General features: G+C 63.6%; 334 protein-coding genes, 2 tRNA genes and 6 pseudogenes (1 of these 342 running past the window's edge). 220 read left to right on the forward strand and 122 right to left on the reverse strand.

Annotated elements, in window-relative coordinates:
- The 3 genes in view from ABLE71_RS20125 to ABLE71_RS20135 are tightly spaced (each overlapping or abutting the next) and all read right to left on the reverse strand, a layout consistent with a single transcriptional unit that may run on beyond the window.
- Positions 1 to 225 carry the 5' portion of a CCA tRNA nucleotidyltransferase gene (locus tag ABLE71_RS20125; RefSeq protein WP_348785266.1) on the reverse strand. 1,035 nt of this gene lie to the left of the window's left edge, so 225 of the gene's 1,260 nt are visible here — the first part of the coding sequence; it begins with the start codon at positions 223 to 225; its stop codon lies beyond the left edge, outside the window.
- Positions 222 to 854: a CoA pyrophosphatase gene (locus ABLE71_RS20130; RefSeq protein ID WP_348785584.1), complete on the reverse strand. Its 633-nt coding sequence runs from the start codon at positions 852 to 854 to the stop codon at positions 222 to 224. The genes ABLE71_RS20125 and ABLE71_RS20130 overlap by 4 nt, the downstream gene beginning before the upstream one ends.
- A complete protein-coding gene (locus ABLE71_RS20135) occupies positions 854 to 1,483 on the reverse strand; it encodes a DUF1285 domain-containing protein (RefSeq protein WP_348785585.1) in 630 nt (209 codons plus the stop codon). Before ABLE71_RS20135 ends, ABLE71_RS20130 begins: the two co-directional genes overlap by 1 nt.
- Before the next feature lie 150 nt (positions 1,484 to 1,633).
- Between ABLE71_RS20135 and ABLE71_RS20140 the strand changes: the two genes are divergently transcribed.
- Genes ABLE71_RS20140 through ABLE71_RS20155 form a run of 4 tightly spaced genes read left to right on the forward strand, consistent with a single transcriptional unit; the run spans position 1,634 to position 8,479 of the window.
- On the forward strand, positions 1,634 to 2,641 hold the full coding sequence (locus ABLE71_RS20140) for a MoxR family ATPase (RefSeq protein WP_348785267.1): 1,008 nt from the start codon (positions 1,634 to 1,636) through the stop codon (positions 2,639 to 2,641).
- Between the two features lie 31 nt (positions 2,642 to 2,672).
- Positions 2,673 to 3,590: a DUF58 domain-containing protein gene (locus tag ABLE71_RS20145; protein ID WP_348785268.1), complete on the forward strand. Its 918-nt coding sequence runs from the start codon at positions 2,673 to 2,675 to the stop codon at positions 3,588 to 3,590.
- Positions 3,587 to 6,412 (forward strand): DUF4159 domain-containing protein, encoded by a 2,826-nt coding sequence (locus ABLE71_RS20150; RefSeq protein ID WP_348785269.1) that lies wholly within the window; start codon positions 3,587 to 3,589, stop codon positions 6,410 to 6,412. Before ABLE71_RS20145 ends, ABLE71_RS20150 begins: the two co-directional genes overlap by 4 nt.
- Positions 6,413 to 8,479, forward strand: coding sequence for a hypothetical protein (locus ABLE71_RS20155; RefSeq protein WP_348785270.1), 2,067 nt, complete (start codon positions 6,413 to 6,415; stop codon positions 8,477 to 8,479).
- Between the two features lie 85 nt (positions 8,480 to 8,564).
- Here ABLE71_RS20155 and ABLE71_RS20160 read toward each other — a convergent pair whose 3' ends face one another.
- Positions 8,565 to 9,251 (reverse strand): TetR/AcrR family transcriptional regulator, encoded by a 687-nt coding sequence (locus ABLE71_RS20160; RefSeq protein ID WP_348785271.1) that lies wholly within the window; start codon positions 9,249 to 9,251, stop codon positions 8,565 to 8,567.
- Between the two features lie 80 nt (positions 9,252 to 9,331).
- Here ABLE71_RS20160 and ABLE71_RS20165 point away from each other — a divergent pair, with 80 nt between their 5' ends.
- Positions 9,332 to 10,201: an aldo/keto reductase family oxidoreductase gene (locus tag ABLE71_RS20165; RefSeq protein WP_348785272.1), complete on the forward strand. Its 870-nt coding sequence runs from the start codon at positions 9,332 to 9,334 to the stop codon at positions 10,199 to 10,201.
- 44 nt (positions 10,202 to 10,245) lie between these two features.
- Here the strand turns inward: ABLE71_RS20165 and ABLE71_RS20170 are convergent, their stop codons facing one another.
- On the reverse strand, positions 10,246 to 11,133 hold the full coding sequence (locus ABLE71_RS20170) for a LysR substrate-binding domain-containing protein (protein WP_348785273.1): 888 nt from the start codon (positions 11,131 to 11,133) through the stop codon (positions 10,246 to 10,248).
- A gap of 121 nt (positions 11,134 to 11,254) precedes the next feature.
- On the opposite strand from ABLE71_RS20170, the gene ABLE71_RS20175 reads away from it, so the two are divergent.
- Together ABLE71_RS20175 and betC are read left to right on the forward strand one after the other, a co-directional pair.
- The gene (locus tag ABLE71_RS20175; protein ID WP_348785274.1) at positions 11,255 to 12,202 is read left to right on the forward strand and encodes a choline ABC transporter substrate-binding protein; all 948 of its coding nucleotides are present in this window, start codon (positions 11,255 to 11,257) and stop codon (positions 12,200 to 12,202) included.
- A 57-nt stretch (positions 12,203 to 12,259) separates the two neighbouring features.
- Positions 12,260 to 13,774, forward strand: a complete 1,515-nt coding sequence (betC, locus tag ABLE71_RS20180; RefSeq protein ID WP_348785275.1) for a choline-sulfatase — start codon at positions 12,260 to 12,262, stop codon at positions 13,772 to 13,774.
- Between the two features lie 57 nt (positions 13,775 to 13,831).
- Here betC and clpS read toward each other — a convergent pair whose 3' ends face one another.
- From clpS to ABLE71_RS20210, 6 genes are all read right to left on the reverse strand, one after another.
- Positions 13,832 to 14,137 carry an ATP-dependent Clp protease adapter ClpS gene (gene clpS / locus ABLE71_RS20185; RefSeq protein WP_348785586.1) on the reverse strand — a complete coding sequence of 102 codons (306 nt, stop codon included), beginning with the start codon at positions 14,135 to 14,137 and terminating at the stop codon, positions 13,832 to 13,834.
- Between the two features lie 67 nt (positions 14,138 to 14,204).
- A complete protein-coding gene (locus ABLE71_RS20190; RefSeq protein WP_348785276.1) occupies positions 14,205 to 15,812 on the reverse strand; it encodes a histidine kinase dimerization/phosphoacceptor domain -containing protein in 1,608 nt (535 codons plus the stop codon).
- 694 nt (positions 15,813 to 16,506) lie between these two features.
- On the reverse strand, positions 16,507 to 16,935 hold the full coding sequence (locus tag ABLE71_RS20195) for a DUF1810 domain-containing protein (RefSeq protein ID WP_348785277.1): 429 nt from the start codon (positions 16,933 to 16,935) through the stop codon (positions 16,507 to 16,509).
- A 14-nt stretch (positions 16,936 to 16,949) separates the two neighbouring features.
- The gene (gene choV, locus ABLE71_RS20200; protein ID WP_348785278.1) at positions 16,950 to 18,128 is read right to left on the reverse strand and encodes a choline ABC transporter ATP-binding protein; all 1,179 of its coding nucleotides are present in this window, start codon (positions 18,126 to 18,128) and stop codon (positions 16,950 to 16,952) included.
- Positions 18,125 to 18,979 carry a choline ABC transporter permease subunit gene (gene choW / locus ABLE71_RS20205; RefSeq protein WP_348785279.1) on the reverse strand — a complete coding sequence of 285 codons (855 nt, stop codon included), beginning with the start codon at positions 18,977 to 18,979 and terminating at the stop codon, positions 18,125 to 18,127. Before choW ends, choV begins: the two co-directional genes overlap by 4 nt.
- 132 nt (positions 18,980 to 19,111) lie before the next feature.
- Positions 19,112 to 20,056 (reverse strand): choline ABC transporter substrate-binding protein, encoded by a 945-nt coding sequence (locus tag ABLE71_RS20210; RefSeq protein ID WP_348785280.1) that lies wholly within the window; start codon positions 20,054 to 20,056, stop codon positions 19,112 to 19,114.
- 309 nt (positions 20,057 to 20,365) lie between these two features.
- On the opposite strand from ABLE71_RS20210, the gene ABLE71_RS20215 reads away from it, so the two are divergent.
- The 8 genes from ABLE71_RS20215 to ABLE71_RS20250 all read left to right on the forward strand — a co-directional run bounded on the left by ABLE71_RS20215 (position 20,366) and on the right by ABLE71_RS20250 (position 29,113).
- A complete protein-coding gene (locus tag ABLE71_RS20215; RefSeq protein WP_348785281.1) occupies positions 20,366 to 21,454 on the forward strand; it encodes a hypothetical protein in 1,089 nt (362 codons plus the stop codon).
- Positions 21,455 to 21,490: 36 nt separating this feature from the next.
- Positions 21,491 to 22,639, forward strand: a complete 1,149-nt coding sequence (locus ABLE71_RS20220) for a hypothetical protein (RefSeq protein WP_348785282.1) — start codon at positions 21,491 to 21,493, stop codon at positions 22,637 to 22,639.
- Positions 22,632 to 23,057 carry a hypothetical protein gene (locus ABLE71_RS20225; protein WP_348785283.1) on the forward strand — a complete coding sequence of 142 codons (426 nt, stop codon included), beginning with the start codon at positions 22,632 to 22,634 and terminating at the stop codon, positions 23,055 to 23,057. The genes ABLE71_RS20220 and ABLE71_RS20225 overlap by 8 nt, the downstream gene beginning before the upstream one ends.
- 95 nt (positions 23,058 to 23,152) lie before the next feature.
- Complete coding sequence (locus tag ABLE71_RS20230) at positions 23,153 to 23,932, forward strand: Fic family protein (protein WP_348785284.1); 780 nt, start codon at positions 23,153 to 23,155, stop codon at positions 23,930 to 23,932.
- A 2-nt stretch (positions 23,933 to 23,934) separates the two neighbouring features.
- Positions 23,935 to 25,845 (forward strand): AAA family ATPase, encoded by a 1,911-nt coding sequence (locus tag ABLE71_RS20235; RefSeq protein WP_348785285.1) that lies wholly within the window; start codon positions 23,935 to 23,937, stop codon positions 25,843 to 25,845.
- 219 nt (positions 25,846 to 26,064) lie between these two features.
- Entirely contained in the window at positions 26,065 to 26,478 is a 414-nt protein-coding gene (locus ABLE71_RS20240) for a DUF559 domain-containing protein (RefSeq protein ID WP_348785286.1), read from the forward strand.
- Positions 26,479 to 26,665: 187 nt separating this feature from the next.
- Positions 26,666 to 27,952 (forward strand): DUF6638 family protein, encoded by a 1,287-nt coding sequence (locus ABLE71_RS20245; protein ID WP_348785287.1) that lies wholly within the window; start codon positions 26,666 to 26,668, stop codon positions 27,950 to 27,952.
- A 39-nt stretch (positions 27,953 to 27,991) separates the two neighbouring features.
- Positions 27,992 to 29,113 carry a DUF2333 family protein gene (locus ABLE71_RS20250; RefSeq protein WP_348785288.1) on the forward strand — a complete coding sequence of 374 codons (1,122 nt, stop codon included), beginning with the start codon at positions 27,992 to 27,994 and terminating at the stop codon, positions 29,111 to 29,113.
- Between the two features lie 12 nt (positions 29,114 to 29,125).
- Here ABLE71_RS20250 and ABLE71_RS20255 read toward each other — a convergent pair whose 3' ends face one another.
- Together ABLE71_RS20255 and ABLE71_RS20260 are read right to left on the reverse strand one after the other, a co-directional pair.
- Positions 29,126 to 29,755, reverse strand: a complete 630-nt coding sequence (locus ABLE71_RS20255) for a hypothetical protein (protein ID WP_348785289.1) — start codon at positions 29,753 to 29,755, stop codon at positions 29,126 to 29,128.
- 170 nt (positions 29,756 to 29,925) lie between these two features.
- On the reverse strand, positions 29,926 to 30,315 hold the full coding sequence (locus ABLE71_RS20260) for a hypothetical protein (protein ID WP_348785290.1): 390 nt from the start codon (positions 30,313 to 30,315) through the stop codon (positions 29,926 to 29,928).
- A gap of 349 nt (positions 30,316 to 30,664) precedes the next feature.
- Between ABLE71_RS20260 and ABLE71_RS20265 the strand changes: the two genes are divergently transcribed.
- Both ABLE71_RS20265 and ABLE71_RS20270 read left to right on the forward strand, forming a co-directional pair.
- A complete protein-coding gene (locus ABLE71_RS20265; RefSeq protein WP_348785291.1) occupies positions 30,665 to 32,344 on the forward strand; it encodes a formate--tetrahydrofolate ligase in 1,680 nt (559 codons plus the stop codon).
- A gap of 96 nt (positions 32,345 to 32,440) precedes the next feature.
- Positions 32,441 to 33,265 (forward strand): DUF2711 family protein, encoded by an 825-nt coding sequence (locus ABLE71_RS20270; RefSeq protein WP_348785292.1) that lies wholly within the window; start codon positions 32,441 to 32,443, stop codon positions 33,263 to 33,265.
- Between the two features lie 80 nt (positions 33,266 to 33,345).
- Here ABLE71_RS20270 and efp read toward each other — a convergent pair whose 3' ends face one another.
- On the reverse strand, positions 33,346 to 33,912 hold the full coding sequence (gene efp / locus ABLE71_RS20275; protein WP_348785293.1) for an elongation factor P: 567 nt from the start codon (positions 33,910 to 33,912) through the stop codon (positions 33,346 to 33,348).
- Between the two features lie 322 nt (positions 33,913 to 34,234).
- Here efp and epmA point away from each other — a divergent pair, with 322 nt between their 5' ends.
- From epmA to ABLE71_RS20315, 8 genes are all read left to right on the forward strand, one after another.
- Complete coding sequence (epmA, locus tag ABLE71_RS20280; protein ID WP_348785294.1) at positions 34,235 to 35,287, forward strand: EF-P lysine aminoacylase EpmA; 1,053 nt, start codon at positions 34,235 to 34,237, stop codon at positions 35,285 to 35,287.
- A 143-nt stretch (positions 35,288 to 35,430) separates the two neighbouring features.
- Positions 35,431 to 35,892, forward strand: a complete 462-nt coding sequence (locus ABLE71_RS20285) for a DUF4126 domain-containing protein (RefSeq protein WP_348785295.1) — start codon at positions 35,431 to 35,433, stop codon at positions 35,890 to 35,892.
- Positions 35,889 to 37,268 carry an FAD-containing oxidoreductase gene (locus ABLE71_RS20290; protein WP_348785296.1) on the forward strand — a complete coding sequence of 460 codons (1,380 nt, stop codon included), beginning with the start codon at positions 35,889 to 35,891 and terminating at the stop codon, positions 37,266 to 37,268. Before ABLE71_RS20285 ends, ABLE71_RS20290 begins: the two co-directional genes overlap by 4 nt.
- Before the next feature lie 187 nt (positions 37,269 to 37,455).
- Positions 37,456 to 38,853, forward strand: a complete 1,398-nt coding sequence (locus ABLE71_RS20295) for a patatin-like phospholipase family protein (RefSeq protein WP_348785297.1) — start codon at positions 37,456 to 37,458, stop codon at positions 38,851 to 38,853.
- A gap of 176 nt (positions 38,854 to 39,029) precedes the next feature.
- Positions 39,030 to 40,094, forward strand: a complete 1,065-nt coding sequence (ugpC, locus tag ABLE71_RS20300; RefSeq protein WP_348785298.1) for a sn-glycerol-3-phosphate ABC transporter ATP-binding protein UgpC — start codon at positions 39,030 to 39,032, stop codon at positions 40,092 to 40,094.
- A gap of 57 nt (positions 40,095 to 40,151) precedes the next feature.
- Positions 40,152 to 41,477, forward strand: coding sequence for an ABC transporter substrate-binding protein (locus ABLE71_RS20305; RefSeq protein ID WP_348785299.1), 1,326 nt, complete (start codon positions 40,152 to 40,154; stop codon positions 41,475 to 41,477).
- Positions 41,478 to 41,740: 263 nt separating this feature from the next.
- Positions 41,741 to 42,592 (forward strand): sugar ABC transporter permease, encoded by an 852-nt coding sequence (locus tag ABLE71_RS20310; protein ID WP_348785587.1) that lies wholly within the window; start codon positions 41,741 to 41,743, stop codon positions 42,590 to 42,592.
- A gap of 1 nt (position 42,593) precedes the next feature.
- Complete coding sequence (locus ABLE71_RS20315) at positions 42,594 to 43,484, forward strand: carbohydrate ABC transporter permease (RefSeq protein ID WP_348785300.1); 891 nt, start codon at positions 42,594 to 42,596, stop codon at positions 43,482 to 43,484.
- 207 nt (positions 43,485 to 43,691) lie between these two features.
- On the opposite strand, the gene ABLE71_RS20320 is transcribed toward ABLE71_RS20315, so the two are convergent.
- On the reverse strand, positions 43,692 to 44,126 hold the full coding sequence (locus ABLE71_RS20320; protein ID WP_348785301.1) for a DUF1801 domain-containing protein: 435 nt from the start codon (positions 44,124 to 44,126) through the stop codon (positions 43,692 to 43,694).
- A 195-nt stretch (positions 44,127 to 44,321) separates the two neighbouring features.
- Here ABLE71_RS20320 and ABLE71_RS20325 point away from each other — a divergent pair, with 195 nt between their 5' ends.
- Positions 44,322 to 45,428: an endonuclease/exonuclease/phosphatase family protein gene (locus ABLE71_RS20325; RefSeq protein WP_348785302.1), complete on the forward strand. Its 1,107-nt coding sequence runs from the start codon at positions 44,322 to 44,324 to the stop codon at positions 45,426 to 45,428.
- A gap of 97 nt (positions 45,429 to 45,525) precedes the next feature.
- Here the strand turns inward: ABLE71_RS20325 and ABLE71_RS20330 are convergent, their stop codons facing one another.
- The 4 genes from ABLE71_RS20330 to ABLE71_RS20345 form a co-directional block, all read right to left on the reverse strand.
- A complete protein-coding gene (locus tag ABLE71_RS20330; RefSeq protein ID WP_348785303.1) occupies positions 45,526 to 45,948 on the reverse strand; it encodes a DUF1801 domain-containing protein in 423 nt (140 codons plus the stop codon).
- Between the two features lie 10 nt (positions 45,949 to 45,958).
- Complete coding sequence (locus ABLE71_RS20335) at positions 45,959 to 46,324, reverse strand: DoxX family protein (protein WP_348785304.1); 366 nt, start codon at positions 46,322 to 46,324, stop codon at positions 45,959 to 45,961.
- A gap of 80 nt (positions 46,325 to 46,404) precedes the next feature.
- Positions 46,405 to 46,815: an SRPBCC domain-containing protein gene (locus ABLE71_RS20340; protein ID WP_348785305.1), complete on the reverse strand. Its 411-nt coding sequence runs from the start codon at positions 46,813 to 46,815 to the stop codon at positions 46,405 to 46,407.
- Positions 46,812 to 47,135, reverse strand: a complete 324-nt coding sequence (locus tag ABLE71_RS20345; protein ID WP_348785306.1) for a metalloregulator ArsR/SmtB family transcription factor — start codon at positions 47,133 to 47,135, stop codon at positions 46,812 to 46,814. The genes ABLE71_RS20340 and ABLE71_RS20345 overlap by 4 nt, the downstream gene beginning before the upstream one ends.
- A 600-nt stretch (positions 47,136 to 47,735) precedes the next feature.
- On the opposite strand from ABLE71_RS20345, the gene ABLE71_RS20350 reads away from it, so the two are divergent.
- The 6 genes from ABLE71_RS20350 to ABLE71_RS20375 all read left to right on the forward strand — a co-directional run bounded on the left by ABLE71_RS20350 (position 47,736) and on the right by ABLE71_RS20375 (position 56,010).
- Positions 47,736 to 48,794 (forward strand): succinylglutamate desuccinylase/aspartoacylase family protein, encoded by a 1,059-nt coding sequence (locus ABLE71_RS20350; protein ID WP_348785307.1) that lies wholly within the window; start codon positions 47,736 to 47,738, stop codon positions 48,792 to 48,794.
- A gap of 211 nt (positions 48,795 to 49,005) precedes the next feature.
- Positions 49,006 to 51,195: an anthranilate synthase gene (locus ABLE71_RS20355; protein WP_348785308.1), complete on the forward strand. Its 2,190-nt coding sequence runs from the start codon at positions 49,006 to 49,008 to the stop codon at positions 51,193 to 51,195.
- 1 nt (position 51,196) lies between these two features.
- Positions 51,197 to 52,126 carry a cation diffusion facilitator family transporter gene (locus ABLE71_RS20360; RefSeq protein WP_348785309.1) on the forward strand — a complete coding sequence of 310 codons (930 nt, stop codon included), beginning with the start codon at positions 51,197 to 51,199 and terminating at the stop codon, positions 52,124 to 52,126.
- A 76-nt stretch (positions 52,127 to 52,202) separates the two neighbouring features.
- A complete protein-coding gene (locus tag ABLE71_RS20365; RefSeq protein ID WP_348785310.1) occupies positions 52,203 to 53,291 on the forward strand; it encodes an AbrB family transcriptional regulator in 1,089 nt (362 codons plus the stop codon).
- A 340-nt stretch (positions 53,292 to 53,631) separates the two neighbouring features.
- The gene (gene leuA, locus ABLE71_RS20370) at positions 53,632 to 55,302 is read left to right on the forward strand and encodes a 2-isopropylmalate synthase (protein ID WP_348785588.1); all 1,671 of its coding nucleotides are present in this window, start codon (positions 53,632 to 53,634) and stop codon (positions 55,300 to 55,302) included.
- A gap of 102 nt (positions 55,303 to 55,404) precedes the next feature.
- Positions 55,405 to 56,010 carry a hypothetical protein gene (locus ABLE71_RS20375; protein WP_348785311.1) on the forward strand — a complete coding sequence of 202 codons (606 nt, stop codon included), beginning with the start codon at positions 55,405 to 55,407 and terminating at the stop codon, positions 56,008 to 56,010.
- Between the two features lie 16 nt (positions 56,011 to 56,026).
- On the opposite strand, the gene ABLE71_RS20380 is transcribed toward ABLE71_RS20375, so the two are convergent.
- Entirely contained in the window at positions 56,027 to 56,974 is a 948-nt protein-coding gene (locus ABLE71_RS20380; RefSeq protein ID WP_348785589.1) for a metallophosphoesterase, read from the reverse strand.
- A 50-nt stretch (positions 56,975 to 57,024) separates the two neighbouring features.
- Here ABLE71_RS20380 and ABLE71_RS20385 point away from each other — a divergent pair, with 50 nt between their 5' ends.
- Positions 57,025 to 57,522 (forward strand): NUDIX domain-containing protein, encoded by a 498-nt coding sequence (locus tag ABLE71_RS20385; RefSeq protein ID WP_348785312.1) that lies wholly within the window; start codon positions 57,025 to 57,027, stop codon positions 57,520 to 57,522.
- Here the strand turns inward: ABLE71_RS20385 and ABLE71_RS20390 are convergent, their stop codons facing one another.
- Positions 57,523 to 58,512 (reverse strand): glutathione S-transferase family protein, encoded by a 990-nt coding sequence (locus tag ABLE71_RS20390; RefSeq protein WP_348785313.1) that lies wholly within the window; start codon positions 58,510 to 58,512, stop codon positions 57,523 to 57,525. It lies immediately after the preceding gene.
- Positions 58,513 to 58,782: 270 nt separating this feature from the next.
- Here ABLE71_RS20390 and ABLE71_RS20395 point away from each other — a divergent pair, with 270 nt between their 5' ends.
- The 6 genes from ABLE71_RS20395 to ABLE71_RS20420 all read left to right on the forward strand — a co-directional run bounded on the left by ABLE71_RS20395 (position 58,783) and on the right by ABLE71_RS20420 (position 63,959).
- Entirely contained in the window at positions 58,783 to 59,319 is a 537-nt protein-coding gene (locus ABLE71_RS20395; protein ID WP_348785314.1) for an N-acetyltransferase, read from the forward strand.
- A 106-nt stretch (positions 59,320 to 59,425) separates the two neighbouring features.
- A complete protein-coding gene (locus ABLE71_RS20400; RefSeq protein WP_348785315.1) occupies positions 59,426 to 60,199 on the forward strand; it encodes a HugZ family protein in 774 nt (257 codons plus the stop codon).
- Between the two features lie 161 nt (positions 60,200 to 60,360).
- The gene (locus ABLE71_RS20405) at positions 60,361 to 60,657 is read left to right on the forward strand and encodes a metalloregulator ArsR/SmtB family transcription factor (RefSeq protein WP_348785316.1); all 297 of its coding nucleotides are present in this window, start codon (positions 60,361 to 60,363) and stop codon (positions 60,655 to 60,657) included.
- Between the two features lie 82 nt (positions 60,658 to 60,739).
- The gene (locus ABLE71_RS20410; RefSeq protein WP_348785317.1) at positions 60,740 to 60,967 is read left to right on the forward strand and encodes a heavy metal-associated domain-containing protein; all 228 of its coding nucleotides are present in this window, start codon (positions 60,740 to 60,742) and stop codon (positions 60,965 to 60,967) included.
- Positions 60,964 to 63,156: a heavy metal translocating P-type ATPase gene (locus tag ABLE71_RS20415; protein WP_348785318.1), complete on the forward strand. Its 2,193-nt coding sequence runs from the start codon at positions 60,964 to 60,966 to the stop codon at positions 63,154 to 63,156. Before ABLE71_RS20410 ends, ABLE71_RS20415 begins: the two co-directional genes overlap by 4 nt.
- Before the next feature lie 2 nt (positions 63,157 to 63,158).
- Positions 63,159 to 63,959: an RNA methyltransferase gene (locus ABLE71_RS20420; protein WP_348785319.1), complete on the forward strand. Its 801-nt coding sequence runs from the start codon at positions 63,159 to 63,161 to the stop codon at positions 63,957 to 63,959.
- Between the two features lie 2 nt (positions 63,960 to 63,961).
- On the opposite strand, the gene ABLE71_RS20425 is transcribed toward ABLE71_RS20420, so the two are convergent.
- Both ABLE71_RS20425 and ABLE71_RS20430 read right to left on the reverse strand, forming a co-directional pair.
- Positions 63,962 to 65,200: a hypothetical protein gene (locus ABLE71_RS20425; RefSeq protein ID WP_348785320.1), complete on the reverse strand. Its 1,239-nt coding sequence runs from the start codon at positions 65,198 to 65,200 to the stop codon at positions 63,962 to 63,964.
- A gap of 214 nt (positions 65,201 to 65,414) precedes the next feature.
- Positions 65,415 to 65,996, reverse strand: coding sequence for an EipA family protein (locus ABLE71_RS20430; protein WP_348785321.1), 582 nt, complete (start codon positions 65,994 to 65,996; stop codon positions 65,415 to 65,417).
- Between the two features lie 291 nt (positions 65,997 to 66,287).
- Here ABLE71_RS20430 and ABLE71_RS20435 point away from each other — a divergent pair, with 291 nt between their 5' ends.
- Positions 66,288 to 66,917, forward strand: a complete 630-nt coding sequence (locus ABLE71_RS20435; protein WP_348785322.1) for a histidine phosphotransferase family protein — start codon at positions 66,288 to 66,290, stop codon at positions 66,915 to 66,917.
- Between the two features lie 248 nt (positions 66,918 to 67,165).
- On the forward strand, positions 67,166 to 67,537 hold the full coding sequence (locus ABLE71_RS20440) for a response regulator (protein ID WP_348785323.1): 372 nt from the start codon (positions 67,166 to 67,168) through the stop codon (positions 67,535 to 67,537).
- Between the two features lie 82 nt (positions 67,538 to 67,619).
- Here the strand turns inward: ABLE71_RS20440 and ctrA are convergent, their stop codons facing one another.
- Positions 67,620 to 68,315 carry a cell cycle two-component system response regulator CtrA gene (gene ctrA / locus ABLE71_RS20445; RefSeq protein WP_348785324.1) on the reverse strand — a complete coding sequence of 232 codons (696 nt, stop codon included), beginning with the start codon at positions 68,313 to 68,315 and terminating at the stop codon, positions 67,620 to 67,622.
- Positions 68,316 to 68,747: 432 nt separating this feature from the next.
- Here ctrA and ABLE71_RS20450 point away from each other — a divergent pair, with 432 nt between their 5' ends.
- The gene (locus ABLE71_RS20450) at positions 68,748 to 69,125 is read left to right on the forward strand and encodes a flagellar export protein FliJ (protein WP_348785325.1); all 378 of its coding nucleotides are present in this window, start codon (positions 68,748 to 68,750) and stop codon (positions 69,123 to 69,125) included.
- 66 nt (positions 69,126 to 69,191) lie between these two features.
- Complete coding sequence (locus ABLE71_RS20455; RefSeq protein WP_348785326.1) at positions 69,192 to 69,647, forward strand: paraquat-inducible protein A; 456 nt, start codon at positions 69,192 to 69,194, stop codon at positions 69,645 to 69,647.
- 1 nt (position 69,648) lies between these two features.
- On the opposite strand, the gene ABLE71_RS20460 is transcribed toward ABLE71_RS20455, so the two are convergent.
- Positions 69,649 to 69,924 carry a DUF1153 domain-containing protein gene (locus ABLE71_RS20460; RefSeq protein ID WP_111542793.1) on the reverse strand — a complete coding sequence of 92 codons (276 nt, stop codon included), beginning with the start codon at positions 69,922 to 69,924 and terminating at the stop codon, positions 69,649 to 69,651.
- A 259-nt stretch (positions 69,925 to 70,183) separates the two neighbouring features.
- Between ABLE71_RS20460 and mnmA the strand changes: the two genes are divergently transcribed.
- Together mnmA and ABLE71_RS20470 are read left to right on the forward strand one after the other, a co-directional pair.
- Complete coding sequence (gene mnmA / locus ABLE71_RS20465) at positions 70,184 to 71,389, forward strand: tRNA 2-thiouridine(34) synthase MnmA (RefSeq protein WP_348785327.1); 1,206 nt, start codon at positions 70,184 to 70,186, stop codon at positions 71,387 to 71,389.
- A gap of 22 nt (positions 71,390 to 71,411) precedes the next feature.
- Positions 71,412 to 71,780 carry a YkvA family protein gene (locus tag ABLE71_RS20470; RefSeq protein ID WP_348785328.1) on the forward strand — a complete coding sequence of 123 codons (369 nt, stop codon included), beginning with the start codon at positions 71,412 to 71,414 and terminating at the stop codon, positions 71,778 to 71,780.
- 8 nt (positions 71,781 to 71,788) lie between these two features.
- On the opposite strand, the gene ABLE71_RS20475 is transcribed toward ABLE71_RS20470, so the two are convergent.
- Positions 71,789 to 72,742: a Gfo/Idh/MocA family oxidoreductase gene (locus tag ABLE71_RS20475; protein WP_348785329.1), complete on the reverse strand. Its 954-nt coding sequence runs from the start codon at positions 72,740 to 72,742 to the stop codon at positions 71,789 to 71,791.
- Positions 72,743 to 73,074: 332 nt separating this feature from the next.
- On the opposite strand from ABLE71_RS20475, the gene ABLE71_RS20480 reads away from it, so the two are divergent.
- A tRNA-Met gene (locus tag ABLE71_RS20480) sits at positions 73,075 to 73,151 on the forward strand.
- Here the strand turns inward: ABLE71_RS20480 and ABLE71_RS20485 are convergent.
- From ABLE71_RS20485 to ABLE71_RS20535, 11 genes are all read right to left on the reverse strand, one after another.
- Positions 73,108 to 74,715: a recombinase family protein gene (locus ABLE71_RS20485; RefSeq protein ID WP_348785590.1), complete on the reverse strand. Its 1,608-nt coding sequence runs from the start codon at positions 74,713 to 74,715 to the stop codon at positions 73,108 to 73,110. The two genes, ABLE71_RS20480 and ABLE71_RS20485, sit on opposite strands and share 44 nt — an antisense overlap.
- A complete protein-coding gene (locus ABLE71_RS20490; RefSeq protein WP_348785330.1) occupies positions 74,663 to 74,860 on the reverse strand; it encodes a hypothetical protein in 198 nt (65 codons plus the stop codon). Before ABLE71_RS20490 ends, ABLE71_RS20485 begins: the two co-directional genes overlap by 53 nt.
- Positions 74,857 to 75,270 carry a DUF4326 domain-containing protein gene (locus ABLE71_RS20495; protein ID WP_348785331.1) on the reverse strand — a complete coding sequence of 138 codons (414 nt, stop codon included), beginning with the start codon at positions 75,268 to 75,270 and terminating at the stop codon, positions 74,857 to 74,859. The genes ABLE71_RS20490 and ABLE71_RS20495 overlap by 4 nt, the downstream gene beginning before the upstream one ends.
- Entirely contained in the window at positions 75,267 to 75,461 is a 195-nt protein-coding gene (locus ABLE71_RS20500) for a hypothetical protein (protein WP_348785332.1), read from the reverse strand. The genes ABLE71_RS20495 and ABLE71_RS20500 overlap by 4 nt, the downstream gene beginning before the upstream one ends.
- Before the next feature lie 244 nt (positions 75,462 to 75,705).
- Positions 75,706 to 76,851: a phage Gp37/Gp68 family protein gene (locus ABLE71_RS20505; protein ID WP_348785333.1), complete on the reverse strand. Its 1,146-nt coding sequence runs from the start codon at positions 76,849 to 76,851 to the stop codon at positions 75,706 to 75,708.
- Positions 76,851 to 77,048, reverse strand: a complete 198-nt coding sequence (locus ABLE71_RS20510; RefSeq protein ID WP_348785334.1) for a hypothetical protein — start codon at positions 77,046 to 77,048, stop codon at positions 76,851 to 76,853. Before ABLE71_RS20510 ends, ABLE71_RS20505 begins: the two co-directional genes overlap by 1 nt.
- Positions 77,045 to 77,356, reverse strand: a complete 312-nt coding sequence (locus ABLE71_RS20515) for a hypothetical protein (protein ID WP_348785335.1) — start codon at positions 77,354 to 77,356, stop codon at positions 77,045 to 77,047. The genes ABLE71_RS20510 and ABLE71_RS20515 overlap by 4 nt, the downstream gene beginning before the upstream one ends.
- Entirely contained in the window at positions 77,353 to 77,493 is a 141-nt protein-coding gene (locus tag ABLE71_RS20520; RefSeq protein WP_348785336.1) for a hypothetical protein, read from the reverse strand. Before ABLE71_RS20520 ends, ABLE71_RS20515 begins: the two co-directional genes overlap by 4 nt.
- Position 77,494: 1 nt before the next feature.
- Complete coding sequence (locus tag ABLE71_RS20525; protein ID WP_348785337.1) at positions 77,495 to 77,716, reverse strand: hypothetical protein; 222 nt, start codon at positions 77,714 to 77,716, stop codon at positions 77,495 to 77,497.
- An 88-nt stretch (positions 77,717 to 77,804) separates the two neighbouring features.
- The gene (locus ABLE71_RS20530; RefSeq protein WP_348785338.1) at positions 77,805 to 78,068 is read right to left on the reverse strand and encodes a hypothetical protein; all 264 of its coding nucleotides are present in this window, start codon (positions 78,066 to 78,068) and stop codon (positions 77,805 to 77,807) included.
- Positions 78,069 to 78,089: 21 nt separating this feature from the next.
- Positions 78,090 to 78,773: a S24 family peptidase gene (locus ABLE71_RS20535; RefSeq protein ID WP_348785339.1), complete on the reverse strand. Its 684-nt coding sequence runs from the start codon at positions 78,771 to 78,773 to the stop codon at positions 78,090 to 78,092.
- 88 nt (positions 78,774 to 78,861) lie between these two features.
- On the opposite strand from ABLE71_RS20535, the gene ABLE71_RS20540 reads away from it, so the two are divergent.
- From ABLE71_RS20540 to ABLE71_RS20775, 48 genes and pseudogenes are all read left to right on the forward strand, one after another.
- Complete coding sequence (locus tag ABLE71_RS20540) at positions 78,862 to 79,113, forward strand: hypothetical protein (RefSeq protein WP_348785340.1); 252 nt, start codon at positions 78,862 to 78,864, stop codon at positions 79,111 to 79,113.
- On the forward strand, positions 79,110 to 79,463 hold the full coding sequence (locus ABLE71_RS20545) for a hypothetical protein (RefSeq protein WP_348785341.1): 354 nt from the start codon (positions 79,110 to 79,112) through the stop codon (positions 79,461 to 79,463). Before ABLE71_RS20540 ends, ABLE71_RS20545 begins: the two co-directional genes overlap by 4 nt.
- Before the next feature lie 127 nt (positions 79,464 to 79,590).
- On the forward strand, positions 79,591 to 80,088 hold the full coding sequence (locus ABLE71_RS20550) for a phage regulatory CII family protein (protein ID WP_348785342.1): 498 nt from the start codon (positions 79,591 to 79,593) through the stop codon (positions 80,086 to 80,088).
- Positions 80,085 to 80,630: a GcrA family cell cycle regulator gene (locus ABLE71_RS20555; protein WP_348785343.1), complete on the forward strand. Its 546-nt coding sequence runs from the start codon at positions 80,085 to 80,087 to the stop codon at positions 80,628 to 80,630. The genes ABLE71_RS20550 and ABLE71_RS20555 overlap by 4 nt, the downstream gene beginning before the upstream one ends.
- Positions 80,630 to 80,944, forward strand: a complete 315-nt coding sequence (locus tag ABLE71_RS20560) for a hypothetical protein (protein WP_348785344.1) — start codon at positions 80,630 to 80,632, stop codon at positions 80,942 to 80,944. Before ABLE71_RS20555 ends, ABLE71_RS20560 begins: the two co-directional genes overlap by 1 nt.
- Entirely contained in the window at positions 80,944 to 81,294 is a 351-nt protein-coding gene (locus ABLE71_RS20565; RefSeq protein ID WP_348785345.1) for a hypothetical protein, read from the forward strand. Before ABLE71_RS20560 ends, ABLE71_RS20565 begins: the two co-directional genes overlap by 1 nt.
- Positions 81,294 to 81,827, forward strand: a complete 534-nt coding sequence (locus ABLE71_RS20570; protein ID WP_348785346.1) for a hypothetical protein — start codon at positions 81,294 to 81,296, stop codon at positions 81,825 to 81,827. Before ABLE71_RS20565 ends, ABLE71_RS20570 begins: the two co-directional genes overlap by 1 nt.
- Positions 81,827 to 82,516, forward strand: coding sequence for an NERD domain-containing protein (locus ABLE71_RS20575; RefSeq protein WP_348785347.1), 690 nt, complete (start codon positions 81,827 to 81,829; stop codon positions 82,514 to 82,516). The genes ABLE71_RS20570 and ABLE71_RS20575 overlap by 1 nt, the downstream gene beginning before the upstream one ends.
- Positions 82,492 to 83,691 (forward strand): annotated as a pseudogene (locus ABLE71_RS20580) (MT-A70 family methyltransferase); the annotation flags it as partial. The gene ABLE71_RS20575 and the pseudogene ABLE71_RS20580, both read left to right, overlap by 25 nt.
- A gap of 626 nt (positions 83,692 to 84,317) precedes the next feature.
- A complete protein-coding gene (locus ABLE71_RS20585; protein ID WP_348785348.1) occupies positions 84,318 to 84,518 on the forward strand; it encodes a hypothetical protein in 201 nt (66 codons plus the stop codon).
- Positions 84,515 to 87,145: a DNA methyltransferase gene (locus tag ABLE71_RS20590; protein ID WP_348785349.1), complete on the forward strand. Its 2,631-nt coding sequence runs from the start codon at positions 84,515 to 84,517 to the stop codon at positions 87,143 to 87,145. Before ABLE71_RS20585 ends, ABLE71_RS20590 begins: the two co-directional genes overlap by 4 nt.
- Positions 87,145 to 87,525, forward strand: coding sequence for a hypothetical protein (locus ABLE71_RS20595; protein ID WP_348785350.1), 381 nt, complete (start codon positions 87,145 to 87,147; stop codon positions 87,523 to 87,525). Before ABLE71_RS20590 ends, ABLE71_RS20595 begins: the two co-directional genes overlap by 1 nt.
- Positions 87,522 to 87,812, forward strand: a complete 291-nt coding sequence (locus ABLE71_RS20600) for a hypothetical protein (protein WP_348785351.1) — start codon at positions 87,522 to 87,524, stop codon at positions 87,810 to 87,812. The genes ABLE71_RS20595 and ABLE71_RS20600 overlap by 4 nt, the downstream gene beginning before the upstream one ends.
- Positions 87,809 to 88,108 carry a hypothetical protein gene (locus ABLE71_RS20605; RefSeq protein ID WP_348785352.1) on the forward strand — a complete coding sequence of 100 codons (300 nt, stop codon included), beginning with the start codon at positions 87,809 to 87,811 and terminating at the stop codon, positions 88,106 to 88,108. Before ABLE71_RS20600 ends, ABLE71_RS20605 begins: the two co-directional genes overlap by 4 nt.
- Positions 88,108 to 90,132, forward strand: coding sequence for a DNA cytosine methyltransferase (locus tag ABLE71_RS20610; RefSeq protein ID WP_348785591.1), 2,025 nt, complete (start codon positions 88,108 to 88,110; stop codon positions 90,130 to 90,132). The genes ABLE71_RS20605 and ABLE71_RS20610 overlap by 1 nt, the downstream gene beginning before the upstream one ends.
- A 2-nt stretch (positions 90,133 to 90,134) precedes the next feature.
- Positions 90,135 to 90,764, forward strand: a complete 630-nt coding sequence (locus tag ABLE71_RS20615) for a hypothetical protein (protein WP_348785353.1) — start codon at positions 90,135 to 90,137, stop codon at positions 90,762 to 90,764.
- Between the two features lie 77 nt (positions 90,765 to 90,841).
- On the forward strand, positions 90,842 to 91,204 hold the full coding sequence (locus ABLE71_RS20620; RefSeq protein ID WP_348785354.1) for a hypothetical protein: 363 nt from the start codon (positions 90,842 to 90,844) through the stop codon (positions 91,202 to 91,204).
- On the forward strand, positions 91,201 to 92,424 hold the full coding sequence (locus tag ABLE71_RS20625; RefSeq protein WP_348785355.1) for a helix-turn-helix domain-containing protein: 1,224 nt from the start codon (positions 91,201 to 91,203) through the stop codon (positions 92,422 to 92,424). Before ABLE71_RS20620 ends, ABLE71_RS20625 begins: the two co-directional genes overlap by 4 nt.
- Positions 92,393 to 93,049 (forward strand): transcription termination/antitermination NusG family protein, encoded by a 657-nt coding sequence (locus tag ABLE71_RS20630; protein ID WP_348785356.1) that lies wholly within the window; start codon positions 92,393 to 92,395, stop codon positions 93,047 to 93,049. Before ABLE71_RS20625 ends, ABLE71_RS20630 begins: the two co-directional genes overlap by 32 nt.
- Positions 93,050 to 93,162: 113 nt before the next feature.
- The gene (locus tag ABLE71_RS20635) at positions 93,163 to 93,510 is read left to right on the forward strand and encodes an HNH endonuclease (RefSeq protein ID WP_348785357.1); all 348 of its coding nucleotides are present in this window, start codon (positions 93,163 to 93,165) and stop codon (positions 93,508 to 93,510) included.
- Between the two features lie 73 nt (positions 93,511 to 93,583).
- Positions 93,584 to 94,063 carry a hypothetical protein gene (locus ABLE71_RS20640; RefSeq protein WP_348785358.1) on the forward strand — a complete coding sequence of 160 codons (480 nt, stop codon included), beginning with the start codon at positions 93,584 to 93,586 and terminating at the stop codon, positions 94,061 to 94,063.
- A 2-nt stretch (positions 94,064 to 94,065) separates the two neighbouring features.
- A complete protein-coding gene (locus tag ABLE71_RS20645; RefSeq protein WP_348785359.1) occupies positions 94,066 to 95,892 on the forward strand; it encodes a terminase TerL endonuclease subunit in 1,827 nt (608 codons plus the stop codon).
- Positions 95,885 to 97,228 carry a phage portal protein gene (locus ABLE71_RS20650; RefSeq protein WP_348785360.1) on the forward strand — a complete coding sequence of 448 codons (1,344 nt, stop codon included), beginning with the start codon at positions 95,885 to 95,887 and terminating at the stop codon, positions 97,226 to 97,228. The genes ABLE71_RS20645 and ABLE71_RS20650 overlap by 8 nt, the downstream gene beginning before the upstream one ends.
- Positions 97,221 to 97,925, forward strand: a complete 705-nt coding sequence (locus tag ABLE71_RS20655) for a hypothetical protein (protein WP_348785361.1) — start codon at positions 97,221 to 97,223, stop codon at positions 97,923 to 97,925. The genes ABLE71_RS20650 and ABLE71_RS20655 overlap by 8 nt, the downstream gene beginning before the upstream one ends.
- A gap of 13 nt (positions 97,926 to 97,938) precedes the next feature.
- Entirely contained in the window at positions 97,939 to 98,637 is a 699-nt protein-coding gene (locus tag ABLE71_RS20660) for a head maturation protease, ClpP-related (RefSeq protein ID WP_348785362.1), read from the forward strand.
- 66 nt (positions 98,638 to 98,703) lie between these two features.
- The gene (locus ABLE71_RS20665) at positions 98,704 to 100,110 is read left to right on the forward strand and encodes a phage major capsid protein (RefSeq protein WP_348785363.1); all 1,407 of its coding nucleotides are present in this window, start codon (positions 98,704 to 98,706) and stop codon (positions 100,108 to 100,110) included.
- Positions 100,111 to 100,191: 81 nt separating this feature from the next.
- Positions 100,192 to 100,689 (forward strand): hypothetical protein, encoded by a 498-nt coding sequence (locus ABLE71_RS20670; protein ID WP_348785364.1) that lies wholly within the window; start codon positions 100,192 to 100,194, stop codon positions 100,687 to 100,689.
- 61 nt (positions 100,690 to 100,750) lie between these two features.
- On the forward strand, positions 100,751 to 101,008 hold the full coding sequence (locus tag ABLE71_RS20675; RefSeq protein WP_348785365.1) for a hypothetical protein: 258 nt from the start codon (positions 100,751 to 100,753) through the stop codon (positions 101,006 to 101,008).
- A complete protein-coding gene (locus ABLE71_RS20680; RefSeq protein ID WP_348785366.1) occupies positions 101,005 to 101,547 on the forward strand; it encodes a hypothetical protein in 543 nt (180 codons plus the stop codon). The genes ABLE71_RS20675 and ABLE71_RS20680 overlap by 4 nt, the downstream gene beginning before the upstream one ends.
- Complete coding sequence (locus ABLE71_RS20685; RefSeq protein WP_348785367.1) at positions 101,537 to 102,520, forward strand: DUF120 domain-containing protein; 984 nt, start codon at positions 101,537 to 101,539, stop codon at positions 102,518 to 102,520. Before ABLE71_RS20680 ends, ABLE71_RS20685 begins: the two co-directional genes overlap by 11 nt.
- Positions 102,511 to 103,149, forward strand: a complete 639-nt coding sequence (locus ABLE71_RS20690) for a hypothetical protein (RefSeq protein ID WP_348785368.1) — start codon at positions 102,511 to 102,513, stop codon at positions 103,147 to 103,149. Before ABLE71_RS20685 ends, ABLE71_RS20690 begins: the two co-directional genes overlap by 10 nt.
- A complete protein-coding gene (locus ABLE71_RS20695; RefSeq protein ID WP_348785369.1) occupies positions 103,146 to 103,772 on the forward strand; it encodes an FkbM family methyltransferase in 627 nt (208 codons plus the stop codon). Before ABLE71_RS20690 ends, ABLE71_RS20695 begins: the two co-directional genes overlap by 4 nt.
- Positions 103,769 to 104,521, forward strand: a complete 753-nt coding sequence (locus tag ABLE71_RS20700; protein WP_348785370.1) for a hypothetical protein — start codon at positions 103,769 to 103,771, stop codon at positions 104,519 to 104,521. The genes ABLE71_RS20695 and ABLE71_RS20700 overlap by 4 nt, the downstream gene beginning before the upstream one ends.
- Entirely contained in the window at positions 104,506 to 105,153 is a 648-nt protein-coding gene (locus tag ABLE71_RS20705) for a hypothetical protein (protein ID WP_348785371.1), read from the forward strand. Before ABLE71_RS20700 ends, ABLE71_RS20705 begins: the two co-directional genes overlap by 16 nt.
- A complete protein-coding gene (locus tag ABLE71_RS20710; RefSeq protein WP_348785372.1) occupies positions 105,153 to 105,587 on the forward strand; it encodes a hypothetical protein in 435 nt (144 codons plus the stop codon). Before ABLE71_RS20705 ends, ABLE71_RS20710 begins: the two co-directional genes overlap by 1 nt.
- Positions 105,584 to 105,937 (forward strand): hypothetical protein, encoded by a 354-nt coding sequence (locus ABLE71_RS20715; protein WP_348785373.1) that lies wholly within the window; start codon positions 105,584 to 105,586, stop codon positions 105,935 to 105,937. Before ABLE71_RS20710 ends, ABLE71_RS20715 begins: the two co-directional genes overlap by 4 nt.
- Entirely contained in the window at positions 105,937 to 106,146 is a 210-nt protein-coding gene (locus tag ABLE71_RS20720; protein WP_348785374.1) for a hypothetical protein, read from the forward strand. Before ABLE71_RS20715 ends, ABLE71_RS20720 begins: the two co-directional genes overlap by 1 nt.
- Entirely contained in the window at positions 106,143 to 106,589 is a 447-nt protein-coding gene (locus tag ABLE71_RS20725) for a hypothetical protein (protein ID WP_348785375.1), read from the forward strand. Before ABLE71_RS20720 ends, ABLE71_RS20725 begins: the two co-directional genes overlap by 4 nt.
- A gap of 37 nt (positions 106,590 to 106,626) precedes the next feature.
- Positions 106,627 to 107,883, forward strand: coding sequence for a phage tail tube protein (locus ABLE71_RS20730; protein WP_348785376.1), 1,257 nt, complete (start codon positions 106,627 to 106,629; stop codon positions 107,881 to 107,883).
- 117 nt (positions 107,884 to 108,000) lie between these two features.
- Positions 108,001 to 108,459 carry a hypothetical protein gene (locus tag ABLE71_RS20735; protein ID WP_348785377.1) on the forward strand — a complete coding sequence of 153 codons (459 nt, stop codon included), beginning with the start codon at positions 108,001 to 108,003 and terminating at the stop codon, positions 108,457 to 108,459.
- A gap of 68 nt (positions 108,460 to 108,527) precedes the next feature.
- Positions 108,528 to 108,788 (forward strand): hypothetical protein, encoded by a 261-nt coding sequence (locus ABLE71_RS20740; RefSeq protein ID WP_348785378.1) that lies wholly within the window; start codon positions 108,528 to 108,530, stop codon positions 108,786 to 108,788.
- Positions 108,766 to 109,422: a hypothetical protein gene (locus tag ABLE71_RS20745; RefSeq protein WP_348785379.1), complete on the forward strand. Its 657-nt coding sequence runs from the start codon at positions 108,766 to 108,768 to the stop codon at positions 109,420 to 109,422. Before ABLE71_RS20740 ends, ABLE71_RS20745 begins: the two co-directional genes overlap by 23 nt.
- 95 nt (positions 109,423 to 109,517) lie before the next feature.
- Positions 109,518 to 111,392 carry a phage tail length tape measure family protein gene (locus ABLE71_RS20750; RefSeq protein WP_348785380.1) on the forward strand — a complete coding sequence of 625 codons (1,875 nt, stop codon included), beginning with the start codon at positions 109,518 to 109,520 and terminating at the stop codon, positions 111,390 to 111,392.
- Complete coding sequence (locus ABLE71_RS20755) at positions 111,392 to 112,015, forward strand: DUF2460 domain-containing protein (protein WP_348785381.1); 624 nt, start codon at positions 111,392 to 111,394, stop codon at positions 112,013 to 112,015. The genes ABLE71_RS20750 and ABLE71_RS20755 overlap by 1 nt, the downstream gene beginning before the upstream one ends.
- A complete protein-coding gene (locus ABLE71_RS20760) occupies positions 112,012 to 113,079 on the forward strand; it encodes a DUF2163 domain-containing protein (protein WP_348785382.1) in 1,068 nt (355 codons plus the stop codon). The genes ABLE71_RS20755 and ABLE71_RS20760 overlap by 4 nt, the downstream gene beginning before the upstream one ends.
- Positions 113,080 to 113,243: 164 nt before the next feature.
- Entirely contained in the window at positions 113,244 to 116,363 is a 3,120-nt protein-coding gene (locus ABLE71_RS20765) for a phage tail protein (RefSeq protein ID WP_348785383.1), read from the forward strand.
- 9 nt (positions 116,364 to 116,372) lie between these two features.
- A complete protein-coding gene (locus ABLE71_RS20770) occupies positions 116,373 to 117,116 on the forward strand; it encodes a hypothetical protein (protein ID WP_348785384.1) in 744 nt (247 codons plus the stop codon).
- Positions 117,116 to 118,444, forward strand: a complete 1,329-nt coding sequence (locus tag ABLE71_RS20775) for a hypothetical protein (protein ID WP_348785385.1) — start codon at positions 117,116 to 117,118, stop codon at positions 118,442 to 118,444. Before ABLE71_RS20770 ends, ABLE71_RS20775 begins: the two co-directional genes overlap by 1 nt.
- Before the next feature lie 69 nt (positions 118,445 to 118,513).
- On the opposite strand, the gene ABLE71_RS20780 is transcribed toward ABLE71_RS20775, so the two are convergent.
- Positions 118,514 to 118,660 (reverse strand): hypothetical protein, encoded by a 147-nt coding sequence (locus ABLE71_RS20780; protein WP_348785386.1) that lies wholly within the window; start codon positions 118,658 to 118,660, stop codon positions 118,514 to 118,516.
- 77 nt (positions 118,661 to 118,737) lie between these two features.
- Here ABLE71_RS20780 and ABLE71_RS20785 point away from each other — a divergent pair, with 77 nt between their 5' ends.
- The 5 genes from ABLE71_RS20785 to ABLE71_RS20805 all read left to right on the forward strand — a co-directional run bounded on the left by ABLE71_RS20785 (position 118,738) and on the right by ABLE71_RS20805 (position 121,035).
- Complete coding sequence (locus tag ABLE71_RS20785) at positions 118,738 to 119,268, forward strand: peptidoglycan recognition family protein (protein ID WP_348785387.1); 531 nt, start codon at positions 118,738 to 118,740, stop codon at positions 119,266 to 119,268.
- Positions 119,268 to 119,567, forward strand: a complete 300-nt coding sequence (locus ABLE71_RS20790; RefSeq protein WP_348785388.1) for a hypothetical protein — start codon at positions 119,268 to 119,270, stop codon at positions 119,565 to 119,567. Before ABLE71_RS20785 ends, ABLE71_RS20790 begins: the two co-directional genes overlap by 1 nt.
- On the forward strand, positions 119,564 to 119,947 hold the full coding sequence (locus ABLE71_RS20795; RefSeq protein WP_348785389.1) for a hypothetical protein: 384 nt from the start codon (positions 119,564 to 119,566) through the stop codon (positions 119,945 to 119,947). Before ABLE71_RS20790 ends, ABLE71_RS20795 begins: the two co-directional genes overlap by 4 nt.
- A gap of 311 nt (positions 119,948 to 120,258) precedes the next feature.
- Positions 120,259 to 120,621, forward strand: a complete 363-nt coding sequence (locus ABLE71_RS20800; protein WP_348785390.1) for a hypothetical protein — start codon at positions 120,259 to 120,261, stop codon at positions 120,619 to 120,621.
- A gap of 177 nt (positions 120,622 to 120,798) precedes the next feature.
- The gene (locus tag ABLE71_RS20805) at positions 120,799 to 121,035 is read left to right on the forward strand and encodes a hypothetical protein (protein WP_348785391.1); all 237 of its coding nucleotides are present in this window, start codon (positions 120,799 to 120,801) and stop codon (positions 121,033 to 121,035) included.
- A 12-nt stretch (positions 121,036 to 121,047) separates the two neighbouring features.
- Here the strand turns inward: ABLE71_RS20805 and ABLE71_RS20810 are convergent, their stop codons facing one another.
- The 4 genes from ABLE71_RS20810 to ABLE71_RS20825 form a co-directional block, all read right to left on the reverse strand.
- Complete coding sequence (locus tag ABLE71_RS20810; RefSeq protein ID WP_348785392.1) at positions 121,048 to 122,061, reverse strand: GDP-L-fucose synthase; 1,014 nt, start codon at positions 122,059 to 122,061, stop codon at positions 121,048 to 121,050.
- Entirely contained in the window at positions 122,054 to 123,133 is a 1,080-nt protein-coding gene (gene gmd, locus ABLE71_RS20815) for a GDP-mannose 4,6-dehydratase (RefSeq protein ID WP_348785393.1), read from the reverse strand. The genes ABLE71_RS20810 and gmd overlap by 8 nt, the downstream gene beginning before the upstream one ends.
- Before the next feature lie 277 nt (positions 123,134 to 123,410).
- Entirely contained in the window at positions 123,411 to 123,716 is a 306-nt protein-coding gene (locus ABLE71_RS20820) for a hypothetical protein (RefSeq protein WP_348785394.1), read from the reverse strand.
- A gap of 200 nt (positions 123,717 to 123,916) precedes the next feature.
- Positions 123,917 to 124,600 (reverse strand): D-lyxose/D-mannose family sugar isomerase, encoded by a 684-nt coding sequence (locus ABLE71_RS20825; RefSeq protein ID WP_348785395.1) that lies wholly within the window; start codon positions 124,598 to 124,600, stop codon positions 123,917 to 123,919.
- A gap of 395 nt (positions 124,601 to 124,995) precedes the next feature.
- Here ABLE71_RS20825 and ABLE71_RS20830 point away from each other — a divergent pair, with 395 nt between their 5' ends.
- Positions 124,996 to 125,706: a LuxR C-terminal-related transcriptional regulator gene (locus ABLE71_RS20830; protein WP_348785396.1), complete on the forward strand. Its 711-nt coding sequence runs from the start codon at positions 124,996 to 124,998 to the stop codon at positions 125,704 to 125,706.
- Complete coding sequence (locus ABLE71_RS20835) at positions 125,703 to 126,473, forward strand: helix-turn-helix transcriptional regulator (protein WP_348785397.1); 771 nt, start codon at positions 125,703 to 125,705, stop codon at positions 126,471 to 126,473. The genes ABLE71_RS20830 and ABLE71_RS20835 overlap by 4 nt, the downstream gene beginning before the upstream one ends.
- Positions 126,474 to 126,475: 2 nt before the next feature.
- Here the strand turns inward: ABLE71_RS20835 and ABLE71_RS20840 are convergent, their stop codons facing one another.
- From ABLE71_RS20840 to motA, 6 genes are read right to left on the reverse strand one after another with little or no spacing between them, the layout of a single operon-like run.
- Positions 126,476 to 126,913, reverse strand: a complete 438-nt coding sequence (locus ABLE71_RS20840) for a hypothetical protein (protein ID WP_348785398.1) — start codon at positions 126,911 to 126,913, stop codon at positions 126,476 to 126,478.
- Positions 126,910 to 127,989, reverse strand: coding sequence for a flagellar biosynthesis protein FlhB (gene flhB / locus ABLE71_RS20845; RefSeq protein ID WP_348785399.1), 1,080 nt, complete (start codon positions 127,987 to 127,989; stop codon positions 126,910 to 126,912). Before flhB ends, ABLE71_RS20840 begins: the two co-directional genes overlap by 4 nt.
- Before the next feature lie 52 nt (positions 127,990 to 128,041).
- Positions 128,042 to 129,055 carry a FliG C-terminal domain-containing protein gene (locus ABLE71_RS20850; RefSeq protein ID WP_348785400.1) on the reverse strand — a complete coding sequence of 338 codons (1,014 nt, stop codon included), beginning with the start codon at positions 129,053 to 129,055 and terminating at the stop codon, positions 128,042 to 128,044.
- 25 nt (positions 129,056 to 129,080) lie between these two features.
- Positions 129,081 to 129,467, reverse strand: a complete 387-nt coding sequence (gene fliN, locus ABLE71_RS20855) for a flagellar motor switch protein FliN (protein ID WP_348785401.1) — start codon at positions 129,465 to 129,467, stop codon at positions 129,081 to 129,083.
- Between the two features lie 29 nt (positions 129,468 to 129,496).
- A complete protein-coding gene (locus ABLE71_RS20860; RefSeq protein WP_348785592.1) occupies positions 129,497 to 130,426 on the reverse strand; it encodes a FliM/FliN family flagellar motor switch protein in 930 nt (309 codons plus the stop codon).
- A gap of 19 nt (positions 130,427 to 130,445) precedes the next feature.
- The gene (gene motA / locus ABLE71_RS20865; RefSeq protein WP_348785402.1) at positions 130,446 to 131,321 is read right to left on the reverse strand and encodes a flagellar motor stator protein MotA; all 876 of its coding nucleotides are present in this window, start codon (positions 131,319 to 131,321) and stop codon (positions 130,446 to 130,448) included.
- A gap of 160 nt (positions 131,322 to 131,481) precedes the next feature.
- Here motA and ABLE71_RS20870 point away from each other — a divergent pair, with 160 nt between their 5' ends.
- The 31 genes from ABLE71_RS20870 to ABLE71_RS21020 all read left to right on the forward strand — a co-directional run bounded on the left by ABLE71_RS20870 (position 131,482) and on the right by ABLE71_RS21020 (position 158,932).
- On the forward strand, positions 131,482 to 132,603 hold the full coding sequence (locus ABLE71_RS20870) for a DUF1217 domain-containing protein (RefSeq protein ID WP_348785403.1): 1,122 nt from the start codon (positions 131,482 to 131,484) through the stop codon (positions 132,601 to 132,603).
- 9 nt (positions 132,604 to 132,612) lie between these two features.
- Positions 132,613 to 133,335 carry a flagellar basal-body rod protein FlgF gene (gene flgF, locus ABLE71_RS20875; RefSeq protein ID WP_348785404.1) on the forward strand — a complete coding sequence of 241 codons (723 nt, stop codon included), beginning with the start codon at positions 132,613 to 132,615 and terminating at the stop codon, positions 133,333 to 133,335.
- 9 nt (positions 133,336 to 133,344) lie between these two features.
- A complete protein-coding gene (gene fliI / locus ABLE71_RS20880) occupies positions 133,345 to 134,745 on the forward strand; it encodes a flagellar protein export ATPase FliI (protein ID WP_348785405.1) in 1,401 nt (466 codons plus the stop codon).
- Positions 134,726 to 135,364 carry a hypothetical protein gene (locus tag ABLE71_RS20885; RefSeq protein ID WP_348785406.1) on the forward strand — a complete coding sequence of 213 codons (639 nt, stop codon included), beginning with the start codon at positions 134,726 to 134,728 and terminating at the stop codon, positions 135,362 to 135,364. Before fliI ends, ABLE71_RS20885 begins: the two co-directional genes overlap by 20 nt.
- 62 nt (positions 135,365 to 135,426) lie before the next feature.
- Positions 135,427 to 135,807 carry a flagellar basal body rod protein FlgB gene (flgB, locus tag ABLE71_RS20890; RefSeq protein ID WP_348785407.1) on the forward strand — a complete coding sequence of 127 codons (381 nt, stop codon included), beginning with the start codon at positions 135,427 to 135,429 and terminating at the stop codon, positions 135,805 to 135,807.
- 2 nt (positions 135,808 to 135,809) lie between these two features.
- Positions 135,810 to 136,226 carry a flagellar basal body rod protein FlgC gene (flgC, locus tag ABLE71_RS20895; protein ID WP_348785408.1) on the forward strand — a complete coding sequence of 139 codons (417 nt, stop codon included), beginning with the start codon at positions 135,810 to 135,812 and terminating at the stop codon, positions 136,224 to 136,226.
- Complete coding sequence (locus ABLE71_RS20900; RefSeq protein WP_348785409.1) at positions 136,226 to 136,543, forward strand: flagellar hook-basal body complex protein FliE; 318 nt, start codon at positions 136,226 to 136,228, stop codon at positions 136,541 to 136,543. Before flgC ends, ABLE71_RS20900 begins: the two co-directional genes overlap by 1 nt.
- A gap of 27 nt (positions 136,544 to 136,570) precedes the next feature.
- Positions 136,571 to 137,359 (forward strand): flagellar basal-body rod protein FlgG, encoded by a 789-nt coding sequence (gene flgG, locus ABLE71_RS20905; protein WP_348785410.1) that lies wholly within the window; start codon positions 136,571 to 136,573, stop codon positions 137,357 to 137,359.
- A gap of 5 nt (positions 137,360 to 137,364) precedes the next feature.
- Positions 137,365 to 137,835, forward strand: coding sequence for a flagellar basal body P-ring formation chaperone FlgA (flgA, locus tag ABLE71_RS20910; protein ID WP_348785411.1), 471 nt, complete (start codon positions 137,365 to 137,367; stop codon positions 137,833 to 137,835).
- Positions 137,836 to 137,840: 5 nt separating this feature from the next.
- A complete protein-coding gene (locus tag ABLE71_RS20915) occupies positions 137,841 to 139,100 on the forward strand; it encodes a flagellar basal body P-ring protein FlgI (protein ID WP_348785593.1) in 1,260 nt (419 codons plus the stop codon).
- A gap of 8 nt (positions 139,101 to 139,108) precedes the next feature.
- Positions 139,109 to 139,717: a MotE family protein gene (locus ABLE71_RS20920; RefSeq protein ID WP_348785412.1), complete on the forward strand. Its 609-nt coding sequence runs from the start codon at positions 139,109 to 139,111 to the stop codon at positions 139,715 to 139,717.
- A complete protein-coding gene (gene flgH, locus ABLE71_RS20925) occupies positions 139,714 to 140,424 on the forward strand; it encodes a flagellar basal body L-ring protein FlgH (RefSeq protein ID WP_348785413.1) in 711 nt (236 codons plus the stop codon). The genes ABLE71_RS20920 and flgH overlap by 4 nt, the downstream gene beginning before the upstream one ends.
- Positions 140,424 to 140,966, forward strand: coding sequence for a flagellar basal body-associated FliL family protein (locus tag ABLE71_RS20930; RefSeq protein ID WP_348785414.1), 543 nt, complete (start codon positions 140,424 to 140,426; stop codon positions 140,964 to 140,966). The genes flgH and ABLE71_RS20930 overlap by 1 nt, the downstream gene beginning before the upstream one ends.
- Positions 140,963 to 141,694 (forward strand): flagellar type III secretion system pore protein FliP, encoded by a 732-nt coding sequence (gene fliP / locus ABLE71_RS20935; protein WP_348785415.1) that lies wholly within the window; start codon positions 140,963 to 140,965, stop codon positions 141,692 to 141,694. Before ABLE71_RS20930 ends, fliP begins: the two co-directional genes overlap by 4 nt.
- A gap of 183 nt (positions 141,695 to 141,877) precedes the next feature.
- Complete coding sequence (locus ABLE71_RS20940) at positions 141,878 to 142,969, forward strand: flagellin (protein WP_348785416.1); 1,092 nt, start codon at positions 141,878 to 141,880, stop codon at positions 142,967 to 142,969.
- A 281-nt stretch (positions 142,970 to 143,250) separates the two neighbouring features.
- Entirely contained in the window at positions 143,251 to 144,243 is a 993-nt protein-coding gene (locus tag ABLE71_RS20945; RefSeq protein ID WP_348785417.1) for a flagellin, read from the forward strand.
- 456 nt (positions 144,244 to 144,699) lie between these two features.
- On the forward strand, positions 144,700 to 145,695 hold the full coding sequence (locus ABLE71_RS20950) for a flagellin (protein ID WP_348785418.1): 996 nt from the start codon (positions 144,700 to 144,702) through the stop codon (positions 145,693 to 145,695).
- Positions 145,696 to 146,053: 358 nt separating this feature from the next.
- Positions 146,054 to 147,685: a flagellar basal-body MS-ring/collar protein FliF gene (fliF, locus tag ABLE71_RS20955; protein ID WP_348785419.1), complete on the forward strand. Its 1,632-nt coding sequence runs from the start codon at positions 146,054 to 146,056 to the stop codon at positions 147,683 to 147,685.
- Positions 147,685 to 148,299 (forward strand): hypothetical protein, encoded by a 615-nt coding sequence (locus tag ABLE71_RS20960; RefSeq protein ID WP_348785420.1) that lies wholly within the window; start codon positions 147,685 to 147,687, stop codon positions 148,297 to 148,299. Before fliF ends, ABLE71_RS20960 begins: the two co-directional genes overlap by 1 nt.
- Positions 148,296 to 149,528, forward strand: coding sequence for a MotB family protein (locus ABLE71_RS20965; protein ID WP_348785421.1), 1,233 nt, complete (start codon positions 148,296 to 148,298; stop codon positions 149,526 to 149,528). The genes ABLE71_RS20960 and ABLE71_RS20965 overlap by 4 nt, the downstream gene beginning before the upstream one ends.
- Positions 149,525 to 150,835 carry a chemotaxis protein MotC gene (locus ABLE71_RS20970; RefSeq protein ID WP_348785422.1) on the forward strand — a complete coding sequence of 437 codons (1,311 nt, stop codon included), beginning with the start codon at positions 149,525 to 149,527 and terminating at the stop codon, positions 150,833 to 150,835. Before ABLE71_RS20965 ends, ABLE71_RS20970 begins: the two co-directional genes overlap by 4 nt.
- A complete protein-coding gene (locus tag ABLE71_RS20975) occupies positions 150,832 to 152,160 on the forward strand; it encodes a flagellar hook-length control protein FliK (protein WP_348785423.1) in 1,329 nt (442 codons plus the stop codon). Before ABLE71_RS20970 ends, ABLE71_RS20975 begins: the two co-directional genes overlap by 4 nt.
- Before the next feature lie 271 nt (positions 152,161 to 152,431).
- Positions 152,432 to 153,100, forward strand: a complete 669-nt coding sequence (locus tag ABLE71_RS20980; RefSeq protein ID WP_348785424.1) for a response regulator transcription factor — start codon at positions 152,432 to 152,434, stop codon at positions 153,098 to 153,100.
- A 77-nt stretch (positions 153,101 to 153,177) separates the two neighbouring features.
- Complete coding sequence (locus ABLE71_RS20985; RefSeq protein WP_348785425.1) at positions 153,178 to 154,437, forward strand: flagellar hook protein FlgE; 1,260 nt, start codon at positions 153,178 to 153,180, stop codon at positions 154,435 to 154,437.
- A gap of 51 nt (positions 154,438 to 154,488) precedes the next feature.
- A complete protein-coding gene (gene flgK, locus ABLE71_RS20990) occupies positions 154,489 to 155,946 on the forward strand; it encodes a flagellar hook-associated protein FlgK (RefSeq protein WP_348785426.1) in 1,458 nt (485 codons plus the stop codon).
- Between the two features lie 4 nt (positions 155,947 to 155,950).
- Complete coding sequence (locus ABLE71_RS20995) at positions 155,951 to 156,997, forward strand: flagellar hook-associated family protein (RefSeq protein ID WP_348785427.1); 1,047 nt, start codon at positions 155,951 to 155,953, stop codon at positions 156,995 to 156,997.
- Between the two features lie 22 nt (positions 156,998 to 157,019).
- Entirely contained in the window at positions 157,020 to 157,367 is a 348-nt protein-coding gene (gene flaF / locus ABLE71_RS21000; protein WP_348785428.1) for a flagellar biosynthesis regulator FlaF, read from the forward strand.
- On the forward strand, positions 157,364 to 157,804 hold the full coding sequence (flbT, locus tag ABLE71_RS21005) for a flagellar biosynthesis repressor FlbT (protein WP_348785429.1): 441 nt from the start codon (positions 157,364 to 157,366) through the stop codon (positions 157,802 to 157,804). Before flaF ends, flbT begins: the two co-directional genes overlap by 4 nt.
- Positions 157,804 to 158,202: a flagellar hook assembly protein FlgD gene (gene flgD, locus ABLE71_RS21010; RefSeq protein WP_348785430.1), complete on the forward strand. Its 399-nt coding sequence runs from the start codon at positions 157,804 to 157,806 to the stop codon at positions 158,200 to 158,202. The genes flbT and flgD overlap by 1 nt, the downstream gene beginning before the upstream one ends.
- Positions 158,203 to 158,223: 21 nt before the next feature.
- On the forward strand, positions 158,224 to 158,490 hold the full coding sequence (gene fliQ / locus ABLE71_RS21015; RefSeq protein WP_348785431.1) for a flagellar biosynthesis protein FliQ: 267 nt from the start codon (positions 158,224 to 158,226) through the stop codon (positions 158,488 to 158,490).
- 55 nt (positions 158,491 to 158,545) lie between these two features.
- On the forward strand, positions 158,546 to 158,932 hold the full coding sequence (locus ABLE71_RS21020; RefSeq protein WP_348785432.1) for an ester cyclase: 387 nt from the start codon (positions 158,546 to 158,548) through the stop codon (positions 158,930 to 158,932).
- 16 nt (positions 158,933 to 158,948) lie between these two features.
- Here ABLE71_RS21020 and ABLE71_RS21025 read toward each other — a convergent pair whose 3' ends face one another.
- Positions 158,949 to 159,641 carry a helix-turn-helix domain-containing protein gene (locus tag ABLE71_RS21025; protein WP_348785433.1) on the reverse strand — a complete coding sequence of 231 codons (693 nt, stop codon included), beginning with the start codon at positions 159,639 to 159,641 and terminating at the stop codon, positions 158,949 to 158,951.
- Between the two features lie 211 nt (positions 159,642 to 159,852).
- On the opposite strand from ABLE71_RS21025, the gene ABLE71_RS21030 reads away from it, so the two are divergent.
- From ABLE71_RS21030 to ABLE71_RS21065, 8 genes are all read left to right on the forward strand, one after another.
- Entirely contained in the window at positions 159,853 to 161,004 is a 1,152-nt protein-coding gene (locus tag ABLE71_RS21030) for an acyl-CoA dehydrogenase family protein (RefSeq protein ID WP_348785434.1), read from the forward strand.
- A gap of 216 nt (positions 161,005 to 161,220) precedes the next feature.
- Positions 161,221 to 163,308 carry a flagellar biosynthesis protein FlhA gene (gene flhA, locus ABLE71_RS21035; protein ID WP_348785435.1) on the forward strand — a complete coding sequence of 696 codons (2,088 nt, stop codon included), beginning with the start codon at positions 161,221 to 161,223 and terminating at the stop codon, positions 163,306 to 163,308.
- Complete coding sequence (gene fliR / locus ABLE71_RS21040; RefSeq protein WP_348785436.1) at positions 163,305 to 164,057, forward strand: flagellar biosynthetic protein FliR; 753 nt, start codon at positions 163,305 to 163,307, stop codon at positions 164,055 to 164,057. Before flhA ends, fliR begins: the two co-directional genes overlap by 4 nt.
- Positions 164,058 to 164,059: 2 nt before the next feature.
- Positions 164,060 to 164,446, forward strand: a complete 387-nt coding sequence (locus ABLE71_RS21045) for a hypothetical protein (protein WP_348785437.1) — start codon at positions 164,060 to 164,062, stop codon at positions 164,444 to 164,446.
- 56 nt (positions 164,447 to 164,502) lie between these two features.
- Entirely contained in the window at positions 164,503 to 165,090 is a 588-nt protein-coding gene (locus ABLE71_RS21050; protein WP_348785438.1) for a rod-binding protein, read from the forward strand.
- Positions 165,091 to 165,095: 5 nt separating this feature from the next.
- Positions 165,096 to 165,506, forward strand: coding sequence for a hypothetical protein (locus tag ABLE71_RS21055; protein WP_348785439.1), 411 nt, complete (start codon positions 165,096 to 165,098; stop codon positions 165,504 to 165,506).
- A complete protein-coding gene (locus ABLE71_RS21060; protein ID WP_348785440.1) occupies positions 165,503 to 166,036 on the forward strand; it encodes a hypothetical protein in 534 nt (177 codons plus the stop codon). The genes ABLE71_RS21055 and ABLE71_RS21060 overlap by 4 nt, the downstream gene beginning before the upstream one ends.
- A 127-nt stretch (positions 166,037 to 166,163) precedes the next feature.
- Positions 166,164 to 166,448 (forward strand): SCP2 sterol-binding domain-containing protein, encoded by a 285-nt coding sequence (locus ABLE71_RS21065; protein ID WP_348785441.1) that lies wholly within the window; start codon positions 166,164 to 166,166, stop codon positions 166,446 to 166,448.
- 30 nt (positions 166,449 to 166,478) lie between these two features.
- Here ABLE71_RS21065 and ABLE71_RS21070 read toward each other — a convergent pair whose 3' ends face one another.
- The 3 genes from ABLE71_RS21070 to ABLE71_RS21080 all read right to left on the reverse strand — a co-directional run bounded on the left by ABLE71_RS21070 (position 166,479) and on the right by ABLE71_RS21080 (position 169,508).
- The gene (locus ABLE71_RS21070) at positions 166,479 to 167,057 is read right to left on the reverse strand and encodes an N-acetyltransferase (protein ID WP_348785442.1); all 579 of its coding nucleotides are present in this window, start codon (positions 167,055 to 167,057) and stop codon (positions 166,479 to 166,481) included.
- A gap of 94 nt (positions 167,058 to 167,151) precedes the next feature.
- Entirely contained in the window at positions 167,152 to 168,285 is a 1,134-nt protein-coding gene (gene odc2 / locus ABLE71_RS21075) for an ornithine/lysine decarboxylase (protein WP_348785443.1), read from the reverse strand.
- A 503-nt stretch (positions 168,286 to 168,788) separates the two neighbouring features.
- A complete protein-coding gene (locus tag ABLE71_RS21080; RefSeq protein WP_348785444.1) occupies positions 168,789 to 169,508 on the reverse strand; it encodes a BA14K family protein in 720 nt (239 codons plus the stop codon).
- A 367-nt stretch (positions 169,509 to 169,875) separates the two neighbouring features.
- Here ABLE71_RS21080 and ABLE71_RS21085 point away from each other — a divergent pair, with 367 nt between their 5' ends.
- The 6 genes and pseudogenes from ABLE71_RS21085 (at position 169,876) to ABLE71_RS21110 (ending at position 178,551) form a co-directional block, all read left to right on the forward strand.
- Complete coding sequence (locus ABLE71_RS21085; RefSeq protein ID WP_348785445.1) at positions 169,876 to 170,397, forward strand: hypothetical protein; 522 nt, start codon at positions 169,876 to 169,878, stop codon at positions 170,395 to 170,397.
- Between the two features lie 93 nt (positions 170,398 to 170,490).
- Positions 170,491 to 172,905, forward strand: a pseudogene (locus ABLE71_RS21090) (arylsulfatase).
- A gap of 274 nt (positions 172,906 to 173,179) precedes the next feature.
- On the forward strand, positions 173,180 to 175,384 hold the full coding sequence (locus tag ABLE71_RS21095; protein ID WP_348785446.1) for a DUF3604 domain-containing protein: 2,205 nt from the start codon (positions 173,180 to 173,182) through the stop codon (positions 175,382 to 175,384).
- Positions 175,385 to 175,447: 63 nt separating this feature from the next.
- Complete coding sequence (locus ABLE71_RS21100) at positions 175,448 to 176,587, forward strand: hypothetical protein (RefSeq protein WP_348785447.1); 1,140 nt, start codon at positions 175,448 to 175,450, stop codon at positions 176,585 to 176,587.
- 9 nt (positions 176,588 to 176,596) lie between these two features.
- Positions 176,597 to 177,538 (forward strand): peptidylprolyl isomerase, encoded by a 942-nt coding sequence (locus ABLE71_RS21105; protein ID WP_348785448.1) that lies wholly within the window; start codon positions 176,597 to 176,599, stop codon positions 177,536 to 177,538.
- Between the two features lie 32 nt (positions 177,539 to 177,570).
- The gene (locus ABLE71_RS21110; protein WP_348785449.1) at positions 177,571 to 178,551 is read left to right on the forward strand and encodes a HupE/UreJ family protein; all 981 of its coding nucleotides are present in this window, start codon (positions 177,571 to 177,573) and stop codon (positions 178,549 to 178,551) included.
- 52 nt (positions 178,552 to 178,603) lie between these two features.
- Here ABLE71_RS21110 and ABLE71_RS21115 read toward each other — a convergent pair whose 3' ends face one another.
- Positions 178,604 to 179,206: a TetR/AcrR family transcriptional regulator gene (locus ABLE71_RS21115; protein ID WP_348785450.1), complete on the reverse strand. Its 603-nt coding sequence runs from the start codon at positions 179,204 to 179,206 to the stop codon at positions 178,604 to 178,606.
- Between the two features lie 158 nt (positions 179,207 to 179,364).
- Between ABLE71_RS21115 and ABLE71_RS21120 the strand changes: the two genes are divergently transcribed.
- The 3 genes from ABLE71_RS21120 (at position 179,365) to ABLE71_RS21130 (ending at position 182,224) form a co-directional block, all read left to right on the forward strand.
- Positions 179,365 to 180,102, forward strand: coding sequence for a response regulator (locus ABLE71_RS21120; RefSeq protein ID WP_348785451.1), 738 nt, complete (start codon positions 179,365 to 179,367; stop codon positions 180,100 to 180,102).
- Positions 180,103 to 180,124: 22 nt separating this feature from the next.
- Positions 180,125 to 181,726, forward strand: a complete 1,602-nt coding sequence (locus ABLE71_RS21125) for a PAS domain S-box protein (RefSeq protein ID WP_348785452.1) — start codon at positions 180,125 to 180,127, stop codon at positions 181,724 to 181,726.
- 186 nt (positions 181,727 to 181,912) lie between these two features.
- On the forward strand, positions 181,913 to 182,224 hold the full coding sequence (locus tag ABLE71_RS21130; RefSeq protein WP_348785453.1) for a hypothetical protein: 312 nt from the start codon (positions 181,913 to 181,915) through the stop codon (positions 182,222 to 182,224).
- A 54-nt stretch (positions 182,225 to 182,278) separates the two neighbouring features.
- Here the strand turns inward: ABLE71_RS21130 and ABLE71_RS21135 are convergent, their stop codons facing one another.
- The 3 genes from ABLE71_RS21135 to ABLE71_RS21145 are packed head-to-tail and all read right to left on the reverse strand — an operon-like array spanning position 182,279 to position 185,374.
- Complete coding sequence (locus ABLE71_RS21135) at positions 182,279 to 183,592, reverse strand: MFS transporter (RefSeq protein ID WP_348785454.1); 1,314 nt, start codon at positions 183,590 to 183,592, stop codon at positions 182,279 to 182,281.
- Entirely contained in the window at positions 183,592 to 185,001 is a 1,410-nt protein-coding gene (locus ABLE71_RS21140; RefSeq protein ID WP_348785455.1) for an NAD(P)-binding domain-containing protein, read from the reverse strand. Before ABLE71_RS21140 ends, ABLE71_RS21135 begins: the two co-directional genes overlap by 1 nt.
- A 46-nt stretch (positions 185,002 to 185,047) precedes the next feature.
- Entirely contained in the window at positions 185,048 to 185,374 is a 327-nt protein-coding gene (locus tag ABLE71_RS21145) for a metalloregulator ArsR/SmtB family transcription factor (RefSeq protein WP_348785456.1), read from the reverse strand.
- Between the two features lie 151 nt (positions 185,375 to 185,525).
- Between ABLE71_RS21145 and ABLE71_RS21150 the strand changes: the two genes are divergently transcribed.
- The 4 genes from ABLE71_RS21150 (at position 185,526) to ABLE71_RS21165 (ending at position 189,743) form a co-directional block, all read left to right on the forward strand.
- Complete coding sequence (locus ABLE71_RS21150) at positions 185,526 to 186,734, forward strand: amidase (RefSeq protein WP_348785457.1); 1,209 nt, start codon at positions 185,526 to 185,528, stop codon at positions 186,732 to 186,734.
- A 4-nt stretch (positions 186,735 to 186,738) separates the two neighbouring features.
- Positions 186,739 to 187,635: a LysR family transcriptional regulator gene (locus ABLE71_RS21155; RefSeq protein WP_348785458.1), complete on the forward strand. Its 897-nt coding sequence runs from the start codon at positions 186,739 to 186,741 to the stop codon at positions 187,633 to 187,635.
- 124 nt (positions 187,636 to 187,759) lie between these two features.
- On the forward strand, positions 187,760 to 188,407 hold the full coding sequence (locus tag ABLE71_RS21160; protein WP_348785459.1) for a DUF1007 family protein: 648 nt from the start codon (positions 187,760 to 187,762) through the stop codon (positions 188,405 to 188,407).
- Positions 188,408 to 188,594: 187 nt separating this feature from the next.
- On the forward strand, positions 188,595 to 189,743 hold the full coding sequence (locus ABLE71_RS21165) for a nickel/cobalt transporter (RefSeq protein WP_348785460.1): 1,149 nt from the start codon (positions 188,595 to 188,597) through the stop codon (positions 189,741 to 189,743).
- Positions 189,744 to 189,752: 9 nt separating this feature from the next.
- Here the strand turns inward: ABLE71_RS21165 and ABLE71_RS21170 are convergent, their stop codons facing one another.
- The 6 genes from ABLE71_RS21170 to ABLE71_RS21195 form a co-directional block, all read right to left on the reverse strand.
- Complete coding sequence (locus ABLE71_RS21170) at positions 189,753 to 190,175, reverse strand: BrnA antitoxin family protein (protein WP_348785461.1); 423 nt, start codon at positions 190,173 to 190,175, stop codon at positions 189,753 to 189,755.
- Positions 190,172 to 190,420 carry a BrnT family toxin gene (locus ABLE71_RS21175; protein WP_348785462.1) on the reverse strand — a complete coding sequence of 83 codons (249 nt, stop codon included), beginning with the start codon at positions 190,418 to 190,420 and terminating at the stop codon, positions 190,172 to 190,174. The genes ABLE71_RS21170 and ABLE71_RS21175 overlap by 4 nt, the downstream gene beginning before the upstream one ends.
- 70 nt (positions 190,421 to 190,490) lie before the next feature.
- On the reverse strand, positions 190,491 to 190,697 hold the full coding sequence (locus tag ABLE71_RS21180) for a hypothetical protein (RefSeq protein ID WP_348785463.1): 207 nt from the start codon (positions 190,695 to 190,697) through the stop codon (positions 190,491 to 190,493).
- A gap of 7 nt (positions 190,698 to 190,704) precedes the next feature.
- Positions 190,705 to 191,463: an SDR family oxidoreductase gene (locus tag ABLE71_RS21185; protein WP_348785464.1), complete on the reverse strand. Its 759-nt coding sequence runs from the start codon at positions 191,461 to 191,463 to the stop codon at positions 190,705 to 190,707.
- Between the two features lie 35 nt (positions 191,464 to 191,498).
- Positions 191,499 to 192,527 (reverse strand): cation diffusion facilitator family transporter, encoded by a 1,029-nt coding sequence (locus tag ABLE71_RS21190; RefSeq protein WP_348785465.1) that lies wholly within the window; start codon positions 192,525 to 192,527, stop codon positions 191,499 to 191,501.
- A 30-nt stretch (positions 192,528 to 192,557) separates the two neighbouring features.
- Positions 192,558 to 193,232 (reverse strand): GNAT family protein, encoded by a 675-nt coding sequence (locus tag ABLE71_RS21195; RefSeq protein WP_348785466.1) that lies wholly within the window; start codon positions 193,230 to 193,232, stop codon positions 192,558 to 192,560.
- 54 nt (positions 193,233 to 193,286) lie between these two features.
- Here ABLE71_RS21195 and ABLE71_RS21200 point away from each other — a divergent pair, with 54 nt between their 5' ends.
- From ABLE71_RS21200 to ABLE71_RS21210, 3 genes are read left to right on the forward strand one after another with little or no spacing between them, the layout of a single operon-like run.
- Complete coding sequence (locus ABLE71_RS21200) at positions 193,287 to 193,565, forward strand: type II toxin-antitoxin system VapB family antitoxin (RefSeq protein ID WP_348785467.1); 279 nt, start codon at positions 193,287 to 193,289, stop codon at positions 193,563 to 193,565.
- Positions 193,562 to 193,963 carry a type II toxin-antitoxin system VapC family toxin gene (locus ABLE71_RS21205; protein WP_348785468.1) on the forward strand — a complete coding sequence of 134 codons (402 nt, stop codon included), beginning with the start codon at positions 193,562 to 193,564 and terminating at the stop codon, positions 193,961 to 193,963. Before ABLE71_RS21200 ends, ABLE71_RS21205 begins: the two co-directional genes overlap by 4 nt.
- Before the next feature lies 1 nt (position 193,964).
- The gene (locus ABLE71_RS21210) at positions 193,965 to 195,173 is read left to right on the forward strand and encodes a pyridoxal phosphate-dependent aminotransferase (RefSeq protein WP_348785469.1); all 1,209 of its coding nucleotides are present in this window, start codon (positions 193,965 to 193,967) and stop codon (positions 195,171 to 195,173) included.
- Between the two features lie 9 nt (positions 195,174 to 195,182).
- On the opposite strand, the gene ABLE71_RS21215 is transcribed toward ABLE71_RS21210, so the two are convergent.
- Positions 195,183 to 195,815: a LysE family translocator gene (locus tag ABLE71_RS21215; RefSeq protein ID WP_348785470.1), complete on the reverse strand. Its 633-nt coding sequence runs from the start codon at positions 195,813 to 195,815 to the stop codon at positions 195,183 to 195,185.
- A gap of 166 nt (positions 195,816 to 195,981) precedes the next feature.
- On the opposite strand from ABLE71_RS21215, the gene ABLE71_RS21220 reads away from it, so the two are divergent.
- Together ABLE71_RS21220 and ABLE71_RS21225 are read left to right on the forward strand one after the other, a co-directional pair.
- On the forward strand, positions 195,982 to 196,344 hold the full coding sequence (locus ABLE71_RS21220) for a YciI family protein (RefSeq protein WP_348785471.1): 363 nt from the start codon (positions 195,982 to 195,984) through the stop codon (positions 196,342 to 196,344).
- Between the two features lie 122 nt (positions 196,345 to 196,466).
- The gene (locus ABLE71_RS21225) at positions 196,467 to 197,297 is read left to right on the forward strand and encodes an aldo/keto reductase (RefSeq protein ID WP_348785472.1); all 831 of its coding nucleotides are present in this window, start codon (positions 196,467 to 196,469) and stop codon (positions 197,295 to 197,297) included.
- Between the two features lie 91 nt (positions 197,298 to 197,388).
- Here ABLE71_RS21225 and ABLE71_RS21230 read toward each other — a convergent pair whose 3' ends face one another.
- From ABLE71_RS21230 to ABLE71_RS21250, 5 genes are all read right to left on the reverse strand, one after another.
- Positions 197,389 to 198,819, reverse strand: coding sequence for a bifunctional serine/threonine-protein kinase/universal stress protein (locus ABLE71_RS21230; protein WP_348785473.1), 1,431 nt, complete (start codon positions 198,817 to 198,819; stop codon positions 197,389 to 197,391).
- Between the two features lie 31 nt (positions 198,820 to 198,850).
- Positions 198,851 to 199,591, reverse strand: coding sequence for a metallophosphoesterase family protein (locus tag ABLE71_RS21235; protein WP_348785474.1), 741 nt, complete (start codon positions 199,589 to 199,591; stop codon positions 198,851 to 198,853).
- Between the two features lie 138 nt (positions 199,592 to 199,729).
- On the reverse strand, positions 199,730 to 200,500 hold the full coding sequence (locus ABLE71_RS21240) for an SDR family oxidoreductase (RefSeq protein WP_348785475.1): 771 nt from the start codon (positions 200,498 to 200,500) through the stop codon (positions 199,730 to 199,732).
- A 233-nt stretch (positions 200,501 to 200,733) separates the two neighbouring features.
- A complete protein-coding gene (locus ABLE71_RS21245; protein WP_348785476.1) occupies positions 200,734 to 201,519 on the reverse strand; it encodes a tellurite resistance TerB family protein in 786 nt (261 codons plus the stop codon).
- A 103-nt stretch (positions 201,520 to 201,622) separates the two neighbouring features.
- Positions 201,623 to 202,543 (reverse strand): rhodanese-related sulfurtransferase, encoded by a 921-nt coding sequence (locus ABLE71_RS21250; protein WP_348785477.1) that lies wholly within the window; start codon positions 202,541 to 202,543, stop codon positions 201,623 to 201,625.
- A 182-nt stretch (positions 202,544 to 202,725) separates the two neighbouring features.
- Here ABLE71_RS21250 and ABLE71_RS21255 point away from each other — a divergent pair, with 182 nt between their 5' ends.
- A complete protein-coding gene (locus ABLE71_RS21255) occupies positions 202,726 to 203,622 on the forward strand; it encodes an N-acetylmuramidase domain-containing protein (protein WP_348785478.1) in 897 nt (298 codons plus the stop codon).
- Between the two features lie 152 nt (positions 203,623 to 203,774).
- Positions 203,775 to 204,416 carry a 2-dehydro-3-deoxy-phosphogluconate aldolase gene (locus tag ABLE71_RS21260; RefSeq protein ID WP_348785479.1) on the forward strand — a complete coding sequence of 214 codons (642 nt, stop codon included), beginning with the start codon at positions 203,775 to 203,777 and terminating at the stop codon, positions 204,414 to 204,416.
- Between the two features lie 75 nt (positions 204,417 to 204,491).
- Here the strand turns inward: ABLE71_RS21260 and ABLE71_RS21265 are convergent, their stop codons facing one another.
- Positions 204,492 to 206,159 carry a DUF882 domain-containing protein gene (locus tag ABLE71_RS21265; protein ID WP_348785480.1) on the reverse strand — a complete coding sequence of 556 codons (1,668 nt, stop codon included), beginning with the start codon at positions 206,157 to 206,159 and terminating at the stop codon, positions 204,492 to 204,494.
- Between the two features lie 272 nt (positions 206,160 to 206,431).
- Entirely contained in the window at positions 206,432 to 207,910 is a 1,479-nt protein-coding gene (locus ABLE71_RS21270) for a sigma-54 dependent transcriptional regulator (protein WP_348785481.1), read from the reverse strand.
- Between the two features lie 143 nt (positions 207,911 to 208,053).
- Between ABLE71_RS21270 and ABLE71_RS21275 the strand changes: the two genes are divergently transcribed.
- The 4 genes from ABLE71_RS21275 (at position 208,054) to ABLE71_RS21290 (ending at position 212,831) form a co-directional block, all read left to right on the forward strand.
- A complete protein-coding gene (locus ABLE71_RS21275) occupies positions 208,054 to 209,889 on the forward strand; it encodes a M3 family oligoendopeptidase (protein ID WP_348785482.1) in 1,836 nt (611 codons plus the stop codon).
- A gap of 174 nt (positions 209,890 to 210,063) precedes the next feature.
- Positions 210,064 to 211,215: an aminodeoxychorismate synthase component I gene (locus ABLE71_RS21280; protein WP_348785483.1), complete on the forward strand. Its 1,152-nt coding sequence runs from the start codon at positions 210,064 to 210,066 to the stop codon at positions 211,213 to 211,215.
- Positions 211,164 to 211,823, forward strand: a complete 660-nt coding sequence (locus ABLE71_RS21285; RefSeq protein ID WP_348785484.1) for an aminotransferase class IV family protein — start codon at positions 211,164 to 211,166, stop codon at positions 211,821 to 211,823. Before ABLE71_RS21280 ends, ABLE71_RS21285 begins: the two co-directional genes overlap by 52 nt.
- A 63-nt stretch (positions 211,824 to 211,886) precedes the next feature.
- Positions 211,887 to 212,831 carry a DUF3445 domain-containing protein gene (locus tag ABLE71_RS21290; protein WP_348785485.1) on the forward strand — a complete coding sequence of 315 codons (945 nt, stop codon included), beginning with the start codon at positions 211,887 to 211,889 and terminating at the stop codon, positions 212,829 to 212,831.
- Between the two features lie 19 nt (positions 212,832 to 212,850).
- Here ABLE71_RS21290 and ABLE71_RS21295 read toward each other — a convergent pair whose 3' ends face one another.
- The 3 genes from ABLE71_RS21295 to ABLE71_RS21305 form a co-directional block, all read right to left on the reverse strand.
- Entirely contained in the window at positions 212,851 to 213,273 is a 423-nt protein-coding gene (locus ABLE71_RS21295) for a hypothetical protein (protein WP_348785486.1), read from the reverse strand.
- 156 nt (positions 213,274 to 213,429) lie between these two features.
- Positions 213,430 to 214,308, reverse strand: coding sequence for a sigma-70 family RNA polymerase sigma factor (locus ABLE71_RS21300; protein ID WP_348785487.1), 879 nt, complete (start codon positions 214,306 to 214,308; stop codon positions 213,430 to 213,432).
- Positions 214,308 to 214,769, reverse strand: coding sequence for a carboxymuconolactone decarboxylase family protein (locus ABLE71_RS21305; protein ID WP_348785488.1), 462 nt, complete (start codon positions 214,767 to 214,769; stop codon positions 214,308 to 214,310). The genes ABLE71_RS21300 and ABLE71_RS21305 overlap by 1 nt, the downstream gene beginning before the upstream one ends.
- Before the next feature lie 174 nt (positions 214,770 to 214,943).
- Between ABLE71_RS21305 and ABLE71_RS21310 the strand changes: the two genes are divergently transcribed.
- Positions 214,944 to 215,093: a hypothetical protein gene (locus ABLE71_RS21310; RefSeq protein ID WP_348785489.1), complete on the forward strand. Its 150-nt coding sequence runs from the start codon at positions 214,944 to 214,946 to the stop codon at positions 215,091 to 215,093.
- Between the two features lie 36 nt (positions 215,094 to 215,129).
- Here ABLE71_RS21310 and ilvD read toward each other — a convergent pair whose 3' ends face one another.
- Positions 215,130 to 216,968 carry a dihydroxy-acid dehydratase gene (gene ilvD, locus ABLE71_RS21315; protein ID WP_348785490.1) on the reverse strand — a complete coding sequence of 613 codons (1,839 nt, stop codon included), beginning with the start codon at positions 216,966 to 216,968 and terminating at the stop codon, positions 215,130 to 215,132.
- A gap of 119 nt (positions 216,969 to 217,087) precedes the next feature.
- Between ilvD and ABLE71_RS21320 the strand changes: the two genes are divergently transcribed.
- Entirely contained in the window at positions 217,088 to 217,225 is a 138-nt protein-coding gene (locus ABLE71_RS21320; protein ID WP_348785491.1) for a hypothetical protein, read from the forward strand.
- Here ABLE71_RS21320 and ABLE71_RS21325 read toward each other — a convergent pair.
- Both ABLE71_RS21325 and ABLE71_RS21330 read right to left on the reverse strand, forming a co-directional pair.
- Entirely contained in the window at positions 217,222 to 217,686 is a 465-nt protein-coding gene (locus ABLE71_RS21325; RefSeq protein ID WP_348785492.1) for an SRPBCC domain-containing protein, read from the reverse strand. The two genes, ABLE71_RS21320 and ABLE71_RS21325, sit on opposite strands and share 4 nt — an antisense overlap.
- A complete protein-coding gene (locus tag ABLE71_RS21330; protein WP_348785493.1) occupies positions 217,683 to 218,012 on the reverse strand; it encodes a metalloregulator ArsR/SmtB family transcription factor in 330 nt (109 codons plus the stop codon). The genes ABLE71_RS21325 and ABLE71_RS21330 overlap by 4 nt, the downstream gene beginning before the upstream one ends.
- A gap of 152 nt (positions 218,013 to 218,164) precedes the next feature.
- Between ABLE71_RS21330 and ABLE71_RS21335 the strand changes: the two genes are divergently transcribed.
- The 10 genes and pseudogenes from ABLE71_RS21335 to ABLE71_RS21380 all read left to right on the forward strand — a co-directional run bounded on the left by ABLE71_RS21335 (position 218,165) and on the right by ABLE71_RS21380 (position 228,266).
- Positions 218,165 to 219,610, forward strand: coding sequence for a homospermidine synthase (locus tag ABLE71_RS21335; RefSeq protein ID WP_348785494.1), 1,446 nt, complete (start codon positions 218,165 to 218,167; stop codon positions 219,608 to 219,610).
- Between the two features lie 124 nt (positions 219,611 to 219,734).
- Complete coding sequence (locus tag ABLE71_RS21340) at positions 219,735 to 220,133, forward strand: hypothetical protein (RefSeq protein ID WP_348785495.1); 399 nt, start codon at positions 219,735 to 219,737, stop codon at positions 220,131 to 220,133.
- Between the two features lie 24 nt (positions 220,134 to 220,157).
- Positions 220,158 to 220,445 (forward strand): annotated as a pseudogene (locus ABLE71_RS21345) (zinc metallopeptidase); the annotation flags it as partial.
- 67 nt (positions 220,446 to 220,512) lie between these two features.
- The gene (locus tag ABLE71_RS21350) at positions 220,513 to 220,836 is read left to right on the forward strand and encodes a zinc metallopeptidase (RefSeq protein ID WP_348785496.1); all 324 of its coding nucleotides are present in this window, start codon (positions 220,513 to 220,515) and stop codon (positions 220,834 to 220,836) included.
- 22 nt (positions 220,837 to 220,858) lie between these two features.
- Positions 220,859 to 222,112, forward strand: a complete 1,254-nt coding sequence (locus ABLE71_RS21355) for an AMP-binding protein (RefSeq protein WP_348785497.1) — start codon at positions 220,859 to 220,861, stop codon at positions 222,110 to 222,112.
- A 141-nt stretch (positions 222,113 to 222,253) separates the two neighbouring features.
- Positions 222,254 to 224,218, forward strand: a complete 1,965-nt coding sequence (locus ABLE71_RS21360; RefSeq protein ID WP_348785498.1) for a 5'-nucleotidase C-terminal domain-containing protein — start codon at positions 222,254 to 222,256, stop codon at positions 224,216 to 224,218.
- Between the two features lie 157 nt (positions 224,219 to 224,375).
- Entirely contained in the window at positions 224,376 to 225,428 is a 1,053-nt protein-coding gene (gene hemH / locus ABLE71_RS21365) for a ferrochelatase (protein WP_348785499.1), read from the forward strand.
- A gap of 61 nt (positions 225,429 to 225,489) precedes the next feature.
- A complete protein-coding gene (locus ABLE71_RS21370) occupies positions 225,490 to 226,701 on the forward strand; it encodes an FAD-binding oxidoreductase (RefSeq protein ID WP_348785500.1) in 1,212 nt (403 codons plus the stop codon).
- A 134-nt stretch (positions 226,702 to 226,835) separates the two neighbouring features.
- Positions 226,836 to 227,786, forward strand: coding sequence for an SPFH domain-containing protein (locus ABLE71_RS21375; RefSeq protein WP_348785501.1), 951 nt, complete (start codon positions 226,836 to 226,838; stop codon positions 227,784 to 227,786).
- Between the two features lie 15 nt (positions 227,787 to 227,801).
- Entirely contained in the window at positions 227,802 to 228,266 is a 465-nt protein-coding gene (locus ABLE71_RS21380) for an NfeD family protein (protein ID WP_348785502.1), read from the forward strand.
- Between the two features lie 23 nt (positions 228,267 to 228,289).
- Here ABLE71_RS21380 and ABLE71_RS21385 read toward each other — a convergent pair whose 3' ends face one another.
- Positions 228,290 to 229,288 carry a KpsF/GutQ family sugar-phosphate isomerase gene (locus ABLE71_RS21385; RefSeq protein WP_348785503.1) on the reverse strand — a complete coding sequence of 333 codons (999 nt, stop codon included), beginning with the start codon at positions 229,286 to 229,288 and terminating at the stop codon, positions 228,290 to 228,292.
- Positions 229,289 to 229,486: 198 nt separating this feature from the next.
- On the opposite strand from ABLE71_RS21385, the gene ABLE71_RS21390 reads away from it, so the two are divergent.
- Positions 229,487 to 231,025: an outer membrane beta-barrel protein gene (locus ABLE71_RS21390; protein ID WP_348785504.1), complete on the forward strand. Its 1,539-nt coding sequence runs from the start codon at positions 229,487 to 229,489 to the stop codon at positions 231,023 to 231,025.
- Positions 231,026 to 231,118: 93 nt separating this feature from the next.
- Here the strand turns inward: ABLE71_RS21390 and galU are convergent, their stop codons facing one another.
- On the reverse strand, positions 231,119 to 232,021 hold the full coding sequence (gene galU, locus ABLE71_RS21395; protein WP_348785505.1) for a UTP--glucose-1-phosphate uridylyltransferase GalU: 903 nt from the start codon (positions 232,019 to 232,021) through the stop codon (positions 231,119 to 231,121).
- A 206-nt stretch (positions 232,022 to 232,227) separates the two neighbouring features.
- Here galU and ABLE71_RS21400 point away from each other — a divergent pair, with 206 nt between their 5' ends.
- Both ABLE71_RS21400 and ABLE71_RS21405 read left to right on the forward strand, forming a co-directional pair.
- Entirely contained in the window at positions 232,228 to 233,448 is a 1,221-nt protein-coding gene (locus ABLE71_RS21400; protein WP_348785506.1) for a lytic murein transglycosylase, read from the forward strand.
- A 9-nt stretch (positions 233,449 to 233,457) separates the two neighbouring features.
- Complete coding sequence (locus ABLE71_RS21405) at positions 233,458 to 236,022, forward strand: DUF459 domain-containing protein (protein ID WP_348785507.1); 2,565 nt, start codon at positions 233,458 to 233,460, stop codon at positions 236,020 to 236,022.
- A 74-nt stretch (positions 236,023 to 236,096) separates the two neighbouring features.
- On the opposite strand, the gene ABLE71_RS21410 is transcribed toward ABLE71_RS21405, so the two are convergent.
- Entirely contained in the window at positions 236,097 to 237,551 is a 1,455-nt protein-coding gene (locus tag ABLE71_RS21410) for a glutamate synthase subunit beta (RefSeq protein WP_348785508.1), read from the reverse strand.
- A 105-nt stretch (positions 237,552 to 237,656) separates the two neighbouring features.
- The gene (gltB, locus tag ABLE71_RS21415; RefSeq protein ID WP_348785509.1) at positions 237,657 to 242,387 is read right to left on the reverse strand and encodes a glutamate synthase large subunit; all 4,731 of its coding nucleotides are present in this window, start codon (positions 242,385 to 242,387) and stop codon (positions 237,657 to 237,659) included.
- Positions 242,388 to 242,740: 353 nt separating this feature from the next.
- Here gltB and ABLE71_RS21420 point away from each other — a divergent pair, with 353 nt between their 5' ends.
- Positions 242,741 to 243,790: a low specificity L-threonine aldolase gene (locus ABLE71_RS21420; protein ID WP_348785510.1), complete on the forward strand. Its 1,050-nt coding sequence runs from the start codon at positions 242,741 to 242,743 to the stop codon at positions 243,788 to 243,790.
- A 68-nt stretch (positions 243,791 to 243,858) separates the two neighbouring features.
- On the opposite strand, the gene ABLE71_RS21425 is transcribed toward ABLE71_RS21420, so the two are convergent.
- Positions 243,859 to 244,320 carry an Hsp20 family protein gene (locus ABLE71_RS21425; RefSeq protein ID WP_348785511.1) on the reverse strand — a complete coding sequence of 154 codons (462 nt, stop codon included), beginning with the start codon at positions 244,318 to 244,320 and terminating at the stop codon, positions 243,859 to 243,861.
- A 457-nt stretch (positions 244,321 to 244,777) separates the two neighbouring features.
- On the opposite strand from ABLE71_RS21425, the gene ABLE71_RS21430 reads away from it, so the two are divergent.
- On the forward strand, positions 244,778 to 245,734 hold the full coding sequence (locus tag ABLE71_RS21430) for an alpha/beta hydrolase (protein WP_348785512.1): 957 nt from the start codon (positions 244,778 to 244,780) through the stop codon (positions 245,732 to 245,734).
- Positions 245,735 to 245,760: 26 nt separating this feature from the next.
- On the opposite strand, the gene hisN is transcribed toward ABLE71_RS21430, so the two are convergent.
- A complete protein-coding gene (gene hisN / locus ABLE71_RS21435; protein WP_348785513.1) occupies positions 245,761 to 246,564 on the reverse strand; it encodes a histidinol-phosphatase in 804 nt (267 codons plus the stop codon).
- A gap of 229 nt (positions 246,565 to 246,793) precedes the next feature.
- Positions 246,794 to 247,696: an N-formylglutamate amidohydrolase gene (locus ABLE71_RS21440; RefSeq protein WP_348785514.1), complete on the reverse strand. Its 903-nt coding sequence runs from the start codon at positions 247,694 to 247,696 to the stop codon at positions 246,794 to 246,796.
- 189 nt (positions 247,697 to 247,885) lie between these two features.
- Between ABLE71_RS21440 and ABLE71_RS21445 the strand changes: the two genes are divergently transcribed.
- The 5 genes from ABLE71_RS21445 (at position 247,886) to ABLE71_RS21465 (ending at position 255,181) form a co-directional block, all read left to right on the forward strand.
- The gene (locus ABLE71_RS21445) at positions 247,886 to 248,248 is read left to right on the forward strand and encodes a response regulator (protein ID WP_121580006.1); all 363 of its coding nucleotides are present in this window, start codon (positions 247,886 to 247,888) and stop codon (positions 248,246 to 248,248) included.
- Between the two features lie 173 nt (positions 248,249 to 248,421).
- Positions 248,422 to 248,496 (forward strand) — tRNA-Val (locus tag ABLE71_RS21450).
- Positions 248,497 to 248,726: 230 nt separating this feature from the next.
- Positions 248,727 to 249,926, forward strand: a complete 1,200-nt coding sequence (locus ABLE71_RS21455; protein WP_348785594.1) for a trypsin-like peptidase domain-containing protein — start codon at positions 248,727 to 248,729, stop codon at positions 249,924 to 249,926.
- Positions 249,927 to 250,221: 295 nt separating this feature from the next.
- Entirely contained in the window at positions 250,222 to 250,497 is a 276-nt protein-coding gene (locus tag ABLE71_RS21460) for an FCSD flavin-binding domain-containing protein (RefSeq protein ID WP_348785515.1), read from the forward strand.
- 310 nt (positions 250,498 to 250,807) lie between these two features.
- A complete protein-coding gene (locus ABLE71_RS21465; protein WP_348785516.1) occupies positions 250,808 to 255,181 on the forward strand; it encodes a glycosyltransferase 61 family protein in 4,374 nt (1,457 codons plus the stop codon).
- A gap of 297 nt (positions 255,182 to 255,478) precedes the next feature.
- On the opposite strand, the pseudogene ABLE71_RS21470 reads toward ABLE71_RS21465, so the two are convergent.
- Positions 255,479 to 255,577, reverse strand: a pseudogene (locus tag ABLE71_RS21470) (integrase core domain-containing protein); the annotation flags it as partial.
- A gap of 73 nt (positions 255,578 to 255,650) precedes the next feature.
- Here ABLE71_RS21470 and ABLE71_RS21475 point away from each other — a divergent pair.
- Positions 255,651 to 256,027: pseudogene (locus ABLE71_RS21475) on the forward strand (transposase); the annotation flags it as partial.
- A 247-nt stretch (positions 256,028 to 256,274) separates the two neighbouring features.
- Here the strand turns inward: ABLE71_RS21475 and ABLE71_RS21480 are convergent.
- A pseudogene (locus ABLE71_RS21480) lies at positions 256,275 to 256,391 on the reverse strand (integrase core domain-containing protein); the annotation flags it as partial.
- A 122-nt stretch (positions 256,392 to 256,513) separates the two neighbouring features.
- On the opposite strand from ABLE71_RS21480, the gene ABLE71_RS21485 reads away from it, so the two are divergent.
- Positions 256,514 to 263,269 carry an RHS repeat-associated core domain-containing protein gene (locus ABLE71_RS21485; protein WP_348785517.1) on the forward strand — a complete coding sequence of 2,252 codons (6,756 nt, stop codon included), beginning with the start codon at positions 256,514 to 256,516 and terminating at the stop codon, positions 263,267 to 263,269.
- A 255-nt stretch (positions 263,270 to 263,524) separates the two neighbouring features.
- Here ABLE71_RS21485 and ABLE71_RS21490 read toward each other — a convergent pair whose 3' ends face one another.
- From ABLE71_RS21490 to ABLE71_RS21510, 5 genes are all read right to left on the reverse strand, one after another.
- On the reverse strand, positions 263,525 to 264,544 hold the full coding sequence (locus ABLE71_RS21490) for an ABC transporter permease (protein ID WP_348785518.1): 1,020 nt from the start codon (positions 264,542 to 264,544) through the stop codon (positions 263,525 to 263,527).
- Complete coding sequence (locus ABLE71_RS21495) at positions 264,541 to 265,308, reverse strand: ATP-binding cassette domain-containing protein (RefSeq protein ID WP_348785519.1); 768 nt, start codon at positions 265,306 to 265,308, stop codon at positions 264,541 to 264,543. The genes ABLE71_RS21490 and ABLE71_RS21495 overlap by 4 nt, the downstream gene beginning before the upstream one ends.
- 49 nt (positions 265,309 to 265,357) lie before the next feature.
- Entirely contained in the window at positions 265,358 to 266,323 is a 966-nt protein-coding gene (locus ABLE71_RS21500) for a substrate-binding domain-containing protein (protein WP_348785520.1), read from the reverse strand.
- A 96-nt stretch (positions 266,324 to 266,419) separates the two neighbouring features.
- Positions 266,420 to 267,361 (reverse strand): sugar phosphate isomerase/epimerase, encoded by a 942-nt coding sequence (locus tag ABLE71_RS21505; protein ID WP_348785521.1) that lies wholly within the window; start codon positions 267,359 to 267,361, stop codon positions 266,420 to 266,422.
- Entirely contained in the window at positions 267,358 to 268,401 is a 1,044-nt protein-coding gene (locus ABLE71_RS21510) for a Gfo/Idh/MocA family oxidoreductase (protein ID WP_348785522.1), read from the reverse strand. Before ABLE71_RS21510 ends, ABLE71_RS21505 begins: the two co-directional genes overlap by 4 nt.
- A 148-nt stretch (positions 268,402 to 268,549) precedes the next feature.
- Between ABLE71_RS21510 and ABLE71_RS21515 the strand changes: the two genes are divergently transcribed.
- Both ABLE71_RS21515 and ABLE71_RS21520 read left to right on the forward strand, forming a co-directional pair.
- Positions 268,550 to 269,584, forward strand: a complete 1,035-nt coding sequence (locus tag ABLE71_RS21515; protein ID WP_348785523.1) for a substrate-binding domain-containing protein — start codon at positions 268,550 to 268,552, stop codon at positions 269,582 to 269,584.
- Positions 269,585 to 269,798: 214 nt separating this feature from the next.
- Positions 269,799 to 269,870 (forward strand): LacI family DNA-binding transcriptional regulator, encoded by a 72-nt coding sequence (locus ABLE71_RS21520; protein ID WP_348785595.1) that lies wholly within the window; start codon positions 269,799 to 269,801, stop codon positions 269,868 to 269,870.
- Positions 269,871 to 269,976: 106 nt separating this feature from the next.
- Here ABLE71_RS21520 and ABLE71_RS21525 read toward each other — a convergent pair whose 3' ends face one another.
- From ABLE71_RS21525 to ABLE71_RS21565, 9 genes are all read right to left on the reverse strand, one after another.
- On the reverse strand, positions 269,977 to 270,456 hold the full coding sequence (locus ABLE71_RS21525; protein WP_348785524.1) for a hypothetical protein: 480 nt from the start codon (positions 270,454 to 270,456) through the stop codon (positions 269,977 to 269,979).
- Between the two features lie 6 nt (positions 270,457 to 270,462).
- Entirely contained in the window at positions 270,463 to 270,996 is a 534-nt protein-coding gene (locus ABLE71_RS21530) for an NADH-quinone oxidoreductase subunit B family protein (RefSeq protein ID WP_348785525.1), read from the reverse strand.
- Positions 270,997 to 271,008: 12 nt separating this feature from the next.
- The gene (locus tag ABLE71_RS21535; RefSeq protein ID WP_348785526.1) at positions 271,009 to 272,544 is read right to left on the reverse strand and encodes an NADH-quinone oxidoreductase subunit C; all 1,536 of its coding nucleotides are present in this window, start codon (positions 272,542 to 272,544) and stop codon (positions 271,009 to 271,011) included.
- Entirely contained in the window at positions 272,541 to 273,992 is a 1,452-nt protein-coding gene (locus tag ABLE71_RS21540) for a hydrogenase 4 subunit F (RefSeq protein WP_348785527.1), read from the reverse strand. The genes ABLE71_RS21535 and ABLE71_RS21540 overlap by 4 nt, the downstream gene beginning before the upstream one ends.
- On the reverse strand, positions 273,989 to 274,651 hold the full coding sequence (locus ABLE71_RS21545) for a hydrogenase-4 component E (RefSeq protein WP_348785528.1): 663 nt from the start codon (positions 274,649 to 274,651) through the stop codon (positions 273,989 to 273,991). Before ABLE71_RS21545 ends, ABLE71_RS21540 begins: the two co-directional genes overlap by 4 nt.
- A complete protein-coding gene (locus ABLE71_RS21550; RefSeq protein ID WP_348785529.1) occupies positions 274,651 to 275,607 on the reverse strand; it encodes an NADH-quinone oxidoreductase subunit H in 957 nt (318 codons plus the stop codon). The genes ABLE71_RS21545 and ABLE71_RS21550 overlap by 1 nt, the downstream gene beginning before the upstream one ends.
- Positions 275,598 to 277,613 carry a hydrogenase 4 subunit B gene (hyfB, locus tag ABLE71_RS21555; RefSeq protein WP_348785596.1) on the reverse strand — a complete coding sequence of 672 codons (2,016 nt, stop codon included), beginning with the start codon at positions 277,611 to 277,613 and terminating at the stop codon, positions 275,598 to 275,600. Before hyfB ends, ABLE71_RS21550 begins: the two co-directional genes overlap by 10 nt.
- Positions 277,613 to 277,927 (reverse strand): helix-turn-helix transcriptional regulator, encoded by a 315-nt coding sequence (locus ABLE71_RS21560; protein ID WP_348785530.1) that lies wholly within the window; start codon positions 277,925 to 277,927, stop codon positions 277,613 to 277,615. The genes hyfB and ABLE71_RS21560 overlap by 1 nt, the downstream gene beginning before the upstream one ends.
- Before the next feature lie 490 nt (positions 277,928 to 278,417).
- Positions 278,418 to 279,188 (reverse strand): helix-turn-helix transcriptional regulator, encoded by a 771-nt coding sequence (locus tag ABLE71_RS21565; protein WP_348785597.1) that lies wholly within the window; start codon positions 279,186 to 279,188, stop codon positions 278,418 to 278,420.
- 174 nt (positions 279,189 to 279,362) lie between these two features.
- Here ABLE71_RS21565 and ABLE71_RS21570 point away from each other — a divergent pair, with 174 nt between their 5' ends.
- The 5 genes from ABLE71_RS21570 to ABLE71_RS21590 are packed head-to-tail and all read left to right on the forward strand — an operon-like array spanning position 279,363 to position 284,078.
- The gene (locus tag ABLE71_RS21570) at positions 279,363 to 280,430 is read left to right on the forward strand and encodes an ABC transporter ATP-binding protein (RefSeq protein ID WP_348785531.1); all 1,068 of its coding nucleotides are present in this window, start codon (positions 279,363 to 279,365) and stop codon (positions 280,428 to 280,430) included.
- Positions 280,431 to 280,464: 34 nt separating this feature from the next.
- The gene (locus ABLE71_RS21575; protein WP_348785532.1) at positions 280,465 to 281,616 is read left to right on the forward strand and encodes a spermidine/putrescine ABC transporter substrate-binding protein; all 1,152 of its coding nucleotides are present in this window, start codon (positions 280,465 to 280,467) and stop codon (positions 281,614 to 281,616) included.
- A 10-nt stretch (positions 281,617 to 281,626) separates the two neighbouring features.
- Complete coding sequence (locus tag ABLE71_RS21580) at positions 281,627 to 282,493, forward strand: ABC transporter permease (RefSeq protein WP_348785533.1); 867 nt, start codon at positions 281,627 to 281,629, stop codon at positions 282,491 to 282,493.
- Positions 282,493 to 283,320 carry an ABC transporter permease gene (locus ABLE71_RS21585; RefSeq protein WP_348785534.1) on the forward strand — a complete coding sequence of 276 codons (828 nt, stop codon included), beginning with the start codon at positions 282,493 to 282,495 and terminating at the stop codon, positions 283,318 to 283,320. The genes ABLE71_RS21580 and ABLE71_RS21585 overlap by 1 nt, the downstream gene beginning before the upstream one ends.
- Positions 283,317 to 284,078: an SDR family oxidoreductase gene (locus ABLE71_RS21590; protein ID WP_348785535.1), complete on the forward strand. Its 762-nt coding sequence runs from the start codon at positions 283,317 to 283,319 to the stop codon at positions 284,076 to 284,078. Before ABLE71_RS21585 ends, ABLE71_RS21590 begins: the two co-directional genes overlap by 4 nt.
- Positions 284,079 to 284,411: 333 nt before the next feature.
- Here ABLE71_RS21590 and ABLE71_RS21595 read toward each other — a convergent pair whose 3' ends face one another.
- Positions 284,412 to 285,110, reverse strand: a complete 699-nt coding sequence (locus ABLE71_RS21595; protein ID WP_348785598.1) for a glutathione S-transferase family protein — start codon at positions 285,108 to 285,110, stop codon at positions 284,412 to 284,414.
- Positions 285,111 to 285,210: 100 nt separating this feature from the next.
- On the opposite strand from ABLE71_RS21595, the gene ABLE71_RS21600 reads away from it, so the two are divergent.
- Positions 285,211 to 285,672, forward strand: a complete 462-nt coding sequence (locus tag ABLE71_RS21600) for a MarR family winged helix-turn-helix transcriptional regulator (RefSeq protein WP_348785536.1) — start codon at positions 285,211 to 285,213, stop codon at positions 285,670 to 285,672.
- A gap of 96 nt (positions 285,673 to 285,768) precedes the next feature.
- Here the strand turns inward: ABLE71_RS21600 and ABLE71_RS21605 are convergent, their stop codons facing one another.
- The 4 genes from ABLE71_RS21605 to ABLE71_RS21620 all read right to left on the reverse strand — a co-directional run bounded on the left by ABLE71_RS21605 (position 285,769) and on the right by ABLE71_RS21620 (position 289,189).
- The gene (locus ABLE71_RS21605; protein WP_348785599.1) at positions 285,769 to 286,242 is read right to left on the reverse strand and encodes a DUF302 domain-containing protein; all 474 of its coding nucleotides are present in this window, start codon (positions 286,240 to 286,242) and stop codon (positions 285,769 to 285,771) included.
- A gap of 113 nt (positions 286,243 to 286,355) precedes the next feature.
- Entirely contained in the window at positions 286,356 to 287,546 is a 1,191-nt protein-coding gene (locus ABLE71_RS21610; RefSeq protein WP_348785600.1) for an MFS transporter, read from the reverse strand.
- Positions 287,547 to 287,631: 85 nt separating this feature from the next.
- Positions 287,632 to 288,132 carry a cupin gene (locus ABLE71_RS21615; RefSeq protein ID WP_348785537.1) on the reverse strand — a complete coding sequence of 167 codons (501 nt, stop codon included), beginning with the start codon at positions 288,130 to 288,132 and terminating at the stop codon, positions 287,632 to 287,634.
- A 139-nt stretch (positions 288,133 to 288,271) separates the two neighbouring features.
- A complete protein-coding gene (locus ABLE71_RS21620; protein WP_348785538.1) occupies positions 288,272 to 289,189 on the reverse strand; it encodes a LysR family transcriptional regulator in 918 nt (305 codons plus the stop codon).
- A gap of 143 nt (positions 289,190 to 289,332) precedes the next feature.
- Between ABLE71_RS21620 and ABLE71_RS21625 the strand changes: the two genes are divergently transcribed.
- The 9 genes from ABLE71_RS21625 (at position 289,333) to ABLE71_RS21665 (ending at position 298,134) form a co-directional block, all read left to right on the forward strand.
- Entirely contained in the window at positions 289,333 to 290,163 is an 831-nt protein-coding gene (locus tag ABLE71_RS21625; RefSeq protein WP_348785539.1) for a 3-hydroxybutyrate dehydrogenase, read from the forward strand.
- A gap of 23 nt (positions 290,164 to 290,186) precedes the next feature.
- Positions 290,187 to 291,272 (forward strand): patatin-like phospholipase family protein, encoded by a 1,086-nt coding sequence (locus ABLE71_RS21630; protein WP_348785540.1) that lies wholly within the window; start codon positions 290,187 to 290,189, stop codon positions 291,270 to 291,272.
- A gap of 239 nt (positions 291,273 to 291,511) precedes the next feature.
- The gene (locus ABLE71_RS21635; protein ID WP_348785541.1) at positions 291,512 to 291,781 is read left to right on the forward strand and encodes a DUF2282 domain-containing protein; all 270 of its coding nucleotides are present in this window, start codon (positions 291,512 to 291,514) and stop codon (positions 291,779 to 291,781) included.
- Between the two features lie 39 nt (positions 291,782 to 291,820).
- Positions 291,821 to 292,834: a DUF692 domain-containing protein gene (locus ABLE71_RS21640; protein ID WP_348785542.1), complete on the forward strand. Its 1,014-nt coding sequence runs from the start codon at positions 291,821 to 291,823 to the stop codon at positions 292,832 to 292,834.
- A complete protein-coding gene (locus ABLE71_RS21645) occupies positions 292,821 to 293,609 on the forward strand; it encodes a DNA-binding domain-containing protein (protein WP_348785543.1) in 789 nt (262 codons plus the stop codon). Before ABLE71_RS21640 ends, ABLE71_RS21645 begins: the two co-directional genes overlap by 14 nt.
- 2 nt (positions 293,610 to 293,611) lie before the next feature.
- Complete coding sequence (locus ABLE71_RS21650) at positions 293,612 to 294,079, forward strand: DoxX family protein (RefSeq protein ID WP_348785601.1); 468 nt, start codon at positions 293,612 to 293,614, stop codon at positions 294,077 to 294,079.
- A 40-nt stretch (positions 294,080 to 294,119) separates the two neighbouring features.
- Entirely contained in the window at positions 294,120 to 295,412 is a 1,293-nt protein-coding gene (locus ABLE71_RS21655; RefSeq protein WP_348785602.1) for an NAD(P)/FAD-dependent oxidoreductase, read from the forward strand.
- A gap of 43 nt (positions 295,413 to 295,455) precedes the next feature.
- On the forward strand, positions 295,456 to 297,333 hold the full coding sequence (locus tag ABLE71_RS21660) for an adenylate/guanylate cyclase domain-containing protein (protein ID WP_348785603.1): 1,878 nt from the start codon (positions 295,456 to 295,458) through the stop codon (positions 297,331 to 297,333).
- A gap of 93 nt (positions 297,334 to 297,426) precedes the next feature.
- Complete coding sequence (locus tag ABLE71_RS21665) at positions 297,427 to 298,134, forward strand: peroxiredoxin-like family protein (RefSeq protein WP_348785544.1); 708 nt, start codon at positions 297,427 to 297,429, stop codon at positions 298,132 to 298,134.
- Here ABLE71_RS21665 and ABLE71_RS21670 read toward each other — a convergent pair.
- Complete coding sequence (locus ABLE71_RS21670) at positions 298,118 to 299,023, reverse strand: LysR family transcriptional regulator (RefSeq protein ID WP_348785545.1); 906 nt, start codon at positions 299,021 to 299,023, stop codon at positions 298,118 to 298,120. The genes ABLE71_RS21665 and ABLE71_RS21670 overlap by 17 nt on opposite strands.
- Positions 299,024 to 299,476: 453 nt before the next feature.
- Here ABLE71_RS21670 and ABLE71_RS21675 point away from each other — a divergent pair, with 453 nt between their 5' ends.
- From ABLE71_RS21675 to ABLE71_RS21695, 5 genes are read left to right on the forward strand one after another with little or no spacing between them, the layout of a single operon-like run.
- Positions 299,477 to 300,454: an ABC transporter permease gene (locus ABLE71_RS21675; RefSeq protein ID WP_348785546.1), complete on the forward strand. Its 978-nt coding sequence runs from the start codon at positions 299,477 to 299,479 to the stop codon at positions 300,452 to 300,454.
- A gap of 34 nt (positions 300,455 to 300,488) precedes the next feature.
- Positions 300,489 to 301,499: a sugar ABC transporter substrate-binding protein gene (locus tag ABLE71_RS21680; RefSeq protein ID WP_348785547.1), complete on the forward strand. Its 1,011-nt coding sequence runs from the start codon at positions 300,489 to 300,491 to the stop codon at positions 301,497 to 301,499.
- 28 nt (positions 301,500 to 301,527) lie between these two features.
- Entirely contained in the window at positions 301,528 to 303,648 is a 2,121-nt protein-coding gene (locus ABLE71_RS21685; RefSeq protein WP_348785548.1) for an SMP-30/gluconolactonase/LRE family protein, read from the forward strand.
- Positions 303,645 to 304,760, forward strand: coding sequence for a strictosidine synthase (locus tag ABLE71_RS21690; RefSeq protein ID WP_348785549.1), 1,116 nt, complete (start codon positions 303,645 to 303,647; stop codon positions 304,758 to 304,760). The genes ABLE71_RS21685 and ABLE71_RS21690 overlap by 4 nt, the downstream gene beginning before the upstream one ends.
- Entirely contained in the window at positions 304,757 to 306,250 is a 1,494-nt protein-coding gene (locus tag ABLE71_RS21695) for a sugar ABC transporter ATP-binding protein (RefSeq protein WP_348785550.1), read from the forward strand. Before ABLE71_RS21690 ends, ABLE71_RS21695 begins: the two co-directional genes overlap by 4 nt.
- A 41-nt stretch (positions 306,251 to 306,291) precedes the next feature.
- Here the strand turns inward: ABLE71_RS21695 and ABLE71_RS21700 are convergent, their stop codons facing one another.
- The 6 genes from ABLE71_RS21700 to ABLE71_RS21725 are packed head-to-tail and all read right to left on the reverse strand — an operon-like array spanning position 306,292 to position 312,158.
- Complete coding sequence (locus tag ABLE71_RS21700; protein WP_348785551.1) at positions 306,292 to 307,026, reverse strand: SDR family oxidoreductase; 735 nt, start codon at positions 307,024 to 307,026, stop codon at positions 306,292 to 306,294.
- Positions 307,026 to 307,826, reverse strand: a complete 801-nt coding sequence (locus tag ABLE71_RS21705; protein ID WP_348785552.1) for an N-acyl homoserine lactonase family protein — start codon at positions 307,824 to 307,826, stop codon at positions 307,026 to 307,028. The genes ABLE71_RS21700 and ABLE71_RS21705 overlap by 1 nt, the downstream gene beginning before the upstream one ends.
- Before the next feature lie 7 nt (positions 307,827 to 307,833).
- Positions 307,834 to 309,312: an aldehyde dehydrogenase gene (locus tag ABLE71_RS21710; protein ID WP_348785553.1), complete on the reverse strand. Its 1,479-nt coding sequence runs from the start codon at positions 309,310 to 309,312 to the stop codon at positions 307,834 to 307,836.
- Positions 309,313 to 309,357: 45 nt separating this feature from the next.
- Positions 309,358 to 309,744: a carboxymuconolactone decarboxylase family protein gene (locus ABLE71_RS21715; RefSeq protein WP_348785554.1), complete on the reverse strand. Its 387-nt coding sequence runs from the start codon at positions 309,742 to 309,744 to the stop codon at positions 309,358 to 309,360.
- 27 nt (positions 309,745 to 309,771) lie between these two features.
- Positions 309,772 to 311,190, reverse strand: a complete 1,419-nt coding sequence (locus ABLE71_RS21720; RefSeq protein WP_348785555.1) for an MmgE/PrpD family protein — start codon at positions 311,188 to 311,190, stop codon at positions 309,772 to 309,774.
- Between the two features lie 23 nt (positions 311,191 to 311,213).
- The gene (locus ABLE71_RS21725) at positions 311,214 to 312,158 is read right to left on the reverse strand and encodes an NAD(P)-dependent oxidoreductase (protein WP_348785556.1); all 945 of its coding nucleotides are present in this window, start codon (positions 312,156 to 312,158) and stop codon (positions 311,214 to 311,216) included.
- 126 nt (positions 312,159 to 312,284) lie between these two features.
- Between ABLE71_RS21725 and ABLE71_RS21730 the strand changes: the two genes are divergently transcribed.
- Positions 312,285 to 313,232 carry a LysR substrate-binding domain-containing protein gene (locus ABLE71_RS21730; RefSeq protein WP_348785557.1) on the forward strand — a complete coding sequence of 316 codons (948 nt, stop codon included), beginning with the start codon at positions 312,285 to 312,287 and terminating at the stop codon, positions 313,230 to 313,232.
- Positions 313,233 to 313,806: 574 nt separating this feature from the next.
- On the opposite strand, the gene ABLE71_RS21735 is transcribed toward ABLE71_RS21730, so the two are convergent.
- The 10 genes from ABLE71_RS21735 to ABLE71_RS21780 form a co-directional block, all read right to left on the reverse strand.
- Positions 313,807 to 314,547, reverse strand: coding sequence for a sulfite exporter TauE/SafE family protein (locus ABLE71_RS21735; protein ID WP_348785558.1), 741 nt, complete (start codon positions 314,545 to 314,547; stop codon positions 313,807 to 313,809).
- A 13-nt stretch (positions 314,548 to 314,560) separates the two neighbouring features.
- Complete coding sequence (xsc, locus tag ABLE71_RS21740; protein ID WP_348785559.1) at positions 314,561 to 316,327, reverse strand: sulfoacetaldehyde acetyltransferase; 1,767 nt, start codon at positions 316,325 to 316,327, stop codon at positions 314,561 to 314,563.
- 116 nt (positions 316,328 to 316,443) lie between these two features.
- Positions 316,444 to 317,820: an aminotransferase class III-fold pyridoxal phosphate-dependent enzyme gene (locus ABLE71_RS21745; protein WP_348785560.1), complete on the reverse strand. Its 1,377-nt coding sequence runs from the start codon at positions 317,818 to 317,820 to the stop codon at positions 316,444 to 316,446.
- 155 nt (positions 317,821 to 317,975) lie between these two features.
- On the reverse strand, positions 317,976 to 319,283 hold the full coding sequence (hisD, locus tag ABLE71_RS21750) for a histidinol dehydrogenase (RefSeq protein WP_348785561.1): 1,308 nt from the start codon (positions 319,281 to 319,283) through the stop codon (positions 317,976 to 317,978).
- Positions 319,284 to 319,414: 131 nt separating this feature from the next.
- A complete protein-coding gene (locus ABLE71_RS21755; RefSeq protein WP_348785562.1) occupies positions 319,415 to 320,287 on the reverse strand; it encodes an ABC transporter permease subunit in 873 nt (290 codons plus the stop codon).
- Entirely contained in the window at positions 320,284 to 321,072 is a 789-nt protein-coding gene (locus ABLE71_RS21760) for an ABC transporter ATP-binding protein (RefSeq protein ID WP_348785563.1), read from the reverse strand. The genes ABLE71_RS21755 and ABLE71_RS21760 overlap by 4 nt, the downstream gene beginning before the upstream one ends.
- Before the next feature lie 64 nt (positions 321,073 to 321,136).
- Positions 321,137 to 322,123: an ABC transporter substrate-binding protein gene (locus tag ABLE71_RS21765; protein WP_348785564.1), complete on the reverse strand. Its 987-nt coding sequence runs from the start codon at positions 322,121 to 322,123 to the stop codon at positions 321,137 to 321,139.
- Positions 322,124 to 322,195: 72 nt separating this feature from the next.
- Entirely contained in the window at positions 322,196 to 322,936 is a 741-nt protein-coding gene (locus ABLE71_RS21770; RefSeq protein WP_348785604.1) for an amino acid racemase, read from the reverse strand.
- On the reverse strand, positions 322,933 to 324,141 hold the full coding sequence (locus ABLE71_RS21775; RefSeq protein WP_348785565.1) for a DegT/DnrJ/EryC1/StrS aminotransferase family protein: 1,209 nt from the start codon (positions 324,139 to 324,141) through the stop codon (positions 322,933 to 322,935). Before ABLE71_RS21775 ends, ABLE71_RS21770 begins: the two co-directional genes overlap by 4 nt.
- A 14-nt stretch (positions 324,142 to 324,155) precedes the next feature.
- Positions 324,156 to 325,178 carry a D-cysteine desulfhydrase gene (locus tag ABLE71_RS21780; protein WP_348785566.1) on the reverse strand — a complete coding sequence of 341 codons (1,023 nt, stop codon included), beginning with the start codon at positions 325,176 to 325,178 and terminating at the stop codon, positions 324,156 to 324,158.
- 110 nt (positions 325,179 to 325,288) lie between these two features.
- Between ABLE71_RS21780 and ABLE71_RS21785 the strand changes: the two genes are divergently transcribed.
- The 9 genes from ABLE71_RS21785 to ABLE71_RS21825 all read left to right on the forward strand — a co-directional run bounded on the left by ABLE71_RS21785 (position 325,289) and on the right by ABLE71_RS21825 (position 335,236).
- Positions 325,289 to 326,194, forward strand: coding sequence for a LysR family transcriptional regulator (locus tag ABLE71_RS21785; protein WP_348785567.1), 906 nt, complete (start codon positions 325,289 to 325,291; stop codon positions 326,192 to 326,194).
- Positions 326,195 to 326,684: 490 nt separating this feature from the next.
- The gene (locus ABLE71_RS21790; protein ID WP_348785568.1) at positions 326,685 to 326,885 is read left to right on the forward strand and encodes a hypothetical protein; all 201 of its coding nucleotides are present in this window, start codon (positions 326,685 to 326,687) and stop codon (positions 326,883 to 326,885) included.
- 53 nt (positions 326,886 to 326,938) lie between these two features.
- Positions 326,939 to 327,937: a LacI family DNA-binding transcriptional regulator gene (locus ABLE71_RS21795; RefSeq protein WP_348785569.1), complete on the forward strand. Its 999-nt coding sequence runs from the start codon at positions 326,939 to 326,941 to the stop codon at positions 327,935 to 327,937.
- A 71-nt stretch (positions 327,938 to 328,008) separates the two neighbouring features.
- Positions 328,009 to 329,250, forward strand: coding sequence for a sugar ABC transporter substrate-binding protein (locus ABLE71_RS21800; protein ID WP_348785570.1), 1,242 nt, complete (start codon positions 328,009 to 328,011; stop codon positions 329,248 to 329,250).
- Between the two features lie 92 nt (positions 329,251 to 329,342).
- Positions 329,343 to 330,269, forward strand: a complete 927-nt coding sequence (locus ABLE71_RS21805; protein WP_348785571.1) for a sugar ABC transporter permease — start codon at positions 329,343 to 329,345, stop codon at positions 330,267 to 330,269.
- Positions 330,269 to 331,129 (forward strand): carbohydrate ABC transporter permease, encoded by an 861-nt coding sequence (locus tag ABLE71_RS21810; RefSeq protein WP_348785572.1) that lies wholly within the window; start codon positions 330,269 to 330,271, stop codon positions 331,127 to 331,129. The genes ABLE71_RS21805 and ABLE71_RS21810 overlap by 1 nt, the downstream gene beginning before the upstream one ends.
- Positions 331,130 to 331,159: 30 nt before the next feature.
- A complete protein-coding gene (locus tag ABLE71_RS21815) occupies positions 331,160 to 333,103 on the forward strand; it encodes a beta-L-arabinofuranosidase domain-containing protein (protein WP_348785573.1) in 1,944 nt (647 codons plus the stop codon).
- Positions 333,100 to 334,188 (forward strand): sn-glycerol-3-phosphate ABC transporter ATP-binding protein UgpC, encoded by a 1,089-nt coding sequence (ugpC, locus tag ABLE71_RS21820; protein ID WP_348785574.1) that lies wholly within the window; start codon positions 333,100 to 333,102, stop codon positions 334,186 to 334,188. The genes ABLE71_RS21815 and ugpC (ABLE71_RS21820) overlap by 4 nt, the downstream gene beginning before the upstream one ends.
- Positions 334,189 to 334,213: 25 nt before the next feature.
- Positions 334,214 to 335,236, forward strand: a complete 1,023-nt coding sequence (locus tag ABLE71_RS21825) for a 4-hydroxythreonine-4-phosphate dehydrogenase PdxA (RefSeq protein ID WP_348785575.1) — start codon at positions 334,214 to 334,216, stop codon at positions 335,234 to 335,236.
- Between the two features lie 93 nt (positions 335,237 to 335,329).
- On the opposite strand, the gene ABLE71_RS21830 is transcribed toward ABLE71_RS21825, so the two are convergent.
- Positions 335,330 to 336,637, reverse strand: a complete 1,308-nt coding sequence (locus ABLE71_RS21830) for an O-antigen ligase family protein (RefSeq protein ID WP_348785576.1) — start codon at positions 336,635 to 336,637, stop codon at positions 335,330 to 335,332.
- Positions 336,638 to 336,932 lie beyond the last annotated feature (295 nt).

Consider the following 336,932-nt stretch of genomic DNA (forward strand, 5'->3'; position numbering starts at 1 on the left):
GGTCGGGACCACCTTGAAGCCCGCCGCCTTTGCGCGGCGGATCGTCTCCTCGGGCGTCGTGGTCGTGGCGATATCCACGTCCGCCACCGCTTGGCCGAGCAGCGCATTGCGCACCGCGCCACCGGCGATCCGAGCCTCATCGCCGCCGGCGTTGAGCGCCGCCAGCAGGCGCTGCAGATCCGCATCCTGCAGCCAACCGGCGCCGGCGATCGAAGCGCCGCTCACAGATAGAGTCTTTCGTAGAGCGTGCGGATGATGCCCGCGGTCACGCCCCAGATGCGCTGATCGCCATAGGGCATGTCGTAGAACACCCAGAGCTGCTTGTTAAACTCGCGGCTGTTCTGCGTGTGGTTGGCCGGGTCCATCAGGAAGCGCAGCGGCACCTCGAAGGCCGCATCCACCTCGTGTTCGTTGATCGACAACTTGAAGCCCGGCCTGACGATCGAAAGCACCGGCGCGATGCGGTAGCCGCTGCCCGACACATAGTCCGGCATCCGCCCGATGATCTCGACATGGCTGGCGTCCAGTCCGATCTCCTCCTGCGCCTCGCGCAGCGCCGCCGCCTCGGGCGAGACGTCGGTCGGATCGATGCGCCCGCCCGGAAAGGCCACCTGCCCCGAATGGCTGGTCAGCTTCTCCGCCCGCTTGGTCAGGATGACAGTCGCTTCCGTGCCATGGTCGACCACGGGAATGAGCACAGCCGCATCGCGCAACTGCCTCGGTTCAGCGACGCGCGGATGACCGGGATTGAAGCTGTGGTCGCCATAGTCGAAATCCTCGTGCGGTCCGCGATCGATCGCGACGCGCAGGCGGAAATCCTCGGCCGAGAATAGCGCGGTCTTCAGGTCGCCCATCATGCGGAAAGCCGCTTTAGTCTTTCGGCCGGCATGATCGGATAGGTCACGCCATTGGAGCGTACCGCAAACATCGTGCGGCCACCGACCTCGATCTCCTCGCCATGCCCGACGAGTTCGTACATGACCGGCCGCGCCACGAGCGCCTCCAGGCGCCCGCGCACCAGCACATAGGGCTTCAGTCCGCCCGTCTTGACCTCGTCGACGAAGCGCAGCGGGTGCTGCGGCCCGGCCTCGACCACGTCGCCGACATTGGTCCGGAAGGTGATCGCTTGGTCGTCGCCGGCACCCGACACATTCATCTCCACCGCCACGAACGGCGCGTCGACCACCCTGATTCCGACTTTCTCCACCGGCGTTACCAGATAGGTCTTGCCATCCGCGTCCTTGCGCAGGACGGTCGAGAAGAGCTGCACAAGCGGCATCCGGCCTATCGGGGTGCCGAGATAGAACCAGGTGCCGTCAGCCCTGATCTCCATGTCGAGGTCGCCGCAGAAGTCGGGGTTCCAGCGTTCGACCGGCGGCAGGCCCTTACCGGCACGGGAAGCGCGCGAGATCAGCGCCGACAGCCCGGCCGTGTCCGCGGCGGCTGCCAGACCGGTTTGGGAAGAATTGTTCTGATCGGCCATGGTCACGAAATAGTCACTGTTGTTCCGCTTGTCAGCCGGGGTGAGTGATTTAAGTTCAGCCTATTAGCGCCGCCAAGCATCGAGTCGCCGCGGTGCGAAGGCGTTTTCCGGCTAAACTGACGTGCCTCCGGACAGACCCAGGAACTCCGCATGAGCATCATGATCAAGCAGACCCCGCTGAGCGAGCAGGAGATGGTCGCGGAGGCCGAAAAGGCCCTGGCAGACATTTCCCGCATCAGGCAGGGCGTCGGCAAGGTCATCTTCGGACAGGAAAGCGTGGTCGAGCGCACGCTCGTTGCCCTACTCGCCGGAGGACACGCGCTGCTGGTCGGCGTTCCCGGTCTCGCCAAGACAAAGCTGGTCGAGACGCTCGGCATCGTGCTCGGCCTCGACGCCCGTCGCATCCAGTTCACGCCCGACCTGATGCCGTCCGACATTCTCGGCTCCGAGGTGATGGAGCAGGACGAGCATGGAAAGCGCTCCTTCCGCTTCATCTCGGGTCCGATTTTCGCCCAGCTCCTGATGGCCGACGAGATCAACCGCGCGAGCCCGCGCACCCAGTCGGCGCTGCTTCAGTCGATGCAGGAATATCACGTCACGGTCGCCGGCGCGCGCCACGACCTGCCCTCGCCCTTCCATGTGCTGGCGACCCAGAATCCGCTCGAGCAGGAAGGCACCTACCCGCTGCCGGAAGCGCAGCTCGACCGTTTCTTAATGCAGATCGACATTCTCTATCCCGAAATCGATGCAGAGCGGCGCATCCTCATCGAAACAACCGGCGTCGAGGACGGCAAGGCCGAGAACGTCCTCAACCCTGTCCGGCTGAAGGAGATACAGACCCTCATCCGCCGCATGCCCGTGCCCGAAAGCGTCGTCGAGGCGATCCTGAAGCTCGTCCGCTCCGCCCGCCCCGGCCAGGGCAATGCCGAGACCGACAAGAACGTCGCCTGGGGTCCCGGCCCGCGCGCTAGTCAGGCGCTCACGCTTTGCGCCCGCGCTCGCGCTCTCTACGACGGGCGTCTGGCGCCGTCGATCGACGACATCCATGCGCTCGCCGAGCCGGTCCTCCAGCACCGCATGGCGCTTACCTTCGCCGCCCGCGCCGAAGGCATGACCGTCCGCGACGTCGTGGCGAAGCTGGTCAAAGCGCAGGGGTGACGGTGGCCGTCCTCTCGCCGAGGAAGATGTGATGACGCGCATCGGCGAAGCCGCCGCCCCTGTCTCGACGCGCGAGGCGCTCGCCCGCGGGCGTGTGCGGGCCTCGCTCGTGCCAGACCTGCTGGTCGAGGCGCGCCGTATCGTCAACACCGTCATCAGCGGCTGGCACGGCCGCCGCAGGCGCGGCATCGGCGAGAATTTCTGGCAGTTCCGGCCCTATGTCGAAGGCGACGCCATGTCGCGCATCGACTGGCGCCGTTCCGCCCGCGACGACCACACCTATGTGCGCGACCGGGAATGGGAGGCCGCCCATACGGTCTGGCTCTGGGCCGACCCCTCGCCCTCGATGCTCTACAAATCGGCCGGCGCCACCGTATCCAAGGAATCCCGCGCGCTGGTGCTCGTGCTCGCGCTGGCCGAACTCCTGTCGCGCAGCGGCGAGCGCATCGCCTGGCCGGGCCTCACCGACCCGTTCACGGCGCGCAACGGCGCCGAGCGGCTTGCCTCGCACCTTTCACACGCGGTAGACCTGCCAGCCCGGCCCGATCTCTCGAACATCCGCCGCTTTTCCGATATCATCCTCGCCAGCGATTTCCTCGATCCGCCGGAAGAGATCATGGCCTGGCTCGACGTTCTTGCACGCCACGGCGTGCGCGCCCACCTGATCGAAGTGGCCGACCCGGCGGAAGAGGCGTTCCCTTATGCCGGGCGCACCGAGTTCGCCGACCCCGAGACAGGCGAGAAGCTCACGGCCGGGCGCGCCGAGACGGTGCGCGACGACTACCGCCTTGCCTATTCCGCCCGCCGCCAAGAACTGATGCGCTGGTGCAAGCGGCTCGGCTGGAGCTATACGGTCAATCATACCGACCGGCTCGCCTCCGAGGCGCTGGTGCGCGTCCACATGGCGATGACGGCTGACAGCGGCTATGCCGCGGGCGCCCGCGCATGAGCTGGCTGCCGCTCAGCTTCGGCTTTCCGGCGATCCTCTGGGGGCTGCTCGCGCTGCCTGTCATCTGGTGGCTGCTGAGGCTGACCCCGCCCAAGCCGCAGACGGAGGTCTTCCCGCCGTTGAGGATCCTTGCCCGCGTGCTGCGCAAGGAGGAGACGCCGCACCAGAGCCCGTGGTGGCTGACGCTGCTTCGCCTGCTGATGGCGGCGCTGATCGTCATGGCGCTTGCCGAGCCCGTCTGGAATCCGCGCGAGCGGCTGCCGACCGGAGGCTCGGCGCTGGCACTCGTCATCGACAATGGCTGGGCGAGCGCGCGCGACTGGGAGCGCCGCGTCGCCACCGCCGAAAGGCTGATCGCCGACGCCAGCGCGACAGGCTCGCCGGTGGTTCTCGCCTTCACCGCCGAAAAGCCCAACGCCGACATCGGCCCCTTCGACGCGGCGGCGGCGCTGGAAAAGCTCAACGTCGCCGAACCCCGCCCGGTGCCGGTCGACCGCCAGGCGGTCTATGCCCGCGTCGCCGCCGCCCTCGACCAGCTTCCAGGCGCCTCGGTCGCCGTGCTCGCCGACGGGCTGGCCGCGCCTGGCGACGATGCCGCGTTCAACGCACTGCTCGGCCGCAGCCCGGCCAACGTTCTTTGGGCCGTGCCGGACCGGCTCGACATGGTAGGCCTCACCGCCGCCGAGAACGAGGTTTCCGGCTTCACCCTGTCGGCCATCCGCCCGCCGGGCGACCCGGCGCCGCGCCAGGTGACCGCCGGCGCCTTCGACGACCGGGGCCGCCGCATCGCCGACGCCACCATCGCTTTCGGCCCCGGCCGGACCGAAGGCAGTGGCCGGATGACCGTTCCCTTCGAACTGCGCAACGACTTCGCCTCCATCGCAATCGATGGCGAGCCGCAGACAGCAGCCGTCCGCGTGCTCGACGAGAGCTCCAAGCGCCGCCGTGTCGGCCTTATCTCGCAATCGGAGGCCGACCAGGCGCAGCCCCTGCTTTCGCCGCTTTACTACATCACCCGCGCGCTGCAGCCCTTCGCCGATCTTGTGGAGCCGTCGAGCCAGGACCTCGCCGAAGCGATCCCGCAAATCCTCGAGCAGAAGCCTGCCATGATCGTCATGGCCGATGTCGGCACGATCCCGGACGCGGCCCGAACCCAGCTCGTCGAATGGGTCGGGGATGGCGGCACGCTTGTGCGTTTCGCCGGTTCGCGGCTCGCCGCCGCCGGCAATGACGATGAGCTGCTTCCCGTTCGCCTGCGCCTCGGCGAGCGCTCGATGGGCGGTGCGCTGTCGTGGACGACGCCGCAGCCGGTGACGGATTTCCCTGAAAACGGGCCGTTCGCCGACCTCAGCCCGCCGAGCGAAGTCGCCGTCACCCGCCAGGTGCTCGCCGAGCCGACCTCGGATATCGTCGAGCGGACCTGGGCGAGCCTCGCCGACGGAACGCCGCTCGTTACCGGCGCTCGCCGCGACAGGGGCACGCTGGTCCTGTTCCACGTCACCCCGGAAGCGACCTGGTCGAATCTGCCGATCTCCGGCAGCTTCGTCGAGATGCTGCGCCGCATCGTCCAGCTGTCGCGCAACCAGGGTGCCGTCGCCGCCAACGCCGAAGGCCAGGTCGCCTCGCTTGCGCCCTACCGCATGATTGCGGCCGACGGTACACTGGTGCCGCCGACTCCGGATGCCCGTCCCCTCGCCGCCGGTTCGGCGAACCTTCCGGTCACCATCGAGAACCCGCCCGGCCTCTACGGCACCGAGGAAGGCGTCCTTGCCCATAACCTGCTTAAGGCCGACGCAACCTTCTCTCCGCTCGTCCGGCCGGCGATTTCTGCGCCGGTGACCGAATTGCGCTATGCTCTGGACGAATCGCGTGACCTGAAGGGCCCGCTCGTGGCTGCCGCCCTGGCGCTCATGGTGCTCGACACGCTCGCCGTCTTCTGGATGGGCGGGCTGCTTTCGCGCCGCCCGCGTGTCCGTCCGCGTTCCGCCGGCGCGACCGCCGCGGCTTTGCTTGTCGCCTTCGGCGTTTCCTTATTTCCCGATCCGTCTCGCGCCCAGGATGCCAAGCCAGGCGACGAGGAAGCCATGGCGGCGATCTCCACCACGCGCATCGCCTATGTGATCACAGGCGATTCCGCCATCGACTCGATCAGCCGCGCCGGTCTGAACGGCCTCTCCCGGTTCCTTGTCGAGAAGACCGCGCTGGAGCCCGGCGAGCCCGCGGGCGTCGACATCTCCAAGGACGAGCTGTCCTTCTACCCGATCATCTACTGGCCGGTCGACGCCAGCGCGGAGATGCCCAGCGAAGAATCCATCGCCCGCATCGACGCCTACATGCAGGCCGGCGGCACCGTGCTTTTTGACACGCGCGACCAGTTCTCGACCGGCATCGACGCCGGCTCGGCAAGCCCCGCCACCGAGCGCCTGCGCGACATACTGAGCAACCTCAACGTGCCGCCGCTCGAACCCGTGCCTGAAGACCACGTGCTGACCAAGTCCTTCTTCATCCTTCCGGAATTCCCCGGCCGCTTCAACGGCAGCCCGCTCTGGGTCGAGGCTTCGCTCGAGGCGCAGAACGTCGAGAACCGTCCGGTCCGCACCGGCGACGGCGTCACGCCGATCATGATCACCGCCAACGACTTCGCCGGCGCCTGGGCGATCGACGCCGCCGGCAATCCCATGCTGCCGACAGTGCCGTCGGATCCGATGCAGCGGATCTACGCGCTGCGTTCCGGCGTCAACATCATGATGTATATGCTCACCGGCAACTACAAGTCCGACCAGGTGCACGTGCCCGTCCTGCTTGAGAGGCTGGGGCAATAGATGAACTGGTCACTCTCCTTCGAACCGCTGCTCTCGTGGACGTGGCTCGCTGTCGTTCTGGTGCCGATCACCCTGCTTGCTGCGACTGGCCTATTCTTCCGCCAGCGCGGCGCATGGGTTCGCCTTGCCGCGCTGGCCGCGTTGGCCGCCGCGCTCGTCAACCCGGTGCTGTTCGACGAAGAGCGCGAGCCCCTGAAGAGCGTCGTCGCACTCGTTGTCGACCGAAGCCAGAGCCAGGACATCGGCGACCGTCAGGCCGAGACAAGTGCTGCGCTTGCCGGCCTGCGGGAGCGGCTCGCGCGTTTCCCGCAGTTCGAGGTGCGGGTGGTCGAGGCTGGCCGCGCCGACGCCGCCGACGAGCGCACCGAAACGCGCCTTTTCGGCGCGCTTGACAGCGCCTTCCGCGACGTGCCGCCATCGCGCGTGGCCGGGGCCGTGATGATCACCGACGGCCAGGTGCACGACGCACCGGCCACGGCTCAGAATTTCCAGGCCCCGCTCCACGCGCTGATCACCGGCGACGAAGACGAGCGGGACCGCCGCATCCGCTTCGAGAACGCGCCGCGTTTCGGCCTGGTCGGCAAGCCTTTGCAGATGAGCTACCGCGTCATTTCGACCAATGGCGAGCAGGGTCAGGTCGATGTCCGCGTCTCGATCAACGGCCAGCCGGTGTCGACCGAACGCGCCACAATCGGTCAGCAGATGCTGCTCGACATCGTCATCCCGAACGCCGGGCGCAACATCGTCGAACTGTCGATCGACGAGGCGGACGGCGAGATCACCGACACCAACAACCGCGCCATCGCCGTCCTCGACGGCATCCGCGAGAACCTGCGCGTGCTGCTCGTCTCCGGCGAGCCCCACGCAGGCGAGCGCACATGGCGCAACCTCTTGAAGTCCGACGCCTCCGTCGACCTCGTGCATTTCACCATTTTGCGTCCGCCGGAAAAGCAGGACGGCACACCGATCAACGAGCTGTCGCTCATCGCCTTCCCGACGCGCGAACTGTTCGTCGAGAAGATCGACGACTTCGACCTCATCATCTTCGACCGCTACCAGCACCGCGACGTGCTGCCGATCCTCTATTACGACTATATCGCCGAATATGTCGAAAAGGGCGGCGCGCTCTTGATCGCGGCCGGTCCCGAATATGCCGGCGAGCAGTCGATCGCCAAGACCCCGCTGATGTCGGCGCTGCCCGCCATGCCGTCCGGTCAGGTCATCGACCAGGCTTTCTACCCGCGCCTCACCGATCTCGGCCAGCGCCATCCCGTCACCCGCGGCCTCGACGGTTCGCAATCGGAGCCGCCCAATTGGAGCCGCTGGTTCCGCCTCGTCGGCATCGAGCGGCCCGAGGGCGAGGTCGTCATGAAAGGCCCCGACGACCGCCCGCTGCTCCTGCTCGACCGCAAGGGCGAGGGCCGCGTCGGCATGTTCCTGTCCGACCAGGGCTGGCTCTGGGCGCGCGGCTTCGAGGGCGGCGGCCCGCACGTGTCGCTCTATCGCCGTATCGCGCATTGGCTGATGAAGGAGCCGGAACTCGAGGAAGAGCGGCTCGTCGCCAACGGCCGCGGCATGACGCTCGACGTTGTCAGGCAGACCATGCAGGACGACCCTGGCCCGGCCACCGTCATTTCGCCGTCAGGCCAGACCATGACCGTGCCGTTGGCCACCTCGCAGCCGGGCGTCTTCACCGGCAGCGCCGAGGTCGACGAGATCGGCCTCTACCAGGTCGGCAACGGCGATCTGTCAGCGCTCGCCCATGTCGGCCCGGTCAACGCGCCTGAATTCGCCGACACCATCTCGACGGAAGACGTGTTGCGCCCTGCCGCCGAGGCAACTGGCGGCTCGGTCCGGCGCGTGGCGTCGCTCACCGGCGTCTCGTTGCCTGGCATCGTGCCGGTGCGTGGCTCCACCAACGCCGCCGGCAACGACTGGATCGGACTGAGGACCACCGACGACAGCGTGCTGAAGTCGGTGAGCCGGGTGCCGCTGTTCGGTGGCTTCTTCGGCCTCGGCCTGCTTCTGCTCGCGCTTGGCTCGATGTGGTATCGCGAGGGGCGTTAGATTAGCTGGCGCCGAACTCCGCAAGCCGAAGCCCGCGATAGCGCTCTGGCCAGCAGTGTCGCCGCAGGGGCAAGCATCCGCTTCATTATCGATTCGGCGATTTCGTCTTCAACCCGACGGGTCCGTCGATTGCCCGCGCCGCCGGTCCGAGTTGGTGCGTTTGAAGATATGCGGTCAGAAGCCGGACAAGTTGTCCTTCGAGGTGCGCTTCGAAGCCAGCAGGAGCATGCCCCTCGAGGAAGGCACGCACAGACCCGGCCAAAACGCTGAAGACCATCGCGCTCGTCACCGGCAACTCCTCAAAATGGGCATCGGCGGCGCTCGCTAGCATTGCCGCGATAGCCGCAATCATGCGCGTTTGCATGGCGGTTATCAGCTCGGGGCCGCCCCGTTCTGCCGCAACCGCATAGAGCGCTTTCGATTTTTCGGGATCGCGCAGCTTTGCGGCGACAAAGGCGGCGACCAGGGCTGACGCCATCTCTGATACCGGCTTGCCTCGATGTTCGCGGCAGGCGTGATCGATGGCGCAGGCAATGCTGGTCAGGTGCCCTTCAAGGACAGCCGCGAGCAATGCGTCACGGTTCGGATAATATTGGTAGAGGCTGCCGACCGACATGCCAGCGCGCTCGGCGACGCGGGTCGTCGTGCAGCGGCTCAAACCTTCCCGGGTCAAAACCTGAATGGCGGCGATGTGCAGCGCGGCAATGGTCGCGGCGGAACGCGCCTGAACAGGGGATTTTCTTGGCGTTAGCACTGCTGCGGCAGCGGACATGGAATGCGAATTCAAAAAACTGAAGGATCCTTCATATACTTGCGCGAGACGAACAACGCAAGAAATGGAAGCGGATCGATATGACCGGCATCGACAAAAAGGGGGTGTCCCTTGGCAGCCGCACCATCAAGCGGATCGGCTACGGGGCTATGCAACTCGCGGGACCCGGAGTGTTTGGCCCGCCCAAGGACCGCAAAGCAGCGTTGGCTGTGCTGCGCGAGGCCGTCGCGCTGGGCGTCGACCATATCGATACCAGCGATTTCTACGGTCCACATGTCACCAATCAGATCATTCGCGAAGCGTTGCACCCCTATCCGGACAATCTCACCATCGTTACCAAGATCGGAGCCCGGCGCGGTGCGGACGGCTCGTGGCTGCCCGCCTTTTCGGCGGCAGAATTGGGTCAGGCGATACAAGACAATCTGCGCAATCTGGGGCTCGACGTGCTGGACGTAGTCAATCTGCGGATCATGTCCGGAGTGCATGGCCCGACCGATGGCTCGATCGAGGAACCGTTGACTGCGTTGGCGGAATTGCAGCGGCGGGGGCTTGTGCGGCATGTCGGCGTCAGCAATGTCACACCGGCGCAAGTGGCCGAAGCGCGGAAGATCGCTGACATCGTTTGCGTCCAGAACATGTACAATTTCGTGCATCGCAACGACGACAGCCTGATCGACGATCTTGGCCTGCATAGGATCGCCTATGTGCCGTTCTTTCCGCTGGGTGGATTCTCCCGGATACAGTCATCCAGGCTGTCGGCTGTTGCCGGCCGCCTCGGGGTCACGCCGATGCAGGTAGCGCTTGCGTGGCTGCTTCACCGGGCGCCGAATATTCTGCCGATCCCAGGCACCTTGTCCGTCGCGCATCTACGCGAGAATTTGGCAGCGGCCGAGATCGAGTTGTCCGACGAGGCGTTCGTTGCGCTCGATGACATCGCGGCGCGTGCCTGATCGGATCATGCGAAGGGCGCTGCCCCCCTTCGAAAACGCAAGGCTCACGATTGCCCGAGCAGCCAGTCGCTCATCGCCTTCGTCTGCGGGTTCTCCGCGCGGTTGACGATCAGCCAATATCCGCAATCGTCGCGCCTCATCTCGGGACCGACGGCAACCAACGTGCCGTCGGCGAGATAAGCGTCGACGAGCCCCATCCAGCCGAGCGCGACGCCCTGCTCCGCGACCGCCGCCTGGATCACGAAACCGTATGTGTTGAGACCGAGGTCGCCTTGTTGCTGTTCGCGCGCCACGCCCTGGGCGGCGAGCCATGACGTCCAGGTCAGCCAGCGCGCGCGGCCGACGGTGTCGAGATGCAGCAGCGGCTGGTGCGCCAGCGCCAGCGCATTCGCAAACGGCCCGAAGCGCGTGCGAAAGCCCGGACTGCAGACGGGCACGACCCGTTCAGGCATCAGAAGCCGCGCCCCGGGCGGAAAATCGGCCTCCCTTCCGAACAGAATGGCCGCGTCCGCCGTGCCGTCCTGTGCTCCGTCTAGCCCTTGCGACGCGACGACATGCACCTCGATGCCGGGATGCAACCTGCGGAAATCCGCCACGCGAGGCATCAGCCAGAAGCTGGCGAAGCCGTAGTCGGTGAAGACGCGGATCACCGGCGAACCCGCGCGCGCCCGGATGTCCCTCACCGCATCGTCCAGCCTCTCCACACCCGCGTGGACGGCCCGGAACAGCGTCTCGCCCGCTTCCGTGAGCCGACTACCGCGATGAAGACGGCTGATCAGCGCGGTCCCGACATGCTCCTCGATGCGGCGGATCTGGTAGCTGACCGCCGGCTGCGACAGACCAAGCTCGGCGCCGGCCGCCGTCAGGCTTCCGAGCCTGCCGACGGCCTCGAATATGCGCATCCAGCCGATATCCAGTTTTCGCTCAGGCATAAACAACCTCTATGGAAACCATTCAAAATCAGCCACTGCAAACTAAGCGCATAAAGAGATTTGATGGAAGCCGGCTGTCGGTCCGATGCCGGACGCCCAAACCGAAAAAAGGGGAATTGCCATGACTTACCGTCCTTTCGGCCTGGCTGTGGCCGCCACTATCCTGCTTGCCGCGCCGGCGCCGGCCCTGGCCGTGGACGCGGAGAGCTGCAAGACCATCCGCATGTCCGATCCGGGCTGGACCGACATCACGTCCACAAATGCCATCGCGACCGTCATTCTCGAGGGTCTCGGCTATGCCACCGACATCCAGACGCTGTCGGTGCTGGTCGGCTACCAGTCGATGAAGAACAAGGACGTCGACGTCTTCCTCGGCAACTGGATGCCGGCGCAGCAAAAGTTCATCGACGAGCTGAACGAGGCGAAAGCAGCCGAGGTGCTGGCGAAGAACCTCGAGGGCGCGAAGTTCACCCTCGCCGTTCCGACCTATGTCGCCGAGAAGGGCGTCAAGGACTTCAACGATCTCGCCAAACACGCCGAATCCTTCGGTGCCAAGATCTACGGCATCGAGCCGGGCGCGCCGGCCAACGAGAACATGCAGAAGATGATCGACGCGAACGACTTCGGCCTCGGCGGCTGGAGCGTTGTGGAATCGAGCGAAACCGGCATGCTGTCGCAGGTCGCGCGCGCCGGGCAGTCGAAGGAAGACATCGTCTTCCTCGCCTGGGCGCCGCATCCGATGAACGCAAAATTCGACATCACCTATCTCTCGGGCGGCGACAAGTACTTCGGCGCGAATTACGGCGGCGCCGACGTCTTCACGCTGGCCCGTACCGGCTGGTCGGCCGAATGCCCCAACGCCGCGCAGTTCTTCCGCAATCTCACCTTCACGCTCGACATCGAGAACGATATGATGGGCAAGATCATGGATGACGGCATGGCGCCGAACGACGCCGCCAGGGACTGGATCAAGGCGCATCCGCAAGCGCTCGATGCCTGGCTCAAGGATGTCGCAACGTTCGACGGCAAGCCCGGCCTTGACGCCGTCAAGGCGTCGGCCGGCCTCTAACTCCGCACGGCGGGGCGGTCATCCTTAGCTGCCCGCCCCATCCGGCCCGAGTGCCACATGAAGCGTCCGAACATCCTGATCCTGATGGTCGACCAGCTGAACGGGACGCTGTTTCCGGATGGGCCGGCGAGTTTCCTTCATGCGCCAAATCTCGCCGCGCTCGCCGCCCGCTCGGCACGCTTTGCCAATACCTATACGGCGAGCCCGCTGTGTGCACCTGCCCGCGCGTCCTTCATGTCTGGGCAACTGCCGTCGCGCACGCGCGTCTACGACAACGCCGCCGAGTTTGCGTCCGACATTCCGACCTATGCGCATCATCTTCGCCGCGCCGGCTATCAGACCGCGCTGTCGGGCAAGATGCATTTCGTTGGGCCTGACCAGCTGCACGGCTACGAGGAGCGCCTCACCACTGACATCTACCCGGCCGATTTCGGCTGGACGCCCGACTACACGTGCCCCGGCGAGCGCATCGACTGGTGGTACCACAATCTCGGCTCGGTCTTGGGCTCCGGCGTCGCCGAGATCACCAACCAGCTCGAATATGACGACGAGGTGACCTACCACGCGACGCGCAAGCTCTACGACCTGGCGCGCGGCCATGATGCGCGCCCCTGGTGCCTGACCGTATCGTTCACCCACCCGCACGACCCCTATGTCGCCCGCAAGGCGCATTGGGACCTCTATGCCGACTGCGGGGAACTCGACCCCGCCGTCGAGCCTATCCCCTTCGACGAACAGGACGCGCATTCGAAACGCCTGATGCTGGCCAGCGACTACGCGAACTACCCGATCGCCGGCGAGGACGTGCGCCGCTCGCGCCGCGCCTATTTCGCCAGCATCTCCTATGTCGATGAGAAGATCGGCGAGATCCTCGACGTGCTGAAGCGCACCCGCCAGGACGAGGACACGATCGTCGTCTTCCTGTCCGACCACGGCGACATGCTGGGCGAGCGCGGCATGTGGTTCAAGATGAGCTTTTTCGAGGGGTCCGCCCGCGTGCCGCTGATGATCGCGGCTGCCGGCATGAAGCCCGGCCGTATCGAAACGCCCGTCTCGACGCTCGATGTCGTGCCCACCCTTGCCGAGCTTGCCGGCGTCGATCTCGGCGCTGTGCTGCCATGGACCGACGGCGTCAGCCTTGTCGGCGTCGCCGCGGGCAAGGCGGAGCGAGGCCCGGTGCCGATGGAATATGCCGCCGAGGGATCGGTCGCTCCGATGGTCGCCTTGCGCGACGGCCGCTTCAAGCTGGCGCTTTGCGAGCACGACGAACCGCTTCTTTTCGACCTCGAAAGCGACCCGCGCGAACTGAACAACCTCGCCGCCGATCCGGGTCACGCCGCGGTGCTCGATGCCATGACCCGATCGGCGAAGACGCGCTGGGATCTCGCCCGCTTCGACGCCGACGTGCGCGCCAGCCAGGCCCGCCGCCATGTCGTCTACGAGGCGCTGCGCAACGGCGCCTATTATCCGTGGGACCACCAGCCGCTGCAGCGCGCCTCCGAGCGCTACATGCGCAATCACATGGACCTCAACGTGCTCGAAGAAGCGCAGCGTTTTCCGCGCGGCGAGTGAGCCTTTCTTCGCGCAATTCCGCGCGAATAGCCGTTCTGCGCTTTTCCTTCAACCGCTCTATTCCTCCGGCTCCGTCGTGAACGTCAGCGGATAGCCCTTGGCCTTGCCGGCTTCCGTCGCACGCGTGGCCTTGGTTTCGGCGACGTCCTTGGTGAACACCGCGACCACGCAGACGCCGCGCCGGTGCGCGGTGATCATGATCTTGTGCGCAAGATCCTCGCCGACATGGAACTCCGCCTTCAGCACCGTCACCACGAATTCGCGCGGCGTGAAATCGTCGTTGAGCAGGATGACCTTGTGCAGCTTCGGCCGCTCGGTCTTGAGCGCGGGCTTTATGCGCGGCTGGGTAACGGTATCGGATATCGGCGTCGCACTCGCATCGGCTGTCGCGCCGCATTTTCGCACGACTATGCGGCGCAATCCACCGCCGTCAGGCCGGCTGGGCCGAAGCCAAGGCCGCGCCGGATTGTGTTGCTTGCTGCGGGCGGTTGACGGCACGCGGCGACAATGTCGCCTCGAACCGCGTCCCGCCCTCGACTTCGTAGCGCGATGTGCCGTCCAGTTGTACCAGCATCGCACGGATAAGGCGGCTGCCGAGCCCGTTCGAGGCTTTGGTCGTGTCGAAGCCGACGCCGTCGTCGGCCACAGTCAGCCTTATGTCGCCGCTACCCTGTTGCTTGAGGCTGATGGCGATCCGGCCCTCCCTCCCGTCGGGGAACGCGTATTTGAGCGCATTGGTGACGACTTCGCTGACCAGCAGCGCCAGCGGCGTCGCGCGATCGCGGTCGAGCACGAGCGGATCGATGTCGTAGCTCACCTCGACGGGCAGGGCGAATGCTTCCCGCAGCGGCTCGACGATCCCCGGAACGAGCGTGGCGGCGTCGACTTCCGCGAACTGGTCCAGGCGATAGAGGTGTTCGTGAACGGCCGACATCGCCGAGATGCGGCTCTGCAGGTCGGTCTTCAACTGATCCGGCAGCGTGTGCATCCTGACCATCGACATGATGGCCTGCAAATTGTTCTTCACCCTGTGATGCGTGTCCTTGACCAGCAGGCTGTTGAGCTCGAGCGCCTCGGACAGCTGTTCCCGGCGGCGCTGGTCGCGCCTGAGCAGCCTGATGATCCAAGCCGTGGCCCCGGCCAGCGCGAGCGCCGTAGGCAAAGCGAAAAACAGCGTGATGAGCGTATTTCGCCGGAACAGCGCGAAGGCACTCTCCGTGCTGATCGCGGCCAGTGCGACGTAGGGCGTGCCCCCGACACGCCTGTAGGCCACAATGCGGGTGACGCCGTCCGCCGGCGACGTGGCCGGATAGGCGCCGACATCGTTGGCAGGCAGATATTCGGTGAACAGCACGTATTTGCTGAGGTCGAGCGGCCCGTCGGCCAGCGGATAGCGCGCGACGAGCTGCCCGTCGCCGCGGATCAGGCTGATGGTCGAGAGCGCATCGAGGCCAAGCGATTGCCAGGTCTGTTCGAGAAGGAGCACGTCGAAGGAAATGATGGCCGCGCCGACGAACTGTCCGCCGCGCATCAGCCGCTTGCTGACGACGAAGATCTGGGATCCGTCGAGGCGGCTGACCAGGAGCGGCGAGAAATACCAGGAGTCACCGTTGGCCAATGCCGAAAAATAGGGCCGGTCGCGCACGTCGATCGGCCGAATGTTCGGGTCGGTGGAAAACAGAGTGCGGCCGTCCGCCGCCACGACGTAGGATTTCACGTTGCCGGGCAGCGTCTCGATTGCTTCGCGGATGAGCACCGATGTCGCCTCGGCGTTTGCCTCGATGTCGGGACCGAGCGCCTCGTCGATGCGGCCCAGCGCCTGCCGCGACAGTTCGACGACCCACCGCGCATTGGTGGCGACCACCTGGGAACCCGCCAGCGCCTGATCTTCCGCCCGCTTCTGAGTGTCGCGCCATTCCCTGACGATGGACAGCGAAAGCACGGCAATGAACAGCAGGAACAGGACGACAATCAGGCCGGCCGCCGCCCAGAGCGTGAAACCACTGTGATCTCGTACGGAACCGGTCTGCGCTGCCAAGCGATGCTCTCTACGTCCGAGAAAGGCGAGGTTCTGAATCATAGCAAATATGGCCGTGTTTCCGTAAGTCCAGATGCCAGCTTACAATTTACGGTTGGTTTCATCGCCACGCCTGGTTCCTTTCGCTCGCGGCCAAGCATGCCTCTTTGTCGCCACGCCCCGTTGCCGGTCTGGCCATTGCAGTGGTTCTTGTTGCCCATGACTCGCTATCCGACCCGGCTTCGCCAGTCGGGCGTCATGGGTAGTCGGGAAGCGGGGCGCGGTGGCCGAGCCTCTCAGACTAATTTCAATGGCGCAGCTTCCCGCGCCCCGCCGGCGTTTTTTGGCCCTCCCATTCCCCAACTCAACACACACCGGCTATGACCTGTCCGAAAATACGAACGCCTCGGAAGATCATGTGCAGCCGGCAGTTTCAAAGTACGGCCAGCGCCAGGGACATACCCACGCCTGGTCCCCGTCGCTTGCGCGCGGGGAGTCTTGGGAACTCCGGGAGACCCCCGACCTCCACGGCCACGTTAGCCGCTTCACCCGAGCGCCGGTCCCTCCCCGCAAACCACCGTCATGATCGGCGTTCCCGCAGGAGAAACTGAGGACAAGCATAAGGGAGCTTTCGGGGGTGTTGGCAGAATCGGGCCAACTATTTTTTTGATCGAATGCGATCAATGAGTTGTCGGGCGACCGGCGAAATTTTCATTCACGTCCGGCCCAGCAAATCCAGCGTACGGCTATCGCGCTTCCCGCCGAAATATTTGCTCAGGGCTGCCCCGAAGGCCGGTTCATCGGGAACCGCCAGCGCAAACAGCGTCATCGACGAATGGAACTTCAAATCGTCCGGGCTGCCGAAGATGTCGTGCGCCGTCCGGCCGTCGACAACGTTGACGAGACCGGTGCATTCGATCAGGCGCGGGCCGAGGACCGGATGCGCAAGATAGGCCTTGGCCTCGTCGAGCGAAGATATGGCGTATAACTGCGCATAGTGGCTGGAACCCAGCCCAGCCAGTTGCGGAAATACGAACCACATCCAGTGCGTGGTCTTGCGGCCGGCCTTCAGCTCGGCGCGTACCTGCGCCATGACCGGCCCCTGCGCGTGCATGAAGCGGTCGAGGTCGAAGCTTCCGGACATTGCGGCCGAAGCGGCTACCGCCTCAACACTGCGCTCAGCACATCCCTGACCCCGATCGCGCCGACAAACCGCGACTGGTCGTCGAACAGTGCGACCGGCGCTGTCTGCGAGCGGTGCATGGCGAGCATGACAGTCTTGAGCGAAGTTCCCGGACGCGCCCAGAACACGTGCGGGGCGTCTTCGGGCAAGGTCTCCACGTCGTCGCACGACACCCAGACCGACGGCTTGCCCTCGCGTTCGGCGGCCGCCACCGTGCCGTCGGCCGCGATCTTGAAGCGCGTCGTCTGGCGCCGGTCGAGCCAGATCCAGCCGTCGCCAGCCGGTTCGAGGTCGCGGCGGTCGCGCATGACGTTCCATGCGGTCAGCACCGACAGCGGATTCACATTGGCGATGAAGTCGCGTACATAGTCGTTGGCGGGCCTGAGCACGATGTCTTCCGGCGTGCCGGTCTGCACGATGCGCCCGCCCTCCATGATGGTGATGTGGGTGCCGATCTTCAGCGCCTCCTCCAGGTCGTGGCTGACGAAGATGATCGTCTTCTTCAGCGTCGCCTGAAGCTGCAGGAGTTCGTCCTGCAGCTTGGTGCGGATCAGGGGATCGAGCGCGGAGAACGGCTCGTCCATCAGGAGGATGGGCGCTTCCGTTGCGAAGGCGCGCGCCAGGCCGACACGCTGCTGCATGCCGCCCGACAGCTCATGCGCGTATTTCCTAGCCCACTGGTCGAGACCGACGAGCTTGAGCTGGCGCGCCACGCGCTCCTTGCGCTCCGCGTCCGGCACGCCCGCCAGTTCCAGGCCGAAACCGACATTTTCCTCGACGGTGCGCCAGGGTAAGAGCGCGAATTGCTGGAACACCATCGCCACGCACTCGCGGCGGATCTTGCGCAGTTCGGTCTGCGAACAGGTGACGACATCGGCCGACCAGCCCTTGTCGTGCACCACCACCTCGCCGCGCGTCACTTTGTTGAGGCCGTTGACGGCGCGCAGCAGCGTCGACTTGCCGGAGCCGGACAACCCCATCAGCACGGAGATCTCGCCTTCCTCGACGGTGAGGCTGGCGCCGGCGCAGCCAAGCACGTTGCCGGTCGCCTTCAGGATTTCGGCGCGGTCGGCGCCGCGGTCGAGCATGGAGAGCGCCTCGCGCGTGTCGTCGCCGAAAACGATGTCGACGTTGCGGAATTCAACGGCGTTCATTGTCCGCCTCCGACCTTCACCCGGGACATCCGGTCGAGAATGATGGCGAGCACCACGATGGCCAGCCCCGCTTCGAGGCCGAGCGGGATGTTGACCGAGTTCAGCGCCCTCACCACCGGCTTGCCGAGGCCGTTGGCGCCGATCAGGGCGGCGATCACCACCATCGACAGGCACAGCATGATGCACTGCGTCAGGCCCGCCATGATGGTGGGCAGCGCGGCGGGCAGTTCGACCTTCCAGAGCAGTTGCCGCTTCGTAGCGCCGAAGGATTCGCCCGCCTCGAGCATGGGTTTGGGCACCGAGGTGATGCCGAGATAGGTGAGACGGATCGGCGCGGGGGCGGCGAAGATGACGGTGACGATCAGGCCGGGCGCAATGCCGAGCCCGAACAGGATCAGCACCGGGATCAGATAGACGAAGGTCGGCATGGTCTGCATGAGGTCGAGCACCGGATTGAGCCATGCCCAGGCGCGCGGGCTGTGGGCCGCCCAGATGCCGACGGGAACCCCGATCGCCATCGAGGCGGCAGCCGCTCCGACCACCAGCACGATCGTCTCGACCGTCTCCTTCCAGAGACCCTGGTTGACGATGAACAGCAGCCCGAGCGCGACGGCGAGCGCGAGCTTCCAGGATTTCTGTAGCCGCCAGGCGAGCGCCGCGATCAGCGCGACGAGGATGACGGGCGGGAACCAGAGCAGGAGATCGATCAAACCGTCGAGGAAGAAGGTGACGCCGTCGGCGATGGAATCGAAGAACCATTCGAAATTCGTCGTCAGGAAGTCGAAGAAGGACTTACCCCAGCGGCCTATGGGGATTTTCGCGCTTCTGACGAGTTCGGATATCGGATCCACGGCATCCCCTCCTGGTGGAAACTCTTACGCCTGTTGTCGCCGAACCGTCATGAACGGCGTCTTCTCGCAAAAACGGCGGCCGTCCGGAGGGATCGGCCGCCGCCAGTCAGGTCGGGTCGCTTGCGCGACCGGTCAAGAACCGAGGGCCGTCTTCACCGCCGCGGCCGCGTCGCCGCCGTCGAAGGTGGTGACGCCGGCGAGCCACGGCGTGACGACGTCGGGATGCGCCTTCAGCCATGCCGTGGCGGCAGCCTGCGGATCGGCGCCGTCGTTGAGGATCGCGCCCATGATCTCGTTCTCCATCTCCAGCGAGAAGACCAGGTTGGAGATGAACTTGCCGACGTTCGGACATTCGCCGACATAGCCGGCGCGCACATTGGTGTGCACGGTGGCGCCGCCGAAGTTCGGGCCGAACACCTCGTCGCCGCCCGACAGATAGGCCATTTCGACGTTGGCGTTCATCGGATGCGGCTCCCAGCCGAGGAACACCACGTCTTCCTTGGAGCCGGCCGCCTTCTGCACCGCCGACAGCATGCCGGCCTCCGAGCTTTCCACCAGCTCGAAGCCTTCGAGGCCGAATTTGTTGGCCGTGATCATGTCGAGGATCAGCCGGTTGCCGTCATTGCCGGCCTCGATGCCGTAGATCTTGTTGTCGAGCTTGTCCTTGAACTTGGCGATGTCGGCGAAGTCCTTGAGGCCGGCGTCATAGGTGTGCTTCGGCACGGCGAGCGTGTATTTCGCGCCTTCGAGGTTGGTCTGGATCGTCTCGACCGACTTGTCGTCGAGATAGGGCTTGATGTCGGCTTCCATGGTCGGCATCCAGTTGCCCAGGAAGACGTCGATGTCCTTGCTCTTCAGCGACGTGTAGGTGACCGGCACCGACAGCACCTGCGTCTCGGGCGCATAGCCCAGCGCCGAGAGGATCACCGACGCGGTTGCGGTGGTGGCCGTGATGTCGGTCCAGCCGACATCGGCGAACTTGACCGCCTTGCAGCTTTCCGGATCGGCCGCGTAGGCCCCCGACGAGACCATGGCAGCAAGCCCGAGGCCGGCTGCGAACGACTTGAAACGCGACATGAATTGTTCTCCCGTTGATATTCTTGCCCGAACAGAGCGGTCTTCGCCGCTTTGCCCCTGATCGGCAAGCCAAACATCATTTTCACGCGGTTTCAAGCGAGATGACGCTGCGGCCCGCGCCGCCGAGTGATCCGCCAGCGACATCGGCATGATATTTGCGACAGAATGGCCGCGGCCCATGAGCGGGAACCGCTGGAATTGGCGGCGGGAACCCCGGGAATCGGCCCGGCCCCTGCGTTGGCGTCTTTCAATCGCTATCCGCGCCTCATATATTCCGCACGCGTCACGCGAAGCCGGGAGAAACCTACTATGGCGACACTGCAGAACTTCGATGCCGAGATTGCCAAGACCAAGAAGGTCGTGGAGGAGATGCGCTCCAAGATCGAGCAGTCCGGCAGCGTGCTCGACAAATTCGCCACGACCGACGCCAAGATCGGGGCCTCCGATTTCGACATCGAGAACGCCCGCATCGAGGACGTGATCCGGCAGCAGAAGGTGATGGAAGGCAACATCGCCGACCTGATCATCGGCCTGGAGGACGCCACCAACGTCTTCGGCGCCGAATTCGAGAACATGAAGAGCTTCACCGGCTGGGAAAGCTTCATCGGCATCTTCTCGGCCGAGTCCAAGCAGCGCATGCGCACCGAGCGCGTCCGCAACATGTCGCTCGCAGGCAATCTGCAGGAGCTCCTGTCGAAGTCCGACACCATCGTCGGCATCCTCAAGGCGCAGAAACAGGTGCTCGAGCAGCGCTACGCGACATCCGAGACCAGCCTCGGCCAGGTCATCGAGCGCCGCAAGGCGACCATCGAGAACCTCACCGGCGTGCAGAAGCGCATCGAGGAACTGAACCCGATGCTGCTCGACATCGAAAACAAGATCGCCGCCTCGACCGACCAGACGCAGCGCACTGAGCTCGAGGGCGAGCGCTCCAAGCTCGCCACCGAATACAACGAGAAGCAGGCCAAGGAGCAGGAACTGCTCGCCGAGAGCCAGACGCTGGAACGCTACACGTCGATGTTCCAGACCTTCGTCGATTCGCTCAACAACCAGATCGCCGCTCAGAACACGCTGATCAACAAGCTCTCGATCGATACCGAGCAGCGCATCGTGCTCTACAAGGCGCTGGAGGATAGTTTGAAGACGGCGGCCCAACAGGAGGTCGCGCACAAGATCAACACGCTGGGTTCCAAGGTCGACAACACCGCCGAGGAGACGATGGCCGGCATCGGCGCCGCGGCGCAGAAGCACATCGGCGACCTGCTCGAACTGCACGAGAAGAACATGGTGTCGACCGCCGACATCCAGCGCCGCAAGAAGCTCGCCGACGAGGCCTTCGCGCGCCGCTTCGACGAGGTGATGCGCAAGCACAACGCCTCGGACTACGTGCAGGCTTAAGCGCGCGGCGTGACAGACCGCCCGGAACGCTTGCCCATGACCGCGCCGGCCGACGATCCCGCCGTCCGCTATTTCGACGCCATCGCGGCGGCGCTCAACGGTCTTGGAATTTTCATGCGCGACGACCGCTCGCCGCTCTACCGGCACGGCATCGTCGCCAAGGTGGTTGCCGAATACATCGCCCGGCTGGAGGCCTCCTTCGCCTGCTGGCGCAACCGGCTGGGCTTCGTCGACAGCTTCCGCATCTCGCGCGCCGAAAGCGGCTTCCCGGTCTTCCAGAACCTGCTCGAACTGGAGAACGACCGCCGCCAGGCCGGGCAGCGCCTGGCCAATCTTCCGGCGCCCGACGACCTGCGCGGCGAGATGGCCGATTTCATCCTGCGCCACAAGGAATTCCCCGCAGCGCTGCAGAAGTCGATGGCCGAACGGCTCTATCTAGAGGACGTCAAGGACGGCGATATCTTCGGCCCGTTCACGCTTGCCAAAACCGTCAAGGTCTCGGTCAACCCGAAGACCAACAGGCCATTCTATCTCGTGCACTGGGCGAGCTTCGACGGCACAGCCAACCTGCCTCTGATCTACATGGCGACGGTCGAGGATTCCTCGGAGGCCATGATCCGCCAGCTTGTCGGCGAGGACGGCAAGCTGAGCGAGAAAGTCGACATACCGCTGCCCGTCGACGGCCTGCTCAATCCCGAACTCGCGCATCGCTTCGACGATTTCACCGAGAAGAATTCCGCCTACACGCTGTCGCCGGCCACCATCGCCGGCAATCTCGACAAGGATTTCGCGACGCTCCACCCCAAGCAGTTGCGGCGCGTCGTGCTCGGGCCGTTCTATTCGGCCGGGATCACCGAGCACAATTCGGCGGTCTCGGAGGTTCTCTCCAAGGTGCGCAAGGCCGAAAACGCCTGGCTGCTCACCTGGACGGTCCAGGAAATCTATTCCAAGGCCGAGAAGCCCGGCCGCAAGGGGCTGTTCTCCAGCGAGAAGTCGACCGAGGAGTTCCACATCGACACCGACGACCTCGAAGCCGCGCGACAGGGCGTATCGAGCTACGAGAAGCATGCGCTCATCCCGCACGAGGCCTACCAGGCGCTCTACGCGGCCGGCGAGGCGCAAAAAATCTTCCTCGGCTACAAGGTCCACATCCTGTCGAAGGGACAGGTAATTTCAGATGTATGAGGGATCACATCTCTCGAAGCCCCGCGGGCTTGCAGGGTACGTCAGTTCAAATCGGGCGACAGCCATTGCCCTGCTGAACCTTGCCGTCTGGCTGACGGCGATTTTTCTTGATCAGTTCATTCCCGATTCAACAGCTTATTTGATTTCCGGTGCGACCGTCATGTCAGCCGGGCTTGGAGCGGACATTTTGCCGGACAGGCTTACGGCCAGCTTGCTGCCTGCGATCTCCGGGATAGCCTCGACGGCATTGATCCTGACCGTCTACGCGCACCTGACCGGACTTCGCTTGGGCATGAAAGTCGGCGGTGTTGGCGACTCCGTTGATGCAATTGCAACATTTACGGCAATCTATCTGTCGGTTCTCTTTCTCGTGTACGCCGTCAATCTGACTTCTGGATTTCTCCGTCGTGGCAGCTAACCCAACGAGGAGGGGACTATGGACGCAGGCCTGACCATCATCCCTGAGTCCTCGACGCGGCTCACCGGCATGGGCCGGGCGGCGGAGCCCTCGCCATGACGCTCGCCGATGTCGTGCTCGCCAAGAAGTGGGAAATCGACGCCCTGCGCGTCGGCCTGAAGCCGGACGCGCTTGACAGTCTCGACCGCGCCCAGCGCATCGACATCACCTTCACCTCAAACGCCATCGAGGGAAACACGCTGACGGCGGGCGAGACGGCGCTCATCCTCGAAAAAGGCATCACCGTCAGCGGCAAGCCGCTCAAGGACCATCTCGAAGCGGTCGACCACGCGAAGGCGCTTGCTTGGGCGCTGGAGATTGGACGGCAGAAGGAAACGCCGATCCGGGAAGCAGACGTGCGCAGTCTGCACAGGCTGGCGACGGCGCAGTCCGCTCCGGGCATCGCCGGCCGCTATGCCGATCGGCCGCGCTTCGTGAACACGGATAGAGGCGTCTTCAATTTTCCCGCGCCGATAGAGGTGCCCGCGCTCGTCGCGATGTTCTGCGACTGGCTGGCGAAGGCGCCGGACGAACCCGCTTCGGCCTTCGAGGCCCATCTGAGGCTGGTCGGCATCCATCCGTTCAACGACGGCAATGGCCGGGCTGCCCGCCTTCTGATGAATCTGATCCTGGCTCGTGCCGGTTATCCGCCCATCGCGGTTCGTCCGGAAGATCGGCCGGCCTACATCGCAGCGCTCGCAGTGGCACAAGGGGACGCTGGCGATGCCGACTTCATGGATCTGCTGTTCCGCAGGCTCGACCAGACGCTGGACATTTATCTCGCCGCCGCCCGCCAGGCACGGGACACCCCTGCCCCCGACCCGACAAGGACGTGATCATGGACACCGGCCTGACCACCATCCCCGAAGCCGATATCGAAAAGCACCGCGCAACCGCGCAGTCGATGATCACCCGCATCGTCGTGCTGGAGGATACGTCCGGCCAGTCCTCGACGCCGCTCGCCGGCACCGGACGCCGCTTCGTCTCGACCGTCCAGGCTGGCTCCGTGCGCAAGACGCGCGAGGTCGAGCTGTCGAAGACCGTCGCGTCGGTTCGCCCCGACGATCAGCTGCTGTCGATCCCGCAGCACACGCTGCTCTACCGCGCGCGGCGCGGCATCGCCATCGCGCTGGCCGTATCGGACGTCTTTGCCCGCGCCGGCGAGCTCGAAAGCCTGCACGCCAAGAACGCCCGCGCGCCGCTCGAAGGCGACGATGCCACGCGCTTCCGCAAACTGCTCTCGGCCTCGGCCTATGTCTCTGCCTTCTCCTTCGCCTCCTACCTTCTGCAGTTGATCGACGCTGACGGCGAAGCGCCCAACGACGTGCGCGAGCCGGATTTCCTGTTCGACACGCCGCAGGACGCGCTGAAGTCGATGATTGCAGGCCTCGACGGCGCGCTTGCCGGAACCACGGCCGACGCGGACCTCGCCCTGCGCGCCCGCACCTTCGCCCGCGCCGCGATAGAAGGGCTGCTGACGCGAAAGGGCCGTTTCGACGGTCTGGGCAGCTTCGAGGACGCGCATATCCGCATCGACGCCGACGATTTTACGCTCGACGGCTTCGACGTAGCGCCCGGCAAGCGTTCGAAGCCGCTGGTGATGACCTTCAAGAAGCCGGACGAAGTCGTCGGCAACCACATCGCCAAATACCAGTCGGTCAAGCTCGCCAAGATGCTGATGGCCTACGATTTCGACCGCCAGATGAATCCCTTCGTCGAACTCGGCGGCTTCCTGTTCACCTTCATCGGCGACGGCGCGCCCGGCACCGGCAAGACGACGCTGATCCAGATGATCGCCGGCCTCGTCAGCGGCTACGCCCAGGTCGCCGGTTATCCCTTCCACTACGAGAATTTCGGCGTCGACCAGATCTCGTCCTACCAGGGCAAATCAGGCCAGAACTGCCGCGCCTTCATCGACAACGTGCTCAATCCGCGCGCCATCGGCTTCGGCACCGTCGACGACATCGACCAGGTGGCGGCCAAGCGTTCCGACGACCGCGCCTCGGCCGGCCAGCAGGAGATCACCGGCGTGCTGATGGACGCCTTCGGCGGCGCCTCGACTGTCGTGCGCGGCAACTCGACCTTCGGCATGTTCTCCAACTATCCGGAGAATGTCGACGACGCGCTGCGCCAGCGCGCCGGCGCCCGCTGGCTGGTCGACGGGCCGCAAACCCGCGACGACTACATCGACATTTTTGTCCTTCTCGCCGGCAAGAACCACAAGATCGAACTCGGCGACCACAAGCTGTACGCCGCGCAGGAGATCCAGCGGGCGGTGAGCGATACCTACGAGAGCCACTCAAAGCCGCACGAGGAGGGGCTGAGCAAGGTCTACGAGCGTTTCATGAAAGAGAAGGGCCAGCCTAGGACCATGGCCGACGTCGGCGCCTATCTTCACATGATCAAGGAGGCCGAGCCGCGCTTCACCGGCCGCGCCATCAAGAACGTCACCGACGCCATCAAGATGCGCGCCATGGACATCGAACTGCCCGACGACTGGTTCGAGAAGCCCGAAGCCTTCATGCACAAGCCCTATGACGACAAGAAAGCGATGATCGAGGACCTGCGCGGGCCGTTCGACATGGACATGGTGATGCAGGAGATCAACCGCTACGCCGACAGCGAGTTCCGCTACTCCGACCGCTCCGACGACGCGGCGGTGAACAAGCTGCTGCGCGACGCGAGGCTGCGCGAGCGCGCGGCGCGGGAGATGGAGGAGCTGAAGAAGAAGGGGCTGTGGAATGCGTGAGGCAGGCCGCGACGCTGGCAGCCCCGTCTCCCCCGAAGCTCTGTGCTGCCCCTCACCCTTACCCTCTCCCAGTGAAAAACGGGGAGAGGGGTTCGCCAGCGTCGATCTCGCGCCTTTCGCCCTTGCCGCCTGGCAGAAAAGGCGGTGGGTGCCGCGCGGTGATGACGTCCCCCTCTCCCCGTTTTTCACGGGGAGAGGGTAAGGGTGAGGGGCGGCGCCATGCGCGGACCACAGACTGCACGCACCAATCGCGCCCGTTCGTTGCGCAAGGCCGACAACGACGCGGAACGCGCGCTGTGGTCGACCCTTCAGAACCGTCAGTTGAACGGCGCAAAGTTCACGCGCCAATTCTCGATCGGTCCCTACTTTGCCGACTTTGCTTGTCGAGAAGAACGCCTCGTCATTGAATTGGATGGCAGCCAGCATGCAGACAGCGACTATGATCGCAGGCGTGATCAATTCATGGTCGGTGAGGGCTGGTCCGTCCTGCGGTTCTGGAATATCGACGCGCTGAAAGAGCTGGACGCCGTGGTTGATACCATACTTGCCGCGCTGGACCGACGCCTCGACCCCGTCGTTGCGCCGGATTTGCGGTTCACAGCCGCGGCAAACTATAGGGAGACCATCAATTGATGCTCCGTGCCGCCCCTCACCCTTACCCTCTCCCCGTGAAGAACGGGGAGAGGGGTTCGCGAGCGTCGAGCTCGTATCCCTCGCACTTACTGCCTGGCAGAAAGGGCGACGAGCGAAGCTCAAGGAAGACGCCACTCTCTCCCCGTTCTTCACGGGGAGAGGGTAAGGGTGAGGGGCAAATCTGACCATGAACCTCCTGCGCGACAACGAGCTCATCTACGGCCGCCTGCTGCCTGTCGAGGAGCCGCATCTCATCGACCGCTACAACAAGGCGCTGACCGCGTTCGGCCTGAAGCCGACGCAGCTCAAATCCTTCGAGATCGATCGCACCGGCTTCTCGCCTGAGATCGCGGAGGAACTCGGCGACTACCAGTATCTCGACCCCAACGAGGTCAACCGCCGTTTCATCATCCTGACCCCCTCGCAGCAGGACCTGCCGGTCGTCCACACCGCCTTCTCCAACACCTCGCAGCTGGTCTACGAATTCTTCCAGAAGAACGCGCGCGCCATCGATGCCCTCACCATCAAGGACGTGATCTACGGCGAGATCGAGGATTCCGTCTCCAGGGTCGAGGACATCGAGGACCTTCTCTCCATCAACCAGGTCGAGTTCCGCGTGCTGTCGGCCGAGGACGTGCTCGGCAAGGCCTCCGAGCTTGGCCGCCTCGTCGACCGCCTCAAGCAGGAACCCGACGCCTGGCGCGACGACCGCATGCTGAACCGCATGGTCGAGCTGGCGAAGGTCACCGGCGATATCCGCGAGAACGCGCTGGTGCCGGACCAGGTGATCTTCCGCCACAACGCCTACTGGACCAGCCACTTCGGCGGCCTCTATGTCTTTGTCGATCCTGACATGACCACCGTGATCTCCGATCCGACGGCGCCGGGCTTTCGCCGCTCCCGGCCCTGGCAGGTGAGCTATCTGTCGATCCACGACGCCGACCGCGTGTTCCGCTTCCTCGCCTCCACCGGCCGCATCGAACTGCCCCGCGCCTCGTGGCTGGAGACCTCGGGCTACCTCGAGCATCGCGCCGAGATGACGATCAGGAGCCTGATCCGCGACGCCGAGCCCAAGCGCGACCTCAGGCAGGCAGACAAGGTCTGGCTTCAGACATGGATCCATTCCAATGCAAGCCTCATCGCCAGCGAGGGCGCCTTCCCCTTCCTCAACGCAGCCAAGCGCGAGATCGCCCAGTACGGCCAGCTGAAGCTCGATGAGATCTTCCCGCTGCACCGGTTCCTGGTCGTGCGCGCCAAGCCCGACCATCCGGATGCCTGGCTGACCAACCGGCTGATCTCGGACTTCGTGCCGTCGGACTTCGTCTCGCGCTACATCTTCAACAAGCAGGGCTTCTACGGGGACTACGAGGGCTGGCCCGAACTCTGGCGCGCTCATGTTGTGGACACGCTGAAAACCACATATCTGAAGGACGAGGCGGGTTTTCGCGCGCGCCTCTACGGGCTGGTCGACTAGGATCGCCCGGAACACGTCCGGGAACGAAGGGATGCCCGCATGCTCGATCCGATCGTGAATTTCTTCACCCGGGTTTTCCAGTGGATCGGCCGCGGCATCGGCTTCGTCATCGGCATCATCCTTTGGCCGTTCCTGTGGGCCGGCCGCTGGTACACCCATCGCGGCTGGATCCTGAAGACGGTGCTTGGCCTGGCGCTTCTCGTGTTCATCGGACTCTACGCCAACCTCTTTTACCAGACGCAGTTCTGGCGGAACTTCAACCCCGACTACATCGACGCCTACAGCTTCCAGAACCGCAACGTCTCGGCCGGCGAGCAGGTGACCGCCGGCGGGGGTACCGACACCACGCGGACATGCGGCAAGTCCGCCATCACCGAAATCACCGCCGACCTCACCGACTTCAACGTCAACCAGAACGCCTGGATCTCGTCGATGATCCTCTACAAGCTCGGCCTGTTCGGCATCGACTGGGACCATACGCCGTTCATGGACAACAAGGCGTCGTTCCAGCGCGGCATCAACCAGGCGGTGCGGCGCACGGCAACGGAACTCGCCGACAATCTCGGCCGCATCCGCACGACCTCGCAGATCGACAACGACCTGCAGGACGCGCGCGGGAACATCCAGTTCGACGAGGAGACCTGGTATTTCGGCCTGAACCCGTTTGGTCCGAAGACGCCGACGCCGAGCTACTATCGCGATGCGATCACCAAATGGCGCTCGTTCAATACGCGCCTCGAGAACTGTCAGGCTGCCTTCGACGCGCGCGCCGACAATCTGAAGCAGTATCTGGATCGCATTGCCTCCGACATCGGCTCGACCTCGGCCATCCTCAAGGACCGCGCGGAGAACTACAACTACGGCTTCTTCGATCCGCGCGCCGACGACCGCTACTGGTTCTCCTACGGTCAACTCTATGCCTATTACGGGCTGATGAAGGCGGCGGAGGCCGACTTCGAGGACGTGATCAAGCAGCGCAACCTCGGCAATCTGTGGCAGACGATGGACGCACAGTTCGTCTCCGCGCTGCGCATCCGGCCCTGGATCATCGCCAACAGCAGCGAGGACGGCATGTTCGCCACCCACCTGACGACAATGGGCTTCTACGTGCTGCGCGTGCGCTCGAACCTGGTCGAGATCAGCAACGTTCTGCAGCAGTAGGGGGCCCACAGGTTACGAGCACTTCCCGCCGAATTTGATTTGATAGACCCGCCGTGATCCTTGGTACTCATGCCTTGGCGCATCCACCAGGATCAGCGCAGATTCTGCGCCGCGAGGATCTATCCAAAACAGCACAGGCTCGCCGGAACTGCTGCTTGATGTCGCCGTGAACCTAATCAGGCGGGCGCTGATCGCGCCTGTTTTATCGCTCGCATAAGCTTTCAACGTCGCGCCGTATAAATAGCGATCGGTCCAGGATGTTTCCTCTTCAAGCGTAGGCTTCATATGCCAGGCGCCCAGGTTGCTTACCAAGGCGGCGAGATTGCTTGCCTCTTTGCCGCTTCGGGGATCATGCAATGATATGAACTGCTCCCCCGAAAGTTTTATCTGTTCCGGATTTCGCTCGTGGCCAGCTTTGATCTGATGTCCCGCCTCGTCATACCAGTTCCCGTTGCGCTGTATGTGGATGCCTTGGCGTATGTAGTCGCGATCGGTCGATCCCGACTGATAGAGTATCCTTATCGAGAAATAGCCTGTCTGCCCGTCGAGGCCGTCGTCGCGATGGTTAATCAGAAACCATTGCGTGCCCGATGATGGGAGGTTGATGCAGTTCTCCTCTGAAAGATTGTCTATGGTAACCATAGACCGAGCTCTCTCTTGGGTTCCGGAGCCTCGAACCCATGCAAGGGACCCAAACGGTGTATTCTCATAGAATCTCGATCTGTGGACACGTTGTGCTTCTGCAGATGTGACTGCGGTCAGCAGCAGGATGGCGGCTACCGAAAAGATTCCTGATTTTGGCTGGCTGTTTTTCATGGCTTCGGAAGCACCGCCGGGACGCCTTGGTTTCCTCCCGGGATCAGCGGAACCAGCAACGTCACAAGAACGAGCAAGCCGGACGAGAGGAAAAGCTTGTCCTGCATGAACTCAAGACGATCGATGGCGATGTTCAGCGCCCAAACCGGGAACGCGATACCATTGATGAATCCAACCTGCCGAAGACTAGAAACTTTCTCCAGTACCCGCAGGTAGAGAACGCAAATCGGAACAAGGATAACGAAGAATCCGATGACATAGACGAGGAAGCGATCGTCCAGTGGGATCGACGCGTTCAACGCCAGAAACGCTGCACTTACCTCTGCCGGTATGAGCTTTTTGACTCTGTCTAAATACGAGTCGTTGGTGTTGACTTCTCTTGCCACGCCCGCCCCTCCATGGTTGTCCCTAACCATGCAATCTCAACTCTAGTTTGTAAATAGGAAATAATGCACCCCCTGATTGTATTGGCCTGTTGTCGCTTTCGGTTCATTCCGCGCCTGTTTTGAGACGGCGCGAAAGATGGCGCTGAGGCTCTATGCGCCACGCAATTGCGCAGGTGCCCGAGAACTCATCAGCACCTGCACAGTTTCTTACAGGGAAACATTCTTGCATGCTGGTTGACGAAGCCGCAGCGGAAAGCTTAGATCGCCGCGCAATTTCGCGTGGCCGTTCCGCGCTGCCGCGTACAACCGAAACCACCGCCACAACCGTCCAGTTCGAGGGAAAGCCGTCATGGCCGAAGTGAAATCCGACATCGAGATCGCCCGCGCGGCCAAGAAGAAGCCGATCATGGAGATCGGCGCCAAGCTCGGCATCCCCTCCGAGCATCTTTTGCCCTACGGCCACGACAAGGCGAAGATCTCGGCCGAGTTCATCGCCTCCAAGAGAGGCGGCAAGGACGGCAAGCTGATCCTGGTCACCGCCATCAACCCGACGCCCGCCGGCGAAGGAAAGACAACCACGACCGTGGGCCTCGGCGACGGGCTGAACCGCATCGGCAAAAAGGCGATCACCTGCATCCGCGAGGCGTCTCTCGGACCGAACTTCGGCGTTAAGGGCGGTGCGGCCGGCGGCGGCTACGCGCAGGTCGTGCCGATGGAGGACATGAACCTCCACTTCACCGGCGACTTCCACGCCATCACCACCGCGCACAATTTGCTCTCGGCGCTGATCGACAACCACATCTACTGGGGCAACGAGCTCGGCATCGACATCCGCCGCGTGGTGTGGCGCCGCGTCATGGACATGAACGACCGCGCGCTGCGTCAGATCATCGTGTCGCTCGGCGGCGTCGCCAACGGTTTCCCGCGCGAGGCCGGCTTCGACATCACCGTGGCTTCCGAGGTCATGGCGATCCTCTGCCTCGCCACCGACCTCAAGGATCTGGAAAAACGCCTCGGCGACATCATCGTCGCCTATCGCCGCGATAAGACCCCGGTCTATGCCCGCGACCTGAAAGCCGACGGCGCCATGGCCGTTCTGCTCAAGGACGCCATGCAGCCCAACCTCGTTCAGACGCTGGAGAACAACCCGGCTTTCGTGCATGGCGGCCCCTTCGCCAACATCGCGCATGGCTGCAACTCGGTCGTCGCCACCACCACCGCGCTGAAGCTCGCCGACTATGTCGTCACCGAAGCCGGTTTCGGCGCCGACCTCGGCGCCGAAAAATTCTTCGACATCAAGTGCCGCAAGGCAGGACTGAAGCCCGCGGCGGCCGTTATCGTCGCCACCGTGCGCGCCATGAAGATGAACGGCGGCGTCAAGAAGGAAGACCTCGGCAAGGAGAATGTCGAGGCGGTGAAGAAGGGCTGCGCCAATCTCGGCCGCCACATCGAGAACGTGAAGCAGTTCGGCGTGCCGGCCGTGGTCGCCATCAACCATTTCTATTCCGACACCGACGCCGAGATCCAGGCGATGAAGGACTATGTCGCCTCGATGGGCGAGGAGGCGATCCTGTGCAAGCACTGGGCGCATGGCTCGGCCGGCATCGAGGAGCTCGCGCACAAGATCGTGTCGCTTGCCGAGTCCGGCTCGTCGCAATTCGCGCCACTTTATCCCGACGCGATGCCGCTGTTTGAGAAGATCAACACCATCGTGCAGCGCATCTACCGCGGCTCGGAGGCGATCGCCGACAAGTCGATCCGCGACCAGCTCAAGCAGTGGGAAGACGCCGGCTACGGCAAGCTGCCGGTTTGCATGGCCAAGACCCAGTATTCCTTCTCGACCGACCCCAATTTGCGCGGCGCGCCCACCGGCCACACCGTGCCGATCCGCGAGGTCAGGCTGTCGGCCGGCGCCGGCTTCGTCGTCGTCATCTGCGGCGAGGTCATGACCATGCCCGGCCTGCCCAAGGCGCCCTCGTCGGAGAAGATATTCCTCAACGACAAAGGCCAGATCGAGGGGCTGTTCTGAGGTTCGGCATCTCACGGACTAGGACAACGTTTTGTTCTGACGTAGTAGAAAGCTTCTGATCGCCGTGCTGGCGGTTGGAAGCTTCTATCGAGTTCGATGACTACGCCTGAATTCTACAACCTCGATCGCTCGATCACTTACCCGTCGCACGACATCCCTGTCCTGCGTTGGTGGGAAAACGTATACGACCACGTATTCGTGGCGCTTCACCCTTTTTTTCGCGTACCCGGCTACTCCCCGAGGTCTGCGGCTTTCAGCCCGGAGCATATCGACCGCATTTCTTCGGCAGAGTTCATGAAACTCGTGCTCGAAAGCCGAGATCGTCCGAACTCAGCCCCAGACGATTTTGACGCGACGATAAAGAAGCTTGGACAGCCGGTGTCATGGGAGCACGTGAATGCCATTGTAGGGGGACGGCCGTTCCCTGAGTTTTCCTTGGCTGCTTGGATGGCCACCGTTGAATTCAGACGAGACGATTCCGACGAAAATCTTATTCGCCAAATCCTCGAATTTGCCGACCAGACCGATCTCTATCTCCCGGAGGAGGATCAGTTTCCTGCGATTTGCGAAACCGCTCTAGGAGAAATGTGTAAGAGTCTGGGGATTTCGAACCTCATAGTGGACGACGAATTCGACGAACGTCCCACGTCGGTCGCAGCAGAGGTTTTGCTTAGCACGGAGTTGTCCATACGGGACAAGTTCAGGGGTAAATTGAGCAAGATGTATGACGAGGAAAAGAGTGTCCTAATCATAACAGACTTCGACGCCATTTCGTCGCTAATTGCGATAAAAGACCGTCATTTGGAAGCCGCGAGGCTCCCGAGCCGGTTCGAAGGCTTTTTTGCAACTTCGGATATGTTTTGCGACTGGATCAATCCCAGATCGTTTTTCAAGCGGAAGCGCTTGCAACCTCCAAACTAGTCTGGAGGATCAGCTACACTCGACCTCACATGCCGCGTCGCTCGCTTCAGTTGGCTATTTGCTCGGCGCCGATCTAATGCTCAGTCCTTCGCGCGTTCCACATAGGCCCCGTCGGCGGTCATCACCACGACGCGCGTGCCGACCGCGATGTGCGGCGGCACGGTGGTCTTGACGCCGTTGGAAAGCAGCGCCGGCTTGTAGGAGGAAGACGCCGTCTGGCCCTTGGTCGTCGGCTCGGTCTCCACCACCTCGAAGGTCGCGCGCTGCGGCAGCACGATGGCGATGCCGACGCCATCATGCACCGAGAGCGAAACCGCCATGCCCTCCTGCAGGTAGGGCGCCGCGTCGCCGACCACGTCCTTCGACACCGCGATCTGGTCGTAGGTCTCCGGGTTCATGAAGTGGAAGCCCTCGCCGTCGCTGTAGAGGAAAGTGTGCTCGCGATCCTCGACATGGGCGCGCTCGACCTGTTCGGTGGTGCGGTAGCGCTCCGACACCTTCACGCCGTCTGAGATGCGGCGCATGTCGAGCTGCGTCACAGGCGTGCCCTTGCCGGGATGGATGTTCTCGGCGAACAGGATCACATAGAGCTTGCCGTCCTTGTCGACGACATTGCCTTTGCGGAGCGAACTGGCGATGACCTTCACGGGTGGACTTTCCTGAAACGAGCGGATCGGCGATCTTTTTGGCTCAACGAGCCGTCCGCTGCCGCTTAGCGCATCTTTCAGGCCGCCGCCAGCCCCGGCACCCAACCCTCCGCCCTTGCGTGGGTGAGCAGCCGGTTCGCGAAGCGAATTCGTCATGCCGGTGGCATGGCGAAAGGCCGGCGCCCGCCGGGACGCTGCAAAGCAGCGGGGACCCGGCCATCTCGATCGGCAAAGCCGATCGAGATGGGGGTCCCTCCGCGACGCTGCCCTTCCCCACATGAGCGGGAATAGGTATGGACCCCTGAAACGTCCCGGAGCCCCTATGACCGCAGCTTCGCCCTGGTGGGCGCCCCACCGACATGCCGACCGGCGGCCCCGCCTGCTGCAGCGCAACGCCATCGCCACCGCCATCCGCGACTGGTTCGCCCACCGCGACTTCGTCGAGGTCCAGACCGCCGCCCTTCAGATCTCGCCCGGCAACGAGACGCATCTCTCGGCTTTCGCCACCGAAGCAATCCTGCCCGACGCGACGCGCTCCCCGCTCTACCTCCACACCTCGCCGGAATTCGCCTGCAAGAAGCTTCTCGCTGCCGGCGAGCAAAGGATTTTCAGCTTCGGCCCCGTCTGGCGCAACCGCGAGCGCGGCCCGCTTCACCATCCCGAATTCACCATGCTGGAATGGTATCGCGCCGGCGAGACCTATGAGAGCCTGATGGAAGACTGCGCGGCGCTGCTCTCCCTCGCCGCCGAGCGCGCCGGCGCGGAAAGTTTCGCCTTTCGCGGCCGCGAGGCCGACCCCTTTGCCGAACCGGAACGGCTGACCGTCGCCGACGCCTTTGGGCGCCATGCCGGCATTGACCTCCTGGCTACCGTCGGCGGCGACGGTGCGACCGATCGCGACGCGCTGCATGCCGCTGTCCACGCCGCCGGCATGCGCACCGCCACCGACGACACCTGGACCGACCTCTTCAGCAGGGTCATGGTCGAGCGGATAGAGCCCAATCTCGGCGTGGGCCGCGCCACCATCCTCCACGAATACCCGATCCCGGAGGCAGCGCTTGCCCGCCCGAGCCCGCGCGACGCCAGGGTAGCCGAGCGCTTCGAACTCTATTGCTGCGGCGTCGAGCTTGCCAACGCTTTCGGCGAACTGACCGACCCGGAAGAACAGCGCGGCCGCTTCGAGGCCGACATGGACGAGAAAGAAAAGATCTACGGCGAGCGCTACCCGCTCGACGAGGATTTCCTCGCCGCGCTTCGCATCATGCCGGAAGCCTCAGGCTCCGCGCTGGGCTTCGACCGCCTCGTCATGCTGGCCACGGGCGCCCGCACGGTGGAGGACGTGATCTGGACGCCTGTCGCGGGCGATGACTATTGACGGCGTCAGCATACCGCATCCGACCCTTCACGGTGTCTGGCCTCGCCTTTCCTTCTCCGCTACCTTGCCCGCAACCGGCCCCGCGAGGGCGGTCTCGCCGCTGAACGGCGATCCCGTCGACACCGAACCAACGAGGGGACTTCATGCTTTATCTGCTTGCTTTGCTGATCGGCGTCGTCGCCGGTCTTCGCGCCATGATCGCGCCGGCCGCCGTCGCCTGGGGCGCCTGGCTCGGCTGGCTGCCGCTGGCCGGCACCTGGGCCGGCTTCATGGGCCACTGGATCGCGGTCGCCGTCTTTTCCGTGCTGGCGCTCGTCGAACTCGTCACCGACCAGCTTCCCTCGACGCCCAGCCGCAAGGTGCCTCAGCAATTCGGCACGCGCCTCGTCAGCGGCGCCTTCACCGGCGCCATCATCGGCACGGCCGGCGGCGCGCTCATCGCCGGGCTGATCGCCGGCGTCATCGGCACGGTGATCGGCACCTATGGCGGCGCGGAGATGCGCGCCCGGCTCGCCCGCGCCTTCGGCCGCGACCTGCCCGCCGCCATCATCGAGGACGCCGTCGCCATCCTGCTCGCGCTGTGGGTCGTCTCGGCGGTCGCATGACCAGGAAGTTCGATGCCATCATCATCGGGGCCGGCCAGGCCGGCCCTTCCATGGCCGGACGTCTGACCGCCGCCGGTCAGACCGTCGCCATGATCGAACGAAAATTTTTCGGCGGCACCTGCGTCAACACCGGCTGCAAGCCGACCAAGACCATGGTCGCCAGTGCCTATGCCGCGCATCTGGCGCGCCGCGCCGCCGACTATGGCTTCTCGACAGGCGGCGACGTCGGGATGGACATGAAGGCGGTCAAGGCGCGCAAGGACAAGGTGACGCTGGACTCCCGCTCGGGCACCGAGGGCTGGCTCGACGGCATGGAGCGCTGCACCGTCTTTCGCGGCCACGCGACGTTCCTCTCGCCGCACGAGGTCAGCGTCAACGGCGAAACGATTTCCGCCGGCCGCATCTTCATCAATGTCGGCGGCCGCGCCAACGTGCCTAATATGCCCGGCATCCACAAGGTCAGCTACCTGACCAACTCCACCATCATGGACATCGACTTCCTGCCCGAACATCTGGTCATTGTCGGAGGCTCCTATATCGGGCTCGAATTCGCCCAGATGTACCGCCGCTTCGGCAGCCGGGTCACCGTCGTCGAGAAGGGGCCGCGCCTGATCGGCCGCGAGGACCCCGACATTTCCGACGCCATCAAGGCCATCCTTGAGGAGGAAGGCATCGCTTTCCGGCTCGACGCCGAATGCATCAGCTTCTCCCCGCACGCGGACGGTGTCTGCGTGCATGTCGACTGCAAGAGCGGCGACCGCGACGTGCCCGGCACGCATGTTCTGCTCGCCATCGGCCGCGTCCCAAATACGGACGATCTCGGCCTCGACAAGGCAGGCGTGAAAATCGACGAACGCGGCTACATTGCCGTCGACGACGAATTGCGCACCAGCCAGCCGCACATCTACGCGCTGGGCGACTGCAACGGACGCGGCGCCTTCACCCATACCGCCTACAACGACTTCGAGATCGTCGCCGCCAACCTGCTCGACGGAGACAGCCGCCGCGTCAGCGACCGCAAGACCGCCTACGCGCTTTACATCGACCCGCCGCTCGGCCGCGCCGGCATGACCGAGACGGAGGCGAGGAAATCCGGCCGCAAGATATTGGTCGGCACGCGGCAGATGACGCAAGTCGGCCGTGCGGTCGAACGCGGCGAGACCAAGGGCTTCATGAAGATCGTCGCCGACGCCGACACGAAGGAGTTGCTCGGCGCGGCATTGCTCGGCGCCAGCGGCGACGAGGTCGTGCATGGCATTCTGGACTTGATGTATGCCAGAGCGCCCTACACCGTCATGCAGCGCATGGTGCCGATCCATCCGACTGTGTCGGAGCTGCTGCCGACGGTCATCGCCGACATGAAGCCTGTGGCCTGACCGGTTGCCGGTTGTGCCGAAACCGTAGCAGAACGGTCGCACTGCGCCAGTAAGGTCAGCCTTGGGTCGAACAGGTAATCGACCTACAGTTGCACGAAGTCGATGGCTGCGGCAGGATCGGCTCCGACAGGATCGGTGGTTGCGGATGCGTCGGGCGCGTGGTCTTGCCTGTTTGGCCTTTGTCGGTATGGCCCTTTCGGCCTGTACCCTGACGGATGTCGGCCCGATCAACACCCATGTCGCCGAAGCCCGCCGACCCTCGTTCGAATACATCCCTGACCCTTCAGACGACGGCTCGATGGTGGTCGGCCTCGCCATCTCCGGTGGCGGCACGCGCGCCGCCGCCTTCGGTTATGGCGTGCTGCGCGGGCTCGACGAGGTTGTCGTCGACCATCATCCGATGCGGCGCACGGCAGTCGACGATATCCGAATGATCTCCGGCACGTCGGGCGGCGCGGTACCCGCCGCCTATTTCGGCTACAAGGGCCGCGGCTATGTCGATCTGCGCGAACGTTTCCTGCTGCAGAACGCCGAAAAGGAACTGCATTCGCGCATCTCGCCGCTAAACCTCATCCGCGTCTACAATGGCGGCGCCAACGACCGCTCCACCTTCGCCGACTGGCTCGACCGCAATGTGTTCGACGGCAATACCTACAGCGCCTTCAAGCGCAAGGATGCGCCGATCGTCTGGATCAATGCTTCGGATATCTATAACGGCACGCCGTTCGATTTCACCCATGACACCTTCGCCGCGCTTTGCAGCGATCTCGAACAGGTGCGCATTGCCGATGCGGTCGCCGCCTCGGCCGCCTTCCCGGTGGTCTTCAAGCCGCTCGTCGTCTCGACCACGGCCACCGCCGCGAAATGCAACTACGAGCGGCCGAAATGGCTGACCCGCGCGCTCGCCGACCCTGCCGCCTCGTTGCGCCTCAAGGCCTATGGGCGGGCGCTGGACACCTATCAGAACGACCCCAAAGTCGAATACATCAAGCTGCTCGACGGCGGGCTGACCGACAATATCGGCGTCACCGGCTTCTCGATGGCGCGAGCCGCCGCGAAAGCGGCCCATAGTCCGCTCTCCGCGGAAGAGGCGGTCAGGATGCGGACTTTCGTCTTCATCGTTGCCGACGCCAGCATCCGCACCGATGGCGACTGGGTGAAGACGAAGAGCGGCCCGAAACTCCCCGACATGGTCAGCGCCATCTCGAACGCAGGCATCCGCTCCTCGGTCCGCGACGAATTCGACGCGCTCAAGCTGGCGGTCGAGATCTGGCGCGGTCAGCTGATCGCCTGGCGCTGCGGCCTACCCGGCGAGACGGTCAGGAGATATCGCGGCTCGCTCGCCGGCTGGAACTGCAGCGACGTCGACCTCGTCGTCGAGGACGTCTCCTTCGACGATTTCCCTGAGCCCGAGCGCGCAAAGCTCAACGATATCGCGACGCGGTTGAAACTGCCGGCCGATCAAGTCGACCTGCTGATTGCGGCGGGCCGGGAATCGATCCGCATGAATCCGCGCCTGCAGCAGGCCTTCGGAGAGGTGCAGCGCCGCGCCGGCGCCGGTCCCCTCTCGGCATCGCGCGAATGACCGTCGAGCTTGCCCTCCGTCCGAGGCGCGCCATATTGGTCGTAAGGATGACTTTACATCGCGCTTTGGGTAGCGCTACCATTCTGGTTCGCGAGATCTGCGCACAGCAGGCGGCGGCCCAAGGAGATTGACGCTTTCCTCGAAGGGCGTCGCGAAACAGCCGTTCGGGAGGAACGATGGCGTCTGTCGGAATTCGCGAAGTCCGAAAATCGTTTGGTTCGACTGAAATCCTGCACGGCGTGAGCATCGACATCCTCGATGGCGAATTCGTCACGCTGGTCGGCCCCTCGGGCTGCGGCAAGTCCACCCTGCTCAGGATGATCGCCGGGCTGGAAGGCATCACCGGCGGAACCATCTCGATCGGCGAGCGCGTGGTCAACAATGTCGCGCCCAAAGAGCGCGACATCGCCATGGTGTTCCAGAACTATGCGCTCTACCCGCACATGACGGTGGCAGAGAACATGGCTTTCTCGCTGATGCTGAAGAACGCGCCCAAGGCCGAAAGCGACGCGCGCGTCCAGCGCGCCGCCGAGATCCTCGGCCTCATCCCGCTCCTGTCGCGCTATCCGCGCCAGCTCTCCGGCGGCCAGCGCCAGCGCGTCGCCATGGGCCGCGCCATCGTGCGCGATCCGCAGGTCTTCCTGTTCGACGAGCCGCTGTCCAACCTCGACGCCAAGCTGCGCGTGGCCATGCGCGCCGAGATCAAGGAGCTGCACCAGCGCCTCAAAACAACCACCGTATACGTCACGCACGACCAGATCGAGGCGATGACCATGGCCGACAAGATCGTCGTCATGCATGACGGCATCGTCGAGCAGATCGGCCGGCCGCTCGACCTCTACGACCGCCCCGACAATCTTTTCGTCGCGAGCTTCATCGGCTCCCCGGCGATGAATTTCCTGCGCGGCGAGATCGGCGGCGAAGGAAGCCCGGCCTTCCACGGCAAGGGCGGCGTTTCACTGCCGCTCAACGGCTCGGCCGGAGCCCAAAAGGGCACGCCGGTCGTGCTCGGCATCCGCCCCGAGCACCTACAGCTCTCCGACCAGGGTTTTCCGGTGGAGATCGTCGTCGTCGAGCCGACCGGCTCGGAAATCCAGATCATCGGCCGCACGCCGGGCGGCGAGGACATCGCCGCGAATTTCCGCGAGCGCCATGCCTTCGAGCCAGGCCAGACCGTCAGGCTGGCCGCCGAGCCGCAACTCATACACTTGTTCAACGGAGAAACCGGAAAGCGGCTCTGACGCCCGCGCAACCGGGACGACACATCGATCTCAAAGATTCACCAAGGAGGAAATGACATGAAATTTACCAGACGCGATATCATCCGCACCACCGCCGCGGCGGCTGCCGGCGCGGTGGGCACCCGGTTCCTGGGCACGCCCGCCTTCGCCCAGGACGCGCTGACTTTCACGCCGGAGCCCGGCGCGAAGCTCAGGCTGCTGCGCTGGTCGCCTTTCGTGCAGGGCGACGAGGATGCCTGGCTCGCCAACACCAAGCGCTTCAGCGACGCCACCGGCGTCGAGGTGCGCGTCGACAAGGAAAGCTGGGAGGACATCCGCCCGAAGGCCGCCGTCGCCGCGAATGTCGGGTCGGGCCCCGACCTCATGCTCGTCTGGTTCGACGACGCCCACCAATATCCGGACAAGCTGCTCGACGTCAGCGACATCGGCGAATATCTCGGCGCCAAATATGGCGGCTGGTATGACGGCCCCAAGGGCTATGCCACCCGCGACGGCAAGTTCATCGGCCTGCCGGTAGCGGCCATCGGCAACGCCATCGTCTACCGCGACAGCTGGGTCAAGGAAGCCGGCTTCTCGGAATTCCCCAAGGACACCGCGGGCTTCCTGGAGCTCTGCAAGGCAATGCAGAAGATCGGTCATCCCGCAGGATTCACCCACGGCCACGGCGTCGGCGACGGCAACAACTACGCCCACTGGCTGTTGTGGAGTCACGGCGGCAAGATGGTCGACGAAACAGGCAAGGTCGTCATCAACAGCCCCGAGACGATGAAGTCGCTCGAATACGCGATGGAGCTCTACAAGACCTTCATCCCGGGCACCGAGAGCTGGCTCGACGTCAACAACAACCGCGCCTTCCTCGCCGGCGAACTCGGTGTCATCGCCAACGGCATCTCGGCCTACCGGACCGCGCAGATCAATAAGGACAACGATCCGAAGCTCACCGAGATAGCCAAGGACATCCGCACCACCAACCTGCCGATCGGTCCGGTCGGCCAGTCGGTCGAGCTGCACCAGACCACGGTCGGCGTCATCTTCAACTACACGCCATACCCGAACGCGGCGAAGGCCTACCTTCAATTCATGTTCGAGGAGGCCCAGATGAGCGACTGGATCAAGGGCTCGCTCGGCTATTGCTGCCAGACGCTGAAGGCCTTCGCCAACAACCCGATCTGGTCGGAAGACCCCAACGCCGCGGCCTATTCCAGAGCATCGGAGACGCTGCGTCCGAACGGCTATGCCGGACCGCTCGGCTACGCGTCGGCCGCCACCATGGCCGACTACGTGCTGGTCGACATGTACGCCAAGGCCGTCACCGGCCAGGCGACGCCGCAGGAGGCGATGGAGGAAGCCGAGAAGCGCGCCAACCGGTATTATCGGGTGTAGGCGACGACAGAACCAACGCCCCCTCCACCGCCTACGGCGGTCCCCCTCCCCCGTAAACGGGGGAGGATCCAGGGTGTGCCGGCGGCGGCACCGATTCCTCCCCTGCGAAGCGGGGGAGGGGGACCACGCGAAGCGTGGTGGAGGGGGCACACTTGACCGCCGAGGATGAACCCATGGCCTCCACCACCATCGTCGCCACCCCTGCCCGCCCGCCGCTGTCGAAGCGGCTTGGCGAAAGCCGCGGCTTCCTGTCCTTCGGCTTCATGCTGCCGGCGGCGGCGTTGCTTCTCGTCTTCCTCACCTATCCGCTGGGCTTGGGCGTCTGGCTCGGCTTCACCGACGCGCGAATCGGCCGTCCGGGCATCTTCATCGGCCTGGAGAACTATGAATACCTCTGGGACGACGCCATCTTCTGGCTCTCGGTCTTCAACACGCTGCTCTACACGGTCTCGGCCTCGATCCTGAAATTCGTGCTCGGCCTGTGGCTCGCCCTTCTCCTCAATGAGAACCTGCCGCTGAAATCCTTCTTCCGCGCCGTGATCCTCCTGCCCTGGGTCGTGCCGACCGTGCTCTCGGCCATCGCGTTCTGGTGGATCTACGATTCCCAGTTCTCGATCATCTCCTGGGCGCTGATCGAGCTCGGCATCATCGACACCCGCATCAATTTCCTCGGCGACCCCGAGAACGCCCGCGCCTCGGTCATCGCGGCCAATGTCTGGCGCGGCATCCCCTTCGTGGCGATCACGCTGCTCGCCGGCCTGCAGACCATCCCGCAATCGCTTTACGAGGCCGCCACGCTCGACGGCGCCACCCGCTGGCAGCTCTTTCGTTATGTCACGCTGCCGCTGCTGACCCCCATCATCGCCATCACCATGACCTTCTCGGTGCTGTTCACCTTCACCGACTTCCAGCTCATCTACGTGCTGACGCGCGGCGGCCCGGTCAACGCCACGCACCTGATGGCGACGCTCTCCTTCCAGCGCGGCATTTCGGGCGGCCAGCTCGGCGAGGGCGCCGCGATCGCGGTCGCCATGATCCCCTTCCTGCTGGCGGCGATCCTGTTCAGCTATTTCGGCCTGCAGCGGCGCAAATGGCAGCAGGGCGGAGGCGACTGACATGGCGCTCACCGACAACAAACAAACCGCCGGTGACGAAGGCGGCATGGGCTATCTGCAGAGCCTGCCGCGCCGCGTCGTCACCATCTACGTGCCGCTGCTGGTCTTCGTCATCGTGCTGCTCTTCCCGTTCTACTGGATGGCGATCACGTCGGTGAAGCCGAACGAGCAGATGACCAACTTCAACGATTTCAGCCCGTTCTGGGTGATCGGCCCGACGCTCGAGCACTTCCGCTATCTGCTGTTCGACACCTCCTATCCGGGCTGGCTGTGGAACACGATCCTGATCTCGACGGCCTCTACCGCGCTGTCGCTCTTCGCCGCCGTCTTCGCCGCCTACGCCATCGAGCGCCTGCGCTTCTCCGGCTCGCGCCAGGTCGGGCTGGCGATCTTCCTCGCCTATCTCGTGCCGCCCTCGATCCTCTTCATCCCGCTGTCGGTGATGGTGTTCAAGCTCGGCCTCTACGATACGCCGTTCGCGCTCATCCTCACCTACCCGACCTTCCTCGTGCCCTTCTGCACATGGCTGCTGATGGGCTATTTCCGCTCCATCCCCTTCGAGCTCGAGGAATGCGCGCTGATCGACGGCGCCAGCCGCTGGCAGATCCTGACCAAGATCATCCTGCCGCTCTCGGTGCCCGGCCTCATCTCGGCCGGCATCTTCGCCTTCACGCTGTCCTGGAACGAATTCATCTACGCGCTGACCTTCATCCAGTCGTCGGAGAACAAGACCGTTCCGGTCGGCGTCTTGACCGAGCTCGTCCGCTCCGACGTCTACGAATGGGGCGCGCTGATGGCCGGCGCGCTGATCGGCTCGCTGCCGGTCGTCATCCTCTATTCCTTCTTCGTCGAGCACTACGTCTCGTCGATGACCGGCGCGGTGAAGGAGTAGAGTTTCCTCCGCGACTAGCGTTTCCTCGCCCCCGCGAAGCGGGGGAGAGGTGGATCGGTCCGAAGGACCGAGACGGTGAGGGGGGCTCTCCTAAACTCCATCCAAGCTGCGCCTTCTTCGCAAATGCCCCCTCACCGCCTCGCTACGCTCGGCACCTCTCCCCCGCTTCGCAGGGGCGAGGAACCCAAATCCTGAAATGCCGCTCCCCTACTTCCGCTTCTTCCCCAAATTCACCTTCACCGCCGCCCGCACCAGCGCCGTCAGCGCCTTTGCGTCGACCTTATCCCCCTCGAAGATATCGATCGCCCGCCGCCGGTTCCCGTCGAGGCCGGCGTTGAACAGCCAGGTCGGGTCGTCCAGCAAGGCGCCCTTGTCGAACGTCAGCTTCACCTTGTCCTTGTAGGTCTCGCCGGTGCAGACGATGCCGTCACGCTCCCAAACCGGAAGGCCCGACGGGTTCGAGGGCTTGCGCCACTTCACCGTCTCGACAATCCCAGGATCGGCCTCCCGGATGAGCTTCCGCACCTTCGCGAGCACCTCGCCGCGCCAGTCAGTGAGGGCTGCGATCTTCGCGTCGATCAAGGTGGCGGGAGAGGGGTCCTTCCAACTGCCGCCGCTTTTCGTGATTCCTGTTACATTCATATTATCCGCCCGCGTCCCAGAATACTGTAGATATAAGTAGAAATCACGGTGAATGGCTCTTGACTAAATTCAGTTGACCGCCAAAGATCGGTAAGCTTGGAGTGCATTGAGCGGTTTTCGTGAAGTAAGCTTATCCCCCCGATCCAAATACGCAAATAGGCTCCTGCCAATCGTTTGCCAACTTGGAGATGCATCATGCCGATGTACTGGCGGTTGAAGCGTTGGAAAGCAGATGACCGCGAAAGAGCGATTGATCATATCGCCGCATTGCGGAAGCATATCGCACTGACAGTGCCACGCCGGACAGCGTCCGACACCCTCCTGCTGGCTACCTGGAACGTGCGTGATTTCGACTCGAACAAATTCGGTCAGGGACCGCGTCTGGCCGAGTCATTCCATTACATCGCCGAGGTAATTTCAGCCTTCGATCTGGTCGCGCTCCAGGAAGTCAACGAGGACATGCGGCCGTTCGAGAGGGTGATGGAACTACTTGGACCGTCGTGGCGGTACGTCGCTACCGACATCACCGAAGGGCCATCCGGAAACGGCGAGCGGATGGTATTCCTATTCGACTCGAACAAAGTCCAGTTCAAGCACATCGCAGGCGAAATTGTCCTTCCCAAATCGTCTTTGGTCGAAGGTGACCACCAGTTCGCACGCAGCCCTTTCCTCGTTCGGTTTCAATCTGGCTGGTTCAAGTTCAATCTCTGCACCGTTCACTTATACTACGGCGACATCTCGGGTGAAGGATACGACCGTCGCGTTGCCGAGATCGACTCGATCGCCAAGTTCCTTAAGAAGCGAGCCGATGCCGATGGGCAAAACTATATCCTGCTCGGCGACATGAACATCGTCAGGCCGGACGACAAAACGATGAAAGCACTTAGGCGGCACAAATTTGTCCTGCCAGCCGACTTGACGTTGGACAATGACGAATTGCGCTGGGTCAGCAACATGGGCGGCAACAAGCATTATGACCAAATTGCGTTTCTGGTCCGCAAGGACGAACTGGAGCTAGGGCAGAGCCAAAACAACGCAGGTGTGCTCAACTACTACAAGGCCGTTTACACCGAGGGGGAGGCCGAGACGTATTATCCGCTTGGAAAGGCGAACGGAAAATGGCCGGCTAGCGCAGCTAAACGAAAGACGTATTTTGCCGAGGAATGGCGCAGTTGGCAGATGTCTGACCACCTACCGCTTTTCATCGAGTTGCGCATCGATTTCACCGAGAAGTATCTGAAGCGAATCCGCGAAAGCGAACAACCGGTCGACCCATCTACCCCTGATGCAACGGACGATTGAGGACCCTAGCGACCTCTTTCATAGCGCCTCCCAGTGCGGAGTTTGTGGGAGTGGGATACCTCGATCCGGCGCAAGGGGTTTCCCTTGCGCCGCCCCCTCACATCTTCTCGCCCGGCAATTTGCTCGCCTGCTTTACCCAATCCACGAACTGCTTCTCGTCCAGCTCGTCGCCCTCGTGAATGTGGAAATAGCGCACGTCCTTGTGCTTGGATGCAACCGGCGGAACGGGTTCCAACTGCGCGCCGCGGAAAAACGCCACCTTGATGTATTTCGCGAAGACGTGGAAGCTCAGGAACCAGACCCCCTCCTCGACGCCGTAGAAGGGCGAGTTCCACTTCACCGCCTTCTTCACGCCGGGCACGCTGCGCGAAATGATCGCGTCCAGCCTCCGGCCGACCTCGCTCTTCCAGCCGGGCATCGCCGCGATATAGGCCTGCACCGGCTCGTCGCCATAACTCTTGGCGATCTGCGGGTTGCCGCCCGACAGGAGGACGGGCTTCGGCTTGGTTTTGCCTGCCATCGTCGACTCCTCAGATCGGCCTCAGCACAAGCCTGCCATAGGCGATGAACGCGCATACGGCAGCTACGACAAGCCAATAGACCAACTGGCCGTGGATGGGATCCCCGGAGAGGAGATGCAGCACGCAATAGAGCAGCATGATGGCTGCTATGACGATTGCCGCGAGAGGGGCGAGCACCGCGAGCGGCTTGTAGAACGCCGGGATGACCAGGCCGACGACGCAGGCAAGCTCGATGACGCTCAATGCCAGCCAGGCTCCGTGCGGAATCGCGGAGAGCGAAGGAACCGTCTGCTCGGAATTGGAGAATTTCCAGACCGCGCCGATGGCGGTATGCAGGGCGAGAAAGATTTGTAGAACCCACAGGAGGATGTTCATGACTGCCTCTCGATTCAACGAATGGGAAGGCGGGACGCGCCCGCGTCTCTCACGGAATGGGTTGGGGTTTGCCGGAAGCTTCAGTCCAGCCGCGCCAGCACCTCTTCCAGGGCATCCAGAAACCTCGGCCATCCCGCCTTGGCACCCCTGAAGTAGGGCTGCTGGTCCGGCCGGAAGCCGGTCTGCTCCATCCGCAGGCGGGTCCCGGTATCGGTGGGGAAGAGCGTCCAGGTGACGACGCTTCTGAGATCCTTGGTATCCCACGTGTAGATCAGCGTTTTGTTCTGCTCGACCGTCTGGACCTGCCCGCCCACGGCGCCCCAGTCCGCGCTGAGCTTGAAACGGTGACCCGCCTCCGGCTTGAAATCGTTCTTCATCAGCCACTCCTCGATCAGCGGCGATTGCGTGAGCGCACGCCAGATCTTTTCCGGCGGATGAGCCAGCTCGCGTTCGACAACGACGCAGAGCGTGTCGGCCGTAGTTCCGTTCATTGGTCCATCCTTGTCAGCAGGTCTTCCAGCTCGTCGAATTTTTTCTCCCAGAACCCGGCCATCTCCTTTGTCCAGTCGACCAGCGGGGCCAGCGCGCCGCGTCTCGCGCTGTAGTGGGTTTGCCGGCCTTCGTGGCGATCAAGCACCAGCCCGGCCAGCTTCAGGATCCCGAGGTGTTTCGAGACCGCGGGCTGCGACACCCCGGCCCGGGCCGTCAGCGCCCCGACCGTCTGCGCTCCGTCGCGGCACAGCCGTTCGAAGATGGCCCGCCGCGTCGGATCGGCGAGCGTTCTGAAGAGCACATCGTGGGCATCAGGCATGGGATCAATAACCCGTCAGCTATCGATTAACGTATAACCGCCGGGATATGGGTTGGTCAAGCGGCCGCCGAAACGTGGATGGGCATTCGCGCCAAACCATTGATTTCACTCGTTTGTGAAAGAATAAATGACCCGGTTTCCTCACGCCCTTGCCGCTTGCGCGATACTCAGGCCATCGCCCTCGCGGGAACACGGGTCATGAACCGGATGAGCGTGGAGGGGACGGCGCCGGATCGGTCGCGCAAAACGGTAGCGCGGCTGGGTGATGAACCCCCAGGTCCGGGCCCTGACGGAGACCAAGGGCAACGGCCCCGTCCTCCGCCGGGGCAAGAACGCTGGCGGGGCGCGGAAGCTGCGCCACGTACTAAATTATTGAGAGGCTCGGCCCCGTGCCCCGCTTCCCGACTTCTCCCTCCGTGGCAGGGAGCGCTCTTTGACAGAAGCCAGACGGCGATTGCCGGGCGTGGCAACGGTGAAGCACGCCCTCCAGCGGAAGGCCGAGCCCGCGAGCGAAAGGAATCCGCGTGGCGACGATGGAGCTTGGCCCATTGCCAGCTACCCCTCGCCCAAGGCATCTTCGCCGCCGCACAGGAGACTCCCATGAAAACGACGATCGAGAAGCTGCCGGGCGACACCGAGGGCGTGTCCTATGAGCTCACCGTGTTCCGCTTCAAGGGCTCGTCCAGGAAGACGCCGACCGCCTATATCCAGGCGGCGCTCCATGCCGGCGAACTGCCGGGCGTCGTCGCCATCCACGCGCTGATGCCGAAGCTGCGCGCGGCGGAGGCCGAAGGCCGCATCCTCGGCGACATCACCATCGTTCCCGCAGCCAATCCGGTCGGACGCGCGCAGTATCATTTCGGCGAGGTGCAGGGCCGCTTCCACCTGGGCACCCGCACCAACTTCAACCGCGACTTCCCGCTGCTCGACCGGCCGGACGCAAGCGCCCTGCCCCCGGCAACCCTTGCCGCCACCGTCGACATCAGGCTGAAGCGGCGGCTGGTCGAGCTGTCGGTCGGCCACGACATCGTGCTCGACCTGCATTGCGACGACGAGAGCGTGCCTTACCTCTACGTACCCTCGGTGCTTTGGCCGGCCATGCAGGATTGCGCCGCGGCGATGGGCGTCGATGCGGTGATCTTGTGGGAAGGCGCTTCGGGCGCGGCCTTCGAGGAGGCCGCAATCCACCCCTGGCTGCGGCTTCCCAGAGAAAAGGCGGGGCTCGACCGCCGCGTCGTCACCACGGTCGAATATCGCGGGCTGGCCGACGTCTATGACAACTACGCCAAGTCGGATGCCGAGGGCATCTACCGCCTGCTCGCCACGCGCGGCGTCATCGCCGACGAGAAAGCGGCAAAGCCGCGAAAGTTCACCGGCATTGCCGCGCCCATCGCCAATGTCGAACTGATATCGATGCCGCGGGCCGGCGCGATCCTGTTCCATGTCGAGCCCGGCCAGCGCGTCCGCAAGGGCGCCAGGCTTGCCACCATCGTCCACACGCCGGGCGCGGAGGACGGCGCGATCGACATCCACGCGCCCCAGGCGGGCTACATTCTCACCCGCGTCGTACACCGCTCGGGCCGCGCCGGCGACGACATCGTCAAGCTCATCGGCGAGGCGCCGAGCGCCAAGGCAAAGCAGGGCGCGCTTGAGGATTGACGGCGGATGAATCCGGTTGCGCGCCCCGGCGTTCGCCGCTATGGAGGTTGCCATGACCAAGCTTTCGGACGCGATGAATTGGTGGTGGGCCTGCTGACCGCGGCCTGAAGACGCGTGCGCGTGGAATTTGGTGGCCGCAACGGAAAATCCGGGCGGCCATTTGTTTTTCAAGTGCTTTCCGGGTCCCGCACAGGAAAACGGAGACGGGGAAATGAGCATCGAAGTGCTTGAGAACGGGGCGGAAAAATTCGTCACCGCCGGCGGCGTGACCATCACCCGCGAACGGCACGACACGCCCTATGCCGGCGCCATCGAGGCCTATCTCGACGGGCTGAACGGCAGGCGCGGCGCGGTCTTTTCCTCGAACTACGAATATCCCGGCCGCTACACCCGCTGGGATACGGCGATCATCGATCCTCCCGTCGTCATCTCCGCACGCGGCCGCGCCATGCGCATCGAGGCGCTGAACGGCCGAGGCGAGATCCTGCTGCCGATCATCGGCAAGGCGGTCTCGGCGCTCAAGGAAGTGACGCTCACCCAGACATCGAAGCAGCGGCTGGCTCTCACGGTCGCCGAACCCGGCCGCGTCTTCACCGAGGAGGAGCGCTCGCGCGTCCCGTCCGTATTCACCGTTCTGCGCGCCATCACGGCGCTGTTCCGCAGCGAACAGGACGCCAATCTCGGCCTCTACGGCGCCTTCGGCTACGACCTCGCCTTCCAGTTCGACCCCGTCGACTATTCGCTGAAGCGTGCCGAGAGCCAGCGCGACCTCGTGCTTTATCTGCCCGACGAGATTCTCGTCGTCGACCATCACCAGGCCAAGGCTTGGCACGACCGCTACGACTATTCCGGCAACGGCTTTTCCACCGAAGGCCTGCCGCGCGACGGCGAGGTGAAGCCCTTCAAGCCGTCCGACCGCATCCCGCCGCGCGGCGACCACGTATCAGGCGAATATGCCAAGCTGGTCACCAAGGCGATGGAGAGTTTCCGCCGCGGCGACCTGTTCGAGGTGGTGCCCGGCCAGATGTTCTACGAACGCTGCGAGACGCCGCCCTCGGAGATCTCGCGCAAGCTGAAGATCATCAACCCGTCGCCCTATTCTTTTTTCATCAATCTCGGCGAAGGCGAATATCTGATCGGCGCCTCGCCCGAGATGTTCGTGCGCGTCAACGGCCGCCGCGTCGAGACCTGCCCGATATCAGGCACGATCAAGCGTGGCGACGACGCGATCTCGGATTCGGAGCAGATCCTGAAGCTGCTCAACTCCAAGAAGGACGAGTCCGAACTCACCATGTGTTCGGACGTCGACCGCAACGACAAGAGCCGCGTTTGCGAGCCGGGTTCGGTGCGCGTCATCGGTCGCCGCCAGATCGAGATGTATTCGCGCCTCATCCACACGGTCGACCATATCGAAGGGCGGCTGCGCGAGGGCATGGACGCATTCGATGCGTTCCTCAGCCACGCCTGGGCGGTCACCGTCACCGGCGCGCCGAAACTGTGGGCCATGCGTTTCATCGAGCAGAACGAAAAGAGCCCCCGCGCCTGGTATGGCGGGGCGATCGGCATGGTGCATTTCAACGGCGACCTGAACACGGGGCTGACGCTGAGGACGATCCGCGTCAAGGACGGCATCGCCGAAGTGCGCGCCGGCGCGACCCTGCTGTTCGACAGCGTGCCCGAGGAAGAAGAAGCAGAAACCGAACTGAAGGCATCCGCCATGCTCTCCGCCATCCGCGATGCCAAGGCCGGCAATGCGGCCTCCGCCGAACGCCTGCCCTCGAAGGTCGGCGACGGCGTCAACATACTGCTCGTCGACCACGAGGACAGCTTCGTCCACACGTTGGCGAACTATTTCCGGCAGACCGGCGCCAACGTCTCGACGGTGCGCTCGCCGGTCGCCGACGAGGTGTTCGACCGCTTGAAGCCCGATCTCGTCGTGCTGTCGCCGGGACCCGGCATGCCCAAGGATTTCGACTGCGCCGCCACCATCAGGAAGTCGCGGGCGCGCGACCTTCCGATCTTCGGCGTCTGTCTCGGCCTGCAGGCGCTTGCGGAAGCCTACGGCGGCGAGCTTCGGCAGCTTCACATCCCCATGCACGGCAAGCCGTCGCGCATCCGCGTGTCGAAGCCCGGCGTGATTTTTTCGGGCCTGCCCAAGGAAGTGACCGTCGGCCGCTATCATTCGATCTTCGCCGATCCCGTACGCCTGCCTGACGATTTCATCGTCACCGCCGAGACCGAGGATGGCATCATCATGGCATTCGAGCATCGCAAGGAGCCGATCGCGGCCGTCCAGTTCCATCCGGAATCGATCATGACGCTCGGCCAGAACGCCGGCATGCGCATGATCGAGAACGTCGTCGCCCATTTGCCGCGCAAGGCGAAGGTGAAGGCTGCCTGATTTGAAAGCCGTCACCGCCTCGGCCGCGTCCAAGCAGAAGGTCGCGCGGCTCGCCTTCTGGACCATCGTCGTCGCCTTCGTCGTGCTCGGCCTGAAGGCGGTCGCGTGGTGGCTGACCGGCTCCGTGGCACTCTATTCCGACGCGCTGGAATCGACCGTCAACGTGATCGCGGCGCTGGCGGCCTTCTGGGCGATCCGCGTCAGCCACACGCCGGCCGACCAGGATCACCCCTTCGGCCACCACAAGGCGGAGTATTTCTCGGCGGTGCTGGAGGGCGTGCTGATCGTCGTCGCGGCGCTGCTGATCCTCGTCGAGGTCGCACGCGCCTGGAATGGTCCGGTGAATCTTGACGAGCCCTGGACGGGCCTTGCGATCAACTGCGTCGCGTCGGTGATCAACCTGCTGTGGGCGCAGCTTCTGATCCGCACCGGGCGCGCCGAGCGTTCGCCGGCGCTGGTGGCCGACGGCCGCCACATCATGACCGATGTCGTCACGTCGGTCGGTGTCGTCGCCGGCCTGATTGCGGCCGTGTTGACCGGCTGGAGTATCCTCGACCCGGCGCTCGCGGTCATCGTCGCTCTCAACATCCTCTGGCAGGGCTGGCATGTCATCGGCTCGTCCGTGCAAGGCCTTATGGACCGAGCCGTCGACAAGGACGAGCATTTCCGCATCCGCGACATCATCTCGGCCAACTCCAGGGGCGCGCTCGAGGTCCACGACCTGAAGACGCGCATCGCCGGCCGCGCTACCTTCATCGAGTTCCACCTGATCGTCGACGGCGACATGAGCGTGCGCGAGAGCCACGTCATTTGCGACCGCATTGAAGAGGCGCTGAAGGCCGAGATTCCGAGCGTGCGCATCACCATCCATGTCGAGCCGGACCACGAGGCCAAGCTGCCGCCGGGAACGAGCGCGGTGCCGTTTGCCTGACGCCAACATTCCCGCCGGCACGTAATTTCCACGACAATGGGCTGACATTCCCGGCGATCCGGGTCTATGACCGGTCATGGAATCTCCTGCCCCCGCCCCTCCTCCCCAGCGCCTCGAAACATGGCATGTGGCGATCCAGTGGATGGCCCTGCTGGTGGTTTCGATGCTGTTTGCGGGAGCGCTGGAGATCGCCAGCCTGCCCGCCGCGCTGCTCATCGGACCGATGCTTGCGGCCATCGTTGCCGGCACCAACGGCGCTACCGTGCGCGTGCCGCCGCTCGGCTTCGCCGCAGGCCAGGCGGTCGTCGGCTGCCTGATCGCCGGCTCGATCTCGCCCGCGATCTTCGCCACCTTCCTGGACGACTGGCCGTTGTTTACAGGCGTCGTCCTGGCGACGCTTTCCGCGTCGAGCTTTCTTGGCTGGTTCATCAGCCGCTTCAAGGGCCTGCCCGGAACGACGGCGGTCTGGGGCTCGGCGCCGGGAGGCGCCACGGCAATGGTGCTGATGGCCGGCGCATTCGGAGCGGATCAGCGGCTCGTCGCCTTCATGCAATACCTGCGCGTCATCATGGTCTCGATCGCGGCGGCCCTCATCGCAAGGCTTTGGGTCGACACGTCGGGCGTCGAATACGCGCCGGCGGTCTGGTTTCCGTCGATCGACTGGACGGCCTTCGGCGCGACGGTCGCCATCGCCGTCTTCGGCGGTTATCTTGGGCGGCTGGCGAGGCTCCCTTCGCCCTATTTCCTCGGCGCGGTCATCCTCGGCTCGATCCTGCATCTCGGCTTCGGCGTTCCGCTCCAGCTTCCGCAATGGCTGCTTGCGATTTCCTACGTGCTGATCGGTTGGGCGATCGGACTGAATTTCACCAGCGGCATATTGCGCCATGCAGTGCGCGCCCTGCCCCAGATCGTCGGCTCGATCCTGGCCCTGATGGCCTTCTGCGGCGGGCTCGCCATGCTGATCAGCTACGAACTCGGCATCGACCCGCTGACCGCCTATCTGGCGACCAGCCCGGGCGGGCTCGACTCCGTCGCAATCATCGCTGCGGCTTCGAACGACGTCGACCTCTCCTTCGTCATGGCGCTGCAAAGCGCGCGCCTGCTCTTCGTGCTGGCGTTCGGACCGTCATTGGCGCGGCTGGTATCGCGGTGGGTCAGGGATTGAGCGCGCCCTTGCCACCCAAAGGCCGCTGCTGTATGAGACCCGTCATGTTCACGCGCCCGGCCATAGCCCCGGTTTCGGCAAAATCCAGCCAGCCCGCTTTCGCGGCTGAGACCTTTCGCGCGCTCTCCTCGGCTCTGCTGCTTCTCGGCCTTATCGGCGATCGCCGGGTCCGCTGAAGGAGCGCCCGGCGGTCGATCGTGCCGCCCCGCGCCGCCAAGCTCCTTTGCCAGTCCCAATGCCGGTATCAACAAATTGTTAGGCGTCGCCTGCGCTGATCAGCAGCAAGCCGCCGGGAGCAGACAAGATGGACGCAAAGACGCAAACTTCCGCCGCCAAGGGCATGCCCGACGCGGCCCGCAAATATGAACCCTACCCCTTCGTCGGATTGGACGACCGCACATGGCCGTCCAAGCGCATCGAAAAAGCGCCGATCTGGTGCTCCGTCGACCTGCGCGACGGAAACCAGGCGCTCATCGACCCGATGGGCCACGAGCGCAAGGCGCGCATGTTCCGCCTGCTGCTCGACATGGGCTTCAGGGAAATCGAGATCGGCTTTCCGTCGGCCTCGCAAACCGATTTCGACTTCGCCCGCTGGGCGATCGAGGAAGGCGGCGTGCCTGACGATGTTTCGCTGCAGGTGCTGGTGCAGTGCCGGCCGGAACTGATCAGCCGCACCTTCGAGTCACTCGAAGGCGCGAAGAACCCGATCGTGCACTTCTACAATTCGACCAGCGAATTGCAGCGCCGGGTCGTCTTCGGCAAGGATGTGGCCGGCATCAAGCAGATCGCCACCGATGCGGCGAAGATGATAACCGACATGGCCGCGAAGGCCGGCGGCGGCTATCGCTTCCAGTATTCGCCTGAAAGCTTCACGGGAACCGAGCTCGAGGTCGCACTGGAGATCTGCAACGCCGTCACCGAGATCGTGCGGCCGACGCCGGACAACAAGCTGATCATCAACCTGCCGGCGACCGTCGAGATGTCGACGCCCAACATCTATGCCGACCAGATCGAATGGATGTGCCGTCAGCTCGACAATCGCGAGAACCTGATCATCTCGCTCCACCCGCACAACGACCGCGGCACCGGCGTCGCCGCGACCGAGCTCGGCCTGATGGCGGGCGCCGACCGCGTCGAGGGCACGCTGTTCGGCAATGGGGAGCGCACCGGCAATGTCGACATCGTGACGCTGGCGCTGAACATGTTCACGCAAGGGGTGGACCCGAAGCTCGACTGCTCCGACATCCCCAGGATGAAGGACGTTTACGAATATTCGAACCAGTTGCGCATCCCGGAGCGCCACCCCTATGTCGGCGAGCTGGTCTACACGGCCTTTTCCGGCTCGCACCAGGACGCCATCAACAAGGGCATGAAGGCGATCAAGACGGCCAACAAGCCGCTCTGGGAAGTACCCTATCTGCCGATTGACCCCCAGGACGTGGGCCGCACCTATGAGGCGATCATCCGCATCAATTCGCAGTCGGGCAAAGGCGGCATCGCCTATGTCCTCCAGGCCGACTACGGGCTCAACCTGCCGCGCAGTCTGCAGATCGAATTCTCGAAGGAAATCCAGGCGATCACCGACGCCGAAGGCAAGGAACTTTCCTCGAAACGGATCTACGAACGCTTTCGCGAGATCTATGTCGACCAGCCCAACGGCCGGCTGAAGTTCCTCGACCACCAGAGCTTTCCGGATGCAGCCGTGAAAGGGCGCAGGATCATCGAGGCGACCATTCTCGACAAAGGCAAGGAGCTTGTCATCAAGGGCGGCGGCAACGGGCCGATCGACGGCTTCGTCGATGCGCTGTCACGCCATCTCGGAACCGAGCTGTCCGTGCGCGACTATTCCGAGCATTCGATCCAGCACGGCTCGAACGCGGCCGCGATCTGCTACATGGAGATGGAGCATCCCGGCGGCGTGAAGTTCGGCGCCGGCATCAACACAAACATCGTCGCCGCTTCGCTCGAAGCCGTGGTGTCGGCCGCCAACCGCATCCTCGACGCCAGGTAGCGGCCAAGCCGAGATTCAAGCGGCGCGTCGCGCCGCTTGAGCCTTTTGCCGAAAAAAGTCTATGTTAGCGGTTTGTTAACCACGCTCGCCGGGCAGACCGCGATGACCGACAAGGCCGAGAATCAGGATTCCGCCGCCCAGGCGCGGCGGCTTGCCGACGTCATCCGAGAGGTCAAGAACGCGGCCGCCGACCGCGACGACGTCGTCGTGGAACTGCGCGAGGCGAGCCGCACCAGGCTGGAACTCATGGCTGCGGAAGTCGCACCCCTCTTTGCCCAGGTGCCGACCGACATCGACCTTTTCGACTTCACCATCTCGTCGGGCCTGCAGCCGCGCCTCTGGATCGACGCGGTCAGCCATGTCGCCATGGCGCGCGACCGCCGGACCTACCGTTTCGTGAAGGACACGCGCGCCGGCCGCGTTGTGCTGGCGGAGGGCACGGCGATCAAGCCCGTGGCCGATCAGGTGGCGCGTTATGTCGCCGAACGGCTGATCGAGCGCGAGCGCATGATGGAGGGCGTCGCCGAGCCGGCCATACCCGGCCTGGAAAGGCGGGGGACGGAGGAGTCGACGGTGGTCCGGCGCGGCGGCTGGCCTGCGTTCCTGTCGGGGCTCGGCCTGGTCGCGGCGGGCGCGCTGGTCGGCCTCATCGCTTCCGCGATGGCGCTCTGGGACCGGCTGATTGCAGCCTTCGGGCCGACGCCCTGACAGATTCGGCCGACGCCTAGCTCGACTGTCCGGCAGTGATCCACCCAGCGGCGTCAGGTTGCCCGAGAAGAACGCCGCGGGATAGTTCGCCGACCGGCAGGGTTGGGCCTGACAGGCCGCGGCGTGTCAGGTGCAATGACCATGCTTGCGGCTCGCCGGAGATTTCGAGCAGGTTCCATTGCGCCGCCGTATGCGCGCCGCCGACGGATTGTCCGCCGGCAGCGACGCCGACGACCGGCACGGTGTGCTTGCCCTTGCCGCCGATCCAGTAAAGCGTCGGCTCGTGCGAATGCCCGTGCAGGACGAGTTCGGCGCCGTGGCGCGAGATAGTCTTCTGAAAATTGCCGATGCCGAACAGCCGCTTGTGCTGGGCCACCGCCCCGCGAACCGGCGGATGGTGGATCATCACGATCCGGAACAGGCCCTGTTTCGCGGCCTTGTCGAGCAGCGCGCCCAGCCGATGCGACTGGTCCTCTCGAAAAAATCCGTTCGCCATGAAGGGGGCCGTGGCGCGTGCCGAGGAAACGCCGATGAGCGCCACATTGTCCCTTATCCGCATATAGGGGAATGCGTGGCGGTCGGCCGGCGCGTTCTGGCCGTCGCCGGTCATCCAGGCACCCCACCAGCGGCAGGCCTTGTCGAAGGCGCCGGGCACATAGGCGTCGTGATTTCCTGGAACGACCGACACGTCCTCGGCAGGTCCCAGCGTCTCCAGCCACAGCTTCGCAAACTCGATCTCGCCGTCGAGAGCCAGGTTGACGAGGTCGCCGGTGACGGCGAGGTGGTCGACGCCGGCCGCCTTGATGTCGTCCGTGATCGAGCCGAGCACGCCGTCATGCATGATATGGCGGCGGTTGCGCTGCCAGTTGACGTAGCCGACCATGCGCTTGGACGCGAGGTCCCGATAGGTTACATCGGGCAAAGGACCGAGATGGACGTCGGAAATATGGGCGAGCCTGAACATCAGGCCTTTGTAGGATACGCGGCAAGCGCTTTCCACCCGGAGAGCGCCGCGTGAGGCAATCCGACGACGACCGATTTCGTCAGACGAACTGGCCCGGCCTGCGCGCCAGACTTTTTCACCTCTATTTCCGGCTGAAACGCCCGATGACTTTCGGCGTGCGCGGGCTGGTGCATGATGCCGATCAAAATTCCGTGTTCCTCATCCGGCACACCTACGTGCCTGGGTGGCAATTGCCCGGCGGGGGCGTGGAGGTCGGCGAAACGGCGATCGAGGCGCTCGAGCGCGAGTTGCTGGAGGAAGGCTGCATAGAGATTTCCGGATCTCCGGTGCTGAAATCGATTCATTTCAATCGGCTCGCCAGCCGGCGCGACCATGTCGCGTTCTATCTGATCCAGAGCTATCGCCAAGCGGCGCCGAAACTGCCCGACCGGGAGATCGCGGCAGCAGGGTTCTTCCCGCTCGACCGGCTGCCGGAAGGAACGACGCCGGCCACCCACCGGCGCATCGCCGAAATCTTCGGCAACGCTCCGGTTTCGCCGGACTGGTAGTCAAGCCGCTTCTGCCAGCCGCGCACGGTTATGCGGCGCCGAATAGTCGATCTCGGGTCCGAGCGGCACGATGCGCGTCGGATTGATCGTCGCGTGGCTGCCATAATAATGCGACTTGATGTGGTGCAGATTGACCGTCTCGGATACGCCCGGCACCTGGTAGAGGTCGCGCAGGTAGTTCGACAGGTTGGGGCAGTCGGCGATCCGCTTCAGATTGCATTTGAAGTGCCCGACATAGACGGGATCGAAGCGTGCCAGCGTCGTGAACAGCCGCCAGTCGGCCTCGGTGAGGCGATCCCCGACGAGATAACGCTGCGTTGACAGGCGCTCTTCGATCTGGCCGAGGGCGGCGAAGAGCTGCCTGAACGCCGCCTCATAGGCTTCCTGGGTCGTCGCGAAGCCAGCCCGATAGACGCCGTTGTTGATCGCGGGGTAGACGAGCGCGTTGACCCGGTCGATTTCGCCGCGCAGAGGCTCGGGATAGAAGTCGAGCGATGCATCTCCCCATGCGTCGAAGGCCGAGTTCAGCATGCGGATGATCTCGGACGACTCGTTGGAGACGATCGTCTCTTCCTTCCTGTCCCACAAAACCGGCACGGTCACCCGACCCGTGTAGGCGGGATCGGCCTTGGTGTAGATCTGGTGCAGGAAATCGAGGCCGTACAGCGTGTCGCCGGTGGCGCCGTCCTCCACAAGAAACGTCCAGCCGTCCTTGCCCATGTAATGATGCACGATCGAGACCGAGATGATATCCTTGAGCTTCTTCAGCTTGCGGAAGATCAGCGTCCGGTGCGCCCACGGGCAGGCGAGCGAGACATAGAGATGATAGCGGCCCGGCTCGGCCTTGAAGCCGCGTTTGCGCCCTTCCGCCGGCCTCCCGTCGGCGGTGACCCAGTCGCGCCATTTGGCATCCTGTCGCACGAACGCCCCGCCGGAGTCTTTCGTGTCGTACCAGCGGTCGACCCATTTGCCTTCGACCAGGAGTCCCATGGCCTGTCCTTCCTTGCTTGCCGGCCACTATCTAGTGCGGCGCGCCTGAAGCCGACAGGTGCATTGTTTGTGACTATCCGTCTCCGAAACGCATTACCCCGTATCGCGCGAAATTGGCTGAAAGCCGTAGACGCGCTGCCGAAATGATGTTAGCGGGCGCGCCATGCTCATGATCCGGATCACCCGACGACGAATGGAAGCCCGCGCCTGACGGCGCCGATGGCCCGCCGCGCCTTCGCGGCACTCCTTCCTCTTCGACCGGACGAGACCATGAACCCCGCCGACGTGACATATCTGCCGGAAACGCCGGCGCATGACGCCGAAATCGAACACATCAATGAAGAAGCCTTCGGTCCGGGACGCTTCGCGCGCGCGGCCTACAAGATCCGCGAGGGCGGCCCGCACGAGCGGGAGTTGTCCTTCGTCGCTGTCCATAGGGGCTGCGTGATCGCCTCGGTGCGCATGACCCGCATCGCCGCCGGCGAAGGCCGCGCCCTGCTGCTCGGGCCGCTGGCCGTGCGTCCCGCCTTCAAGAATCTCGGCATCGGCCGCCGGCTTGTCGCCGTCGCGCTGGAGGCCGCTGAAAAGGCCGGCGCCGCTGCCGTGATTCTCGTCGGCGACGAAGCCTACTACGGCCCACTTGGCTTCGTGCGGGTCCCGCGGGGTCAGGTCTCGATGCCGCGGCCGGTCGATCTCGACCGCATCTTGGCGGTGGAGATCGAACCCGGCGCCGTCGCGCGCTTCAAAGGCGAGGTCTGCCATGCCGATCACGCGAAGGTCCTGGACGGAGGCCTGGTCCAGCCATAGCTCGGAAAACGCGTTGCTTGCCGCATCGACACGCGCCACATTGGCTCTTGTACCGCGGAGCGGGTCACGCAATACTGGAGCATCAACATCCACTTTGGCGCGGAACATGGACGACAAGCCCAAGGACGTGATCCGCGAAACGGACGCCGAGGCGATCAGGCTCGCAAAGACGCTGATGCGCACGGCCCGTTTCGGCGCTCTCGCGGTCATCGAGCCAGGCACCGGCGCGCCGCTGGCAAGCCGGGTCGGCGTTGCGACGGACGCCGACGGCACTCCCCTGATCCTCGTTTCGCAACTCTCGGCCCATACAAAGTCGATCCTCGCCGACCCCCGCTGCTCGCTGCTGGTCGGCGAACCCGGAAAGGGCGATCCCCTCGCCCATTCGCGCGTCACGCTGGTCTGCCATGCCGCCAAGCTCGAACCAGGAACGCCCGAGCGCGCCCGCGCCGAGCGGCGCTACCTCAACCGCAATCCCAAGGCCAAGCTTTATGTCGGCCTTGGCGACTTCTCCTTTTTCCGGTTGGAGGTCGAGCGGGCCAGCCTGAACGGCGGCTTCGGCAAGGCTTATCTGCTGACCCGCGAGGACCTCATCCTCGGCGGCGCCGTTGTCGATGAACTCGCCGCATCCGAGCAACGGGCGGTGGACCACATGAACGACGATCATCTCGATTCGATCGCCAATTACGCGCGCTATTTCGCGAAGGCAGACGGCGGCGGCTGGGTGATGACCGGCATTGACGCCGACGGCTTCGATCTTGTGGCCGGCGATGAGTCGCGGCGGGTGTTTTTCCCGTCGCCGCTGAACGATGCAAGCGAAATGCGCATGGTGTTGGTCGACATGGCGAAGGAGGCACGTGCGGCTCTCGAGGCACAAACGTAAAGTTTCGCTCCTGCCGTGCATTTTGGCGTCTTGAGATTCAAGAGCATTACACTAGGTTGCATATAGTTGAGGAGCGACTCTGTCGTTTCCGACGAAAATCTGCCTTGAAATTCGGAAGTGCCGCCCTGGGCGTACGGACGAATACGACGCGTGGGGGAAGGATGGTCTCGACGAAACTTCTGGACAATGCCGAAGCCGCGGCGGAATTCCTGACCCTAATAAGCAACGAAAAGCGGCTGGCCATATTGGCCCATCTGCTCCAGGGCGAAATGACGGTCGGGACAATCGCCGACAGGGTGTCGCTCAGCCAATCGGCACTGTCGCAGCATCTCGCCAAGCTGCGCGGTCTCGATCTCGTGGAGACACGCCGCGACCGGCAGATGATCTATTATTCCTGCAATTCCGATGCCGTGAGAAGCGTGCTGCGCACACTTGACGGCATCTTCGGCGGGGCATGACTCCGGCATATTTTTGCTGAAGCCTTGACCTTCCATTGGCTGGAACCCCTATCTCCGTGAAAATCGGAACAGGGACAGCAAAATGAATATCGAACTGATAATCGACGGAATGCATTGTTCGGGCTGCGCCAACGCGGTGCGCCGGGCGCTGGCGGCCGTGCCCTCCGTGTCCGCGGTCACCGTCGATCTCGGCGCGGGCCGCGCCTCGGTCGAAGCGGAAGCCGGCATCGATCCGGCCAAACTCTTGTCGGCTGCCGAGGAAGCCGGCTACGAAGCTCGCATCGGGGCCAACCCCGCAGACCAATCATGAGCCGCATCGCACTCGACATATCCGGCATGACCTGCGCCGCCTGCTCGGCGCGCGTGGCGAAGGCGCTGTCGCGCGTCGACGGCGTCGGGGACGCCGAGGTCAACCTGGCGCTCGAGCGCGCCAACATCGAGCTAAGCGGCGATGTCACCGTCGAAAGGCTCATCGCGGCCGTCGAGAAGGCAGGCTATGGCGCAACGCTGCGCAGTTCCGACGAGGCCCGTCGGCGCGAGGCGGATACGCAACGCGAGGCCGCGCGGCTGGCCGAGGAACGGCAGACATTGCTGCGCTTCGCCGTTTCGGCGCTGCTGTCGCTTGCCTTGGTGGTCGGAACGCTGCCGATGATGGCCGGGACGGGGCATGCCTGGATCGGGCCGTGGACGCAGGCGGCTCTTGCCGCGGGCGTGATGCTTGTCTCGGGAACGCGCTTCTACGGCGAGGCGTTCAACGCGGTGCGCGGCGGCAGCGCCAATATGGCGGTGCTGGTATCGCTTGGCACGTCAGTGGCGTTTTTCGCATCGCTCATCGAGGTGATCCGGGGAAATACGCACGCTCATCTCTATTTCGAGGCGGCGGCAGTGGTGCTGACCCTCGTCATGCTCGGCAAGTATCTCGAAGCGCGCGCCAAGCGGGGTGCCGGCGCTGCCCTTGCGGCGTTGGGCAAGCTCCAGCCGGCGGAAGCCGAACTGATGACCGGCGGCAATGCACGAAAAGTGCCGGTCGAAACGCTGCGCAAGGGAGATGTCGTGCTGGTAAGACCTGGTGGTCGCTTCCCTTGCGACGGCATCATCGTCAGCGGCCGCTCCTCCGTCGACGAAGCGCTGGTGACCGGCGAGAGCCTGCCGGTCGAGCGCGGCGAAGGCGATCCGGTGCTGACCGGAACCATCAATGGCGAGGCAGCCCTGGAAGTCCGTGTCACCAGGGTGGGCGACGACACCAGGCTTGCCCGCATGGCGCGGCTAGTCGAGGAAGCGCAGACGGGCAGCGCGCCGATCCAGCGCCTGGTCGACCGCATCTCCGCGATCTTCGTGCCGATCATCCTGGTCGTTGCGGCGGCGACTTTTCTCGTTTGGTGGCTGGCGCTTGGCGATCCGGCCGAAGGGCTTGCAGCCATGATCGCGGTCCTCGTCATCGCCTGCCCCTGCGCGCTCGGCCTGGCGACGCCGACGGCGCTTGTTGCAGGCACGGGATCGGCGGCGCGCGCCGGTATTCTGATCCGAGACATCGAAACCTTGGAACGCGCCGGCGAAATCGGCATCGTTGCCTTCGACAAGACCGGCACCCTGACGGCCGGCCGGCCGGTCGCAGCCTCGGCAATCGCACTCGACGGCGATGCGTCATCGATGCTTGCCCTCGCCGCCGCGGTAGAGGCCAAAAGCGAGCACCCCCTGGGCAAGGCGCTCGTCGGTTACGCGCGGGCAGAAGGCATCGCATTCGCCGACGCCAAGGAGGTACGAGCGATCTACGGGCAGGGCCTGTCCGGGGTCGTCGGTATAGAGACGGTGGCGGTCGGCAACGAACGGCTGGCGAAGAGCCTTGGCGCGGGGGAAGCCGAGATTTTTTCGCTCACGCAGAAGCTTGGCGCCAACGGAACGCTCGTCTTCATCCTTGTCGCCGGCAAGCTTGTCGGAGGTCTGCGCTTCGCCGACCAACCCCGTCCCGAAGCAGCTGCCGCCATTGCCGATCTCCACGCCCGCGGGCTGCGGACAGCGATGCTGACCGGTGACAACGACGCTGCGGCCAAGACCATCGGCGACGCTGCTGGCGTGGACGATATCCGTGCGCAGCTTCAGCCAGAGGAGAAAGTTGCCGCGCTGAAGTCGCTTGCCGCGGAAGCGGACGCCGCCATTGCCTTCGTCGGTGACGGCGTGAATGACGGCCCGGCGCTCGCAACGGCCCGGCTCGGCATCGCTCTTTCGTCCGGCACGGATGTGGCGCGGGAGGCCGCGCCCATCACGCTGATGCGGCCCGATCTGCGCCTCGTTTCCGCCGCGCTCGACATCGCTTCCAGGACGAAGCGCACGATCCGCCAGAATCTCGGCTGGGCCTTCGTCTACAATCTGGTCGGCATCCCGCTCGCGGCCTCAGGCATGCTGTCACCCGTGCTCGCAGGGGCGGCGATGGCGTTTTCCTCGGTCTCGGTGGTCGCCAACTCGCTGCTGCTGGCGCGCTGGAAGCCGAAAAAAGGCTGAGCGTGGAAATCATCCGCATCGACGATCCGGCCGATCCACGCGTCGCGCCTTACCTTTCCATCCGCGAGCGCGATCTCGCCGGCCGGCAGGGCCGGTTCATCGCCGAGGGCAAGGTCGTGCTCAACGTGCTTTTCCAGGCGGCACGCTTCGAGGCGGAATCGGTGCTTATCCTGGAGAACAGGCTTGTGGGCATCGCGGACACGTTGCGGCTCGCGCCACCTTCCATGCCGGTCTACTCGGCGTCGCAGGCTGTGATGGACGAGATCGCCGGCTTCCACATCCACCGCGGCATCCTCGCGGTTGGACGAAAGCGCGACGCCGACGATCCCGAAACGCTGATCGCTTTGCTGCCACCGCGCGCACTGGTAATCGTGCTGGTAGGGCTCTCCAACCACGACAATGTCGGCGCGATTTTCCGCAACGCCGCCGCCTTCGGCGCCGACGCGGTGCTGCTCGACGAAACGTGCTGCGACCCGCTTTACCGCAAGGCGATCCGCGTGTCGGTCGGCGCTGCGCTGAAGGTCCCGTTCGCCGTTGCGGCCGACGCCGGCTCTATCGCCGCGCTTCTCGACAGGGCGGGTTTCGGCCAGGTCGCGCTTTCACCCTCGGGCGCATCCGACATCCGCAATGCCTCGCGGCCGGACCGGCTGGCGCTCTATCTCGGCACGGAAGGCGACGGCCTGCCCGACGCTCTGTTGTCTCGGCTCCAAACCGTCCGGATCGGCATGGCGGAAGGCTTCGACAGCCTGAACGTCGCGGCCGCCTCGGCGATCGCGCTGCATCACTTCACGTCAGGGAAATAGGGCTAGCTCGAGGCGGCGGCTTTCTGCAGCGCACGTACCTTGTCGGCGAGGCTTGAGATCTTCTTGCCGGTATCGTTGTCGGCCTCGCCATGCGGGCCAAGCGCCGCGTTGATCGGCGAGTCCGGCCCCTCCAGCGCGGCGGTGAGCTTGACCACTTCGGCCGCGAGTTCGTTCATCTGCTCGCGCAGCATCGCGCTCTGCCGCCGCTCTCCACTCCATTCCTCGGACTTCGTGCGCTCATGCACGGCGACGTCCACCTTGAGCTTGCGATTCTCGCGCGTCAGTATCTTCAGGCGCTCCTCAAGGAGGTCGCGATCGGCCGACACCTTGGCCATCAGCTTCTCAAGTTCCTTGTTCTTGGCGCCCGAGACGAAGCCGGCAAGCTGCTCCGCAAGTTCGGCCTTTTCGCTGTCGAGCTTCGCCTTCTCCCCCTGGAGGGCGGCGATCTGAACCTGCAACTCGCCTTCCGTGCCGGAGCTCGCCTTGACCGTGTCGCGCATACGGGTCACCTCGCGCTCGCTGCGGTCGATCTTTTCGTCGCGGTCGGCGATCGTCGACAGCAGCCGCTCGATCCGCGCTTCGAGTGCAAGCGCCCTCTCCTGTTCCGCCTTCAGCGCCTCGCGCGTGCCTCGGCTTTCGGCCGTGACCTCCTGGTTGCGGCGGTCTATGTCGCGGCGCTCGTTGCGCAGCGTCGCCAAATCGTGATTGAGTTTCTCGATCTCGTTCTCTCGGGCAACGAGTTCGAGCTGCCGGCTCGAGGCCGTGAAGCTGGCGTCGTCGTACATACGGCCGAGTTTCTCGATCTCCGCCGCCCTCTGCTCCAGCAAATTCTCGGCCTGGTCGAGCCTTTCGGTCAAAACCTGCAGCTCATCCTCGCGCCTCCGCAGCTCGGCACGGATCTCGCCGGCCTGGGCCTCGAGCCGCGTCAGCGCCTCGTGCCGCTCGTTGCGCTCGGTCATGAGCTGCTTCAGCTCTTCGCGATTGCGGTTTATCTCGACGATCTGGGCCGCCGCCTTCTCGCGGAAATTCTTGAAGTTGATTTCGAGACGGCGCGTCGCCATCGCGAATTCGGCGCGCATGCGGTCCTTGTCGGCCTGGATCTCGGTCAGCGTCAACGGAACGGAAGCCTCGATGCGCTTTCGCGTCAGGGCAACGGCGCGGCGCCAGACCATTGGCGCGACGATCAGGGCGATGAAGCCGGCTGACAGGAAGCCGAGGACGAAGACAAGACTGGATTGCATGTTTCTTCCGCGCGCGGCGGGCAAATACCGGCCGGAACCGCTTTTGCCACGCCGTACGGGTCGAAATCCAGTGCCGTAGTGGAAAAGTTCGGGAATTTAATGCCGGCACACCGCACGGGGATGCACTGCCGAACCGATCGCCGAACACCAGAAGGGCGGCGCACACGCCGCCCGTAGAAGTGCCCCCCGTGAAAAGCGCGAGGGGAAAGTCAGGTCAGAACGGATTCCAAGTCGGCTGCTCGGTCAGCTTCAGATAGCCGACGTTCACGCCAAGTCTGGCGCCGACGCCGGTGCGCACCGGAACGAGCAGGATATTGCCGTTCTTCAACACGTTGAAGCCGAGGCCGGCGATCACGTAGGCCGATCCGGCGACACCGGCGAAGCGGTTGTAAAGGTTGGGCACGTCGTCAAGATTGTAGACGAGGATCATCGAACGCGAGCCCTGCCCGCCGAAATCCCAGCCAAGCGATGGCCCTTGCCAGAATACTTTGTGATCGCCGGCGTTCTTCGTATAGAGCGTGCCTTCGCCGTATGTCAGGCCGCCGACGATCGCACCCGAACCTTCCTCGCCCAGCACATAGCCGTTCGGCAGGCCGTAGGAGGCGAAAATGTGCTCGACCACGCTCGCCAGTCCGCCGGAGGTCGCGCCGAAGAAGCGGTGTCCGGACTCGACGATTTCGTCGGCCGTATATTCCTGCGCCTGCGATGGCGAGGCCCAGAAAGCCAGCGTGCACGACAGTGCAAACAGCGAAACGATGATCCGGAGCGATATCCGGTCTTTCAGTCGGGAAAACATGCTTCCAAATCTCCGTCCGGGAGCCGATCCGCCGACGCCTTGCCCCGCTGCGGCTCTTCCGGCCGCCTGATGGGAATCACGGACAAACTATGCTGCATTCCTTTTCCAACTGTTAAGCACGGCGAAGATGGCGGATCGAAGGCGTGCCCCGCTGCCGGGGTCGATACCGGGCAACAGGTCGTCCCCGATTCTTGCCGCTGTCAGGCTTGGCGTATACCAATTGTGGCGGGGAAGGACGTGATTCGCATTGCGAGGCGAAGCCGGGCTGTTGATTTGAGGGACAATTAGTAGATGTCTGAACTTTTTACGCTTTCCGCGCCGGATTTGGCCGCGCTTTTGTGCAGCCGTGTTTGTCACGACATTATTTCGCCGGTGGGCGCGATCAACAATGGGCTTGAATTGCTCGATGAGGGCGGCGCCGACGCGGACGCCATGAACCTCATCCGGCAGAGCGCCAGGAACGCTTCGGCCAGGCTGCAGTTTGCCCGCATTGCCTTCGGCGCGGCCGGCTCGGCCGGCATGCAGATCGACACCGGTGACGCGGAAGCCGTCACGGTCGCATTCATGAACAATGAAAAACCGGAACTGGTCTGGAACGGTGGGCGGGCCTTGCTGCCGAAAAACCAGGTGAAGCTGCTCCTGAATCTCGTCCTGGTCGCGCTGGCCGCGATCCCGCGCGGCGGCAAGATCACCGTCACGCTGGATGACGTACACACGCAGCCGAAGTTCACATTGTCTTCCAGCGGTCCGATGTTGCGCGTACCGCCGAAATTTCTGGAACTGCATTCCGGACGCAAGCCCGAAGAGCCCATCGACGCACACTCGGTGCAACCCTACTACACGCTGCTCCTGGCGCGCGAAGCGAACATGACGATCTCGATTCACGCCAATGCCGAGGAGGTCGTGCTGACTGCCGTCTGAGGTCCGGCGCCGACAGGTTTCAGCATCGGCAAAATGCGGCCGGCCGCTTGTGCGAGCTACGCCGGCCCGTCAGAAGACTGGAGATAGTCAAGTATTGCTATAATTTCATCAAGAAAATGTCCTTGCAGGCATGCATTTCCAAAAATTTTACCTAACCGCTTTTCTGGTTGTTTACGCAAGTCGGCTACGGTCCCCCAACATGCTGGACACTGAGTTCTCCGGTGTGGCGCCATTTGAGGACCGGGGACATGAAGCGCTGCTTGTTCGTCGATGATTCGGCCGTCATCCGAAAGGTAGCCAGGCGCATCCTTGGCGGCCCGGATCTACAGATCATGGAGGCGGCGACAGGCTTCGACGCAATCGCCATCTGCGCCGGCGACATGCCGGACATCATCGTGGTGGACGGCGCGCTGCCGGACATGACCGCCGTTGAATTTATTCGTCGCGTGCGCGGCATCGACAGCCCGATCAGGCCGCAGATCGCAATCTGCCTCCCCGAGGTCGACATCGCCGCCATCATGCGCGCCAAGCGCGCCGGCGCCCAAGGCTATCTGCTGAAGCCGTTTAACCGACCCCAGTTGCTGGACCGCTTCCGCCGCTTGCAGGGTGCGGCGGCGTAAGAAAATTCAAACGTTTTCAATTGCCTAAAGCAAAAGACCCGGCAGGGCCGGGTCCAGCGTTCCTGGTTTTTCAGAAGAGCGTTCAGGCGCTTTCGCGCATGTCTTCCGGTTCGCGCAGCACATAGCCGCGGCCCCACACGGTCTCGATATAGTTCTGCCCGCCCGACGCGGCGTCGAGCTTCTTGCGCAGCTTGCAGATGAAGACATCGATGATCTTCAACTCCGGCTCGTCCATGCCGCCATAGAGATGGTTGAGGAACATTTCCTTGGTCAGCGTCGTGCCCTTGCGCAGCGAGAGCAGCTCGAGCATCTGGTATTCCTTGCCCGTCAGATGGACGCGCTGGCCGCCGACTTCGACAGTCTTGGCGTCGAGATTGACCACCAGGTCGCCGGTTGTGATGACAGATTGGGCGTGTCCCTTGGAACGGCGCACAATCGCGTGAATGCGCGCAACGAGCTCGTCCTTGTGGAACGGTTTGGTCATGTAGTCGTCGGCTCCGAAGCCGAGGCCGCGAACCTTGTCCTCGATGCCAGCCATGCCCGACAGTATGAGGATCGGGGTCTTCACTTTGGACAGGCGAAGCGTTCTCAAGACTTCATAACCCGACATGTCAGGCAAATTGAGATCAAGGAGAATGATATCGTAATCGTACAGCTTGCCCAGGTCGACGCCTTCTTCACCAAGGTCGGTGGTATAGACGTTGAAGCTTTCCGACTTGAGCATCAATTCGATGCTCTGGGCGGTTGCACTGTCGTCTTCTATCAGCAGAACGCGCATTCTATTCCCCTTTTCTGCTGCCGGACCGTCGTAAGCGGGCGCCCGGTATCGGAGCAGTCTGTGCCTGAATCAGAAGCTGCCATCGAATGGTTAACAAAACCTAATTCGACTTGGCAAGTAAAAACCGATTGTTCAGCCATTTGGTTCACTATCTTGAATCTAAAGCTGAATCGCTACACGAAGTCCTTAACGTGCCACTTTAACGGTACGGCCTAAGCCCGCCGTTAGAATGTTGTGGATTCCGAGCAGATGCGAGATCGGATTTTTACCGTGCCTTAAGTCCTGACGCGTATGATTAACAATGCGCGTAAACGAATGGTTACCGTCGGCGAAATATCTTAGGAATCTGTTTCCTATTGCGCCGATGCGGGATCGTCGGAACCGCGGGAGATTTGTGTTGAGAGGCGTCGGCGTTCCGGGGAGTTTCGGGTTATGAAGACACGTGAGAACCTCGTTCGGCTGAAACAGTTTCAGGTGAACGACAAGCGCCGGCAGCTGCTGCAGCTCGACATGATGATCGCCGAATTCGAGCGGATGGCCGGCGAGCTCGAAATCCAGATTACCGCCGAGGAGAAGAAGGCCGGCATCACCGATATCAATCATTTCGCCTATCCGACCTTCGCCAAGGCCGCGCGGCTTCGCCGCGACAACCTGAAGAACTCGCAGCACGACCTGCTGCAGCAGAGAACCGCGGCCGAATCAATACTCGCCGAAGCTGAAGCGGAGCTTTCCAAGGCCGAGGCGCTGGAATCCCGCGACGTCAAGAACCGCGAGCATGAAGTCGGCCTTCGCAGCGCCATGATCGGCTGACGCCGGCCGGCCTGCGTCCAGGCCTCACCGCTTCCGCCGGCCGACCGCTTGGGTTATGGCTCGGCGATGCACTTCGCCCTCCCTTTCAGTCTGTTCGCCGCCGGCTTGTCGCTCGGGCTCGGCCTCGTGCTGCCGCTGGTGCGCGTCGAACGCCTGTTCTTTCTGACCGACGAGCCGTCACTGCTCGCAATCGTCGCAGGGCTCTGGACGGAGCGCGAGATCCTGCTCTCGACGGTTGTGGCATTGTTTTCAATCGTTTTCCCGTGCCTGAAGCTCGGGCTGCTCAACGTCGCCGCCTATGCGGGCGCTGAAACGGCGGCCCGGATCCCGGCATGGTTCCAGGCGTTGTCGAACTGGTCGATGCTCGATGTGATGCTGGTGGCGCTGGTGATATTCGCGGCCAAGACCAGTGGCTTGGCGACGGCATTCACTCTGCCAGGCCTGTGGTTCTTCGCGGCTTCGGCCGTGCTGACGGCGCTGGCCTCGGCATTGTTGAAGCGACGGGGGCAGGAAAGGACTTAGACTAGTGCCTGTACTGCTGAATGCGCGTGGTGCGCAGTCCGGCAAGTCCGTACTCGTCGATTGACGCCTGCCAGGACAGGAATTCCTCGGTGGTGAGCTTGTAGCGCTGGCATGCCTCGTCGAGGCTGAGCAGGCCGCCGCGGACAGCCGCCACGACTTCTGCCTTCCGTCGGATGACCCAGCGCCTGGTATTTGTCGGCGGAAGGTCTGCGATGGTCAGCGGACTGCCGTCCGGGCCAATCACGTATTTGACGCGCGGTCTAATCAGATCGGTCATCGTACTCTCTACACAACCACAAACGCTACGACGCAATAATCGTCACATTAGCGCCACAGCTTTAAAAATTGCCTAAGCGTTCGCTAATGGGTAAGTAACGATCCTGAATCGACCGTTAGGGATTTCGGTTGAATTTGACGGGCCGCGCCTGTCTGCTGTGGAAATGGACCGAGAAAGCGGTCGGGTTGGCGCAAGAGCGGGGCATGACCTATATTCGCACCATTGGCATCAGCCGGTCGCGCAACGGAACCGCAATCCCATGAACAGCCTCGACCTTCCCGGACGGCCCGAAGAGACACGCATCGTCGTGGCGATGTCGGGCGGCGTCGATTCGTCGGTCGTCGCCGGCCTTCTGAAGCGCGAGGGCTACGACGTCATCGGGATGACGCTGCAGCTCTATGATCATGGCGCTGCCGTGCATCGAGCCGGCTCCTGCTGCGCCGGGCAGGACATCGCCGATGCGCGCCGGGTCGCCGAAACACTCGGCATTCCGCACTACGTGCTCAACTACGAGGAGCGCTTCCGCAAGGCGGTGATCGATCCTTTCACGGCGAGCTACGTTGCCGGCGAGACGCCGATCCCTTGCGTCTCCTGCAACCAGACCGTCAAGTTCGCCGACCTTCTGTCGACCGCACGGCAACTCGGCGCCGACGCGCTGGCCACCGGCCATTATATCCGCAGCCGTCCAGGCATCGGTTCGGGCGGTGCTCACCGCGCGCTCTATCGTCCCGTCGACGCCGAGCGCGACCAGAGCTATTTCCTTTTCGCAACCACGCAGGAACAGATCGACTACCTCAGATTTCCGCTTGGCGGCATGTCCAAGCCGGAGGTGCGAGCCATCGCGGAGGAGATGGGCCTGTCGGTCGCCGGCAAGGCCGACAGCCAGGACATCTGCTTCGTGCCGCAGGGCAAGTATTCCGATGTCATCGCCAAGCTCAGGCCTGCCGCCGCCACCCCCGGCGACATCGTCCATATCGACGGCCGCGTGCTCGGCCGCCACGACGGCATCTTGCGTTATACGATCGGCCAGCGCCGCGGCATCGGCATCGCTTCGGGCGAGCCGCTCTACGTCGTGCACCTCGATGCGGACCGCGCGCGCGTCATCGTCGGCCCTCGCGAGGCGCTTCAGACCCGCAAGATCCATCTTCGAGACGTGAACTGGCTGGGCGATTTCCCGCTTGTCGACACGCCGCCGGAAGGCATCGAGCTGTTCGCCAAGGTTCGCTCGACACGCCCGCCGCGACCGGCAACGCTCCATCGCGCCGGCGGCGCCGTCTGGATCGAACTCGGCGAGGGCGAATCCGGTATCGCGCCGGGTCAGGCCTGCGTGCTCTACAGCGCCGACGGCGACGATGCCCGCGTCTACGGCGGCGGTTTCATCGAGCGCTCGGAGCGCGGCAAGGAGGCCGAGGCCATGCTGTCCCGTCTTGCCACGTCCGAGCCGGCAAGGGTTCCCGCCGAATAGACTGGCGGCAATGCTTGGCCGGATGAAAAGCTGGGCAAGCGGCGTCAAGCGCGACGTGATTGCCTTGTTCCTCGCGGCGCGCGACCCCCGGACGCCCTGGTACGCCAAGGCGATGGCCGGCCTCGTCGCCGCCTATGCCTTGAGCCCCTTTGACCTCATTCCGGATTTCATCCCGGTCGTCGGCTATCTCGACGATCTTGTCGTCGTTCCGCTCGGTATCTGGCTCGTGGTTAGGTTGATACCTCCGGACCTCATGCAGGAATTCCGCGCGGATGCCGCGCGCATGCAAGCCAAGCCCATCAGCCACGCCGGCGCGCTCATCGTCTTCGCTCTATGGATCGTCGCCGCGGTTCTGCTTCTGCGGTGGTTCTGGCCCAGGCCGGCCACCTGAACGGCCGCCTAAACGTGGACGACGGTGCCTGCCGTCAGGATGCGCAGCACGGTGACCGCTTCCTCGCCGCTGGTACGCGGCGGTGTGCGGGTCTCGATGCAATGGAGGAAATGCTCGAGTTCGCGCGTCAGCGGCATGCCTTGCGCGACTTCGGCATAGGACGGTTCGTCGGCCGTGAAGGCCCACTGGCCGCTGTCCTGCCACACGGCATGACGGTAGACCGCAAGCTTGCGCTCCCACGGCTCGACATCGTCGAACACCGCCATCGCCTTGGTGCCGACCACCGTCAGCCGCCGCTCGCGATAGGGGTTGAGGCGCGAGGTGAAGAGGTGGCTGCGAATGCCGTTCGGAAAGCGCATGTGCAGATGGGCGAAATCGGAGAGATGGTCGAGCAGAGCCGCTCCCTCGCCGCGCACCTCGGCCGGCGCCACGCCGGTTATGGCAAGGATCATCGACAAATCGTGCGGAGCAAGATCCCAGAGCGCATCGTTTTCGGTGTGGAACTTGCCGAGGCCGAGCCGGTGCGAGTGAATATATTTGACATCGCCGAGCTCGCCGGCGTCGATCAGTTCCTTCAGCTTTTCGAAGGCCGGGTGGAAGCGCAGCACATGGCCGACCATGAAGATGCGGGATGCCTTCCGTGCCGCGGCCACCGCCCGCTCGCCATCGGCGACCGTCAGCGCGATAGGCTTCTCCACCAGCACATCCTTGCCGGCCTCTACCGCCCGGACAGCGGCATCGGCGTGGAATTGCGGCGGCAGCGCCATGACGATGGCGTCGACGTCGTCACGGGCAAACAGCGCGTCGGGATCGACCGCAAGGCAGCCCTGCTCGCTGGCAAAACCTTCCGCACGCGCCCGGTTGGCGTCGGAGACGGCATGAAGCGCGCCGAGCGCCTTCAGCGTGCGGATATGGTTCGAGCCCCAGTATCCGCATCCAAGGACAGCTATGCGCGGTTTCATCACTTGCCAGCTCAGGAAATTGTGACGGACACATAACGGCGCGCCGACGCGAACTCAAGCCGCGCGCCAAACGCCGCCCGACTGCGGACGATTTGCCGCGCGGAGCGGGGACTTTCGGCCCGGTCCGATTCGCCCGGGCAGCGCCGTGCCCAGGGGATCGCATCGGCTTCGCGCGCCGGTCCCCCGATCTCCGGCGTGTTGTCCGGTCGGGTTTCGAAGCCTGAGTTCTGGAAGCTTGACAGCTTCACCAGTCGAACCCTATATCCCGCGCGACCTTGGCGAACGCCTCGATCTGTCCGTAGTCGCGGTTCATTTCGAGACCTTGCCCTCCTGGCGGAGTAGCTCAGTTGGTTAGAGCACGGGAATCATAATCCTGGGGTCGGGGGTTCAACTCCCTCCTCCGCTACCATCGATCCCCCCCGAGAAATTGCGCGCTGCCCGGCGACCAGGCTGGTCAGGTAGCCTTCGACATCGACATGAGGCGGTTGGCCGGCCGATGTGGGGGTGACGCGGACGGCCGTCACCAGTTCCCTGACCAGGCGCTTGGCCTCGCCCGAGACGAATCCTTCGTTGGCCGCGACCTCGGCCTCCAGCCGCTCGAGGTCGCGGATGTAGCGGGAGATCAGCGCCGGCTTCAGGGTCACCACCTTCGGCGGCTCGGGCAGACGCGACAGGCGCGCCTCGAGTTCGGCGACCTCGGCGCGCAGCTGCGGCAGCCCGGCCGAGGCCTCCGCCTCGGAGATCACTCCCTTGATCAGGCAGTCGACGGTGCGCGCCAGCTCGCGCCTGGCCGCGGCAAGGCGCTGCGCCGCCTTCTCACGCGCCGCGCCCTCGCCGGAATGGAGCCGGCGGTGCTCGTCGTTGTAGCAGGCGACATAGTGGTCAAGCAGCCTGCGGTCCGCGAGGTTGCGGCGCAGCGCGTCGAGAACCGCCGCCTCGATCGGCTCGATCGCATAGGGCCTGGTGTGCGCGCAGGCCCTGGCCTCCTTGGCGCGCGTGCACATGATGCGCGTCTGGCGGCCCATCCTGTCCTTGACTGACATGCCCGCGCCGCACGCCCCGCAGCGAAGCAGGCCGGACAGCAGCCGGCCGTTCTTCGGCGCCTGCCTGCGCTCGCCGCCCGCCGCCCGCTTCCTGGCCGCCGCCGCGGCGAAAAGCTCGCGCGGCACGATCCTGAGATGTTCGGCCGCCTGTTCCTGCCACTCGGCCCGGTCGTTGACGCGCGAGATGCGGCGGCCGGTGTCCGGATCCTTGACGAAGCGCGTGCGGTTCCACACCAGCCGTCCGTCATAGGCGGCGTTCTGCAGGATGCCGCTCTCGCGGCGGCGGCTGCCGTTGATGGTGGAGCCCTGCCAGTAGTGGCCACGCGGCGGGGCGACGCCGTCGGCGTTGAGGCTGCCGGCGATGTCGCGCGGCACGCGGCCGTCGACATATTCGCTGAAGATGCGCAGCACGATCGCCGCCTCCTCCGGCACGATCGCCAGCTCGCCCGCCCGGCCGGCCACCGGCGCATAGCCATAGGCCCTGCCCCCGGCGTTGCGGCCGTCGCGCACCACGCCGGCCATGCCGCGCCTCACCTTCTGCGCGAGGTCCTGAAGATAGAGCGCTCCGACCAGCCCGCGAATGCCGATCTGGACGATGTCGGCCGTGCCGTCGTGCACCGCCCTGATCTCGACCCCGACATGGGTCAGGCGCTTGTAGATGCCCGCCAGGTCCTCCTGGTCGCGCGACAGCCGGTCGAGCGCCTCCACGACGAGAACGTCGAAGGCGCGGTCGCGGGCGGCGTCCATGACGGCGAGCAGCCCGTCGCGGCCCATGATCGAGGCGCCCGAGCGGGCGCGGTCGTCATAGACGGCGGTGACGGCGAGACCGGATTTCGCGGCATGGGCGGTGCAGAGCGCGACCTGGTCGTCGATCGACCTATCGGTCTGCAGGTCGCTCGAATACCTGGCGTATATCGCGGCGCGTTTCATTGTTCTGATCCCCGTTCGGGCCTTCGACCCTCACCGCCTCTTGCGCATGATAATCGTCGCGGGCGGCCTGGCGTGCAAGAGCCTCGACGAAGCGGGCCAGCGCGGGGTGGATGCCAGCCGGCGGCGCGACGCTGGGGCGGATCATTTCCGGTTCGCCAGTTCGAGAAGCACGTCGGCGTGGCATTGCGGATTTTTCGTTTCCCCGTTCGCGCCTTCGGCGCTCACCGCCTCATTTTTGAGCTTGCACCAGCAGGCGAGGTTCTTGCCGCGCAGCGCGGAAAAGGCCTCGGGGCGCCGCTCGGCTTCCTGGCGGAACAGCGCGACGGCGATACGCGCGCCTTCGCGATCGGCGTCGGCCGCCGTCACGGCATCGAACGGGTCGATGCCCAGCGCCGGAAAGCCGCCGTGATACCAGGTCCGCAAGACGTGGTGGGGATTGCCCCATTTGGTCGGGCGCGCGACGTTGGCGGCCGGCAGGCCGTTGGTGGCGAGCGAATGCGCCTGGAGGTTGAAGCCGGCGCGGCGGGAGAGCTGAAGGCGGACGGGGGTGATCATTCTGGCTTGTCCAGAATGAAGGTGAATTGTCCATCATTGTCGCCAGCATGGATAGTCTCGCCGCAAGCTGAGCATTCGAACCGCTCGCTTCCGGCCATATGCGTGCCCGGGATGCCATGCGCGGTGTCGTGCATGTGGCGGAACGGCCGCTTCTGACCGCAGCTGTGGCAATGCGCTTCGATGTTGCTCATGGCCCCCCTCCGCCGGCTTCGCCGGCACCTCCCCCCGCCTCGCGGCGGGTGGCGGATAGGCGCGCTTCATGCTGCCGGTGGAACCAAAGCTGATAGCAACCGCGCTGTTCGCCTTTCGGACAGCCTTCCCACCACAACCGGCATGATCCTGGCCCGGCTTCTGGATCTCGGCCGCATTTCTTCCCTCTGCCTTGGGGCGTTGTCCACGCGGGCGGCGGTGGCAGCAAAAGGTCGAGTTGATCGCTCATCGCGACATCACCGGGAAGCTATTGTGCTCGACGCCGTCGAGCAGGCGGCCGGCGCGCTTCTTGCCGGTGCGCAGGTGCATCGGGCCGTCCGGCGCTTCCAGCGGATCGAACCAGTCGAAGCTGTCGGTCGTCCTGAGCCAGCGACCCTCCCGTTCATCGGATGACGGCGTGAACCAGACGCCGTCGCCGTGGTCGTTGCCGTAGCCGCCGAGATGCTCGCCCCACTGCTTGAAGAAAAACGGAACGCCGGCGGCGGCGCACTGGTCGCGGATCGACAGCGCCCAGGCCGGATGCATGGGACGCGCGCCCTGCCCCGACTCGCCGCCGACGATGACCCAGTCGAGAATTGCGGTTCCAGATTCCTGCGCGAGATGGCTGCGCGCTGTCCTGACTAGCGTCTGCAGCTCGGGGCTGTCGACATTGTCTGGATGGTGATGAACTCCGAAGCCGAAGTCGATCGGGCCGAGCAGCGGCTCAGCGCTGACGAAGCGGATCGCGGCGGGCGTGGCGAGCAGGTCGGGAATGCGCTCGTCGGCTCGGCGCTGGTCCTCAGCCGAGACGCCAAGCCAGGCGTTGGAAAGCGGCCACACCTGGAGATGGGCGATATCGCCCTGCAGGACGATCCCCTCACCTACCTTGGAATTCGGATCGCGCGTCATGCTGGCAAGGGTCAGCTCAAGTGCGGCCAATCCGACCGGATGCGCACGCGCCGCGGACAGATACGCCCGCATGCGCGCGCTGCGTTTGGTCAGCACCTGAAAGGTGTGCTGGGGGCAGAGCGCCATGACGGCGAAGACGCGGTCGATCCATTCGTCCGGTACGTCTTCGTGGAACAGGTCGGACATGGAATTGACGAAGACGGTGCGCGGGCTTTTCCAGCGCAGGGGCGCGGTCAGGATATGCTCCGGGGCCAGCGCGACCTTGCCCGTCCAGATCGCCTTACCTTTAACCTTGCGCGTGGTGCCGGCGTAATGCGTCTCTCTGCCTGCAGCGGCGTTGATCGCCTCGATGCGGGCTGCCATCTTCATCGCGTAGCAGTTCGTGCAGCCCGGCGTCAGGATGGTGCAGCCGGCCAGCGGGTTCCACGTCTCGCCTCCGGCGCCGGGCCGATGGGTCCATTCGATCGTGGTGCCGTTGGCCATCAGAGCAGCCCTCCCCGCTTCGGTTCGGCGCAGGCCGGGCAAGTGTGCGTCCATTCGCCCGACACCTTCTGGATTTTCCAGCCGTCGTCCTTGGCGTCGGCGATCATCACGTCGAATTCGTCGCCGGCGTAGGTCCTGCGCTGCGAGAAGCCGCAGTCGCAGACGAGCTGCTGCTGGCCGGCGTGTTTCTCGATCACCAGCCGCCTCCCGCCGTGAGGCCGAAGACGAGCAGCGCGCCGCCGAGCACGCCGATCGATGACAGCAGCACCGTCTCGGCGAGCGTGAACATGGGGCGGGCGGCAAGCGGCAGGCAGCGGCTGACGCGGTCCTGCAGCTCTTCATCGAGCGCTGCCTCGACGACATAGTCGAGCGGGGCTTTCATCGCCTCACACAAATCGTCGGTGAATTGATCGTCCGGCCTGCCTGCGAGAATATCGGCAACCGGATCGCGCCGCCTGCCGGAAAACCGGCTCTGCACCTGCCGCACGGCGTCACGGGCGCTCATGACGCGCCTCCGAACAGGATCCAGACGCCGGCGGCGTAGAGAAAGAGGCCCATGGCCGCGAAGGCGGCGATGTCCTGGGCGCACCAGGCGGTGAGGCGCGCTGCGCCGAACAGGGAAGAAAGAAAGCGGGCGCGCATGTCAGGCGAGCCTGCGGACGGCGCGGGCGCGGGCGAGTGCTGCGGCTTCCTCGCCGTGACGCTCGATGTCGGCGTCGGCATAGTCGCCATAGACGGCGAGCGCGCGGGCGGTGACGGTCATGCCGGCAGCGCGCATGTCGCGCATGGTCTCGGCCATACGCTCGACGATCGATGGGTTTTCGGGGGGAAGGGTTGCCGCCGGGGCGTTTTCGAAGCCGATCATGGTGCTCTCCATCCGCATGAGTGCGAATGGGGGCGCATTATCTACGGAATTTATTCCGCGTCAATTCCTACGTACGGAAATTTTTCCGTTACTGACCGACATTGCCTGCGCGGCGAGCCGCAAGAGCGGCCTGCAACTCCGTGGCGATGGCGGCGGTCCGTTCAGTCGCCGCCGCAATTCGCACCAGCAGATAAATCAACTGAGCGACGCCGAAAAAGAGGATGCCGGTGCCAAAGAACGGCAGGCTGGCGAGGACTTGAACGCCGGTAGGCGGACGTTCCACCGCAAGGACCCCGAGCCCCAGCATCGTTGCTATGGCGCCGGCAACGGCGAAAATCACGACCAGAATCATGCGACCCCTCCCCTTCCTGCGTCACACTCCGAAAAGTTCGTTGAGCGTCATGACCTTGTGGACCGCGACCACCGTGATCAGCTTCAGTTCCACGGTCGCCGCCGGATTCAGTTTGCCGATCACCAGGTGCGTGGGCGTGCGCTTTATGAGCCGCCCGATCGTCGCCTCCTGCCCGTCCGCCGGGTCGGCGAGAATCTGGACAACCACCGAATCGCCGGGGCGCGCCGGCCTGTCAGGATGGATGAAGCGCAGATCGCCGGGATTGTGCTCGGGCACCATCGAGGTGCCTTCCACATAAAGCGCGTAGGCGTTTCTGGCGCTGGACAGGCCCGGCGGCCTGCGCACCCAGTCGACCGGATCGGTGGAGATCTGGAACGCGCCGCGCGCATGCGAGCCGGCGGCGGTTCCGAGAACGGGGACATCGTTTGGCATCGACGCGGCAGACGGCAGCAGGACCGGCGCAAGGCGAACCTCGGTCTTACGCGGTGCCAAAGGAACGTCTTCGCCGCGCAGGAGGAACGCTTCGGTCGTCCCCAGGGCATCGGCTATGGCCGCCAGATTGCCACCTCGCGGCAAGCCGGCGTCGGGCTTGAGCATCTTGCCCACGGTATCGGGGTGCAGCCCGGCGGCTATGGAAAGCTTGCGCCCCGAGGTGCCTCTTTCGGCCATCAGCTTGCGCAGTCGCAATTGAAAATCGGTTGCCATGTGCGGAAATCTAGCCGCGCCGACAGGTTTCGTATCGCGGAAAAAACTCCGTTGACGACAAGGAAAGATTTCCGTATCCATTGCGATCATGTTGAACCTGCGCTCCCAGCTCATATCGGTTTCCAATGCCTATTGCGCCGCGACGCGCCTTTCGCGGTCGCGGGTTTCGACCATCGTGCTCAATCGGGGAGCCACGCTCGACAAAATCGCGGCGGGCGAATCGGACATCAACACCGGCACGTTCGAGAAGGCGCTGCTCTGGTATTCGGCCAATTGGCCCGAGAACGCGGTGTGGCCCGACGACGTCGCCCGGCCCCGGTCTACCGAGGCGGCGGCATGAATTTGCGCTCCGCCTATCTCGCCGATCGCGGCGCGCGTCTCGCGGGACTGACGCCGCATTTTGATCCCTGCCACGTTCCCCGGCAGGAAACTGCTGCCCCGGATGTCATCCCCTCCACATCCGGGGCGGCCTTTCATTTCGAACTGACGCTGTCCGACCGTGTGCAGGCGATCCTGCACCTGGCCGCGAAAGCCGCCGGCGTCGAACCAGGCGAGCTGATCGCGCGGGCAATCGTGTTTTACGCCGGCGAGGCGGTCGGCTTTCCCGCACTCGCGGATGAACTTTACGCGCCGCCGGAAGAGCGCGCGGGCGCATCTCGGTTTCACGAGTTCAGGAGCGGCGGACCATGAGCAAGCAGGCATGCGGGCCTCCATGAGGTGACCGCCACACACTGACGACATCCGAGCTTTCCCGCGATGGGAAACGACGCCGGGAATTCCCGGCGCGGGAAATCTTTTGCGCCTGAGGAGGCCGCCGATGGTACCGAACGCGAACGCCCGACACTTCCTGCTGAAGGCCCGCCAGCGCGACCTGATCGCGGCGGCCGGCGGCATCGAGCGCGCGGCCGAGGTCTGCTCCTACGGCAAGAGCACGGTCGGGCGCTGGGCCAACGCCGACAGCCCCGAACTGATGCCGCTCGACGCGATCTTCGCGCTCGAGGAGGAAGCCGGCCGCTTCGACATGAGCGAGGCGATCTGCCACGCGCGGGGCCGCAAGCTGGCCGACCTCGACGCGGCACAGGCCGCCGCCAACGGCAGCGTGATGGAACGGCACGCCGAGGCGGTGGTGCAGTTCGGCGAGCTGATGACCGCCGGCGCGCTCGCCTTCGCCGACATGAAGCTGACGCCGGCCGAAGCGGCCGGCATCGACCGCGCCGCGGCCAGGGCGATCGACGCCATGGCCGAGCTGCGCAAGGCCGCCGCCCATGTGCGCGGCGAAGGCGGACTGAGCGTCGTGGCGGGAGGGGCGAAGTGAGCGCCTATTCCGACGCCGAGATCGACGCCGTCGCCGAGTGGCTGCGCGAGGGGCTTTCGGCCACGCAGATCGTGGAAAAGTTCGCCGGCAGTTTCCGGCGCTGGGTTTCGCGCAACTCCATCATCGGCATCGTGCACCGCAACAAGCGGCTGAAGGCGATCGGCTTCGGGCGCAATAACGGGCGTGGGGCGAAGGCGGCGCCGGCAAAGCCCGCGATGAAGTCCGCCACAGGGATGCACCTGCATCCTGGCAATATCCGGGCGAAAAAACTTAGCCGCGCCTTCGATCCCGGCCTGCCGACGTTGCCCGCAGCAAGAGGCGGTGAGCGAAGCGAACAGGGAAGCGGAGAAACAACGCCCAAGCTGCTCGCTGATCTCGCCTGGCACGAATGCCGCTGGCCGGTGAACGACGCGGCGCCCGGCGAAATGCATCTATTCTGCGCCCGAGCCAAGGGCGACGGCCCCTATTGCTCCGAACACGCCAGGCGCGCCGGCGCCGGCTATAGCGCGGCCGGCGTGTTCGTGGCGCGGAGGGCGGCGTAATGGCGAAGCCGCGCTGCCAGATCTACATGCAGGTGGACCCGAAGGTGCACGAGAACCTGGCGCGGCGCGCCAAGGCCAAGGGCATGTCGGTCACCGGCTATGCGCAACTGCTGTTCGAGGCGGCCTATGCGGCGCGCATCGAGCGCGAACGGGAAAACCCTGCCAGCGACGCCGAACTCGACAGACAAGTGCGGGCGGTGTTCTGCCTGGCCGGCGAGTTCGACGCCGCCACGATCGCCAAGGCGCTCGGGGTGCCCAAAACCTTCGTCGACAAGGTGCTGGCCGGGTGGACGAAGACCGGGAGGGCGGCGTGATGGCGAAGCCCTCCCGATTCGTCTCCGCCTGGATCGTGGCGCTGGCGATCGGCGCCGTGGCCTGCGGAATCTTCGCGGCGGCGCTGTCGAAGGCGGGGGCTGCAGAGCCGCCGCAGATCATCGTGTTCTGCGGCGAAGCCAAGGCGATGGCGGCGACGCTGGCGAAAAAGTTCGGCGAAGAGCCTGTCGGACGGGGGCAGATTTCGCCCGAGGCGCTGATCGTCGTCTATGCGCGACCCGACGGCCAGAGCTTCACCGTGCTGCGCGTCATGGCGTCGGGCAAGGCCTGCGTGGTGACCTCGGGGCTGGGCTGGGAAGCGCTGGCAGCGAAGCTCGGCGAGGCGCTGTGATGAACGCACGCTTTTCCGAATACGTCACCAGCGGCGCGTTCAACCTGGCGCTGACCCGATCGCAGATCTCGGCGCTCGCGATGCTGAGTGGCGATGGCGAAAGCTATCTGATGAGCGGCTCGGCGCTCGAACGCAAGGGCCTCGTCGAGGCCATCCCGTCCGGCGAGGACCGCTACGAATTCCGCCTGACGCCGGCCGGCGTCCTGACGCTGTCGCTGCTGTTCGAGGCGGGCCTGACGAACAAGGGCAAGGACGCCGTCGCCGCCGAGGTCGCGAGCCTCGGCAAGGCGCTCGGCGACGCCAACATCACGATCGCCGATCTTCGCAAGCGGCTGACATCGACGCATGCGCGGCTGGATGAGGCGGAAGCCGCACACGCAGACCTGTTGCGCTGCCGCGAAACAGCGGAAGCGCTGCGCCGCTGCGAGGAAGCCGGGATCACGTTGAAGACGCGGCCGATGATCCAGCTGCGCGACCCACTGCCTGGCGTGCCTACCGCCGACCTGGTCGCCGGGCTTGGCGAGGCGCCGTGATGCCTGCTTATCGCAGCCAGGCCGAGGCCGACATCAGGGATGCCGTCGTGGCGCGCATTCGAGAGCGCCGGCCGCAGGCGAGGATCATCCATGAGATCAACGTTAGCACCTATGGCCCGAATCGCATCGACCTGATCGCGGTCGATCGCGCCGAGATCATCGCCGTCGAGATCAAGTCCGAGAAGGACAAGCTCGACCGGCTGCCGGCGCAGATGACTGCGATGAAGGCAGTGGCGCATCATGGCGTCGCCGCGCTCCATGAAAAGTTTCTTGTCGAGCAGGTCACCAACCAGTGGTCGGCGCATTGCGAGCGCGACGGCGCGTTCTACATGCGAACCTTGCCCGATGGCCTGAAGTATTCCGACAGTGCCTGGGTTTATCCCGAACGCCGCCGGGCCATGCCTGGCGCAGATCACGACCACCTAGCATCGTGGCGGTTCCCGCCGCAAAACCTCGACACCGCCTTACCTTGGGATGCGCTCGACCTGCTGTGGCGCGCCGAGCTTTACGAGCTGTGCGGGGCTCTGCGCATTTCGGCCAACAGCCGTTCCACGATGACGGATATGAGCCGGCAGCTGCGCTGGCTCTGCACCGGGCGCGAACTGACGCGCGGCATTTGCGCCTTGCTTCGCGCCCGGCGCTGCATCGAGGCCGACCCCGCTATCGAAGGCGAAAGGATCGCGGCATGAACGCGCCCGAACTCCAGCCGCATCCGCTGGCCGAGCTGTTTCCGATGCTGCCGGAGGCGGAGATCGGCTTGCTCTCCGACGACATCTGCACCTTCGGGCAACGCGAGCCGATCGTGCTCTACGACGGGAAAATCCTCGACGGGCGCAACCGTTACGCGGCCTGCCTGTTCGGCCAGCTGGAGCCAGTCTTCGTCGACTATGACGGCGACGATCCGCTGAACTTCGTGCTGTCGAAGAATTTGCGCCGCCGGCACCTCTCGGAAAGCCAGCGCGCCATGGTCGCCGCGCAGATCGTCGACTGGGAACTCGGCCTCAACCAGCACACGGCAGGGTCAGCAAATTTGCCGACCCACATTTCAACCGGATCGGCGGCGAAAAGGCTTTCGATCTCGGAGCGCGCCGTCATCGCCGCCAAGCGCATCCGCGACCATGGCGCCGGCGAGCTGGTGGAGGCGATCCGCGCGGGCCGCGTGTCGGTGCATGCCGGCGAGGCGCTGTCGGTGCTGCAGCACGAGGAGCAGCGCCGCGTGCTCGACCAGGAGGAGCGCGCCATCGTGGCGCGCGCCAAGGAAATCCGCGCCGCCAAGCAGAGACTGCGCCATGCGGTGCGGCTGGCGCATATGGAGATGACGAGCGAACGCGGGCAGGCCACGGCGCCGGGAAAGCTCGGCAAGAAATATGCCGTCGTCTATGCCGACCCGCCGTGGAAATTCGGCGTGCGGTCGGAAGTCACGGGACGCGAGAAGAGCGCCGAAAACCACTATCCGACAATGACGACGGACGAGATCGTGGCGCTGTTTTCCGACCTCGCGCCCTGGTCGGACGATGCGGTGCTCTTCCTGTGGGCGACCAATCCGATGCTGCCCGACGCGCTGGGGCTGATGCAGGCCTCGGGCTTCGCCTATGTGCACCACTGGATCTGGGACAAGGAAGTGGCCGGCACCGGCTATTGGGGCCGCGACCGCCATGAGCTGCTGTTGATCGGCCGGCGCGGCGATGTCGCCGCACCCCTGCCCGGCTCGCAGCCCGAGACGGTTTTCCGCGAGAAGAAGGGGCGACACTCGGCCAAGCCCGACTTTTTCGCCGAGACGATCGAGCGGCTGTTTCCAGGCATGCCCAGGCTGGAGATGTTTTCGCGCCAGGCAAGGCCGGGGTGGGATGCGTGGGGGTATGAAACCGAATCCCGAGCGAAAGCCTCCGAGGACAACGGTCGGACCAGCGCCGCGATAGGCGATCCGATGACGGGAGAGGCGAGTAGGCCGCATGGGGCGGACCATGCAGGGGGGACGCCACCTCCTATCAGGCGTGACAGCCGGAGAGACGGCACCGATTTCAATTCGTCAGGGGCGACCTCCTCCCCGCAACTGGCGGATACGACCGGAGGTGCTGCAGCGCCTCCGGTCACCGATTCAGAAGAGGCTATTGCCGATACACATGCCGCGTTCGCAGATACGGATGCCGCATTTACCGATTCCCGCCCATCGGTCACCCAGGGCGAACTCGACGAGTGGCGTCTGCTCGGCCTGGTCGACGGCGGCATGTCCGTCTCCGGCGAAGCGGTCGACGAGCTGGTCGAGCGCGGGCTGATCTGGCGCGGCGTGCTCTCCGGCGCGGCGAGCGGGCTCAGCCTGACCGCCGGCGGTGCGGAGCGGCTGGCCGAACTGGAGCCGCGCGTGAAGGCCGCCAGCGACGGCGACGCGGTGAAGGTTGCCCCCCCTCCGTCGCCTTCGGCGCCACCTCCCCCCGCTTCGCGGGTGGCGGATAAGCAGCGCGGCCGGCGTAGCCGAAAGGCGGTGCCGGCATGAGTGTGCTTCGCCGCACCGGCGCGCCTGATCTGCCGACCGTCGAGGCGCTGGTCTGCGCCTTCGCCAACGGCTCGTGCCTCTGCGCCGAGACGGGCAAGGAACCGTGCATCACGGTCAAGATCGCGGCGGATCGCATCCGCAACCGCGTCGAGCATGACCTGGCCGTGGCGCGGCGCGGAAAGGCGGTGCCGGCATGAACGCGCCGCTCGCTCACCCGATTGCCGACGATCCTTATCTCGACTTCCTGCGCGGCAAGATGCAGCTGGCCAAGGCCGACGGCTTCGACGTGGCGCTGGAAGACATCAATCCTGAAGGCGCGCCGCACTGCAAGGCGATCGTGCGCTGGGCGCTGAAGGGCGGCAGCCGCGCCATCTTCGCTTCCTTCGGCCTGCACAAGACATTCATGCAGATCGAGCTGATGCGGCTGATCGGCCGGTTCGCGCCGGGGCTGAGGCTGATCGTCATTCCGCTCGGGGTGCGGCATGAATTCTTCGCCGAGGCGCAGGAGCGGTTTTCCGGCGACTGCACGGTGCGGTTGAAGTTCATCCGCAGCGACGCTGAGATCGACGGCGACGATACGATCTACCTGACGAACTACGAGAGCGTGCTGGCCGGCAAGATCGACCTGTCGCGCTTCGTCGCCGCCAGCCTCGACGAGGCGGCCGTGCTGCGCGGCTATGGCACAAAAACCTTCCAGACCTTCCTGCCGCTGTTCAAGGCGGTGCGCTTCAAGTTCGTGGCGACGGCGACGCCATCGCCCAATCGCACCAAGGAGCTGATCCACTATGCCGGCTTCCTCGGCGTCATGGACACCGGCCAGGCGCTGACCCGCTTCTTCCAGCGCAACTCGGAAAAGGCCGGCGACCTGACGCTCTTCCCGCACAAGGAAGACGAGTTCTGGCTGTGGGTGCACAGCTGGGCGGTGTTCCTGCAGACTCCCGGCGACCTCGGCTTCCCCGACGAAGGCTATCGCCTGCCGCCGGTAACCGTGCACTGGCACGAGGTGCCGATCGATCACAGCAAGGCCGGCTTCGACCGCGACGGACAGGGCCTCTTGATCCGCAACACCGCGCTCGGCGTCACCCAGGCGAGCGCGGCCAAGCGCGACAGCCTGGCCGCGCGCATCGGCAGGATGCGCGAGCTGATATCAGAGGATCCGGACGCGCACATGGTGCTGTGGCACGACCTCGAGGATGAGCGCCGCGCCATCGAATCCTCGGTGCCCGGCGTTCGCTCGATCTACGGGCAGCAGGGCCTCGACCTCAACGAGGCGGCGGCGATCGGCTTCAAGGAAGGCAAGTTCCGCCACCTCGCCACCAAGCCGGAGATGTCGGGCGCCGGCAACAATTTCCAGAAACACTGCCACCGGGCGATCTTCGTCGGCGTCGGCTTCAAGTTCCATGACTTCATCCAGGCGGTGCACCGCATCGTGCGCTTCGGCCAGCATGAAGAATGCCGCATCGACATCATCTATTCGGAGGCCGAGCGCGAGGTACGGCGCAACCTCGAAGGCAAGTGGGCCGAGCATGAGCGCCTGATGGCGCGCATGGCCGAGATCATCCGCCGCTACGGGCTGGACGGCCTGCCGCTCGACGACGTTCTGTCGCGCTCGATCGGCGTCGCCAGACGGATCGAGAGCGGTGAATCCTTCCACATCGCGCACAACGACGCCGTGCTTGAAGCCAGGGCGACGGACAGCGCCAGCGTCGGCGAGATCATCACCTCGATCCCCTTCGCCAACCACTACGAATACACGGCGAGCTACAACGACTTCGGCCACACCGACGACAATGGCCACTTCTGGCGGCAGATGGACTTTCTGACGCCGGAGCTGTTGCGCATCCTGATGCCCGGCCGGCTCGCCTGCATCCACGTCAAGGACCGGGTGCTGTTCGGCTCGGTGACGGGACAGGGCGTGCCGACCGTCTCGCCCTTCCACGCCGAGGCGATCTTCCACTACCTGAAACACGGCTTCCAGTTTGTCGGCATGATCACCGTCGTCACCGACGTGGTGAAGGAAAACAACCAGACCTACCGACTGACCTATTCGGAGATGATGAAGGACGCCTCGAAAATGGGCGTCGGCTGTCCCGAATACGTGCTGCTGTTCCGCCGGCCGCAGAGCGACCTGACGCGCGGTTATGCTGATCAGCCCGTGGTGCATGACAAGCCGCTGGTGATATCAGCCGATGGCAGCCACGAGCGCTGGAGCGACGGCGACCGCCGCTCGCAGGTGCCAGGCTCAGGCTACACGCTGGCGCGCTGGCAGCTCGACGCGCATGCCTACTGGCCGTCGTCGGGCGACAGGCTGCTGACCACGGACGAGCTGGTGCGGCTCGGGCCGAAACCGCTGCGCGAGCTGTTCCAGAAGCTCGGCGAAGACGCCATCTACGATTTCGAAAAACATGTGAAGCTCGGCGAGGAGCTGGCGGCGCGCGACGCGCTGTCGAAGACCTACATGACGCTCGACCCGCCCTCGAAACACGAGGCGGTGTGGACCGACGTGGTGCGCATGCTGACGCTGAACGGCGAGCAGGCGCACAAGAACCTCGAAAAGCACGTCTGTCCGCTGCAGTTCGACATCGTCGACCGGCTGATCGAGCGCTACTCGAACAGGGACGACATCATCTACGACCCGTTCGGCGGGCTGATGACGGTGCCCTACCGCGCCATCCTGAAAGGGCGGCGGGGCCGCGCCTCCGAACTCAGCGATACCTATTTCCGCGACGGGCTCGCCTATTGCCGCAAGGCCGAGGCGCAGGTCGCGGTGCCGACGATGTTTGACATGCTGGGCATCGGCATCGAGATGGAGGCGGCGGAGTAATGGAAGCACCCGACAACATCGCCGCCGCCATGGCGGGCTTGCGCAAGACGATCGAGGAGCGGCTGGCCGATGGCAGCGCGCGGGCCGGCGCGCAATCGGCGCTCGCGCAATACGACACCGTCGCGCTCGGGCGGCTGATCAGGCCACTGCTGGAAAAGGACGGTCGCGGCTGGCGGGCGCTGGCGGCCGAGATCGGCGTCACCTCGCCCGATCTTTCCCGCGTGATCTCGGGCCAGACCGTCTCGGCGGCGAAAATCTTCGCGATCTGCGACTGGGCCGGGATCGACCCCAGGCGGTTCTACCGACCAGCGAAGAAGCGGGCCGTGAAACCAAAACGTTTCACGGGAAAAGCACTGAAACAGGATGCCGCCCCGTCATGAACAACGCGCTCGATCCCTTCATCCATCGCATGCGCAATGCCGAAAGCGACAAAGAACGCGCCTCGATCCTTCTCGAAGCTCCTGTCTTCACGCTGGCGCGGCTGCGGGGCGAGTTTTCGGCGCTCTGCCGCCGCGCCGCTTTCGACGAAGGTCCGGCCTATATCGACGCCTTGATCGACGCGCTGTCGAGGCCACGCCACATCGGCGATCTCGGCGGCGATCACGAGGCGCTGCGCGTGCGGCTGCTCTACATCGCGACACCTCGGGAACGGAGGGAAGCACTGTGACCGCGCGGATCGACCCCCGCGTGCTGAGGCTTGCCACGCGCATCGACCATCTGGTGGCCGAGGAGGCGAAGAAGCAGCAGGAGCGCCTGGTACGCAGCCGGGAAGAGCTGCGCGCGCGGGCCGACCGTGCCGACAGCGAGATCATGCTGGCCTGCAAGGCGGTGGGCGAGGCCAGCGACGCGCTGGCCCAGGCGAAGTTCTCGGGCGGACCGGAACTGCCGGCAAGGCGAAAGCTGGAACGCGCCGCGGCGCATCTGGCCAGCGTGATGCGCAAGCACGGAAGGGGGCCGGCGTGATGGAACCGTGCGAGCCGATCATCGTCGACAGCTTCGCCGGCGGCGGCGGCGCCTCGACCGGAATAGAGATGGCGCTGGGGCGTTCGCCCGACATCGCCATCAACCATTCCGCCGACGCGCTGGCGATGCACCAGGTCAACCACCCGGCCACGCTTCATCTCGATTCCAACATCTGGGACGTCTCGCCGACCGAAGTCTGCAAGGGCCGGCCAGTCGGCCTGTTCTGGGCGTCGCCGGACTGCAAGCATTTTTCCAAGGCCAAGGGCGGCAAGCCGCTCGACCGCAACATCCGCGATCTCGCCTGGATCGTCGTGCGCTGGGCCGAGGAAGTGAGGCCCGACGTCATCATCCTCGAAAACGTCGAGGAATTCGTGACGTGGGGGCCGCTCTACGACGACGGCAGGCCGATCGTGGAGCTGCGCGGCCACACATTCGATGACTGGACGGGGCGGCTGAAACGCGCCGGCTACAAGGTGCAGTGGCGCGAGCTGCGCGCGTGCGACTACGGCGCGCCGACCATCCGCAAGCGCTTCTTCATGATCGCGCGGCGCGACGGCCTGCCGATCGTCTGGCCGAAACGCACGCATGGCGACCCCAAAAAGCCGGACGATGCGAAGCTGATCGCCAAGGGCAAACTGAAACCGTGGCGCACGGCGGCCGAGATCATCGACTGGTCGCTGCCCTGCCCCTCGATCTTCGAGACGTCGGCCGAGATCATGCAGAAATTCGGCGTGCGCGCCGTGCGCCCGCTGGCCGAGGCGACCATGCGGCGGATCGCGCGCGGGGTGGTGCGCTACGTGCTGGAGGCGAGGAAGCCGTTCATCGTGCGAACCGACATGGCGAGCGCGGCTGCGCGGAATGGCGTCAACCCCGTCGACGATCCCTTGAATACACTCACCACGGCAGGATCCTTCGCTGTCGTCTCGCCGGTGATGACGGCCGCCCAGCACGGCGGTTCCGTTCGTCCGGCCGATGCGCCGCTGCACACCATCGCTGCCAGCCGGAAAGACCAGAACGCGGTCATCGTGCCAGCCTTCGTCGGCTGCGGCGGCCGTGCCGGCCAGAGCGCGCCCCGCAGCGGCGACGAGCCGCTCGGAACGCAAACCGCCAAGGCGGACGGCTGCGTGGTGGCGGCGCACCTGACGAAGTTCCAGTCGAGTTCGACCGGCTCCGAACTCGACGAGCCGGTTCCGACTATCACCGCCAACAGCTACATCAAGCGCCCAGGCGGCGCGGCCCCGATCGGCGTCGTCGCCGGCTACCTGGTGCCCCGCTATGGCGAGCGCGACGGGCAGGAGCCGCGCACGCGCTCTGTCGAGGAGCCCGCGCCTGTCATCGTGCCTGATGGCAATGGCGGCAGCCTCGCCGCCGTCCATCTCTCCCGCTTCACCCAGAACGGCGTCGGCTCCTCCGCCGACGAGCCGGTCGACACCGTCATGGCCGGCGCGCCGAAGTTCGGCGTCGTCTCCGCCTTCCTCGCCCAGCACAACAGCGGCAATGACGGCCACGATGCCCGCAAACCGCTTTCGACGCTGACGGGCGGCGGACAGGGCGGCGTTTCGCAGCAGGGCGTCGTCGCCGCGCATCTGCTCAACCTTCGCGGCGAGGATCGCCGGGATGCGCAGGCCGACGAGCCGGTACGCACGCTGTCGGCGCAGGGCAACCACGCCGCGCTGATCTCCGGCTTCCTGACCAAGTATTACGGCACCGGCGACGGGGCCACGCTCGACGTGCCGCTGCATACCGACACGGTCAAGGACCGCTTCGGGCTGGTCACCGTCGACATCGACGGGCAGACCTATGCCATCGCCGACATCGGCATGCGCATGCTGACGCCGCGCGAGCGGTTCCGCGCGCAGGGCTTTCCCGAGAGCTACATCATCGACCGCCGGCCGGACGGCAGCCCGATCACCGCGACGGTGCAGGGATCCTGTTGCGGCAACAGCGTCTGTCCGCCGCTCGCCGAGGCGCTGGTCGCGGCCAACTGCCCGCAGCTCGCGCGCTACCGGGAGGCGGCGGAGTGAATATGCCGCTTCGACAGGCTCAGCACGCACTCACCGACGCGCAGCGCCTGGCGGCGATACGCCAAAGCCTTGCCGAGATCGAGACCGTCGGCTGGACGCTGGTCGAGGATGGCGAGGGCGGCTTCCTCGAGGCGATCGAGGAGTTCGGCGTGCATGTCACGCTGCTGCGATTCGATGCCGCCGCCACGCCGGCCGAGAAGATGTTCATCGCCGATGCGGTGGAGACCACGCGCTTCCTGCTGAAACTCGTCGACCGCGCGATCGACAAGCTGCGCACGGACTCTTCTGCCTCACGCGCCGAAGGCACTCCGGCTGGGCGGGACATGGGTCCCGACGCCCGGTCGGGCTTGCGGCCTGCGGCCGGTCGCAACGCGCCGGCCGGGCCTGTGCATGACGACCGCAAGAACTACGCGGCCGAGGCCTCGATCAAATGCGGCGAGATGAAATTCCAGAATTTCCTCGCGCAGCAGCATGGGCTTGAGCCGCCGCTGACCGACGAGCGCACGGCGCAGAAGCTAAGGAGCCTGCTCGGCGTGACCAGCCGCAAGGCGCTGAACGACGACGACCAGGCCGCGGCGCGCTGGAAAAAGCTGCGCGGGGAATTCAACGACTGGCTGAGGGCGCAGAGGTGATGCCGATGACCTTGAGATGCAGTGCCTGTAATTGTGACGGGCCGGCAATGTCGCCGGCGCGAAAGGAGTAATCACCCATGACAATCGGTTCGATTGCAAACATAGCCACCGCCTTTGAGGTCATTCGGAAATCGGTCGGGCCAGGAGCCCTCAGCACGGAAGAGCGTTTGGCGCTTGTCCTTCTCTCCGATTCGTTCGGGATGGGAGCCTGCGAGATCAGCATTGGCAAGCTCCATGGCATGATGGCGACGGAGGATCCGTCGATCACTCGAGAAGCTTTGGAACGGCTGGCCGCGCGCGGTCTGATCCGCCTTTCCGACTGGCAAGACTACGACACGGCCTTTGCGGCATCGTCGATAGCGAGCGACGAAGAGATTGAACACGTGCGCCGCCATTTGGAATGCAACTGGCCGTTCCGGGAATGGAAGGGGGGCAGTTGACCGAAGAAGCGACTATCCGGCGCGGGCCACGAAATGCGCGCTACACGACGGTGCCAAACCACGTCTTCGAGGACACAAAGCTGTCCATGGAGGCGCGGTGGCTGCTCGGCTACTTGCTGTCCAAACCGGATGGCTGGATCGTCCGGCTGAGCGACATCAGGAAGAAGGGCGGCTGCGGGCGCGACAAGGCGCGCGCCATGGTCGCCGAGCTGGTCGACGAGCGCTACGCCGAACGAGAGGAAGCGCGCAAGGACGGGAAGTTCAACGGGCTTTCCCTAGTCATCTACGATGAGCCGCGTGCTCAAGAAGTGAGCGCCGAAGGTGCGGACGTAGAGGGCGAAAACACCACTGTTGCATCTTTGCCGCAGACTGAAAAACCGGCGACGGTTAAACCGGCGACGGTAAATCCGCCCCTAGTAAAGACTGAAGATCTAGCAACTCCTGAATCAAGCATCGAGAGAGATGCGCGCGAGGCAGAAGACCCGAAAAAGATTGAGGCGGAAGGCTGGGCTTTGCTGAAGAACTGGCCGGGCTTCGACGGCATGCCCAAGGAGCCGGCCATGGCGATCTGGCGCACCCAGTCGCCCGAGGACCGCGCGGCGATGCGCCGGCGCTTCCTGCCCTGGTTGGAGCTGCTCAGGCGGCAGAAGAAGAGCCACATCCCGGCACCCTCGACCTTCATGCGCGAAAGGCTGTGGGAGGCCGTTCCCGACCCTGCCGAGGCCCCTGCCCCGCCCGCGGTGGCGCCGCCCTTCGGCAAGCTGTTTGGCGCGCGGCGCATGGCGCTGCTGCTCGCCGGGCCGGGCGCGCTGCCCAGGCCTTCGGCCTTCATCGCCGGACTGATCGCGGCCGGCGGCGAGGCGGGCGAGCGTGAGCGGCTCGCCCACCAGGCCACCCATGGCTGGCCCGAGGTCAACCGCATGCACGACAGCGCCGCCGTCAGGCGCGGCGTGACCATCGCGCCGGTCGATGAGCCGGCCGCGGCGGCGGTCGCGCTGATGGAGGCGGTGTCTGTCGGCTCCGGGCTGTGGGACGCGTGGAAGGTCGAGCACGAACGGCGCGGCTGGCCGTGGCTGCCCGATCCCGGGGCGCTGCAATGGGTGCAGTTCCCCGCCGGCGGGCCGGACGGGCTGGGAGTGTTCGAGATGGCGTTGCGTGGCGAGACAAAAGCAAACGAGGGAAACCACGATGATGCGGGTCGACCGGAAGCAGCTGAGTGAAGCCGAGACCATCGTCGGCGACCGCCAGACGGCGAGGCTTGATGCGGCGCGGGCGGTGTCGCGCAGGCAGCAAGCGCTGCTGGCGGGGGCGAATCAGGTCGCGCCGGATCAGGACTGGTTCGTGCTTCTGGTCGCCGAAGGCCTCGACATTGTTGTGGACAACCTCCTGACCAACGAGCGCATCGAGCACTGGATGCCGGCGCTGAAGCTCGAGCGCAAGCGGCGTTACGGGCGCCGGCGGCCGGGCTTCGAGCCGCTCGTCTCGCCCGCCTTGCCCGGCTACATGTTCGCCAAGGTGGTGCCCTCGGCCGAGACCTGGGCCGGGCTGAAGATGCTCGACGGCGTCGTCGGGCCGCTCGGCGGCGCGGCCTGCCCCTCGCCCGTCAAGGCCAAGGAAATCACCAAGTTGAAGGCCTTCATCGAGGGCGACGCGAAGGCGGTCGAGATCCTGACCAATGCGCTCAGGGCCGGCGACCGCGTCGCCGTCGACAATGGGCCGTTCGGCGGCTTCGAGGGCATCGTGTCGTTGCTCTCGGGCAAGGGCCGCCTCGAAGTGGAGGTCGACATATTCGGGCGCTCGACGCCCGTCGACCTCGAGCTTGCGCAAGTGACGAAACTGGATTAGCGAATCCGACCACAGGACGAGCCGACAGAGTCGCGCGCTCAGCAAGAGCGGACCGCGCCATCGGCCCCAGGCAAGGCAGGCAGCCTTGCCGCAATGGAAAAGATTCCACACACATGGCCGGCAAGTTGCGCATGATGGTGCCCGCCATCCGCACCATGGACACACGCACCGTCAAGGTGGCGCCGAAGCGAGCCGACCCGTTCTACCTGACGCCAGAGTGGCGAGCGTTGATGGACGCCATCATCGTCGAGCGCTTCGGTTCGCGAGCACACGCCAGATGCGAAGATAGGCAGTGTCAGTATCCCCATCGTCGCGGGATCAGAGTGTTCGGCGACCACATCATCGAGATCAAGGACGGCGGTGCCTTGCTCGATAGACGTAACATCAAGTGCGTCTGCGGCTCATGCCACACGCGGAAGACAGCAGCGGCGCGAGCCGCGAGGCTAGCCGCCCGACCATAGGGGGGGGGTGGGTCGATCTCTGGCGGCGATGGGGCCGCTAACCGCATTGGGCTCATTCAGGGATTTTTTTCTGATGGACGTGAATTTCGACCTGCTTGGCGACCCTATCCCGGAAGGGTGGGGAAAGCGCGGCAGGCCACAGCACATAGCGACGACTGAAAACCGCAACAAAGTCATGATGTTGCTGGCGTTCGGTTGGAACAACGAGCGAATTGCCCGCGCGCTCGGGATCACGCCGCCGACTTTGAGGAGGAATTATTTTCGCGAGCTCCGAGTAAAAGACGAGGCCCGTGATCGGGTTGACGCCATCCTGGCGGCGAGCCTCTGGGAACAGGCGAAGTCCGGCAACGTCGGCGCGATCAAGGAATTCCGCAAGGTGCAGGAGCGCAACGACATGATGACCGCGCACCTGACCGCTCACGGCAAGAACCCCGAGAAGCCGATCAAGGAGCCGAAGCTCGGCAAGAAAGAGCGCGCGCTCCTTGAGGCTCGGGCACCTGATACGGGCACCGAGATCGGTGATCTGATGGCGCAGCGGAATCGCCCTAACTGACGATGTGGGATCTGAGCTGTGTAGACTGGGAACAGCGTATCCTCGAAGGGCGGTCCCTGGTTCCCGACCTCCCGCTGTTCGAGCGAGAGGCCGATATCGCCGTCAAGTTCTTTGACGCTTTGCGCCTGCCGGACGTGCCCGGCCTGCCGCTGCTGAAGGATGCCGTCGCACCCTGGTTCCGCGACATTGTCCGCGCCGTATTCGGGTCGCGCAACCCCGACACTAATGAGCGGATGATCCGTGAGGTCTTCGCCCTGGTACCGAAAGGCCAGTCGAAGACGACGAACAGCGCCGGCCTCATGGTCACGGCCATGTTGATGAACCTGCGGCCGCGCGCCGAGATGCTATTCGTTGGTCCCACGCAGGCAATCGCCGACCGCGCATACAGCCAGGCGGTCGGCATGATCGAGGCTGACGAGGAACTGAAGAAGCGGTTCGTGCCGCGGGAGCACCGGAAGGAGATCGATGATCTCCTCAACAATTCGGTGATGCGGGTGCGCACCTTCGATGTGAACATCCTGACGGGCGCGATGCCGGTCGTGGTGCTGCTCGACGAGCTCCACCTGCTCGGCAAGAACCATCACGCATCGAAGGTGATCAGGCAGATCAGGGGAGGCCTCGAGAAGAACGCCGAGGGCTTCCTGATGATCATTACGACGCAGAGCGACGAGCCGCCGGCCGGCGCCTTCCGTGACGAATTGATCGCCGCTCGCAAAATCCGCGACGGCAAGTTCCGTGGCCAGAAAATACGCTCGACGTTGCCGGTGCTCTACGAATTTCCGGATGCGATCGGCCGTGACCCTGCCCGGTGGCAGGATCCTGCGAATTGGCCAATCGTCATGCCGAACCTCGGCCGATCGATGCGCATCGACAGTTTGATCCGCGACTGGGAAGCGGAGCGGTCCAAAGGCGAAAAGGATATTCGCATCTGGGCCAGCCAGCATCTCAACATCGAGATCGGCATCGGACTCAAGACCGACGGTTGGCCTGGCGCCGACTTCTGGGATGCGGCGACCGACGAGACGCTCACGCTGGACGCTCTGCTCGACCGCTGCGAGGTCGTGGTGGTGGGGATCGACGGCGGCGGCCTCGATGATCTCTTTGGCCTTACCATCGTTGGCAGAGAGCGAGAGACGCGCAACTGGCTCGCCTGGTCGCACGCATGGTGCCATGAAAGCGTGCTGGTGCGGAGGCAGACCATCGCCGCCCGGCTGCAGGACTTCGAAAAGGCTGGCGAGCTGACGATCGTGGACGATCAGCTCGGGGATATCTCGGAAATCGTCGGCAAAATCGCAGCGATAAACGACCGGGGATTGTTGGCAGCGGTCGCGGTCGACCCGGCGGGACTCGGCGAACTGGTCGAGGCATTGGCAGCGATCGACATCACACAGGAGGGCGGTCAGGTCATCGGCGCGCCGCAGGGTTACGCGATGATGAATGCGATCAAGACGGCAGAACGAAAGCTCGCCAACCAGACGATGAAACATGCTCCGTCGCGGTTGATGTCCTGGTGCGTTTCTAACCTCAAGATAGAGCCGACCGCTACGGCAATCCGGGCCACGAAGCAGAATGCCGGCGACGCGAAGATTGATCCAATGATGGCGCTCTTCGACGCTGTCACGGTGATGGTGAAGAACCCGGAGGCCGGCGGTCGCTCCGTGTTCGATCTATTGGCCGACGAAGACGCGCAAAAGCCCGCACAGGACGAGGATTCAGGCGCGGTCGACCGGCACATCCTTGCCAATCCCCGGCATCCGCGGTGGCAGGAGATGCGCGAGCGCTACGACCGCGAACTGGTGCTGGCAGACGAGGACGCTTTCTATGCTTGAACGGTTCCGAAACACACTGGCGGCGGGGTTCGATATTCTCGCGCAGCGCGTTTCGACGGAGCCGCGCTATCCGCGCGAGGCCCGCGTGGTATCGAATTCGCGGACTGTCGCCGGCGTGATGATAACGCCCGACACCGCGGTAACGATCGCCGCCGTGTGGGCATGCCTACGCTACCTGTCGCAGACCGTAGCCGTGCTGCCTTGGCACGTTATGAAGAAGGTCGCCGCCGGCGCCGAGGTGCAGGATAGCAACTCGATCGACTGGCTGCTCTACAAGCGGCCCAATCCGGAATGGTCGTCTTTCCAATTTCGCGAGACCCTGACCCATTGGGCGCTACGGCATGGCAATGGCTATGCTGAGATCGAGCGCGACGGCATCCGCCGTCCGATCGGGCTGTGGCCGATCCACCCCGATCGCACTGAGGTCTGCCGCGACCCGGAAGACGGCCGGCTGTTCTATGAGGTTTCCAACGGCGCGAACGGCAAGGTCGAGATCGCTGCCGAGGACATGTTCCACATTCGCGGTTTCGGCGAGGGCGTGGTCGGCGTCAACGTGATCGACTACGCCGCGCAGTCGCTGGGATGGGCAAAGGCCGCGCAGATATTCGGCGCCGCCTTCTTCGGCAACGGATCTACGCCGTCCGTCGTGGTCAAGAACAAGAAGGGCCTGAAGCCGGATGGTCTTGCGAAACAGCGCGCAGAGTTCGACCAGCTCTACAAGGGGCCATATCGCTCGAACAAGACGGCTCACCTCGACAATGACGCCGAGATTGAAAAGATCGGCCTGAACGCGGTCGAGACGCAATTGATCGAGGTGCACCAGTATCTGATCGAGGAGGTCTGCCGCTGGTTCGGCGTTCCTCCGCACAAGATCATGCATCTGCTGCGCGCGACGTTCTCCAACATCGAACATCAGGCGATCGAGGTCGTGGTCGACAGCATCTCGCCATGGGCCAAGCGGTTCGAGGACGAGGCGGATTTCAAACTCTTCGGCCAGAACCGGCGCAACCTCTACACGAAGATGAACATGAACGCTCTGCTGCGCGGCGACATGAAGTCCCGCATGGAATTCTACAAGGGCATGAGCTCGGTCGGCGCCTATTCGGCAAACCGGATTCTGGCGCTCGAGGACGAGAACAGCATAGGCGCCGATGGCGACGTGCACGTCATGCAGGAACAGTACGTTCCGCTGGAGTTCATCGCCAAGCGCACCGATCCGGCTGCGGAAAAGGCGGTGGCCAAGCCTGCCGTGTCGAAGCCGGCTGTCGAGGAAGACGACAGCGCGGCGGCAGCCGAGTTTCATGGCATCCTGAATGTGGAGCCGGCCAATGCCTAAGCCTGGCGAACCGGAAGCCCGCGCCACGGACGGCCCTCCTGAGCAGCCAAAGGTGCCGACCGGCCTCACTGCCGTCTGGCACGGTATGTCAGCGCTGGCGCGGCGTCTTGTGGCGCTGGAGTCCCGTCCGCTGCCCCGCGACGGCAGGGACGGCCTTCCGGGCATTCCTGGGCCTATCGGTGCCGCGGGGCCGCAGGGCGAACCTGGTGAGGCTGGCATCCCTGGCGCGGTCGGTCCTGTTGGGCCGGTCGGCGCGCGAGGTGAGATAGGCCCGCAGGGCATCCCAGGTGAACCGGGACCGCAGGGCGTTATGGGTCCGGAAGGCCCGACCGGGCGCGATGGACGTGACGGATTGCCCGGCATTCAGGGCGAGCGTGGCATTCCCGGCGATATCGGCCCGATGGGCATGCAGGGCGAAGCCGGGTCGCAGGGAATCCAGGGCGAAGCCGGTCCGATGGGCCCGGAAGGCCCTCGTGGCGAAGTTGGCCCAAGAGGCGAACCGGGTCCGCGCGGTCTTCAGGGCGGGGCCGGTGATCGCGGTCCTGCCGGCAAGGACGGGAAAGATGGGCGCAATGGTGTCGACGGATCGACCTTCGCGTTCGGCGACTCCTACGCGCTGCAGGACGGCACCCCGCTTCGCGTCGTCGACATGATCGATGAAAACGGCGTCCTGCGCCGGATGCTCACGCTCGACTGAGGGATGATCTCACATGACTGTGCATAAATTCCCCGAGCGGACACCCGGCTCGGAAGTGAAGATCGTTGCGCGCGGGGCCCAAAAGGCCGAGGTCTATGTCTATGGCATCATAGGCGGCGACTGGTTCGGCGACGGCGCGACCGCGCAGAAGTTCGCCGACGACCTGAAGAAGCTCGGCAACGTCTCCAATATCGACCTTCACATTGACAGTGAAGGCGGGTCGGTCAAGGACGCGCAGGCGATGTATACGCTGCTGGTCGCGCATCCGGCAAAGATCACCACGCATATCGACGGCTGGGCATGCTCTGCCGCTTCCTTCCTCGCAATGGCAGGGTCTGAAATCCTGATCGGCGAAGGCGGGATGTTCATGATCCACAACGCCCGCATGATGGCCTATGGCGAGGCAGAGGATCTGGAGCGCGGCGCCGCGCTGCTGCGCACCACGAACCAGACCATCCTGCAGAAGTATGTCGATCGCACCGGGCTCGACGCCAAGAAGGTCAAGGCCTGGATGGACGCCGAGACCTGGTGGACCGGCAAGGAAGCCGTCGATGCCGGGTTCGCTGACAAGGTCGTCGGCAACCTGAAGATCGCCGCTGTCGCCGAGCGCGAGGGCAAGCGCGACCTGTCTCCTTACAAGAACGTGCCGGTCGATCATCGGCCGCGCAGGAATGCTGCCTTGGCGAAGCTCAACGCCGCCTTGGCAAAATAATCCCGGTCAGTCCGGTAAGCCCCTTCGCGCCTTGGGCAAGCGCATCCTCCCGAAAGGAAACCTACAATGAGCATGCACACTGTGCGGGCCATCAGTGGCCTGCTCGCAAGCGCTGCGTTCTTCGGCCCGATCAAGATGGATGCACTCGCATCCCTCGAGGAGCGGCTGGAGACGATCGAGGCAGAGTCGATCACCATCCGCGACCTCGCCGACACCGAAGAGCGAGACTTCACGGACGAAGAGACCGAGAAGGTCGAGGCCAACGCACTCGAAATCGAGAAGCTGAAGCGCCAGATCGCGGCGCGCAAGCTCATCACTCCGACCGCCGGTCCCGGCCGCAAGTCGAAGCATGAGGTTGACAACAAGGGTGGCAAGGACGGCGACCGCCGCGTTCCGGCATCGGTTCGCGACACCGCCCGCCACAACTTCTTGAACCTGGGCGAGTTTGCCCTGTCGGTTCGCGCGCAGAAGATGGGCGACTTCGACAGCGAAGGCGTCAAGAAACTGCAGAACGCTGCCACGACCTACGGCAACGAAGGTTCCGGCGCCGACGGCGGCTTCCTTGTTCCTCCGGAGTTCGCCAACGAAATCTGGAAGAAGGTCGATGCCGAAGAGAATCTGATGTCGCGCTGCACGGAACTCGTGACCGGCAGTAACAGCATGTCGATCCCGAAGGATGAGCTCACCCCGTGGGGTTCTTCCGGCATCCAGTTCACCTGGGAAGGCGAAGCGGCTGCTGTCGGCCAGACCAAGGGCGTATTCGAGAACTCCATGCTGCGGCTCTACAAGCTGATGGCGCTAGCCCCGGTTTCGGACGAGATGCTGGAAGACTCCCGCGGTTTCGAGTCCTGGCTGATGGCCAAGGTTCCCGGTCTGCTCGCGGCGAAGATCAATACCGCGATCGTGTCCGGCACTGGTGCGGGCCAGCCGCTCGGCATCCTGAATTCGCCGTCTCTCGTTTCGGTTGCGAAACAGACCTCGCAGCCGGCCGACACGGTCTGGATGAAGAACATCGAGAATATGTGGGCTCGCATGTATGCGCCGTGGCGCCGCAATGCGGTCTGGCTGATCAACCAGGACATCGAGCCGTCGCTTGGCGGTATGTCGTTCCAGGCCGTCGGCGCATCGTCCGATCTGCCCGGCACGTCTGCTGTCCCGGCCTACCTGCCTCCGGGCGGTCTGTCCGGTTCGGCCTACGGCACGCTCAAGGGCCGTCCGGTTGTTCCGGTGCAGGCGGCCAAGACCGTCGGCGACCAGGGCGACATCATCCTCGTCGACCTGAAGCAGTATTGGATACTGCGCAAGGCCGCCGGCATGCGGTCGGACACCTCGATCCACCTGTATTTCGATCAGGCGGTGACGGCGTTCCGGTTCATCTTCCGCATGAACGGCCAGCCGGCCTGGTCGTCTTCGATCTCGCCGCAGAACGGCTCCAACACCCTGTCCTGGGCCGTCGCCCTCGACGCGCGCTGATAGCAACGGCGGGCCGCGCGAAACGGCCCGCTCCCCTTTCACTCGCGCCAAGAGCGCACTGATCACGGAAAGATCAAGACAATGAGCAAGCACATCCTCGACAAGCTCGACTTCGTGTCGGGCCTGGTCCCGATCAACCTCGGTTCCGCACGCTCCAGCGACGTCATTTCGCTGAAGAACTGGGGCCGCTGCGCGATCGTTTTCCACAAGGCGGCCGGTTCGGCGTCGGAAGACCCGACGCTGACCGTCCTGCAGGCATCCTCGGTGGCGCCGTCCAATGCGAAGGCGCTCACGTTCACCGAGCTCTACGTCAAGCAGGGCACCCTGTCCTCGGTTGGCACTTGGACGAAGACCACGCAGTCGGCGGCCAACACCTACACCAACGCCACGCTTTCCGAGCAGGAATGCGTGATCGTGATCGACATCAAGGCAGAAGATCTCGACGTCGACAACGGCTTCGACTGCCTGCAGGTGACGATCGCCGACGCCGGTTCGGTGAACCAGCTCGGCGCCCTGTTCTTCGTCCCGCATGAGCCGCGGTATGCCAAGGACGGCGGCATCTCGTCGATCGCGAACTGATAGCGGTCTGAAATCAGGCCCCGGTGACAACGCCGGGGCCGTTTCCAAAAGGAGTTTCAGAATGAAGATCAAGTTCCTGACGGGCTTCAAGCCGAAGGGCGATGCCGAGAACATTCCGTCCTACGAGGCCGGCGAGGTGTATGACTTCAGCGGCCCGGTGGCAGAAGGGTATGCCAGGAAATATATCGGGCGCGGATTGGCCGAAGAAGCCAAGCCGGCGCCGAAGCCTGCGGTGGTCGAAGCGCAGCCCGTCGAAGAGAAGGTCAACCCGCCGGTCGCGGCAAAGCCGTTCGCCTTCAGGGGTAACAAGCGCAAGTGAAGCGCGCCCTCGTCGTCGCCCATCCGGACGACGAAACTCTCTGGTTCGGCGGTTTGCTGATCGCTGAGCCCGGTCGGTGGCACGTCTTCTGCGCCTCTACGCCCCGCGCCGATCCTGTTCGGGCGCAGAGGTTTCATGTGGCGTGCGATCATATCGGCGCCATCTATTCGGAAATATCCGGCATCGTGGAGTCCGACCCGAGCGGGCCGCTTGACCAGTTGAATGTGCGCCTGCCCGATCTGACCGACTACGACCAGATCGTGACGCATAACGCTGCCGGCGAATATGGCCATAGGCACCACGTTTCGATCCACGATTACCTTGTGGCGCGATATCCGAGCCAGGTCGTCACCGGCTGCTACGGCATGCCGGCCGGCGCAAAGCGGATCGAACTCACGGCCGAGCAGTACGACCGCAAGGTACAGGCGCTGCGCTGCTACGACCATGTATCGCCTAGCGACGGCAAGCCGAAATGGCAGGCCCTGATCGAGCGCTACGGTTCCCGGTTCGATTTGACGGTGGAAACCTATGTCGGGTGAGTATCAGACCGATCGGCGGATGGCGCTGAAGCGGCAGGCGGTTCCGCTGCCGACGCTGTCGGGCAAGACCGTCCTCGATGTCGGCACCGACCACGCATATTGGGCGTTCCTTGCAACGGACCTCGGGGCGAGCGATGTGCTTGGCCTCGATCGAAACCGGAAGGTGCAGGGCGTCGAGACAGATCTGATCCGGCTCAACATGGATGAGGCCGAGAAGCGCGGCGCCAAGACCCGGTTCGAGCGGATCAATCTCGGCAGGGAGTGGAGAGAATTCGGGCGGTTCGACGTGATCCTGGTCATGTCGGTCTACCACCACATCTATGAGCAGTGCGGCGATCATCGACCGATCTGGTTCTGGCTGTCGCGGCACTGCAAGGCGGATGGGCATATCATCTGGGAGGGCCCGGTCGACGACAGCGACCCGGTGGTGCGCGCCAACGTCTCGGAAGGCAACCGCGCCGGGTATAGGCTCGACGCGATCCTTGAGTCGGCCGGTGTCTATTTCGAGGCCGAGCATGTCGGGCCGGCCCTGCATGAGCCGACAAGGCAGGTCTGGCGGTTCCGGCCGCGCGAAGTGCCGTTGCATTGCCGTTGCATTGGCGAGATGCGGACTGGCGCCGGCGGCGCGACCGCGGCGTTCCTTCATGCCGACGGGAGACGTTGCAGGGAGATATTCGATATCCTCGGCGTGCTGCCGTTTCCGGGCTCGCTCAATGTTCAATTGGCTGAGCCGTTCGATTGGGATCGCGGATTTTACCGGGCGCGGGTGCTGGACGTCGCCGAACGTGGCAAGGGGCTTGGCGTTGAATGGCTGCCGCGCTGGGCGCGCTTCTACCCGGTGATGGTCGACCGCGCGCCGGCATTCGTCTTTCGGTTCGAAGGTGAACGGTATCCGTCGAACTTCGTGGAACTGATTGCTGCAGAAAGGCTGCGCGATCGGGTGGATGGACCGTTGGTGCAGATATGCCGCTGACGGTCGCCTGTGTCCTTCGGAGCGGCGGCATCTATGACGCTACATGGGTCGAGCGGTTGCGCGCCGGTGTTGCCCGGCATCTGCCGATCGCTCACCGTTTCATCTGTCTGTCCGACGTCGACGTTTCCTGCGAGCGCATCCCGCTCGAGCACGGCTGGCCGGGCTGGTGGGCAAAGATGGAACTCTTTCGGCTGAAAGGGCCGGTGCTGTTCTTCGACCTCGACACGGCGATCGTGGGCGATCTCACTGACATTGCGGCGCACGCGGTCAAGGCTGACGGGCTGACGATGCTGCAGGACTTCTACGCCCCGGATCACTGTGGGTCCGGTGTCATGGCTTGGAACGGCGATCTGAGCCCGCTCTATGAGGCATTCGCGGCCGATCCGGACGTGCAGATGGCGGCCCGCCGCGCCCGCATGGGCGACCAGGCGTTGATCGAGGAAGAACTTGGCCGGGAGAACATCGAACGCTGGCAAGATCATCTGCTGGGGCAAATCGTTTCCTACAAGGCGCATTGCGGCGGCGGCATCCCGGCCGGTGCGCGCGTCGTCTGCCTGCATGGCCTGCCGAAGTTCGGTGACATGCCGGAGAATGATCCGGTGAGGCTGGCCTGGGAGAATGCGGCGTGACCGTTCCAGAAGGCTACGCGCTCAAGAACGGGTTGCTCTGGCCTGCGGAGGATGAAGAGACCAGGGCAACCCTTCATCTGCAGGTCGGGGACATCGCCACGGTCTGCGGCCATTGTCGGGATTTCGGTGTCGCGGTCCAGGCGGGCGGGAATGTCGGCATCTGGCCGAAGGATCTCGGTGAGCGATTTCGGGTTGTCTATACGTTCGAGCCCGACCCGGTGAATTTCCGCTGCCTTGCCGCCAATGCGCCGGCGGAGAACGTGTTCAAGTTCAACGCCGCGCTCGGCAGCGAGTATGGGTGCGTCGACCTGGTGAGAAATCCGAGAAGGGCAGGGTCGCATCATGTTGCCGGAGCGGGGCAAATCCCGACGCTTCGCATCGACGATCTGCAGCTTGGAACCTGCGACCTGATCTATCTCGACGTCGAGGGCTACGAAAAGCGCGTCCTGATGGGCGCGGCGGACACGATAGACCGATGCGGCCCGACGATCGCTGTCGAAGACAGGCCGAGTTCGGAACGGTACGGCGTCTCAAGCGGTGCGACCGTGGAGTGGGTGCTCGATCGCTTCAACTATCGGATCGCGGAACGCCTGCGCCGCGATGTTGTGATGGTGCCAAATTGAACGCCGTCGATCTAACCAACCCGATCAAGCCTTGGGAGAATGTGATCTGGACGCCTGAGCCGCTGTTTCTCGGCGAGACGGTGGTCTGCATCGCGTCAGGTCCGAGTCTGACGCAAGAGATATGCGACCGCATCCGCGCCGCGCGCTCCGCGGGACGGTGCAAGGCCATAGTCGTCAATTCGTCGTGCATGCTGGCTCCGTGGGCGGACGTTCTCTACTTCACGGATTCGGGCTGGTACGACGCAAGGAAGGAACTGGTCGCGAACTGGCCCGGCCTGGTCGTCTCGATGTCGAGGCAGGCCAAGCGCGAGTTGGATACGCCGGAACTGGTCAAGGCGCGCGGTCCTCGCATCCTGAGGGTCAAGGGATGCGGCGACCCGTCTTGGCCGCCTCGGTTGCCCGGTATGCCTAAACGCCTCGGCTTCCCGCCCGCGGGCTCGCCTGAAATCCATCAGGGGCGCAACAGCGGGAACACGGCGGTCAGCCTGGCAATAGGCATGGGAGCAAGCCGGATCTTGCTGGTCGGGTACGACTGCCAATTGGTGAACGGGCGCGAGCATCACCACGACGAATATCGCGGACCGCGCGATCTGACGATTTACGATCTCGAGTTCCGAAAGGCCTTCAACGGCTGGAACGAGGCGGCGCTGAATTCCGGCGTGACCATCGTCAACTGCACCAACGGCTCGGCAATCCCCGAGTTCCCCTTCGCCGATCTGGACGAGGCTCTGGCATGCTCCGCACGCTGACCATTACGACCGCGGCGACCGACCTGCAGCTGCTGACGATCGCCGAGATGCGTGAAGCGGCCGGCGTGTCGGACAATTCGCAGGATACCAAGCTGACGGCGATGGGCTTGAAGATCGCCGCCGACATCGCGACCGAATGCAACATCGCGGTCGGGTCCGGTGCAACGCCAACGCTGCGCCGCGAGACGCTGACCGAAGTCATTCGCGGCGCCTATGCCGATCTGCTGTGTCTCGCGCGCCGGCACGAAATCACGATCACCAGCATCGTCGAGGATGGCACGACGCTCGACGCCGAGGATTATCTTATCGACCCGGAAAGCGGCATCCTTCATCGGCTCAGCGACGACGTGCCGATCGGTTGGTGTGCCGACAAAGTGACGGTGGTCTATGCCGCAGGCTTCACCACCGTCCCCAGCGATCTGAATGACGCCGCGACAGAGTTCTTCCGGTCGGCATGGCAGGCGAAGGACCGCGACCCGCTGGTGCGCAGCCAGCGCGAGGACATTCCGGGCCTCTATGAAAAGGAAACCGCCTATTGGGTCGGCTCGATACCGGGCCAGTCCAATGAGGGTGCGGTTCCAGACACTATCGACGGCAAGCTGAAGCGCTTCCGCAATACAGGAGTCGCCTGATGGAAAATCCGGGCATTTGGAATTTGGGCGACTATTCGCTGACGACGGCCGTCACCGGCGAGGTCATCACCGAAAACTCGGACGGCGATGCTTGTATCGATGACCTCGAGGGCATGCTGGCCGCGAACGTCCAGATCAAGTTCGCCTACGGGTCCGGCGGCACGTCGCTGAAAGTCTACATCCAGACGACGCTCGACCAGGGCGCGACGTGGATCGATGTCGCCTGCGCCGCCTTCCTAGTCGCGAGCGCGACGAAGGTCATCAATCTTTCCGGCCTGACCCCGAAGACCACCGCCGCCACGCCGAGCGATGGGTCCATGACCGACGACACGGCGCTTGACGGCGTTCTGGGCGACCGCTGGCGGGCGAAGATCACGTCGACGGGCACCTATGCCGGCTCGACCACGCTATCCGTCCGCATGATGGCCAGATGACACCGGACGAGGCCAAGGACGCCTATAGCCGGGCAATGGACGTTGCCGGCGAGGCGATCGTCATCCGGCGCTACACCGGCACGGGGCAGGGAAGGCCGTTCTTCGACGCATCGGTCAGGGCTCGCGTGGTCGATTACGAGCCGCACGAGATCATCGGTGCCATCAAGCAGGGCGACCGCAAGTTGATTGTGTTGGCCGAGGACATGATCGCCGCGCAGATCCCGCTCGATCTCCACAATGGCGACAAGGCGGTGGTGCGCGGCAAGGAATTGAACATCGAGGCGGCCGACGACAGCACCCGGCGCATGCAGGGCGTGCTGATCGCCTACGAATTACAGGTGCGAGGATGATGCTGAAGCGCAAGGTCAAGGAGGCGTTCTATTTTGCCGCCGATGGACGCAATGCCCGATTGCTCAAGGCCGGCAGGGAATATCCGTTCACGCCTGAACAAGCCGCGCGTTTCGAGCGCGAGGGTTATATCGCCAGCGAACTGCCGCCGATGGTTGCGGGGCGGTTCTCCGGTCTTCCTGTCGCCAAGGCGAAGCGGAAGCGCAAATGACGACGATCACCCAGGCCAGGGCTGCGGTTCGGTCACGCATCGAGGCCGCGGGCCTAACCGTGTCGCTCCGTTGGCAGAATGAGGATGGCGGGCCTCTGCCTGGCCAGCCATCGGCCTTCGTCTACACCGAGTTCAATACGGAAAAGGGCAACATCGCCGGCTATGGCGGCGGTAGGGGCGGGAACCTCTATCGCAACCGGGCGAATGTGGAGTCCTGGGTTTTCGTGCCGAAGGGCGAGGGCCTGACCCAAGCAGAAAGCATCGCCGAGACGATCGCGGCGCTGTTCCGGTCCTATCGGGATTCGTACATCTCCTGCTTCGACGCCACGGTCTATCCGGGCGGCGATGGGGCGGCGCTGACACCGCCCGGCATGCATTCGGATGTCGGCAATTACTTTTGGGCGGCCGTCGAGGTCAGCCTGCATTTCGACCAAGTCGGCTAGGCCGGCACCACTCTCAATCTAAAACTGGAGAACTGCCATGTCTTTGGCCGAAGGCGTCTCTGCACGCATCGCTTACAAATTCTATGCCTCCGCGACCATCACGCCCGGCACCGAACCTGCCCCGGCATCCGACCCCGGCGCGTCAAGCGCGCAGATCCTGCGCCGTGTCGCCTCGACGCTCTCGCTCGGCAAGGACACCTATCAGTCGAACGAGATCCGCTCCGATCGCCAGATCGCCGACTTCCGGCACGGCACCAAGCGGGTTTCCGGCAATGTCTCAGGCGAACTGTCGCCGCTGACCTATGCCGACTGGTTTGAGGCATCATTCCGCGGCACATGGTCCTCGGCCGTGGTGACTGCTGGTCCGACGGATTTCACCTCTGTCGCGGCCGACAACTCGACCTCGAAATTCACGCTCGGTGGCGGCAATCCTGTCACCAAGGGCTACCGCGTCGGCATGATCGTCCAGTACACGAACTTGTCGGATTCGGACAACAATTCGAAGAACTTCGTCATCCTGGCGTTCGGCGGTTCGAACAACCGCGAGATCACAGTCTATCCGGCTCCCGACACGATGACCGCGGACACGTCCTTCGCGATGACCAGCGTTGGTCGCGAACTGATCGTTCCCGCAACCGGGCACGTCTCCCGAAAGGTTGCCGTCGAGATCTACAACGAGGATGTCGACGTTGCCCGCCTGTTCACGGAAAACCGGGTGGGCGGCTTCAACATCAATCTGCCCGCAACCGGCATGTCGACCGTCGACTTCGATGTGATGGGCCGCAACATGACGGTCTATGAGTCCGGCGATGCGCCGTTCTTCACGTCGCCCACCGCCGCCACGACCACGGGCCTGCTCGCGGCCGTCAACGGGCTGCTGCGCATAGGCGGGTCGACCGTCGCCGTGGTCACTTCGGCGAGCATCCAGTTTCAATCGTCTCCGTCGGGCGAGGCCGTGATCGGGTCGAACCTGGTCCCTGAAATTTTCCTCGGCCGCGCGATGGTCTCGGGGCAGATGACGGCGTTCTTCGAAAACCCCGATCTGATCGATGACTTTGTCAACGAGACCGAGATCGAGTTCCTGGCCTACCTGACCACAACCTCGGCGGTGAACACGCCGGCGATGGTCATCTATCTCCCGCGCATCAAGCTCGGCGCCGCCGACCTGCAGACGCAGGGCGAAGGTGGCCAGATGATAACGCTGCCTTTCCAGGCGCTGAAATATGAGACTGCGGTCGCCACGGCTGGGATCGAGAACACCACGATCCAGATCACCGATACGCAGGTCACCTGATCCGCCCCGACAGGCGGTTGAAATCCGGTGTGTCCTCCCGCCGGATTGTTCGCGAGCAGGCGGCGGCGATGTCGGTCGCCGCCGCCACTCTCCTTCCGACAAAGGAAACCCCTCCCCATGTCTAAATTCTCTGGGCTCGCGCTCGCGGTCGAAAAGCCGCAGCGCATGGTAATTCTCCATCCCGTCACCAAGCAGCCATTGAGGGACGCCGAAGGAAACGAGGCCTATCTGGACCTCTTCTCCGGCGATTCCGATGTGGCCCGCAAGCACGACCGCACAGTCGTCAAGAGCCGCCTCAGCGGCGGCGGCCGCAAGGTCACGGCGGAAGAAGTCGAGGCTGCCACGCCAGACCGTCTGGCCGCGCTGACTGCCGGCTGGCGGTTGATCGACCTCGCCGGCCAGCCGATCGACGTCTCGTTCTCCCGCGACAATGCCAGGGAGCTCTATGCCGATCCGGCCATGACATGGCTGCGTGAAAGCGCGATTATCTTCACCGAGGATCGCGGAAATTTCTTGCCGGCCTCGTCGACGACCTCTTCGCCTACGCCGAATTCTTCTACAGGCGCAGCCGAGTAAAGGGCGACGGGGCCACAACTGGCGAACACGCCGATGCGGCGCGGGAAATATGGAAGCGGCTCGGCAAGATGCCCAAGCATCTCGTCGAGCCGGAATGGCCGGAACTCCCGTTTGAAGTCGCGCATGTCTGGCACTGGTTTTCCGAGATCATCTCCGGGTGCGGCGGCGGCGGATGGGGGGCGGCGATCGTCACATGGTCGAGCATCGAGTCCTGGGCGCGGCTGACCGGCAAGGACGTGGAACCCTGGGAGTGCCGTGCGCTGGTCGGCCTTGGCGTTCTCAGGGCAAACATTCTGGCGGAACGTGATGGTGCTTCGGACAAAAATTGAGCCGATCGACGACTGGATCAGCATCACGGTCGACGAGATGCTGTCGCCGGAAGCCCGGCAGGAAGCCGTCGCGTCGTTCGCGCGGGCGCAACTGGCCGAAACGCTTGAGGGCAACCGGCTCGTGTTGGGGCGGCCTACACCATATCAGCAGTTCGTCGACGGCCGGCAGGGGGCGCCGCTCAATTCGGTCAATCCTGACCGCGGCAGGATCATTTTCGAGTTCGAGCTTTTCGTCGAGATTTTGAGCTGGATCTACAGCAAACTGGTCGAGCGGTCCCCGCGCGGTCCAAAGGGTGGAGCCGGCACCTATCGCGATGCGCACCGTCTCTTTGCCGATGACAAGGAAATCGCGGTCGCGGCAGACGTTCCGCAGGCCGCGGAATATGCCTTCGCCAATCTCCTGCCGTATGCCCGGCGGCTCGAGATAGGCAAAACGGAGGCGGGTCGCGACTTCCTCGTTTCGGTTCCGAACCGCATTTATGAGCGCACCGCCAAGGATGCGCGGTCGCGCTTCGGCAACATCGCCAAGATCGGCTTCTCATATCGCGGCTATGTTGGCGGCGGCGTGGTCAGAGGCCGGCCCGGCAACAAAGCCAATCTTCGCTATCCGACGATCACCGTTCGCCCGCTGTAGGACGCAAAATGGCAACCATGGCCGATGCAAAGCGACGGCTCACGATCGAGCACGTCTCGCAGGGCGCCGAGAAGGCCGCAGGCGACCTCAAGAAGGTGGCGGCGGCCCATGACGGCATCGCTGTTGCCTCCGAGCGCTCAGAGCGCGCGCAGCAGTCGATGGAGCGTCGTCTGGAGACGGTGCAGCGCAAATACGACGAGGTCTATCGCTCGCAGCAGTCCTTGGCCCAGGTCGAGCGCACGCTGGCTTCGGCGCAGCAGCAGGGCCTCATCACCATGCAGCGCCGCGTCGAACTGCTGTCGATGGCGGCCGAGCGTCACGGGCTGGCGACGTCGGCCATCAACCGTGAGATTGCGGCGACCGAGCGCCTTGCCGATGTGCAGCGCATGCAGGTTGCCGCCAACTCAAACATGCGCGGTGGCGGCAATTTCAACAACGCGAACGCCGCGTTCCAGATCCAGGACATCGCCATGATGTCCATGATGGGTCAGGCGCCCATGATGACGGCCCTTCAGCAGGGCCCGCAGTTGGCGATGGCAATGGAAGCGGGAGGCGGTCTCAAGTCCCTCGCCGCCGGACTTGCATCGCTCATCAACCCGACGATGCTGATTACCGTCGGCCTGACTGCCGCCACGGCAGCTGCTGTCCAGTTCTTCATGAACATGAAATCCGGCAGTGCCGATTCCGAAGAGGCCCTGAAGAAGCAGAACGAACTTATCGCATCTGTCGCGGCCAAGTGGGGCGATGCGCTCCCTGGCCTCAAAGCCTACAACGACGAGCTCACCCGGCAGAAAGACCTGTCAGATGCCCTGGAGGCTTCGACGGCGGCGCGCAGCCAGCAATACATCGAGGAACGCTCGTCTGTCGTCGACCTGACGATTGATCTCGATGACCTCATCAACAGGTTGCAGATTCTTGGCGGCGACCCGACGCAGATCGTCGAACTGCAAGCCGCGTTCGCCAATCTTCAGGCGAAAGTGAAGGACAGCACGGCGACTGCCGATGATGCGCTTGCCGTCCAGAAAGAATTGAACGACCTGATGGGGACGGGGCTCCCGATCGTCGGGGAATACGCAACCAAATTCGGTGAACTTGCGGGCCAGATCGGCAAGGCCGCCTCGGCTGCCGAGAAGTTCGACCTGGTGCAGAAGGGTAGTTCTCTTTTCAACCGCAAGGGGCTCGAGTCGATACTAGGCGCGCTCGACCCGCTCAACGGATTCCGCCAGACACCATTTCAGACCGAAGAAGACATCATGTTTGCGCGCAGCCGGCCGGGATCGACGCAGGTCGGCGCGACCGGAACGATGACGAACGTGAACGGCGTCAACGTGCACCAGTATATGTCCGAAACGGCTGAATACACCGAAGCGAGCGCGGACTATCTAAGAGATATCAACTCGCGCCTGCCCGGCTATTTCAGCTCCATTGACGAAACGCTGAAGAATGACGTCACCGGCTCCATCGCCAAATTCATGGGTCAGATGATCTACGCGCAAACTCTTGCCGCGCAGACGGTTGCCGATGCAGTCAACACAAGCATCCTCACCGGGCAATCGACTGGCGGCGGCGGTTCGTGGGATGGCAGGCGGATGACATTCCTGAAAAGAAAGCCGCAGATATCCATGAGCCTTTACGATCCAGAGACAATGCTGGAGTCCGGCACATTGGCTGAGAAATATTATAAGCCAGCGAGCACTTCAGGCGGCCTGAGCATCAACTATGCCGGCATGTTTGCCGAGGGCGGCGAGTTCACCGTCCCTGGGCAGTCGACCGGCGACCGGACGCTTGTCTCTTTCCGTGCCAACGGCGGCGAGACAGTCAAGGTCTCCAAGGCTGACGAATATGGCGGCGCCTCAGTGAAGCATTTCCACCTGCACTATACGCCAGCCCCTGGCGACAGCGATGCGACTACCGAGCAGCGCGCCCGCAAATCATTCGGCGTGATGATGCAAGAGGCGGTGCGGGAATAATGGTCGACACCGTCATCTTCAACGAGGCATTTGACGTCGGCCTCACCATCAAGCCGCGCACGCAGACGACCATCGTGCCGCTGTCGGGCGGCTATGAAAGCCGCAACCAGGACTGGCCGTACATCCTTTGGGAATACGAGTGCCAGCTTCGCAATCGGTCGGTGTCGGTCATCCGCGATCTGATGGAGCATTTCCTCGGCCGCCGCGGTCCGGCGAATACATTCCCGCTGCTCGACCCGCTCGACAATGAACTGACCGACGAGAACATCGGCACGGGTGACAGCACGACGGGCTCCGACGGCACGGCGGCGTTCCAGATCAAGAAGACTTACGCCGACACCGACCGGCCTTATCAGCGCATTCTGACCATCGTGCAGAACTTGGTCGTCAAGGTGGATGGCGTCACCAAGACGCTGACAACGCACTACACCGTGTCGAACGGGCTGATCACGTTCACCGCCGGCAACCGCCCGCTGACAGGCCTCGCGGTGACGGTCACATGCGATTACCTGATAAAGGTCCGTTACAAGGAGGACGCCTTTCCGGTCATCATCTCGACCGGCCTATGGGATGGTGCTGCTGCCTCGATCGGCAATTTCAGTCTGGTGGAAGTCCTGACGTGAGGGACACTTCCGCCGGGCTGGAGGCAGCGCTTGCCATCACGCCAACGACGCTCTGCTGGCTTGGCCGCTTCGTGCTCGATGACGGTACGGTCATCCGCGTCACAACGCTGCCGCAGGACTTCACGGTCAACGTCGGGCACGGGTCGGAAACCTACGTCAAGGATGTGAGCTTCAAGGGCGCATCCCTGACCTTCCGTGGCAACGGCGCGGTCCCCGACGGCGAGGTCATCGCGCCCGTCGCCTTTACCGGCGCCTACGACGCAGAGGATGTTTTCGTCGGCGTCTTCGACGGCATGTCGGTGACGCTTTACATCGTCAACTATGAGGATGCGGCCGACGGCGGGCTGCAGCTCGGCCCTTATACCAACGGACAGGTCAAGACCGACGACCGGGGCAAGATCGCGGCCTTCGAACTTCGCGGCAAACTGGATCGCGCACGATTCATCAAGGTCGAGGAACTTTCGGTTACATGCCGCTCCGATCTCGGCGACATGCGTCCCGGCTACTGCGTCCTCCCGCTCTATCCCGATGATGTGGCCAGAAGCACCGCATATGCGGCGGGCGATTATGTGCGCTACGCGACGGCTGGAAACTACGGCAACCGGATGTTTGAATGCACCACGGCTGGGACAACTGCCGGGTCTGCGCCGTCATACGACTACACAGTGAGCAATACCACAACGGACGGCTCAGCGGTCTTCACGGCGCGGGAAGCATGGGTCCGCTCGGCGGTCGTCGCCTCGGTCACTAGCAATGCCAAGTTTCGCTTGACGGTGACGGAAAGCCGCTCGGTCGACGGCTGGTTCGCCAATGGCGGGCTGGTCAAGTTCACCAGCGGCGCGAACGACGGTGTGGTCTGCACGGTGCGCAAATACACGCACTCGACCAAGGAGGTCGAGTTGTGGATCACGCCGCCGTTCACGGTCGCCGTTTCCGACACGCTCGAGATCATGCCCGGATGCGACAAGACCTTCGCCATGTGCCTCGCGCGCTTTGCCAACACCATCAATTTTCGTGGCGAGAACCTGTTGCCTGGCACTGACTATGTGAACGGGGCCGGCTGATGGCTTACGCCTCCTTTCAAGGTCTGTCATGGGATGGCCTCCGTCTTACAGTAGGAGGAATCACCGGCCCGATTTATTCAAGCCCGCAGGCCCCTGCATCGCAGCAACAGTTTCCTTCGTCCGCTTACGGGCAGACCATCCCGGTTATATGGGGCAAAGCACGGGTGCCAGGCGCCTATATCTGGGCACCGGATATCATCGTCAAGGTCACGACCAGCGGGGCGATCCTCATCACGACTACGGTGACGGTGAGCCTATCCGCCCGCATTCGTTTCGCCCGCCCGTTGGTTGCCGATTCCCGGTGGAAGCTTCGCCGCCTCTGGGCCGATGGCATTTTGATCCTCGACAACTCTACCGGCTACAAAAAGAGCGGCCTTAATGTCCGCTTCTATGACGGCCATTCCAGCCAGGTCCGTGACCCTCACATGGTCGACAAGGAGGGGGCCAGCAACGTCTCGGCGCATCGCGGCTATCTCGATATCGTCATCAAGAACTACAACCTCGGAACATCCGCAACCGAGCCGCCAGCCTTCGAAGCCGAGCTGGTGCAGGATGATGTCGGCGGGACCGAAGTCGACGAGTTCACCGGCTTCTTCAGCGACGACATCAACACGCATCCCGCCGCCGATTGGGATAACGGCGAGTTCTACGGCATCTCGACTTCGGCAGGGTATCTGCGCCGCTTCAATATCGGAACGTACCAGGAGGTCTATGCCATCCCGATGACGGGCGTCCTGTCCGCAATCGAGGAAAATTCACTTCGCTACATCCCCGAAATGGACCGCCTGATCGCCGTCGATTACGTGCCGGGACCGGGCAACGGGGCCTATCCCTGCGTCATCGATCCGACGACTGGCGCGGTGCTGGATCATGGCGACAAACTCGGCGTTGCCGGGCAGCAATGCAATACCATGATTGCCGTCGCCTTCGGCCAGACGGCAGGCGCAATTATCACGGTCAGTTTCAACGTCGGGACGCTTTCAACCTACTCGTTCACTCCAATCGCGGTTGATCGTCAATTCCAGTCTGGCAATGCCTGGGACAGTCGCGGCGTTGTCGAATGCATCTGCGTCGGAACGATCAGGGAATCCGATGCAGACGTCTATCTCTGTGCCGACACCATCCTCTACAAGGCGCGGCTGACTTCGAACGGCTTCCTTCTCGGCATCGAGACGTTCTACACCGACGCGGACAATCTCGTTTATTGTGTCTTCCACGACGATGACGTGGTTGTGTGGACCGATGCCGGCGAGGCAATCAGGCTCGACGGCGCGACAGGCGCAACGGTGTGGACGGCAACGGTCCCCTATCAGGTCGATACCGGCGCGCAGAACAGAGGTCTTGGCACTCCCGATCAGCTTCGGCTGGATGGCGTGTTCTACTACCAGGAAACGACCCGCTACAATTTCACTGACCTCGACACGGGAGAAACCGAAGAGATAGTCAAGTCGTCGGCGTCGGCTGAAAACTATGTCTACGACGGCGTGGGCAACGTTGCCATCACGACCGATAATACGGCCGACATCGCTGTCAGGACGGCCTTCAACCTTGCCGGGGACGGCCTCACCCGCGACCTTGAGGACTTTCTTGTCGACCTGATGGTGGCAGGCGGCTTCGAGGCATCCGAGATCGAGGTCGAGGGCGTTGACGACCAGATCATCGGCGCCGTTATCGACATCACTGCGGGCGTGCGAGACATCGCCCGCCAGGTCTGCGATCCGTATTCGATCGCCATATTCGAGCGCGCCGACAAGATCGTCTTCAAGCGGGCCAGCACCGACGGCTCTTTCGCGGTCGACGTGACAATCGCCGCGGCCGACACGATCGACCGTGGCGGCCAGTCCATTACGGCTACAAAACGCAACCCGCAGGAGAAGCCGGCCAAGTACGGGCTCAACTATCGCGACGTCGATGAGGTCTATCAGGCGCGTCCGCAGTGGGGCGACATTCCCTCACTGCCATTGCCGGTGGTGGTCACGGAGATCGGCATCAAGGCCGACCTCCCGCTCATCATGGAAGCGGACACCGCCAAGGTCATAGCGACCAAGCGCATCTATCGCGATTTCGTGCAGGAGCACGAATTCACGGTCTCGCTGCCGGCTGAATTCCTGGCGATCGAGCCGGAGACAATCCCGCAGTTCACCTATGCCGGTCGGCTGATCACCGGAAGGGTTCTGGAGAACACCATCCATCCAAACTTCACGAATACGATCGTGATGACCGAGTTCCTGACTAGCGTATCCGTTTCGATATCGGGTGGCACTGGCAGGCCGGTGGAGCCGGAGCCGGTCGGAACCGCCTCGAGCAAATATTACCATCTCGACATTCCGTTGATGGAGGATACCCACGACACTGCCGGGGGAAGTCTGGTTCAATATCATGTGCTCGCCTCAACCGGGCAGCTGACATGGGACGGGGCCACGCTGTTCCGCAAAGACAGCGAGGGAACCTACATCCCGCAGATTTCGCAGGCCGAAAACGGGCTGGTCGGAATCGCGCTCGATCTGCTGCCCGATTGGGATATTCCCTACGTCACGGAGATGACGCGGGAGATCACGGTCGCGATCATATCCGGCGATACCGATCTGCTGACCTCGGCGACTTATCAGGAGGTCTGCGAAGGCGCGAATATGTTCGCGATTGGCCAGCCGGGACGCTGGGAAATCTGCCACGTCATCGACATCACCGATAATGGCGATAACACGTTTACATTCACCGGATTGCGCAGGGGCAGGGGGACTTCAGAAGAGTTCACCGGGGATCACGCCATCGGGGATTTCGTCGTCTGGCTGGAGGACGACAACGTTCAACTGCTGGAATACACGATAGCGTCCCTAAACGATGCCTTCGACTTCAAGCCGGTTGGCTTTGGTGGAACGCTTGAGGGGACGATAGCGGTTAACCGCACCGTTACGGGCGAGGCCGAGAAAATCCCGAAGCCGTGCCAGTTGGACGCGGCGCTCGACGGGGCCGATATCGACCTGTCGTGGGTGAGGCGTTCGCGCATCGGTCCCTATTGGGCCAAGGATGGCGAAGATACCTATACCACGCCGCTCGGGGAAAGCCTGGAGCAGTACGTCATCCGCATCAAGGACGGGCCGGGCGGCACAGTGGACAGGACCGTCACCGTCGATGACGCGACGGCCTACACCTACACGGCGGCGGATCAAACCACCTATTCAGGCGGGACGTTCTCTGCCGGCGATTCCTTCACCTTCGACATTCGTCAGGTGTCCGGCACGGGCGTTGTCTGCCCGACACGCGAAGTGACTGTCACGCTCTAAGGAGCCTTCATGGCACATGATCTAAATCTCCCGAGCATTGCCGATGCTCAGGCCGATGGCCAATGGCAGTCGAGCAACGACGGCGATGCTGCGCTTGCGAATGCCGTCCAGGACATCTTGTCTGTCGATTTCTCTGGCGGCAACGTCACGCTGACTTCCACACAGTTCCGGTCGGCATTCTGCTTCATTCCAAGTGGCCTTTCAGCCAATCGCGACCTGACCATTCCCGGCGTCAAGCGCGCTCAGTTCATGGTCGATAATACGGACACGACGGAGACCATCACGGTCAAGCGCGGATCGACCAGCATCGCGGTTGCCGCCGGCCATGTCGGCATTTTCAACACGGACGGCACGACCAACAGTCTTGGCGGTTTCGTTGTCCGCACCGGAGCGCCGAGCCTCATCAATAGCGCCTACGACTTCGGCATGACCTTCGGCTCCACGCCGGCAACTGACGAAGTGCTGGGGCGCGTTCGGATTGGGCGCAATATAACCATCCCCGCGAATATGTCCGGCGCTTCTGGGGGCGTTTCCGTCAACCCGACAGCCACGTTTGATATCGACGTGCTGGACGATGGTGTCTCTATCGGGACAATCTCTGTTTCGACGGGTGGCGCGGCAACCTTCACCACGACAAGCGGCACTGCAAAAACGGTCGCTGCCGGTTCGGAAATTCGCTTCGACGCACCCACCACACCCGATGCGACGGTTGAGGGCGGCAGTTTCGTCATCCTGGCGACGGTGACTTCCTGATGCTGCTCTATTCCTCCTTCCTTGCCGGCGCCGGTGGTGCTGCGGGTACGCTGCCGCCTTTCATCGGTGCCCTGGCGAAGCGCATCACCTCGACGCAATCGGTATCGACGGCGACCTTCACGCCCATCGACTACAACGGCGAGGAATACGATACCGCATCGTTCCACGACAATTCGTCCAATCCGTCGCGCTTCACGGTTCCGGCGGCCTACAACGGGCGGAAGGGGCGTCTGTCGGGGAATCTCAAATCGGCGACTGCCAACACCGTCCTTGCCGTCCAGAACAAGAACGCAGGCAACTATCAGGGCGGCGGCAGTCAGGACGCCACAACGTCGAGCCCCAACAATGTGAACTTCATGGGGGCGCCGGTAGCGCTGGCGACCGGTGACTATTTCCAGAACGTCGCATGGATCAATGCGGCCACAGGCGTTCCGGCTGATGACGCGAATTGGGGGCAGCTCGAGGTTTTCCCGACGAGCTTTGCCGGGGCGCTGGTCAAGCATTCCGCCACGCAGTCGATAAGCTCGTCCCTGCATCCGGTGACGCTCGCATGGGACGGCGAGGAATACGATACAGATGCCTTCCACGATACCGTCACTAATAATTCCCGTCTGACGATCCCGGCTGCCTTCAACGGGCGCCACGTCCGACTGTCAGTCGGCATCGTACTGCCGGGCGCCAGCACAAGCGCGGTTGCGGTCATCATCCAGAAGAACGGGGCGGACGTTCACGGCCTGCCATTGAAGCTTCAGGCGGTTTCCGGCACTGAGCAGTTCAGCTGCGTCAGCGCCCCCATACAGGTTGCAACCGGCGACTATTTCACGGTCGTTATGTACTACTTCAACGCCTCGGCACAGAACGTCCCAGCCGCCGATGCGAATGTCTGGTTTGCGATTGACGTTCTGCCGAACCCGTTCAGCGGAGCACTGGTCAAGCGCACGACAAACCAGCTTATTTCCAGCACTACAGCAATCATGACCTGGGAGGCCGAGCAATACGATGTCGGCGGCTGGTGGAGCGGTGGATCACCGACAAGACTCACGGTTCCGTCTGGGGTTACGAAGGTCCGCCTGACGGCAAACATTCGGCCAGGCTCAACATCGGGTAAAATCTTCATCCGAACACTAAAGAACGGTTCGTCGTTTGTCGGGATGCTTGCAGAGGGGGCCGCGCCAGGCACCAGCGGCTCTCCGGAAGCGCCGGGAGGCGTGTCGGCTGTCGTGGCTGTATCGGCGGGAGATTATTTCGAGCTTGAGGTGACGGACGCTTCGTCGGAGAATTTCGGATCATCGACTAACGTCTGGTTCTCGATCGAGGCCGTTGAATAGGAAAGAGGCCGGCGGTTACGCCGGCCTCTCCGGGGCTTGCTCGCGACCTGGTGCCGTGAGCGGGGGCAATCAGCCTGCAAACGCCATTCCGGCGGCAATGCCGAGACCGATAGCAACGCCGGTGAGAAGGTTGCCGGCCAGCGCCGTCAGCACCGGCCGCCAGTCGAAACGCGGCGCGGTCAGCGCCGCTTCAAGGTCAGAGAATATCCGTTCCATGCGGACAATATAGTCACTTCCTCCGCGGAAGTGAATCAAGATTTTCGGCCTGTAGATAACCCAAGGAATTACCAGCCATGACCATCCCCGCGGACTGGATGCCGCCGGCGAAGCTTTCGCGCGTCATCCTTCACTGGACGGCCGGCAGCCATAAGGCGACCGACTTCGACCGCCAGCACTATCATGTGCTGATCGAGGGCGACGGCAGAGTGGTGAAGGGCTTTCCATCAATTGCCCTCAACAGCGAGCCGAAGGTAAAGACTGGCTATGCGGCTCACACCCGCAATTGCAACACCGGCTCGATCGGGCTTTCGCTGTGCAGCATGGCTGGCGCGATCGAGCGGCCATTTCAACCCGGCTCTCATCCGCTGACAAAGGCGCAGTGGGAAATGGGATCGACGGTCGCTGCCGAGATCTGCAAGCGCTACTCAATCCCCGTGACGGCGAAGACCGTGCTTTCCCATGCCGAAGTGCAGGTCAACCTCGGCATCGCCCAGCGTGGAAAATGGGACATTGCGGTGCTGCCGTTCGATAGGTTTTTCGACACGGCGCGCGAGTGCGGCGACAGGTTCCGCGCCGAGACCGCGGCAAAGCTGGCGAGGCTCTGATGTTCTTCGACAAGCTCGGCTCCGACGACTGGCGCATCCGCCGCCGGATCATCGTTCTCCTGCTGATCTGGTGCGTGGCGATGGTGACCTACATCGCCATCTTCGGCCCGCCCGACCAGCTGCGCGAGGCGATCGCGACGGCGCTGATCATCCTGATCGGCTCGATCGTCGGCTCCTACGTCTTCGGCGTCATCTGGGACGACAAGAGCAAGACGCCTAGCACGAAGACGAAGATCACGAGCGAAGTCATCACCGGGCCGGAGACGCCTGTCGCGGAACAAGAGGGGCGACCGGAATGACCGTCATCCTGGGCGCCCTGTGGAATGTCGCCAAGATCGCCATTCCCGTCCCTCTGGTCGTGATCGCGCTGGCCTTTGGCTGGTGGCAGATCGACAAGACGTCAGCCGTGCGCCGCGCGGTCGACGACGCCCTCACCGAAGCCGTCGCCGGGGCGAAGATCGCCGCGCTCGAGGCGCGGATCGTGGAGAACGAACGCCAGCTCGCCGCCGGCCGGAAAGCCGCCGAGGGATTCGCCGAACTGCTGCGCCAGGCGCAGCTCAGGGAAGCGCAGCAAGCCGCGATTGATGCCGAAGAGGATGCCGACTATGAAGCCGAACTTGCTGCCGCTGGCCGTAGCTGCGGGCTTAGCACTGACGATCTCGACTGGCTGCGCCGGTAAAGCGGGGCTGCTGGCGAAGATCGGGGCCGAGCAGGGACGGTCGGCCGCCGGCGTCACCCTGCCCGATCTTCCACCTGACTGCCGGAAGGAAGAGCCGCACGCTGCGCTTGCCGTGGGCATGGAGGCCCGCGTGGCGCTCCGGGCCGAGCGAAGGGCCACCGCCCGCGCCAACGCGCGCGTGGGGCGCTGCGCCGGCTTCTACGACGAGACGAAGGCCGGGCTGGAGGGGCGCGCGCCGTGATCCCGCTCTGCATCGCCGCGCTTCTCTGCGCGTTCACCATCATCGAAATGAAACTGGCAAGGGGCTGGGGATGACGGATGTGCCTATCGAATCGCAAGTAGCCCGGCTCGACGAGCGGCTGAATTCAATAGAGAGAATTCTCGTCGGCATCGCAGATGCGCAGAAGGAAGCCGTCGACAGCCGCCGCCGCGGCTATGAGGCCCAGGAGCGCACCGAGCGCGAGATGATAGGCATCAACCATCGCCTGACGGCGGTTGAGCGCAACATGGACTCGATCCGCCCGACTACGGCAGAGCTCGAGCGGGTCCGCGATCGAGTGCAGTTCGCCGGGAAACTCGGGCAAGGACTCTGGTCGATCGGCAAGGGGCTGCTGTCTGCCGCCGCCGGCGCAGCCGCCGCCTGGTATGCGCTGACCGGCAGGCCGCCACCGTGACCTGCGAACCTGCGCAAAAACGCTTGTCTCGCCCCGCCCCGGCGGGGCTTTTTTCGTTTTGGGACTGCGCTATGCTGGCCGGGATGAAGCCCTATCCCCGCCGCACCAGGCTCGCCTTCCTCGCCGGCATGGCCGCCGCGGCGCTGGCCGTCGCCGCCATCCAGTGGCTCGGCTGACATGGCGAACCAGCGCATCTGGAATCCCGACCTCTACGCGGAAGGATCCTGCATCTACGAGGTCGACGGCGACGGCGACCTGGTCGATCTGGTCGGCTGGGCGAAGAACAGCGTGGCCGCCGCCGCCGCCTTCGCGGAACTCTGCGCCCGCAACCCCGGCACGTCCTACCAGCAGCGGCGCAAGAGCTGGGTCGAGAACGAGCGGATCGTGGGACAGCCGCCGCGAAAAACCCAATAAATCAATGCCGGGCTAGGCTTTCCAGGAGAATGGAATGTGCGGGGGGGCGTCCTTATATCGGGCCTCCGCTACCACCAAATTCCGGGTCCGTTCCGATAACAAGAACTCGTAAGTCGAGCGGATGCCCGTTTCGAGGCCGATCCTCGGCGTCCATCCCATCGCGGCGATCCTGCTGCTGTCCATCAACTTCCTCGGAGTCCCGTCCGGTTTGGACGCATCAAGTTCGACAATGCCGCCATAGCCAACGATCCTGCAGATCGTTTCGGCGAGTTCAGAGATCGTCAGGTCGCTGTCGCTGCCGACATTGACATGCTCGTAGCCCGAATAGCGTTGCATCAGGAAGACCAGAGCCTCGGCGCAGTCGTCGACATGCAGGAACTCGCGGCGCGGCGTGCCCGTGCCCCAGACTGTGATCGAGGGTGCGCCGGCTATTTTTGCCTCATGCGCCTTGCGGATCAGGGCCGGCATGACGTGGCTCGTCATCAGGTCGAAATTGTCGCCGGGTCCGTAGAGGTTCGTCGGCATCGCCGAGATGAAATCCGCGCCATGCTGCAGGCGGTAGGCCTGGCAGAGCTTGATGCCGGCAATCTTGGCGATGGCATACCATTCGTTCGTCGTCTCGAGCGGTCCGGTGAGCAAGGTATCCTCGCTGATCGGTTGCGGCGCCAATTTCGGGTAGATGCAGGACGAGCCGAGGAACAGGAGCTTCTCGACACCCGACCGGTGCGCCGCCGAGATGACATTCGCCTCGATCATCAGATTGTCGTAGAGGAAATCGGCCGGGTAGGTCGCGTTGGCGAGGATGCCGCCGACCTTTGCCGCGGCGAGGAACACGGCATCGGGCCTGTTGGCGGCCATCCATCGATCGACGGCCGCCTGGTCCCTGAGATCGAGTTCGGACCGCGAAGCCGTCAGCGACGTGCAGCCTTCGCAGGCAAGCCGCCTGACCAGCGCGCTTCCGACCATGCCGTTGTGGCCGCAGACGAAAACCCGCTTGCCGGCCAGTTGGTAGACCGCCTCAGCCACGCTGGTTGGACCTCACCGAAAGCTCGGCCGCGCGGAAGTCGCTAAGCGTCATCTCCTCGACCAGTTCCTCGAATGACGTCTTCGGCTTCCAGCCCAGTCTGTCGCGCGCCTTGCTGGTGTCGCCGAGCAGCGTTTCCACTTCGGTCGGGCGAAAATAGCGGGGATCTACCCGGACGATAACGGCTCCCCCCGGTGCGACGGCTTTCTCCTCCATGCCTTGCCCCTCCCAGGAAAGGCTCATGCCGAGCACCTTGGCGGCCGCGTCGACGAAGTCGCGGACGCTGCGTTGGACGCCTGTCGCGATCACGAAGTCGTCTGGCCTGTCCTGCTGAAGCATCTTCCACTGCATCTCGACATAGTCGCGCGCGTGACCCCAGTCGCGCTTGGCATCGAGGTTGCCCAGAAGGAGTTCGTCCTGCACGCCGAGCTTGATGCGCGCGAGAGCCCGCGTGATCTTGCGGGTAACGAAAGTTTCGCCGCGCAGTGGAGACTCGTGATTGAACATGATCCCGTTGCAGGCGTAGAGCCCATAGGCTTCGCGGTAGTTCACCGTGATCCAGTAGGCGTAGAGTTTGGCCACGCCGTAAGGGCTGCGAGGATAGAACGGCGTCGTCTCCGTCTGCGGCGTCTGCTGGACCAGGCCGTAGAGCTCCGACGTGGAAGCTTGATAGAACCGGGTTTTGTCCGTCAGCCCCAGGATACGGATCGCCTCCAGGAGGCGTAGCGTTCCGAGCGCATCGGAGTTGGCGGTGTATTCCGGCTCTTCGAATGACACGGCGACATGGCTTTGGGCGGCAAGGTTGTAGAGTTCGTCGGGTCGCACCTGCTGGATGATATGAGTGAGGCTCGACGAGTCCGTCATGTCGCCGTGATGGAGGAGGAAGCGGCCGGCTTTGCCTGCCTCGCCGTCGAACAGATGATCGATCCGCGCGGTGTTGAAGAGCGATGTGCGTCGCTTGATCCCGTGCACGACGTAGCCCTTGCCGAGCAGGAACTCCGCCAGATAGCTGCCGTCCTGACCGGTGACGCCGGTCAGGAGCGCCACTTTGCCGTTGGGTTCGGAGAGATGCATCGCGATGCCTTTTGGGAGGAACTCAACAACGCGCCCCGTAATACCATGTCAGGTCTCGACAGGCGCTGCACTGGCTTGATCCTGGACATGTCAAGTCAGACTGGCCCCGATCCTCAAGCTCGACCCCTCCAACCCCTCTACCGTCCAGGGGTCCATGCTCGACAGGCTTCGCTCGAATATCCCAAGTGCGCCTTGCGCCGCCGCCATCGCCCGGCAACCGGCCAGCGCCAGGGGCCGCGGCGCTTGATGCGCTGATTGGTTTGGCCAGCCGGCGCAATCAGATTCCTGACCCATAGAGCTCCTCGGCGTCCTCCCCCGCCCAGGGAGTCGGCAGGTCGGACTCCTTGTCCAGATTTGCTCCTGGTAGCGGCATCCAGCATTTCAGCTCCGGATCCGCATATCCGATCACCTGTCCGGGGTGGGAATCGGAGGCGCGCCAGCCTTCGATGCCGAACTGGTCCGCTCTCGACCAATAGGCGACATCGACTTCGGCCGGGCCCTGTTCGGACGGGCGGACGGTCACCAGGATCCTGCTGCCGTCCTTCGGCGCGTTTGACATGTGGCGCCAGCGAGGTTCGTCCACCGGTCTCCTCCCCTTTCAAGGCTCAATCCCGTTCGAAGTCCGCCCATCTTATTGCCGTGCCTGCGGTGGGGGCAACCTCGCCTGCCTCGATAACCACCAGCTTTCCGACGGTGCGCGGCGCCGGGATCCAAGCCCGCCAGCGCGCCCCGCGCTCGCCTAGCTCCGTGGTCCTGCCGGCCCGATACAGGTTTCCGGCCAGCCTAACCGCCTATCCAGCGGTCATAGTCCGAGACCAGAAGGTGCAGCGGCGCCGCGTCCTCCTCGATGTTCGAGAAGCGGCCGATCGGCTTTTCGAAAATATTATCCGTAAGGTCGTCATTGACCGTCGAGACCTCGCCGATCAGCACGTCGCCGCCTTCGCCCCAGAAGGCATGCCAGACGCCGGGAAGCAGGGTCACGCTCTCGCCCGGATCGAGCTTGAGCAGCCCTCCGGCCGGCAGCTTGCGCACCACCCCGTCTGTCGGCACCGTCACCTCGGCCTTGCGGTCGATGCCGCCGTCCGTATCCGGCATGAACAGTTCCAGCACCAGCTTTCCGCCGCCACGGTTGATGATGTCCTCCGCCTTCACCACGTGCCGGTGCATCGGCGACAGCTGGTCCTTGCGCGAGATCATGATCTTCTCTGCATAGAGCATGCCCTTGCCGCGCGACAAATCCTCGGCGCGCCCGTTGCGCACGGTGAAGAGGAACAGGCCGAGTTCGTCGAACTCTTCCTCGCCGTAATCGGTGATGTCCCAGCCGAGCCGCGCATCGACGATGCCTGCCGGCTTCTTCGCCTTGAGCTCGTCCGGCGACCAGTAGGCGAAAGGCGGCATCACATAGCCGAAGGACCGGATGAAGGCGTCGCCTTCGCGAATGATCTCGTTGATGCGCGACCGTTTCATCCGATCCTCCCGATCTTGTTTGCGAGAGCGGAGCAATGCCCCGGAACGGCGGGATTCGCAAGCAGGCGACGATTTGGACCGCAGCCCGGGTGGTCCCCGAGTCTCGCTGGGATTCGCATTTCAGGCTTTTGTCAATCGGGGTTTGATGTCCGATTCGTCTGCGGCTAGATTAGACCCGAATCAGCCGTCCTCGGGGGGCCGGCGGACCACCAGATCTCTGACCTTCCGGATCGCTCCGGTGCAGGGCCTCGGCCGGGTGCGCAAGCTTCCCCGATTCGGCGGATCGCGCTTGCGGCGTCGGTGTCCTGCGTTTCTTCCAGTTAGACGAGTTGAACAGCGGCCCTGGCACGCCAGGGCTGGACAGAGGACGATTCCGGCAGAACGGCTCAATCTTAATGCAACTTGCTCTGGCCGCCCCTTCGCAACCGAACCAACTGGCCGTCCGGCTGGCCTCGCGAGGCGATCTCACCGCCTTCCTTATGGACCTCACCGCCGAGATCGGCGCCGACGCCTACATGCTCGTCGCGATCCTGCACGATCAGGACCAGAATGCGGCCCGCATCCTGGCCTCCAACTGGATCCATGACGCGATCGAACTCGTCGGTCATCGGCTGATCGCAAACCTGGCGCAGGTACCGGCAGCCGGGCTGGGGGCGCGGCCGCGCGGCTTGCTCACGGCTGAAGCTCCGGCGCTGCCCGGCTTGCTCACCGGCGAAGAGGTCAAGCTGCTCGACGTGCTTGGCCACCGCGAGATCTACCCGCTGAGGGTGCAGGCCGGCCGCCACCGCTATTTCTTGCTCTTCTCGGCGGAAGAGACCGGCAGGATCGACCAGGCCGCGCTCACGGGCGCGCAGGTACGTTGCTGCTATGCGCTGTCGCAGATACCGGGACTGCTTCGCGCCGCCGTCGCCCAGGACCCGTTGTCGGACCGCGAGCGCGAATGCCTGATCTGGGTGTCAGAAGGCAAGACCACCGACGAGGTGGCGCTGATTCTCGGCGTGTCGGGCAACACGGTGAACAGTTACATCACCCATGCGATCCAGAAGCTGTCCGCAAGCAACCGCGCGATGGCGATCGCTACCGCGATCAGGAGCGGCATCATTTGAGCGACGCCGCCGAAGTCAGTGAGGTCGTCCAATCGCTCTTCGGCGAGCGGCAAACGCCCTTCGGCGTCTCGCTCGGCCGCGACACGCACCGCACCGTCACGATCCCGGACGCGGTGCGGCGCTGCCGCTGGATCGCCGTCGACATCAACGCGTCGGGCTTCACCCTGCTCTTTTCCGGTCCGTCTGCCGAGCGGCCGTTTCTGGCGCCCTGCTTCGATTCCCGATATCCCGGCGTCTCAGCCGAGACCAGGTTGATCTCGGGCGAGGACCGGTTCGGGCTCGTCAGGCATGCCCGAGCCTCAAGCGTGCCCTGCGTATGGGATGATCTGCCGGGCTCGGTCTCATCGTCCTCGTTGAACGCCCTGACATGGACGACGAGGATCGAGCCGCCCGCCGCCGGCACCTGCGGCATCGTTTTCCCCGTCCATGCCGAACGCGGGCAATGCGGTTTCGTGATCTTCCTCGGATCGGAAATCACGCTTGCGCCCAATGCCATGTTCGATATTCACGCCCGCTGCTTCTCGCTTTTCGATGCGGTTGCCCGCATGCGGCCGGGCGAAAGCGCGAAATTTCCGTCAATATCGAAACGCGAGCTCGAATGCCTCAAGCTCACGGCGAATGGCTACACCAGCGAAGAGATTGCACGACTGCTCAAGCTGTCCGTGCACACCGCCAACCAGTATCTCACCAACACCGCGCAGAAGCTGAATGCCGTCAACCGCATGCACGCGGTCGCAAAGGCTCTGCGCATGGGCCTGATAGAGTAGTATCAGCGCTGGCCGGCGGCCTCCGTCTTGCGGATGCGCGCGCCGTGGATGGCGTCGACCAGAAACGCCGTATTGCGCATCGGATCGGGGTCGGGCCGGTCGAACGCCACGTAGTTCACTTCGACCGAAGCCGCCCTGTCCTCGAGCCGCAGTGCGAAATAGACCGTCGCGCCCGCGGGCCGCAATTCGAGATCGAGTACGATGCGCGGCGGCTCCGACCACCCGACATGCGCCTCGCCGCCGTGCCCGAGCTTGAGCGTGCCCGGCATGAAGAAGAGTTCGGCTGCCGAGTCGACGATGTCAGAAACGGTCGCGAAATGCTCCAGCCGGATGAAGGCGATGTAGTCGGCGACGTCGACCAGGCGCAATTCGCCGACCACCTCCTTGATGGCTTCCGCGACGATCGCCTCGCGCGATGATGAATGCGGCTGTCGGTTCATTGGACTTTGCGCTTGGCCTTGCTTGCGTAGACGACCCGGATCAGTTCGGCGACCGCCTGGTAGAACTGTTGCGGGATCACGCTATCGACCGAAACTTGCTTGTACATGGAGCGGGCCAGCGCCACGTCCTCGAACACCGCGATATTGTTGGCCTCGGCGATCTCGCGGATCTTCAGCGCCACCAGGTCCTGTCCCTTTGCCAGCACCACCGGCGCGCTGTCTTCCTCGCGTACATATCTCAGCGCGATCGCATAGTGCGTCGGGTTGGCGATGACCAGCGTGGCGCGCGGCACGGCCGTCATCATGCGTCGGCGCGCCCTGTCCCGCGCGAGCGACCGCAGCCGCGACTTGACGATCGGATCGCCTTCCGACTGCTTCAACTCGTCCTTGACTTCCTGCTTGGTCATCTTGAGGTCCTGGCGCCAATGGAAACGCGACCAGACGAGGTCGACCGCGGCGATCAGGCCCATCACGACGACGATCGAGATCAATATGTCGATCGTCATGCCGCGGACCACCAGCACGTAGTCCGGCGTCTGCGTCAGCATGCCTGCAAGGAATTGCCTCAGGCTGTCCGACAGCACGAAGCTGAGAACCACCAGGGAAAAGCCGAGCTTGCCCAGCGACTTCAGGAACTCGACGAAACCCTGCGCGCCGAACAGGCGCTTCCAGCCCTTGGCCAGCGAAATGCGCGATGCTTGCGGGCGGATGCGTTCGCCGACGAATTGCGGCAGGTTCTGGAAGGCCGAGGCGCCGACGCCGGCCACCACCAGCAGGACAAGCAGGCTTGCCACCGCCTTGCCGATCTCCATCGTGACGACGCGCGACAGCGCCACCACGTCGTTGGCCGTGTCCATCGGCCAGGCGTCGGGTTTTTCAAGGAAGATGGAGAGGAACGTCCCGAGCTCCATGATGGAGTTGCCGGCGAAGAAAACGATGAAGAGCAGTATGGCGACGAAGGAGGCGAGGATCCCGGTTTCACGCGAATGCGGCAACTGGCCCTTCTCGACCGTGTCGCGAATCTTCTTCTCTGTTGCCTCTTCGGTTTTGCTGTCCTTGTCGACTCCCTCAGCCATGGCCGGACCTCAGCGCTTCCAAAGCATGGGGATACAATGCGGGGATCCTGACCTAGGCAGCCGCGCTTTGTGTGCTGGGCAGCTCGAACGTGCCTTCACGGGCCATGCGGATGGCGCCGGCAGCGATGGCCTTGCGGGCCCTGACGATATCTACCGCGGCGATGCTCTCGGAACCTTGGCCGAGCTCGGATTCGATCATGCGGCGGGCGCGCGCTCCGATCGATGACAGCACGGCTTCGGCAAGTGCTGCCGGAGCGTTGCGAAGCGCCAGCGTCACGAGCTCGGTCGAGATGCTGTCGAACAGCGCGACCCGCGCCTTCTGCGTCAGATGGACGACGTCCTCGAAAGCGAACAGCCGCGATCTCAGCGATTGCATGTCCGGCGCACCCGACTGTTCGAGATCCTGGATCACCTCGTCGAGCTTGTCCTTGTCCATCTCGTTCAGCACGCTGGCGACGCGGATCTGGCCGGCGGAGGTGTCGCGCACCGCGCTCTCGCCGAGCAGCCTGGTGCGCAACTGTTCCTCGATGATCCCGGTCGCGACCTCCGGTATCGCAGCCATGGACATCATGCGCTTGACGACTTCGTTGCGCGCTCCCTTGTCGAGCGTCAGCAGCGCATTCGCCGCGGCCGCGGGCGACAGCTTGGACAGCACGAGCGCGGCGGTCTGCGGATGCTCCTCCGCCATGAACGCGCCCAGCCGGGCCGGGTCGAGCTTCTCTATGTCGGGCCAGACCGGCGCCGGCCTCTCCTGCACCGCCACGGGCTGCTCCACGCCCATCAGCGCGCTGATCTCCTCGGGCGTGAGCGATTCGTTGATGATCGTGTCCATGCGGTCGCCCGAATCGAGCAGCCCCGCGCCCTCGGCGAATTCAGACTCGAACTCCGCGACGATCTTCTCAAGATCCGCCTGGCTGATCGTGCGCAGCAGCCGGGCGCCTTCCACCAGCGCCTTCAGCTCTTCCTGCTTGAAGAACTTCAAGAGCTTGCTGGCCGATGGCTTGCCCATCGCCACCAGGATCGCCGCGGCCTTCTGCGTCCGCGTCATCTCCTCCGCGGTGCTCATGCGGACGCTCTCCCGCCGAATGCCATCAGGCCGGTTTCGTCGCGCTGACCTCGGTCAGCCTGATGCCGAAGCGCGACGGGTCGTTGTCGAGCACGATGATCTCGCCGCGCGCGATGCGCCGTCCGTTGACGGTCACGTCCACCGGCTCGCCGATGCGCCGGTTCAACGCGACGGTCGAACCTTTCTGTAGGCCCATCAGATCGGAGACCGCCATTTCGGTGCTGCCGAGCACGATCTGGATCTCGACGGGAATATCCATGATGAGCGAGGAGTTGGGGCTGACCGGGATAGCGCTGGGCTGAACCGGCGGTCGCTGCTGCTCCTCATGCAGCACATCGCGCAACTCCTCGATTGCGCGGTTCAGCTGTTCCTGCGAGGCGCCCTGGTTCAACGCGGCATTGCCTGGCGTCATCGGTGTTCTCCAATCTCCGCCGGTACCGCCTAGCCGGCGGCAACCAGCCCTTCAATGATGTCGTGCCCGGCATCGAATGGATGCCTGACGCGGACCGTGTAGTTCTGTCCCAGCTTGCCGAACTCGCACACGAACAGCGTCTTTTGCCGCGCCGACAGCTTGGCCTGCGCTTGCGCGTCGCCCTCGAACTCAATGACCTGGCCGACTCTCAATCCGGCGACCTGGCCAAGCGTCATGCGCGCGAGCGGCATGGTCGCCTGAAGTTCAACGCCCGAGCGCATTACTTCCTCGCTGAAGCGCTGGCGCCATTGTGTCGCCGGCCCCGCCTTCTGGGCGCTGCCCGAGCCTGCTCCCTTGAGCAACAGCCGTTGTGGCACGGTCAGCACGAGCTCACCGGCTCCAGCTGGCGCGGATATTGCAAGCACCATCCGAACCCCCGGTCCGTCGCGAAGGATGTGCTTTTTCAGGTCGGCTCCGCACATGGCCTGAGGCAGAGGCAGGATGAGATCGAATGGACTGTTGCCGGCCTGGCTGAACCCCTTGGCGACCTCCTCGAACACGCGCGACGCGACGACCGTCTCGGTCGGCGACAGATCGCGGCTGATCGGGGCGGCGGCGAGGCCCGGGTCCCCGCCGAACAGCATGCTGACGATCAGGGCCACCGCGGCGGCATCGATCGTCATGACCAGCGCGTCGGGCGAGGCTGCCGATGGCGCTACGATCATGGCATGGCCGTCGCCGTCGGGTCTTGCATCGGCGAGACGCGCCAGTTCGACTCCCTTGAGCTCGATCGTCAGGTCGAGGCAGAGGTTTAGCCTGAGCGACTCCCTGATCGCGGGAGCAGCTTTCTCGATGACGGCGCGTGCAGCGTCCGTCACGCGGTCGGGCTCGCCCGTCTCGCCGACGAGCCGCTCGATGATATAGGCGCGCATTTCCGCGGGGGTGGCGGGACTGGTCATGGTCACTGGACGCTCACGATCAGGCTGCCTTCTTCTCGGCGGCGCCGGTATTCATCGTGCTCTGCTCGACCGCGTCGATCGACGGACGTTCATAGGCCGAAATCGTCTTGCGGCCGAACTCGATCGCCACCTGCGGCAGCGAGCCGTTCATGTAGGCGAGCAGCGTCTGCTTCACGATGATGTAGAGACGATTCTTCTTCTCGCGCACGGTCTTGATCTTGGTCGCGATCGGTCCGACTACGCAGTAGGACATGAAGATGCCGAGGAACGTGCCGACCAGCGCCGCGCCGATCAGCCCGCCGAGGATCTCCGGCGACTGGTCGAGCGCTCCCATCGCCTTCACCACGCCGAGCACCGCGGCCACGATGCCGATAGCCGGGAAGCCGTCGCCCATGGCGGTCAGCGCGTGATAGGCCTTCAGCTTGTCGGCGCGGATCGTCTGGATCTCCTCGTCCATCAGCGCCTCGATCTCGTGCGGCCGCGCATTGCCGATGATGATGATGCGGCAATAGTCACAGATGAAATGCATGAGATCGTGGTTCTTCAGCACCGTCGGGAAAGCCTGGAAGATCGCCGACTCGTTCGGATTGTCGATATGCGCCTCGACCTCGCTGCGCGACTTCGACTTCAACTCCCGCATCAGCGAATGCAGCACGCCGAGTGTCTCGAGATAGTCCCGTTCCTTCGGCACCGCCTGCTTGAAGGCTTCCATGCAGGCCTTGCCGGTGTCCTTCACCACCTTCATCGGATTGGCGACGAGGAAGGAACCGAGCGCGGCTCCGCAGATGATCACGACTTCCCAGGGCTGGATCAGCACTTCGATGTGGCCGCCCATCGCCATGAAGCCGCCGAGCACGCAGCCCAGCGTCACCACCAGCCCGATCAGAATACCCACGGCAAGTCCTTCGCAAACGCAATGACGTTTCAGAAGTACAGGGCGTGCCTTGTGTGAGGCTTGAATCGCGATGCGTGATCGCATGAACGCGCGAAAGGTTCAGCCTCGCGCAAGCAAGCCGGCCTAGCTTTCCTCGATAAGCTTCGGCCGGAGGCCTGCCTTGCTCAGCACCTATGTCAGCTATCAGCTCATCGTCAGGGACATGCCGAAGGCCATCGACCGCGTCGAGCGCGAGCCGATGGTGGATCGCGAGACGAAATATTACCTCGAGAACATCTCGAAGGTGAAAACCATCGACGAGTTCGTCAAGGACGACCGCCTCTTCCGCTATGCCATGAAGGCGCATGGCCTCGAGGACATGGCCTACGCCAAGGCCTTCATGGTCAAGGCGCTGAAGGAGGGCATCTCCGACCCCGACAGCTTCGCCAACAAGCTGTCGGACAAGCGCTACGCCGAGTTCGTCGGCACCTACAACTTCGCCAAGCACGGTGAACTGGCCACGGTCTACAACAAGGCCCAGCACGAGGTGCCGGGCAACTATCTGATGCAGGCTGAGATCGCTGGCCTCGATCCGGAATCCGAATACGTCCAGCAGGAGACCGCCTACTATCGCGCCAACATCGGCAAGGTGACGTCGATAGAGGCGCTGATGTCCAACGAACGACTGCTCACCTACGCCATGGCGGCCTACGGTCTCGACGGCACCACCGAGGACCTTGATTACATCGAAGAGCTGCTCGCCGGCGGCGTGCGCGACCCGAAGAGCCCGGCCAATGTCGAGGAGGACAAGCGTTATACCGGCTTCGTCGCCGCTTTCGACTTCGAGGCGCTGGGCGACAAGGCGACAACGCTCACCCGCGCGCAGCAGCCTTCAATCGACAAATATCTGCGCCAGACGCTTGAGGAGAACGCCGGCGAGGAGAACGAGGGCGTCCGGCTCGCTCTCTATTTCGAACGGAAGGCGGCCGGTATCACCAGTTTCTACGAAATTCTCGCGGACCCGGCCTTGGCGGAGGTGGTGCGCACAGCGCTCAGCCTGCCGGATTCCTTCGCCTCCGCCGACATTGACCAGCAGGTGAAGTTCTTCGAGTCGAAGCTGGACATCGAGGACTTCACCGACCCCGAGCGGCTCGGAAAATTCCTCACCCGTTTCACCAGCATGTGGGAGGTCAACAATCCGACCGCGCCCGCTCAGGCGCAGATCAGCGTGCTGTTCAGTCAGCCGGTCGAATTCGGCATCTCGACCGACACGCTTTTCGCCATCCAGTCGATGAAGCGGTAGGGGCGGCCTGTGCAGGACGGTCTCTACGTCGCCCTCTCCTCCCAGATCGCGCTGGAAAAGCGACTGAACACCATCGCCGACAATGTCGCCAACGCTTCTACCATCGGCTTCCGCGCAACCGGCGTGAAATTCGAGGACGTGGTATCGAGTCTCAACGATCAGGCGCTTTCCTTCGTCTCATCCGGCGACACCTACATCTCAGATACCAACGGCCCGTTGCGCGAAACCGGAAATCCGTTCGACTTCGCCATCAAGGGCGACGCCTGGTTCGGCATCGAGACGCCTGGCGGCACGGTCATGACTCGCGACGGCCGCTTCACGCTCACCGAGAACGGCGAACTGGTGACGATCGAAGGCTATCCGGTGCTCGATGCCGGCGGCGCGCCGATCCAGCTCGATCCGCGAAATGGCCCCCCGCGCGCCGGCGCCGACGGGTCGCTGCGCCAGGGCGACAATCTTGTCGGCGCTCTCGGCCTCTACAGTTTCGATCCCGGCCCGAACTTCGTCCGCTTCGGCAATTCCGGCATCGTACCGGCCAGCGAACCGGAACCGGTGGTCGACCGCATCGACGCTGGCGTCTCCCAGGGATTTCTCGAGGAATCCAACGTCAATCCGGTGCTGGAAATCACCCGGCTGATCATGGTGCAGCGCGCCTTCGAAAACGGCGCCGCGATGATCCGCGACACCGAATCCTCCTTCGACGAAGCCATAAAAACCCTTGGCTCGAGATAACGGCCACAGATGACGCTGTCCCTGCCGGTTTCGCGTTTCGCCCTTCAGGCGCGGGACAACCCGCTGGAAGCACTGGAACGCGCCTGGCGCCGCGTCAGCGACGAACACGCGCTGGTCAGGCGCGGCGGCCGCATCACCGAGGTCTCGCCGACCCATTTTCGCGTGCGCGGCCTGTCGCAGGTGGCGCGGCTCGGCGAAATGATCGAGCATCGCAGCCGCGCCGGCCTGCGTCACGGCGAGATCGTGCAGATCTCGCCCGACGAGGTGCTCGTCGCTCCGTTCGAGCGGGCGGGTGATGCGGGCGTCGGCGACGCCGTCATCGACCTCGGCCCGTTTTCCGTCCTCCCGCACGCCTCGTGGCGAGGCCGCGCCATCGACGCGTTCGCCCGCCCGATCGACGGCGGCCTGCCCCTGCCGCAAGGCGACCCGGCCGACGCCGCTCGCGTCGCGCAGCCCCCGGCGCTCGCACGCCAGCGCGTGGGCTCGGCCTTCGCGACTGGCGTCAAGGTCATCGACATCTTCACGCCGATCTGCTTCGGCCAGCGTCTCGGCATTTTCGCGGGCTCCGGTGTGGGCAAGTCGACGCTGCTCGCCATGCTCGCCGCCGCTTCCGCCTTCGACACGGTCGTCGTCTCCCTGGTCGGCGAGCGCGGCCGCGAGGTGCGCGAGTTCCTCGAAGACACGATCGGTCCCGAGTGTATGGCCAAGACGATCGCCGTCGTCTCGACCAGCGATGAGAGCGCCATGATGCGCCGCCGCGCGCCGGACACCGCCATGCGTGTCGCCGAACATTTTCGCCTCCGGGGCGACCGCGTGCTGCTTGTGCTCGACTCCATAACCCGCTTCGCCCACGCGCTGCGCGAGGTCGCGACAGGCACCGGCGAGCCTCCGGTCGCGCGCGGCTATCCGGCCTCGGTCTTCACCGAATTGCCGAAGCTCCTCGAACGGGCGGGACCCGGCGTCGAAGGTTCCGGCTCCATCACCGCGATCATCTCCGTGCTCATAGACGGCGACGACCACAACGACCCCGTCGCCGATTCCGTGCGCGGTATCCTCGACGGCCATGTCGTCCTCGACCGATCGATCGCCGAGCAGGGCCGCTACCCTCCCGTCAATCCGCTGTCGTCCATATCGCGTCTCGCGCCGAAGGCCTGGAGCGAAGACCAGCGCGCGCTCGTCACCAGGCTCAAGGCCATGATCTCGCGCTTCGAATCGACGCGCGACATCCGCCTGCTTGGAGCCTACCAGCCCGGCGCCGATGCCGAGCTGGATGTCGCCGTGAAGCAGGTGCCGCTGATCTACGAAGCGATGACGCAGACGCCCCGCGACCGTCCCTGCGTCGACGCTTTCGCCGACCTCGCCCGCCATCTGAAGTCCAGGGACAAGCCGCATGTTGCGCAACAAGGCTGACCGTTTGCTCGAGGAAATGATCCGCGACAACAAGCTAACAGCGGAGGAAGCGGACGGGATGGCGCAAACGCGGGGGGAGAAGTCGGCGCGCGTCGCGGCCGAGCAGACCGCCAGGCGCCGCGATCGCCGCAGCGACTTCACCGTCGCCGCCCTCGGCGTCACGCTTGGGCTGATCTGCGCGCTCTTCCCCTGGTACATCTTTTTCAATCCGGACGAATTCGGCGTCCGTGCGATGAAGTTCGGCGGCAGCGGCGGCGGAACCGAGCCGATCATGCTCGGCGCCCAGCCCGAGCGCGTCGGCGCACCCGTTGCCTCCCGCGAAATTCCGCCGATGGAGCTCGACCTCCTGTCCACGGGCACGGCCGCCAAGGAAGCTGAGGAAGACGGTGAGCGGGGCACGCCGGGGCTGACCGACCAGCCCTTCCCCGCCCCCGTGGTATCGTTCAAGCTCGTTCACATCGCCAATGGCCGCGCGATGCTGGAAGACGACACCGGCCTCTTCGTCGTACAGCCCGGCTCGATCCTGCCCGATGGCGCCCGCGTCGAGACCATCGAGGAACGCCATGGCCGCCCCGTCCTCGTCACCGATGCCGGCGTGGTGCTCGAACTGGAGCGATAGCCCCCCGCAAGGCCCGCGCAAGACTGGCGGGCTACTCTCTGGAAATCTGCCCGGAGATTTTCATGGAGCCCGTCAACCTTTTCGACCTTGCCGCACAGCAGTCGCGATGGCTTGCCGTGCGTCAGTCGGCGGTTGCGGGCAACGTCGCCAACGTCAACACGCCGGGCTACGGCACGGTCGACGTCGAGCCGTTCGAGAAGGTCCTGGACAAGTCAGGCGTCGCCATGGCCGCCACGCAGGCCGGGCATATCGGCGGCCGTTCCACCGATGCAGGCTTCGCCATCCGCGAGGAGCAGCGTGATGCCTCTCTCTTGCCTTCGGAGAATTCCGTGGTGCTCGAAAACGAGCTGCTCAAGGCCGGCGACATCCGCCGCCAGTTCGAACTCAATACGGCGATCGTCAAGGCGTTCCACCGCATGCTCATGCTGACATCGAAGAGCTGATCATGGACCCGCTCGCCGCCGCCTTGAAAGTCGCTGCCTCCGGCCTCGGCGTCCAGTCGGAGCGGCTGCGCGTCGTGTCGGAAAACCTCGCCAACGCACAGTCGACAGGCGATGCGCCCGGCGCGGAACCCTATCGCCGCAAGACGATCAGCTTCGCCGCCGAGCTCGACCGCGCGACCGGTGGATCGCTTGTCGAGGTCAACGACATTGGGCGCGACGACACCGACTTCCCGGTCGAGTTCATTCCCGGCCACGAGGCGGCGGACGACAAGGGCTACGTCAAGATGCCCAACGTCAACGTGCTGATCGAAATGGCCGACATGAGCGAGGCCAACCGCTCCTACGAGGCCAATCTGCAGGTTATCAAGCAGGCGCGCGAATTGATCTCCATGACCATCGACCTGATGCGGAGCCAGTAATGATCGGCGGCATTGGCGCAATCGACTTCAAAGCGATAGGCAGCGCGTCGCAGCTCGGCCAAGGCAGCCCGGCGGCGGCCACCGGGACCGCGGACGCAACCGGCTCCTTCGCATCGGTTCTGTCCGATCTCGCCACGCGCACCGTTGGCACGCTGGAACGCGCTGAAGAGCTCGCCGTGCAGGGCATTCAAGGCCAGGCGGACACACGCGAAGTGGTCGATGCCGTGATGAGCGCCGAGCAGGCGCTGACGGCGGCCGTCGCCATCCGCGACAAGATCGTCAGCGCCTATATGGAAATCAGCCGGATGGCGATCTGAGAACGCCGTGCGAAAGGGTAAGCAGTCATGAAGGCACTCGCCATCGCCGCCACGGGCATGAACGCCCAGCAGACCAATCTCGAGGTCATCGCCAACAACATCGCCAACATCAACACCACCGGCTTCAAGCGCGCGCGCGCCGAATTCTCCGACCTTCTCTATCAGGTCGACCGCATGCAGGGCGTGCCGTCGCGCGCCAATGACAGCCTCGTTCCGGAAGGTGTCTCGATCGGTCTCGGCGTCAAGACCTCAGCCGTACGCAACGTCCATGTCCAGGGCGGATTGACCAGCACAGGCAACAATCTCGACCTTGCGTTGACGGGCAACGGCTGGTTCCAGATCGAAGGCGCCGAGGGCCAGACGCTCTACACCCGCGCCGGTTCGTTCAACACCAACGCTACCGGTCAGCTCGTCACCGTCGACGGCTTCACCGTCACCCCGGCCATAACCGTGCCGACCGACGCGCTGGACGTGGTCGTCAACAAGACGGGTCAGGTCTTCGCCCGCATCGACGGTCAGACGGAACTGCAGGAGCTCGGCCAACTGACGCTCGCCAGCTTCGCCAACGAGGCGGGCCTGGCGCCGCTGGGCGACAATCTCTTCCATGAAACGGCGGCCTCGGGTCCCGCCACCGTCGGCGTTCCCGGCGACCTAGGCTTCGCCACCATCGAACAGGGATATCTGGAGAACTCCAACGTCGACCCGGTGAAGGAAATCACCGAGCTGATCTCGGCGCAGCGCGCCTACGAGATGAACTCCAAGGTCATCCAGGCCGCCGACGAGATGGCCGCCGTGGTTTCGAAGAACATCCGGTGACAGGCATGACGAATCGGGTCCTGGGCAGCGCACTCGTCGTCGTCGCCGCGCTGGCATTTTTCGCAGGCGCCGCGCCGGCGCTTGCGCAGGAGGTCGTGCTCATCCCGAGCCGTGTCATCTATCCCGGCGAGACGATCGACCTCGCGGTGTTGAAGGAAGTGACGCTGAAACCCGGCAGGATCGTCCCGCCGGCAGTCGTGTTCCGCGCCCCGGAGATCGAAGGCAAGGTCGCAAAGCGAACGCTGCTTCCAGGCCGCTACATTCCCGCGGCGGCACTGCGCGAAGCCTGGCTGGTCGAACAGGGCGCCCCGGTCCAGGTGATGTTCGTCTCCGGCCCGCTGACCATCTCGGCGACAGCGGTCACCCTGCAATCGGGAGCTGCCGGCGATCTCGTCAAGGTGCGCAACATCGACAGCGGCAAGGTCTTTACCGGCATCGTGATGGCCGACGGCTCGATCAGGGTCGGAGCCTCATGATCGGCCTGCGTCAGACGGCATTTCTGCTGGCGCTTGCGCTGACCGCGGGTCCCGCGGCCGGCGCCGATTTCGTAGACGACTACCCGCCGCCGGTGCCGGGCGACGGCGTTTTCGTCGACACGCGTTTCCCGCCGCCGCTGGATGGGGTTCCGATCGGGCAGGAGGGAGCCGGCGCCTATGCGCAGTTCCCGCCGAACAGCAGTCCATTGCCCCCGCACGGATCCGCTGCCCGCATCAAGGACATCGCGCAGCTTCAGAGCGCGCGCGACAATCAGCTCGTCGGCTACGGTCTCGTGATCGGCCTGCAAGGCTCGGGCGACAGCCTGCGCAACGCACCGTTCACCGAGCAGTCGATCCGCGCCATGCTGGAAAACCTGGGCATAGCCAGCGAAGGCGGGCGAGCCCGCGCACGCAATGTCGCCGCCGTCATCGTAACCGCCAACCTGCCGCCCTTCGTCAAGTCCGGCTCGCGCATAGATGTCAGCGTCTCCTCGCTCGGCGATGCCACCTCGCTCGCCGGCGGCACTCTGGTGATGACGCCGATGAAGGCCGCTGACGGCGAGATCTACGCCGTGGCGCAGGGGCCGGTCTCGGTCTCCGGCTTCAGCGCCGAGGGCCAGGCGGAAACGCTTACCCAGGGCGTGCCGACCTCCGGTCGTGTCGCCAACGGGGCAATCATAGAGCGGGAGGTCGAAGCGAGCTTCGCCAGCCAGTCGAACCTCGTCCTCCAGCTTAGAAACGCCGACTTCTCGACCGCCGTCCGCATCACCGACGCCATCAACACCTATTCGAACCAGCGGTTCGGCAAACGAGTCGCCCACGAGCAGGATTCGCGCACCATCATCATCAAGAAGCCGGACAAAGTATCGCCGGCCCGCTTCTTCGCCGAGCTCGAAAACATCGTCGTCGAGGCCGACGCGCCTGCACGCGTCGTCGTCGATGAGCGGACCGGAACTATCGTCATCGGGAACGACGTTCGCATCTCGCGCGTCGCCATCAGCCATGGCGCGCTGACGGTCAGGATCAGCGAGGCGCCGCGCGTCGTGCAGCCCGAGCCCTTCTCGGATGGCGAGACCGCGGTCGAGCCCTATACGGTTATTGACGCCAACCAGCCCGACGCCAAGGTCGCGGTGCTTGAGGGACCCGATCTCGAAACGCTGGTCTCCGGCCTCAACCGCCTCGGCGTCAAGCCGGACGGCATCATAGCGATCCTGCAGGGCATCAAATCCGCTGGTGCCATGCAAGCCGATCTGGTCGTCCAATGAGCCCGCCGATGATTTTTTCCCACCTCATCCACGCAAAGCAGGCACCGCACGCCCTGATGCTGCTGGCATCCGTATCGCTGCTGCTTTCAGCCGGCAGCCTGGGTGCCACCGAGACAATCGTCGAGCATATCGAAGAACCGGGCCTGGCTGCCCCGGAAGCCCAGGCGACCGACGCCGAGCCGACCGGCGCGGTCAGAGCCGTCCGCGTGCCCCTGGAGACCGGTACCGAGATCGAGCGATTCTGCTCCAACATCGCCGACGCCGCGCGCGACCGACGTTATGTGCTCCAGTCGGAGGAGCTTCAGGCGCTCCAGCGGGAGGTCGACACGCGCATCGAACTGCTCGAGGAGAAGCGCGCCGAATACGAGTCTTGGCTGAAACGCCGCGAGGATTTTCTCGCCAGGGCCGAGGAAGGCGTCGTCAAGATCTACTCCGGCATGCGGCCCGACGCGGCCGCCGAACGCCTTGCCGAGATGGACGCCGCACTCGCCGCCGGCATCCTGATGAAACTCGAAGCGCGCAAGGCCGGGGTCATCCTGAACGAGATGGAGCGAAAGACGGCGGCGATGCTCACCGGGATCATGGTGAGCGCGGCGCGGAGAGCCGACCCGACATGACGCGCGCCAGAGTTCTCGCTCCTGTTCTTATGCTCATTGCGTCGCTTCTCGCTGGCTGTGGCGGTTTGCGTGAGATCGGCGTCGAGCCGGCGCTGTCGCCGGTCGGCGCCGGCCTTGCCGGCGCGCCGCCGCCCGTCGAATATGCCGGCTATCCGGCGCCGCCGCAAAAGCGCTTTTCGCTCTGGAACGACCGCCAGAGCCGGCTCTTCACCGATCCGCGCGCATTGTCGCCGGGCGACATTTTGACGGTGAGGATCAACATCAGCGACCGCGCCCGCTTCAAGAACGAATCCGACCGCAGCCGGACCGCGAGCCGTTCGCTCGGCGGCGCGATCGACTATGAATGGGACGGCGTGGGCTCGAGCGGCAGCCTGGACGCGAGCGTCAATTCCGCGACCTCCGCCGAGGGCGAAGGCGAGACGAAACGGTCCGAGGATCTGGAGCTGTTGGTCGCGGCCGTGGTCGTCGAAGTGCTCGGCAACGGCAATCTTGTCATCCAGGGTTCCCAGGAGGTCCGCGTCAACGCGGAGCTCCGCGTCCTTACCATCGGCGGCATCGTACGGCCGGTCGACATCGGTCCGCAGAACACGATCTCTTACGAGCGCATCGCCGAGGCGCGCATTTCCTATGGCGGCCGTGGCCGCCTGACCGAGGTGCAGCAGCCGCCATGGGGCCATCAGATCCTCGATCAGGTCCTGCCCTTCTGATGGCGGCGGCGGTCAAAGACGCGGCTGCCGAAGGGCCTCCCGCAAAAAGCGGACCCTCGCTCGTCGTCCAGCTCGGTGCGCTGGTCGCCATGACCATCGCTGCTGCCGGCATGGGCTGGGTGTCCGGCGGCTTCATGACCGGAGAGAAGTCCGGTTCCGAGGCGGCAGCCCATGCTCCGGCGGCGGCCGGCGCGCATGGCGCCAAGAGCGAAGGCGGGCACGGCGAATCCGGTGGTCACGCCGAGACGGCGCCTCACGGCGACACCCTCGTCCCGCTCGCCGCGGTCACCACCAACATCGCTTCGCCGAGCGACGTCTGGGTGCGCATGGAAGTGGCGATCGTGCTCGACGAGCCGCAGGCGCATGATTTGCCCGGTATCGTCCAGCAGGACCTTCTCTCCTACATTCGCACCGTCAAGATGCATGAGATCGAAGGCGCCAGCGGCCTGCGGCATCTCAGGGAGAATCTGCAGGAGCGCGCCGCTATCCGCAGCGATGGCCACGTCAAGCAAGTTCTGATCAGGACATTGCTGTTCGAATGAAGCACCTCGGCCTCGCAATCCTGCTGTTGCTGGCGAGCGCATCGGCAGCATCGGCGCAGCAGATCGACCTCGGCGCCATCGGTCAGGCCGACGGCGCCACGATCGGCCGAATCATCCAGATGTTCGGTCTGCTCACCATCCTTTCGGTGGCGCCGGGCCTCCTGATCATGGTCACGAGCTTCACGCGCTTCGTCATCGCCTTCTCGATCCTGCGCGCCGGCATCGGCCTGCAGACCACCCCCGCCAACCTCATCATCATCAGCCTTTCGCTCTTCATGACCTTCTACGTCATGTCCCCGACTTTCGATCAGGCCTGGAACAACGGCGTCCGGCCGCTGATGGACAACCAGATCAGCGAAACCGAGGCCTTCGAACGCATCTCAGATCCCTTCCGCGCCTTCATGGTGAGAAACGTCCGCGACCAGGATTTCGACCTCTTCGCCGATCTTGCGCGCGAGCGCGGCGACACCGTCGAGCGGGAGACGGTCGATCTGCGCGTGCTCGTGCCTGCCTTCATGATCTCCGAGATCAGGCGCGGCTTCGAGATCGGCTTCCTGATCGTGCTGCCCTTCCTCGTCATCGACCTGATCGTCGCCACCATCACCATGGCGATGGGCATGATGATGCTGCCGCCCACCGTCGTCTCGCTGCCGTTCAAGATATTGTTCTTCGTGCTGATCGACGGCTGGAATCTTCTGGTCGGCAGCCTGGTGCGATCGTTCAACTAGGTTGAATTTGGCTAAAATCATAAAGGGTTAACCACGTCGGTTATCCATTTCGCAGGTATCCCGCCTCATAGTCCGCCGTGACTATGGCGGGTGATCACGGGGACGCGATCATTGGCATGATGCCGTACCGTCATACCGGTCGGGCCGGTATGCCAACATTTCCGTGTTTGGGGTACGCGTATCATGGCGAGTATCATGACCAACGCTTCGGCGTTGACGGCTCTTCAGAGCCTGAATTCAACCAACAAAAATCTTGAAGTCACGCAGTCCCGCATCTCGACGGGCTACCGTGTCGCCGAGGCAAGCGACAACGCCGCGTACTGGTCGATCGCCACCACGATGCGCTCGGACCACAAGGCGCTTTCGACCGTGCAGGATTCGCTCGGCCTCGGCGCGTCCAAAATCGACACCGCCTACACCGGCATGAACAAGGCCATCGAGGTGGTCAACGACATCAAGGTCAAGCTCGTGGCCGCCAATGGCGCCAGTGCTGCCGACAAGGCCAAGATCCAGGTCGAGATCGAGGCGCTGCAGGGTCAGCTGAAGAGCTACGCCGACGCCGCGACCTTCTCCGGCGCCAACTGGCTCTCGGTCACCTCGGACAAAACCGCGGCCGGCGCCGCCGCCGGCACTTCGGACGCCGTCCAGCAGGATGTGAAGATCGTCTCCGCGTTCAACCGTTCCGCTTCGGGCGCCGTGTCGCTCGGCACCATCGACGTCAAGATCGAGGGTATCAAGCTCTTCGACAATGGAACGAGCACGGCCGTCAAGAACGATGGCATTCTGGATCGTGAAACACGGATCTGGAACACCGCTGTCTCCCAGGCCGCCTATGATACGGCCTATGCGACGGCTCTCGCGGGTGGCGGCACGGACGTTGCTGCCGACCTCGCGGCCGACACTGCAGCCCACGCTGCGGACGGAACCGCCGGCGAGATCGTTGGCGTTTCTGTATACAACCTCGACGTCACCGCGGGCGGCGTGACCGATGCCTTCATTACCGGCATGTTGACCAAGGTCGAGGGTGCGCTGAAGCAGATGACGACCGCCGCGACCAATCTCGGCGCCGCCAAGAGCCGCGTCGACCTGCAGAAGACCTTCACCACGAGCCTGATGGACTCCATCGAGCGTGGCGTCGGCCAGCTCGTCGATGCCGACATGAACAAGGAATCGACCCGTCTCCAGGCGCTGCAGGTTCAGCAGCAGCTTGGCATCCAGGCGCTGTCGATCGCCAACGGCAACTCGCAGTCGATCCTGTCGCTCTTCCGCGGCTGATCACCCCGACTTCCGGGCGCCGAACTCACTTGACTGAAGGGCCGCGCGAAAGCGCGGTTCTTGTCGTTTGCGAGCCTGCCGATAAGTCCTCGTAAGCGTGGAAAAGGCTGGAAAGATAAACCGTTAACCACACTGCTTATCCATTTTGCAGGGAGTGCCTGCGATAGTGCTCTCATAGATGGCGGATTGATCTCGGGGGACGCGATCATTGGCATGATGCCGCACCGTCATACCGGTCGGGCCGGTATGCAAAAATAATCTGTGTAAAAGGTACGAGTATCATGGCCAGCATCATGACCAACGCTGCGGCGTTGACGGCTCTTCAGAGCCTGAATTCAACCAACAAGAATCTCGAGGTCACGCAGTCCCGCATTTCGACGGGCTACCGCGTCGCCGAAGCCTCCGACAACGCCGCCTACTGGTCGATCGCCACCACGATGCGCTCGGACCACAAGGCGCTTTCGACCGTGCAGGATTCGCTCGGCCTCGGCGCCTCCAAGGTCGACACCGCCTACACCGGCATGCAGAAGGCCATCGACACCGTCAACGAGATCAAGGTCAAGCTCGTCGCCGCCAACGGCGCCAGCGCCGCCGACAAGGAAAAGATCGACGTCGAGATCAAGGCGCTGCAGGGCCAGCTCAAGAGCTACGCCGACGCGGCGACCTTCTCGGGCGCCAACTGGCTTTCGACCGACACGACGACTGGCCACACCGCCGCCGGCACCTTCAACGACGTCAAGATCGTGGCATCGTTCAACCGCAACGCGGCCGGTTCGGTCTCGCTCGGCACGATCGACGTCAAGGTGCAGGACATCAAGCTCTATGACGCGGCGGCCGCTGCAACCGGCCTGACGGACGGCATTCTCGACGCGCATCGCCTCGGCACGACCGGCGCCCGCATCGCTGCCGGCGCAACCGTCGTCGCCGGCACCGACGCCGCCGGCGACACCTACACGGTCTCGACGCTCTCGGTGGCCGGTTTCTCCGACGCGCAGATCACCAAGCAGCTCGCCGTGGTTGAGTCGGCGCTTAAGGAAATGACGACTGCCGCGACCAACCTCGGCGCCGCCAAGAGCCGCATCGATCTGCAGAAGACCTTCACCACCAGCCTGATGGACTCCATCGAGCGTGGCGTCGGCCAGCTCGTCGATGCCGACATGAACAAGGAATCGACCCGCCTCCAGGCGCTGCAGGTTCAGCAGCAGCTCGGCATCCAGGCGCTGTCGATCGCCAATGGCAACTCGCAGTCGATCCTGTCGCTCTTCCGCGGCTGATCGAACCGTCTCAGGCAAAATCGCGAAACGGGGACTTCGCAGAAACGGGCCGCGCGTCACGCGCGGCCCGTTTCGCATTTTTCGACGGCCATGGATCGCCGACGCCTTCCAGCCGCAAAACAATTCGCACCGACTTCCGCCTATCCCGACCGGCAGGAACCGGGACATCCGCGCGGCGCAACGCGATTTCTCCGCGGCGTCGACATCATCAGCCCCCTGTTGAAGGGGGCGACGCTCCTCCGCCGGCACTTTGTGTCAACCAATTCCCCATGCGGGATATGCAACCGCTTAATCGGCTGTTAACCATGTCAGTGTAGTCATGGTTAACCAATCGCTTATGGCGGGTTGACCATGCGGACAAGCGGCATGATGCCGCCGCCGACATGACGGCGCCTTCAGGCGATTAGAGCCGGCTCTCGGGAGTCGGGCAGGCTGTTCGAAGAAGGGGTGAGTATCGTGTCAAGCATCATGACGAACGCTTCGGCGATGACGGCGCTTCAGACTCTGAGCGCGACCAACAAGTCGCTCGAGACCACGCAGAACCGCATCTCGACCGGCTACCGGGTTTCCGAGGCAAAGGACAACGCCGCCTACTGGTCGATCGCGACCACGATGCGCTCCGACAACAAGGCACTCTCGGTCGTCCAGGACGCGCTCGGTCTCGGCGCCTCCAAGGTCGACACTGCCTATACGGCCATGAATAAGGTCATGGAACGGGTCGACGAGATCAAGGTCAAGCTCGTCGCCGCCGTCGGCGCCAGCGCCGAGAACAAGGACAAGATCCAGTCCGAGATCGCAGCCCTGCAGGTGCAGTTGAAGAGCTTCGCCGATTCGGCAAGCTTCTCCGGCACCAACTGGCTTTCAGTCGCTTCGACCGTCGCCGCGGGCAACCCGGCTGCCGGCACCCATGCCGCCGCCGAGATCGTTTCCTCCTTCAGCCGCGATGCTTCCGGCAACGTCATCCTCTCGAAGATCAACATCAACGTGCAGGGTATCAAGCTATACGACTCGGCCGCCACCACCGCCGAGACGCGCGGCATCGTCGAGGGGCTTCGGCTCGCCACCACTGGCGTGCGCGAAGACACCGCGACGGCCGGCGTCGCCGGCACGGTAGCCGCCACCGACGGTTACTCGGTGTCGACGCTGACCGTCGTCGGCTTCACCGACGCCCAGATCACCCAGATGATCACCGTCGCCGACCAGACGCTTTCCGAGATCGCCGACGCCGCCACGCTGCTCGGCGCCGCCAAGAAGCAGATCGACCTGCAGAAGGAGTTCACCACCAGCCTGATGGACTCGATCGAGCGCGGCGTCGGCCAACTCGTCGACGCGGACATGAACAAGGAATCGACACGGCTGCAGGCCCTTCAGGTGCAACAGCAGCTCGGCATCCAGTCGCTCCAGATTGCCAACAGCAACGCCCAGCGCGTGCTCGCGCTGTTCCAGAACTAAGGCAATTCAAGGAAAATCGGGACCCGGTTTTCCGTCCGGAATTACGACCAAACAAGAAATTGGGCCCCGGATCGAGACCAGATCGGGCCTCCTGGTTTAAGCCTCCGGCCATTCGTCACACCGGTAAGCTTGAGAAGAGCCCGGTTCGCTTCCCGAGAGGGCAGCGGACCGGGCTCTAGCCATTTGTAAGAACAAGATTTTTTGGCGATTTCGGTGTGCTTTTTTTGTCCGGAATCGAGCCCGATTTCATCCTCGCACAAGCTTCGCGACATAGGCTCGGTTGGTCGAAGCATCGGGCCGGAACGGCGTAGCGGTTCTCGGTCGATCCTATGCTGAAGTAAAGCGGGAGCAGAAGTCGGTGCCCGAGCAGTTAAACGCCGTCGTTCAAAACCTGAGGGACTTCGGCCCCCGCCGTCTCGCACTGATGGGCGGCGTCACCGCCCTGGTGCTTGCCGTCATCGCCGTCGCCTCGATCTATCTCAACCGCCCCGCCTACGAGACGCTTTACGTCGGCCTCGAGCGGTCGGACGTAAACCAGATCGGCCTGGTCCTCGGCGAGGCCGGCATCGGCTTCGACGTCGCCTCCGACGGAACCACCGTGCTCGTGCCGGCCGGCACGACCGCGCAGGCACGCATGCTGCTCGCCGAAAAGGGCCTGCCGACCAGCGCCAATGCCGGCTACGAACTCTTCGACAATGTCGGCTCGCTGGGCCTGACCTCATTCATGCAGCAGATTACCCGCGTGCGCGCGCTGGAGGGCGAGATCGCGCGTACCATCCAGTCGATATCCGGCATCCGCGCCGCGCGCGTGCACATCGTCATGTCGGAGCGCGCCAATTTCCGCCGCGACGAGCAGAAGCCGTCGGCATCCGTCGTCATCCGCTCGTCCGAGATGGATGCCGCGCGCAGCGCCTCCTCGATCCGCTATCTCGTCGCCGCGGCGGTGCCAGGCCTCAACGCGGAGGACGTCACCGTGCTCGATTCCTCCGGCACGCTGCTTGCCGCCGGCGACGATCCCAACAACACCAGCGTCAGCCGTTCGCTTGGCGTCGAGCGCACCGTCGAGACGCAGATCGAGGACAACATCCGCCGCGCGCTCGCTCCCTACCTCGGCCCAGACAATTTCCGTGCCAGCGTGAAGGCCGAGGTCAACACCGACACGCGCCAGACCGAGGAAACCATTTTCGATCCTGAATCCCGTGTCGAGCGTTCCGTCCAGATCGTCCGCGCCAACGAGAACAACAGCCGCAAGCAGGCCGGCACGGCGGCGAGCGTCGAGCAGAACCTACCCGAAGCGGAGATCACCTCGACCGAGGGACCGCAGTCCTCCGAGCAGAGCGAGCGCAAGGAAGAGACCACCAACTACGAGATGAATTCCAAGCGCATCGCCACCGTCAGTAACGGCTATTCGGTGACCAAGATGTCGATCGCGGTCGTTGTCAGCCAGCAGCGGCTGACCGCGATCCTCGGCGCCGATGCGACGCCTGAAAAGATCGCCGGTCGCGTCGCCGAGATCCAGAAGCTCGTCTCGTCCGCGACGGGCTTGAACGAAGCGCGCGGCGACGTCATCAGCGTTTCGGCTGTGGAGTTTGTCGACGGGCTCGACGGCGAAGCAATCGAGATGCCGGGCGTCTTCGCCTCGGTTGGCAAGCACGTCGGCACGATGATCAACGCCGCCGCCTTCATCGTCGTTGTCTTCCTGGTCGCATTCTTCGGGCTAAGGCCCATGGTCGCGGCCCTCGGCAGGCCGGCGGCGCCTGCCGCCCCGGCCGCGCCAAGTTTCGAGGACGTCCAGCGCTCCTTGCCGAGCCCTGGCGCCGAGGCCCAGGCCGCGCTCCCCGGCACGCGTCCCGCACCGACGCCGCTTGACGAACTGCGTCAGAAGATCCGCCCCGCCCCGCAGGACAGGCTCGCCCGCATGGTCGACCTGAATGAAGAGCGCACCGCTCACATCCTGCGCAAATGGGCGCATCAGGAAGCAGCGGCGTGATGGCGCCTGCCCTTTTCGATGTCCTGAAGGATTTCGCAACGCGGCCCCAATCGGCCGCTGCGAGCGTTTCGGCATCGCCGCACGTCGCGGCTGGCCCTCCGCTACCGGCCATGCAAGCCCTTGTCGGCGTCGAGGTCGCCAGAGCCGAGGCCGCGCTCGAGAAACGTCTTGCGCTCGCGCACGAAGCTGAACTGGAGGCGCTGCGCCAGGAACACGCCGCCCGGATCGACGAGGTGCTCCGCGCCATCGGCGAAACGGCCGGCGAGACCATCGCGCTGCGGCTGGGCGAAATGGAGGAACGCCTCGGCCGTCAGACTGCGACGACCGCCGCCCGCATCCTTGGCGCGTTCCTGAGCGACGAGTTGCAGAAGCGATCGATGGAGAGCCTGGCGCAGTCGATCCGCGCCGCGGTCGAGGAGCGCGAGACCTTCCGCATCGATATACGCGGACCCCAGTCGCTCTACGAGGCGCTGCAGGCAGCGCTCGGCGACCAGGCCGGCAATTTCGGCTTCGTCGAGGCGCCCGGCTTCGACCTCTCCGTCACCATCGACGGCAATCTGTTTGAAACGCGGCTGTCCGAATGGTCGGCGGTCCTGTCGGAAATCCTCGAATGAGTGCTGCAGCGGTGGGCGAAGAGCCCCGGCAAGAGATCATCATCGTCCGGCGCAGCTACGATCAGGACGAGGGCCATCACGGCGGCGTCTGGAAGATCGCCTTCGCCGATTTCATGACCGCCATGATGTGTTTCTTCCTCGTCATGTGGCTGATCAACGCCGCCAATGAGCAGACGAAAGCGGCCGTCGCCAGCTATTTCAACCCGGTCAAGCTCATCGACCGCAACTCGTCGAAGAAGGGGCTGGAGGATCTCGGCGACGGTCCGAGTTCCGCCGGCATAGCCGCTGAGAACCCGGTGTCCCCCGATGCCAAGGCCGGCGAGGACGGAAGCGGCGATGCCAACGAAAAGTCCAGGCAGGATGTCAGCGAGGAAAACCGCAGCGAGACCCACTCGGACGAGCATCTTTTCGCCAACCCTTACGCCGTTCTCTCGGAGATCGCCGAGGAGACGGGCTTGCTGCAGAACATCAGCACGAGGGGAGACGGCGGCATCCAGACCTCCGGACCGTCGACCGGCGCACATGGCGGCGAGGCTTACCGCGATCCCTTCGCTCCCGATTTCTGGTCGCAGCAGGTGTCTGGCGGCGAGACGGCCGAAGGCGTGAAACCAACCGACGCCGGCCTGCCGGCGAGCGTCGACAAGCCATCCCCGTCGAACGCCCAGGCTTCCACAGACGCGGCTCCCCAGGAGCCGCTCGCCACGGTAGAACCAAGGATCGCCGAAACACCCAAGGCTGAACCTGTCGAGGGCGAGCCGAGCGCCGCCGCCGTGAAGGCAGCCGACGCGATCCGTGGCGAGCTCGCCGAGGCGCTGGGGCCTGCCAGCAAGCTCGCCGAAGGCCTGACCGTGGTTGCGGGTGAGGACGGCGTCACCATCTCGGTCACCGACCAGTTCGACTTCGGCATGTTCGAGGTGGGCTCGGCCGTGCCGCGCCGCGACCTGGTGCTGGCTATGGAGAAGATCGGCAAGATCCTCGCCGGGCAGAAGGGCACGCTCACCATCGAGGGCCACACTGACGCCCGTCCGTTCCGAAACGAGACCTATGATAATTGGCGGCTTTCCACCGCGCGTGCGCATTCGGCCTATTACATGCTGGTGCGCGGCGGGCTCGACGAAAACCGTATCACGACTGTCGCCGGCCACGCCGCGCGCAGGCTCAGGAACACGGCCGATCCGCTCGCGGCTTCCAACCGGCGGATCGAGATCCTGCTGGACGTCGGCGGATGATCGGGCTGCGATCCGGTATCGCCGGCCTCATGGCGTTCGGCGCGGCGCTTCCCGCCGCCGCCGGAGACGAGCCGTCAGGACTCGAGCCATACCAGATCGTGCGCTCGCTCGAACTCGTTCAGGACCGCCTGGCTGGCGGCGACCACGCCGCGCAGCCGATGCAGCGCAAGCTGCTCGAAATGATCGACTCCCGCTTCGCCACCAGGGAGGGTTCGCAGTTCGAGAACGAGCTCAACCGGCGCGCGCTTCTCGTCTATGCCATGAGCGGCGGCAATCCGGTGACTGTCGAGGCCGCTCTCGCCCACCTCGGCAGGGACGACCCTAATCGCAAACTCGGCGAGAGCATCCTGTTCTACGTCAACGGAAAGCCGGACAAAGCGCTCGACGCTTTCGCCTCCGTCGACCCCACGGCGTACACGCAAGACATCGCCATGTATCTTGCCCTGGTCAAGGGTTCGATGCTGTCCAAGGCCGAACCGAAAGAAGCGCTCGCGCTGCTCGACCGCGCACGACTGCTCGCCCCCGGCACGCTGGTCGAGGAGGCCGCACTTCGCCGTTCGATGGCGGTGGCGACCACGCTCGGCGACGCCGTTCGTTTCGTGCGCCTGTCCGAGCAATATGTCCGCACCTATCTCCGTTCGCCCTATGCCGCGCAGTTCGCCGATGCTTTTGTCGCGGGAGTAGTCGCGCTCCACGAGAACGTCGACCGCAAGGCGGTGATCGACATTGCAGCCCTGATGGAGCCGGAACAGGAGAAGGTGATCTACCTCCGGATAGCCCGCCGCGCCGCCATCGACGGGCTGATCGAGCTCGCCGCCTTTGCCGCATCCCGCGCCGAAGGGCTGGAGGACGATCCCCGGGCGGACCTTTACGCCGGCCTGTCCTCGGTAACCTCCGGCGCCGCCGAGGATGTGCTCGGCAAGCTTTCGCGGATCGACCGCGACCGGCTGTCCGAAAACGATCGGCAGCTTCTCGACGCCGCGCGCGCCATCGCAACCGGAATGACCGCTGCTCCGTCCGAACCGAATACTGTCGAGGCGCAGCCCGGGCGGGCAGAGGTTCGAGTTGTCGGCCCAGAACCTGCGATCACGGAGGAGATGACCGACAGAGCTGCTGGCCGACAGGAGCCCACGCCGCACCCCGCGGAGCCAGACACCACGCCTGTCGCGGCCATTCCAATCGCGGTCACAAGCCGGAGCGGCGATGCCGGCATCGACGCCGCAGTTGATCGGGCCGAGGCGATGGTTGCCGCAACGCGCGCGAAGCTCGCGGACATAGATAAATTGATTGGAGCAATGCCCGAATGACGAGCGGTGTGAAGCTGGCGTTGCCGCAGGTGCTGGCGCCGAAGGCCGGCGTCGAGGGCAGGTCCCTTCGCAACCTTGCGCCGCACGGCGATTTTGCCGACACGCTCGCCGCCGGCAAAGTGGCCACGCAACCCAAGGCGGTGCAGTCCAAGGACGACCAGCAGGACGCCGTCCCGCCTGGCGCATGGCCACGGCTGACTGCGAAGCTCGGCACGGCGATCGACCGCATGCAGGGCTCGAGGCTTGCCATCGAGCCGGCCGATCCCGACGTGCAGCACGCCGCGGAACAATCCGCCGATGACGTCGGCATTGCCGTAGAGGACGTGCCGGAGACGGCCGGTCCACCCGCCGAGCAGGCCTCTGGACAGGCCCTCGATACGGTCCAGGCCATCATGTCCTATTCTCAAGCGGCACCCGTCCCCGTCAGGCGGGTCGACGCCAGGAACCCGGATGCCATGACGGCTGCTTCGGACGGGAGGGATATGCGTGTCGCTCCCGGTGTACCAGGTGAGGACGGTCACGCGATTGCGCGCGCGGACGGCAGCATCGAGGAAAGCGCCGCGGCTGGCGGCCGAAACGCTCCACACTCTCCGGCCTCACCCTGGACTGAGCCCGCGGTGCAGGGCGCAGCTGATGCCGCGGACAAGCCCCCACGTGTGGGTCTCACAAGCGGAGCCGCAGCCGCGGTCGACGTTGCCGTGGAAAGCGACAGGAACAGCTCCGAGGGTGTCGGCGATGCCGCAAAGCCGGCTCCGCGCCCGATAATTCTTTCGCAGCAGAACATCCCCGCGCCGATGCCTTCCACAAGTATCTTACTGGCCGAATCCATCGCCGCGAGCGATCTGCTGCCGCCGGTCAATGCGCTCGCGCGCGACGCGATTCATGCTTCCGCGACGCATGTTTCCGCCCAGTCGCTCAAGATTCAGTTGCACCCCGCCGAACTTGGCATGGTGACCGCCACGTTGCGCTTTGCCGGAGAGCAACTCTCGATTGAACTCCAGGTCGAAAATCAGGAGGCTCATCGTCGGCTGTCCAGCGACAGCGAGACGATCGTCAAATCGCTGCGCGACCTCGGCTACGACATCGAGCGCGTGACCATATCACAACCCACGATTGGATCATCTTCTGGTACCCGGGCCGATGGCAATTCAGGGGTGCCCTCGCCGCAGGGGCGCGCTCCCGACCAGTTCGGCTCCGGCGCGGCGAATGGCGGCGGCGCGGGGGCGGGCGGAAGACAGTCGGAACAAGGCGAAAATCCAGGGCATAGCGCCCAGAAGGGCCCCTTGCCGGGGAAAGAGGCCGAAGGCAGCGGCCTGTACATCTGACCCCGCTTCCGCCCAAACTCCCGCACCGGGACGCGCGTCGAGTTAAGCAACCTGAAGCTGTCATTTACTGAAGCTGCGCCGAACCCCGTGCCGACCCGCGGCGGCCGTCGTCGATGGCCTCCGTACGACCCGAAATTAGCGACCGGTTATGCAACCTGCGATTATTTCGACCCCCAAAAAAATGGGGGCAAGAAATGACGGTTAGGCAGGATTCGCGACAAACGGTACGCCTTTGGCATCAGAGAAAAATTCTGATTCGGAGGGCGGGCCGATGATAGTGATCGTAGACGAGCGCGAGCTCGTACAAGAGGGATATCATTCACTTTTTGACCGTGAGGGCGTGGCGACCGCGTCGTTCGGTTCCAACGCATTCGGCGAGTGGGTAACGAGCGCGGCCGACGCGGATCTGAAGTCGGTCCGCGCCTTCCTGATCGGCGACTGCGACAAGGCTGCCGTGTCGCCGCGCAGGATACGTGATCGCACCGGGGCTCCGGTGATCGCGCTCAGCGACCATCATTCGCTCGAGAACACGCTGATGCTGTTCGAGTCGGGCGTCGACGACGTGATCCGCAAGCCGGTCCACATCCGCGAGATCCTGGCGCGCATCACCGCGATCCGTCGCCGCGTCCAGGAAGAGCAGCAGTTCCTTGAAATCGGTTCGATGCGCATCTTCATGGATGGCCGCGAGCCCGAGATCGACGGCGAGCCGCTGCCGCTGCCGCGTCGCGAGCGCCGCATCCTCGAATACCTGGCGGCCAACCGTGGCCGCCGCGTCACCAAGACCCAGGTCTTCAACGCCATCTACGGCATCTTCGACGATGAGGTCGAGGAGAACGTCGTCGAAAGCCACATCTCCAAGCTGCGCAAGAAGCTGCGCGAGAGGCTGGGCTTCGATCCGATCGATTCCAAGCGCTTCCTCGGCTACCGGCTGATCGGATAACCGGTCCCGCACCAGTTTCGCGCAAGTCCAGTGGGCTATCCTGCCCATGGTGAAGTGCAAAGTGGGGAGAAGCCACGATGAGTCTCTATGGAATGATGCGGACCGGCGTGTCCGGCATGAATGCACAGGCCAACCGCCTGTCGACGGTCGCCGACAACATCGCCAATTCCGGCACCACGGGATACAAGCGCTCCTCGACGGAATTCTCCTCGCTCATCATCCCTTCGACCACCGGCAACTACACGTCGGGTGGCGTCACCACTACGATCCGCACATCTGTATCGCAGCAGGGCGACCTGAAATACACGAGTTCCGGCAGCGACCTCGCCATCAACGGCGACGGCTTCTTCGTCGTGCAGAATTCAAGCGGCACGCCCTTTCTCACCCGCGCCGGCTCCTTCGTGCCGGACGGCAACGGCAATCTGGTCAATGCTGCCGGCTTCTACCTGATGGGCTACAGCTTTGACGCCGGCCCGCCGGCCGCCACCGCCAACGGCTTCGGCGGCCTGGAGATGGTCTCGATTGCTCAGGAAGAGTTGCTTGCCGTTCCGTCGACCCAGGGCCTGTTCACAGCCAACCTGCCTGTGGGCGCCGACCCCGTTGCCGCCGGCCTCCTGCCGTCGGCCAACGCCGCCACCGCCACCGCCACGCAGAAGACGTCGCTCGTCGTCTACGACAATCTCGGCTCCGAGGTGGTGCTCGACATCCACTACACCAAGACCGGGACGAACACCTGGGAAGTCGCGGTCTTCAACCAGGCGGGCGCTGCCCCCGGCGCACCCTTCCCCTATGCTCCCGGTTCGCTTCTCGCAACCGCCAACATGACCTTCGATGGCACGACCGGCGCGCTCATCTCGCCTGTCGCCGGCGTCAACATCCCGGTGCCTAACGGCGTCACCTTCAACCTCGACATCTCGAAGATGACGCAGCTCGGCATGGAATATACCGAGCTCAGGGTGGAAGCGAACGGCAACGCGCCTTCGGGCATCGAGAGCATCGAGATCGGCTCGGACGGCACCATGTACGCGCTCTACGAGAACGGCTCCTTCCGCGAGCTATACCGCATTCCGCTCGCCGACGTTCAGAGCCCCGACATGATGACCGCGCTGCCCGGCAACGTCTACACGCTGAGTGCGGATTCGGGCGCCCTGCAGATGGGCTTTCCCGGCTCCGGTGGCCTCGGCTCCATGATCTCCGGCGCGTTGGAGAACTCAAACGTCGACATCGCCGAGGAGCTCACCAACATGATCGAGTCGCAGCGCAGCTATACCGCCAACTCCAAGGTGTTCCAGACTGGCGCCGACCTGATGGACATTCTCGTCAACCTCAAGAGGTAGCCGGGTTACGTAACCCCGGGGTCAGGACCCTAAAGGCTTCTGAAAGTTAGCATGTCGCTGTCTTCCGCCCTCAGCATCGCACAATCGTCGATCAGGAATACTGCCCGGCAGACCAGCATCGTTTCCCGCAACGTCCTGGAAGCGAACAATCCAGACTACAGCCGCCGCATGGCGGTCACGACCAACACGACCGGCGCGCGTTCGATCGAGATCCAGCGAGCCGCCAACGAGCAGCTCTTTCGCCAGAACCTGCAGGCGCTGTCCGCATGGAACGGCCAGAGCACGCTCTACAACGGCATGGAGCAGCTGAACCTCTCCATCAACGGCATCGAGAACGGCAACTCGCCGGCCACGGTGATCGGCAAGCTGCAGGAGGCGCTGCAGCTCTATTCGGCATCGCCGTCGAACCGCAACTTGGCGGAGACCACGCTCGACGCGGCGCGCCAGGTCGTGCGCACGCTGAACGACGGCACCAACGCCATCCAGTCGTTCCGCGCCGTTGCCGACCAGGAGATCTCGACCGCCGTCGGCGAACTCAATAACCTGCTCGCCGATCTGGAGAAGGAGAACAACGCCGTCGTCTCCGGCACGCGCTCCGGCCGCGACATCTCCGACGCGCTCGACCAGCGCGACGCCACGCTGAAGAAGATCGCGGAATATGTGCCGATCTCGACCTTGACCCGCGGCGACAACGACATGATCGTCCTGACCAAGGACGGTTCGACGCTGTTCGAGACCGTGCCGCGCAGCGTCAGCTTCACGCCGACCGGCGTCTATTCCCCCGGCACGACGGGCGGAAAGGTTTTCATCGACGGCGTGCCGATCGATCTCGCCGCCGGCGGCAACACCGGCGCCTCGGGCCGTATCGCCGGCATGATCCAGCTGCGCGACGGCGTCACGGTCACCATGCAGGGCCAGCTCGACGAGATCGCGCGCGGGCTGATCGCCGCCTTCGCCGAGACCTCGCCAACCAACGCGCTTCCGGAAGCGCCCGGCCTCTTCACCTGGCTCGGTGCTCCGGCCATGCCCGCGGCGGGCACGCTGGTCACCGGCCTCGCCGGCCAGATTCGCCTCAACCCCGCGATGGACTCCGCGCGGGGCGGCAATCCCGAACTGCTGCGCGACGGCGGCGCCAGCGGCGCAGGCTATGTCCACAACACCGGCGGCAACGCATCCTATTCCGGCCTGCTCATCTCCTATGGCGACCGCATCGACGCGCCGATGGCCTTCGACCCTTCGACCGGCATCGAATCCTCCTCGAGCCTCGCCGACTATTCGACCGCGGCGATCGGCTGGTTCGACGGCATGCGCAAGGAGGCGTCCGACGCCGCGGCTTCCAAGGAGGCGCTCGCCGTATACACGGCCGAGGCGCTGTCCAACGAGACCGGCGTCAACATCGACATGGAGATGTCGCTGCTGCTCGACCTCGAGCACTCCTACGAGGCGTCCGCCAGGCTGATCCGGGCTGTCGACGAGATGCTCGCAGCGCTTCTCGAAGCGGTGAGGTAGGCCGATGAAGGCCTCGTTCGTTTCTTCCCTCTCCGTTTCCCAGGCGATGCGTTATTCGACCATGCGCACCTCCAGCGACCTCGTGAAAGCGCAGAAGGAGCTCGATACCGGCAAGGTCTTCGACAGTGGCCTGGCGCTCGGGGCGCGCACCGTGCAGACCGTCACCTTCGCGCGCGATCTCGAACGGCTGAACGGCATCGTCGATTCCAACGGCCTGGTGTCGGCGCGGCTCACGGCCACACAGGCGGCGCTGGGCCAGATCGCCGGCGCCGCGCAGGAATTCCTCGGCGTGCTCACTGCCAGCGTCTCCGGCGATGCCGCGGCCTCCGTCACCAGGGACAGCGGCAGTTCCGCGCTCGCCGCGCTGACCTCGATCCTCAACACGCCGATCAACGGCGAGTATATCTTCGCCGGCATCAACACAGATGTGAAGCCGCTCGATGGTTTCGCCGCCGGCTCGCCGGCCAAGACCGCCTTCGACGCAGCCTTCCAGACGCATTTCGGCTTTAGCCAGGACGATCCGGCGGCGGCCAACATCACCACCGCCCAGATGGACGCCTTCATGACGACGGCGCTCGAGCCGCAGTTCCTCGGCGCCGGCTGGCAGGCCAACTGGTCGAACGCCACCGATCAGACCATCGTCAGCCGCATCGCTCTCAAAGAGACGTCGGAGACGTCGGTCAGCGGCAACGACGACGGCATACGCAAGCTCGCCATGGCCGCCGCCGCGATCAGCGATCTCTTCGACAGCAATCTCTCAGCCGCCGGCAAGGAGGCCCTTGTCAACCGCGCCGTAGGACTGGTCGGCGAGGCAATCAGCTCCATCGCCGACCTTCAGGCGCAGACCGGCGTCGTGGAGCAGCGCGTCGACGCGGCAAGCGAGCGCATGAAGGTTCAGGTCGACCTGTTCGAGCTTTCGATCATCGAGACAGAGGGGGTCGATCCCTACGAGGCGGCTAACCGCGTCAAGGAACTGCTCTCGCACATCGAAACCTCCTACGCGCTCACCGCGCGCATTCAGCAGCTCAGCCTGCTCCGATTCCTAGGCTAACGGCAGCACAGACGGGATACACATGTACCAATTCTCCTATGCCGACATCCAGACCGACTCAGTGGCCGACGCCAAGGATCGCGAGCGCCAGCTTCTGACGCGCTCGATCGACATGCTTGTCGCGGCGCGCGCCGTCGGCAGCGACTCGATGGAAGCGATCGAGGCGCTTCATTTCATGAACCGCGTCTGGACATCCTTCATGGAAGACCTCGGCAGCCAGGAAAATGCCCTGCCGCGCGAGCTGCGCGCCAATCTGATCTCGATCGGCCTGTGGCTCCTGCGAGAGGCCGAGGACGTGCGCCAGGGCCGCTCCGACAATTTCGACGGTCTGATCGAAGTTTCCCAGATCATCCGGGATGGCATCCAATGAAGAACACGCTGAAAATCTCGCTGAAGCCCAACGAGAAGATCTACCTCAACGGCGCCGTCGTCAGGGTCGACCGCAAGGTCACGCTGGAACTGCTCAACGACGTGCAGTTCCTGCTCGAAAGCCATGTGCTGCAGATCGACGAGGCGTCGACGCCGCTGCGCCAGCTCTATTTTATCCTGCAGGTCATGCTGATGAACCCGACCGGCGCGAACGACGCCTACGAGATGTTCCGCCGCTCGCTGCCCTTGATGATCGCAAGCTTCGACGATCCGGAGATAACAGGCACGCTGAAGCATATCGACCAGATGGTCGGCGAAGGTCACGTCTACGAGGCGCTGAAGGCTATCCGCGGCCTCTATCCGCTCGAACGCCGCGCGCTGGGCGAGAACGACGACAACCCGCCCGAGAAGCAGCAGTTTAGGGCCGGAGCCGCCTGATGAGCATGACCGTTCCCGCGACCAGCGGCTCCACTTACACCACCCAGTCCGACGCTGTCTCGAAGACGCAGGTCGACTACCAGTCCTTCCTTAAGCTGCTCGTCGCGCAGATGAAGAACCAGGATCCTACCAACCCCATGGACTCCACACAGTACATGGCGCAGCTTGCCGCCTTCAGCCAGGTCGAACAGTCGGTGCAGATGAACACCAAGCTCGACCAGATGCTGCAATCCTCGACGCTGGAGCAGGCAGCCTCCATCATCGGCCGGACCGTCACCTCCGCCGACGGCGAGACGTCAGGCAAGGTCGCCGAGGTACGCCTGGTCTCCAACGGCATCGTCGCCGTGCTCGATGGCGGCAAAGAGGTTAGCGTCGGGCCCGGCGTGAAGATTTCGTAGATGGGTAGATAAAGAGCGAGCATGAACGAGGCCGACGCACTCGACATTGTCCAGTATGCCATCTGGACCGTATTGACCGCCTCAGGTCCGGCCGTCGCCGCCGCGATGCTGGTAGGCGTCGGCATCGCACTCGTCCAGGCGCTCACCCAGATTCAGGAAATCACCCTGACCTTCGTGCCGAAGATCGTGGCGATCATGCTGGTCGTCGCCTTCACCGGCCCTTTCATAGGCGCGCAGATTTCCGCCTTCGCCAACGTCATCTTCGAACGCATCGAAACGGGGTTTTAGGAACCGCATCGGCTCCTGACGGTTACGCCTTTGGCTTGGCGCATGGGTGATTGCCATGGACAAGATCGAGCTTTCGAACACGTACCGACGCTACATCGGCTGCCTGAACGCGCAGGATTGGGCGAGGCTCGGACAGTTCGTCCACGACCAGGCCCGGCACAACGGCAGGCCGTTCGGGCTGTCGGGTTATCGCGAAATGCTGGAGCGGGATTTCAACCAGATCCCGGACCTTCATTTCAATATCGCGCTGCTGGTCTGCGACCCGCCCTTCGTGGCGAGCCGGCTTGACTTCAACTGCACGCCGCGCGGCGAATTCCTCGGCCTTCCGGTGAACGGCAAGCGCGTGTCTTTCTCGGAAAACGTGTTCTACCGTCTTCGCGACGGAAAGATCGAGGAGGTCTGGTCCGTCATCGACAAGGCGGCCATCGAAGCCCAGCTCTAAACAATAGCCGCATCGTTCAGGCCGCCTTCACGTGCTCCCGCGCGAACGGGCTAAGCCCCAGCCATTGTTGCATGGCGCCCGCAAGCGCGCGGTCGCCATCGAGTTCAATCGCGCCCGAATCGATCTCGCTCCGCAGCTTCGCGACCCCCATCCAGACAGCCGTCATGGTTCTGAGCGGCGAACGCACCAGCAGGTCCACCTCGAAGCCGGGATCATAATAGCAGAGGTCGACATCGCCTTCCTCGACCACCAGCCAGTAATTCTGCTTTGTCGGCGATAGTTCGGGGTACTGAAACTGAATCGTGCATTTGCGCGGCGGCAGCGGCTCCGGCACCAGGTTGCGGCGCATGTCCCACATCAGCAGCGTCGGATCGAGGTTGCGCAGCGAAAGCTGCGATTCCACCCAGCGCGAGCCCCACATGCCAAGCCCCATGACCACGCCCTTGAGGTCCAGTCCCGCAGGCGTCAACCCGTATTCCACCGCGCCGCCCTTGCCGCGCACGACCGAGACGATCCCGGCTTTCTCCAGTTCTTTCAAACGCTTGGAGAGCAGCGCCGGGGACATGCGCGGCACGCCGCGCCGTAAATCGTTGAAGCGGGTCGTCCCGCACAGCAACTCGCGCAGGATGAGCGGAGTCCAGCGGGAACAGAAGACCTCCGCCGCCATCGAAACCGGGCAGAATTGTCCAAATCCACTGCGTTCAGGCATAGATCACCATCCGCTCCCCATGGGACTATACACTGAAACCTGCCGGTTTCCATTTCTTGCCGCCGAAGAAGCAGCCCGGTTACGGGCGACGGCTAGCGTCCCACCTCCCGATGGCAAATCCGGTCACGACCCTGCCGGTACAGTTCTGGAACTAGACCAGCGCCCGGCTTGAGACGAAATTCGGGTACCCAATAGCAAGAGGAAGCCAAAAATGATTGCCGGCAACGCACTCAAGAAATCCGCAATGGAAGCCGAAACGGTCGTCGAGATCGCCTGCCGGCTTGCACCGGCCTTCGCAGCCAACGCCGCGAAAGCCGACGAAGGCGACCGTTTCGTCGCCGACAACTACAAGGCCTTGAAATCGTCAGGCGTCGTCGAGGCGGCCGTGCCGGTCGAGCTTGGCGGGCGCGGCGCGGAGATCGCCGAGCTTTGCGACATGATCCGCGTCATCGCGAGAAGCTGCGGCTCCACCGGCCTCGCCTTCTCCATGCACACGCACCAGGTCGCGATTCCCGCCTGGCGCTGGCGTCACCAGAAGATCGCCGCGGTCGAGCCGCTCTTGAAGCGCGTCGCCGCGGAGAAGATTATCCTCCTGTCGAGCGGCGGCTCCGACTGGATCGGCGGCTCCGGCAAGGCGGAGAAGGTCGAGGGCGGCTACAGGATCACCGCGCGAAAAGTCTTCACCTCCGGCGCGCAAGCCGGCGACCTGTTGATGACCGGCGCGATCCTCGATGGCGAGCCCGCCAAGGTGCTGCATTTCGGCGTGCCTATGAAGGCGCCGGAAGTGACCGTCGTCGAGACCTGGCGCACGCTCGGCATGCGCGGCACCGGCTCCAACGACGTCGTGATCGACGGCCTTTTCATCCCGGACGCAAACGTCGCCTTGGCGCGCAATGCCGGCGAGTGGCATCCGCTCTTCCAGATCATATCGACCGTCGCCTTCCCGCTGGTCTACGCCGCCTATCTCGGCGTCGCCGAAAGCGCCCGCGACATCGCCGTAGATTTGGCGAAGAAGAAGCCCGCGAATGCCCACGTGACAAACCTGGCCGGCCGCATGGACACCAGCCTGCGCGCCGCTCAGATCGCCCATCGCCACATGGTGGCTACGGTCGAGCAGAACGCACCGTCGGCGCAATCGGTCAACGAGGTGATGATCGGCCGTGCATTGGTCGCCGACCACGCCATAAAGGCGGTCGAACTGGCGCTGGAGCTTGCCGGCGGAGCGGGCTTCTACCGCGCGGCCGGCCTGGAACGCTGCTTCCGCGACGTCCAGGGCGCTCGCTTCCATCCGCTTCAGCAAGGCCCGCAGGCGGCCTATGCCGGCTCGATGGCGTTGGGCCTGCCCGTCGACACGGTGTTTTGACGCACGAGCGCCGCAAGCATGGCGCTTCCTCTCCCCCGCTCGATCGGGGGAGAGGCGCATAGAGCGTTGAAACGTCGGCAGAGTTTCCTCTCACCTGCGATTTCCAAGTTTATCGCGGCCCGCGCCCCGCAGCCGTGCCCCACCCTCGCACAAGCTTGACGCCCTACCCTCGGCCCTGCCTGCGCATGCGCGGGCTGCTTGCGATTGGACCGAGACATGGCGATCACCGAGACAGCCGGCGTCGAGCCGGCGGCCAGAAACAGCCGCGATGTGTTCTTTGCGCTCGGCATCGTCGTCATCCTTGCGGTGCTGTTCCTGCCAATCCCGGCCTTCTTGATCGACGTCGGACTCGCTTTCTCCATTGCGCTGTCGGTGCTGATCCTGATGGTCGCGCTTTGGATCGCGCGGCCGCTCGACTTCTCGTCGTTCCCGACCATCCTGCTCATCGCCACCATGCTGCGCCTGTCGCTCAACATCGCGACGACGCGCATGATCCTTTCGCACGGCAATGACGGCACGCACGCCGCCGGCTACGTGATTTCCGGCTTCTCGAACCTGGTGATGTCGGGCGATTTCGTCATCGGCCTCATCGTGTTCATGATCCTGGTCATCGTGAACTTCATCGTCATCACCAAGGGCGCCACGCGCATCGCCGAGGTCGGCGCGCGCTTCACCCTCGACGCCATCCCCGGCAAGCAGATGTCGATCGACGCCGATCTCTCCGCAGGCGTCATCGACGACAAGACAGCGCAGCTTCGTCGCCGCGAACTGGAGGAGGAATCGTCCTTCTTCGGCTCGATGGACGGCGCCTCGAAATTCGTGCGCGGCGACGCCATCGCGGGCCTGATCATCACCTTCATCAACATCGTCGGCGGCATCACCATCGGCTATTTCCGCCACGGCATGGACCTCGGCAAGGCGTCAGACGTCTTCATCAAGCTTTCGGTCGGCGACGGGCTGGTGACCCAGATCCCGGCACTGATCGTCTCGCTCGCCGCCGGCCTGCTCGTCTCCAAGGGCGGTACGCGCGGCTCGGCCGACAAGGCGGTGTTCGGCCAACTCGGCGCCTATCCGCGCGCCCTCTACGTCGCCGCCTTGCTGCTGCTGTTGCTCGCCCTGATGCCGGGCCTGCCGATGCTGCCCTTTGTCTCGCTCGCGGGCGCGATGGTGGCGATCGCTTACATCATTCCCCTCCAGCAGAGCCGGCGCGTCGCCGCCGCCGACGCGGTGAAGAAGGAGGCGGCTGCGAACAAGGCCGACGAGGAAAAGAACTCGGTCAAGGCCTCGCTTGCAACCGCCGAGATCGAACTGCTGATCGGCAAGCAGCTTTCCACGAGGCTCCTCGTCGCGCATCAGGAGCTTGCGTTCCGCATGTCGAAGATGCGCAAGAAATTCGCGACGCAGTACGGTTTCGTCGTGCCCGAGGTGAAGCTGACCGACGACTTCGCGATCCCGTCCAAGAGCTACCAGATCAAGGTGCACGGCACCGTCGTCGCCGAACACGCCATGCGCGTCGGCGAGGTGATGGTGCTGCTCGGCAGCCGCACCCAGCCGGACATTCCGGGCGAAGAGGTGCGCGAGCCGGCCTTCGGCATGCGCGCCTGGTCGGTGCCGGAGATGTTCTCGGAGGACCTGAAGCGGGAGCAGTACACTTTCGCCGACAACATGTCGGTGCTCCTGACCCACCTCTCCGAGGTCATCCGCAACAACCTGCCGCAGCTTCTCTCCTACAAGGACATGAAGGCGCTGCTCGAACGGCAGGACCCGGAATACAAGAAGCTCGCCGACGAAATCTGCACCTCGCACATCACCTATCCGGGCCTTCAGGCCGTGCTCAAGCTGCTGCTCGCCGAACGCGTCTCGATCCGCAACCTGCACCTCATCATCGAGGCTATCGCCGAGATCGCGCCGCATGTGCGCCGCACCGAGCAGATCGTCGAGCATGTGCGCATCCGCATGGCGCAGCAGATCTGCGGCGATCTCAGCGAGGGCGGCGTGCTCAAGGTGCTGCGGCTCGGCAACCGCTGGGACCTCGCCTTCCACCAGAGCCTCAAGCGCGACGCCAAGGGCGAGGTGCGCGAGTTCGACATCGACCCGCGCCAGCTCGAGGAATTCGGCCAGGATGCCTCGAAGGCGATCCGCGCTCATCTCGACGCCGGCGAGCGTTTCGTGCTGGTCACAGCGCCCGACGCTCGGCCCTATGTGCGCATGATCGTCGAGCGCCTGTTCCCGACCCTGCCGGTGCTGAGCCACGTCGAGATCGCCAAGGGCATCGAACTGCGTATCCTCGGGACCATCTCTTGACCGCGACCGTCGAAGGCGCGGTCATCGCCGCGTTCCTCGCCTTCTGCCGAATCGGCGCGTGCTTTCTCGTCATGCCCGGCCTGTCTTCCGTGCGCGTGCCGATCCAGGTCCGGCTCTTCATGGCGCTCGCCGCCACCGGCGGCCTGCTCGTACTGTTGTGGGATCAGATCTTCCCGTTCGCCGATCGCCGCCCGGGCGTTCTTGTCCCGCGCATCGCTTCCGAGCTTCTGATCGGCGTCCTGATCGGGCTGATGGCGCGGCTCTACATTCTCGCTCTGCAGTTTATCGGCGCGGCCATAGCCATGCTGATCGGATACGGCGGCACCAGCGGACCGGGCATCGAGGACGGCGAACCGCAGGCGGCGCTCGGCGCCATCATCTCTTTCTCGGCGCTGCTGCTGCTCTTCGTCTTCGACTTCCACCACGAGATCATTCGCGCGCTTGTCGCCTCCTACCAAGTTGCGCCGCTCGACGTTCTGTTCAACCCGCAGGCAGCCCTCGTGGACGTCACCGACACGCTGTCGGAATCCTTCCTCGTGGTCTTGCGGCTCGGCAGCCCGTTCGTCGCCTACTCGCTTCTGGTCAACCTGACCATCGGCTTCGTCAACAAGCTGGTGCCGCAGATACCGGTCTATTTCATCTCGCTGCCCTTCGTCATCGCGGCCGGGCTGATCATCTTTTACTTCGCCATCGGCACCATGCTGAGCCTCTTCGCCGACGGATTCGTCGACATCACCATCGGGAGGTAGGCATGACCAATCGCGCGCGGCGGCTGAAAAAAATCCTGACGCTGCAGGAGCAGCTCAAGGCTATGCACGAGCTTCGTCATGCCAACTTCGTCGCACAAGCCGTCGCGGCGAAAAACGAGGCTGCCGAACTCGTCGACCGCTTCAACTCGGACGGCCAGATGCCGTCCCTGTTTCCGGAAGTCTATCACCGGCATATCGGGGCGGCCATCTCGCGCGAAGGCGCCAACAGGGATCTCGCCACCGGCGAGGCGGCGAAGGTCGCGACCGCGACCGCGCGCGCCAACATGGTCGAGCGAAGCTGGCGCGAGGCGCGCGCAGCCGACGAACGCGAAAGGGGCGACCGTGAGCGGCTGGATATCATCGGCCAGCGGCTGAAGCCCGCCAAGTAAGGCTGCCACAAGCTTGCACGTTCATGATCGCAAGCTGACGAAACAAGGACGCCGTCGTGCCCATCTCCGCGCCAAGCCAGATCGGACTGGACATCTTGCGTTCCCCCGCGCTTGCCGGGATCGAGGCCGCGCGCGCCGAACGCTTGAGCCGGTCCGACGCGGCGGCGAGCCAATTCGAGGTTGGCTCGACCGGCGATGCCAAGGCGCCCGGCGCCGCCGACAAGGCGGCAACCCCTGCAGGCTTCAGGCGCTTCGAGGCGATGGTGCTGCAGACCTTCATCCAGAACATGCTGCCGAAGGACGGCGCCGCCGTCTATGGCAAGGGCATGGCAGGAGACATGTGGAAATCGCTGCTTGCCGAGAAGGTGGCGACGGTGATGGCCGACCGGGGCGGCATCGGCATCGCCGACCGTGTTCTCGGCGACCGCTATGCTACAGCCGCACAGGCCGCCCCTGAAGCTCCGGCGGCGAAATCCCTTGCCGCGCCGGAGGTCGATCGCGGGGCTTCGATTGCCCCGGCGGTCGTCGAAGGGATGCAGCGGTCGCTCTCGCAATTGATCACCGACGAACTGACGGCGTCGCCGGAGAGCGAACGCCCGACAGACGGCCCGACCGAAATCCAGTCCATCACCGAGCGCGGATAGATCAGATGTCTGAGTATGCCCCCAATAGCCAGAGCCTCGCCCTGCGCCCCGCTCCCGAGCCGGCTGCCCGGCCCGGCAACCTCGGCGCGCTCATCGGCCGCATAACGGAGGCGGTCGCCGAGGAAACGGCTTCGATCCGCACCGACATCCGTTTCGACATCAAGGCGTCGAACGCGAAGAAGAGCCGCTACCTCTACGAGCTGACGCGCGCGCTGAAAGGCGCCGGTCAGGGCGACGTGCCCGCCGAACACCGCGACGGCCTCATCCGGCTGCGCGACAAGCTCTCCGATAACGAGGCGGTGATCCGCGCGCATCTCAATGCGGTCAACGAGGTCGCGACGCTGATGCAGAACGTCATCCAGCACGCCGAGAACGATGGCACCTACTCGGCCGGCGAATTCGGCTACGCGCGGTGATCAAGTTCATCGCCGCCGCGATCTGGCTTTGCGCCGTCACCATCGGCGCAGTATTCTATTCCTTCCAGAACGCGGCGGCCAGGATCGACGCTCCCGCGCCGCCGCCGCTGCTCGGCGGGCTCGACTACGTCAAAACCGAGATCGTCTCGGTTCCGGTGCTGAAGAACGGGGATATCGACGGTTATTTCCTCACGCGACTGGTCTACACGGTCGAGCCGGAGAAGATGGCCAGGCTGTCGGTGCCGGCGGAGGCGCTGATCGTCGACCAGGTCTATTCCTATGTCTACGGCAATCCCGATCTCGACTTCGTGAGCCACGAAACGCTCGACCTCGACGCGTTCCGCTCGGGAATACGCAGCAAAATCAACGAGAAGGTCGGCGAGGATCTGGTTCACGAAGTGCTCGTCGAGCAGGTCGATTTCCTCTCAAAGGAAGAAATCCGCGACAACACGATCCGCCGCAAGCTTCAGGCCGGAGCCACCGCCCGCGAGATGGCGAAGGGCTTCAAGGAGCCGCCAAAGTCGCATTGACGGGCCGCGCAGGCTCACCCATGGTAACGCCAGCCCAGGCTTGAGCTGGCGCGCTTTCCGGCTATTTTCTGCGAGGGCCTCCGGCCGCAGTGCGGCCTGTAACGGCATGGAAACACAGGAGAATTCGATGGGCGTCGTTGAGATCGCGGATCAGATCAAGCCGAAGGTGGAGAGTGCGGGCTTCGAGCGCTCGGTGAAGTTCGACACGGGTGCGGACGGGGTGATCGTCATCGACGGGGCGACGATCTCGACGAGCGACGCGCCGACGGACTGCACGATCAAGCTGTCGCTTTCGGATCTCGAGGACCTGATTTCAGGCGATCTCAGCCCGACGGCGGCCTTCATGACGGGCAAGATCAAGATCGAGGGCGACATGTCGGTCGCCATGGCGCTCAGCCAGCTGATCGGCTGAGCGCTTAAAACATTGTAAGGAAAGGCTTTTTCAGGCGGCTTTGGCGACGCGGGCCGGCTTCGCCTTGCGCCCCGCGGCCGTGAGCGTACCGGTCGCGCCGTCGAGTGCGCCGGGTACCAGTTCCAGCGCCAGGAAGCGGTGACGCTCGTAGGGACCGGGCATGGCAAGCCCGCCGGTCTTCTCCGCCGTGAAGCCGAAACGCCCGTAATAGGACGCGTCGCCAACGAGCAGGATCGCCCGGTGGCTGAGGCGTTTCGCCTCTAAAATTGCGTGTGACATTAATGCCTTGCCGATGCCGGCGCCCTTCAGCGACGGCTCGACCGCAAGCGGCCCGAGCAGCAGAACCGGGCGGCCGTCGCCGGTGGCGACGTCCCACAGGCGCACCGTACCGGCGAGTACGCCATCCCCGCGGCGCGCCAAGAAAGCCAGGCCCTCGGACGGCCGCCGGCCGCGGCGCAGCTTCTGCGACGATTTACGCTTCCATTTCAGGCCCATAGCGCGATCGAGCAGCGCCTCGCGCGCGGCCGACAGTGCGGGGGCCTGTTGGTCGATTTCGGCGACGACGGTAAACGACACGGCATTTTGCCGAACGATTTCAGCGGCTTCCATTTATCCAACCCTTTGCGAGCAGCAGATTTTGTTCACAAGAGCTGGAAGCCCGCGAAAAGCGCGGACTTCCAGGCGATCCGATGGGAAATTCCCCTCAGATCACGTAGGATCGGAGCGGCTCGAAGCCGTTGAAGGCGACCGAGGCGTAAGTCGTCGTGTAGGCGCCCGTCCCCTCGATCAGAACCTCGTCGCCGATGGTCAGCGACAGCGGCAGCGGATAGGGCGTCTTCTCGTACATCACGTCGGCCGAATCGCAGGTCGGGCCGGCGAGCACGCAGGGCGCCGTCTCGGTGCCGTCATGCGCGGTCGAGATCGGATAGCGGATCGCCTCGTCCATCGTCTCGGCGAGGCCGCCGAACTTGCCGATGTCGAGGAACACCCAGCGCACATTGTCGTTGTCGGCCTTCTTCGAGATGAGCACGACTTCCGACTTGATGACGCCGGCATTGCCGACCATGCCGCGGCCAGGCTCGATGATGGTCTCCGGGATCTGGTTGCCGAAGTGCTTCGACAGCGCCTCGAAGATCGCCTGGCCGTAGGCCTGCGCCACCGGCACGTCCTTCAGGTAGCGGGTTGGGAAACCGCCACCCATGTTGACCATCTTGAGCACGATGCCTTCCTCGGCGAGCGTCGCGAAGACGCGCTTGGCATCGCCGAGCGCGCGGTCCCAGGCCGACAGGTCGCACTGCTGCGAGCCGACGTGGAACGAGACGCCATAGGCGTCGAGGCCAAGCGACTTCGCATGGCGCAGCACGTCGACGGCCATGGCGGGCACGCAGCCGAACTTGCGCGACAGCGGCCACTCGGCGCCTTCGCCGTCGGTGAGCACGCGGCAGAAGACGCGCGCGCCCGGAGCGGCGCGAGCAATCTTCTCGACCTCCTCTATCGCGTCGACGGCGAAGAGGCGGATGCCCAGCGAAAAGGCGCGCGCGATGTCGCGCTCCTTCTTGATGGTGTTGCCGAAGGAAATGCGCTCGGCGGGAGCACCCGCATCAAGCGCCATCTCGACCTCGGCAACGGACGCGGTGTCGAAGGACGAGCCCATCGAAGCGAGCAGGCGCAGGATCTCCGGCGCCGGGTTCGCTTTCACCGCGTAATAGATTCTGGAATCGGGCAGAGCCTTCTCGAAGGCGCGGAAATTGTCTCTGACGACATCGAGATCGACGACGAGGCACGGTCCATCGGGACGTCGGGTGGCGAGGAAGTCGAGGATGCGCTGGGTTGCCATCTAAGTCTCTCCATTCGCGCTTTTCGGGCGCGCAAGCATGCTCATGCTCGCGCGCCACTCGGGCCGCGCGGACATGCGGGTCAAACAAAGGCGGGACAGGAGTTCATGGAACCAGCCGGTGGAGACCCCGGAACCATGAAAAGCCGTCTCGCGGCGATGGACTGAAGCCTTGCCCGGCTCCGGTCCGCTTTGTCTGCCTTGGCTTGGATGGGAGACCCGTCCGCACTGCCGGCAATGATGGTGTGCCTCTTTGAGTAACCCCGGTCTTTGGACAACCGGAAGAGAACCAGAAAGGCCCGCACCGTCGTTGCTTCAAGGTGTCCTCGGGTCGGCGGTTGGCCGCTGAACCGACCGGAGGGGTTAGCTCCGGTTACCTTACCGATTTCCTCGCCATTCGAGGGACCGGCGGACACCCACAGGCACGTGCGACTTTGGGCAAGGCGCATATAGGCAAAAGCGATGTCACAATCAATGGGAAAATGCAGGGCCGCGACACCCCTCCCTCAGCGGCACTGCCGGCGCGGGCCGCCGTCATAGGGCTGATAGCTGTTGTCTTCGGGCCGGTAGGAGCGATAGCGGCTCAAGCAATAGCTGACGTGGTCCGAGGTCGCGGCAGAGCTGCCGTCGCCGTCGAGCCAGGCCAGATCCGACGGATCGTCCGCGGCGAATGATGCATCGTAAATCCGGGCGCCATTCGCATCCGGCAGCACTGTCCGGCCGGGCACGGCGGCCAACTCGGCGGAATAGGGCGAAACGCAAGGCCGTCGCCTGCCATCATAGGAGATGTAGCTGTCGGTTTCCAGGCGATAGGAGCGATAGCGGTTGGCGCACCACTCGGCATGGGTGATCGCCAATTGTTCGGTCAATGCCTGTTCGGGCTCTTCCGCCACCAGGAATACGTCCCCTGCCTCGTCGCCCGTCAGGGATGCGGTCGTGAGGCCATCCACGGCTTCCAAGGCGACAGCGGCGTCCTGCGCTTCGACGGCTGGCGCTTCGGTCAGCCTGGGGTCGGCTCGCCTCTGGAAGGCGGCAATCCTTTCGAAAGCCTGAGCGGCCGGGTCGACCTTGCGCGCCTCGTCGGTCCAAAGGCTGGCCACATCGACGCTCGCTTCCGGGCGATTTCCCGGCTCGGCCGTGAGCAAAAGCGTTGCGCCTGCGATCCCGAGGCCGAACATGCCTAGCGACGCCACGAAGCCCGTCGCAATTTCGAACAGCGGTTTCATATGTGCTCCCTAGCTTTCCTACAGAATGCGGATTTGCCGCAACGGTTCCCACCGCACGGAAACAGGTTGGGGTTGCCGCGGACGCCAGACGCTTCCCTACGCCGGCGCTTCTCATCGCAGACATCCCTTGCCGATCTGACGGTCGAGCGCGTCAGCCAGGTCCTCCACGCTGCACGAGCGGGGCGGCGCGACCGCCAAGGGGCGCTCATGGCGTCATCTCGGCACGTCAATTGCGCCGCCCACATCCGCCTTGGTCCGCAAGTCTGATGTAGGATACCGTAAATTACCTTCCAATACGGGGCGTCCTGCCCCAACGTAATCCTTGGGCAAGACCTTGCCCTAAATTTTGTTGGAAGGAGCACTGATCATGACATCCAGGCGAAAACTTCTATTAGGTGCATCGGTTCTCGCCGCGGCGGGGTCGCTGATGCCCGGCTTTGCGATGGCCGCGGAAGGCATGGCGGATTTTCTGTTCGTCCAGACGGCCGACGCAATGAGCTTCGACAAAGCGACGAGCAAACTGACGCTTCACGATATCGGCGGCTCTACGCTTTTCTTCTCGGATCGCCCGGAGCGTATTGCCGGAAACATGAAGACGGCTGCCTTCATCCCGTTCTGGAGCAAAGGCAAGGACAGCTTCCTGTCCGATCCGCCGAACGCCGATCTTTCGATCCTTGAGGGAAACGAGCTCAAGCAGGTGGTCGTTGTCCTTGAGAACCCGGAGTTGTCCGGTAACGACCTCACCTATTCGGTGAAGGTGGTCAGCGGTGAAGTGCCCGAGAAGGGTTCCGACGTTTCGGTCTTCATCGACATCATCGGCATGCCCTTGACCCCCGTTTCCTATGCGGCCGTGGCGCGCCGTACCTATCGGCGAGCCGTCTTGTACTGAGACACGGACACAGCGCCGAAAAGCTAAGACATCTACAGGGGACAACACGCCGAAAGATCCAACCACATCCAAGGGAAGCGCCGGAGGCCTGTCATGAAATCTCGCACGTTGTTGCTAACCTCATTACTGATCTCAACCGGGTTCTACATTGCGCCGGTCCACGCGCAGACGACAACCGGCGCACCTGGATCAGCTGAATCGACGACCACCATCGACGGACGCTATCTGCCCAACCCGCCGCAGCCGTTCGGGGGTGACATTCAGACCAATGCCGGACAGTCGAAGCCCTACTGGCCGGCGCGCATCGTTCCGCCCAAGGGCGCACCCAATATCCTGCTGATCATGACCGACGATGTGGGGTTCGCCGCGCCCGACACATTTGGCGGCGTGATCCCAACGCCGACGCTCGACCGCGTCGCCGCCGACGGGCTGCGCTACACAAGATTCCACACCACCGCGCTGTGCTCGCCCACACGGGCGGCGCTGCTTACCGGCCGCAACCATCACTCGGTCGCAACAGGCGTGGTCGTCGACCAAGCTACCGGTTATCCGGGCTATAATAGCGTGATACCGCGCGATGCGGTCGGCATTGGCGAGATTCTCCGGCAGAACGGCTACGCCACATCGTGGTACGGCAAGGATCACAACGTGCCCCAGTGGGAGGCGAGCCAGGCTGGCCCCTTCCACAACTGGCCGACCGGACCCGTCAAGGGCTTCGACTACTACTACGGATTCATTGGCGACGATTCGAGTCAGTGGCAGTCGAACAATCTGTTCCGCAACACCACGCCGATCGAGCCGTACCTCGGCAAGCCCGGCTGGAACATGATCACCGCCATGGCTGATGACGCGATCCAGCACATCAAGACGCTCAACGATGTGCAGCCCGACCGGCCGTTGATGGTTTACTACGCGCCCGGCGGCACGCACTCGCCGCATCACCCGACCAAGGAGTGGGTCGACAAGATCAGCGCGATGCATCTCTTCGATGAGGGCTGGAACAAGCTCCGCGACACGATCTTCGCCAACCAGAAGAAGCTTGGCGTGATTCCCCAGGATGCCGAGCTCACGCCCTGGCCCAGCACCATACCGGAGTGGGATACGCTCTCACCCGAGGCCAAGAAGCTCTTTATCCGCCAGGCCGATGTCTATGCGGCCTATCTAGCGTATACGGACCATGAGATTGGCCGCGTCATCCAGGCAGTCCAGGATGCCGGCAAACTCGACGATACACTGATCATCTACGTCAGCGGCGACAATGGCGCGAGCCCCGAGGGTACGCTCAACGGCCTGTTCAACGAGTTCGCCGTCGCCAATGCCGTGAGCCCGACGGTCGAAATGAACATGAAGTTCTACGACGCCTGGGGCACCGACCAGACTTATCCGCACTATGCGGTCGGCTGGGCCTGGGCCTGGAATACGCCGTATCAGTGGACCAAGCAGGTTTCTTCGCACTTCGGCGGCACCCGCAACGGAATGGCCATGTCCTGGCCTGCGCGCATCAAGGACAAGGGCGGCATTCGCAACCAGTTCGGTCACGTGATCGACATCGTGCCCACAATCCTCGAAGCGGCGAGCCTTCCCTAGCCGGTTTCGGTGAACGGTGTGGCGCAGCGGCCGATCGAAGGTGTCAGCATGGCGTATACCTGGGATGACGCCAAAGCGTCGGACCGTCATACGACCCAGTATTTCGAGATGTTCGGCTCTCGCGGCATCTATAACGACGGCTGGATCGCGTCGGCGCCGCCAGTGGGCGCGCCCTGGATCATCACATTGGAAAAGCCGCCGGCAGATGTCATGAACGGCTTCAAGTGGGAACTCTATGATACCAACAAGGACTGGACGCAGGCGCACGACCTGGCCGCCGAGATGCCGGACAAGCTGCGCGACATGCAGCAGTTGTTCACGATGGAGGCCGCCAAGTATGGGGTGTTTCCGCTCGACGACACGCGCCTGACAAGGTTCATTGCGGAAAAGCCGAGTTACGCCCCGGGCCGCACCGATTTCACCTATTCGGGGACGGTCATGAACGTGCCATTCCCCGAAACCGGCTCGGCGCCGAGCCTGCTCAACAAGTCCTACACGATCACTGCCGAGATCGAGGTGCCAGAAGGCGGCGGCGAAGGCATGCTGATGACCGACGGCGGCCGCTTTGCCGGATACGGCTTCTATCTGCTGAAGGGCGTGCCGGTGTTCACCTGGGATTTGATTGACCTTGAGCGCATCAAGTGGAAGGGCAAGACGGCGCTCACAGCGGGCAAGCACACGCTGGAGTTCGACTGGAAATACGACGGTCCGGGTCTCGGCAAGGGCGGAACCGGCACGCTGACGGTGGATGGAGCAGTCGCCGACAGCCACCCCATGCCAAAGAGCCTGCCAATCGCCCTCGCCTGGGACGAAACCTTCAACGTAGGCATCGACACCGGTACGTCAGTGGACGACGGCGACTATCAGGTGCCGTTCGCCTTCACCGGAACCATCGACAAGCTGACGGTGCAGTTGCACTGAACGCGGTCCGGCTCAGCTGGCGACGCCCCAAGATCGGGGCGCCGCCGGCCATGTCAGGCACGCAGCGAACATGCGCGACAGCGGCCACTCGGCACCTTCGCCGTCGGTGAGCACACGGCAGAACACACGGCTGCCCGGAGCGTCGCTTCACGCCGCTGGCCATGCGGCTGACCGCGTATCATACGGCAATTTACATTCCGCGTTTGTTTGCATTGCCCTACGTCAACTTGGAATATACATTCTGCGCGCAACCAACTTCAGATACGAGGGAACCATGCGAAAGTCCTGCAGAACAAGGGCGCTGCTTGCTTCGGCGGCAACTCTGTTGGTTTGTGGCGCGGCCCATTCGCAAGAACGGAACGCATATTTCGGACAGACCCATCAGCACACCAGTTGGTCGCTGGACGCCTACATCCTCGGCAACACGGTGACCGGGCCAGAAGAGGCCTACCAGTATTCGATGGGACAGCCGATCAAGCATCCCGCCGGCTATGACGTCAAAATCAAGACGCCGCTCGATTTTCAGGGCGTGACGGATCACTCAGAATATGTGGGAGTCGTGAGGCTGGCGAACGATCCTAATTCGCCGCTCAGCAAGCTTCCGATCGCGCAAAAGCTCAAGGTGACGAAGGACAATACGGCGGTAAAGATATTCCAGTGGCTGGCCGGCAGCATCGCGCACAGTCAGCCGATCACGGAGCTGCTGGATCCCGCGATCATGAACTCGGTCTGGAAGCAGAACAACGAGATCGCGGACAAATATTACAGACCGGGCGAGTTCACGACGTTCTGCTCCTACGAATGGACGTCGATGCCGCAAAGCCAGAACATGCATCGCAACGTGTTCTTCAAGGACTGCGCGAAAGTTCCCGAGGCGCCATTCAGCGCGATCGATTCCGACCATCCCGAGGATCTCTGGAACTGGATGGATGGCCAGAGGAAGTCAGGCAACGAAGCCTTGGCGATATCGCACAATGCGAACCTCTCCAACGGCATCATGTTTCCGATCGAGGTCGACAGCAAAGGCAATCCGATCGACGCTGCCTGGGCGCAGCAGCGGATGACGAACGAACCGCTGACCGAGATCAAGCAGGTCAAGGGCACATCCGAAACGCATCCCGATCTCTCGCCAAACGACGAGTTCGCGGGCTTTGAGATCATGAGCTACCTGATCGGCATCGATAACAGCTTTTCGAGGCTGAACGGCAGCTATACCCGGCAGGCCTATGAGAACGGATTGGCCATGCAGGACACGCGCGGCTACAATCCGTACAAATTCGGCGTCTTGGGCGCCGGCGACTCGCACAACACGGCAACCGCCTATTCGCAATCGGACTACTTTGGCGACCATGCGTTGGTCGACCCCACACCGGAGGTCCGGTTGTCCGGTGTCGTCGCTTCCGGCATGGATGTCCTGGAAACCGGAACGTCCGGCCTGGGTGGTGTGTGGGCAGAAGAAAATACCCGGGAATCCATCTTCGCCGCCATGCAGCGCCGAGAGGTGTTCGGCACCAGCGGCGTGCGGCTCAAGCTGCGCCTCTTCGGCGGATGGGACTATGACAAGGGCATGCTGTCGCAAACCGACTGGGTGAAGGCCGCTTATGCGGGCGGCGTTCCCATGGGTGGCGATCTCAGCCAGGCTGAAGGCAAGGTGCCATCATTCGTGGTCTGGGCGATGAAGGACCCGGTCGATGGGAATCTCGACCGCATCCAGATCGTCAAGGGATGGACCAAGGACGGCCAGATATTCGAGAAGATCTTCGACGTCGCCTGGTCCGGCGAACGTCAACCCGATCCCGTCACGGGCAAACTTCCGCCCGTCGGCAACACGGTCGACATCACCAAGGCGACCTATACGAATGACATTGGCGCAGTGGAGTTGAAGGCCGTCTGGAGCGATCCGGAATTCGACGCCAGCCAGCACGCATTTTATTATGCGCGCGCGCTGCAGATACCGACTCCGCGTTGGAGCACATACGATGCGAAAAAGCTGGGTATTGTTCCGCCCGGCAACGCGCCCGCAACGATCCAGGAGCGCGCCTGGAGCACGCCGATCTGGTACACGCCGACGGAGGCCGACGCCGCCAAGGCCGAGGCTGGCCTGACGGTTGCAGACCTGCTCAAGAACGGAGCGACGGCGCTTGGCGACGATGATCTCAAGCAGCTCGTCGTCGGCAAGAATCTCACTGTTCGTAACAATGTGACCGGTCAGTTGTCGAACGTGCTGTTCGGAGTGGACGGCAAGCGCATCATCACCGAAATCGACGGCTCTCCGGCGAAAGGTGGCGATCTGTTGCAGGTGATGCACAGCGTTTCCAACTCTTCGGCAAGTTACGAGATCAAGGACGGGCACATCGTCACGACCCTCGAAGGCACCCCGTTCGAACTGACGGTCTATCGTTCCGGTGACAAATACGTGGCGGCCCGCAGCAATGAGTTCGGCTACGCAAACTACGAGGTGGAAGCTGTCGAGCGGTAGCGACGGCCGTATCGTCCAAGAACCACCACTGCGAAATCGCTGGTTCCGACCGGGGAGCAGAAATTGGGACTGTTGTTCGCTATCGGTTTGGGACGACCTGCCGTAGGGTCGCTGCTGGCGTCAGCTTTCCTATTGGGTGGTGTGGTTTCGTCGCTGGCCTGCCCCATCTGCCAATCTGCCCTTGAAATGACGAAGGGGCAGAAACTGGACCTGTCGGATCATGCCGTGCTCGCCGTCCCGTCAGGCGAGCCCGGACGCTTCCGCGTTCTTGAGACTATCAAAGGCAAACCCGGAGTTGGCACGATTCTCGTGGACCAAGGTCTGCCTGCGGTTGAAGGCGGCAGGCCGCTTCTGATGCTGCGTAACGAACCGGGGCAGAGGTGGGAGATCCTCGGTGCAATCGGAGCAGAATACGGTCCGTGGCTGCGTCAGGTCGTCGAAGCCGATGGAGTGGAGCGACCTGAACGACAACGTTCATCGCCGTGGTCTTTTGTCCCAGACTCGTTGACCGAGGCCGAGTGGATCAAACGTATCGGTGTCGTGGTGGCCAATCTCGAAAGCTCCGATCCGCTGGCTGCCGAGATCGCCTATGATGAAATTTCACGCGCGCCCTACAGCGCCCTCCGCCTGCTCGGACCGCAGCTTGATGCGAAGCGGCTTTCGGCCTGGATTGACGACCCGGCTTTGGCGTCGCGGCGCTCGGGTTATACGCTCCTGCTAGGCCTGACCGGCGAGCAAGCCGAGGCTGAGGTACTGGAGGAGAAAATAGAGCAGGCTTGGTCCGCGCGAGATGCCGACAACCTTTCAGCAATGCTTGCAGCCGACCTGGAACTCCGCGGCCCGGCGCGCGTCGCATGGATCGAAAAGATGTACCTCGCCGAGCATCAACGCACCCTGCCGGAGATCAGGGCTGCCCTACTCGCGCTCAGCGTTCATGGTGGCGCGGATGGCAAGGTATCGCGCAAGCGGGTCGTCGAGGCCTATCGCAACTTTATCAGAGTGCGCAGTCAGATGGCGGCGCTCGTAGCCGTTGAACTGGCCGACTGGGAGGCGTGGGATGCGACGCCAGACTATGTCGATATTGTCAGGTCAAAGGTTGTTGAAGATCCCGCCGGGCAGTTCGCTATCCTCAGCTATCTCAAGAGCAGTCCCGTCGCTGCCGGGCAGGCAGCGTTGTTCGCCCGACAGAATAGCCCTGAGTAGGCGTAAGCGATGAGCACACTTCATAATCCACAAAATAGATGGCAACGAGTGCTGAGCGAGCCGCTTGTGCACTTCTTCGCTGTCGGCGCGATACTGTTCGGCGCCTACTGGCTCTTCAACAAGGAACCGGAGGCGGCGGCCGGCGGACAGCAGATCGAGATCAGCGCAAACGACATACGCCAGATGGCGGTCGCCTGGCTGGCACAAGGGCGGCCGCCGCTGACCCGGGACGAGCTGCAAAGTCTCATCGACCAGAAGATCTCGGAAGAGGTGCTGTTCCGCGAGGGAATGGCTCTCGGCCTCGATCGCAACGACGAGATCATCAAGCGCCGGGTCGCTCAGAAGATGGATTTCCTGGCGGCCGACGTCGCCTCCATGCAGGAGCCCGAGAAGGCCGAACTGGTGGAGTGGTTCTCCAAGAATTCCGACCGCTTCGCGCTTCCACCGCGCGCGAGCTTCCGGCAGCTCTATTTCTCTCCCGACAGACGTGGCCCCACCGCGCGCAGCGATGCGGAGACGGCGCTCCAGGCCATTGCCGGAAAACGTGCCGACTCCCCGGAGGTCGCCGCGCTGGCCGACCCGTTCATCCTGCGCACATATTACAGAGACAGTACGCCCGACCAGTTGCTGAAGGAGTTCGGCCCCGCATTCGCCGCGGAACTTTTCACGCTCGATCCCGGCGGCTGGCGCGGTCCAGTTCAGTCGGGTTACGGCTGGCACCTCGTCTGGATAGACGCGATGGAACCGGGTCGCATTCCTGCCTTCGAAGAGGTGGAGGCCGACGTGAGGGCGGCTTGGCACGACGCCCGCTACCTGGAGGTCAAACGCGCCGCTCTCGACGAGATGCGTTCGCGCTACACGGTGGCCGTCGTTCCGCTCGATACGGTCGATCTCAACGACCTCATGCCGCCGGACCCGGCGAGCCTTCCCGCGGAACCAGCCTCGCAATGAACCACGCAGCTCGACCCTGTAAAGCAGGCGGATTGCTGCTTGCCTTGCTGATCGCGTTCTTTGCCGCGACCGTGGGCGTCTTCGCGCATGAGATCAGGCCCGCCTATCTACAGATCGATCAGGTCGGCCACAACCGCTTCAGCGTGCTCTGGCGCACGCCCATCCTGTCCGGGATGCGGCTGCCCGTCCTGCTGAAGTTTTCCGACGGCATCAAGCCGGTGACCGAGCCGTTGGAGCGTGAATTCTCCGACTCAGTGATCGAGCGGAGCACCATCGAATCCTCAGGCGGCCTGCCTGGCGAGCGCATAACATTTGTCGGGCTTCAGGCGACGATCACCGATGTCATGGTCCGGGTTAAACTGGAAGACGGGTCGGTCACCACGACGCTTGTGCGGCCGTCGCAGCCCTGGGTCGAAATCAAGGCGCGGCAGACCACGCTCGAGGTGGTCAAGGTGTTCGTCGTCAGCGGCATCGAGCACATTCTGTTTGGCTTCGACCATCTGCTGTTCGTGGCCGCGCTGATGCTGATCGTGCGCCGCTGGGGCATGCTGCTGAAGACGGTAACGGCTTTCACCGTGGCTCATTCGATCACGCTGACCTGCGCCACGATGGGGTGGGTCAACCTGCCGTCAGGGCCCGTGGAGATCATGATTGCCTTCAGCATCGTTCTCGTTGGCGCCGAGATCATCAGGATGGAGCGCGGTGGAACCAGCCTGGCGATAGAATGGCCCTGGATTGTCGCATTTTTCTTCGGGCTGCTTCACGGCTTCGGATTTGCCGGCGCGCTTGCCGATTTCGGGCTGCCGCAAGGCGACATACCGCTCGCTTTGTTCTCCTTCAACGTCGGCGTCGAACTCGGTCAGCTGATGTTTATTGCAGCGATCCTGCTCGTCGTCCATTCGATCCGGCGAACCTTCGAAATTCCCCGGCGGGCGATCGTGGCATCTGCCTATGCAATAGGGATCGTCGCTGCCTACTGGAGCGTCGAGCGGCTGCATTCCGTATTCGGTTGACCGGGTGCAGGCTGCACGTTTTTTCGCTCGGGGGCTGTTGGCCTGCTTCCGCCTAAATCCCCGCCGCCGCCCTTATCGCGCACTGGATCAGGCGCAGGGTGAGTTCCCTGGACTTGCGCTCGGTAAGTTCGAGCTGCCCGAAACGCTGCCAGACCGGAAAGCTCATCAGCGCGGTGACGACTTCCAGGGTACGCTTCGGCGGTTTGGCAGGCGCGAGCGCCTGTTCGACATAGGCCCCGACACCCGCTTCCACCGCCCTCAGGAAATAGTCGAGAGCGGGGATCAGATCGCGGTCGCGGCCGGCAAGGTGCAGCCGCAGCGCGCCGCGCCGATAGAAGGCGTCGATCTCCTCGACGAGTTTTTCGAGCCGCTCGTCCACGCTGGTCAGTCCCTCGAAAACGGCGGCGGCGCCTTCGGCGGTCGGCGGCTGCATTTCCTGCCAGACATGGCCGCCGCAGGCCTGCACGAGGTCGCCAAGCGTCGGGAAATGGCGGTAGAGCGTCGCCTGGCCGAGGCCCGCGCGTTTGGCGATGTCGGAGAAGGTCGTCGGCGCCACGCCCTGCTCGTCATGCAGCTGCATGGTCGCCTGCAGGATGCGCTCGCGCGTCTTTTGCCAGTCGTCGGCGCGCTTGCGCATCTTGTATTCGCGAGGCATCTGGCTTCCAAATTGACAGAGATGTAATTCCGTGAAATAGATAGTCCGCCAAATTCGCCGGAGCAACCCATTTTCGTTGGGCCAGCAGCGAAGCGGGCGTGAACCTTTCGCGCTTCCCACGGCACTCATGAAGCCAGCGTGCAAGGAGGGTTGCCACAGTGCTTCAGAATGCTTCCATCGTCGTCGTGGACGACGAGCCCGACATCCTTTCGATGGTGTCGGATTATCTCGGCCGCGACGGCTATCACGTGAGCCGCTGCGCGAACGGGGCCGAACTCGACCGGACGCTCGACAAGACGTCGCCGGACCTGGTCGTGCTCGACGTCAATTTGCCCGACGAGGACGGCATCTCGATCGCACGCCGGCTGCAGGCGACGCGGCGGGTTCCCATCGTCATGCTCACCGCGCTCAACGACACGATCGACAGGGTCGTTGGCCTCGAGGTCGGCGCCGACGACTATATCACCAAGCCTTTCGACCTGCGCGAACTGTCGGCGCGCGTGCGCGCCGTGCTGCGCCGCGCCCCGGGTGCGGATGGCGTGCCGGCGGCGCCGAGAGAGCCGAGGCCCGAGCAGAAGCGGCCGCGCAACGTCGCCTGTTTCGGAGAGGCCTTCCTCGACTTCGACGCGCGTCGCCTCATCGACCGCAACGGCGTCGACCTGCCGATCACCGCGACCGAGTTCGCGATGCTTTCGACCTTCGCCGAGCACCCCAACAAGGTGCTCACGCGCGACCGGCTGCTGGGCGACGCGCCCGAGCACGGCTCGGGCTGCTGCGACCGCGCGATCGACATCAGGGTGACGCGCATCCGCAAGAGGATCGAGGTCAACCCGACCAGGCCGCAGGTCATCAGGACCGTGCGCAGCGTCGGCTATGTCTACGTTCCACCGAACTGAGGACCAATCCTGAGGAGCCGAGTTGGGGGGCGTCGGGAAAAAACCTGTCCGCAAGCGAGGCTCCCGCCTCGACGAACTCCAGCGTGACGCCCTCGTCTACGCGGCGGTGGTCGATTCCGCCCTCGACGCGGTGATCGTCGTCGACGAGGAGGGACGCGTCGTCACGATGAACGCGTCGGCCGAGGCGACGTTCGGCTATTCGAAGAGCGAGGCGATCGGGCGCTCCATCGGCGCGCTGATCGTGCCGGACGATCACAAGCAGGCGCACGAGGCCGGCATGGCCCGCTACCGCGCCACCGGCGTGCCGCATGTGCTGGGACGCCGCGTCGAGATGGACGCGCGGTGCAGGGATGGCAGGATCATCCCGGTCGAACTGGCGATCACCGAAGTGAAGCTTCCCGACCGGCGCTATTTCACCGCCAATCTGCGCGATCTCTCCGCGGCGAAGGCGGCGGCAGCGGAAATCCAGCGTCAGCGCGAGGCGCTTCACCAGAGCGAGAAGCTCGCGGCGATCGGTTCGCTGCTGGCCGGCGTCGCGCATGAGCTGAACAACCCGCTGTCGGTGGTGCTCGGCCAGGCGACGATGCTGCAGGAAGAGCTCGAGGGCAGCGCCATCGCCGAATCGGCCGGCAAGCGCGCCAGGCAGATCCAGTCAGCCGCGGAGCGCTGCGCGCGCGTGGTGCGTTCCTTCATGGCGATCGCCCGCCAGCACAAGGCCGAGAAGCGCGCGGTGGCGGTAGCGCCGCTGCTCGAGGGCGCGGTCGAACTGCTGGCATATGGACTGAGGAGCAACGGCATCGCGGTCTACCGCGACTACGAGAGCGCGATGCCGGAGGTCTTCGTCGATCCGGACCAGTTGCAGCAGATCGTCGTCAACCTCATCGTCAACGCCAACCAGGCGCTGCAGGAAACGGACGGCAAACGCGCCATCGAAATCCGCACATTCGTCGGGCACGACGGGCTGGCGAGGATTGTCGTGGACGACAGCGGGCCGGGCATTCCCGAAGCGATCCAAGCGCAGATCTTCGATCCGTTCTTCACCACCAAACCCCTAGGGGTCGGGACGGGCATCGGGCTTTCGATCTCGCGCGGCCTTGCCGAATCGCAGGACGGCCGGCTGGCGCTCGCCGCCTCGTCGCTCGGCGGGGCGGCCTTCGAGCTGACGCTGCCGCTGGCGTCCGGTTCGGCGACGGAGGTCGAGCGCGGCGGCAAGCCGGCGGACGTACCTTCGGACCGAGCCGCCGCGGCGCTCCGCGCAATCGTCATCGACGACGAGCCGGAGATCGCGGCGCTGATCGGCGAGGCTCTCTCCCGCAACGGCTACCGTTCGGACCTGGCTGGCAGCGGCGCCGAGGCGCAGGCGCTGATAGCGGCGGCGGCGGGCGGCTACGACGCGGTGATCTGCGACCTGCGCATGCCCGACATCGACGGCCCCGCCCTCTACCGCTGGATCGAGGCGAACCATGCGGCGCTCGTCGAACGCATAGTGTTCGTGACCGGGGACGCGCTGGGGCCCGCGGCCGGGCGCTTTCTGGCCGAATGCCGCCGTCCCTTCCTGGAAAAGCCGTTCACGCCGGCTGATGTCGCCAGGCTCGTGGCGGATTTTGCGCCGCGCAAGCACTGAAACCAACGCCCGAAACATTTGAAATGAGCGGGTCTGCCCGGCGCAATCGGCGCGACGCATCGCGGGCGCATCCTCCTTCCATCGTCAAACGGCGACGATGCAAGCGGAATCAACCGCCCATCGAAGTTCATGGCGGATGCGCGGCCACGAAAGGCTGGCCTCCGCGAACAACCAGAGGAGAATGAAATGAAACTGATGACCAGCACTTTCCACAGCATAGGCGCGGCGATCGTCATGTCCGCGCTCGTAGCAGGCGCCGCCACCGCGGCGCAGATGAAGGCAGCCGGACCGCAGCCGGGCGACTGCAAGCGTGCCTACGAAGCCATCATCGGCCCGTCGGCCCCCGTTGCCCAGGCAATGTGGGTGCAGATGGTTGCGTCGAAGTACGGCAACAAGTGGGCTCAGTGGGTCGGCGCCCAGAACAAGTCGGTCACGCCGGTCGGCGGCTCGCAGTTCCAGGCGCGCGCGAAGCCCTGCTTCTACCAGCCGGTCCTCTGATCCGGAACCTGTGCAGGAGGATGGCGCGGCGACGCCGCGCCATCCCTTGCTTCTTCAAGCGGCTTCGGCGTTCAACGCCAGGCCGCCCTCGTTGCGCATTCTGCCGTGCGTCAGTGCTATCGCGCCGAATGTAGCGATGCCGACGACGCCGATCAGCACGTTGATCCACAGCGCCGGGAAGACGCCGACCCCGGCCATCATGAAGGTCAGGCCGAACGGCGCGAAGGCGGCGCTGAACTGGCGCGCCGCCGTGATCCATCCGACATGAGCGCCGTAACCGGCCCGACCGAAGAGTTCGAGCGGCAGCGTGCCGCCCACAATGCTCATCAGCCCCGAGCCGAAGCCGAACAGGATCGCGAACACCACGGCGCCGAGGATCGACGGCGCGGTGATCAGCAGCACCGCCAGACCGGCCGCCAGCGAAGCGGTCGCGCCAAACGCCAGCCAAGTCTGCCGCACGCCGCCGCCGAACAGCATGTTGATGAAGCGGCTGGCGACCTGGGAAGGCCCGAAAAGGCTGGCGACGAAAACCCCGGCCGTGCCGAGACCGACCGCTGCCATCAGCGGGACCATGTGCACGAGGATCGCCGAGAGCACGAAACCCTCGATGGCGAAGCCCGCCAGCATCAGCAGGAACAGCGGCGAGCGGCCGCTTCGCGGGGCCGGCGCAAGGGCGTCCGGCTGAGCAGCGGCGGGCCTTTGTGCGCTGGCCCCGTCTGCGCTGGGCTCAGTGCCACCGGACGCGCCGAGGTCAGCCGTGTCGTTCACGGGCTCGTGGTGATGGGGCAGTGGCTTTGCGCGCGCCAGCCATGCCAGCCAGGCGTGGACGGGCAGGCAGATGACGAGATTGAGGCCCGCGAACACCATCAGCACGCCGCGCCAGTCGAGATGTTCGTGCAGCAGCGTCGTTAGCGGCCAGAACAGCGTCGAGGCAAAGCCGGCGATCAGCGTCAGATGCGTGATACTGCGCCGCGCGTCGCGGCCGCCAAGCTGGACGATGGCGACAAAAGCGGTGCTGTAGAGCACGAAGCAGGCGGCAAGCTCCATCGCCAGCACGCCGATCGCGAAGCCAATTCGCCCCGGGGCCAGCGCACAGAACATGAGCGCGCCGGCCGCGGCGATCGATCCCGGCACCATCAACCTGCCGGCGCCGAACCGGTCGGCCCAATGGCCTGCCAAAGGCGCCAGCACGGCGCCCGCCAGAAGCGCCGTCGACAGGATGGCGAACACCCATTGCTGCGACCATGCCAGCTCTGCCGCGACGGCGGGCGCCAGTATGCTGTAGCTGTAGTAGAGTGTGCCGTAGCCGACGATCTGCGTGGCGCCCAGCGCCCAGATCGCCGCCGTGGGAACCTTGCGTTCGCTCATTACTCGGCCGCTGCCATGTCCCTGGATTTCGTACCGCAGCCGCAGCCCGATTTGCCTGCGTCCTTGGCCTTCGCGTCGGCCACGCAGCAGGCGTCCGTCCTTGCCAGCGTCGGACCGCCGCAGCAACCCGAAGCGGCCTCGCCGACAGCCGGGGCGGCGCTGCAGACGCCTGTCTCCGGCAGCGCCAATTCCACGACGCGGGCGGCCAGATGATCGCCGGCGAGTTCGGCCACGACCGAGCGGACCTGCTCGTAGCCGGTTGCCATCAGGAAGGTCGGTGCGCGGCCGTAGGATTTCGAGCCGACGATGGCAAAACCCGGCTCGGGATGCGAAAGCTCATCGATGCCGTGCGCGGGAACGGTGCCGCAGGAATGGAAATTGGGATCGATCAGGGGCGCCAGCTTCGGCGGCGCTTCGACCGTCGGATCGAGCTCGACGCGCAGTTCGCGCAGGAAGGAAAGGTCGGGCCGGAAGCCGGTCGTCACGACGATGCGGCCGACGTCGATCTCGAACGGCTCGCCGCCGAGCGTCGCTTCGACGCGGACCCCGTCCTGCGTCGGCGACAGGTGCTGCGCCGCGAACGGCGCCAGCATCCGCAGCCGCCCGTCCTGCATCGCCGCCTTGGCAGCGAGGCCGAGCGCGCCGCGCTCCGGCAACTGGTCGTTGAGGCCGCCGCCGAGCAGTCTTTCGATGGAGTTGCGCCGCAGCGCCCAGAAGATTTCGGTGCGCGGGTCGTCCTGCTGCAGTTCCATCAGCGCCAGCGCGACGTTGATGGCCGAATGGCCGCTGCCCACGACCAGCACGCGTTTGCCGGCGTAGCGTTCCCGTTCGGCGTGGACCACATCGGGAATGCCGTATGCGATACGTCCAGCCACCGCGGCTTCGCCGGGAACGGACAGACCGTCGACGCCCATCGGATTGGGCTGCGTCCAGGTTCCCGATGCGTCGATGACGGCGCGGGCGCGCACCCTGTGTTCGGCGCCGTCCCCGTCCGCATAACGAACGACGAACGCCGACTGCTCGCGCCCTTCAGACCCGACCTTGTCGCGGCCCTCGCGGGTGATGCCGGTCACGGTGGCGCCGAGCTTCAGGTTGGCCGCGATCCGCGGCAGCGAAGCTAGCGGCTTCAGATATTGCGCGACGAGTTCGCCGCCATTCGGCAGCGCCTCCGGATCGGGTGCCTGCCATCCGGCCTGGTCGAGAAGGGTGCGCGCGGCGGCATCGACATTGTAGCGCCAGGGCGAGAACACCCGCACATGCGCCCATTCGAGGAGCGAGGCGCCGACGCTCTGCCCGCACTCGAGGATCACAGGCTGAATGCCGCGAGCGACGAGATGGGCCGCGGCGGCAAGGCCGACGGGACCCGCGCCTATGATCGCCACCGGAAGATCGGGAGAGAAGATCGTCATGCATTCCATCCTTCTAGGAGGTTCGAATTATTGGCGCCGAAAATGCTCATGCCACTTCCCTTGTTGGCGAAGCCGGCGCACAGGCATCGGCATCGGCGCAGCATTCGTCGGCGAGATAGCCGATCAGCGCATTCATCGCCGGAAAGGTGGCGCGGCAGATCAGCGTCGTCGCCTGCCGCTCCTGCGAGACCAGGCCGGTGTCGACGAGGCGCTTACAGTGATGCGAAAGCGTGGAGGCCGGGATGTCGAGCTTACTCTGGATGCGGCCGACGGGCAGCCCAGCCTCCCCTGCCCGCACCAGGATGCGGTAGATGTTGAGGCGCGTGGGATTGCCGAGCGCTTCGAGCTGGGAGGCTGCTTTTTCGAGTTTCATCGAAATAACATATATGCGACGGGGCGGGTGCGTCAATTCCAAATTTCGAAGAAAATCGAAATTCGGTATGCCGCTTGCCTGCTTGTCTTGCCCGCTTGCCAAATTCGCTCCATCGAACAATGCTGCCTCCATCGTATCCGGAGGCTGAACGATGACTGCGCCTGTCCTGACCACCCGCGACCGGCTGAACGCCTTTCTCGACCATCCCGAGGTTGCGGTCGACAGCGCGACGGCGGGTCCGCTTGCCGGGCTGACGCTCGGCGTCAAGGACATCTTCGACGTCGCCGGCTATGTGTCGGGCTGGGGCAACCCGGACCGGTTCGCGGAAGCCAAGCCGGCCGTTGCCACTGCGCCTGCCGTGCAGAAGCTGCTCGACGCCGGCGCGCGCTTCATCGGCAAGACGCAGACCGAGGAGCTTGCCTTCTCGATGATCGGCCAGAACGTGCATTTCCCGCGTCCGGTGAACCCGGCAGCGCCCGACAGGGTGACGGGCGGCTCGTCGTCGGGCTCGGCCGCCGCGGTGGCGGGAGGGCTGGCCGATATCGGTACCGGCTCGGACACCGGCGGCTCGGTGCGCGCGCCGGCGAGTTTTTGCGGGCTGATGGGGCTCAGAACCACGCACGGGCTGATTTCGCTGGAAGGCACGATGCCGCTGGCGCCCTCCTTCGACACATTCGGCTGGTTCGCCAGGGATGCGGAGATCTATGAGCGTGTCGGCGAGGTGCTGCTGGGCGGACGTATTGAGGCGGCAGAGAAACCGCGCCTGATCTCCCTGCCGGCGCTCGACGAACTGGTGTCGGGACCGGCCGAGGCGACGGCATACGGCCGCATGAAACGCACAGCGGAGGGTGTGCTCGGGCCGGTGCATGCCGCCAAGCAACCGCCCTTTTCCATCGACGAACTCTACTGGGCGACGCGCAAGCTGCAGGCACGGGAGGCATGGGCAGCGCACGGCGAATGGATCTCGGTGGAGGGGCGGCGGATCGGCCAGGCGATCCATGACCGCTTCGCGTTCGGAAAAACCGTGAGTGCGGCGGACGTTGCCGCCGAGACGAAGAAGCGCGACGCGTTTCGCGCGGCGTTCGCCAACCTGCTTGGGAACGACGGCATCCTAGTGCTTCCGACCGTGCCCTGCGCGGCGCCGAAGGCGGCCAGCACGGCGGAAGAACTCGGCGCCTTCCGCGAGCGCGCGATAAGGCTACTCTGCTGGTCGGGGCTTTCCGGATTTCCGCAGATCAGCCTGCCGCTCGGCCAAGTCGATAGCGCGCCGTTCGGCATCTCGCTGCTTGGACCCGCCGGCAGCGACCTGGCGCTGATCAGGCTCGGGCGACGCGTGCTGGAATCGGCAGGAAGAGGATGAGCCGATGGACACGCTGACCCGAATGCGCGCCTTTATCAGCGTGGTGGAGGCCGAAGGATTTTCCGCCGCGGCGCGCAGGATCGGCCGCTCCAAGGCGCTGCTGTCGAAATATGTGCGCGAACTGGAGGACGAACTCGGCGCCCTGCTGCTCAACCGCACGACGCGGCAGTTCTCGCTGACCGAGGCAGGCCACACCTATTACAGGCGCGCCTCCGAGATCGTGCGCGAGGTGGACAGCCTGGCCGACGCGGTGCGCGAATCCTCGGGCGACGTGCGCGGGCGCATCAAACTGTCGGCGCCGCGCACCTTCGCCGACGCGCCGATCGGCCAGGCGCTGATCGACTTTGCCGTGGCGCATCCGCAAATCGTGCTGGAGATCCAGCTCGACGACCGCTTCGTCGACCTTGTCGAAGAGGGGTTCGACCTCGCCGTGCGCATCACGCGGCTGGAGAACTCGTCGCTGATCGCGCGCCGCCTGTCGCCCTTCGCGATCAAGCTTTGCGCCTCCCCCGGGGTGGTCGAGAAATACGGCGCGCTGGAGCGGCCGCAGGACCTCGTCGACAAGCCCTGCGTCATCGACACCAACGGCCGCTGGCTGTCCAACTGGCCCTTCGTCGGCGACAACGGCCAGATGTTCACGGTGTCGGTGACCGGCCGCATCGAGGTCAACAGCCCGATGGCGGCGCGAGCCGCCGCCGTATCGGGACTGGGCTGGGCGGTGCTGCCCGACTTCATCGCCGAGCCGGACATAAAAGCCGGCCGGCTGGTGCCTATGCTCGACGACAGGATGCCCAAGGGCGGCGGCATCTTCGCCGTCTATCCGCACCGGCGCTATCTGCCGGCCAAGGTGCGCGTCTTCGTCGATTTCCTGGTGCAGTGGTTCAGGACGGCGGAGGGGTGAGGGCCAACTGCTCTCAGGCGCAGCGGCAAAAAGGTCGCGGACGCGCGACGCCGGCGGTCCCATTTTCGCCAGCTTTGTGGTAATGCTGCGGCTTCTTCGGACGATCAGGCTCATGCAAGGAAATATGCGGACCGCCAAAACGGCTCTGGGGCTTGCGGCCCTCCTCGCCTCGACGGTCCCCGCGAGCGTGCATCCGCACGTCTTCGCCGAAGCCAGGCTCGACGTCGTCGTCAATCCCGACAAGACGGTGAAATCGCTCCGGCACCTCTGGCGCTTCGACGATCTTTTCTCCTCGACCGTGCTTGTCGAGTTCGACAAGAACAGCGACCTCAAGCTCGACGACACCGAACTTCAGGAGGTCTCGCAGACGGTCCACGCGTCGCTCGCCGAGTACAATTATTTTCAGCTCGTCTCGGTCGACGGCAAGGACGTGGCGATGAAGCCGCCGGCCGCACTGATGGCGAACTACGAGAACGATCAGCTCATCATCCTGTTCGAATCCGAGCCGAAGGAAGCCCTGGCGCTGAAGGGCAAGGTCGATTTCGGCATATACGACCCGACCTTCTACACGGCGATCGACTACACCGAAGACGAGAACATGGCGGTGAAGGACCTGCCGGCGAGCTGCACCCGTGCCGTGATCCGACCCGACCCCGACGAGGCGATCTCGCAGAACCAGGCCAATCTGACCGACGCCTTCTTCAACGATCCGGCGGGCACCGACCTCAGCAAGATATTTGCGACCAAGCTGGAACTGACCTGCGTGGGCTGACCGCGGCCTAGTGTCCCGATTCTGAAATTCGCATGAGTTCGATATCAAGGGCAGTACGAATTTCAGAATCGAAAGGACACTAGGAACTCATTGATTTCTAGTGTCGTTTTTTGATTTCGAAGTTCGCTCTGAGCGCGATATCAAAATCAAACGAACTTCGAAATCACGACACTAGGGGAGACGGGAAGTGAAAAAGACGACGGTCCGGCTGGTCTTCGCGTTGATCGCGGTCACCTATGTGCTGACGCATTTCATCGGCCACGCGCATGCGCAGAGTTCGCTCGGCATCGGTACCAACGAGGCGATCGTTCCCTCGACCGGCCTGTTCGGCGGCTGGCTCGCCTGGATCAATTTGCAGCAGCAGCACTTCTACCGCGCGCTGACCGGCGCACTGAAAGGCATGCGCGAGGACGGCAGCAAGCTGTGGGTGCTGATTGGACTGTCTTTCGCCTACGGCGTCTTCCATGCTGCCGGCCCCGGCCATGGCAAGGCGGTGATCTCCTCCTACATGCTCGCCAACGAAGTGGCGCTGAGGCGCGGCATCATGCTCTCCTTCGTTTCCGCCTTCCTGCAGGCGCTGACCGCGATCCTCGTCATGGCGCTGGTATTCCTGGTGCTGCGCGGCACCTCGGTGTCGATGACCGACGCGACCTGGTTCCTCGAAGTAGCGAGCTACGTGCTGATCACGCTCTTCGGCGCTTGGCTCCTGTGGCAGAAGACCGGGCATCGGCTGCTGTCGCTGTTCGGCGTCAACCCGGCCCATAGCCTTTCGGCCGCGCATGCGCATGGGCACGGACAGAGCCATGCGCATTCACATGCGCACAGCCACACGGCGCTTTCTCATGCGCACAGCCACGCGGAGGCGCATGCGCACGCCCATCACGCCCATGCGCACGACGACCATCATGGGCATGATCACCATCATCACGGGCATGCGCATGTTCACGCCGCCGGAGAGGTCTGCGAGACCTGCGGGCACAGCCACGCGCCAGACCCGGCGATGCTGTCGGGCGACCGCTTCAGCTGGAAGACAGCGTGGTCGGCGGTCGCGGCAGTGGGGCTCAGGCCCTGCTCGGGCGCGCTGATCGTTTTGACCTTCGCTTTCCTCAACGGGCTTTTCGTCGGCGGCGTGCTGTCGGTCTTCGCCATGGCGGTGGGCACGGCAATCACCGTCTCGGCGCTGGCGACAATGGCCGTCACTGCCAAGAACTGGGCGGTCGCCTATGCCGGCGACGGCCGCGCCGGCAACCACGTGCACGCGACGATCGAGATCGCGGGAGCGGCGCTGGTCTTTGCGCTCGGCCTGCTGCTGCTGAGTGCGAGCCTGGCGGGATAGCGCCCTGCCCTAAGGCTTGGCGGCCTCAAGAACCTTGGCCATCCTGGCGCGCCAGTCCCTGCCGCTCGCCTTGAACCTGGCAAGCGTATCCGGATCGACGCGAAGGGTTACGGCTTCCTTCGGCTTCTCGACCCGGGGACGGCCGCGCGCGCGCTGGATGCTCTCGTAGAGGTCGGGCAGTGCCTCTTTCATAGGGCGCATTCTCGCGAAATCTTCGGCGGTAAGCGGTCGCTCGATTTCCGGGTCTGGTCCGATGAGTTCGCCGGTAGCGTCATCAACCCACCAGCCGTCTTCGTCCTGGTGGACGGCGCCAGCAGCAATGAGAGCTTTCATCTCGCGGTTATAGACATCCCATCGGCGCTGCATCTCGGCGGCGTCTTCCTCGCTGTCCATGAGGTCCTTGGTAATGAACTGAGGCCACTTGCTGGTCATGAGCGGTTTCTTTCGGCTTTGCTCGCCCGACGCATGGAGATGATGGAAAGAGCTTCCGACCCTAGCGGGCGGAACACAACAGCGATGATCGTAATGCCTTCGAACTCGCCCACGGCGAGAAAGCGGCCCGACTTGGCATCCTCGAGACGGGCGTTTTCGAAGAACTCGCTGGTAAGGACAGCGAAATCCAAACCGTGCTTCGCGATGTTCTGCTGCCGCTTCGGTTCGTCCCAGACGAGCCTCACGGATTATTCGTACACGAAAAATCCAGGGTCGTCAAAATAAATGTGTACGATAAATGACTGGGCGGCATGGCTACTTCCCTCGCCGGCTCTGGCTCCTGCCGCGCAGCCAGAAGACCAGGAAGAATGCGGCGACGAAGAGCACGGCGATGATGCCGGCTGCGGCGGTGGAACGATTGCCGACCGCGATCATGACCTTCGGCAGATAGAAGGCGCCGAGGCCGAAGACGGCAAGCAGGACGGCGGCGGCGATTGCCGAGTTGCGGTTTTCGGGGGTCATTCGGCAATCACAGCGAAAACCCGCCGTCGACGCTGATCACCGTGCCCGTCGTGAAGGCGGCTTCGTCGGAGGCGAGGTAGACGACAACAGGCGCGATCTCGGCGGCGTCGGCGACGCGGCCCATCGGCTGCCGCTGCACGAACATTTCGAGCGCCTTTTCCTTGCTGCCCCACTCCTTGCCGAGAGTCTCGACGCGGTCTTCCCACGAGGGCGACTTGAACGTGCCGGGCGCGACAGCATTGCAGCGCACGCCGTCGCGGATGAAGTCGGCCGCGACCGCCTTGGTGAGGCCTATGACGGCGGCCTTGCTGGCGCCGTAGGCGTAGCGGTTCGGGATGCCCCGCACCGAGGATGCGCCTGAAGCGATGTTGACGATGGAACTCGTCCCGCCGCTTTCCTTGGCCCGCGCGAGCATGCCCGGGAGAAAGGCTTTGATGGTGCGGTGCATGGATTTCACGTTGAGGTCGAAGGAAAAGTCCCAGTCCTTCTCGCTGGTGGTGAGCACCGTGCCGTGATGCACGTAGCCGGCGACGTTGACCAGGATGTCGACCGGCCCGATCTTCGCCGCATAGGCGTCGACCGCTTTGGTCGACAGCACGTCGAGCCTAGCCTTTTTGGCCCGCGCCAGGCCTTCCAGCTTCTCGCGGGAAACGTCGGAAGCGTGGACGGTCGCGCCTTCCGCGACGAAGGCCTCGGCGATCGCCCTGCCGATGCCCTGCCCCGCCGCGGTAACCACCGCGATCTTCCCCTTAAGCCTGCCTGCCATGATGTTTCCCTGATGAGTGCCCGTTGTCGGATTGTTTAGTGCAGATGTTTCGGCGATGCGTCGGTGCAGACGCCAAATTCAGGCTCGACGGTGGCGTGCTCGATGCCGTGCTTGCCCGCCAGCCGCGACTTGATGGCGCTGACGGCAGTGTAAGCGTCCGTGCCTTCGGTCAGGCAGGCGTGCAGCGTCGCCATGTTCTTGGTGCCGTCCATCGACCAGACATGCATGTGGTGGATCTCGCGCACGCCGGCGACATTGGCCTGGATATCCTTCGCGATGCCGTCGCGGTCTAGGCTGTCAGGCACGCCTTCGAGCAGCACATGCGCGGCCTCGCGCATCAGCGACCAGGCGGTGGAGAGGATGAGCAGCGCGACGAGCACGGACAGGATCGGATCGATGGGTGTCCAGCCGGTCCAAAGGATGACGAGCGCCGCGACGATCGCCGCCGCAGAACCGAGCATGTCGCCCAGCACATGCAGGATAGCGCCTCGCATGTTGAGGCTGTGGCGGTCGCCGCCATGCAACACGACGAAGCCGGCGATGTTGACCAGCAGGCCGAGCGTGGCGACCACCAGCATCGGCCCGCCCAGCACCGGCTCCGGCACCATGAACCGGCGCGCCGCCTCGTAGACGATCCACACGGCGACGGCGAAAATGGTTATGCCGTTGGTGTAGGCTACCAGCGTCTTCACGCGGCCGAAGCCGTAGGTGAGGCTCGACGTGGCGGCGCGCCCGCTGAGCCGGAATGCGTACCAGGCGAGGCCGAGCGCGATCGAGTCGGTCAGCATGTGGCCGGCGTCGGCGAGCAGCGCCAGCGAGCCGGTGAGGAAGCCGCCGATCGCCTCCGCGACCATGAAGCCGCCGGTCAGGCAGGCGGCGATCAGAACGCGCGTTTGGTCGGTCGCGCCGTGGACATGGCCTGCGCCATGGCTGTGACCGGAATGATCATGGCCGGCGTGGCTGTGGCCTGCGTGATCGTGACCTGCGTGGTCATGATCCCCATGGTCGTGATCATCGTGGTCGTGATCGTGGCTATGGCCGCCACGACCGGGGGAAGCTGCCACAACAGGCCTCTCTGGTAACGAAATAACCTTTCACGCCAAAGACTTACGAAAATCTTCCAGGCGCCTTTTCTGGTTTCCGTCACTATCAAAATTGTCGGGATGGAGCCAGCCCTCATATGCCTTTCTCAAACCCGGCCATTCCTTGTCGATGATCGAATACCAGGCGGTGTCGCGGTTCTCGCCCTTGACGATCATGTGCTGGCGGAAGACGCCCTCGAACTGGAAGCCGAAACGCTCGGCCGCGCGTTTCGACGGTTCGTTGCGGTTGTTGCACTTCCATTCGTAGCGACGGTAGCCGAGCTCGTCGAAGACGTATTGCGCGAACAGGAACTGCGCCTCGGTCGCGGCAGGCTTGCGCGCGACAAGCGGCCCCCAGAGGATATTGCCGATCTCGATGACGCCAAAGGTGGGGTCGATGCGCATCAGCGTCTGGCGCCCGGCGACCTTGTCCGAAGCCTTGTCGATGACGGTGAAGAAGAGCGGGTCCTCGCTCGTCTGAACCTTCTCCAGCCAGGGCTGGAAGGCGGCGCGACCCTCGGGACTCGCCTCGAAGAGCCAGCGGAAGCGCTCTGGGTCCGCGGTCGCCGCCTCGTAAAGCCCGTCGCCGTGTGCGGCGGCCGAGAGCGGCTCCAGGCGCACATAGCGCCCGTCAAGCACCTTGCGCTCGGGGTGTGGACGCTGAGTCCAGTTTTTCAGGTCGGTCATCGAAGAGCCTCGTCGGCTTGAGAATGGCTGCATAGCTGTATATGCTTCCACCCAATGGAGCTTGGGCCAATGGCCATTACAATACGCAACCAGAAAACCGAGGAACTGATCCGCAAAATCGGCCGCCGCACCGGCGAAGGGCCGAGCGCCGTGGTGCGCCGGCTGGCGGAGCGGGAAGCGGGCGGCCAGGATAATACGGTTCCGGAGGACGAGGTGCGGCGCAGGATGCAGCGCTTCGACGACCTTGCCAAGAAGTATCCTCAGACCGGACCCAAAATGAGCTGGAAAGAGATAGAAAAGGAAATGGACTCCATTTTCGGCGATGAACAGTGATCGTCATCGACACGTCCGTTTTCGTCGCGATATTCAAGACAGAACCAATCGCACCGTCGCTGAGACTGCGCCTCGGCAAAGCCGCCGCCGCTATTGTGCCGGCGACCTGTCTCGTTGAAATCGCATTGTTGCGCCGCATGGACGAGCGGCTTTTGGATTGGGCGAGGGATCTGGTAAGCCAGCCACCCTTTCAGATCGTGGAACTCTCCACCCCCGAGGCAGAGATTGCTGCGGACGCGGCGAGACGTTTCGGCAAGGGCAGCGGGCATCCCGCTCAACTCAATTTTGGCGACTGCCTCGTCTACGCGGCAGCGAAGTTTAGAAACGTGCCGCTGCTTATTGCTGGCAACGATTTTATCAAGACAGATATTGCCATCGCTGCCACCGAGGACAACTGACATGCTCCATACAGTCGCCGCCTTCGACCGACTGGGCGAAGAGAACGCCTTCGCCGTGCTGGCCCGCGCCACCGCGCTGGCCGCACAGGGCAAGGACATCATCAACCTCGGCATCGGCCAGCCCGACTTCAAGACGCCTGGTCACATCGTCGAGGCCGCGATCAAGGCGCTGCGCGACGGCCATCACGGCTACACGCCGGCGACCGGGCTCTTGGCGACGCGCGAGGCGGTGGTGCGCCGCACGCTGACGACGACCGGCGTCGAGGTGTCGCCGGAGAATGTGATGATCCTGCCGGGGGGAAAGCCGACCATGTATGCGGCGATCATCATGTTCGGCGAGCCGGGCGCGGAGATTATGTATCCCGACCCCGGCTTCCCGATCTACCGCTCGATGATCGAGTTCACAGGGGCAAAGCCGGTGCCGATCCCGATCCGCGAGGCGAACGGCTTTGCCTTCTCCGCCGAGGAGACGCTGGGGCTGATCACGCCCAGGACCCGGCTGATCATCCTCAACTCGCCGGCCAATCCGACCGGCGGCGTCACGCCGAAGGCCGAGATCGACAGGCTGGTGAAGGGGCTGGAGAAACACCCCGACGTCGCCATCCTGTCGGACGAGATCTACGACGTCATGACCTATGACGGCGAAAAGCACACCTCGCTCTTAACCTATCCCGAGATCCGCGACCGGCTGATCGTGCTGAACGGCTGGTCGAAGACATGGGCGATGACCGGCTGGCGCATGGGCTGGTCTATCTGGCCGAACGGGGCAAAGAGCGCGAACCTCTACGACAAGGTGAGGAAGCTCGCCGTCAATTGCTGGTCCTGCGTGAACGCGCCTTCGCAGTTCGCCGGCATCGCTGCGATCGACGGGCCGCAGGACGATGTGGAGAAGATGATGAAGGCCTTCGACCGGCGCCGCAAGGTCGTGGTCGAGGGGCTGAACGACCTGCCCGGCATCTCCAGCATCGTGCCGAAGGGCGCATTCTATGCCTTCCCGAATGTGTCGGGGACCGGTTGGAAGGCGAAGAAGCTCGCCTCCGAACTTCTGGACAATGCCGGCGTCGCGCTGATAGGCGGTCCGGACTTCGGCATCCTCGGCGAAGGTTACATCCGGCTTTCCTACGCCAATTCGGAGGAGAACATTCTCAAGGCTCTGGAGCGGATGAGGGAGTTTCTGGCCAGGACGCGTAACCACACCGGCGACGCGTGACGCCTGATCCTAGAGCCGGGTTGTAGCGAGCTTGAAACTGGCAAACAGGAAGAAGCAACCGAGGCCGGCTTCGATCCAGCGACGGGCCCGCATATAGGCGCTGCGAACCGGAGCGGAGGACAGAAGCAGCGCATAGCCGCCATGTCCAAGGAACGAGTTGACGAAGGCCACAGCGACGAACAGCGCGACCACCGGCAGCGGCGCGTCGCCGACCCCGCCGACGCTGGCGATCGCCAGCCAGAACATGATCGCCTTCGGGTTTGAGATCTGCAGCACGAAGCCGGCAAGCCCGGTGCGCCAGACGCTTTCGCGCCCGACCCGCCCGATGACGAGCTTCGGCGTCGAGGCCGCGTTGCGGAACGCCTTCCAGGCCAGCCAGGCGAGATAAGCCGCCCCGAGGATACGCAGGACGGTCATCAGTTGGGCGACCTGAGCAAGGACCGCCGTGACGCCGGCAACCGTCGCCACCGACAGCACGATCGACCCGCAGGCCACGCCGAAGGCGGTGACCACGGACGGCAGCCGGCCGCGGCTGGTCGCCACGCCGAGGATGAGCGCCACGCTGGGTCCCGGCGAGAGGATGCCCATCGCCTGGATCGACCAGGCAAGCAGCAGTTGCGGCAGGTATTCGGCGAGGTGCATCTTTTTCCCGGACGCGGAGATGTTCAGCGCCAGCACGGGGTATCACAACCGCTCCCGACAGCATCATGGCAGGAGACGGCTGCGGTTTGGCGCAAGACACCACCCTTGGCGCAACGCAGCGCGCGTGATCAATTGCGCACGGTTTTTTCGGAAGAAGGTGTTCCCCATGCTCTACGCAATTCTCGCCTATCACGAGGAAGCGAAGATCTCATCGCTGACATCGGAGGAAGATGCCGCACTCATGGGCCGACTTCTGGAAGTCCAGGCGAAGATGGTCGAGGACGGCAGCCTTGGCCCGCAGGTGCGTCTGAGCGCGACCAAGGAGGCACGCACCGTGCGCGCCAGCGGGATGGTTCTCGACGGTCCCTTCGCCGAGACCAAGGAACAACTGCTGGGCTTCTACGTCGTGAACTGCGACACCCACGACGCCGCGATCGCCATCGCCAAAGAGCTACAGCAGGTCAACAAGACGGCAGTCTATGAGGTCCGGCCCGTCATCCTCCATGTTCCCGGCGCGCCACTTTCCTGATTGCACTCTCAATTTCCCTCCACAATCGAGTTTTGCCGCCCCGGCGGTTGGCGTCGGCTTCCGCATTGCGTAGATAGGTCCATGGGGAGGATCGACGCCAGCGATTAGCAAGGACCCATCACATGCCCGCAAGAATCTCCCTGAACGACGGCTCCTCCATTCCCCAGCTTGGCCTCGGCGTCTGGCAGGTCGACCCCGATATCACCGCCAAGGTCGTGGGCTGGGGGATCGAGGCCGGGTACCGGCTGATCGACACGGCCGAGGGCTACAGGAACGAAGAAGGGGTCGGGCAGGCGATCCGCCAGGCGGGCGTTGCGCGGAACGAACTCTACATCACATCCAAGCTGCGCAACGGCGCGCACCGGCGCGACGACGCGCTCAGAGCCTTCGACGAGACGATGGAGAAGCTCGGACTGGAGCAGCTCGACCTGTTCCTGATCCACTGGCCGCTGCCAGGCCAGGACAGATATGTCGAGGCGTGGAAGACGCTGATCGAACTCAGGGACGCCGGCCGCATCAGGTCGATCGGCGTTTCGAATTTCAACCAGGATCATCTCGAGCGCATCATCGGCGAGACCGGCGTGACGCCGGCCGTCAACCAGATCGAACTGCATCCCCGCTTCCAACAGCGCGACAAGCGCGACTATCACGACAGGCACAACATCAGGATCGAGAGCTGGAGCCCGCTGGGCAGCGGCCGCCTGCTCGACGAGCCGACGCTCGCCGCTATCGCCCGCAAGCACGGCAAGACGGTCGCGCAGACCATCATACGCTGGCATCTTCAGGAGGGGCTGATCGTCATCCCGAAATCGGTCAACAGGGACCGCATCGCCGCCAATATCGACGTCTTCGACTTCAATCTGGACGCCGGGGACCTGAAGGCAATCGAGGGGCTGGATTCGCCTGACGGCCGCACCGGGTCCAACCCGGCGACGGCGTCGTTCCTGTTCTGAAACACGCTTTTTTGCCCGCGCGGGCATGGTTGCGCCGCGCTGTTGCCGACAAATCGACCGGTGGCCCGGCTGCCTTCCTGTTCCCCCTGCGCTAAGCCATTCGAACTGTGCTTGCGCCGTCCCGGTTCTGCTCCTCGACAGCCTTGATCCGCACCACCGAAACCGAACACAGCGCCTCGGCTACGATCTTGGTCGATACGCTGCCGAGATGGCGGCGGATCGCCGACGAACCGCGGGCGCCCACGATTATGTGGCCGACGTCATTGTGCTCGGCATAGGTGAGGATCGCGTCGGCGGGGCTCACCGCTTCCAGCACATGGTAGCTGATGCGATCCTCCGGCAGATGCAGCGGATGCGCCCAGTCCTTGAGCGCCACGAGGCGCTTCAGGTAGATCGACTGTCCATTCTCGTCTCCAAGGGACGTCTGGCCGACGATCTCGGTCTTAAGCACGGTGACGCAGGCGAGCCAGGAACCCTCCCGCGTCGCCAACGCGCGCGCCGTCTCGTCCAGCACGGCGTCGCTCAGCGCGTCGCGGCCGTTGGAGAGGTCGACGCCGGCCAGAACGATCGACGCTCCCGCATGCCGGCTCTCGATGCGGGCCCGGCCGACCAGCGAACGGTCGTCGCGCTTGCCGAACAGACCGGTCAGGGCAGCCCAGAAACCGGCCCGCCGTTCCGAGCGCCGCCTGGAGACGACAACCTGATCGGGGTTGCGCAGGTCTGACAGCACATGACTGGCCTCGGCATAGCGCTTGGAACGGTCGACCTCCATGCAGCGCTGGATTATCTCGTCCAGCCAGCGCGGAACGCCGCCATTGATCTCGCGCGGCCGCTTCGGCGCGTGGTAGAGCCGGCGCTTCATGCCGGCAAATGTGGCCGGGCGGCCGAAGGGCTCTTCTCCTGTCGCCAGCTGGTAGAGGATGCAGCCGAGCGCGAAGAGGTCGCTCGCCGTGTCGGTTCGCTCACCGAGCACCTGCTCGGGCGATATGTATGCCGCCGTCCCCATCGGCACAGAGCTTTCCTCGCCGAGGAGGTCAGGCAGCTCGGCATGGCGCGACAGGCCGAAGTCGAGCAACACGGCGCCGCGCCCGGTCAGGATGATGTTTTCAGGCTTCAGGTCGAGATGCGCGACCTTCTGGCGGTGCAGGGCGGCCAGCGCGGTCGCGATCTTTATGCCGATGCCGGCAACCTCATCGGCGGGCAGCGGCGCCTTCCCGACGATGTCGGCGAGGCTTTCTCCCTCGACGAACTCCATCGCTATGTAAGGAATCTTCATGAGGTCGCCGGAGCCCAGGAATCGCGGCACATGCGGCCCCGACAGCCGCTTGAGGATCAGTTCCTCGACCTCGTAGCCGATGATCCCTGACGCATCCTGTCCTGGATCGAAGAACGGGATCTTCAGGATCGCCGGAAGATCGAGCCCCGGCTTCGTTGCGCGCCAAAGCGCCGCCATGCCGCCGGAGGGCAGCTTGCGCGCCAGCTCGAACCCGTCGATGACCGTTCCCGTCTCAAGCCGTTGCATCGATCCTCTCCAATGGTCCGAAGGCCCGGTCCTACCGGCCAATTTTCAAGCGCATGCCAAGCCATGCAGGCAGGCCGCAGGCGGCGATCTTGCCGGCGGTCCTGTCGCAATCATAGGGCGTGCGGATCATGGTCACCGTCCGCCGTTCGGTATCGGCCAGGGCGAAGCAGGCGGCCGGATTCCCGTCGCGCGGCTGCCCGACCGAGCCGACGACGACGACGTGCCGGCGCAGCGGGGACAACGGCGCCGGGATATCGTCGTGCGGCCGGAAATGGACGGGACGCTTGCCGGGGAGCGCGTAGTAGATCGCCGGGATATGGGTGTGGCCGCAGATGATCGTACGAGCCAGGCTCGACGACAGGCAGCGTTCGGCGGCATCCAGATCGCGCATGTATTGCCAGTCCGCCGGCCGATCCGCACTTGCGTGAACATAGAGCCGGTCCTCGGAAGCGAGGGAGAGCGGGAGATTGCGGAGGAAGTCGAGATGGGCGGGCGCAAGCTGCTTGCGCGTCCACGCTGCAGCGACGCGCGCGTTCTCCGTCATGCCGCGACCGGGCTGAACCACCGCCTCATCATGATTGCCGAGGATACAGAGCGCTCCCCCGGCGACCAGCTCGGCCGCGGTCTCGATCGCATGAACCGGGTCCGGTCCATATCCGACAAGGTCGCCGAGCAGGACGATCTCGTCCGGGCCAAGGTCGCGAACGATTTCGAGCGCCGCATCGAAGGCTTCGCGGTTAGCATGGATGTCGGAAAGGATGGCCACGCGCATCTGGCTTCAGTTCGACCCTCGCTTCGGTCGGCCGCAGATTTGCATGCCCTCGGCCTTCTCCGCATTGTCCAGAGTCAAACCGGCCGAGGCATGGCGTCGCTTGTGGCGAAACCGAAGTCGGCGTTTGCTGGCCGTTGCCTACCCCCTGCCGACGAACGGCATCTTGGTGGCCATCACGGTCATGAAGAGCACGTTGGAATCGAGCGGCAGGCCGGACATGTAGACGATCGCCTCGGCAACGCGCCGCACGTCCATCACCGCCTCGCCCATCATCGAGCCGTCGGCTTGCGGCATTCCGGTCGCCAGCGGCGCGATGCCGGTCTGCGCGTTGCCGATGTCGATCTGGCCGCAGGCGATGTCGAAGGGGCGGCCGTCGAGCGCCAGCGTCTTGGTGAGCCCGGTGATCGCGTGCTTGGTCGCCGTGTAGGGCACCGAACCGGGACGCGGCGTGTGCGCCGAGATCGAGCCATTGTTGATGATGCGGCCGCCCATCGGCTTCTGCCTGCGCATCATGGCGAAGGCTCCGCGCGCAACCAGGAAGGAGCCGGTGAGGTTGACGGCAACGACCTCGTCCCAGACCTCGACCGGCACCTCGTCGATGGTCGCGGTCTTGAAGCCCTTGCCGGCATTGTTGAACAACAGGTCGACACGGCCGAATGCCGTCTCGACCCCGGCGAACAGGGCATCAACCTCGGCGGGCTTGGTGACGTCGCAGGAGATGGCGAGGGCCTTGGCTCCGGCTGCGGCGGATCTCTCGGCCTCGGCGACGGCTTGGTCCAGCACGTCCTTGCGGCGGCCGACAAAGACCGTATTCCAGCCCTCGGCAAGAAGCGCGGCCGCCGTCGCCTTGCCGATGCCGGTGCCGGCGCCGGTGACGATCGCGGTCTTGCCGTTGGCGGGTTTTGTCATTCCGTGTTCCTCCCGATTTCAGGAGGAAACACATCGCAAACGTGGCGGAGCGAGGCAAGCGGCAAACAAAAGGGCGGCCATTGGCGACCGCCCCCAATTCGCGGATCAGGCTTGGGAGGAGGATGCCTATCCGACTGACACGAATCATGCGCCCGATTGGTTAACCAAAGGTTAACGGCTGTAGCGCGGTACTGGCTCAACCAACGCGTGCAGCCCGGCCGTTTACCGGGGCGCTACCAGCGCGTGCGGCCGGAACCGGGGATCGTCGGCACGGAAGCCCGTGAGTCGTCGTTGGCCGCGTCGACGGGCACCGGCTCCTTGGCGGCCGAGACAGTCGCCTCAATATGGTCGACCAGCGCGTCGGGGAGTTGCAGCCTGCCGGCGAGCAAATCGAGATAGCCGCGCTCGGCGCGCGAATCCGGCTCTATGGTCAGACGCGAGGCGGTATAGAGCTCGACGCGCTGCGCCTCGGTCTGGGCGAGTGCGGTCAACTCGTCGAGATCGAGCGGCTTTTCCAGCTCTTCGCGCAGAAATGCCTCGGCCTCGGAACCGAGGCCCGACAGCGTCAGGCGGTCGCCGATCTTCTTCTTTTCCTCGTCGTCGATATGGCCGTCGGCCTTGGCCGCCGCGATCATGGCGCGCACCAGCGCAAGCGTGAACTCGGCCTCGCCCTGCGGCGCCTGGGCGGGATTGAAATCGGTGTTTTCAGGTGCCGGCAGCAGCACAGGCTCCTGCTGGGCCCCAGGCTCCGAGGCGCCGGGCTGGTTGCCGTTCTGATAGTTCTGGTAGGCCTTGTAGGCGAGGCCGGCGACGGCGGCCAGCCCGCCGAGCTTCAGCGCCGAGCCGGTGACCTTGCGCCCCGCGCCGGTGCCCAGGAGCACCGCGACCAGCGCGCCGGCGGCAAGCGGATTGTCCTTGGCGATCTGCGTCGCCTGTCCGGCCTTGTCACGGACGGTCGATTCCGTGCCGGGAATCTTCGAGCCGAGCAGATCATCGAGCAGTTTCTTGGGGTCGAACATCAAGGGCCTCCAACGCGACAGGTTTGCGGTCTCCGGTGAAGTAGGGGCCGGCGGCGACATTACAATGACGTGCGGCGTAATTCGAGCTTGGGCGTTGCGCGTCTCAACTGCCGATGTGAGGGCCAGCGCCGCGCGCGGCGGCGAGTTCGACCTGACGGTGGCGCTCGGCGTAGCGGGCGCGATCCGCCTCGGTGCGGCTGTCGTAACAGCGCTCGCAGGAGACGCCCTCGGCGAATTTTGGCGAGAGCCGGTCGGCGGCCGTGAGCGGATGGCGGCAGGCGCGGCAGAGTTCGGCGTCGCCGACCGTTAGCCCGTGCGCAACGGAGACGCGCTCGTCGAAGACGAAACACTCGCCCTGCCAGAGGCTTTCCTCGGCGGGCACGTCTTCGAGATATTTCAGGATGCCGCCTTTGAGGTGGAAGACATCGCCGATGCCGAGCGATCGGACATAGGCGGTCGCCTTCTCGCAGCGTATGCCGCCGGTGCAGAACATCGCGACCTTCCTGCCGTCGAGGATTTCGCGATTGCGGGCGACCCAGTCCGGAAAATCGCGAAAGCTCGTCGTCTTCGGGTCGACGGCGCCGGCGAAGGTGCCGAGAGACACCTCGTAGTCGTTGCGCGTGTCGATGACGACCGTGCCGGGGTCGGAAATCAGCGCGTTCCAGTCACTGGGATCGACATAGGCGCCGGCGCCGGCGAGCGGGTCGATGTCGGGCACGCCCATCGTCACGATCTCCCGCTTCAGCCGCACCTTCATGCGGTGAAAGGGCATTTCCGAAGCCGCGCTGTACTTCACGTCGAGGCCGGCGAATTCCGGCATGGCTTCGAGATGGGCGATCAATTCGGCGATCGCCGTCTCGCTGCCAGCGACGGTGCCGTTGATGCCCTCGCGGGCGATGAGCAGCGTACCCTTGATGCCACGGCCGCAGCAGAAGGCGGCGAGCGGCGCGCGCAGCTCCTCGCAGCGGTCGAGCCGCACGAAGCGGTAGAGCGCCGCGACGCGGAAGGGTGTGGATGAATTCATGCGCGCCGGCGTATCGTTTCACCTTGATGTTTTCAAGGCCGGGGGCAAATCGGCCGGATTTCCGGCGGCCTGGCGGGGCGGGCGATGCGCTGCCATGCTGGACAGATAAATTGTGCCGCTATTTTCTCCACGCCGGGCGGAATGCGGCGAGACTTGCGGTTGGATAACGGAGCCATTTTTCAATGTTCACCGAGAAGACCGCAGAAGAGATCAAGGAAGTCGCGTCGGAGTTCGGCATCGAGCCGGCGGCGATGCTCGCCGTCGTCGAGGTGGAGAGCGCCGGCAGCGACTTTGCCGTGATCGAAGGCAGGCAAGAGCCGCTTATCCGCTTCGAGGGGCACTATTTCGACCGCCGGCTTTCCGGCGACGCGCTGGCAAGGGCGCGGGCCGACGGGCTGGCTTCGCCCAATGCGGGTGCGGTCGCCAATCCGGCCTCCCAGGCGGCGCGCTGGCGGCTGCTTGCGCGCGCCGCCGAAATCGACCGCAAGGCGGCCTACGAATCCGTGTCCTGGGGGCTCGGGCAGGTGATGGGCGCGCATTGGGCATGGCTGGGTTTCGCCGATGTCGACGCGCTGGTCGACGAGGCACGCACGGGCGCCGCCGGGCAGGCGCGGCTGATGGCGCGCTTTATCGAGAAATCGGGGCTGACGGAGGCGCTGCGAAACCGCGACTGGGAAGCGTTCGCGCGCGGCTACAACGGACCGGGCTTCAGGAAGAACGCCTATCACACGAAACTGGCGGCAGCCTATCGGCGGCATGCGGCGGGCGCTTCGGGTGGGACCGGCGACGACAGGGCCGGGCCATCCGCGCCGAGGGCGCTGCTCGCGGAAGGATCGGCCGGCGATGCCGTGCGCGACCTGCAGCAGCAACTCGCCGCGCTCGGCTATCCGCTCACCGTCGACGGGATATTCGGCAAGGACACCGAGGAGGCGGTGCGCGCCTTCCAGCGGGACCATGGACTAGGGCCAGACGGTATTGTCGGGCCGAAGACGCTGGCGGCAATCGGCGATGCGATGCCGTTCGGCGGCTGGTGGCATGCGCTCGGGCAAAGGGTGCTGCGATGGTTTGGGCGCGAATGAGGGCTTGGCCAACTCGGCCCTCGCCTGGTTCAACCACCCCCACCCCTTACCCTTCCCGCGAGGGGACGGGACCGACCGCGAGCGCGCCCTTCATGGACTCGTCACCATCCATCTGCTAACCGATTGAAATCCCCCTGACCGCAGAGTGACCGATGACCAGCAAATCCGAAAAGCTTCTCGCCCTGCTCCGCGGCCAGCCGGTCATCCCAGTGCTGAAGATCAAGAACGCGGCGGACGCCGTTCCGCTCGCACGCGCCCTGGCAGCGGGTGGCTTGAGGATGATCGAGATCACCCTGCGCACCAGGGATGCGCTGGAAGCGATCCGCCGCGTCGCCGGCGAGGTCGAGGACTGCATCGTCGGCGCCGGCACGGTGCTCAATCCGAAGCAGTTCGAGGAGGCGGCGGCGGCCGGTTCGAAATTCATCGTCAGCCCCGGCGTGACGGCCAGCCTGATCTCGGCACAAGGCGCGAGCGAAGTACCGCTGCTGCCGGGCGCCATCACGCCGGGCGAGATCATGACCGCGCTCGAAGCCGGCATCGACTTCCTTAAATTCTTCCCGGCCGAGCAGGCTGGCGGCACAACCTTCCTGAGGTCGCTCGCCTCGCCGCTTGCGGCGGCGCGCTTCTGCCCCACCGGCGGCATCTCGGCGCTCAACGCGGAGGAATATCTCGCCGTGCCGAACGTAGTCTGCGTCGGCGGCTCCTGGGTGGCGCCGGACGAGATGGTGCGCGAGGGCAAGTGGGAGATCATCGAGTCGCTCGCCCGGCAGGCAAGCGCGCTGAAGCCTATTTAAGCCCGGCTCCCGTTAGCGAGCTCAAAACAAACGAGCCGGCAAGCCCGCTCTTTCTGCTTTCCGGGGTGCGGGAGCTCAGTTGGTCTGGAAGCGGGCGACCGGCATGAAGCTGATCGCCTTGCCGGTGAAGCGGCCGGCGTCGGCCACCACCGTGTTGCGCTGGAAGCCGGTGGCATAGACCTCGCTCGGCACGCTGCGCAGATGGGCGACCGAGGGACCGCCGGCGGCGTAGGCGAGTTGGGTTTCGGTTTCGAGCGCCCAGCGCGCGCTTTCAGGCTGCGCGGCCACGACCAGCGGTTTCGGCGCCGGCTTGCTGGCGCCGCTTTGGGCGCGGTCGGATTTGCCGGTCGTCTTGACTTTGGCGGGTGAGGCGGAGAGGCGCGCCTGCTTGGACAGGACGTCCACCGCCTCATCGAGGCCGTCGGCATTCGAGAGGACAGCCAGACGCTGTTCGTTTTCCTCGACCGCGGCCGCGATATCGCCTGGCTGCGACGTGCTGAGCCCGGAAGCAGCGGCTTCCTCGATATCGGAACGGCTTTCGGGCTGCACGGCGGCGAGCGCGACAAGCGCTGAGCCGTCCTGCAGATCCGGACGCCAGGTCGGCAGCGGGATGGCCGCGTCGGCCTCCTCGCCGATTTCGTCGCCGCCATCTTCCGGCAGGATCTCGGCGGCCATGCCGAACGGCACGCTGTCGGGTTCGGCCGGGTTCACGGAGCCAACCGGGCCGACATCGGCCTGCGGCCGCGGCGCGAAGATCGGCAGCGGAATGTCGCGCACCGGAAGCGCGGCGATGATGGTTTCCGGCGTCTGGTCGACTTCCTCTTCGCCCGCCGGGACGGAAGCGGGATTGGCGAGTTCAGGTGGGACGATCTGGATGTCGCCGGACGGTTTCGGCGTCCGGGCAGCCGGAGCCGCCGCAACGGACTCTTCGCTCGCGCCGTTATCCTCTTCCTCGTCGGCGCCGCCGCCGAAGAGCGCCGACAGCAATCCGCCGGACTTGCTCGACTTCGACGACGGGCTCGAAGCAAGCGCCAGTGCGGTGGTGCCGTTCTTCTTACGCGTTTCGTAGGAGGCGAGCGCCGTCTCGAAGCCGGGCAGCGGCTTGCCGTCGGACGGCACATGCAGGGTCTTGCCGTTCGGGAAGACGGCGGCGAGTTCCTTGCGGCTCATGCGAGGCCAGTGGCGGACATTGCCGACATCGAGATGGACGAAGGGCGAACCGGAACGCGGATAATAGCCGACGCCGCCGGTCTGCATCCTGAGGCCCGTATCGCGCAGCTTCTTCAGGGACACGCCTGGAATGTAGAAATCCATCGCCTTGCCGAGCATATGCTGGCTCTTGTTGGCGACGCCCTTCGAGCGCTTGCGCAGCATCGAGTTGGTGGCCGGCGAGCGGTAGGCGGAGACGACGTGGATGTAGTCGCTGGCTCCGGCGGCCCGATAGGTCTCCCACACCAGGTCGAGCAGGCGCGGGTCCATCTTGGTCGGCTCGTTGCGCCGCCAGTCGCGCAGGAACATGTTGATTTTCTTCAGGCCAGCCTGATCGTAGCGGCCGTTGCGCTTGAAGGTGATCTCCGCGCGTTCCTTGGTGTGGACAAAATAGAGCTTGAGGGTGCGGGTCTCGGCTCGCGCGACCGGCGCTGCAAGCATCAGGATACCAAGCGCCAGCATGAAACCAGTCAGCCACTTCGGCCAGACCGCGGTTTTCGTCCGCCGGTTGATGGATCGGTCTGTTCTGGTCAAATCAAAAGGCCTTGCAGGCTGCCGTTTGTCCCCGGAGATGACGCACGGATGTGTTGGAGTGACATCCGAATATCGAACCTAATGGTTAATCCCCGCTTATTGAAGCCGAAATGCGGTAACACCGTGGCGACATTCTGGTGCAATCCGTCAAGCCGGTTTCTTGGTAAATCGCGGGTTTAAATCAAATCCTAGAGCATCCTCCCGAAAAGTGGCAACCGGTTTTCAGGCCAAACCGCGCCGTTGCGATCGGCCCTGCCACAATTCACCGGCCTTCAGGACGCCAACCGCTCGGGCCTGCCGGCTTCCGGATCGATACCATACTCCTTGAGCTTCCTGTAGAGCGTCGAGCGCCCTATCCCCAGCCGCCGCGCAACCTCGCTCATTTGGCCGTTGTAGTGGTCGATGGCGAGTTTGATCATTTCAAGCTCGATGTCGGCGAGCGCCCGCACATTGCCGCGCTCGTCGAGCGCCCTGACGATGCCGAAGGACTTTGCGGCGGGCTGAGGCTGCGCGGCGGCGGCTGCCGTCGGCTCGGCCTCGTGGCGGTCGAGATTGATCGAGCCCTCCACCTGGGCGCGGATCTGCGGAAATTCCTCCTCGGTGAGCACGTCGCCGTCGCACAGCACGGAGGCCCGGAAAACCGCGTTTTCGAGCTGCCTGATGTTGCCCGGCCAGTCATAGGCCTCCAGCATGGCGAGCGCGCTTTCGGAAATCGAGTTGATGCGCGGCGCCTGACCCTTGCCGGAAGTCACGCGCGCCATGAAGTGCCGGACCAGATGTGCGATGTCGGCGCGCCGCTCCCTGAGCGGCGGCACCACGATCGGATAGACGTTGAGGCGGTAGAACAGATCCTCGCGGAAGGCGCCGTCCTTGACCTGCTGCAAAAGGTCCCGGTGCGTGGCCGAGATCAGCCGGATGTCGACCTTGACGGTAGACTTGCCGCCGACCGGGTCGACCTCGCCATCCTGCACGGCGCGCAACAGCTTGACCTGCACGTCGAGTGGCAGGTCGCCGATCTCGTCGAGGAAAAGCGTGCCCGCATGCGCCTCGACGAACTTGCCGGTGTGCTTGTCCGTGGCGCCGGTGAATGAGCCCCTTTCGTGGCCGAAAAGGATCGATTCGACCAGATTGTCGGGAATGGCGCCGCAATTCACCGTAACGAAGGGTTTCGAGCGCCGCTCGCCCGAACCCTGGATCGCGCGGGCGACAAGCTCCTTGCCGACGCCCGATTCGCCCTCGATGAGGATCGGGATGTTCGAGGCGGCGGCCTTCTGCGCAAGGCGGATCACCTTGTCCATTGCCGGGCTTCTGGTGACGATGTCCTTGAAGGTGATGACGCCGCCTTTCCGTTGCGCGCGCTTGGCGTCGGCTTCGAGCGCCTCGACCTTGAGCGCATTGGCGATGGCGGTGCGCAGGCGCTCGGGCGAGGCCGGCTTGACGACGAAATCGAAGGCGCCGCTGCGCATGGCCGATACGACGGTGTCGATGCCGCCTTGCGCGGTCTGGACGATCACCGGAGTGAAGATGTCGCGCTCGCGCATGGCGTTGAGCACGCCGATGCCGTCCATCCCGGGCATGACGAGGTCGAGCACGACCGCGGCGATGCCGCCGCCGGAGCCGGCTTCGAGTGCCGCGAGCGCCGCTTCGCCGCCCTCCGCCAGCACCGCCTCGTAGCCGAATTTCGTGACCGCCGCCTGCAGCAGCCGCCGCTGCACCGGATCGTCATCGACTATGAGGATGGAACCTGCCATGAGGGGTCGCTATTTCGAGACCTGCTTCGGGAGCCGTTGCCGGCGACTGGATCAACTTGGCACAGGCTTCTAAATAACGCTTCAAAAAAGCCGGTGAACGAAGTCTTTAGACTTTTCACGGCTTCGGACCGGAAGGCGATCAAATGCGGGCATTTTCAGCGCAAAGAACGGGAGCCGCGATACCCGGACAGGCCAAGGCCGCGCTCGGCGACCTGCCGGAGTGGAACCTCACCGACCTCTATTCCGGCATGGACGCCCCGGAGCTGAAGGCCGATATCGAGCGCGCAGGGCGTGAGTCGCAGGCATTCGAGAACCGTTGGAAAGGCACGCTGGCGGCCGAGGCTGAGAAGGGCGCGGCAGCCCAGCTCGGCGTGGCGCTTCGCGATTTCGAGGCACTGGAAGAGTTGATCGGCCGCATCGCCTCCTATGCCGGGCTGGTCTATGCCGGCGACACCTCCGACCCGAAACGCGCCAAGCTCTACGGCGACATCCAGGAGAAGATGACCGATGCCAGCGCGCATCTCCTGTTCTTCGCGCTGGAGCTCAACCTGATCGACGACGCGCTGGTCGCCGGCGCGCTCGACGCCGATCCGCTGTTCGGCCACTACCGGCCCTGGGTCATCGATCTCAGGAAGGACAAGCCCTACCAGCTCGAAGACCGGATCGAGCAGCTTTTCCATGAAAAGTCGGTCACCGGCCGCGGGGCCTGGAACCGGCTCTTCGACGAGACGATGACCGAGCTTCGCTTCGACGTCGGCGGCGAGGAGATGCTGCTCGAGCCGACGCTGAACCGGTTGCAGGACGCCGACGGCGAGGTGCGCAAGCAGGCCTCGGAGGCGCTCGCCGCGACCTTCCGCAAGAATCTGCGCACATTTACGCTGATCACCAACACGCTGGCCAAGGACAAGGAGATTTCCGACCGCTGGCGCGGCTTCCAGGACATCGCCGATTCCAGGCATCTGGCGAACCGTGTCGAGAAAAGCGTCGTGGATGCGCTCGCCGCCGCCGTTCGCGACGCCTGTCCGCGCCTGTCGCACCGCTATTATGCGATGAAGGCGCGCTGGCTCGGCATGGACCAGATGAACCACTGGGACCGCAACGCGCCGCTGCCCGAGACCCCGCAGGCGACGATCGGATGGGACGAAGCGAAGAACACGGTGCTGTCGGCCTACCAGGATTTCTCGCCGGACATGGCCGAGATCGCGCGGGTGTTCTTCGACAAGAACTGGATCGACGCGCCGGTACGGCCCGGCAAGGCGCCAGGCGCCTTCGCGCATCCGACGGTGCCTTCCGCGCATCCCTATGTGCTGTTGAACTATATGGGCAAGCCGCGCGACGTGATGACGCTGGCGCACGAGCTCGGCCACGGCGTGCACCAGGTGCTGGCCGCCGGCCAGGGCGCGCTGATGGCCTCGACGCCGCTGACGCTCGCCGAGACGGCGTCGGTGTTCGGCGAGATGCTGACCTTCCGCTCGCTGCTCGACAAGACATCCGACCGCCGCGAGCGCAAGGCGATGCTCGCCCAGAAGGTCGAGGACATGATCAACACCGTGGTGCGCCAGATCGCCTTCTACGAATTCGAGCGCAAGGTGCACACGGAACGCCGGAACGGCGAACTGACCTCGGACAAGCTCGGCGAATTCTGGCTGGAGGTTCAGGCCGAGAGCCTGGGTCCGTCAATCAGGCTGCGCGAGGGCTACGAGACGTTCTGGACCTACATCCCGCACTTCGTCCACTCGCCCTTCTACGTCTATGCCTATGCCTTCGGCGATTGTCTGGTGAACTCGCTCTACGCCGTCTACCAGAATGCCGAGCGGGGATTCCAGGACAAGTATTTCGAGATGCTGAAGGCCGGCGGCACCAAGCATCATTCGGAGCTGCTGAAGCCTTTCGGCCTCGACGCCTCGGACCCGAAATTCTGGCAGATCGGGCTTGGCGTGATCGGCGGGCTGATCGACGAACTGGAAGCGCTGGACTGAGAGCCCGCTTGCCAACTCTACCCTGCCGGCCATCTGACGCGGTTTTCTCGGCTTCCGGTGCTCACGTACTTGAATGTACGCTGCGCTCCGGTTTTCGAAAACCACGCCATAGGACTCGGCAGGGCGAGTTTTCATACGGACTCTGAGGCGCTCAACCTCATCGGATCGATGCCTATGGCTGCGCCAAGAAATCCCTACATCCTGTTCCGCGACGATTTTTCGGGCGACGAAGTGCTGTTCGACCGGCCGGCGAAGGTGATCGTCGCCGACAAGGTCGAAGAATTTTTCCCGGCGCTGGAAGCGGCGCAGAAGCAGCATGACGCCGGCAAATGGCTGGCCGGCTATTTCTCCTACGAGGCGGGCTACCTGTTCGAGCCGAAACTCAGCACCATCATCCCGAGAGACAGGCGAACGCCGCTGATGGTGCTCGGCGTCTTCGACGGCCCCTCCGAAGAGCCCCTGCCCCGGGACCGGCCCCGCACCAACGGGCCGATCTTCGGGGTCAAGGCGACCTGGTCGTTCGAGGACTACAAAAAACGTTTCGACCGGGTGCACCGGCATCTGCGCGAGGGCGATTGCTACCAGGCGAACCTGACCTTTCCGGTCGAGGCGAAATGGACGGGCGATCCGCTGTCGGCCTTCGATGCGCTGGCGGAGCGGCAGGCGGTGAAATATGGCGCGCTGGTCGATCTGGGCGGGCCGGTGATCCTGTCGCGCTCGCCGGAACTGTTCTTCGAGATCGACGGCGACGGCTGGATCGAGACGCATCCAATGAAGGGCACCGCGCCGCGCGGCAAGACCCCCGCGGAGGACGAGGAGCTGAAGCATTTCCTCGCCAACGATCCGAAGAACCAGGCCGAGAACCGCATGATCGTCGACCTCTTGCGCAACGACATCTCGCTGATTTCCGAGGTCGGCACGCTCGACGTGCCGGAACTCTTCCGCATCGAAAGCTTCGCCACCGTGCACCAGATGGTGAGCAAGGTGCGCGCCAAGCTTCTGCCTGGTCTCTCGATCCGCGATATCTTCGCGGCGCTGTTTCCCTGCGGCTCGATCACCGGCGCACCGAAGATCCGCGCCATGGAGATCCTGCGCGCGCTGGAGACGGCGCCGCGCAACGCCTATTGCGGCGCCATCGGCTGGATCGAACCGGGCGGCCGCATGCGCTTCAATGTCGCGATACGCACCATCACGCTCTTCCCCGACGGCGAGGCGGTCTACAATGTCGGCGGCGGCGTGGTGTTCGATTCCACGGCCGAGGAGGAATATGCCGAATGCCTGCTGAAGGCGCGCTACGCGACGGGACGCCCGCCGGCTTCGAGCTGATCGAGACGCTGCGCTGGCAGCCGCAGGAAGGTTTCGTGCGGCTCGACCGGCATCTCGCGCGGCTCTACGCCTCGGCACACGCGCTGGGCTTTGTCGCCGACCCCGAAGCGATCGGCGAGGCGCTCAGGGAATGCCGGGGCGAGCGCGTGCCGCTCAGGGTGCGACTGACGCTGGCTCAGGACGGCGAGGCAAAGGCGACGACGGCGCCGTTCGAACCGCTGGCGGTGGGTGCGGTGTGGACGCTGCGCATCGCCAAGACGCGGCTCGATGCCGACGATCCGCTGATCCGCCACAAGACGACGCGGCGGGCGACCTACGAAGCGGCGCGGGCGGAGTTTTCGCGCGAGGAGGCCGACGAGGTGCTGCTCCTCAACCAGCGCGGCGAGGTGTGCGAGGGCACGATCACCAACGTGTTTGTCGATGCCGGCGAGCCGGTGCTGGTTACGCCGGCGCTCCAATGCGGGCTGTTGCCGGGCGTGCTGCGCGGCGAGATGATCGAGCAGGGGAAGGCGCGCGAGGCGGTGCTGACCGAGGCCGATCTGCGTGCGGTGCAGACGATCTTCGTCGGCAATTCGCTGCGCGGGCTGATCAGGGCAAAGTTGGCATAGCATTCAGACATTGCAGTAGTCTGCCTGGCGCGGTATCGCCACGGATTAACAAACAGACCAGATGTGACGCACCTCCCCATCCACACGCCCTATGACGGTTCGTCGAAGCTGTTCCAGATCGGGCTGAAGCCGCTCGATCTCAGGAACTGGATCGAGATCGACGAGACCTTCGATTTCCAGCTCGCCGAGAAGCGGCGAATTTATGCCGAGCATCCCGACGATGTCTTCGTCGCCGAGCAAGGCACCGAGGAAGCACAGGCGGAGGTGCTGGCGCTTCTCAGCGAGCATCTGCCGGCGCGGTTTCCGGAGCGCTATCGCAGGGAGGGCGATCGGTTGATCGTCATCGGCCACCCCGAGCTGGAGGGGCTGGACGCGCGAAAATTGCCGTCACTCCACAAGGCCTCGTTGCTTGTGCAGGAAGACCTGATCGTGATGCGCCGCGGTGAAGAGGGCTGGCGGCTTGCAGCAGGGTCGCTCTGCTTCCCGTCGTCCTGGCTGCTGACGGAGAAATTCGGCAAGCCGATGTCGACGATCCATGAGCCGGTGCCTGGCTTCGGCCCCGGCACGCGCAATGCCGGGCTGATCGACCGCATGTTCGACAAGCTTCAGGTCGGCCAGCCGGTCGAGCGCTTCAACTGGTCGATCCAGGCGGGCGACGCGCTCTATCATCCGCTGTCGAATGCCGGGCGCATCGACCGCGCCACCGGCAGGCCGATCCGCTTCCCCGATGTCGAGGCGGCGGCCCGCGCGTTCATTCGTGTGGAACGGCAGACGCTGAGGAAGCTGCCTGTGTCGGGAGACATTCTTTTCACGATCCGCATCCACCTCGACCCGATCGCGCTGCTGAAGGGCCGACCAGATCGGGCGGTGCTCGCCGCTTCCTTCGCCGGCCAACTCATGGCGCTCGACGCGGAACAACTCGACTACAAGGGCCTGACCGCCGACCGCGACCGGTTGGTGGAGGCACTCGAAGGAATGGCTGGACTCTCGCGCCAGGAGCGTCGCTAGTCCAGCCGGAGATTCCCGCTCAGGCCGGGACGAGGACGGCGATCCGGTGCACGCCGACTACGTTGCTGGTGTTCTTGGCCTCGTCGGTCGTTCCTTTGGCGCAGGTATACATGTCGCCTTCCTTGAGGTTGAACTCCTTATCTACTTTTTTGATCGTGAACTCGCCCGCCGTGATCATGCAGACCATGTCGTTGTCCATCACCGTTGCAGGCGCGACCGCGCCGGGCTGAAACACCACATCGACGATCTGAATGCTTTTATAGGCGGGGATGTCGGAATTTCCGGCGCCGACTTCAACCAACCGGACACCCGGAGCAAGTTCCTTGCCTTCATCAGGACCGTAATGCTTGGCGGCGCGCGCCGAGGTGGCGACAGCGAAAAAAGGCACCGCTGCCGCGGTCAGGCCGAGAGCCATTGCCGATCTACGATTCAAGCTGTCCATTTTATCCTCCCAATTTGCCGGTCAAACCAGAAAGCTGGTGGCGACCCCATTTGGTAGGCTTGCGAGCCTGTCGTCAAATCAATTTTAGTGCGCCCTAATGTTCAAGCCGGCGGCACTCAGTTCAGGCGAGCCTAGAGGGGTGCGTTGCGTTGCGGCTCAACTCAGCGTGCGCTCGACATGCTTCAGCTTGTCGGGGTTGCGCATGATGTAGATGCCGACGATCCTGCCGTCGCGGATGTCGAGGGCGGTGGTCTGCAGCGTGTCGTCCTTCTCCACGGTAACGAAGCCGGGCAGGCCGTTGATGACGGCGTGGCGCATGAAGCGGGAGCCGTTCTTCGCAAAGAACTGCGCCAGCGCCGTGTGGAACTGCATGACCTCGTCGAAGCCTAGCATTGGCTTCATCGTAGCGGGTTTCTTGCCGCCGCCGTCGGCGTGCATCGTGACGTCCGCCGCGAGCAGCCCGGCGAGTGCGGTCATGTCGCCGCTGCGCGAAGCCTGGAAGAAAGCCTCCGCGATCTCCAGCCCCTTCTCCTTCGGCAGGTCGAAGCGCGGACGGTCGGCCCGCACATGATTGCGCGCGCGGGCCGCAAGCTGGCGGGTGGCGGCGGCGTCGCGGCCGAGCGTTTCGGCGACCTCCTCGAAGCCGACCCCGAACACGTCGTGCAGGATGAAGGCGGCGCGCTCCAGCGGCGACAGGCGCTCGAGCGCCATCATCAAGGGCAGTGTGACGTCGTCGGGTTCGCCTTCCTCGGTCTCGATCACCGGCTCGGGCAGCCATTCGCCGGGATAGACCTCGCGGCGGCGGCGCGCCGACTTCAACTGGTCGAGGCAGAGCCGGGTCACGGTTCGGCGCAGGAAGCTCTCCGGCTGCCGCACGGCCGACCGGTTGGTGGCCATCCAGCGCAGGAAGGCGTCCTGCACCACGTCCTCCGCGTCGCTCATCGAGCCCATCATGCGGTAGGCGACGCGCAACAGGGTCGGACGCAGCGGATCGAAACCCGCCGCCGCGTCCTGCTGTTGCCGCATATCGGCCATCAGGCGGCTTTGCGCTGGTGCTGCGAAATCGGCGGCACGTGGAAGCCGACGCCGATCCGGTTGAAGCTGTTGATGATACCGACGAGCAGCGTCAGCGCCACCTGCTCCTCCCCGCTGAACGCGGTCTGTACTGCTTCGTAGACATCGTCGGGCGCGCCCTTCTCGGGCAGCAGCGTCAGCGCCTCGGTCCAGGCGAGGGCCGCCTTCTCGCGTTCGTTGTAGAGCGTCGTCTCGCGCCAGGCGCTGAGCATCAGCACCCGCTCCTCGGTCTCGCCTGCCTGGCGCGCCTCCTTCGAGTGCATGTCCAGGCAAACCCCGCAGCCATTGATCTGCGAGGCCCGGATCTCGACGAGCTTCATGAGATTTTCCTCCAGGCCGTAGGCCTGAACGGTCTTTCCGAGATCGATCAGCGGCTTCACCAAGCCGAAGTGCTTCACATAGGGGTTCATTCGAGCGGTCATCGTCGTCTCCTTTCAGATGGTTCCGGAGACAAGACGAGATGGCAACGCCTGATGTGACATGAGCCGGAGATTTTTCTCCGGTCTTTTGTTTTTGGAGACTTGCGCCCTCCATCGCGGGCAACTGCGACTCAGTGTAGGTTGTAGTGTCGCAGTCAAGAGCCAATGAGGGTTCGAATGGCTAAGAAAAGCGAGACTACCAGTAAGAAGGTGGCGTCGATCGCGAGCAAACTGCTGCGCTCGAAATCGACACCAAAGGCGGTGAAGTCGGTAGCTGCCTCGGCACTGACACAGAAAGTAAAGCCGAGCAAGCCGAAGAAGAGATAGGCTCAGTACCGCAGCAAAAAAGGTCGCTTCGAACTCCTACTCCCCCGGCACGATGCGCACGGCGCCCTTGTCGGCGCTGGTAGCGAAGGCGGCGTAGGCGCGCAGCGCGGTTGTCACGTTGCGCTTGCGTTTTTCGGTCGGCTTCCAGCCCTTCGCATCCTGCTCGGCGCGGCGGGCGTCGAGGGTTGCCCGGTCGACCTTGAGGTTGATGATGCGGTTGGGGATGTCGATCTCGATGATGTCGCCCTGGCGCACCAGGCCGATCATGCCGCCCTCCGCCGCCTCGGGCGAGACGTGGCCGATTGAAAGGCCCGACGTGCCGCCGGAAAAACGTCCGTCGGTCAGAAGCGCGCAGGCTTTGCCTAAGCCTTTCGACTTCAGATAGCTGGTCGGATAGAGCATCTCCTGCATGCCCGGCCCGCCCTTCGGACCCTCGTAGCGGATGACGACGACATCGCCCTCCTTGACCTCGTTGGAGAGGATGCCCTTCACCGCCGCGTCCTGGCTCTCATAGACGACGGCCGGGCCGGTGAAGGTGAGATTGGACTCGTCGACGCCCGCCGTCTTCACCACGCAGCCGTCGAGCGCGATGTTGCCTTTCAGCACGGCGAGGCCGCCATCCCTGGAGAACGGGTTCTCCGCCGAGCGGATCGCGCCCGCCTTGCGGTCGAGGTCGAGTTCGGCCCAGCGGTTCGACTGCGAGAAGGCCTGCGTGGTGCGCACGCCGCCGGGCGCCGCCATGAAGAATTGGCGCACGTTCTCCGAATTGGTTCGCGAGATGTCCCACTGGTCGAGCGCGTCGCCCATGGTGACGGCGTGGACCGTCGGCTCCTCGCGGTTGATGAGCCCGGCGCGGTCGAGCTGGCCGAGGATCGCCATGATGCCGCCGGCACGGTGGACGTCCTCCATGTGGACGTCGTTCTTGGCGGGGGCGACCTTGCAGAGCACCGGAACCTTGCGGCTGAGCGCGTCGATGTCGTCGAGCGTGAAGTCGACGCCGCCCTCATGAGCCGCGGCGAGGATATGAAGCACCGTGTTGGTGGAGCCGCCCATTGCGATGTCGAGCGCCATGGCGTTCTCGAACGCCTTCTTGGTAGCGATCGAGCGCGGCAGCGCCGTCTCGTCGTCCTGCTCGTAGTGGCGGCGCGCGAGATCGACAATGAGGTGTCCAGCTTCGACAAACAGGCGCTTCCGATCGGAATGGGTGGCGAGCGTCGAGCCGTTGCCGGGCAGTGACAGGCCGAGCGCCTCGGTCAGGCAGTTCATCGAGTTGGCTGTGAACATGCCGGAGCACGAGCCGCAGGTCGGGCAGGCGTTCTGTTCGATCGTCTCGACTTCGGCGTCGGAATATTTGTCGTCGGCCGCCATCACCATCGCGTCGACCAGGTCCAGAGCCTGCAGCTTGCCCTTGACCATCGCCTTGCCGGCTTCCATCGGCCCGCCTGAGACGAAGACGGCGGGGATATTGAGGCGAATGGCGGCATTCAGCATGCCGGGCGTGATCTTGTCGCAGTTGGAGATGCAGACCATGGCGTCGGCGCAATGGCCGTTGACCATGTACTCGACGCTGTCGGCGATGATCTCGCGCGATGGCAGCGAATAGAGCATGCCGTCATGACCCATGGCGATGCCGTCGTCGACCGCGATGGTGTTGAATTCCTTGGCGACGCCGCCGGCCGCCTCGATCTCGCGCGCGACCAGCTGGCCGAGGTCCTTGAGATGGACGTGGCCCGGAACGAATTGCGTGAAGGAATTGACCACGGCGATGATCGGCTTGCCGAAGTCGCCGTCCTTCATGCCGGTGGCGCGCCAGAGCCCGCGCGCGCCGGCCATGTTGCGGCCATGGGTGGTGGTGCGTGAACGATAGGCGGGCATGGGGCTTTCCTTGGAGGCGGCGGCCGTTGTTGGATTGGTCTTGGTTCGCGGCGTAGTTAATACGAAAGAGCGCGTCGGGCAACCCAAAACCGTACCGTACGGTACGGTACGGATTTGTCGTGACGACGGTCGCGCAGGACATCGTCGGCAAGGGCAGGCTGGCTGCCGAGATCGTGCTTGCGAACGGCCCGCCGCGCCAGGTGGTGATGCCGGTCGAACTTGTGGTGCGCGGCTCGACCGGCAGATCCCGTGCTTAGGCGACGGCCGCGGCCTTCGGCACGTCGTTAGCCAAGAAACGCTGCAAGGCGGCGAGCAGATCACCCCAGCCGTGGCGTCGCCCCTCGATCCCGTCGCTTGGCGGGATCACGCACATCTGCTCCGTGAAGGTGAGGCGCGTTCCGCCACCCTCGTCCGCCAGCACGACGGTGGCGAGAGACACGCTGTGGATGCGTCCGTTCATCGCCATCGAATAAGCCATGACGATCCGCTCGCCCTCGACGATCTCGAAATAGCGGGTTTCGTTGACGTGCTCGCCCATCCCGTTTCGGGACGAGACGCGTTCGGCGCCACCGACGCGAAAATCCATGCTGTGATCGCCGTCGCCGAACCATTTCGCCTTCTTGGCGGGCATCGACCATGCCGACCACACATGTTCGCGGCAGTTGGGGTAGATGCGTTCCAGGGTGAAGCTGTCGTGGACAATTGATGCTTCGGTCATTGCAGGTCCTTTTCAAGAAATGTTCCAAGCGCATCGAGGCGCCGTTCCCAAGCACTGCGGTGGGTTCGAATCCAGTCCTCGACCGATTTCATCGTGTCGGGCGCAAGCTCGACGGTGCGCACACGCCCCGATTTCCGTGACGTGATCAGGCCGGCTTGCTCCAAAACCTTGAGGTGTTTGAGGAACGAGGGGCCGGCCATGGCGAATGGCTCGGCAAGATCCGAGACCGAGGCCGGTCCACGCACCAGCCTTTCGACGACGGAGAATCGCGTCGGGTCGGATAGCGCACCAAAAATCGCCGGAAGGTTCTGCTGATGCATAGCCATGCGGCTACCTATTCACGGTTTTGCGCCGCCGTCAAGAAAGGATAGCCGTTCGGCTATCCTTTCTCATCGCCAACCCGCCTGCCCTTTATTGTGACGGCGGGATGTGCTTTGAGCCTTGGTCAATACCCAACAACAGCGGAGTGCTGCCCAAAATGGCGAATGAAAACTGGCCCGTCCACGGCGAGATCACCGGCCCCATAGTGATGATCGGTTTCGGCTCGATCGGGCGCGGAACGCTGCCGCTGATCGAGCGCCACTTCAAGTTCGACAAGTCACGCATGACCGTCATCGACCCGCGCGACACCGACAGGAAGCTGCTCGACGAGCGCGGCATCGCCTTCGTGAACGAGGCGGTGACCAGGAAGAACTACAAGAAGCTGCTCACCCCGCTTTTGACCCAGGGCGGCGGCCAGGGCTTTTGCGTCAACCTGTCGGTCGATACCGGATCGGTCGACCTGATGCGGCTCTGCCGCAAGCTGGGCGTCCTCTACATCGATACCGTCGTGGAGCCTTGGCTCGGCTTCTACTTCGATAAAACCGCGGACAACGCGTCACGCACCAATTATGCGCTGCGCGAGTCGCTGCTGGCGGAAAAGCACGCGAAGCCGGGCGGACCGACGGCGATCTCCACCTGCGGGGCCAATCCCGGCATGGTGTCGTGGTTCGTGAAGCAGGCGCTGGTCAATCTCGCCAAGGATCTCGGCATGGAGTTTTCCGAGCCGGCGCAGGATGACCGCGAGGGCTGGGCCAAGCTGATGAAGAAGGCCGGGGTCAAGGGCATCCACATCGCCGAGCGCGACACCCAGCGCGCGAAAAAACCCAAGCCCCTCAACGTGTTCTGGAACACCTGGTCGGTCGAGGGTTTCATCTCGGAAGGCATGCAGCCCGCCGAACTCGGCTGGGGCACGCATGAGAAATGGATGCCGAAAAACGCCAGGAAACACAAGCACGGCACCCAGGCGGCGATCTATCTGGAACAGCCGGGCGCCAACACGCGCGTGCGCACATGGTGCCCCACGCCTGGCGCTCAGTACGGCTTCCTGGTGACGCACAACGAGGCTATCTCGATCGCCGATTTCTTCACCGTGCGCGGCAAGGACGGCAAGTTGAAATACCGCCCGACCTGCCACTACGCCTACCACCCGGCCAACGACGCGGTGCTGTCGCTGCACGAGATGTTCGGCAATGGCGGCAAGGCGCAGCCGGTGCATCACGTACTCGACGAGGACGAGCTGATCGACGGCAATGACGAGCTCGGAGTCCTGCTCTACGGACATGACCGGAACGCATATTGGTACGGCTCGCACCTTTCGCTGGAGCAGGCGAGGCAGCTCGCCCCCTACCAGAACGCGACCGGCCTGCAGGTGACCTCGGCCGTACTCGCCGGCATGGTGTGGGCGCTGGAAAACCCGGACGCCGGCATCGTCGAGGCCGACGAGATGGATTTCCGCCGCTGCCTCGAAGTGCAGTCGCCCTATCTCGGCCCGGTCCGGGGTTACTACACCGACTGGACGCCGCTCGAGGGCCGGCCGGGCCTCTTCCCGGAAGATATCGACGAAAAAGATCCGTGGCAGTTCCGCAACGTTTTGGTCCGCTGACCGTTCACGTCGCGGTCCGACGGTTCCGGGGCACAGCTTGGGTGTTCAACCTCGGCTGCGCCTTGCTTTCGTTCGAAAATAGGGCGATTGAGGGAAACGGGTCGGAAGAGAGAGGGAACAGATCATGACGATTGCACGCAAAGTGTTTTCGGCGGGTGTTGCTGCCGGCCTGAGCGTCATCCTCGCCGGCTGCATGGGTTTCGGCAGCGGTGGTGGCGGTGCGCCGGTGAAACGTGCCCAGACCGGCATCGAGGGCACGTGGATCGACGCACAGGGAACCGGGCTGTCGACCCTTTCCGGCGGCCAATTTACCTCAACATTTGTAGGTACAGGCGAGTCCCTTGCCAGCGGTACATACGTGCTCACTAGCCCAACCGACGTTCACATAACAGGCATATCCAAAGTGCGTCAGTCCAGAGGTCAGCCACCAGGAATCGAGTTTAACTGCCGCCTGGCTTCGGCTAGCCAGCTCAATTGCACAAGTAAGGAAGGCACGAACTTCGTGCTGACGCGGCGCGCCTGACCGCTTGGGAATTTCAGGGCGTCGATGGCCATCGTCTTCGTCGTCTTTTTGCTGGCAATCGTGGTGCTGCCGCAATTCTTGGTGCGGCATACCATCGACCGTCATGACGCCGAGCGGCCGGACCTCGACGGCACCGGCGGGGAACTGGCAAGGCATCTGCTCAACCGCTTCGACCTGAGCGGCGTGACTGTCGAGATCACCGACAAAGCAGATCACTACGATCCGGAAGCCAAAGCGGTGCGCCTCGTCGCCAAGCACCATGACGGCCGCTCGCTATCCGCGGTCGCCATCGCCGCGCATGAGGTCGGCCATGCGCTTCAGGATGCGCGCGGCGACAGAATGCTGGCGTTGCGACAGCGCCTGGTGAAATTTCGCGTCGGTGACGGATCGTTTCGCCGGCGTGTTCTTCATCGCTTCGCCGATCCTCGGCGGCCTGGCGCGCACACCGCTTGCCTTCTTCGGCCTGATCGGCCTCGGCATCGCGCTGCTGGCGGTGCGCGTGATCGTCGACCTTGTCACGCTGCCGGTGGAAACGGACGCAAGTTTTACCAAGGCGCTGCCGATCCTGGAATCCGGAGGGTATGTCGATGCGGTCGACATGCCGGCGGTGAGGAGCGTGCTGCGGGCGGCGGCATTCACCTACCTCGCCGGGGCGCTGATATCGCTGGTCAACCTTGCGCGCTGGATCAGACTGCTGCGATAGTCCGTCTGCCCGGAGGAGCGCCATGGCCGGCCATTTCGACGAACTGGAGATGCAGGATGCTAGCCGCCGCGAGTCCGACCTGTTCGGCCGGCTGCCGGAATTTCTGGAACGCGCAATCGCCAAGGCTCCGGCTCTGGCGCGCTGGCTCGACGGTGCCGATCCCGCGGCCGTGAACAGCCGCGCGGCGCTGGCGAAGCTGCCGGTGCTGCGCAAAGCAGAACTCGCGGAATTTCAGGCCAGGGACCCGCCCTTCGGCGGCTTCGCCGACCCGGAGGCGTTGCGCGGCGCGCGGCTGTTCCAGTCACCCGGCCCGGTCTGGGAGGTGCAGGGGCCGGGCATCGATCCCTGGCAATCGGCGCGGGCTTTTTTTGCCGCGGGCGTGCGCGCCGGAGACATCGTCCACAACGCCTTTTCCTATCACCTGACCCCAGGCGGCTTCATCCTCGACGAAGGCGCGCGTGCGCTGGGCTGCGGGGTGTTTCCGGCGGGCGCCGGCAATACGGACGCGCAGGTCGAAGCCGCCGCGGTGCTCAGGCCCGGCGTCTATTGCGGTACGCCGGATTTCTTGAAGATCATGCTCGACCGCGCCGCCGAAATGGGCCGCGACCTGTCGTCCTTCCGGCGCGCGCTGGTGTCCGGCGGCGCGCTGTTCCCGGCGCTAAGGCAGGAGTATGCGGAACGCGGCGTCGGCGTGCTGCAGGCCTACGCGACGGCCGAGCTCGGCGTCATCGCCTATGAGAGCGCGGCGGAAGACGGCTCGCCCAATCCAGGCATGATCGTCAGCGAGAACCTCATCCTCGAAATCGTGCGGCCGGGCACCGGCGATCCGGTGCCGGAGGGCGAGGTCGGCGAGGTCGTGGCGACCAACTTCAACCCGGCCTATCCGATGATCCGGCTGGGCACCGGCGACCTGTCGGCGGTGCTGCCGGGTGTTTCGCCCTGCGGACGGACCAACACGCGCATCAAGGGTTGGATGGGCCGCGCCGACCAGCGCACCAAGGTGAAGGGCATGTTTGTCGATCCCAGGCAGGTCGCCGAACTGCTTCGCCGGCACAGGGAAATCGCCAAGGCGAGGCTGGTCGTGTCGCGCGACGGCGACCGCGACGCGATGCGGCTGGACATCGAGCCCGCTGGATCCACGAAAATCGACCTCAAGGCGATCGAGGCGGCGTTGCGCGAGGTGACCGGCCTGTCGGGAACGGTCGCCGCGGTGGAGCCCGGAAGCCTGCCCAATGACGGCAAGGTGATAGAAGATATTCGGGACTATTCCCGCTAGCTCCCGCACTCGAACTGGCGCGGTTTTTCACTTGCATCGGCGAAATCCGGGTGTGAACATCCAGACCAAGGATCGTTGAGACAATTCCGTCAACGAAACGCGCTAGACGCTGTCGCGCGCATTCATATCGGGAGACGTTTTATGAGAAAGATCGCCGCAATCGCCGCGCTGTCGGCCTGGGCTCTCGGAACATCGGCCGGAGTATCCTTTGCCGACTACACGCTGACCATCCTGCACATCAACGACTGGCACAGCCGCATCGAGTCGAACAACAAATACGAATCGACCTGTTCGGCCGAGGAGGAGACTGAAGGCAAATGCATCGGCGGCGCTGCCCGCCTGGTCACCGCGATCGCCGCGGAACGCAACAAGCTCCAGGGCCAGAACGTGCTGCTGCTCAACGGCGGCGACAACTTCCAGGGTTCGCTGTTCTACACGACCTACAAGGGCAAGGCCGAGGCCGAATTCCTGAACCTGATGAAGTTCGACGCCATGACCGTCGGCAACCACGAGTTCGACGACGGCGAGGACGCGCTGGCGCCTTTCCTCGACGAGATCAAGTTCCCGGTGCTCAGTGCCAACGTGCAGGCGAGCGCGGCCTCCAAGGTCGGCGACCGCATCAAGCCATCGCTGGTGCTCGACGTCGGCGGCCAGAAGATCGGCATCGTCGGCGCGGTGACCACCGACACGCCCGAGATTTCCTCGCCCGGCCCGAACATCACGATCGAGGACGACATCGCGACCATAACCGCCGAGGTCGAGAAGCTGAAGGCCGAGGGCGTCAACAAGATCATCGCGCTCACCCATGTCGGCTATCCCAGAGACAAGGAGATGATCGCCAAGATCCCCGGCGTCGACGTGGTGGTGGGCGGCCATTCGCATTCGCTGCTGTCGAACACCGACGACAAGGCCGAAGGGCCGTATCCGACGATGATCGACAACCCTGATGGCTACAAGGTGCCGGTGACGCAGGCGGCGTCCTACTCGAAATATCTCGGCGAGTTCACCGTGACCTTCGACGACAACGGCGTCGTCAAGGAAGCCAAGGGCGACCCGATCTTCCTTGACAAGTCCATCGAGCCCGACGCCGCCGTCCTGGCGCGAGTCAAGGAACTGGCCGGTCCCATAGAGGAACTGAAGACCAAGGAAGTCTCCGAGACCACAGCCCCGATCGACGGCAGCCGCGACACTTGCCGCGCGCGCGAATGCGAGATGGGCAACCTCGTCTCGGACGCGATCCTCGACCGCGTCAAGGGCCAGGGCGTGTCCATCGTCTTCCAGAACGGCGGCGGCCTGCGCGCCTCCATCGACCAGGGCGTCATCACCATGGGCGAGGTGCTGACGGTGCTGCCCTTCCAGAACACGCTGGCCACCTTCCAGTTGACTGGAAAGGACGTGGTCGACGCGTTGGAGAATGGCGCCAGCGAGATCGAGGAAGGCGGCGGTCGCTTCACGCAGGTGGCCGGGCTGAAATATTCCTTCGACAAGTCGGCGCCTGCTGGCAGCCGCATCAAGTCGGTCGAGGTGATGGAGAACGGGGCCTGGGCGCCGATCGATCCGGCCAAGACCTATCTGGCCGCGACCAACAATTTCATGCGCAAGGGCGGCGATGGCTACAAGGTCTTCGCCGACAATGCGCAGAACGCCTATGATTACGGCCCGGGACTGGAGCAGGTGGTCGCCGACTATCTGACCGCCAACCGGCCCTATACGCCGAAACTCGACGGCCGCATTACCGAGATCGCCGCAGCGGCCGCCGCCGCTCCGGCCGAGGCTGCGCCGGCTGAGCCCGCACCGGCGCCAGCCGAGGCAGCGGTTGCGCCCGCGGAGCCGGCCATGCCAGCACCGCCGGCCGGATCGGCCGACATTGCAAGCACGCCGCCGACCGTCGCTGCCGCACCGGCTGAGACGGCTCCCGTAGAGACCGCGCCGGCCGCAGCGGCGGAAGCCACGCACACGGTTGTGGCCGGCGACACGCTGTGGGAAATCGCCAAGAAGACCTATGGCGCGGGCTCCAAGTGGAAGGCGATTGCCGACGCCAATCCGGGCATCAATGCAAACGATCTGACAATCGGCTCGACGCTGAAGCTCCCGCCGGCCAGCTAAGCTCGGCAAGGTTGAAAGCAAGGCCCGCCCGGGTTGACCGGGCGGGCCTTTGCTTGTGCCGACCGCAGCCTGTAAGGGTTCGCCTCGGGCCGCGTCCCGACGCGGCATTGAAAACACCGGCCGCGCCACTACGTTCTCGCCGGCGAAAGAGATCGGAATGACGACCGACACCCAGAAGGCATCAGCTACCGGCCCCCTCCCCGCCGGCCATCCGCCGGTGAAGCCGCGCAAAACAGGCGTTCTGCTTGTCAATCTCGGCACACCCGACGGCACCGATTTCAAGTCGATGTGGCGCTACCTGCGCGAGTTCCTCTCGGACCCGCGCGTCATCGAACTGCCGCGACCGATCTGGTACCCCATCCTCTACGGCATCGTGCTGACGACGCGGCCCAAGAAATCCGGCGCGAATTACGCCCGCATCTGGAACCGCGAGAAGGACGAGTCGCCGCTCCGGACCTATACGCGCAGCCAGGCCGAGAAGCTGGCGGCAGCGTTCGGCGACCTGCCGCAGGTGGTTGTCGAATGGGGCATGCGCTACGGCAATCCGTCGACGAGGAGCGCCGTCCAGCAGCTTGCCGATAAAGGTTGCGACCGCATCCTCGCCTTCCCGCTCTATCCGCAATACTCGGCAACGACGACGGCGACCGCCAACGACCAGCTTTTCCGCGCATTGATGAAGATGCGGCTTGCTCCGGCGGTGCGCACCGTGCCGCCCTATTACGACGAGCCGGTCTATATCGACGCGCTCGCCCGCTCGCTGCAGGCGAGCCTCGCCAAGCTGGATTTCGAACCGGAGGTCGTGCTTGCCTCCTATCACGGCATCCCGAAGCCCTATTTCGAGAAGGGCGACCCCTATCACTGCCACTGCCAGAAGACGACGCGGCTGCTGCGGGAAAGGCTCGGCTGGGACGACAAGCGGCTGATCACCACTTTCCAGTCGCGTTTCGGCGCCCAGGAATGGCTGCAGCCCTATACCGACAAGACAGTCGAACGGCTGGCAAAGGAGGGCGTGAAGTCGATCGCCATCCTCAATCCGGGCTTTTCCGTCGACTGCATCGAGACGCTGGACGAAATCGGCCGCGAGGTGCGCGACGAGTTCCTGCATGCCGGCGGCACGAATTTCGCGCATATCCCCTGCCTGAACGACAGTCCCGAAGGCATGGAAGTGATCGAGATACTGGTGCGGCGGGAGCTTCTCGGCTGGATCTAGAATAGGCACAGCGGAACGCTTGCGGGCCGTTCGCGTTGTCGGACGCCCTCCGGAGACATCCATGCGTCGCAAGCTTGATCTGAGGACCGGCCGTCCGGTCTGGTTCGCCTATCGCGCGCCAACCGTTCCGACACGCAAGCTGACACAAGACGTCAAGGCGGATGTCGCGGTTGTCGGCATGGGCATCAGCGGAGCGATGATGGCCGAAGCGCTGACGGCGCGGGGCCATTCTGTCGTCGCCATCGACCGGCGCGGGCCGATGAAGGGTTCGACCGCGGCGACGACGGCGCTGGTGCAGTTCGAAATCGACCAGCCGCTGACGAAACTTTCGGCCATGATCGGCAGGCCGGAGGCCGAGCAGGCCTGGAGGCGTTCGCGCCTGGCGATCGAGAGTCTATCCGCACGCATCAAGGAACTCGGCATCGACTGCGGTCTCGACGAGAGGCCGTCGCTCTACCTCGCCGGCAATGCGCTCGGGCCGCAACAGCTTCGCGACGAGGCGGCCGCGCGGCGGCGGGCAGGCATCCGCGCAACCTACCTCACCGCCACGCAACTCGAGGAGCAGTTCGGCATCGAGCGAGGCGGGGCGATCCTCAGCCACGGCAATCTGACGCTCGACCCGCGCCGGCTGACGGCAGGATTGCTGCGCAAGGCGGCCGAGCGTGGCGCGCGGTTTTTCGCGCCGGCCGAAGCGACAAAGATCGAGGACGGCAAGGGCGACGTCACGATCGCGACAAAGGACGGCCCCACGATAACCGCCGGCCACGTCGTGCTGGCGACCGGCTACGAGCTCACCGACAACGTGCCGGCCGCGAAACATCAGATCATCTCGACTTGGGCAATCGCCACACGCCCGCAACCGCGCAAAATCTGGCCTCACGAGGCTTTCGTCTGGGAGGCGTCCGACCCGTATCTCTATATGCGTGTCACCAAGGACGGCCGGGTCATCTGCGGCGGCGAGGACGAGGAATTTTCCGACGAAACACGCCGCGACGGTCTGATCGAAACGAAATCGGCAAGGCTCTCGGAGAAGCTCGCAAAGCTTTTTCCAAGCCTCGACACGGTGGCGGAATTCGCCTGGGCCGGCTCCTTCGGCACGACGACGACCGGACTGCCCTATATCGGCCGGGTGCCGCGCCATCCCAGCATCCATGCCGTCATGGGTTACGGCGGCAACGGGATTACCTTTTCGCAGATCGCCTCGGATATCGTGACGTCTGCGATCGAGGGCCCGGACGACAGCGACGCCGGTCTTTTCGCTTTCAAACGTTAGCAAGCGTTAACGAAGCACGCTAACGCGGCATTCAACAATCCGCCATGCCCGGATTGTATCGTCACTGTAAGGTGCCTAAGTGATTCGACGGCGGCTGCGGCCCGTATCCGGGCGTGCATTTGGGGAGGAACGGAATGTTCTCGGGCTTCGACATCATCATACCGGTACTGGTCGTCCTCGTGCTGCTGGTCATCTTCACCGGCATCAAGACCATTCCGCAGGGCTACAATTATACGGTCGAGCGCTTCGGACGCTACACGCGCACGCTGACGCCCGGCCTCAACCTGATCGTCCCCTTCGTCGACCGCGTCGGCGCGAAGATGAACATGATGGAGCAGGTGCTCGATGTTCCGACCCAGGAGATCATCACCAAGGACAACGCCATCGTCTCGGTGGACGGCGTCGCCTTCTACCAGGTGCTCAACGCTCCGCAGGCGGCGTACCAGGTCGCCGGTCTGCAGAATGCCATCCTGAACCTCACAATGACCAACATCCGCACGGTGATGGGCTCGATGGATCTCGACGAGCTTCTGTCCAACCGCGACACCATCAACGAGCGGCTGCTGCGCGTCGTCGACGAAGCAGCGCATCCGTGGGGCATCAAGGTCACGCGCGTCGAGATCAAGGACATCAACCCGCCGGCGAACCTGGTCGAATCCATGGGCCGCCAGATGATGGCCGAGCGCAACAAGCGCGCCCAGATCCTGGAGGCCGAGGGCCTGAAGCAGTCGCAGATCCTGGAAGCCGAAGGGCGCAGGGAAGCGGCCTTCCGCGACGCAGAGGCGCGCGAACGCTCCGCCGAGGCCGAGGCGCGCGCGACAACCGTCGTTTCGGAAGCCATCGCCAAGGGCGACGTGCAGGCGATCAATTACTTCGTGGCGCAGAAATACACCGAGGCGCTGGCCAAGATCGGCTCCGCGCCAAACAGCAAGGTCGTGCTGATGCCCATTGAAGCGTCGTCGCTGATAGGCTCGCTTGGCGGCATCGGCGCGATCGCCAAGGAAGTGTTCCGCACCGAAGGCACCGCCGGCGCGCAGCGGCAGGTTTCGCGCCCGCCGCTGGTGCGCCCCGACGAAAACCAGTAGCGCGGGCCGACTGCCATGCTGGAGCGCATCTTCGCCGAACTCGGCCCCTGGAACTGGATGGTCCTGGGCTTCGTGCTGCTGACGCTGGAAATCCTAGTTCCTGGCGTGTTTCTGCTGTGGGTCGGCCTTGCGGCGCTGATCGTCGGCGCCGTCTCGCTGATGATCTGGAACGCCGGCTTCTGGACTTGGGAACTCCAGGTGGTGGTGTTCCTGGTGCTGGCGCTGGTCTCGGCCTACTCGGGCAAGAAGATCATGGGCAGGAGCGGCGACGCCACCGACCAGCCGCTGCTCAACCGGCGCGGCGACCAGCTTGTCGGCCGGACCGCGACGCTGACCGAGCCGATCACCGACGGACGTGGGCGTATCAAGATCGGCGACACGATGTGGCGTATCTCCGGCCCCGACCTTCCGGCGGGAACGAAGGTGCGCGTCAAGGCGGCGACCGACCTCGATCTGGAGCTGGTGGTGGAGGCAGTGTGACTCAGGCGCGTTCGTCGTAGGCTTTACGCCACGCCGATCCTGAGCAGGTCGTGGAAATGCACGATCCCGACCGGCTTGCCGTCCTCGACGACGACCAGCGCGCTGATGCGGTTATCGTCGAGGACGGCGATCGCCTCCCCCGTCAGCATGTCCGGGTCGATGATCTTGGGCGCGCGGGTCATGATGTCGTCCACGCTGAGCGCACCGAGATTCCGGTCGAGGTTGCGGGCGAGGTCGCCGTCGGTGATGATGCCTGCGAGCCCGCCGCCGGCATCGACGATGCAGACGCAGCCGAAACGCTTCCTGGACAAGGTGACGATGGCGTCCTTGAGTGCGCTGCCGATCGGCGCCACCGGCACCTCGTCGCCCTGATGCATGATCTCGCGCACCTTCATCAGACTGGCGCCGAGCTGCCCGCCAGGATGGAAGGTGCGGAAATGGTCCGGCGTGAAATCGCGCGCTTCGAGCAGCGCGACCGCAAGCGCATCGCCAAGCACGAGCTGCAGCAGCGTGGACGTCGTCGGGGCAAGGCCGTGCGGACAGGCCTCCGGCACGCGCGGCAGGAGGAGCACCACGTCGGCTTCCCGCGCCAGCGCCGAAGTCTCACCGGAGGTGATTGCGATCAACGGAATGGAGAAGCGGCGCGAATAGGCGACGATGCCTTTCAGCTCGGCGCTCTCGCCCGACCACGACATGGCGATGATCGCGTCGTCCTTGGCGATCATGCCGAGATCGCCGTGATTGGCTTCCGCCGGATGCACGAAGAAAGCGGGCGTGCCGGTCGACGCCAAGGTGGCCGCGATCTTGGCGCCAATATGGCCGCTCTTGCCGACGCCGGTGACGATGACGCGCCCCCTGATCGCCGATATCGATTCGATGGCCTGCGCGAAGGATTCCGAAAGCGTGTCGTTTAAGGCGTCCGCGAGCGCGGCGACGCCCGCCTGCTCGGTGGCGAGGGTCCTCAATGCCGAAGCGATTGCGGCACTGCGGTCAGGTGATTTTTTCATCGGCACGGCATGCATGGCACAAGCGCTTAGCGCTTCAGGGGCTTTCTGTCCACTTTCCGCAGGCGCAGGCCGGTCAGGCTTCAACCCTACATTAACCATCCGCGTTTACGGTTCGGTAAGCATGGCGCCGGTTGCGCCTACGAGAGTTGGGTCGAAATGCCGCCGGTACGGCCAGACAGAAGAACACGTCCCAGCCTGGGCGCATTTCAGGCAATGCTTCTGGCTGCAACGGCTGCCGGACTGGTCCTTGCCGGTTCGTCGCAGGCTCAGGAAGGCAGCGGGCTGCGCGGCGGATTGGCTGCTGACGATGCCACCCTTCTGCTGCTTCCCGGCGAAAACGAAACGCTAGGCGAGCCCCCGCCCGCCTATGTTCCGGTAAGCCCCGGCGCCCTGCCGGATGAAACCGCAACAGCTTCGCAGGACGCTTTCGAGCGCGACGACGATGCCCAGACAGCAGGGGAAACCGCTCCGGCGGCGGCCGCCGATGCCGGGGAGACGGACGACTTGCCGACGGGAACGGTCCGCGAGCCGACGATCGATTCGGCTGACAACCAGCCGCTCGACCCGGGCGCGCAGCGCGTCCAGGCGATCGAGGGGCTGGACCGGCCTGTCGATGAAAACCCGTATCAGGCAGTCGGCATAAGGTGGGGCACTTTCATCCTCAAACCGACGCTGGAAACCGGCATTACCGCGACCTCCAATGCGGATTCGAGCGTCGACGGCTCCGAGGCGGTTCTCTCGGAAACGACGCTACGCCTCAACGCGACCTCGGACTGGGCAAGCCATTCCGCTTCGATCGACGCATACGGCACGTTCCGCAAGACATTGTCGGGCGAGGAGGTGGATGACCTGGAGGGCGGCGTCGATGCCGAGTTGGATATCGATCTTGCCGACGACTATCGCGCGAAAGCTACGTTCACATATTCGCTGGCGCCCGAATCGGCGTCCTCCCCCGTCGTGGTTCCCGACACTGTCGAGGAACCGTATACGCAAACGGTCGCCGGCACACTCGGATTTGAGAAGGATGTCGGCAAGGCCCGTTTCGGCATCACCGGGGGCATCAGCAATGACAGCTATGGGGACGCCGACCTGGTGGGCGGCGGCACGCTGTCGCAGAAGGACCGCGATTCGACGCTTTATTCGGTCGCCTTGCGCACCGGCTATGAAATCTCGCCGGCTCTGACGCCCTTTGTCGAGGGCGAGATCGGGCGTAATCTCTACGCCCAGGAGATCGACAGTGCTGGCTACGCGCGCTCGTCCGACCTCTACGCAGTGCGCGGCGGTCTCGAACTCGACCTCGGCGAAAAGCTTTCCGGTGAAATCTCGGCCGGGTGGATGACCGAGAATTTCGATGACGAGAGGCTCAAGCCGCTATCGACGCCGACCGTCGCAGCAGACCTGAAATGGTCGCCGCAGCGCGGCACCGACGTGACGCTGTCAGGCTCGACCACGCTGGAGGGGACGACGACACCGGGGGAAAGCGGCTCGGTGCTTTATTCCAGCAATCTCGGCATCGAGCGTCAGATCCGCGCCAACCTTACCGGCAATGCCCTGTTGGGCGCGGCATACCGCAACTATGCGGAATCGGACGCCCACGAACTCATCCTAAACGCCGAAGCGAGCCTGACCTGGTGGCTGAACCGTTATGCAGGCTTGGTGACGCGCGTCGAGCACGAAACGGTGACGGGCAATCTCGACGAACCCGACGTCACGACCAACAGCATCTTCCTTGGGCTGAAGCTGCAGCGCTAAAGCATCGGACCGAAAAGTGCGCAGCGGTTTTCGGACAAATCCGATGCTGAAGAGATAGAGCGGCGAAGCGATTCCGATTGAGCGTTTGCCGCTCTAGCTGACGCTGCGCAGCTTCGCCTTGGCCTTTTCGTCGAGCAGTCCGGCGATGACATCGGCCATCTTGGCGGAGAAGTCGGGCCTTGCCAGCGCGAAGGCGACATTGGCCTCGACAAAGCCCTCCGGCGAGCCGCAGTCGAAGGTGCGGCCCTGGTAGTGGTAGCCATAAAAACCCTGGCTCTTTTCCAGCTTCAGCATGCCGTCGGTCAGCTGGATCTCGTTGCCCGCTCCCCGCTCCTGGTTCTCCAGGATCGAGAAGATCTCCGGCTGCAATATGTAGCGCCCGTTGATGTAGAGGTTGGACGGCGCCGTGCCGGGCTTCGGCTTCTCCACCATCGAGGTGATGCGGAAGCCGTTGTGGGTGTCCTCGCCCCTGCCCACGATGCCGTATTTGTGCGCCTCGGCGGGGTCGCATTCCTGCACCGCCACGATGTTGCCGCCGGTCGCCTCGTAAAGCTCCACCATCTCCTTCATGCAGCTCTTGCTCGACTGCATGATCATGTCCGGCAGCAACAGCGCGAACGGCTCGTCGCCGACCAGTTCGCGCGCGCACCAGACCGCGTGGCCCAGCCCCAGCGGCTCCTGCTGGCGGGTGAAGCTGGTCTGCCCGGCCAGCGGCTGCAATCTCTGCAGCTTGGCCAGCTGGTCGTCCTTGCCGCGCTGCGCCAGCGTGTGGTTCAGCTCGAACTGGATGTCGAAATGATCCTCGATCACCGCCTTGTTGCGGCCGGTCACGAAGATGAAATGCTCGATGCCCGCCTCGCGCGCCTCGTCGACCACGTACTGGATCACCGGACGGTCGACGACCGTCAGCATCTCCTTGGGCACCGCCTTCGTCGCAGGCAGAAACCGCGTCCCCAATCCTGCTACCGGAAATACCGCCTTGCGGACTCTTTTCATCCCCAGATCACCCTTCGAGAAGCCGGCACGCTTGACGTTACGCCATTTTCGCGCCGGATTTCATCTTTAACGAGAATTCGTCACATTTTCGTGTCCGGCAAATAAGGCGTTCGCGGCATTTTCGTTCCCCGAAAGCCGCATGGTAAACTGATTCCTAACCGGCCTCGGCCATGAATGGTCTTCCTGATCTTTCGAAGGAGGAAAACATGCGTCCCAATGTAAGCGTCAGGCGCCTTGCCGGCGCCGTGGCTGCTGCGGTTCTCGGCCTTGGGCTTTTCCTGTCGCCGGCCTTGGCGGATGCGGGGTTCGAGCGCTGGATCGCGAGCTTCCGCCAGACGGCGGCGGACAACGGCATTTCGCGCACCACCTACGACCGCGCCTTCCGCGGCATCGACAGCGTCGATCCGGAAGTGCTGGAGAAGGCCCGCTACCAGCCGGAGTTCACGGCCCCGGTGTGGGATTATTTCGACAACCGGGTGCATGAGCAATCGGTCGAGGTCGGCCGCGCCATGGCGCGGAAATACAAGGGGACGCTCGACAAGATCGAGGCGCGTTTCGGCGTCGACCGCCACATCATTCTCGCCATCTGGTCGATGGAATCGAACTACGGCGAAATCCTGAAGAACGACAAGGTGATGCGCAACGTCGTGCGTTCGCTGGCGACGCTCGCCTATGCCGACAAGAAACGCGCCAAATTCGCGCGCACCCAGCTCATCGCTGCGCTGAAGATCCTGCAGCGCGGCGACATCGACGAGAGCCACCTGACCGGCTCCTGGGCCGGCGCCATGGGCCACACCCAGTTCATCCCGACCAGCTATCAGCTCTACGCCGTGGATTTCGACGGCAATGGCCGGCGCGACATCTGGAACTCGGTGCCGGATGCGCTGGCGACGGCAGCCAACCTCTTGCGGAAGAACGGATGGCAGGCCGGCAAGACCTGGGGCTACGAGGTCGAATTGCCTGATGGCCGCAAGTTCCCGAACGGTTCGCTGACGCTGTCCAAGTGGCAGAGCCTCGGCGTCACCCGCGCAAACGGCAAGGGCTTCAAGAACGGCGGCGACAAGGCGGAACTGAAGGCGCCGGATGGACGCTCCGGTCCCGCCTTTCTCGCGACGAAGAACTTCTTCGTGTTGAAAGCATACAACAACGCCGACAAATATGCGCTTGCCGTCGGCCTTCTTGCCGACGAACTCGCCGGTTATGGCGGGCTCGTGCGCGACTGGAATCGGCCTTTCACGAAGCTCAGCTTCGCGGAAAAGCAGGAATTGCAGGAGCGCCTGTCGGTGCACGGCTATTATGACGGCAAATTCGACGGAAAGATCGGCGAAGGTTCCAAGACCGCCATCAAGGCTTTTCAGGCCCAGGCGGGGTTGACGCCGGACGGCCACCCAAGCATGGAAGTGCTCGCGAGACTGAGGCAACGGTAGGAGCATGGATTGAAGGCGAGGACGGGCGATGGGTTTCCCTCATCCCGATACGCGGTGCTCTTCCTTGCACTGGCCGCTCTCGCAGCGGCGGTGTCTTTTGCCGCGTCATCTGTCGCTCACGCCCAGGAAGAGCAGGAACGCCTAGGCCTGCTGAACCGGCTGTTCGGATCCAAGCCTGCATACCGCATCGAAGACCCGCCGGCCGACGTCGGCAGGCCGCGGGCCGCACGGACTCAGCCCAAGGTTGAACGGCCTCAGAAGAAGAAGCCCCGCGTACAGCGCGACGGCGCCGAGCCGCCGCAGGTCGCGGTGATCGCCAAGCGGCCGGATGCGCGCGTCGTGCTGGTCGTCGGCGACTTCCTGGGCAGCGGTCTCGCCGAGGGCCTGACCACCGCGTTTACGCAAAGTCCCGATGTCAGGATCGTCGACCGCACCAGCGGTTCGTCGGGCTTCGTGCGCGAGGATTTCCACAACTGGCCCGAGAAGGTCGGCGCGTTGATCGCCTCGGAGCGGCCGGCGGCGATCGTCGTCATGATCGGCGCCAACGACCGCCAGCAGATGCTGGTCGGAGGCGTACGCGAGACGGTGCGCTCGGAAAGCTGGAACAAGGAATATGCCGCCCGCGCGGAGTCGCTGGCCAAGGCGATCTCGGCTCGCAAGGTGCCGTTCCTGTGGGTTGGCATGCCTCCGTTCAAGTCGTCGAAGACGATGCTCGACATGCTTGCCTTCAACGACATCTACCGTGCCGCCGCGACCGGCGCGGGCGGCGAGTTCGTCGACATCTGGGACGGTTTCGTGGACGAGAACGGCGCCTATATGTCGAACGGCCCGGACTTGAACGGCCAGCCGTCCCGCCTGCGCGCCGCCGACGGCATCAACCTCGCCCGCCCCGGCAAGCGCAAGGTCGCCTTTTACGTCGAGAAGCCTCTCTACAAGCTGCTCGGCCAGGATCCGGCAGCGCCGGCCGTCGCCTCAACCTCCACGCGTTCGCCTTATCGCCTGATGGGACCGTTCGGCCCAGTGGAGCCGCAGGAGCCGTCCGATGTCGACGTCGTCGTCGACGCCAACGAAGTCGGCCCGATCGATCCTGCCCGGCCAATCCTGCTGCGAACCCCGGCGCTCGATGGCGGCGTCGAACTGCTCGGCATGGTCGCCGAGCCGCGCCACGATGCGCAGACGCCGGCGGAGAAACTCGCCATCGAGGGCATCGCGCCTGCGCCGGTTGCCGGCCGCGCCGACCAGTTCGCATCGCCGCTGCTTGCCTCGGCCGCCACGGCCATGCGGCAGCTGAACATCGACCGGACGCTGAGCAAGGTGAAAGCGCCATCCGTTCTGCCCGACCCGCCCGCGGATCGGGCAGAGTTCCGATCGGTCCTTTCGGACGTTCTGCGCAAGCCGCGGCCGCAAGCGCCGCCGGCCGCAACGCCGGCTATCCAGCCCGACAGGCTTGAGGAGATTTCCCCGACGCAGGCGGCGCCTGCTGTCGCGGCCGCACCGCCGCCGCTGTTGACTCCCGCCACCATCGACAGGGCGGCCGTGCCCGCGTTCGCGGTTGGAGATCCGCGCGACCTCTCGCCTTTGCGTGGCGCGCCGCTCCAGGCATACAAGCGGCCGAAGTCGATCGGGCCCGAGCCGAACCGCGCGCCGACGGCGGTACCGAAATCGGTGGAGGAAATCTTCGCGCCGGCGGCAGCCGAGGAGGAGGTGCCGTCCTCAGCCAATCCCGACGGCAGCCCCGATGCGACCGCCGATGCCGAGTGGGCGCTGCCTGACACGGCGCCCGCGCTACCTGACAGCGCCCCGGCCAGAGCCCCCGCGCCATCTTTCATTCCCGGTATCGCCGAAGACACTGCGCCGGCGCGGATTGCGCCCCGAAAGGCCGAGCCCGTGCCGGTGGCATCGCTGCCTGTGGCCAAGGATGCGCCATCGGAACTGCTGCCAGCTCAGGAAGCGCCCAAGACCGCCGCCGTACCAAACATGCCACTGGAGCCCGAAGCGGGTATCGTTGCCGCCAGGGCCGCCCCCTCGATCGAACCCGCCGAAATCACCGGCAGCGCGCCGGCAAGGGCCGCACCTGCTGCCGAGCCGACCGCCGTCCTGGACACGCCGGCACGGATCGCGCCGAGCACAGTCTTGACCGAAACCGCCCCTACGGCGAACACGCCTGCCGCAGCAGCGCTGCCTGCCCTGAAACCTGCCTCGGCAGCGCCGGTGATTTCGCCTGCCGACGGAGGATCGCCGTCGGCGCGGCCGATTCCCGAAGGTTTGCAACAACAGGCTATTCCGGCTGAGGTTGCGCCCGCAACCCCTGTCGCCCCAGCGGCGCCGAGCGCGCTGCCCAAACAGGCCGCAGCACCGGCCTCGCCTGCAGCATCGGGAGAGACGCCGGCCGCGACAGGACTCCCTGAAGTCGCCCAACCGCCGGTTCAGCCGATCATGCCCGCCACGCCGCCTTCGCCGGCGCCGCCCACGGTGCTGCCTGAGAACGCGGCAACGCCGCCGCCTGCGTTCCCAGGCAAGGAAGCAGCCCTGACTGGCCAGCCCACGGGTCAGCCCGCCGCCGCGCAACCCTGATTTCTGTCGAAAGAACAGTGCTCACGGCAATTGCCGTGCTGTCTCCGCCGACCTGATAACGGCCAAAGCCCGAGTCAGGCAGGCAGGACGGTCGAACCCATCAGCGCCTCGTCGATGGCGCGGGCGGCCTGTCGCCCCTCGCGGATCGCCCAGACGACCAGCGACTGGCCGCGCCGCACGTCGCCCGCTGCCCAGAGCCGGTCAACGCTGGTGCGGTAGTCGCGGTCGTTGGCCGCGACGTTGACCGAGCGTCGGCTGTCGGTGACAAGCTTCATCTCGCCGTCGAGTTCCTTGATGACGCCGCCTGCGATCGGTCCGGCAAAGCCGATCGCGATGAAGGCGAGGTCGGCGCGAATGACGAACTCGGTTCCGGCGACCGGCTTGCGCGCCTCGTCGACCTCGCAGCACTTGACGCCGGTGAGCAGCCCGTCCTCGCCGATGAACTCGAGCGTCGCCACCTGGAACTCGCGCTCCGCGCCCTCGGCTTGCGACGAGGAGGTGCGCATCTTGGTCGCCCAATAGGGCCACACCGCGAGCTTGTTCTCCTTCTCGGGAGGCTGCGGACGGATGTCGAGCTGGGTGACGCGCACCGCGCCCTGCCGGAAGGCGGTGCCGACGCAGTCCGACGCCGTGTCGCCGCCGCCGACGACGACGATATGCATGCCACCCGCCGTGATCGGCTTCTCCGGCCAGGCTGTCGACTGGATGTTCTCGCCGCCGACCCGCTTGTTCTGCTGCACGAGATAGGGCATCGCGTCGTGCACGCCGTCGAGATCGTCGCCGGGAATGCCGGCGGCGCGCGGCGTCTCCGAACCGCCGCAATAGAGCACCGCATCATGCTCGGCGAGAAGTTCCGTGACCGGCTTGTCGACACCGACATTGACGCCGCAATGGAAGGTGACGCCCTCGCCTTCCATCTGCTTGACGCGCGCATCGATGTAGCGCTTCTCCATCTTGAAGTCGGGAATGCCGAAACGCATCAGCCCGCCCGCCTTCGATTCGCGCTCGTAGACATGCACGTCGTGACCGGCCCGGCCGAGCTGCTGGGCGGCCGCCATGCCCGAAGGGCCGGAGCCGATGACCGCGACGCGCTTGCCTGTCTTGCTTTCCGGCGGATAGGGCCGGATATGGCCGGTCTCGTAGGCCTTGTCGGCGATCGCCTGCTCGATCGTCTTGATGGCGACCGGAATGTCCTCGAGATTCAGCGTGCAGGCTTCCTCACAGGGCGCCGGGCAGACGCGGCCGGTGAACTCCGGGAAATTGTTGGTCGAGTGCAGGTTGCGGATCGCGTTGTCCCAATCGCCATTGTAGACGAGGTCGTTCCAGTCCGGGATCTGGTTGTGGATGGGGCAGCCGGTCGGGCCGTGGCAGAACGGCACGCCGCAATCCATGCAGCGGGCAGCCTGTTTCTCGACCTCCTTGTCCGACATCGGCAGCGTGAACTCGCGGAAATGCCGGATACGGTCGGACGCCGGCTGGTACTTGTGCACCTGCCGGTCGATTTCGAGAAAGCCTGTTACCTTGCCCATTCTTCTACTCTCGTAACTTCCGCCCGCCGCGCTCACGATGTAGCGACCTTATTGCGGCATATGACGGCTTCGGATCCAGTCCAGACGGAGCCCGTTGAGGCGCAACTACTCCGCCGCCACACCCATGCGCATGCGGGCCATGTCTTCCAGCGCGCGCTTGTATTCGACCGGCATGATCTTCCTGAACTTCGGCCGGTAGTCGGCCCAGTTCTCAAGGATCGCCTTGCCCTTGGCGGAACCCGTGTAGTGCACATGGTTCGAAATGAGCAGATGGAGCCGCTCCTCGTCGTGGCTGGTCATGTCGCCCGACACGTCGACACGGCCCTTGTGGTCGATGTCGCCGCCGTGGTGGTGGAACTTCTCAAGCAGATAATCCTCCTCGGGCACCGGCTCGAGCTCGACCATCGCCATGTTGCAGCGCTCGGCGAAGTCGCCGGCTTCGTCGAGCACATAGGCGACGCCGCCCGACATGCCGGCCGCGAAATTGCGCCCGGTCTTGCCGATGACGACGACGATACCGCCGGTCATGTATTCGCAGCCGTGGTCGCCGACACCCTCGACGACGACGGCAGCACCCGAGTTGCGCACCGCGAAACGTTCGCCGGCGACGCCGCGGAAGTAGCACTCGCCCTCCGTCGCGCCGTAGAGCACGGTGTTGCCGACGATGATCGACTCCTCGGCCACAATCCTGGCATTGTCCGGCGGGCGGATGACGATGCGGCCGCCCGAAAGCCCCTTGCCGACATAGTCGTTGCCGTCGCCGATCAGCTCGAAGGATATGCCGCGCGCCAGGAATGCCCCGAACGACTGTCCGGCCGTGCCGGTCAGCTTGACCGAGATCGTGTCCTCGCGCAGACCCTTGTGCCTGAAGCGCTTTGCGACGTCGCCCGACAGCATCGCGCCGGCGGAGCGATCGACGTTGCGGATCGGCATCTCGATCTGCACCGGCTGACGCGTTTCGAGCGCGGGCTTCGCCAGCTCGATCAGCTTGCGGTCTAGCACGTCGTCGATCGGGTGCTTCTGCCGCTCGGTCCAGTGGGTCGCTTCGCGGGGCGCATCCGGCTTGTGGAAGATGCGCGTGAAGTCGAGGCCGCGCGCCTTCCAATGGTCGATCATCTCGCGCTTTTCGAGCAGGTCGGTATCGCCGATAATCTGGTCGATATGCGTGAAGCCCATCGCGGCCAACAACTCGCGCACCTCCTCGGCCACGTAGAAGAAGTAGTTGATGACGTGCTCGGGCGTGCCCTTGAACCGCTTGCGTAGCACCGGGTCCTGCGTCGCGACCCCGACCGGGCAGGTGTTGAGGTGGCACTTCCTCATCATGATGCAGCCGGCCGCGATCAGCGGCGTGGTCGAGAAGCCGAACTCGTCGGCGCCGAGCAGCGCGCCGATGATCACGTCGCGGCCGGTGCGCAAGCCGCCGTCGACCTGCAGCGCGACGCGTGAGCGCAACCCGTTCAGCACCAGCGTCTGATGCGTCTCGGCAAGACCCATCTCCCAGGGCGAGCCGGCATGCTTCAGCGAGGTGAGCGGCGAAGCGCCGGTGCCGCCGTCATAGCCCGAGATGGTGATGTGATCGGCGCGCGCCTTGGCGACGCCCGCCGCCACCGTCCCGACGCCGACCTCCGAGACGAGCTTGACCGACACGTCGGCCGCCGGGTTGACGTTCTTCAGGTCGTAGATCAGCTGCGCCAGATCCTCGATCGAATAGATGTCGTGATGGGGCGGCGGCGAGATCAGGCCGACACCCGGTGTGGAGTGCCGCACCTTCGCGATCGTCGCGTCGACCTTGTGGCCGGGCAGCTGGCCGCCTTCGCCAGGCTTGGCGCCCTGCGCGACCTTGATCTGCATCATGTCCGAGTTGACGAGATATTCGGCGGTGACGCCGAAACGTCCGGAGGCGACTTGCTTGATCGCCGAACGCTCGGGGTTCTTGCCCCCGCCGGGCAGCGGCAGATAGCGGTCCGGTTCCTCGCCGCCTTCACCGGTGTTCGACTTGCCGCCGATCTGGTTCATGGCGCGCGCCAGCGTCGTGTGCGCCTCGCGTGAGATCGAGCCGAAGGACATAGCGCCTGTCGAGAAGCGCTTGACGATGTCGGCAGCCGGCATGACCTCGTCAAGCGCGACGGCCTTGCGGTCGGTATCGCCGGCAAGCCTGATCTTGAACAGGCCGCGTATCGTCTGCGCGCGCGCGGTTTCGCTGTCGATCTGCCCGGAGAACTGCTTGAACGTCTCCCACGAACCCTTGCGCACCGCATGCTGCAGCGTAGCGACCGAATCCGGCGACCAGATATGGGCCTCGCCGCGCATGCGGAAGAGATAATCGCCGCCGACCTCCAGCGCGTTCCTCAGCACCGGGTCGTCGCTGAAAGCATCCGTGTGCCGACTGACCGTCTCGGCCGCGATTTCGTCCAAGCCGACGCCCTCGATCATTGTCGCCGTGCCGGTGAAATACTTCTCGACGAAGTCCGACTTCAACCCGACGGCGTCGAATATCTGCGCGCCGCAATAGGACTGGTAGGTCGAGATGCCCATCTTGGACATCACCTTGAGGATGCCCTTGCCGATCGACTTGATGTAGCGGTAGACGACTTCGTTGGCGTCGACCTCGGCGGGCAGTTCGCCGCGCCGGTGCATGTCGAGCAGCGTGTCGAAGGCGAGATAGGGGTTGATCGCCTCGGCGCCGTAGCCGGCAAGGCAGCAGAAGTGATGTACCTCGCGCGGCTCGCCGGACTCGACGACGAGGCCGACCGAGGTGCGCAGGCCCTTGCGGATCAGGTGGTGGTGCACGGCCGCGGTGGCGAGCAGCGCCGGAATGGCGATGCGGTCCGGGCCGACCTGGCGGTCCGACAGGATGATGATGTTGTAGCCGCCGGCGACGGCAGCCTCGGCGCGTTCGCAGAGCCGCTCCAGTGCACCGGTCATGCCGGCGGAACCCTCGCTCGCCGCATAGGTCACGTCGAGCGTCTTGGTGTCGAAACGGTCTTCGGTGTGGCCGATCGAACGTATCTTCTCGAGATCGCCGTTGGTCAGGATAGGCTGGCGCACTTCCAGCCGCTTCTTCCTGGACGAACCGACGAGGTCGAAGATGTTCGGCCTGGGACCGATGAAGGAGACGAGGCTCATCACCAGCTCTTCGCGGATCGGATCGATCGGCGGGTTGGTGACCTGCGCGAAGTTCTGCTTGAAATAGGTGTAGAGCATCTTCGACTTGTCCGACATCGCCGAGATCGGCGTGTCGGTGCCCATCGAGCCCACCGCTTCCTGGCCGGTCGTCGCCATCGGCGACATCAGGAGCTTGGTGTCTTCCTGCGTATAGCCGAACGCCTGCTGGCGATCGAGCAGCGAGACGTCCTTCCTGAGCGCGCGCGGCTCAACCGGCTTCAGGTCTTCGAGGATGAGCTGCGTGTTGGCGAGCCAGGTCTTGTAGGGATGGCGCGTCGCGATCTCGGACTTGATCTCCTCGTCGGAGACGATGCGGCCCTTTGCGAGATCGATCAGCAGCATGCGGCCGGGCTGCAGCCGCCACTTCTGGATGATCTTCTCCTCCGGCACCGGCAGCACGCCTGCCTCCGACGCCATGATGACGCGGTCGTCGTCCGTCACGATGTAGCGCGCGGGACGCAGCCCGTTGCGGTCGAGCGTCGCGCCGATCTGGCGACCGTCGGTGAACACCAGCGCGGCTGGTCCGTCCCACGGCTCCATCAGCGCCGCGTGGTACTCGTAGAAAGCCTTGCGGTCGGCATCCATCGACTTGTTGCCGGCCCAGGCTTCGGGGACCAGCATCATCATGGCATGCGGAAGCGTGTAACCGCCCTGGAACAGGAACTCGAGCGCATTGTCGAAGCACGCCGTGTCCGACTGGCCTTCATAGGAAATCGGCCAAAGCTTGGAGATGTCGTTGCCGAACAGCTCGGAATCGACGGAGGCCTGGCGGGCCGCCATCCAGTTGTTGTTTCCGCGCACTGTGTTGATCTCGCCGTTGTGCGCGACCATGCGGTAGGGATGCGCCAGCTTCCAAGATGGGAAAGTGTTGGTCGAGAAGCGCTGGTGTACGAGGATCAGCGCCGTCTCGAAGCGCGGGTCCTTGAGGTCCTTGTAGTAGGCGCCGACCTGGTAGGCGAGGAACATGCCCTTGTAGACGATGGTGCGCGCCGACAGCGACACGCAATAGGCGCCGATGTCCTTGTTCTCGTTCTCCGCATAGATGCGGCCCGAGATGACCTTGCGCAGGAGATAGAGCCGCGCCTCGTACTCCTCGTCGTCCACGATCTCGGCCGGGCGGCCGATGAAGACCTGCCGATGGAAAGGCTCGGCTGCCGCGATGTCGGGCGCCTTGGAGAGCGAGGAATTGTCGACGGGAACGTCGCGGAAGCCGACGAGCGGCAGCCCTTCCGAGGCCGCCGATTCGACGATCACCTCGTTGATGTGCTCGCGCAGCGCTGCATCCTGCGGCATGAACCAGTGGCCGACGCCGTAATGTCCAACAGGCGGCAGTTCGATACCCTGCCTGCCCATTTCCTCGCGGAAGAAGCGGTCCGGGATCTGCACCAGAACGCCGGCGCCGTCGCCCATCAAAGGGTCTGCTCCGACCGCGCCGCGATGGGTGAGGTTTTCGAGCATGAAAAGACCGTCTTCGACTATTCCGTGCGTCTTGACGCCCTTCATCTGCGCAATGAAGCCGACGCCGCAGGAATCGTGCTCGTTGCGCGGGTCGTAGAGGCCCTGGGCCTCCGGCAAGCCGGGAATCTGCGAAGGATTGGCGCGTTTGACGGCCACGCCATTCGTCTGGGCGGGCACGCTATGCTCCGTCACAGATGGCGTGAAATCCGTCATCACCATATCCTCCGTTGCTTGCCCTCGCGGGTAGGTCCGTCTGCCTGCCGGCGCGCAAGGCTGGCAAGGCGTTCACAATACGCCAAACCGGCAGTCAATGCGCAGATAAATAAGACAGCAATACTGTCCTAAATTTCTTATTGCAGAAACCAGGTCCGCTTACAAGACCGATTCAGAAAAAATTCGCGATGACCGCGACAGAAAATTGCGCCAGCCGGCAGGCAGCAACAATCTCCGGTCGCAGCGCACGGATGAGACAAGCGCCGAGCGCAACACTTTCCGCCGCCCTGCCCCTTGAAGTTGCCTAGGAAAACCGGGCAGGGTCGCGGCCTTTACGAGCCAGGACAAAACACGTGATTTTTGCATCGGACAATTGGGCGGGCGCGCATCCCAGGATCGCCGCCGCTCTTTCAACACATGCTTCGGGCTTCGAGCCTGCCTATGGCAACGGCTCGCTCGACGCCAAGGTTCAGAAGAAATTCGCCGAGATTTTCGAGCGTGAAGTGGCGGTGTTCTTTGTCGGCACCGGCACGGCCGCGAACGCGCTGTCGCTGGTTTCTGCAAACAAGCCGGGCGGCCTCTCCTTCTGCCACCGCGAGTCGCACATTATGGAAGACGAGTGCGGCGCGCCGGAATATTTCATGGGCGGCTCCCGGCTCTTCGCCGTCGATGGTCCGCTCGGCCGCATCGATCCTGCCAATCTCACGGCGGCGGTCGAGCGTTTCGCGGTGGACAACGTGCATGCCGGCCGCCCGGCGGCGATCTCGATCACTCAGGCGACGGAGATCGGCACGGTTTATGGTCTCGACCAAATCCGAGCGATCTCGGCCATCGCGAAAAAACATTCGCTTCCACTGCACATGGACGGCGCACGCTTCGCCAATGCTCTGGTGGCGCTCGAAACGACGCCAGCCGAAATGACGTGGAAGAGCGGCGTCGATATCGTTTCCTTCGGCGGCACCAAGAACGGCTGCTGGTGCGCGGAAGCCGTGATCATGTTCGACCTCGACCAGGCAGAAGAATTCGGCTTCGTCCGCAAGCGTGCAGCGCAGCTCTTCTCGAAGTCGCGCTTCATCGCCGCGCAGTTCGACGCCTATTTCGAGGACGGGCTGTGGCTTGAGACGGCGGCGCATTCCAACGCCATGTCAGCGAGGCTAGCCGGCCACATCCGCGCGTCGGACAAGGTCAGACTCGCCTGGGAATCGCAGGCCAACGAGGTCTTCGCCATCATGCCGGTGAAAATTGCCGATGTCCTGCAGGAGAAGCGCGCGCGCTTCTACGACTGGCACACGCCGGCAGGTTTTGGCGGCGAGATCGCGCCCGGCGAAAAACTCTGGCGCTTCGTCACAAGCTTCGCGACGAAAGCGCAGGACGTGGACAGGTTCGGCGAGCTGATCGCCTGACGTTCAGGTCCGATAGAAAAGCGGCGCCCTTCGGCGCCGCTTTCGTCTCGGGAGGAGACTGGGTGAGATCAGGCAGCCTTGGCCTCGATCTGCTTGGCCTTGCCGCCGTTCGCGATCTCGATCTTGCGCGGCTTCAACTCCTCGGGAACCGAGCGCTTCAGATCGATGTGCAGCAGGCCGTTCTTCAACTCGGCGCCCAGCACTTCGACGTGGTCGGCAAGCTGGAAGCGGCGCTCGAAGCTGCGGGCGGCGATGCCGCGGTAGAGCACCTCGGAGCCTTGGCCGTCGGTGTCTTCCTTGCGCTCGCCCTTGACGGACAGGACGTTGCGGTGAGCCTCGATGGCGATGTCCTTCTCCGAGAAGCCGGCGACCGCCATGGAGATGCGGTAGGCGTCCTCGCCGGTGCGCTCGATATTGTAGGGCGGATAGGTCTGGCCGCTGTCAGGCTGCGCCAGCGAATCGAGCATCGTGAAGAGCCGGTCGAAACCGACGGTCGAACGGTAGAGCGGGGAAAAATCAACGTGACGCATGGTTTGTTCTCCTGTTGAGCAACATGGCTTTGCGTTGATCCGGTGCGGAACCCGGGTGTGACACCCATTTGGCGTCCCGGCTGGACCAGCGGCCCCTGTATCGGCGACCGCAGGAGACATTTGGGGACCCAAAACCAGCCTTTCAAGGCTGTATCGGCCCGTTTCGTTGTCATTCCGATGAACCGCAGATGAACCGCTGCTTCGGACCGTGTTCAGGACGCCCGGCCTATTGTCCGGATTGTGATGACGCGATGCAGACGAGCAGCATCGCCACGAGGCCGAGCCGGGTGCAACGTCCCTTCCCCCGGTTCGACAGAGGCCGGGAGGCAGCGTGAAGCGGTCTTCCGGCCTGCCATTGGCGGCGGGCGCCCGCCGCTTGCTTTCTGGTTCCGTGCTTTCTATCACCTGACGGCGCCAGATCGGCCACGGCGCTGACCCACCGACGCGAAAGCGCCTCATGACGGACGTCTTCAACGTAATCCCCAGCAATCCCGTGCCCGAGAAGGCGACCGGCGGCTATTTTTCGGGCTTCGACGGCAAGAAACTGCGCTATGGGCGGTTCCCGGCCGTCGCGCGCCCGTTGAAGGGCACCGTCATCGTGCTTTCAGGCCGCAACGAATGCATCGAGAAGTATTTCGAAACCGCCAGGAACCTGTCCGAGCGCGGCTTCACAACCGCCACCTTCGACTGGCGCGGCCAGGGCGGTTCAGAGCGGCTGCTGCGCGACCCCCAGCGCGGCCATGTGCGCGACTTCTCCGACTACGTGAAGGATCTCGATCGCTTCTTCGAAGAGGTCGTGCTGCCAGACTGCCGCGGTCCTTATTACATCCTGGCCCATTCGACAGGTTCGCTGATCGCGCTTCTCGCGACACCCTCGCTGGTCAACCGGGTCCGGCGCATGGTGCTCGTGGCGTCCTTCTTCACCTATACCGGCTTCCCGCTTTCCATGTCCGGCATCAGCCGCATCGCAGGCATTCTCTACTGGCTGGGGTTGGGGCGCATGTACGGCGCGTGGGGCCCCCGCCCGCGCCGTTCGCCGCCCTTCGCCACCAACAAGCTGACGACTGACATTGGCCGCTACCGGCGCAACATGGAGCTCTACGAAAAATTCCCGAAGCTGGCGCTCGGCGGCCCCACCGTCGCCTGGATCCGTGCCGCCTGCAGGGCCGTGGCGGCCGTGGAGGATCCCGAATTCATCGCCAGAATCAATATTCCAGTGATGTTCGTGGGAGCCGGGAACGACGAGGTGGTCTCGACGCGCGCTATCGCTGACTACGCCCGTCGCCTGCGCGGCGGCCAGATCCTGACCATCGCGGGGGCGCGCCACGAACTGCTGCAGGAGGCCGACATCTTCCGCGAGCAGCTTCTGGCCGCCTTCGATGCCTTTGTTCCCGGCAACGACGAGGGCGTCTAAAGCGTGTCGCGTTTAGTGCGCCATGCTCAGCCGATGGCGTCGCTGCGCCCGGCGTGGAGCACTTCCATCGCGGCGGCATGCAGCTCGGGCGTCGCTGCCGCAATGATGCCGCCGCCGTCCTCCGCCCTTCCGCCGTTCCATTCGGTGACCATGCCGCCCGCCGCCTCGATGATCGGGATCAGCGCCACGATGTCATAAGGCTGCAGGCCGACCTCGACGACCAGGTCCACATTGCCGGCCGCCAGCATAACGTAGGCGTAGCAGTCGGTTCCGTAGCGGGCCAGGCGCACCGCCTTCTCGAGACGGTCATAGGCATCGCGCCGGTCGCCCTGGAACAGCGCGGGTGTCGTCGTGCAGAGCGTCGCCTCGGCGAGCGACACCGTCCTGCGCGTCGACAGGCGCTGACGCGCGGCGGCCCCGTTGGTTCGCTCATACCAGGCCTCCCCGCCGGCCGCGTAGAACAGCTCGCCGACGAAGGGCTGAGCCATCATGCCCGCCACCGCATCTCCCTTGTGCGTCAGCCCGACCAGCGTTCCCCAGAGCGGAATGCCGGAGATGAAGGAACGCGTGCCGTCGATGGGATCGATGACCCAGACGTGATCGCTCGAGGCGTTCTCCGAGCCGAACTCCTCGCCGAGGATGCCCTGGCCGGGATATTCGGCCCTGATCAGAGCCCGGACCGCTTGCTCGGCCTCGCGGTCGGCCTCGGTGACCGGGTCGAAGCCGCCTTCCAGCTTGTTGGCGACGTCGCCGAATTGCCTGAAGCGGGGCAGCGTTTCGCCGGCCGCCGCGGCCGCGACACGCCGGAAGAACTCGACGGAAATCTCCAAAAAACACCTCCGGAGGTACGAACTGATGTAAAAATACAACTAAATTGCGATTTCGCAGCGTTTTTCCGATATGTCTGACAAAAGCGGCTCAGAAATTATTGACATTTGTGCATCGCACAATAGGCTTTGAGTCGGACAGGTTCTCCTGTCCATGCCCTCCTTGGGCGTTTCCTCCCTAGACTTCGACCGCGTCGGCAACGATGCGGTCTTTTTTTTCAGGATGCGGCGCCTACTCGGCGGCAAGCGGCCGGTCCTGGAAATTGTCGAGGAAATTGTGGTCGGGCATCGACATCAGCTCGGCCGAGAACCGCGCCAGATCGTCGGCTAGCGCATCGAAACCCGACGACTTCCTCAGTGTCCGCTCGTTCATGTAGAGCCCGCGATTGATCTCGATCTGCAGCGCGTGCAGCCCCCTCGCCGGCCGTCCGTAGTGCTCGGTGATGAAGCCGCCGGCATACGGCTTGTTGTGCGCCACGGTGTAGCCCATCGAGATCAGCAGCGAGATGGCGGTCTCCGTCAGCGCCCGCGTGGCGGAGGCGCCGAAGCGGTCGCCGATGATGAAGTCCGGCCTCAGGCCCGTGTCGCCGATCCTGATGCTCGCCGGCATGGAATGGCAATCGATCAGCACGGCATAGCCGAAGCGCGCATGGGTGGTGGTCAGAAGCCGCTTTAGCGCATCGTGATAGGGCTTGTAGACCGTCTCGATGCGCCCCACGGCCTCGGCGAGCGGGAGGCGGCCGGAATAGATGTCGAGCCCCTCGCCGACCAGTTTGGGCACCGTGCCCAGGCCTCCCGCCACTCGCGCCGAGCGGATGTTTGCGAAGGAAGGCACCGGCTCGGCGAACATGCGCGGGTCGAGTTCCCAGGGCTCGCGGTTCACGTCGAGATAGGCGCGCGGAAAGTTCGCCGCCAAAAGGGGTGCGCCGAGCGGCACTGCCGCGCCGAACAGCTCGTCGACAAAGCAGTCCTCGGAGCGGCGGATCGCCGTGCGGTCGAGGCGCGTCAGCGCGAGGAAGCGCTCGGGATAGTGGTTGCCGCTGTGTGGAGAGTTGAAGACGAACGCCACGCGCTGCTCGGCGCTCTCGCGGATCTCGAAGGGCGGCACCGCCGAGAAATCATCGGCTGCCGTCATGGCCACAAGCTCAACAACTGCATGGAGCGAAATTGACATCTGCCAGCCCCGCTGTCCAGCTTCGGCGATCCCCTCTTCCAGGTCCAATCAACATTCACTTGATGTTTACCCTCGAGGCTTCATATACGGTATGGTTAATGGGCCTGCATGGGAACAGTCCCGGTGGTGGGTGATTCGGACGGGATCGGGATGGCACGCATACTGCTTGCGGAAGACGACGACGACATGCGTCGGTTTCTGGTCAAGGCGCTCGAACGCGCCGGTTACGACGTCAGCGATTTCGACAACGGCGCAAGCGCCTACGAAAGGCTGCGCGAGGAGCCTTTCTCGCTTCTGCTTACCGACATCGTCATGCCGGAGATGGACGGCATCGAGCTCGCGCGCCGAGCGACGGAGATTGATCCCGACCTCAAGGTCATGTTCATCACCGGCTTCGCGGCGGTGGCGCTGAACCCCGACTCCAAGGCTCCGAAGGACGCCAAGATCCTGTCGAAGCCGTTCCACCTGCGCGATCTCGTCAATGAGGTCGAGAAGATGCTGCAGGCGGCCTGAACTTCGTTTTTGCCTCCAGCCGGATCGCCGCTGCTTGCAACCGCGGCCCGGGCGAAGCTCGCCTCGCCGACGATTTTCACGCTCGGTTTCCGCACTCGGGACGCAGGCGTCCCGACGGCCAAACCCACTATTGACGCGCCGGACCAAAAGTGGTGTATGCGCGGGCTTCGGATGGGCGTGTAGCTCAGCGGGAGAGCACTACGTTGACATCGTAGGGGTCACAGGTTCAATCCCTGTCACGCCCACCATCCGAAACACTTGAAAAATAACACTTTTCTTACGCCCGACGGTTACCTCGGATACACGTACGATTTTTGATTTAGCTACAATTTAGCAACAGGAAAATGTGGGGAAATCGGGCTTCCCCGGCTTTCTCGACAGGTTGATTCTGATCCCGCGACGTCCTTCGAAATCCGGGTATCGAGACGTTTGCGTACAATTCGTCGCTCGACTACGATCGAGCGACTTGGGGTCGACGATGTTGCGTTGTGGGTTTGCAAGAATTGCACTTGTCTCGGCTGTCTTGTGGTCTGGATCGACCCAGGCTCAAACGGACCCCTCAAGTTCGGGCACTGCGTTCTTTGTCAACGCGGACGGATGGGCGATCACCAACGCTCACGTGTTGGAAGGCTGCACCCGGGCGAGCGTACCGAACTTGGGCGACGCAACAGACTGGATCGTTGACCGTCAAAACGACCTAGCTGTCGTCAAAGTGGTAGGTGGCGCTGGCAAACCGTTTCTCCGACTGCGGAATGGCGCGACACGACTTGGTGAGGACATCACCGCCTTCGGCTATCCGCTCCATGGTTTGTTGTCAGACTCCATCAAAGTCACCACCGGGAACATCAATTCCCTGGTGGGAATGGAGAATGACACTCGATACCTCCAGATATCTACCCCTTTGCAGCCAGGGAACTCGGGAGGTCCAATCGTCGACCGGTCCGGCTCGGTGGTCGGTGTTGCGACAGCTGTCCTGGGATCAAAGTTTGCCGGTAACACTGGCATCCTCCCTCAGAACGTAAACTTCGCCCTGCGGTCAAGTGTCGTCGAAATCTTCCTTCAGAGCAGATCGATCGTTTACGACACCAGGCGGGATGACGCAGTGCTCTCGACTGCCGACCTTGCCGAGATGGCGGCCCCTGCAGTTGTCCAACTTCTCTGTTACGGTCAGCCGCAATTCACAGCAGAGCCCTCGCCCACACCGGACAGTACGTCCGACCCAAGCTTGCCGGGGAGACAATTCCAACACGTCGCCAATCACGACATCATTGGATTCGACTACAGGACGTTGAGTTCAGTTTCAGAGCGAGAGTGTCAGTCCGCGTGCCAGGCGGAGCCGTCTTGCCGTGCAACCACCTACAACAAAAAGGAGCGGTTCTGCTTTCTGAAAAATGACGCCAAGCTGCTGGTCACCAACACCGACGCGTCGGCCTACGTGGCACAAGAGCTCACCGCCGACGTGATGATATCGACGTTTGTTATCGCCGCAGGCAAGGACATGGCCGGCGGGGACTACAAAAGAATTCGGCAGAGCAATTTCATCAATTGCTATCTCGAGTGTGAGGTCGACGCGCAATGCCGCGCTTTCGCATTTGTCCGCCGCAAAAGCGAATGCTGGTTGAAGAACAGAGTAGGTGGGGTGACTTCGAGAACCGGCGTCGATCTTGGAGTAAGATAGCCGTCGCAAATCGATCCGGTGATCATCAATCGGAAACGTAGGACCCGTCCTCTATGGCCCGCGTGAAAGAGAGATACAGCCGCCGAAAGTCGGAAGAGCGATTTGGACCTGTTTACGAGTTGGTTGAAGGCGATCGGTGCATCTACTGTGGAATTGCGAATGACGGTCGGCACGATCATCAGCCGCCAGTCTATGTTCTGCACCGCTTCGCCGATGGCGGTCAGGTCACCAAAAAAAGGCAATCCGGGATCGCTTCGGACAATGCAAGCTGGTGCCATGCTGCACCATCTGCAACATGGGCCTTGGCGCCTACCACGGATCGGATGACAACGATCGCTATTGTCGACTGGAAAGACCAAACTTGCTTGAACCCATCACGCCTACCGATTGCTGGAGATGCAAGCACCAATGTAGCCCCCAAGGTGGGCGCGCATACGAACCGAAGGACCGGAAGATCACGTCGTCGACGCGTTCGTGTCGAACGCCGGGTGAAGATGCCGCGCTGCGCAAATCGACCTACGAAGAATCGAACGGCTGGTATTCGGGAATCGTCGCCGACATGTTCGGCTAGGCAAACGCTGGGGGGTCCAGAAACATCTGGACCTAGACATGAGAATTGGCGGCCTCCCGGTCGCCATTGCTCATTCGGCGGGAGTTGGAGGCTCCACAACTAGCTAGGGACCAGCGTTGTAGGCTGTGAAAGTTGGCTAACGGGCACGCGCTAATTGATCACATGCCGGTCAACCGATGGCCCCTGCCGGGTTTGACACGCTAATCGGCAATGCTAACGTCTTGCAAGGAACGTGGACGTGGCCAATCCAATAGCCGGACGAAGATCCCCGCCGCCTGCCCGGGTTCGGATAAGGCTGACGGGCGAGAGCATGGTTCAAGACGAAACTGGCGATCGCGCTGGTTGGCCCTCCGCTTTTGAAGGCGATCCCGTTGGGATTACCGCCGATCATCTGATCCGCCAGGCCGGCGCACTGGCGAAACCCTTTGCCAGACAGGACTTCGTTCTGCGGTCGTTGACCGTGGTGGGGGAAGACCCAGAGCGGCGGCCTTGCCTTTCAGCGCTGGTTTTCAGGATCGACGACGCGGGGCCATACCGTATTCCGGATCCGCTTCTCAGTTTGCCCGTTGAAGGCCCTTTGACCCTGGACGTGTTGTGCGAATTGCATCGCCGCGTCCAGGAGGTCTGTGGCACCTTGCCGGGCAGCGATCTCCTAGCCGCGCCTGCCGAAATCCTGAGTGCGTTGAAGCCTCGAGATGGCTATCATTTCCGCGCGGTCGCAGCTGTCAAGAAGGCCGCGAGCCCGCGTCCCGAGCTCGACCTGCTCCTGCGGCGAAGCCTTTTCGATAGCGGCCTCGTTGGAATTGGCCGTGTCGCGCTTTCATCCAGGGCGCTCGACGTGTTTCTGGCCAGCGACGCCGTTCGAGCACCGGAATTTCTGGACGGTGGCGAGCGCGGGCACATAACGATGTCGAGCCTCGGCAACAATGGCCGCTTCGCCAATCAGTTATTCCAGTATGCGTTCATGAAGCTCTATGCCTTGCGGCACGGCGTGAAGATGGCCGTTCCCGACTGGCCTGGACGAAAGCTGTTTGGCCTCAAGGACCCTTCGAGCAAGCGGATGAAACTGCCGGAACTGGCATTCCAGGGCTTTCTCGATGCCGAGGCGGCGCTTTGGAAGGCGGCCGCTCCTCCCGTAAACGTCGATTTCTGGGGCTATTTCCAAGAGATGCCGCCCTGTTGGCAACCGCATCGAGAATTGTTGAGGATGCTTTTCTGCCCTCCGGCTGCGGAGCGCAAAAAGTTCGATGCATGGTGCAGTAATCTGACCGGGAACGGGCGGCGCACGCTGATTGCCATCCACATCCGGCGGACGGACTACCTCCTGTCGGATCTGCCTTGGCTCCAAGTGATTTCCGAGCGATGGTATGTCGAATGGCTAAGAGACATCTGGCCGACGCTGCCTGACCCCGTGCTGTTCGTAGCGACCGACGATCCCGTCACTGTCCTTCCACACTTCGCGGAATTTTCACCGAAAGCGCTGTCCGACCTGCCTCGGTCACGATTGCCCGACCATGTGCGGGACTTCGAAATTCTGCGCCGGGCCGAATACCTTGCGATCTGCAACTCGAGCTTCTCGCGCATGGCGGCCATTCTGGCTGCGGACACGCAGCACTGCTTTTTGCCATCGCCCGCCGACCAACGCTTGGTTCCGTATATGCCGTGGAGCGACGGCCAGTTCTGGTCCCACTTCGAAAACAGCCCGAGCGATCTCCGGAATGTCGAACCCATTCAAACAGGGATGGAGCGCTCAAGTCGAAGCGGGCGGGACCATCGGCCTCGGGAGGTCTATCTCGACGTTACGGATCTGCTGCTTTTTCTACGCTCACATTCGACGATTTCCGGCATCCAGCGTGTTCAGTGCGAGCTCATTCGCAACCTTAACGAACAGACTCGGGCACGTGAGGTCAATTTTACCGTCTTCAGCCAGAAAGGCCTGGCTGTTGTGGCCGCGCCGGTGCTGTTGGAGATCATCGACCGGCGTGGGTCGGAGCCTGCGTCTCCATCGGATTTTGCGGAACGGATCCGGACGGTGCTGGATGCAGCCGTGCCGGCCAATGCGCAGGCGGGCGACCTGTTTCTGGCCACCGGCGCGTTCTGGGCGATCAACAGTGTCGGACGGCATGTTTGGCAACTCAAGGACGCGGGCCTGACCATCGGCGTATTTGTCCACGACATCCTGCCGATTTCGCGGCCGGAATATTTCGAAGCCAATGCTGGCATGATGCTGGTGAAGCCGCTCGTAGAGGTGCTCGCGATGGCCGACTTTGTCGTCACATCCTCGCACTATAACAAGGCCGCGCTCGTCACCTACCTGAAGACGCGAAACCTGCCGCCGGTGCCGATCGACGTGATGCCGCTTGGACACGGATTGCCGAAATCGTCGGCCGATACGCTCGAACTCAGCGATACGGTTGCAAGGCTGCTTAAGTCCGAGTTCGTACTTTGCGTCGGAACCATCGAGCCCCGTAAGAATCCGTTCTACCTCTTCAACATCTGGAAGCTGATGATGGAACAGGGGGGCGTTGCGATCCCGACGTTGGTCCTGGCCGGACGCAAGGGCTGGCTGGTTGATGATTTCCTGCGTCAGCTCAAGGCCGCCAACAATCTGGACGGCAGGATCGTGCTTCTGCACGATCTGTCCGACGAGACTCTTGATCTGCTTTATCGCAAGTGTCTCCTGACGATGTTTCCAAGCTTCGACGAAGGTTGGGGATTGCCGGTCGGCGAAAGCCTGGTGCGGGGCAAGATTTGCCTCGCGTCCAACACCGGAGGCATACCGGAGGTCGGTGGCGGCTTCGCCGACTATATCGATCCCTACAATGTCCGGGACGGATTTTATCAACTCGTCCGCTACCTAGAAGACCGGGATTTGAGGAAACGGCGGGAGAGGGAAATCGCCGCGCAATTCCCCTTGCGATCCTGGCGCAGTTTCGCCGCCGGGATCATGCATTCAGTAAAGGTCAATCTTGAGCGCCCGCCGGCTGTCTCAGGTGCTCGCGCCATCGCGCTTCCTGCCAACGAGTTCTTGCCGATCGGAAAATGGATCGAGGGGAGTGCCCAGGAAGCCGTGCGCGGTTGTCTTTCGGCCGAGACCGCCTGTATCTCGGGCTGGAACGCCGTCGGAAAGGTCGGGATAACGGCTTTCGGGCCATTTTCCGTTCTGCGATTTCGCGTCGAAGGCGCTGGCCGGACAAAGGTCATCGTCGTTCTTCGGCTCACCTGCTCCAGTTCGAAAGCTGTCAGCTTGCACGTGCGGCCGGAATATGGAGCCAGGCAGCAGATCGCCATAAAACCTGGACCTGACATCATAGTAACCGTGCCATGCGAAAGCGCAGAGGACGGTACGGTAACGGTTTATCTTGAGAGCATGAACAATCGCGGAGCCGGCACCCCTGATCGATCCGCCTGGAAACTGAAGGGGTTTTTGTATTTTCAGCCGAGTGCACTTGCACGTCGCATGACCCGGCTGAAGGCTTCAGACAATGAGTTGAACGCGAGTGGCTCGCAGGGCCGCAAGACCCAGGAGGGGCCGATCAGGGCAGCCGTTTCGTCAGCGGAAAGCCGCGATGTGGACTCGCTGGAGGCATTTCTCGCTGTCCCCAACTCCAGCTGGCGGAACGCCATGCAGACCACCACATATCGACGCGAACCTGTGTTTGTCGATGCCGACGATCGGCGGCTGTTCATGACGCGCTATCGCAATTCGCGTACTGCTCGACTGGGCGCGGTGCCCGACGAACTGACATTTCGTCGCCGCAGCGACACATATGTTTCGATGTCCCGGCTCACGGAAGGAGCGGCTTTCGATGCGTCGGGGGTGGCTAAGGATCTCGGCTACATCAAAGGCGCGCCGGAGGACACACCGTGGTTGACAAGAAATGGAGATACCTGCTGGATCGACAAGCAGGCCTTGGTCCAGGCCAGGCATCTCGATGGCAAGTTCGCTATCTTCTTCAACGGCAATTTGCACAACTACTATCATTGGTTGGCTGAGGGCCTTCTGGCCCTCGATATTTTGACGTATACTGTCAAGGAAGGCCTGGGGCTAAAAATCATCCTCCCGCAAACCATGGACATCAACGCGGTCTTCGATCATCGCGCCTCGCTCAGAACCTTGGGCTTCCAGAACTGGCCTGTCGTCGAAGCACCGCCACCGATGGTCTATGTCGACGAAGCCATCTGGGTAGACAGCCACGATTTGATCGAGGGGGTTCCCTCAGCTTACGTGAAGCGCTTCCAGCGCCGCGTCGCCTTCCTATACGCCGAAAAGCGCGGCCAGAGAGGCAAGCGCCTGCTGATCAAACGCTTGGGAACCGCGCGCGCGATCTGCAATTTCGAACAGGTCGAAGCCTTCCTTCATCCACTCGGTTTCGAGACCGTTTGGCTCGAAGGCGCCAGTATCGAGGAGCAGGTCCTGATGTTTCAGCGTGCCGAATTCGTCGTTGGCGCGCATGGCGCAGGGCTTACCAATCTGCTGTTTTGCGAACCCGGAACCAAGGTCATTGAATTCATGCCGACTGCTGAGATGCGACCTTTCTTCTGGCTCATTTCGGAAAAACTGGGACTTCGCCACGGGATGCAGTTCTGTGAGGGCGTGGAAGGCGAGGGGTTTCAAGCCTCCGTTCATATCGGTATCGACAGGCTTCGCGAGTTGTATGATCTGGTCGACAGCGACCGCTAGACCGAGGTCCGCACGAGGATCGTCAACGGCCATCCGAACAGCCAGATCGACCATCTCCTGCCGTGGGCCTACATCGCCGACCCCGAACTCAGTGCGGTGGCCCGAGAACACCGCTTACGTCTCTGTGGCCTGTGGAAGATCGGATCGGAGGAGGCCAAAAAGCTGGCTGTCTACGTAGCACCTGACCTGAGACCCCAATATCCTCCGGTTTGAGGGAGAGTCCTGGTTTCATTTCTGGCCTCATGCGGCCTGTTTTTCCATCGTTGATTTCATTGCGAACTCAGTCGGCGGCATGTTGCCGAGAGCCGAGTGTGGTCGGTGGTGGTTGTAATCCTCCTTCCATGAGTTGATGGCGCTGCGGGCCTCAGACAGCGTCGAGAACAGTGTGTCGTTGAGATGGCGTAGTTGGGACTTCGGTTCCGGAGACGCCGGTCCTTTCCTGCCTGGCATGATCAACAGCTGGGAAGGCATGACCATTCCCGGTGTCGGGCGGGTGACGGCACTGGCCTTCAAGACGGCAATCGACGACCCGGCACGGTTCCGACGATCGAGCGATGTAGGCGCCCATCTCGGCCTCACGCCCCGACAATATCAGTCCGGAGAGACCGACGTCCGGGGCCGCATAAGCCGATCCGGCGATGCGTTCACACGGACCGCGTTGTTCACCGCGGCGCATGTGATGCTGACCCGGTCTTGCCAATGGACATCGATCAAGGCCTGGGGTGTGCGGATCGCGAAGCGCAGCACGCTGAAGAAGGCCAAGATCGCTGTCGCTCGCAAACTGCCGTCGTCATGCACCGGATGTGGCGCGACGCCACTCCCTTCCGTTGGGGAGCGCCGGTGTGATCTGATCACGAGCTTCGAGAGGGCAGTATCCCGATCGAAGGTCCCGTCAGGGACGGGGATGAGGCGAAGGCCGCACGAGTGTCTGGTGCTGCTTCAGCGCGCAATCACAAGCCCGCCGTTTAGCATGGTCCGCCTCACCTTCGACCCCCATCCTGCGGCGAGCAGATGCCGACCGCGAACAGAAGCATGACCCCAGACGGGTGCTTGGATCGAACAACGGAGATTGACACCGAAGCCCCAACTACAGAAGGCATTCGTCCCTGAAGCGCCCGTTGAAGCTCTCGACGAAGGCGTTCTGTGTGGGCTTGCCCGGCGCGATGCAGTGCCATTCGATCTCGGTCTGCTGGCACCATCGCAGGACCGCAAATTTCAATCGCATGACTTGGTGGGCGATGACGGGCTCGAATCGCCGACATCTTCGGTATAAACGTAGGTGGCATAGCACCCTGGTCCGACCGCGCGACCATTTTGAGCAGGGGTTGAAAGATGCTGCCGGATTTTGCACTGCCGCCTTTCAGCTGCCAAACCGGCGACATCGGCGGGGAGCTCGACATTCCCTTGCCGTGCATCCTCACTAAACCATCCGTCTACGCAACGCTGATACCGATCATCCTACGAATCGAGCCGACGCGCTGGTCGGACCTCGATCTCACTCTGCGAGTGGCCGAAGGGCATCGCCTTGGGGGCGAGGTTGTTGCGGTCTGGGGACGTTTTCCGCAACATCAGCAAGCGATAACGAGCGCATACGCATTGCGCCGCTGCCCGTTTGACAGCGAGCAAGTGACGCTTTGGTTTGGCGGCGAACCGCATATCCAGTTTCCCGGCGCAGACCTTGGGTACAGCATTGGTCTTGCCCCGGACACGACCGGCTCATCGACCACGCTGCGAATCCCAAGCTGGAGTTCGTCAAACCCTCCACACCCTGGATGGCGCCTAACGACTTGGGACGGGGTCAACCAGCTCGATAGCGGTGACGGTGTCATCCATGCCGTCGCCATCTGGCTCAGACCTCAAATCGGGGCCAGCCCGGCTGCTGCGGACGCTCCCTTGGCACTCGAGGTCCTCTCCGGAGGCGCTGTGGTCTGCCGCAAGACGCTTGTAGTCCTTGCACGATCGGAAACCGAGGTCGATCACGCATGCGCCTATTGGAAAGGTCCAATCAGCGGTGCGGCCACAAGCCTGTTCGACGGGCAGGTGCGATACAATCTTCCCCTATTCGCGGCCCTCGGACCGGGACTGCCTGTCAATCTGGACCTTGCCTACGACTCCGGCAGCGCCGCCGCCCTGGCCTCACCACAACCAGGAAGCACTGTCGATACCCGAGCTGAGTTGCCCTTCGGACCGGGGTGGTCGAGCCTTTTGACGTCTCGCCTCTTTCTGCTGACGAGGGAGCGGGAGGTTCGGACGGGCGACACTGACGTTGCGAGCCCTCGCGTCACGATACGCGACATTCTGTTCCTCGACTCGGACGGCCGGCTGACGTGGTTCCTTCCCGATCCTGGGTCCAACCACGACGCGCTGTATCTTCGGCCCCCCGACGCCATCGGGGGGTTCTGGACGACGGCGGCGCGGACACAGTCCGGCGCTCTTTCATGCACCTTCGACTCTGCGGCGATCTATGAGGTCGCCGATGGCTACAGACTGCTGTCAGCGGACTCGCTCATTGAGTTGGACTTCGACCGTAACGGCCGCCCGCGCCAGCTCCGGAGGATGGATCACGCTCGCCCGCTGCTGTTCGACTATGCGCTGAGTGGCGACAGGGTCCTCCGGACGGAAATAACTGACTCGCAGGGGCGGGCGACTTCGCTGGTTCACGGAACGGACGGGCGGGTTTCGGAAGCGGTCGATCCGTCCGGGTCGCATTGGGTCTTCGAGTACAACGGAAGGATCCTCGCCACGGTTCGGCATGCCCAGAGCGGCGCCACGTGGAGGTTCGCGTGCGACGATTCAGGGCGTCTTCTCGAACTGACCGGTCCGGCATCTCGCGCAAGCTACATCTGGCAGCCTGCGAGGGCCTTGGCGCCGCGCCGCCCCTTGATGTCGGTGACTCGAGTCATCGAGGGCAATTACGCCGCAGCGTTCGCATGGGACTTTCAATCCTTCCCAAACACAACCGCGTTCGAGGTGGCGGTTCAGGAGCCCGAAGGGCGGGTTTCGCGTTTCCGCTACGCCAGCGTATCATTAGTCTGGACATGGGAGGTGGATCGCGGGGCCGGCCACCGGGAAATCTACGACGGAGCCGGCTGGCAAAGCTTTGTTCCGGGACAGCCCTATATCCATCGCTCCGGCTACTCGACGACATATCCCAACGGAACGAGCGACCTGCGCTTTACCGGGACGATCGAGGGCCGGCGGCGACTTGTTTCGATATCATCCCGTAACGGGGCAACGACCCGTTTCACCTATGGTACGACCGCCAACGGCGCTGTTGTTGTCACTCAAATCGTGGAAGATGAACCCTCTCCCGGAGCGGGACATCCGACGTGGCTGTTCCAGCACAACGACGATGGCGAGCTGGTCTCCGAAACTGATCCATCGAGCGTCAGGACCTCGCATGTCAGATCGACCGAGCCGGGGAAGATCGGCCTCGTCACACGCTCGACGCGCGGTCCGACGTGGAGCGAAGAGCAGGAGCACGACGCAATGGGGTGCCCGTCCCTCACAAGGGACGGCGAGGGCAACGAGACGGCATACGAGAGAGACGGGCTGGGCAGGATGACCCGCAGCCTCGACTCCGATGGAGAAGAGACCCGCTTCAGATACGACCCGGCGACATTGCTCGTCTCCGAGATAGAGACGGCCGCCGGCATCGTCATCCGCCGAACGTACTCGGCTCTCGGGCAAATGGAGCACGAGATCGATCTGAACGATGGCGAGAAGCGGATCGAGTACAACGATCTCTACGAACCGACTTCCGAGATCTTCGAAGGCGGGGCCGAGCGCGTCCGCTACAACTACGATATCGCGGGCCGACTACTTGAAGTCACAGAAGAGAGCGGGAGTCGCCGGGAGACGACCACCAACGTTTACGATGCCCTGGGGAATATCGCCCAAGCTACAGTGACCGTCGGGGGCGAGCCACCGCAAGTGACGACGATAACCTATACGGACGAAGGCCAGATCGCCCGCCTGACACACCCGCCAACCGTGGTTGCAGGACAATCCTTCACGCCGACCCTGGCATACGCCTATCGGCTGGATGGGCTGCTGGAATCCGAGACGGCGGACATCGCGCCCGGCCGCCAGCAGCGCCTCACCTACCGCTACGACCGCCTCGCCCGCGTCGTGCAGATCGACAAGGGCGAACCCGGCGCCGAGATTTCCAGCGAGCGCTTCCTCTACGATGCCGCCGGCGTCCTCATCCAGCACTCGGGCGACAACCTGAACCTGTTGCTTACCCCGACGGTTCCGCGGGCAAGCACGACGTCGCTCGAACTCGATCAGGCGGGGCTTCCCCATCGGATACGGCAGAATGGCCGCACCATCGTCGAGGTCGAGCGCGACGGTGCCGCGCGCACAACCCAGGTCCGCATGCCCAATCAGTCTGGGCAACTGGTGTCCGTCGAGAAGCGCCAGTACCAAGGCTTCCGATTAAGCGCGGTGGAGACCGCCTACGGCCACGCGACGCAGATCAGATACGACGAGGCCGGCCGCCCCGCGACCTTGATCGATCCGCTCGGCACGCGCACGCTGCTCCAGTACGACGCGGCGGACCGTCTCATACGCATGCGCATCGAGGGCCATGACGGTTCTCTCGCCGAGACCCGATACGCCTGGGGCATTCCGCACGACGAGCTCCTGGAAATCTCCCAATTCCGGGGGGGCAGCTGGGACACAACCCGGCTGCAATACGAGGATGGACTGCTAACCTCGGTGACCACGCCCATCGGGGCCACGTGGAGATACACCTACGACGCCACCGGCAATCTCGCGACGCTCGTCGATCCTTCCGGTGTGACGCGGACGTTCTCGTCCAACGATGCGGGAACGGAGAGCGCCGTCGCCTGGTCCTCCGGCCCAACCGTTCGGACGGAACGGGACCTCGCCGGCCGACTCCTCTCCTCGTCGGACGGAACCGCGCTGAAGACGCTTGCCCGGAACGGGGTCGGTCTGCCCACACGGATCAACTATTCCAACGCAGCCGCCGGCTTCAACGCGACAGCCGACATTTCCTACGACGGCTATGGCCGGGTGGCGTCGGTCATGGACGACCTCGGTTTTTTCGTCGTCTGGGACCACGACGGGTTCGACCGCATCAGCAGGGTGACGGTGGCGGGCGGCGCCGGCCCGCCGACGGTGGTGGCGCAATACGATCGGGACCTGCAGGGCCGGCCGAAGCGGGTCAACAGGTTCGGGCTGGAAGACGTCTATCAATGGGGCAACGCAAGCGAGCTGCTTTCCATTCGCAGCTTCGACGCCTCGAGCAACCTCGTCCGGCACGTCACCTACGACTACGATGTCCTGGAGCGGCTCACCGCCGCGACCCACCGGCATCTCTCGATTGTCGAGCGCTGGCGGTACGACGGCGTCGGCCGCCTCACCGGACACGTGGTCGAGTCCACGAACGGCAACCGGTTGTGGGAAAAGGAATGGACCTACGACGAAGCGGGGAATGCGGTTGTCGAGCGGTCGGGCGGGATCGTCACGACGCGAACGTACAACGGCTTCAATCAACTCATCGGAAGCCGGACGTTCGGTTGGACGCCATTGCCGCCTGCGTCGCTGACGGCGTTATCCGACAGCGCCCTGCCCGGCCATGCTCCCGATCTTGCGAGCGACGGTCTTGCCGCGGCCGATCTCTCTGCGGGCCATGGCTTCGTCTCGGAAACGACGACGAGCGAGCACTGGCTGGAGCTCGTTCTGCCCAGCCGGCAGGCCGTGAGCGGACTTCAACTGGCGCTGCCACACGGACGCGATTTCCCTGCCGAGCTTCGCCTGGAATTTGCCGACACGGACGGTGTTTGGCACTCACTTAATGTCCTTTATGCCGTCGGCGCAGGTATCCTCGATGCGCCGAGCGGCCGGATCAGGCCAGCGGCGCCGACCGCCACGCTCGGCGTTGCACCAGCACAAGCCGCCCGGATTCGGCTGCTGCAGCCGGCCGACGCCGGCCCACGACCTCCGGCGGAGCATCCCTACGCACTTGCCGTTGCCGAGCTGACGCTGTTTTCGCCGACTGAGGAGCAACTCGACTGCCACTACGACGCGTGTGGACGGCTGCTCGAGGATGGTGAATTCACGTACCAGTACGACGCCCAAGGGCGTCTGGCCGAGGTGATCAAGGGGACCGCGAGTGTGGCGCACCTGGAATACGGCCCCGACGGCGAGTTGGTGGTGGAGCGTGATCCTGTCACTGGCGCGGCCGTGTTCAATCTTGCCCTGGCAGGACGCTGGCACTCACGGCGAGACGCGGTGACAGGCGCGCCGATCTCGGTCGCGGTTTTCGGCGAGTCCAACAGGGTCCTGGCGACAGCCGATGCCAGCGGTGTGAAGTCCCAGTTCGAAACAAACAAGGTGGGAACGGTCGAAACGGCGCTCGATCCGGGTGGCGCCAAATCGCTGCTGACGGGACCATGGGGCGAGGCCATTCCGGGTATCAGCCCCAACGATGCTTCGACGCCCCGGTTCGGTGGATACCAGACTGTCGCTGACGGCTCCCTGGCTGTCCTACCCCATCGTGCCTATTCAGTGGCGCTCAACCGGTTCCTCTCTCCCGACGATCCGGGAATGCCGGACCTGCCGAACCTCTATACGTACGCGGGCAACGACCCGGTGAACGCGGCCGATAGCGGCGGCGAGTTCATCACGCACCTCTTGGGTGGCATTGCCTCGGTCGGCATCGGCTACGCGATAGCACGCGTGCAAGGCAAGGACTATGAGCTGTCCGACGCGGCGGTCGATTTTTGCGTTGGAGCTGCGTCATCCGGTCTTTCGTCGCTTGGCAAATGCGCCAAGTTAGGTGCGGCCCTCAATGCGATGTCGCAGGGGGGGCGGGTAGCCCGCGTCGCGGCGCGCGCCGCGCCGGTGGCCGGTGCAGCGGCACTAGGCGTGGGCGGAGACTACGCCACGGCGGTCGCAAAAGGCGAGGCCGACGATTTCGATCTAACGTCCTCGCTGCTAACCAACACGCTCATGGGCGCCATCGGGGGGCTCTTCGTCCGTGCCTACTGCTTCGCTCCGGATGTCCTCGTCTCAACGCCGGCAGGCAGGCGGCCGATCGGCGACCTCGAGCCGGGCGACATGGTCCTCGCGCGCACGGCCGACGGACTCTGCGAGCTGGTCGCAGAAGTCGGCAAGGTGGCGCGGCGGTTTGCCGAGGAGACCGTCGCCATCACCTTCGGGACCGATCCGGGAACTAGCCAATCGGTTGTCTCCTCCAAGGATCACCTTTGGTATGCGGCGAACCGCGGCTGGCTCCGAGCCGCCGAACTGCGAGAGGGCGACATACTTGTCACCGCCACGGATGAAGAGATCGCCGTCATAGACGTACGAAGCCAGCGGACTGGAACGGAACTGGTCACTCTCGAGCTGGACAAAGGTCATACCTTCTTTGTCAGCGCGTCGTCCTCGGGTGCCGCGGTCTGGGTGCACAACGGCTGCCACGTACGGGACGCGCTCATGGCCAGCGATGTGCACTTGTCGAACCAGATCAGTTGGCGGCGCCTTCATGGCGTTCATACAAGAAGGCATGTCAACAGGCATGCATTCGCGACGCTGCTCTTCGAGCAAGGCAGGGGAACCTCCAGGCGCTTCATCTCCCGCAACCGATGGCGCTCGGCACATCGGATAATGTGGGACCGGAAGGTCAAGCCGCACCGGCTGTACTACAAGACTGGCGTAAACGACCTGGGGATCAATGCCGCAACGCGGTCGCATGCGGAGGGCGGTGTATTCAACCAGCTTGCGCACTATCTGGATGAGTTGAAGGCCAAGGGCGCCACGGGGAAGCGTAGAGCAGTGCTTCTCGTTGACAAAAGGCTATGCAGCTATTGCGAGTCGGCGGCGGGGGTGCGCAGGATGTTTGAGCGCGCCGAACTGGATGAATTGGTGATTATCTGGCGCCACCCCCTTTCCGGCAAATCAGGTCTGCTCCTGATGAACGAAGGGGGCCTCGTCGACAACGCCGCAGCCGCTATGGGCGATTGGGTTGCCAAGCTCCTGAGACAAGACTTCGCTCCGATCGACTGGTCGAACCTTGCGATGAAGGCCCCGGTTCTGGCTCCCCGGTTGGCCGGCAAGTAGCATCGTCTAGACTAGCTGGCGGCCATCTTCAGCTTCGGCAGTTGTATCGAGCACGGACTGAATATTTAGCTGGCCACTGGCTGCTCACCCCATGCCGGTAAGGTTCCCCGACCGGACGCCAACGCAGGCTGCACGACCTCTGCAGCAAACGCAGCGCTGATGGCTTAAACAGCTCGTCGGAGCGTTAAGCTTGAGTTCGTGTCCGACCCGTTTTCGTCACCATGTCGGAACTGATTGGCTCAGTTCGTTTCCAGGCTAGCGATAGCGGACTTGGTTCCAACGGTGTCCGAGGAGCGATAGTATGATGATCAAGCCATAGAAGAACTGCACGTAGAAGCCGGACAGTCCTACGCCGACCACCCCGGTCTGGATGAACGAAACGGTTACCGCGCCGATCGCCCCGCCGACCACGGTGCCTATTCCACCCCATGGCGGCGTGCCGCCGACGAACACCGACGCGATCACCGGCAACAGGTAACCGTCGCCCGAGGTCGGCCACCAAGTGAAGTTGATCATGGTCGAGAACACGCCGGCAAGCGCGGCCCCGAGCCCCATCAAGCCGAACACCTTCACGCGGGTCCAATTGACGTTAATTCCCATTTCATTGGCGCTGTCGGGGTTGTCGCCGACCACGTGCACATGGGCGCCGAACCTGTGACGGTTGTAGAGCATCGCGCAGAAGGCCACGAACAGGACAGCCCAGAACATCTGGACGGGAACCCCGAACACCTTGCTGGAGAACAGCTTGAAAGCCAGGCTATCGACAAGGTCCGGCATTGCGATCGATTTCGAGTTCGTGACGATCAGGATGACACCGCGCAGCATGAAGTTCATTCCCAGCGTCGCCACCAGCGAGGACAGCCCGCCGTAGACGACGAGCGCGCCGACGCCGAAGCCCAGAACAGTGCCGAACGCAATCGCAGCCATCATGGCGAGAAGCGGGTCGTATCCGGCTTGCACGACCACGGCGAATGCCAGGGAGGCAAGCCCCATGACAGCCGGGAATGACAGGTCGATCTCGCCGGACGTCACGACAAAGACCAGCGGTGCGACCAGGAACAGCGTTACGGGCAAGGTGGTCATCACCGCCGTATAGAGACCCCAGTTCGAGAACACTGTGGGGTTTGCTACGAAGAAGGCGAGCAGCATGAGCCAGAAGATCGCAAGCGAGCCCAGGGCCGCCCGATTGCCTATGATGAACCGACGCAGAGGGCGCTCGGCAGGGTGCCTGTCCACCGAAACCGGGGGCGTTGCTCGGGCAACATCGGTCATCATGCAACCTCTCTCGTGTGATGCGGCTTGGCGATGTCTTCCATGAACTGGATCAACTCGTGCGCCGAGCCCACATCGGCCTTCTTCTTCTCCATCGCGACCTTGCCCCGATCTATCACCACGAAGCGCTCGGCGATGTCGTAGACGTGATGGATGTTGTGGCCTATGAACACGATCGACCGGCCGGACGCGCGCACCTGGCGGACGAAATGGAAGACCTTGGCGGTTTCCGTCAGCGACAGCGCGGTCGTCGGCTCGTCGAGCACGATCAAATTGGCCTGCTTGAGGATGGCGCGTGCGATAGCCACACCTTGCCGCTCCCCACCGGAGAGCTGGCCGACGATCGAGTGCGGCGAAAACACTTTCGACGTGAAGCCGATCTCGCGCATCAGCCGCTCGGCCTCCGCAACCTGCTTGCGCATGTTGAGCCAGCCAAAGGGGCCCGCCAGTTCGCGTCCCATGAAGATGTTGCGCACGATCGATTGCTGCACCGCCAGCGCGCGATCCTGATAGACGGTTTCTATTCCGGCGCCGCGGGATCGCGCCGGGCTCCAGTTGCTGACGGCGCTGCCGTTAACCAGAATCTCGCCGGAAGTCGGCTTGATGACGCCGGCAAGGATCTTGATCAGCGTCGACTTGCCGGCGCCGTTGTCGCCGAGCAGCCCGACCACCTCCCCCTGGTTGACGTGAAGGCTCACTCCGCCAAGCGCATAGATCGTCCCGTACGACTTGGTGATGTTTCGCAACTCGATGATGGGTGCGGTCATGGTTCCTCCGCAGATGGGCGCCGTCGTTGCCGACGGCGCCGTTTTTCGCTTAGCGCAGGCCCTGTGTCGCGAGATCGGCCACCGTCTCGTAGTTGTCGGGCGTCACGAACCCGGCGCCGGTATCCACATTGATTGCCGCAAGGCCGTACACCGCCTGCTGGCAGAGGCTGAGGATAGGCAGATACCCTTGCAGGAAGGGCTGCTGATCCGCGGTGAGTTGTACCCAGCCTTCCTTGAAAGCTTCGACAATCTGCGGGCTCGTGTCGAAGCCGATCTGCACGACCTCACCCGGCTTCTTGCCCGCGGCCTTCATGTATGCAGGCGCGTTTCCCAAGAGCTGGCCTCCCGGATAGACGATCGCCTTGATGTTGGGCTTGCTGGTCAGCGCCGCGGTGATGACCGGGATCGCCAGGTTGGGATCGGCGGCCCATTCCGTCGGCGAAGGCATGCGCGTGACCGTCAGACCTGCCGCCTCAAGCGCGTCGGCGGCCGCACCCTCGCGGACGTAACGTTCGGGCTGCTGGTCGAACGGACCGAACACGAGCACTTCGTCGCCCGCCTTCAGCCCGAAGCGCCGCACCGACTCTTCGCCAAGCGCCGTGCCTTGCGGGCCTTGCTGGGCACCGACGTAGCCGCCGCCGAACTTTGCCACGACAGCAGGAAGCGGCACGTTCTGGTACATCATCTTGATGCCCGCGCTGGACGCCTCCTCGGCAAGCGGCATTATGGCGGCCTCGCCCGCATGGCCCATCATGGCGATCCCATCGGGTTTCGCCGCTACCGCTTCGCGCAGCTGCTGCACCATCGTCTCTGCCTTCCAGCCCGAGAAGACGTAGTCGACCTTGGCTCCCGTATCGTGGGCGGCCTGCACGGCCCCATTGTACACGATCGAGGCGAATGCGTCGCCCTCCGCGCCGCCCGCGAAGAAGCGGATCGTGACATCGCTGCACCACTTGTCGCGCAGCGCTTCGGCGCCGGCGGCAGTCGCCATGGACGCCAGCGCCACGGATGCCATTGCAAATGCTTTTAGAGAAGTCCTGCCGTAAATCATCACTTCCTCCCTTTGTGCTGTCGCACGGTTGGCCGGTCGCTTCGCGGCCGGCATTGCTCCCTACTCACCACGCCCCAGCGATGGATCTCCCCCCTCGTAGTGCGCGGTAAGATTCACGAAATCGCCACCTCGGGACTGCTTGAGGTGGTTGAGCGCCGCTACCTGTCCGGTCATTTCGAGCGCATCGCGGTAGACCGGATCGTGCCAGCCCTCGATGTCGATCGACCCGGACCAGCCGGCGAGGCGCAACTCGCTGATGATGTCGGTCCAGTTGCTGTCCCCGAAACCCGGGGTGCGCATGAAGACGAACGGATGTTTGCCGAAGATGCCGTGCTCGCGGATGACATCCCAGCGCACGGTCGCGTCCTTGCCATGGACATGGAATATGCGATCGGCCCATTTCCTGATCTGCGGCAGCGGATCGATGAGATAGACGAGCTGATGGCACGGCTCCCATTCGAGGCCGACATGCTGGTCAGGCGTTTCGTTGAACATGAGTTCCCAGGCGTCCGGATTGTGGGCGATGTTCCAATCGCCCGTCTCCCAGTTGCCGTTCATCGCGCAATTTTCGAAGGCAATCTTGATGCCCTTGTCGGCGGCGCGCCTGGCTAGGTCAGACCAAACCTCCCTGTAACGCGGCAGGCTCTCGACCAGCGGCCTGCCGCGCAGGCGGCCGGTGAAGCCAGCCACGCAGGTCGCGCCGAAATGGTGGGCGTTGTCGATGCACGACTTCCAGCCCTCCAGCGTCGCCAGGTCCAGCTCGCCCGTCTCAAGCGGATTGCCGAACATGCCGAGGGTCGAAATGGTGATGTCTCGGTTCCCGATCGCATCCTGGCAACGCCTGCCCAGTTCACCAAGATTCTGCCCGTTCGTCGTCTGCCAGAAAAACGGCTCGAAGCTCTCAAAGCCGAGATCGGCGATCTCCGCGATTCGCTCTGCGGCATTGCCTCCCGTGGCGTTGATCATGGTTCCGATGCGTATGGACTTTGCCGGGTTGTTCACGCTGCCTCCTGCACGTCGATCGGAACCCGCCTGCGCGCCGCGGCGCTTTCGATGGCCGAAAACACCATCGCCAGGCTTCTGATGTTGTCGCGGCCGCTGGTTTCCGGTTCGCGGCCGTTTTCTATCGCCCCCAGGAAGTCGTCGATGACGCTCACATGCCCATTCGCAAGGCGCGGATCAGGCGCCGGCGGAACGTCGACTTGTCTCAGTGGGCGGAAGAAGCCGTCATTGCCGTCGACGACATTCAAGGCGAAGTGGTCTTCGCCGTCCCACAAGAGCGTGCCTCTCGGCCCCACGATCCTCCATGCCGAATCCCAGCTGGTGTTGGCGCCCTCGGCGCTCCACGAACCGCGATAGGTGAAAATGACATCGCCGGTGAACTCGAAAATCGCATTCGCGGCCGAGCCGTACGCGTACCAGGAACCCGACGGATTGCTCTCATGGCAGTAGACCGCGACCGGTTCCTGCCCGGAGAGGAACCGCGCCGCGTCGAAGGTGTGGATCGCCATGTCGAGTAGCAGAACGTGCTGCATCACGTCCCGGAAGCCGCCGAAATGCGCCCCGACGAAGAAGTCGCAATGGATCGCGTTCACGGTTCCGAGTAGGCCGCTCTCGATTGTGGCGCGGACCCGTCGGATACCCTCCTTGAACCGTCTGTTCTGGCACACCGCGAACAGGCGTCCGGCCCGCGACGCCGCCTGCCGAATCTTGCGGGCGTCTTCCATAGTGGTCGCCATCGGCTTTTCGCTGAGGACGTGACATCCGCGGCCAAGGCTCGTTTTCACGACGTCAAGCCTCGCCGAGGGAACGGCGACGTCGAACACGATCTGCGGCCGCAAGTCTGACAGCATCCCATCCAGGTCGATACCGGCGGGACATTCCGAGATGTCGAACTCGCTGCGCAGCCGCTCGGCGGCAGCAAGGTCGAGGTCAACGAGGCCGGTCAGCACGACCCGGTCCTTCAGGGCCGGCTCGCGAAGCGCGCGCACCCAGGTGGCAGCCATGTTGCCACATCCGACCAGGATGGCCTTTTTGCGCAAATTCCCCTCCCCGGCAATCAGCACACGCCCGCAAGCGCCTAGACGTTCGTAAGCGCTTACGTTTCTCCGTAAGCGTTTACGGAACTATACTTTGCTCGATAACCGTGTCAATTGCCTGTTTTTCGGCGCTGGGGGAACCATACCAAGAATGCGAGGCATCGCGCGACTGGCGAAGGAGTTGGGCATCTCCACCGGCACGGTCTCGCGGGCGCTCAACGGCAAGCGCGACGTGAGTGAAGAGACCAGGCGAAAGGTCTTGGAGGCGGCGGCACGCCTCGGCTACGCACCCAACCAGGCCGCCCGCGCACTGGCGCAGGGCACGACGCGCTCGATCGGCTTCATGATCGAACTTGATCCTGAAACCGCTGCCAGCAGCGATTACTTTTTCATGGGTGTCTTCGACGGGGTGCAGAGCGTGCTGACCCGACACGGTCTGGACCTGTTGGTATTGCCGTGCCCGACAACACAGGATCGCTACCAGTATCTCGAACGCTTCGTGGCGCGGGGTGTGGTTGATGGCATCATTCTGGCGTCAACCCAGCGCGTCGACCCGCGCGTGGACCTGCTTCAGTCGGTCGGCATCCCCTTCGTGACGCTTGGACGGAGCACTTCTGGGGACGGATACTCCTGGATTGACCTGGACTTCGAAGGCGTCGTGAACACAGCCATGGACCGCTTCGTGTCGCAGGGGCATAGCCGCATAGCAGTGACGCTGCCGTACGGAGGCGTGAATTTCGGAGCCGTGTTCGAGCAGGCCTACCGGGCTGCGCTTCGGCGTCATGGGCTGGACTTCGATCCGCACCTCGTTTTCGAGACGCGGCGCAATGAGCAGGCCGGCTACCGGCTCGTCGACAAAATGATTGCCCTCGACGTGCCGCCGACAGCGATCCTCCTCATCTACGAGGTGGCGGCGATCGGCATCTACCGCAGGCTGGCGGAACTGGGGCTCGTGCCTGGCCAGGACCTCGCGGTCATAGCGTTCAGGGACGAACCGACCGTTCGGTTCCTCGAACCGTCAGTCACCTGCTTCAGCGTTTCGCTCCGAGATATCGGCGTCTCAATCGCCGAGGCGATTCTCGCCCAGTTCCCCGCACATGCAGGCGCCTATCCATCCGGCATCGTCCAGAAACTCTGCCATCTCGAATTGCGCGCAGGTAAAAGCGATGGTCCGGCGAGGCATTGATCGGCGGCCTGCTTGGAGCGCCGCACAAATGGTATCAGCGACGCGGTTCTCTCAATGGCGCGGATTGCATCGATATCACTTGGGACTTCGCCACCTCATCCGTTGCTAGGTCCGCACAAAATCCTTGGACCCGCCCGGACTTGGAACGGAAAGGGCGGAGACCGTGAGCGCTGGTGACACGACAATCAATGCGGTGCGGCGAGCGCGCCCGACCATGGTCGATGTGGCTCGCTCGGCAGGGGTGTCGCAGGCTACCGTCTCACTGATCCTTAATGGATGCCTGTGACGCACCCTCATTACACGGTTTTTGAGCTGCTCCCCGTCTTTGGATCGCCCCGGGCAGGAACTTCCGGGGTGGGAGGCTCAGGGCGGAACGGCCGCCGAGGAGCCTTTCATGAGCGATATCGGCGGCTTGTTGCCGATCGCGCTGTGGGGTAGGATTGTGTGGCCGAGGCGATCCAACCAGGTCCGAGATAGCGGGCAGCCGCGATCAACAAATCTGGCGGTGGGCGAAGCGCCAATATCGCCATCCCGACCGAGGCTAACGTAACTTGGGTCAGCAGGCTTTTCGTCGCATGATCCGGTTCAATCGGACGCATAAGGCGGGATGCAAGACGGATGCGCGTAGCGGTGAAATCAATGAATCGATCACCGGTCAGCGCTACCCCCAAAGCGATCAAGAGGTAAATCCATCGCAGAAGAGGCAGAAGTGAGTCCATTTTGGATTCGACATCGCCATCGATGTTCGGAGGTGCCAGAACAATCAGCTCCTGTTGGACCGTCAGAAACACGGCAAATGGCACTGTTCCCGCAGCTATGAATTGAATGAACGCCGCGGCCAGACCAGCTTGAAACAGCAGCAACCGCGACATCCCACCTCACAGAGTGCGCTTTGGTACGTTCACCCCGTCAAGCAACGCGAGCAGCCCTCTTAGAATCTCGATCGGCGGCGGTGGGCAGCCGGGTATATGCAGATCGACCGGCAGCACCTCCGATACCCCGCCCACGACAGCGTAGCTCCCCGCGAAACACCCTCCATCCTTGGCGCAGCCGCCGATAGCGACGACCCATTTGGGGTTCGGTGTTGCATCGTAGGTTCGCTTCAAGGCCTCGCGCATGTTTTTGGTGACTGGTCCGGTGACGAGCAGCACATCGGCATGTCGCGGCGAAGCAACGAAACGGATTCCGAAACGCTCGATGTCGTAGAATGCGTTGTTGAGCGCATGCATTTCAAGTTCGCAGCCGTTGCAGGAACCCGCGTCGACGGCACGGATCGACAGGCTTCGCCCCAGCCGTTTGCGAGCAGCGCCAACCAGCGCCCGGGCGAGCTCGTCGACCGCCGAGTCGCTCGCCGATGGCGAACGCTCGGTGAGGGGCGGCTGGATCAGGCCATTGAAGAGGAGCTTGCGCATGACAGCCTGCCTTCAGAGATCGTGACCGGAATAGGAGCAGTTGAACGACTTGTTGCAAAGCGGAAAGTCGGCGACGATGTTCCCCTCGATGGCTGCTTCGAGAAGCGGCCATTGGAACCATGACGGATCGCGCAGATGACAGCGCTCCACCACGTTGCCTTCGGAGATGCGGAGCCAGACGAGAATGTCGCCACGGAAACCCTCGACGAGCGCCATGCCTTCACCTGGCCCATTCGCCTCCGCAACATCGACACGGACCGGGCCGTCAGGCAGCCGTTGCAGGATTTGGTCGACCAGGGAAATGCTCTGCTCGACCTCGCGGATACGAATCCAGACACGGGCATTGACGTCGCCCTCCCGCAGGACAGGCACGTCGAAGGCGAGATCGTCATAAGGCGGATAGCCGGGCGTACGCCGGGCATCGAAATCCTGGCCGGAAGCCCGGCCGACATATCCTCCCGCTGCATACTGCCGGGCCAGTTCCGTTTCTAGCTTGCCGGTCGCGACTGTCCGGTCTTGCAGCGACGTGGTGTTGTCGTAAAGTTTGATCAGAGCCGGGAACCGCCGCCTGATCTCGCCGATCAGAGACCGGATCGCGGTCGCCCCCTCATCGTTGAGGTTGCTTGCTATCCCCCCAGTCACGATACGATCGCGCATCATTCGGTGGCCGAAGGCCGCATCGCTCGCGCGCAACACGCGCTCGCGCAGCACGCCGCAGTGGGCATGCATGAGTGCGAAGGCGGCGTCGTTGCAGATGGCGCCGATATCTCCCAGATGGTTCGCCAGGCGCTCCAACTCGGCCATTAGCGCTCGCAGCCAGACGGCCCGCCGTGGAGCCTCGACACCCCGTGCCGCTTCGATCGCACGGGCAAAAGCCAGAGAATACGCCACGGTGCTGTCGCCGGACGTTCTGCCTGCAAGTTCGGCGGCACGATCAATATGCGAACCCGCCATCAGGCCTTCTATGCCTTTGTGCACATAGCCAAGACGCTCTTCCAGTCGAACGATCGTTTCGCCGCTTGCGGTAAATCGAAAATGGCCTGGCTCGATGATGCCTGCATGCACCGGTCCAACCGGAATCTGGTGCAGGCTCTCACCCTCGGCGGGCAGGAAGTTGTAGGGATGTGCCGACACAGGCGCTGGAATGGCCTGTCCCAACGGATGGCTGATGCCCCATTGGCCGTGATCGAGCCACGGGCGGGGATCCGGCAGCCCCTGCGGCAAGAACCCGAACAGGTCGGCGGCCGCACGCTCAAGGCGCAATGCCGGCGGATGCAACTTGCCGACCGAGGGATAGCGACCATCAGGGCATTCCAGACTGATGACGCCGATGTCTCGAACCTCGTCGACAAGCGCCATGTGGACGGTACCCGGCTCACCCCAGAGGCCGAGCAGGTTCCAGCGGCCTCCTGCGAGTTGTTCGACTGCGACGTTCCAGCCTTTCGGAGTCACCACGGCGCGCGCCCACGGAGCGTGATGTTCAATGCGTTGACCAGCAAGGATGATATCGGCCAGCGCGGGTAAGCTTTTCCTGGTCGCCCGCTTCATCCCAGAATCCTCGCGACATGCTGGAACCACGTGACGAGAGGCGGCGGCAGATAGATGCCGGCAGCAAATACCAGCGCCAGGTGGGAATACATCGGCACGTAGGATGCCTCTGCCGGTGCGGTGCTGCCGCGCGGCTCACCGAAGGCGACACCGGTCAACCGGAGCAGCAGAGCGCCAAAGGCAAGCAGAAGCCCGAATACCAGCGGTATCGCCAGCAGCGGCTGTCTGGCAAATGTCGAACTTACGACGAGGAATTCGCTCATGAAGATGCCCAGCGGCGGAAGGCCGGCGATGGCGACGACGCCCATGACCAGCGCCCAGCCCAGTCCGGGATGGGTTTCCGTCAGCCCGCTAATGTCGGCGATCTTTTGTGTGCCCTTAACCTGCGAAATGTGGCCGACTGCAAAGAAGATTGCCGACTTGGTCAGGCTGTGCATCACCATGTGCAGCAGGCCGGCAAAGTTGGCGAGTGGGCCGCCCATGCCGAAAGCAAATACTATGATGCCCATGTGCTCGATCGAGGAATATGCGAACAGGCGTTTGATGTCGCGGCGGCGGTAGAGCATGAAGGCCGCGAAGATGAGGGACGTGAGCCCCATTGTGATCATCAACGGTCCAGGCGCAATCGCGTCCGGACTGGCGGCCAGCAACAGCTTGAAGCGCAGCACGGCATAGAGCGCGACGTTGAGGAGCAATCCCGACAACACCGCGGAGATCGGTGTCGGGCCTTCGGCATGGGCGTCAGGCAGCCAGGCATGCAGAGGGGCAAGGCCAACCTTCGTCCCATAGCCAAGCAGCAGAAAGACGAAGGCGACGTTAAGCAAGGCCGGGTCGAAGCGCGCTGCATGCACTATGAGCACTGTCCAGACCATAGCATTCGTGCCCTCGCCGACGACCGGCTGTGCGGCCATGTAGACGAGGATGGTGCCAAAGAGCGCAAGCGCGATGCCGACGCTGCCCAGAATGAAATACTTCCAGGCCGCCTCCAGCGCTTCATGCGTGCGGTAGAGACCGACCATGAGCACGGTCGTCAGCGTTGCAAGCTCCACCGCCACCCACATCAAACCGATATTGTTCGACACGAACGCGAGGTTCATGCCGAACATCATGATCTGAAACATTGCGTGGTAGAATCGCAAATTCGACACGGTCAGGCGGCCGGTCTCCAGTTCGTGAGCGATGTAGGAGGCGCTGAAGACGCTGGTCGTAAAGCCGACGAACGTGTTGAGAACGATGAAAACGATATTGAGATCGTCGACGAGCAGGTACTGTCCCGGCTGGGGCCGATCCGTGACGAGCAGCGAAAGAGCTGCGAGCAGGGTGAGGAAGCTTGCGGCGACGTTCAGGCGCGCCGTGACCCGGTAGTTCGGGAACGCTGCCAGCAGTGCGGCCGCACCGACGGGTATCAGTAAAATGGCCGCCACTGCATCGAAGGAGAACGCGGTCATCGGCGTTCTCCCCTGTAGTCGTCGAGTGCGCCGATATCCACCGAGTCGAACCGTTCGCGAATCCGGAACAGGAAAACGCCGATGACGATGAACGCAATGAGGATCGAGAAGGCGACGCTGATCTCGACGACCAGCGGCATGCCCTTGGCGCCTGTGGCGGCAAGGACCAGACCGTTCTCGAGCGACATGAACCCGACAACCTGGCTGACGGCATTTCGGCGGGTCACCATCACCAGGAGGCCAAGCAATATTATGGATAGCGCGAAGGCCAGATCCTCGCGCGCCAGCGGATCGGCTTCCGGAGTGACTCGCAGCATCAGGACCATGGACAAGGTGACCAGACCTATTCCTGCGAGCATGGTCGGACCGATGCCAACGGCGGTCTCGATGTCACGATGGATGCCGAGGCGCTGAATGATGCGGTGAAGCCCGACGGGAATGACGATCGCCTTGAAAACGAGGGCGATCGCCGCTGTGACGTAGAGATGATGGGCGTCCTGAATGTAGGCCTGCCAGGCCACGGACAAAGCGAGGACGACGGCATGCAGCGCGAAGACGTTGATCAGCGCAAAGAGGCGATCCTGATAGAGCATCATGAAGCTGACCAGCACCAGACCGCCGGCCAGCAGGTGAGCGATGTCGAAGGTGAGGCCGTGCATCAGAGGCTCCGCGAGACAAACAGCAGGAGCGTGCCGAGCAGGGCCAGCATGAGCGCCGCACCCAGGAAATTCGGAACCCGGAAAACACGCATTTTGGCGATGGCGGTCTCGAAAAGGGCGAGGAGAACGCCACAGACGGCAAGCTTGCCCATGTAGACGATGACGCCCAGGACATAGGACCCCGCGCTGGCGCTGGCGGTCACCAGTCCCCAGGGTACGAAGACGCAGGAGATCAGCGACACATAGAGCAGAAGTTTCAGGAAGGCGGCGAACTCGATCATCGCCAGGTGGCGACCGGAATATTCCAGGATCATCGCCTCGTGAACCATGGTGAGTTCCAGATGCGTTGCCGGGTTGTCGACCGGTATGCGGGCGTTTTCGGCGATCGCCACCATGACGAGGGCGATGAGTGACATCCCGAGCGATACCCGCAGCCCGACGTCGGGCGATCCCATAACGGCGGCGACCGTCGAGAGCTGGGTCGCTCCGGCGATGAGCGCCAGACTGAAGACGATCAACAACATGGCCGGCTCAGCCAGCGAAGCGATCATGACCTCGCGGCTGGAGCCGATGCCGCCAAAGCTCGTGCCGACATCCATGCCTGCCAGCGCCAGGAAAAACCGTGTGCTTCCAAGCAGCGCGACAATGGCTATGAGGTCCGCGGTCCAGCTGAATTTGAGGCCGGTTGCGAAAGTCGGGATTAGCGCAGCAGCAACCCAGGTGGCGGCAAAGACCAGGTAGGGCGTGGCTCGGAACAGCCAGGACGCGTTGTCGGCTAGGACAACCTCCTTGCGCATGAGCCGCAGAAGATCGCGATAGGGCTGGATGAGCGAAGGTCCCTGGCGCCGCAGCAGTCTCGCCTTCACCTTGCGCACGAAGCCGGTCAGAAGCGGCGCAAGCAACAGCACCAGCATCATCTGCGCGCCCTGGATCGCCAGTTCAAGAATCAGGGCCATAGCGCGAGGACCAGAAGCAAGGTGACGAGGTAGAGAAAGACGAGGGTCAGATAGCGACGGATCGTCAGGAACTGCAGATGGTTGAGTCTCTCTGCAGCAAAACCGATTGCGCCGGCGATCGGCCGATAAAACGTCTCCCAGATCGGATCGTGCATTTCGACATCAAGGCGGGCCGGGCCGGTCGCGCCCGGTGGCGGCATCTCCACCTTTTCCGTGGCGCGGAATGCGAATGTGCCGAAGACGCGGCGAATCGGCTGTGCGAAGCTGACGGCCGAATATTGCGCGGCTGGACTTATGTCGGGGAAGCCGCAACCCCAGGCAGGGCCTCGGCGGAGCGCGCGCGAGGCGAAGCGGTGGATAACGTACGCGGCGAGCGACGCGGAAACCGCAATGAACAGGAACACCAGAAGACCATTGTAGGAACTCCGGCTCTCGGCGATCGGCACGATCGACAGCCAGGGCTGCGCCATCTGCACAGGCATGCGGTTGCCGACAAGCGAAAGCGTCACCGACGAAAGGTTGTCTATGACAAGACCCGGCAGGATGCCGGCGAGCAGGCAAAGTGCTGCAAGAGCGAACATCGCCGCCAGGGAATAGCGGTCTACCTCGTGCGCGTGTTCCACCGCTGCGGTCCGTGGCCGGCCGAGAAACGTGATCCCGAACGCTTTCACGAAGCAGGCGGCCGCAAGTGCCGCCGAGAGCGCCAGCAGGCCGCCGACAGCGGGCACCATGACCTTCAGCCCCCATTGAGGCAGATCCGGGCTCTGCAGTATAGCCTGAAAGGCCAGCCATTCGGAGACGAACCCGTTGAAGGGGGGAAGCGCGGAGATCGAGACGCAGCCGACAAGAAAGACAAAACTGGTCAACGGCATGCGATGGATGAGACCGCCCAGCTTCTCCATGTCCCGCTCGCCCGTCGCCGTCAGCACGGCGCCCGCGCCAAAGAACAGCAGGCTTTTGAAAAAGGAATGGTTGAGAATGTGGAAGAGGGCGGCGGTGAGCGCCAACGCCGAAGCGAGAGGCATCGCATTCGCCTCAAAGGCCAGCGCGAGACCGAGGCTTACGAAAATGAAGCCGATGTTTTCGATCGTGCTGTAGGCAAGGAGACGCTTCAGATCCTTTTCCATCAATGCGTAGAGGATTCCGAGAACCGCTGTCAGGCCGCCGAGGAAAAGCACGACAACGCTCGACCACCATGTCGGCTCGCCGAGCAGGTCGAAAATGACGCGCATGAAGCCATAGGCGGCGACTTTGGTCATGACGCCGCTCATCAGGGCAGAGACATGGCTCGGCGCCGCCGGATGAGCGAGCGGCAGCCAGACGTGAAGGGGAACAAGGCCGGCCTTGGAGCCGGCGCCTAGCAGCATGAGGATCAGCACAGCGGCGGCAACGAACTGGTTTGGCTCGGCGGCACGCATTGCGTCGAATGTGTAGTTTCCACCTGGTCCGGACAGCAGACCGAATGCGAGCAGCAGAGCGAGCGTGCCGAAGCTCGCCATGACGAGATAGATGTAGCCCGCCCTTGCATTGTCCTTTTCGCGATGGTGAGCCATGACGAGCGCCCAGGAGGCAAGCGACATAAACTCCCAGGAAAGCAGGAACGTGAAAGCGTCGTCCGCCAGCACGACAAGATTCATGCCGGCGAGGAAGGCTGGGAAGAAGGGTAGAACCCGATGCGGCGCCGGTTCGTGGCGACCATAACCGAGACCGTAGAGACTGGCCGCGGCGCCTCCGAGGTTGACGACGACGAGAAAAAACGTCGAGAGCGGATCCAGGCGAAAATGAGCACCGATCCACGGTAGCCCGAGCGGCAGCGTGACAACCGATGCGCCGGCAGGGTCGCTCGTCAGGTGGCTTGCGACAATCGCGAACACGACGGCTGAAACGCCAAGTGTCGAACCGTAGATCAACCGCGTTGCCGCACCATTTCGAGCCACGACAACAGCCAGTGCCGCGGTTCCCAGGAGCGCGGCGACACCCCCCAAAAGGAGCGCGGCAGCTGAAATCACGCCCCGCCCCTTCCCCCGAAGCGGGATTCCACGCCACTGCTGCCCGAAGTCCTGGCGAAATTGAACTCTGCTTTTAGCCGAACGCCGCGCCCGCCGGTCTGACTGGTCGCACCCTCCCCAATCAATTCTATCCCGGCATCCTCAAGAGCCGAAATCAGTTTCATCAGCGAATCGACATTGCCTCGGATCATCGCCCCGCTGGCCTCCATCCGCTGGATTGTGGGCACCGAAAGGCCCGACAATTCGGCAAGCCTGCGTTGGTCGATACCGAGGAGCGCCCTCGCGGCACGCAATTGGGGAGCAGTTATCAAGGGTCGCCGTTGTCAGCTTTGAGGCATGAGTTCTCCTTACTATAGCATACGTTGGAATGTGCAATGGTCAACTACTGATGTTCAGGCCATCGCTATCGATGGCTCGTGCGGCCCTAGGACGTTGCGACGCCAAGAAGGGAACGGTCGCAGCCACCAGCACCCAAAGCTTGCGAGGGAAGCGATGGCGATTGGCCCTGTGGAGTGTTTTAAAGGCAATAGCTAAGGATCTTGCGGTATCGTCACCGCGAAGGTCGGCAACGGGTCACCTATAGTCATCATGCCTTGTGACCTGGACGTCCGCTCTTGCCTTTTGGACGCCAAAAGCTGCTGGTCCGCTGCCGGCCCCGTTGCAGTCAGGCTACAATGCGCCTCAACTCGGCCGTTCAGTTCAACGTTTTCAATCCCCGGAAGCAGACGCGATGACCATGATAGCGCTGTCCGTCGAATGGCTGCAAATGCTACAGACTGTCGGAGCCAACACTGCTCCCGCCTACATGCTCTTGAGATACAGAGACAAGAGTTGGGTCTGAGAAGAAATGCTGAGCTTTCGGTAGACGTTGCGGCGATGAACCTTGACGGTTCCAGTGGTGATGCCTAGTCGGCGCCCAACAGCCTCCGACGAATGCCCTTGAAGGACCAGATCGACGATCGCCGCCTCGCGTGCGGTCAAGTTGAGCCTGCCCCAAACACCCTCGACACGAGCTGGTACGGAGCTTGGCTGGCGTCTACCATGCCCATCCTGGTCGACGAAACGCGTTGCGAGGCTGCCCCAATGGCGCCTTACCAGCGCATCCACGAGTGGCTCGGCCATCTTGAGCTGCCGCCACTCGCGCGGCGAAAAGATTCGCGAGCTCGTCCGGCGCATAAGCGAGAGCACAACCGTCGTGTCCTCCTCCAGGCGCACGAAGAAGCCGATCTCTTCCGCCAGCCGCGTCTGCGAATAGTAGGTGCGGAAATACTCACTCGAGAAGAAACGGTCAGGCGCCAGATCAGACATGCGCACAGCACCCGACAGGCCGTTGCGCGCGGCATGGTAGAAGGGGTCGAGCAGGTAAGGGCCTTTTTGATAGAGTCTGACGAAGACCTGATAGTCTTCCACCCCGAACGTAGAGTAGAGGTCGATCGGCCGTTCCGCCTGACGATAAGCGAAAACTACGACGAAATCGAAATGCGCCAACGCGGCCATAGCCTCGCCGAATGCATCGCCAACTTCCCGATCTTGAAGGGAACCGGGCGCCAGTAGGGTGGAAACCACCCCCATCAGGCGGCCGAGATCCGGACCTTTGGTCATCGCAATCTATACCCCGCGAGGCGTGACACGCGCGAAACTACCTCTCTTGGGGTATATCCCTTACGGGCAGCTTTTCGCTAGCCTGTCGCTTTCAGCCTGATGGGAACTGCGGGTGATGGAGCCACAACGCCGGTGACAAGCAGGGTGTCAGGGGCCGCGACGAATGACGTCGAGTTCCAGGGCGTAAGCAAACGCTACGGCGAGGTGCTGGCCGTATCCGGGATCGACCTAGGCGTGCCAAAGGGGGCTTTCGTTGCCCTACTCGGCCCCTCGGGCTGCGGTAAGACCACGTGCCTCCGGATGATCGGCGGCTTCGAACAGCCCAGCGAAGGCACCGTGCTCATTGACGGCAAGTCCATGAACGGCGTGCCTGCCTACCAGCGCCCTGTAAACATGGTTTTCCAGCACTACGCCTTGTTTCCGCATCTCGACGTCCAAGCTAACGTTTCCTACGGCCTCCGCCAACGCCGCCCGCGGATCGATCGCCGCGAGATCGACCGTCGCACGCTTGAGGCGCTGGAATTGGTCCGCCTTGGTGGCTTCGCCGCACGTCGCATTGACGAGATGTCCGGCGGCCAACAGCAACGGGTGGCGCTTGCGCGCGCGATCGTCAACCGTCCCTCGGTGCTGCTTCTCGACGAACCATTGGCGGCCCTCGACCGAAAGCTCCGAACAGCAATGCAGATCGAACTGCAAAGCCTGCAGCGAGAACTCGGCATCACCTTCGTTCTCGTAACCCATGACCAGGAAGAGGCTCTTTCGATGAGCGATCTGGTCTGCGTGATGAACGCCGGGCGTATCGAGCAGATGGCGCCACCGCAGCAGGTCTACGACCGGCCGGCGACACTGTTCGTCGCTGATTTCGTCGGCAAGACCAACCGCATATCCGGCACAGTCGAAGCCGACGGCGCTTCGCTGCGTCTGGCCGACGGAAGGGCGATACAGGTTCCACGCAAAGCTCCGGGTGCAGCGACCGCGGTGCTGCGGCCAGAAGCGGTTCACATCGCGCGCGGCGACCGAAGTGACGGTTTCGCGGGTACAGTGACGCACCGCATCTTTCTTGGCAATTTCGTGGAATACGCGATCGCAGCGGACGGGCTGGGCGAGATGCTGGTCACGGCTGACCGCAGCGCGGCACGCCAGACAATCGATCCGGGCGAACGGGTAACGCTCAGCTTCGCCCCAGAGAGCCTGCTCATATTTCCGGCATAAAAAAATCAACCAGACGAAAAAAAGGGGAACGTGCATGACCAAGTTCAGGACTACGCCGATCACCGCCGCCGAACTCACTGCCGAGTTCATGCGGCTGAAGCGCGGCTCCGTAACCCGCCGCCATTTTCTCGCTGTAACGGGGCTGGGGGCGGCGGCCGCTATCATGGGCCGCTCGGGTGTTTTCTCGCTCGACGCGCATGCCCAGGAACTCGGCACGCAGATGTCGCTCGCAACCTGGCCGAACTACCACGATCCGGCGACATTCGAGGCTTTCACCGCCAAGACTGGCGTTGCCGTCGAGGTCAACGTGTTCGGTTCCAACGAGGAGATGCTGGCCAAGTTGCAGGCCGGCGGTACTGGCTGGGACCTGTTCGTGCCAACCAATTACACGATCTCGACCTACGCCAAGCTCGGCCTGATCGACACGCTCGATCTTTCGAAGGTGCCGAACTTCGATCCGGCGACGCAGAACCAGCGCTTTACCAACGAGGGCACAATAGACGGCAAGGCTTATGCATTACCAAAGAACTGGGGCACCACCGGCATTGCCGTCAACACGGGCAAGCTGAAGGCACCGGTGACGAGCTGGAAGGAATTCTTCGAAGTTGCGCAGACCGAGGGCGACGGACGCGCGATGGTGCACGACTACCAATTGACCACAATCGGCAACGCGCTGGTCTCGCTCGGCTATAGCTTCAACTCGGTCGATGCAGCAGAACTCGCCAAGGCGGAGGAACTTCTCATCAAGGTGAAGCCGCACCTCTTCGCCATCAATAGCGACTACCAGCCCGCAATGCGCGCCACCGACGCCTGGATGACAATGTGTTGGACGAATGACGGCGCGCAGCTCAACCGTGACATGCCGGAAATCGCTTTCATTCTCGGCTCGGACGGAGGCGAGATCTGGTCGGACTTCTACGCGATCCCGACCAGCGCCGCGAACAAGCCTGCCGGCTATGCGCTCCTCGATTACCTGATGACGCCTGAAAACGCGGTCAAGGAACACATCGCAAACGGCACGCCGACCACCGATAGCCGCGTGCTGGCGCTGTTGCCAGCCGAACTCACCGGCAACAAGATCGTCTATCCGGACGAAGCGGCGCTGACGAAGCTGGAGTTCGGTGCGGCGGTCACCCTGACCGACCCGGCGCGTGCCGAGGTCATGGCACGCTTCAAGTCGGCCTGATCGCACACGCATGGCGCTTCAGGCCGGAACACGACGCAGCCTGGTGACGGCGGGGCTCGCTGCCCCCGCCGCGCTCTGGCTGCTCGGCTTCCTTGTTCTGCCCTTCCTCGCAATGCTGGTCTTCGCCTTCGGGCAGCGCGCGCCCGAAGGCGGCTATTTGCCTGCATTCACCTTCGAACAGTTCCTGAACCTGCCGGCGCGCGCCACTGCTTTCGCCAACACGCTCATGCTGGCGCCGGTCGGCGCGATGTTGTGCCTCGTCGTCGGCTACCCAGTTGCCTACTATCTCGCCATACGCGCCGAACCGCGTCATCGGTTGTTGCTCGTCTCGCTTATCGTTGTTCCGTTCTGGACAAGTTTGCTCGTGCGTACCTACGCGTGGATGTACATCCTTGGTTCGCGCGGTCTGCCAAACCTCCTGGACATGATCGGCTTGCCCGACATCCGAATGCTGAACACGCCCGGTGCCGTGCTGGTCGGCATCGTCTACGGTTACCTACCGCTGATGATCATGCCGATCTACGTGTCGCTTGAGAAGCTGGACCGTAGGCTGCTTGACGCTTCGGCGGACCTGGGGGCGAGGCCTCTATCGACATTCATTGGCGTGACCCTGCCCTTGTCGATGCCGGGCGTCATGACCGGCACCGCACTGGTCACGATCCTGCTGCTCGGCGAATACCTGATCCCGCAGCTTCTTGGCGGCGGCAAGGTTTTCTTCATCGGCAACGCACTGGTCGACCTGTTTCTGCAGTCGCGGAACTGGCCATTTGGTTCGGCGATCGCCGTCACGCTGGTCGTCGTGGTAGTCGTTGTGCTGGCGATTGCTATGCGCATCGCCTGGCGCTTCGCTGGCACCCGGCGGGTCGACCTCGTCTGATGCGCGCGCTTGTCTTCGCTGTGTATCTGTTCCTCTACGCACCGATCGCGCTGGTCGTGCTATTTTCGTTTAACGCCGGCCGCAGCGCCAGCGAATTCACCGGCTTCTCGCTGGCCTGGTACAGCAAGGCGTTCTCCAACACTTTCCTGATCCAGGCACTCGTCAACAGCCTAGTCATCGCGACCATCAGCGCCGCCTTGGCCGCGGTGGTAGGCACAATGGCGGCCCTCGCCATTGAACGTATGGGGCCACGCATGCGCACCATCTTCGACGCGCTGTTTGCTGCGGCGATTGTGGTGCCGGGCGTGGTCATCGGCATCGCCACGCTGGTCGCGCTCGCCGCGGTCTTCTCGGTCATCAATCCGGCAGTCGCCAGCATATGGCCCGGAGACCGCCCACCACAGTTCCGGCTCGGCTACGCGTCGATCATAGCCGCCCACGGACTGTTCTCGATGGCGGTGGTGACGATGATCGTCAGAGCACGAATCGCCAGCCTCGGCCGCGACATCGTCGAGGCGTCGAGCGACCTCTATGCGACGCCGCTGGGAACGTTCCGCCAGATCGTTCTGCCACAGATCATGCCGTCGATCCTCGCAGGCTTCCTCCTCGCCTTCACCTTCTCTTTCGACGACTTCATTGTCGCCTTCTTTGTCGCAGGGTCGAATACGACGCTGCCGATCTATGTCTTTGCGTCAATCCGCCGTGGCGTGACGCCTGAGATCAACGCCGTGGCCACCTCGGTACTCGTCGCGTCGCTTGTCCTCATCTTCGCCGCGCGTTTGCTGATGCGCGAGAAAAAACCCAGAAAGGCAGGAGGTGTCGAATGATCCTGAAGGATCGTGTCGCGTTGGTCACCGGCGCCGGCTCTGGTATCGGACGAGCTGGTGCCGTCTTGTTGGCGCGCGAAGGCGCGACCCTCGTCGTGCTTGATCGAAACCACGAGACAGGCGCGGAAACGGTCGGGACGATCAGGGCAGAAGGCAACGACGCTGATTCATATGCTGTCGACGTCACCGACGACGACGAGCTTTCCGCAGTGATTGCGGATGTACTGGCGCGTTATGGCCGCATCGACATCCTGCACAACCACGCCGGCGCTCAGGTTTCCGGGGACCTCGAGACGGTAGACCCGGACGGCTTCGACCGGTCGTGGGACCTTAACGTGCGCGCCCATTTCATGGCGGCGCGTCTGGTGATGCCGGCGATGAAGGCCGCCCGCAAGGGCGTGATCCTCAACACTTCCTCGAGTTCCGGCGTGCTCTATGATCGAGAGATGATCGCCTACACCACCAGCAAGCACGCCGTGATTGCGATGACGCGCCAGATGGCGGGCGACTATGGCCGCTTCGGTATCCGCGTCAACGCGCTGTGCCCTGGCTGGGTCGATACTCCGTTCAACGATCCATTCATTGCCCAGATGGGTGGCCGCGGCCGGATCGAAGCCTACATGCAAGACAGAGTGCCGCTAGGCCGATGGGGCACTGTCGATGAGATTGCCGAAGCGATCCTGTTTCTCGTATCCGACCGGTCGTCCTATATGACCGGCCAGATTCTCGTCGTCGATGGTGGCGAGACGGTTGTATGAGTCGATCGGCCCCGAATCTCAGCATTTGCTTTCTTGCTATAAGAACCGACCCGCCTAACACCTTCCCTAAGCTGCCAGTCTGCAAAGCGCCTCATCTCGGACATCGAGCGCTTGTGCGAGAATATCAGGAAGCAGACGTTTCGGCATAGGCATCAGCATGCATGGGCATAGGCATCGGCAATGCCCGCGATCCGATTGAGCACTTGCTCGATCACAGGGGCCTCTCAGTCTTGCGACGATCGAGATTGCACCTGGCCTGCGGATCGTTGGCGCGGAGGTGTTGTCCTGGCAGAGCGTCCACATCAACGGCCTTCCGGCCGACGCAGGCGTCTATCAGGCAGCAGACCTCTGGACTGCGCCAGTTTCTCGCACCAGAAAGGCGTCGTGCCGGTCGAGAAATTCGAGCAGCCGTTCTGCATAGTCGACGCCAACGGCGTTCTTGACGCTGGCGCGGCTGGCTAACGACCGGCGCCAAGCGCCCACCTTAGGCAGTCCGTCGAAGACGTGGCTATCCGACAGGGTGTCGAACACATCGAAGTAGCGGAACACGGGTGCAAACACTGCGTCCACAAGGCTGAACGCGTCGCCGGAGAAGAAGGGACCTTCGTCCAGCGCGGCTTCGACGCGGGCGAATTTCGCTGCAAGCGCCGCAGCCTTTGCCAAATAGCCGGCTTCATCGCGCGCTGTCTCGAGCCCCCAAACGTCGCCGAGCACCGCCGAACCGAACTCCATCCACGCGCGATGGCCGGCACGGTCGAGCGGATCGGTAGGGTGCAGTCGGGGACCGCTTAGCGCCTCGTCGATATACTCGCAGATCACTGCGCTTTCGAAGATGACGGCTTCGTTGCCGTCGTCGCGCCGGATAACAAGGAGCGGCACCTTGCCAAGAGGCGAGATCGTCGTGAACCAGTCCGGCTTGGCCGAAAGGTCCACATAAACACGCTCGAACGGAATGTCCTTTTCGGCCAGCACGATGGCCGCGCGCTGGACGTAGGGGCACAGGTGGTGGCTGATCAGGGTGAGCTTTTGCATAGACATGGAAGCCTCCTTCAATGGGCTGACTCGCGATACATGCATATGCATCTACTTATCACCCCTTGCCTTGCCCTGCAAGATAGATGTAGATGCATCTATGTCGAAATCGTCTCATGGTGCCACCAAGCAAGCTCCCAGCTCCGCTGCCATGCAAGCCTGGATCGCCCTCATGCGGACGCAGAAGCGGTTGCTGGATCTGGTCGAGAACGACCTCAAACGGGCCGGGTTGCCTCCACTCGGCTGGTACGACGTACTGCTGGAGCTATGGCGCGCGGACGGCGGGCGCCTCAGGCCGCTCGATATCGAGAAGCGCACGCTGCTTGCGCAATACAATCTGTCGCGCCTGCTCGCCCGGCTCGAGCGCGAAGGGCTGATTGGCGTGGAGGCCGATCCCGAGGATGGCCGCGGCAAGTGGGCGGTTATCACGAGCGAAGGCCTGGCCGTGCGCGAGGCCATGTGGGCGGTTTATGCCGGCTCCATCCGCGAACATGTCCAGAGCAAGCTCAGCGAAGACGAGGCAACCCGGCTTGGAACATTGCTCGCACGGATTTCCACATGAGCCGGACGGTGTGATAGCGTGGCGGGCCATTCGACGAGTGTCCTTCCTGCGGCCTCGGAGAGGAGCGCTGGCCATCGGCGATGGCCAGCGTGTTGTTCATTTGCGGATCGCCGATGTCACGGACTCGATGACCTCGGTCGCCATCTTGAATTCCTTGTCGCGACTGGAGATGCCGTGGCGTTTGGCGATGTAGCCGAAGTCCGTATAGGCGGCATACACCGAACCGTCTTTGGTCTGGTACACGAGCACCCGGACTGGCCAATCGAGGCCGGCCTCGGGGTTGGCGGTGATGAACGTCGTGCCGAGCGCCGGGTTACCGAACATGACCAGTTTCGAAGGGGCGACCTTGTTGCCGGCGGCGTTGCCCAGCCTCGACTGGTCGATGACACCGAACAGCTTTATGCCCTTCTTGGCCACATCCTTCTTGATGCGCGCGACGGTCTCGGTGACTGAATAGCTGCTCTTCACCGTTACGACGCCGTTTGACGGATTGGCGCCGGCCGAGCTCATGGTCAGTGGGATCGCAATAGCCATCAGGCCCGCGACAAGTATGGATTTGAACGACTTCATTGCCATCTTCATTTCTCCTGATTGAGACCGGTCGGATGACCGAATGCGTTGAGTATGAAGCCGCAGCACGGGCTTGAATAATGCCGTTGCCGGCGTGAATCGATGAGTGCTGATTATCGCTCGGGAACATTCAGCAGCCGTGCGATCGCCGCCGCCAGCGCAAGCGCCGCCACAAGTACGACCACGCATGCCATCCAGCCCAACCGATCAAAGACCTGTCCCAGCACCAGGCTGCCGACGAGCCCGCCCGAATAATACGACGCAAGGTAGATTCCGCTCGCAACCGCCCGATCCCGCTTTGCCGTGCGACTGACATGGCCAGTGGCAATCGCCTGCGCGAGGAATGTGCCAACCGCCACCAAAGCGAGACCCGTGAGGACAACCCCCAAATTCGTGCTGAGGAGGGCTATCACGCCCGCGATGGCAAGCCCAAGCGTGATGGCGATGCCCTTGCCTGGGCCGACCCGCATGGCCACGCGTGCGGCCAGCGGAGTGGTCAACATGGATGGCAGGAACACCAGATAGACCAGACCCAGCGCCATCGGCGAGAGTGATAACGGCTCTGCCACCAGGTGAAAATTCACGTAGGTATAGGTGCCGATGAACACGAACAGGATCAGGAAGCCTATTGCAAACGTGATCCTCAATTCGCGATGCGCCAGGTGAGCCTTCCATGCGCCGACCGACGATGCCGTACCCATGGAAACGGACATTGACCGCTCCGTCTTCTTCAGTGCGAAGAAGACAAGAACTCCGCCGGCGATGTTCAGGGCCGCGAAGGTGACGAAATTGATTGGCACGCCGAAGGAATCCGCCACGGCGGCGGAGAGAATGCGGCCGAAGAAATTGCTTGCGACATTGCCGGTCACATAGGCTGCAAGCGCACCTGTCGCCATCGATGGAGAAAAATGCTCCGCAAGGTAGGCGACCGTCAGGGTGAAGGCGGCGGACATGCAGAGGCCCTGCGCGATCCTCAGCATTGCGAAGACGGCGATGTTGTCGGTGATGGAGAGCAGGAGTGTCGGGATCGCCAGAACGACTAGGCTCATCCAGATTCCGTTCCGGCGATCAATATCCCGGGCAAATAGCGCGATCGCCAATCCGGATACGGCCATGCCGAAGGTGCTCGCATTGACGGCAAATCCCATGGTCGCACGGCTGACGCCGAATCGCTCGACCAGCGAAGGCAGGATCGCCTGCGCCGCAAACAGATCGACCAGCGTCAGGAAGGCGATCAGTGTTATAAGGGCAAACCGCGCGGTGTCGGCGGCAATCGTGCGGGCGTTCCGCACGGCCGGATCCATGATCGTCATCTGAAATCTCCAGGCCAAGGCGCTCCCGGCTGCTGAGACGGCCGGGAGCGGTGTTGCTGTGGGGAGGATGCGGCGCCTACATCGCCTCGTCGTGATCAGCCTCGGGCGATACGATGTCGGCCGAATAGAGCACGGCGACGCTGCTGCCGTTGTTTTTCCACCAGTGCGACAGGGCGCCGAATTCCGCCGTCACCTCGCTCGTCTTGTGCTCGATCGGCACCTTGCAGGTGCTGCGGTACTCCGTGATCGAACCTTCGACGACGAGGATGCTCGCCGGACGCGCCTCGTGCGAATGCCACGGCACCACGCCGCCCGGCTGCACGACAAGCTTGCGCATGCGCAGCATGCTGCCCTTCCATGCATCCCCCTTCGAGGAAAGGTCGATCGACGAAAGCACGTCGTCGGTCACGCCGGACGGCATGGTGGCGCCCGGCTCCATGGCATTCTGCGCAACCTGGTCGGCGGGGCATTCGCCGGCGAAGGCCGGGCCAGCCTGGATAGCGGCAGCGCCGGCGAGCACGCCGAGCACCACGGCGATGTCGAACTTGGCGCGGCGGGCAGTCAGTTTCAAAGTCATGAGCTTTCTCCTTTGTCGACCCCGGCCGGACGGCCCTCGGGGCAATGGAGAAAGTCTGCGCGCCTGCGGCTTCCAAGAGAAATGCCAGGTGCTTCTGAAATCGATAGCCTAGCGGTATGGCAGGTGTGACGCGACCAGCTCAGGCTGCCGGCGACAGCCTGAGCTGCGGCTGCGCGCCGCCTTCCGCCCAGTTGTAGGATTTGACGGCGCTGACGAAAGTGGAGACCGCCGGCGAAAAACGGCGACCCGCAACGGTGACCAGCGAGATCTCTCGCACGACCTCTGGATCGGTCACCGCACGCACCTGCAGACCTGGGATCGCCGCGCTGTATTCTGGCAGGAAGCAGATGCCAAGACCGCCGACCACCATATTCTGGATCCAGTCTTCCCGTTCGCTGGAGTAGGACACATGCAGGTTCACGCCCCGCGCATTGCATATGTCCGACAGGTGATCCCAGTATTCGCAGTTCATGCGGCGCAGATAGATCTCGCCGTCGATCGCCTCGACAGGCACGACATCGAGCTGGGCAAGGCGATGTCCTGGCGGGAATGCCAGCATGAAGCGCTCGCGAAACAGCGGCGTAACGTCGAAACGCTCCGGAAAGCGCTCGCTGGAGGCCATTATGGCGACATCTATCTCGCCGGTCTCCAGCAGGTTGGACAGCCGGTCCGGAACTCCTTCGACCAACTGCAACTGAATGCCCATGTGTCTGCGGTTGAACTCGGTAAGCAGGCCGGTGAAGCGCCGCGGACCGATGGTGCACATGATGCCGACCTTGAGGTTGGCATCATTCATGCAGAGGAAGCGTGAGGCTTCCTGACGTGCGCCGGACAGCTCGTCGAGCACCTGTTGGAAGCGGGGCCTCAGCAGCGCGCCGAGATCGGTGATGTGGGTCAGGTTGCGCTCACGGCGCAGCAACAGCCCTCCGACCTCGTCCTCGAGCTGCTGGATCGCCCTGCTCAGCGCCGGCTGGGTGACATGACATCGTTCTGCGGCACGCGTGAAGTTTCGCGTTTCACAGACGGCCAGGAAATAACGGATGTGATGTATGTCCATGGCCGTTTCTAGCGCGCCAACGCGCGCGGCGCACAATGCAATTCGTGAATGAATACGATGCCCGACCGGCATTTCAGTCTCCGGCGCATGGCAGGCAGAGTCTCGTCAGATACCGCGTCGATGCGGCCAGATTGGAGACAGAAATGCTCACTATCAACAAATCCGAACCAATGCTTCAGACCGGTCGGCGACCACTCGAAGGCAGAACCGCGATCGTAACCGGCTCGACCAGCGGCATCGGCCTGGGCATTGCCCGCGCGCTTGCGACGAGCGGCGCCGCGGTCATGCTGAACGGATTTGGCGATCCGATGGAGATCGAGCGCCAGCGCATCGAGCTTGCCGACGAGAACGATGTCGATATCGCATATGACAGCGCCGACATGTCCAGCCGCGACGCCATCCACCTGATGGTCGAGCGCGCGGTCGCGCGATTCGGCCAGGTGGACATCGTCGTCAACAACGCTGGTATCCAGCATGTCGCGCCAATCGGCGAATTCCCCCAGGCAAAGTGGGACGCGATCCTGTCGATAAATCTCACTGCCGCCTTTCATCTCACCCAGGCGACGTTCGAACAGATGGCCGCGCGCGGCTATGGTCGCGTCATCAACGTCGCGTCGGCGCACGGCCTCATCGCGTCGCCCTTCAAGTCCGCTTATGTGGCGGCCAAGCACGGCATGATCGGCCTGACCAAGGTCGTGGCGCTGGAGGGGGCGGAGCGCGGCGTCACAGCGAACGCCATTTGTCCCGGCTACGTCTGGACGCCGCTTGTCGAGAAACAGATCGACGATCAGGCGAAGTCGCACAACATCGCGCGCGACGCGGTGATCCGCGACGTTTTCCTGAAGGACCAGCCGACCCGGCGTTTCGCCACTGTCGAGGAACTGGGAGCGCTTGCCGTCTTCCTCTGCACCGACGCGGCAGCATCCATCACCGGTACGGCGTTGCCGGTCGACGGCGGTTGGACCGCCCACTGAACGGCATGATCGGAGCAAAACCCATGAACAAGCACGCCGACGTTCTGGAAATGACGGAACCTCACGCCGAACCGGACATGCGCGCGCCGGCGCGCGGCAGGCGGACGCTCAACCTTGCGCTCCAGGGCGGCGGCGCCCACGGCGCCTTTGCATGGGGCGTGCTCGACCGGCTGCTCGAGGAGGACAAGCTGTCCTTCGACGGCGTGGTCGCGACCAGCGCCGGCGCGATGAACGCCACCGTCCTGGCCTACGGACTGGTCGAGGGAGGCCGTCGCGGCGCTCAGAAGGCGCTTGCCAACTTCTGGCGGCGTGTCAGCCATGCATCCGCGTTCAGCCCGCTGCAGCCTAGCTTGCTCGACCGCGCGACCGGTCAGCGCTCGTTGGAGTTTTCACCAGCCTTCATGATGTTCGACATGGTGACTCGGCTGATGTCGCCCTACCAGTTCAACCCGATGAACTTCAACCCGCTGCGCGGAGTGCTCGAACAGTCGGTCGATTTGGACGCTGTTCGCGCCGCCCGCTGTTCGCTGAAGCTCAACATCTGCGCGACCAACGTACGCACCGGCAAGATAAAGGTTTTCGCCAACGACGAAATCTCGATCGATGCGATCATGGCGTCGGCCTGCCTACCGTTCCTCTTCCAGGCCGTCGAGATCGACGGCGAGGCCTATTGGGACGGCGGCTACATGGGCAATCCGGCGATCTTTCCGCTTATCTATTCGTGCGGCACTCCGGACGTTCTTGTCGTTCACATCAACCCCATCGAGCGTACGGAACTGCCGCACTCGGCGATGGAGATCCTCAATCGCATCAACGAGATCAGTTTCAACTCATCATTGCTGCGCGAGATGCGGGCCATCGCCTTCGTCACCAAGCTGATCGATTCTGAAGCCGGCAAGAATCTCGACCTGAAGCGCATCTTCGTACACGGGGTCTCCGACGACGAAACGATGAGGAAGCTCAGTGTTTCCAGCAAGCTGAACGCCGACTGGGGCGCACTGACTGACCTGCGCGACCGTGGCCGCGCCAAGGCCGATGAATGGATCGAAGCGAACTACAACCATATCGGCAAGCGATCGACGGTCGACATACACCAGGCCTATCTCTGAATTCCCTGGCGCCGGCATCCATCGCCCCTTCTGGATGCAGGCTGAAGGATCGGCACGCCTCTGCCGGTCCTTGACGGCCCTCCGGTTCACCCCGCCGGAGGGCCCTTTTTCATGCACCACCCGCGGATAGCGCGGACCTATCGAAACGATGCCGACACAGCATTTCAGTGCGAGCTGCGGATGGAGGACAGTGCCTGGACGGCAGATCGCCGATCAACGCAAAACAAAGGAGATTTGTGATGTTCAACACCCGGACTCTCATCGGATCAGCGCTCGCCGCGGCGACCTCGCTCGGCGCTGCCGGAGCATTGGCCGGCCCGGCCGCACAGCCCGAATTCTCGTTCGAAAAGTGCTACGGCGTGGTCAAGGCGGCACAGAATGACTGCCAGACGGCGACGCATTCCTGCGCCGGCACGTCGACCGCCGACAACCAGCCCGACGCCTGGATCTATGTGCCCGCCGGCACCTGCGCCAAGCTCGCCGGCGGCAGCACCGAGCCCAAAGCCTGACCTACTCCCCCGCAAGAAGAAGCCCCAAGGAGCAGACCGATGTCTGGCACGTTCCCTCCCCTCGCCATACCCAACGCGGCAGGCATCGGTCTCAGATCCGCTCACATTGCGGGAATGCTCAGCAAGCGGCCATCGGCCGGCTGGCTTGAAGTGCACGCGGAAAACTACATGGGAAATTCCGCCGCGGTCGACGCACTGGAAACTCTGCGCGAAATCTATCCGTTGTCGGTACATGGCGTCGGGCTTTCGCTGGGGAGCGCCGGCGGCCTCGATCCCGATCACCTGGAGCGTCTACGCCGTGTGTGCGAACGCTTCCAGCCGGATCTGGTCTCCGAGCATCTAGCCTGGAGCGTCGCCGACGGCGCGTATCTGAACGATCTGTTGCCGCTTCGCTACGACGAGACGGCGCTCGCTATCGTGGCGCGCAACGTCGATCATCTGCAGATGACGCTGAAGCGTCAGGTGTTGATCGAGAATCTGTCGGCCTACATCGCCTTCGCCGACTCCACGATGACCGAGGGGGAATTCCTCGCCGCACTGGTGCGGCACACGGGTTGCGGCCTGCTGCTCGACGTGAACAACGTTTACGTGTCGGCCCACAACCTCGGTTTCGACGCCACAGCGTTCATCGACAAGCTTCCCGCCGATGCGATCGGCGAAATCCACCTCGCAGGCCATGCGGTCAACGAGGTCGGTGAGGACACGGTGCTGATCGACGATCACGGCTCGCGCGTGCCACCAGCCGTCTGGTCCCTCTACACCGCGGCGATAGAGAAGCTCGGCCGCCGGCCCACGCTCATCGAATGGGACAGCGACGTTCCGCCGCTCGATGTGCTGCTTGGCGAGGCCATGTGGGCCGACATGTTGGCGCAACTCGTCGAGTTCCGCGTCCGGCCGCGTCCGACCCGCATCCCCGCGACGCGGAGCATGGCGCTGAAGAACGAAGCCGCGCATCCCGTCCGCATGCCGGTGCTTGCGGCCTTCGAGACTATCAAGCCCAACCGGCATGTTCAGGACTATCAGTTCAGGAGGAACAATCATGCTCTCGCTTGAAGGCTTGCAGAAGGCTGTCGCACGTTCCGTGCTCGGTCATGCCGCGCTTGGCCTGTCGCCGCTTATGGCGTCTGGCGCGGCCGATCCCTATCGCCGTATGCGCATCTACCAGAACAACACCCGGTCGACGTTGACCGCGACTCTGAAGACGGTCTTTCCCGTGACGGTGCGGCTGGTCGACGAGCGCTTCTTCGGTTACGCCGCGAACGAATTCATCCGCACCAATCCACCGAATGAGCCACGGCTCGTTCGGTACGGCGCCGACTTTCCCGCCTTCCTGCGGACGTTCAAGGGACTCGAGGATCTTCCCTTCGTTTCCGAGGTCGCGCGTCTTGAGTGGGCGATCGCGGAGGCGCTCGATGAGGCGTCTTTGCCTGCGGTGCCGATCGCCGCGCTGAATGGCAACGCCGCCGAGACTCCGGAACTGGTTTTGCAGCCGTCGTTGCGCCTAGTGATTTCGCACTGGCCGGTGCTGGCGATCTGGTCGGCGCACCAGGACGGGGGAGCCCCGACGTGTGGATGGCATCGCAGGCCGGAGCGCATCGCGCTGTGGCGCACCGGCGACAACATCCGTTTCTCAAAGCTTTCCGGAGCCGAGTTTTCGTTCCGCTACTCGCTCGCACACGGCCACGGCCTCGACAAGGCCGTCTCCCGAGCCCTCACGCATGAGCCGATGTTCGATTTGACGGGCTCGCTCGTCCGCCTCTTTGGCGACGGCCTCGTGTCACGCGTTCGTTTCGATGACTTCCACCAGATCGAAGGATTGCCGCAATGACCATGATCAATCACATGCCGGCGTCTGGTCTCGCCGCCATGATCGTCCGTTACCGCCGCCTCGTCGCATATGCCGACGCGATCCCGCTATCGCTCGCTCAACTCGCCGGTCGAGTGGCGGTCGGCCTTGTATTCTGGCAGTCGGGGCAGACGAAACTGGCGTCCTGGCCGGTTACCCTGCAGCTCTTCGCCTACGAGTACAGGCTTCCCATTATCGATCCCGCTGTGGCCGCTCCACTCGCCACGGGAGCGGAAATCCTGGGTTCGCTGCTGCTGATTACGGGTCTCTTCGCCCGCTTCGGAGCGCTTGTCCTGCTCGGGGTCACGGCAACAATCCAGATTTTCGTCTTCCCATCGCATTGGGCCGAACATCTGCTCTGGGCGTCTGTCCTGCTTCTCGTACTTGCACGCGGCGCGGGAGCCGTGTCGCTCGACAAAGTCGCCTGCACACTCGCCGGACACAGAGGCTGACATGCTGCGCAAGGCGATCGAGGAGAGGATTGTGGCGCCGATGCTGGCAAGCGCACTGGGCGCCGGCCACAAGCGCGCGCAACCGCGCCGTCCCCGTGTGGTGATCGTGGGGGCGGGCTTCGGTGGACTGAACACGGCGCTGGGCTTGCGCAATGCCAATGTCGACGTGACCGTCATCGACCGCCGCAACTACCATCTGTTCCAGCCGCTACTCTATCAGGTGGCGACGGCGGGCCTCTCGCCTTCGCAGATCGCAACGCCCATCCGGCGCATCCTGGCCTCGCAGAAGAACGTTACCGTGCTGCTGGAGAAGGTCGAAGACGTGGATGCGCAGGGCCGCCGCGTCATCACCGAGAATCGCACGGTCGCCTACGACCACCTGGTGATCGCGACCGGCGCGCGGCATGCCTATTTCGGACATGACGAATGGGAGGATGCCGCTCCCGGTCTGAAGTCAATCGGCGACGCTACCGAAATCCGTGCCAGGATTTTGACGGCGTTCGAGAAGGCCGAGGTCGCCGAGGAGGAAGAGGAGCGTCGCAAGCTGCTGACCTTCGTTGTGGTCGGCGGCGGCCCCACAGGCGTGGAGCTCGCCGGCGCCATCACCGAGCTGGCGCGCAAGGCGATCGCCGAGGACTTTCGCAACATCGACGCGCGCAGCGCTCGCGTCGTGCTTGTTGAAGCCGGCGACCGGCTGCTGGCGACATTTCCAGCGGCGTTGTCGACATCGGCGCGAAAGCAGCTCGAGCGGCTCGGCGTCGAGGTGAGGCTCGGGCGTGCGGTTGTGCGCTGCGGCGTCACCGGTGTATCGCTTGCCGATGGCAGCGAGATACTATCTTCCTGCGTCCTCTGGGCCGCCGGCGTTATGGCGTCGCGCGCCGCCAAATGGCTCGGCGTCCCAGCCGATCGCGCCGGCCGCGTCATCGTCAAGCCAGACCTCACGATCGAGAACTTCCCCGAGATTTTCGTTATCGGAGACACCGCGTCGGTGAAGGACGCCAACGGCCGCTTTGTTCCGGGAGTCGCCCCGGCGGCCAAGCAGATGGGCCGCTACGTTGCTCGGGCGATTCGAGCGCGGATGGCAGACACGCGTCCGGAACCCTTCCGCTACGCTGACTTCGGAAACCTCGCAACCATCGGTCGCAGCGCCGCTGTCGCGGATCTCGGACGCGTGCGGCTGAGCGGCCTGCCTGCCTGGTTGCTCTGGAGCTCGGCACATCTCTGGTTTTTGGTCGGTTTCAGGAACCGCATCGCGGTGTTTCTCGATTGGATTTGGGCCTATGCAACATTCGACCGTAGCGCGCGCCTCATCACCGGCCGGCAAGAACGATAGGCCTTCATTGCCGCGCGTTGCGCTGGGCAAAGCCGTCACCGCGATGCTGCTCGTCGCGGTCCTGGCGACGGCGGCCTTCGTACATTTTACCTGGCAACGAACTGCCCACGAAAATGTCGAGCAAATCGTTTCGCAGCTCGACGCGCAGCGCGCGTCCGCCGTCCGGGGAGAGTTGTCCTCGACCTTTTCGCTGCTTGCGAGTTCTGCGGAGATCGTGCGCTCGATCCTCTTCCAGGGGACGATAAAGGCCGACGACGAGGTGAAGCGCGAGTTCCTGTTCCTTTCGCTGATGCGCGAGCAGCCGGCGATCGGTTGGATCGGCTTCGGCTTTCCAGATGGCCGCTTCTTCGGTTCGCATGCTGCGCCCAACGGTAAGATCGAAATGGTGGAGATCGGCGCTGCCGCTGCCAGCATACCACGTTCTCTGCGGCGCGACATCTACAAGCCGCTGCCCGGCGACATCATGTTCGAACAGCGCATCCACTCCAAATCCGCTTACGTGCCCGGAGGCGCAGCATGGTATCGCAAGGCGCGCGACGCCGGCGAGGCTGTCTGGAGCGTCGTCGACATCTTGCCGAGCGGCTTCGAGCCGTCGGTCGTCGTATCGCGAAAAGTCGAACTCTACGGAGAATATCAGGGCGTCGTCATGGTCTCGATGAGCCTGCGTCGGCTCTCCGACACACTCGCCGCACTCAATGGCGCCAGGCAAAGCAAGAGCTTCGTGTTGGACCGCGACCGCATGGTACTCGCCACTTCGGACGCGCTCGACGGTGTGATGGCAGCCCACCTCACCGATTTCCCTTCGTCCGACCTGCTTGCCCAGGCAGTCGAACTGTCAATCGACGGCAAGCGCGGCGATACATTCCGTTCGCTCATTCCTGGCGGCGCACTGGGACCGGTTTACGTATCCTCCGCTGGACTGCCATTCGAGGGCTGGCGGCTGTTGACTGCCATCCCGCGCGCGGCCTTCGCATCTGACATCGACCGCAACACACGCAGGGTCTATCTCGCCGTCACCGTGCTCGCTCTCGTGGCGGCGGCGATGGCGGCGCTCTTCGCCAACATTCTATTCGCTCGTCCAATCGCGCGCCTGTCCGTGCAGCTTCGCGCGGTCGAACGGTTCGCACTCGACGACGTGCGGCATGTCCCGACCTTCCTGGCCGAACTTGATGACTTCTCCCACGCGCTGAAGCGTATGGCTGGAGGTCTGTCCGCCTTCGCCAAATACATCCCGTCCGAAGTCGTCCGCCCTCTCGTCACTGGCGGATTAGCGCCGAAGCCCGGCGGCAAGCTTGCCGAAGTCACGGTCATGTTCGCCGACCTGCCGAGCTTCACCGAGCTAACCGAACGGCTTGGACCGGACGTCGAGCCCTACCTGACCAGTTTCCTCTCGCTTGCCGTCGCCGCCGTCCACGCGGAAGGAGGAACGGTCGACAAGTTCATCGGCGACGAGGTGATGGCCGTCTGGAATGCGCCCAACGACGTTCCCGACCACGCATACCGCGCCTGCCGCGCCGCCTCCGCCATCCGTGCGGCCATGCATGCGCTGCCGGCGATCTCAGCTGAGCGCGGGGATATCCGCGTCCGCATCGGCATCAACACGGGCACCGCACTGGTCGGTAACGTGGGGTCGAACGAGCGGCTGAGCTATACGGTTATCGGCGACACGGTCAATCTCGCCAGCCGTCTTGTCGGCGTCGCCAAGGAACGGGGCGTCGAGATCGTCGTCAGTGATATGACGGTCCAGCGGACCGACGGCGCTCTTCCGACTCTCGATCTCGGCAAGGCGCTGGTTCGGGGCAAGTCGGAGGCGGTCGGCATTCATACGCTTCTCGACTGGCCGGGCCGCCCCAAACCCATCCTCGGCATGCAGGCCGCCTTCCGGACCGGAACGGAAAAAGGACAAGCGGAGAACAGATAGTCGATGGTAATGGAAATCATGCCTGAAAAGCATCGTATTCAGGACGCCGCGGTAATGGTAATATCCGCAGGCATTGCAGGGCTGGGCTGACGCGTGTCGATTTCCCGCCAGTTCGAAACACTCGGCGCGGCGGTTCAGGCCGCCATGGAGACCGACGCGCCGCTCAACGAGCGCCTCTCCATGATCGCGAGCGCAGTAGCAACGCTTAACCCGAAATCCGGGACGACCATCGCGCGCACGATAGAACGCCTGACCACGGCCAATGCCGGCGCATCGGCGCCGGGGATCGGCGACCGCATGCCGCCATTCCTTCTACCCGACGAGAATGGACGATTGGTCAGCCTGTCGGGGTTGCTACGCGACGGCCCGGTCGTCGTCACCTTCCAGCGGGGGCACTGGTGTCCCTATTGCCGGGTCAGCACCGTCAGCCTCGTGGACATTCAGGACGAGGTTTCGCGCAGCGGCGCCCATATCGTCGCCATCTTGCCTGAGCGGCGGCGATTCACCACGCTGCTGAAGACAGCCACAGGCGCGCGCTTCCCATTCCTCACCGACATGGACAACGGCTACGCGCTGTCGCTTGGCCTCGTCATCTGGGTCGGGCTGGACATGGAGCGGATGTTTGTCGAAAGCGGCATAGACCTGCCGCAATACCAGGACAGCGAAAGCTGGTTCCTGCCCATACCGGCGACCTTCGTTGTCGGATCTGACGGCGTCATCGTGGCGCGCTATGTCGATCCCGACTGGCGCAGGCGGATGGAAATATCGGACCTTCTGTCGGCGATCAGGCACCTTCGCTGACGCCGAAGGCGGTCCAGTCCGCAGAGCGAAGCAAATTGAGGAGCGTCGTGGCCGCAGACGAGCGGTGACGCCCGGCGACGCCGAAAACCGATACCGTGCGGGTCAGTGCGATGTCGCGCAGCCGAACGCGCCGAGTTGTCGGCGACCGCAGTGAGGTCTTCGACACGATGCCGATCCCGCCGCTGCTCTCCAGCAGGGCAAGCAGGTCCTGCTCGGTCTCGACCTCGTGTGTGCTGCGGGCCGTTACGCCCTGCGAGAGGATGACGCGTGACAGTTCGCCGGCGTATTCGCATGCGAATCGACGCACCAGCGCTTCATCGGAAAGATCGCTGAGAGACACTTCTTCGACGTTGTCGCGGCTGAAACGATGGTTCAAGGCCACTGCCAGCTCGACCGATTCCTTGAACAGCGGCCAGCGGTCGAGCCGATCCCATTCCTGTGCGATCTCGCACGCGATCGCCACTTCGGCTTCGCCGCTGCGCAGGGCTTCCATCACCATGTCCGGCGTGCCCCGGTGGATCCTGAGCTGTATGCCCGGGTAGGCTCCGAACAGTTCTTTCAGCGCCCAGATCGCAAGTTCGATGTTGACGCCGTTCGAGATCGTCACGGCGAGCGGTGCGATCTCGTTTCCATGCACGGCCTTGGCGAGTGTCTTTGCGGAATTGGCCGCCTCGAGGCATTGCTGCAGCAGGGGCAGCATCCGCCGCCCGAGCTCGGTGAGGTGCGAATGGTTGCGCTCGCGCCGGATCAGCTCGCCGCCGAGCTCATCCTCGAGCTGCTTGATGGCGCGCGTCAGAGCAGGCTGCGTGACATGGCATTCGTCCGCAGCCTTCGTGAAATTCAATGTATCTGCCAAGGCCAGGAAATACCGGACCTGATGCATCTCCATGCACGTCACCCCTGCCGTGCTACCTGACGAGAAACTACGTCGGGCAAAGCCTTGTCGCAAGCCGGGTTGGGGGGCGGGCTTCCCCCGAGGCGCAATTCAGCCGATCCGCGAGGCTCATACGTCCGCTATCGATACTTTGAACACCCGAAACGGACATTCCGCATCCGTCTTCCGTAGGAACCACCGCTTTGCGCCTCGTGCAGCCTTGCGAAACTAGCTTCGCGGATCATCCGGAATCCGACATTCGCCGCTCCATATGACAATTTCCATCGAATTCCGGACTCAGCGGTCGGTGCTCGAGTGGCACCCAGACCAGAACATAACTGATATTCGGGCGATGGCTCTGTCCCTGTCCGGCTAAAGCGAGGATGTTTCAGGCTGGAGGACGCCGCACGACCATTTGATTTTGGACGGTGCCGGCGATGCACGCGAATGTGCCGAGGGAGGATAGTTATGGGAAAAGTGCGACTGTCGCAGGAGGGTGTGGTCTTTGCGCTCGCGGTGTTCCTGTTCGTCGCGTTCTCGCTGACGCTCAACAACTTCCTCACAAGCGGAAACCTGATCGCACTGGTGCGCAGCGTCGCCATACTCGGCATCCTCGGACTGGGGATGGGGCTGGTCGTGATTGGGAGAGGCATCGATCTCGCGATGGTCGCCACAATGGTCGTATCGCTGTCCTGGGTTCTATCCATGGCGCAAAGCGGCGTGCCGCTTGCAACCGCCCTGCTTCTCGGTGCCCTGCTTGCGCTTGGGATCGGCCTGCTCAGCGGAATCCTCGTAGCCTACGCCGACATACCAGCGATATTCACAACGCTCGCGATGGGACTGGTCGCATACGGCGCGGGACGCGCGTTTCTGTTCCAGATCGACGTCCAGAATACGCCCGCAGGCATCGAGTGGTTCAATTTCCTGGGCACCGGTATCGTGCTTGGAATTCCGATGCCGATCGTAGCGTTCGGCACGCTGGCGGCACTCCTTGCCGCAGTCCTGCGCTATACGCGCTTTGGCCGCTTTGTGTATGCGGCGGGCGACAATGCGGTGGCGGCGCGCATCACGGGGATCCCGCTTCGGCCGCTGATCGTCGTACAGTATGTGATCACCTCGATGATCGCCTTCCTGGCTGGCGTCGTCATGGCGGCCGCGGTCTCCAGCATGAGCACGCGCGTCTACAACTCCACCATGATCTATGACGTGCTTCTGGTGGTGGTTTTGGGAGGCATAAGCCTGAGCGGCGGTCGTGGCGGCGTTCGCAATGTCCTCGTGGGCACGCTTCTTGTAGGCGTGCTGCTCAACGGGATGACCATCCTCGACATCACCTACACCACTCAGAACCTGGTTAAGAGCCTGATCCTTTTGCTCGCGATCACGGTCGACAGTTTCATCAATCCCCGCGACGAACAGACATCCCAGCAAAGCCAAGGGGACATCTAAACCGCATTTTCATGGATCAAAACGGGAGGAACCAATGACGATCCGAAAACTCTTGACCGCCGGACTTATAGCCCTGGGCATGGCGATGCCGACAATCGCCTCGGCCGATGATGGCTTGGACAATCCCTCGCGCAATCCGTTCTACGACGGGTTGAAAGGCAAGCGCGTGGTCTTCATCCCACTCGCAATGGGCTTCGACCTCACCGAGGGGTGGGCCGCCATCATGCGCAAGCAGGCCGAGGATCTCGGCTACACTCTGGAAATCCGCGACCCGAACTGGAGCACTGATGCCGGGACGCGTGCGCTGACCGCGCTCATCGCCGACAAGCCCGATCTGATCATCGCGCACAATCCCGATGTGCAATCCTACGCCCGCCTGTTGAAGCGTGCGATGGACGCCGGGATCAAGGTGATCCAGCTCAATCTGGAATCCGTCGTTCCGACAGACGCCTATGTCGGTGCGGATTGGGCGCGGGTTGGCTACATACAGGCAGACGTTCTGGTCAAGCAATGCGGCACTGGCTCAGGCAAGTCCGGCAAGATCGCTATCGTGCGCGGGCAGCCGACCGCGGCCTCCGATCTCTACGAGCTTTATGCCTACAAGCAGACCTTCGCGAAGGATCCGGCGATCCAGATCGTTTCCGAGCAGGCGGCCCAATACGATCCCGCCAAGGCCCGTGCGATCATGGAGACGGTCCTGCAGCAGCACCCCGATCTCTGCGGCGTGGTCGGCAACTGGGACAACCAGGACATCGGCGCCGGCGCCGCAATCCAGGCTGCCGGAAAGGCCGACGACATCTATGTCGTGACCTCGGGCGGCGGCAACCAGATCGGTTGCGACAACATCGAGAAAGGTCTTCTCGACATGATCATCAGCTACGACGTGCCTCTGCAGGGCAACGCCATCAATCAGCAGATCGCGCAGACCCTGCTTGCGCCAGCCGCGGCAGGAGAGTCGCAGACCGCGTACTACACCCCGCTCACTCCGCTCACGAAGGACAATATCGGCCCACGCAACTGCTGGAATCTTGAGCAGCTGAAGTAAGCCGGATCAGATTGCAGTAATCCAGACCATGGCAAGCAACGACACCCTGGCGTATCTACGCTCGCGCTACCTCCCCGATCATCTGATCGGGGAGGTTCTTTCCAAGCGTTGGATCGACAATGCGATCCCGTTTTCCGCTCTGCTCCTCACGATCGCTGTTCTGGGATCGATCATCCCGGACTTCTTTTCAGCGTCGAGCCTGTCCGACCTTGCTCGGCAGTTCGCGGAATTCGGGCTGGTGGTGCTGGCCCTGACGGTTGTCATGATATCGGGCGGCATAGATCTTTCGGTCGCCTCGGTATTCGCCCTTTCAGTTCTCTTGTCGCTGATCGGCGTGAACGTCTATGAACTGCCAATACCGGTGGTGCTGATCGGCATCCTGGCGACAGGCATGGCATGCGGCGCCATAAACGGCGTTCTGGTCGGCTACCTGCGCCTGCGCGCGTTCCTTACTACATTGGTGAGCCTGATCATTTTCCGCTCGATCTACGAGATCGTATTCCTGCGGATGTCGACTTCGATCATGTCCGGCTTCTCAATGTCGGACATGTGGATATTCATCGGCGAAGGCACGATCCTCGGCGTACCCACATCGCTGGTCATTACCGCGACAATCGCCCTCGCATGGCATCTGGTGCTGTCGCGCATGCGTCCGGGCTGGCGGCTGACCGCCGTCGGTGGAGCACGGCGCTCGGCGTTCAATGCCGGCATCAATGTTCGCTTCATGGTGTTCCTGACCTATGTCGCGTCGAGCACGATGTGCGCGCTGGCTGGCTTCCTCTTCGCCGCCCGCCTCGGCAGCACCGGCTCCGATACCGGTGTCGGGCTCGAGGTGCAGGCCCTTACCGCTGCCGTGCTGGGCGGCACCGCCATTGGCGGCGGCCGAGGATCTGTCTCAAAGGCCATCATCGGCGCGTTGCTCGTGCTTTTGCTGAACAACGGTCTCATCAACCTTGGAATAAGCGGACCGATCACGTCGACAATATTGGGCGCCATTCTGCTGTTCGCCGTCTTTATCGACATGCGCTGGCAGAAGCATCGCCATCGAATCCTTGCGAAGATCTATGTCTCTCCTGCCTATCTGAAACTGCCTCCCGCGCCGAAGGTCGATGCGCCGGGATCGCCCTATGCCCTGAACGACAAGCTCCGTTCGGTCGAGATCATTGGCCTGGGTGAAATCGAAGGCCCGGAAGACGTAATCCTCGACCGCGAAGACAACCTTTACTGCGGCACCCGCCACGGCGATATCGTCCGCTTTTTCGGACCCGATCACAAACGATCGGAAGTCTTTGCACATATCGGCGGCCACCCGCTCGGCATGCAGTTCGATCGAACGGGCAATCTTCTGGTCTGCATCGGGGGCATGGGGTTGTTCCAGGTCGCCCCCGACAAGACCGTGACGAAGCTCACGGACGAAACGAACCGGAGCTGGGCCTCGGTTGTCGACGATTCCCGCCTGCGTCTCGCCGATGACGTGGACGTCGCGCCTGACGGACGCATATATTTCAGCGAAGCGACCATTCGCTACGAGCAGGAAGACTGGGCGACCGACGCACTCGAGAGCCGTCCGAGCGGGCGCATGATCTGTTACGATCCGCGCACCGGAAAGACGCATACGGAAATCCCCAAGCTGGTCTTTGCCAACGGCGTCACCATGTGCCGCGACGGCCAGTCCTTCATGTTCGCGGAAAGCTGGACCTGCTCCATCAGCCGCTACTATTTCGATGGTCCGAAGAAGGGAAAGATCGAGCGCGTCATCTCCGACCTGCCCGGCTATCCCGACAACATCAACCGCGCCTCGGACGGCAATTTCTGGCTGGCGCTGCTCGGCATGAGGGGACCGGCGCTCGACCTGGCAATGCGTATGCCCGGCTTCCGCAAACGCATGGCGCGCCGCGTCGCTCCAGACCAGTGGCTCTATCCCAACATCAACACCGGCTGCGTGGTCAAGTTCAACGAGAAGGGCGAAATCCTGGACAGCCTCTGGGATCTTGGCGGCCAGAACCACCCGATGATCACCTCGATGAGGGAGCATAGGGGCTGGCTCTATCTCGGCGGTGTCTCAAACAACAGAATTGGCCGCTATCACCTGCCAGATGCCGACCCCGACTGGTGCGCGCAGGACGAATATTGGGGGCCCCGCGCATGATCAATGCACTGAAGCGCGCCTGGGCTAACTTCCGTGGCTTCGACCTGGATGGCGGCACAGTCCCGCCCCTGGACGGTCCGCTGAGGCCGAACGCGAAACTCGACACGCTGCCTGTCCTGCTTCGCATGGACGACATCGACAACCTGACTGCGCAAGGCGACCATGTCATTTGCTCGCTGCACAACGACATCCTGACACTCTCGCCGACACGCTCGGAAGGCGGCGCGCAGACGTTTGAGGTGACAGGGCGGCGCGATTGCGGCGCCACCGTCACCAGCATCGCGTCAACCGGCGGTCATCTTGCTCTTGCCGTGGACGGCAAGGGGATCGTCGTCGAGCGACCCGGCGAGGAACCTCGGACAATCGTTGCGGACGGCCTGCCCAAAAACTGCATCACCGCCATGACCTTCGCCGACGCTGATACGCTGTTCGTTGCCGTCGGTTCGGCGCGTCACGCGGCGTCGGACTGGAAACGGGACCTCATGACAAAGACCGCGTCGGGTTCTGTCTGGCGGATCGATCTGAAGACTGGCGGCGCAACGCAGCTTGCAAGCGATCTCGCGTTTCCTTCAGGTATCGCTGTTTCCGCAAAGAGCTTGTTGGTGTCCGAGGCGTGGCGTCATCGGGTGCTCGCTCTTAGCCAGGACGGATCTCAGCAAGGCTTTGCCCTGTCGGGCCTCCCCGCCTACCCCGGTCGCATCATCCCCGCCGCATCCGGCGGCTTCTGGCTGGCAATGTTCGCGCCGCGAAATCCTCTGGTCGAATTCGTCCTCAAGGAGGACGACTACCGAAACCGCATGGTGGAGACGATCGATCCAGCCCACTGGATCGCGCCGTCGCTCCTGGCAGGCAGGAGTTTTCTCGAGCCCATTCAGGGCGGCACCCGCAAGAAGCTCAACATGCTGAAGCCCTGGTCTCCGACTTTTTCCACGGGCCTCGTGGTGCGATGCGACGAGACCATGGGGATGCTGCACAGCTACCACAGCCGCGCTGACGGCGAAGTGCATGGCGTCACCTCGCTTTGTGAAACAGGCGGTTATCTTCTTGTCGGCGCAAGAGGGTCCGGGAAGATCGTGGCCATCGATGAATTGACCCAGCAGGCTATGGCATGACTTCACTCGTTCAGTTGCGTGGCGTCTCGAAGGACTTTCGTGGCGTACCCGCTATTTCCAGCATCGACCTGGATGTCCGGGCCGGCGAGATACACGCCATCCTTGGTGAGAACGGCGCCGGAAAATCCACGTTGATGAAGGTTCTCGCCGGTGTCTACCAGCCGAGTTCCGGCGAGATGCTGCTCGACGGAAAGCCAGTCGTCCTCAACTCGCCGTCCGACGCGCTTTCGCGCGGCATCGCGATGGTTTTCCAGGAAACGAACCTGGTGCCCTCGATGTCGGTCGCCCAGAACATCTATCTCGGCGACGAGAAGCTGTTCAACCGCCTGCGCGGCTTGAACATCCAGGCGCAACGGTACCTCCTGTCCCTCAACTTCTATGTCGACCCCTCGGCGCAGGTTTCCGCGCTTGGCGCCGGCAAGAAGCAGATGGTCGAAATCGCCCGCGCTGTGCACCATCACGCGCGGCTGATCATCTTCGACGAGCCGACGGCGACTTTGACGCCTGAGGAGAAGTTCCACTTCTTCAATCTTGCTCGCCGCCTTAAGGAAGAAGGCATGGCGATTATCTTCATCAGCCATGCGCTGGAAGAGGCATTGCAGCTTTCGGACCGCATCACGGTTATGCGCGACAGCAAGCTGGTGGTTACGGACGAGACGAAGAATTTCGATCGCGAGCGGATCGTCCAGGCGATGGTGGGCCGCAGCCTTTCGGCAGAACTCTATGCAGGCGAAACCCGCAAGGCGCGTCCGCTGGGCAAAAAGATTCTCAGCGTGGAGAATCTTTCGATGGGCAATGCCGTGCGCAACACGTCCTTTTCGGTCTTTTCCGGTCAGGTCACCGGAATGTTCGGACTGGTCGGCGCCGGGCGAACCGAGACGATGAAAATCGTATCGGGAGTTCTCAAACGCGACTATTTCCACGGCGGCACGGTGCGTTTCGAGGGCAAACCGGTACGCTATCGGACGCCTGGCCCGGCCGTACGCGACGGCATTGTCTACGTGACTGAAGATCGCAAGATCGAAGGCTTCTTCGAGACAATGACGATTGCTGCGAACATCCAGCTTGGAAAACTCGCCATGGGGACCAACCTGCTTACGCCTGTCACCATGGGCCAGGCGCGGGAACTGGCCAAGCAGTGGACGAGCCGCCTCGGCGTCAAGTCGATCGACGCCGACGCCAGAGTGATCGAACTGTCTGGCGGCAATCAGCAGAAGGTGGTGCTTGCCAAGGCGCTGATCCAGAAGCCCAAGCTCGTTATCCTCGACGAGCCGACGCGCGGCGTCGACGTCGGCACCATCGTTGAAATCCACAATTTCATCAACGAACTGGCAGACAGCGGCATGGCGGTGGTCGTGATCTCCTCCTACCTGCCAGAGATCTTGGCGCTTTCGGATCGCGTCCTCGTCGCGCGCCAAGGCAGGATCGTCGAAGAGATGGACATCTCAGAGGCGACCGAGAGCCGTATCATGTACGCTGCGGTGCATTGACGCCGAGAACAATGGCAGGCCGGGATTGAAAACCGCCTGCCCTACCAACGGTTGGTCGGCAGGACAAACATCTGCGCGATCTGCACATGTGGCGGCTGCTCAAGCGCAAACATGGCGCAGCGTGCAATGTCTTCGGGATCGAGAGCCATGCCGAAGCGATCGAAATAGGCGCGGGCCGCATCTTCGTCACCCTTGAGCCTTGTCGCAACGATGTTGGTCTTCGTTAGCCCCGGCATGATTTCGATCAGCCGCAGCGGTGTGTCGGAAAGTTCGCTGCGGATGATATCGCTCAGCATGTGGACGCCTGCCTTGCTGGCGGAATAGGGCGCCTGGTCGGGCACCATGCGTATGGCGCTGATCGAGCTCATGTTGAGGATGTCGCCGCGCCCCCGTTCCAGCATCCCGGGGAGGATGGCGCGTGTCACCCGCATGAGGCCGATCAGGTTGGTCTCGATGATGGCCGCCCAGTCGTCGGCGGAACCAAGGTCGAAGCGCGTCCGCCCTCCGATATCGTGGCCGGCATTGTTGACGAGGATGTCGATTGCCTGGAAGTCCGGAGGCAACGCCTCGACACAAGCTGCGACGGCTGGACCGTCGTTGATGTCGAGCGTAAGGGGAAAGGCGTTGTCGCCCAGCTCTGCACAAAGATCGGCGAGCTGCCCCGCCTGCCGGTCGGCCAGAACGATGCGGCAGCCCGCGGCGTAAAGGCTGCGGCTGATCGCGTTGCCGATACCGCTCGCCGCACCTGTGACGAAGGCTATCCGTCCCGCTTCCATCAGCTTTTCCTCGGCGCGACGTCGAGCCTTGCAACGCTCCCCCGGAGCCTTTCGTCAGGAGCCGGGTATAGATCGAGGACAAGCGGATCGTGTCCCGGTATCACATGATCTCGCGATGTCGCGAGCTTCAGCACGGTGTCGTAACCCTCAAGCACGTCGGCGACGCTGTCGACCGTGGGGAAGATTCTGCGTCGATCCAGATGAGCGTAGAAGTGCGCGGTGTCGGACGCCAGAACGACATGGCCCCTCGCCGTCTTCACTCTGACGACCTGCAGACCTCGCGAGTGGCCGCCGATGCGATGCAGCGTTATGCCTGGTGAAAATTCGCTCGTCCCGTCATGGAACCGTGCCTTGCCCTCAAAGACGCGGCGGACCATCGCGGTGACATTGTCCACGTCGTAGGGATGGTTGAGCAATGGATGGCACATGCATCGACCCGTGGCATAGGCCATTTCCACGTCCTGCACATGAAAGCAGGCCGACGGGAACAAGCCGTCATTGCCGGCGTGGTCATAGTGCATGTGAGTGATGATGACGTCGCTCACCTCGCTGCATTCGATACCGAGAGAGCGCAGGCCGGTTTCCACGGGCTGCACCAGTTCGCGACTTCGTTTCGCCGCCGAGGCTGCATCAAAGCCGGTGTCAACGACGATCGTTCGGTCCGCGTTGCGGATCACCCAGTTGAAATAGTCGAGCGGCATCGGCACGTCGTGAGTGTCGCCGCCGATGAAATTCTCCGGCGAGCGTCGCGGGGAATGGCCGTATCGGACAGCGTAGACTTCGTAGGTGTCGTCGCCCATTTCGACCTCAGCGCTGCACGAAGGGATTCGGCACAGTACCGCTGATGTCGATCCAGACGCTCTTTTCCTGGAGATATTCGCGAATGGCCGACAGCCCGCTTTCCCGACCGATGCCCGACCGCTTGAAGCCACCGAATGGCGACATGTAGCTGACTGCCCGGTAAGTGTTCACCCAGACAGTGCCGGCGCGCAATCTCTGCGACATGGTGAGGGCGCGGGAGATGCTTTGCGTCCATACGCCTGCCGCCAGGCCGTAGATTGTGCCGTTGGCGATCTCGATCGCCTGCTCGTCATTGTCGAACGGTATTGCCGCCAGCACCGGACCGAACACTTCCTCCTGCGCGATGCGCATCGCAGGGGCCACATCAGTGAAGATTGTCGGCTCGACGAACCACCCGTCGCCACAAGCCGGATCGGAAGCGCGTTTGCCTCCAAGCGCCAGCGTAGCGCCTTCGGCCTTTGCGATCTCGATATACTCCAGCACCTTGGTGAGTTGGGGACGAGTCGTGATCGGCCCGACCTGCGTGTTCTCACTGGAAGGATCGCCTATCCGCGCTGTTTTCGCGAAGGCCACGAGCGCTTCCACGAAAGCCGGATAGATCGACCGATGCACGAGCGCCCGCGAGCCGGCGATGCAGGTCTGGCCGCTTGCGGCGAATATCCCAGAGACAACGCCCTTGACGGCGTCCTCCAGCACCGCATCCTCGAAGACGATGTTGGCCGACTTCCCGCCGAGTTCCAGAGTCACCGGCTTGATCGATTTTGCAGCCAGTTCGTAGACGCCCTGCCCCGTGCGGTCGCCGCCGGTGAAAGCCACCTTGTCGACCTGCGGATGGGAAACGATGTGACTGCCGATCTCACTACCAAAGCCCGTGACGATGTTGACGACGCCCGGCGGAAATCCAGCCTCCTCGAACAGTCTGCCAAATTCGAGCGCAGAGGCCGACGAGAATTCGGACGGCTTCCAGAGGATCGTGTTGCCGGCCGCGAGCGCCGGAGCGAGCTTCCATGTTGCCAGCATCAGTGGCGAATTCCAGGGCGTGATCGCTGCCACGATGCCGAGCGGCTCTTCGCGCGTGAAATTGAAGACGCCGGGCTTGTCGATCGGGATCACGCGCCCTTCGACCTTGTCGGCGAGTCCACCGAAATAGTAGTACCACTGCGGCATGTAGCGAAGCTGCCCGCGCATTTCAGCGATCAGCTTGCCGTTGTCCTGCGTCTCGACTTCCGCCAGCCTGTCCGCATTGGCTGCCAGCAGATCCGCGAAGCGCCGCAACAGAGCGCCGCGCGCGCTGGCGCTGAGCCCACTCCACGACGGATCGTTGAACGCCTTGCGCGCCGCGGCGGCGGCACGATCGACATCATCGACGCCTGAGCGCGGGATCGTTGCCCACGACTTTCCGGTAAACGGATTTTCGGTTTCGAACGTTTCCCCGCTTGCGGCTCCGACCCATTCGCCGCCGATCAGCATGTTGTAGGATTTCATCACGTTTCTCTGCTTCTCGTTTCGGCGGCGACTATCTGGCGGACGTCAACCCTTCGCGGAGTCGACTTCGGCAAATGCCTCGCGCGCAATGCGGAAAGAGTCCACGCCGGCGGGAATGCCGGCATAAATCGCAACCTGCATGAAGATTTCGCGGATCTCGTCGCGGTTGACTCCATTCTTGAGCGCGCCTTTTACATGCATCTTCAGTTCGTGCGGACGGTTCAGGCAGCTTATCATGGCTAGATTGAGCATGGAGCGTGTCTTACGCGACAGGTCCTCGCGGCCCCACACAGCGCCCCAGCAATATTCCGTGACTAGCTCCTGCATCGGGCGATTGAAGTCGTCGGCCGCCGCGAAGGATTTTTCAACGAACTCCGCGCCGAGGACATCCTTGCGGATCGCGAGACCGCGTTCGAAAACGTCGTTTGTCATCAGTTTCTACTCCTGCTTGGGTTGTGATCAGCGTTGCTGCGCCGAACGGGAAAAAGCGCGACCTGATCGCGATTGGCGCTGCCGGGAAGCGGCCCCGCCGCCGCCCTCGGGGAGACTGCACAGACTTGGCAATTCTCCGGCATCGTGCATGTCCTCGATACCGTCGACGAAGCTTTCGATTGCCTCGGCTGCCGCTTCGCCGACCACGATGGCCGCAGCTTCGCGGAATCTCTGGCGCACTTCCGCTTCGGTCGCGGGGGTCACGTCGGTCTGGCCGATGCTAAGCCTTCTATCGTCTTCCAGCGTCAGTTCGATTGTTGCGCCCTGCCGGGCGGGGAAAGCGGCCGTCAGTTCAGGGCTCGTGACCAGTTCGGTGGCCCTCGCCAGGCTGTTTACCTGGACATTGCCGAGATCGCGGTAGTTGGCTTCGGCAAGCTGCCTGTGGACGATCACAGCGGCGACCCCGAATGGGATACTCATCTTGGCCTGCAGCGACCTTTCGAACGGGCCGTGGCTGTCGCAGCCCGGGTATCTCACCGCCGCCTCTGGCAGGGCGATCTTGATGCCGCGCACGGGAGCGGCATCAGGGCCAAGCATCTCGATCAGCCGCAACGCTGTCTGGCACGCCGTCTGCGCGAAATTACAGGCAGGCGCCGCCTTGTGGTAAACTGAGAGGATTTCGGCGTCGCCCTCGGGGAAAAGCACCAATGGTCCCGGCATTGCGTCGCGGGCATAGGCGGCGAAGAAACCCGCCGGTCCTTCGAGAATGTCGGGACTTGCGAAAGCACCGGCTTCGGCAAGACGGACGGCGCTCCATGCATTGCGCGCAGCAAACCCTGGATGGAAGAACATGTCGGAAGCACCACTTCCCGGCCACTGGTTGAGACCTGACGACGTATTGGCCGCGACCCCGACGGTGGAAGCGATCTGGTCGGCGCCAAGCCCGATCATCCAGGCCCCGCCGGCCGCCGACCCGATCGGTGATACCAGCCCGGTTGGGCGATACAGCGCCGAAACGCCGGGGCTTATCACCATTCGGCCGAGCCGGCCTCCGACCTCGTAGGCAATCACGGCTGCGTCGAGGAAGCGTCGGCCCGAAACCCGCGTACCTTCCGCGAGCGCCATGAGAAGTGGCCAGACGACGACGCCGTGATGACACACCGATGCGGCATGCATGTCCTCGCGGACGAGGCCGTGGCCCATCACCGCGTTGGCGAATGCCGCGTCGGCGGGAGTGACCTCATGCACGCCGCCGACGACATGACCTCCTCGCGCGGGCACGGCGCTTGCGACGGCTTGCTTGCTTGGCGCCAGGTCCCACGCCTCGAAGGCGCAGCCCAGGAAGTCGAGCAGGCAGAGCTTGGCCTTAATCGTCAGCGCCTCGCCCAACCCCTGGAGATCGGCGGCGATGATGGCCTCGGCCAATTGCTGGGAACGGGTGGACACGCGTTGCTCCCTTTTCGGGGCGATCAGCCCCGGATCTCGACGTCGGCCCATTCCTCGATGATCTTCACCATCGAGGTGAAGTCGGAATCAGGGCCAAAACGCGCATTCGTCGCAGCCAGCATCTGCCGGACCAGCGCGCCGCCGACCATCGGAACGCCAAGATTTTCGGCCTCGTCCACGCACATGCGGACGTCCTTGTAGGAAAGGCCGGTCTTGAAGCCGAAGTCGAAGGTGCCGGGCAGGACGGCACGCGGGAACTTGTCCTGCGTCGCGCTGTTGCGCCCGCTCGACGCATTGATGATGTCGCACATGACGCGAGGGTTGAGGCCGGCCTTCACCCCCATCGCCAGTGCTTCGGCCGAAAGCAGGATAACGCCAGCCGCGATCATGTTGTTGCCAAGCTTGGCAACCTGCGCAGCGCCAGGCGTCTCGCCGCAGAAGAACCGGCGTCCGAACGTCTCCAGGATCGGGTCGACTTCGTCATAGGTTGCCTGTTTGCACGAAACCATGACCGCCAGTGTGCCATTGGTGGCGCCGGCTATGCCTCCGGACACTGGAGCATCGACCCAGGACAGGCCCTTTGCGGCGAGTTCCCTTTGGATGACCGACGCCATGCTCGGGCCCGTTGTCGATAGGTCGATGACAATGCGCGCCTTCGAACCCGCCGCGATGCCCTCGGCACCGAGCACGACTTCGCGCACGATGGCCGGCGTCGGAAGGCTGCAGAAGACTACCTCCGCTTCAGAGCCGACTTCTATTGCCGATGTGGCGGCAACGACACCGGTGTGATTGATGCCGGTCGCCGCTCCCGGGCGCGCGTCGTGCACGAAGACCGTGTAGCCTGCGTTGGCAAGCCGCTTCGACATCGGTCCGCCCATGGCGCCGAGACCAACGAAACCAACCTGTTTATGCCGCAACGGCGTTTCCTCCCTCGACGCTGCTTGTTGCCTCCGCGTGATGGAGGCCATTTGGAGAGGACCTTATGTTATCGGGCCGGGCTTGGATAATCTCCAAACAGCGCATAACAGCTTTGCGGCGGGTTTCATCTACACGTACATTGCAACGCGGCCAACCGCTTAGAGCGGCTTGGACGCATGATCGGCACGGGAATGTTCGACCTAAAGCAGCTTCAACTTTTCACGGCGGTAGCAGAGTTCGGCAGCTTCTCGCGAGCAGCGGTCGCCCTGTCCGTCAGCCAGCCTGTCATCAGTCGCCAGATCAAGGCGCTTGAGGAAGAACTGGGCGTCTCCCTGCTGTACCGGAATGGCCGGGGGATCGTCCTGACCGAAGCTGGCAAGCTCCTGGAAAATTATGCCTCCGCCATCCTTGAGCAGGCCTCTCGCGCGAAGTCGGAACTCGCCGCTTTGCGATCCAACCCGCGTGGCACCATCGTCATCGGGATGCCGCCGTCGGTCGGCGTCGTGTTGACCGCGCCACTCGTCCGCAGCTTCCGTGGCGCATTCCCGCAGATCAGCATGCGCGTCATCGAAGGGTTCAGCGGGCACCTGCTGGAGTGGCTGGTGATGGGCAAGATCGACGTCGCGGTCCTCTACAACGCACCCCGAATGAACAATCTCATGGCAGAGCCTCTGTTGCGGGACGAATTGTTTCTTCTCGGAGCCAAGGCAGATCTCTGCGAGCTGGGCGAAGAACCGGTCGAGGCGAGCATGCTGGCCAAGCTGCCGATGATCTTGCCTGCTCGGCCGCATGGATTGCGCCTTCTGCTCGACCAGGTGCTCGGTCAGGCCGGCATTGAACCGCAGATCGCGCTCGAGGTCGATGCAATGCCATCGACGCTTCGCCTGGTCGAAGGCGGCATCGGCTACACCATCCTCTCCTATTCGAGCGTGCATCAGTTGGTGGCCGAGCAGCGCATCAAATACTGGCCAATCAAGAATCCGTCGCTTGTGAGGGAGCTTATCCTCGCCACGTCCAGCCAGCGACCAACCACGACGGCCATTCGCGCGCTGACCCTGCATATCCGCGAAGAGGTCAAGACTCTGCGTAAGCAGGGTGTCTGGGAACCCGCCAAGCCGGCGTAGGGAACTCATCTGAATTAGGACGTGGCGCGAAACGCCCTCTGAAATCTCGACCGATTGGGCGATCCGATTCTTCCCAGACTAGATCAGGAGGAGCGTTTTCGCGATCAGGCGCTCTTCAATCTGACGTTAACTGCAAGTCGCGCGGGTGTGCAAGAGGCAGCATGTCCGCGTGGTCTATTGTTGGGTCGAGGCGATCGGTCTTCGGCCGAAGGACTAAGGCACCCATTCCCTGCGTCGCACCATGGTGTCAATTGTTCGCCTTCGAGCCATCCAAGGGGCGCCGAACTTTCCAATGGAGTGCCACCGCTGCCTGCCGTGGATACAGTATTTCAGGCAGAAGACAGGGTATTTCTCTGCCGTCGCACACCGAAGCCTGCAACCGCCCCTCGCCCCGTATCCACCCTTCAGCGCAGCCGCCTGGTCTGGGAAGCAGGTTCACTCGTCTGCCGGGCGAACTCCAGCCGCCCGGAAACCGCCGATTTCGCTCGCCATGCCCGAGAGTTGGCACCCCGGCATGGAGCCTAACAGGCGAATCTGCGCGGCGACGATCCGGCGCTAAAGGCGAGCATCGCCGTCACAGCACCGACTTCAGCAGCCCTAGGGCGGCCAGCAGCATGAGCAGGCCTATCGTGACAACCCGGAAATCCTTCGGGTCGGTGCGCAGGAAGTGGCGGCTTCCCGCCCACAACCCGGCGGCCAGAAGCGGCAGCGACAGTACGATCGCCACGAAGGTGTCGCGGCTGATCATGCCATGCCACCACATCAGTGGCGCGGAATAGGCGTCGAGCAGTGCGAAGTAGACGATCAGCGTCGCCCGGAAAGTGACCGCCGCAATGCTCTGCGCGGCAAAGAAGGTGGCCACCGGCAGGCCGCCCATGCCCGGAGCGTTGGCCAGTCCCGAGGCAAAACCGGCGCCAACGACCGCCGAGGCGCCGGCCTCCGATTTCATCTTCCAGCCGGCCAGCATAACCGCGCACATCAGCATCACGTAGCCGGCTATCACGATGCGCACTGCATCGGCGCCGATGCCGGTGATCACGGCAAGGCCGATCGGCACGCCGGCCAGCGCGCCGAGCGAGAGCAGCCGCACCCGCCGCCAGTCGACATGAGCGCCCACTGAACGCCACTGCTGTGCGGTCATACCGAATTCGCAGAACATCACGACGGGCACGAAATAGAGCGGGTCGGTGACAAGCGCCGCGGCAGAGACCACAAGCGCCGAGAAACCGAAGCCGGAATAGCCGCGCACAAAGGCGGCCACGAAGAAGGCCACCGCCATGAAGGCGGTCGCCGCCGCGCCCATTTCGAACGGCATGCTCAACGGCCGGTCAGGCCCGCATGTCGGCGGGGTCGATGCCAGCCACGGCGACCGGCTTCTTCATCGCGTCGCGGCGGAAAGGCTCTCCGAGCTCCTGGTTGATCATCGCTTCGATCAGCGTGGTCTCGCCGTGCTTCATCTGGTCCTCGATCGCCTTGTCGAGAGCGGCCGTCAGTTCATCCATGGTGAAGGCCTGCACGCCCTGCAGGCCGCAGGCTTTCGCAATGCCGGCATAAGAGACCTGCGTGTTGAGTTCGGTGCCGACGAAATTGTCGTCGTACCAGAGTGTCGAATTGCGCTTCTCCGCGCCCCACTGATAGTTGCGGAAAACGACCTGGGTGATGGCCGGCCATTCGTCACGGCCGATGGCCGTGAGTTCGGTTACGGCAATGCCGAAGGCTCCGTCTCCGGAGAACCCGACGACGGGCACGTCCGGGCAGGCGATCTTGGCGCCGACGATCGACGGCAAGCCATAGCCGCACGGCCCGAACAGGCCCGGCGCGAGGTATTTGCGGCCCGTCTCGAACGATGGGTAGGCGTTGCCGATGGCGCAGTTGTTGCCGATGTCGGACGAGATGATCGCTTCGCGAGGCAGCGCGGCCTGGATGGCGCGCCAGGCCATGCGCGGACTCATCCAGTCGGGCTTGGCATCGCGCGCCCGCTGGTTCCAGGTCGTTCCGGGGTCGTCCTCCTCATGGTCCATCGAGGTGAGTTCCTGCGCCCAGGCGGACTTGGTCTGGGCGATCGCCGCCTTGCGTTCGGTGCGACCGGACTCTCCGGCCGTGGCCGACAGGCGCGACAGGATGCCGTCGGCAACCTTGCCGGCATCGCCGACGATGCCGACGGTCACCGGCTTGGTCAGCCCGATCCGGTCGGGATTGATGTCGACCTGGATGATGGCGGCCTGTCGCGGCCAGTAGTCGATGCCGTATCCCGGCAATGTCGAGAATGGATTGAGGCGCGTACCCAGAGCCAGCACGACGTCGGCCCGGGCGATCAACTGCATGGCGGCCTTGGAGCCGTTGTAGCCGAGCGGGCCGGCATAGAGCGGGTGAGAGCCGGGGAACGCGTCATTGTGCTGGTAGCCGCAGCAGACCGGCGCATCGAGCCTCTCTGCCAGCGCCATGGAGGCTGGAATGGCGTCGGCCAGCACGACGCCGGCTCCGTTGAGAATGACCGGGAACTTCGCCCCCGACAGCAGTTTGGCCGCCCGGTCCAGCGCCTTATCGCCACCTGCCGGCCGCTCGAAGTCGACGATTGCGGGCAGGTCGATATCGATCACCTGGGTCCAGAAATCGCGCGGCATGTTGATCTGGGCCGGAGCCGAGGCACGCCTTGCGTGGAGGATGACGCGGTTCAGCACCTCGGCGACGCGCGATGCATCGCGAACCTCCTCCTGGTAGGCGACCATGTCCTTGAACAGGGCCATCTGCTGGACCTCCTGGAAGCCGCCTTGGCCGATGGTCCGGTTGGCCGCCTGCGGCGTGACGAGCAGCAGCGGCGTGTGGTTCCAATAGGCGGTCTTCACGGCGGTCACGAAGTTGGTGATGCCGGGACCGTTCTGCGCGATCATCATCGACATCCTGCTGCTGGCGCGCGTGTAGCCATCCGCCATCATGCCGCCCGAGCCCTCGTGGGCGCAGTCCCAGAACGTGATGCCGGCCTTTGGGAAGAGGTCGGAGATCGGCATGAAGGCCGATCCGATGATGCCGAACGCATGCTGGATGCCATGGCGCTGCAGCACTTTGACGAAGGCTTCCTCGGTTGTCATCTTCATGGCTGCAATCCCCTCCCGGTCTGCGGCGCGCCAAGCGCGCCAGATCTGTTTCCGCCCGCGCTCGGTCCAAGCCCAGTGAACCCACGGAACCGCCGCGAAAGCTCGTGCCTTGCCGCTCAGGCGAATACGCGGCCCAGCGCGCCGTCGATGGCGTTGGTGATCTCGTCGATGTCGGCGGCGGTGGCAATCAATGCCGGGCTCAGGCAGAGCGTGTTGTTGAAGCCCGGAAGAGACCGGTTGGTGACGCCGATGATGACCCCTTGCGCCATGCAGTCGGCGACGACCGCCTGCGCCTTCTTTTCGTCGACGGGTTCCTTTGTCGAACGGTCGGTGACCAGTTCGGCGCCGCAGAACAGGCCCTTGCCGCGCACGTCGCCGACGACCTCATGCTTCTCCATCAGCGCATGGAGATTGTTCATCAGCCGCTCGCCCATCGCGTTCGTGTTGTCGAGCAGTTTTTCGTCCTCGATGATGCGCATGTTCTCCAGCGCGGCGGCCGGGCCGGAGGCGCAGCCGCCGAATGTCGAGATGTCGCGGAAATAAGAGAGGGGATCGCTGGCGTCGTCCTTGAAAAGGTCGAAAATCGCCTCCGTCGTCACCGTGCATGAGATTGCCGCGTAGCCCGAAGCCACACCCTTGGCCATGGTCACGAAATCGGGTTTGACGCCATAGTGCTGGTAGCCGAACCATTCGCCGGTGCGCCCGACTCCGCAGACCACCTCGTCGATGTGGATCAGGATGTCGTGGCGCCGGCAGATATCCTGGACGCGCTCCCAGTAGCCCGATGGCGGGGTAATGACGCCACCGCCCGCCGTGATCGGCTCGAGGCAAATCGCGCCGATCGTGTCCGGACCCTCGCGCTGGATGACCGCCTCGATCGCATCGGCCGCCGCCTCGCCGTAGTTCCCGGCGGCGCCGTACTGGTTGCGGTACTCAAGACAATGCGGAACCTCGACGAATCCCGGGGTCAAAGGGCCATACTGTGCGGCGCGCTGGGGTTGGCCGCCCGCCGAAAGCGCGGTGATCGTGGTGCCGTGATAATCGCGTTCTCGGTAGAGGATCTTGTATTTGCGGCCGCCATGATGCTGGTGCGCGATCTGGCGCACCATCTTGAAGACCTTCTCGTTGGCCTCCGAACCAGAGTTGGAATAGTAGACCCGGCTCATGCCCGGCATCTTCTCGATCAGCTTGCGCGCGAACAGCGCCCCGGGAATGGATCCTGCCGAGTTGGCGAAATAGTTCATCTTCACGAGCTGGTCGCGCACGGCATCGGCGATGCTCTCGCGCCCGTAGCCGACATTGACAGTCCATACCCCGCCTGAGACCGCATCGAGATGCTCCTTGCCGGTTGCGTCCCAGACACGCATGCCGCGCCCTTCGACGATGACGCGCGGGTCGATCGTCTCGAACATCTTGTGCTGGATCAGATGGTGCCAGAGATGCGCGCGATCGGCTTCGATGACGTCCCGGATGTCGTTGCTCTGCATGTTCATGTACGGAGCTCTTTCTTGCGTTGAGCGGCAGCCTTGCTGTCCATCGGAATAGCAGCCTCAAGCCTTGGCACAAGGCGGACGAGCGCGACACACCCAATATCCACGGAACGGTAAGTCCAGAGGCAGCGACAGCCCGACGAAGGATCCATCCCGGCTCAATCCGTTGCAGAGAGATCGAAGTTTTCACCGGGAAAGTATTTGTGCAGGCGGATGTCGGCCGTGCGCGCGTGGCCTTCCATGCCCTCAAGGCGCGAGATGCGCGCGGTTGCCTCGGCGACCGGACGGACGCCCTCCGCCGTACCCCTCTGCCAGGTGACGATCTTCATGAACTTGTGGACCGACAGCCCTCCGGTATAGCGCGCGGCGCCCGAGGTCGGCAGCACGTGGTTGGTCCCGGACGCCTTGTCACCGAAGGCAACCGTGGTCTGCTCGCCGAGGAACAGCGAGCCGTAGCATTGCAGACGGCCGAGCCACCAGTCGAGGTCTCCAGCCTGCACGCTCAGGTGTTCAGGCGCATAGTCGTCGGCCGCTGCCGCCATCTCATCGCGGTTGTCGCAAAGCACGACCTCCGCATAGTCGCGCCAGGCGGCTTCGGCGTTCTCGCGGTTCAGATTGGGAAGCGCTGCGATAAGGCGCGGCACGGCGGCGATCACGGCCTCGGCCACCTGCCGGCTGTCGGTTACGAGCCATACCGGCGAGTTGTATCCATGCTCCGCCTGGCCGACGAGATCGGCCGCGACAATCTCGGCATCCGCATTCTTGTCCGCCAGGATCAGGCTGTCGGTCGGACCCGCGAACATGTCTATGCCGACCCGGCCGAAGAGGATTCGTTTCGCCTCGGCGACGAACTGATTGCCCGGACCGACGAGAATATCCGCCGGCGGCAGGCCGAACAGTCCGTATGTCATCGAGGCCACACCCTGGACGCCGCCCATTGCGAGAATTGTGTCGGCACCGCAAAGGTCGGCTGCGAAAATGATTGCCGGGCTTATGCCGACATCGGGCCGCGGCGGCGAACAGACGGAGATGTGCCGACACCCCGCGACTTTTGCCGTCGTCACGGTCATGATGGCGGAAGCGACATGGCTGTAGCGCCCGCCGGGGACGTAGCAGCCGGCGGCCTGGCACGGGATCGTCTTCTGGCCGGCAACAAGGCCGGGAACGATCTCGATCTCGACGTCGCCCAGCGTGCCCTTCTGGGCCTCGGCGAATTTGCGCACATTGTCATGCGCGAACCAGATATCGTCCTTGAGCTTCTGCGGCAGCGTCTTCGCCGCGCGTTCGATTTCGTCAGGCGTGACGACGAGGTTGCCGCTGTAGCGGTCGAACTGCTCGGCATAGCGGCGGGCCGCCGCCTCCCCGCCCCTTTCGATGTCGTCCAGAATTGCCTGCACTGTCTCAGTGACAGACGCGGAATCGCTTGAAGCGGTCCTCGGCGCTTTCTTGAGATATCTGGGCGGCATGGCGGTCTCCGGAGTGCAGTACGGTCAAGCTGTTTCAGGTCGTTGCCGGAGAAGGCCGCAATGCCATGGCGATGGGCAGCAAGGCTAGCGAACGAGCACCGCTGGCGCCCCGGCAGTCCTGATGGCGCGGATCATATCTTGCCCTTCCACGGAACCAGCTTTCGCTCGACAAAACGCATCAGCAGGTCGAACGCGTAGGCGATCGCAGCGATTACCACGATCCCCATGATGACGGTGGATGTCTGAAGGAACTGCGAGGCGGACAGCACCATGTAGCCCAGGCCCTTGGTCGCCGCGACCATTTCGGCCGCCACGAGCGTGGTCCAGCCGAAACCGATGCCGATGCGCATCGCGGTCAGGATTTCCGGCATGGCCGACGGCAGGATCACATACCGCATGACTTTCCATCTGCTTGCGCCAAAGGAATAGGCCGCATGAATCTGCTCGATCGCCGCGGATTTGACGCCGGAGCGGGCGCCTAGAGCCACCGGAGCAAAGACGGAGAGAAAGATCAGCAGGACCTTCGACGTTTCGCCGATGCCGAACCAGATGATCATCAGCGGCAGGTAGGCCAAGGGGGGTATGGGTCGGTAGAATTCAATCGGCGGATCGAAAATGCCCCGCATGACCGGACTCATTCCCATTGCCAGACCGAGCGGAATGCCGATGGCGCAGGCGAGCAGGAATGCCCCGAACACGCGCGCCGTTGAGATCGCGATGTGTTCCCACAACGGCGTCCCCGTGAATCCGTTGTTCCATGTGTCGATGAACTTCTGGATCACCGCAAAAGGCGAAGGCACGAAAAGCGGCTTGACCCATCCCATGAACGTGAACAGCCACCAAACCGCAATCAGAATGAGGATCGTAGCAATGCTGAGCCACATGGTTTCCCCTTGGCCGGGAACGCCGTATGTCTCGCCGGGTTTGGTCGCGGGCGCCCTGGACAGGCGGGCGAGGAGTCCTTCCGAAACATCTCGGCGGGAGGGCTGGATGTCGTCGCTCATGCCACCGCCTCCTCGTCCGCGAAGATGATGCTGAGCACCTCCTCGCGCAGTTTGATGAAATCCGCGGACGCCTTTACGGCCCGCGCTTTTGCGCCGCCCATGAAACGGCCCGAAAACGGCAGGTCGAAACGATGGGTGATGCGGCCGGGACGGGGCGACATCACGATCAGCTTGGTTCCCATGAACAGCGCTTCTTCAACGCTGTGCGTGATGAAGAACACGGTCTTCCTGGTGTTTTCCCAGATGCGCAGGATGAGTTCCTGCGCCCTCTCGCGCGTCAGCGCGTCGAGCGCGCCGAGCGGCTCGTCCATCAAGAGCACCCTTGGATCGCAGGTCAGGGCGCGCGCGATGCCGACACGTTGCTGCATGCCGCCCGACAGCGCGTAGATGGGAGACTCCTCGAAGCCCGTAAGCCCCAGAAGCGCGATGAATTCGTTCGCGACCTTGTAACGCTCCGTGTCGGAACATCCCTGCAGTTTCAGCCCGAAGGCAACGTTGTCGCGCACGTTGAGCCACGGCATCAGAGCATGCTTCTGAAACACCACCGACCTGTCCGCTCCCGGACCGTTGACCTTGCCGCCATCCAGCAGAATCTCCCCGCTCGTCGGAGAAAGAAAGCCCGCGATAAGATTGAGCAGCGTCGACTTTCCGCACCCGGATGCGCCGAGCGCGACGACAAAATCGCCTTCGCCGAGGGAGAGGCCGATATTGGCGAGTGCTTCCACGGACGAGCGTCCATCCTTCGCCGGAAAGACGACGGAGGCGTTCCTGATCTCCAAAACCATGCGGCGGCGGGTCCCCTGGCGTCTCACCGAACCCAGGAATGGGTCCGGTGAGCCAGCTTAAGCGTTATTGTGCCGCCTTGGCAAAATCGGCATTCACGAAGCCGCTATAGTCGTCCTTGACACTGTCGATGCGGCCCGCGGCCTTGAGGAAATCGGCCGTTCCCTTGATGGTCTTTGCCGATCCACCAAGCCACGTGTCCGTGGTCTGCTCGGACATCGGCAGGAATGTGAACCCCTCCAGGATTTCCGGAACCTGCGCCGGATCAGCGCCAGTCGCTGCGGCGAGTGTCTTGACTGGCTCGCTGTCGACCGTCCAGGCCGCCTTGTCGGCGAGATACATCTTGTTGACCCTGTCGATTTCTTTCAGGAAGGCGACAATCTGGTCCTTGTTGGCGGCGCCGAACTCCCGGTTCACGACCCAGCCGTCGAAGGTTGGGAATCCCCAGGCCGCCGTCTCGTCAGCGCCGATGAGAAGCGTTCCGGTCTTCAGGATTTCCGACTGGACGGGCTGCCATATCCACGCGGCGTCGATGGCGTTCTGGCCCCAGGCAGCGGCGATCTGATCCGGCGGCATGCTCATGATGGTCACTTCGCCTTCGGGAATGCCTTCGTGCTGCAGTGCGCCCATGAGCGAGAAATGCGCTGTCGAACCGACCGGAACCCCGACCTTCTTGCCCTTCAGGTCGGCCAGCGAGGTGATCCCGGAATCCTTGCTTACGATCAGCGATTCCGCCTTGCCGATCACGTCCGAGAAGGCGATGAGCTGAAGATCGACGCCTTGACTGGCGGCGATCGCCAGCGGCGAAGAACCCAACTCGGAAAGCACCACGTCGCCCGAGGCCATCGCTGCGATCACATCTGTTCCCGCAGCGAATTTGCGCCACTCCACGTCCCATCCGGTGGCCTTCTGGACCGCGTCGGACGCGGAAAGGAGCTGCATCGGCGTCGGATTCCCGAAATGGCCGATGATAATCTTCTCGGCCAGTGCGGTGCTTGCCATCAGCAGTGAAACGGTGCCCGCAATGACACCCGTCAGCATTGTCTTCATCATGTCAGTCTCCCAATCGTTGGAATCGCGCGGCGCTCTTTTTAGATCTGCGGCGACCGTTGCCCGCCCATTCGGTCATGCAGCGAAGTCATCCAGTGAACCCGTCGGCGCTCGAGTTGAAAACGCGATGCAAGCGTCCGACAGCACATCGATAGAGTCAACGAACGGAATATTGCCGGGCAGCGCATGCGTCAGCAATGACAACTCAGAACACGCAACCAGGAGCAAATCCGCACCTTGCTCGACCAGCCTGTCGGCAAGCAGGGCCATTTCGGCGAGCGCTTCCTTGTCGCCGCCCCACTTCTTGACGTGTTTGATCAGGCCGAGCAGCGGACCGTCATCATCGAGATAGGCAAGTTCCAGCCCCGATGCGCCCAGCGCCCTGTCGAACACGCCTGTCATCCGGACCGCCGGAGAAGCGAGCATGCCGACGCGTGTCCCCGGGCCCGCCTGTGCGGCGATTTTTTCCACCGACAGCCGAACCATGTCGAGAAATGGAATGGACACTGCGGCGCGGATCCGGTCGGCGAAATGGTGCGCCGTGTTGCACGGCATTGCGAGCGCATCGGCGCCGAAGGATTGGAGCCCTTTGGCCATGGCGACGATGACGGGGCCAGGATCCTCGCCCCGCTTCTCGATCAGCGCGGCGATCCGCGACGGCACTTGGGGGTTGTTGTCGACGATCATCGGTACATGATCGGAATCGTCATTGACCGGGGTCGCTCGAATGATCCGGCTCATCAGGAGCACGGTCGCCTCCGGCCCCATACCGCCGATGATCCCGATACGCCGACGGACCTTCGGTTCATTTGTCATGCGGCTCCCTTCAGGCGCAGCGGCCCGGCACAATGAACGATGATGTCCGCGATGTGGGCGCAGTCGGCGACAGTGAAGGTCAGCGGAATCCGCATGTCAAACAATCCGGATTGAACGGCGTCGGTCTCCGGCAGGTTCTGTTGCTGCAGATATCGCCAGCTATGGTGATTGCTGGTGAAGGCAACCGGCTCGCTTGCGCCGAACCACTTCAGTTCGACGCCGAGCGCCTTGTTGGCAAGGACGAAATCGCGCGCATTCTCCTGGCTTATTCCTTCCGCGAGAAACTGGATGGAACTGCCGACATAGTGCTCGGCGTCGGGACGGATCGGCAGATAGAAGAGCGCAGAGCGCCTGAGCGCCGTTTCCAGCGTCCGGTAACGCTCGTTCCAGCGCTCGATGCTGTTGTCCAGTTCAGCCAGTTGCGGCCGCAGGATCGCGGCGCGCAGATTGTCCATGCGCCCCGAGCAGTTCGGCGTATCCAGCCGGATGTCGGCAAAATGCGAGCCCTCGGGGGCCGCGCCATGCCGTTCGTAGAGCATGTACGAGCCGGACAGGATGATGGCGCGCGCCATGAAATCCGGATCGTTCGAGGTCAGCAGGCCGCCCTCGCCCGAATTCATGTGCTTGTAGGTCTGCGTACTGAAGCAGCCGGCCAGCCCGAAATTTCCGCTTTTCACGCCGTTCCAGGTTGCGCCCATCGTGTGTGCGCAATCCTCGATCAGGGTCATCCCATGCACGGCCGTGATCTCGCCGATCTTTTCCATGTCGGCGATGTGGCCCCGCATGTGGGACAGGAGCAGAAAACGGGCGCCAGACTGTGCCGCCTTCGCGTCCAGATCATCGAGATCGATCACAAGATCGCGCGTGCATTCGACCAGCACGGGCCTGCCGCCGGCATTGACGATCGCGCCAGGGACAGGCGAAAGCGTGAAGGCGTTGGTGAGGACGGGTTCGCCGGGCTGCATGCCGGCTGCGAGCAGCGCAATGTGCATGGCGTAGCCGCCGGATGCGCATGCGAGGCAATAGGATTGCTGCTGGTACGCGGCATATTCGGACTCCAGCAACGACACCTGCGATAGTTCACCGGGGATCGTATTGTACCGATGCAGCCTTCCCGTCTTCATGACTGCCACGGCCGCGGCGATCGCAACATCGCCAATCGGCTCCTGCTGCGTGAACGCCCCTGTGAACGGCCTTGGCGTCATGAATGCGATAATCCTTATTCCGCCGCGATTTTTGCGGGTGGAGACGCAAACGCGCTCGTATAGGCGAACAACGCGGCCTGTCCCCCCGTGTGCAGAAATACGACCCGTTCGCCCTTCTTGAAATGGCCTTTCCGTACCAGATCGATCAGTCCGGCCGCGCCCTTGCCCGAATAGACCGGATCGAGGAGGATGCCTTCCAGTTGGGCGAACATCTCGATTGCCTCTATCGTCGACGGCGCGGGAATGCCGTAGCCTTCACCGACGTAGTCGGTGTTGGCAACCACATCGCTTCGCGAGACAACGCCGGGGCACCCGAGCTTTTCGGCCGTCGCCACGGCGAGATTGTAGACATTCTCTTCCTGCTTGGCCTTCGGCGCGCGGACGCCGATGCCAAGCAGAGGTATCCGTGCATTGATCGCCTTCAATCCGACGATCAGGCCCGCCTGGGTGCCGGCGCTTCCCGTGGCGTGCAACAGATGATCGATACGAATTCCGCGTTCGTTGGCTTGGTAAACGAGCTCCAGCGCACAATTGGCGTAGCCGATCGCGCCGGTCGGATTGGAGCCCCCGCCGGGGATCGTGTAGACGGACTTTCCCTCCGCGCGCAGCCTGTCGGCGACCGCCTCCATCTCGGCATTCATGTCGAGGCCACCGCCACGCTTTTCCGCGGTCGCGCCATGCAGGTAATCAAGGAAGACGTTGCCGTTTTCCTTGTAGTTCGGATCGTTGGAGCCCGTTCGGTCTTCCAGTAGAATATGGCACTGCATGCCGAGCTTGGCGGCAAAGGCTGCGGTCTGGCGCGCGTGGTTCGATTGCGTCGCGCCCTGGGTCATGACGATTTCGGCCCCCTGTGCCTGAGCTTCGGCCATCAGAAATTCGAGCTTGCGCGTCTTGTTGCCGCCGGTCGACAGGCCCGTGCAATCGTCGCGCTTGATCCAGATTTCCGGCCCGCCGAGTTCAGCCGTCAGGCGTCCCAGATATTCCAGAGGGGTTGGCAGATGGGCCAGATGGATGCGCGGGAAACGGGCGAGGTGCATGTGCGTCTGCTTTCACGAATTGCGTATTGTGAAAGTTGCGCATTTCAGAAGCTTGATCAAATGCCAAAATGGCGAGATATTATGCGCGAAGTGCATATTAGGACAATTTGATGCGACTTGAGTGGCTGGAGGATATCGTCGCGGTCGTCGAGACCGGATCGTTCAACGCGGCTGCCAAGCGAAGATTCGTGACGCAGCCCGCATTCTCGCGACGCATTCGGGCCATCGAGGACTATGTCGGCGTGGAATTGTTCGACCGGGACCGCAAGCCCATCGGTTTGAAACCATCGATCTCCAACCATCAGGAGGACATCAAGCGGCTCATCGCGCAGATGAAGGACCTGCACTACGAACTTCGCCGTCAGGGCCGCGAAGCACACAACCGCATCGTCATCGCCAGCCAGCATGCGATAACCGCCACCCGGGCCCCGGCGATCGTCGAGATGTTGTCGCAGCGCATCGATGTGAGCGTGAGATTGCGTTCCGCGAACCGCGACGAATGCCTAGCGCTGCTCATGGCAAAACAGGCCGATCTGCTCCTCAACTATCAGTCCGGCGCCGAGGCTGCCGCCGACCCCGGCGAGTTTCTGGAACGCGCCATACTTGGAGTCGAGCGGTTCATACCGGTCTTTTCCGCGGAGCGCCTTGGTCTGCTCAACGATTCATACGCGCGCGGCGAACTTCCAACGATCGCCTATCCAAGCGACGCCTTCCTCGGGCGCGTCTTCAACGAGGAGATACTGCCGCTCATTCCACGGGGGGAATTCGTGCGCCGCAAGGTGGAAACGGCGCTGACGCTCGCTGCGCTGCAATTGGCCATCAACGGCGTGGGTGTCGCGTGGCTGCCCGAACGCGTCGCGCTGGAACCGCTCGGATCAGGCCTGCTTTGCGACATGAGCGACGTGCTCCCATCGGCGACACTCTCCATCGCCGCCGTCCGACTCACCGGTGCCCATACAGATATTGAAGAGTTCCTTTGGCACGAGATCCTGGCCCATCATCCTGCAGTTGGATGATCGGCATAAGTAGATCGTGCCGGTATGGCGACCTGCTGCACACGTTGAGGATCTCCCGCAGGAAACTCCGGTCGGCCTCCGTTTCGGACAAGGGAGCCGATCCGGTATTCGAGACGAGCCGCGGCCCGTGACCGATGTTGAAAAGTCGCTGAGCTGACCGATAACCTGCAAGCTCGTCCCTTCCGGGAGCGCGCGTGCGCCGCCGGAAGTTGCGCATGGCGCAGAACCCCTACGGCCAAAGGCTACATTGCGGCCTACGCGTTGAAGCGCCTGCACGAGGGCTGCTCGATGAACGCAAATGCGACCTTCGATAAGAATCCGCAGAACTCGACCTTCATCGACAGCGGCACGCTGCTGATCTCGAACGACAACCTCAAGACCTACCGCGATGAACTGAAGGGTATTGCCGACAAGATCATCGCTGGGTTCGATGCCAAGTATCTGACCTGCGGCAGCCGGCGCCAATGGTGTCGCAGCGAGCCTGTCCGGTGTGCCAGTCAATCGCATCGCCGTCGTCACGCATGCCCTGTCGGGTCTTCTGACGACAGTGGCCGGCCTGCTGGTCACCGCGCGCCTTGCGGCGGCGGTTCCCTCGATCGGCGAGGACTGGCTGCTGACCCTTCCTCGTCCCTGCCCTTTTCCAAGAAAGTGGTTGAGAAACCCTTTTCTCAAGCAGAAAAATACGCTATGAACATTTGAGAAACCGGTTTCTCAAGCTAAGGGTCCTTTCGCTTGTCAGGACAAATGCCGTCTGAACGGATGACTATCTACGACGTGGCCAAGGCCGCCCGCGTCAGCACTGCGACAGCGTCAAAAGCCCTTAACGACACTGGACGCATGTCTGCGGAAACACGCGACCGCATCAGGCGCGTCGCCTTGGAACTCGGCTTCCGGCCGAACTCACTGGCTCGCAGCCTTACAAGCAAGCGCAGCTTCACCGTCGGCCTGCTTACGGACGATACCTATGGTCGCTTCACCCTGCCGGTCATGGCCGGTGTCTCCGAAGGCCTGATCGACCATGGCGTGTCGGTTTTCCTGTGCACGGTCGAAGACAATCCGGACCTCGCCAAGATCCATGTCGATGCAATGCTCGACAAGCAAGTCGATGGCATCATCGCCACGGGCAAGCGCATCGACAAGCCGCTGCCCGTGGATCTCTCGCATCTGTCCGTTCCCGTGGTGTATGCGCTGACAGAGGGGCGGCCGGACGCCGTGACCTTGGTTCCGGACGACCGGCAGGGCGCCCTGCGGGCAGTCGAGCACCTCATCGCCCGGGGGCGCAAGCGGATTGCCCACATCACCGGGCCGGGAAGCTTCAGGGTCGTGCAAGAGCGCGCGGGCGCCTATTCGGACGCGCTTTGCGCAGCCGGCCTCGAGGTGCCGCCAGCAGGCATCCTGCGCGGCTCGTGGTCCGAGCGATGGGGTCATGAGGCGGTGGCGACGCTCTGGTCCGGCGCGGACCGACCGGACGGAATTTTCTGCGGCAACGACCAGATTGCGCGCGGCGCCGTAGATGCACTCAGGGAGCGGAAAGTCGACGTCCCGAGCGACGTCTCCGTGGTCGGCTTCGACAACTGGGAAATCGTCGCCGAGCAGACGCGTCCGCCGCTGACGACAGTCGACATGAATCTGAAGGAACTCGGACGGCAGGCCGGGCTGGCGCTCGTGCGACTCGTCAATGGCGAGGCCGTCGAAAAAGGACTTTGGAAGCTGCCCTGCAGTCTCGTGGTTCGCGGCTCATGACAACTTCACAAAGGTGCATAAGACCAAGTTCAAGCAAATAAAAACGACCAACGACGGAGGAGATTGAAACCATGAAACTGCTGAAGATCCTGGCGCTCGCCGCCACCGCATTGGGCGCGCTGTCAAGTTCGGCGCTTGCTCAACAGAAGCTCACCATGTGGTCGCGATCGACCAGCGAAGCCTTCATGCCGGGCCTGATCGAGGCGTTCAACGCGTCGCACGAGACGCAAATCGAACTGCAGATCGTCCCGTCGAGCGAGATGGTGCAGAAATACGCCACCGCGGCAGCCGGCGGCTCCGCTCCCGACTTCGTGTCTCTCGATCTGGTCTACGCTCCTGCGTTCGCCAAGTCTGGTGTGCTGGAGGATCTGACCGACCTGGCCAAGAGCCTGCCGTACTTCGAACACCTGTCGAAAGCGCATGTCGGCACCGGCACCTACGATGGACGGATCTACGCCCTGCCGATGTCGGCCGACGCCTCGGTCTTGCTGTGGAACAAGAAGCTGTTCAAGCAGGCCGGGCTCGATCCGGACAAGGGGCCGACCAACTGGGCCGAGATCGAAGCGGCGGCGGGCAAGGTCAACGCGCTCGGCGGCGACATCCGCGGCTTCTATTTCGCGGGCGCCTGCGGTGGCTGCAATGCGTTCACCTTCATGCCCCTGATCTGGGCGTCGGGCGGCGACATTTTGGTCGACGGCGGCAAACGCGCCACCATCGACACCCCGCAGATGCATGACGCGATCAACTTCTATCGCGATCTCGTCGCCAAGGGCTATGTCCCTGAGAGCGCAAAGACCGATTCGGGCAAGAACTTCTTCGGCGGTTTCGCCACCGACAAGGTCGGCATATCGCCCATCGGCGCCTTCGCCATCGGCAACCTCGTCAAGAACTACCCCACCGTCGAATTCGGAGTGACGTTCCTGCCGGGTAAGGACGGTGGCAAGGCATCCTTCGCCGGCGGCGACAACTTCGTCGTCACCGGCGGCCGTGACAACCTGAAGGCCGCCAAGGAGTTCCTCGAGTTCGTTTACTCGATCGAGGGACAGACCATGCTTGCCAAGGGGGGCAGCCTGCCTACCCGCGGCGACATCGCCGCCGAGGCGGTCAAGTCGCTGGATGAGCGCTACCAGATCGCAACGCAAGCCATGGCGATCGGTAGGACCCCCACTTCGCCGGTCTACAACGACATCATCAACAGCAGCACGGGTCCGTGGAAGCAGATGTTGAACGAGGTCTTCTTCGGTGACGATGTCAAAGGCTCCGTCGCAAAGGCCCAGGCCACCATGCAGTCGATCCTAGACGCCGCCGAGTAGCATCCGGAGCATATCTCCCGGCATCCGGATGACGGCCCGGACGGCTTTCACCCGTCCGGGCCACCCAAGGCCTATTGCATGTGGACCGTGCCATGACCCCCGAGCAGCAACCCCGTAGCGGCACACCGACCCGCCGAACAAGCGCCAAGCTGCGCCGCAATCAACTCGCCGGCCTTCTGTTCGTGGCGCCCGCCTTGTCCCTGGTGCTGCTTTTCTTCGTGATCCCGTTGGGGATGGCGTTCTGGATGTCGTTGCACAACTGGCCACTGCTCGGCAAATCCAGGTTCATCGGGTTCGGCAACTACGTCCGGCTGGCGCAGGACGTGCAATTTTGGACGTCGATGCGCTTCACCGTATATTACACGCTGATCGTGACGGTCGCGATCTTCGCCGTGGCCTTTCCGCTGGCGCTTTTCGCCGAGAAATCGCGCCCGCTCATCAAATTCTATCGCACGGCCTTTTTCCTGCCGGTCGTTGTCGGTTTCGGCTCGGCCAGCCTGCTGTGGGCATGGTTGCTGGATGTCGACTCCGGGCTGTTTTCCCCAGCCGCCGAGCAGCTCGGGCTGACGGACAAGCGGGTTAATCTTCTTGCCGATTTCGATACGACCTTCTGGTCGATCGTCATCATGGTCGTGTGGAAGACCGCGGGCTTCAACATGATCATTCTGCTGACCGGCCTGCAGAGCATTTCGACCGAGGTTCAGGAAGCCGCGCGTATGGACGGCGCTTCCGGCTGGCAGCGCTTCCGGCGCATCACCCTGCCCCTCATGCGCCGCACGATCGCGCTGGCGCTCATCCTTTCGGTTGCCGGCTCGATGCTTGCTTTCGACCAGTTCTACATCATCGCCGACGGCGGCCCGCAGAACAGCACGGTCACGGCGGTTTACTGGATATTCAGCCAGTCGTTCATGTCCTTCCATCTCGGCTACGGCTCGGCGCTGTCCATGGTCCTTCTGGGCATCCTGGTCTTGATAAGCGTCATTCAACTGCGGCTGCTCCGCAACCCGGAGGGTATGTGATGGCCCGCAGCCGCAAGGCCGGAACACTCAGGCTCCTCGACGTCGCCCGCTATCATGGCATTGGGATCGTCGCGGCCTTCCTTTTCCTTGCGCCGCTGGCCTGGAGCATCTTGGTAAGCTTCAAGCCGAGCGTCGAAGCCAGGCAGCCGCCGCTGCCGCCCTGGCCCGTCGGCGGCTTCAGCACGCAGAATTACGCAAACCTCGAGCAGTATGGCTCGGGTATCTGGACATACGCGGCAAACAGCCTTGCCGTATCGGCCTGGACCGTCGTGGCGTCTGTCGTGATCAGCCTGCTGGCCGGCTACGGGTTTTCACGCTTCCGCTTTCCCTTCAAGAACGTTCTCTTCGTCCTGGTCATCTCAACGGTGATGATCCCGTTCCAGTCCATCCTCACGCCGCTCTTCCTCATCCTGACAAAGCTCGGGCTGCAGAACACGCTCACGGGAATCGTCCTGGTCTATGTGACGCTGCAATTGCCTTTCTCGATCTTCATGATGCGCAACGCGTTCGACGCGGTGCCCAAGGAGATCGAGGATGCGGCCCGCGTCGATGGGGCTTCGGTGTTCGTCGTGCTGTACCGCATCATGCTGCCTCTCGTTCTGCCCGGCGTGGTGACGGTGGCCATCTTCGCCTTCCTGGCATCGTGGAACGAATTCCTGGCCGCGCTGATCCTGCTGACCGACCAGAACAAGTACACGCTGCCCGTCCTGATGGCGGCGGTGCGGTCCGGTCAGTTCGGCACGATCGACTGGGGGGCGGTGCAAGCCGGCGTCGCGCTGATGATGGCGCCCTGCCTCGTGCTCTTCCTCTTGCTGCAACGCTACTACATCCGCGGCCTGACGGCCGGCGCGGTGAAGTGAACAGACCAACGCTTGAGTGGACCGAAATTCATGACCAACGCTGACAAATCCAAGAAACACGGCTTTCGCCCACCTGCGGTACCGGATGTCGACGTACGCGGATTTTGGGGAGACCGCATCGACGCAGTCGCCGACAGGACGGTGATGATCCTTTACGAGCGCTGCGTCACGGCGGGTATGCTCGACCAGATCGACCCCGACAGGCCGGTGCCGGAACTGCGGCTGGCGTTCCACACGCGCGCCGATGGCTCGCCGGACACGGTGAATGTCCAGATGTTCTGGGATTCCGACATTGCCAAGGTTATCGAGACCGCCGCTTACGCGCTTTATCGGATGCCCAATCCCGACCTCGAGGCGAAGACCGACGCGATCATCGACATGTTCCACAGGCTGCAGCAACCGGACGGCTATGTGAATTCCTGGTTCATCCGCATGCAGCCCGGCAAGCGCTGGACCAATTTGCGCGATTGCCACGAACTCTATTGCGCGGGCCATCTGATGGAAGCCGCGGTGGCCTATTTCCATGCCACCGGCAAACGCAAGCTGCTCGACGTCATGTGCCGTTACGCCGACCATATCGACTCGCTGTTCGGGCCCCGGCCCGGCCAGAAGCCCGGATATTGCGGCCATGAGGAAATCGAACTCGCGCTGGTCCGGCTCGGCCGGGCAACGGGCGAGCAGCGATATCTCGATCTCGCCCGATATTTCGTTGAGCAACGCGGGCAGCAGCCGCATTATTTCGATGTCGAGGCGGCGGAACGTGGCGCCGACCCCAAGCAGTTCCGGCATCGGACCTACGAGTATAACCAGTCGCATGCCCCGGTACGGCAGCAGACCAAGGTGATCGGCCATGCCGTGCGGGCCATGTATCTTTATTCCGGCATGGCCGATGTCGCGACGGAGTTCGGCGACGACAGCCTGACCGATGCCCTGAAGATCCTGTGGGACGACCTTACCACCAAGCAGATGTATGTGACCGGAGGCATCGGACCCGCAGCCAGCAACGAAGGCTTCACGGACTATTATGACCTGCCCAACGAAAACGCCTATGCGGAGACCTGTGCCGCCGTCGGCCTGATGATGTGGGCAAGCCGGATGCTGGGGCGCGGCCCGGATCGGCTCTACGCCGACATCATGGAGCAGGCTCTCTACAACGGCGCGCTTTCGGGCCTGGCGGTCGATGGCGCGCGCTTCTTCTACGACAATCCGCTGGAGAGCGCGGGAGACCATCATCGCTGGATCTGGCATCGCTGTCCGTGCTGCCCTCCCAACATAGGCCGTACGGTGGCCGCTATCGGCAGCTATATGTATGCCGTCTCGAACGACGAGGTCGCCATCCACCTGTACGGCGAGAGCACGGCAAGGCTGAAGGTGGGGACAGTAGCCGTCACAATCAGTCAACAAACCACCTATCCATGGGACGGCCGCATCGCCATCACCGTCGGACTGGATGCGCCCGCCGCATTCAAGCTGGCATTGCGGGTTCCAGGCTGGTGCCGCGCCGCTACGCTGTCGATCGACGGCGAGACAATCGACACCGCGAAGATCGAGAACAACGGCTATCTCCGAATAGATCGCGTCTGGCAGGGCGGCGAACAGATCCTGCTCGACCTGCCGATGGATATCCGCGCCGTGCACGCCAATCCCGCGGTCAAAGCCGATCTCGGCCGCGTCGCGCTGGCGCGGGGACCGATGATCTACTGCGTCGAGGAGGTCGATAACGCAGCCGGCCTCAACAGCCTGATCGTCGCCGATGATCTGGAGAATGCGCGCGTCGCGTCGATTGAGGAGTTCGGCGGAGCAGTGGCCGTCGACGTCGACGCCAAACGCGAGCGCTGGCCCGGCTGGGACGGCAAGCTTTACGACACGGCAAAACCCGCTCTGGAGGCGACCACGGCGCGCTTCGTACCTTACCATTTGTGGGACAACAGGGCGCCGGGTGAAATGCTCGTATGGGTCAGGGCACAGAGATGACGGGATCAGCGCACGAAAAGGCGAAGATCGAGCTTCGCGACGTTCGCAAGAGCTTCGGTTCCGTAAACGTGATCCATGGTCTCGATCTCACGATCGAAGGCGGCGAGTTCGTCGTCTTCGTCGGGCCGTCCGGCTGCGGCAAATCCACATTGCTGCGCATGGTCGCGGGCCTGGAGGACGTTACGTCCGGTGATATTTTCATCGCCGGCCGGGACGTGACGGACCTTGATCCCTCCAAGCGCGGCATCGCGATGGTGTTTCAGTCCTATGCGCTCTATCCGCATATGAGCGTCCGCGAGAACCTCGCCTTCGGGCTCGAGATGGCGAAGACCCCGGCTGACGAGATCGAGCGGCAGGTCAATGCGGCGGCTGAGACCCTCAAGATCGTTCCGCTGCTCGAGCGTCGCCCGGGGCAGCTTTCCGGGGGTCAGCGCCAGCGTGTAGCCATAGGCCGGGCAATCGTGCGCAAGCCGCTCGCGTTCCTCTTCGATGAGCCGCTGAGCAACCTCGATGCGGAGTTGCGCGTCAGCATGCGCATCGAGATCGCGCGCCTCCATCGCGAGCTCGGCAACACGATGATCTACGTCACCCACGACCAGACCGAGGCGATGACGCTTGCCGATCGCATTGTCGTGCTCAGGGACGGCCGCATTGAGCAGGTGGGCACACCGCGCGAAGTCTACGAGGATCCGAACAACCTGTTCGTCGCCGGCTTCATCGGTTCGCCGCGAATGAACATCGTCGACGCGGTCTACATGTCTGGAGACAGGATCGGTATAGGCGGCGCCACCATTCCGCTGAGCCATCCTGTGGCAGGCGCGACAGAGGGCGAGACCATCAAGCTCGGTATCCGTCCCGAACACCTGTTGCCGGGTGAGAGGCGAGAAATTTCGCTGCGTGCGCATATCGATTTCGCCGAGTATCTCGGCAGCACCCGCTATCTGTATTGCAACCTCGCCGGCGGCGAGAGCATCACGGTCGAGCAACGCGAGGGCAGCGACTTTTCGTCCGGCGATGAGGTTTGGCTGAATTGCGACATCGCATCTCTTCGGCTGTTCTCCTCCGCCGGAGAAAGACTGCGTTGAGCCCTTCGGACAAGGTTGAGAACTCATGATTGCCGCCATCGGTAATTCGAGCGACCGACGCCCGATCGTTGCCTTGGCCATGGGCGATCCAGCCGGAATAAGCCCCGAACTTGCCGCGAAACTGGTCGATTCAAAGACCGTGGCGGCGGCCGCGCGTCTTGTCGTGATCGGCGACCGGCGCATTCTGGAGGATGGCGCGAGGATTGCCGGCGTCACGCTGGACATCGAGGAGGTCGAAAGCGACGTGATCGGCGCGGCCGACAGTCCGGTGTTGATCGATCTACGCAATCTCGAACCGGCGGACGTTTCCATCGGAGAAGCGACTCCGGCGGGCGGCCGGTTCGCCGTGGAGAACTTCACGCTCGCGCTGACGCTCGCCCATGCCGGCAAGGTGGCGGCGGTCTGCTACACGCCGTTCAACAAGAAGGCGATGCGCTTTGCACATCCGGGCTATGACGACGAAAGCCGTTTCATCTCGAAGCTTCTGCGCCTCGACGGCAGGGTCAGGGAGTTCAACGTGCTCGACACCGTCTGGAACGCGCGGGTCACGTCACACATCCCGCTGAAGGATGTCGCCGCCAGCCTGTCGAAGGAGGCAATCCTCGCCGAGATCGGCCTCACCGTGGATTGCCTGAAGCGGTCAGGGATAACGGGGCCTCGTCTTCTCGTTGCAGGGTTGAACCCACATGCAGGCGACGGCGGCAGCTTCGGTATGGAAGAGATCGACATCATCGGCCCCGCGATCGAGGCGGCGGCCGCGCAAGGTTTCGACGTATCCGGCCCACATCCGGCGGACACCGTATTCCTCACGGCACGCGCGGGTGGATACCACGCCGTGCTGACGATGTACCACGACCAGGGGCAGATCGCGATGAAGCTTATGGGCTTCGACCGCGGCGTGACCATGCTCGGCGGCCTGCCCTTCCCGGTCTGCACGCCGGCACATGGTACGGCCTACGACATCGCCGGCAAAGGCATCGCCAATCCGCGCGCCAGCGAGGAGGCAATACTGCTCGCCACGCGCATGGCGGTAAGCGTGCCAACTTAAGACACGAGTTACCTCGAAGGGCGCACTTCGGCCGTGCAGGCTGATTGCCCAGGCTGGACTCAGCCATGACCGGATTTCTTTCTACCCAACCTTCTAAATCGGTACGAGGAGTTGCCCGCCATTATGCTCAACCGCCAAGAGCTCCTCTCGGTTGTTGCGTCGGCCAAATCCCGTGTGAAACACAATGGCATTCAAGTAGGCGAACGTCAGCGCCAACGCTATCGTGCGTAGCGGATAGTCGACAAATGAATGGACCAGAATAAAAATTATCGAAAGGAGCGCAGCCTTTTGGTACGTGTTCTTGCCTCCGCCAAAGACGCTCACAGCCAAGACGACAAGGTAAAACAAAATTGCAAGACCGGCGATCACACCCCCTTCAAATATTGCCTCCAAGTATTCATTGTGCGCATGATTGACATACTGGCTAAATATCATTTCTTCTCTCTCGTAGATCTGATAGCCTTTCTGAAAATTTCCAAATCCGATACCAAACAGCCAATTGTCCTTTATGCCGGCGATTGTTGTCTCGGCAAATTCTCGCCGTCCGAACTCTGGGTCCAAGGCAGCGGCGTCTATTTTCGACCAAGCGCCAATAGAATAGACGGACATTGCGAGAAACAATGTCAGCATCGTTGTGGCACTGGCGCGTGATCGCGAAGCCAGGAAGAAGACGGATATCAACGTGATAGCCAAGCCGATCAGAACGCCTGCCCGCGACCCGGCGGCCAGTAGCAAAAGAAGCAGTGCTCCGAGGCCCGCTATCCCCGAAAACAAATGACCTCGAAACAATCCGTAATAAACAACAAATGGAATCGTTATGAAGAGAAGCGAAGAAAAATGATTGACGTTTGCGAATAGACCGACCGATATTGTAAACGGCAGAAGTCCGTCTATCGAAACATTTTCTGAAAGAGAATACTGTATAGCGCCCGCAAGTGCGTTGCAGATTACGCCCATGAAAAAAAAGGGCAGCAATCCGTATACCTGCTCCGGGCGAAGCTTTGAAACGCCGAGGAAGAAGGCGGCGGCGGCGGCAAAATACACCAGGCACTCCGATGTGCGACCGATCCCCAGGCTAATGAACTGGAACGGTGAAGGCCCGCCAGCCTCGCCCACATCGACAGCCAAGAGTTCGGGCCGAAACGGCTCGAGAAGGGCGGCCGGGAGCGGAACAAGCTGGAGCAGCGCCAGCGCAAGGATTGCGAGCAGCAACCAGAAAGCCCGCCGATCTATTTTATGCTCGGACGGTGCCGAAAGAGCGACGGCGGCGGCGACAACGGCCAATATCTCTATGATCGTATCGGTGTACAGCCCGCTTGCGGTGCCACCTCCAATCAGCAGCGCCAGGAAGAGGACCGAGCCCAACAGATATTTGTCTATCTGCCTCGGCTTCGAGCTCAAGAGGCCAGCCTTTCGATGCGGATGCCGTGCATCGTGACGGCTCCGACATATCGATGACGCCAGCTTTCCGCGATCAAGCCTGTCTCGAGTTTCAATACCTGCATTTCGCAGCCCTCGGGATCGACGGTAAAGGCTGTTGAAAGCACCTGATCGTCAAAGGAGCCCTCCGGAATGTCCGGGATCAGCGCCTATGGCACAGAAATGAGGGTGTGATTTAAGGAGTGTTCGTTCTCGTCGGAGACGAAGGAACGAACATGAATTCGAAGTCGACTGGCGGCAAACGCTCCGCCGAACA

Origin of the sequence: Mesorhizobium sp. KR9-304, from assembly GCF_040049215.1 — a bacterium.
Lineage (GTDB): Bacteria > Pseudomonadota > Alphaproteobacteria > Rhizobiales > Rhizobiaceae > Mesorhizobium_K.

Bases quoted from the DNA above. Each gene is read 5' to 3' on its own strand.
- ABLE71_RS21270 (WP_348785481.1), bottom strand. From the start codon at position 207,910: ATGGCAGGTTCCATCCTCATAGTCGATGACGATCCGGTGCAGCGGCGG.
- ABLE71_RS21085 (WP_348785445.1), top strand. From the start codon at position 169,876: ATGACATCCAGGCGAAAACTTCTATTAGGTGCATCGGTTCTCGCCGCG.
- ABLE71_RS20805 (WP_348785391.1), top strand. From the start codon at position 120,799: ATGGCGAACCAGCGCATCTGGAATCCCGACCTCTACGCGGAAGGATCC.
- ABLE71_RS21735 (WP_348785558.1), bottom strand. From the start codon at position 314,547: ATGCCGTTCGAAATGGGCGCGGCGGCGACCGCCTTCATGGCGGTGGCC.
- ABLE71_RS20730 (WP_348785376.1), top strand. From the start codon at position 106,627: ATGTCTTTGGCCGAAGGCGTCTCTGCACGCATCGCTTACAAATTCTAT.
- ABLE71_RS21795 (WP_348785569.1), top strand. From the start codon at position 326,939: ATGCCGTCTGAACGGATGACTATCTACGACGTGGCCAAGGCCGCCCGC.
- ABLE71_RS20285 (WP_348785295.1), top strand. From the start codon at position 35,431: ATGCTTTATCTGCTTGCTTTGCTGATCGGCGTCGTCGCCGGTCTTCGC.
- choV (WP_348785278.1), bottom strand. From the start codon at position 18,128: ATGAACGCCGTTGAATTCCGCAACGTCGACATCGTTTTCGGCGACGAC.
- ABLE71_RS20975 (WP_348785423.1), top strand. From the start codon at position 150,832: ATGACGAGCGGTGTGAAGCTGGCGTTGCCGCAGGTGCTGGCGCCGAAG.
- ABLE71_RS20995 (WP_348785427.1), top strand. From the start codon at position 155,951: ATGAAGGCCTCGTTCGTTTCTTCCCTCTCCGTTTCCCAGGCGATGCGT.
- ABLE71_RS21670 (WP_348785545.1), bottom strand. From the start codon at position 299,023: ATGGAGATGCATCAGGTCCGGTATTTCCTGGCCTTGGCAGATACATTG.
- ABLE71_RS21160 (WP_348785459.1), top strand. From the start codon at position 187,760: ATGCGGACCGCCAAAACGGCTCTGGGGCTTGCGGCCCTCCTCGCCTCG.
- ABLE71_RS21580 (WP_348785533.1), top strand. From the start codon at position 281,627: ATGGCGCTTCAGGCCGGAACACGACGCAGCCTGGTGACGGCGGGGCTC.
- ABLE71_RS21220 (WP_348785471.1), top strand. From the start codon at position 195,982: ATGCTCTACGCAATTCTCGCCTATCACGAGGAAGCGAAGATCTCATCG.
- ABLE71_RS21700 (WP_348785551.1), bottom strand. From the start codon at position 307,026: ATGGAAGCGGGACGGATAGCCTTCGTCACAGGTGCGGCGAGCGGTATC.
- ABLE71_RS21730 (WP_348785557.1), top strand. From the start codon at position 312,285: ATGATCGGCACGGGAATGTTCGACCTAAAGCAGCTTCAACTTTTCACG.
- ABLE71_RS21465 (WP_348785516.1), top strand. From the start codon at position 250,808: ATGGTTCAAGACGAAACTGGCGATCGCGCTGGTTGGCCCTCCGCTTTT.
- ABLE71_RS20920 (WP_348785412.1), top strand. From the start codon at position 139,109: ATGATTTTTTCCCACCTCATCCACGCAAAGCAGGCACCGCACGCCCTG.
- ABLE71_RS21430 (WP_348785512.1), top strand. From the start codon at position 244,778: ATGACGGACGTCTTCAACGTAATCCCCAGCAATCCCGTGCCCGAGAAG.
- flgA (WP_348785411.1), top strand. From the start codon at position 137,365: ATGACGAATCGGGTCCTGGGCAGCGCACTCGTCGTCGTCGCCGCGCTG.
- mnmA (WP_348785327.1), top strand. From the start codon at position 70,184: ATGAACAGCCTCGACCTTCCCGGACGGCCCGAAGAGACACGCATCGTC.
- ABLE71_RS21635 (WP_348785541.1), top strand. From the start codon at position 291,512: ATGTTCAACACCCGGACTCTCATCGGATCAGCGCTCGCCGCGGCGACC.
- ABLE71_RS20535 (WP_348785339.1), bottom strand. From the start codon at position 78,773: ATGGCAACCGATTTTCAATTGCGACTGCGCAAGCTGATGGCCGAAAGA.
- galU (WP_348785505.1), bottom strand. From the start codon at position 232,021: ATGAAAAGAGTCCGCAAGGCGGTATTTCCGGTAGCAGGATTGGGGACG.
- ABLE71_RS21455 (WP_348785594.1), top strand. From the start codon at position 248,727: ATGTTGCGTTGTGGGTTTGCAAGAATTGCACTTGTCTCGGCTGTCTTG.
- betC (WP_348785275.1), top strand. From the start codon at position 12,260: ATGAAGCGTCCGAACATCCTGATCCTGATGGTCGACCAGCTGAACGGG.
- ABLE71_RS20860 (WP_348785592.1), bottom strand. From the start codon at position 130,426: ATGACCAGTCCCGCCACCCCCGCGGAAATGCGCGCCTATATCATCGAG.
- ABLE71_RS20450 (WP_348785325.1), top strand. From the start codon at position 68,748: ATGAAGACACGTGAGAACCTCGTTCGGCTGAAACAGTTTCAGGTGAAC.
- ABLE71_RS21370 (WP_348785500.1), top strand. From the start codon at position 225,490: ATGCGTCGCAAGCTTGATCTGAGGACCGGCCGTCCGGTCTGGTTCGCC.
- ABLE71_RS21340 (WP_348785495.1), top strand. From the start codon at position 219,735: ATGACGATTGCACGCAAAGTGTTTTCGGCGGGTGTTGCTGCCGGCCTG.
- ABLE71_RS20460 (WP_111542793.1), bottom strand. From the start codon at position 69,924: ATGACCGATCTGATTAGACCGCGCGTCAAATACGTGATTGGCCCGGAC.
- fliI (WP_348785405.1), top strand. From the start codon at position 133,345: ATGACGCTGTCCCTGCCGGTTTCGCGTTTCGCCCTTCAGGCGCGGGAC.
- ABLE71_RS21810 (WP_348785572.1), top strand. From the start codon at position 330,269: ATGGCCCGCAGCCGCAAGGCCGGAACACTCAGGCTCCTCGACGTCGCC.
- ABLE71_RS21380 (WP_348785502.1), top strand. From the start codon at position 227,802: ATGCTGGAGCGCATCTTCGCCGAACTCGGCCCCTGGAACTGGATGGTC.
- ABLE71_RS20440 (WP_348785323.1), top strand. From the start codon at position 67,166: ATGAAGCGCTGCTTGTTCGTCGATGATTCGGCCGTCATCCGAAAGGTA.
- ABLE71_RS20455 (WP_348785326.1), top strand. From the start codon at position 69,192: ATGCACTTCGCCCTCCCTTTCAGTCTGTTCGCCGCCGGCTTGTCGCTC.
- ABLE71_RS20665 (WP_348785363.1), top strand. From the start codon at position 98,704: ATGAGCATGCACACTGTGCGGGCCATCAGTGGCCTGCTCGCAAGCGCT.
- ABLE71_RS20585 (WP_348785348.1), top strand. From the start codon at position 84,318: ATGAGTGTGCTTCGCCGCACCGGCGCGCCTGATCTGCCGACCGTCGAG.
- ABLE71_RS20615 (WP_348785353.1), top strand. From the start codon at position 90,135: ATGCCGCTTCGACAGGCTCAGCACGCACTCACCGACGCGCAGCGCCTG.
- hemH (WP_348785499.1), top strand. From the start codon at position 224,376: ATGACGACCGACACCCAGAAGGCATCAGCTACCGGCCCCCTCCCCGCC.
- ABLE71_RS20490 (WP_348785330.1), bottom strand. From the start codon at position 74,860: ATGATCCGCCCCAGCGTCGCGCCGCCGGCTGGCATCCACCCCGCGCTG.
- ABLE71_RS20740 (WP_348785378.1), top strand. From the start codon at position 108,528: ATGCCCAAGCATCTCGTCGAGCCGGAATGGCCGGAACTCCCGTTTGAA.
- ABLE71_RS20350 (WP_348785307.1), top strand. From the start codon at position 47,736: ATGAAAACGACGATCGAGAAGCTGCCGGGCGACACCGAGGGCGTGTCC.
- ABLE71_RS20245 (WP_348785287.1), top strand. From the start codon at position 26,666: ATGAACCTCCTGCGCGACAACGAGCTCATCTACGGCCGCCTGCTGCCT.
- ABLE71_RS20470 (WP_348785328.1), top strand. From the start codon at position 71,412: ATGAAAAGCTGGGCAAGCGGCGTCAAGCGCGACGTGATTGCCTTGTTC.
- ABLE71_RS21130 (WP_348785453.1), top strand. From the start codon at position 181,913: ATGAAACTGATGACCAGCACTTTCCACAGCATAGGCGCGGCGATCGTC.
- ABLE71_RS20590 (WP_348785349.1), top strand. From the start codon at position 84,515: ATGAACGCGCCGCTCGCTCACCCGATTGCCGACGATCCTTATCTCGAC.
- ABLE71_RS20670 (WP_348785364.1), top strand. From the start codon at position 100,192: ATGAGCAAGCACATCCTCGACAAGCTCGACTTCGTGTCGGGCCTGGTC.
- ABLE71_RS21675 (WP_348785546.1), top strand. From the start codon at position 299,477: ATGGGAAAAGTGCGACTGTCGCAGGAGGGTGTGGTCTTTGCGCTCGCG.
- ABLE71_RS21490 (WP_348785518.1), bottom strand. From the start codon at position 264,544: ATGATGACCGATGTTGCCCGAGCAACGCCCCCGGTTTCGGTGGACAGG.
- ABLE71_RS20570 (WP_348785346.1), top strand. From the start codon at position 81,294: ATGAACGCACGCTTTTCCGAATACGTCACCAGCGGCGCGTTCAACCTG.
- ABLE71_RS20485 (WP_348785590.1), bottom strand. From the start codon at position 74,715: ATGAAACGCGCCGCGATATACGCCAGGTATTCGAGCGACCTGCAGACC.
- ABLE71_RS21330 (WP_348785493.1), bottom strand. From the start codon at position 218,012: ATGGCTATGCATCAGCAGAACCTTCCGGCGATTTTTGGTGCGCTATCC.
- ABLE71_RS21585 (WP_348785534.1), top strand. From the start codon at position 282,493: ATGCGCGCGCTTGTCTTCGCTGTGTATCTGTTCCTCTACGCACCGATC.
- ABLE71_RS20900 (WP_348785409.1), top strand. From the start codon at position 136,226: ATGATCGGCGGCATTGGCGCAATCGACTTCAAAGCGATAGGCAGCGCG.
- ABLE71_RS21225 (WP_348785472.1), top strand. From the start codon at position 196,467: ATGCCCGCAAGAATCTCCCTGAACGACGGCTCCTCCATTCCCCAGCTT.
- ABLE71_RS20410 (WP_348785317.1), top strand. From the start codon at position 60,740: ATGAATATCGAACTGATAATCGACGGAATGCATTGTTCGGGCTGCGCC.
- ABLE71_RS20265 (WP_348785291.1), top strand. From the start codon at position 30,665: ATGGCCGAAGTGAAATCCGACATCGAGATCGCCCGCGCGGCCAAGAAG.
- ABLE71_RS20340 (WP_348785305.1), bottom strand. From the start codon at position 46,815: ATGAACGGAACTACGGCCGACACGCTCTGCGTCGTTGTCGAACGCGAG.
- ABLE71_RS20970 (WP_348785422.1), top strand. From the start codon at position 149,525: ATGATCGGGCTGCGATCCGGTATCGCCGGCCTCATGGCGTTCGGCGCG.
- ABLE71_RS20560 (WP_348785344.1), top strand. From the start codon at position 80,630: ATGGCGAAGCCGCGCTGCCAGATCTACATGCAGGTGGACCCGAAGGTG.
- flgC (WP_348785408.1), top strand. From the start codon at position 135,810: ATGGACCCGCTCGCCGCCGCCTTGAAAGTCGCTGCCTCCGGCCTCGGC.
- ABLE71_RS21705 (WP_348785552.1), bottom strand. From the start codon at position 307,826: ATGGGCGACGACACCTACGAAGTCTACGCTGTCCGATACGGCCATTCC.
- gltB (WP_348785509.1), bottom strand. From the start codon at position 242,387: ATGACGGATTTCACGCCATCTGTGACGGAGCATAGCGTGCCCGCCCAG.
- ABLE71_RS20295 (WP_348785297.1), top strand. From the start codon at position 37,456: ATGGCCCTTTCGGCCTGTACCCTGACGGATGTCGGCCCGATCAACACC.
- ABLE71_RS21530 (WP_348785525.1), bottom strand. From the start codon at position 270,996: ATGCGCAAGCTCCTCTTCAATGGCCTGATCCAGCCGCCCCTCACCGAG.
- ABLE71_RS20530 (WP_348785338.1), bottom strand. From the start codon at position 78,068: ATGATTCTGGTCGTGATTTTCGCCGTTGCCGGCGCCATAGCAACGATG.
- ABLE71_RS20705 (WP_348785371.1), top strand. From the start codon at position 104,506: ATGCTCCGCACGCTGACCATTACGACCGCGGCGACCGACCTGCAGCTG.
- ABLE71_RS20885 (WP_348785406.1), top strand. From the start codon at position 134,726: ATGTTGCGCAACAAGGCTGACCGTTTGCTCGAGGAAATGATCCGCGAC.
- ABLE71_RS21645 (WP_348785543.1), top strand. From the start codon at position 292,821: ATGCTCTCGCTTGAAGGCTTGCAGAAGGCTGTCGCACGTTCCGTGCTC.
- ABLE71_RS21230 (WP_348785473.1), bottom strand. From the start codon at position 198,819: ATGCAACGGCTTGAGACGGGAACGGTCATCGACGGGTTCGAGCTGGCG.
- fliP (WP_348785415.1), top strand. From the start codon at position 140,963: ATGAAGCACCTCGGCCTCGCAATCCTGCTGTTGCTGGCGAGCGCATCG.
- ABLE71_RS20500 (WP_348785332.1), bottom strand. From the start codon at position 75,461: ATGAGCAACATCGAAGCGCATTGCCACAGCTGCGGTCAGAAGCGGCCG.
- ABLE71_RS20310 (WP_348785587.1), top strand. From the start codon at position 41,741: ATGCTGCCGGCGGCGGCGTTGCTTCTCGTCTTCCTCACCTATCCGCTG.
- ABLE71_RS20400 (WP_348785315.1), top strand. From the start codon at position 59,426: ATGGACGACAAGCCCAAGGACGTGATCCGCGAAACGGACGCCGAGGCG.
- ABLE71_RS20405 (WP_348785316.1), top strand. From the start codon at position 60,361: ATGGTCTCGACGAAACTTCTGGACAATGCCGAAGCCGCGGCGGAATTC.
- ABLE71_RS20790 (WP_348785388.1), top strand. From the start codon at position 119,268: ATGTTCTTCGACAAGCTCGGCTCCGACGACTGGCGCATCCGCCGCCGG.
- ABLE71_RS20355 (WP_348785308.1), top strand. From the start codon at position 49,006: ATGAGCATCGAAGTGCTTGAGAACGGGGCGGAAAAATTCGTCACCGCC.
- flhA (WP_348785435.1), top strand. From the start codon at position 161,221: ATGGCGATCACCGAGACAGCCGGCGTCGAGCCGGCGGCCAGAAACAGC.
- ABLE71_RS21360 (WP_348785498.1), top strand. From the start codon at position 222,254: ATGAGAAAGATCGCCGCAATCGCCGCGCTGTCGGCCTGGGCTCTCGGA.
- ABLE71_RS20315 (WP_348785300.1), top strand. From the start codon at position 42,594: ATGGCGCTCACCGACAACAAACAAACCGCCGGTGACGAAGGCGGCATG.
- ABLE71_RS21105 (WP_348785448.1), top strand. From the start codon at position 176,597: ATGAGCACACTTCATAATCCACAAAATAGATGGCAACGAGTGCTGAGC.
- ABLE71_RS20255 (WP_348785289.1), bottom strand. From the start codon at position 29,755: ATGGTTACCATAGACAATCTTTCAGAGGAGAACTGCATCAACCTCCCA.
- ABLE71_RS21145 (WP_348785456.1), bottom strand. From the start codon at position 185,374: ATGAAACTCGAAAAAGCAGCCTCCCAGCTCGAAGCGCTCGGCAATCCC.
- ABLE71_RS21180 (WP_348785463.1), bottom strand. From the start codon at position 190,697: ATGACCCCCGAAAACCGCAACTCGGCAATCGCCGCCGCCGTCCTGCTT.
- ABLE71_RS21410 (WP_348785508.1), bottom strand. From the start codon at position 237,551: ATGGGCAAGGTAACAGGCTTTCTCGAAATCGACCGGCAGGTGCACAAG.
- ABLE71_RS20755 (WP_348785381.1), top strand. From the start codon at position 111,392: ATGGTCGACACCGTCATCTTCAACGAGGCATTTGACGTCGGCCTCACC.
- ABLE71_RS20525 (WP_348785337.1), bottom strand. From the start codon at position 77,716: ATGATCGGCTTCGAAAACGCCCCGGCGGCAACCCTTCCCCCCGAAAAC.
- flaF (WP_348785428.1), top strand. From the start codon at position 157,020: ATGTACCAATTCTCCTATGCCGACATCCAGACCGACTCAGTGGCCGAC.
- ABLE71_RS21140 (WP_348785455.1), bottom strand. From the start codon at position 185,001: ATGACGATCTTCTCTCCCGATCTTCCGGTGGCGATCATAGGCGCGGGT.
- flbT (WP_348785429.1), top strand. From the start codon at position 157,364: ATGAAGAACACGCTGAAAATCTCGCTGAAGCCCAACGAGAAGATCTAC.
- ABLE71_RS20230 (WP_348785284.1), top strand. From the start codon at position 23,153: ATGACGCTCGCCGATGTCGTGCTCGCCAAGAAGTGGGAAATCGACGCC.
- ABLE71_RS21595 (WP_348785598.1), bottom strand. From the start codon at position 285,110: ATGCAAAAGCTCACCCTGATCAGCCACCACCTGTGCCCCTACGTCCAG.
- ABLE71_RS20430 (WP_348785321.1), bottom strand. From the start codon at position 65,996: ATGTTTTCCCGACTGAAAGACCGGATATCGCTCCGGATCATCGTTTCG.
- ABLE71_RS21080 (WP_348785444.1), bottom strand. From the start codon at position 169,508: ATGAAACCGCTGTTCGAAATTGCGACGGGCTTCGTGGCGTCGCTAGGC.
- ABLE71_RS21485 (WP_348785517.1), top strand. From the start codon at position 256,514: ATGCTGCCGGATTTTGCACTGCCGCCTTTCAGCTGCCAAACCGGCGAC.
- ABLE71_RS20825 (WP_348785395.1), bottom strand. From the start codon at position 124,600: ATGAAACGGTCGCGCATCAACGAGATCATTCGCGAAGGCGACGCCTTC.
- ABLE71_RS20155 (WP_348785270.1), top strand. From the start codon at position 6,413: ATGAACTGGTCACTCTCCTTCGAACCGCTGCTCTCGTGGACGTGGCTC.
- ABLE71_RS21625 (WP_348785539.1), top strand. From the start codon at position 289,333: ATGCTCACTATCAACAAATCCGAACCAATGCTTCAGACCGGTCGGCGA.
- ABLE71_RS21280 (WP_348785483.1), top strand. From the start codon at position 210,064: ATGGCTGCGCCAAGAAATCCCTACATCCTGTTCCGCGACGATTTTTCG.
- ABLE71_RS20375 (WP_348785311.1), top strand. From the start codon at position 55,405: ATGACCGACAAGGCCGAGAATCAGGATTCCGCCGCCCAGGCGCGGCGG.
- epmA (WP_348785294.1), top strand. From the start codon at position 34,235: ATGACCGCAGCTTCGCCCTGGTGGGCGCCCCACCGACATGCCGACCGG.
- ABLE71_RS21575 (WP_348785532.1), top strand. From the start codon at position 280,465: ATGACCAAGTTCAGGACTACGCCGATCACCGCCGCCGAACTCACTGCC.
- ABLE71_RS20685 (WP_348785367.1), top strand. From the start codon at position 101,537: ATGTCGGGTGAGTATCAGACCGATCGGCGGATGGCGCTGAAGCGGCAG.
- flgK (WP_348785426.1), top strand. From the start codon at position 154,489: ATGTCGCTGTCTTCCGCCCTCAGCATCGCACAATCGTCGATCAGGAAT.
- ABLE71_RS21210 (WP_348785469.1), top strand. From the start codon at position 193,965: ATGCTCCATACAGTCGCCGCCTTCGACCGACTGGGCGAAGAGAACGCC.
- ABLE71_RS21095 (WP_348785446.1), top strand. From the start codon at position 173,180: ATGCGAAAGTCCTGCAGAACAAGGGCGCTGCTTGCTTCGGCGGCAACT.
- ABLE71_RS20435 (WP_348785322.1), top strand. From the start codon at position 66,288: ATGTCTGAACTTTTTACGCTTTCCGCGCCGGATTTGGCCGCGCTTTTG.
- odc2 (WP_348785443.1), bottom strand. From the start codon at position 168,285: ATGGCAACCCAGCGCATCCTCGACTTCCTCGCCACCCGACGTCCCGAT.
- ABLE71_RS20130 (WP_348785584.1), bottom strand. From the start codon at position 854: ATGGGCGACCTGAAGACCGCGCTATTCTCGGCCGAGGATTTCCGCCTG.
- ABLE71_RS20210 (WP_348785280.1), bottom strand. From the start codon at position 20,056: ATGTCGCGTTTCAAGTCGTTCGCAGCCGGCCTCGGGCTTGCTGCCATG.
- ABLE71_RS21785 (WP_348785567.1), top strand. From the start codon at position 325,289: ATGCGACTTGAGTGGCTGGAGGATATCGTCGCGGTCGTCGAGACCGGA.
- ABLE71_RS20425 (WP_348785320.1), bottom strand. From the start codon at position 65,200: ATGCAATCCAGTCTTGTCTTCGTCCTCGGCTTCCTGTCAGCCGGCTTC.
- ABLE71_RS20715 (WP_348785373.1), top strand. From the start codon at position 105,584: ATGACACCGGACGAGGCCAAGGACGCCTATAGCCGGGCAATGGACGTT.
- ABLE71_RS21715 (WP_348785554.1), bottom strand. From the start codon at position 309,744: ATGACAAACGACGTTTTCGAACGCGGTCTCGCGATCCGCAAGGATGTC.
- ABLE71_RS20495 (WP_348785331.1), bottom strand. From the start codon at position 75,270: ATGATCACCCCCGTCCGCCTTCAGCTCTCCCGCCGCGCCGGCTTCAAC.
- ABLE71_RS20540 (WP_348785340.1), top strand. From the start codon at position 78,862: ATGTTGAACCTGCGCTCCCAGCTCATATCGGTTTCCAATGCCTATTGC.
- ugpC (WP_348785574.1), top strand. From the start codon at position 333,100: ATGACGGGATCAGCGCACGAAAAGGCGAAGATCGAGCTTCGCGACGTT.
- ABLE71_RS20545 (WP_348785341.1), top strand. From the start codon at position 79,110: ATGAATTTGCGCTCCGCCTATCTCGCCGATCGCGGCGCGCGTCTCGCG.
- ABLE71_RS21780 (WP_348785566.1), bottom strand. From the start codon at position 325,178: ATGCACCTCGCCCGTTTCCCGCGCATCCATCTGGCCCATCTGCCAACC.
- ABLE71_RS21775 (WP_348785565.1), bottom strand. From the start codon at position 324,141: ATGACGCCAAGGCCGTTCACAGGGGCGTTCACGCAGCAGGAGCCGATT.
- ABLE71_RS20150 (WP_348785269.1), top strand. From the start codon at position 3,587: ATGAGCTGGCTGCCGCTCAGCTTCGGCTTTCCGGCGATCCTCTGGGGG.
- ABLE71_RS20135 (WP_348785585.1), bottom strand. From the start codon at position 1,483: ATGGCCGATCAGAACAATTCTTCCCAAACCGGTCTGGCAGCCGCCGCG.
- ABLE71_RS21260 (WP_348785479.1), top strand. From the start codon at position 203,775: ATGACCAGCAAATCCGAAAAGCTTCTCGCCCTGCTCCGCGGCCAGCCG.
- ABLE71_RS20305 (WP_348785299.1), top strand. From the start codon at position 40,152: ATGAAATTTACCAGACGCGATATCATCCGCACCACCGCCGCGGCGGCT.
- ABLE71_RS21615 (WP_348785537.1), bottom strand. From the start codon at position 288,132: ATGACTTTGAAACTGACTGCCCGCCGCGCCAAGTTCGACATCGCCGTG.
- ABLE71_RS20195 (WP_348785277.1), bottom strand. From the start codon at position 16,935: ATGTCCGGAAGCTTCGACCTCGACCGCTTCATGCACGCGCAGGGGCCG.
- ABLE71_RS20515 (WP_348785335.1), bottom strand. From the start codon at position 77,356: ATGAGCGCCCGTGACGCCGTGCGGCAGGTGCAGAGCCGGTTTTCCGGC.
- ABLE71_RS20840 (WP_348785398.1), bottom strand. From the start codon at position 126,913: ATGAACCGACAGCCGCATTCATCATCGCGCGAGGCGATCGTCGCGGAA.
- ABLE71_RS21565 (WP_348785597.1), bottom strand. From the start codon at position 279,188: ATGGGGGTGGTTTCCACCCTACTGGCGCCCGGTTCCCTTCAAGATCGG.
- ABLE71_RS21460 (WP_348785515.1), top strand. From the start codon at position 250,222: ATGGGCCTTGGCGCCTACCACGGATCGGATGACAACGATCGCTATTGT.
- ABLE71_RS21425 (WP_348785511.1), bottom strand. From the start codon at position 244,320: ATGCGTCACGTTGATTTTTCCCCGCTCTACCGTTCGACCGTCGGTTTC.
- ABLE71_RS20775 (WP_348785385.1), top strand. From the start codon at position 117,116: ATGCTGCTCTATTCCTCCTTCCTTGCCGGCGCCGGTGGTGCTGCGGGT.
- ABLE71_RS20960 (WP_348785420.1), top strand. From the start codon at position 147,685: ATGGCGCCTGCCCTTTTCGATGTCCTGAAGGATTTCGCAACGCGGCCC.
- ABLE71_RS20785 (WP_348785387.1), top strand. From the start codon at position 118,738: ATGACCATCCCCGCGGACTGGATGCCGCCGGCGAAGCTTTCGCGCGTC.
- ABLE71_RS20800 (WP_348785390.1), top strand. From the start codon at position 120,259: ATGACGGATGTGCCTATCGAATCGCAAGTAGCCCGGCTCGACGAGCGG.
- ABLE71_RS20595 (WP_348785350.1), top strand. From the start codon at position 87,145: ATGGAAGCACCCGACAACATCGCCGCCGCCATGGCGGGCTTGCGCAAG.
- ABLE71_RS20710 (WP_348785372.1), top strand. From the start codon at position 105,153: ATGGAAAATCCGGGCATTTGGAATTTGGGCGACTATTCGCTGACGACG.
- ABLE71_RS21745 (WP_348785560.1), bottom strand. From the start codon at position 317,820: ATGAACATGCAGAGCAACGACATCCGGGACGTCATCGAAGCCGATCGC.
- ABLE71_RS21765 (WP_348785564.1), bottom strand. From the start codon at position 322,123: ATGATGAAGACAATGCTGACGGGTGTCATTGCGGGCACCGTTTCACTG.
- ABLE71_RS20225 (WP_348785283.1), top strand. From the start codon at position 22,632: ATGTATGAGGGATCACATCTCTCGAAGCCCCGCGGGCTTGCAGGGTAC.
- ABLE71_RS21440 (WP_348785514.1), bottom strand. From the start codon at position 247,696: ATGACGGCAGCCGATGATTTCTCGGCGGTGCCGCCCTTCGAGATCCGC.
- ABLE71_RS21695 (WP_348785550.1), top strand. From the start codon at position 304,757: ATGACTTCACTCGTTCAGTTGCGTGGCGTCTCGAAGGACTTTCGTGGC.
- ctrA (WP_348785324.1), bottom strand. From the start codon at position 68,315: ATGCGCGTTCTGCTGATAGAAGACGACAGTGCAACCGCCCAGAGCATC.
- ABLE71_RS21135 (WP_348785454.1), bottom strand. From the start codon at position 183,592: ATGAGCGAACGCAAGGTTCCCACGGCGGCGATCTGGGCGCTGGGCGCC.
- ABLE71_RS21200 (WP_348785467.1), top strand. From the start codon at position 193,287: ATGGAGCTTGGGCCAATGGCCATTACAATACGCAACCAGAAAACCGAG.
- hisD (WP_348785561.1), bottom strand. From the start codon at position 319,283: ATGCCGCCCAGATATCTCAAGAAAGCGCCGAGGACCGCTTCAAGCGAT.
- ABLE71_RS21025 (WP_348785433.1), bottom strand. From the start codon at position 159,641: ATGCCTGAACGCAGTGGATTTGGACAATTCTGCCCGGTTTCGATGGCG.
- ABLE71_RS21445 (WP_121580006.1), top strand. From the start codon at position 247,886: ATGGCACGCATACTGCTTGCGGAAGACGACGACGACATGCGTCGGTTT.
- ABLE71_RS21640 (WP_348785542.1), top strand. From the start codon at position 291,821: ATGTCTGGCACGTTCCCTCCCCTCGCCATACCCAACGCGGCAGGCATC.
- ABLE71_RS20650 (WP_348785360.1), top strand. From the start codon at position 95,885: ATGCTTGAACGGTTCCGAAACACACTGGCGGCGGGGTTCGATATTCTC.
- ABLE71_RS20565 (WP_348785345.1), top strand. From the start codon at position 80,944: ATGGCGAAGCCCTCCCGATTCGTCTCCGCCTGGATCGTGGCGCTGGCG.
- ABLE71_RS21800 (WP_348785570.1), top strand. From the start codon at position 328,009: ATGAAACTGCTGAAGATCCTGGCGCTCGCCGCCACCGCATTGGGCGCG.
- ABLE71_RS21355 (WP_348785497.1), top strand. From the start codon at position 220,859: ATGGCCGGCCATTTCGACGAACTGGAGATGCAGGATGCTAGCCGCCGC.
- ABLE71_RS21070 (WP_348785442.1), bottom strand. From the start codon at position 167,057: ATGGAAGCCGCTGAAATCGTTCGGCAAAATGCCGTGTCGTTTACCGTC.
- ABLE71_RS21540 (WP_348785527.1), bottom strand. From the start codon at position 273,992: ATGACCGCGTTCTCCTTCGATGCAGTGGCGGCCATTTTACTGATACCC.
- ABLE71_RS20660 (WP_348785362.1), top strand. From the start codon at position 97,939: ATGACTGTGCATAAATTCCCCGAGCGGACACCCGGCTCGGAAGTGAAG.
- xsc (WP_348785559.1), bottom strand. From the start codon at position 316,327: ATGAAGATGACAACCGAGGAAGCCTTCGTCAAAGTGCTGCAGCGCCAT.
- ABLE71_RS21275 (WP_348785482.1), top strand. From the start codon at position 208,054: ATGCGGGCATTTTCAGCGCAAAGAACGGGAGCCGCGATACCCGGACAG.
- fliN (WP_348785401.1), bottom strand. From the start codon at position 129,467: ATGACGCCAGGCAATGCCGCGTTGAACCAGGGCGCCTCGCAGGAACAG.
- ABLE71_RS20720 (WP_348785374.1), top strand. From the start codon at position 105,937: ATGCTGAAGCGCAAGGTCAAGGAGGCGTTCTATTTTGCCGCCGATGGA.
- flgD (WP_348785430.1), top strand. From the start codon at position 157,804: ATGAGCATGACCGTTCCCGCGACCAGCGGCTCCACTTACACCACCCAG.
- ABLE71_RS21215 (WP_348785470.1), bottom strand. From the start codon at position 195,815: ATGCACCTCGCCGAATACCTGCCGCAACTGCTGCTTGCCTGGTCGATC.
- ABLE71_RS21610 (WP_348785600.1), bottom strand. From the start codon at position 287,546: ATGGATCCGGCCGTGCGGAACGCCCGCACGATTGCCGCCGACACCGCG.
- ABLE71_RS21250 (WP_348785477.1), bottom strand. From the start codon at position 202,543: ATGAATTCATCCACACCCTTCCGCGTCGCGGCGCTCTACCGCTTCGTG.
- ABLE71_RS21815 (WP_348785573.1), top strand. From the start codon at position 331,160: ATGACCAACGCTGACAAATCCAAGAAACACGGCTTTCGCCCACCTGCG.
- ABLE71_RS21525 (WP_348785524.1), bottom strand. From the start codon at position 270,456: ATGTCGCGGTTGCTGCTGTTTCAAGCTGGTCTGGCCGCGGCGTTCATT.
- ABLE71_RS21335 (WP_348785494.1), top strand. From the start codon at position 218,165: ATGGCGAATGAAAACTGGCCCGTCCACGGCGAGATCACCGGCCCCATA.
- ABLE71_RS21725 (WP_348785556.1), bottom strand. From the start codon at position 312,158: ATGGCCTCCATCACGCGGAGGCAACAAGCAGCGTCGAGGGAGGAAACG.
- ABLE71_RS20850 (WP_348785400.1), bottom strand. From the start codon at position 129,055: ATGAGCACCGCGGAGGAGATGACGCGGACGCAGAAGGCCGCGGCGATC.
- ABLE71_RS20745 (WP_348785379.1), top strand. From the start codon at position 108,766: ATGGTGCTTCGGACAAAAATTGAGCCGATCGACGACTGGATCAGCATC.
- flgB (WP_348785407.1), top strand. From the start codon at position 135,427: ATGGAGCCCGTCAACCTTTTCGACCTTGCCGCACAGCAGTCGCGATGG.
- ABLE71_RS21305 (WP_348785488.1), bottom strand. From the start codon at position 214,769: ATGACCGCTCGAATGAACCCCTATGTGAAGCACTTCGGCTTGGTGAAG.
- ABLE71_RS21535 (WP_348785526.1), bottom strand. From the start codon at position 272,544: ATGAAGCGGGCGACCAGGAAAAGCTTACCCGCGCTGGCCGATATCATC.
- ABLE71_RS21390 (WP_348785504.1), top strand. From the start codon at position 229,487: ATGCTTCTGGCTGCAACGGCTGCCGGACTGGTCCTTGCCGGTTCGTCG.
- ABLE71_RS20735 (WP_348785377.1), top strand. From the start codon at position 108,001: ATGTCTAAATTCTCTGGGCTCGCGCTCGCGGTCGAAAAGCCGCAGCGC.
- ABLE71_RS20170 (WP_348785273.1), bottom strand. From the start codon at position 11,133: ATGCCTGAGCGAAAACTGGATATCGGCTGGATGCGCATATTCGAGGCC.
- ABLE71_RS20635 (WP_348785357.1), top strand. From the start codon at position 93,163: ATGGCCGGCAAGTTGCGCATGATGGTGCCCGCCATCCGCACCATGGAC.
- ABLE71_RS21155 (WP_348785458.1), top strand. From the start codon at position 186,739: ATGGACACGCTGACCCGAATGCGCGCCTTTATCAGCGTGGTGGAGGCC.
- ugpC (WP_348785298.1), top strand. From the start codon at position 39,030: ATGGCGTCTGTCGGAATTCGCGAAGTCCGAAAATCGTTTGGTTCGACT.
- ABLE71_RS21400 (WP_348785506.1), top strand. From the start codon at position 232,228: ATGCGTCCCAATGTAAGCGTCAGGCGCCTTGCCGGCGCCGTGGCTGCT.
- ABLE71_RS21605 (WP_348785599.1), bottom strand. From the start codon at position 286,242: ATGAAGTCGTTCAAATCCATACTTGTCGCGGGCCTGATGGCTATTGCG.
- ABLE71_RS21240 (WP_348785475.1), bottom strand. From the start codon at position 200,500: ATGACAAAACCCGCCAACGGCAAGACCGCGATCGTCACCGGCGCCGGC.
- ABLE71_RS20640 (WP_348785358.1), top strand. From the start codon at position 93,584: ATGGACGTGAATTTCGACCTGCTTGGCGACCCTATCCCGGAAGGGTGG.
- ABLE71_RS20780 (WP_348785386.1), bottom strand. From the start codon at position 118,660: ATGGAACGGATATTCTCTGACCTTGAAGCGGCGCTGACCGCGCCGCGT.
- gmd (WP_348785393.1), bottom strand. From the start codon at position 123,133: ATGCATCTCTCCGAACCCAACGGCAAAGTGGCGCTCCTGACCGGCGTC.
- ABLE71_RS20690 (WP_348785368.1), top strand. From the start codon at position 102,511: ATGCCGCTGACGGTCGCCTGTGTCCTTCGGAGCGGCGGCATCTATGAC.
- ABLE71_RS20610 (WP_348785591.1), top strand. From the start codon at position 88,108: ATGGAACCGTGCGAGCCGATCATCGTCGACAGCTTCGCCGGCGGCGGC.
- ABLE71_RS20325 (WP_348785302.1), top strand. From the start codon at position 44,322: ATGCCGATGTACTGGCGGTTGAAGCGTTGGAAAGCAGATGACCGCGAA.
- ABLE71_RS20985 (WP_348785425.1), top strand. From the start codon at position 153,178: ATGAGTCTCTATGGAATGATGCGGACCGGCGTGTCCGGCATGAATGCA.
- flgG (WP_348785410.1), top strand. From the start codon at position 136,571: ATGAAGGCACTCGCCATCGCCGCCACGGGCATGAACGCCCAGCAGACC.
- fliQ (WP_348785431.1), top strand. From the start codon at position 158,224: ATGAACGAGGCCGACGCACTCGACATTGTCCAGTATGCCATCTGGACC.
- ABLE71_RS20145 (WP_348785268.1), top strand. From the start codon at position 2,673: ATGACGCGCATCGGCGAAGCCGCCGCCCCTGTCTCGACGCGCGAGGCG.
- ABLE71_RS21600 (WP_348785536.1), top strand. From the start codon at position 285,211: ATGTCGAAATCGTCTCATGGTGCCACCAAGCAAGCTCCCAGCTCCGCT.
- ABLE71_RS21310 (WP_348785489.1), top strand. From the start codon at position 214,944: ATGGCTAAGAAAAGCGAGACTACCAGTAAGAAGGTGGCGTCGATCGCG.
- leuA (WP_348785588.1), top strand. From the start codon at position 53,632: ATGCCCGACGCGGCCCGCAAATATGAACCCTACCCCTTCGTCGGATTG.
- ABLE71_RS20140 (WP_348785267.1), top strand. From the start codon at position 1,634: ATGAGCATCATGATCAAGCAGACCCCGCTGAGCGAGCAGGAGATGGTC.
- ABLE71_RS20655 (WP_348785361.1), top strand. From the start codon at position 97,221: ATGCCTAAGCCTGGCGAACCGGAAGCCCGCGCCACGGACGGCCCTCCT.
- ABLE71_RS20320 (WP_348785301.1), bottom strand. From the start codon at position 44,126: ATGAATGTAACAGGAATCACGAAAAGCGGCGGCAGTTGGAAGGACCCC.
- flhB (WP_348785399.1), bottom strand. From the start codon at position 127,989: ATGGCTGAGGGAGTCGACAAGGACAGCAAAACCGAAGAGGCAACAGAG.
- ABLE71_RS20215 (WP_348785281.1), top strand. From the start codon at position 20,366: ATGGCGACACTGCAGAACTTCGATGCCGAGATTGCCAAGACCAAGAAG.
- ABLE71_RS20335 (WP_348785304.1), bottom strand. From the start codon at position 46,324: ATGAACATCCTCCTGTGGGTTCTACAAATCTTTCTCGCCCTGCATACC.
- ABLE71_RS21630 (WP_348785540.1), top strand. From the start codon at position 290,187: ATGAACAAGCACGCCGACGTTCTGGAAATGACGGAACCTCACGCCGAA.
- ABLE71_RS20630 (WP_348785356.1), top strand. From the start codon at position 92,393: ATGATGCGGGTCGACCGGAAGCAGCTGAGTGAAGCCGAGACCATCGTC.
- ABLE71_RS20725 (WP_348785375.1), top strand. From the start codon at position 106,143: ATGACGACGATCACCCAGGCCAGGGCTGCGGTTCGGTCACGCATCGAG.
- ABLE71_RS21300 (WP_348785487.1), bottom strand. From the start codon at position 214,308: ATGGCCGATATGCGGCAACAGCAGGACGCGGCGGCGGGTTTCGATCCG.
- ABLE71_RS21760 (WP_348785563.1), bottom strand. From the start codon at position 321,072: ATGGTTTTGGAGATCAGGAACGCCTCCGTCGTCTTTCCGGCGAAGGAT.
- ABLE71_RS20290 (WP_348785296.1), top strand. From the start codon at position 35,889: ATGACCAGGAAGTTCGATGCCATCATCATCGGGGCCGGCCAGGCCGGC.
- ABLE71_RS20345 (WP_348785306.1), bottom strand. From the start codon at position 47,135: ATGCCTGATGCCCACGATGTGCTCTTCAGAACGCTCGCCGATCCGACG.
- ABLE71_RS21660 (WP_348785603.1), top strand. From the start codon at position 295,456: ATGCTGCTCGTCGCGGTCCTGGCGACGGCGGCCTTCGTACATTTTACC.
- ABLE71_RS20240 (WP_348785286.1), top strand. From the start codon at position 26,065: ATGCGCGGACCACAGACTGCACGCACCAATCGCGCCCGTTCGTTGCGC.
- ABLE71_RS21710 (WP_348785553.1), bottom strand. From the start codon at position 309,312: ATGAAATCCTACAACATGCTGATCGGCGGCGAATGGGTCGGAGCCGCA.
- ABLE71_RS20830 (WP_348785396.1), top strand. From the start codon at position 124,996: ATGCAACTTGCTCTGGCCGCCCCTTCGCAACCGAACCAACTGGCCGTC.
- ABLE71_RS21590 (WP_348785535.1), top strand. From the start codon at position 283,317: ATGATCCTGAAGGATCGTGTCGCGTTGGTCACCGGCGCCGGCTCTGGT.
- ABLE71_RS21385 (WP_348785503.1), bottom strand. From the start codon at position 229,288: ATGCATGCCGTGCCGATGAAAAAATCACCTGACCGCAGTGCCGCAATC.
- ABLE71_RS21550 (WP_348785529.1), bottom strand. From the start codon at position 275,607: ATGGCCCTGATTCTTGAACTGGCGATCCAGGGCGCGCAGATGATGCTG.
- ABLE71_RS20330 (WP_348785303.1), bottom strand. From the start codon at position 45,948: ATGGCAGGCAAAACCAAGCCGAAGCCCGTCCTCCTGTCGGGCGGCAAC.
- ABLE71_RS20620 (WP_348785354.1), top strand. From the start codon at position 90,842: ATGACAATCGGTTCGATTGCAAACATAGCCACCGCCTTTGAGGTCATT.
- ABLE71_RS20965 (WP_348785421.1), top strand. From the start codon at position 148,296: ATGAGTGCTGCAGCGGTGGGCGAAGAGCCCCGGCAAGAGATCATCATC.
- ABLE71_RS21020 (WP_348785432.1), top strand. From the start codon at position 158,546: ATGGACAAGATCGAGCTTTCGAACACGTACCGACGCTACATCGGCTGC.
- ABLE71_RS21500 (WP_348785520.1), bottom strand. From the start codon at position 266,323: ATGGCATCCGTGGCGCTGGCGTCCATGGCGACTGCCGCCGGCGCCGAA.
- ABLE71_RS21170 (WP_348785461.1), bottom strand. From the start codon at position 190,175: ATGACCAGCAAGTGGCCTCAGTTCATTACCAAGGACCTCATGGACAGC.
- ABLE71_RS20980 (WP_348785424.1), top strand. From the start codon at position 152,432: ATGATAGTGATCGTAGACGAGCGCGAGCTCGTACAAGAGGGATATCAT.
- ABLE71_RS20795 (WP_348785389.1), top strand. From the start codon at position 119,564: ATGACCGTCATCCTGGGCGCCCTGTGGAATGTCGCCAAGATCGCCATT.
- ABLE71_RS21245 (WP_348785476.1), bottom strand. From the start codon at position 201,519: ATGTTCGACCCCAAGAAACTGCTCGATGATCTGCTCGGCTCGAAGATT.
- ABLE71_RS21150 (WP_348785457.1), top strand. From the start codon at position 185,526: ATGACTGCGCCTGTCCTGACCACCCGCGACCGGCTGAACGCCTTTCTC.
- ABLE71_RS21055 (WP_348785439.1), top strand. From the start codon at position 165,096: ATGTCTGAGTATGCCCCCAATAGCCAGAGCCTCGCCCTGCGCCCCGCT.
- ABLE71_RS20675 (WP_348785365.1), top strand. From the start codon at position 100,751: ATGAAGATCAAGTTCCTGACGGGCTTCAAGCCGAAGGGCGATGCCGAG.
- ABLE71_RS21825 (WP_348785575.1), top strand. From the start codon at position 334,214: ATGATTGCCGCCATCGGTAATTCGAGCGACCGACGCCCGATCGTTGCC.
- ABLE71_RS21515 (WP_348785523.1), top strand. From the start codon at position 268,550: ATGCGAGGCATCGCGCGACTGGCGAAGGAGTTGGGCATCTCCACCGGC.
- ABLE71_RS21690 (WP_348785549.1), top strand. From the start codon at position 303,645: ATGATCAATGCACTGAAGCGCGCCTGGGCTAACTTCCGTGGCTTCGAC.
- ABLE71_RS20160 (WP_348785271.1), bottom strand. From the start codon at position 9,251: ATGTCCGCTGCCGCAGCAGTGCTAACGCCAAGAAAATCCCCTGTTCAG.
- ABLE71_RS21065 (WP_348785441.1), top strand. From the start codon at position 166,164: ATGGGCGTCGTTGAGATCGCGGATCAGATCAAGCCGAAGGTGGAGAGT.
- ABLE71_RS21295 (WP_348785486.1), bottom strand. From the start codon at position 213,273: ATGGACAGCTTGAATCGTAGATCGGCAATGGCTCTCGGCCTGACCGCG.
- ilvD (WP_348785490.1), bottom strand. From the start codon at position 216,968: ATGCCCGCCTATCGTTCACGCACCACCACCCATGGCCGCAACATGGCC.
- flgH (WP_348785413.1), top strand. From the start codon at position 139,714: ATGACGCGCGCCAGAGTTCTCGCTCCTGTTCTTATGCTCATTGCGTCG.
- ABLE71_RS20550 (WP_348785342.1), top strand. From the start codon at position 79,591: ATGGTACCGAACGCGAACGCCCGACACTTCCTGCTGAAGGCCCGCCAG.
- ABLE71_RS21680 (WP_348785547.1), top strand. From the start codon at position 300,489: ATGACGATCCGAAAACTCTTGACCGCCGGACTTATAGCCCTGGGCATG.
- ABLE71_RS20165 (WP_348785272.1), top strand. From the start codon at position 9,332: ATGACCGGCATCGACAAAAAGGGGGTGTCCCTTGGCAGCCGCACCATC.
- ABLE71_RS21770 (WP_348785604.1), bottom strand. From the start codon at position 322,936: ATGACAAATGAACCGAAGGTCCGTCGGCGTATCGGGATCATCGGCGGT.
- ABLE71_RS20270 (WP_348785292.1), top strand. From the start codon at position 32,441: ATGACTACGCCTGAATTCTACAACCTCGATCGCTCGATCACTTACCCG.
- ABLE71_RS20520 (WP_348785336.1), bottom strand. From the start codon at position 77,493: ATGCGCGCCCGCTTTCTTTCTTCCCTGTTCGGCGCAGCGCGCCTCACC.
- ABLE71_RS20475 (WP_348785329.1), bottom strand. From the start codon at position 72,742: ATGAAACCGCGCATAGCTGTCCTTGGATGCGGATACTGGGGCTCGAAC.
- ABLE71_RS20930 (WP_348785414.1), top strand. From the start codon at position 140,424: ATGGCGGCGGCGGTCAAAGACGCGGCTGCCGAAGGGCCTCCCGCAAAA.
- ABLE71_RS20175 (WP_348785274.1), top strand. From the start codon at position 11,255: ATGACTTACCGTCCTTTCGGCCTGGCTGTGGCCGCCACTATCCTGCTT.
- ABLE71_RS21030 (WP_348785434.1), top strand. From the start codon at position 159,853: ATGATTGCCGGCAACGCACTCAAGAAATCCGCAATGGAAGCCGAAACG.
- ABLE71_RS21545 (WP_348785528.1), bottom strand. From the start codon at position 274,651: ATGCACGGCCTCACCTTCGACATCGCTCACCTGCTGGCCGGCGGTCTG.
- ABLE71_RS20505 (WP_348785333.1), bottom strand. From the start codon at position 76,851: ATGGCCAACGGCACCACGATCGAATGGACCCATCGGCCCGGCGCCGGA.
- ABLE71_RS20940 (WP_348785416.1), top strand. From the start codon at position 141,878: ATGGCGAGTATCATGACCAACGCTTCGGCGTTGACGGCTCTTCAGAGC.
- ABLE71_RS20380 (WP_348785589.1), bottom strand. From the start codon at position 56,974: ATGTTCAGGCTCGCCCATATTTCCGACGTCCATCTCGGTCCTTTGCCC.
- ABLE71_RS20770 (WP_348785384.1), top strand. From the start codon at position 116,373: ATGGCACATGATCTAAATCTCCCGAGCATTGCCGATGCTCAGGCCGAT.
- ABLE71_RS20250 (WP_348785288.1), top strand. From the start codon at position 27,992: ATGCTCGATCCGATCGTGAATTTCTTCACCCGGGTTTTCCAGTGGATC.
- ABLE71_RS20365 (WP_348785310.1), top strand. From the start codon at position 52,203: ATGGAATCTCCTGCCCCCGCCCCTCCTCCCCAGCGCCTCGAAACATGG.
- ABLE71_RS20235 (WP_348785285.1), top strand. From the start codon at position 23,935: ATGGACACCGGCCTGACCACCATCCCCGAAGCCGATATCGAAAAGCAC.
- ABLE71_RS21115 (WP_348785450.1), bottom strand. From the start codon at position 179,206: ATGCCTCGCGAATACAAGATGCGCAAGCGCGCCGACGACTGGCAAAAG.
- ABLE71_RS21495 (WP_348785519.1), bottom strand. From the start codon at position 265,308: ATGACCGCACCCATCATCGAGTTGCGAAACATCACCAAGTCGTACGGG.
- ABLE71_RS21685 (WP_348785548.1), top strand. From the start codon at position 301,528: ATGGCAAGCAACGACACCCTGGCGTATCTACGCTCGCGCTACCTCCCC.
- ABLE71_RS21285 (WP_348785484.1), top strand. From the start codon at position 211,164: ATGCCTGCTGAAGGCGCGCTACGCGACGGGACGCCCGCCGGCTTCGAG.
- ABLE71_RS21620 (WP_348785538.1), bottom strand. From the start codon at position 289,189: ATGGACATACATCACATCCGTTATTTCCTGGCCGTCTGTGAAACGCGA.
- ABLE71_RS20945 (WP_348785417.1), top strand. From the start codon at position 143,251: ATGGCCAGCATCATGACCAACGCTGCGGCGTTGACGGCTCTTCAGAGC.
- ABLE71_RS20390 (WP_348785313.1), bottom strand. From the start codon at position 58,512: ATGGGACTCCTGGTCGAAGGCAAATGGGTCGACCGCTGGTACGACACG.
- ABLE71_RS20645 (WP_348785359.1), top strand. From the start codon at position 94,066: ATGTGGGATCTGAGCTGTGTAGACTGGGAACAGCGTATCCTCGAAGGG.
- ABLE71_RS21655 (WP_348785602.1), top strand. From the start codon at position 294,120: ATGCTGGCAAGCGCACTGGGCGCCGGCCACAAGCGCGCGCAACCGCGC.
- ABLE71_RS21650 (WP_348785601.1), top strand. From the start codon at position 293,612: ATGATCAATCACATGCCGGCGTCTGGTCTCGCCGCCATGATCGTCCGT.
- ABLE71_RS21195 (WP_348785466.1), bottom strand. From the start codon at position 193,232: ATGACCGACCTGAAAAACTGGACTCAGCGTCCACACCCCGAGCGCAAG.
- ABLE71_RS20415 (WP_348785318.1), top strand. From the start codon at position 60,964: ATGAGCCGCATCGCACTCGACATATCCGGCATGACCTGCGCCGCCTGC.
- ABLE71_RS21755 (WP_348785562.1), bottom strand. From the start codon at position 320,287: ATGAGCGACGACATCCAGCCCTCCCGCCGAGATGTTTCGGAAGGACTC.
- ABLE71_RS20220 (WP_348785282.1), top strand. From the start codon at position 21,491: ATGACCGCGCCGGCCGACGATCCCGCCGTCCGCTATTTCGACGCCATC.
- ABLE71_RS21185 (WP_348785464.1), bottom strand. From the start codon at position 191,463: ATGGCAGGCAGGCTTAAGGGGAAGATCGCGGTGGTTACCGCGGCGGGG.
- ABLE71_RS21805 (WP_348785571.1), top strand. From the start codon at position 329,343: ATGACCCCCGAGCAGCAACCCCGTAGCGGCACACCGACCCGCCGAACA.
- ABLE71_RS21325 (WP_348785492.1), bottom strand. From the start codon at position 217,686: ATGACCGAAGCATCAATTGTCCACGACAGCTTCACCCTGGAACGCATC.
- ABLE71_RS21235 (WP_348785474.1), bottom strand. From the start codon at position 199,591: ATGCGCGTGGCCATCCTTTCCGACATCCATGCTAACCGCGAAGCCTTC.
- ABLE71_RS20575 (WP_348785347.1), top strand. From the start codon at position 81,827: ATGCCTGCTTATCGCAGCCAGGCCGAGGCCGACATCAGGGATGCCGTC.
- ABLE71_RS21045 (WP_348785437.1), top strand. From the start codon at position 164,060: ATGACCAATCGCGCGCGGCGGCTGAAAAAAATCCTGACGCTGCAGGAG.
- ABLE71_RS21255 (WP_348785478.1), top strand. From the start codon at position 202,726: ATGTTCACCGAGAAGACCGCAGAAGAGATCAAGGAAGTCGCGTCGGAG.
- ABLE71_RS20395 (WP_348785314.1), top strand. From the start codon at position 58,783: ATGAACCCCGCCGACGTGACATATCTGCCGGAAACGCCGGCGCATGAC.
- ABLE71_RS20600 (WP_348785351.1), top strand. From the start codon at position 87,522: ATGAACAACGCGCTCGATCCCTTCATCCATCGCATGCGCAATGCCGAA.
- ABLE71_RS21375 (WP_348785501.1), top strand. From the start codon at position 226,836: ATGTTCTCGGGCTTCGACATCATCATACCGGTACTGGTCGTCCTCGTG.